The sequence below is a fragment of the Nostoc sp. TCL26-01 genome (genome assembly GCF_013393945.1).
Lineage (GTDB): Bacteria > Cyanobacteriota > Cyanobacteriia > Cyanobacteriales > Nostocaceae > Trichormus.
Genome location: NZ_CP040297.1, coordinates 2148844 through 2610216, shown reverse-complemented (window position 1 = coordinate 2610216; position 461373 = coordinate 2148844). Strand labels below are relative to the sequence as shown.

The following is a 461373-nucleotide window of genomic DNA, read 5'->3' as shown; positions in this document are numbered from 1 at the left end:
ACCCATTTCCAAACCAGAGGCGGTTTAGGTACACAACACCAACCACTAGAATTAGCGCATAGTGCGGCTAGTGAATTGCTCAAATTTTTGGGCTTTAAGAAGATTACACGTGGTAATAATGAAGTGATTACGGCGGCGGAACCAGAAGCCGTTCCTGGTTATATTCTCACCAGATTTGCCGATGTCTATGGTAGAAGTGTCGCTTTTGCCTTTAAAGGAAACCCCGATGCAGAAGATGGTAGTGATGTTTATCTAGACAAAGCTCTGATTAAAAAGAGCGTTAACTACCATATGTTAAATAAAGGTTTAGCTTACCCCACATTCTATTCCAAATTGTATCCAGATATCCGCAAAGAGTTAGCGATCGCCGCCGAAAAAGCACGGAAAGAAAATAAAGGTGTGTGGGCATTAGATAAAACCAATCAAGGTTTTATTTTGGCAGAATTAACAACTATCACCGACGATGTTGTGATTTTACCAAAACTGTTTCGTCGTCTTCTTGGTTATCTGGCCATCAATGATGGTAGTGTTGAATTAGATGGTTTTGATGATTACTTAAAGTCTCTCGACGATCGCATTATCATTCTGCCAAAAGGTCACGTTACTGGGTTCGATTTTGTCGTGAAAGTTACTGGACAAAATATCCAGTTAACTGTTCAACCTGAAGATTTAGTTTTCTTAGAAAAATAAGTTGCAAAAAAATCTGAGAGGATGTTTGAAAAGTATGGGGCGAATATAATTCGCTACTACGCAGACTCCTGAAAATTCAAGCGTTTTTAACCCACGTAGGTGGGTTTTGTTTGTGTAGCTGCGACTTCTAGTCGCCAAGGTACTTATTAGGTTCTCTGATTTATCTCTGACTGATGCACACTAAATATTAAACATCGACCGAATTTAATTCTGCGTTGCCCGAAATTCTTGTAGAGACGTTGCAGTGCAACGTCTCTACATTCATTTTCACCAGATGTCTATTAGGTTTTTTCCTGCAAAAATTCCCAATATCCAGTGCTAAGTTCTTTCACAGCTAACTCATAAAACTGCTTACCATGTTCGGGTGTTGCTAAGGCGGGATCAGAACCCATACGTCCATCTGGGTAATGTGTGCGAAAGTCAGTTGCGCTGTAAATCCTATGTCCACTTGCTACTTCTGGTGATAAGGGGGCTTGCTTAATTGCTTCTGGATAGATATATTGAGTCACAGCCACTTCACTAGGGGTAGCATGGGAACCTTCTTTGTCACCATACAATTCTTTAGCTAGGCGATATACGGAACCGCACATAAACCAGTTAGCAACATGACATTGTACTCTAGCTGCGTGAGGAATCTGTATATCTTCCAAATAGGCGTAAGTTTCCGAAAACGCAGCTTTGAGGGTGGCAATATTACCGCCGTGTCCATTAATAAAATAAAATTTAGTAAACCCAGCCTTGGCTAGACTGGTTATATAGTCTCGAACTAATAAAATCAAAGTCCTGGGACGTAGACTCATCGTACCGGGAAAAGCTGTATGGTGTAGTGCCATCCCCACATTGATTGTAGGGCTAACGATCGCCTGAGTCACTTCACCCACACCACGAGCGATCGCTTCTGCACAAATCGCATCAGTACCAATTAAACCCGTCGGCCCATGCTGTTCAGTAGAACCAATCGGTAAAATAATCCCTGTTGACTGTTGCAGATAAGCTTCCACTTCCTGCCAAGTACTTAAATGTAATAACATTCTTGCTCAATATATCTGTGAAAACAGCCATAGATAAATTAAAGCTTGTAGTCAAGAATTTAGTCCTACAATCCTCAACACTCGCTACAAATAGCTTAACCGCAAACTTAGACAGCAATGACTACCTAAATTCAGTGAAAATGAAACTATTGATTTTTAGCAAAATTGTTTAGAGGATGGAGTCGCTACGAGTTTTGAGAAGTATAGGTATCAGCAATTCAATGATTCTGCTAATTTACCTGATGATACTCGCTGCGAAACTCCATATATTCTGTGAATTGATGAGATATAAGCTGCTTGAGGGTATGGAAGAAGAGAACACAAAGTAAACAAGCTTGATATTTCACTGTTAGCTAATCAACTAACGAATATTTCTCTACTTCACGGGCAATTTGTGATCTGCAAAACATTTCTGGAGACAAATTGTTGAAGGTCTTTTACCCATTTGTGCTAATCTCTCGCCATCAGGCGTAAAAATGACATCACCTTCTAGAAAATAATTAAGTTTCTTGAGAATTCTGCATCTAGAGTGATTTATAGGTTACTTTTGCCAAGCTACTCACCTAAAAACACCCAGTTTATCGAGGATTCGGCAACTATCCTGATGCTCAATTGAAATTTCTATGTATCAGCAGTAAGACTTTATATCTTCTCCACATTGATCTACCAGATAACACAAAGCACGAAAACGTAAGCCAACAAACTGATCATATAGAGGATTGAGCTTACACATAGGGGGAATATGAGCTATTATCCGACCAAATAGGACAAGATCACGCTCAAAAGGACACTGAGCCGGAATCAATTTAGCAATAAAGTAAGCTAATTTACGGTTCTGGATTTCTATCGTGTCTAACCACTGCCGAAAAGGCTGAAGTAAATCAAATTTAGGTTGAGTAATTTTTGGTAAATTACCCATAGGATTAATCAGAGCAGAAAAGACAATATCTTGTTTTTTGGTTTTTAGCACAGTCATAGCATGAGCTTCCTTTGAGAGCATAAACTATCTGTCATTTGTGCATTACCATACAATATATTCACAGAAATTATGTCACATTTGTGCAGAATGATAAAACAAGCACAAAAAGGTTAGTTTTCTGGAAAATAGCAGGTAAATAGCGGAACTAATTGATATTTAAACTTACCAGATGAGTAAGAACTGTCCCGTTAAATACAAAATAACAAAGAAAATATAAAAGTGCTATTTCTTTAACTTATTAATTACTCATATTTCTAATACAAATCCCATATATGATACAAAAATCTCTAGTTTTCAAAGTACCCAGTGACAATGAGTCTCCTTTGAGCAGTGCAAAGTACAACGTGACTGAGATTCCAGAAGTATTTCTGGAGAAGTAATATATACTAATGACGGATCTTAGGCTAGCGAGTATCCTCTAAAATGTCATATACGTTACATAAGCTGACCTGAATATTATTGAATAAGTTCCCGATAACCTTTTGATAAGCACAAATTAATATACTTATCTGACTACTTACTCAAAACTAGAATAAACTAGCATACTCTCCTATAAGAAAATACCCTTTTTCAGTTTAAAAATATCATGTAATTCCCAGAAATTTGCAGGTCAAAAGGCATAAAATTTCTCAGTATTTCATCCTACAAAAGAAATAATTCATATACATATTTGGCTGTAATCATTCATGAAAATAAAGACTGCAACATTGAGGATCAACATGAATGATTGTCAGTACTTGCTTTTAGGCTTTTATCTAGCTCCCAAAACTAAAAGCCGAATTATAACTACAATCCCATTGATGGAGGCGATCGCCTACAAATATCTTGTCAGTACCTTGGTTATTGTACAGCACAGTTTTCCCAGATAAGTAAATACGAGAAAAATAGATTGAACAAAAGTTTTAGTATTCAATCAACGAGAAATAATAAACAAAAATAATCTATAAATTAATTTTATGGTTTTTATTAAATGCTTATCAGTACATTTAAAACTGCAAACCTCCTTTTAAGCTAGCTTCAAAAGCATCTCCACTCATACCAATACGAGACTCCCAAAAGCTACCCCTACCCAGCAAATCATGCTTAATCAACAACCCGTAAGAAAAGTCATTAATTCGACTTTGGATACCTTGGTTACTACTGCGGTAGTTTTGTAAATACCCACCAAAAAACCAATGAGAGTTTAATTGTTTTATCCCTTCTAACGCATAGAAAAACTGATCACTAATTTCTACAGAAGTAGAAAATTCTAGACCGGAACTTAAACCTAATTTGCCCTGAAAAAACCCTGCTGGAGTAATATGTCGTTGATCATTGATTAACACAAGCGCTGTAGATAAAGAATAGTTTAAATCTCTAGATTGACGAGAAAAAAAATAACTCATATTTAGATAAGCAGGATTTTGCGAATTAACAGCACTACTCCAATAAAACCGGATAGCAGGAATATGATTAACAATCACTTGAATTTTTCCCTCCCTATCACGCTCTTCATAACTATTAATAAAATTTAATGCCCCATTCGCATAAACACCTAATGTTGGTTCTGGTAATCCAAAATTATTATTAGCAACATTAAATGCTGCATCAGCATTCAAATTAAACCAAACACCTGAGTTAATACTATAATTCCATTTGCCTGTAGATCCTGCCCACACACCTTCTATGGTAGGTAAAAATATATAGCCATTAAATACTTGCAATTGCGTATTTATTTGACCAACTTGGCTTAATTCAATGTGGTCAAAAGCAATATCAAATGAACGCACATTTATTGGCACAACCGTCATATCTACGGAATTAAAATTTTGCACAAATTGCTGACCATTAGGACTAATCAGATTTACCTGTAATGCTAATGAACGATTATTAGAACGAACAGAGGTTTGGTCTAAAGGAATAGGCGCACCAACAAATGATAACCGACCAAAACGTTGATTAGAAATTTGCGTTTTAGAAATAAATGTTTCACCTTCTTGCCATTGACGATTGCCATCTATAAACTGAACTGCCCGTCGATGATTGCCAGTACGAATCTGGAATAAACTAGAGCTATTAGTTGTAATCTTACTGGGAAAAGTCAATTTCCCTGAAACTTGCTCCAAACCACTATTAATATTACTAAGAAAAATTGTTCTATTAAGTACTTGATTAATTTGTCTTCTTTGTTCTGGTGTAGTCTTGGAATCAATAGGAGCAAAATTTTCTTGTCGAGAATAACGCTCTTTAGCTTCTTGTAAACTTTGAGTTAGCATCTGAATATTAATTAACTCAAAAGCTCCCCCCATAAGCATTCCTAGTGTAGCATTAGCACTTTGTATCTCATCGATTTCCCGTTGATTAACTGATAAAGATAAGGAAACACCAGGATTACTATAAATATTAGTATAAGTCGCCGTTGGTTTTAAATCATCATACTGTAATAAAGTTCGATTATGAGGATGGCTAAAATAAAATCTCTGCCAATGATAACTTTCTTTTTGATCACGGCTGATAACATTAGTTTGCCTCTGAGTTAAAGGAATCCAGAATAGAGAGTTTAAATAATATAAATCTCGTTGATTGCGACTAAGAGATGTATTGAGTAATATATTTAATAAATCAGAGTTATCAAATTGCTCTACACGCCCAACTTTGATCCCCGGTTTGGAAGTTATTTGCGGTTGAAACGGATTTGCTTGTCGAGTTAGAGGGTTCCCCCAAAAAAAGCCAGCTTTTGCTAAATTCTCTCTGGGGATTAATGTTCCATAATTTAGGCTGACCCCTCCTAATAATGGTTGTAAATTACTGGTAGGAAAAGCTTGTAATATTAAAGGAGTATTATCTATATCTAAGACATCTCTATTACCTGGTTGAGTAAAATCATTACTAAAGCTGGCAATCTGAGGATTAATCACAATAGAAGGTGTGGGTAATCCTGTCGGATTAATAATTTCTGCCGCAGTTGATTGAATAGTAAATTTGTTAAAATCTGTTTCTCCAGTTAGTTCTGTAAATGCTTGGGGAAGAGATGAAACAGCTTGCATTCCCCAAAATCCCTGACTTAATCTAATCGAATCTTTATATTCAATATTTGTTGATTCTCCTTGATAGGAAATCCCACTGTCCCATCCCTGAGTTTCTATGACGATTCTATTACTAGGTAGTATCCAATATAATTGGTCTTGCTTGGGAAAATGAGCAAAGTTAAATTCATTAATTATTGGTTCTTCTGCTGTAAATTTAAGAGAAAAATCAAGATAGTTTGTATTCTTTAAAGGATTAAATGATAAGTTATAAAAATTGAATTTATCTATAGGTTCAACAATCCACGGATATTTAATGTGACTATTAGTTAGAGCATTTAAGCTAGATTCTTGCTTATCTCTTGCTTGAGTAATTGGATTTATATGCTGATGATGAATAAATTCTTGTTCTATCCTCTCAATTTCATTGGGTGTAAAGCTAGGATTTTGTGATGGGCTAAGGATTTCTGGAATATCTATCTCATTAACATTAGGAAATAATCTAGCTGGATTAGGAGTTGAATTTTGTGTAATTGGCTGAAAATTAAAATTTCCTAAATCGTCTTTTTCTGCTGAATTTACAGAGTTAGTATCTGGATAATTATCAAGATTTTCTTGAGCTTTGGCTTCTACCCTCCTAATAGCTAAAATATTGGTTAAAAAAAATGTGAGTATTAATACATCAATACCGCGTCGTAAATGAAATAATATAATAAACATTATGAAACAACATAGATAATTTCAGAAGTTACTTTTACTGAAATTTTCCAGATAAATCTATGGAGTTTCAAGAGGATAAAATGAAATTATTAATGAATTATTATTCAAATTTAAACACAAAAAATTAAATGGAAATAGCTAAACCCATAAAATTCATCATGAATTTATGGAAAAGATTGTTTCCAACTTATACACCAATACTCTTTAGTTCAGAATGATAGTAGCAATTTTAGGGAATTTGTGAGCAGCTGCGTTGTTTAGAATCCCGACACCTTGAAGAAGTCGGGGTTCTTGCTTGTGACATGGGCATAGCCTACCCAAAGGACTTATGATCGAGGATTTTTACGCAGCTATGGTAAAGCGATCGCAGTTAACACCAAGATTTATTGTAGTAGCCACCGTAGCCGGAGTAGCCACCAGAAAAAGCATTATAGGAACCATAGGAACCGGAGAAACCGCCACCTGAAAAGGAATTAAAGCCATAGAAGTTACTGTAATAACCTCCTGTAATAACTTGATGTTCTTGGGACTCTAGTTGATCAATAAAACTTTCAGAATCATGAAACAAATCGTACCCAGTTTGATACAGTGTATCAATTGTAATGTTAGCCATGAATGTTACCCCTCAATTGGTATAAATATGAGACTAATTATCATATTTCCAACTAGTAGGGAATCAATCAATAGACTAGAGATAAATAGTTAGACATAATCTATTGTTTTTAGTCTATATGTTTTTAATTGTCATACTGATAACTCAGGCTATGACAACTTAACAGCCAAGTTTATGCTACGGAAATATTTCATCTTGGTTATGATCACCGACAAATAATTAGATATATAAAAAATAATGTGCTTATTGACAATTTTCATCCAAATATTTTAGATAATCAGAGATTATTTCATTATCTATATTTAGAATGCCACTAGTTCTTAACCAAAATAAAAGACAAATATGACACTTTTGTGTCTTGTTAATGGCATTTTCTTATGTAGATTAATTTCCATATATCACATATATTTGTCATTAGTTGATAATTGCTGAAGCATATTACTAATACAGTAATTATGATTTATTTCTTCAATATTCAGTAAATCAACCCCAACCTCTTAAAGATATAGGTTTTCTTAACATGAAATTACTTTCCCCTTCTGCTAGCTTTTTATTGAAAGCAGGTCTATCTCTAACTGGGTTCATTGCTTACTTCAACTTAGTATCATCTCCAGCATCTGCACAAGTCTTAATAGAAAGAGCAATTGACAGATTCTCATCAGGAGATCCGGGTTCCTTTGCAGCAGCATCAGTATTTGTTACCCCTAGCGGTTATTTGTCCACTATTTCGGCTCAACTAGTAGCTCCTTCTGGTACATTTTTCCCAGGATTCAATGGTAGTTATGTAGTGACAGGATCTTCATATATAGATCCAATTACTCATGTAGCACTACCAACCATCTCATTGCATACTGGAGGACTAGCTGCACTGTCATATTATTCAGGTGGTGGTTCTATTAGAGGTGCTGTAGTAGAAAGATTAAACTCTGGCAATTTAACATTGGATGAATTTACATCTCTTGTGAGAGCTGCTGTTGGGAATGATGGATTAGAGTAATCCAGTTTTCGGAAATTAGCAAAACCAACCCCTTTAAATCAAAGAAAAGGGGTTGCATATTAGCTTGATCTAGTAAAGATTGATAACTCAAAAATCAAAATACACCCCCCACAAGACAGAGCTGGCAACCCAAAGCCTGTTGTAAAATAGACAATAGAAGGATTCGGGGGGCCAGTTTACTGGTCAGAAACGCCTATAGAAACTATTTTCGGTAATCTTCAGGGTTTAAAATCCAGTCAGCTGAAGCAACTACAGCGACTGTATCACCAGCGTATACCGGGCGATCGCATCACTACGCCTGAGTTTTCCCAGCGTCTGGCTGCTATTAGTACGGAAATTAACCTACCTGTGTGTGCCTATGTCAACCGTCGCGGTCAAGTGATTCGTGTTGGCGTAGGCACACCGCGTCAAACACAAATTCCGCCAATGGAATTACCGCGTTATGGTGCAGAACGTCTCAGTGGTATTCGTTGCATCGCTACTCATCTGAAAGCAGAACCGCCAAATGAAGCAGCTCTCACAGCGATGGCGATGCAGCGTTTAGATGCTTTAGTGGTAATTAATATTACTGGGACAGGTTTTACTAGGCGTGGTGGTGGTGCAACTGGATATGTCAAAGAGGCTTATCTAGCCCATCTAGTCCCACAAGATGCGCGTACCTTAATTACGGCAGCCTTTGCCGGGTCTAGTAATGTTCAGTCTCCCAGCTGGAGTATATCCTCACCCTTAAACCTGGATGACATAGCACAGCAGGACTTCACCGACTTAGTAGAAAGTCTAGAAGCAGAGTTCCGTCGAGAATTTATCGCTCAAGAAGTTGATGCCGATCATGATCGTGTATTAATTGTCGGTGTCATGACCGATGAGATGTCACTGCAAACATTCCATGATACCATCGCCGAATTGGCGCGGTTAGTGGATACAGCTGGCGGTGACGTATTACAGACATTACAACAAAAGCGATCGCGTATCCATCCCCAAACCGTTATTGGTGAAGGTAAGGTGCAAGAAGTTGCTCTTACAGCTCAAACTCTCGGATGTAATCTCGTCGTCTTTGACCGCGACCTCTCACCCGCCCAAGTCCGCAACTTAGAAGCGCAAATTGGTCTACGGGTAGTTGACCGCACCGAAGTGATTTTAGATATCTTTGCCCAACGCGCTCAATCCCGTGCTGGGAAATTGCAAGTCGAACTAGCACAGCTAGAATATATGCTGCCCAGGCTGACTGGTAGAGGACAAGCCATGTCCCGACTAGGGGGTGGTATTGGGACTCGCGGCCCTGGTGAAACCAAACTAGAAACAGAACGCCGTGCCATTCAGCGACGGATTTCTCGATTGCAACAAGAAGTAGACCAATTACAAGCCCACCGTTCACGCTTACGTCAACGGCGACAACATCGAGAAGTTCCCTCAGTCGCTTTAGTTGGTTATACCAATGCTGGTAAATCTACTCTATTAAACGCCCTCACTAATGCAGAAGTTTACACAGCCGACCAGTTATTTGCCACCCTTGACCCCACCACGCGCCGCTTGGTAATTCCTCGTGCAGAAACTGGAGAAGCCCAAGAAATTCTGATTACAGATACTGTAGGATTTATCCACGAACTACCCGCATCTTTAATGGATGCCTTTCGTGCCACATTAGAAGAAGTTACCGAAGCAGATGCCTTAATACATCTAGTAGATTTGTCTCATCCTGCTTGGTTGAGTCATATTCGCGCAGTCAGAGAAATTTTGGCACAAATGCCTGTAACTCCTGGCCCAGCACTGGTTGCTTTTAACAAAATTGATCAAGTAGATGGCAAAACCCTAGCTTTAGCTCAAGAAGAGTTTCCCCTAGCCATATTTATTTCCGCAAGTCAACGTTTAGGCTTAGAAACTCTGCGTCATCGTCTTAGTCAGTTGATTCAATATGCCGTTGATTCTCGGTAAATACTTAACTTAACTGAAATTGCTCTGAGGTCGTAGTCATTAATAACTACGACCTTTTTTACTGATAAACCAAAAGTTGTGCTGTTGTGTAATTTACGTGATGGCGATCGCTCAATAGCTATGATAGAACAGGTATTCAGTAGATATGTAAATCAAACTACCACGTAAATATTACTAATACTTTTTTCACAATTACAGAAATGTCTATACAAACAGATCCAGAATCATTAGAATCTCATCATGTCAAAGTTCAACTGCTGTTAACTGGAGGACATCAATACACTCTTTACTTAAAATCAGATGCAACTATTCTACATAGCCTTTTAACAACAATTGTCACTCGTGTCTATCAACCAGAGTCAGCTAACCACTGTTTGTTCCAAATTCCTCTCAATGAAGGTCATTCTGCTTTATGTTTTTCTAGTGAGCAACTTGTTGGCGTAATTACAGAGCCTCCTATATGGGTCAAACAAGTAGAAAATACAAATCCCATATCCACTAATGTTTTAAATTCTCACTACATCCAAATAGATAATTTCTTATCTCCAGAAGAGCATCAGCAATTAATCAAATATACTTTAGCCAAAGAAGCAGATTTTCTACCAACTACAACTTCTACCCAAGATGAAGACTATCGTCGTTCAATGGTTCTCTACTCATTTCCCGAATTTTCGGAATTGATAATTAAGAAAATTCAGGCGGTGATTCCGGATATTGTCAGTAAATTAGCAATGCCATCATTTAATGTAGCTCAGATAGAAAGTCAACTCACAGCACATAATGATGGTAATTATTACAAAATTCATAACGATAATGGTAGCCCAGAAACAGCTACTAGAGAACTGACATATGTTTATTACTTTTATCAAGAACCTAAGAGATTTTCCGGTGGAGAGTTACTAATCTACGATAGTAAAGTAGAAAATAACTTTTACGTCAACGCAGAAACATTCAAAACTGTTGAGCCACGTAATAACAGTATTGTATTTTTCATCAGTCGATATATGCACGAAGTTCTACCTGTAAAATGTCCATCTAAATCCTTTACAGATAGTCGTTTTACTATCAATGGCTGGGTACGTCGAGATCATAATGTAGCATAAGCACTAGAAAATCTTGTTTAGAAAAAAGGGAGGCGATCAATCGCTTCCCTTTTTTTATTGATTATAGTCAAAGTCCATAAATCATAACTATCAATGAAATTCCTGAGTATTTATATGCTCAAACTTTAGCCTTCATCTAAAAAATATTAATAATACATAGATTCATCTGGAAAAACAAAAATAAATTAGTAGAAAATACTTATATTTATATTTCAGTATAAATGCTGAAAATTTAGGTAAATATATAAAGGCTATTTTTAAATCATTCTAAATTAAAATTCTGGTAAAACTTTAGAAAAATCATCGACTATCAGTAAGCATTTGTGGCAAATTATATCTATACATCACCGAAAAATAAATTCATCACAAAAATTGTTATCAAATGCATCTCAATTACCAGCACCTTCAAAACCAAAAATAATCTTTTAATCAAGGTCAACTTGCGATTACCAACTAATCAATACGTTGTAGAAACAAACTAGCTTTTTCAAAGCAATTTATCTTCATAGTTTGTCTTGACTCTTCAATTCTATTTTGAAGAGACGTTTTTTGATGTTTTCTCTAACAAATAAAGGAATTTAAAGAAGTGACAGATTCTCAGAAATTAATAGGCTATATCACCTGTGGTTTATCGTCTTTAGTATTGCTGACTGCTGTGCAAATGCCTCAAGCAGAAGCAGCTGCTATAAAAGCATCTATCACACTAGCACCTACCGCAATAAACCTAGATTTGACTACTCAAGGTTCTTCAGGCTTTATCAATAATGCTTTATTCCAGCAGATTAGCAACAATGATCCGGCTGGTACTGGGCTAATTAATTCATTTGTACGCCTTGATAGCAATAGAGATACTGAACAAGGTTACAACACAGATTATCGTGCCGTGCAGTTTGACGAAAAAACAGATTCTAATTTCACTCGCTCTCTGTTGTTAAGTGCTGTACCTACCGTAAATATTAACGGTATAGTTTACCGCCAGTTCATTTTAGATATTAATGAGCCGAATGCTAGCAACAAAGCAGCTATCAACTTAGATATGTTGCAGATTTTCCTTGGTAACGCGAAAAATCTCACTAACTATTCCAGTTCTACTGGTTTTGGTGCTAATGCTACAAAGATTTTCGACCTTGATACTGGTAGTGACAATTCGATTAATCTTAAAGACTTAAACCCTGGAAGCGGTCGCTATGATATGTTTGCATACATTCCGGACGCTTTGTTTACAACTTCTAATAACCAATTTGTTTACCTGTACTCGAAATTTACTGGTAATGACGGAGGCTTTGAGGAATGGGCTGTTAGAACCCCAACCCCAACCCCAGCGACTGCCCCAGCACCAGCACCCGCACCAGCGCCCGCACCCGCACCCGCACCCGCACCCGCACCAGCACCCGCACCAGCGCCAGCACCTGCGCCAGCACCAGCACCAGCACCTGCGCCCGCACCCGCACCAGCGCCCGCACCCGCACCAGCACCCGCACCAGCGCCAGCGCCAGCACCCGCACCAGCGCCAGCACCTGCGCCAGCACCTGCGCCAGCACCTGCGCCAGCACCAGCACCCGCACCAGCGCCAGCGCCAGCACCCGCACCAGCGCCAGCACCAGCACCAGCGCCAGCACCAGCACCCGCACCAGCACCTGCGCCAGCACCAGCACCTGCGCCAGCACCTGCGCCCGCGCCCGCGCCTTCATCATCTGTACGTTTTGGATTTCAAAATATTACGGGTAATGATGCGACGAATGCAGCCACAGGTGAAAGTCAACTATTTTTAGATGTCACTAAAGGTAGTAACTCAAATCAGGTTTTATTTACCTTCAATAATTTTGGACAACAAGCCTCTTCCATTACGCAAATTTATTTTGATCAAACCACAAACTTACTAGACAGCATCAAATCAATTAGTAATAGCGGTAGTGGCGTAGACTTTGTACAACCCACAAAAATAGGAACACTACCTGGAAGCAATAATGCTCCTGGCGGTAAGTTTAATTCAGACTTTTCCGTTGAGGCTAATCAACCAGTCTCACAGATGGGTGTAAATCCTGGCGAATTTGTGAGTGTACTCTTTGATTTGAGTGGTAGCACCACATTTGATGACATTATTAACAGCTTAAAAAATAGTGCTTTGCGTGTTGGTTTTCACGTCCAAGCTTTTAGTAATGGTGGAAGTGAATCTTTTGTCAATAAACTAGTTGCAGTAACACCCGCACCAGCGCCAGCACCCGCACCTGCCCCAGCACCAGCACCCGCACCTGCCCCAGCACCAACTCCAGCGCCAGCGCCAGCGCCAGCACCAGCACCAGCACCAGCACCCGCGCCAGCACCCGCACCAGCACCCGCACCAGCACCCGCACCAGCACCAGCACCAGCACCCGCACCAGCACCTGCGCCAGCGCCAGCACCAGCACCCGCACCTGCCCCAGCACCTGCGCCAGCGCCCGCACCAGCACCCGCACCAGCACCCGCACCAGCACCAGCACCCGCACCAGCACCTGCGCCAGCGCCAGCACCAGCACCCGCACCTGCCCCAGCACCTGCGCCAGCACCTGCGCCAGCGCCAGCACCTGCGCCAGCGCCAGCACCAGCACCAGCACCTGCGCCAGCACCAGCACCTGCGCCAGCACCAGCACCCGCGCCAGCACCAGCACCCGTGCCATTACCACCGCCGACAACTTACTATCAACCTGCTCCTGTCGCACCTTTACCTAGAAAAGTACCGGAGCCTGGTACGATTGCCGCTTTAGGTTTATTTGCAGCAGGTGTTTTTGGAGTTAAGAAGAAAAACAAAAAAGATATCTCGTAAATTGAAACACTATCAACAACAATCACGTTAGTGAGATAGAGATGGGTGAGAAGTATAGCTATACTTCTCACTCATTTGTTAAATATGACTACTAGACATCTCCAGAAATTAATTCTGCGTTGCCCAAAATCCTTGTAGAGACGTTGCACTGCAACGTCTCTACATTCATTTTCACCAGATGTCTACCAGTGATTGACAACGAGGTATCAGTATTAGTTGATTTTCCTTGCTGTGTAACTATTTTGGTGCAGTTAGAGGTGGCGCTAGAGGTGCGCGTCGTGTAATTCCGCCGCCGCCTATGGTATCTGGCCCATTGTTATCAATAATATTGAGGGCTTGAAACAGTTTCATGAAGTCTTCGTGAAATACGCCTGTAGAGCCATTGAAGTCATAGCCATAAGCTCGACGAAATTCATCAACTACACCTTTTTCTAATTCCAGGTAATGAGCATCCCAGCCAGCATCTTCCACAACGTAAGCACCATAATTTTGTAGGGCTTTAAAGAGTTTTTTCCCGGCTGGGGTTTGTAGTCTTAAAGTCGTTTCCGTTACATATGGGGGAATTGCTAAGAGTGATCCTTGTACTAAAGCAGGGTTTGTACCACCATAAATAGTGGGTGCTTCATTATCAGCTCGATCTGCTGGCCATCTAAATCCTTTGCGATCGCTACCATAATACAGATACTTTTTACCCCAAAGCACAACCTTGAGAGCATGACGAATTGGTTGATTATTCGTTAACTCACCTTTGCGAACAGAACCGCCAAGCACAGATAATCCAGAGCCAAAATGCCCTCCCCCACTACCATTCCAATAGAGACTCATATCAGGGAAATAGTGCCAACCATAAATCGGCCCTCCTGGTAAACAGCGAGCTAAAACTCCTAACTGGACGAGGGTTTTACCATCTGGTAATAAAAACGCAGCAGCGTTGTTTGGTGTGCTGTAAGGCTCAAGAGACGCATCTGAGACTATGAGGTTATCGGGAACTGGTAAGGATAGGTTAGTAGTGTTCACACCTGCACATCTTTTAGTCCAACTACCTGGTGTATACACAGGGCGTAGAGGATCTGTGGATTTGAGTTTAAATAAATACTCTTCATCTGCTCCTCGCCAGTAGGCTCTTTGAATATTCGCAGGTATGTAACGAGCGCCTGAACCAATGGGCAAATTCCAAATTGATGTGGAGGAAAATGGCCAAAGCCAGGGATCTCTCGTAGTTGTTTGACTATTAGCAGTTGAACAAGTGATCAACAAAATAGCCACAGCAAAACCAATCACCACCGAGAGCAAACGCGCTTGCTGCTTGCGGTGGCTAAAAATTGCCAAAAATTTCATCACAATCTAGCCTAGAAGAACTGCATTATGGGAACTTAGCCATCGCTGATGTACTAAATGACATCATTCAAGTCAGCATGGCTGTTTGTTACTTTCTAGTTATTAATCACATCTGTCAAATATCACTTCTCAGTAGCCATACTCACGCACTTATCTACATACCCTTAACGTGATTTATCCGAGAAGTAAGTAATAACTGTAACTTGTTTATAGTGTTCCCCTACTTAGCTTGTAAATAACCATGAAGAATTTGTAGTTTTATAAAGTATAATTAATAAAAAGATAGAAATATCTGGGTAGTTACATGGGCTAACATAGCCTCGAATAACTTCCTAAGAGTTTAGTTTGGTAAGTTTTTTCAGAAAAACTACGATCAACTAAAACAATTAACCAAGTTGCAGGTCAATAAAGACTAAATGACACTGTGAATTTCCCAGTAGAAGAGGCAGAAAAAGGCGTGGGTCAGTATCAACCTGCTCAGCTGAAGCGCTACAATCCAGAAGCGATCGCTCGTTACTATCGATATCGTCCTTGGCTGGCTTTAGGACGGTTTTTTCAAATATCCTGGTCTTTTGCCAAGTTTATTTTCGATCTCAAATGGGATGAGTGGCAAAATCAAGTAGAGGAAAATCGCGGTAAACGTGCTACACAGTTAAGGACTCTCCTAACTCGGTTGGGGCCTACTTTTATTAAGGTTGGTCAAGCACTATCTACCAGACCAGATTTAATCCGCAAAGATTTTCTCGATGAACTGATTAAACTGCAAGACCAGTTACCACCGTTTGATAATGCGATCGCTTATCAAATTATTGAAACTGATTTAGATCGTTCCATCTCAGAAATTTTTAGTGAACTTTCACCAACACCAGTGGCGGCGGCTAGTTTGGGTCAAGTGTATCGGGGACGTTTACTCACTGGTGAAGAAGTAGCACTGAAAGTACAACGTCCTCATCTGCGTCCAGTAATTACACTGGATCTTTATTTGATGCGCTGGGCTGCTGGTTGGCTAGCCCCGTGGTTACCTTTAAATCTTGGTCATGATTTGACTTTGATTGTTGACGAATTTGGTAACAAGTTATTCGAGGAAATCGACTATATTAATGAGGGTCGCAACGCGGAAAAATTTGCCAACAACTTCCGTAATGACCCACAAGTCAAAGTTCCCAGCATTTATTGGCGTTTTACTAGCAACCGAGTCCTGACTTTAGAGTGGATTAACGGTTTCAAGTTGACAGATACCCAAAGTATTCGCCAAGCAGGTTTAGATCCGGAAGCCATTATCCGCATCGGTGTTACTTCCGGCTTGCAACAGCTATTGGAATACGGCTTTTTCCACGCTGACCCCCATCCTGGTAATTTATTTGCTATGCCCGATGGTCGGATGGCTTACATCGACTTTGGCATGATGGATCAGTTAGAGGAAAGCACTAAAGAAAGTTTGGTAGATGCAATAGTGCATTTAGTCAACAAAGACTATACTGATTTAGCTACAGATTTTGTCAATTTAGGTTTTTTGACACCTGATACCAATATTTGCCCAATTATCCCAGCATTAGAGACAGTACTGGGTAACGCCATTGGTCAGAATGTGGGGGACTTTAACTTTAAAACCATCACTGATCAGTTTTCAGAACTGATGTATGAATACCCATTTAGAGTACCGGCAAAGTTTGCCCTGATTATTCGTTCTTTGGTAACTCAAGAAGGGATTGCTCTGAGCCTCAATCGTAATTTTAAAATTGTGGAAGTGAGTCATCCTTACGTAGCCCGGCGATTATTGACAGGAGAATCTCCCCAATTAAGACGGCGCTTACTGAATGTCCTGTTTAAAGATGGTAAATTTCAGTGGGAACGCTTGGAGAATTTGATTGCGATCGCCCGGACTGATGAAAATTTTGATGTGTTACCTACAGCGCAAATGGGCTTGCAATATCTCTTATCAGATGAAGGCAAATTTCTGCGGCGACAGCTAGTCTTAGCACTAACAGAAGACGACAGGCTACATACGCAAGAAGTCCAACGTCTGTGGTTATTAGTTAAAGATGACATCAAACCAGACCGACTGTTAAGTGTAGCTATCAGTTTATTAACTGATTTATCTAAAGAAGGTGCTGCCGCTATCTTACCAAAAGCTGCATCTTTCTCATTTTTTGGTGATGACAAATCCAGACAGTAAAATCTGCTTTTAAACTTTTTAAAAACCTTTAATTAATTAATCTCAATTTGGAGCTTTCATGTACTATTATCCTTTACAACCACCATATTGCTTACTATTTGTTGGTTTATTTATTGCTATAACTTCTGGTGCTGCTTTATCGGGAACACTCAAATTAGTCGTGCAGAAATGGCAAAATACTAGTACAGAAAAACCTCAATCTAGTGCTTCTTGGAAACAATTATTATCTGTACCATTTTTAGGTATTACAATTGGTACTTGTTTATTTCTCGCTTCAGGTTTAGAAATCTTTGGTTTTCCTACTTCTCTAGCTTTGGGTGTTGGTTTACCTCTTAGTCTGTTGACTTGTTTGCTAGTGTGGTTTCAATTAGGCAGTATGCTTAACTTTGCAGAACGCAAAGGTCTACAAGCACTTGATTTAGATTCTTGATATAGTCATGAAATTATCTGTGTCTTTGTGACTCTGTGGTAGAAATGTTTTATCTAACCACAAAGACACAGAAACCTAATTTCTCACGAAATTGATAAAACCGAAGTCCAGAGGCTGTAGGGGCGGGTTAACGAGATGTTCGTGAATTATTGAAGCATATTTGTGAACCCGCCCCTACCGTTTTGTGAGAAATGCGGGAGAAACACAGAGTTGTAATTATCAGCTATTTGCCAGTCTATTTATCTGTAGTAAAAATCAAACTCTCTTAAAGCAGCTAGTCTAGCTTTATTGAGTCGGTAATGATAACCTAATCTTCTTTTCCAGAAATCCCATACTGTTTGTTTGTTGGTGTAAGAAGCATCTAAGTGCTTAATGACATTTTTCACTTCTTCCCAGCCATCTTTTGCGACGTTCCAACCTACCTTAGCGGCGGCTAATCCCATAGCGTTACCTGAGCCGGCATGGATACCTCGTAATTCTAAGTACCTGCCAATAGTTGCCCAATATTTTAAATACTCGATTTCTTTACCTTCGTCTCTAGCAATAATAAATAGACATTCTCCTACATAGTTGACAGTTTCTATTTCTAGATTTAGGTTAGCTGCTGCTTTACTAATGTGAGGTAATCTTTCAGGAGTATATTTACTGACATGACCTACCAAATTTTCACAATGGCCTGCGGTGATTCCTGGTTGCCATTTTAAGCCTTGGGGTATTGGCGACAAAATTCTGGTGTCGGCATCAATATAAACTGCGGCATAAAATTTTGATAAAGCTACTTCCATGACTAGGCTTTTGTCATGGTAACAGTGCAGGATGCCTCGTTGGCGATGTTTGAATGCCATAACGTTGGCTTGATCACGAAAATCACTTGGTTCGTCTGTTAAGACTAACAGTGTTTTTCCGGGAGCATATTTCTCTAAATCACTAGCCAATTGTTGAGCTAGGAGGCGATATCTTTTTCTTAAGGCTAATGTGCAGAAGCAATAATCTTGTAATTCTTGGCTCATAGTATTTCCAAGCTTAGAGATAAAAGGGATAGTGTTTTTACTGAGGAATTTATTTAGTCTATAAAACCAGATTACAAGATATTGACGAGATGGAGTGGGTTAAAATATAAAGTTAATCGTATTTTTACTGATGATGCGCTGAGTCTTCAAGATTAGATTACAAAAAACTCGGCTCACGTCGGTATGGGCAATATTTATAGAGAGACGTAGAGACGTAGCACTGCTACGTCTCTACAAAGTTTTTGGTGATTTGTCATCATTTCAACTTCTAGCCGCAATTTCTGTGACGGCTTTTAATAGTTGAATAATTTCCTCTGGGGAATTGTAGTGTACTAACCCGATACGTAATAAGCCACCACTAGCTTCTACCCCTAATTTTTCAGTCAGACTGAGGGCGTAAAAATTACCGTGCCAGGAGAAGATATGGCGATCGCCTAATCTCTTTGCCATCTCTTCTGGACTTTGCCCATTGAGACGAATCGCTAGTGTTGGTGTGCGTTTAACAAGGTGATGCGGATCTGTAATACCGTATAAATTCAAGCCAGGGATTTCTAATAGCCCGGAAATTAGTTTATGGCTTAATTCTCTTTCGTATTGCTGAATGGCTGACATCGCTGCAACCAAAGCTGCACGGCGACTGTGATAGGCAGAGGTAAGTTCATGTGCTGGCTGTTCTGGTGATGTGAGAAATTGGGGACAATGGAATGTTTCTAAGCCTTCTTTATCGGCTGCGATTAAAGCCGAAACTAATTCATGATCAATAGTAGGTGAGACATGACAACCCAATTTAGCTAGATAATTAATTGCTGCTACCACACCTGCTAATCCCTCATGATTTAAGGTTCCGGTTTCCCAACGGGATGGGACTTCATCGGATGCAGGTTTTACTTTGTAAGGTTGCAGGTTAGCTAAATGCTCTCGCTTACCATACAGGATACCAATATGAGGGCCAAAAAACTTGTAAGCGGAACAGGCAAGAAAGTCACATCCCAAAGCCTGAACATTAATTGGTGCATGAGGTGCATAATGAACTGCATCTACAAATACCCAAGCACCGACAGCATGAGCCAAACTTACAATGGTGGGAATATCATTAATTGTACCGACGGCGTTAGATGCGTAAGTTACAGCGACTAATTTGGTCTTGTGATTGATTTGCCTTTGTAAGTCACTCATATCTAGAGTGCAATCTTCCACCTTGATATCCACAACGCGGATAACTGCACCTTGTTCTTCTAAGGCGTACCAGGGAGAAATATTAGCAGCATGGTCAAGGCGTGTGACAATAATTTCATCTCCAGGTTGGATGGTGCGAGCGATCGCTCGACTCAAGGTAAAGGTCAGCGTCGTCATATTCGCACCGAAAACTACCTCATCACTGTTACAACCCAAAAAATCAGCGATCGCAGCTCTAGCTGAGTTAATGACTGCATCTGTCCGCGCACTGGTGGCAAAAGCTCCATGAGCATTGGCATTCGACCTAACTAAATAATCGCTCATTGCATCTAATACTGACCCTGGTACTTGTGTACCACCGGGTCCATCAAAAAATATTGCAGGTTGACCGTTAATTTTTTGTGTCAGTGCCGGAAACTGAGAACGTATCCATTTGAGATCAAGAGCTTCCATATCAGACTCCCAATACCGCTTCGCGGTATTCAAAATTTAAAATCATCGAAGATTTCTCTTAGCTTTCCCAAGACAAATCAGCTACAAAACTTAAAATATTGATACTGTAGGATTTTCACCCATTTTGCATGGTAGCTTTATTTTCTCCTGAGAATGAGTCAAGGAATATACTCATAAATATAATTACAATGATAACCATTCTTGATAAAATGTCGTTGGGATAGGAATTTTACTGAAAATTAACCCTCAGTTATAAAATTATTAACCTTGCTACTGGTAAATTAATGCAGGAATGTACAGATATTCAGGTATTAAAGAATGGTGCTTTCAGCACAAGAGCATCTGACGGCTAGTTCGGAATTCGAGATGAACATCGGTATTTCCGGGGCTGCGAGTTCCATGCAAGCAAATCGAGTCAAGCAGAATATCCAAGCTTTAGGGACAGCGTTAGTTTTACTGAGTGTCTTTTTTTGTGTAGAACTGAGTGCGGGAATTTGGAGTCATAGTCTATCTTTGCTGGCAGATGCGGAACACATTCTCTCAGATGTAGCAGCTTTAGGACTAGCACTGATTGCATCTTGGTTATCACAATCAATATCTCAGCGCACCATATTTGGGCGTTATCGCTTAGAAGTCCTAGCAGCCTTGATTAATGGTATTAGTCTAGCTTGTGTTGCTGGCTGGATAGTCAAAGAAGCTTTGGTGCGGTTACAATCTCCCACCACTGAGATTCTGGGTGTACCGATGTTAGTAACGGCACTAATTGGTCTGGGAGTTAACAGCTTTAACGCCTTGTGCTTGCACAAATGCAGCCATGACGATCTGAATATCCGAGGGGCATTGCTTCACCTCATAGCAGATTTAGCCAGTTCTGTGGGAGCAGTACTAGCAGCGATCGCTGTAATTTGGCTGAACTGGACTTGGGCTGACGGTGTTATCAGCTTGATAGTAGCAATGCTGATAGCTATTTTTGCTGCATATTCAGTAATTCAAAGCGTGCAGTGCCTACGTGGTCAAGTCGCAGATATTACTAACGCTGCTTGCAATTGTTATTCGCAAGCGGAAGTTTGTCGTGATAACCCAAGTAATCGCCAACAGGCCGAAAGACTATTATTTCCGACTCTAGAGGAGCTGGTTAAATGATTTCCTTACTCAAACGTCAAGCGCGTTTCTTAGCTGGTTTTATATCTGGTTTAGTTGTAGCCATTCTCTTATCCTGGGGAACCACAGCACCACAACCAGCTATTGCTGCAATTGAGCATCAGGATCAGGTTGTGATTGAAGAAGCGATCGCCAATAAGCCAGAGTTTTTTGCCAGTCACGAAGAACCCAACTTTTATCAATAATCTCTAGTTGCATCTATTCAGCATTCGTTATTCAACTTAGCTGATGACGAATTAAGGATACTCACGTCCATAAAATTCACTACAAAACAAGGCGCATTGCAATGATTTCATTTTTGAAAAAGTACAGGCGATCGCTCGGCTTTGCTATGGCTAGCCTCTTCTATGCTACTGGCTTAGTATTCGGCAATCCAGCTATTGAATCTGCTCTCGCCGCAGGTAACGGCATTAACGTAATTATTATGATTGGCGATGGCATGGGCTGGAACATGGCCAGAGCCGGAGCCTTGGCTAAAGGCGCGCCCTTTTACACTAGTGGGAAAGGTTCTGGTCTGAGCTTTCAAAAGCTTACTGGATATGGACTAGTCACAACCTACGGTACAACTGTTCAGAACAGTACACCAGATGACTCGACAAATCAGACCCACTTCACCGGTAACTCTGCTCTAGATGGGTCACAATCATTGACAGGTGCAAGTCCCCTACGTCCAAATTTCCAATTTTTGCCTACTCCCTTCAACCCAGGAACTCGTGCAGATGGCAATAGTCAAGCACCCGGTAACCTAACAGGTTATGACCCCAATAAAGGTGGCCCCGCCCCTTGGATTCCTTTATCCCCAGCTACTGCTGGCGGCTACGACAAAGATTACATCAAGTACAGCTACCCCGACTCTGCTAACACCGCTACCACTCTCTATACAGGTGTGAAGAGCTATAACAACGCTATGGGGGTAGATGTTTACGAGAAGAGATTAAAAACTATTCTCGAAATTGCCAAAGCACAAGGTAAAGCTACGGGACTAGTTACTTCCGTACCTGTGAGTCACGCCACCCCTGGCGCAGCCGCTTCTTATGTGAATCGTCGTAATAAGTACGACAGTGTTTACGACGCTAGCAAGACAAATCAAGATAGTATCTTGCAACAGACACTGTTAGACTTCCAGCCTAATGTTTTGTTGGGTGGTGGTCATCCCTTGGACTTTGAAAATAGAACTGCCACGGGCGGAGTATATAAATATACTTATATTACTCAAGATACTTACGAACACCTGAAAAATAACCCCAACCCAGCATCAAATCGCTACGGCTACAACTTTCTAGAACGTGGCCCGAATGCAACTCAAACATTGCTAAACACTGCTGCTAGTGTTGACCCTAATAACGGCGGCAAATTATTTGGGCTATATGGCGCTCGTGGACAAAATGGTAACTTACCTACCAGTTCTTCCAAAGGAGACTACAGCACTACTGGCTTAGACAACTTCTCTGTCTATAGCTCGGTTGTCAGAAGTCAAACAACCGCCAATCCTTGTCCAGCAGGGATCATTCCTGGCTCAACCGCAGAATGTATTCCTGTCCTTGATGCTAATGGCAATCCAGTTAGCGGCCCCACACCTGATACAGTCCGTCCTTTAGCCTCTGGTGAAACAGACGCTAGTTTTGTTGCTACAGAAATTAACGAAAATCCTACTTTAGCAGACTTGACAAAAGCAGCTCTTACTACTCTTGGTAAAGATAAAGATGGCTTCTGGTTGATGGTGGAAGGTGGTGATGTCGATTGGTCTGCTCATGATGACAACATGGATAACCTCATCGGCACAGTCAATGACTTTGACAAAGCAGTTCAACAAGTTATTGATTGGGTCAACAAAAACGGTGGTTGGAGTAAGAACTTGTTAATTGTGACTGCTGACCATGACCATTATTTAACCTTGAATAATGACTTTGTTTCTAAACTGACTCCCAATGCTAACCCCAATCTAGCTAGAGGCTTGAAGTACAACGCCAAAGAAATCACTTACAACAAGCACAACCCTAAAGAAGCTGGTCATTTTTGGGGATCTGATCCTACGCAAAAATACTTATGGGGTAGTCATAGTAGAAGGCTCGTACCTGTTTATTTCCAAGGTGCTTACTCTGGCGAAATTATTAAGTACTTAGGAAAAAATATCGAGTTTCAAGATAGTTCTGGTACTTACACTGCACCTGGCGTTCGCAGTGTGATTGACCAAAGTCACATTTTCCAAGCGATGAAGGCAGCACTAACTAAGCCAGCTGTGTAATAAATCCACCGCTTCATCTGGCAGAGGCTCAATATGTGCCTCTGCTTAATCAACAAACTATTTTGCTTCAAATAAGGGGAAAAAATGACTAGCTCTATCTTTAAAACATTAGCGGCTGTGACTGTGGGAACTACTTTGATATTTGCAGCTGGGGAAACTATGCCTAGTCAAGCTGCAACTATCACTTACAATTTTGCTAACACTGATAAAACGCTAACTGGCTATTTTTCCTTTGACGAATCAGCAGCTTTAGATCACATTATAGAAGTATCTGAGGGTTTAAAGATTGTTGCTAATTATGGTGGTCAAACATACACTGAAGCCGATGATGCTTTAGCCGCAGTTTGGACTGATTTGTCAGGAAAAGTTCCTAATGGACAATTTTTAGGTTTGCAGTTTGTAACCAGCAATTTCACAGTTGCCAGTGACTACTTTATCGTAGGTGATGCAAGTTCAACTATCACTTATAGCAGTGTTCCTGAACCAACTGCAATTTTGGGTTTGTCTGTGATTGGTTTAGGTTTATTAGTAAGTAAAAATAACAAAGCAAAATCGAGTGTTTGAGAAAGGGGTGTAGAACTGATAAAATCTTAATCCCTAGTGAAAAATTTCTCTGTGCCTCCGTGCCTTTGTGGTTAAATAATTTATTTTTACCACAGAGACGCTAAGACACAGAGAATTCATAAAAAACCCCTTGTCTAGTGAACAAGAGGTGGAAGGAGGGTAATTGTCAGGGTAAGATTTTATCGGTAATCTTGATTTTGAATGCTGCTTAACCGGGCAGCATCGCGCATACCGTATTCAGGACGAGTGAAGCGACTTAACTGTGCTTCAAAAAATTCGCGGTTTGCTTGTAGATGTTTAGGATTGGGGTCATCTAGAGGATACAATAGGGCAGCGCGCAAGGCTTGAATGACTGCCGAGGTAACATTGTACATTGACCGTTGGAAAGTAATACCCAATTGAATCAACATATCATCTTCACCACGACAATATTGTTGATAGTAGTCGAGTAGATATTGGGGTAGGAAATGCAACATATCTTGCATTAACAATGTGGGGGGAATGCCGGCAGTCCCGACAGGAAACACGTCAGCGTAAAGGATACCGTAATGGAAGTCTTTTTGGTCTGCTGGTACTTGACCTGCTTGAGCATTATAAGATTTTGTACCACGGAAGGGGGCAGTACGATAGAAGACGGCTTCTACGTAGGGTAATGCAGCTTCGTATAACCAAGTGAAACCTTTAGATTTGGGAATGATTTCGTAGCATTCTCCACGGATATAGACATGATGATAAATGGGACGACCAGCGATCGCAAATATACCATTAATTAAAAAGTTCATGGCATCTGGCACACCTTTAAAGCCACCTTCATCATAAATATCCGACATTTCAAAGAATACCGGAGCCATGACCTCCCAGAATAAACCCAGATTAGAGTAATAAGACATCTGGCGACACTGTTCGAGGAACATATCTGGGAACAGCTTGTAAAGTCCCAGCATCAGGGGGTTGCCTTGGAAGTAGGCTTTAATGGCTTTGTCGGCGTTGGCTTTGTATTCTTCAGAATCTAAATAAGCGTCAAATTGGTTAACTGGTGCATACATATGCCGATGCCACAGCATTGCTTGCATACAAGCTTCGGCAAATTCCATGTTAATGCGATCGTGTAACCAGTGATGTAAGAGTTTTGACATTTTGAAGGTTTCCCCCTTCTCCATAAATGCCAAAAGTTCTGGATGGGCGGTAGCGACACCGCGCCAAATTCGCAAATCAGCATCATCACCAGCGTAATGATTATGTCTGTCTAAATACTCTTGGGGAATGAAGTATTTAAAAAAGGGCAGTGGGTTTAAAAATACTTGTTCTGCAATATAAAGGAGATCACGCCAGTAGAAATCCATCGGTACAGCATAAGCTTTGTAGATACCGATGATTTGCATCAGGTTTTCTGGGGTATCTGGCAACATCGAACCGCCTGCTTCTAGGCGATGAATAATATCAGCAAATTCATGCTGTGAAGGGGGAATTTTTGTGTTGGTTCTTTCTGGAGTTTGTACCATCGTGATGTCCTTGGGTTAAATGTAATATTTGAGGATGAAGCAGCAAAAATAATCAATAATGTTGATTGGTCAAGTTGTTTTTTTGAGAAATTCTTGGCGGAGATTTAACGCATGAAAAATACTTAAAACATCATGAGTCCAAACAGGTAATAGGAGAGTCATCAAAATTTCTTCAATGCTATGAATTGTGCCGACAATACAAGTCAGCCATAAAGTAATGCCTGCATAATTAAAGCCAAATAAAGCTACGATCGCAATAAATAAAGTAATTCCCCACAACTTCGCTGAGTAGGTGTGATAACTAGCAGGTTTACCATATTTAATCAAATTAACTATCCACCACAGCAACTGAGCAAAAATTACTATGAACAATGGGAGTTTTTCTGCAATCAAAATATCTCGATAACTTAGCCAAGCACTCACAAATACGCTGCTAAACAAGCAAACATCAGCCCAACTATCAGCTTGTCGTAAATTAGCAGTACTCACATCTAAGCGTCGGGCGATAATGCCATCCAAGATATCAGAAATAAAAGCAGCTACAAAACCCACAAGGAACCAAATAGTAGTTTTACCATCCCAGGCATCCCACAGGAGGAAAGGTGATATCAAAAAGCGAAATAGTACAAGACTAATGGGAATTAATTTGAGATCCATTTTTTCCTCCTGTATCAATGGGTAATTCTCTTGTTTACTACTTCAGGGCAACTTCAGAGATTACAGTTTTTTCTACAGGGGGAATTGCCGCTATCATGGCTGTGGTTGTGGTTTCACTCCAACGCACTAACCAAGTAGGTTGGATTCCTAAAAAGATGATCAGAGATGCCAGGATTAAAGCGGGTACTTTTTCAGACCACAGGACTTTGGGGTAGTAGGCTAAATCGTTAGCCAGTCTGCCAAAGCAGGTACGATTGAGGAGAATGACAAAATACACTGCGGTTAAGCCACTAGATGCAACACACAACAGTGTAGATAAAGGAAAGACACTAAAGCTGGCTTGAAAGACGATGAATTCAGCGATAAATCCTGTTAAACCAGGGATACCAGCGCTAGCCATACCGCTTAACACCAGTAAGGCGCTAATCAAGGGTAGACCACGTATGGGACTCATTAAACCGTTGAGTTTGGATAATTCCCGTGTACCAACCTTGGCTTCCACGACTCCCACCAAATGAAAGAGAATCGCTAAAATAATGCCGTGACTAACCATTTGGGCTACAGCACCGACAAGAGCAAGGGAAGTACTAGCCGCACTGGCTAGGAGGACATAACCCATGTGACCGATGGAACTGTATGCTACCATGCGCTTGATGTCTGTTTGCGCGATCGCAATTACTGCCCCATAAATAGCGCTGACTGCTCCCCAAATTGCTAAAGTCGGTGCAACCACGTGCCAAGCTTGGGGAAACATCCCTAAACCAAAGCGCAACAGTCCATAAGTGCCGAGTTTTGCCAACACACCACCCAAAAGAATGGCAATAGGTGCAGAAGCTTCCACATAAGCATCGGGTAGCCAAGTATGGAAGGGAACTAAGGGAATTTTGATGCCAAAACCGAGAATTATGCCGATTAATAGCAGCAATTGTAGTCCGGCGGAGAGCTTTTGCGTAGAAATGGCATCAAAGGCAAAGCTAGTAGAACCTGTTAACCAAACCATCCCTAAGAAGGTGGCTAAAATGAAAGCGCCGGAAACAGCAGTGTAAATCAGAAACTTCATGCCGGCGTAACCCCGTTTTTCTCCTCCCCAAATGGAAATTAAGAAGTAAAAGGGGATTAATTCTAGTTCGTAGAACAGGAAAAACAAGAGTAAGTTTTCAGCTAAGAATGCTCCAGCAACACCTCCACTAACTAACAAAATCATGGAGTAAAATAGCCGGGGACGTTCTATGTCTTTATTGCTGCTATAAATGGCAATCCATGTGAGGAGGCTATTTAACACCAGCATCAAAATTGATAGCCCATCTACACCTAATTGATAACTCAAACCCAAAGTATCATTCCAAGGTAAATACTCTCGAAATTGCATCCCTGGATTAGTAATATCAAATTTCAACAGGATGAAAATATTCCAGAGTAGAACTATTCCCGATAAGGTTAAAGCTACTAGCCGGATGCGGCTTGCAGGTACAGCTTTACCAGGTAAAAACCCGATAATTATAGCGCTGATAATTGGAACCAAAATTAAAACACTGAGCATAGACAATTCAAAATTCAAAATTCAAAATAATCACACGGTTAGACTTTTGTATTGAGGTGGGTAATACCCACCTGAGTTAGATTCCCCAACTAAAACATTAATTCTAAAAATTGGACTCCCCAGAATGGCCAAGTTACCCATGCGCCTAAAACACCTACTCCTAAAAGTACTGTTAAGGCGTAGAACTGGGTTTGTCCAGAGGTGCTGTATTTGAGTCCTTCACCACCTAAGAGTGAAAACAAACCAACAAAATTTACGATGCCATCAACGACAAATCGGTCGATCATATCGGCGAATTTGGCAAGTTGAGCCACACTGAAAATAATGGTCAATTTGTAGATTTGAGGTGTGTAAAAGTCGTAGGCTAATAAGTTTTGTAGACCTCGCCAAGGTAGACGAACGGGTTTAGGAACATTACCTAAATAAATTACCCCACTAATACTACAACCGAAAATAGTTGACCAAATTAACAGTAGTGCTACATCTTTATTCAGATTTGCCCAATCAGGTAAGAGCGATAAACTTTGTAATACTAAAGGCAGATGTAGAACGAAACCAAACAATACCATCATTGGTAATACCATTGGCCAATGTACTTCTGGCGATCGCTCACTCATTTGTTTAGCTTTCCCGCCAAAGATTAAGCCAAATTCTCTGACTAAACTAAAGGCTGTTAAGCCATTCACAGCTATGACAATGCCTACTAACCAAGGATGATTACCCCACAATCCATCGGCTAATTTCAGTAATGCCCAAAAGCTACCTAATGGAGGGAACCCAATTAATCCCAATGTCCCCACAATAAAGGCTAACCCAGAAATCGGCCGACGTGACCACAAGCCACCTAGTTGTGTGACATCTTGAGTAATGCTGTTCCAAATAATGCCACCAGTACTCATGACTAATAAGGCAGAGGCTAAGGCATGGGTGAGTACTAACAAAAGTGCAGCTTCATCCTGTTGTGCGCCTACAGCAATAAACACCAAGCCCATGTAAGCACTAACAGAATACGATAAGCAGCGTTTCACATCAATCTGGGCGATCGCAATTAAGGAACCACCGATGGCTGTGACTGCACCAATGGCGACAATAAACGCCGAAACCACAGGTGAGAGAGTTAAAACAGGTTGTAGTTTAATCAGTACCCATGCACCACTGGCCACAACTACCGAGTTCCGCAAAATTGTGCTAGGAATTGGCCCTTCCATCGCTTCATCTAACCATAGATGTAGGGGGAACTGAGCGCACTTACCCATTGGCCCAGCAACCAATGCTAAACCTACTAGGGTGATGATGGTGGGATCTACATTAGCAGTAGCAGCCCATGTAGCTAAGTCTGAATAATTCCAAGTTCCCGCTAGCTGCCATAGTCCTAGTACTCCCATCAGCAAGAACAAGTCCCCTACCCGCTTGGTGAGGAACGCATCTCTTGCACCACTAACTACTAGGGGTTGACTAAACCATAAACCAACTAATAGATAAGTTCCTAATGTGAGAACTTCCAAGATTACGTAACTAAAAAACAGATTGTTGCACAAGGCTAAAGCGCATAACCCTGCTTCAAATAATCCCAACAGGGAATAGAAGCGTCCCCAACCCCAATCCATTTCCATGTAGCCAACGGCAAAAATTTGTGCTAAGAAATTTAAGCCAGTCACTACTACCATCGCACCGACACTTACAGCAGAAATTTCGATGACGATGGTCAGGTTTAACCCCGCAGTAGATAGCCAAGGAATAAGTACTTCTTGGGGTGCTTGGTTCCAAGTCAATATTAAGGCGATCGCACTATGAGCAAACGCCAAAAATGTCATTATTAAGTTTACATAACCAGCCGGTCTCGGCCCTGTTTTGCGAATGATCCCCGGCGACCAGGGAATAGCTAACAGTCCCCCGATTAAAGCATACAAAGGAACTAGCCAAACAGTCTCAATAAGAAACTGAGCCATGAAATTACCTCTAAATTTGTCACAAAAACGCTAGGGTTCGAGAGTTAACTTTTGTTACTCTAAGCAAACCCAACTATTGTAAATAAGGCAAATTTATTTTTGCTTAATATTGATTAAATTAAGCTTACCGTTATATTTACCAAAAAGGAATTACCTATCAAAATAAATTAGCGATGTCTAGTCTAATTAATTCTTATATGCTTGGTTTTCAATATTTAGCATTGATTAAACTCTATGGTTTGAACATAGCTTTAGCAAATGGTAATGATTGACTTTTTCAATGAGTATAAATAACTATAGGACTCATATTTGATTTTTGTTAGCGTAGCCTGTGCTTACACAAAAAAGTCAGTATACCTCTAATTTACTTCTTTTTTGTCACCTGTTACCTGTCGCCTGTTACCTATCTAAACAAGTCTGTTCAGTAATCAAATCGGATTCCTATAGCAACTCTCATGCGTTAATAATTTTGGTAATATACAAGACCGACAAAATGTCAACAGTCAACAGTCTAAAATCTATAAAAATTTGACCATTGACTATTGACCAATCCACAAACTACAAGCAATGATTGCGGATGGTGAGAGGATTTGGCTAATTGGGGCAGGCTGCATATCTCGGTAGTCTAATATTTGGACAACGATGAGATAGGCGATCGCTAAAAGTATAGAAATTGCCCCCGTGATAATTGCTACAATTTTTGAGCGATTCATGTGTACTTCCTACAAGGTGATTTGTGGTGCTTGACCTATATCCAGATTGCCATAGAAATATTCCATATCTTCAACTTTGTCAAAAACTTGCGGATCTGATTCACATGACAGTCAAGAAAGACCCGACGGATAAATCCGGGGGCTTATATTAACGTTATGAATGTGATAGAACACTAGGCAGACTGCGGAGAAAAAATAGCAAAGTCATTGCTAGACAAAGCTGGACGATTGGAGAACAGAGCAATTTGTACTTGTTGATTGCTACCAGTACCATCACTATCATAAAATAGCTGACCCTTAGTTTGATCGTAGATTAAATAGGTACTTGCAGTAGTGGCGATCGCACCAAGAACAAAAAAGTTATTGTCTAGAGGAAACAAGTCTTGGGGGGGTTGGGGAATTCCTAGAACTTCCGATTCAGACAAAATCATTAAATCCTCACCAACTTTGAAATCGCGGATAGTCTCAAAGCTGCCACTTTCCAGGTTACTCAGGTAGAACCAGTCAATACCAGTACCGCCTATTAAAGTATCAAAACCCACACTACCTATCAGATCATCATCACCAGCTTCGCCAGACAGATAATCATCTCCGATGCCACCATATAAAACATTATTGAAGCTGTTACCAATAATGCGATTATTCAGTTCGTTACCAGTGGCATTGATGGCATCTTTTACCAAAGTGAGATTTTCTAAGTTGGCACCTAATTGCCAGTCTATAGAAGAGATGACGGTATCTGTACCCTCATTAGCAGCTTCGGTAATCACGTCACTAGCGCTATCTATCTCATAGATATCATTGCCAACACCACCTGTGAGGTTATCATTACCACTACCACCATCAAGTCTGTCATTGCCAGCACCACCATTGAGAGTATCATTACCACCTTGTCCAATTAACCAGTCATCACCGTCTAGACCATTTAAAATATTGTTGGCATTATTGCCGAAGATTTGGTTATTGAGGCTATTACCAGTACCGTTGATAGCAGCGTTACCAATCAAGCTGAGGTTTTCGAGGTTGTCTCCCAGTGTCCAAGTGATAGAAGAGTTGACCTTATCTCTAGTGCCGCCTGCGGCAGTTTCAATGATGGTGTCACTCAGACTATCGACTGTATAAATATCGTTGCCATTACCACCGATGAGAGTATCATTGCCTGCACCACCATCGAGGTTATCGTTACCTTCACCACCGTTGAGGTTGTCGTTACCTTCATTCCCATAAAGCAGGTCATTACCATCGTTGCCAACTATCGTATCATTGCCTAAGCCACCGAATCCGTAGTCATCACCTGTACCACCATCAAGATAGTCATCACCTGCTAGTCCGATAAGGTAGTCGTTACCAGCTAAACCGTAGATGGTATCGTCATCGGCTGTGCCTTTGAGAATGTCTTTATTTGGTGTACCTTCAATTGCTAAAGAAGGTGCAAATGCTAAACCCCGAAAAGCGGTATTGGCTGCTGCTGTTGCCAGTGTGGTGAAAGAACCGGAAATATTCGCATTAAAGGCTGCTGAGTCAGTGACTTTGACTATGGTGTTACCTGCACCTGTTCCCCTAGTCGCGTATAAATTAACATTATTACCGTTAATAAACCCAGTTAAGCCAGTTACAGTGCCAGCGATGCTGCCTCGAGCAGTCCAAGTTGTGCCGTTAAAAGAATACTTCAGCAAACCAGAACTCACATCAGCAATATATACTGTATCTACACCTGCTACACTAGCATCACGATCAAGTAACACGAAGCCATAAGTATTACTTGTACCCGACAAACTAGGCAGTATTACTGGTGTTTGCGTACCGCTTGTTGGCAGTCCAATACCAACCGTGCTAACCCCAGCAGGCGTAGTTGTGATACTAGAAATGTAAAGCTGACCGTTGAAAATTTTGATTGCACGGGTAGCAAAACCATTAATGATAGTGCTTGCGCCTGTATTACCAAGAGGCAGGTAGTAAACATTGAAATTATTTCCACCTACCCAGAAGCGAGTACCATCATCAGTCGCAGCGTTGCGAATGGTAGGACTACTAAGATTAACATCATTGAGACGGGTTGTAGTGTCAATCGTACCATTAGCATCAACTCTGGCAATAATCCGATTGGTGCTGCTACTAGTCGTACTGCTAACATTGCTTGTTCCTAAATTGGCATCATAACCACCAAGGGTAAGGTATCGCCTATCGGCTGAAAGAGCTAGTGCGCCTTCAGAGGCATTTAAACCATCTAGAGTTAACCTAGCATTACTACCGTTAACTGTAGTTGGTAAGGCAACAGATTGTACTAAAGTACCACTGGCTGAATACTCATCTAAAAATACGGCAGTTGCAGCCGTTGAAAGAGCAGCACTACCAGTTCCCACCCTGACAACAACTAGATTTCCTTTGGTGAAGGGAGCTAAAATCGCATTATAAGCATTTAACACCCCCATCTGAAACGCCAAAGGTGCTGTGATTGCACCAGTTTGATATTCTAAATTCCAATTGCCACCCAAAACCACACTACCTGTAGCATCATCAGAAGCCGCAACATCTGCACCAGTGACTTGACTTAGCTGTTGGACAAAGTTTTTGCCGGCATCACCTTGAGCTACATGACAACCGTAAAGTAGAATATCTGCACCTGGGCTGAGGGAATTTGACCACTGCTGTAGGAGTTGGCTATATGTGGTTTGGATGGTTTGAGAATTTAATTGTGCTGTTCCCAACTGTAGGTTACCAGCCGTTCCGTGAGAAACTATATGCACAGCGTCAAAGCTACCTCCTGTTAAGGCTGTGCTAATCTGTGCTACTCCATCTTTAGTTGGATCAAGCATTACTACTTGTGTTCCCGCTTTGACACCATTAATCAGACTTTGGTAATCGGGAACTGTAGAATCGATAAATAGAATGGAAGTCATTTGTCAGCACCTGGGAATGTTGGGATAATTAGTTTGTGAAAAACTGAGTTCATGTTCAAACACCCATCTTTTAGGCCTGATGAGTGCATCTGATTGAGTTTGGAGTCAAAAAATTAGTCTTAACCGACGCGATTAACTGCGTCTCCACTTAAGTTTTGTCAGTAAATTTTCTAGGCAAAACACTTGATAAACTAAGTGATTTCCTCTGTTAATTACTGTCAAAACGTGTTATAGCTCGTTATAACTTACGTATTTTCCAGCGTCAATGTCAAAAACTATTAATTTAATTGTTATTACCAGCTTATGTATAAAAAATTTCTCTATACTTCCTATCTAGCGATCGCTCTAAACTAATAACTAATGACTAATGACTCCTATGTCTAATTCCCGCACAGAAGAAATTCTCTCTCAACTACCAGGGGATACTCTGGGAAACCTACGTCGCGCTGACAGCATCTTGCAATCTATTCGAGAAAATACTTTACCAATACCCACAGTAGTGCAAGAAAGTCAAGAGTCTCTAGGTACTGTAGACTGGGATGCAATTATTTGTGGTGGGACATTAGGTATTTTGATTGGTTGTGCTTTAGCAGTCAAAGGATGGCGCGTGGCATTGCTAGAGCGAGGTATCCTCAAGGGAAGACAACAAGAGTGGAATATTTCTCGTCAAGAATTAGCAGTGTTTGTGGAATTGGACTTGTTGAAACCAGAGGAATTAGAGAGAGCGATCGCTACTGAATACAATCCAGCTAGAGTTAAATTTAAAGATGGTGCAGAAGTCTGGGTAGAAGATGTCCTGAATATCGGTGTCGATCCTGTTTATCTACTAGCTACGTTAAAGCAACGATTTCTTGATGCTGGCGGCCAGTTATGGGAAAATACACCTTTTAATGGCGCAGTTGTCCACCCAGATGGGGTAGTAGTCAATGATCAGTTTAAAGCCAAGCTGTTAATTGATGCTATGGGAAACATGTCTCCCATTGTTCAACAAGCACGCCAAGGGAAAAAACCAGATGCTCTTTGCTTAGTGGTAGGAACTTGCGCTCAAGGCTTCCCCGACAATCATGCTGGCGATTTACTATTATCATTCACATCCCTGCAAAACCAGTGTCAGTATTTTTGGGAAGCCTTCCCAGCCAGAGATGGCAGAACAACTTACCTGTTTACCTACATGGATGCTCACCCCGAACGCCCAAATTTAGCAGCGTTATTCGCAGAATACTGGCGCTTACTACCAGAATATCAGGGAGTGGCATTAGAAGAATTAAAATTTCAGCGAGCCTTGTTTGGCTTTTTTCCGAGCGATCGCCAAAGCCCCCTGCAAACTCCTTGGCATCACATTCTCCCAGTCGGAGACAGTAGCGGTAATCAATCACCCTTAAGTTTTGGTGGCTTTGGGGCAATGGTACGCCACCTCAAACGTTTAACATGGGGAATTGCAGAAGCATTACAAACAGAGCAATTATCTGCCAAAGCATTAGGACAACTGCAACCATATCAACCTAGTCTCAGCGTGACTTGGTTATTTCAAAAAGCCATGAGTGTTGGTATCAATCAAAATATTCCCTCAGAACAAATCAACCAACTCCTATCAGCAGTATTCCAAGAAATGCAACAGCTAGGCACACCAGTACTCAAGCCATTTTTGCAAGATATCGTCCAGTTTTCTGCTCTGACACAAACCCTAGCCAAAACTGGTTTATCTCATCCCGGACTAGTCGCTAAAATCATCCCCCAAGTAGGTTTAGCAAATTTATTAGATTGGCTTTGGCATTACGGCAACTTAGGAGCCTACACTGCCTTATTTGCCCTCAGTCCCATTTTAGAGCCGTGGATTAAGAACTTACCCAACACACAATATTATTGGCATCGCTTAGTTGAAGCGTGGAAATTTGGCTCTGGCTGTGATTACTTCGATGTGTAGAAAATCATCAGTACTACTAATTTTTCACTACTGAATAGAGAAGACGTGGAGGCGATCGCCCTTGCTGTTGAACTATAATTTCCAGGAGTCAGATTCTTAACTCACCAAGAAGTACAATAATGGTGAACACCATTGATTAGTTAGGGTTGGCGATCGCTAATTATCATGAGCAAAACTAGGATTCTCGACCCATCTGAAAGCTATAGCTTCAGCAAATATGCCGAATTAGCCTACGATAGTGCTGATATCCTAGCTGAATTCGGTGTTACCCTCAACAATACCTCCCTCCAACTCCCACAGCAGTTACCAATAGATCCTGAACCATTGAGAATAGAACTACAAGAAAATCTGACTTTGGTAGATCCTGTTTCCGAGATAGCTAGACGTGAAGCATTGATATTTCCGATTCTCAAAACGATTTGTAAATTTATTCAAGTACCACTCAAAATTGAATATCCTGTACGAGTGAACAATTGGCTCAAAGGCAGTTTTGATTATCTCATTCCTACTAAACAGAACTTATTAGTGATTGAAGCAAAAAATGCCGATTTAGCAAGAGGTTTTACCCAGTTGGCGGTAGAATTAATTGCTCTCGATCAATGGACTGATTCAACAGTTCCAATGCTCTATGGTACTGTGACAACAGGGGATACTTGGAAATTTGGCATTTTTCAGCGTCAAGAAAAAATAGTTCATAAAGATATCAACACATACGCCCTTCTTAGCGATCTAAAGTTGGTTCTTTCTGCTCTCTTTGGTATAAGTTTGAGTTAAGTATTCAAACTTCAAAACTTGTACTGAAGCTCAAGCAGTATTCAGAAATCCCCACATAATAAGGGTTGAGAATTGTATATCTTCATCCTCTGTTTTCAAAATACTTTAGTCTAAAGTGACACATATCAGCGTGTGACCATCTGGACAATTTTAGAGAATTGGTATGACACAGTGCCACAAATACTTCATGCTTTTTGCCAAAAGTCAATAGTCCCAAGTCTCAAGTCCAAAAAACCTGAATCTTGACTAATGACTAATGACTAATGACTAATGACTACTACAAACCCACCCAGATACTACCTTCTTCAACACGGGTAGGAAAAACAGACAATGCCTTTTCTTTAGAAATCATCCCCATCACCTTACCAATACCAGGAGGGAAAGGAGTCCAATCTGTAGGATTACCAGTAGCCAGATCAAACGCACTGCGGTGAAAAGGACAAACCAGCGCTCCAGTATCTGTAATCTTACCCTTCTGTAAAGGTAACTTCAGATGAGGACAAGAATTTTCCACCGCAAAGACTTGATTGTTATGGTTGAGTAACAGAATATTGCGTTGTTCAACCTTGACTACTTTACGCCCGTCAGGTGGTAACTCATCTTGAGTAATAACCTTAATCCAGTTCATAATACCTCACGCGATATTTTACAAGGCTGTTATATGCTTTAAGTCTTCCAACAACCTATTAAGTACATCATTTCACAACTTCGTAACGGTAATATAGAAGAGAACCGAGAACAGGGAAGAGACTTAAAAGTCTCTTGATGTCAGTGTTTGATTTTGACAAACAGTCGCCTGCTGCCAAGAAGCATGGGGTGTAACTACAGATACTTTGGCAGTAAGAACAACTTCACCTTGAGCGTTTCTTGTCCATCCCGTAGCTTCGACAATCCCAGATGGCATGGGAGGTACAGTTGTCCTGCTGACTGTTTTTTCTGGCTCACCAATAGCAATCCAATTTGCTAACACAGCATCAGCATTGAGAAAATCAGTAGGATTATCTGGTAAACCTCCACGCCCAGTGATAGTAAAACTGTCTCGATTTCTCCCAAAACCCGCATAACAAACTTGAGCTAGTTTTGTCTCCACAGGTTGCGTTGGCAGATTGACAACTCCTTCACTAGGATCAACTTCCGGCGTGTTAATCTCAACTGTACCGTTTAAACCAAACTCTGAACTAGCCGTAATATCACTCAAATCAGTCAATTTTTCTCGAAATTGTGTACCAAAAACCCCAAAAGCATTGATGTCTACATTGCCACCCTTACCTTGAAAAGCATTAGCACTGATATCACTGTTTTCACTAGGAACAGCAACAATAAAACCATTGGGAGCATCAATATTAATATTGCCACCATCACCTTGACTAGTCGCATTAGTGCCAGCTGTCGCAGAGATTTGACTATGATTGCGTAACAACAGCAAGTCAGTTACTTTTATATTAATGTCGCCACCCTTACCTGAAATAGTTTGAGCAAATAGTTTTCCCTGCTCATCTAGGCGAATTTCGTTAGCGTTAATTTCTAATTTGCCGGCATTCCCTCTTCCCAATGCACTCACAGTCACTTGAGCTTGATTGCTAACAATCAACTTTCCTGTAGTAATTGACAAAGAACCAGCATCACCCTCACCTTGGCTACGAACAAACAAGCCACTAGTGTCTATACGGTTTGGTGCTGTTCCGCTTATTTCTATGAAATCTGAGGCATGAATATTCAGATTTCCACCCTTACCCTGACTACCTGGCTGAGTTCCTGCAACTATCTGCGCCCCATCTTGGATGATCAATTGCCTAGTTTTAATTGTCAAAGAACCTGCATCATTAGTACCGCCAGTTTGAGCAAATAAACCACTAGAAAATCCATTTAAAGATGAACCACTCAGCTTGATGACATCAGCCATCACCTCTAGTTGTCCTCCCAAACCTTGACTACCTCGCCTAGCACTGGCTTCTATCTGTCCCCCATTCTCAACAATTAACTTCCTCGTTTTGACGGTGAGTTTGCCTGCTGAACCTCTATTGTAAGTATTAGTACGCAAACTGCTAGCAAAGCCATCTGCATCAGTTCCAGTCACTAATATAAAGTCAGTGGCGTTAACTGCTAAATTTCCGCCCTTACCTCCGCCAAAAGTAGAAGCCGAAACTTGTGAGCCACCTTGGACAATTAACTGTTCCGTTTGAATAGAAATCTCTCCACCATCTTGATTAGCTGTCTGAGCAAAAACTTGTGATCCCCCAGTCAGCAATACATTCCGGCCTTGTATTTGAATGCTACCACCACGTTGATCACTGGCAAAGACTATACCTCCATTAGTAATGGATACATCTGCCAATGCTGAATCAGAAGAAAACTTTAAAGGCTGATGATTACTATCTAAGTTCAGATCGATTGTTCCAGTTGCTCGTATCCCACCCAAACCAATCTGACCACTTGACGCTAGTAAATATCCACCATCTACAATGATATTCCCGCCCACTAGAGCCAGGGTTTTACCTGCTTGTACTTGTAACGTACTCTGCCTATTCAGCCGAATCTCTCCCCCAGTTTTACCAAATTGCAGACCTGTTGGTACATTTACCTTCAATGGCAAGGTCGTTGCAGGTGAAGTTGTACTAAAAATACTACCATCTGCAAAGTTGATGGCGCTGGCGGTACTAGCTACAAATGAACCATTAATCTTGAGTCTGGCATTAGAGCCAAAAGTAATACCATTGGGATTCAACAAAAATAAATTGGCGTTGGAGTTAAGCATTTCCAATTGCCCCAAAATCTGAGACTGGTTGCTACCCGTTACCCTGACTAAAACATTTTGTATGTCAGCGTTTGGTACCAAGAAACGGGCTGCTCGTCCTTCATTAACATTAAATTCTAAAAAACTGTGGAACAGATTGTTATTCCGGATTGCTCCACCCTGCAATACTTCAGTTCGACCATTAATAGAGTTGGATTCTACACGAGAACCTTCAGAACCTAAAGTTTGATCTGGAATAATCACGCTTTGAGCATAGGCAGAATTTGCGTCAGGGAAAACGATACCCACAGCTAATACCGCAGCAGTTACTAGACGACTGGCTACGCTCCATTGCCAAGTAAAACTTTTGCTGCTTGTGGTCATTTGTCAATCTGCCCCTTCTAAAAACTACCAACTAGCATTGATCATTTAATACAGCATGGGGTAAATAATACCAATTTCTAGGATGTTGGTGATAGATACTTATAGAGGCGCACATCTATAATTTATCTGTGCGCCCCTACTGTTTATAGCTCCAGGCTATAAGGCTGTGGAGTTATTTTTGTGATTTACTACTCTCAGCCAGAAAATTCTTTAAGCAATCTCAGTCGGTTCTTGGGGAGTGTCCGATAACTCATCCGGCTCACTAGGATTAGATGCTATCTCAACCCCACCCGGAATTGCTTCTGGAAACTCATCAGGATCATTGGTTATCCCTGGCGGACTAGATGGTTCTTTGGGAGGGGGAAATGGAAAGGGATTGCCAGTTGCTTGTACAGCCAGATATATAGTGTTGAGGGAGAAGCTTTCCAGAGGAGAAATTTTCGTCACTTCATCTCTTATTAAAGTGCTTGCTTGTCCTGATTTGTAAGTCATAGTGCAGATTTATCCCTTCTAGAATAAGGATTTGAGTTACTTAATAGCCAATTACTGACTGGAGAGCTTTTGCCACTCCCCAGCAAACTCAAACATTCGAGTCTGTTTCAGGAACACTTCAGATCACAATCTATCTATCAGTCAGCTTTTCCAGTTTTATGCAACTGTTGGCAATTTGTTACACAACTTCATACATTGAGCTTTACACAAAAAGACTCGTCATAGAGCTAGATCAAAGCATCTAGGTAAAGTGAAATTGGTCAATTTGCTATGTCAGCAGTCGTTCCCATTATCGAATTTCTCACAAGATTTGTTAGCGTTGCATAAATGCGGGATTAATCATCTCATATTTAAGTATACTGAATTACTGAATAATTTGAGTAATTAAATTACATCTGACTTTCTGAATCAAGAATAATTATTTGAAATAAGCTGAAATAATTCTGTGTATTCTTTGAGATGGTTTTTGTTTTATTAAAGCAAATGAGTTTTATCAACCTTGTCATCGAATTGAGATGATTGTTGAAAAAATGACTAATATATTTTCTTGAATTCAGAAATATAAACCTTTGGCTAAGACAATTTTCAACCATATCTACATAAAAATACATTTGGTAAATTATGAGATTTACTGTGAAAAATATAGAAATAAAATTTGCATTAATTACAAATGAATCATTGATTCATGATGTTCTATTGTATTAATCAAGCGACGAGTTGAGGCGATAAAACAAGCCATCAACCTTCGACTACAGATAACAAATAACCGAGGTTTCAATCATGTCTAACCAATTGTACACAAACGTATCTCTAGAACAACAAGAAATCATCGCTGGTGGTGGTTCTAGTAATGGTTATGATGGTAGTGATAATGGAATTTATGTAGAAGAAGATAACTACAGCGAGTTCTTGAAAGATACTCTCAAGCAAGCAGCAACTACTTCAGCAAATGCTGATGGTGCATCAACAGCTCATGCTCTTGATATTTCTGATGTTGATGCTTTTGCCAATGTTTTCAAAATTGTTGATTTTTAGTTGATTCTCAGGAATCAAACTGAAATAACTGCAAGAGATTTCAGAGTTATGATATTTGGCGGAGTCTTTTAAATAAAAGATTAAATAGCCATTTCTGAAATCTCTAAAAACTAATCAACTGTAAAGTTATCCACACAAACGAGGTTTAATCATGTCTAACAAATTATTCACAACCGTATCTCTAGAAGAACAAGAAATCATCGCTGGTGGTAGTGCTAGTAATGGTTATGATGATAGTGATGATGGAATCTATGTAGAAGAGAACAATTTTAGCGCGTTCTTGAAAGATACACTCAAACAAGCAGCAACTACCTCAGCAAATCATGATGGCGCATCAACAGCTCATGCTCTTGATATTAGCGATGTTGATGCCTTTGCTAATGTTTTCAAAACCATTGATTTTTAGTTCATTCCCTACTATCGGATTGAACTAGTTACAAGAGATTCCAGTGATATTTAGCTAAGTTATTAAACAGAAAATTAACTAGCAATTACTGGAATCTCTAAACAAGATAATCCAATTCAACCTATCTACACAAACCAAGTTTAATCATGTCTAACCAATTATTCACAACTGTATCTCTAGAAGAACAAGCAATCATCACTGGTGGTAGTGCTAGTAATGGTTATGGTGATAGTAATGATGGAATCTATGTAGAAGAAGATAACTACAGCGAGTTCTGGAAAGATACTCTCAAACAAGCAGCAACTACTTCAGCAAATGCCAATGGTGCATCAACATCTCATGCTCTTGATATTTCTGATGTTGATGCCTTTGCTAATGTTTTCAAAATTGTCGAGGTTTAGTTCAATTTTAGAATTTGAATTGAAATAGCTGCAATGGATTCCAGAGTTGATTCTGATATTTAGCTCAGTCCCTGGAATCCTTATAAAAACATAATCAAAATTGACAATATTTGCCAATACGTTTGACATACTTACATCTAATGATGTTTCTAAATTTAGAGTAATTTTAAATTGCTCATTTGCTAACTCTTAAATATTTTGTTAATCAAGCAATGATTTAAGCAGTTAATAAAAGCTATCAATCTGCGATGTGAAATCAATCAAGGAGGTCTTAATCATGTCTATTAACCAATTGTTCACAGATGTATCTCTCGAACAACAAGAAATCATTACTGGTGGAATCTATGTCGAGGAAAGGAATTATAGCACTTTTAAAAAAGATACTCTTAAGCAAGTAGCTAACACTTCGGCGAATCATGATGACACTGAAACATATCATACTCTTGATACAGATGATGCCGATACATATGCTGATGTCTGGAAATCTATTGACATTTAGTTCAAAACAAGGATTTAGCTAAACTAAAAACCACAGATTCCAAACTTGATTCTGATATATATTTCAACTTTGGAATCATGTATCTAACCTGATTACACCTCATAGAAAAGAGATAACACCATGTCTAATGATATGAACCCAGCACAAATTAATTGTTTTCAGGAATTATCTACACAAGAACAGGAGATGATACTTGGCGGATTAAAATATTCAAACCCCATTATTTTATTTCAAATAAGAAATATTTTAGCTTCTGCCAAAAATCAATTAGATGCTGTCAATGGTGATACGAAGATTTCTACATTGCAAGAAACTACATATCAGTTGTCAGAAATAACTTTCATCATTACTTCGTCATTGGAAGATACGGAATCTCTAATTACTGATTAACTAGTTAAGTTAATGAGCAATTAGCTAACTAAAATCTCCCTAAAATTTTGCTACAGATAGTCTTCTGGTTTAAGTTTAGCAACTTTATTAAAGTATCACTCCGTAATTACTGGAATATCATTAGATGTTCCAGTTTTTCTAAGATTATGTCTGTATTTTTTGGTAATATCTCTGATACAATTATGCAATTTTATTAGACTAAAATGGCTATATAGTTTGCATAAATTATAAATGACTTAGCTATTCACTACAGGCTATTGTATGAATCAAGCGAGGAGTTCAGCAGCTTGAAAGTTGATATTCCTCGATATCATTAAAATTACGGAGATTTAAGTCATGTCTAACCAATTGTTCACAGAATTATCTCTTGAGCAGCAAGAAATTGTAGTTGGTGCAGGATTAGAATACCGTCCATATCCTAGCCATCCAGTAAAACAATATTCCAAACCTTCACCCTATTCAGTGAAAGACAAACAGATATGGAAGCCAGAGCCTAAAGAAGATAAATGGTTAAAAGAAGGTGAAAAAATTGAGGAAGGTAATGGAACTGTTATCTTCAATCTCTACTTTGATGACATCTATTTTGATGACTTCATTATTAATGTCTAGAAATGAGTCAAAAGTATTAAATTTAACAGATTCTAGAGTTGTCCTCATACCTGAACTTGACGTATGAATTCTACATACGCTTCAGTTAGTGGATAGTTTTCTCACACTATAACTACTGGAACATCATTTGATGTTCCAGTTTTTTTGATATTTTATTCAAATCTTAACTTACAAACAATTGAACAACTTAATCTAAGTGTCTAAAAATTAGTATTATTAGAGCGTGGTTTATGTCTGGATTTTTCGGAAGTTGCATTGATTTAATTGTGTAAATAAGTTTGACAAATTTGGTAATTAAGTTTGCAGAAAGTGAAAATGACTCAGCTATTCACTCCCGGTTATTGTTTAAATCAAGCGACGAGTTGAGCAGCTTGCCAGAAGCAATTAGCTAGTAGCTTGAACAACTCAAAACAGTTCTATTTACGGAGTGACAATCATGGAACCTATTGAAAACAATTTGTTTAGCCAAGCTTCATCTGAAGAATCTGCTACTGTTAGTGGTGGAAGTTACGGTTACTATGGTCCAACCATTGGTTTTAACTATAATAATTACCTTCTTGCGGTTGGTGCTTTCTACGAAAACGCTCCAGACGTACCCGGAAACCAAACAGCGCTTGCAGGTACAGTTGCAACTCCAATTTTAGTTAGAGGATTAACTGATCAAGAAGCAGCTTATGCAACACTTGTAGGCTTAGGTTTTGGCAGCTACGGTTACTGGTAGTAATTTCAAGGAATGTGCCTGAAGACTCTAGGAAAGATTGCCTAGTTTTTCAGGCTTTTCTCATAATATGTTGGAGGTGACTAACTCTAAATGAAATGGCTAAATACTGGAACACAAAAATGTTCCAGTATTTGGGATATCAAATTTTGATTTGCTGTTTTTTATAACTTAACTCATGGTATTCCCTAATTAATAATACTGAAAAATACACTTATTCAAAAGTGGCAAATTATGAAAAAACACAAACCACTTTTTACAGAAATTTCTTTAGAAGAAGCGGCTGCTGTTAATGGAGGATATCTTTCGGTTACTTTTGATATGAATATTTATTATTACATTGTGGGAGCAGCTTATGTCTTTGGTGTTCCTGGTGTGACAAATGAAGAACTTCAGTTTGCTTGGGAGTCAGCATTTGTGTTTGATTATCGCTATACACTTTTTCGGCGAACAAGAAGAGAAGATTTTTCTGGTTATTAATATAACACTAAAACAATTGTAATAACTGACTAAATATTCAATTTTTCGGGTTCAATATCTTAGCTGAAGGAAAGCAAGCTGTCTTATGAAATATGTTCACGTTTTACAACATAGTCAAGAAGATTGTGGTGCGGCTTGTCTAGCAGCAATAACCAAATATTATGGGCGTAATTTTACCCTTAGTCGTATCCGTGAGGCTGTGGGTACTGGACAATTAGGTACAACTTTATTAGGTTTAAAAAGAGGATCTGAAACGCTAGGTTTTAATGCTCGTTCAGTGAAGACTTCACCAGAATTTCTGAACAAGATACATGAAGCAACTTTACCAGCAGTTATTCACTGGAAAGGAAATCACTGGGTTGTTTTATATGGGAAGAAAGGCAAAAAATATGTAATTGCTGATCCGGCTGTCGGTATCCGTTATCTGTCTGCAAAAGATTTAATGGAAGGGTGGACAGATTGGATGATGCTATTACTAGAACCAGACCCTGAATTATTTTGGAAAGTAGAGGATGATCAAGTTACTGGCTTTTGGCGTTTCTTTAAGCGTGTTTGGCATTTTCGTAGTATTTTAGCTCAAGTATTTCCTCTTAATTTATTGTTAGGAGTTTTATCTTTAGCATCTCCTTTTCTATTACAAATTCTGACAGATGATATTTTAGTCAGAGGTGATACAAGACTACTTACTACTATGGCGATCGCTGTCATAGTCATGAATTTAATTTCCAGTAGTCTTGGTTGGGTACAGTCTAACTTAATTGCTAATTTTGCTCAACGGTTGCAGTTAGGATTGGTTTTAGACTTCTGTCGGCAAATTTTAAGATTACCTCTATCATATTATGAGGCTCGCCGCAGTGGAGAAATTGTTAGTCGTTTACGGGATATTAGCCAAATCAATCAGTTAGTTGCTCAAATAGTTATTAGTTTACCAAGTCGATTCTTCATTTCTATTATTTCTTTTTGCCTGATGGTGTTTTATAGTTGGAAACTAACTATTGTAGCTGTGATTGTATCTATATTCATGAGCATATCTACAATAGTATTTCAACCAACATTACGGCAAAAAACTCGTGAGCTTTTAGTCAAAGAAGCAGAGGCACAAGGGGTTTTAGTAGAAACTTTTAAAGGCGCTCTCACTCTCAAAACAACTACATCTGGAGCGCAATTTTTAGATGAGCTTCAAAGTAGGTTTGGTTATCTTGCTAATTTAACCTTACGCACTATTCAAATCGGAATCATTAATGGGACGTTTTCTGGTTTCATGTCTAGTATTGGTGGTGTAATTTTACTTTGGGTTGGTAGTAACGCCGTAATTAATCCTGCTGATAATTTGAGTATTGGTCAGCTACTAGCTTTTAACTCCATGAATAGTAATTTTATGGGTTTGATTAGTACTCTAATTGGTTTTGTAGAAGAATATAATATCGCTAAAACTGCTGTACAAAGACTAACAGAAGTTATAGACGCTACAGCAGAAAATGAACATGATGGGCAAAAACAATTTGTGAATATTCCTTTTGATGCTGACATTATATGTACAAATGTCAATTTTCACTATACTGGTCGAGTTGACTTACTGGAAGATTTTACCTTAACAATTCCTGGCGGGAAAGCTACTGCTATTATTGGTAAATCCGGATGTGGAAAAAGTACTGTAGCTAAACTAATAACTAGTTTGTATACTCTCCAATCTGGCAATATTCGCATCGGATTATATAATTTACAAGACATTTCTCTCGATTGTCTACGTCAGCAGGTTGTACTAGTTCCTCAAGATGCTCACTTTTGGAGCCGTTCGATTGTAGAAAACTTTCGCTTGGGAGCGCCATTTGTCACATTTGAGCAAATTGTAACAGCTTGCCAAATTGCGGGTGCAGATGAATTTATTAGTAGACTGCCAGAGAAATATCAAACGGTCTTAGGAGAGTTTGGCGCAAATATTTCTGGTGGACAACGCCAACGTTTAGCAATAGCTAGAGCTATAGTCACAGATCCATCAATTCTAATTTTAGATGAATCTACTGGTGGGCTTGATCCAGTGAGTGAAGCCCAAGTTTTAGATGAACTGTTAGAACACCGTCGCGGTAAGACCACAATTTTAATTAGTCATCGTCCTAAAGTTATTAATCGGGCTGATTGGGTTGTTTTGTTAGAACAAGGTCGGTTAAAACTGCAAGGTTCTTTAGAAGATTTACATAATAAACAAGGAGATCATTTAGATTTTTTAATTCCTTAGATGGAGTAAAACTATACTTTGAGGCTGCGCTCAATATTTAATTATTGGTAATTATTTGGTGAAATATGCTCTACATACAGAATCAAAAAGTTCTCCCACCAGTTCAAGAGATTGAATCTTTGCCTTCTGTTAGTATTTGGACATCTTTATTAGGCATATTTCTCATAGCAACTGTTGGTACAGCGATCGCTCTCTCTTCATGGATTAAATACAATGTTGTAGTCAAAACCTCTGCTACCGTTCGTCCTATTGGTGAGACTAGGTTAGTGCAACCAGAAATAGAGGGGACGGTAGAAAATATCTTTGTCAAAGAAAATCAGATTGTGAGACAAGGTGATGCGATCGCTCGTCTGGATACCCAGCAGTTACAAATTAAAAAGAGTCAACTGGAAGGTACTATCCAACAAGGAAAACTGCAATTCATCCAAATTGATGCTCAAATCAGCACTTTAAACACTCAGATACTGGCTGAACTGAAGGTGATGGAGCGAACAATTGCTTCTGCTCAAGCTGATTTGGCTCGAAATCAGCGAGAGTATCAAGATAAGCAAGTAACTACCCAAAGTGAGTTTCTTGCGTCTCAAGCTAATTTACAAAAATCAATTGCAGACTTACGTAAATCCCAAGCGGATTTAGATTTTGCTAAGGTAGATCGCGATCGCTATCAGCAATTAACAGAAATTGGTGCTATTGGTAGACGTGAGTATGAGCAGAAAAAATTAGTTGTAGAACAAACTAAGTCAGCATTGGAAGCTGCGAGAAGGTCTGTAGAAATTGCTCAAGCCAATTTGCAATCAGCGCAAGCTGCCGTTAATCCTAGCATGGCTACGGTGGCGATCGCTCAAGAACGGATCGCTCAAGAACGTGCTAAGGGTGAATCTACTATTGCTGTGTTGCAAAAAGAAAAGCAGTCGTTAATCCAGCGCCGGGTAGAAATGTTCTCCCAACTCAATCAATCTCAAAAAGAATTAGAACAGGTAGAATGGCAACTGCAAAATAGCATTATTCGCGCTACTAGTGATGGAATTATTCTCAAGCTGAATCTACGTAACCCTGGCCAAGTGGTGCGTACCAGCGATGCGATCGCAGAAATCGTACCTCAGAATGCACCCTTGATAATCAAGGCTATGATTCCCACCGCAGAGATTAAAAAGGTAACTGTTGGCAAAAAAGTCCAATTACGAGTTAATGCCTGTCCATATCCTGATTATGGTACTCTCAACGCTGTGGTTAGTGGTATTTCCCCAGATGCTATCTCACCTCAAAACAATAATACAGGCGCAACAACACCAGGCTCTGCAATTCCCTATTTTGAAGCTACTATCCAACCAGAACAGCTAGAATTTGGTCATGGCGATCGTCGGTGTTATATCCAAGTTGGTATGGAAGCGGAAGCGCAAATTATTACTCAAGAGGAGACAGCACTACAATTTATTCTACGCAAAGCCAGGATTATCACTGATTTATAGATTTTGGGTCAGAATTCAGGAGCCAGAATAAAAATAGCTCCATTGCCAGGATTGTTATCCAAAAAATATGTGGTTTAGTTAATGTGAAACATCATGAATTTTATTACGAAACAATAACTAATTTGTCTAAGTATTTTGAGGATTGGTTATCATTTTATCCTAAAGATATTTATTTCAATATATCTAGAGAAATAAATTATCTCACTTAGCTATCGCCTACTTCTGAAATTTGTCATAGTTGATATATTCAGATCCCCAAATTCTTACAGAAGTTGGGGATTTTATTCAGCATGAATTATTAAAAATGGCTTAATCAGAACATGATAAATATTACATTCACATAAATGTTATCAATAAGAGTGTCATTTTTTGGATAGGAACTTGTAAATTTTAGACATTTTATTTGGCACAAATCTATAGTGAATTAACTAATATTTTTAGCCTATGATAGCAAAATAAACCACATATCAGTTTTGTATTTCCAAGCTTAGGTACACAAATTATACTTTTAAGTGTCTGCGTTATGACCATATTTCCGTTTTTGACATCCTATCAAAAAGCTCAAAAAGCCTTACAATGGTGGTCTTACAGACAATCATCTAAGCTTTTATTAGAAGCTGAAAATATTCGGGATAGTCTATTACAGGAAACTTTTACAATGCGGCGTAGCTTAGATTTATTATCTATGAATTATTTGGATTTATCAAGTAATAAATTACAACATTTTTTACAGCAAATTGATAACTTTCATGATTCTTTAGTACAATTAAGTGATCGCCTTTTTCCTGAATCACTCCAAGATAGTTTTCCTCTAGCAATTGAGTCTTTATTAGAGCCTTGGCTAAATTCTCATCCTCATCTATATTTTCAGATAGATATGCCTATATATTGGCGATATGAACCAGCAGAACGTGGTCTAATTATTTTACGCTCTTTAGAGGAATTGCTGACTATAACTCTATCAGAAATGTTCATGCCTAGGTCAATTTATATAAGTTTAAAACAAAAGAGCGAGATCGGACAATTAACGGTAAAAATTAATTATTCTGAAGGAGCAGCAATTGTCTTTCGCCCTAGTTTATTAGAATTAGATTATCTATGTCAAAGTTGTCGATTTTTAACTTCAGCCAAATGCTTTTATCATACTCATGATTTTAGAGTTACTTGGTACTTCTCTTGGTAGAAATCATCATAAATTTTACTGACATTATTCCCTATATAAAATCCTGGGTGATAAATATGTAAAAAATAGTAATTTCAGACATTATTTATACATCTCAGAATCAATCTACAGTTCTTTAATCAATCAACAAGGTGTGAATCATGAAACAAACGGTATCTGAACCAGCATTAATTAAATTTCTAGTAATTGATGACCATGAATCAGTCCTTAGTGGCACAGTTGAAGTATTAAAAAGACAATATCCTGATGCTGAATTTGTGACTGCCGTCAATGCTGAAAATGCCTTTAATCAATTGACTAATTTACAACCAGACCTTGTGGTTATGGATCTTTCTATTCCCGAAAATTCTGGTATTACCGCCCGTCCTGATACAGGAGTGCGACTGTTAAGAACACTGATGAAAAACTATCCCAGTTTAAATATCATTGTGCAAAGCGCCCATATTAGAACATTAGTCAGAATTCGACCTGACATTGATACTCATAAAGGAGGTTTTACCGCCGCAGATAAAAGTCTGTCTACCCAAGAAATGTTAACAAGAGTTGATTGGGCATTACAAGGATTAACTCATACAAAAGACATTAAAGGAATCCACGCTGGATTAGAAATTAAACCAGAATGGTTAAGAGTTCTAACTTTAGCTTTTGAAGAAGGGTTACAAGATAAAGCCATTGCCGAACAAATGTGTATTTCTGAACGTATGGTGCGGCACTATTGGAGTAAACTGCAAGATGCCCTGGGTGTTTATCCTGATGAAGGGAAAAATATTCGGATTCAAACTGAGAAACGGGCTAGAGAAGAAGGGTTAATTGATTAATTAATAGTTGTTATTCATTGGTGATTCTGCGCTGTTCTCTGAACTTTTGCTATATCGCTAATTATTGATGCAGACTAACTTACTAAATACCTAAAGACTAGGAGAAGAGCCTATGCAACCTGGACTTTGGCGCATCATTAAAACTGAAATAGCCATCTGGCGCGTAGGTATATTACCAGGAATTGCAGTTATTGGGCTGGTAATGATTGCACGCATTATAGGTTCAATGCAGACTTTAGAATGGTTAGCTTTTGATAGTTTTCTCCGTTTACGACCAGAGGAAACTATAGATAAACGAATTGTACTTGTGGGACTAAATGAAGATGATCTTCGTAGTCATCAAGATTATGCAATGTCAGATCGTGAATTGGCAAAACTACTGTCAAAGTTACAAGCTTATAAGCCCAGTGTAATTGGGCTGGATATTTATCGAGATTTACCAATTAATCCAGGACATGAAGAATTGGTGACCAGCTTCAAAAATATCAAAAATTTGATTGCTATTGAAAAAGTATTACCAGAGAAAATTTCACCTCCACGAGATTTACTACCCGAACAAATTGGTTTTGCTGATCAAATTACTGATATTGATGGTAAATTGAGGCGTAGTTTATTAGGAACACCCACATCTGCTGGCTACAAGTTATCTTTTGCTGTGCGATTAGCAACTGTATATTTAGCCAAGAAAAATATTAGCTTAGAAAATGGTCTGCGCGATCGCTCTACTATGAGATTCGGTCAGACTGAAATACCAAGGTTTTTACCTAATTCTGGGGGATACATCCGTGCTGATGCCGGTGGAGTGCAAACACTGCTGAATTATCGCAGTGGTCGAGAAAGATTTAGAATTTTATCTGGACAGGATATTAAAAATGGTAAATTAGATCCTGCCTGGATACGCGATCGCATTGTGATTATTGGCGTTACTGCTCCCAGTCGTAAAGATTTTATCACTACCTCAGCCATTAAGTCGATCAACCCAGCACCAGGGCGAGTATATGGTATTGAAATTCAAGCACACGCCGTCAGCCAAATCATCAGCGCTGTACTAGATAACAGACCTCTCATTCATACTTGGGATGAAGGTTGGGAATATGTCTGGATTTTTGCTTGGGGTTTTTTAGGTATTGCTATTGCTAGATTAACTCATTCTCCATTACTAAATTTAGTAGTGGTTGGTATTGCCGCTTCCGGGTTATTTTTTATTAGTTATTTACTATTAATTTGGGGTTGGTGGGTTCCTGTCATCCCTGCCATTTTAGTTTTGACTTTAAATGGGATGGAACTCATGGCACTATATCAATATAATTATGCTTTACGCTTGGGAATGCAAACTCGGCAAGCTGTGATAGAAAGTACTTTTGAGACAATCCATAATGGGCCACTCCAAAGTTTAGCTAAAGTCTTAAAGCTACTACGGGGCGAGAATAATTTCACACCAGAATTACTGCCAAAAATTGAAAAAGAACTTGAGAAATTAAACTATGAACTAAGAGGTATTTATGAATTCTTGCAAAGAGAATACCCCAGTCAAGATACTAGTCTTTATTTAGGTAATAATGTAGTTATAAATTTACAAGATCCTCTGCACGAAATTCTTTACCAAGTTTATAGTTATACTTTAGATCGAGATTTTCCTTGTTTTAAAACTATTAAAGTTAAAATCCGCACCTTTGAACCGATAGATGAGCGATGCTTGAGTATTGAACACAAGCGAGGTATTTGTCGATTTTTAGAAGAAGCTTTATGTAATGTTGGTAAACACGCCACAGGAGTTACCAACTTGAAAGTTACTTGCTTTGCATCTGAAGGTTGGTATACCTTGAGTATTATCGATAATGGTCTGGGTGTTACCTCTTACAAAGAAGGACGAGGAACCCAACAGTTTATAAATTTAGCACAACAACTCCAAGGTAAATTTAAGCGATCGCCCCTTTCTCCCCACGGAACTATTTGTGAATTATCGTGGCCTATCTCGAAATCATGGTTGCGATAATGCTTACAAAACAGAAGACTTATTTTCTGTCACTTGAGTAAATGACTCAAATTGTCCATTAGGTGTCCATTGAATAGCCCCATCTTGAGATGTGACAAAGACTTTAGTGGCAGTTTTACTCAATTCAGACAAGATTTGATTATCTATACTACCAGCAGAAGCGATCGCTACCTGTGGTTTGAATGCTATGACTAAATCTCGCAAAGATGCAGAATTACACCACAAAACTTGAGGATTCGGCCAGCCTCCAGCCTTCATAATTCTTCCCACCTCTTTTGACTTGACATCTCCCACCAATAACCAACTCTGTCCAAAAATTTGTAACTGGACAATCGGTTGTTCATTGATTAATTGTGCTACAGTTGAACCCAAATTAATAGTCTGACCAACAGGTAACAATTGATAAATGCCCTTTTGCTTTTGCAATATTTGAGGGATTATTTGATTGATAGTATTATTCTCTTTATTAGTAGCGTAAGCATAAAAATTTTTAATGGGTAGACGTTGCAAAACTTCTATCCAAGCATCACTTTCATTACTTTGAAAATCAGTAGCGATCGCCCAATCAATTTGATTCACACCTTGCTGTTGTAAAAAGGGCAAAATCGTGAAGCGTCCTGTACCTTCATCACCACTATTGATTATAGTTACTACACCTTGATCTTGAATTACTAAAACAGGTTCTGCACCAGCCTCTAATACCGTTATTCTCGACAGTGTAGTTGTGGAATGCCAAGCTGGAAACAATACTATACCAATAGCCACTAAACTAGCAAACCACCAACGTTTCTGCCACCAACTAACTAGCCAAACAAGCACAATTAAACTATAAATTACCAACAACTGCCAAATTGATATACTACCTACAGCTAGGGAGTTTCCTGGTAATTGACTAAAAACTTCTACTAATTTAATTAACCAATCAGTCGGATAGTGCAAAAATCCCACTACAATACTACCAGCCCCCGGTAAAATCAATGCAGCGATCGCACTAATAATTCCACCAATACTAATAATAGAAATCAATGGTGTGCTAATAATATTTAGTACTAAACTGTAAGCAGGAACAACCCCAAAAATAAACAATTGTACAGGTAAAGTCCAAATTGTCGCAGCTAAAGGAACAGCAATCAAAGCAGCGATCACTGGAGGTAACCAACCCAAAAAATTAGTGATTGCCGGCACACTCACCACCAATCCCAGTGTTGCTAAAAAACTTAATTGAAAACCTAAATCCCAAATCCACAAAGGGTTAAATAGTAATAGCAAAGTTGCTGCTAATAACAGTGAACCCAACTGTTTTACTTGGCGATCCAAAGCTAAACCAACTAATGCAGCAAAACCCATAATTACAGCCCTGAGAACAGCAGGTTGAAACCCAGTTAAACTCAAGAAAATAATTAAAGCTAATGAACCCAGTGTGACTTGTGTTACTTTCTTAGCGCGCCTAGTTAGCTGCAATACAACACTCAAAATCAACGAAGTTTGAAAACCTGATGCAGCCAAAGCATGAGCCAACCCTGCTTGGACAAACAAATCCCGGATATCATAAGGTAAATCTACAGCTTTGCTACCCAAAACCATAGCACTAACCAGTGGCCCTTCTGGTATATCTAATCCCCGAACTTGCGATCGCACAATTCGTTCTCGAACTTGCCACCATCCCCATTGTTTTTCTTCATCAATAATATTAATTTGCCGTCCCATCAAACCAGCAAATGTTCCCTCTTGCTTCAGAAATTTTTGAAAATCGAAAGCACCAGGATTAGATGCCGCTTTTGGTTTATATAACACTCCTGTTACTTCTACTTTTTGTGTAGGATATAATCCAGTAGCCTTAAGAATAGGCACAGTTACATACAATTTACCTGTTGCAGCTTTTTGAGTTTCTTCTGTATCTTTCTCATTTTTAACTTCATCTAATTGAGACACCTGCAACCAAAATTGCCCTCGTTGACTGCGAGTTAAACGAGGATTACTAATTATTTCCCCACGCACAATTACCAGTTGTTCTTGATTATTGTCATTATCTATCGGGACAAATTGACTAATATCTGTTGTTCCAGGTTGCGGTACACGCCATTGCAAATAAAAACTTGCCAATAACCCCACCAACCCTGCAATTACCCATACTCGTGGGTGGGGATTAATTTGTAAAGTTGGCGGCGTTAAATTAACAGAACCTTTAGTAATTTCTGATGTTTGCGGAATTCTTCTAGGTTTTCTACCTTTTCTAAAAAAGACAGCAACAACTATTCCCAAAATTAAAATCCACACTCCACCCCCAACAACCCCTGTAAATAGTAAGCCCAAAATGTAGCCCAAGCAAATAATTGCAACATTAGTCTGAATCATAAGAATTTTCGTAAAAGCACCTGACAAATATCATATTTAAACAAATAAAGCCCGCATATGCAGGCTTCATATTACTTAGCTTGACTCTTTAATCTATCAAAGTTGCATAAACCCCATCATAACGAAATACCCAAATCAAAGCCCAGAAAAGCATGAAGGAATAAAACACCCAACGCCACACTACCCAAATAAGCATGAACCGCCCTTAGAACTTTCTTATTTCCCAAAAATCCACTCAGAGAAATTCCGCCGTTGATGAGTAAAAGTAATAAAACTAGTGAACCAGTCCAAAAATGAGGACTTTCAAAAAGTGGTTTATGCTGCATCACCAGAGATAAAACACCACCTGTATACCCACCTGCTAAAAATAAAAATAGTAGAGGCGCTAATTGTCGATGAGCAGTCCGACTCTTAATTGCTGTATCCTTGTCTTGCTCCTCCAGCAGCTTACCTCGCCAACCTGCCCAAGCAACATAAACACCTAAGACAAATATCACAATTGCCATCATTAATGGATGTCCCCAGTGTACAATCGGTTCGGGAACCCCCAAAGAACGAAACCAAGCTGCGATCGGTTCTAAAATTTCACTCCAATTCACCATATATATTCGCAATGTAGACCAACTGCTTTACTATATTAAGTATTGCAAACTTTCGTAAAATTTTAATACTTAATCATCAAATTCCATTCAGCAAATCAAATAGCTAAATTGAACTACAAGCCTCACAAGTATCATCTCTCACTTTCTCCTCTGCACCTATTTTTCAAGAACGCTTTGCGGCAAATGTGTCTTGGCGCGAGATAAATTAATACTGTTAGCCAAGCTAAAGACTTACTAGACTTTTAAGATAATCTTGTTTAGCTGCTAAAAAAGCCTTAACTTCTCTTTCACTCAAAAGTACAACCTGTGTGTTTGCCCTAATAGGCTGTAGCAGCGAATTTAAACTGCACTGAGAACTACAAGCCTTTCTATACACACAAGCACTACTTATACCAGGTATATGAAAGTAAGCACCAACTTCTATCTGCTCAAAAAACATCATAATACTTACCAAAAAACGAAGAGAGAATCAAGCATAATTACTTTTTCCTCCCTTTATTCTCTACTACTCAATTAAAAATCACCAATCAAATTTACACTGACACTTTTTTCAGCAACGGGAAACCCTGCCTCTGCCGTTGTTCAACATATAAATTAGCCACTTTCCGCGCCAAATGCCGAATCCTCGCAATATAACGAGTACGTTCAGTCACAGAAATCACACCCCTAGCATCCAGCAAATTAAAAGTATGCGAACATTTCATCACATAATCCAAGCTCGGTAACACCAAACCTTTTTCCGTTAATTGACTCGCTTCCTGTTCATATAAACTAAATAATGTCAGCAGTAACTCAGGATTAGACGCTTCAAAATTATAAGTACTCTGCTCAATCTCATTTTGCAGAAAAATATCTCCATATGTAATGTTCTCAGTCCAATGAATCTTCGTAATTGCCTCCACCTCCTGAAGATACATTGCTAATCGCTCTAACCCGTATGTAATCTCAATCGACACTGGACGACAATCAATACCCCCACACTGTTGGAAGTAAGTAAACTGAGTAATTTCCATCCCATCCAACCAAACCTCCCAGCCAGTACCCCAAGCACCAACCGTTGCATCTTCCCAATTATCTTCGACAAATCGAACATCGTGATCTTCTGGACGAATACCCAACGCCCGCAAAGAATCAAGATAAATCTCCTGGATATTATCTGGCGAAGGCTTAATCAAAACTTGATACTGATAATAATGTTGGAAACGATTAGGGTTCTCACCATAACGCCCATCAGTAGGACGGCGACATGGTTCGACATAGGCAACAGCCCAAGGTTCCGGCCCCAACGCCCTTAAAAATGTATGGGGATTCTTTGTGCCTGCACCCTTCTCAATATCATAAGGCTGGGCAATCAAGCAACCACGTTCAGCCCAAAACTGATGCAATGTAGCTATTACTGATTGAAAATTCATACTCTACCCTCCCTTCGTCACCAAATTCATACACCATTCTTGCCTGAAAAGAGTGTGTGTGGAGAGATAGAAGAGAGAAGAAAAATTTTTTCCAAAAAAAGAGTTGACAGGAGGTGGGAGGTTGGATATATTGGATAAGTGCCTGAAAGAGGGACGCGAAAAAGCGGCGCTCCGGAGGCGACCGAACCTTGAAAATATTATAGTTTGAAAGCAAGTATACAACAAATACCCTGCGTCAAGAAAATAAAAAACACCAAGCTGAGGTGAGAATCAGCAAAGAAGAGCAACAAACGCTTCAAAACGGAGAGTTTGATCCTGGCTCAGGATGAACGCTGGCGGTATGCTTAACACATGCAAGTCGAACGGAATCTTAGGATTTAGTGGCGGACGGGTGAGTAACGCGTGAGAATCTGCATTCAGGTCTGGGACAACCACTGGAAACGGTGGCTAATACCGGATGTGCCGAAAGGTGAAAGGCTTGCTGCCTGAAAATGAGCTCGCGTCTGATTAGCTAGTTGGTGTGGTAAGAGCGCACCAAGGCGACGATCAGTAGCTGGTCTGAGAGGATGACCAGCCACACTGGGACTGAGACACGGCCCAGACTCCTACGGGAGGCAGCAGTGGGGAATTTTCCGCAATGGGCGAAAGCCTGACGGAGCAATACCGCGTGAGGGAGGAAGGCTCTTGGGTCGTAAACCTCTTTTCTCAAGGAATAAGAAAGTGAAGGTACTTGAGGAATAAGCATCGGCTAACTCCGTGCCAGCAGCCGCGGTAATACGGAGGATGCAAGCGTTATCCGGAATGATTGGGCGTAAAGGGATTCGCAGGTGGCATTGTGTGTCTGCTGTTAAAGAGTCTAGCTTAACTAGATAAAAGCAGTGGAAACTACAAAGCTAGAGTGCGTTCGGGGCAGAAGGAATTCCTGGTGTAGCGGTGAAATGCGTAGAGATCAGGAAGAACACTTAGGTGGCGAAAGCGTTCTGCTAGGCCTGCACTGACACTGAGGGACGAAAGCTAGGGGAGCGAATGGGATTAGATACCCCAGTAGTCCTAGCCGTAAACGATGGATACTAGGCGTGGCTTGTATCGACCCGAGCCGTGCCGGAGCTAAGCGTTAAGTATCCCGCCTGGGGAGTACGCACGCAAGTGTGAAACTCAAAGGAATTGACGGGGCCCGCACAAGCGGTGGAGTATGTGGTTTAATTCGATGCAACGCGAAGAACCTTACCAAGACTTGACATGTCGTGAATTTTTCTGAAAGGAGAAAGTGCCTTCGGGAGCACGAACACAGGTGGTGCATGGCTGTCGTCAGCTCGTGTCGTGAGATGTTGGGTTAAGTCCCGCAACGAGCGCAACCCTCGTTTTTAGTTGCCAGCATTAAGTTGGGCACTCTAGAGAGACTGCTTAGTGACAAACCGGAGGAAGGTGGGGATGACGTCAAGTCAGCATGCCCCTTACGTCTTGGGCTACACACGTACTACAATGCTACGGACAAAGGGCAGCTACACAGCGATGTGATGCAAATCCAAGAAACCGTAGCTCAGTTCAGATCGCAGGCTGCAACTCGCCTGCGTGAAGGAGGAATCGCTAGTAATTGCAGGTCAGCATACTGCAGTGAATTCGTTCCCGGGCCTTGTACACACCGCCCGTCACACCATGGAAGCTGGCAACGCCCGAAGTCATTACCCCAACTTTTCGGAGAGGGGGATGCCTAAGGCAGTGCTGGTGACTGGGGTGAAGTCGTAACAAGGTAGCCGTACCGGAAGGTGTGGCTGGATCACCTCCTTTAAGGGAGACCTACCCAACTTGAGAAGCCAAAGCCAAAAGCAAGTAAGCATCAAGATGGTCTACTCAAGGTCGTGCGCAGAGAGAAAAAGTTGTGTAGAGAAAAGCTTTCAAACTATGATTGGGTTTGGGTTGAATTGGGGCTATTAGCTCAGGTGGTTAGAGCGCACCCCTGATAAGGGTGAGGTCCCTGGTTCGAGTCCAGGATGGCCCACCTGAATCAATGCAAAATTAAAAATTCAAAATTCAAAATTAAGAAATTGTTTTTGAATTTTGCATTTGGAATTTTGAATTGTGTTGGGGGGTTTAGCTCAGTTGGTAGAGCGCCTGCTTTGCAAGCAGGATGTCAGCGGTTCGAGTCCGCTAACCTCCACCTGGAAAAAAGAGCAAAAAGAAAAGAGGGAAAAATTCAGCAACTAGGAAACACAATAGTGTTGTTAGACTGCTGGGTGAAGACCTAGCCAGAACCTTGAAAACTGCATAAAAACGCGAAAAGCAGGCAGAAACAGACATTGACACGACATTAGTTAGTGTGAATGAAAGTGGAAGCAAAAAAGACCAAAGAAGTTGTGGTCAAGCGAATAAGGGCTAATGGTGGATACCTAGGCACACAGAGGCGAAGAAGGACGTGGTTACCGACGAAATACTCCGGGGAGTTGGAAGCAAACTATGAGCCGGAGATGTCCGAATGGGGGAACCCTAAATACTACCTGTTGAATATATAGACAGGAAAGAGCCAACCTGGCGAACTGAAACATCTTAGTAGCCAGAGGAAGAGAAATCAACAGAGATTCCCAAAGTAGTGGTGAGCGAAATGGGAAAAGCCTAAACCAAAGGGTAAACCTTTTGGGGTAGTGGGACAGCGATATCGAATCTAGAGGTTAGACGAAGCAGCGAAATACTGCACCAGAGAAAGTGAAAGTCTTGTAGTCGAAAATCAAAGGATAGTAGCTGCATCCCGAGTAGCATGGGGCACGAGGAATCCCATGTGAATCAGCGAGGACCATCTCGTAAGGCTAAATACTACTGTGTGACCGATAGTGAACCAGTACCGCGAGGGAAAGGTGAAAAGAACCCCGCAAGGGGAGTGAAACAGAACATGAAACCATTAGCCTACAAGCAGTGGGAGTCCGATTAAACGGATGACCGCGTGCCTGTTGAAGAATGAGCCGGCGACTTATAGGCACTGGTAGGTTAAAGCGAGAATGCTGGAGCCAAAGGGAAACCGAGTCTGAAAAGGGCGGTAATCAGTGTTTATAGACCCGAACCCTGGTGATCTAACCATGGCCAGGATGAAGCTTGGGTAACACCAAGTGGAGGTGAACCGACCGATGTTGAAAAATCGGCGGATGAGTTGTGGTTAGGGGTGAAATGCCAATCGAACCAGGAGCTAGCTGGTTCTCCCCGAAATGTGTTGAGGCGCAGCGGTAATGATTATACCTGGGGGTAAAGCACTGTTTCGGTGCGGGCTGGGAGACCTAGTACCAAATCGAGACAAACTCAGAATACCCAGAGAACACATTGCCAGTGAGACGGTGGGGGATAAGCTTCATCGTCAAGAGGGAAACAGCCCAGACCACCAGCTAAGGTCCCCAAATCATCGCTAAGTGATAAAGGAGGTGAGAGTGCACAGACAACTAGGAGGTTTGCCTAGAAGCAGCCACCCTTGAAAGAGTGCGTAATAGCTCACTAGTCAAGCGCTCTTGCGCCGAAAATGAACGGGGCTAAGCGATGTACCGAAGCTGTGGGATTACTAATAATAATCGGTAGGGGAGCGTTCCGTAGTAGGTAGAAGCAGTAGCGGCGAGCAGCTGTGGACGAGACGGAAGTGAGAATGTCGGCTTGAGTAGCGCAAATATTGGTGAGAATCCAATACCCCGAAACCCTAAGGGTTCCAGAGCCAGGTTCGTCCACTCTGGGTTAGTCGGGACCTAAGGCGAGGTCGAAAGGCGTAGTCGATGGACACAGGGTCAACAATCCCTGACTAGTATATGGGAGCATTTCTAGGGACGCATGAAAAATAGCCATACCCTGATTGGTTTGGGAGGGGTTTACGAACTCCGAGTGGTGAAAGATAGTGCCAAGAAAAGCTAGTAATGTGATGAACATATAGTACCCGTACCCGAAACCGACACAGGTAGGGAGGTTGAGAATACCAAGGGGCGCGAGATAACTCTCTCTAAGGAACTCGGCAAAATGGCCCCGTAACTTCGGAAGAAGGGGTGCCCACCTCAGCAGTGGGTCGCAGTGAAGAGATCCAGGCGACTGTTTACCAAAAACACAGGTCTCCGCCAACTCGTAAGAGGAAGTATGGGGGCTGACGCCTGCCCAGTGCCGGAAGGTTAAGGAAGTTGGTCAGGGCAACTGAAGCTGACGACCGAAGCCCCGGTGAACGGCGGCCGTAACTATAACGGTCCTAAGGTAGCGAAATTCCTTGTCGGGTAAGTTCCGACCCGCACGAAAGGCGTAACGATCTGGATGGTGTCTCAGAGAGAGACTCGGCGAAATAGGAATGTCTGTGAAGATACGGACTGCCTGCACCTGGACAGAAAGACCCTATGAAGCTTTACTGTAGCCTGGAATTGTGTCCGGGCTTCGCTTGCGCAGGATAGGTGGGAAGCGATGAAGTTTTCCTTGTGGGGAAGATGGAGCTAACGGTGAGATACCACTCTGGCGAAGCTAGGATTCTAACTAACTACCGTCATCCGGTAGTAGGACAGTTTCAGGTGGGCAGTTTGACTGGGGCGGTCGCCTCCTAAAAGGTAACGGAGGCGCGCAAAGGTTCCCTCAGCACGCTTGGAAACCGTGCGGCGAGTGTAAAGGCAATAAGGGAGCTTGACTGCAAGACCGACAAGTCGCGCAGGTACGAAAGTAGGCCTTAGTGATCCGACGGCGCAGTATGGAATGGCCGTCGCTCAACGGATAAAAGTTACTCTAGGGATAACAGGCTGATCTCCCCCAAGAGTCCACATCGACGGGGAGGTTTGGCACCTCGATGTCGGCTCATCGCAACCTGGGGCGGAAGTACGTCCCAAGGGTTGGGCTGTTCGCCCATTAAAGCGGTACGTGAGCTGGGTTCAGAACGTCGTGAGACAGTTCGGTCCATATCCGGTGCAGGCGTTAGAACATTGCGAGGAGCCTTCCTTAGTACGAGAGGACCGGGAAGGACGCACCGCTGGTGTACCAGTTATTGTACCAACTGTAAACGCTGGGTAGCCAAGTGCGGAGTGGATAACCGCTGAAAGCATCTAAGTGGGAAGCCCACCTCAAGATGAGTGTTCTCACTACTTTAAGTAGGTAAGGTCACGGGCAGAACACCCGTTCTTAGGCGGTAGGTGGAAGTGCAGTAATGTATGCAGCCGAGCCGTGCTAACAGACCGAGGGCTTGACCTCTCATTCTTTGGTTTCGCGTTTTTTGCAGTCTTCAGGGTCTTTGACTCTACAGCTTTTCCTGGTGTTGATTGCGCGGTGGAACCACTCTGACCCCTTCCCGAACTCAGTTGTGAAACGCTGCTGCGGCTACGATAGTTTAGGGGTCGCCCTCTGCTACAATCGCTCTTCGCCAGGTCTTCTTTTCTCATCAGCCCCTTGACTCTACGTCTCCAGGGGCTTTTGGTTTGGAAGTTTTACAGTATTACGCAAGATTACGCCGGATAAATCCGCAAGCGCCGATTCGGTTCTTCGCCAAAACTATGGGACTTGAGCCGATAATGTTCTACCAATTCATGTTGCATTTTGCGAACTTGCGGGGAACGTGGTAATAATTCAACTGGTTGTCCTTTAGGAATAACAATTTGTTCTACAGCAAGTCTAGCTTCTTCTAAGGCATCCATTTCATCATCGCTACCATTGTGTAGAAACAGTTGTAGTTCTCGCTCATCACCAACTTCAGGATCATCAATGTTCAGTAAGCGACGTAACCCACGAGTAATCTGAGGAATAGTGCTGGATTTAATAACATGAATTGGTACATGACGAGCTTTAGCCATTTGCCTGAGTTTAGCGTGGTTTTTAACGTGCGATCGCAATGCCAAAATTGCATCTGCACTATCAATATCTTTTGTCAAAACAACTGGTAAAGTTAGGACACTGATGACTTGTTCTAGCTGATGGCGACTGACACCATATGGGTAAATGTGTAATGGTAAATCTTCACCATTTGGCCCGGCTTGTCTGGTAGCACTGAAATCAATGCTTTCCGAGTAGTTAAAGGATTCGTCTAGTAAACGATCAAATTCGCTTTGTCCAACTTTTTCTCGTTCTAAAGGTAATGATGGTATTGCTAACATTTGTCCTGATGAACGCCAGCCAGTTGATTGTCTAGCAGGCGAGAAAGATTCTTCAGATGTTGCTAAGTTGCCACCACGACCATTAACAACTGCTAACTGCCTTGTAATTGCAACTTTACCTTGATCATCAACAGTTCTTGTTTGTGGACTGGGTTGCCGTCCTCTGAGAAGATTATCGACTGTATCAGCTACGCTTTCGTGGACTACCCAGCGCTGCCGTTCCAACATTTCTACGGCAATCTCAAAGGTAGGAGGAGCTTTGCGTTCCAAAACAGTTTTTTGACTACCTCTTCTTCTGGCTTCATCGTCTCCCAGCGTCACAGCTTGAATACCACCAACTAAATCAGACAATGTGGGATTTTTGATGAGGTTTTCTATCTGGTTGCCGTGGGCAGTACCTACTAACTGTACACCCCGTTCAGCAATGGTACGAGCAGCTAATGCTTCCAATTCTGTACCAATTTCATCAATGACAATGACTTCGGGCATATGGTTTTCCACTGCTTCAATCATTACTTGATGTTGAAGTTCTGGGTGTGCTACTTGCATCCGTCTGGCACGACCTATGGCAGGATGAGCAACATCACCATCACCTGCGATTTCGTTGGAGGTATCTATAATCACAACCCGTTTATGCAATTCATCGGCTAATACACGGGCAATTTCTCTTAAGGCTGTAGTTTTACCTACACCTGGACGACCCAGCATGAGAATCGATTTACCAGTTTCGACCAAATCGCGGATCATGCCAATTGTACCGAAGACAGCTCGACCGACACGACAAGTCAAGCCAATAATTTTACCATTACGGTTGCGGATGGCACTGATCCGATGCAAAGTTTGCTCAATTCCTGCTCGATTATCTCCACCAAAGTTTCCTACTCTTTGAATACAATCATCTATTTGTGCTTGAGTGACTGGTGTTTCACTTAAATACTCGGCTTGATTGGGAAAACGCGCTTCAGGTAGTCGTCCCAAGTCCAAGACCACTTCTACTAAACTATCTCGTTTGGGATGATTCTCTAGTACTTGTCGCAGGTCTTGGGGCAAAATGTCTAACAACTTTTGGAGATCGTCTGTAATCGTCATGCTTTCTATGTGGTGACGCTTTGAGAGATAACGAAGAGCGATTAGCGCTCCTGCTTTGACTTGAGCTGGGAAACGAGAGAATGGGCAAGCTCTACAGCCTGCCAAAGTAATGTTTCGTCTTCTTCCAGGCGGAGATTAGCTTTGACACTGGTGTTATTTACCTCCTTCTTTTCCAACTGATCGATAATTGATGAGAGCATTACACGGGCATAGCTACCGTATGCTACTCCGGAAATGGAGTGTTGAGTAGGGATGTTAGATTCACCACTCATAACTGGGAACCTGGGATTTTTGAGTAGTCCCATTGCTTTTAACTTAGTCACAGTGTAGTTGTTAGTACCACCTGCTAACTGTACATATCCTGGTAATTTAGCTGCTAAAACTTTTTGCCCTAATTTCACAGTGGCTAGAGTAGTACCATCGCCAATGTCACCACTCATGGAACGACCGTCTGTTTGCCAAATTAGTGTAGTGTTGAGGGGGGCAATTAGTTCATAGAGAGATTGGAGATAGTCAATTAAACCTTGGCCATCAGGACAACTGATAGCTAAAACTTTTAATTGGTCTGCCCACGGTGCTATTGCTTGCCACAATTGCTTAAATTCTGCCAAACGCCCTACTTTTGTATGGATTTCTACGGCATCTATTCCGGTTGACATGACCATTGGCGCGATCGCCTGTGGGGTTGATATATACGATTTTGTATAAATTATATCATATGGACAGATGGTCAGGCAACGCCCGCAACCGTAGCATTTCTGGGCTTCGACCCCAGAAAAATTATCTTTTTTGTTGTTAAATACAATTGCCTGGGCAGGACATATTTGTTCACAAGGTTTAGGACAATCTTGGGGGCATTCATGAGCATTAAATTCCGCTTTGCGAAAATGTGGGTCTTCTCCATCATTCAAGCTCACCATCAAAAAAGGGGTATTACCTTTGTAATTCAGTCCTCTGGCTTGGGCTGCTTTGACTAAACTTTTGGCTACTTGCATCGCGTCTTGAGCGGCTCTAATCACTGCTGGATCAGCTGCCACATCTATGCAGTCAGCACCTGCCAAGGTATAGGCTAATGTTAAACTTCTGACTGCTGGTAGGTGCTGGAAACTAGCTCCGCAGATGAGCTTGAACCAGTTACCTTGTTTGAGGGATTGTAAAGGGGTTAACAAATCAATCACATCTCTATTATGCTTTTATGTGACTGAAAATAGTAGTCTCTAATAGATAAAAATCCTGATTTCTTGATTCTCGTTTTTCTGTTGTCCGTATTCAAGACTGGAAATTGTCTTCTATTAACTCTCAAGAATGCAAAATACAGAGATGATGTAAAACTTGCATGATCCCATAACCAATCCACAGTCAAAACTTTAATATTTTCATAACGTTGAGATCAATTTATTAAGTATAATAATTTTAGCTGAGTATATTAAAATACTCACATGGATGCTGGTATAATGGGGATGATAATTGCAAACTCTGCACCTTGACCTGATGAGGAAGAACAAGTAATCTGCCCTTGGTGTTTTTGGACGATAATCTGATAGCTAATTGATAATCCTAATCCAGTACCCTTCCCTACTGGTTTTGTGGTAAAAAATGGGTCAAACAGATGAGATTGCCAGGCTTGATCAATACCTACGCCATTATCGGCGATCGCAATTTTCAAAGTATGTGAACCCAGCACTTCAGTACGAATGCGAATTTGGGGATTTTGATTTAAAGGTTCTTCCCATTTTCTGTACAGTCCTGATGGTTGTAAATTATGTGTCGCTTTGCGAAGAGTTACCCAGAGAGGATCTATTTGACTAGTGCGTAAGCCAAATCGCTGATTCATAGGCATCTCCTGAAAAGTTCCTACATTCGGTACTATTCTTGGGGAATTATTTTCATTGGGAGCATCTAAAGCATCTATAGCATTATTGAGTATGTGCATAAATACCTGGTTTAATTCACTCGGATAACAAGTAATCAACGGCAAATCGCTATACTCTTTAATGACATCAATTTCTGGCCGATTTGGTGTTGACTTGAGTCGATGCTGTAACATTAACAGGGTATTATCGATGCCTTGATGAATATTAACTGATTTCATTTTTGCTTCATCATGTCGGGAGAAGTTTTGCAATGCCAGCACAATTTCTCGAATGCGATCAGATCCTCTGTACATTGCACCCATCAAGTTTTGTAAATCATTGATCACAAAACTTAGGTCTGTATCTTTAATTACTGTTTGCATCTTGGGCGTTGGATGCGGATACTCTTGTTGATAAAGTTCAACAATTTTGATTAATTCTTGTATGTATTGATTAGCGTATTGAAGATTACCATAGATAAAACTGATGGGGTTATTAACTTCATGGGCAATTCCTGCTACTAGCTGTCCCAAAGCTACCATTTTTTCATTTTGAATTAGTTGTACTTGTGATGCTTTTAAATTATTGAGAGCTTCTTGCAATAAAAAGTTTTTTTCTTGTAATCTAATTTGCAACGAACGGAGATTGATTTGATTTTCAATTCGTAATACTACTTCTGCACAATGAAAAGGCTTAGTAATATAATCTACTCCACCAACATCAAAAGCCTTAGCTTTGTCCAATATATCATCAAGTGCGCTAATAAAAATTACTGGTACTTCGCAGGTTTTATCATCAGCTTTCAATTGCTGACAAACTTGATAGCCATCCATATCTGGCATATTAATATCCAGCAAAATTACATCAGGTAAGACTATTTGACACGCCATCAATGCCATTTTACCATTTAATGCTTTACGGACTTCAAAACCTTGTGCTGTTAACATTGCTGATAAAAGACGTAAATTGTCTGGTGTATCATCTACTACCAAAATATTCCCTTTATAATTGTTGTTATTATTTAAATTCATTGTGAAGTAAAGACTATAATTATCCTCAATCAGTATCTTAAATGTTATTTGACGGTACTTATGATAAAATTCAGTAAAATCAACGAAATATATTATTTGGCAGATTGTTGAAACTTCAACTAAGATTCAGATGAAAAACGCTATGATTAATGATTTCAACTAAGCATTACCATTGAGGTGCTGAGATAATGAAATCTAGAACAAGTTTTTGTTCGATGGGTTTGGAGAAGAGAAACCCTTGAGCAAAATCACATTTTAAGCTTTTGAGTTGTTCTAGTTGTTCTTGAGTTTCCACACCTTCAGCGATCGCTGTCATGCCCATAGATGCAGCAATGCCGATCATTGCTGGGACTAATCCCATATTTTCTTGATTGTCTTGCATTCTTTTGACAAAAGATTTATCAATTTTCAGGGCATTAAAAGGAAATATATGTAAGTAGCTCAAAGATGAATAACCTGTACCAAAATCATCCATAATTAGTTTGATTTTTCGGGCTTTTAATTGCTGAAGAATTATATTAATTTCGTTATTATTTTCCATAATTACACTTTCTGTAATCTCCAGTTCTAAACTAGCTGGATTTACTTGGGTGTCTGCGATAATTTGGTCAATTTGTTCTATAAAGTTAGGCTGTAAAAATAACTTTGCACTTAAATTGACATTAATGGTGAGATTCGTTGGGGTTGCAGGATGAGATTTCCAAATGCGTAGTTGTTGGCAAGCTGACTGTAATACCCATGTATTGATGGCATTAATTAACCCTGTTTCTTCTGCCACAGGAATAAAATCTATGGGAGAAATTAAACCGTTGGTTGGGTGTTGCCAACGGACAAGTGCTTCAAAACCCGAAATTTTACCTGTTTTCAGAGAGATGATGGGCTGATAATAAACCAGAAATTCTTGTCTTTCGATAGCTCTGCGCAGGTCATTTTCCATTTCTAGAGCTTTGGTAACTTCCTCGTGCATTGCTGGATCAAATACATGATATCTAGCTCTTCCCAAATCCTTGGCACGATACATAGCGGTGTCAGCATCACGGAGCAAATATTCAGGCCTGTCATAGTCTTTATTACCCCAATTGATCCCAATACTGACGTTCATAAAAACTTCATATCTAGACAGCTTAAAAGTTTTTGATAACTGTTGTAATATGTATTCTGCAACGTGGATAGCCATGCGAATATCTCTGAGGCTATCGAGCAAAATACCAAATTCATCACCACCTAATCTTGCTAATGTAGCTTCAGGAGCTAGACAAGCTTGCAAGCGTCGGGAAATAGCAATCAGTAACTCATCACCTACTAAGTGGCCGAGAGAATCATTGATTACTTTAAAGCGATCGCAGTCTAAAAACAGTACAGCAAATTGATAATTAGACTCTTCTTTAGAGCGATTTAAAGCTTTTTCTAATCGTCTAATGAATAAAATTCTATTTGGTAAACCAGTTAAGGCATCGTGCATTGCCATATCCAGCAGTTTATTTTGTAATTTCTGCCGAGCATTAATTTCTATTTGCAGTTTTTGTAAAGCTTTTTCTAATTCCCATGTCCGTTGCTTTACTCTTTGTTCTAGTTGAGCATTAAGAGTTAATACTTCTAATCTTGCAGACCTCAATTCTAGTTGATTTTTTACACGTACTAACACCTCTTCTAATTCAAAAGGTTTCGTAATATAATCCACACCACCAAATTTGAAAGCCTTTACTTTGTCAAAAACATCATCTAATGCACTAATAAAAATTACCGGAATATCCGCAGTCAATTCCCAAGCTTTAAAGCGTTGACAGACTTCATAGCCATCAACTTCTGGCATCATAATATCAAGTAGAATTAAATCTGGTAAGAGCGTTTGACAAGCAGTCCAAGCCATTTGCCAATTCAAGGCTTTGCGAACGTTATATCCTTCTCTAGAGAGAATTGAGGATAAGACTCGCAGGTTATCTGCCATGTCATCAATAATCAAAATATCTTTCTTATATGGGTCTAACTGTTTGTAAGTCATTCTGGGTTCGTTGTAGTTAGTGCCATAATTTTTTCAAACTGGTAGTTGTTTGCTAAATCCTGAAAAAATCGGGAAATAGGATTATTTTCAGGAGGCATTTGTTTGATTAGCTCTAAAATTAGTTCATCGCTACAACTGGCAGCTGCATAATGAATATTTTTCCTCCAATCATTAGACATTTGAGATATACATAACAAAACATCAGTTTCACTAAGCAATGTTTGTGTTGGTGAACTCACGTCTATGTCTGTATTAGCTTCGTCTTGGATAACATATGTTACGTCTAGATATTGCTTAATTTTAGTTAGTAATACTTCTTGTAGAAAAGGCTTATAAATCAAATCATCACAACCAGCCAGAAGAATATCTTGGCGTTGTTCAGCAAAAGCATGAGCAGTAACAGCAATAATAAAAGTGTGAACAGAAGGGAAAATAGGGGTATCAGCAACTGTGTGGAGGTGAGAATCAACCTCCAAAGAGCGAATCAAACGAGTAGCAGCATAACCATCCATCACAGGCATACGCATATCCATAAAAATCAACTGAGGATGCCAGTGTTGCCAGAGAGCAACAGCCTCATCACCATTGGTAGCTTCGAGAACAAAAAAGCCAACAGAAGAAAGCAGTTTCACCAGCAACAAGCGACTATCAGCAACATCATCAACAACCAAGATGCGGTATTGAGCTTGATGAGGAGCTAAACCAATCACAGCCAAAGGATGAGAAGCAACAGAAACATCAGCAGCAGCAACTAAACCCACAGGAAGAGAAAAGCGAAAAGTACTACCAACGCCGACAGTACTAGAAACAGAAATCACACCCCCCATCAATTCAACATATTTACGACTAATAGCTAAACCCAGCCCAGTACCCTGTTGAGATTTACGTCCACTTTCAGTTTGGGCAAAAGCGTCAAACAAAAAATCAAGTTCTGCAGGAAAAATGCCAATCCCGGTGTCTTGGATCTCGAAGAGGAGGGAGGAGGGGGAAGGGGGAGAGAGGGGGAGGGGGAGATGGGGAGAGGGGGGGAAAGAATCTATATAAGTATTCTCCCCTTGTCCCCTTTTCTCCAGGCTGACTCTCAATGTGACTGTGCCTGTTTCCGTAAATTTGATAGCGTTACCGATGATGTTGAGTAGGACTTGGCGTAGTTTGTTTTCGTCTGTTTGGATGTGTTGGGGTAGGTTGGCGGCGTAGATAAATTGCAGTTGTAATCCTTTGGCTGTGGCTCGATTGAGTAACATTTCTTCCAGGTTATCCAACAGACTCATTAAATCAAAGTTGTTGATATTGAGTGTGGTTTTGCCTGCTTCGATTTTTGACATTTCTAGGATGTCATTGATCAGGTTGAGCAGGTGTTCCCCTGCTCGGTTGATGATGCTCAGGTTCTGTTGATTTTCGGCTGAGAGTGTTTTGTCTTGGCTCATGATTTGCGTGAACCCTAGTATGGCGTTGAGTGGTGTTCGCAATTCGTGGCTCATGTTGGCTAGGAATTCGCTTTTGGCGCTGTTTGCTGCATCTGCGGCTTTTTGCGTTGTTCGTAGCTGCTCAACTATTAATCTGAGTTCTTGGGTACGCTTGTTAATCTGGGTTTCTAAGAGGCGATTATATTCTGCCAATAGTTGCTCTGCCCGATCGCATTCGGTAATATTGGCAAAATTAGCGATCGCAAAGGCAATCTTTCCCGATTCATCATAAATAGGGATTTTTAAAGACTCCTCTAGTTGTACCACTGGTGATGCTTGCAATCTGGTTGATTGTGAGCGATCGCTACCTCTTGATTCAGTATAATTATGCTCTGTGAGCATCAGTGATCTTTGTTGCCTAGCCACTATATTCAATTGATTTACTGATGTTCTTAGTTCATCAGCCTGTGAAATCACTGTCTTCTGCCTCGATTCACAAACAATAATTCTCTCTATTAGTAACTTTAATTGCCAAATTGGTGTAATCAATCTGTAAGCTGTGAGTATGGCAATTTCTAAGAGGATAAAACAAGCTGCTGCCCATAAGAAAATCATCACTTGGGTAGTAGCATTCATTTGTATTACTGAGTCAGCTTGAGCATCAAAACCTAATTTTCTTTGCCAACTATTCAACTCGGAAAAATTATATCTAATCTGCTGAGTTAGCATGATGTGTTTTTGATGGCAAATCTCAGTTGTCAATTGATTAATTGGCTTGGTTGGTATTTTTGGCTCATGTTGAAATAACACACGACTTCCTAGCCCCAGCACTATCATCAGAAACAATCTAAAGGGCATCTTGATCAAGTGTTTACCAATTGAGTAATTGCCGAATTTAACAGACTGAAGTTTAAACAACATGATTTTAGAAATTTTCCCCAATCCTGAACTCAGGGAATCTACGATATATCGGCTACCTTGAATTTAAGGGTTAGTACTGTCTACAATAGCAGAAAGCATCAAGCAAGTAGCTGATACTAGTATAAAAAAGCATCAATATTTAGAAATATTCATTGATGTAGTTAGTGCATTTTTTTCTATGTTGAAAGCTTAAACTTTGTTATAACACCATAATTTGTTCTCCATCATCTAGCAATACATGAATATGTATTATTGAAGAAGCGCTCATATATACTTATACAGACTCAGTCAACATTCCATAGCTAATAGATTGTCGCTATTATTACTTAAATCTCAATAAGTAGATCAGTAGGCAAAAAGAGATTGGAGACTAGATACTGCAAGCTAGAGGCTAGAGAAAGGAGATGTCTTATGTTTGTTTGGGTATTTTTTGCTGTTGAGTTGTTGAATAACTTAGGAGTGGAAACTAGAGAAAAAACTTTTTTCTAGCTTCCTGGCTAACTTCTCAAATCTATAGTTAGGTTAACAAATCTTTATAAATATTTAAATTTTGTATTTTCCATTAAAATCAATCATTTAATGAAAAGTCTCAGAAAGAGAGTTCCTTATTGTGAAGACCCCAGGGCTAATAAGGATTAATCCCATTTCCCGTTAATTATGATACACATAAATTATGTAGAGACATTGCATTGCAACGTCTCTACATAAAAATCTGTTTCACATTTAAAGGAAATTGGCATTGGCATATCCACCTTTTCCTGAATAGAAAAGATGCCACTGACAAGGGGCATTTACCAAGTGCAAAAGTCAGTCGTACTTCTTAATTTACTCAGCACTCAGCACTTAGTTGGTAAAAATGAGGGGTGTAAGGACTTTAAATTCACACACCCCTAACCTTGAATAGACAAATCTTTTATTGTGCATACAGTGGAGATTTATCAATTTCACCAATATGATTGAGTGGCCAGAAGCGTAGGATAGCACGACCAATGATATTTTGCCGAGGGACAACACCCCAACAACGGCTGTCATAACTGCTGTTGCGATTGTCGCCTAATACCAAATATGAGTTGGGAGGTATAGTCTGGGGTTGTCCTAAAAATGGTGGTTGCTGACCTGATGTACAGACATCAATGACTGTAGCTTGTCTGGGACTCAGATAACTTTTTTCATCCAGGGGTTTTTGATTGATGTAAACTCTGCCTTTCCTGAGTTCTACTGTTTCTCCAGGTAAGCCAATTACTCGCTTAATGAAGGCATCTTGATATTGTTCTTTTTGTAATTCTTCTGTAGGTGAAAAAACTACAATATCTCCCCTTTGTGGCTGAGAAAATTTATACTTCAACTTATCAACAATAATTTTGTCTGCTTCCCACTGGTTTGGCGTACCGTGGAGGGTTGGTTCCATTGAGCCAGAAGGAATCCAACGTGCTTCAGCGACAAAGGTACGAATACCCAATGCGAGAACAATACTTAATACAACTGTTCTGCCTAGCTCTGCGATCCAGGAATTATCAGGTTGTTTACTTGAGTTGTTGTCAGACACTTGATTTTGCATGAAATTACTGGAGTAAGAAAAGTGTAAGTAATTAACTCGTTGAAGGAGACTATATTTGTTAATCTTAACGAAGTATTCATTTAGTCATTAGTCTATAGCTCCTTGTGAGAAAATTGTTAGTCCCATGTCAGTTCAGCCAAATTTATTGATTCGTCGCGCCCGTATAATCCTACCTAATGGTGAAATGATGGTAGGAGATGTGTTGACAAGCGATCGCCAAATCGTTGAAGTAGCACCAGAAATTGTCAGCACAAAACCAGTTACAGAAATTGACGCTGAGGGTTTAACTTTGTTGCCAGGAGTTATCGACCCCCAGGTGCATTTTCGAGAACCAGGGCTAGAACATAAGGAAGACTTATTTACTGCCAGTTGTGCCTGTGCCAAAGGGGGAGTAACTTCTTTTTTAGAAATGCCTAACACACGCCCTCTGACAACTACCCAACAAGCTTTAGATGACAAGTTACAACGCGCCTCTCACAAGTGCTTAGTTAATTATGGCTTTTTTATTGGGGCAACAGCTGAGAATTTACCAGATTTACTCTCAGCCCACCCCACACCGGGGATTAAAATTTTCATGGGGTCGATGCACGGTCAATTGTTGGTTGACCAAGAAGGTTTATTAGAGTCGATATTTGCTCAGGGTAGCCGTTTAATTGCCGTTCATGCCGAAGATCAAGCAAGAATCAATCAACGCCGTCAAGAATTTGCTGGGATTCAAGATCCTGCTATCCACTCCCAGATTCAAGATAACCAAGCAGCACTGTTAGCAACGCAACTGGCATTAAAGCTGTCACAAAAATATCAACGTCGGTTACATATCCTGCATATGTCAACTGCCGAGGAAGCCGAGTTATTACGGCAGCATAAACCGAGTTGGGTGACCGCAGAGGTGACACCACAACATTTGTTGTTAAATACCAGTGCCTATGGCGAGATTGGCACATTGGCACAGATGAATCCACCTTTGCGATCGCCCCATGATAATGAGGTATTATGGCAAGCTTTGCGGGATGGTGTGATTGATTTTATCGCTACAGACCATGCACCCCACACCTTAGAAGAAAAAGCTCAACCCTATCCGAATAGTCCCTCTGGAATGCCGGGAGTAGAAACGTCTCTAGCTGTGATGTTAACTGCGGCAATGGCAGGTAAGTGTACTGTTGCTCAAGTTGTTAACTGGATGTCTAAAGCTGTGGCTGTAGCTTATGGTATCCCCAATAAGGGAGCGATCGCTCCTGGTTATGATGCTGATTTAGTTCTGGTTGATTTAAATACATACCATCCTGTACGCCGAGAAGAATTGTTAACCAAATGTCGCTGGAGTCCTTTTGAAGGCTGGAATCTCACAGGATGGGCCGTGACAACTATTGTCGGTGGTCAGATTGTCTACGACAAGGGTCAGCTAAATACAGAAGTGCGTGGTCAAGCTTTAAGTTTCGTGTAGCAAATGTTATTTGTCTCGGCAGTTTCCCAATAGATCAGGGACAAAACAATATACTAATTTCTAAGTAAGTGAGGTACAGAGTTAATAATTTTAAACGCAGAGGAGCGCGGAGGAAAACGCAGAGGAATGCGGAGGAAAACGCAGCGAAAAGTTTACAGAGGTTAGCCGCATTTCTCACAAGCAGTAGGGGCGGGTTAACAGATATGATGACATGATTCACCAATATCTCACTTAACCCGCCCCTACGACCTCTGGACTAGACAGGTGTACTTCATCGGCATGAAAATCGCTATATAAGTACTTAATTGTGAATCTTGAATTTACATGACTCCTGTTGAAGTTAAAAACTATACGGGGAATAATAACTAAAAAACTACCCAGGAGAACTGGCGATGTCCTTCAAAATCTTGAGTTTGGATGGTGGCGGTATACGTGGAGTGATTACAGCACGCATCCTGCAAGAAGTGGAGCGACAGATTTATAATTATCATGGTCAATCTTTACACGAATATTTTGACTTGATAGCTGGTACTTCTACTGGCTCAATTTTAACAGCTGGGATTGTGGCACAAAGAAATAGTAACGAGTTAATTCAATTATATAGAGAACAAGGTAAAGAAATATTTCCCATTAGGAAAAAGGAAAGATTCAAAAAAATTCCCACTTTTCTGCAACCATTGATTGAAGCATTTTTACCACCCAAATATTCTCATCAAGGGCTAATTAATGTCCTAACAAATATCTTAGGTTACAAAAGAATTAAAGATATTGAAAAACCGATCATCTTGATTCTGGCGTACGATACACTTTACCGTAATACTACCTTTTTTACTAATTGTCATCCGGATTTGGGAGATAGATGGTATGATGACTCATATTTATGGGAAATATGTGTAGCTTCTGCCGCAGCTCCTACCTTTTTTCCTCCATACAAATTAGAGCCTGTTGATAAAGAAAAATTTGGACATTGGGTATTTCCCCATATTGATGGAGGCGTTGCTGCTAATAACCCGGCGCTGGCTGCACTGAGCCTAGTACTTAGACTTTCGCAATCTGCAATTTCTCCGACAATTAAACAAAAATACAATCTAGAAAATATTGAATTAGATGATATTGCGATTCTTTCTATAGGTACTGGTCAAACTGGTGAACCATATGTATTTGAGCAGGTAAATAGTTGGCGAGGTATCGACTGGGCGCAACATATTATTGATATCTTTATGGAACCAACATCTGAAGTTAGTAGTACAATCTGTCGTCATATTATGGGTGGATATGATTCTCAAAGATATTTGCGTCTTCAGTTTGATTTAAATGAAAGATTTCAAGCTAAACCACAAGAAACTGATAAGGATACTCGTAGGTTATTGAAAGCATCAGAAAGAGTGAATAAATTTATTAAAATCCCGATTACTGAAGAGATGGATAATGCCAGAAATAATGTGATTGAAGAGTTAATCGATGCTACATCTATGTTTATTGAAGAGGGTTATAGTTTTCATACTAGAAGTAATTGTGGCCCCCAAGTGAAAGATGCGATCGCTGCCTTTGTTAAGAATAATTAATATATTTATCAGAAAATACAAAAATGTGATACTAGTTTCACCGTTATGAATTATCACCGGAGATGGCTTTGAGTTTTGAGGTGAAAGACTCGGAGCGATCGCTCTTTTGTGGGGTAAACTGCCCGATAGGTGGACGAGTCACAGATATAGGTAGCAGTTTTGTGCCAAAAGCCTGACGGGCAAAATCTTCGGGCTGGGTTTCTAAGCTCAAAGATTCTTGGGGAAAATTCATCAGTTGTATGGGTTGCGTCTGATTGCCTTCCTCGTCATTTGCCTCTTGTGCCGATGAGGTATTGTTAACTGGCTGTGGACTTGCTACTTTTTCAAAGAAATTGAGTTGGGGGACAGTAGCCGTCAAGCTTTCGGGAAATTTGCTACAAATCAGGCGTTCAAATTCCATATTGAAATGATAGACTACCTGACCCCGGCGTAGCCAAAATGCCAAGATTTGCTGTACCGAGATGCCTTTATAGCGACCTTGATAAAGTGCCTCAATGACTGCCAAATGTAACCAATCAGGAGGGTATTGACGTTGCCAACGTTTAATTAGCTCATTGGCATTGTGGCCACTGAGGTCGAAACTATAGTGAATTAATAAGGCGGTAGCCAAATTGGCACAGGTGTCTGGTACTGTTGTTAACATGGGACTTTTGGCTGCTGGCAATAGGTAAAAATCATCTACCGATCGCATATAGCCTAGCGTGTTTTTAACTGTAGGATTGATGACCAAGAGTTTCCAAGCTGATAAGCAGTGTTTTTCATTCTACTTGGTCAAATGCCAACTGTCGAAATAATATAGGGTGAATTCACACTTGGCGCTCTTTGAATTGCCACTAAAGCTTGATAAACCATTGCGGCTACCTCTGCCCTTGTGGCTTCTCGCGTGGCTGCCAACTGCTTAGGGTCAGGATAATTGACAACTATACTTTGTTGTGTAGCAGTGACTACAGCTTTGCGGGCATATTCAGGAATGGTGTTGCTGTCAGTGTAGATGAGAGCGCTATTACTATCAACTGTCGGTAGAGTTAGTCCATTAACTAGAGAGACAATTACCTGTAATCTTTGTACATTCTGGTCAGGGCGGAAGGTGCGATCGCTAAAACCACTGACAAAGCCACCACTAGCAGCTATTTGCAATGCCTTATATGCCCAAAAATCCTGGGGTACGTCGGAAAAATCCGTCGGTGGACGTTTAGGACTGGGGTTAAAAGCTACAGCCACCATCGCGGCGTATTGGGCGCGACTCATGGGTTTATTGGGTTGGTAGCTACCATCAGCAAAACCTTGAGTGATCCCCATACTAGCTAAACCCCGAATAAATGGTTCTGCCCAGTGTCCGCTTAAATCAGTAAAGGAAGGGATATCAACATCAGGACTCACTATATATGGTGAAGCGATCGCTGCTTCTTGTCCACTGGCAACCAAAGCCTGATAGATTAAAGTTGCCACCTCGCCACGGGTAATATCTCGCAGTGGTTCGAGTTTATCGGTTTGGGGATAGTTAACTACCAGCTTTTTTTGGGTGGCAATAGCCAGAGGATTGGTAGCGTAACTGGGAATTTGGGCGCGATCGCGGTATACAGTTAAAACATTGGGGCTACCACCACTCAGTTTCAAACCATTGACAATAGAAACTATCGCCTGCACCTTAGTTAAGTTTTGTCCAGGGCGAAAAGTGCCATCAGGGAAACCGCTAGTAAATCCCATCTGGGCTGCTTTAGTAATAGCTGATGCTGCCCAAAAATCTGATTTAATATCTGGAAATTGAATTTGCTGATTATTTGTCGGTAATTGAAAAGTTTTCGCTATCACCGCCGCATATTGGGCGCGGGTAATAGGCGCATCAGGGGCAAAAGTCCCATCGGGAAAGCCGCTAATCACACCTTTATTGATTAAAGCCTCCACAAAACTAGCAGCCCAATGTCCAGGCAAATCGAGAAAATTACTACTAGCGACAGACGGATTTTCGCCTATTGCTGCCAAAAAATCTACCCGTCCCTTGACTTGGGTGGGGTTTAACTGATTACCCACAGAGATTAATTGCTGTGTGGAAGCATTTTGCAAATCAAATTCGCCATTACTACTAAAAATATTCCCCGCCGCATCTTGGCTACTACCCAAATCGGGGATGGCGTTCTCATTGACTAACAAACCACCTTGGGTATTTTTGACAATCAGATTATTTCTGAGTACAGGTTGGGCATTACGCGAGAGAGCGATCGCAGTACGATTATCAGAGAGTTTATTATTGGCTAATAAAGGTGCAGCAAAGTCACTCACAGCTATCCCCAAAGGACTCTTTTGAAAGACATTCCGCAGCACTTCCCCTTTACTGTTGCGTGCCATAAACAAACCACTAGCAGCATTCTGCACAAACACATTATCAACAATACTAGGTTTGGCTGTACCGCTAGTAAATATCCCCTCTCGCCCACAATTAGTAAAGGTATTGTTAGCGATACTCGGTGCAGTTGATTCAACCCACACACCAGAACCTTTGGTGATGGGATTTGTTACTGTTACACCCCTCAGACTGGCATTGTTGAGTAAAACTATCGAGACATTCTGCACACCAAAGCTAGAACTTTGATATTCTCCACCACCAGAAATTACAATCTCGACACCTTTATTGGCTTCATTCCCCACCACCGTTACCCCTTCTGGAATCACCAAGGGAAATATTTCACCACTCGCCGCGCTATAAGTTCCCGCAGCCAGTTGAATAATTATGGGTGGAGTTGCTTTTAAAGCACGGGTGAGGGTTTTAAATGGACTCAACCGTGAACCTGTATTAGAGTCATTCCCTGTCACAGGGTTGATAAAGAGTGTGCCAAGGGGAGTGGAGTTCACCATTGATTGTTGAGCAGCAATTGTTTAAATTATCACCATCATAAGACAACACTACTTTTTCTCTCTGTGTTACGAACACTTTCCTCAACGGGGGGAACCCCCGCACAGAAGTGTTCTCCTCTGTGGTAAAAAAGATTTTATTTAACCACAAAGACACAAAGACACAGAGTAAACAAGAATATTTCCAGCTAGCTTTAACTCAATGCTACCAATGGCTGAGGCGCAGCAATCTTTTGCCTAACTGATTTTCCTGTCATCAGTTCCACAACATTCATGCCATTGCCAATTACCCCAGGAACACCGGGATAGCCAGCACTTGCTCCTACCAAGAAGAGATTAGGTAACTCTGTCGTATATCCCAAACGATTTAACCCGACTTGTTGAGGAACTAATTTTGCCCCGTAAATATTGCCCTGTGGTTGTCCCAAATAAAATTCCGTTGTGGTGGGTGTACCATATACTTTCATGCGAATGTAATGGTCTATATCTGGAACTAATTCCCGCACAGTCTGCATAATTTGTTGGTAAACTTCTTTCTTTTTAGCTTTGTAAGCTGCTGCATCATTTTTATAGAGATGTTCAAACGGTTCGTAAGGACAGATAGTCGCAATCTCTAAGATATGATGTCCTGGAGGAGCCATCCCTGGTTCAGGCGATTTCATTGTCGGACAAGAAAGGAAAATCCACGGATGGCTGAAGTCGCCTTGTAATTGTTGTTGATATCCTCTATTTAAATCTCCGGTGGGATAATACCAAACATTCCAGTTCCCAATATCATAGCGTTGCGGCTCAAAGCGGCTATCTAAACCGAGGTAAATATTAAAAGCACTGGTAGAGTATTCATAGCTAGTTAATCGCCGACTTTCTCTGTGGCTAATAGCTTCACCATCGTGCATTAACTGTACTGTTAATTTGGGGTCAAGATCACTGATATAGGCTTTAGTAGCACGATAAATTTTGCCATCAGCAATTACACTATGAACTTTGCCCTTGCTGACTTGGATATGATTAACTGTCGTCGCATAGGCAATGACACCACCACCTGCAGTAATCACATCGACAATCGTATCAACCAAGTGCTGAAAATGATGTTTGGGATAGTAAGCGCCTTCAGAATATTCCCAAACTAAGGAAGTGTGACTTAGAAGGGCTATTTCTGTCGGTGGTAATCCATAATCACCACTTTGCCCTGCCAACAATACTTGTAATTTAGGAGATAACCCAACGTAATCGTATAAATTTTGTAGAGTCCAATTCCGTTTTTTAAATAAATTTAAATATTTAGGCAACTTTAACCAGTCATACCATTTCTGGTCAAACCAGCGTATTTCTTGAACTAAGTTACGCATTTCTTGGTGGAGTTGCTGAATTTCATTACAGTAGCGATTAATAGCACTGGCTTCTTCTGGAAAAGTAGAGAGTAATCGATAACGCAGACTTTCCCATCCTAAAGGTATTTTAAAATCTGCCTCTGGTGTAATGATTCTGTCTATACAGCCTGAGTCAAGGCGATTAAATGGTACATCTCGCTCTATGTAGTTGAAAAATTGCCCTATGGTTTGACCAGCACCACACTGAGAAATGTAATGTACATCAGCACAAAAACTGTATTCGCCATAATCAAAAGTATGGCAGCAACCACCAGGTAAATAATGTTTTTCTAAAACTGCTACGTGATAACCTTGCCGAGTCAAGCAAGCAGCAGTTGCCAGTCCACCTAATCCGGCTCCCATAATCACATAATCAAAGATTTCCATCTCCCCATCCTCTGGAATAATTTAAATCAAAATTAATGTTTTAAAAGTATTGAGCAAATATAATTCGCTGCTATAGCGTTTCCCAGTTGAGTGAGGTAGATATTTTTAGTCAACAGAGGCTACCCGCATTTCTCACAAGCAGTAGGGGCAGGTTAATACAGTTATCAGTCATCAGTTATCAGTTATCAGTTAACGCTGATTCAATTATCTTGACTGATAACTGTTCACTGTTAAAGTGGGGGACTTAAACCCAATTATCTTGACTGATAACTGTTTACTGATAACTGATAACTGATTTAACCCGCCCCTACGACCTCTGGACTAGACAGGTGTACTTCATCGGCATGAAAATCGCTATTATTAACAACTGAACAAGCTAATTTTGTTAACAATTAGACCATTTACTTACTAAGTACTAATCAATTTTTGATTAATGTTATCTAGTTTATCTAATCATCCAAAACTGATTTACTATTATTTTTATTTCTTAACAAAATATTATTATTGCTAGCATTATAAATCTGAGGAAAATTGAAAAATATCTCGATATTTGTATAGTCTGTAACGCTAATTAAGCTAATAATGTATTTGTGATAACTACGTGGATGAGAAATCAATCATTTAGAGAAGTATAAGATAAATAGAGATTTTAGAAAAAGATGATTGTATAATTAATTTTTAAAGGGAATAATATCTTAAAAATTTGCAGTATGTTTTTGACTGAAGTCTTTAAAATATGCCTTTAGATATATTTTCAAAATTTGTAGGCAACACTATTGACAGAGATAGGAGAAATTTTATTTTGCTACACATATAATTGAGACATGACAAAGATTCACATTTTGGTATAGCTAGGTTTTCTCATACTGACCCACCCTCCGGTTTGGATATTCCCAAAATACACGTCAGTATATTTGTTGTATATGTAATCATAATTAACATGATTAAATCTGTCACAAATTAAAGCGAAAAATTTAGTTTCTGCGGAAAATAACCAATTTGTAGTTCATAAGTTAATCTAATCGTCAGATATGAGATTTTATCAGGTGTGAAAAAATGGAGTAAATGCCAACATAGTCAGTATATGTAACTAAGGGTCAATAATATGTTCGTTGAGGAAATGCAGCAACATTTTATAGCAAATACAAATATTCATCAGGTTACCAGTAGTGAAGTTAACCAAAAAATCCCCAAATCTAAGAGTGTAGATATTCCCGATCTGGCTATTTCTTTAACACCTGTTGGGTTAGTTTTTAGTTGGGTAATATTTTTTATCATTCTGCGGAAAATTCGGTCTATTTTAGAAGAAAAAATGGTTTTTACGGTTAAAGGTTTACATCAGTTACCATGTAGAAACTGTCAATTTTACTCCAATAATCATTATTTAAAATGTGCAGTTAACCCCTCCATTGTACTGACAGAGGAAGCGAAAAAATGTTCGGAATACTCACCGAAAAAAGACAAGTTTGATTCACAAAACTTTTTTCCCTAATTCCCCATTCAGCTTGTATTGATAGGTTGTGTCAATTAATTAGCTACACTTGAATTAAGTTGGAGTAATAACCAAGTTAGATAAGTACCGAAAGGCCCCCACAAAGCATAAGGAAGGAATAGCCAAGAAGCTTTTGAGGAAATAGGCTTAACGACAAAAGCTAAGATATAAACAAGTAATGTAGCCAAGCCACCAACAATAATTCCGCCCGTCAGACTCCGAAGTTCTACTACAATTGGACTATAGATGGAAGTAAGTATAGCAACTGCGGCATAAACTACCATTAAATACCAAGGATGAACACCTTGTTTAGATTTTTTCTCCCAGACAATAATTGCGGAGATAGTACAACAAGCCCAAATAAACGTCCAAATTACTGGGATCAGAAATTCAAAAGTCAACCAGTTGGGACGTTGTAAATTCTGAAACCAAGGATCGCGTAATGATGTGAACAAATTACCACCAAAAAATAGTGCGGCTGAAACTGCCGTAATTATCCATCTAGCTTTCACAAAGTTTTCCTATGATATGTGATAGTTGTCTAATTGTAGTTTAGATAATTGCCAGCGATCGCCACACCTATCTGGAGTTGATATTTTTGTCTTTGGATTCTCCCAAGAGACTGAGCAGTAATCATGCAATCTTGCTTAAAATAACTACATTATCTAGTCAAGCTGGCATAATAGTAAGAGAAACTATGGCAATTAGCTGTGAAACTTGTTTCATGGCAACTGAGTTGTACCTGCTAATATAACTCGCTACAAAATCATCATAGGTTAATAGCAGACAATCTGTATAGTTAACTGCAAATTCCCAGGGAATCATTGCGAAATTCTGGTATTTATCTGCTGCTAAATTGATTTCCTAGAGACATTTATGAATGCAATTAACATCGCTCAACTTCATCTTTGGGTACAAGACAGAGATACGGTCTTAGAATACAGCACTCATGTAGAGTGGCGCTATGCTCAAAAGCCCGATTATAGCCAGATTCAGGAAAAACTTGCCCAAGAAAGTACACGTAATCATCTGCCTAATTCGCTGGAATTACTAGTACAAAATTTGCTGCAAACATTTGAGATTGAAGCTAACTACAAAATTAATCCGGCTCAGTGGCTGTCTGTTGTACCATCTCAATTTCGCATGAGTTGTAATGGTGGTTATCGCTACACTATCACAGACTTAATTAATGTGGGTACTTATAATTTATTGATTGCCAATACTCAACATCACAAGGCTAATAATGCGGAAATTACTACTGCAAATAATCTCTTACATACAGCTTTTCCCGATGGCTTATTATGGGAAGTCTTAGAAGTTTACTCTCAGCCACCAGATATTGTTTTGAAGTGGCGACATTGGGGAGAATTTACAGGTGCTTATCAAGATTATGCTCCCACTAACAAAATAATTGAAGTCATCGGTACAAGTGTGTTACGGGTGACAGATGATTTTAAAATTATTTCTTTGGAACACTATTACGATCATACTCAGTTCTGGAAACAGTTAACCTCTGGAGGTAAATTACTCCAAACACCTCAGAGTGAACAACAAAAAAGGCAAAAAGCATCTGTTTCTATCTGGCAAAGGTTATGGGGATTTATCTCACAACTATGGCGAAGGAAACAGCATATCCCCATGACAAATATATAGAGATGTAGCAATAGGGACGTAGCAATGCTACGTCTGTGCAAAAATTTCGGGTAATGTAAAATTAACGTGAGTTCAATAAATCTTTTTTGACCTCTCCCCCCTCTCCGAGGCGGAGAGGGGAGTAAAGAGCATAATATATCAACGAAAAATGAGGGTTTTAAAGCCTCTCTCCTTGTAGGGGAGAGGTTTGGAGAGGGGTTTTTCCAGTCGTCGAACTCACGTTAAAATTAGTTCCTATCATATGTCTAATTATTAATAAACTCACCGTAGATTTACTAAATTAGTTAATATTCTATAAATATGTAATTTGTGGCAATAGTAGAAGTAAATTTACTAGCGATCGCCTTAACTGAAATATTTTTTATGGGAGAATAATGCAGATGAAATTAACGACAAAACTTAGTGTAGTTTTTGCCAGTAGTGCGATCGCCTTCACTGGTGTTAGTATATCGTCTACTGCACAAGCTGCCCAGTTCTTTGATTTTGAGTATGCTTTTCCCACCTATGATGCAGATGGAACAACTATTTCAGCCCAAGGAACCCTCACTACTACTGATTTAGATCCCATTAATCAAAATTACAGAATTCTCGGTATCAATGGCACTAGAACTGTAAAAGGTATTACAGAAACTATCATCGGTTTACTTGCCCCAAGGACATACGGAAACAACGATAATTTTTTGAATGCTAATACACCACTCCTAACTACAAACGGTTTTTCTTACTTAGTCGCTGGTGATGGAGAAGACGGACAAGGCAATGTCAATGTTTTCTATAGTAGCTTTGCTGAAGGTTATGCAGAATTTTCCAGTGACGTAGATTTTGGTAATTTTAGCGTCACTCAACGTTCTACTCCAGAACCTTACACATTATTGGGTACAATGCTTGCTGTGAGTTTTGGCTGGTGGATGAAGCGCAAGCAAATAGCTTAAATGATTTCAGTAATCAAATCGGATTCTTATAGAATAGAAAAGACAACAAAGCATATTTTAACATCAAGCTAACTCAGCATTATTCCCCATGACCACTTCTCAACGCCGCTATCACATCACTACCTTCGGTTGCCAAATGAATAAAGCCGACTCAGAACGCATGGCTGGCATTTTAGAAGACATGGGCTTTGAGTTTGCCGAAGATCCTAATCATGCAGATGTGATTCTCTACAACACCTGCACTATTCGAGATAACGCCGAACAGAAGGTCTATTCATACTTGGGTAGACAAGCCAAACGCAAACATGAACAGCCAGATTTAACCCTAGTTGTTGCTGGTTGTGTCGCCCAACAAGAAGGTGAAGCATTGCTGCGGCGAGTTCCCGAATTAGATTTGGTGATGGGGCCGCAACACGCCAACCGCCTAAAAGATTTGCTGGAATCAGTGTTTGCTGGCAATCAAGTTGTGGCGACTGAATCAGTTCACATTATGGAAGATATCACCCAACCACGGCGGGATAGCCAAGTTACCGCTTGGGTGAATGTGATTTATGGCTGCAATGAACGCTGTACTTATTGCGTAGTGCCTAGCGTGCGTGGTGTGGAACAATCTCGGACACCAGAAGCAATTCGGGCAGAAATGGTGGAATTAGGACGGCAAGGTTATAAAGAAATTACGCTTCTTGGTCAAAATATTGACGCTTATGGTCGGGATTTACCCGGAACTACCCCAGAAGGCAGACATCTCCACACCTTCACAGATTTGCTGTATTACGTCCATGATGTCCCAGGAGTAGAAAGAATTAGATTTGCTACCAGCCATCCCCGTTATTTCACTGAGAGATTAATCAAAGCTTGTGCCGAGTTACCCAAGGTTTGTGAACATTTCCACATTCCTTTCCAATCGGGAGATAACGAACTATTAAAAGCGATGGTACGAGGTTATACTCACGAAAAATATCGCCGCATTATTGATACAATTCGGCATTATATGCCAGATGCTGCCATTAGTGCGGATGCGATCGTTGGATTTCCTGGGGAAACAGAAGCACAGTTTGAGAATACCTTAAAACTTGTAGAAGATATCGGCTTTGACTTGTTGAATACAGCAGCTTATTCACCCCGTCCTGGCACACCAGCAGCTTTGTGGGACAATCAATTGAGTGAAGAAGTAAAAAGCGATCGCCTACAAAGATTAAACCATTTAGTGAACCTAAAAGCAGCCGAGCGATCGCAGCGTTATTTCGACCGCATTGAAGAAGTATTAGTAGAAGACCAAAACTCCAAAGATCCCTCTCAAGTTATGGGGCGCACAGGCGGTAATCGTCTCACTTTTTTCCGAGGTGATATTAATGAACTAAAAGGACAGTTGGTTAAGGTGAAAATTACCGAAGTTCGTCCTTTTAGCTTGACTGGAGAACCTGTAGAAGTACGGCAAGTTGTGCCAGTTTGATTGACAGTAAAGCGCATAGCCAGATGTTTGACGAATATCGCTAGTTGCCTGACAATTTGGTGAGTGGTGATATGACAAAAACATTTGACTATGGCTGAAGGGAAGATATTGCTACAACCAGATACACTATGGAAAAGTATCAAACAACAAACTGATCATGCTTTGCAATGTGGTGCATTGCTATCCATCCCGACGAAATTTGAATTTGTCGAACAAGATGGTATTAATTTCTTAGTGCGAATTTTATCTAACATTACTCGTAAAGAAACAGCGAAAAAACAACAACAAAAACAAGCCAATGCTGGCCAAGAATTTAATCCCTTTCTGCCTTATGAAGAAGATTTATTTGTAGCAGATATTTCCAACACTCATGTGTGTATTTTAAATAAATTCAATGTTGTTGACTATCATTTATTAATCATCACTCGCGCTTTTGCAGAACAAGAAAGCTTACTGACACTGGCAGATTTTGCTGCTATGTGGGCTTGTTTAGCAGGTGTGGATGGTTTAGTGTTTTACAACAGTGGCAAAATTGCAGGTGCTAGCCAACGACATAAACATTTGCAATTAGTACCACTACCATTAACAGAATCAGGATTACTAGTGCCGATTGCACCACTATTGCCATTGACAAAATTCCCAGATGTGGTGACAACTATACCGCAGCTAAAATTTGTTCACGGCTTCGCCAGACTAAATCCTAACTGGGTTGATTCACCATTCACCGGGGCTGAGGCAACTTTAGAAATTTATCACAAATTACTACATAGTGTCGGTTTAGATGTAGTTGATAACAATCAAAAAGTGGGTGCTTATAACTTATTAGCCACACGAGAATGGATGTTAATAGTACCGCGATCGCAAGAGCATTTCCAAACCATATCTGTCAATTCTCTGGGATTCGCTGGTGCTTTGCTAGTGAAAAATGAAATGGAAATGCAGTTACTAAAACATCATGGCCCCATGAATATCTTGGAAAAGGTTAGTTGCTCGAAATCCTTGTAGAGGTAAGGAATTAGGGACTGGGGACTGGGGACTGGGGACTGGGGACTGGGGACTGGGAAGAAAGAATAGAGGTGTACTGAGTTTTGTATGCGTAAGCGCAGGCTACGCCAACAAAAATCAAATATAAGTCCTATACCCGGATTTCTCACCAGACTTATTAAACTGAGGTTTTCTCTTTGTCCAAAGACTGTAGGGGCGGGTTCATTAAGATCATTGTTAATCATTAATCATTTCTGTAAACCCGCCCCTACCGCTTGTGAGAAATGCGGGTATAGTGGAAACTGGAAATTAAATGACAATTCTTACCCAATACCCAATACCCAATACCCAATACCCAATACCCAATACCCATTACCCATTACCTATTTAATACTTCCTTTCCTGTGGCTCAAACATAGTGATTGTGACTGGACGATATTGAATATCAATACCGGCGGGTGAATAGTAAGCCATTGTGTGTTGGAGAAATTTGGCATCATCTCGTTGGGGATAATCTTCGCGGAAGTGTGCGCCACGGCTTTCTTGGCGATTTAGGGCTGATGCTAAAATGGTCTGTCCAACTATCATTAAACTCCGCAATTCTAAAGCTTCTACTAATTCTGTATTCCAGCAACTACCCTTATCATCTAAATATATTTGAGTAAATTTCTGTTGTATTTCTGTAATTTTTTGCCAGCCCTGACGCATCAATTCTTCTGTGCGGAATACGCCACAATATTCCGTCATGGCATCTTGAAAAGCTTGGCGAATTTGGTTGATTCGGTACTGTCCTGGTTGTTCTAGTAAAGCTTGGATTTGTTGTTGGGCTTCTTGGAGATAATTTTGTTCATCTAGAGTGGGTAACTTTCGTTGCTGTACATATTGAGCGATCGCTGCCCCAGTTCGTTTACCATAGACTACACATTCCAAAAGAGAATTACTCCCCAAGCGATTAGCGCCGTGGACGGAAACACAAGCTGTTTCTCCAGCAGCAAAGAAACCCTCAACCGCACCATCACCACTACTCCGGACTCGACCATCGGTATTTACAGGTATACCACCCATGCAATAGTGTATGGTGGGGCGTACTGGCATCGGTTGAGTGACTGCATCCACACCAACTAAACGATGGGCTTCTTCCCAACAGAAGGGGACACGACTCATGATTTTTTCTTTACCCATGTGGCGCAAATCCAGATAGACAAATGGCCCTCCTGCACTCCCATCAGTATTAACACCACGCCCGGCACGGATTTCGTAAGCGATCGCTCTTGAGGTAATATCACGGGGGGCTAGTTCCATGCGGCTAGGTGCGTAATTTGCCATAAAGCGATCGCCTGCACTATTAATTAGATACGCTCCTTCTCCCCGCACAGCCTCCGAAATCAGTACACCGACAGGATATAAGCCCGTGGGGTGGAATTGCACGAACTCCATGTCTTCTAGAGGTAAACCAGCGATCGCACTCATCGCCAAGCCATCACCACAAGAAGCATAATCATTAGAAGTGGTGTTATAAACACGACCATAGCCCCCAGTAGCAAACATGACAGCTTTCGCCCTCACGACCTCAATATGCCCATCTAATAGGCGATACATAACTACACCCTTAGCTTCACCATCTGCCAAAATCAGGCGCATCACGTACCACTCTTCATAAATCTGTACACCGTAACGCCGCAAATTATTGACCAATTCATGTAAAATCGCATGACCAGTCTTATCAGCAGCGTAACAAGTGCGGTTGTGAGAATGTCCACCAAAAGCCCGTTGAGCAATGCGCCCATCACCTAAGCGAGAAAATAGAACACCCATATGTTCTAAATCAATCACCACATCTGGCGCTTCCTGAGTCAGAATTGCTACTGCATCTTGGTCTGCCAAATAATCAGAACCCTTAACAGTATCAAAAGCATGGGCTTCCCAGCTATCAGTAGAATCCACATTTTTTAATGTCGCGGCGATACCACCTTGAGCAGCAACAGAGTGAGAACGAATCGGATGAGTTTTAGCGACAACAGCAACATTTAAACTGGGATCAATACGGGCAATTTCCACAGCCGCCCGACATCCAGCCAATCCACCCCCGACAATAATCACGTCATGTTCCAGCATAATTAAACCTGACTGCAAAACACTGCTGTTCTATTGTAAAGAGGAGATTCAACAGTTATCAGTTATCAGTTATCAGTTATCAGTTGGGAGTCAAAGTCCCCCACGTCTAAAAGTGGTGGGTTTTTGTGAGGGATTTAACCCTGACTAAAACCTTGATAACTGTTCACTGTTCACTTCTTTAATAGCTGGTTTTCCATTTTCATAAAAAAATCCCCATCTGTTGACAGGGAAATTAATTAGTTCAAAATTCAAAATTCAAAATTAACAATTATTAAAATTAACCACTCCCCACTCCCCACTACTTATTCCTCAGCTAGTTGCTTGTACAGGTTTTTGTTGAGAGACATTACCGGGTATAGGTTCAGTTTTTGTTCCTACTTCCACAGGCATTACTTCAATATGATTTAACAATGTAGTTACAAAAGCAAACAACAAGAAAGGTAGCGATAGCAGCACAACCAAACCCACGGTTGCTAAAGCATACACGGGTCTTCTGGCTCCCATTAGGGCCAAAGCTGATGCCAAGCTGACGGTAATTGTGATTAACCAAACAATGATTTGACCGTAAATATCACCAAAGGTCAGGGTACAGACAAACCGATAGTTTTGATTATTATTTTTTGTCATGATGTTTGCCTCAAGTCTCTCCTATAGGTTCTACCTTAGAACCATGTTTGGCTTGCAGACAATTTCTCAATATTTTTGCAAGGTTTGTAATATCACTTTACAAATAAGTGTCATTGGTCAATAGTCAATGGTCAATGGTCAATAGTCATTAGTCATTGGTCATTACTCAGCACTCAGCACTCAGCACGGGCTGAACGCCCCGCTTCCGCTAACAGCACTCCCTCACTCCCTCACTCCCTCACTCAGCACTCTCTCACTGCACCGACTGCAACACAGTAAAGTGCTGCATGAAATCTGCCATCAATGCCTAGAATAGCGTTTACGCTCATGTCGTGGAATCCGCCTATACAAAGACTGCCCAGTCCTAATTGCACAGCCATGAGACATATATTTTCAGCTTGATGTCCAGCTTCTAAAAGTGCAAAGCGGTAGCCACGCGCACCGTATTTGCATAGCGATCGCCTAAACACGGATGTGAACCAAAACAAAGCATTGGCGTTAACAATATAATCTTGCTGCAATAAAGGTTCAACAAAGTCTCTGGGTACAGCATCATTGATTCGATGTAACCCATGACCCCGTGGTTCATAGTGATATAATCCAGCAGCTAGACCTTCTATTGCTTGAGTGGAGAGAAAAATCTCCATCGGATAAAGTCCTCCCGCAGACGGAGAGTTGCGCGCCTCATAGATTTGCCCTTCTACTTGTCGCAACCCATTGATTCCACATCCTGCGTCTAGCAATCGAGCTAATGTCACAAGTGGCATAACTGAATTCTCCAGCGATCGCACAGAACAACGTCGTGCCAAAAGTGCAGTCAGTGGGTTATCATGTGGGGCTGGAGGCAGTTCCAAAAAAGCAGCATCTGGCAAATAGCGCAGTTCTTCAGCCGGAACACGCTTGCCATAACTTTGAGGTACTGGGGAATTTAAATGATATAGCAGCGCTAACTCCAGTGGTTCATCAACTTTATACATTAATCCAACTTCCTCATCTTCATACCTAAATTCTGCGTTGCTCGAAATCCTTGTAGAGACGTTGCACTGCAACGTCTCTACATTCATTTTCACCAGATGACTATTACGTAGCTGGCTTCCGCGTAGTAGAATTACAAATTCCTATCAAGCCATTGGATGTGGACAGGGATTGAGATCACTTGCATAACCCAACCTTTCTGGAACCTCGAACAAACGCCGAGTACCCAGTGGTTCTTGTCCATAACCAAAATAGATGGGGACTAATTCACTTGCCAAAGTTCGCACTACTCGAAAACCAAGGGCTGCAATATCAGGGGTTGTAATTTCCACTAGATAAGGTTCAGCACCTACCGCATTCAGCTTGGCAATTACTGATAGCAATTTCTCTGCATCCACAGGAGAAGTGTAAGTTGGTAAATCTTCGACTTGGAGGCATTGGTTATGGTTCAACAAAAAATCTAACTCATTGAATCGCTCAGTAGTGTAAAAGAAAGCACTATGATCATCCAAATACTTAACATCCTCATATTGATGGAGATTAGCACCAGCACCATTAGCCATCCGTTCTATGTCACCAAAACGGGATTGGCAAACTTCAAAAATCGCCTTGCGAAAAGCTGTCAGTCCATGAAGATGACATCCCAAACCAGTCGCAACGGCAGGACTTTTGCCTGAATGATCAATGATCATGGCCATGACAACCGGGACTTGAATATCAGTAGTGATATCAAAGGCTACTAGCTCAATGCCAAATCTGGCGTAGTTACGGGCAATTTCCGTCTCAATTCCTGGTCGATGAGTAAAATGGATTCGCCGAGCAGGTAGGCGATTTAGCCATGTAATGATGAAAGCATCGCGCTCAATTAACTCGCACAAACCACTATAAGCGGCAAACTCCAACCCAGCACCGCTAGCCATACCATTAGAAGTCACAGGTAAAATATAGTCACCTGGTAAGTTGCTATTCCAGCCCAGATAGACTAAGGATGCTGGGACTAAAACCTGTTGGTTACTAGCGAGAGCAAAGGCAGTAATCCAGGAAGTCTGCGTTGTCGGATTGAAGGTGGGATATGGAAAAGTTGGATTAGCGTATTGTTGGTCAGAAAACGAGCAAAAAGCTGAAGGATGAACCGCGCGATCGCTCAATTCGCCATAGCTACCGATGATCAATCGTCGGTGATCTACAATACCACCAGAGTAACGCTCGATCGCTTCGCCCACCGCACCCAAAATTGCTTGCTCATCAGTCATACCTCTGCTGACACCGTAGCGTAAATCATCCGGCTGTTGGCGCAGTTGGAAATTGGCTAATTCTGCTTGCCATAAGACTGGTAGCTCAAACTCTGTGTAAGGCTTAGTGAACCGATCAATGGCTCGGATAATTCCCGTATGGGGGCTGACTAAATCCCGCCAGCGTGGACTAGCGATCGCTGCTGTATTCACCTTATTTTCTCCTGTGGTGAGCAATGGGGGCAACCAGGTTTTTTTAAGACAACGTTGTGAGTCAGCTTGGTGCGGAGTAAATCTAGATGGAGTAATTTGCCCTCAGTAGCGATCGCCAAACCCAGCAACATCTTCACCGCATCAAGAGCTAAGTAACTCCCAACTAACATCTGAGCTATGGGTAAATTTTCCCGCAGCCGTGGTTGAGAACGCCGTTCTCGGTCGAGAAACTGCTCTATCGCCAATTCTGCCTCTGGAAGTTTGGCACAAGCCATAGAGCGCAGCCGATAGCACAGATAACAAGCCTTATCCGGAGAAAAGACTAACGGCCCAACAGTCCCCTCAACACCAGTTGCCCCACCAGGAAGCAATGGACGCTGCTTTTTCAGGCATAATCGATTGAGACGATAGGCGAGATTCACAGATACGGCATCAGTAGCAACAATCACTAAGTCAACATCATCCAGCAAAGCACTGACTGTTTCATCATCATTTAAAGGATCTGTGACAATCTCAGTTTGGGTGATTGTAGCGATTGCTTCCATCTGTCGAGCCGCTTCCACACTGCGAAAAGCACCAATTTGCTCAAATCCCCAACCCGACATCATCCAAGCATCAGACGGAAGTATACAGGCATCATCACATAAGCGGAGAAAACCAATACCAGCCGTAACTAAGTTCATGGCTGCTACTAACCCTGAACCTGCGAGTCCAAAAATCCCAATCCTCGCCTCGGCTAAGTGCTGTTGGGCATCCTTTTGCTCAAAGCCTAGCTCATGATACAAACTCAGTTGTGGGAGTAAAACAGCACGACTATCTAAATCAACCGTCTCCTCCAGCAACTCCTCCACCAAGCGATTTTCCAGCAAAAACTCTAAACACTGATTCAGAGAAGCATCTGTCAACTTTTCCCCAATCGCCGCCCGGATTTCTCCTACTGTGCGAGAGCCATCTAGTAAAGGTAAAACCATCCTTTCCACATCATGCAGTGCTTGACCTTTCACTGTGAGCGATCGCCTCGTCGTATTAAATATCATAGTTTCTTCACCATGACAATCCGACGACATCACTTGAATAATGATGTGTTCTAGTAGACGTAACCGCTTACCATCATCTAATTTCATAAACTTTGTTTTATAATTCCCATCTCCATCGATGTAATGCCAAAAATTTTATGTTGGGTGGAGCAACCCAACATAGACAAAGATGTTGGGTTACTACATCAAATAGGACTTACGCATTCAACCAAGAAACCCTTCTGAGGGTGGTCAATAGTCAACAGTCGAAAAAAACTTGATTTTGACCATTGACCCTTCGGGTGACGCTCCTTCGTCGCTAACGCTTCGCTAACGATAGTTGCTTTCCGACGCAAGGCGACAGGAACGCACTATCTCACTATTGACTATTGACAAAAAAGCCGGAAAATTTATTGACACTGCGTAAGTCCTAAAAACTTAGTATCCAAACCCAAAATCATTGGCATCTTCAATCACATCCGCCTCTGTTCCAGTAGAACTAAACTTACATCCACCACATCCACCACAAGGTCTACATCCGCCACATCCGCCACATCCACCACATCCACCACAAGGTCTACATCCACCACATCCCCCACAAGGTCTACATCCACCACAGGGTCTACATCCAAAACAAGGTATACATCCACCACATCCACCACATCCGCCACAATTAGCAAACCATCTTTGGCTGGTGACAGCATCAGGTATTCCCGGTATCTGAAATTTTTCTAAAGCTGCTATTTCCTCATCAGATAACAGCAGTCTTTCTAGTTTGTCTGCTTGATCTACCAAACGCATTTCTATTGTTGGTTGAGTCAATGTTTTTTCTGCAAGCATGATCACTTACTCCTTTTAACTGCAAATCTGCATTTGAGTTTGTGAAAAACTAGCATGAGGCTTAAAATCCACCAGTTTTCACATAAAAATAGGTATTTGCACAAGTAAATGTGGAAAATGATGAGAAAATAAGCAGAGCTTCATTTCTCAATATTATCCCTTGACATCTCTAGTTAAATAAACAACAAAAAACTAGGTCTAATATTCAAAGTCTTACTAGTCCACAAAATCTCTTGTTGATCAGTCAGGAAATCTCCCGCAGGTGATTTATTTTCCATAGAGTCTGATCTTGAAAAAAGTCTACTGTTAACGTCAAAAATTATGTCTTTTTTGCTTCTCTAACTCCTACAACAATATCTTCTTCTATATTTTTCGCTTCTTTCTTAAGTAGTATTGTTTTTACTCTTGATATTCCTTAACTCCACAAGCCGTATTCTGTCGCCAATGCAAAATCTCTAAAATATCAGGTGACTCAACAGTAAAGCGTAATAGTCAAAATTCTTCTTCAATATTTTTGATTTAATCTTGATGATTTTTCTGACCTTGTTGCTAACTGTGTAACAAATAATTACAAAATGCCATGTATTGTATCTGTGTTTTTTGAGTCTGAAGATATCAAACTCAAGTATAGATTTTCACCAGTGATTTTATCAAAACATGAGTAAACTATTGATGATATTCCCTGAAAGTAAGAAAAAATTTAATTGCTCTGCTAAAAAGCTTGAATGATGAGGGTTTTGAGCGCCAATATTGTTTACCCTTGCCCAGTCGCAGCTACTTCTTACTTTTTATAGACTATTACCAGAAGAAATTTCCGTGAGTATTTTGGCTCTATGGCGGGAAGTTCGGCAAGGTGTAAGATTTTAAGTTTCCAAAAAACTTTTTATAAAGCCAGTCCTTAGATAACCTAAGATTAGTGAACAAGATTCGTTATTTTTGGTCTACAGCTTGTAGTAGATAAAAATGTAAGGTTATGCCGAATTTAGGTAATCTATGACGCGCCGCCAGTATCCTAATCCACCCATAGAAGAAGCAGTCTGTGAGTTTCGCTTTGCTCCTGGGCAACGCTGGAATCTCACAGTACCTGGCTTGTTTTATGAAAGAATAAGAGACACTTACCCAGGCGAGCCACGACAACAAAATCTAATTCAGGCTGAACTCCAGATCGAGCCTGCACCTGATAATCCTGAATTGGCATTCAGACATGACTTTATCAAGCTCCTGTTTCAATCTGCTGATACTAAAAAACTAGTTGGTGTGGGAGCTAATCTGCTAAGTATCCATAGCCTGCGCCCTTATGAGGGGTGGGAGAATTTTAGCGAAAGAATTAGCAAAGCATTTCATACTTATTTAGATGTTGCCAAGCCTGTTGGAGTGACACGGATTGCTCTTCGTTACATAAATAAAGTAGCTGTTGCTGTTAACCGAGAGATTGAACTTAGCGAATACTTTACTGTATATCCTCAGTTACCAGATGGTGTACCAAGTCGAATCTCAGGCTTTTTAACTCGAACCGAGTCAATTTACGAAGATATCCCAATCCGACTAGTGATCACCTTGTCCGATGACTTACCACCTGCCGGACAAGTTATGTTTACATTGGACTTAGAAGCTTCGCAAGAATGGTTAGAAAAACCTTTAGCTATTGAGTCAGCGCTTTCCAGCTTATATGAGTTAAAGCAAAGAGAAGGGCAAGCTTTTGAAAATTTAATTACTGATCGCACAAGGGAGTTGTTCAATGTCAGCTAAAATTTACTACTTGAGGGACGAACATCGTAATCTGGAAGCATCAGCAATTTCTCTTGAAGTTAATCAATTAGCTCAACTTCCGATTTCACAATCAGTCACAGGTTCGCAAAGTTTATTGATTAGACGAAACATAAATCGTACTGCTCTTGCAATGGAAATAACATCGACTGTGGGAAAGTGGAAAACTCAGCCCAGGTTATTTGTTTATTCAACACCACAAAAAGCTGAAGCTATTTTTGAGCAGCTTGCTAATTATGCAGCTGCTCAATCTTCGCCTTATAGCTATTCACCAATTCATAAAACTTATAGAAGAATTGCTGAATTAGGAGCAGATAATAAAACTTATCAGTACACAATAGAATGGTTAAATCAACTACGTACTGTTGTTGCGTCTCACAGGATGTGGTGGTGTGAGCCATTGATAAATTTGGGCGTTGATTCAGAAATAGTTTTTGAGTGGTGGCATCAGAATCATAAGTTAACTGTCTATATTCTAGGAAATACCGCAGAATACATCAAAGTTTGGGGTACAGATATTGACAACGAAATGGAAGAAGGTTTGGTAACATCGCCCGCCGAACTTGCTGATCTCTGGAAGTGGTTAGTGTTATAGAGGTTGGCAGTGAGCGACGTAGTTGCAGATGATGAGATATTATATCGGTGTGTTTTTCATGGACTAGACAAATATTATCGTATTGGAGAATCTGGATTAGAACTCAGTTCACAGTCCTTTACTGATAAAAATCAAGCTCCTTCTGTAGATAGGGCAAAACTTTGTAATAATGACCCGAAGCACACACAGAAAAATCCAAATGATGGTGTCGTCAGCCTGATTGCTGGGGAAATTCGGAGCATAAATGTTTCTCAAAATGATCCAAAAGGCAATCCAATTTTTGATTACAAAATTGATGTCTATCCAAGGCCAACAGAAGATAATCCATCTCACGCACAAATTGAACCTTCTCCCGATTACGCAACCAAAGGAACCTTTAGGAAAGTTGCAGAAAAGCTGGCACGGCTTGCAACTGAGAGAATTAACAAGCAAAGTTGGGAGATTAAACCGTATGATTTACTAACTTAGCGATCAAAACGTTTTTATCATCTGTCTATATTCACCAAAAACACCAGGTTGACAAGATATAGATTTTATTCCTTAATAATTACTACTTTAGTCAAGTAGTAATACTACGATTAAGTTTAGTAGATTCTTTAGAAGACTATAGTAATTATCTCATGATCCTGGAGTTATCAGGCTATTGTTGACTCTAGTTAGTTTTGAGATAAGTAAATATTCCGAGAGCAGGGATTTAAATACTATGAATATATTCAGCCCAAAGACGTGGAGATCAAAACTGCTCACAAGTACTAAATTAATAGATAACAGAGTCAAGAATTAATATCAAAAATCAAATTTAATGAATGAGTGATTTCAGAGTTTGGTTTACAGATTACACTAGAGCTTTATTTCGTTCTTTACCTTTGTTATGGCAAGCAGCACCCAAGGAAATATGCTTGCTGATTGCTGTGACTTTATTGCAGGGATTTCTCCCCGCCATCAGCGTGTGGATTACCAAGCTAGTAGTAGATACTGTAGCTACCACTTTGACATCTGGTAGAGAATTAAGCTACTCAATTCTGTGGCCTCTAGTAGCAGGATGGGTGGGAGCTTTATTACTAGAAACACTTTTGTATCCGTGGATATTTGCCCTTCAGGGAAATCTCAATGACAAGTTAACGGCTCACATTAGCTTATTATTAATGCGGAAAGCTGATACTTTTTCCGACCTGAGCCGTTTTGAAGATGCTCAGTTTTATGATGAGCTACAACTGCTGCAACAACAAGTCAGCTATAAGCCATTGAATTTACTGGGGAATTTGGTGGAATTAGCCCGATCTTTGGTGACATTGATAGTCATGGTTGGGCTACTAATTCCTCTAGCTTTTTGGATACCCATAGTGATGGCGATCGCCAGCATACCCCAGATAGTAGTTTCTTCTCAATATGGCAGAACTATTTGGCTGACTTTATTTGAACACAGTCCTCAAGCTCGCAGAATGGAATATTATGCTGGGGTGATGCTCACTGACACCTATGCTAAAGAAATCAGGTTGTTTAAACTCGGTGCATTTTTTATCGATCGCTACCTGCAAGCATTTGCGTCTTTACATCAATCTATGCGTCATCTGCGAGATCAGCAAGCATTTTGGTCATCTAGTCTAGCTGTTCTCAGTACGTTAGGTAATGGTTTTGCTTTCTATTGGGTGGTACAGAAGGCTTTCCGCAGAGAGTTCAGCCCAGGAAGTGTACTTCTTTTTGTACAGTCATTAACTTACTTCCAGAATAATCTAGAAAGATTAATTGCTAATTGGCTGGATCTATTTGAGAATGTCCTCTATATGCAGCAGTTTTTCCATTTTCTCGATAGCCCCATGCCGATGCCACTCAGCATCCCTGGAGAGAAAATACCAACTCCCATTCGTTCAGGTATTGCTTTTAGAGAAGTTGACTTTTACTATCCAGATGGTCGATTAGCCCTCAAGGACATTTCTTTTACCCTTTACCCTGGGCAAACAGTCGCCATAGTCGGAGAAAATGGTGCAGGTAAAACTACTCTTGTTAAACTATTAACCAGACTCTACGATCCCACGACAGGCAGCATTCTTGTCGATGGCATAGATTTGAGAAATGTCAATTTAGAACAGTGGCGACAGCAAATTGCTGGAGTTTTCCAAGACTTTGGTCACTATGCACTTACACTAGGAGAAAATATTGCTTTAGGCAACCTTGCTGCTCTAGAACATCGAGATATTCTCAGATGCGCTGTGGAAAAAGCCGATATTGCCCAACTAGTCGATCATTTCCCGACAAAAGAGGATACACCATTAGGTAAGCAGTTTGGCGGTACAGAACTCTCCGGTGGTCAGTGGCAAAAATTAGCTTTAGCCCGTGCTTTTGTCCGCCAAGACGCTCAATTACTACTTCTAGATGAACCAACTGCGGCATTAGACCCGCGCAGTGAGTGTGATCTCTATCGCCGCTTTATGCTGCTAGCTGAGGGCAAAACTACCATCCTGATTACTCATAGGTTAGCTTCTGTGCAAATGGTTGACCGGATATTAGTCCTCAAAGCCGGTCGTTTAATTGAGGATGGCACTCATCAAGAACTGTTACAGCTTGGAGGCGAATATACTGCTTTGTGGAATATGCAAGCACAACAATATTTGCCAAAATGAATTGAATTTACGCATCAACAGTAGACCTGCATTTCTCACAAAACGGTAGGGGCGGGTTCACAAATATGCTTCAATCATCCACGAATATCTCATGAACCCGCCCCTACAGCCTCTGGGTTTCGGTTTCATAAATTTCGTGAGAAATTTGGGTAGAGAAGTTGCATTGCAACGTCTCTAAATAGTATTGCAAGGTCTTTACATAGGATTGCAACGTCTCTACATAGGATTGCAAGGTCTTTACATAGGATTGCAAGGTCTCTACATAGAATTGCAATGTCTCTACATAATTTATGTCTATCATGATTAACGTGAAATGGTATGAGATGTGGGACTTCTGCTGTAAAAGTTAAAACATTCTCAAATAACTGATAAATTGAATTTCGCCATATAAAATCGCTAATTCATTTGCTGCTATGTCTGATGTGATGCAGTTTGCTGAACAAAATATTAATCAACTTTGGGCTTATATCTTGACTGAAACACTCAAGCGTTTAGGATTAACCTGTGCAGTCATTTGTCCTGGTTCCCGTTCTACACCTTTAGCAATTGCATTTGCCGCACAAGCATCAGATATTGAAGTGATTTCCATTCTTGATGAACGTTCCGCCGCTTTTTTTGCTTTGGGAGTAGCTAAAGCCACTGGTCGTCCGACAGTAATTGTCTGTACATCGGGAACTGCGGGGGCAAACTTTTATCCGGCGGTGATTGAAGCGAAAGAAAGTCGTGTGCCACTGTTAATATTAACCACAGATAGACCAGCAGAATTACGTAACTGTCACTCTGGACAAACCATAGACCAGATAAAACTCTATGGTAGTTACCCAAACTGGCAAGCAGAGTTAGCTTTACCTTGCCCAGATATGGAAATGTTAGCTTATCTGCGACAAACAGTAATTCATAGTTGGGAAAGAACACAAATACCAACACCAGGGCCTGTTCATCTCAATATCCCTTTTCGTGACCCTCTTGCACCTATTCCGACATTAAATGCAGAGTCTCTACCAAAAATCAACATAGAAGAATTTTTCGCTGGAGTGGTAGATAATAGCCAAATCCCGATTTCCTACTCCCTACTTCCAGTTATCAAAGAATGGCAAAAATCCGATCGCGGTATTATTATCGCTGGTGTTGCCCAACCACAACAACCTGAAGCATATTGTAGAGCGATCGCCCAACTTGCGCAAATGCTCCAATGGCCTGTACTCGCTGAAGGGCTGTCCCCTGTCAGAAATTATGCTGGACTCAATGCTTGCTTGATTTCTACTTATGATCTAATTTTGCGAAATCAGCAATTAGCCAAACAGCTAGCACCCAATATAGTAGTTCAAGTTGGTGATATGCCGACAAGTAAAGAACTGCGGACTTGGATAGATACCAACCAACCCCGACGTTGGATAATTGACCCTAGTGACCAAAATCTCGACCCTTTGCACGGGAGAACAACGCACTTACGGATGCGGGTAGAGGAGATGGAGAGAGAAAGTCAGGGTGAGATTTCCCCGTCTCAGTCTGAGTATTTGCAGATGTGGTGTCTTGCAGAAACTCAAGTTAGGGCAAATGTAGACGCAACTCTAGCAAATATAGAAGATTTAGTTGAATCCAAAACAGCTTGGTTGATTTCTCAGATACTACCACCAGAAACGCCACTATTCATTGCTAACAGTATGCCTGTAAGAGATGTAGAATATTTCTGGAAACCGAATAATTTAAGAGTGCGATCGCATTTTAACCGGGGTGCAAACGGTATTGATGGCACATTATCCACTGCTTTAGGAATTGCCCATCGTCAACAAAGTAGTGTGATGCTAACAGGAGATTTAGCTTTATTACATGATACCAATGGTTTTTTAATCAGAAATAAATTTGTCGGACATCTGACGATTATTTTAATTAACAACAATGGCGGCGGAATTTTTGAAATGTTACCCATCGCCAAATTCGATCCCCCATTTGAAGAGTTTTTTGCTACACCACAGGATATTAATTTTGCTCAATTATGCGCTACTTATAATGTGCAGCATGAATTAATTACATCTTGGCAACAGTTACAAGCTAGATTAAATCCTCTACCAACTCAAGGAATTCGCGTTTTAGAATTGCCCACAAATCGCAAAACTGATGCCAAATGGCGACAAGATAACTTAGGTAAGTTTGGGAAAATAGCCTCATTGTGATGATGCGATCGCCTCACTTCTGTTATAACTATTAGTTGACTATTTAGGTCGCAAATTTCAGAGCCTATTGATAACCTCTAACTTTTGCCCTATGAGTAATTGACTGTTTTGTCTTCAGTGTATTTACTCAAATCACCTAGCATAACAGCATGATTTATCCTGGCATTGTTTGTAGATGTCAACCAATAATTCTACTTTTATGAATCAAATATTTCGCCCAGCATCAACAGTAGCAGCAACCGTTGTCTTAACCATTTTCTTGTTTCTTCCTGTGATTTGGATGTCTAACGAAGCATACAAACAATTCAATTACATCATCCAGCATGAACTACCACTAAAAAATGTAACTGAAAAGATTATTTATCTAGATGAAGTACTCACAATGTCAGCAAATATGTATGCAAATACAGGTAATGAGCAATGGAAAACGAGATATGAGTTATTTGGACGGGAATTAGATACGGCTTTGCAACAGTTCATGAATTTAGCCGAGCATCGTTTTTTAATTGAACGCGCCAAAACAATTAATACATCCAATCAAAAATTAATAGAAATAGAGAAACAATCTTTTGCTTTAACTAAACAAGGCCAAATAGCCGCAGCCCAAGCATTATTATCTAGCATTGAATATCAAACAGAGAAGACTAAATTAGGAGCAAGTATTGACACTAGCAGCTATTATATATTTAGAGAATTACACACAGAAATTACTAGTTATCGGGGACACCTATTTTTATCTATTTTATTTTCTGTGTTGAGTTTAATTTTACTTATTCCTTTATGGTTTATTGTTTTGTGTTTATTACAAGACTATTTAAAAGCTAGAAAAACTGCTCAATCTGCTTTATTACAAGCCAATCAAGAGTTAGAATTACGAGTCGATCAGCGAACACATGAGTTGAGTGATAAAAATATTCGCCTCAAACAAACTGTCAAAGAACTAAAACAAACTCAAACACAGTTGATTCATGCAGAAAAAATGTCTTCCTTGGGTCAAATGGTAGCTGGGATTGCCCATGAAATTAATAATCCACTCAACTTTATTTCGGGAAATCTCAGTTATACAAAAGCTTTTACTCAAGACTTACTTAACTTAGTCAATATCTATCAGCAGCATTATTCCCAGCCTCCAGCAGCAATTCAAACAGTAATTGAAGATATGGATTTAGATTTTGCTACTCAAGATTTTACGCAAATGCTCAGTTCGATGATGCAAGGTGTCAATAGAATTCAAGGAATAGTGCAATCACTGCGAACTTTTTCGCGGTTAGATGAGTCCGAATTAAAAAAAGTTGATATTCATGAAAGTATCGATAGTACATTGTTGATGTTACAATATCGATTACAATCAACTCATAATCAGTGTAAAATTTGCTTGATAAAAGAATATGCAGTACTACCATTAGTTGAGTGTTATTCTAGTGAACTCAATCAGGTTTTTCTGAATATTCTTAGTAATGCTATTGATGCTTTAGAAGAACGGCGTTTGCAGTGTATGCTTGAGCAGGATAATAATCATGTCAGCAATCTTTGTATCCGTACTGAGGTTATTTCTCCATCATGGATAGGAATTCATTGTATCGACAACGGTATGGGAATTTCTGATTCTATCAAACACAAAATATTTGACCCATTTTTCACTACTAAAGCGATAGGTAAAGGTACAGGACTAGGACTATCTACTAGTTATCAAGTTATAGTTAAGCAACATTCCGGCAAGTTGTCTTGTAATTCTACTATCGGCAAAGGTACAGAAATCGTGATTGAGATTCCAGTAGCTCAAACATCAGCTATCAATTCCTAAACTCTCATCTATTGGGTTGTGAATTTGGCAGATTGTAGGGTGCATGATAGCAATGCTTAACGTACCGAGAAACATGGTGTGTTACGGCTAATTTTTACTTTCTCAAACTCCCAAATCTTTACACAGCCGTAACACACCCTACCCTAATATTTAGATTATCAGCCTCAACACTGGCTTTCTTTTGTGCTAAATATTCCTTGGCACTTTCAGCATCAAAAAACCACGAAGACAAGCTTGGGGGATGGTTAAGACCGTTTAAGTAATCTCTAGTAATTTCTGGATTTTCAGCCATCGCCATCATAATATCTTGGAGATAATCTGGGGGTGACAATAAGCAATCAGTGAAAGCATAGGTGTACTGAGCATAATTCCAAAACTCATCAAATACTCTTTGCATCCATGACTCATCAAAGCGTTGGTTGCCATGTTCAATAATTTGTTGCTTCACTAAATGAGCCATTTTTGTAGCGCTATTTGCTCCTTGACCTGTCAGAGGATCTTGTAGGATTACAGCATCACCTATACCCATAACAATTGCACCTGAAGGTAAGCGTCCGATGGGGTGGCGAACTGTTGGTGTAATTGCGCCATTTATCCATGCTTGCTCATCTGCTAATTCCATATTTTTGACAAATTCATAATGCCAAGGTTTTAACTGCTGGATGACTGTTTTGCTCATCTCTAAGACTTCTTGACCACTTTGGATCTGAGAAAATTGATCCATTTTCCCACCAGGACAAGCTTCAAAGGCAATTACGTGAGCAGAAAATTTACCCTTAGCATAGAATGGCATCTGAATTATTTCGCCAACTTCAGGTATGACAGTCATTTGACTAGCACGTAAATCAACTGGATCACCTTGCAATCCTGTGACAATTATTGATGTGATATGGCGCTTTGGTTTGTCATGTGTAGATTTTTGTGCGTCTCGTGCAAACAAATTTGCGAAGGAACCTCGACCACTAGAAACTAAAACTAAATCATAGTTTTTAGCACATTCTTCTAAATCAGCAAGCGTCATTTTCTGAACGACAAGTTCACCACCAATTTTGACAAACTCTTGCATCCAGGTAAAGAATTTTAATCGTTGATCTACAGCTTGCCAAGGCTGTTCTAAGGGATAAGATACAGTTAAGGCCAGGTTTCCTTCTGGGTCTAACACTTCGCTGCGGAAGACATCGCTACCGGGAAATTCCTCTTGCCAAAAATTTAGCCTTTCTTCAAGTTGCATTGAATTAGGAAACAGTACTGGCATTCCTCCTGGTTTACCATTGAGGATCGCTTCTGGAGTGCGATCGCTAAACAAGGTCACTCCATAACCTGCATCAACTAGATTAACAGCTAAGTGCAGTCCTGCTTGACCTGCTCCGATAATGGCAATTCGTCGCATATTCAGCTCTCCGAAATTTGTATGTGATTTTTTGCTGATGATTTATGAAAATTTTCCACTTTTAGCTATCGGTAAAACTTCCTTCACTTATGCAATGGCTGTTAAAAATTCCTCATAGCAAACTAAGTGTGAATTGAGCAATCTTTTTGCTCTACTGCCTCAGTATATTAAAATTTATAACAAATAATCAATTTCGTAGCATAAGATACAGAATTTTTGCTAAACTAATTTTTACAAGCATGAAATTAAATTAATATCACTATCACTAGGAGAAATATTCTATGTCTATTCAAGAAAAATCTCGTGCCATTATGATGCGCCAATATCAACAAGTGAAGAACCGTCAACAATCGATGCTGATGCGTTCCGCACAAGAACTTGGCTTACCTACAGAAGAACTATCCCACTATTGGAATCCCACTCAAGGGAAGATTGATCCTACTACCAGAACAATTTATGGTCGCAGCAATGCGTCGATGAGCTAACTAAGATCATCTTCTCAATCAAATTGCCAGCAAAAAAGCCACCCTTATGGGTGGCAATTTATAATCTTAATTACAGTTCTTAATTAAGCATCGTAGTAGATGTAGAACTCATAGGGATGAGGACGGAGTTGCAACTGTTTAACTTCGTTAGCTAGTTTGTAATCAATCCAGTTTTGGATAAAGTCTTCAGTAAAGACTCCTGATCCTGTTAAGAAAGCGTGATCGTTTTCTAGTGCTTCCAATGCTAGTTCCAGAGAACCGGGTGTAGAAGGAACTTTGGCTAATTCTTCTGGAGAGAGTTCATAGATATTTTTATCTAAGGGTTCACCAGGATGGATTTTGTTCTTAATACCATCAATACCAGCACACAGCATGGCAGCAAATGCCAAGTATGGGTTAGAGGTAGCATCTGGACAACGGAACTCTAAACGCTTGGCTTTGGGGTTAGTACCAGACAGAGGAATCCGCACAGAAGCAGAACGATTACCTTGAGAATAAGCTAAGTTAACTGGTGCTTCATAACCAGGAACTAGGCGTTTGTAAGAGTTGGTGCTGGGGTTGGTAATAGCCAAGAGTGCTGGTGCGTGTTTGAGGATACCACCAATGTAGTACAAGCCCATTTCACTCAAACCAGCATACTGATCACCGGCGAACAGGGGTTGACCATCCTTCCAGATAGATTGGTGACAGTGCATACCGGAACCGTTATCGCCAAAAATTGGTTTTGGCATGAAGGTGACGGTTTTGCCGTATTTTTTAGCAACGTTCTTGATGACGTATTTGTAAATCATCAACCAGTCAGCCGCTTCGATCAATTTACCAAAGCGGAAACCGAGTTCGCACTGTCCACCGGTCGCAACTTCATGGTGATGCTTTTCGATGGGTACGCCACATTTTGCCATTGTTAACAGCATTTCTGTCCGGATGTCTTGGAAAGAATCCGTGGGGGAAACTGGGAAATAACCCTCTTTGAAGCGTGGTTTGTAACCCAGGTTGGGGCCTTCATCTCTACCAGAGTTCCAGCTACCTTCTACAGAGTCTAAGAAATAGTAGCCTTCGTTGGCGGTTTGGGCAAAGCGGGCGCTGTCAAAGATGAAAAATTCAGCTTCAGGGCCAAAGAAAGCTGTATCACCGATGCCGGTAGAAACTAAGTAGTCGATCGCTTTTTGAGCAATGACTCGTGGACAACGGTTGTACCATTCTCCTGTACGAGGTTCTTTGATGCTACAAGTTAGACTCAGCGTTGGCACTTCCATGAATGGGTCGATCCAGGCAGTGTTGGGATCGAGAACCATTGTCATGTCGGATTCGTTGATTGCTTTCCAACCCCGGATGCTGGAACCATCAAAAGGTACGCCATCAGAAAATGAGCTTTCATCGATTTGATTGTGGTACACGGTGAGGTGTTGCCAAGTACCGACTGTATCGATGAATTTTAGGTCAATAAGCTCAATTTTCTGATCTTGAATCAGCTTCAACACTTCTTGGGGGGTTGTCATTGTTACTCCTTACTCTGCCAATTTCTTAAATTAAAACCAGGATCTGCCAAAGCATCTAACCCTACTGAGTGGAACAAAGTTGTGACACACCTGAAATATCGTAGATTCAAAACATTCGACAGTTTTGTAGTCTTTGTTACAGATTGTCTGGATTACAGGTAATATTAACCTTTCTTTCGACATCTGCACAAAACCATGAAAGTTAATCTCATAGGGGTCAACTTTGGCATAGAATCCTTTAAGTAACAGATAGATTATTTTTGTGCCGAATCTATTTTTAATAGCACAAAAATTTACTGGTGCGTAGTTGCAACCAAATTAATATCAAACCATAGATAGCAACGATTGGGAGAAGAAGGAATGCGCGATGCAGTAACAAGCTTAATTAAGAATTATGACGTGGCTGGTCGGTATTTTGACCGGAATGCGCTCGATACCCTCAAATCTTATTTTGAAAGTGGTACGTCTCGTGTACAAGCCGCAGCAGCAATCAACTCCAATGCCGCAGCCCTTGTCAAGCAAGCAGGTGCTAAGTTGTTTGAAGAACTACCAGAGTTGATTCGTCCCGGTGGCAATGCCTACACTACTCGTCGTTATGCAGCTTGTTTACGGGATATGGACTATTACCTGCGCTACGCTACTTATGCGCTGGTGGCTGGCAACACAGATGTTCTCAATGAGCGTGTGCTGCAAGGGTTAAGAGAAACTTATAATTCTTTGGGTGTACCCATTGGCCCAACTGTGCGTGGTGTACAAATTCTCAAGGATTTGGTTAAGGATCAAGTCGCAGGTGCAGGTGTTACCAACACTGCTTTTGTGGATGAACCATTTGACCATATTACTCGTGAGTTAAGCGAGCAGGATATCTAGGGAGTGAGTTACATAAATTAATATAGCGATCGCCTCTTGACTATGTTGAGAAGCGATCGCTTTTTTCAATCTGGAGGATGTAATGATATTTACTTAGCCGATGACGTTGCCTAAACATACAATACTGATACCAAGTATGGCTAACCCGACAAACCGGTATACGCTAGACATGGTTTCCTGATTCATCGCTTGACCAATTTTTTTGGCACTAGTCACAACTGCATACAGAGATAAAACCATACCTAGCAAGTAGGTAAATTGCGATATTCCGCCCACCTGAATAATTGATTGACTATCAAGGTAGCCGAGAGATAAACCAGCGATCGCTCCTAATACGGCTAAAATAAACCAGTGAGGACGGTTGGGTGTAACCAACAAAATACTCAACACAAGACTGGCAACAGCAATAGCTATTTCTGCACCGGGTAGATTCATGTGTGATAAAGACATCAGCCCACCCAAAACTGTGGCAACAATCAACGAGCCAGTGATGAATGCCGCTTGCATCATACCAGATGCGATGTAGCCAATAGCTAAGGTATTGACTAAACTATCAAAGTGAAGCACTGGATCTGCTACTCCCCACAAGAAACCATCTCCAAAGTTAGAGATAGAATGTTGCAGTGATAATCCATTTACAGAACTTAACAAACTAATTAATATAAGAGCAGCGATCGCTCCAATGTAACGAACAGCTTTTGATGTGGTCAACATTGTTATTTAAGGTTAGTTTTTTGACACTTTATACTTCCCCGACTGTGATCAAAACTAACGCTATCCATAAATCTGACTAATGCTAAGATTAGTCTCTGTGGTTTGAAAAGTTATGTTGTTTACCACAGAGTCACAGAGGCACAGAGAAATGAAAAACTAACGGAGTAGTTCTTCTACTTGGTGCTGGCTCCATAAGTTTCTGTAAAGACCATCTTTCTGGACTAGTTGGAGATGGTTGCCAATCTGGACAATTTTCCCTTTATCCATAACAAAAATTCTATCAGCCACTGCCGCCGCCGAAAGTTGATGGGTGATAAAAATTACTGTCTTGCGTGCTGTACCACCGGAGAGGTTGTTGAGGATTTGTGTAGCTGTTTGATTATCTACACTGGAAAGGGCATCATCCAAGATTAAAACGGGGGCATGGACAAGCATAGCCCTAGCTAAAGCTGTACGCTGCCTTTGCCCACCAGATAGGGTAATACCGCGTTCACCGACGAGAGTTTCATATTGCTGAGGAAAGTTAATAATTTCTGGGTGAATTTGCGCTAATTTAGCTACATACTCGACATTTTCATATTGACTATTGGGGTCGCTGTAGCGGATATTATTTTTAATAGTGGTACTAAACAAAAAACTATCTTGAGGGACGTAGGCGATCGCACCGCGTAAATCGGTCAAAGCTATACTAGTAATATCTAGCCCATCGAGAAACAACTGTCCTGGCTGAATTTCTAATAATCTGGGTAAAGCATTAGCTAAAGTTGACTTACCAGAACCGATAGCACCCACAATTGCTACTGTTTCCCCAGGCTTAATTGTAAAATTAACCTCATCTAAAGCTGGGTTAGCCGAGTCAGGGTAAGTATAACTGAGATTTTTGGCAGTTAATTCCCCTTTCACTTCATTGACTGGGAGATGTATCACATCATCAGCATCTCGAATTTTAGCTGTGACACTAAAGATAGCTTCTAAACGATCTATACTCACCTCACCTCGCTGGTAAGCTGAGATGGTGAAACCCAACAAAGCCGTAGGAAAAACTAGACGCTCAATGTATATCAACAGCGCTAAAAAATCACCCACAGCTAATGTTCCATCTGCAATTTGTCCTGTTCCTAGCCAGATAATTACCAGTGAACTGAGACTTGCCAAACCCCCGATGATAGGAAATAGAGTATTGCGACTTTTGGCTAATTCCAAGTTAGCCGTCAAAAGCTGCTGATTTTGTTGAGCAAAAGCTCGACGCTCATTTTCTTCTTGGGCGTAAATTTTAATTAAAGCAATACCGCTAATATCTTCTTGAATTAGCCCACTGATATCAGAGAGTTGTTCTTGTACTACTGCTTGTTGTTGGCGTAACCGATTACTAAACAAATTCACCAACACAAACATCAAAGGATACACAGCCAAAGCCGATAGTGTCAAATTCACACTAATTGTCAGCATGGCTGGTAGAGTTAGAGCATAGGCAAAAAAGGTATTGGCAAAACTTAAGACAGCAAAACCCACTAACCGCCTGACATTCTCTACATCACTAGTAGCTCTACTAATCAAATCACCGATGGAGTTGGTAGCAAAGTAAGCAGGCTCTAGTTTGAGGAGATGTTCAAAAATCCGTTGCTTGAGATCAAATTCTACCTGTCTCCCCACACCAAACAACCAAATCCGCGAAGCCATGCGGATCATCAACATCGCAGAACTGAGTAAAATAATAATTACTACATAGTGTAGTATTTGGTTCCAGTTAAAGCTCGTAGACAGTTTATCAAGACAAGCGCGAATCAACCAGGGAATATAGACACCCAGCCCATTCACCGACAACAAAGCCAAAATGCCCAACGCCGCCTCTCGCCAATGGGGAAGCAGGTAAGCAGCCAGTTTAGCAATTCTTCGAGATTGTGCCATTCAATGATGAGTGCTGAGTGATGAGTGCTGAGTGATGAGTAATGAGTGGTTAGTGGTAAATGCTAAGTCATTCTTTCTTGATTTTGAATTTTGAATTGCTATAGCCTCACACTTTATGCCCTGCGTCCACGTAAGAAGATAGAAATCTCACGTAGATAACTCTCCCAGATTACCGTTGTTTGTTGTAGTGTTTGGGCATTGGGGACAAAATATTCAATCCGCAAACCTCTAGTTCTAATTTCTTGAGGATTTTGCAACAAAATCGGCGGAGCTTTCATCTCCAGAGAGTTGAAATTAGGTAAGATGTTATTCCCAGTAACATCAGTAGTTGCCGGGTTTAAAGCTACCAAAGTCTCAGTAGGTAATAGAGCTGCCGGGACGGGTGGATTACCTAGAAAGTATGCTACTACAGGTGTACTGGACAAGATTAAAATTCCCAATGCCCAGCCTAAATAGTATCCTCCTGGCTTGTCTATACCGCCACCCTTGACAATTTTCTGCGCGCCAAAAAACAAGAGCAAAATTGAAGCCCCCAGAGGTTTGAGGGGAAACGAGACAAACTGCCACAAAGCAGCCACTGCTGGTTCATCAGGGTTAACAAACGACAGAATTACAATCAGCAGCAACAAAATTAAGAGAAATCTGCCAGCAAAATTGCCAGTTGGGTAAATTCGCTGGAACAGTGAATAGACAATCGTACCAATCAGTAGCCACAGCAGGATTCTGCTTAATAGTAGAAACATAAGATTTACTCTCTAATCTCCTTTTGCGGCGATCCTAGAGGTTTAATTAAGTGGATTTATTTTAACGTCAACAGTAATTGCATCATTACTTGACTTAAAATACCTCAACCCTCACACCAAAGAACACCGTCGTAGTGATTTTAGTGCAATTTTTAACCACTGCGTCTAATATTTATAATTTTCAGATTGGTAATTTGACACACCCGTAATCTAAATTAATTGAGTAGTTGTCACTCAAAAGGAAAAACTATGTCACCCGAAAAGCCCAGTATTTTAGTCACAGGGGGAGCAGGATATATTGGTTCGCACACTGTACTTGCTCTCAAACAAGCAGGTTACGACGTGGTGATACTAGATAACTTAGTCTATGGGCATCGTGACCTAGTAGAAAAGGTTTTGCAAGTAGAACTGGTGGTAGGTGACACAGGCGATCGCCCTTTGTTAGATGATTTATTTACATCTCGTCATTTTGATGCCGTCATGCACTTTTCCGCTTATGCTTATGTAGGCGAATCTGTATCTGACCCTGCTAAATACTACCGCAACAACGTTTTAGGGACTTTAACCCTGTTGGAAGCAATGTTGGCAGCATCTGTAAAGAAATTTGTCTTTTCTTCCACTTGTGCCACCTATGGTGTACCAACAGTTGTTCCCATTCCCGAAGATCATCCCCAAAACCCGATTAATCCCTATGGGGCGACAAAGTTAATGGTGGAAAGGATTCTGTCTGATTTTGATGTAGCTTACGATTTCAAATCAGTCCGTTTCCGTTATTTTAATGCGGCTGGTGCTAATCCCAACGGTTTATTAGGGGAAGATCACAACCCTGAAACCCATCTCATCCCCTTGGTACTAATGACAGCTTTAGGTAAACGCCAAGCCATCTCCATTTTCGGCACTGACTACCCCACACCTGACGGAACTTGTATTCGAGATTATATTCACGTCAATGATTTAGCCGATGCTCACGTTTTGGGCTTGGAATATCTACTCAAGGGTGGCGATAGTGAAGTATTTAACTTAGGTAACGGCCAAGGCTTCTCCGTCAGAGAGGTAATTACAGCAGCCGAAAAAGTGACTGGATTAACTATACCAGTAGAAGAAAGCGATCGCCGTCCTGGAGATCCCCCCAGTTTAATTGGTAGTGGCGAAAAAGCCAGAAAAATTCTCGGCTGGCAACCCCAATATGCCGATATCAAAGACATTGTGACTCACGCCTGGCAATGGCATCAACAGCGACATAAGTAAAAATGGGGAGTGGGAAACAAAAAATCCTTGTAGAGACGTAGCAGTGCTACGTCTCTACGGCTATTCTCTACTCCCCCGCTTATTGATGACTAAGAGTATGCCTAAAACTGCGACAATTGGTAGAGCGATCGCCCACAATGGTATGAGATTAGGCTGAGATTCACTACTAGCTACAGCTATATTTTTATTGACATATTTAGAATTTTGTGCATTAACTGTGCTTCCGCCTGCCACAGTTACTTCAAAGGTAAATTTAAAAGGTTGGAAATTTGCCCCAGATGTGGGTCTACCACTAAGCTGTAGTTGATAAATCCCTGCTTTAGGGAAAGTAATATCTGCTCCTGGTATGCCTTGATAGCGTTCCGCATTGACTGGTTTTAGGGATGGTTCTATGAGTGCTGGTTCATCAGGTGTGTGGGGTTCAGCGTAGACAGCTAATTGACAGTTACATTGTTGCAGGGGTATGACTTTCCCACCTTTACGAGTCAAAGCAAACCAAGCTTGTGTAGACTCCCCAGCACGAGGATTATCATTAGGTTCAATATGCAGTGTACCACCAACATCTGCTGCAACTTCTATCTTATGGGCAGCAGCTAATGGAACATTGGTTACAGATAAAACCAAGTAACCAAATAATAATGTCAGACGCTGATGGACACTGGTATTTGTGAATAACATGGGATTTTTAATTGGTAAAACACCTGCTATATAAAAATGGACATGAGTGGTTATTTGTCAGTTGTCAGTAAAATTAGTTATTCTCTCCTTGTCCCCTTGTTCCTCTACTTCCTCGGAGGCACATAAAATTTTTCTGGGGCTAACTTTGACCACAAAAATTTTGAACGCAGCAGCAATATAGCGAGGGTGATAATTCCTAAGAGAAGTGTTGCTAATTTATTTGCCCAAGTTAATTGTAGGGAACCCAAGTAATGAGAGCCAATCAACACCGCATGAATTGCACTTAACAACAAAGCTGGGACGCTTAACAAATGAATTTGCCGCCAGTATTTACCTAAAGATTTTTGTAATGAGTCCCAACTTGTGAAAGCGGCGGGGGTCATTAATATTAATGCTACAGCACCGGCAGCGATCGCCAATTGAAATTCTGGTGGTAAAAACCAAAAAGCCGCAAAATTCCACCCTAATGAATGTTCAATCATGTGGGTGGTATGCACTACAGACAATACAAATGCCCCAACCCCCAAAACACGACGATAACGCAGCAGAGATGGGCATATTTTACTGATGGGACGGGCAATCAATGCCAGAATTAAACACAGCAATGCTGCGTGTCCGGTGTAATCTACCATTGTGTCACCAGTGCGTAGCAAGGTGATTGTGCCAATGATGAGGGTAATCCAACCACCTAAACGAAACAACTGACTACGTTGATCTTGACTTACTAAAGAAGTGGATACACCTACACCTAGCATAGTGGGTAGAGTTCCCAAACCAAAAGCCAGCATAGTCGCTGTGCCTATCCATAAGTTACCAGTCTCCGCCGCTTTAATTTGAGCAGCGTATAAAAAACCACAAGGCATTAAACCCCATGTCATACCCAAAAGCATCGGTGTCCACCAACGCTTTTGTAAGGAAAGTTTGATCATTCCCGTACTTAGGCGATTATGTAAATTGCTTTTGAGTAGAGGATGTAATACTGGCAAACGTGGGATTAAATCTGGCGTTAATTGTCCCAAGCCAAACCAAATCAACATCACACCAGTAATAATTGCCATCATCCGCCGGAAATCACTACCCACACCCGCCAATTGTCCACTTTGTAATAGCACAGAACCCAGCGCCCCAATTCCTGCACCTACAAGGGCATAACTCAACATCCTTCCCAAGTTGAGCAAAAAATGAAACTTTAATTGCTGTTGCCAAGTCGGAGAGGTTGTTTGGGGTGGTATCTGTCTCAAATCATCTTGGTGAGGAGTTGGATTTTGATGAGACAGGGAAAATGCTACTGTCAAGGGGCCGCACATTCCGAAGCAATGCCCAAAACTGCCCAAAAACCCCAGGATGATCATAAGTGATAAATCTAGCATAGACAAAATCCGGAGGCACAATTCTAGGGCAGCAATTTAGTTTATATTAGTAACTTTTGTCAAAAGACAAGCCGTCAAAAGGAGGGATGGGGAGATGGGGAGAGGGGGGGAGTGGGGGAAAGAGTAATTAAGTAATTTTCTCCTTGTCCCCTTGTCCCCTTGTCCCCTTTTGAATTTTGAATTTTGAATTGATTTGTCCCCTCGTCTCTCATTGTTTACGTTACCGTAAGTCTGGGATACAAAAATTAACTTGAGATGAAAAAATGGATTTGGTTGATACTGTTGGTATTAGTGGTAGTTGTAATTGTCGGTAGTAGGGGTAGTGCTTTTTTTGAGCAAAGTCCCTTACCGGAAACTGTTGTCAGTACACCAGTGACGACACCCCAACCACAACCAACGCAGCAAGAAGTCAGTCATGATTTACAAGTGTCTGTCGATAATTTATTAGGGCATATTCAAAAGTTAAATTTTCAGCGTTATACAAATGTGGAGCGATCGCACACTCGAACGTATATCATTAACGAACTACGTAAATTTGGTTGGACACCAAAGTTAGAAAAATTTGCTGATGGAGTCAATGTCTTCGCCCAACGTCAGGGAACTGACAACACAGCCGATGCAATCTTGATAGGCGCTCATTATGACACAGTAGCTGCTTCCCCTGGTGCAGATGATAACGCTAGTGGTGTGGCTGTCTTACTAGAAATTGCCCGACTTTTTGCCTCCCATCCCACACCCCGGACTTTACAATTAGCTTTTTTTGACAAAGAAGAAGCAGGATTAATCGGGAGTAAAGCTTTTGTCACCAAAACCAAACGCTTACAAAATCTCCAAGGCGTGATAATTTTAGACATGGTTGGTTATGCTTGCTATATTCCTGGCTGTCAAAAATACCCCACAGCATTACCTGTTACACCCCCCAGCGACAAAGGTGATTTTTTAGTAGCTGTAGGTGATACCGAACATTTGCCTTTACTCAAAGCCTTTGAAAATACCCATCACCAAAATCTCCCCACCATCCTCACCCTACCAATTCCTTTAAAAGGTATACTTACCCCTGATACACTCCGCAGCGATCATGCGTCATTCTGGTATCAAGGCGTGGGTGCAGTTTTAGTCACCGATACAGCCAACCTCCGCACCCCCCACTACCACCAACCCAGTGATACACCAGCAAATATCGAGCGATCGTTTTTCGCTGGTTCTGCTCAAATAGTAGTTAATGCTGTAAATTTTTTGGCTAATAGGCAATAGTCAATGGTCAAGAGTCAATAGTCAATGGTCAATAGTCATTAGTCATTAGTCATTAGTCATTAGTCAGCACTCCCTCACTCATTTTCGCGGATAAGTCAAAGTCCAGTTTTCAGGCTGATTTAATTGGAAATATAAACCTTGCAGAATTAATCTGAATGCAATCCGCGTTCTGAGATAATCTCTAATTAGATGAGTTCCTGGTTCAGCAAAAATGTCACTATAGTTTTGACTATAACCAAAGGGTTTAGAACAATCACTGCCAAAACCTTTGACTGTCAACACAAAAAAAGGTGTTTCCTTATATTCATCAGGAACTACAAATATTCCATATACCTGATGTTCGCCACGCCACGGTTGAACTACTACTTCAGTCGCTTGGACTTGAAATTTTTTTCTCTTTGATGCCAAAAAAGCTTCTGCATTACACTGTGAATCATCAACCGGCCACCAAAGTGTAATTAAAATTAACGAAACTAGCAAAATTCCTATATAGTAAGTAATTCTACGCTTCATAGTTATCAATAGTCATTAATCAATAGTCATTAGTCATTAGTCATTAGTCATTAGATTTTCTTCTTCTCCCTCACTCTCTCACTCCCTCCCTCCCTCCCCACTCTCTAATTCCCCAAAAACTCACAGGAGAAATCAGGTAAAGTAAAGTAAAGATAAGTTAAGAATTTTCTAAAAACGTAAATGAGTGTTTCACAATTACAGGAAATTGCTGATCAGTTAGAAAGTCCAAATTTGCGCGATCGCATGGTAGCCCTTGCTAGTTTGCGAAATATACCAGCTGAGGATGCTGTACCTTTGATTAAAAAGGTGTTGAATGATGAATCGTTGCAACTGCGATCGATGGCTATATTTGCTCTAGGCATCAAACAAACAACAGAATGTTACTCAATTTTGGTTAAAATTCTGGAAAATGACCCGGATTATGGCATTCGTGCTGATGCTGCTGGTGCTTTGGGCTATTTAGGTGATGTTAGAGCTTTTGAAGTGCTTTCACGAGCTTTTTATGAAGATACCGATTGGCTAGTCCGCTTTAGCGCGGCTGTTTCTTTAGGTAATCTTAAAGATCCACGGGCCCATCAAATTTTGATTCAGGCATTAGAGAGTAAAGAAATAGTGTTGCAACAAGCTGCCATTTCAGCTTTAGGCGAAATTCAAGATATCGAGTCTGTCGATAGTCTCTTGCGCTTTGCCCAATCAGATGATTGGTTAGTTAGACAAAGGCTAGCAGAATCCTTGGGTAATCTGCCAACTCCCAAGAGTGTATCAGCATTGAAATACTTGGAAAAAGATAGTCATCCCAATGTAGCGGAAGCAGCTAGGATTGGTCTAAAGAGACTTGAGGAAATGGAGCAAAAGTAACGAGTGCTGAGTGGTGAGTGCTAAGTGCTGAGTAAGGAGTGCTGAGTGAAAAGAAAGAAAATAAGGAGTCGATCTTGTGTTGTGGCTTTTCCTAGTTGAGTGAGGTACAGATTTTTAGTCAACAGAGGCTACCCGCATTTCTCACAAGCAAGTAGGGGCGGGTTAACAGATATGCTGATATTATTCACCAGTATCTCACTTGACCCGCCCCTACGACCTCTGGATTAGAGTGGTGTACTTCATCAGCATGAAAATCGCTATAACTATAATCTGTCAGTACTAATTAGAGGTAGACTCACAACTCATAACTCTCTGACTTCCACTCATAACTCATTGTTGAGATCAATGTCTCTTCTAGCTTTTAATAATAATAAGTGGGATTTTGAGAATTTTAACTCAGGGTAATTTCATTCATGAATATTGAAGAATTTTTTGAATTAAGTGCTGGCAAATGGTTTTCTCATCGCACCAGTCATCATTTGGCGTTTAAGCAATCTGAAGATGGTAAGTCTGATCTTGTCATTGAAACTCTACCCGCAGATCATCCAGAAGTGATCAAACTCTGTGAATTGTACGAAGTTCCTCCTAGTGAAGCCTCCTGTGGTGCAAGAGTTACCTGGAACGGCACAATGGAATGGGATGAAGAAAAACACACGGGATCTACGGTGTTGGTAACTGTGCCAGATGCAGATAATCCTCATGAAGGCAGATTACTGCGAGAAATGGGTTATGCTGAAAAGGCTCCTGTAGCTGGACGTTATAAGATGGGCAGTGATGACGCTTTGACGCTAACTACAGAGTATGAAACCATGTGGTCTGAAGAACGCCTATGGTTCGCTAGTCCTAATCTCAGAATGCGTGTCAGTGTATTAAAGCGCTTCGGTGGCTTTAGTATGGCTTCTTTTACCTCGGAAATTCGTATGGGTGGTAGTCCATCTGTGGCGAAGGTATCAGAAGTAGCTAGTTCTAAATAGGAGAAAAATTCTGGTCGAGACGTAGCAGTGCTATGTCTCGACTGCTATATATTAATAAGATAATCTCATCAAAAAACTCGCAGAACTTTAAATGGACTGGATTACGCTACTGCGATCGCTACAGTCTGATTTTATTAAAAGGTTATCATCTGGTTGTCTGCTGCACTGTGAAATAGAAGGTCAATACAGTGAGTTAACAATTATCTCTGGTGAGAGATTAAAGGCTCTAAGGGGTTTTTGTTGGCAGATGGCGGAAAAATATAAGCGAGTTTCGCCAGTTCGAGATGTTTTTGTCAGCTATCTCAAGGGAAAATTAGGTGAGGAAGTCGTCAAGGAACGTTTAGCTAATTTAATTACCGAAGTAGATTACGAAAAGCGTTTTGGTGGTGATGGGAAGATAGATTTTACCTTAACTAATAACCCTAATATTGGAGTTGAAGTAAAATCTCGTCACGGCAGTATCGACAGAGTGAGATGGTCAATTAGTTCAGAAGAAGTTGAAAAAAATGCAGTTGTAGTTTGCATTTTAATTCAAGAGGAAGTTAACGAAGCCCAATCACAATATCATTTATTATTAGCTGGCTTTTTGCCTACGCAAATGATTAAGTTGAAAACAGGAAAAATTTCATTTGGCATAGAGCAATTATTGTATGGTGGTGGTTTATGGGGCTATTTAGAAAGTTTACAATCACCGATAAGTAATCATCATCAGCCGCGACCACAAATTTATCAACATCAGCCAGGATTACCCTCTCCTACAAATAATGACCAATTATTTAAACATTCTTTATTATATACGGAAATCAAAAAAGTTTTACATTACAATCGAGATGAAGAATTAAATTTAGATTATAGCAACCTTGGTGATGAATGTTTTGCTAAAGGAGAGTATGCAGCATCTATTAATAATTATAATCAAGCATTGCAGATAAATTCTACTGATGCTGAACTATATTATAAACGAGGTTTAACTTATTATCAAATAGGAGATTATGAAGCGGCGATCGCTGATTACTCCCAAGCAATTAATCTGAATCTCCATGATGCCAAATCTTATCATAAACGTGGTTTATCTTTAGTACAAATAGGAGATTATGAAGCAGCAATTGATGATTATACTCAAGCAATTAAACTTAATCCCCTAGCTGCCATCGCTTATAAAAATCGTGCCGAAGCACGCTCTCATCTAGGAGATAATCAAGGTGCAATTGAAGACCATACACAAGCGATTAAAATTAATCCTCAGTATGCAGATATTTATAAAAACCGTGGTATTTCCCGTTATCTTTTAGGGTATCAACAAGGATTTACCCAAGCAATTAAAATTAATCCTCATGATGCCAGCGCTTACAAAAATCGTGGTAATGCTCGTGCTGATATTGGAGATTATATAGGAGCGATCGCTGATTATACTCAAGCCATCGAGATTAGTCCTGATTATGCTGATGCTTACTATAATCGAGGTAATGCGCGTTATGATTTAGGGGATGAAATAGGAGCGATCGCTGATTATACCCAAGCTATCGAAATTAATCCCCATTACGCCAATGCTTATTACAATCGAGGTAATGTTCTCATTGCCATGAAAGACAAGCAAAAAGCCATTGCAGATTTTCAAAAAGCAGCAGATATATATCGTCAAGCAGGTGATTTAGCAGCACTAAAAGATACACGAGAGAGAATTCTCGAGTTAGAAATAGAAGAATCTATAGATATTTTAAATTTTTAATCTTTCTACTTTTTTGCAGTCCCAATCCTTGTAGTTAAGCAATCTACTCTTATCACCTCACTTTCTTACTGGAGTTGAATTTAAACCCAAGTAAAAAAAGTTCTCTAACCAACTGCAAATCCATCAAATTGCCGCATAAATGGTGAATGATATGCTAGTACAATATCCTCCCTAGCAACTCCTAGTTTGACAAGTTCATCCGCAAATCCAATCTCAGTTCCATCATGCTGTATCCAAATTTTGCCATCTTTAATATCAATATGCACCGAACAGCCATAAATCCTTCGCTCATCTTTCCATCCAGCACTCACAACTTGATAGTGATCCCGTTCTAAATCAAAAACAGGCATCACTTCAATTTCACCTGATGAGAATTTATAGCTTGCATATTGTGCTAGGATTTGTTTTACTAACTGCCGATATTTTTCTACCTTTTCCATTCGACAATGACCTCTTGTTTAGGATCGTAAATCAAAAGTTTCAACTGGTATTTATAGCTTTTTTATCTGATGAGGTACTCAGTAAATTGCTAATAAAACTAGAAAGACCTCAGCGTTACTCTGCGCTTACCTCTGCGCCCCTCTGCGTTTAAAAAATTGATCCTGTACTCACTGCACTGAGAACCACTATAGATACAACTATTTGAACAAATCGCTTTTTTACAGACATTGTTATATCAATCTAAAATCTAAATTTAATTTATATTACTTAATTCTACCAGCTAAACACGACTAGGTGTAAAAATTGCCTATCTAAGCAAGTAATTTTAGAAATCAAATCGGATTCCTATAGCTAAACTGGCAGTGTCATCGTGAACTGGGTTCCCTGACCAAAAATTGATGAGCAATTAATTTCTCCATTGTGTTTATCAACAATAATTTGGTGGCTAATAGCTAATCCTAGCCCAGTTCCCTTACCTACAGGCTTAGTTGTAAAAGATTGCTCAAAAATTCTTGATTGCACTTCAGGAAGCATCCCCAAAGCATTATCTTCAATGCAAATTGTCACCGTTTTTTGCTGACGTTCAATGGATGTAGTAATGGTGATCGCATAAATATAATCAGCAGCTAACTCATGTTTTGCTCGGTTTTTATGCAGCTCATCAAAAGCATCAATAGCATTAGCAATAATATTCATAAATACTTGATTTAATTGTCCAGGATAGCAATTAATTGGGGGTAATTCCCCATATTTTGTTACTACTTTGATGCCTGGGTGATCGCTTTGATCTTTGAGTCGATGTTTTAACAGCATCAAAGTGCTATTAATCCCTTCGTGAATTTGAAACTCCACCTTAGATGAAATATCAGCACGAGCAAAGGTTCTTAAAGAAAGGCTGATTTCCTTAAGACGACTAATTCCCTGGTACATTGAACCGAGAAGTTTTGGCAGATCCTCTTTGAGATACTCCAAGTCAATTTCTTCCATCAGTTCTTCAATTTCTGGATCTGAGTCTGGTAACTTTTGCTGTTGCAAACTCACTAAAAGCAGCAGATCCTTGACATATTGCTCAATATGAGAACAATTGACATTAATAAAACCTATAGGGTTATTAATTTCATGACCTATACCAGCAACAAGTTGTCCCAGAATAGACATTTTTTCACTTTGGATTAGCTGTAGTTGAGTTTGTTTTAATTGTTCGAGAGATTGAGTTAATTCTGCGGTGCGTTCTTGTACTCTTTCTTCTAAAGTTTGGGTCAGGTGGGAAATTTTCAGATGTAATTTTAATCGAGCAATAACTTCTTCTTGTTGGAAAGGTTTGGTAATATAGTCAACTGCACCAATTTCTAGCCCTTTTACCTTATCTGTAGCATCAGCTAAAGCAGTCATAAAAATGATGGGAATATTTTGAGTAACGGCATTAGCTTTCAGCAGGCGGCAAGTTTCAAATCCATCAATACCTGGCATCATCACATCTAGGAGAATCAAATCGGGACGGGCATATTCTGTTTGCTCGATCGCTGCTTCTCCATCTGTGGCCATCAGCGCTTTCCAACCACATACTTGAATCGCTTCTGATAACACTTTCAAATTATTAGGATTGTCATCTACCAAAAGAATCCGAATTGGCTTGACAACAGACTCAACTATCATAAATATGACTCCGTTACGATAAATGATTTGATAAACTTACGAATTTTTGCAGTTTGGAAATTGGCAGTGAGTTTGTTTAACTCAGTAGCGAAGGAAATTAATTGACTGTCTTGCTGAACTAACTGTTGGCTCATTTCTTCAATTGCTGAAATATCACCCATCATTGCCAGATGATAAAGTTGTTGCAAAACATCTTGAGATGGCAAAATCAACTCACTATTATTAACTGGCTCATTTTTTACAGATGACTCCTCAAGCTCTGATGGAGCATAGATCCACTCAACCTGGAGTGGCGATCGCTCTCCTACCACATCAAAAGCAGAACGCAGTACATTTAACAGTTCATCAACTTTTATCGGTTTAGATAAGAATGCAGTTGCACCAGCCTCTAAACTGCGTTGGTGATTTTCGGCAAAGACGTTGGCACTAGAAACAATCATCGGAATATTTCGAGTTAGTGAATTTTTTTGTAATTGAATCATTAGCTCAAAACCATCCATTTTAGGCATAGCTAAATCCAAGACAATTGCATCCGGTTGATGTTCCTTTGCCATCTCTAGCCCATCTTGACCATCACCTGCTTCTAGTGTTTCACAGCCAATTTCTTGCAATATCCGAGTCAATATAGAACGGTGATTCTCATCATCATCAACAATGAGAATTTGCGGCACACTACCTTGAATACCGATAATTTTCTGATTGCTGAGGGTGTAGCCTGGTGTCTGCCAGTCATGGGCAACTGGTACTGGTAGTGTTAAATCTAGCCAAAATATACTTCCTTCACCCAGATGACTTTGTACTTGAATTTGGCTGTCCATCAACATAGCAATTCTTTGACTGATGGCTAATCCCAAACCAGTACCTTCAGATTTGCGCCCAACTTCACCGACTTGTTCAAAGGCTAAAAAGATTTTCTCTAGTTGGTCTGCTGACATCCCAATACCTGTATCTTCAATCTGGAAGCGAATCTTGGAGATGAGAGACTGAGGATTATTTTCAGTTTCCAGCACATCTACTTTAAAGGTGACACTACCGTTATCTGTGAATTTAATCGCATTGCCTAGTAAATTGATCAATACTTGCCGTAATCGCTTTTCATCCACTTGAATGACAACTGGTAGAGAATCGCCAATTAAGACGTTAAATCCGATGCCTTTTTGCTCGGCGCGAATACTGCAAATCTCAGTCACACCATGTAAGAAAGAGGCTAGATGGACATTAGTTGCCACCAAATCTAATTTCCGAGCTTCAATTTTAGAGAGATCCAGAATATCATTGATCAGCATCAACAGATGTGAACCACATTGGTAGATGACGTTGACACCTTGGCGGTTTTTCTCTGTCAAATGTGGCGATCGCTCTAGCACTTGGGCAAAACCCAAAATACCATTAAGCGGTGTACGTAGTTCATGGCTCATATTCGCTAGAAACTCACTCTTGGCTTGGTTTGCTGTATCAGCTGCTTGCTTGGCTTCTAGGAGTTCGTGAGTTCTTTCTTGGACTTTTAACTCTAAGGTTTTGGAATAATCTAGAAGTTGACTATTAGCAATTTCTAGTTGCCGATTTGCTTCTTCTAATTTCTCTTGTTTATAAGCATTGATCGTCGCAATGACACTAGCAATAAAGGCGGCTAAAGGGGGTGTCACTGGCATCACCACACCCTGTAAGAACATCCCATAGCCACCCGCCAAAAATGCCCCACTGATACCTACAGTTGCCCAGAGAATTTTCCCACCGGGAATCTGTCGTCCAGTCCGCGCACTAGCTAACCACCAACTACCACCCGCACCCACAAAAGACCAGAGAATAATCCACAAAGACGCAGCTATCCCAGACACGCCAGAGAGGTTGGCTTTACCTGTTTTTGCTCCTTGTACTAATTGATGCGCAATATTGGCATGAATCACCACACCTGCTGTCGGTTTTTGAGCAGAAATCAACGAAGAACTGAAGGGAGTGCTAAAAAAGTCATTTGTACTAGCAGCAGTTGAGCCAATAAAAACCATGCGATCGCGCATCAAGTCTGCGGGAATTTTACCTGCCAACACATCCCGCATCGTCACTGTGCGAAAGGCAGTTTCTGAACCATGCCAATTGAGGAGAATTTGATAGCCACCGACATCCGCATCACCATAACCTGCCGTTTGATTTTGTAATGGCAAGTAAATTTGCTTACCTAAACGAAATTTCTGCCGCTTTTCGTCTATAGATTCTAAAGTAATTTTTTCTGCTTCTAGGTACTTGAGTGCTACCAAAGTTGCCAGTCCTGCCTTAATTTTTCCTGCTGACTTAGTATCTTCAGCTGTCAGTAAGGCGCGACGCACATGGCGATCGCCATCCAACACCAAATCTGCCAAGCCTACTTGATCAAGTTTTTGCAGTTCTGGTGGGGGATTGACACGCTCCCCAGTAATTTTTTCCACACCAATCAAATTAGGAGTACTGCGGAAGATTTGCAGCAGTTGTTCATATCCACTACCTTCTGGTAAATCTCGATAGAGATCCAAACCAATGGCGCGGGGTTGTTGCGATCGGATTTGGGCGAGTAATTTTGCTAATGACCAATCTGGAACTGGCCATTTACCAACTGATTGGATATCGCGTTCATCAATTGTGACAATGACGATTTCCTCAGCTATGGTATTTTGCGAACATCTAAAAAGGGTGCGTCCTTCACAAGCACGCAGTCGCACCCATTGATCCCGAAGTTTCCACTCAGGCAAATTAAAAAGTCCTAATGATTGCCCAACCATAATTGTTAGAGCAACACTAGGGGTAATAATCAAAACACTGCGAGAGCGTTGGATGAAAGCTTGGAACTTGCCCCACATAATTCTGGTACAGGCTGAAGTAATATTGGTTAGCATTGATCAGCTATTAGTGGGATTGGGTCATGGAGATTAGGGATTGGGTATTAGTCAACTCTTTCCTATTTCCCATTCCCTAGTCCCCAGTCCCTAATTAGCAGATGCCACTAAGGGAACTGTAGCAATATCCTTTAAGCTAACTGAGGAAAGAAGCTCCTCCCATTGCTTGATGATAGTTGCATTGTTGGGTTGAGCAGTATACAACGCTGCTAGAGTTGCTACACAGTCATACCAAACTCCCTTTTGACCGAAAGCAGTTGCTTGATTGAAAGCATCTTCCTGCTGCATCACTTTTGCCAATTCAGCATCAGGCTGGATACGCTGAATCCAACCATCAACGTAAGGCGTACTGGGATTGAGTGTTCCATCCACTTTTAATGCTAGGAACCAGTGGTAGTTTTTCCCTACAGCTAAAGCAGGTGCATCGGCAGGATATTTGATTGCTATCACCCCAGTTTTTCCCTTAACAGGAATCGTCATTTGATGCTGGGTGTTGCCAGTTTCATCCTTGAGGCTGAAGACAGCTTCTTCGGCGTTAGAAGCTGGGAGATTTACCAGAATTGTTGGATGTGCCAACACCGTTGTGCCAAAGAAACTTTCGGGTAGTAGGGCAACTAATGCTGCTGATCCTCCTGCGGCTACAGTTGTCGGATTCAAATAGTATGTACCCAGGCGAGAAGCTCCGCCAGTAGTAGCTTGTCTGGGTGTGCTATTCCCTTGCTTGGGAGTAAAGAGATTGCCTCTAGACGCTCCGCCAGTAGCTTGTCTGGGTGTGCTATTCCCTTGCTTGGGAGTAAAGAGATTGCCTCTAGACGCTCCGCCAGTAGCTTGTCTGGGTGTGCTATTCCCTTGCTTGGGAGTAAAGAGATTGCCTCTGGAAGCTCCACCAGTGGCTTGTCTAGGTGTGCTATTCCCTTGCTTGGGAGTAAAGAGATTGCCTCTGGAAGCTCCACCAGTGGCTTGTCTAGGTGTGCTATTCCCTTGCTTGGGAGTAAAGAAAATGCCTCTAGAAGCCCCGCCAGTAGCTTGACTGGGAGCGCTATTGTCCTGCGGTGGAGTAAATGTTACAGCATAGGCACTAACCCATGTACTACTAGCAATCAGAGCGATGATGCTCAATGTGCTAGTTAAATATCGGCGTTTCATGATCTTTCACCTCATCTTATTAACTGGTGACATTGAATACTTGAAAAACATTGTGCTAAAAACTCATTAGTCATGTCCAAAATATGAACCTAAATAGGGAACATACTATTAGCTTTTATAGCTCAATCTCAGCAAAGATTCCATAAAGAGACTAGCTTTTTATGCAGAAATAGCAAGTATTATTACGTAGTTAAAGCCAGTTTCCTACCAAAACAAAAGCAGACCAAAAGAACGGCTCATGGAAATCAGTTTGACGAATCAGGTTAATTTGTGCTTGTCGTAGTGCTTCAGCTTTAGTAATTTTGGGCTGCCTTAGTTGGTCATAAAAGCGAGTCATGAGCAGTTGTGCTGCTTTATCCTTGACAGGCCAGAGAGTAGCGATCGTGGAACGAGCGCCGGATTTGACAGCTAAACCAGCCAATCCGAGAACAGCGCGATCGTCTCCAGTTGCCGTGTCACAAGCACTCAGTACCAATAATTCGATCGCTTTTGATGCACCTCCACCACGGTTTTTTAAAAGTTCGGATAACTCTTTGACATTAATTTGTCCATCCCACGTAAGTAAGAAGGTATCTTCGAGACGAGAGCTAAACTGTCCGTGGGTGGCGAGGTGAACAATATCAGCATTACCGAATTTGACGCGATCGCCCAGAGCTTGAGAGGTAAATTTTTGGTTGAGTAAGGTTGCCGAAGGTAGGGTTTGGGAAATTTGCTGCACTTCCGATTCCACGGCAGGTAAAGCACTAAAGCCATTACGAGATTGACTGATACCGCCAACGATCGCCTGCATTTTATTTTGCTGGAGTGATGAAGCAGCCATCAGTTGTAATCCTGGTGAGAGTGCCACAGCATATTTCTCAATCAGATATTGCTGACCATCAGATAAAGCGGCGATGGGAATGTTACGTAACTTACCATCTAAAACAAACACCAAGGTCTGAGTATTTTTAAAAGCTTGTTGCTGTTCCCCTGGACGAATCAGCCAATCATAAATCTGTTGGGAAAATCGTTCTCGATCTTGAACATTGGAGACAGGATTCAGCGCGATTAAAAAATTATCCAGGGTTTGCTCAATTTCCGCTTGCGATTTCTGCGTCACATAGTAACGTAGAGGTTGTCCAGCTTGAGAGAGAATCACTCCCAAGCGATCGCTGAGGATGATGGGGTAAATAACTGTTGCAGAAGAGTCAAATTTGTCAATTTGCTGAGTTTTATCTAAACAAGCTTCCCGGAAAAAGTTATCTAATTCGGCAATTTGCAGTGACTCAATCAATTCTCGTGCTTGCACCAATGCCGTTTGGGTTGGTTGCTCATCTAGAAGTAAACCCACCAGTTCCCGATAAACAGGCTCCACACTTTCGCGGAACGAAAATTGCACATCAGGGTTGACGGCTGCCATATCCCCCCGCAACGCTTTTAATGACTTCACCGCTTCCTGATAAGCTGTAATTGCGGCTTGGCGATCGCCTTGTTGTTTATACAACTTTCCTAAGAGCCATGCTGATTGAGCAATAATATGATCAGCTTGCAGTTGACGGGCAACATCGAGGGATTTTTGAGCTAATTCCTGTGCCGCAGACCACTGCTTTTGCCGACTGTAGAGTTGTCCCCATTGATACAGTGCATAAGCCTCGGCAGTGGCATCTTGAATCTCTTGTGCAGACTTAACTGTCATTGCCATCAGTTGTGCCAAGTCTTTAACTGGTAAAATTTGCTGAGGATTTGCCAATCGATTTACAGTGGCAACAAAATTGATCGTGGCATAAAGAGAACCATGACTGGGTGGCAGTACTGCTAACTGTTGTTGTAATTCAGGTGCTAGGGGAATCGCATATTCTAGCTTGTCATAATCCACCAATAACTTGAACCGAGCTAACCGGGCTTGGAGAACTTCATTGGGGTTCGTAGCTGCCGCTTGTGCATCTTCAAAGTAATTTAATGCTGCTTCCGGGTCTTGAAAGTCAGATGCCACCTTGCCTAGACTCCCCAGAATCGAGCTTAACTGAGTCTTTTCGCCAATTTTATTGGCTGTAGCTAAAGTTTGTGCTAAAACTTCCTGGCTGCGGGAATCACCGAGAGAATGTAAAGCTAAACCCAGCGATCGCAACCCACTGACTTTGATGGGTGAATCTGGCATGGCTGAGAGCTTTTGCATAATCATTTCTAGCTGTTGTTTGGCGCGGCGGTAGAATCCCAAACTTTGTAAGGCTTGCGCCTGGTTAATTTGACTACCCAAACTGCCTATTTTATCGCCTGCTTGCTCATAGTATTTTTGCGCTTGTTGCCAAATTTCCAGGGCAGTTTCCCCTTGTCCCATATTTAGTTGTAAATTCGCCTGAGTATTCAGTATTTGCGCCCAAACAATCGCATCCGCCGAGGGTTTAGCTGTTTGCAAAATCTTGACACTTTGCTCAATAGAGTTTTTCGCTGCTGGCCATTGATTGAGTTGTTGTTGTGCTAGAGAAAGATAACTCCAACCAAGAGCTTCATTTAAGCGATCGCCCTGATGATGATATTCTTGTACCGCCCGTTGCCAAACAATAGCTGCTTCCGGAAACCGTCCCAATTGGTAAAGATTCCGTCCCTGTTCTAGCCCATTGGCAGGTTGAGAAACAGAAAGAACTGGGGTGTTTGTAACTGGTGATGATGCTTTTATCGGTGCAATATGCAATACTAAACACAAACTAAAAATACTCAGACCGATATATAACCAACGAGTTTGTTTAATTCGGAAAATCATAAATAATTGTTTATTTCCAGATGAGATTAGTCACAAAACAGATTTTGCGGAAATGACTATATGTATGATTCCCAACTAAGAACTAGGATTATCAGTTGATGATAGCGATCGTTGATCAGGCAATACGGTTCAGTTAAGGGTAAAAACTACAACTGGTGTAGAGACTGTAAAGCAATTACTAAATCTTGTCAAAGTGCATCTGTCGAGAGATGTATGTATTATCGCTTCAATACAATCTACTCTGCGTAGAAACCGCAAAATTGCTCAAGCTTTGTTGGGTTTGGCTGTCGCTGGTAGAACTAGGATTAATAGCTACTGTTGATGTGAGTTAAAATCCTGATATCCTCTATCATTACTCACGCAGAACGCACCCAAAAAGCGATCGCTATGCTTCAGTATCCCAATCTCGAACAAGCGCTAAAATATCACTTCGGTTATGATAACTTTCGTCCCGGACAACGGCAAGTTATTGAAGATGCGCTGCAAAATCGGGATTTGATGGTGGTGATGCCGACTGGTGGAGGCAAGTCGTTGTGCTTTCAGTTACCTGCTTTGATCAAATCAGGGTTAACTGTGGTAGTATCACCGTTGATTGCTTTGATGCAAGACCAAGTAGAAGCGCTACGCAATAATAATATCTCAGCAACGTTCCTCAATAGTAGTTTGAATGCCTATCAGGTGCGATCGCGGGAAGAAGCCATCCTTCATGGTAAGGTAAGATTACTCTACGTTGCCCCTGAACGTCTCCTCAGTGAAAGATTTCTGCCGTTTCTGGATTTGGTACACGAAAAAATTGGTATATCTATTTTTGCCATAGACGAAGCGCACTGTGTCTCGGAATGGGGACATGATTTTCGTCCAGAATATCGGCAGTTAAAATCTCTGCGTAAGCGTTATCCCCAAGTTCCCACTCTGGCTTTGACTGCGACGGCTACAGATCGTGTCCGGGCTGATATCATTCAACAGTTAGGATTAAAACAACCAAGTATCCACCTTGCTAGTTTTAATCGCCAAAACCTCTATTACGAAGTTCGTCCGAAAACTAAATATGCTTACGCTGAGTTATTAGAATTAGTTCGAGAAACTGAAGGTGCAACAATTATCTATTGTTTAACTCGCAAAAAAGTTGAGGAACTAACTTTTAAACTGCAAAATGATAAGATTTCTGTCCTACCTTATCATGCCGGTTTACCTGACGATGAACGTAGCAAAAATCAAACCCGATTTATTCGGGATGATGTGCGGGTGATGGTGGCAACAATTGCCTTTGGTATGGGGATTAATAAACCAGATGTGCGCTTGGTAGTTCATTTTGATATTCCTCGAAATTTGGAAAGTTACTATCAAGAATCGGGTAGAGCTGGTAGAGATGGCGAACCATCACGCTGTACAATCTTTTTCAGCTTTGGTGATATTAAAACAATTGAATGGAGTATTGACCAAAAAACTGATCCCCAAGAACAGTTGATCGCTCGGCAACAGCTACGACAGATGATAGACTATGCCGAGGGAACAGATTGCCGGCGGACAATTCAACTGGGTTATTTTGGGGAACGTTTTGCTGGTAATTGTGATAACTGTGATAATTGTCGTCATCCCAAACCTGTACAAGATTGGACAATTGAAGCCATGAAGTTTTTATCTTGTGTGGCGCGTTGTCGAGAAAGATTTGGGATGCTACATATTATTGATGTGTTGCGGGGGGCAAAAAAAGATAAAATTGCCCAATACGAACACGATAAACTTTCTACCTACGGCATTGGTAAAGATAGAACTGTCGATGAATGGCGAATGTTAGGGCGATCGCTTTTACATCAAGGTTTACTTGAACAAACTACTGATGGCTACTCAGTTTTAAAACTAAATGCTTTAAGTTGGGAAGTGATGAAGCGACAACGGCAAGTATTTTTAGCTGTTTCTGCCGTACAAAAAGTTAGTGTTACCCAGGAAAATCCCAAAACTGAAGAAGCAGAATTATTATTGCATAAATTGCGATCGCTCCGCAAACAACTCGCTGATGAACAATCTGTACCACCTTACGTCATTTTCCACGACTCCACTTTGAAATTAATGGTACAAGTCCAACCCCAAACCTTACCTGAGTTTGCCAAACTTTCTGGTGTGGGGAGTCATAAACTCGCCCAATACGGTGAAAAATTCCTCGCAGAAATTCGCGCTTACCGTCAAGAAAAGAATATGGAAGTTAAGCCGATGAATTACACACCTTCATCTAGCTTAGTTTCCGACACCGAATTACACACATTAAGCTTACATCAACAAGGTTTGAGTATTGCCGAAATTGCCCGTAAACGCAAACTCAGCCCAGCCACAGTTTCTACTCATCTCGGTAAATTAATTGCCAAAAATCAGCCTGTAGATTTAAATTTATTAGTCCCAATCGAACATCAACAAAAAATTTGGCAAGTTCTAGAAGTACTGGGAGATATTGCCTTAACACCAATTAAAGAACAGTTAGGAGAAAGCTACACCTTTGATGAAATTCGCCTAGTTCGAGAAAAATGGCGACGACAAAATCGCAAGTAATTAGCAAAGCGATGCTTGCGGGCGATCGCTTTGTATAATCAATCTATAGGAATCATATTTGATTTCTGTTGGCGTAGCCTGTGCTTACACAAAAAACTCAGTACACCTCTATTACTTCTTTTTCTGTTACCTGTTACCTGTTACCTGTTACCTGTTACCTGTTACCTGTTACCTACCTACGCAAGAAATTTCAATAATCAAGTCGGGTTCCTATAGTAACTCTAATTTTTTCCATTAGGGCGTTGAATAATCGTTTCCACCACCCGGCGCTTGGCTTTGGGATCTATGCCGACTAAACGCACATATTCACCGTTATAGTCAGCTAGGCAAGATTCTAGAGTGGATATGGCATCTGACTCAGCATCAATAAACAGAGTACCGCAACTTTGCCAAGAACCAGTGCGGAAGCGACGTTCATCTACGTGTTCAAAGGTAATTTTATGACCTTGAGATAAGATTTGCCGGATTTGTTCTTGGGTTTCTAAACTCAGATGAGTATTTGTCTGTTGATGATTAATTGTCGGTTGACTAACTGGTGCTGACATCGGTGACGTAGCTTGATAACCTCTACCTCTATTCAGACGATTATATTCATCGACTAAATGAGAATTTTCCACTCGTTTTTGTTCAGCCACCATGAATTTACCGGACTCAATTAAATGAGATAAACTAAAATCTGGCTTTTTAAATTCTGGTGGCCCTTCGACGCTATTTACCACACGTAAAGAGATGCGTTCCACACCAATCTGATGGATAAAATCACGGATTTGTTCATCGTAAATCCGAGAACGTAAAGCGCTAAAAAAGTCAATCGATTGCTGGGGGAAGGTATCAACTAACTGTTCAACTTCTGGCTTTGATAATCCATCTGGGGCAAAAATACCACCGACAATCCCCACCTTATCATCTCGGTCAGGTTCCCAGTAGAATTTTTCCATCCGGCCATCCCGAATCAATGGTGCGTAGAGGGTGGAAAAATCGTTACCTGTAACAATGATGGGTACACGCCGGATGGGGTTGGAGTCGTAACTTCCAGGTAACTGCACATCTGTGGGATTATCGGCAATATTCATGAGTGTGGCATTGACCAACTGTGTATTTACCGTATATTGCGTCCCTTCGTCAAAGCGTCCCGCACCTGCATCTAAATCATTAATCATCAGCACGCACATTTTGCCACGGACTTTGATCAGTTCTGCGGTTTCTCGATAGCGTAACCGAATCAACCGTGCTGGATCTCCTGCGTCTGGACTTTCTAATTCACCACCAGAGATGAGTGTGACTTCAATACCCATTTTTTCAAAGGCTAATTCACATTGGAAGGTTTTACCCTCACCCTTGCGTCCGTGAATCCCCAAAATTAGCGGTACTCTGATACCAGGAAGATTGAGAAAGTTTTTGGTGATGTGAACAGCCAGTTTATCCAAAAAGCGAGGAGCAATATAGTAACTCATGAATCTGTATGTGAATAGCTAGCACTAATGTTAAGTTTTTCTGGGGACAGCGATCGCTTTTTTGGGGCGTTTAATTAAACTCACTTCAGCTTGCTGGCTAACGCCTGAACAAAATTTGTATGTTCTGGACTACTCAAGCCTTGTTGTAGTACAGATAAAACCTGTCTCATTTCGCCTACACGAAATGCTGACACATCCAACCACAAACCGGGAAAAACTTGACTTTTAATCACTCCATCCCCATTGGGTAATAATGACACATATTCCCCATTTTCTAAGCTGAACCAATCGAGTTTATTTTCTAAACTCTGCCAAACAATATATTCTTTCACACCGTTGCGACGATAGACTTTTTTCTTATCATATAAATCATTAGCTGCACTACTAGCTGCAACTTCCGCCACTAATTCTGGCGCACCTTCAATATAATCATCTTCACTAATACGCGCTTGTCCACCCAAATTTTCGTCAATTAGTAACACAACATCCGGCTGAGGTTCGTTGTCTGAGTCGAGACGCACCGTCACATTATCACCTAACTCTATGCCAAGAGTGGCAATTTTATAAGTCCATAACCAACCGATGAGATTACCATGAGGTTGTCCATGACTTTGAAAACGTAAGGGTGATGCCACGTAGACGACTCCTTCTATCAGTTCTGCTTTCTTAATGTGGGGCATGGCTGTGTATCGACGCTCAAATTCGTGGCGAGTCAGTCTATCCCCACTTTCTAAGTATGGTATATTTTGGTTTGAGCTACGCTTTATTGATACCGTCATGAGCAGATTGCTGGCAGGAATATCTTTGTGTCTAGTATAGCTAAAGTGATGGTAGATTTATTAGCAGCGATCGCTATCTACCAAAAACACTTAGAGGGTGTTAGAAAAGTTTCAGTAGGTATAAAAATGTCATTCTTCCTTACGCTCCGCGTCAGGAAGAATCTAGGTTTTGTGGCACATACCGAGATGTTTCATTCCGCTACGCTGCATTCAACATGACAAAGAAACAGACTTTTCCAACGTCCTCTTAGATAATTAACTTAACCAATTTAGCCAAGCGTCCCAGTTCTCAACAATTCGTGCAAATTCTGTATAACCTGCGGCTTTGGGGTGAACACCATCGTTATTTCTGGCTTCATTCATCCAAATCTCTGATTTTTCTAATAAGGAAAAAATATCTAAATAAGGTATATCGAATTCTTGACAGACTAAAGCAAACTCTTGAGATAAATTAGTAATCCTTTGTTTTATCTGTTGGTAAGTTTCCATAAATTAGACAAATTTCACGGCATATGCGGCTACATTAATATATTCATCAAGAGACAGATATGTAGTAGGGTACTGTAGTGATACATCAGAAAATGAAGTGTCTTCGCTTCTGAACTCGTAACCGCACAACCCTATTTTTGTTGGCTGAAAACAACCTAATAGCATGATATATAGATGCCACCTCAAGCTTGCAGTATCTTGGTTGCCTTTGAGTATATCTGTATTACTCAACAGTTTGGATGCTCAACCAGTGAAAGCTCAAGCTCTTGACCAGACAAAATTACCACATAATAGCTTCATCTTGTCACAACAACTGCCACCACCACAAGATGCCGAGCCACCTGTGCCTACGCCTTTACCACCACCACAAGATGTTCAGCCGCCTGCACCTGTGCCTTTACCTGCACCACAAACGCCCCAGCAACTACCACCGCCAGCAGAACTCCTCCAACCTCCAGCACAGGAAGTGAACCCACAGCAACCATTACCGGAGAATATTCCTCAGACTATTACTGTCGAAAAGTTTGAAGTTCTTGGTAGTACGGTATTTAGCCAGGAAGAATTAGCCAAAGTTACTGCCGAGTTCACTAACAGACCAATTACTTTAGCTGAACTATTTCAGGCGCGTTCTAAAATTACTGAATTATATGTCAACAAGGGTTATATTACTTCTGGCGCTTATATTCCGCCACAAACCATTCAGTCTGGTGTTATTAAAATTCAGGTAGTTGAAGGTAGATTAGAAGATATTCAGATTGCGGGAACTCAGCGACTTAACCCTAAGTATATCCGCAGCCGTTTAGCGATCGCCACCACACCACCCCTAAACCGAGAAGATTTACTCCAAGCACTACAACTGCTGCAACTCAATCCCTTAATTAAAAACTTGTCAGCTGAACTCTCAGCAGGTTCCCGTCCAGGGACAAGTGTACTGCAAGTACAAATTAAAGAAGCAAAAACCTTTGATCTTCAAGTAGGATTGGATAATGGGCGATCGCCTAGTGTGGGTAGTTTTCGACGACGGATACAATTAAGCGAAGCTAATTTACTAGGTTTAGGAGATGGTATAAGTGTCGCTTATAGTAATACCGATGGTAGCAACACCCTTGATACTAGCTACACTTTGCCCCTGAATCCCAGAAACGGCACACTCAACTTTAACTTTGGGATTTCCGAAAGTAACGTGATTGAAGAACCTTTTGACACTCTCAATATTAGTTCTTCCTCTCGCTATTATGAACTGACATTTCGCCAGCCATTAGTGCAAACTCCCACACAAGAATTTGCCCTTGGTGTGACAGCTTCTCGCAGAGAAAGTAAAATATCTTCCAACCTATTCAATGAAGAAAGTGGTGTTTCTCCCAATGAACTTTCTCCTGGCGCAGATAGCGAAGGCGGCACACGCATCTCTGCATTGCGATTTTTTCAAGAATGGACTACTCGCAATAGCCGAGAAGTGATAGCTTTGCGATCGCAATTTAATCTGGGTGTCGGCGCATTTAATGCCACCGTCAACGCCGAAGCACCCGATAGTCGCTTTTTCTCATGGCAAGGACAAGCACAATGGGCGCGTCTTCTAGCACCAGAAACCTTACTAATAGTCAGAGCAAACACCCAAATTGCCTCCAAAAGACTGTTACCCTTAGAACAGTTTGGTCTAGGTGGTCTAGATAGTGTGCGTGGCTATCGCCAAGATTTACTCTTGACAGATAACGGTGCTTATGCTTCAGCCGAAGTACAAATCCCCATTCTCCGAGTACCTCAATTCAATGGCTTGTTACAAGCTACGCCTTTTGTGGATTTTGGCATTGCCTGGAATAATTCAGGAGACAATCCAGATCCTAACGCCCTAGCTGCCGTTGGTCTTGGTTTACGATGGACACAAGGCGATCGCTTTAGCGCTCGTCTCGACTGGGGTATTCCTCTAGTGTCCGTTGACTCAGAAGCAAGAACTTGGCAAGAAAACGGATTATATTTTTCTATACTTTATAATCCTTTTTAATCATCAATGGGGCATAGGGTATAAACATAACCCCTAACTCAGTAGGTTGCTCATAGCCCCGCTTTCGCTAACATCAATCACCATATTGACAAACTATCCAGATGGAACTGAAATATTTAGTATTGATGATTTTTGTATAAATTTTAATAAAATAAAACATAATTTAAATATTTACACTGATACATTTTGTCATTATATAGCTATACAAAAGTCTATAGTTAATATTTAGTTTTATCTAATCACGGTTAAAAAAGGCTCATGAGGATACTGTGGATACTAATGTATAATCCTAACCTAGTAAACATATTCTAGATATCAGACACAAAAATTTGAGAAAAAGTAATGCCAGGTAATGAGTGGGAAAAAATCCGCCACATTTTAGTTGTCCAAGATACTCAAGGACAACGAACCATCCCATTGCAAGAGGCAACTTACTCTATTGGGCGGCATCAAGGAAATACAATAGCTCTTAAGTCTCGCTCAGTGTCGAGACAACACGCAATTTTATTGCGGGTGACTGTTCCCGGAACAGAGCAATATGGCTTTAGGATTATTGATGGCAACTTCAAAGGACAAGGTAGCACTAATGGCTTAATTGTCAATGGGGATAGATGTGTGGCTCATAATCTGAAGCATGGAGATGTGATCCACTTTGGTAGTCATGAAGTCCAAGCCACATACTACGCTATCTCCAACATTTCCGAACAAGCTTTTTTGGCTTCGGCGGCAGTTGAAGACTTATCATATTTTTTATCTGAGCAATCTATTCCTCCTAGTCAGTTTCAAACTCTAGTTGTTGATCCCGAATTTGCCGGAGCTAGCGAAACGGCTCTCGCTCGTTTAGCTTCTTTTCCGGAATTAATTCCTAACCCTATTATTGAAACAGATTTAACAGGACAAGTTACATATCTCAATCCAGCCGCAGCTGTCAAATTTCCCGATTTAAGACAACTGGGTAAACAACATCCCATCCTCCAAGAAATTTTTAATATACCTGAAAACCAGAAAGCTAATCCTTTTGTGCGAGAAGTTCAAGTTGGTGGAGCGATTTTTGAACAATCAATCCATTACTTAGCAGAAAGTGATTTAATTAGAACTTATATTACCAGGGATATTACTGAGCAAAAACAAGCTGAATTGGAACTCTATCAACGCGATCGCCTATTACAAGCAGTAGCAGAAGCAGCTAATTACTTGCTCGTAGAAATGAGTTATGAAACTGGCATTGAAAAAGCTCTAGGTGTGATTAGTGAAGCAGCCCAAGCAGATCGTGCTTATTTATTCAAAAACCATCTCCATCCCACAACAGGAGAATCTGTAGTCAGTTTGCAATTTGAATGGCAACGTCCCCATCTCCAACCCTCTCATCCCCACTGGCAGAGTCAATCTTACCAGTCTGCGGCTTTATCTCGTTGGTACAATATTCTCTCTAGTGGACGAGTCATTAATGGACTTACAAAAGAATTTCCCATCGCTGAAAGTGAACTTCTCTCACGAGATGGTGTCAAATCCCTCCTATTAGTACCATTGCGATTAGAAGATCAGTTTTGGGGTTACCTGGGTTTAGCCGATTGTACACAAGAGCGTCACTGGTCGAGACATGAAGAATCTACACTCTTGACAATGGCAGCGAGTATCACTGGCGCTTGGCAGCGTCAGCAAGTAGAAGAAAAAATTCGCTACCAAGCCCTACACGATTTGCTCACAGGATTACCCAATCGCTTACTATTTGATGAGCTACTAGCCAAAGCCTTAGCCAACGCCACCCGTGGCGAAGAGAGTTTAGCTGTGATGTTTCTCGATCTTGATCGCTTTAAAATCATTAATGATACTTTAGGGCATACCTTAGGAGATAGATTATTACAAAACGTTGCCCAAAGATTACAAGAATCCATCAGAAGTGGTGATACAGTTGCGCGTTGGGGTGGAGATGAATTTACTATCCTTTTACCCCGGATTAATTATCTCAAAGAAGTAACTCAAGTAGCCTCAAGAATATTATCTGCGCTCAAAGATGTTTTCTGTTTGGAAGGACATGAACTTTATATTAGCGCCTCTCTAGGTATTGCCTTACTGGATGAACATAGTCCCGATGCCGAAACTTTAATTAAACACGCAGATGCAGCTTTGTATCATGCCAAAGATGAAGGTAGAAACAACTATCAGTTTTACACCACTACTCTGAGTGCTAAAACTCCAGAAATCTTGAATTTAGAAAAAAATCTCCGCTACGCCATAGAAAGGCAAGAATTAACCGTATACTATCAACCTCGTGTCAATATTGCCACGGGACAAATCACTGGCATGGAAGCCCTGTTACGTTGGCAGCACCCGGAAATGGGGATAGTTGCACCCAGCATTTTTATTCCTATTGCTGAGGAAACTGGTTTAATTATTCCCATCGGGGAGTGGGTGTTACGGACAGCTTGTATGCAGAATCGACGTTGGCAAGATGAAGGATTGCCGCCTTTGACAATAGCTGTCAATCTTTCTCCTAAACAGTTCCGCCAACCTAATCTGCTGAATATTGTCTCCGAAATTCTCACTGAGACTGGGTTAGCGCCAGAGTTCCTGGAGTTAGAAATCACAGAATCAACAGCTATTGAGGATATCGAGTTTACCAAAAGCGTACTGGTAAATTTGCAGGAGATGGGCGTTTATATCGCCATTGATGACTTTGGTACTGGTCATTCGTCCCTCTCTCGCCTACAATTGCTACCACTCCACAATCTCAAAATCGACGGCTCTTTCATTAAAGCTTTGACTACAGATATCAGAGTAGCTCATATAGTTAAGGCGATCGTCACTTTAGGCAGGAGTTTAGGCTTGAGGTTAACCGCCGAAGGGGTAGAGAAGCCAGAGGAACTGGAATTTTTAAAATCTATTAACTGTGAAGAAGTGCAAGGTTTCTTGTTTCACAAACCCCTGTCAGTGGAGAAAGCAACTGAGATTCTCCAAGGTGAGCAAAAAAAGATTGGTCAATAGTCAATGGTCAATGGTCAATGGTCAATGGTCAGAGACTTTTAAACTTGTTCCCTGTCCCCTGTCACCTATCACCTATCACCTATCCCCTGTCACCTATCACCTATCCCCTCTCCCCTGCTATAAAGTTAATAGGTTTAACCTTCATCTGTGGCAAACTTTATCTACGGGTGGCGATGTAATTAGGAGAATCCCAGTCAAATGAAGCTCGATCAACCCTCTCCAGAAGGTGCAAATTCCGAAGAATGTGCTGCCAGAGTTATGGAAACTGTACCATTAGTGATGCGGTTTATTCGAGCTGAGATGCGCGCTCACAAGGCTGCTTTTTTGTCAATACCACAATTGCGATCGCTGGCATTTATCAACCGTAATCCTGGAGCTTCATTATCTGATTTAGCAGAACATTTGGGTGTCACCTCTGCCACAGCATCAGCCACAATTGAACGTCTAGTACAGCGCGAGTTAGTACAACGGATTCACCATCCCCAAGAACGTCGGCGGATTGTTCTTAATCTCACTCCAGAGGGCAAGTCTCTTTTGCAACAATCATCAGATCAAACTCGTGCTTGTATTGCTGATTTACTAGAAGGTTTAAGCGATGAGGAAATCTCTCACGTTGAACAGGGATTGACTCTACTGAAAAATGTCTTTGAGCAAACGGAATTTAACAACAAGAATTCGGGAGTCAGGAGCCAGAATTCAGCATTGAATTCTGTGCAACCTATGAATGAATAACTGGGTTTAAGTCTAGGCTGTTGACTTTGATAGAATTTAGGGGTTTTTAGTTCATGCTATTTTTGCTCCTGGTTTGTTATTGCGACATCACAAAGCAATGCCAGAGATTTTGCGATTGCTTCCTTACGTCGCAATGACGGATGTATTCTTCTTTAAGCTTTGGTATACTTATCAATCACCTGGGCAAAATCTGGTACGGCTTCCTCTACGTGTTGCTTGGCTGAACCACGAAATTTTTCATAGGTTCCTCTGACAATCTGGCGCTTTGAGTCTTTGATTCTAGCATCGGTAATACTCAGCAGTGCGTCAGCTGTGCGATCGCGGCTTTGTGCTAGATAATCTACTGGGTTGCCTTTCTCTAAACCCTCATTCCATATCGGTTCAACTGCTTCTAAGCACTGTGGTAGGAGCTGCTCGACGACACTAGAAATATATCCTGGCTTGATTCCCTTGAGAGCAGCGAAGGCAGTTTTCAATGCTATACCACTTATGCCTGATTTGGCGGAGAGTTGCACTTCTATCATATTGCAACAATCATCGACAACCATTGCCTTTTTCGTTGGATTCAAGAGTCCGTCGCTAAGTCCCATTCACTCCTCCTCAATATTGAAGTACTTGATTTTCATTCAGTTATTTATTCTGATCAGCAGGAAATTACAGACAAATACTACCAGATTGATGGAAAATTAGCTGGTTAGTCATTTTCATACTTGTCATGAAAAGTATAACAGCCGAAAGCGATCGCCTCCAGGTAATAGGTAAGAGTCAATGGTCAATAGTCAATAGTCAATAGTCATTGGTCATTAGCAATTCTTATTCTCTCACTCCCTCACTCAGCACTCAGCACTCACCACTCATAAAATGACTATATTTCTAGATTCAGCGATTATCACAGAAGCGAAAACTGCTCAGGAATTTGGTTGGGTTAAAGGTATTACCACCAATCCGACTTTGTTAGCCAAGACTGATTTACCTGTCCCAAATACCCTTAAACAACTGGCACAATTAACTACAGGCCCAGTTTTTTATCAGTTGATGGCAGCTGATTTATCGGGGATGATTGCCGAAGGACGAGCCGCATGGGCAATTCTGGGAGAGCAAACTGTGCTGAAAATTCCCGCATCATCAGTTGGTTTTCAAGCAGTGGCTATTTTAGCACCAGAAATTCAGTGTGCTGTCACTGCCATATATAGCGCTTCCCAAGCAGTCGTATCTCAGGAAGCAGGCGCAAAATATGCGATCGCCTACGTTAACCGAGCTACTAAACTGTTAGGTGATGGTGTGGCTTTAATTCGTGATATGGCAAGTGTACTGGCAGGAAGTTTTACAGAAGTGATGGCTGCTAGTATCAAATCGCCTCAAGAAGCTGTCGCCTCTGTTCAAGCTGGCGCTCATCATCTCACACTACCTTTAGCGATGTTGCAGTCTCTCACTACTCATGAGTTATCAGCCCAAACTATTGATGAGTTTGCTAAAAATGGGCGGGGGATTGATTATTAGTCAATAGTCCAGCGTCAAATGATTGTCATTGTTGACAAAGGGTTGTGCTGTAAAATAGGGAACAGTTTACGGGTGAAGGCTTTAGAAAGCTGACATAATTAAAACTACCAAGGGTGGCAGTAAGAGTGTTGCTGCCACAAATACAGCTACCAAAGCAGAGACAAGTACTGCACCAGCTGCACAGTCCTTAGCGATTTTTGCCAGTTCGTGATAAGTCTGCTTCACTGTTAAGTCTACAAGAGACTCGATCGCCGTATTCAATAACTCTAGTGCCAAGACCAAACCACTAGTAATGCCGATGACTGCGACTTCTATGGCTTGCAGATGTAAAAAAGTAGCCAAAGCGATCGCCAGAGCGCATACACTTACATGGATACGAAAATTACGTTGAGTTTGAAAACTATAGGTAATTCCAGCCCAGGCATATTTAAAGCTAACAAATAGATTAGTGGCAACTTGCCAGGAAAGTTCCCGTTCTTTCATTACTAGTTTTGGTAAGCTATTTGGCGTTGATGGCGGTGAGATTTGTTGGGACATAGGCTTAAAAATCAAACATGGAAGGTGGGTTAACGAGAAATCTTCGCTGATTTTAATCTGTCAAGCTCTGTTCAGCAATTTTCTCTAGGAGTATTATAAAAGTATGACTAAAATATTGATAATTACAGTGGTAAAATTAATTAATAGTTAATGTCTATATTCATACCTATACTTTCTAGTAGTATTACTTGTTTTTGTAACATCTCTATGAGACTTGCTTCATCGGGATGATCCCAGCCCAAAAGATGTAACAAACCGTGAGATGTTAACCAAGCTAACTCGGTTGATAAACTATGCTTTTGTTGGATTGCTTGGCGTTGTGCCGTATTGATAGAGACCACAATATCACCTAGATACAAAGGTTCAGCAGACATTTCCGGATTTTGCGGTAAATCTGCCTCTAAAGCCGCAAAAGCGAGAACATCTGTAGGTTTATCCTGCTGACGATATTGGGCATTTAGTGATTGAATATCTGTGTCATCAGTCAACCGCAAGCCGATTTCGTAGCTTGGTGCTGGCGGTAACTCAGACTGAAGAATTTCTAACCAACAATTAAACCAATTATCCCACATCGCAGAAGTAACTGCTGCATCCTGTAAATTTAGAGATGCGTCTGGGGATAACTCAGAAAAAAAATCCTGTACATCTAGTTCAACTTGTACCAAATACTCATTCTCCTCAACACATCAAGTTTTTGCTGACGATTAGCGAGTTAAGTAAGCAAGTCCAACTAAGACAGCTAGAAGCCCCACGATAGTTAAAGCAAAATGTTTCACAGAAGTACCACCCTTACGCACCATGTTTCGCATGGCAAGTTTGACGTAGCTGGGTTGGGGTTCTGTTGTGTGAGAATTGCTCATAATATTTGCACACCAATTCTTTCATCTACAAATGTAACAGGTGATGGTGGGGAGTGGGGAGAGGGGGGGATGGGGAGAGGGGGAGTGGGGGAGTGGGGGAGAAAGAACCTATATAAGTATTTTCTCCTTGTCCCCTTGTTCCCTTCCTTGTCCCATTTTGAATTTTGAATTTTGAATTGATTTGTCTCCTTGTCCCCTTCCTTCCTTCATTATCCTTCTACAACTTGATTTTCCTGACGGAGATAGGCTTGGATGAACATATCAAGTTCGCCATTCATTACGTCAGCGATCGCTGTTGTTTCGGCATTGGTACGCAAATCCTTTACCATCTGGTAAGGATGGAACACATAGTTACGGATTTGGTTACCCCAGGAAGCTTCTACCATATCACCGCGAATTTGGGCGATTTCTTGGGCTTTTTGCTCCTGGGCGATGACTAACAACTTGGCTTTGAGACGAGCAAGGGCTTTTTCTTTGTTTTGCAGTTGCGATCGCTCTTCTGTACAGCGTACAGCAATACCTGTGGGTAAGTGAACCACTCGCACGGCTGTTTCTACTTTGTTGACGTTTTGTCCACCCTTACCGCCAGAACGAGTTGTGGTGATTTCTAAATCCTTGTCGGGGATGTCCAACTGGACTGAGTTATCCAACTGTGGCATCACTTCCACCCCAGCAAAACTAGTTTGCCTCTTGCCATTGGCATTAAAAGGAGAAATCCGCACTAAGCGATGTGTGCCTGTTTCTGAGCGCAAATACCCATAGGCATAGCGTCCAGTAATTTCTAAGGTGGCTGATTTAATCCCTGCTTCGTCACCCTCTGATTCTTCGGCTAAAGCTACTTTGTAGCCTTGGTCTTCCGCCCAACGAGTGTACATTCTCAGCAGCATAAATGCCCAATCTTGGGCATCTGTACCACCAGCACCAGCGTTAATTGTCAGTACAGCCCCTTCTGCGTCGTAAGGGCCAGCCAGCAATTGTTGCAATTCCCACTGATCTAGGTCACGATTGAGTTTGGTAATCGTTGTTTCCGCTTCTTGCAATAGTGCTTCGTCGGTTTCCAACTCTAACAGCTCAACCACTGCTTTAGTATCTTCCAAATTGGTTTGCCAACGCTGATACTGTTCTAAATGGGCTTTGAGGTCGTTGAGTTCTTGCAACGTTTTTTGGGCTTGGTTTTGATCATCCCAAAATTCTGGCTGTGCTGCTATTTGTTCTAAGTCTTGAATTTTAGCTGTGATTGCAGGTACGTCAAAGATAGTCCTGGGTTTTACCCAGGCGGCTAGACAACGTTTCGATTTCGCGTTTAATTTCTAAAACTTCCATAGAGCTTGCTCAAAATACAGCGCTTTGGATGATATTGTATTCGTCTTTATGATTTTAGCGGTAATTGGTCATTACGTGGGTGTAATTAAGCGTGAGTTCGACAGAACTAAAAATTAGAGGCTAGAGGCTAGAAATTAGAGACTAAACCGTACCTCATCTGACGAGGAAATACCCTATAAGTATTGCTCAACACAAAATATGGTTGAGAAAATGTCTGAGCAGTTTTTTCTCATTGGGTTCTTGATAATTTGTCGGCAACAAAACTTTGATCGCATCTTGTAATTTCTCTAATGCTATATCGACTTCTTGCCGATTTGGTCTGGTAGTTTGGGCAAAATTTAATGGTTCTCCAAAGCGAATTGTTAATTCTTTTCGCAAATAAAGGTCATGAGTGCCAATTAAAGCTACTGGTAGTATGGGTATGCCAGCTCGCATGGCATAAATGACAGTACCCCGCTTGAGAGGGAGATGTAACTGACCTTCTTGGCTTCCCAAGCGTCCTTCAGGAAAGAGCATGATGCCATCACCTTGAGCTAAAATTCCTAAAACAATGCGATCTATTTGTCGCAGTGTTTGCACATCTCCGCCGGTGGGGACAATTTTTTCAATGGTTTGTGCCAAGTCTAGCAAGTCTTGATTGCCCGCTTTGGCAGCTTGGATGACGGCAATTTCTTCTTTCCAAATTCTTGCTAGGGGAATGACACCCCCAGCAAATCCCAAAATTAGCCGCTTCCACCATTTGTTATAGAGGGTGCGTGCATCACCGACAACGTAGTAGAAGGGATGAGTAGGTATTTCCGCTAGTAATATTAATGGGTCGATATGATGGAGATGATTTACTGCCAGAATTGCTGGTGTGGGTGGGATTTTTTCGGGATTTTCGACTTTTAAGTTAAAGATAGCATGGATGAGCGATCGCAATACTATCCGCCTAATTTCACCACTGACTCTCGGTTCTGGATGCTCTTGCGTTCTAGCTTCCAGTTGAGTTAGGGTTTTGGCAATTATCTCACGTACAGTGCGATCGCTGGCCGCCGCTACACCTTCTTTAACTCGCTTAATTGTCGCTGCTGTTAAAGGTGGTAAGGTTTCATTTTTATCGCTAGCTTTCACTTCCTTGATATCTTCCTGAAGAGATTTGTCAGAAAAATTGGGGATAGTAATCTGAGAAGAACCTGGATTTTTTACAATATTACGTTGTTATGCTCACGCTCTGCGAGAACAAGTTGAAAAAATTAACTCAGGACATACGCAAGTGTCGGTATGATGCGTTAAGACTGTGAACAGTCCCAAGTCTCAAAATTTTCATCTTTGAACAGCAGTGGCCTGATATGATTGACCAGAGCGTGCATGGAGTGTCTCATCAACAAGGAATTTTCCCCAGTCTTGGTGGTCTTGAGCTTTATTACCAAAGCTGGTGTCCACAAGGGAAAGCTAAGGCCATATTAGCTATTGTGCATGGTCTGGGAGGCCACAGCGATAAGTACGGTAATATAGTTAAGCATTTGACAAGTAAACAATATGCAGTCTATGCTCTAGACTTGCGAGGTCATGGGCGATCGCCTGGTCAACGTGGACATATCAGTGCTTGGACTGAGTTTCGCTCAGACTTGGCTGCTTTTGTTAAATTAATCCAAAATCAGCAATCGAGATGTCCGATTTTTCTCTTGGGTCATAGTTTAGGTGCAGTGGTTGTCTGTGACTATGTTTTGCAAAATCCCCAAGCCGCAGCAGATTTGCAGGGTGCGATCGCTCTAGCTCCGGCAATTGGTAAAGTCGGAGTATCAAAACTCAAGTTACTTGTCGGTAATTTACTCTCCCAAGTCTGGCCGCGTTTCACCCTCAGCACTGGTATTAACTTGAGTGCGGCTTCACGAGACGAGAAAATGTTAGCCATTTATACTCAAGATTCCCTACGTCATACCAAAGCCAGCGCCAGATTAGCTACAGAATATTTTGCCACAGTTGCCTGGATTCAAGCCCATGCGGCAGAATGGCAAATACCTCTATTAATCCTCCACGGCGGTGCTGATAGAGTAGCCTTACCGGAAGGTGGAGCAATTTTTTACCAAAATGTAGCTTGTACAGATAAGTTAAGAATCGAATATCCAGGAGCTTATCACGATTTACAAAACGATATCAATTATCAAGAAGTACTCACAGACTTAGAAAATTGGCTGGAAAATCATCTATAGTAATCCGATTTGATTTCTGAATCACTCGTAGAGGAAAGGGACTGGGGACTGGGAAGAAAGAATAAAGGTCTACTGAGTTTTGTATGCGTAAGCACAGGCTACGCCAACAGAAATCAAATATGATCCCTATAGTCACTTAAATGTAAGTTAGACATAACTTGTTCTCAGCACTCCTATACCAGCTTTTCTTTCGATGTAATCTGCTAAGTTAATAAAATCTTCTCGTGGATAGCACCTTCCACCAATTAGATCAAAAGCTAATCTACTGGCAGGATTTTCTGGATTTTCCAGAATATGAATCCCCCAGTAATAAAGTAAATCACTAGCTCTAATACAAACTTCTTGTGGGTCTATACAATGAAACTTATTATCTGTTTTACTAATTTCAGTATAAGCTGAAAAATATACTCTTTTTAAAAGCTCAAAACGTCTAATACCAGGGTCTTTAAAGTTATTAACCAGCACAAATAAATCAGCATTTTTATTAAATTTACGAATTCCTTTAACAGTTTCTTGAATAACTTTACCGTGTTTGTTAATTCCTAATGGATTTAAGGTTGTGGGTATAATGCAATAGTTCAATCTCTTGACTAATTCTTCTGGATTGCGCTCTAGTGCAGGTGAACAATCACAAATGACTATCTGACAATCACGAGCGCAATCTTCATGCCAATCATCTGCTCTAAACACTTGAACATTAGTTCCTACACCTCTAGCATTAGGAACAAAAACACCATCTCCAACTAACTTTTGTAGGTTTTCTTCTGGATCTAAATCTACAAGTGCTACATTAAATCCTTGCAATGCTAATGCACCTGCTAAATGAGCTGCTATAGTGGTTTTACCAACTCCACCTTTACAAGTGAAAACTCCAAAATAAACTTTTTTTGAAGTAACTGACTCATTATATTGTTTATTATCATGATCATGATAAATACCATCAAGTCCATCGATGCTTACCAGTTTGTTTTCTTCAGCAATTCCACAACGGATTTTAGTCTCTTTGTTCCAAGTCCTGATTAATGCTAGTGCTGGGCCTCCAAAACCTTTTGTAGTTATAAACCAACCAAAATTAAATTTCTTGCCTTCAGGAGAATCCAAAAAATCAGCAAATTTTAACAGCTGAGGTGCATTCACATTATTTTTTAGCCATTTAACTTGAACAGCTACAACAAGATTTTCTTTTTTAGCAACTAAATCATAGCCAGGTTGGTTAGGTTTTGCAGTTTCCACCGTCCAACCTGCTCTATGAATAAGCTTTGCTACGTGCTGTTCAAAGTGGGTAAAATCTTGGATGAATTGTGGCTCTAAGATTGATGACATAAAAGACTTTACGATTTCATTTTCCTGTAATCATTTAGTATAGTCTGCAACCAGTAATATTACAAATAGGGTTCTTACTGGAAGTAATATAAATTACTTTCTATTAATACTTGGATGATTTTCTACCATAATCTAGAATTTTTATCAAATTTCTCAAAGTTTTCTCAGTCATAACAAAGAAGAGGATTATTTTAAGCTAGGCTATAAGCGCTATTATGGAACTTTGTATGAATACCTTATGCACTGGTTTTTATCTGGGTCGTTGAGTGTGGAACAATTGACGGTCAAGATTGCAGATTTATCTGCATCGTTACAAGGTAAGAAGTTGGTGCATCTATCGGATTTTCATTATGATGGTGTGCGGTTGTCGGAGGCGATGTTAGAAAAAGCGATCGCACTTAGTAACCAAATACAACCAGATTTAATTTTACTCACTGGTGATTACATTACCACCACACCACAACCAATTCATCAATTAGCACTGCGACTCAAAAAACTCCAAAGTCGGGCTGGGATTTATGCTGTACTGGGTAATCACGATTTATATCATCAACATTCTAAAACAGAGGTGACAGCCGCATTAACTAATGTGGGAATTCAGGTGTTGTGGAATGAAATTGCCTATCCATTTGGCACAGATTTACCGATAGTGGGAATGGTTGATTATTACTACCGAGAATTCAATCCAGCTGTAGTTTTTAACCAGCTAGCACCAACTACACCACGGATTGTTTTATGCCATAATCCAGACACTGCCACAATGTTAAAACCGTGGCGAGTAGATTTACAGTTATCTGGTCACACTCATGGTGGACAAATTGTCATTCCGGGAATAGGGGCTGTGTTACCTTATTATAAAAAATTTGTGCGGAGAACACCGAGAAAAATTCGGCGGCTATTGCCATGTTTATTGAAAGAATACTTTATCGTCCGCCATTTGGAATGGTTACAGGGTTTACATCGCATTGGCAGGAATCAGCTTTATGTCAATCGTGGTTTAGGAACTTATCTACCTGGACGCTTATTTTGTCCTCCCGAATTAACAGTAATTACTCTAGAAAGTGAGTAGTTTTCATCTAGGATTGGGGATTGGGGATTGGGGATTGGGGATTGGTGATTGGGGATTGGTGATTGGGGATTAATCAGACATCATGAATATTATCTATTACCTATTACCTGTTACCTGTTACCTGTTACCTATTACCCATTCCTACATAAATGAGAACTTATCGTAAGGTTTTTTAAGTTTTAAGTTATTCGCGTAATTTTTGATAAGCTGTAGACGCTGGTATGAGGAGTCCCAAGCAAATTATGCACTGGTTGTTTACAGGACGTTTAAGTATAGATAAACTAACGGTTAAGATTGCCGAACTGCCACCTAATTTACAAGGGATGAAGTTGGTGCAGTTATCAGATTTTCATTACGATGGTTTGCGACTATCGGAAGAAATGCTAGAAGCAGCGATCGCCGCCACTAATGAAGCTGAACCTGATTTAATAGTATTAACTGGCGATTATGTCACTGATGATCCCACACCAATTCACCAACTGGTGATGCGGTTAAAACATTTACAAAGTCGCTGTGGTATTTATGCTGTACTTGGTAATCATGATATTCATTACAGTCACTCACAAACAGAAGTGACAACTGCTTTTACCAGTATCGGTATTAATGTCTTGTGGAATGAAATTGCTTATCCTTTAGGATCAGAATTACCAATAGTGGGATTAGCTGATTATTGGTCAAAAGAATTCCATCCCGCATCAGTGATGAATCAATTAGATCCATCCATACCCCGCATTGTTTTATCTCACAACCCAGATACAGCCAAAATCCTAGAACAGTGGCGAGTAGATTTGCAACTATCCGGTCATACTCACGGTGGACATATTGTGCTACCAGGACTCGGCCCGGTAGTTTACCATTATAAAAAGTTGCTCAAGCAACTTCCTAAAAAGTTGCGGCGTTGGGTTCCATTTCTATTGGGAGATTGTTCTAAAGTCGTGCGCTATTGGGAATGGGCGCAAGGATTTCATCAAGTTGCTAATAATCAATTATATGTCAATCGTGGCTTAGGCACTTACCGTCCAGGGCGGTTATTTTGTCCACCAGAAGTTACTGTCATTACCCTGTGTTAGCCTAGCGAGATTTTTGTCCCCATCCAATAAACAATATTAACCGCCACATAGCTAAGATGGAAAAGTTTTCGTTAGCTAATGGCGGTTGGGTAAATATGCAATCGTCAGAGAAGATAAAGAAAATAGAATCAAAACAATTCAACTAAGGTGTACAATGTTCGCAATCATTCTCTAATAGAGCCTTACATCCTTGATTCCAATAGGCAGGTATTTCTGGCTGTAAGTTCAAAACCTCCATAAAAAATCAAAAAACTCAAGGCGAAAACACTTTCAGTTAGGATGTAAGCAACGAGTTCAAGATTGCGAAGAGAGGAAGTTTGAGAGCAGGAGGTACAGGCTCTAACTTGTCGTTTTTTTAATGAACTTTTAACCTGTTTGTACCTTGCTCTTAATCTAACATCTTTTCTGAGCAATGGTATATCTGTTTACCAAACTTGAACAGCATTAATTTGTCGCAACAATTCAGAAATTTTTCTTAAAACTATTTTGGCCAGCCTCACATAGGCTAAGAGGATGCTTGTAAAGTCTAAATTAATACTTGCCTGGGCGATTGGAAATTGCAGCTACACAGACAAAACCCGCCTACGCGGGTTAAAAACTAAAAATCCACTGATTTATTTTCCTTAAACCCCTAAACCCTTAGTTCTCAGGATTATCCGTAATAGCAGGAGTCGGGGAAGGACTAGCTTGCGTACTGCTAGCTGGGGTTTTGGTAGATGTGCTTGTGTTGCTGTTTTCTGTGGTAGGCTTACTGCTTTGTTGTACCTGGGGTGTTTTTGGTGTGACAGCAGGTGTTACCTCTCTGGTGGACTGTTGTGGGGGAACAGTCACATTAATTTGTGGTGGAGAAGGTACAGTGGTGGGTGGAACTTGCTGTTGGGGAATGACAACAGGTACTTCTCTCGTTCTTTCAATGATTGTTGTTTGTTGTGGTTGAGGCGATATGCTAGGGGTGGCGCTGGCTGGTAAAGGAGTTTCTACTGGTGCGGTGCTGTCTACTGGTGCGTTGTTTTGATTAAAATACCAGAATGCACCAGCAATTAAGCCGACCAAAGAAGTCAGCAAGATGCCCAGAATTAATCCATTAGCCGCGTTTTCATTATCACGTTCAGCTAAATTAGCTCTTTGATAAGAGTACTCATGATTCCGACCGTTAACGTATCCTTTTTGGTAGGAATTACTGGGAGTTTCTGTATTTTGTGTTAGGCGAGTATGGGTATTACCATTAGCATCTACGTAAGATTCTTTCTTCACTTCTTGATTGTAATTTTCTTGCCCATTAGAATTGGTCATAAGTTTTTGTTTCACTCCTCAATCTAAATATCAAGTAGATAGTGTTTTTAAAACAAGAGATTTTAGCGGGTTAAAAACGTTTTTATGATGTTGATAAGTCTTGAATTTAATTGGTGAACCCGCTTGGTATGTGTTTTAGAATAACCCGTGGGATTTTTTAGCCGGATCTATCTTGAGGAGAAAAGCGAATATATCAAAAGAAGGAATTAGGGTAATTTAGGATAGCTGTAGGGGTAGAATGACAACCACGTACTGAATTATCGTAAAATCAAGGGTTTAAGACCCCTACGTCTACACGTAGTATCAGTTGAGTTGGGGATGTAAACCCCAACTCAACTGTCTTTAATTTTGAATTTTGAATTTTGAATTTTGAATTGTTAACGGAGTAACGGACTTTTGTTTTCTGCGGCTGAAGCTATGGTTTGCTCAATTCTTTTGAGCCTGGTTTCTTGGCGTTTGGCACTATCAATCCAAAAAAGAATATTCTTTTTAGCAGAATTACTAAATGCCTGAAAATTTTGTTGAGCTATGTCATTAGTTGCCAAAGCTTGTTGTAAATCTATCGGTATGACTAATGCTTCAATTTCATCGAGGGTAGTCCAGGAACCATCTTGTTTGGCTGCATCAATCTTTTCTAGACCAGCTTGCGTCATTAACCCTTGCTCGATGATCTCTTGAATATACTGCTTATTTAGTTTTGACCAGACGCTTTTAGCTTTTCTGGGTGTGAAGATTTGCATATAACGATCTGCATCGAGGGATTTGACTTTACTATCAATCCAACCAAAACATAAAGCTTCTTTGACGGCTTCGCTATATTTAACGCTGGGTTTACCACTTTTGACTTTGTAGTAAATTAGCCATATACCTAGTGAGCTACGATGGTTTTTTTCTAACCATTGTCGCCAAGCTTGGCGATCGCTAGCATACATACTTTCTAGTTGCTGATCAAATTTTGGCATCAAAACCCTCACACGCTTACTAGACATCTGGTAAAAATGAATGTAGAGACGTTGCAATGCAACGAATGTAGAGACGTTGCAATGCAACGAATGTAGAGACGTTGCAATGCAACGTCTCTACAAGGATTTCGGGCAACTCAACCCATATGTTATGAGTAAAGCATAAAAAAAATCTATCTGTTCACATTCCCCATTCCCCAGATATAATCACCTCAATAACTTTGATACATCTAAAATTGTGATTGCTGTTTATCCTGGTAGCTTTGATCCGATTACTTTGGGTCACCTGGACATCATTCAGCGTGGTAGTCGGCTGTTTGAGACGGTGATCGTTGCTGTATTGCGGAATCCTAATAAAGTGCCACTGTTTACTGTAGAGCAGCGTTTGGAGCAGATTCGCATAGCTACGAAACATTTACCTAATGTAGAAGTCGATGGTTTTGATGGTTTAACTGTCAATTACGCTCAAAAACGACAAGCGCAAGTTTTATTGCGGGGTTTACGAGCGATTTCTGACTTTGAAGTAGAACTACAAATGGCACACACGAATAAAACACTTTTTACTCAAATTGAAACAGTTTTTTTAGCAACATCAAATGAGTATAGTTTTTTAAGTAGTAGTGTGGTAAAAGAGATCGCAAGATTCGGTGGTTCTGTTGATCATCTTGTCCCCCCACACATAGTTTTAGATATATCCAAATGCTACAACAACAACTATCCAACGGTGAACCCAATCACAACGGAAACTATCCCGCATCTCCAGAGTACAGCAACGGAATTCCCCCAGGAGATCCGCCAGGAACAGGACGTGTAGATATTCAGCAGGAACTCGATCACTTAGAAGAAATTATTCTCTCTAGCTTCCGTGTTCCCTTAACTGGACGCACACTGGTAGATGAGGAAAAATTACTAGAACAGCTAGACTATATCCGGGTTTCTCTACCTGCGGTGTTTCAGGAAGCAGCAGCCATCATCGAGCAAAAACAAGAAATTCTCCTAGAAGCTGAGGAGTATGGACAGCAACTGGTTGATGCGGCTCAAGCTAAAAGAGCGCAAATCTTAGCCGAAAGTGATATCGTCAGACAGGCACAGCAAGAAGCCGAACAACTCCGGCGACAGGTGCAACAAGAATGTGAGGAGATGATGAAAGAAACCCTCAACGAAATCGATCGCAAACGCCGTGCGTGTCAGCAAGAATTAGAAGAAATGCGACAAACTGCGATCGCTCATGCCCAAGATATTGAAAATGGTGCTGATGAATATGCTGATCATGTCCTAGAAGGCATCGAGCAAGATATTAAAGATATGTTACGAATTATTACCAATGGTCGCCAACAATTACGAGCTGACAGTCAATCACAGCGTAATTCACATTCTAGTAAAAAGAAATAGACTTAATTTCTATCTCTAGAGGGTTGACAAGGAGGAAAATAGCCAAAACATTATATGTAGCCATAGTATAGTGACGACAAAATGACTATGGGCGACGACCTCTGGTTGATCGTAGGCGATCGCCGTGTAAATTAATGTGTAAATTAAATCGGACTAAAACAGTTGTTGTAATTCTTCAACTGAATTTACAGTTTTTATAGCTTGTTGAATTGCCTTTAATTGCTGTAAATCAGTAACTTGAGAAATCAAAGGCATCAATTCTAAGCTGGGATGACCAAATTTAATCTCCAAAGCCAATTCAATACCTGATAATAATTCTTCTCTACGTCCCCGTGCTTCTCCGTCGCGGAAAATTTCTTGATACCAGGGCGATTCGCGTAACACAGCCATATCCCACCTCATGATTTCTTGAACTAAAGCACTCTCTAGTACAAACGTAGCAAAAAAAGCTAAAACTGTTTCCAGTTGATTTAGTTGTGGATCAGCACGAAGTATTTGCAATGCTTCTCGAATTGTAGACTCATCCTTGCCGCCTTTGAGAATGGGTACGAAGGGCAGCAATGAGGGTAATGGTTGCTCAAAGACGATATTGACATCCACTTCCCACAAGTTAATCACGCGATAATCTTGACGCGCCTGCAAGCCAGCAATATTTGATATAAATCTATTAGGTATTTCTTCATCATTGACTTTCAGAATGTTAATTAATATGGGATATGTTGGTAATTGATATTTTTCTTCTGCCAAAGCGGCATAAGCACGCATCCGGCGCGGCATTTGCAATAAAGGACGCAATTGTAATTCGTTGAGAACGAGGAATTCGCCGTACTGTTGACTAGTTGCACGGATTAAAACATCACTTTCTCTGCTAATCCACTGGAATTGTGAGTCGAGAATTTCACCTGCTACAATATCGGGTATTTCAGTTGCCCATCTGATCCAATTATCGGGTGCAAGGCTAATTAACTTTTTGGTGCTGATATCTGCTGATTTTGCCATTGAGGTGTCAATATACTGATAACACTATGTCAAAAGCTTACATCATCAGTGTTATTTCTGTTGACTAGTGAGTATAGCGATCGCTTAATTAGTCAGATGATCAAGGAGCGATAAAATTGAGCTGATAATTGCAGTCATGGCAATGAATAACCAAGTAGAGAGCTTTTTTGAGGATCTACCGTTGATTTTAGCGGGGCCGATGCTACAACATACTGGATCAAAATCAGTGACAGTATTGGTAGCCCTAAAACAATCTTGCCAAGTAGAACTCAAGGTTTACGAGACAACAAATCATGGACAACGGTTAGGAAATTGCTTACTGACAGGGAAATGCTCAACTGTGGCTTTAGGTAAGTACTTGCACGTTGTAGCAATCACAGCTCAGTCTCCAGTTGGGGATAGCTTAACAGATAGCGATCGCATCTACGCCTATGACCTCCAGTTTACTCAAGCTGACCAAACCTTACTCACCCTAGAGCAAGCATTATCCTCAAACCGCTTGCCTAGAGTCAGTATTAGTTACTTTGACCATGAAAAACCAACGTTCGTTCTCCCTCCCGACTCTATTGAAGATTTACATATTGTTCATGCTTCTTGTCGTAAACCGCATGGTCATGGGATCGATGCTTTACCTTTGCTGGATTGCCTAATTACCGCTACAGCCAACCAACCCCGCCAACGTCCCCAGCAATTATTTCTCACAGGTGATCAAATCTACGGCGATGATGTGGCAGATCCCTTTCTCTGGGTTGCCAGTCATCTGGGTGATGCTTTACTGGGTTGGGAAGAATCATTACCTGTAAGTCGGGGTTATCGTACTCCCAAGGACTTACGCCCTGGGGAACGGGCCCAAGTCGTGACAGAACAAGCAGGTTTTACTGCTGGATTGCATAATAAATCAGCTAAAGTCTCCAGTCATCTTTTGAGTTTAGGGGAATACTATGCAGCATATATCCTGGCTTGGTCGCCTGTGTGCTGGCCAGATGCTTTTCCGGCAGGAGATAGGGTAACAAGCGATCGCCAAGCGTTGAAAACCTGGGATGGGGCAGTCCGGGATTTGCGACAATTCATTTATACCTTGGGACAGGTGCGTCGGGCTTTGGCAAATATTCCCATGTACACCATTTTTGATGACCATGATGTCAGCGATGACTGGAATCTCAATCAAGCTTGGTGTATCAGAGTTCTGGGAAATCCTCTGGGACGGCGGACTGTGCAGAATGCGTTGTTAGCCTACAGTGTGTTTCAAGCCTGGGGTAACACACCAGGACAATTTACAGAGGGGCAACCAGGTGCAGAGTTATTGACGGCGGCGCAAACTTGGTCGGCTTCCCACGGAACTGATGTGCAGGCTGATGAGGCGATCGCTAATTATGTTGGCATCCCAACCTGCAATCCTCACACCAGCTTACCTAATTTTGTGTTGGCAGACTCGGTGTTTACTCTAGAGCGACATCCTCAATCCCTGACTTGGCACTACACTATTAAAAGTAATTGTCATGAAGTTATAGTTTTAGATACCCGCACTTGGCGAGGCTACCCAGCCGACAAAAAACCCATTGCCCCACCCATGTTGTTGTCTCCCTATGCAATGCAGCAACAATTACTAGAACCTTTACAACAGACAACAGCCAATCTCACCACCTTTGTGATTGCGCCTACTAATGTATTTGGATTACAAGTGATTGATTGGATTCATCATTGGCAGTTAAAACAGGAAAAAGTTTTTTCTACAGATGTGGGAGATGCGTGGAATGTTCATTTTGAAGCCTTAGCTAAACTCCTCTCAACTTTGTGTGAACAACGGCAACAAGTGATCATTCTCTCCGGCGATATTCACTACAGTTGTACAGCACGGTTATCTTTTGCCTCAAATCACCAATCACCGCAAAAATCTGTATTAGTGCAGTTAACCGCCAGTGCGTTAAAAAACGAAGAAATGCTGACAAGGTTAATTCACACCCGGTTAAAAGATTGGCTATTACCAGAAAAATTACGACATTGGCTCGGCTGGAATCAACCACCTGATATGCTAGAAGTCGGTACTAGGCGATCGCCTCAACATCACAACACCAATCCCGACTGGCATTGTGTTTTAGAATGGATACCCCGCCAAACTACCAAAAATTTTCACTCCCAAGTAGATATGACATCATTCATCGCTCCTTGGAACCGTAAAAATACTTACTGGCAATGGTTAAAACCGTTAATGTTTTGGCAATCTCGCTGGTTTCAAGATGGACGCGAAGTAGTTGGTGTCAATAATTTAGCCCTAGTTCACTTTGATTCACCAGATACCAATAGTTCGCATCAAGTCATTCAAGATACTTACTGGATATCAGCCAATCAAATTGTCTACAGCCGCTTCATCACCCATCTCCAACCCAACCAAAAACTATTGAAGAAATTCGTAATTCGTAATTCGTAATTATGACCAATTACCATTGACTATTGACTATTGACTATTGACTATTGACTATTGACTATTGACTATTGACTATTGACTATTGACTATTGACTATTGACTATTGACTATTGACTATTGACTATTGACTATTGACTATTGACTATTGACTATTGACTATTGACTATTGACTATTGACTATTGACTATTGACTATTGACTATTGACTATTGACTATTGACTATTGACTATTGACTATTGACTATTGACTATTGACTATTACCTATTACCTGTTACCTGTTCCCTATTGCCTAATGACCTATCATTAACTTGAACAGCTACAGCTTTCATTGGTAGATTGACAATAAAAGTTGCACCTTGCCCTTTACCGGGACTTTCAGCCGAGACTGTACCGCCATGCAATTCTACCAAGTGACGGACAATTGCTAAACCTAATCCTAAACCACCGTGCGATCGCGTGAGCGAACCATCAGCTTGCCGGAAACGTTCAAATACGTAAGGGAGAAATTCGCTGGGTATACCTATACCCGTATCGCTGACACGAATTTGTACACAACCATCTAGACGTTGCAATTGGATAGTGATTTTACCGCCTATGGATGAGAACTTCACGGCATTAGAAACTAAATTCCAGACTATTTGTTGCAGACGGTTAGCATCAGCTATCACTACCCCAACTTGAGGATCAAATTGGCATTCGAGAGTAATTTCTTTGGCTTCAGCTGCGGCTTTGAGAGTATCAATTGTCGCTTCTACAATGGGGATTAATTCTACTGGCTGGGCATTAAGACCGAGTTTACCGGTAATAATTTGGGAGACATCTAAAATATCTTCGATCAGTTGTTTTAAAGATTTAGTATTTCTGTAAATTGTATCTAAGGCTAACGCTGTAGTATTTTCATCAAATGTGCGGCTTTTTAGTAACTGTGTCCAGCCCAGCATCGCATTCAAGGGGGTGCGGAGTTCGTGAGAAAGTGTAGCGAGAAACTCATCTTTCATGCGGTTGGCAGCTTCTGCGGTGCTGCGTGCGGCTTGTTCACGGGCTAGGAGTTGCTCTCGTTCTTGCTCGACTTGCTTGCGATCGCTAATATCAATCATAAACCCATGCAGTAGCTTTGGTGTTTCTCCGGTTCGCACAACATTCACAATGTCATACATCCACAAAACCCGACCATCTGCTGTCAGCATCCTATATTCAAATTCGTAATTATTCAAAGATAGTGAAGATTCATAGCAATACTGAATTGCCCACTCTCGATCTTCTGGATGAATATGTTCATACCAAAAATTCTCTGTGTACCAGTCTGTTTGAGGATAGCCAAGAATCTCTAAGCTTTGCGGCCCTACATAAGTAAAATTTCCGCTATTAGCATCTACTTCCCAAGGAATCACCCGCACTTTTTCTGTGAGTGTCCGCAACCTCGCTTCACTTTCTTTAAGAGCTTTTTCTGCTAATTTATGGTTAGTAATATCTGTGACTAAAGCCACAAAACCTTCCACTTCCCCTCGCATATCAAATTGGGGAACATAATTAGTCTTCACATCATGAACTATGCCGTTTTTATCAAATACTTGAGCTTCAAATGTTATGGACTCACCTGATAATACTAGTTCCACATAGGGCAGAATTGATTGATAAACTGATATACCTAATATTTCTTGAATGTGCTTACCATAGGTTGCTGACGCAGACAAACCATACATTTCTTCATAGCCTTTATTATTAAAGCGATAGCGTTGTTGAGCATCTACATAAGCAATTAAGACGGGTACAGCATTAGTAATTAATTCCAATTCACTTTCTCGTCGTTGTAGTGTCGCTTCTATTTGTTTTTGTCTGCTGAGTTCTATGCAAAATGCTACAACTTCCTGCTGACGATGAAAGGGTTCTTGCAACATGACAATACCGACAATCACAGGTACACAACTGCCATCTTTGCGGATATATTCTTTCTCAAAGGGGGTAGCTACTCCATGAGTTAAGAGTTCATCTACTGCTTTCTCATCTAAATGTGCATATTCTGGTGGTGTCATCTCTCGCCATCGCACTTGCCCTGCTAGCAGATCCTCCCGTGTGTAGCCTACCATATTTAAAAAAGCATCATTAGCTTCGGCGATCGCTCCATTCATGTCAGCAACCATCACCCCCATAATGTTGGATTCTGCTAACCGCCTAAACCTAGCTTCACTAGACTGGAGTTGTTGATTTGTCTGTTCTAAACGCTGTTTGGCAAAATGTAGCTCAGAGTTAAGCCAGCTAATAAGAGTTGCTACTAACACAAACAAGATTAAACGCACCTTGCTGTCCCAATCGGAAATATATAGTGAAAATACTGGTTGCAAGAAAAAAAAGCTAATAGCCAGACTAGACACAAAAGCAGCAAACAACCCTATCCTCAAGCCACCATACCAAGAACTGACAGCTACAGCAGCAAAAAATAAGAGAAAAATAGTAGGTGTTAATAGTGGTTTTAACAATAGCGTCACTAACACAGCGATACTAACTGCTAACAATGCCACAATATAGGGGGCAAACCGAGAGCGTATTCCTTTCAATGTGGCTTCTCCTTTAATGCCTCTAGCTAAAGCATTATTCCCAAAATTGAGCCAAAAATTTGTTTGCTCAATATCTATTTTCTCTTGAGAAAATCCACATCTAACATTTCTTTACCCTGAATCTACCTAAAGTAGTAATAGCTAGATTTATTAGCTATTTTGTAAAGTCAAATTATGAAAATAATTAATACTTTTATATAATTTTTTGTTGCTCTTCGTAACAATCAATCACAAAATTTAGATTGGGTTAAGCGCAAAGCTTAACAACAGGTAACATGTGACAGGTGACAGAAAAGAAGGAAATTAGAGGTGTACTAGGTTTTGTATGCGTAAATACAAAAATCAAATATGAGTCCTATATCACCTATCACCTATCCCCTATCATCTATCCCCTGTCACCTATCACCTAAAATTTACCCTTTCACACAAACTACTTGCTTAAGTGTAGCTACCACCTCAACCAAATCAGCTTGATTTTCCATAACTTGCTCTATCGGCTTATAAGCACCAGGAATTTCATCTAAAACACCAGTATCTTTCCGGCATTCTACACCTTGAGTTTGCTCAATTAAATCATCGAGTGTATAGACGTTTTTTGCCTTACTTCTCGACAATAAACGTCCTGCACCATGAGAGCAAGAACAAAAACTATGTACATCACCTTTCCCTTTGACAATGAAAGATTTTGCTCCCATTGAACCAGGAATAATCCCATAGTCTTCTGTTTGAGCGCGGACTGCACCTTTGCGAGTTACATAGACATCTTCACCAAAATGTACTTCTTTTTCGGCATAATTGTGATGGCAATTTACCTCTAATAAAGGTTTAGTTGCTTTACCACCTGCCAAATGTTTTTCCACAATGCGTTTAAACCGCGCCATCATCACATCACGATTCACACGAGCATAATCTTGCGCCCATTGTAAATCATGCCAGTATGCTTGAAATTCTGGTGTTCCAGTCAGGAAATAAGCTAAATCTGGATCAGGCAATTTATTGCTGGCCATTTTTGCTAGTTCTTTGGCTGTGTGAATATGGCATTGAGCTAGATTATTCCCAATGTTTCGTGAACCAGAATGCAGCATCAACCAAACTTGGTTTTCTGTATCTAGACACACCTCTAAAAAATGATTTCCCCCACCGAGAGAACCCATTTGTTTCATCGCTTTGCTCTGCAAATCTTGCACACCTGGATGCAATTCTGAAAAGTCCCGCCAGCGTTGCCAGTTAGTTACAGATTTTTCTACATCTTTATTTTCGTTGAAACCAGTGGGAATTGCAGCTTCAATATCTAGACGAATTTTCTTGAGTTTGCCCTCTAATTGTTCAGCCGTAAATGGTGTTTTAATCGCACTCATACCACAGTTATGTACAAACACTCCTGCTTGAAGAGCGAAGTTATGATAATCTGGGACTGTAAGACAATAAACATCTTCAGTGTAATTTAGAGAAATCACTTCTACAACTTTGTGATTACATTGATGTTCTTTTTTGCGGTGATTATGCAGATTAATTGGTGTTTTTACATCTGCACCACAAATTTCACAAGTATAGATTCTATTAGCGATTTCTCTAGACTTATTTCTACCTTTTTCGCTTCTATTGTATTCAATTAAATATTGTTTACCACGAATACCATTATCTGCAACTGCATTTTTAAAATGTTCTGGTTGTCGCTGCATATATTGCAGAATATTTTTAGTTCCTCTGGTTGCATAATATTGATATCCTTCAGGAGTTTTTGCTTTCTTCGCCAGAGAAGCAATTCTTTTTTCTTCAAATTTAGAAGACTGCCAGTACTGATTACGATCTACTAAAGTACGATGATACGCAGAGTGATCATTTGCACCCATAAACTCTAAGTTTTTTGGTTGATTATCAGAAGGTTGAAAATTACGATGATGAATAACTGTCCTTTGTCCTGCAAATTTAGGAATTTTGCCAAGTAAACCAGACCTAGCTATAGTCCAGTGTGCTTTTTGCCATCGACCAGAGTAAGGCTGAGAAATTAACGTGTAACCATCTTGATCAAGCTTAGTATAAAATGGCATTAAGGATGTCCTGGGTTGCAATAAAATAGCTTCCTTATAAGTGCCATCTCGCAGCATAAATTGATGATCACTAGTGCAAATAATTTCTTCATTGTTATCTAAAATTACTTTTACTAATGAAGCATTTTTTCTAGTTAAATTGGCAGTTGCTTGAGCTGCAACAATTTTTCCTGTAGGGGTGCAAGCATAGACAATAAAAGTTCTCCCCTCCTCAGCCAGGTCTTTAATATTATAAGATTTGCCATCCACTAAAGGAATAAGAGTATCTCCTACAAAACAACCAATATCAACACCGACAGCCGCAGGTATGATGGCTTCTTTTGTTGCAACGACTGACCCGACTAAAGCACCTTTACCTAAATGAACATCTGGCATCAGTGCTACGTGCTTAAACACAAATGGTAGTGAGGCAACATTTTTTGCCATCTTGATTTCGTCTGTACCTAGTTCATGATTTGCCCAAGATAAAACAGGTGCTGGGGTATTAATTTCTAACTTTTTGTAAGGCATTTTTTTATGAGAAGTAGTGATTAAATAAGAGAAATGAATGATTTTATGATCTATATACTACATTTGTAGTATACAAGTTTTCCAGTGTCAAGCTGATCGCACACTCAAAAAAACCTGATCTCATCAACAATATGCAACTCCCCTGTTTTCATTGATAATGATGAGAAGGGTCTAAAGTCTACAGCTTTCAGCATAGTGGCATGAGTTTAAAGGCAGTTCTGTTTGATTTTAATGGCGTGATTATTAACGATGAGCGCATCCACCTGCAATTAATAGATGAGATTCTGGTGCAAGAAAATCTCCAACCCCAAAAAGCACAAGAGCGTCAAACTTCTTTAGGGCGGAGCGATCGCTCCTATTTTCAAGAGTTGCTAGCAAATCGTGGTAGAGTTGCTAGCGAAGAGTATTTAACTCAACTACTCAAGCGTAAGGCTCAAGCCTATGGGCAAGAACTAGAGAAATTAGATAAACTGCCGATATATCCTGGTGTAGAAGACATCATATTTCAAGTCCGTTCCCGTAATCTCAAATTAGGTTTAGTCAGTGGAGCAATTCGCCCAGAGATTGAATTAGTGATCAATCGTGCCAAGCTAGCTGAAAATTTTCAAATCATCATTACAGGTGATGATGTCACTACTAGTAAACCCCAACCAGATGGTTATCTGCTAGCAGTCAAACGCTTAAGCCAAGCATATCCCGAATTAAATCTCCAACCGCAAGAATGTTTAGCGATTGAAGACACACCAGTAGGTATAGCCGCCGCCAAACGAGCGCAAATACCAGTAGTCGGTGTAGCAAATACATACCCCTTCCATATGCTTCAGCGCTGTTGCAACTGGACTGTCGATTACTTGACAGACTTGGAAATAGAACGAGTCCAAGAAGTCTTTTCTGGCCAACACCCCCAGTCCACCATGACTGAGTGTTAAAATATCCTGTGGTAGTTGAGCCTTGATTTAGCAAGTGTTAAACTCAGTACTCATCACTACTACCAGGGGAATTAGCTCAGTTGGTAGAGCGCTGCGATCGCACCGCAGAGGTCAGGGATTCGAGTTCCCTATTCTCCATAATATTTAATAATAAGAAATTTATGCGATTGACAGTAGGCAGCTGACAATTGACAGACTATGTTAGTTTTCTTTTGGATGTCAAATTAATTTAGGTGAAGTAACTATGAAAAATATCAAAATCATTGTGAAAAAGCACTCTGATGGTTATGTTGCCTATCCTTTAGGAATTTAAGAGGTTGTAGTTGGTGAGGATGACACCTATAGGGAAGCTTTAAATAACGTGCGATCATCTATTTTATGTTATGTCGAAACTTTTGGAGAATCGCTACTAGAATCTGATTCCTTAATACTTAAAGCTTTTGTTGCAGAGGCAAACGTATAATGGCAAGGTTTCCTGTTGATAACCCTAAATCAAAAGTAATTATCACCGCCCTCAATGAACTCAAACAATCCAGCTCGCAAAAAGCATTCATGGGTGAACTCACCGCAGACACCCTGAAAGCTTCTCAAGAGGAGATTGCACTATGATTACCCTAGAAACCATTGAAAAATGGCTAAATGCACCTGCTGAAACCGAAAACCTTGAATTCAAAGAAGCCAAGCAACAGTATGATACAACCAAATTGTTGCGCTACTGTGTAGCATTAGCCAACGAAGGTGGTGGATATCTGGTTTTGGGCGTAACCGACAAGCGCCCACGTCGGGTGGTAGGTTCCCAAGCTTTTCCATCTTCAACCGCCCTCAACGATATCAAAGCTGTGATTGTAGACAAACTCAGATTTCGGGTAGATGCTACAGAATTGCAGCATCCTGATGGACGAGTGCTGGTTTTTGAAGTGCCAACCCGTCCTGTCGGGCAACCATTAGCGTTTGATGGAGCCTACCTAATGAGAGTGGGAGAAGATTTGGTGGCAATGACACCAGATGTACTCAAGAAAATTTTTGCAGAAGACCAACAAGATTGGTTTTGCCAAGCTGCTCGATCTGATGCCAGTCCTGAAGATGTAATTGCCCTTTTAGATACTCAATCATACTTTGAACTGCTAAAAATTCCCTATCCAACTACCCGCGATGCTGTCTTAGAAAGATTGCAGAGCCAAAATTTAATTCAAAGAACAGCATATGCTTGGACAATCACAAACCTAGCTGCCATCCTTTTGGCAAAAAAAATGGATGCCTTTTCCTCTGCATTAGCTCGTAAAGCACCTCGTATTGTTATATTTGAAGGCATAAATAAGTTAGAAACTCGTGTTGAAAAGACAGACAATCGAGGATATGCCGTTGGTTTTGATGGATTAGTAGATTTCGTCCACTCAGCAGCACCGCAAAATCGTTTTATCGAGGAAGTTGTGCGGGAAGAAGTGAAGATGTTTCCAGAACAGGCTTTACGAGAACTTATTGCGAATGCTTTAGTACATCAGGATTTTCTAGCAACAGGTACTTCGGTGATGATCGAAATGTATAGCGATCGCATTGAGATATCTAATCCTGGCATCCCACCCATTAAGGTAGAGCGATTCATTGATGAAAATCGCTCCCGTAACGAACAACTTGCCAACCTAATGCGACTTTTCCATATATGTGAAGAAAAAGGCAGTGGCATTGACAAAGTTGTAAGTGCAGCAGAAATGTTTCAACTACCCGCACCAGATTTTCGAGTAGGTGACACACGCACTACAGCAGTGCTATTTGCCCATCAGGATTTTGCCAATATGAGCAAAGCAGACCGAATTCGAGCCTGCTATCAGCATTGTTGTCTGCTGTATGTCAGCAATCAACGAATGTCTAACCAAACCCTGCGAGAGCGTTTTCGTCTAAGTGAGTCACAAGCGGCAACAGTATCTCAGATTATTGCATATACAAAAGAAGCTGGATTAATCAAAGCAGACCAATCCGAATCAACTTCTACGCGCTATGCCAGATATCTACCCTTTTGGGCGTAAATAGTGTTTTATCGCAAATCGAGATTAGTAGCTCTTAAATCCTGAAACCCTTGTAAAACAAGCAAAAAAGTGTTTTATCGCAAATCGAGATGAGCGAAATATGAACGAAGCCGAAATCCGTGCCGAACGAATCAACAAATTATCTCAGATCAAAGTCTTTAAAGAGACTTAAACAAAAAAAGAAACAAAAACATAAAAAAATAGCCAGTCTTGGAGACAGTCTGAATAAGACTAATTATTCACATTGCCCTCTCATGGCCAGAAAGGGAAATAAATCATTACACTGAGAGTTAGTTGCCACGTTGGGATCAATCATCCCGTAGAAGCCATGACTGAAAAATCTACAAGAATCGTTATCCTTGGTGGAGGCTTTGGTGGTCTCTACACAGCTTTGCGTTTAAGTCAATTACCTTGGGAATCGGAACACAAACCAGAAATTGTGTTAGTAGATCAAAGCGATCGCTTCCTATTTACTCCTTTATTGTACGAATTACTTACAGGAGAATTACAAACCTGGGAAATTGCCCCTGCGTTTATCGAACTATTGGAAAATACAGGTGTGCGTTTTTGTCAAGCATTTGTCTCTGGGATTGATATCGACCAGCAACGGGTACACCTGCAAAATGGGCCGGAAATCTTCTATGACCGCTTAGTTCTGACTTTGGGTGGAGAGACACCACTTGATTTAGTCCCTGGTGCGACATCCTACGCTTACCCCTTCCGCACAATTACTGATGCTTATCGCTTGGAAGAACGTTTACGAGTCTTAGCAGAATCAGATACAGACAAAATTCGCGTAGCCATTGTTGGCGCTGGTTATAGCGGTGTTGAATTAGCCTGTAAATTAGCCGACAGATTAGGTGACAGAGGACGCTTCCGCCTAATTGAGATCAGCGACCAAATTTTACGCACTTCCCCAGACTTCAACCGAGAAGCAGCCAAAAAAGCTTTAGATGCGCGGGGTGTATTCATTGACTTAGAAACCAAGGTCGAATCAATTCACCAAGATGCGATCGCCTTAGAATACAAAAATCAAGTAGACACAATTCCCGTAGATTTAGTCATTTGGACTGTAGGCACAAGAGTTGCACCTGTAGTCAGAAGTCTGCCTTGCAAACAAAACCAGCGCGGTCAAATCACCACCACATCAACCCTACAAGTACTTGACCATCCAGAAATCTTTGCTTTAGGAGATTTAGCTGACTGTCTAGACGCTGAAGGTCAGCAAGTCCCAGCTACCGCCCAAGTCGCCTTTCAACAAGCAGACTACGCAGCTTGGAATATCTGGGCTAGCATAACTCATCGTCCCTTACTACCTTTCCGTTATCAACCATTAGGCGAAATGATGGCACTAGGCAAAGACAACGCCACTCTCACTGGTTTAGGGATGAAACTAGACGGTTCTCTAGCCTACGTCGCCCGCCGCCTTGCCTACCTGTATAGAATGCCCACTTTAGATCATCAACTCAAAGTTGGATTTAATTGGCTTGTTCGCCCTATTATAGAAACAATTATTCAATAATAGATCCTTTCTGTATGAGCAAGGGTGAGTGATGAGTGCTGTTAGCGGAAGCGGGGCGATGCAGCCCGTGCTGAGTGAGGGACAAGAAGAAAATCTGTTGACCAATGACCATTGACTATTGACTATTGACTATTGACTAATGACCAATGACTAACATCTATATTTTGCAGACAGTTTAATGGAAAAACCCAAAGTTATTTTTTTAGATGCTGTGGGTACACTTTTTGGTGTCAAAGGCAGCGTTGGTAAAGTTTATAGTCAGATAGCCCAGGAATTTGGCGTTGAAGTGTCGCCCGAAGTTCTGGATAAAGCATTTATGCAAAGTTTTAAAGCCTCTCCTCCACCAGTATTTCCCAATGTGGATATCCAAGATATTCCTCAAAGGGAGTTTGATTGGTGGCTAAAAATTGCGGTAAATACTTTTGAAAGTGCCGGAGTGATCCAACAATTTGCTGATTTTTCTAGTTTCTTTGGGGAATTATATATTCATTTTGGTACTGCTGAACCTTGGGTGACTTATCCTGATGTGCTGCAATCTTTAAGTAACTGGCAACACATAGGAATTGAATTAGGTGTATTGTCTAATTTTGATTCCCGGCTATACTCAGTGTTGCAGGGTTTAAGCCTGAGCCATTTTTTTACTTCTGTGACTATTTCTACTCAAGTGGGTGCAGCCAAACCTGATCCCAAAATTTTTGCGATCGCACTAGAAAAACATAATTGTCTACCTGAAGAAGCATGGCACATTGGTGATAGCATTGAAGAAGACTATCAAGGAGCCAAAGCTGCTGGTTTAAGAGGTGTTTGGATCAATCGGGAGAGAAATTAGTTAGCGGCTAGATTAGAGAGAGTTTTATACTTTGTTGCGTATAAGGTTTAATTGTATTTTCAGAATAAGCTCGGAAAAACAGATTTTGATTTCCTCAATATTTCTACCTAATTTATTAGTATCTAGTAGTTAGAAAAGTATTATCTTGGCGACTAGAAGTCGCACGCCACTTGCTACAAGTCGGGAAACCCGCCCAAAGCAGTGGCTTGGCTACAAAGACAAAACCCACGTACGTGGGTTGAAAATACTTGAGCTTTTATAAGTCCGCGTAGGCGGAATTTGCCTGTGTAGTTGCGACTTCTAGTCGCCCCATACTTTTCTAAAAATCGGCGTTTTGTGGTGTTCGGGGGAAGGGAATTACATCTCGAATATTCCCCATTCCAGTCATAAATTGCACGAGTCGTTCAAAACCCAAACCAAATCCAGCGTGAGGAACAGTACCGTAGCGGCGTAAATCTAGATACCACCATAAATCCTCTGGCTGCATCCCTTGTGCTAATATCCGGCGTTCCAACACATCCAAACGTTCTTCCCGTTGAGAACCACCAATGATTTCACCAATCTTGGGTGCAAGGATATCCATTGCGCGGACGGTTTTTTCATCATCGTTCAGGCGCATATAAAAGGCTTTAATTTGGGCTGGGTAGTCGGTAACGATGACAGGCTTTTTAAATAATTGTTCTGCCAGATAGCGTTCGTGTTCTGATTGTAAATCTAAGCCCCAGCTGACAGGATACTCAAACTTAACATCGGCTTTTTCTAAAAGTTTAATAGCATCGGTGTAAGTCAGACGTTCAAATTGGTTGTTAATAATATTGTCGGCTGTTGCTAACACAGTATCATCAATACGTTGATTGAAAAATTCCATGTCTTCTGCACAGGTTTCTAACACATATTTAAAAATGTGTTTGAGAAACGCCTCAGCCAAATCCATATCACCTTCTAAGTCGCAAAATGCCATTTCTGGTTCAACCATCCAAAACTCGGCTAAGTGGCGAGAAGTGTTGGAGTTTTCTGCCCGAAAGGTGGGGCCGAAGGTGTAGACGTTACTAAACGCCATCGCCATGACTTCTGCTTCTAGTTGTCCGCTAACCGTCAAGTATGTAGGTTTGGCAAAAAAATCTTGGCTGTAATCGATCGCTTGATTTTCTGTCCGGGGTATATTCTTTAAATCCAAGCTAGTGACGCTAAATAGTTCCCCTGCACCTTCGCAATCGCTAGCGGTGATGATGGGAGTGTGTACCCATAAAAAGCCCCTCTCATGGAAAAATTGATGAATGGCTGTAGAACAAGCATTCCTAACGCGGAACACTGCACCAAAGGAATTGGTACGCGATCGCAAATGCCCAATTGTGCGTAAAAATTCAAAAGAGTGGCGTTTCTTTTGCAGTGGGTAAGTTTCGGGATCAGCCTCACCGTAGACTTTCAGCGATTCTGCTTGCAACTCAATACGCTGTCCTTTGCCTTGAGAAGCTACCAGTACCCCAGCTACCTCCACTGAAGCACCTGTATTTAGTTGTTTGACAATTGCTTCATAGTCTGGCAAATCCTGATTAATCACAGCTTGCAAATTCGCTAGTGATGAGCCATCATTGACTTCAATAAAAGCAAAGCCTTTGAGTTCACGCTTTGTTCTTACCCAGCCTTGAACTACAACAGACTCATCAGGTTGACCACTCCGCAATATTTCTGCAATCCGTCGATTTACCATATTTTACCCAGCACAGGATTTTAATATCCAGCCTATAATAACGCCCATTCCACCAAAGCGGACGGCTTGCCAAAAAGGTTTCTTGAAGCTACGCCAAGAAAACAGCTGACTTTCTAAGTTTATTTCTAACACTTCTAGCTGCTGTTTGATTTGCCGTAACTCAGCCTTGATTTCTGGTGTCTGATATTTATTGTGCTGTAGTTCTTGGTGGCGTTGTTGCCATTGTGCCTGTAAAGTGCGATCGCTTTCAACTTGAGCATAACGTTCTTTTAACGATATCAGCGATCGCTCTACTTCTTCTAGTTCTTGTGCTAAATCCGGTTCTGGCTGATTCTCTGAGTTTTGCGGATGTTTAGATTGCTTCATGTACAATTAGTCATTAGTCATTAGTCATTAGTCAATGGTCATTAGTCAATAGTCATTAGTCAGAGGCAATAGGCAATAGGCAATAGGCAAGAGTCATGATTTATTCATTTTGAATTTTGCGGAAAGTTCTGTAGGCGGGTTTCCCGCCGTAGGAAACTTTTCAAGACGAATTTTGAATTTTGAATTGGTATCAGCACTCTCTCACTCCCTCCCTCCCTCACTCAGCACTCAGCACTCAGCACTCAGCACTTACTACTCCCTCACTCATTACTTTACAATATGCTTTCTAAAACCACTCAACTCAATGAACTTAGCGATTTAGAACTAGCTCAAGCCTTGATGGAAAGGCTGAGTATTTCACCTGATGATTGGCATCGCCTCAAGTCTAACCGCAATTCTCGTGCTAGTGAACAATTAGCTGCCGCAATGGTATTTTTGCTCAAAAATCAACCACAAGAAGCTCTTGCTAGACTAGAACAAGCTGTTGGTTGGTTAAATCGTTCTGTATCCGCCCCTCCTTGTCCGACTCATGGGAATAAGGGACTGGGTAAGGGGGACTAGGGACGGGGAAATTTTTTCTTATTACCCAGTACCCAATCCCCAATCACCAATTCCCTAACGCCGCAGAGATAGACGGGGGCGGTTTTCTGTTTGTTTACAAAGTCTTAATTCTGTACCTTTGCGATTCCACTCTACTTGGTCGAAAATTTGGTGGAGAAGGCACATACCTCTACCGCTTTCTGCTTCATCAGGGGGTAGATAATCTGTTGGTTCTTCTTCCTCACTCATAGGATTAAAACCTTGCCCTTGGTCTGAGATGACCCACCAATATTGATTATCTATTAGAGAAAAACGGACTACAACTTTTTTGCTAGGATCAAGGTTATTGCCATGTTTAGCTGCGTTTACTAGGGCTTCTTGCAGTCCTAAACGCAGTTCGGCTTGCAGTTTCGCGGGAATTTCCGCCAACAATAAATCTAGGATGGGACATAGATAGAGGGTTGAGGCAAAACTAATTGTACCCCAGTAGCGTCCAACTGGACGAAGCGAAATGGTAATCACGAGAGAAACCCCATAGCTTTCAGTTAGCTAGACATCAGTTTGCTGTTACAGGCACCCTGATAAAGATTGAGGTGGTCACATTGCCTTCAAACTTGCGTCTTTATTACTAAGTTTTGAAAATGCTGGGGAGCATTGACTCTATTAATGATGTTTGATTGTTAGTACATCAAACGGCTTTGAAAGCAACCAGCAAGTAGAGAATTACAAGAGGCTTGAAATTTTCTTTATATTGCCAATTAGTACATTAAACAATCTTAGTCATGAATTTCTAGAGCTATGCAACTTTGGTTTTTTTAACAAAATCGTTTCTTTTTTTATGTTAATTCGATTTTAGCATTTCTACTATGCAATAGACTACAAATTTGAAATTTTAGATTTTGTAAAGGACTAAATATCCTTGTCCAACTGTGATAACACAAGAAATGCAGCAGCTTCCACATGAGATGTTTGGGGAAAAAAATCTGCGGGCTGGATGCGTTGGATAGTATACAAGCCATCTTCACAAAGCAATTTCAGGTCACGAGCCAGGGTAGCTACTTTACAACTGACGTAAACGATGCGGGCAGGTTTCGACGCTAATAAAGATTCGATGACAATGCGATCGCACCCTTTACGTGGAGGATCAAGTAGTACCACATCCGGTATTATTCCCATATTTGGCAACAATTTCTCAACTGCTCCCACTTGAAATTCCACATTTTTAATACCATTGTGTTCTGCATTACAAATTGCCTGCTGCACGGCTTCTGGTTGCAGTTCTAAGCCGATGGCTTGGCGTACCTGTTTTGCTAAGGGTAAGGTTAAAGTGCCAATTCCACAGTAAGCATCTACTAGTATTTCATGCCCTTGGAGATTAAGTTCTGTTTCAATTACTTGTAATAGCGCTTCGGCTGTTTCTGTGGAAACTTGGAAAAATGTATCGGGACGAATTTGATATTCCAGTCCAGCAAAAACTTCTTGTAAATAGGGCATCCCGGCAATACAACGGGTTTCTCTGCCAAAAATCGCATTTGTCCGTTCAGGATTGCGATTTAATGACACTCCCACCAACTGAGGATAGCGCTTAAGCCATGCGGCAGCTTGCTGTGCGATTCCGGGTAAATCCCAGTCCTTGACTACCAAAGTTAACAAAATTTCCCCAGTGCGTCGTCCAATGCGTAAACCCAGATGGCGAATTTGTCCTTGGTGGCGTTGTTCATTATATATAGACCAACCACGCTGTTGAATATCTTGCTTAATTTCTGCTAGTAGAGGATTTAAGCGCTCATCTTGGACTGGACACTGATTTAAATTAACTAAATGATGGCTACCTTTTTGGTAATAACCTGCTTGGACTTGACCTGTAGCCGAAATATCTACAGGATAGGTAGCTTTGTTGCGATATCCTAAAGACGAGTCAGCCACTAACACGGGATCAACTCGTGGAGAGACAAAACCACCGATACGTTGCAAAGCTTGGATAACTTGATCATGTTTAGCTACGAGCTGATATTCATAATCTATGTGTTGCCACTGACAACCACCACACTTGTCAGCCACAATACACCCAGGACGAATTCGGTGCGGAGATGGTGTTAATAACTGGTGCAGCTTACCGTGAGCATATTTAGGCTTGACGTGTAATAAGCGTACCAAAATGCGATCGCCTGGAACAGTATCAGGGACAAACACCACCCTTGACTCAAATCGTCCCACACCATCACCAGTATCGCTCAAGTCAGCGATCGTCACTTCGATTAATTCACCCTGAAGCCAAATTGATTTAGTCATTAGTCAATAGTCAATGGTCAATGGTCAATGGTCAATGGTCAATGGTCAATGGTCAATGGTCAATGGTCATTAGTCAGTGGTCAATGGTCATTATTTCACTACTTTTTCACTCATCACTCCCTCACTTCCTCACTCAGCACTCATCACTCAGCACTCAGCACTCATCACTCAGCACTCATCACTCAGCACTCATCACTCAGCACTCATCACTCCCCAATCCCCAGTACCCCTGATATGCTTAACTTGATATGAGTTGAATTTCAATTAAACATGGATATTCAGTTTCGGGAGTTTGATCAATTTAATGTGTGGATATGGCTGAGATTTAGCACCGTTCCTTCAGAAAGGGAAAAAAAGTATATAGAAGAGGTGTTCAACTCTTGGTTTTATCTGGGTAAGCTGGGTGCATTTAATGCTGAAAATCTCCAGGTGCAGGAGACTGGATTGGATTTGAGCTATATGAGTTATGACACTCAAGGTTATGACAGAAGCCTATTAGCTTTGATGCACAACATGGGTGAGTTTGAGTATGAAGGACAATGGGGACGTTGTTGGTTCGATTTGGGGACTAGTGATGCGATCGCTATAGATATTTTACTGAATGCTCTGACCCAACTGAGTGAAGAATACGTCACTATTGAACTATTGTACATTGGCGGCGAGAATGAAGATTGGCCTGTCGAAGATGATGACAGTCGCTCTTACTCTATTTACGATAATTAATATTACAAATGAATAAAAATGGTGAAATTCGGGTCATAGTCTTAGGGTTGATTCGAGATGGTAAACGTATTTTTGTTTCTGAAGGCTATGATCCTCTAAAGCAATCAACTTTTTATCGAGCTTTGGGTGGTGGCGTTGACTTTGGTGAAACCAGCCTGCAAGCTTTAAAAAGAGAATTTCAAGAAGAAATTCAAGCAGAATTAACAAATATTCGCTACTTGGGTTGTATTGAAAACCTGTTTACATATAATGGTCGGCAAGGACATGAAATCATTCAACTGTATCAGTGTGATTTTGCCGATGCTAAGTTTTATAAATTAGAAAGTTTAGTTTTTTATGAGTCGGAAAATCATAAGCACAGGGCAATGTGGATAGATATTGCTCGGTTTAAATCTGGTGAACTCAGACTAGTACCTGAAGAGTTTTTTAATTACTTGTAACTTTCTTAAACCTAAAAATAATTTTCCTGACAAATGCTATTCTCTAATACCTAATGTTTTTGTAGGATATCCACAGCTATGACATCTTGTGGGTTTACTACAATAATCTCTCCATGCAAAACAAATGATAAATTTAGCTTTGCACCCACTGCATTTAAATACACCAGCACTGATTCAAAAGTGTGATCGTGATTAACACTTTCCAGTTGAGAAACCCAACTTTGTTCCACTCCTAAGCGTTCAGCGAGCTGTTCTTGAGTAACCCCAGCTTTTTTGCGAACCTCCTGTAATGCTTGAGTTAAAGCTAATCTTAATAATTCTTGCTGTTCAATACGACGAGTTTCAGGAGTATCAGGAACTATGGTTTTGAGAAAAGCTAAAGCATCATTTCCCAAATGCGGGTTATTTTTCATTTTCTTGTCTATCTCCTTTGCTTTCTAAAACTAAATCTCTTCGTTTAACTGCAATTCTAATTTCTAGTTTTGGCGTTTTGCGTCCTTTCTTTTTAAATGCGTGTAGCTGAATTACTTAATCATATCTATGCTTTTTCGATTTAATCACTTCAATCACATCATCATGACGTTGACCTTCAATAATATCTTTTAAATGAATTTTACCTTCAATATATTGTAGGTGAATCCGCCAGCCAGATAATTTATCGATGTCAGCACGGTAGATTGCTTGCTTAATACCTTTGACTTTCCGCAATCTAGTTTTGGGAAAAGTTCTGGTGCGATGACATTCATGATCTTCTAGTTCGGCTAAAGCTTCGAGGAAATCAATTTTTAAATTATCTGGGAGAATCTCCATTGCTTCATGGATAACACCATGCTCATCTAGAAGAGGTTTAATGCGTGACATCAGCTAGAATGAACCTCAATTTCTTGATGTTTCATGCTAAAGTCTTGATAGAGAGATTCTGCTACTGAAGTGTAAGCTTTTGAAGCATCTTCAGTATTGACAACTCTAAATAAGGTGATGATTGTCGCATCAAAAATCGGGTCATCATCAATAGTAATAATTAACCTGATATCTTTATCAATAATTAAAGCATAAAGTGAAGATTCATAATCGGCACTAAGTTTGATATCTTGTAATTTAAAAGCCTGGTTTTCTAAGAGATTTTTGTTTTTTGATAGTAGTTCAACATACCTATTAAGTTTTTTAACTATCTTAAATTTTTCTGTATTATTGAATCTCTCCAAATCATGTTCAAAATCTTTGGTTGACTCGATAAGTATTTCCATTTAATAGGTTCCGCATCGAAATATCAAACTAACTTTCAATCTAACCTATAGCTATCGATAATTGAAGTACGTTATGTATAGTTTTTTAAAAATGTAGGAGCTATGAAACCAAAGTTCTTGGCAAGAAATCAGATTGCTGACTTTTCCTCAAAAATGAGAATATGTAAATAGGTAAAAGCTTGCCATGAGTTAGGTTTGCTGGGAAGCGATCGCTTTCAGAAATGCGCTGAGGATAAATTGTATTTAACATCGGTTATCTTTGATACAACAAATTCTTGTCGCCTGAAATGTATGTCCGCTAAACTAGCATTACCTATATTCATACTTCTATTTGCTGCTGGTAGTACAAGTTTCGCTCAAACTTCACCCAAACCAGCACCCCAAGTCATTGTTCAACCAGGAGAAGTCAGAGCGTTACCTGGAAAATTAGATAATACACCAGTCTTCAACAGCAATAGCCCAGAATGGATCAAAACTGAGGGTATTTTACTTTCTACTTTCCCCGCCAATGGGAAAAAAACCCCAACAGCCCATCTCAATTTTCCTTTTCAGGGACGCTTCGATTTATTTGCCCACCATTACACCCACACCCCCAAAGATTTACAAACCTTATATCTCGGTGTAATTATCAATAACCCTGGCAACAAACCTGTCACAGTAGATGTCTTACAGGGAGCAAGTTATTTACTCCAAGAAGCACCATTTGTTACCTTACCCCCCTACATAGAAAATAACGATGGTAAAGCCTACTCAGGGCCAGGGGCAAGGGCTGTAGCTGATGTTCTTCGGGGTGTGCGAGAGGCTGAATTCCCAGCAAAACTGGTGATTCCTCCTGGACAAAGCCGGATGTTGCTCAATCATCCCATACCTGTAAGAAATTTAGAAAAGCCGATAAATGGACGTTCTAGTTTTTTGCGACTGAAGAGTAGCGATAAAGTTTATGCTGCTAGTCTGGCCATGTTTGCTAAGAAAAATCCTGATGGTTCTGATCGTGCGCCAACTATAGCTGAATGGCAAGCTCTATTAAATAATGGTAACTTTGCTGGGCCAAGAGATAAAACTCCTACTCCCCCTAATGCTACTAGTGGAGCCTTAATTTATGGACGGGTAGCTGGTGTTTCTCAAGGTTCTCAATGGCAAGCGACCTTAACAGATAACCCCAAAGCCACAACGCTGACAATTCCCCCAACCGGCAAAGGTATTTCTTATCCCCTGGTAACTTTGCGCGGTGGCAGATTGGGAACTGGACAAAACCAAACAGCTAAAATGCTGGTACGCTATCCTGATACGGCATACGAAGCCCACGGTAATTATGGGGTGGAATATAATCTCAGTTTACCTTTAAAAAATCAGACTAACCAAACTCAAAAAGTCACAGTAACTCTAGAAACACCCCTGAAGGAAGATCAGCTATCTCAAGGTGGTATACGTTTTCGTAAACCGTCCCTAGATTTTCCCTTCTTCCGAGGTACAGTAAAGTTAACTTATTTCGATGACCAAGGACAACAAAAAACTCGCTACGTCCATCTTTGGCACAGAACAGGTCAAGTTTTGGAACCACTAGTCCAGTTTGTCATGCCACCTGCTAGTCGGCGTAATTTGCAAGTAGATGTGATTTACCCACCAGATTCTACACCACCCCATGTTTTGACAGTCAGGACGTTATGATAATGGTGAATAATTTCATACGGCTGTGTATTTCGCAGTTTTTTGTCTGATTAGACGAAGCACGCTGGTTTGGTTGATGAGAAAATTGACATTTAATCTAGACTCTCAATTTATCAAGTTTTGCCTGGTATGAGAAATTAATTAACGCTATTTAATTACGATTGTAAATGTAGAACAGTTTTCTTCTCACACCAAACTTTTAAAACCTGCCATTGCCTTGAATAATATGTTTCACCGTCGTCAGGGTTTCTAAACTAATAAAGCCACGACGATGACCTTTTTGATTGGACATACCCAAAAATACTGTATCTCCTCGTGAAGGGTTGCGAGAGAAGCGGGGAGATGTGTTGATGTAGGTGGAGGCGCTATTTACTCCTAGTGCAAACTGACGACTTTCTTGATAGGATTCAGTAGCGATAGAGTCGGCATGACCACTACTGTGGCGATTAATCCAAGCGATCGCAGTTTCTAAGCCATCCACTAGTTTAAATGCCACTGTCTTAGTTAGATAGGGGTTTACCCATTCCTCATCTTTTACCAGCCGCAATTGAGGAAAGGCTTCTACTAGTTCCTCGTCACCTTTAATCTCAAAACCCTTTTCCTTGAGGCTATTCCACAGCACTGCTAAGGATGATGGCATGGCTTGACGGTGAATTAGCACTTTTTCAATGGCGTTGACGGGATCTGGTTCGCTTTCATGACTATCGAGAATCATCCAACGTACCATTTCTAAGCTGCCGTTTAACGACCAGTATAAGTAACAGTTGCCCATTGCTGATTTTAATACAGGGCAAGTTGCTTGACGCATTACCTGCTGTACTAGACTAGAGCGTCCATAGGGAATCACCAGATTGACATATTGGTCTTGGGTGATTAAATCCCGTAATGAACCACCATGTTCTGTTGTTACTAGTTCTACACAACCAGGTGGCAATCCCACCTCTATAATCCCACTTTGTAATGCTTGAGCGATCGCTGCATTTGAGTGGCTAGCTTCTGTACTGCCTTTGAGAATAATACTATTGCCGGTTTTAATGCACAACCCGGCAGCGATCGCCCCTAAATCGGGAAACGCTTCATAAATAAAGCCAATCACCCCCAAAGGCATTAACTGGGAGTAGCTTTGAGAGTCTTCTGGTTGGTAGTCGGCGTTTCTTACTCGCCGCAAGGGGTCGGAGATTTCCCCTAATCTCTGGAGAATTTCGACTGTGGTTTCTAGTCTTGTGGGAGTTAGCTTGAGCCAATCTAAGATTAATTCTGGCACTGCCATTTCTCGACTGGCTTCTAAATCTAACGTGTTGGCTTCTAAAATATCATCAAATGATTGTTCTAGTGCCTGTGCCATTGCCAACACAGCACGGCTACGGTCTATTCCTTTAGTAGTGCCTAACTTCAGGGAGGCTTGAAAAGCACTAGATGCGCTTTTCATGGGTTCGGGATAATCATCCAAAGCTGCAACGGTCATGGAATTATCGTCGGTAGGTAAGCCAGAGCATAAATGCTGGCATAATCACCAGTAGCACCGCCACCATTGCCCAAGCAATTATACTAGAACCATTGGCTAATCGCAGTGCTAATGGTAGCCATATAATCACTAGCACGAAAATAATGCCGAGCGCTATGGGTAAATAGCTTTCTCCCAACTTTGGATGAACTACGTGCCAACTACCCCCAGTCCAGCGCCAAGCCCGCTTGTAGGGATAAGTAGTAGACAATTGTTCCAGAACATGACCATTATCTTCGACGACAAAGATTTGTTGACAGCGATCGCAACCAAATGCTTCTGTCAGGGTAATCGGTACTAACCGTCCTCGACGACGGCAAGGACAGGGGTATTCAGTGGTAAGGTCGATTTTTTCGGGTTTTTTAGATTGCACAAGCGTTCTAATGACTTGAGCGTGTTTTTTACAAGTTTTGAGAGTGTTCTCAGTCAATGACTTTGGCTTCTCTCTAATTAATCTATATAAGTACCAAGACGGATCAACAGGGATTAGTGATTAAGCATGAAGTATGAAACATTATGAGTTACTCATCACCATTCCCTACTTTTAAGTTTGACTAGTTTGGTGAAAAATTTCTGTATTTTCATTTGTCTTGACAAAATTAATGTCCAGCAACTTTTTGAGCATTGATTAGGTTATTGTGTGAGCTATATTTCTAAGCTTACGTGCCTATTCCTCTGAAGACAACCCATTGAGTAAAACTCTGCTTCATTCACCAGCTATTGATCATGAAAATACATCCTGATCTGGAAATGGATTTCCATGTGTACTTGCTGACGAACTTCCAGCAGTCGGAGATTGAGCCAAAAAAGGACTAACCAAAATCTTAGCTAATAGCTTTAGCTGTCAACCTAAAAAACAGATTATTCTTTTGATTAAAACCAACAAGCGGGTAACGCGATTCGAACGCGCGACATTCACCTTGGCAAGGTGACGCTCTACCACTGAGCTATACCCGCAAACTGCACTAATATAAATATGACAAATTAATTTTTATTTGTCAACTGTTTAAACTTGGAAATTGTGATTGCTGAGTTCTCTGTCTGAGAATGGGGAATAGGGAATAGGGAATAGGGAATAGGGAATAGGGAATAGGGAATAGGGAATAGGGAATAGGGAATAGGGAATAGGGAATAGGGAATAGGGAATAGGGAATAGGGAATAGGTAACAGGTAACAGGGAATAAGGGAATAGGGGAATAGGGAATAGGGCAGGTGTTGGACTCTTGTTGAAATTCTGTCCAACACAATTGCCCCAAGGGAACGGGGATTCTGACCCTCTGGTGGGTCAACTAACTTCTTGAGACTCTGCGGTTAAATTGCCCACATTGGTATTAGGGAAAGCGGCTGGTAGAGATTGGGTGTTGTGGGGGTAAGAATCGGTCATGTTGGAACGCAATTGTCGCATTAAGCTAGCCATTTCTAGGGCATTCATGGCATAATCCCAGCCATGATTAGCTTTAATGCCTGCTCTTTCGAGTGCTTGCTGCATAGTATCTACTGTCAAAATGCCAAAAATTACTGGAACTCCAGTTTGAAAACTGGCTGCGGCGATTCCCTTGGCTACTTCTGAGGATACGTAATCAAAGTGGGGTGTTTGTCCGCGAATGACTGCCCCAAGACAAATTACTGCGTCATAACGATGGCTAAGAGCTAATTGTCGGGCGACAAGAGGTACTTCAAAACTTCCTGGAACCCACACATAATCGACCTGCTGACCGTGGGGATCAGGGTCTACACCGTGGCGTTTTAAACAATCTTGGCATCCTGCCAGCAGTTTCGTGGTTACGAGGTCATTAAATCGACCGATGACCACTGCTAAACGCAAGGCTTCTGCTTGAGTAAAAGTTCCCTCGAAAACTGCCATGACTATCTCTGAAATCTACTATACTTCTTGCCAATATACATTTCTTATTTGAATGTAGAAGCGCAGGAAAACACAATTATTAAAAATCCCCACCAGTGAAGGATGGGGAGTTAGCCAGAAACGTTACACACAACGTCTCTAGTCGGAGATTTTTAACAAGGTAAATTTATTTAGGATTTTTTACCTGTGTTGCGGGGTTTCCTGCTGGATTAATTTTTTTGTTATGGTCTATTTGTAGACGATGCAATCAGCTACGCTGGGCAAAAAGCGATCGCCTAGACGACAAAGAAGTTTAATACTCCCACCAAAAGTACCAAAGCAATCCAAGCACCAGAACCAACCCAGAGTAGCTTTTTAGATTCTACCCAGCTTTGGGGAGTCGCATAAGCAACAGGTACGCCCACAACTAGTACAAAAGACAACAAAACCAGAGCTACCAAAGCGAATTGGAATATTATGGTCATTTTTCCTTCTCCCAAGACAGCGACAAACTAAAAGAAATACTAAAAATAGAATATCGTAAACAGCGACACTGACAGTTATTCCTTAATTGTAAGCTAGCAGAAATTGCCACAATTGAGTCAATAGTCCACAGTCCCAAGTCCAAAGTCTGGACGACCAATATTGACCATTGACTCTTGACCATTGACTCTTGACTCTTGCATATGGATTTAATTCTTTGCCACACTACAGCCGATTTTGATGCCTTGGGCGCAGCAGTAGGGCTAACTTGTCTATTGCCTGGAAGTAAGATTGTGTTGACTGGCGGTGCGCATCCACCGGTGCGGGATTTTTTGGCACTGCATCGAGATGAGTATCCTCTGATAGAAAGACGTTCGGTAAATCCAGAAAAAATTCGTTCAATTGCTGTAGTAGATGCACAACAGCGCGATCGCTTGGGTAAAGCTGCTGAGTGGTTAGATTTACCCCAAGTCACTAATATTACGATTTATGACCATCACCTGGGACAAACATCAGATATCCCGGCGATTGAGTCGCATATTGCTGCTGTAGGGGCAACCACCACTTTAATCGTTGAGCAACTGCAACAACAACAAGTCCCCCTGAGTGTTGCTCAAGCTACGGTCATGGCTTTGGGTATTCATGTAGATACAGGTTCTCTTACTTATGAACAATCTACACCAAGGGATGCTTTAGCTTTGGCTTGGTTGATGCAGCAAGGTGCTAGTCTCTCCGTCATTGCCAATTACCGCGATCCTGGTTTATCTCCCCAATTACAACGATTGCTAACAGAAGGGCTGGAAAAATTAGAATATCTTTGTTTGCGTGGTTATACTATTGCCTGGGTAACTTTAACAACTGAAGGATTTGTTCCAGGGTTATCGAGTTTAGCATCTCAACTAATAGAGTTAACAGAGATTGATGCCTTACTGTTGGTCAATGAATATCCGTTGAGTAAAGATGACTCTCGTTGTACAGTGATTGGGCGATCGCAAATTCCTGGTATCCATCTTGACCTATTATTTCAGATGTTTAGTGGAGGGGGTCATTCCCAAGCTGCATCACTCAACCTACGCGGTGTCAATTCCCAAGATATTCTTCAACAACTCCTAGACGGAATCAAAACCACTATTCCCCATCCCCCAACAGCCAGAGATTTAATGTCCTCCCCAGTCCGCACCATCCGTCCTGACACTACAATTGCTGAAGCACAGAGAATTTTATTACGCTACGGACACTCTGGTTTATCTGTAGTTGATCCTCAAGGGCAACTGGTAGGCATTATTTCCCGCCGAGATTTGGATATTGCCTTACACCACGGATTTAGTCATGCACCAGTCAAAGGTTATATGACAACCGACTTAAAAACCATTACCCCAGACACAACACTGCCACAAATCGAGTCGTTGATGGTAACTTATGATATCGGACGCTTGCCAGTATTGGCAAATGAGCAATTAGTTGGTATTGTTACTCGTACCGATGTTCTGCGGGAATTACATCAAAATAGTCATGTTAGCGGGGCGTTTAGCCCATTTCGAGTGATGGGTTCAGAGTCGAAACCTGCTCGCAGAACTTCAAACTCCGCACTCAGCACTGAATTAAAATCTCGCTTGCATCCCCAACTTTGGCAATTACTCACCGTCGCTGCCCAAGCAGCCGAAAAACGAGGTTGGCATCTCTACTTAGTCGGTGGTGCGGTACGAGACTTGCTGTTAGCTGAATCGGCAAACGGCACTCTGATGATTACAGACATTGACTTAGTAGTCGATGGTTTTCACCAGTCCGCAGATGTGGGTGCAGGTGTAGAATTAGCCAAGGAACTCCAAGAAATTTACCCAGTTGCCCGGTTAGAGATTCATGGGGCTTTTCAAACAGCTGCGTTATTGTGGCACAAAGACCCAGATTTAGATTCTCTATGGGTGGATATTGCCACCGCCCGGACAGAATTCTATCCTTACCCAGCAGCTAATCCAGAAGTAGAAGCAAGTTCCATTCGCCAAGACTTATATCGTCGAGACTTTACCATCAATGCCCTGGCTTTGCGCCTCACCTCTCCTCGTGCTGGTGAATTACTCGATTTCTTTGGTGGTTTGCTAGATTTAAAAGCCAAGCAAATCAAGGTTTTACACGCCAACAGCTTTATCGAAGATCCCACCCGCATTTATCGTGGTGTCCGCTTTGCTGTGCGTTTTGGCTTCACCCTGGAACCACGAACTGAAGAATATATCCGCTATGCCATCAACAGTGGTGTTTACGATCGCACTGCCCAAACTAACACTAAAACCCCAGCCTTACAAACTCGACTCAAAGCAGAATTAAAACACATCCTAGACGCTGCTTATTGGCAATCAGCTTTGCAGTTACTTGATAATTTAGGGGCATTGCAGTGCATCCATCCCACCCTAACGCTAGACAATGAACTAACTCGGCAACTCCGCCTACTAGAACGCTGTTTACGGCGGTTTGACACCCAACAAACCCTGATTCCCTGGCAAATGCGTCTGGAATTATTAATTGCTCACCTTGCACCAGAATATCGAGGGAAAGTTGCCAAAAATCTCCAACTAGCAGAAGATAGCATGGAGCGCTTACAAAAGCTAGCTAAGATTCAGCAGACAATCGCCCAATCATTACCTAAGTGTCAACGCCCCAGTCAAATAGTCCAGCAGCTACGCAAGTATGACTTAGAGTTATTAATTTTAATTGCTTTACAAAGTCAGCGCCAGATTAGACAACAAATCTGGCATTATTTAACAGTCTTATCTCATATCCAACCACTTTTAAATGGTAATGATTTAAAGAAATTAGGATATAAACCCAGCCCACAATATCGGCAAATGTTAGACCATTTGCTAGCGGCAACTCTAGATGGAGAAATCCAAAATCAGATAGAAGCAGAGGAATTTTTAGCTAAGTATTATCCTCAGTAAGTGAAATTTTAATTAGGTGGCTATTATGCAAACCCAAACACCCAAAAAATACTACACCCCCGAAGAATATTTACAACTTGAGGAAACATCGGAATGCAAAAATGAATATATAGATGGAGAAATTATCTCAATGGCTGGTGGTACTACTAATCACAACGAAATCGCAGGTAATTTTTACGCTAATTTTAAATTTATGATGCGGGGTAAAAATTACAAAATCTACATGGGTGATGTCAAATTGTGGATACAGCGTTATCGTATCTACACTTATCCTGATGTCATGGTTATTCAGGGAGAACCACTATACGAGGGAACTGGTAATACTACAGTTACTAACCCCATAATGATTGTCGAAGTGTTATCTAAATCCACAGAAAATCATGATAGAACAAATAAATTTAGATTTTATCGTTCTATTCCGACACTCAAAGAATATATTATCATTAATCAATATGAATATATTATTGAACAGTTTAATAAAAATACCGCAGGTCAATGGGTATTAACTGAATATGAATCAATTGACGCTCTATTATCACTACAATCAATGGATTTTCAACTTGCCTTCAGCGATATTTATGAAGGAATTAGTTTGGAAATGTCCGAATAATCATCAGGCGATCGCTCTAAACTTAAATCGTATCTGGATCAATATTTAACTCCCGCAGTTTTGCTGCTAACCTTTCTGCTTTTCTTGTTTCTGCTTCTGCCCTTTCAGTTTCTGTTTCTGCGGTTTCTTCAGGTGTAGGAACTAATTTTTTTTCTGGTGTAAAATACCGCAATAACCCCTCATGAATTCCTAAATATAACCCTAACTGCTGACTCCACAAATGTCCTTGTTCGTTGGCTTCTAGAGGTTGATATTCTCCATCTAATAAATGAAACCCTGCAAACTCTTGTGTAAAAGGGTCAAACCAAAAATAATCTGGTGTACGAAAAGTATCTTGATAAATTTCTTTTTTTAATCCTCTATCTGTCTTCGCTGTTGAGTCAGAGAGAATTTCTAAAATGACATTGGGATATTTCCCATCTTCTTCCCACACTACCCAACTTTTGCGGGTTTTGCGTTCTGTTCTTAGCACCACAAAAAAGTCTGGGCCGCGAAAGAATTCTGATTTGAGTTGGCGTGGACTATAGTAAATCGTTAAGTTTCCTGCCGCATAAAAATCTTGTCTATCTTTCCACAACCATTCTAGGCATTGTAAAAGAAGGATTATTTGTCGTAGATGCAGTTCTGTTTCCAAGGGAGGTTCATCACTATATAAATCGCCAGGGGGAAATATCACATCTTGACAGATATCTGCTTGAGATTCTAATTCTTGGGCAATAGTCATAGAATCAATTCGGCATCAACTAGTTATGGATTTATCTTAGCATTTTCATCAATCAGATATTTTAGTGTTATTTTGCAGTTGCAGAATTTTTTCACACATTGGTGGAGAATTAAGCCTTTGTTATTTTCTCATTCATAGAAAAGGCGATCGCCTTCAGCCCAGCGTAGCTGATTGCTATTCTGGAATCTCTTTGTGGTACAATGTATTCAATATCAAACCTCTATCGAGATAGCAACAATGAAGTAGTAATCAGCCTCTGTTGCACCTGAGCAACAAATGTCAAAACAGCATCAATACAAAGAATTTGACAGGTTACTTCATCATAGTCATGAGCTAACAGTATTTTTATTAATCATATCTATATCCAGCCGCTTGGTTAGTTGTTGCGGCTGAGTTTTTCGTTTGTTTCATCTACCCATGATCTTTAGCAGATATGGGTGGAAGTTTGCACATTGAGGTTTGAGAATAATGCCGAAAAAATCAATATTAGTGGCTGAGAATCTAGCTTATGAACTCAGCTTAGAGAGAAGATTATTTCAAGATGTGTATTTAAGTATTGCACAAAGCGATCGCATTGCTTTAATTGGTAGTAATGGTGTCGGTAAATCAACTCTTTTAAAGATACTTGCAGGTCAAATTTATCCTAGTGCTGGTTCTGTATCTCAAAATAGTTCTGTCTACTATTTGCCACAAATCAGCACCGTGAGACAAGAAAGCAATACAGATACAGTATTGGATTTCTTAAGTTTAATTGCGGATGAGTGGTGGCAAGTGACAGAGATTTTAAAAACTCAATTCCACACAGATATTGACTTGTCTTTATCAATCGGTAATTTAAGTGGTGGAGAACTGACGAAATTATTGCTAGCAATTGGGTTCATGTTAGAACCAGATTTACTACTACTTGATGAACCAACCAACCATTTAGATTTACAAACCTTAGAATTTTTGAGGCAATTTCTCACAAATTTCTCTGGTGCATTTGTGATTGTTTCTCATAAGCCTTTTTTCCTAGATCAAGTTGCATCTGTTACTTGGGAACTCACCCCGATGGGATTAAAAGTTTATGGGGGAAATTTTTCACATTACCGACAACAAAAAGAAATAGAATTAGATGTGGCATGGCGATCGCATGAAGTAGCTAGAAAAGAACTCAAGCGTGTCCAAACTGCGGCGATGCAAGAACAGCAACGTACTGCACAAACTCAACGTGGTGGTAGAGCCAAGTTTCTGGATGGTAGTATCGATAGAGCATCTGCTGGACTGATTAAAACTAAAGCAGAAGCCTCAGCCGGAACGGCGAAAAAGAAACATGATTTAGCTGTAGCTAAGGCTATACAAAAAGTTGCAGATACGAAAATCAAGACTACAAAGGTGACAAGTATTCAGCTAGAGGAAAAAAGCTACAAACATAGAAATTTGATTCATATTGAAGGTGCAAATCTTTGGGTATCAGAACGCCTCTTGATACATGATATTAATTTGCATATATTGTCAGGCGATCGCATTTCTATTATCGGTGCAAATGGTTCCGGTAAATCTAGTTTAGTCAAGGCAATTTTAGGACAGGATAGACAAACAGCTGTTTTGCAGCCTGGGGAAATTTTCGTCACACCAGGAATCAAAGCCGTATATCTCGATCAAACTTATCAACTAATTCACCGCCAGCAAACGATTCTGGAAAATATGCAGGCTCCTAATCCTCATCTTAGCTATCAGATGTTACGTCAACAGTTGGGACACTTTTTATTTAAGTATGATGACGTTCATAAGCCAGCATCCCTCCTCAGTGGTGGTGAGTTAGCCAGATTAGCGATCGCTATGATTAGTATCTCAGAAATTGACTTATTAATTCTTGATGAGCCAACTAATAATCTAGATATTGTCACTGTTGAGCAAATGGTATCAGCTATCAACGATTATCAAGGTGCGCTTTGGGTAATTTCTCACGATATCGACTTCCTCAGTCAGATTAAAATTACTCAAAGTTTTCAATTGAGAAATCAAGCCTTAAAAACGACAAATTACTTACCCAGTCAATCAAATGAATATTATCAAGAATTACTAAAATGTCAGGACTTACGCAGTGTCAACGATTTTCCGCACTTTTTGTCAATGGTCAATAGTCATTAGTCATAATTCATTAAATTGTATTTGGGTCGATATTTAATTCCCGCAGTTTTGCTGCTAAACGTTCGGCTTGTTGTTGAGCTTGTGCGGCTTGTTGTTGAGCCTGTGCGACTTGTTGTTGAGCTTGTGCAGCTTGTTGTTGAGCATGTTCTAATCGTTGTTCTGTTTGTTGTGCAGTCTCTTCAGGTGTGGGTACTATTTGTCCATCTGAAGTAAAAAACCTTAATAATCCTTGATATATTCCCAAATATAATCCTAACTGTTGACTCCATAAATACCCTTGTTCATTTGCTTGTAAAGGTTGATATTTTCCATCTGCTAAATGAAATCCGGCAAACTCTTGTGTAAAAGGGTCGAACCAAAAATAATCTGGTGTACGAAAAGTATCTTGATAAATTTCTTTTTTTAAACCTCTATCTGTCTTCGCTGTTGAGTCAGAGAGAATTTCTAAAATGACATTGGGATATTTCCCTTCTTCTTCCCACACTACCCAACTTTTGCGGGTTTTGCGTTCTGTTCCTAGCACTACGAAAAAGTCTGGGCCGCGAAAGTGTTCTGATTTGAGTTGGCGTGGACTGTAGTAAATCGTTAAGTTCCCTGCCGCATAAAAATCTTGTCTATCTCTCCATAACCATTCTAGGCATTGTAAAAGTAAGATTATTTGTCTTAAATGCAGTTCTGTTTCCAAGGGAGGTTCGTCACTATATAAATCGCTAGGGGGAAATATCACATCTTGGGAGATGTCTGGTTGAGATTCTAATTCTTGGGCAATAGTCATAGAATCAATTTGGCATCAACTAGTTATGGATTTATTTTAGCATTTTCATCAATCAAATATTTTAGTGTTAAACCTCATTTATATTGAAATCTAGAGTTTTTTAAAAGATATATTTTTTAAAAGATATATTTATGTAGGTGGAGTGAAATGCAACCCAGCATTACGATCTTATTTATGTTGGGTTACGCTATCGCTGCACCCAAACTACAAAACTTAAATTGTCTCTGGATCAATATTTAACTCACGCAGTTTTGCTGCTAAACGTTGTATTTCTTGCTGTGCTTTTTGTACCTCTTGTTGTGCCTGTTCTGCTTTTTGAGCTTCTTGTTCTGCTGATTCTTCAGGTGTGGGAACTAATTTTTTTTCTGGTGTAAAATATCGCAATAACCCCTCATGAATTCCTAAATATAATTCTAACTGCTGACTCCACAAATGTCCTTGTTCATTTGCTTGTAGAGGTTGATATTCTCCATCTAATAAATGAAATCCTACAAATTCTTGTGTAAAAGGGTCGAACCAAAAATAATCTGGTGTACGAAAAGTATCTTGATAAATTTCTTTTTTTAAACCTCTATCTGTCTTCGCTGTTGAGTCAGAGAGAATTTCTAAAATGACATTGGGATATTTCCCTTCTTCTTCCCACACTACCCAACTTTTGCGAGTTTTACGTTCTGTTCCTAGCACCACAAAAAAGTCTGGGCCTCGGAAATGTTCTGATTTGAGTTGACGTGGACTGTAGTAAATCGTCAAGTTTCCCGCCGCATAAAAATCTTGTCTATCTCTCCACAACCATTCTAGGCATTGTAAAAGAAGGATTATTTGTCGTAGATGCAGTTCTGTTTCCAAGGGAGGTTCATCACTATATAAATCGCCAGGGGGAAATATCACATCTTGACAGATGTCTGCTTGAGATTCTAATTCTTGAGCTATGGTCATAGAATCAATCCGGCATCAAGTAGTTATGGGTTTATTTTAGCTAATATCTATTCTCTATTACCTACCTACGCAAATTATTAGGCTGTGCCAAGCTGCGCTAACAGAAATCAAGTATGATTCCTATATCTTATAACCTCTTTAATTACAAATTACGAATTAGTAATTATTTAGACCTTTGTTACAATGCTTTTCTAACAGTGTTAACTCCGAACGATCAGCTTCTAAATCTGTTGGTTGACTCCCATAACTGCCATGAGATTCTAGACAGATTTCTTCTGGATGGCTGGAGTATGAAGAGTTTATTGGTTTATTTTCTTCATTACCAGCTATGAGTTGGGGATTTTTAGTATCATGCTTATTTAAGGGTGGAGTTAAAGTAGAAATATCAATTATTGGCAAAGTAATCTTAACTGTCGTTCCTTGATTGAGTCCAGCACTCTCTAAACTAATCGTACCTCCCATCAATTCAATCAAGTTACGGGAAATGGCTAACCCTAGTCCTGTACCTTCAAATTTACGTGTTGTACTGCCATTTACCATGACAAAGGGACGAAATAATTTGTGCTGTTGTGCTGGTTCAATACCTAAACCTGTATCGGTAACAGCTATGATTACTTGCCTGCCACTAAACATATTGACTATGGTTGTAGCAATAGTAATGCTACCTTCATCTGTAAACTTAGTCGCATTACCAATAATATTAATTAATATCTGTCTGAGTTTTCCCGCATCTGCTTTTACAGGAATAGGCTCTGATCCTAAGTCAATTTTCAGTTGTAAACCTTTTTTCTGCACATTTACTGATTGTAAATTGACTACTTCTAATAATATTGCTCGCAGATCCAAAGGTTCGGTAACTACAGAGAGTTTACCTGCTTCAATTTTAGAAATATCCAAGAGATCATTAATAATTCCTAACAGGTGGATAGCGGTTTCATCAGCGCGCTGTAAAAATTCTATTTCTTCTTCTCGGTTATCACACAATCCATCTTTCACCAAGCGTACACAGTTAATGATAATATTTAATGGATTACGTAATTCGTGGGAAGTTGTAGCTAAAAACTGACTCTTAACTTGATTAGCAGTTTTGGCTTCTTTCCAAGCAACTTCGATTTCTTCTGCCCAAGCTTTGAGCCTTTCCACCATTTGATCTAGTGCTTGTGCCAGTTGATTAAACTCTCGAATTTTAAAATTATGGGGGACTGGCTTGGCGGCGTGGTGGCTATGAATATTTAAAGCATAATCGCGCAATTCTTCTACCGGACTTGCCAGATAAGGCGCTAGGTACAAAGATGCTAATAAACTCGCACCAATCAAGCCCACTGTTAACACAATCAGGATGAGTTTGATTTCCTCTAATCCAAATAAAGCGTTGTCTACAGTCGTCACAGCCAAGACTACCCATTTTTGCTGGTGCTGTTCTGTAATCGGGTTAGTGATCACTGTATAGCCTGCAACTAACTCATTACCATCATTAAAAGCTATGTTACTTGGCTCATTGCGTCCAGCGATCGCATTTTTGATCAGCCTTTGGAGTTGGGCTGCATCTGAGTGTTGTTTGATATTACTGCCGACTAAATCAGGCCAGGGGTGTGCTAATATCGTCCCATCTTCCGCAATCACCAACATCGAGCCAGTCAGCGAACCTGGTTTATTGCGGGTTTGCTGATATAAAGCTGACTGGAGGCTTAAAGCATATAGCAACTGCCCAGAACGATTGTAAACAGGGGCAGATAGTACTATTTGTAGCTGATTGTGGGGATCTCTTTGACCTGTCGTCCCTGGCTGTGGTGACGGTACAGATGACACCTCTACCTGATCTCCAACAAAAACTTGCCTGATTTGAGTAATCTTTTTGTTGCCACAGCTACTAGCAATGATGTTATCAGTTTGCAGATCAGTCAATTGTAAACACTCAATGTAGCCTGGTAATTCTTGGGCTATCTGAGTGAGAAATTGTTGAATTTCCGCAGGTGAACCCGACTGTATTACCGCCGTGCGACTGGCAATCAATAGATTAGTCTTGAGAGAAGCAATTGCATTCACAATCTTCTCTCCTTTGATGACAGCACTTTCTGTCAGATTTTGCCGCGCAGTTTTTAATAGGCTAGAACGTGCCTTATTTAAAGCCACAAGTTGCCCAATAAATAGAACTGGCACAAACAGCAGCAAAATTCTAGTTACTAAAATACGTCGAAAGGATGATTGACGGGGATTAGCCATCTAGTGTCTCACTTCGCATCTGCAAATCACAACAGAAAACACGGGCAAACAAATTAGCTAAAGGAGACATTCTATTAAATTATCAAAACTTTATGATCAGCACATAAAAGTATCAAATATTTAATCGACAAAAAGCAGTATACTATACCAAAACTTATATTGGGTAGATGTAAAAACGACTGATGTTGCATACAGGTAGCCAGAATTGAAAATTTTTAAGCAAAATTGAAGCAGCTGACCGAAAAAAGGCAGTTATGGTTAAATGTGGGGATGTACTAATTAAGTAAAGTATCAAAACAAGTAAACCGACTTCATGGTGCAACATCGTCCACATACCACAGTAGTCTTGGCAATGAGTGCAGATGGCAAAATAGCAGACTTCATGCGATCGCCAGCTAGATTTGGCTCAGGAACTGATAAATTACACCTAGAACAACAAATTGCTGCGGCTGATGCCGTTTTGATAGGTGCGGGAACTCTCCGCGCCTACGGCACAACATTGACCGTATTAGATCCAGTTTTACTGCAAAATCGCCAACAAAAGGGGAAATCAGCCCAGCCTATTCATATAGTCATTACACATACTGCCCAACTCAATCCGGAAATTAGGTTTTTTCAGCAACCAATCAAGCGCTGGTTACTCACAACGACAGCAGGAAAAGATTCTTGGCAAGGACGCACAGAATTTGCAAAAATTTTAGTTTTTGAAACACCAACAAAAAAAGTAGATACTATCGCTGCTTTAAAACACCTATCATCTCTACATATAGCACGCTTGGTGGTACTTGGTGGTGGAGAATTAGTAGCTTCTATGCTGGAATCAGATTTAATTGATGAATTTTGGCTTACCGTCTGCCCCCTAATTTTAGGTGGTGTCGCTGCACCCACACCAGTAGACGGTCAAGGATTTTTATCAACACTAGCGCCTCACCTCCAACTCCTAGAGGTGAAAACAGTTGCCCAAGAAGTTTTCCTGCACTATCGCCTGCAACGTTAAATTAGTCAATGGTCAATAGTTAATGGTCAATGGTCAATAGTCATTAGTCATTAGTTACTATTTTACTAATCCCTCACTCCCTCACTCCCTCACTCCCTAACTTCCTCACTCCCTAAATATGGTTGAACAAATCAAGCCTCGCTACTCTAGTGTTTGGATCAGCAAAATGGCGGAAATACCCCAAGATGCTTGGGATGCTTTAGCCATGCCACTGAAAACGCCTTTTTTGGAGTGGAATTGGTTGAATAATTTGGAAACTTCCCAAAGTGCGATCGCCAAAACTGGGTGGTTAGCTAATCACTTAACGCTGTGGCGGGAGAGAACACTGATTGCGGCTGCTCCACTGTATCTTAAAGGACATAGTTATGGTGAATTTGTTTTTGATCACCAGTGGGCAGAGGTAGCCGAACGTATTGGTGTGCAATATTATCCCAAATTGTTGGGGATGACACCATTTACCCCGGCGGAAGGCTATCGGTTTTTAATTGCACCTGGGGAAGATGAAGATGAGATCACTGCTTTAATGGTGCATGAAATTGATATTTTTTGTATTAAGAATCGTATCTCTAGCTGTCATTTTCTCTATGTTGATCCCCAATGGCAACCAGTGTTAGAACGGCAGGGTTTTACTGCTTGGTTACATCATAGTTATGTTTGGGAAAATGATGGATTTCAAACTTTTGATGATTACTTGACGGTGTTTAATGCCAATCAGCGCCGCAATATTAAGCGAGAACGCAAAGCTGTGGAAAAGGTGGGGTTAAAGTTACAAGCATTGACTGGTGAAGCGATTCCTAAATCTTTGTTTCCTTTGATGTATCAGTTTTATGCCGATACTTGTGATAAATTCGGCTGGTGGGGGAGCAAGTACCTAACCAAGCGCTTCTTTGAACAGTTACACCATGATTATCGCCATCGAGTAGTGTTTTTTGCTGCTTATCACGAGCAAGCACCGCATCAACCCGTAGGTATGTCTTTTTGCTTATATAAAGACGATCGCCTATACGGACGCTACTGGGGAAGTTTTCAAGAAATCGATTGCTTACACTTTGATGCTTGTTATTATGCACCAATTGAATGGGCGATCGCTAACGGTATCCAAACTTTTGATCCCGGTGCTGGTGGACGACATAAAAAACGTCGCGGTTTCCCAGCTGCACCTAATTACAGTCTGCATCGTTTTTATCATCAGCGTCTAGGACAAATTTTACTTCCTCACATCCGCGAAGTGAATCAATTAGAAGCACAAGAAATTGCTGCGATGAATGCTGATTTACCTTTTAGTCAGTAGTCACCATTGCCACAATCGTTGATAGGGGGACTTTGGCAAAATATTGTTGCTGGAATTGTTCTTCGCTGACGGCGGCTAAAAACTGGGCGACAGCTGTATCAGCATTTGTTTTGGAGATAGTGTCGGAATTCCAGATGATTTGCAAATGATGATCTTGTCTGGTGACGGTAAATCCTACATATTTTAAAGCTTTGATGCCCAAAAATAAGGCGCGATCGCTAATTGCTAGTTTTTCTAAAAGTTGAACACGGGTGACGAGTTGATTTGTCCGACTGAGATATTTAGCAATACCCACCAAAGTCAGCCAAATTTCTAGGGGTGGTTGGTGATGGGGTTGAGTCCAGGCGATCGCTAATTGTTGATGATTATAGAGCGATCGTTTTAACCATGCCCGTAAATCCTGCCAATTGGTTGGACAATTTTCTAAAATAAATGGTGGATTAGAGACGTTGCCCATTGTTGTAGAGACGTTGCATGCAACGTCTCTACCGGGTGTGGAGAGATTGCGCCAATCTACGATAGGTATGGCATGATGGGTTGTGAGTTCGGCGTTAACGCTAGGACGAACGGCAATTAATCTGATTTCATAGCGTTTTTTGTAGGTGTTGTAATCTAATTCAACTATGCAATCACACCTACCTACAGGTAATTCCTCTTTGTAATGTCCCCACCAAATACCGGGAAAAGGGTTTTTACCAGAATCATCGCGGATATCAAATTCGGTTTTAATGTACTGTACTTTTTTCCCTTGCCAATCTTGCTGATTACGATGCCAAGTATTCTCAAACCAGCAGTTTTGGATCAAAAGTTTCGGCACAGGATTACCCATACCACAAGGTTCCAACAATTTTAACTCTAAAAATAATTCTTTACCTAAATCTGCTACCGTGACTACTATATCTGCCTGTACAGTCGGAGTAAGATTTGCACCACCTAAAGATTGTCGCAATTGCTGATTAATTGCTTGTGTAAATAGGGGAATATTTTCTGTCGGTAAACTTAAACCAGCTGCAAAAGGATGTCCCCCGAAGCGATGTAATAAATGTGCTTGATCTTTAACTAGTTGATATAAATCGACAGAATTCACAGAACGGGCAGAACCACGGGCAAGGGATTGGAAATTAGGGATTGGCGATTGGGAAGTTTCTTCCCCAGTTCCCAGTTCCCAGTCCCCAGTTCCCTCAGTACTTAACAAAATCGTTGGGCGGCCTGTTTCTTGGGCGACTTGCCCAGCAACTAAGCCTAGCACACCTACTGGCCATTGAGGATCTACTAGAACAATAACGCTAGTTGTTGATAAGTCTAGTTGAGTGAGTTTTTGAGTGACTTGGGCTTGTACATCTTTTTGTAAGGACTTGCGGCGAGTGTTTGCCAGTTCTGTAACTTCAGCTAATTGATGACAACGATTGATGTCACAACTAGTTAAGAGTTCTACACAAAAACTAGCATCACCTTGAATTCTACTAACTGCGTTGATGCGGGGGCCTAAACCAAAGGAAATATCTGTGGGGCGATCGCCACTTTTTTGGCATAATTCTAATAATCGCCCTACGCCCGGTCGTCTGCGGGCTGCTGGTGGTTGCTGAAAATCGGCTTGCAGTCTTTGAATACCCAACTGTGCTAAATAGCGACAATCACCACTAAGTTGGACTAAATCGGCAATTAACCCAACGGCAACTAAATCTAATAAATCTGCTAAAGGATTTTGTGGGACATCAGGCAAACTTTGATAAAGGGCTTCCACCAATTTATAAGCCACCCCCACACCAGAAAGATGAAATAACTGATGTTCACGAGGTAAATAGCGGGGGTTAATAATTGCTGTAACTGGTGGGCGTTCTGGTGGTAAAGTGTGGTGATCTGTCACAATCACATCAATACCTAATTGTTGAGCATAGATAATTTCATCAATATTTGTACTGCCCGTGTCACAAGTAACTATTAATTTACAACCTTGTTTAGCTAAATTATCAATCCCTGGTTCATTCAATCCGTGAGATTCTTTGAGACGATTGGGTATGTAATAAACTAACTCTTGGTTTTGGGCAAAAAATTGTCCTAACCCATCCCACAATACGGCAGTGGAAGTGATCCCATCAGCGTCAAAATCTCCCCAAATAGCAATTTTTTCTCCAGCTTGTCGTGCTTGCTGCAATCTATCCACAGCCAAATTCATTTCTATGCCAAACTCAAAAGCGCTAGCTGGTTGATAATTTTTATAGTTAATAAAAGCCGTTAATTGTGATTCCTCTCTAATGCCTCGTTGCCACAATAATTGTGCTGCATACATCCCCCTAGACGGCGGAGCATACTTTTTCACTACTTCCACAAACCACTCTGGTGGTTGTTCATTGGCGATTAAAATCCACTGCATTTTATTAATTCAATACGAATTATGAATTATTCTCAATCTAGCTTTATTCTTCATTAGTTTGAAATTCATTTACTAATGGGTTGAGGACTACTTCATTAGCAAAAGAATCAGGCTTACGAGCGCGAATAGCTGGACGCGATCGCTTATAACCTGCTCTCTCTGCTTTTTGATGTTCGTAATCAATTAATCTGCCATAATAAGGATGCTTACTTAAATTCATCGACAAGAAAATATGTTGGCGAATATTGCCAAAACCTTTGCGATTGAAGAATTTAACTGCGGGTACATTGGTAGGATCAGTATCTACTAACATAAACCTTGCTCCATCTTCAATCATCCGCGATACGACTTTATCAACTAATTTATCAGCAACTCCTTGACGTTGAAATTGAGGATTCACCCCCAACCATAAAATATAGCCGTAAGTCCAAGAGGCTTTAGTAATGATGGTTCCTAAAATAAATCCTGCCAATTCTCCATCTATTTCTGCCACCAGACAATATTCTGGATCTGTGTTGTAAAGCCCAATTACCTCCCATTCATCCCAAGTACGGTACAAATAAGGATATAAATCGCTGGTAAATAACTCTTCTCCCAAATGATAAACAGGTGCAATATCATCTATCCTTAAGTCGCGGACATAAACTTCATTAATTTCCTCAAAATTTGTCATAAGTTTTGTAATTATAATTTTTGAGATACTATCTAACTATTCAAAGTATAGAGGTTTTCAAAATGAGGATAAAATATCCTTAGCCAATCATTTTTTAAAATCTTGGTAAGTAGCAGCTAAAGGAATCATAAAAAACAATAAAAATATCATATTTAAGACAGCATTTTGCCAGAATCCTGTTGATATCGAAAACGAACTGTCTATTATGAACCAAACAACTATAGATGCTGTCATAGCGTACCATGCTTCATCTTCCTGGCGACAAAATGGCTTTAACAAAATGTAAAGTAAAGCAACGCTCCAACCCATCATCACAGCACCCAGTAAGCCATACAAAAATTTAATATAAGAAGATGCTACTTCATTAAAGATAGTGTGTGTTGAGGAAGCGGGAAAGAAAATTGCATCAAAGAAAATCTGCATAAAATCTGGCGCAATTATCAAACTAAAGCTGAAAAAAATTACTCCACAGGTGACAATAATTAACCAGTACCACCAGAAACGAAACCATGAGCGTGTCATTCAACTCTCACTCCTCGATTGTTACAACGATACTTCTTCAATGGTATCAATATCAGGTGTAACGTTACTCATTGCTGTTTCTATCACTGCTATACGCTCACACCGTTGGGCAAAATGACAATACTTACAGGCTTGACTATTTTCCGGTACTTGCGGAAATAACTTACCATTTTGATAGTTTTTCAGCCAGATAGTTAGTTGATTTAATAGTTGATCTAGTTTTTTTGCTGTTTTTGTATGTTGAGCAGGATTATAATTAAACTGAATATTTTGTGGTTTACCTTCTGACTGGACAAACCAGTAAGTCATAGAAATATTTTCTGGCAAGTATTCGCTAGTTTCAGCTAATACGTACATATATAAACGAGTTTGCCAATTTAGTCCTAACTTGCGTTTGTCTGGTGGTTGAGGATATGTTTTCCAGTCAAGAATCTGGGCTTGCTGATAATCGGCAATTAATAAATCATAGATAACTATCAGCAAATAATCTTGCACTTGTAAGGTGCGGTAGTGTTCACTTTCCCGAAAAGTTTGGCTATCAGTTTTGAGTGTGAGGATTTCTGGGGCTACACTAGCAAAAGCCGACATCCAAGTTTGCAGTCGAGAGTCGGCTTCCAGGAAATTATTGATAGGTAAGCCCATTTCCCGTTGCTGCATGAGTAAGTGAAAACGACTACCTAAGATTTGTTTCTCCTCGTGTTCAGAATCTGCGGGAGAATTGAGTTTTTCTAAGTAAGTGTGTTGAAATTTACGTGGACAGGTTGCGAGTAAATTGAGATGCCCTTGAGACAGGCGTAACAGTTGAGTGTGAGTTGTCAGCATGATCCTATTTTAGAAGCGATCGCTAAAATCTCACTCACGTAATTTTGGCATTAATTCTAGAAGCTTGAGGATTTTTGAGGAGGCGATCGCTAATCGATGTCTCAATACTTTAGACAATCACCAACAAATAGAAAAATAAAAGGTGAAAGAATGAATTTTGCCTTGTGAGTTCATCCTTTCACCTTTTTATGTACCTGATGCTTATTTAATGTTAGCCCTTGCGTCCCTCACTGCGACAATAAAAAATAATCCCGTCAGAGGAATACTCAAAGCTAAAATAATTGCCGTGACTTGAACGCCTAAATCTGGTTGTCCAGAACTGAGTTCAAAGATTGAGCCAACAGCTGCGATCGCTGTTATGCAAGAGCCGCCTAGAAACAAACCGCTTTTTGGAGTTAAATACACTACTAGTTCACCCTATGCTACTGGTTTCACAGCTTGATACGAGAAGCCATTTTTAGATAACTCCTGTGCCAAAGTCAAGGAGTTATCCACACGGTCTACAAATACTACACCATTCAGGTGATCCATCTCGTGCTGAATGCAGCGTCCTAGTAAGTCTGTAGCTTTTAAGGTCTGAGGACGGCCATTTTCATCTTTATAGATAACTTCCACTACGTCTGGTCGCTTCACATCCATATACACGCCTGGAATGCTTAAACACCCTTCTTGGGCCACGCCAATTTCCCGACTGACTTGTTTGATTGTTGGGTTAATTAATATTAGTGGGGGATTGCTGGGGTTATCTGGTTCACAATCGATGACAATGAGTTGTTTATGAATTCCTACCTGGGGTGCTGCTAAACCGATGCCATCATTGCTGTACATAGTTTGTAGCATATCGCGGATCAGCTGCCGGATTTCATCATCTACTTTTGTGATCCGTTTAGCTGGTTGACGCAGGACGCGATCGCCTAAATAGTGGAGTTTTAAAGGGGGATTTTTTAACTTTTTTTTCTCAACAGCAATTTCAGAAGGCATGACTTTAGATGGCTAGATTGTGCAAATTTCCGATTAATTCAATTCTATCAATCTTCATGTGGGCTATGGGGGTGTAGGGGATTTGTTGATTTTTGGTATAATTACTGATTTTTATGTCTTTATTTTATACTTAAAAGTCGAAGATATTTTTAGCGCCTCAACCAAGTCTTGATCGCTTGCCACCAATCTCTCAACCATCGGGAAAATCTTTGCACAAATCCTACAGGATTTGTCTGTTGAGCCAGACGCTCAAGTGCCTTGTTGCAGTCTGCCACTTTCGCTATGACTGGGATTGCTTGATACAATTCGCGGGCATTGCCATAAGCACCCATTGCTGCCGATTGATCATTCATTTTTTCTAGGGTTAAACCCCAATCAAACCAAGCTTTTGCTGACTCATGACGATCGCCAATCTCCTGAGCAATCTGCAACTGTTGCTGGTGGAACTCTATTGCTAATTGATACTGCCCCAGGGAGTGATAAGCTGCGCCTAAACCCCCCAGGGAAATGGCTTCTCCCCGGCGATCGCCAATTTTCTTAGCTATGTTTAATTGTTGTCCATGCAACTCAAGTGCTATTTGATACTTTCCCAAGGAGTTATAAGCTACACCTAAACCATTCAAAGAAATGGCCTCGCCCTGCCTGTCGCCAATCTCTTGGGCGATTTGCAACTGTTGTTTATGAAACTCAATTGCTAATTGATACTCTCCCAAGGAGTTATAAGCTGCACCTAACCCACCTAAAGAAATCGCTTCTTCCTGGCGATCGCCAATTTCTCTAGCGATCTTTAACCTCTGCTCTCGGAATTCTATAGCTTTTTGATACTCTCCCAGCCAGTAATAAGCCGTACCCAAACCCCCTAAAGAAATCGCCTCTCTTTGGCGATCGCTCATTTCCCTAGCTATGTCTAAAGACTGGAGGTTGAACTCTATCACTTGTTGGTGCTGTCCCAATAAGTTATAAGTTATACCTAAATTTCCCAGGGCAACAGCTTCTGCGTGGCGATCGCCAATTTTTCTGGCTATCTCCAAAGATTTTTGATGAAATTGTATGGCTCGTTGGTACTGTCCCAGCCAGTAATAAGCTGTGCCTAAAGCTGTGAGCAGAGATAGGTATTTCCAGTTCTTGCCTTGGTTAGCTTTTTCCCAAGTGATGAGCAACTGCTTGTATACCTCAACTTGCACAGTATAAGAACCTTGGGAAAGTAAAAAACTGTGGCATTGCCAAATAATATCAAAGGCGCGATCGTAGTTTTTTAACTGACAATAATGATAGAAAATTTCCCAGTATTCCTTGACATCATCCATCACTCGCCAAGGTGGCTGTTTAGCTTTTGAGGTATAGTAAGCTATAGCTTGCTCATGTGCCTGTGGTTGTTCGCCTGCTTTGTTCCGCACATATTCTAAAATTACTGGATGGAATTCAAAGTATCGCTTACCAGCGAACTTTTCTTGTAAAAGCGATCGCTTCACCAGATTTCGCAGTTCTCCCTCCACCTCAGCCTCTGAATATCCAGGCAACATCACCATTGCTGCCATACTATCAAAAGCAGTACGGTAAACACTGATATTAAGTAATAAAAGCCTTTGCCAGTTACTTAAACGCTCAAAACTAGCATCTAATACTAACATCATTCCCATATTTCTTCTGCGGTGTTGACCAACTACTTTGGGATCTGTGAGTAACTGTTGCAAATTACTCAAACCCAACTCTGTCAACTGCTTTAAGTGAGGATTTTGCGGATATTCTTCTTTTAATAAATCAGCTACCAGTTTCAGCAGCAGGGGATGACCATTGACTAATTGAGCAAACCCTAGCAAGTCCCCCTGAATAGAAAATTCTGCTAACAGTTTTGCGCCTGCTTCCACCGTCAAACCCTTCAGGGATAACCACTCAAATCCCCCCAGCAGCTCAGGTCTTTCTCTAGTCGTGACTAATACTGTGCTGTTGCTACCATATTCTACCCAAGCCTGGAAAAAATCACGATAGAAGGGATTTCCCCAGCGTCTATCTGGTTGTAATAAACTTTCTAGATGATCAATGACTAATAAATATTGTTCTGCTCGTAAGCACTTAACCAGCGCCTCTACCAATTGCGTTTCCTGTTTTGGTACTGGATATGCAAATTCTCTTAAGATTTGGCTAGCAAAATCGCTAAAAATTGCTCCAGATCCGACATCAGCCCAAAATCGCTTAGGAAAACCATCAATCTCTTCATAAATTTTAGCCGCTAGCATGGATTTGCCCGTGCCACCAATGCCTTCTATGCCAATGAGAGTAATATTCTCATCACCCAACCATTGTTTGAGTTGAGCAATTTCTGCTTCTCGTCCTTGCCAGTAAGCTAGGTTCTTGCTGGGGTTGCCAACTTTGAGAACCCCAGGCGATGTCATTTTGGTACTACGTTCTAGCTTTGCCAACAGTTCTAGCTGGTCAGCACCAATCACAACTGTATTGGCTCTGATCTCACCTATTTGAGTTACTTTACTCTGTTCGTGAGCAGTTGCTTGTATGCTGATTTTGTTCGCCTGATCAGAATTGGGTTCTTCTGCCATAAATTACAGCAGTTAAAATTATTACTAATGTTTGCATTTTCAGCTAAAAACTAACTTGGTCTGCGACAATTTTCCCTACTTGCTTGACTACACTTTGGTCATAAGCATTGGCATTTAGCTGCACATTCTCACCATCAGGTTGGATTGGGGATGCTGTTTGCCAAATCTGAGTGATTTCCGTTGCTAGTGCTGTATCAGTTTCTAAAATTTTCTTGAGTTGCACCCGTAAGCTAGCTTGCAAATCTTCATCATCGGGATTTTTTGCCACATCCACGGCTGCTTCTTTAGCTGCTTCCTTGCCTTCAACAGAAGAATGCAGCTTAGTCCAGATAGCTTTTGCTTTGTCCCAAACATCCTCACCTATTTTCTGAGATGCTCCTTCCACTGCTTTATTACCTACGTTCACTAGAAAAGGCAGGCAAGGTGCGAGAAATTTAACTAATAAGACTATATCCATAAATTTCTGCTATTTTTTCAGTAATTCTTTATACGACAGCATATTAACCTAGTTTTATCCAAAATCCAAAATTGGTATAAGTCATGCGAACCAGTTGATGGGACAATAAGAGTGAAAAATCATGCTTACTGTGTATTGCTTCCAGCCCAAAGGAATCTGTAAAAAATGTGGAAAAGAATTGCAATTATTTTGCTATTGGTATTGAGCTTCAGTCTGAGTAATCCGGGTGTAGCATCTGCTGCGGGATTCAAAAGCTTTGTGGACACTACTGATGGCTATGAGTTTTTATACCCTAATGGCTGGTTGCAAGTGAAAGTTGCCAATGGCCCTGATGTGGTATTTCACGATTTAATTGAGATATCGGAAAATGTCTCTGTAGTTATTAGTCCGGTTCCCGATGATAAAACTTTACAAGAACTGGGAACACCCACAGAAGTAGGATATAAATTAGGTAAAGCAGCTTTAGCACCGCCTGATTCTGGTCGTTCAGCTGAACTCGTCAATGCCTTACAGAAGGAATCCCAAGAAGGCAAGACATATTACATTCTGGAATATTTAGTAAAACTTCCCGATCAGCAACAACGGCATAATATCGCCAGTGTTGCTGTCAGTCGCGGTAAGTTGTTTACTTTTAACGCTTCTATTCCTGAGAAACGCTGGCGCAGAGTTAAGGGAACTATGGAAGATGTGGTCAATTCTTTTTCAGTGTATTAGTTAGTTATTGGTCATGGGGCATTAGGATTTACGTATTAAGAACTGGGTGTGGGGATGCGGGGGTGTAAAATCTTGGCATTCCTAAACTCTTGCTCATGTCACTGTGTAAGTCTTAACTAACTCCCCTATGCCCAACACTTACTTTTAATTTAAACTTATGAAAATTCCGCAATTTGTCTTGGCTTCTGCTTCTCCAGCACGTCGTCGCTTGCTGCAAACTGTGGGAATTGAATCGATAGTTTGTCCTAGTGATTTTGATGAGTCGCAGATTCAAGCTGATGAACCTGCTCAGTTGGTGCAAATTTTAGCTCAATCTAAGGCGGAAACTGTCGCTCCTCAGTTTCCATCGGGGTTAATTATGGGTTGTGATTCGGTGTTGGCGATCGCTGGTAAAATTCATGGTAAACCAGCAGATGCCGAAGAGGCGATCGCTCGTTGGCAAATCATGCGTGGTACATTTGGCGATCTCTACACAGGTCATGTTTTAATTGACAATTCACAAAAACGCACTATAGTCAAGTGTCAAGTGACAAGAGTCTACTTTGCCCAAATTAGCGATCGCACTATTCAAGCCTATGTCGCTACAGGGGAACCACTTAAGTGTGCTGGGGCTTTTGCTTTGGAAGGTTTTGGTAGTTTGTTTGTTGAGAAAATTTCAGGTTGTCACAGTAATGTTATTGGTCTTAGTCTACCTTTGCTTAGGCAAATGTTAGAGGAATTGAGTTACGAGGTGACGGATTTCTGGGGATAATCAAGTGTATGTTTTTTAAACGCAGAGGGAAGAGGAGGTAAGCGCTGAGGTACGCGGAGTTTTACTGAGCCATGAGTAAATTGATAGTGCTGAATTTGGGTCAGGGAGATTTACGGCAAGGGTTTTCTGCGGTGATGGCCCAACTTTGGCTAACAGATGCGCCGACACCGATGCAATTTATCGGGGGATTACCACCTGCACCACAATTAGAGCATCTTTATCAACGTTGGCAACAAATGTATACAAGTTTGTATGCCAGTTTGGGTTGGCGTAGTTCACGTATGGCTGACTTTGAAATTGAGGAAGATGATATTACTCATGTTTCTCAAGGAGAATTTGAGCGTCTTTGCCAGGAATTACAAGATAATCTCAATATATGGCTCAATAGTGCGGAGTTTCTCAATATAGACCGCAAACTCCGGACTCACCTCTTACCTACAGAGGAAATTCGCTGCATCATTACTGCTCAATCATCGCAGGTTTTACGACTCCCTTGGGGTTTGTGGCATTTTTTGAGCGATTATCCGCAAGCAGAATTGGCTCTGAGTCCGCCAGAATATGCTTGTGCGATGAAAATTAATCCTAGAAAAGCTCCAGGCAAGGTGAGGATATTAGCTATTTTAGGTGATGGTCAAGGAATTGATGTGGCAAAAGACCAAAAGTTACTCCAGCAGTTACCCAATGCAGAAATTAAGTTTTTAGTGGAACCCAATCGTTCTCAACTGACACAACAATTGTGGGAGTCTGGTTGGGATATCTTATTTTTTGCGGGGCATAGTTCTAGTCAAGGTAAAGGGCAGATGTTGCTCAATGCTAAGGAAACTTTGACTATTGATCAATTAAAGTATGGCTTACAAAAGGCGATCGCTCAAGGTTTACAGTTAGCAATTTTTAACTCTTGTGATGGTTTGGGATTAGCACAAGATTTAGCTGACTTGCATTTACCTCTGGTAATTGTCATGCGTGAACCTGTACCAGATAGGGTAGCCCAGGAATTTTTGCAGCACTTTTTAGCACTTTTTTCGCGGGGGAAAACTCTCTATGCAGCCGTGAGGGAGGCAAGACAAAGATTACAGTCTCTAGAACAAGATTTTCCCTGCGCGACTTGGCTACCTGTAATTTGCCAAAATCCTGCCGAAATATCGCCAAGTTGGCAGGATTTAGTCGGTCAAAAGTTGGGTTTAAAGTTACCTCGTGCCGATGTAAAACGGTTGCCGATGGTGCTATTGAGTAGCTTGTTTGTCACATTCATTATAGTATTAATTCGGTCATGGGGAGGATTGCAATCATTAGAATTAGCAGCATTTGATCAGTTGCTGAGATTGCGACCTCAAGAACAACCAGACTCACGACTTTTGATTGTCACTATTACTGATCAAGACATCCAAGCCCAAGGACAAGAACCACGTCGGGGTTCCCTTTCAGACAAGCATCTCAACTTACTCCTGACAAAATTAGCGCCATATCAACCAGCCGCTATTGGTTTAGATATATACAGAGATTTTTCCGTAAGTGCTAGCCAACCAGAACTAGCCCAGCAGATGCAAAAAAGCGATCGCCTGATTGCTATCTGCAAACGTGCTGATCCAGAATATGATCCCACAGGTATTTCTCCACCGCCGGAAATATCCGCTAACAGGATTGGTTTTAGTGATTTTATCGAGGATGACGATAGTATCCTGCGTCGTCATCTGTTAGCGATGACTCCCAACCCCATTTCCTCAACTTGTACAACAGCTGATGCTTTTAGCATTAAGCTGGCATTTTTATATCTGCAAAACCGAGGAATTACAGCCAAATTTACCCCAGATTGGGATTTACAATTGGGTAATCAAATCTTTCCTCGATTGCAAAACCGGACTGGTGGTTATCAGTCCATAGATGCTCAAGGTAGTCAGATTTTACTAAATTATCGCTTTTCGCCAACCGTGCAAGCGATCGCTCCTCAAGTCACCCTCAGCCAAATTCTTAATGGACAAATCAACCCCAATGCCATCAAAGATAGAATTATTTTGATCGGTGTCACCAGTAACAGTAGTAGCGATTATTGGTCTACACCCTATGGTAAAAGTCCAATGGCGATCGCGCCAGGCATAGTTATTCAAGCACAAATGGTAAGTCAATTACTCGGTGCTGCTTTAGACAATCGCCCCCTTCTGTGGGTTTGGGATCAATGGCTGGAAATATTGTGGATTGGCAGTTGGTCTTTGACAGGTGGTCTATTTGCTTGGTATATTCGCAGTATAGCTTATCTCGGTACTATTAATAGTGTAGCAGTGATAATGTTATCTGGAATGTGCTTGATAGTGCTAACTCAGGGTGGCTGGATACCTCTAGTACCATCCATGTTGGGATTTATAGTCACGACCCTCCTCTGCCAGAGAGTCTTAGATAGCTACCAAAAGTAATCTACGAAATGGAGCTTTGAGGCTGACTACAAACTCTAGCTGTGAACGGTAGAAGCTGTCTTTGTTGAATTCAGAGAACGATTTAAAATTTTTAACACAGAACAGAAAATAGCTAATGAATTACTGCCAGGTAGTATTCAGTAGCTAAAAGCGATCGCCAAATCGGCTACAGTGACAAATTTTTAGATAAAAGCTAATCGATACTTAATTTAAGATCGACTATTTAGAACTAAGTTTAACTAACATCGACAAGATGTAAGAATTTTAACTCCGTTTTGCCAATGCCTTGTTTCCTGAACAGACTGGCGTGGGTTGTTTGACAAGATTTGCTAGCTCTTGCAGTTGATTAATCGCCTCTGCGCCTTCTAACTTCATTAATTCCCGATCATCTCGCATTTCTGTCCAGGTGATCCCATAGTCGGATACTAGAAACCGAATTAGGTGATTATTGCCCAGGCTAACCATAAATGAAGCACTGTTCATTTGGTCACCGCAGGTATAACAAGATGCAGGGTAGCCCCGCCTTTCTAGTACAATTGCCAAGGCTTGTAGGTTCATGACCAAGTCTTGAACGAATTGTCGATGTTGATGCGCTAGTCTTAGAAACACTTTTGTCCTCCAGACACCACAGTCATTTGAGTCTCTTTTATATTTTCTTTAGATTCTCTCACCCATTGGTATTGTAAACTATCCACTACAATTACCGAACATTTGTTGTAGTCAGAGATCGACTACCTTGCCTAGGGTAAGAGAAAACCTTACCAGTTGCCGTATCAAACTATTCAGTTTGCATAATCAGGTGATCAGGCAGAGTTAACAAAACGAATATTTTATTTACAAAATTCTGTCTGATTTTGGGGATCACTGGCAGCGATCGCTTTAAGATTAACTCAGATTTGGCATTAGTCAACCATAGGAAAACCACGGATTATACTTTCTTAACTGGATGCAGATGCTTTTAGTAATTGTCACAGTTTGAAAGCATTTTCAATGTTCGTAGTGAACTTTACTGGATAGTAGAACTACAGGTACTCTTTTGGATAGCTATTGCCACAGTTGATTTTCCCCAAGTCACATCCTCCTCGATGTATATATTTTAGGGAATAAGTGCGCCAGTTGTAGGTAGGGATTCAAATACTATGGTATGGCACACCATAACAAAGCGAATACCCACAGGTATAGAATCGAGCATAACCAAACTAAAAAACACGATGTTGCCATTTCGGCAATATTTTCCAACCTTTCAAGATTAAAAGAAGTGATGTAAATCACAAACACAGCCGGAGGACAGCCTGTTGTTCATTGTCAGCATGACTAAAATTCAGATTTATCCTTGAGAGTCGAGAAAAGCTGATTTGTTCGAGACTCTGTTAGCCCATAATATTTAAGACTAAACTTTAGTCACTCTAGCAATAGTTATAGATATCTGTAGTGCGTAATGGGGATTAGGGATGAGAGATTGAGGATTGGGGAAGAAAAAGACTCCATAGCTACGCTTAAGGCAGGATGCAATGGCAAATAGCATGAGGAACCGCGCCCATCAGAATGCTTCCCTTTGTTGATGCAATGCTTTTCCCTATTGCCTATTGCCTATTCTTTTGCCTTTCACCCCACTATTTCCCACCAACCAAAAGCAGGCCCGATAAAACGGATTGTTACCCACACTGTAACCATCAAACCAATACCTACCCAAGCACCGCGAGTAGTCCAAGTAACGAATAGTTCCGATTGAGACTTAGTAATGGGAATCCAAGGTAATATCCGGGGATCTTGACCATATTTTTCTCCATCTGTTGTTTTACGACGTTTTGCTTCACCCATAATTAATCATTCACAATTTAGTCAATGGTCAATGGTCAATGGTCAATAGTCAATAGTCAATAGTCATTGGTCATTAGTTATTGGTCATTAGTTTCATACTCATCACTCACTCCCTCACTCAGCACTCATCACTCTCTCACTAGGCTGAATTTTCCTCACCATTGGGAGTAAACAGGCTGGGATCGAGATAGTTGAGGCGTGCTAGGGGGCTGAGGGCGTTGAGGATTTGTGAGCCGTAGCTGCGGTTAACTACACGGCTATCGAGTAAGGCGACGATACCTTGATTTTCGCGTACGGGTGCGATCGCTCGTTGTAATTCATTTAGGGCAGTGGGTAGGAGAAATAGACGGAACCAGTCTTGATGCGATCGCTTATAATGTGTAACTCTACCAGCAACCAGGGGGTTTTCTAAGGATGGTAGGGGCAAGGTAGCAATAATTAACAATTGGGGTGCTGGTAAAACTGCTTGATGTTCTCGCCAAAATTCCCAGCCACTAACTAAGATCCCGTTTTCATCCAAACAAGTTTTTTCTACCTGTACCCGTGAGCCAAATTCCGAGGCTAAGATTGTCCCTACCTGGGCTTTGAGTGGTACATCCCCGACTAGTAAAACTGTCAATCCTGGGGCTGTGGCGCTGAGACAGACTAGGGTACGGACTTTATGAATAAAGGCGGCTTGAAATTCTGGTGTGTTGGGGAGAGGTAATTTATAGGGGATGTAGAGTTGAATGGCTTCTGATTGACTATCTGAGGCAAATTTCAAGCAGGTGACATCATCTAAACCCAAGCGCTGACGAAACAAAGGCGCTTCTGTTTCTGGTTCTAAAGCACTGCCCACTAACACTACTGGCTGTCGTTGCCAAATCGGGGCAAGCATTTGTGCTAATTCAATAGGTGCGTAGTGTAGAGAAAATAAACCCTGACGACGGGCAATAGTTGCCCAGAGGAGAGAGGGAGATGGAGAGATGGGGAGAGAGAGGGGAGAGGTGTTTTCTGCCTGTGGAATTTGTTGCCAAAAATTTTGCCAAACAGATGGGATACCTGGAGTTGTGGCTAAATCGGAGTGCAGTTGGTTTAAGATATCCGTTTCTGTTTGAGAGATGAGATAACACTCGTAGGGATTAGCAGGGTGCTTAAACAGTTCCTCAGTGAGTTGATCCCGTGCAGCGTTAATTGTCTCAGCTGCGTAAGGACAAGCCAGTATTAGTTGATCCCAGTCTTGAGGTTGAATATTTTGCGTTAGCTGACGACGGATTAAATCTTCTAAATCATCTACCCCATCAATAATTGTCGGGATACCTGGGGGAAAATAATTAGCAGAGGTAAATTGTCCTTTGAGCCAAGCTTCTGGGGAAATGAGAAGTATTCCTTGGAACTCAGCACCAGGCCAAACGTCACCTGTTCTGATTGGCTTATTAACCTGTAACCACTGCTGTAGACGGGGAATCTCCACTCGCAGTAACCGTTGCTGGACTGTTTCGCTGGCAACAATAATCACAGCCCCATGCCACATCAAAGCGGAGGCGACAAAACTAGTGCGATATAAACCTTGATAACCACAAACAGCCCCTACTTGAATGAGGGCGCTACGTCCTAGACGCAAGGCGCGTGCTACCAACCGTGCCATCGTTAAGTGATGGGGCCAGGAAGGGAAACCCGCCTGCGATCGCAAAAAGTTATGTAATGACAAATGAACTTCTGCTTCAATCACACGCTTTAAATCCCATACAAAGTGACTTTCATTGCCAATAGCCCCATGCTTAATTATGTTGTCAATGGTCAATGGTCAATCATCAAAAGTTAATTATTTTTACTTTGGACTATTGACTGTTGACTTTTGACTGTTGACTAATTATCAATCACCCTAAATTATGCCAACTTACACAGGAATTTCCAGCGAAGCCTTCAGACATCCACTGGATCGCCAAGCCGAGCAAGCTTTGCGAAATTTACCGGGTTTTGATTTAATTGCTCGTAAATTTGTGGAATTTGTCTACGAACGCCCTCAGCTAGTCTATCTAATGGGCAACACCATCCAAGTCGGGCCGCGTCAATATTCCACTATTTACCAGATGTTCCGGGAATGTGTGCGGGATTTGGACATTTATCCAGAACCGACACTGTTTGTTTCACAAAATCCCCAAGTCAATAGCTATGCTTTAGGTCAAGAAAATCCTTACATAGTCATTAACACAGGGGTACTAGACTTACTAAATGAAGTCGAGGTTCGGGCGGTGCTAGCCCATGAACTAGGGCATATTAAATGTGGTCATACTATTCTAATTCAAATGGCGATGTGGGCAATGAGTGCTGCTTCTGCCTTGGGAGAATTGACTTTTGGCATTGGTAATTTTGTCACACAAGCTTTGATTTACGCTTTTTTTGAATGGCGACGGAAAGCGGAGTTATCAGCAGATCGAGCCGCCCTATTGGTTACGGATGACTTAAATACCGTCCTGTATTCAATGATGAAAGTATCTGGTGGTAGTAGTAAGTACGCTCACGAATGCAGTTTACAAGAATTTATCAAGCAGTCAGAAAACTATCAAGCACTTGACGACGACGGACTCAATCAAGTGTATAAATTCTTAATGTATAGCGGCGCTGATGGGATGATGTTGACTCATCCTTTCCCGGTGGAAAGGGTACATTATTTACGAGAGTGGGCAGTCTCATCAGAATATCAACAAATTCGCCAAGGTAATTACCAGCGATCGCCCGCCTCCGGTTCTGTCGATGTCCCCAGCGCCACTTCCGAAGCCGAAGCCGAAAGATTACGCCGCCAAATTGAAGAATTACAACGAGAGATTGACAGAATGAGACGAGGTGAGTAAAGGGACAAGGGGACAAGGGGACAAGGGGACAAGGGGACAAGGGGACAAGGGGACAAGGAGAAAATACTTGTATAGGTTCTTTCCCCCCATCTCCCCATCTCCGCCTCCCGTCTTTCCCCAAAACGGTTGTCTAAGAGACTCCGTTTTTTTCTTGTCAGGTGTAGCCTCAGCATGAGAGCGATCGTTTTCGATATATTGACAGCTAACCTGATGAGGGCATTAACAAATACTCAAACTTAGCAACCACAGCATTTTTAACCCAATCCCCAATCCCCAATCCCCTGTTACCTGTCCCCTGTCACCTGTCCCCTCCTATAAAACATCCCTTGGAGAGTGGGAGAATCTCAAATGTGAATCCTTAAATCCTGAATCACAGGCAATTAACACTAAATTCCTTCTGAGAAATGCTAAATATGGCAATTAACTTTCCCAAGTGGCTATCTGTCATAGCTGCCATTCTTGCTCTGATCTTACTCATGCCGGAAACTGCTTTGGCAGCACCGTTTACATTTCCTGCCCCTGCTGCCAATTTAGTTACTCACTATCCTGCTATTTCTGACTTGGATTTGACTCCCTTGCAGCGTCAACGACTCCAAGCTGTACTGCAACGCCGAAATAAGGAAATCCAAGCAGTATTAGAACCATCACAAATTGCTGAACTCAAAAATCAACTGCATTCTGGTAATAGCTTCAATCAAGCCCTGATTAAACTAGACTTGCAACCAGAACAGCAACACCTGATTAAAGCCATAGAACAGTTGACAAGCCTGAAAATGAAAGCGCTGTTGTCTCGGTATTCTCTATCCAGCGTCAGTAATTAGGGGAAAAAGCGATCGCTGAATTTCTCACGAAATTTATAAAACCGAAGTCCAGAGGTTGTAGGGGCGGGTTTACAAGTATGCTTCCATCATTCACGAATATCTCGTGAACCCGCCCCTACCGTTTTGTGAGAAATGCAGGGATCGCTCTAAAGATACGATGAGAGCGATCGCTTTGGTTAAATTAGGGAAATAGTTGACTAATTTGTACTTCCACATCAGGAAATGCGAGCAAGGATAACGTTGCATCCTCATCTAAAATAAATTCTTGATTGTACCCTCCCATCCCAGGTTCACGGAAAACATATACCTGATGCTGATTTACGTCTAAAATCCAGTATTCAGCAATTCCGGACTTAGCATATAGAGGCGCTTTTTGTTGTCTGTCTGTTTCTAAGGAACTATCTGCTACCTCAATTAATAAAAATACTTCATTAGGTGTGGGGTGATGATCCAGATATTTACGGGGATCAAGATGAACGACGGCAATATCCGGCTCAGGTTCTGAGTATTGGTTTAATTGAATGGGATCTTGGACACGAACTAGGGCAACTTCCGCCAATAGTCGCTTGAGATAGTCTGATGCACATAGGGTTGTAGCTGCGTGGGGGGGATTTTTCGCACTCATCGGCATCACTTGCCCTTCTATTAGTTCCACCCGTTCATCGGCGGTAATAATCCCCGTCTCTAGCATCCGGTGGTATTCTTCTACATTCCATAAGCGTATTCTAGTTTGTATCATGAGTTATTTCCTTGGGCGATCGCTTTTACCCATCCAAACATCAATAAATCATAAAAATTCTGTCCCAATCCCCAATCCCCAGTCCCCAATCCCTAATCCCTATTTATAATTAATCTTGCCCCCTAAGTTCGTTACCATGTCGGAAGAAGATATCCGTGCCGCGAGGCTGGAGAAAGTAGCACAACTCAAGCAGCTAGGAACTAACCCCTATGCTTACCGTTGGGAGTCTACCCACCACGCTGCCCAATTGCAAGCAAGATTTGCTGATTTAGCTAATGGTGAAGAAGTTGATTTAGAAGTTGCGATCGCCGGACGTATTATGGCGCGTCGTGTTTTTGGTAAGTTAGCTTTCTTCACTTTGGAAGATGAAACAGGCACAATTCAACTTTATCTAGAAAAAAATCGTATACACGAAAATATGGCGGAGGTTGATGCCGATGCCTTTAATCATCTCAAACAACTCACAGATGTCGGAGACATTCTGGGAGTTAAAGGTACTATTAAACGGACTGAAAAGGGCGAGCTATCAGTTTACGTTACACAATACACTATCCTCACTAAATCACTCTTGCCTCTACCCGACAAGTGGCATGGGTTGACGGATGTTTCTAAGCGCTACCGTCAGCGTTACGTTGATTTGATTGTTAATCCCGAAGTTCGGCAAACTTTCCGCCGTCGCGCTCAAATTACGGCGGGGATTCGTCGCTATTTGGAAGAACGAGATTTCCTAGAAATTGAAACGCCAGTTTTGCAAAGTGAAGCCGGTGGTGCAGATGCTCGTCCTTTCGTCACTTACCACAACACCTTGGAAATGGAGTTGTATCTGCGAATTGCTACAGAACTCCATCTCAAGCGCTTGATTGTCGGTGGTTTTGAAAAGGTATTTGAATTGGGACGAATTTTCCGCAATGAGGGAATTTCTACTAGACATAATCCTGAATTTACCTCAATTGAAGTTTACCAAGCCTACGCCGACTACAACGATATGATGGCGTTGACGGAGGGGATCATTACTACAGTTGCTCAAGATGTACTTGGTACTTTACAAATTACCTACCAAGGGGAAACTATCGATTTAACCCCACCTTGGCGACGGGTGACAATGCACGATTTAGTGAAAGAATATACAGGCTTAGATTTTCATGCTTTCTCAACTTTGGCAGAGGCAAAGGTAGCAAGTCAAAGTGCTGGTATTCCCGGTGTAAATGAAGCCCAATCAATAGGTAAGTTGCTGAATTTAGCTTTTGAAGAAAAGGTGGAAACTAACCTAATTCAGCCCACCTTTGTGATTGATTATCCAGTGGAAATTTCGCCACTGGCAAAACCTCATCGTTCTCAATCTGGGTTAGTAGAACGCTTCGAGTTATTCATCGTTGGACGGGAAACTGCTAACAGTTTCTCAGAATTAACAGATCCCATCGATCAAAGAGAACGCTTAGAAGCCCAAGCTGCAAAAAAAGCTGCTGGTGACTTGGAAGCTCAAGGTGTAGATGAAGACTTTATCACAGCTTTGGAATATGGGATGCCACCCACAGGTGGTTTAGGAATTGGGATTGATAGATTGGTAATGTTGTTAACTGATTCTGCCAGTATTCGAGATGTAATTGCTTTTCCATTACTCAAACCAGAAAAATCAGAACCATCTCCAGAATCTGCAACTTAATTAGACTTGTATTTGGTGTAGATGTAGGTTGGGTTAAGCGCAGCGCAAAATAGATACTTAAAGCTTAACCGATATCTTGGTGTTGGGTTTCCTTACGTCAACCCAACCTACTGATCTGAGCTTAATTACACGTGTATTTGATGTAGGTTGGAACCAGCGCCACACAGTTGATTCTTAACCTACATTTTTTAAATATTCCAGGTGGGCTAGATGCTCATACCATTTCACGTTAATCATGATACACATGAATTATGTAGAGACGTTGCAATGCAACGTCTCTACTGTTTCACATTTACAGGAAATTGGTATTACCCAAGAACATGGTGTATTTATTTCTTGAAAAACGATTACAAAAATCGATTTTATAAAAAAATATTATTTTACAATTTCCATAAAAAAATGTATCAATTATCGAATCTTTCTGTCTAACATCTCCTATATAAGCTATTAATAAAACCTAACCACAGAGAGATGAAATAGGGAAAATTTGTGCTAGAAATAGTTTCAATGTTCGCTGATCAAACTATATGCAAGTAGTGACAGGGAATAATTGCGGAATTTTACCAAATATTGCTCATCTTCCTCACAGCCGTCCCCAAATTTTAGGTTTTCTTGCTCATGCTTGATAAAGTAACTGCATACACTGAACCATTGGTTGATACTAGCGAATGGAATGTTATTGAAACAGCGTTTAATCCGACACAATTACATCACAAAGAAACCGTTTTCACTCTTGGCAATGGTTATTTAGGCACAAGGGGAAGTTTTGAGGAAGGCTATCCAGCAGACTCAGCCGCAACGATGATTCATGGCGTTTATGATGATGTCAAAATAGCTCACACAGAACTTGTCAACTGTCCTAACTGGCTACCGTTGGTGGTGAAAGTAGGCGATGAGACTTTTAGCTTAAATTCTGGGGAAATTCTGCATTATGAACGCAGGCTGGATTTGCGTTTAGGTTTAGTAAGTCGGGATATACGCTGGCGATCGCCCAAGGGACATACAATAGATTTGCGCTTTGAACGCTTCGCTAGTTTAGCAGACCAACACCTGTTAGCTATTCGTTGTCAAATCACTTCTGTCGATTTTACAGGTGAAATTGCAGTCACAGCCGGATTTGAGACTCAACCAAATACGCAAGGGGTTCCACATTGGCGTACTCTTAATCAAGGTGGCATAGATAGCATAATTTGGTTGCAAAGTCAAACCTTACACTCTCACATTCAGTTGGGGATGAGTGCCAAGTTAGTAGTGGAAGGTGATGAGACTGCATCTGTGGCGGTAGAGAATGTAGCTGATACACCTGTGTTGACGACTAAGTTTGCATCCTACCCAGGCAAAACAGTCATTGTAGAAAAAATTATCACCCTATTTACTTCACGGGAAACCCCAACGCCCATCGCCGCCGCTTTAGAACGACTAGCTGATGAACCCAGATATACTACCCTACTAGCAGCGCATATTGCAGCTTGGGAGCAAGTCTGGGAAAATAGCGATATTGTGATTGAAGGCGATCGCCAAGCTCAACTCAGTGTCCGTTACAATCTTTTTCAACTACTAGCTGTCGCACCCCGTCACGACGATACAGTCAGCATTCCCCCCAAAACTCTCTCCGGTTTTGCCTATAGCGGACACGTATTTTGGGACACAGAAGTTTTTATCCTGCCTTTTCTCACTGCCACTCAACCAACTTTAGCCCGTAACTTGCTCACCTACCGTTACCACACCTTACCAGGAGCAAGACGCAAAGCCCAAGAAGCGGGATATCAAGGAGCAATGTTTGCTTGGGAAAGTGCGACTACAGGCGATGAAGTCACACCCCGATGGGTTCCTGGCGCTAATGGTGAGTTAATCAGAATTTGGTGTGGTGATATCGAAGTACACATCACAGCTGATGTGGCTTATGCAGTTTGGCATTATTGGCAAACCACCGATGATGATGAATGGATGCGGGACTATGGAGCAGAAATTATGCTTGATACCGCTATTTTCTGGGAAAGTCGGGTGCAGTGGAACCAACAACGTCACAGTTACGATATCCTCGATGTGATTGGCCCTGATGAAAATCACGATCGCGTCAATAATAATGCCTTTACCAATCTCATGGTACAGTGGCACTTGCAATCAGCTTTAGCATTTTGGGACTGGTTTAAACACGTTTATCCTCAAAAAGCCGCACAATTAGTCAATCAACTCGACTTAACTACAGAACGCCTACATCATTGGGCAGAAATTCAAGAGCGAATCTTTGTTAATCAAGATGCGGCTACAGGTTTAATTGAGCAATTTGAGGGCTTTTTCCAGCTAGAAGCTGTGGATTTAACTGATTATGAACCCCGAACAAAATCTCTGCAAGCCTTGTTGGGTATTGAAGCCACCAGCCAAAAACAAATTCTTAAACAACCAGATGTGTTGATGTTGCTTTACTTGCTGCGTCAAAGTTACGACTACAACACCCTCAAGGTGAACTGGGACTATTATAACCAACGCACTGATCACACCTATGGTTCTTCACTAGGCCCAGCAATTCACGCTATCTTAGCTTGTGACCTCAACCAACCAAGTGAAGCCTACACTCATTTTTTACGAGCTGCCTTAGTAGATTTGGATGATGTCAGGCTAAATGCAGGCGAAGGAATTCATGCCGCCAGTGCGGGAGGAATTTGGCAAGCTGTAGTTTTAGGATTTGGGGGTATTAGAATGACGCAATTCGGCCCGATGGCTTGTCCTAATCTTCCACCCACTTGGAAGCGCTTAAAGTTCCGGCTGCAATGGCGCAATGAGTGGTTTGATTTTGACTTACAACCAGAAACGGCAATGGAGACACAAGCAGTTCCTGTTTTTAGTCAATAGTCAATAGTCAATGGTCAATGGTCATTAGTCAATGGTCAATGGTCAATGGTCAATGGTCAGTTGCAATTCTTCTTCCCTCATACCAATTTCCTTTAAATGTGAACAGTAGAGACGTTGCAATGCAACGTCTCTACATAATTTATGTGTATCATGACTAACGTGAAATGGTATCACTCCCTCACTCAGCACTCAGCACTTTTCTGAGTTTATGGGGAAAAATTAGAAATACTTAAGAACAAAACATCGGTACTCAACGACTTATGATCAATGCAACAAGTTAAAAGTTAATAACTGATAACTGTTGATATTGACTCTTGACTATTGACTATTGACTAATGAGGTTGAAATTGAGCGTTCCCGACGCTGTAAAGATGTGGTTCAACGAGATAGTTAAGCGTCCAGCCCTTGCTGTGACTGTGTCAGTTTTATGGTTGATGCTGATTGGTTGGGTAGCTTATGGATGGAATTTAGGCAATGTTGGCTTGATTGATGAAACCGAGCCACTGTTTGCGGAAGCTTCCCGACAAATGCTAGTAACGGGTGATTGGATCACACCTTATTTCAATGGACAAACCCGTTTTGATAAACCTATTTTAATATATTGGTGTCAGGCGATCGCCTATGCTGTGATCGGGGTGAATGAATGGGCAGTACGTATGCCTTCAGCTTTGGCAGCTTTTGCAGTCGTTGCTTTAGCTTTTTACACTGTACAGTGGTCTTTGGCCAGAAAAGACGAGTTAGAACAAACACAATTCCCCATTCGTCGTTATTTAACCGCCGCCATAGCCGCAGCCGTCACAGCCTTTAATCCAGAAATGCTGATTTGGGGAAGAACTGGTGTTTCCGATATGTTGCTGACTGGGTGTATAGCATCTGCCCTGTTATGCTTTTTTCTGGGATACTCTCAAAATGCTAAATTTTCTCACAAATGGTATTTGGCTTGTTATGTGCTGATAGCTGGGGCAATTTTAACTAAAGGCCCTGTGGGCATTGTCCTGCCGGGGATCATTATTGGGGCATTTCTGCTGTATGTAGGACAGTTGGGAACAGTATTACGAGAAATGCGTTTGATTTTAGGGATTTTGGTGATCTTGGGATTGTCTATTCCTTGGTATGCTTTAGTCATTTGGCGCAATGGTTGGAGTTTCATTAACGCCTTTTTTGGTTATCACAACCTGGAGCGTTTTACAGAAGTCGTTAATGGTCACTCTGCACCTTGGTATTTTTACTTTGTCATAGTTCTGTTACTGTTTGCTCCATACTCAGTTTACCTGCCTTTGGCAATGGTGCGACTGAAGTTATGGGAGCGATCGCATTGGCGCAATCAAGAACGTTCTCAGCAGTTGGGTGTATTTGCCTGCATTTGGTTTATCAGTGTCTTTAGCTTTTTTACTGTTGCTGTCACCAAATTACCCAGCTATGTCTTACCCTTGATGCCAGCCGCCGCAATTTTGGTGGCTTTGTTGTGGAGTGATTTCTTTTCTCATAGTCAACAGACAACCAAGACAGTCCCTAATTATCCATTTTCTCTCTTACAGATTAGTGGATGGATAAACGTGATCTTTGTCACTATATTAGCAGTAGCATTATTTCACTTATCCCAATTATTAGGAAGTGATCAAGCTGCCCCCAACTTCCGGCAAAATATCCAAGATTCTGGTATTCCAGCAATAGGTGGTTGGCTGTGGCTAGTGGTAGCAATTGTTGTTGCTGTGCTAATTGTACGTCGCTATTGGCATTCAATTATTGCTGTCAATTTGCTGGGATTAATAGCATTTATGATAGTTGTATTGATGCCGGCTCTATTGTTAATGGATCAGGAACGTCAACTACCATTGAGAGAATTGTCTGCTGTTGTTGCTCAAGTACAACAACCAAAAGAAGAGTTACTCATGGTTGGTTTTAAAAAACCAAGTGTGGTTTTTTATAGCCACAAACAAATTAATTTCATCAAGTTTACTAAAGATGGTGTGAAATACATCCGTAACCAAGCTAATCAACAAATTAAGCCTGCTTCGTTGTTGTTGCTGACTGAGAAGAAAAACTTTTTTAGAATGGACTTACAACCTGATGAATACAAAAATTTAGCTATTAAAGGTGCTTACCAATTAACTCGGATTAATTTCAAGACCATGAAACCAGAAAAAATCAATATCTCATAATTATTAGTAGAGACGTAGCATTGCTACGTCTCTACGTCTCTTTCTAATTAGATACGAGAGTAACGAAATCTAATTCTTAGCAGTCTTAACCAGCGTAACCAAACTTGTGCTGGCTGCTCAAAGAAGGTAAAAATATCCCCAAAACCCAAATTAGTTTTTTGATGGTGTAACCAGTGTCTCTCAGGCGTAGTGATAAAGAGAACCTGACATAAAATATTGGCAAATTTGGGAGTTTGCCAACCTAAAGCACTAACGTGTCTCCACCACACATGAAATTGCCCCAATAATAATCCAGCAATCACACCAATGGGAGAGAAAGACCACAAAACTGCTGCCACTATTAGATAAGGTAACGCTCCTAAAATACCATCTAAAAGCACTTGGGTATTGAGTGTCAAAATAGCGTAGTGACGAAAATCCTTTTTCCATGAGTGGTGCGTCTTTAGATGGAGGCTACCAAAAACGTGTTCGGGTACGTGGTAAAAGAACGTAGACAAAAAATCGCCGAAAAACAGTAATAGCCAGGCAACAGCGATAGCCTCAAGCATTTGTACTCCTCAAGAAAAACATGGACATGATGCTGTTAACGCAGAGACTTAATTTCACAACTATGTAAACCAGGTTGCTAGTTATGTAGATATAGTCTCTAGTGGTGGTAATAGGTAATTGAGAGGAAATTATTACTCATTACGTATCACCTATTACCTATTACCAGTCTGGAAATTTATGACTAGCAACTTAGGTTATGTAAGTAACCTTTGAGAACTCTTATTTGGCTTCTGGCTTTGGGCCGATGGCATCGATACATCTAAACCCCGATAGATTTACCGTATTTTATCATAGACACTTCACAATCTTCTTATGAAGAGATAACAATATGAGCAAAGAATGAGTTAAAGCTGGTACAAATTTAGGTTAAGGTTTTCTCACATCGGCTTGATTTCAGTGCCGACATTACTTACCTGCATAATAAAATACACTATTACTTATAGAGAAAAATACCAGACAACTGTAATCTGGTATAGTCTGGTGTAATCTATCTTTAAGATGATGAATAAAGCTGTGGAGTCAAAGTTGTGATTGATTTCAACCAGTATAAAGCTTTAACTTTTGATTGTTATGGCACTTTGATTAACTGGGAGTCTGGTATTCTAACATCCATTCAGCCAGTTTTAACTGCTCATAATATAAACTTAAGTGACGAACTAATTCTAGAACATTTTGCAGAATTTGAATCAGCACTGGAACAAGGGGAATATCGTCGATATCGAGATGTATTACGGGGTGTAGTGCAAAAGTTTGCGGAACAATTTGACTTTGAACCAACAACTCATGAGATAAATTCCCTGGCGGATTCAATTCAGCATTGGCAGCCTTTTTCTGATACGGTGGCAGCATTAAAATCTCTCAAGCAAAAGTTTGGTCTAGTCATTATCTCCAATGTAGATAATGATTTATTTGCCTTTTCTGCCAAACTGCTACAAGTAGAATTTAATCATGTCATCACAGCCGAACAGGCAAAAAGCTATAAACCATCACTCAACAACTTTAGATTAGCAATTGAGAGAATCGGCATCCCCCAACAGCAGATATTACACGTTGCCGCTAGCGTTTATCATGACATTGTTCCAGCCAAGTCTTTAGGAATTGCTACAGTTTGGGTGAATAGGAGAGGAGAGCAAAAAGGTGCTGGTGCTGCTTTACCAGCAATAGCTCAACCTGATTTAGAAGTACCAGATTTGCAGACTTTAGTGTCTGAAATTAATCTATAGGCATCGGCTTTGACTACTAAAATTATTTGCTTAGGTAGGTAATCGGGAAAATGATAGAGCCGTCATAAATTATCTGTGAGAAGCAAGAACCCCGACTTCTTTGAGAAGAGGGGGTTCTAAATATCTTTTTATAACTCTACAGTTTTATATTCTGACTAAAACTGGTTGATTTTCTACTGAACTCACAGCGTTTGTTTCTGAATCTGTTGTGTAAATTTCGCAAGAGTTATTTGGACTCTCGATTAATTTAACTTTGTACAGCTTGGCTCCTAATTTTTGGATAGGCGATCGCAGTAAATTATTAATATGCAAAGCAATATTCTCAGCCGTCGGTACAACCTCAGCAAAAAAAGGAATATCTTTGTTTAAAAAGGTGTGGTCAAATGGTTCTACCACATAATCTTCAATCACCTGATGTAACGCACCTAAATCCACAATCATTCCTGTGCGCTGATCAATTTCTCCTTTGACTGTCACTTCTAAATGGTAGTTGTGTCCATGTCCGTTGGGACGCGCACATTTACCATAAATCTCATGGTTGTCTTCTTGACTCAAGCGAGGATGTGCTAGCCGATGAGCGGCGCTAAAGTGAGTGCTGATAGTGAGGTAAGCTTCCATTCCGGTTCCTAAATAATCTGCCCAAAGTTCTGGATGTTCAAACAACTGTACGCGGACTAGAGGCAAGTGGGGTGCTAGTCGCTGCCAGATAACCCGTGCGATATGCTCAGTCGTAGGCAAGGTTTGTTGAAATTCTGCCCAGACATCGTTGAGATAGGAAAAGTCCAATTGATTGGTAACTTCCCTTTTGATAACTTGTTTCACATCAGACAAGTTCAACACCATGCCATATTCATCTAATTCTCCAGCCAGAGAGATAAATACGATATAGTTATGCCCATGTCCAGGAAATCGAGAGCAAGCGCCAAATTTCTCAATATTTTCGGCTTCACTCAGTTCTGGTAACCAATAGCGATGACTAGCCGAAAACTGAGCGCGGCGATTTACGATACATTGCATGAGTTCACTGGAAACAAATTTTAAACTTTCTTAATCTTTCACTACTTTTAGGATAGACTAATTTCTTGGCCTATGGTTAAGAGAAAAGTTGTAGCGATCGCTTTTACACTATATCTAAGCCAACGTGAATTCGACCGATCTGAAAAACCCCTCTCCAAACCTCTCTCCTTTTAGGGGAGAGGCTTTAAAACCTTCATTTTTCGTTAATATTTCTACTCTTTACTCCCCTCTCCGCGTCGGAGAGGGGCTGGGGGTGAGGTCAAAATCCTGTACATCGAACTCACGTTGACCTAGAAAATCAAATTATTCTGACTGAAATTAGTAGCAGTAAAGTTGCTAAGTGTGACTAAGGTGCTGAAACTTGCATTTCCCGCAACACCATCAGTATCAACTTGGATGAGAGTATTTAAACCGGATTGAATACCTCGGATATAACCATTAGTAATTGGACTTGTGCCTGTGTAGTTCAAGCTAGCTAACAAAGCTTGTACAACCAGGACATCATCTGTACTGCTAAAGTCCGTAATGGTATCAACGCCTTCACTCAAACTATTGTAGACAAATTTATCATTGCCAGTGCCACCAGTGAGCTTGTCGCTGCCAGCACCACCAACAAGTATATCGTTACCCGTGCCACCAATCAGGGTGTCATTTCCATTCCCGCCATTGAGAGTATCATTGCCATCACCACTGGTGAGGATGTCATTATTATCACCACCAGACAGGTTATTATTAGCGCTGTTACCAGTGATATTATTAATCAGTGCATTTCCAGTACCATTGATAAGATTGCTACCTGTGAGGATAAGATTCTCTAAGTTGTTACCTAGCGTCCAACTGATCACAGAACTAACTGTATCAGTTCCTTCATTGACTAGTTCTGTAATTTGGTCGCTACTGCTATCGACGTAGTAGGTGTCATTACCAGCACCACCAATCATTACATCATTACCAGCACCGCCATCTAAACTATCATTCCCAATACCGCCGTTGAGGGTATCATTACCTGCATCTCCTTTGAGAATGTCATCATTATCACCACCCAACAAGGTGTTATTAGCAGTGTTACCAGTAATACTATTTTTCAACCCATTGCCAGTACCATTGATGGCATTGCTACCTGTGAGAATGAGGTTTTCTAAGTTGTAGCCTAGTGTCCAACTGATAGCAGAATTGACTATATCTGTTCCTTCATTGACTACCTCTATAATTTGGTCGTTACTGCTATCGATATAGTAGGTGTCATTACCAGCACCACCAATCATCACATCGTCGCCAGCGCCACCATCTAGTATGTCGTTACCAGCACCGCCATTAAGGGTATCATTGCCTAATTCTCCTTTGAGGTTATCGTCACCACTATCTCCATTGATGATGTCATCACCAGCTTTACCATTAAGAATGTTACTGCCACTATTACCAGTAATTAGGTTTTTGAGTGCGTTACCTGTGCCTGCAAGGCTACTAGTGCCAGTGAAAATCAGATTTTCGACATTTTCGCCCAAAGTGTAGCTGATGGATGCGCGAACAGTATCCGTTCCTTCGTTAATGTTTTCGACTACTTTATCTGCACTGTTATCGACAATGTAAGTGTCATTGTCTAACCCTCCTGTCATGGTATCTTGACCTGTGCCGCCATCAAGGGTGTCATTTCCGGCTAAACCAAACATGGTATCATTGCCACCTAAGCCTTGAATTACATCATCATTGGATGTGCCAGTGATGCTATCGTTGCCAGCAGTACCAGTGAGGTTGCGAATGTTGATAGCAAATGTATCACTGACAGTTGCGCCTTTTTGATCTCTTGCTGTGACTTTGATGTTGAGTGTGCTTACATCAGCTACGCTGGGAGTGCCTGTAAAGGTGCGGGTGATGGAATTAAATTTCAACCAACTAGGTAGAGAAGTGCCGTCTGCTTTGCTTGCTGTATAACTGAGGCTATCACCTATATTTGGGTCAGAGAAAGTATTTACGGAAATGGTGAAGTTGAAGGGACTATTAGAGCCAGTTGTTTGATCTATAATTGCGTTTGTGACAATAGGTGCATTATTAAGGGTACTAGCAAGATAATTTTTAATGTCTGCTTTTGTCCAAATAATTGCACCATTATCAAATTGAAATTCTTCCACAGAAAGGACTTCGTAAGGATAATCAAACTGATTTTTGATCGTGAGTTGATCAATGTTGTCTTTGACCTTAAAAATCAAGTCATTACCTTGTCGAACAATTTCCATTGTTTGTGGAGTTAATCCCCTACCAAACTTCACTGTGTCATAGTAACTATTCAAGGCATAGTAACCTTCTTGAATAATATCTTGACCATAATCGTGTTTAAAAATGTAAGTATCATTTCCTGTACCTCCTACTAAGGTATCATCGCCTAAACCACCATCTAATGTTTCATTGTTAATTCCTTCAGAATAACCAACTATATAGTCATCTCCGTCTGTTGACTGTAATAGGTATTGTTTGATATCTTCTTTTGTCCAAATAGTTACGCCGTTATCAAACTGGAATTCTTCTACTGAAAGGGATTCTTGGTAATAATCAAACTGATTTTTTATTGTCAGGCGATCGCTACTACCTTTGACTTTGAAAATCAGGTCATTTCCAACACGTAATATTTCCATTGTGTTAGGTGTTAACCCTGCACCAAACTTTACTGTGTCATAGTTGGTGTGCCATACATATTCACTTTCTTGAATGGTATCTTGACCATAGCCTAGCTTAAAGATGTAGGTGTCATTTCCTGTTCCACCTGCTAAAGTATCATTACCTAAGCCGCCATCTAAAGTTTCTGAAGAACCACCACTAGTCGCTGCTTCATTGGCACTAGCAGAATAACCTAGTAGATAATCATCTCCATTTGTAGGCTTTAATAAATATTGTTTAATATCTTGATTAGTCCAGATGATTGCACCGTTATCAAACTGAAACTCTTCTACTGCTAGTGATTCCTTGTAATACTCAAAATGATTTTTTATTGTCAGGCGATCGCTACTACCTTTGACTTTAAAAACTAGGTCGTTCCCTTGTCGAACAATTTCCATTGTGCTGGTAGTTAATCCTGCACCAAACTTCACTGTGTCATAGTTGGTGTGCCATACATATTCACTTTCTTGAATGGTATCTTGACCATAACCTAGCTTAAAGATGTAGGTGTCATTTCCTGTTCCACCTGCTAAAGTATCATTACCTAAGCCACCATCTAAAGTTTCTGGAGAACCACCACTAGTCGCTGCTTCATTGGCACTAGCAGAATAACCTAGTAGATAATCATCTCCATTTGTAGATTTTAATAAATATTGTTTAATATCTTGATTAGTCCAGATGATTGCACCGTTATCAAACTGAAACTCTTCTACTGCTAGTGATTCTTTGTAATACTCAAAATGATTTTTTATTGTCAGGCGATCGCTACTACCTTTGACTTTGAAAATCAGGTCTTTCCCTTGTCGAACAATTTCCATTGTGCTGGTAGTTAATCCTGCACCAAACTTCACTGTGTCATAGTTGGTGTGCCATACATATTCACTTTCTTGAATGGTATCTTGACCATAACCTAGCTTAAAGATATAGGTGTCATTTCCTGTTCCACCTGCTAATATATCATTCCCCAAACCACCGTCTAATATTTCACCAGAACCACCACTTAAAGCTGTATCATTTGTTCCTGAAGAATAACCAAGTATATAGTCATTTCCATTTGTAGACTTTAATAAATATTGCTTGATATTTGCTTTCGTCCAAACAGTTGCACCATTATCAAATTGGAATTCTTCGATGGAAATTGCTTCAAAGGGATAATCAAATTGATTTTTTATTGTCAGGCGATCGCTACTACCTTTGACTTTGAAAATCAGGTCATTACCTTGTCGAACAATTTCCATTGTGTTGGTAGTTAAACCTGCACCAAATTTCACGGTGTCATAGTAGCTATTCAAGCCAGAGTAGTCTTCTTGAATGGTATCTTGACCATAACCTTGCTTGAAAATATATATATCATTCCCTATACCTCCGGCTAAGGTATCATTGCCTGTGGCATTTTCCAAAGTATTGGCATTTGCATCTCCAGTTAATAAGTTATCTTCGGGGAGATTGCTTGGCAAAGACATGGAGTTGATAGCTGACCGAGTTATGCTTGTTCCATCGGCAAATGTAAACTGATCTATACCATAGGGGGTGCTTCTAAACTGATCTTCAATGATGAGGCGATCGTTAGTATTTTTGATTGCTAAGTAGAGATGATCTTTTTCTGTACTACTATTCGTTTTTCGCCAGAAAATAATATCTGATTTACTAATACCTGCTTTGAAACTAACGATATCAGTACCAGTGTTATAGTTTTCAACAACAGTATCAACTGCGTAGCCTCGACCAAATATATAAGTATTGTTGCCAGCACCACCATTCAATAAGTCGTTTCCTGCACCGCCATCAAGGGTATCATTACTTTGATATCCCAATAAGTAATCGTCGCCAGTGGTGGATTGCAGTAACCAAGTTTGAATATTTTCTCTTGTCCAGATTGTCCCATTAGCAAATACAAACTGGTCTATGCCATAAGGGCTATTTTTAAACTGACCTTCAATAATAATTTGGTCGTGGGTATTTTTAATTCCTAAGTAGAGATTATCTTTTTCTGAACTACTATTTGATTCTCTCCAGAAAGTGATATCAGATGGATTAATACCCGTTTTGAAACTGAGAGTATCTGTACCAGTGTTATAGTTTTCAACAATAGTATCAACTCCATAACCACGACCAAAGACATAAGTATTGTTGCCAGAACTACCGTTCAATAGATCGTTTCCTGCACCACCATCAAGGGTATCATTGCTTTGATATCCCAATAAGTAATCGTCGCCAGTGGTAGATTGCATTAACCAAGTTTGAATATTTTCTCTTGTCCAGATTGTCCCGTTGGCAAATACAAACTGGTCTATGCCATAAGCAGCACTTCTAAACTGATCTTCAATGACAATTTGGTCATGGGTATTTTTGATTGCTAAATAGAGATTATCTTTTTCTGAACTACTATTTGGTTTTCGCCAGAAAGTAATATCAGATGGATTAATACCTGATTTAAAACTGAGAGTTTCTGTACCAGTGTTGGAATTCTCAGCAATAGTATCAATTCCGTAACCACGACCAAAAACATAAGTATTGTTGCCAGCACCACCGTTCAATAAGTCGTTTCCTGCACCACCGTCAAGGGTATCATTACTTTGATATCCCAATAAGTAATCGTCGCCAGGGGTGGATTGTAGTAACCAAGCTTGAATATTTTCTCTTGTCCAAATTGTCCCATCAGCAAATGTAAATTGGTCTATACCGTAAGCGTTATTGACTAACTGATCTGTAATGATGAGACGGTCATGAGTATTTTTAATTGCTAGGTAAAGATTATTTTTTTCTGCATCATTGTTTGATCTGCGCCAGAAAGTGATGTCAGATGGACTAATACCTGCTTTAAAACTGATAATATCTTGACCTAGATTATTCTGAGTAATAGTATCAATTCCATAGCCACGACCAAAAACATAAGTATTTTGACCAGAACCTCCTTTGAGGGAATCATTTCCTATCCCACCATCTAAGATATCGTTACCATCTCCACCGTCGAGAAAATCATCTCCCTCTTGTCCATATAATTGGTCGTCACCTTGTTCTCCGTAAAGGCTGTCATCATCTAATCCACCAAGTAATAAATCATTGCCTTTATTACCATATAATTTATCTTTACCTTCTCCTCCTTCGATTTGGTCGTCTCCTTCTCCTCCTGTGAGAATGTCATTACCAAAATCTCCAGAAATGAGAATTGCTTTAACTCCAATGTAAGTAATTTGATTGCTAATTTTAGTCCCAATAATAGCTTCGATGTTATTACTATCTTTGAGAATCAGATGTAAGCGAGAATCTAAGTCAATGGTGACTATATCAAAACCTTCTCCTCCATCTAAACTTGTGAAAATATCATCTTTATCGACAGTAATAGTATCGTCTCCAGCACCAGCTTTAATGACATCCTTCCCTATACCACCGTTAATAATATCGCTACCACCTGCACCAGTGAGGGTATCATCTCCTGCACCTCCATTGAGAATTCCCCCTGTTGTGCTACTAGCTAAAATGGTCAGGATATCGTTTCCTTTACCTCCGGTGACAGCGTAGGTAATAGTGGGATCAATTGTTAAATTCAGATTACCCGCCGTATCGTCAGCAATGATAATGTCGGGTTTATTTTCAAAGTTAAATTTGTTAATACCTCCGGGTAGCGTTTCTAATTTAACGCCATTGGGATTATAAGCAAAAGCAACATCAAAAATTTGGGAGCGTTTTCTAAATTCATAGCCTAGTTGAGTAAAATAAGTGGAAGCAGTGATCAGATTTCCGGCTACTTCAAAGTTTTTCTGTTGACTTGCTAGGGAAATATCTTCGATACCGTAGCGATGTAGGGCTGCTAATTCACCTAGTTCTACTTTATGATTACCATTGGCATCAATCCAAATTCGGATTTTTTCAAAGTTAGTGTCTTGAGAATTCAGTAAGCGATCGCCATTACTATTTAAACTACTGATAGAAGTAACATTAGTTTGACTAGTTAAGGAAATAAACTCATTTAGGTCAGTAATTCGACCATCATTATTTCTGTCTATCACTAATATTCCATCAGCAGGAGATACCCATCCTGTCTGTTCTAGATAACCATCATTATCTAAATCTGACATAGCGAAGGAATCTTGAGCCGAAATTAACTGAAGTCCATTTCCAAACAAGTCCACAACTGCTAATTTGTAGGAACTCAGCGCGTAACTATCAGGTACATCTAGCTGAACATCTATGGTTGATTCTCCTTGAGTTAACACTGGTTGTAAAGAAATTGAACCATCAGCCGCTAAGGTAGGATAAAAATCCTTGCCATTAGCCAAGCGGATAAATTCAATTCGGCTGTTCTCATCAACCCAATTTTTTATCGTGATTGTGACAGGTTGAGCCTCGTTAGTAGCAGCATTTGAATTAAATGATGGCAGAACATAAGAAATAGTAACAATTAAATCCTTATTTTGTAGCTTTAAGCTGTGAATGGTGTTTGTTCCTAAAACAAGAGTATCTATGCCACCATCTCTAACTTTACCTTCGTAATCTCCTGTATCATAAATGGTTGTATTTAAACCATCACCAAAAGAATATAAATAAGTATCATTTCCCGCACCACCTGCAAGGGTGTCATTCTCTCCTAAACCTCGCAGAACATCAGCACCGATAGTTCCTTGAAGAGTGGTATTGCTGCTAGTCGCAGTTTGAACACTATTAGCAGGTTTTAATTGCCATTGCCCGCTAAAATTGTCTAAAAAGTATTCTTGGTTATTCCCCAAGCGAATAAATTCAATTTTATTAGTTGCAAAGTTCTTGATAGTTAATTGATTCGTTATCGGTGCAGTGGGATTACTCGGATTGATGATATTAATAATTAAATTACTGCCACTTTGTTGTAGCTGTAAATTGGACAGTTGAATGTTACTGTCAAATTCAATAACATCTACTCCCCCGATATCCTCAATCGTATCTTTACCATTTCCTAGACTATAGCGGTAAACATCATCACCCTTACCACCTTGAAGGGTTTCTGCGGCTGAAGAAGAAATTAAAACGTCATCACTATTATCATTCCCTTGAAGCACACCCCCACTACCAGAGATAATTTTAGTGACATTATTACCTTTATAATTATCTGAAGATTGTGGTGTGCTAAGGCTAAATTCTATCCCCTTAGCCAAGACGATTTTAAAGTTAGCGACCAGTTCATTTTCTAACTTAACTGTGCTATTCTCCACAACGATTTTAAAACGACTTCCATCAGCAAAGCGTAAGATTTCTAAACGATTCTTTGTATTTGTCAACCAGTTAGCAATTATCTGTCCATTAATACTTAAATTATTGCCACTGAGAGACAAACGTACTTGAGAAGGTAAAACATCTAAACCAAAATCTCTGATGGTGGGGTCTTTCGTGTATAGATTTAGGGTAACTTTATTATCTTTATCTACATTAATTGTGTAAAGGCTGCCATCAGTAAACCGGAGAAACTGAATTTTATTTTCTGGTTGTGTTTTTACCCAACCGTAAATTCTTTCACCATTGACAATCAAATCATTGCCTTCGATGGTAAGGGTAATGGTTGTTGGTAAAAGATTCGTTGCAACTTTTTTGATCAGATCATCATTGAGTTCTGAGGGAACAAAACCATCCCAAGGATGGGACTGCAAATCTACAATTCTTTTATCTGCATCTTGAATTGATGTTGCTGCAAGTTTATTGACATATTCCTGATATAAAACAGGGTTATCTTGATAAGTACCATATTCTTTAGCAATTTGTAAAAGCTCGTTAAAATCTTCGAGATTACTTCTAGAATTGGTGTAATTATTAAAGAGGCGTTTGATGTAGCGATCGCCTCCTTCAATCTGTGTTTTAGTGATTTGATAAACTACACCTGCTTCAATAGCTGCTTGAGCATTATTAAAACCTACTCTTCTGCGATAACTACTTCCGCCAGGAGCATCATCTTGTAGTTGATAAACTAATTGTTCTTTGTAATGACCATAATAAACATTCTCAACAGACAGCAATTGACCACCAGTGGCTTGTGCAAAGAAATTGAGAATATCTTTAGCCGCTTCACCCATTTGACGAGCAATTTCTGTATTTCCCTCATCTAACTCGTATGCAAATTTAGCAATGAATTCTCCATCAACAATGTTAACAACATACGCAGCACGAGGAAAATCTTCATCCCCAAAGAATCCACCGATAAGGCTACCAATCACTGTTCCCACAAAAATTCCTAGTGGCCCTGTTAAATAGGAAAAACTAAGCAATTTAGCAATAGCTGGAATAATTGCAGCACCTAATGAACCGCCTATAGCTGAACCTTGATTTACTTGACCTTCACCGATAATATTCCACCGAGCAAAAGCTTTGTATAATTCAGAGCCAGCATAAGAGTAAATATAAGAATTTAGACGACCAGCATAAGAATTAACTAGACTTAAGCCTGTAATTTCTGCAACACTTGATATCTGAAGATAATTTAAAGCAAACTGAGGAAAGAATTCTACAGCTATTGAAGTGAAAGCATAATCAACAATTGCTTGAGTAAGTGTATTGACTCCAATTACAGCTAAAGTATTGTCTATATCTAATGCGTCAATGACGTTTTCAGCTAATTCTCCAGCACCTAAAGATACTGCGTTAGAAACAAGATTTCCAACAAAGCGATTAGGTAAAGACAGAACTGTTATAGAATGAGCTACTTGTGAGTTAGGATCTAAAAAAAACTCACTAACAGCATCTCCTACCCATCCAGTAACAGTAGAACCAATAGATTTTCCTAATAATTGACTTGCAAATGTATCATCAACAAGATAAGATGCAATTTCACTACCAGTGAACGAGCCAATCATACCCATAGTAGTAATAGGGTAGGCTGGGGCTGTTTCAATGATATCTAAAGTTGCTCTAGCAAACATAGCTAAAGCTGATGGTATATCGCCGTAAGAACCCCACAATGCTTTATTTTCACTATTTCTATCAACAAACTCAGCACCAAACTCGTCTTGACGATTGAGATTTATTTGGTCATCAATACTAGAATTATCATGTATGGAAGTACCCACTCCTCTCGGATCGTCTATCGTATAGCGCACAAGAAAACTAGGTGCAGAATCGCCTGGGCCAGTTAGTCCATATCCTGTCTGTGCATCGAGCAAATTGAGTATCGTTTCATCTATTTGCTCAGGATTTGAAGTTATAAAAATAGCCTTAAGCGTTGCACCAAAGATTTGTAATGGGTCTGTTTTATAGTCTGGAAAATTTTCTTTTATTATTTTTCTGGATGCCTCTGACAATGTTCCTCTAACATCATCAATTGTATGCATAGATTTGGCTATTAATGCCTCATTTGTAATTTTTGGATTATCTAACCAAGTTTCACTAACAATTTGGGTTAGAGTTCTTCCATTGCCATATTTGTTTCCATAAAGTTTTCCATTTTCAATAACATTAATATTAGCTCTTATTCTATTTATACTCTGACGTAATTCAAGATTGTTTGGAGATGCTTCAATACGGAACTGCCCAAGAGTATTAGTGCTAGGCATAACTAAAATATTCCTTAAATTTTAAATTTTTATTTTTGTATTTTTCAGGGCTTATGATCACACTAAATCCCATCCTCTAATAACAATCCTGGGGGATTTAAAAAAATCTGGATTGAGAATTATGTATTGAGATTGTTTAGAGCGATCGCAATCCCTAATCCCTCAACTTTCTTTGCTCTCGAATCTTGAAAGTCAACAAATATAGTGTTATTGGCTTCATAAACATTAAGTTGCTTTTTTTGGGTTGAAGTTAGTGATTAATCAATACTTAGGGAACAAAACAATTAGCTGCGATCAATATCTACATCTAAAAATAAAATTAGACATAAAAAATCGCGGACATGAACACAATGTCCGTCATCAATATACTTATAAGACAGCTAAAACTCACTTCAACAAATCCTATCACTGTTTGTAAATTCAACTTAGTATTTTTAAGTAAAATTTATATCTTTTATAAAAGTAAAATATAAGTATTTTTTCTATGACAAATCATAATCGCAGCTTTTAACGTTTTTTATCTAGAAAATGCCAACAATCAGGCAGTGGCTACAGGTAATTTTTATAATTAAAAAAGTAGAGACGTAGCACTGCTACGTCTCTACGTTCTTTTTTGGAGATGACTAATGACTATTCATCAATTTGCCCGACACGACGGATGTTGAGGATATCGCTCATTTTCTTAATTTGAGTAAAGACTTGTTCTAATTGGGGGCGATCGCGTATATCTATTCCTAAGTCCATTAATGCTGGTTGATTAATAGCTGTTTTCACTTGGGCATGACGGACGTTGATCCCTTGGTCGCTCAGGCGAGATAAAATGTCTTTTAATACCCCGACTCTATCTAGGGCTTCAATTTGGATATTCACTGGGTAGGTGTGGGGACGTGCTTGAATTTCGACTGAGGAATTCCATTTAACTGGGACTAGGCGATCGCATTCCACACTTTCCAAATTATGACACCCTTGACGATGGATGGAAATTCCCCTGCCTCTTGTGACTACACCGATAATTGGTTCTCCAGGGATGGGTGTACAACAACCAGCTAGATGATATACCAACCCTTCTACACCCACAATTGGCGAGTCGGTAGCACGAGAGGTAATCACTGTGGGTTTTGCTGTTGATTCTTTCGGCAACAATATTGGTATATCTACCACCGGCTGTTGTGCTTTTACCACTTCTCGCCAGCGATTTAGGACTAAATTTAAGGTGATTTCGCCGTAACCCAAACCGGCGAGTAAATCCTCTGGACTGTGATAATTACATTTTTCAGAGACAGTCTGCATTGCGTCTGACTTCAACAGACTATCCAAACCTGTTTTACCTAGTTCTTTTTCTAACAACTCTCGACCACGGGCGACATTTTCTTCGCGGCGCGATCGCTTATACCATTGTTTAATCCGATATTTGGCAGCTGAAGTCCTAGCGAAGTTCAACCAATCTAAACTAGGATGGCTATTCTTTTGATTAATAATCTCGACAATATCGCCATTTTGCAACCTTGTTGATAGGGGAACCATCCGCCCATTGACTCGCGCCCCGGCACAATGATTTCCGACTTCCGTATGGATATGATAGGCAAAATCTATAGTGGTAGAACCGGGACTCAAAGGTACAACATCACCTTTGGGTGTAAAGACATAAACATCGTCTTCAAATAAATTATCTTTAACACTATCGAGATATTCTTGAGCGTCCTTTAACGCACTTTGCCATTCTAATAGTTGCCGCAACCAAGTAAACTTCTCATCTGTGGTTGTCAACTGAGCATTAGAACCACCTGTTTCTTTATACTTCCAATGAGCTGCAATCCCGTACTCAGCAATGCGGTGCATTTCCATTGTGCGAATTTGTACTTCCAATGGACGACCAGTTAAACCGATAACTCCTGTATGTAGAGATTGGTAGCGGTTAGGTTTGGGTAGTCCGATGTAATCTTTAAATCTACCAGGGATGGGGCGAAAGGCATCATGTACCACAGCCAAAGCCCGATAACATTCCTCATTTGTCTCAACAATAATTCGCAACGCCGCTAAATCATAAATTTCGTTAAATTCTTTCTGCTGTCGCTGCATCTTTTGATAAATACTGTAAAGATGCTTGGGTCTGCCACTAATATCTAGACAGCGAATGCCTGCTTGGTGCATCCGATCCCGCAACATTTCTTCAGCCTTAGCTAATTTCTCTTCTCTGGAATCGCGCTTTTCGGAAACATACTTCTGAATTTGGCGAAAAGCTTCTGGTTCCAGATGTTTAAAAGCTAAATCCTCCAATTCCCATTTAATCCGCCAGATCCCCAAGCGATTGGCTAAAGGGGCAAAGATATCTCGTGTTTCCTGGGCAGAACGGCGACGGCTGTCTTCTGACATATATTGCAGCGTTCGCATATTATGCAAACGGTCTGCTAATTTCACTACAATCACGCGAATATCTTGCGCCATTGCCAAGAACATCCGCCGGAAGTTTTCTGCTTGACTTTCAGTTTTGCTAGTGAAATTGATTTTCGAGAGTTTGGTGACACCTTCCACCAACCGCCTGACCTCTGGGCCAAATAACTCTTCTATTTGTTCAATTGTGACATCTGTATCTTCAACTACATCATGGAGAAATCCAGCTGCTATCATAGCAGGACTACCCCCCAAGTCGCGCAGCAACCCAGCGACAGCGACAGGATGGCTGATATATAATTCCCCCGATTTGCGATATTGGCCTTGATGCAGTTGATAAGCAAAATCAAATGCCCGACAAATTAATGTGTTATCACTATGGGAGTGGTCATCTGCTGCCTTAGTGCCATTGGCTGAGGAATCCCGCAAACATTTCTTTAGCCATTCTGGAAGGGCAAGATCAGTTGGAGAACTTATAGCTATGCTGCTCATACAATAGAAGAGGTTTTTCGGTGGATAGGTGAAAGATGGACGCGATTAGCAGCACTGATGGTAGTGATGCTACAACCCTGATGTATTGGGAAAAAGTTACTTGAGAATAATCCTCTATTGGCCTATGGTAATCATCTATTTTAGGTTTCCAGGATCATAAACTTAAAAAAATGTATATTTTAAATACAGCCTCGAAAAAAAACTTGAGGCTGATTATGCTAGTAAGAGCCTAAGAAGAATTAGTGTATAAGGAAATTTTCTTGACATTAATACTATCGTAAATAGCACTGGATGTCTTTAAATCTGGAAAAATATCAAATACTAGTAACATTACTAGATGCTTTGCGCTCTGATATCAGCATTACACCACTGAATGCTGGGGAACTACGCCAGCGTCTGAGAACCTTACAGCAGTTGTTTGTTCAGGAGATTGCACCTCTAACTGAACCTGATTCGCGCTCACAGTCCTACAAGACGGAAATTAGCAAACAATTACGTCTTTTAGAGGTAGATGTAATGTTTCTTCAAGGGGCGCGACAAGCTACGACAGCACAAACAAGACTTGACACCATTAGCGATCGCCTTTCTACTCTAATCCAATATTGCCACGCCATACTGCAACAAAAGACACAGGAATAGTCAATAGTCATTAGTCAATAGTCATCACTCCCTCACTCAGCACTCAGCACTCAGCACTCCCCTTCTCCTGCTCTCTAGCTTTTAACCCCAACGCCTTGCATCAAAACTTCCAGAGTCCGGCGCATATAGGTTTCCAATGGTTCTGTTGTGGGTTTGAAGATGAGGGTGTAGTAAAGTGAGCCACTTAAGAGGTTGATAATTAAGTCAATATCTGCATCTGGTTGAATTTCGCCTCTGGATTTGGCGCGTTCTAGAACTGTGGCAAAGGCTTCGCGTCGGGGTTTGGTGTATTTTGTCCAGTAGACTTGGGCAAATTGGGGATTGGTGGATGCTGTACTGATAATTAAGGCGAGTGTTTGACGACCAAGTGGGCTAAATATTTTCTTAGTTACATTCTCTGTCAAGATATCCATGTCTCCCCAAAAGCTACCTGTATCGGGTATCTGGATATCTTCTCTCAAGCTCTCAATGGCATCGGCAACTAGTTCTTCTTTAGAATTATAGCGTCTGTAAATAGTTGTTTTTCCTACACCCGCACGAGATGCGATCGCTTCCATACTCGTATTCTGGTATCCAACTTCCGCTAGTAGGTCTAGGGTTGCTTGTAAAATCGCCTGGTCAGCTTGGATGCTACGAGGCCGTCCTGAAGGGTGGTGCATTTGGTTACTCATGTTTAGTACAGAGTGCTGAGTGCTGAGTGCTGAGTGGGGGAGTGGGGGAGTGGGGGAGTGAGGGAGTGGGGGAGTGAGGGAGTGATGAGTGCTGAGTAGTGACCATTAACTATTGACCAATGACCAATGACTATTGACTAATGACTATTGACTACTTAAATATGATACGTTACTGTAGCGTATATATAAATAGATACTTTTGACTCATGGCTAGCATTCCTCAAGGTTCTGCTGTGAACGCATCAGGCTACGTGGAAGGGTCGCGGAAATGGGCGATCGCTTTTACGGCTGCTCTAGGGGCAATCTTGGAAGTAATAGACACAAGTATTGTCAATGTGGCACTGACGGATATGCAGGCGAGTTTAGGGGCGACTGTGAGCGAAATTGGCTGGGTGGTGACGGGATATGCGATCGCTAACGTTGTGTTAATTCCTTTATCTGCTTGGTTGGGAGATTACTTTGGTAAAAAAACTTACTTTATTTTCTCACTGATTGGTTTTACGATCGCCTCGGTATTGTGTGGGCTATCCTTCAATTTGCCCATGTTGGTGATCTCCCGAATTTTGCAAGGTTTGTGTGGTGGTGGTTTGCTAGCGAAAGCTCAAGCAATTCTTTTTGAAACCTTTCCCCCGGCGGAACAAGGACTGGCGCAAGCAGTGTTTGGTGTAGGTGTGATAGCTGGCCCTGCAATTGGCCCCACATTGGGAGGATTTTTAGTCGATGGTTTGGGTTGGCGATGGATTTTCTTTGTCAATATTCCTTTTGGGATTTTAGCTGTGGCGATGTCCTGGATGTTTTTACTCAAGGATCAAAGTAAGAGCAAAGCTAGAAACCAAGCTGTTGATTGGTTAGGAATTGGGTTTTTAGTAGTAGCGATTGGTTGTATGCAAACCGTATTAGAACAAGGAGAGAAGGAAGAGTGGTTTTCCTCCGGTTTGATTACGAGTTTAGCTATTGCCAGTGTCATGGGATTAGGCTTATTTATTTGGTGGGAGCTAAAAATAGCTTATCCTGCCGTTGATTTAAGAGTTTTACGCCATCGTTCCTTGGCTGCGGGCAGTTTTTTATCAGCTATTGTGGGTATGGGTTTGTATGGCGCATTATTTGCTGTGCCGATTTTTGCTCAAAGTGTGCTGCACTTCACTGCCACCCAAACAGGACTTTTACTAGCACCAGGAGCATTAGCATCAGCGATCGTCATGGTGCTGTTAGGTAAATTATCCACCAAAATCGATGCCAGATTATTAATTGCGATCGGTGGTGTGGGAACAGCTTTTGTCATGTTTGATTTATCCAGCCTCACCGTCGAAACTGGAACAGATGATTTATTTTGGCCGTTGGTATGGCGGGGTGCATTCACAGTCTTAATGTTTCTTCCTTTGAGTTTGGCAACTTTAGGTTCCCTCCCCAAAAAAGATATTTCTGCTGGTTCTGGCTTTTATAACCTCACTCGACAACTAGGCGGTAGTATTGGCATTGCTCTACTCACAACCTTATTAGATAAACGTGAGGCATTTCATCGAGCCATTTTGTTAGCAAAACTTAGTCCCTATGACTCAGAAACTAATGAACGACTTGATATGCTCAAAGGAGCCTTGCAAAGTCAAGGTATGGATACAGCTACAGCCGGACAACAAGCACTCGCTTTGCTGGAACAAACTGTCAATACTCAAGCAGCAGTTTTGTCTTTTGCAGATATCTTTCGCGTTGTCGGGGTAGCCTTTCTCTGCTCTTTGCCCCTGTTGCTATTCTTAGGCAAAGGTGGAGCCGGTGCAAAAGCCCCAGTAGCACATTAAAATCATGTGATGAGTGTGAGCGCTAGCTTACTGTAGGTATTGCTTTTAAATCATTACTTTGTATAACCTGACCTGCATTAATTTTCTTTCTTTGTATAAAAGCACCCTGCTTGACTCTTATCTATTTGGAGTCAAATGAGCATATGTTCCGAATGTTATGCTAAGGTTGAAACCCATGCAAAGTCATGCAAAATAAACCGATGACCCTCACTCTTAACTTACCAACAGAATTAGAAGAGTATCTTGCACAGCAAGCGCAACAGCAAGGGCTATCATTGGAAGCATATACGTTGCAGATTTTAGCAGAACACATTCTTCCGAAAGAAAAAAAAACAAAATTAGTTAATTTACTTCAGTTGTGGATTGACGAGGATGATGCTGAAGAGCAAAAAGAGACTGGAGAGTATTTAATCCAAGCTTTGGACGAAGATAGATTATCAAATCGTCAGCTATTTCCTGTCGAGTTAAAGGGTGTAACTTGGTGAGTCGGGTAATATTGTTGGATACAGGCCCAATTGGTTTAGTTACGAATCCAAAGCGATCCCCTGAAAGTCTTGCTTGTACAAAGTGGTTACAAACTCTCATCGCATCAGATTATAGAGTTATAATTCCAGAAATCGCTGATTATGAAGTCCGTCGAGAGTTGTTACGAGCTAATAAAATCAGAGGTATTGCTCGTTTAGATGAGTTAAAACAGTTTCTAGATTATCTGCCTATCACAACTGCTGCAATGCTTCAGGCTGCAATCTTTTGGGCGCAAGCTCGTCAACAAGGACAACCAACAGCCAGTGATAAAACAATTGATGGAGACATGATTTTAGTCGCTCAAGCTATAACTCTGGCTGTTCCAGATTTCGTGATTGCAACAACAAATGTTGGTCACTTATCTCGTTTTGCTCCAGCAGAACTATGGCAGAATATTACGGATCAGTAATTTGATTGCCTTGACCAGCTACTTTAAAGTTAGCTCTTGCTTGTCGCTCATGCAACCTCTACAAAGGCAGTAAAATCAGTGGTAAAGATCCTGAATCTCATAATGAAGTTCGGTTTTTTCATCCGAGACAAGACTACTGGAATGAGCATTTTCTGCCAGATACAGAATTGGGAGATATTATGGGCATAACTTCCATTGGCAGAGTAACTGTTAAACCAATCAAGAGACTGGATAGTATTAAGATGAATGTTGCATAATTGTTGATAAGTGTTAGTTTATCTCAAAATTGCTAATCAGCTCGCTTAAAAGAATTTCCACTTATGGTACAGTTGCAGTTTCAAGAAATACTCAGTCAACTTAATCAAATGGATGTAGAAGAGCTACACCAACTCAATCAAGCTATTCAGAAATGTTTGGCTACAAAACAAAAAACTACTAATCAAACAGCATTTCATCAAGCACTGTTAAATTCTGGCTTAGTAAAACAAATCAAACGTCCTTCACATCTTACAGTAAATCCACAGCAGCTTATTCAGGTAGAGGGAAAACCTATTTCTGAAACAATTGTTGAGGAACGCTGCTAAATGACGATTTATTTTCTAGATAGTAGTGCATTAGTTAAGCGTTATGTTAGTGAAGTAGGTTCATTATGGGTATTGAGTTTATTTAATCCTGTTTTGAGTAACGAAATTTTCATTGCAGCAATTACAGGTGTTGAGATTATAGCCGCAGTTACACGTCGGGCGCGTGGAGAGAGCATAAGTTTTGTAGATGCAAAATTACTATGCAATCAGTTACGAAATGATTTGCAAACTGAGTATCAAATTGTCGAGATTACTGAAAATATAATTATTTCAGCTATGGCTTTGGCTGAAACCTATGGTTTACGTGGTTATGATGCTATTCAGCTTGCAACTTGTTTGGCTGTGAATGTACTAAGCATTGCCAACAGTTTACCTTCTGTTACTCTCATCTCAGCAGATAAAGAGTTGAATCTAGCAGCCTCTAGTGAAGGATTAGTTATTGAAAATCCCAATACTCATCTGTAATTTTGATTGCTTTGAACCGCTACTTTATAGAATTTGATACACTAGCTTAAATTTAAAAATATCCCAGCTGCTAGACTTGGGCTGATAACTAAAATTATGAGTGAAGCCTTATTTTGTATAGAAAATCTGCGAGTCGCCTATCCGCAACGTAGCGGGGAGGAGTTAAGTTGGGCAATTGATGATGTGTCTTTTACCTTGCAACGGGGTGAAAGAATGGGATTGGTGGGTGAATCTGGTTGTGGTAAGTCTACCTTGGGACGGGCGGCGATGCGCTTGTTACCAGCAGCTAGTCGGGTTGAGGGACGGGTGACGTTTCAAGGACAATCGGTATTTGATTTAACCCCAGCCCAATTGCGTCACTTTCGGGGCGAGGCGGTAGCGTTAATTTTCCAAGATCCGATGACGCGGCTTGATCCCCTGATGACGATTGGCAATCACTGTCTGGAAACTCTGCAAGCACACTCACCCCAATTATCCGCTAAGGCAGCCAAAGAAAAAGCACTGGCAACTTTAGAGAAGGTAAAAATCCCGGCGAGTCGTTGGAGTCAGTACCCCCATGAGTTTAGCGGCGGAATGCGACAAAGGGTAGCGATCGCTCTCGCTTTACTCCTCAACCCCAAATTAATTGTCGCTGATGAACCTACCACGAGTCTAGATGTCACTGTCTCGGCTCAGATTTTACAAGAATTAACACGCCTGTGTAGTGAGGAGAATATGGCGCTGTTGCTAATTTCTCACGATTTGGCAATGGTGGCTGAGTATTGCGATCGCATTGGTGTGATGTATCACGGCAAAATGGTAGAGATGGGTGCAACATCATCTGTATTTGGTAATCCTCAACATGAATATACGCGATCGCTCCTCAAGGCAGCACTGCATATTCAATCTGTGGATGATTTGGGGAGTACTGAATGGGGAGTGGGAAGTGCGGACAATACATCTCCCACCCCAATTTTACGTGTACAAGAACTTAAGCAGCATTACACCATAGAACCTAGTTTTGTGGAAAGGCTCTTTAAGGCAGAAAGTCAGACAATTAAGGCTGTGGACGGAATTGATTTAGATTTATATCCAGGGGAAATTCTGGGTTTAGTGGGTGAATCTGGATGTGGTAAGAGTACCCTGTCACGGACTATCTTACAGTTAATTCGGCCGACGGCTGGTAAAGTTGAGTTTTTAGGTCAAGATTTAACCAAGTTGTCGCGTCAAGCAATTCGGGCTTCTCGGCGGCAAATTCAAATGGTTTTCCAAGATCCCCATGCTTGTCTGAACCCAGCAATGACGGTGGGAGAAAGTATTGCTGATCCTTTATTGATTCATCATCTAGCTGATGCGGCTCAGGCAAAAGAGCAGGTTTTATGGATGTTAGAAAAAGTCGGCTTAACACCACCAGAAGTTTATTATCAACGTTACCCATCTGACTTATCTGGGGGACAACAGCAGCGAGTAGCAATTGCTCGTGCTTTGATTACTCGTCCCAAGTTGTTAATTTGCGATGAGCCTGTGAGTATGTTAGATGCTAGTGTCCAGTCGCAAGTCCTGGATTTAATGCTGCAACTCAAAGCAGAATTTGAGCTAACTTATTTGTTTATTACTCATGATTTGTGGTTAGCGAGATTTTTGTGCGATCGCATTGCTGTGATGCACGGTGGCAAAATTGTAGAATTGGGCGCTACTAAAAAGATTTTTGCTAATCCCCAACACCCTTACACTCAAACGCTTCTAGCAGCCGCGCCCTTATTAGCAAGAGCTTAAAAAAGCAAAAGTTATCCCAATTCACTAAAAATATGATACAGATCCAGACACGGAAACCCTTGTAAAACCAGGCTTTCTTAATTTTGAATTTTGTTAGCGCAGCGTAAAGCCTTCTCTTTCAGAGACGCTAACGCGAACGGCATAGCTTTGCTTAGAGCGAGTCCGCGATAGCGCAGCGTTAGCGACGCAGGAGCGTCGCGTCATTTTGAATTTTGAATTGGTATTATGCCAATTTACTCAAGTACCCCCCTGCTAGAAAACACCGTCAAGATGGTGGTGCGTAAATATTTTTGCTCATCTACCCAACAACTTCCCTTTTCTCTCTAACCGAACCGTATGGCAATATAAACAAAGTATCAAACCTATATAAAAAAATCACATGAAGTAGATAAAGCTAAGTTTAAATATCGGAAATTATCAACATCTTCTCTTCAAGATATTTGCGTAAAATTTCTCTTTAATCTGCAACTATCAAAGCTTAACGTATGAATATATCTGATAAATCATCAAAATCAATTATTCAATGCGTAATCTTTTATTAGCCATCTTCGTAGTTGGTCAGACTTTGATTTTACTACCATCTCAAGCTCAAATTGTTAGAGAATCAGAGCAGAAAGTAAATAACCCGATATCTATATCATCAGAAGAGATTCCTAATCCAAATACAAATTTGTCTGATCAGTCCAGCACTGCTAGTAACTCTAGTGATGATGCAAAAGTTATTACTGCTGACTCTAAAGCTGGTGTTGCACCAGCAGTCATTCAAAGCAACACAAGAATTCCCATACAGAGCAGAATTTTCAACCATCCGGCAATGAGACAGTAGATGCAGCTTGATCATTTAATGATGCTTAGAAACTAAAGCTACTCCTGAGTATGCCAATAGTTACAGGATCATTATCTGGTGTGTGACCTGGTTCTAAGATATGAATTATCCCTGGTGTAATGCTGATATTATCAGTTAGCTGGAAACGATAAAATACTTCAATTTGTGTCGTCGTTCCCGGTTGTCCTCCAGCACGTCCTCCGCCAGAATTAATTGAGTCAGGGACATTACTACCATCACGTAAGTTACTACTAACAATTTTAGGCGGTTGTCCAATATAAATGCCGCCCAAATTGCCTCTAGCAAATAAATCAGGGAAATTCATAAACACCATATAATTCGTAGTTTCTACATTTCCGGAACTGCCAGGAATGTAAGAATTAGTGTAACCGCCCCATGCACCTAAAGTCACACGTGGCGAAACTTGCCAAGTGACAGTAGCACCAGCCGCATTAGTTTGTAAGGGTTCGGAATTGGCACTTAAGCATTCATCACCGACAAAAGTTAACAAACAACCATCAGCAGAGTAATTATTGACGTAGTACAAACTCACGTCTAATTTATCGTTTGGTGTTAACAACAACTGTATACCTGTAGTCGTGTTGCCATCAAATAATCCAGTTCTTTTACCAGGATTACTGGGTGTATAACTAGAATAAACTGCTTGTAAACTGGCACGTTTAGCAAATTGCCAATCGAGCGCTATACCACCATGACCAAAACCCATATTTAATATCGGGTTTCTCTGGGCAAAATAGGACAGTGGCCCAGTAGCCGCACTTTCTACCCGATTTGGGCCGCGGAAGGCGGTTGTCATATTTACACCTTTGGTTCCTATCATCAGCGCTAAATTATCTGTAACTAACCAGTGATAATTTAGGTCACTAATAATTATTTGATTATCTGTGGGATATTCATAGCCCAGAAATACATCGTTGCGAGAAACGTTATTGTTAAATCTCGGTGTAGTCCCACCAGCACCATATAAAAGACCTGTAAACAAGTAACTCCGGGGAGTAAATTGGCTAGTCAAATATAACTGTGTCAGAGTGATCAGATTAATATTTGTACCACCATCATCTGTATCTTTGTTACCGTCTCTGGGGTTGACATCACCACGATTAGAACTCCGTCCTTGTACCCCAGCAATAAACAATCCACTCAGTTTAGTAGTGGGAGAAAATTGTTTAGCCGCTATGTCATTAGACTGGGTTTCTAAATTATCAATTCGACCCCGCAAAGTTGCTAATTCACTAGCAAATTCTGTTTGCAATTTTTGCAATGTGGCTAGGTCTTCTTTGGGGATGAATTCATTGCTAGTTGTTGTGATTAGCTCATTGATATGAGTTAAGCAAGCATTGACACCGGCGGCAAATTCATATCTGCTAAGAGTTCTATTCCCTCTATATGTGCTATCAGCATAACCAGCTATACAGCCGTAGCGTTCTACTAAAGACTGTAGTGCTTGGAACGCCCAATCTGTAGATTGTATGTCTTTGAGTTGGGAAACCGATGTGACTTGTGCCATCGGTTCTGGATTTTCTGCTAAAGCATCATCGACAGGTAAGGAAAATGACAATGGATATTCTTGAGCGATCGCTGTTTGCGTAACTCCCATTGCTGGTAAAATTAACAAGCAGAAGAGTATCCACAGTTGATGTTTACCACAGTAAATTAAACTTGTTTTCAATTTTTTACACTTGGACTTACATAAGATTACGTATAAAGTATATGTAAGCAGTCTGAGTATTACCTGAGTAAAATCACGATTATTACCACATCAGGTATGGCATTTGATAAGATTTGGTCAGTAATCACAGGGCTACAGTTACAATCAACTCCACCCCTTTGTCTGCTGATAACTGATTGCCAGTAGCTAAATGCTCAACCAAACTCCCACAGAACTATCAAAACCTCCCAGACGCTTACCGAATCAGCGTTGGCAAATTCACATCCAAAACCCAGAATTAGCTCAAAAACTGGCAATTGCGGCAAATATCTCACCAATTATCAGCCAGCTGTTAATTAATCGGGGGATGGAAACACCAGCACAAGCACAAGCATTTTTAAACCCTGAATCCCTAAATTTACCATCTCCCTTAGAAGATTTCCCAGATTTGGCGATGAGTGTGGAGTTGCTAGCAGAAGCGATCGCCAATCAAAGTAAAATTGCTATCTGCGGTGATTATGATGCAGATGGCATGACTAGCACGGCTTTACTATTGCGTAGTCTCCGCAGTTTGGGCGCTCAAGTAGATTATGCTATTCCTAGTCGGATGCACGAAGGTTATGGTATCAACAAGCGAATTGTTGAAGATTTTCATAGTGAAGGTGTAAAATTAATTCTCACCGTCGATAATGGCATCTCTGCATTTGAACCAATCGCTAGAGCTAGAGAACTGGGTTTAAATGTTATCATCACTGACCATCACGATATCCCTCAAAAATTACCCCCAGCTAACGCCATCCTCAACCCCAAACTCATCTCCGAATCTTCACCTTATCGCGGTGTTGCTGGTGTGGGTGTCGCTTATATCCTGGCTGTATGTCTAGCACAACAATTAGGCGAAACCAAAGGATTAGTCCAGCCAATGCTAGCACTCTTCACATTAGGAACGATCGCCGATTTAGCACCCCTAACCGGTGTCAACCGTCGCTGGGTAAAACGCGGTTTAAAGCTATTACCCAAATCCCAATTACCAGGAGTACAAGCCTTAATCCAAGTTGCAGGTGTACAAGCAAGGGAAGGGGGACAAGGGAACGAATCAATTCAAAATGACGCTCGCGGACTCGCTAACGCTGCGCTAACAAAATTCAAAATTCAAAATGGCAGAATTGGACAAGGTGATAATTCTTTCCCCCCCTCTCCCCATCCCCCCTCTCCCCCTCTCTCCAGTCTCTCAAACCAGAGGACATCGGCTTTCGCTTAGGGCCTCGCATCAATGCAGTCGGGAGAATTGGTAATCCCCAAACAGTAATCGAATTACTCACAACCGATGATCTGGGGATGGCACTAGAAAGAGCGATGCAATGCGAACAAGCGAATACCAGCCGCCAGCAAATGTGTGAGGAAATCGAACAACAAGCGATCGCCTACGTAGAGACGTTGTATACAACGTCTCTCCCGCACGAAACGTCAAATATAAAAACGTTGCATGGCGAAACGTCGGATCTAGAAACGTTACGTGCAACGTCTCTACAGGATGATCGGGTGTTGGTTGTTGTCCAACCTGATTGGCATCATGGTGTAATTGGGATTGTGGCTTCCCGGTTGGTAGAACGTTACGGTGTACCCGTGTTTATTGGCACTTATGAAGATGATGCACATATTCGCGGTTCCGCACGGGGGATTCCTGAATTTGATGTGTTCGCGGCTTTGGAATATTGCCACGATTTGCTGGGTAAATTTGGGGGACACAAAGCAGCCGGTGGATTTTCCCTACCAGCAGAGAACTTACAAGCGTTGCGATCGCGTTTATGTGAGTTTGCCAATCAATGTTTAGAACCGCAACACCTCAAGCCGTTACTCAAAATTGATGCTCAAGCTGATTTTAATCAAATCAATCCAGAACTTTACCAACAGCTAAATACTCTCCATCCTTGCGGTATTGAAAATCCAGATCCGATATTTTGGACACCCAATGTGCAAGTGGTAGAACAGCAAATCGTTGGCAAAGGACATATCAAAGCCACACTCAGCCAGACTATTGCAGGTAAAGCATATCAGTTTAAAGCGATCGCTTGGCGTTGGCGTGATTATTTCCGTTTACCACAACACTTAGATATCGCTTATAAATTGCGGGAAAATCATTTCAACGGCAACACTACCCTGGAATTAGAGTTGCTTGGTGTGAGGCTACCAAAAAACTATGTAGATGAAGCATCCAACCAACTCCACCTATTTTATCAATCTTCACCCAAGCCTTTAAGAACGACCTTTCAGTACAATCACCGTGATTATACTTGCGGTATTTATCAAAACAACTCTTTACCAGAACTCAGGATTAAAAACTCTGATGGCAAGGTATTAGTCATGCAGCCAGGTAGTAAAATTGGTTTACTGGGTAGCAATCGCCAAGATGCTCAAGAAATTGACATCTCCCTACCTCAATATCACCGTATTATTCAAGCTGCCATGAAAGCCTTATCAGTAGTGAGTCCTGAGCAATGAGTCCTGAGTTTAGAGTTTCAAAGTCACTCAGCACTCAGCGAGAAGTTGCAAGGAGGGTTTCCCTCCAGGCAAACTTCGAGAAGTTGCGTGCGAGGGTTCCCCTCGTTGAGCAAACTTCGGTGACTCAGCACTCAAAACTCTCACAGGTTGCCGTTGCGGAATGCTAGAACAAAAATTACAGCAGGCCCAGCAATAACGATTAATGCAACAGAGGTTAGCTGGAAAACAACTTCCCAATTAATATTGGCTATAGCGTCAAACATTTTTCTCCGTTCCTCCCAATTGTTTTAAAATTACTCAGTTGCAAAACCCGTATTTGATCATATCTGGCGATCGCCTGTGAAATTTAATTTACTTAACAAAAGTATAGGAAACAACATAAAATGGCAACTTGGCAATGCGTCAAACAATGTGGAGCTTGCTGTAATCTCGATCCATCAGAACGTCCAGACATCGCGGAATATCTCACCCCCAAAGAACTGGAACTGTATCTGAGCATGGTGGGTGAAGATGGATGGTGCATTAACTTTGACCATACTACAAGAGAATGCCGCATCTACTGCGATCGTCCCCGATTTTGTCGTGTAGAAACAAACATATTTCAAGATATGTACGGTATTGAGCCAGAAGAACTCAATGATTTTGCCATAGAGTGCTGCCATCAGCAAATAGAAGGTGTCTATGGTGATAGAAGTTTAGAAATGCTGCGTTTTGACAAAGCCGTTGGTATTGTAATTCGTAATTCGTAATTCGTAATTACGTTTTTGCAAGCATTAGATGTAGGTTGGGTTAATTGCAGCGCAACCCAACATGGATCTTAAAAACCCAGATAAGAAGAACAGAGTGGTGAGTGAGAGAGTCCTGAGTATAGGATTAATGACTAATAACTAATGACTATTGACTATTGACCAATGACCAATGACTAATGACTAATGACTATTGACTATTGACTATTGACTACATAGCAGCCGACTGGGTAATTAAAGGTAAGGTGATTGTAAATGTCGTACCAACGCCTAGTTGAGAACTCACACTAATTTGTCCATTGTGAGCTTCAACACATCTTTTGACAATTACCAAACCTAATCCAGTACCCTGAATTTCTTGAGAATTTGAAGCTCGATAGAATGATTCAAATAGATGAATTTGATCTGCTTCCGGGATACCAATTCCTTCATCTTGAATCTGAAAAATTGCTACACCTTCATTCAAGTCACAAGTTAAATCAAATCTAATAGTCTCCTTGTGTGGAGAATATTTAACCGCGTTCGATAGTAAATTAACAAATATATAATTTAAAAGTCGTTCATCCATATAAGCTTCTGTAAGTTCACTATGACAAGTAAAAATAATTTCATGTCCAGTAATATCTACAGATGTAAATTCTTCTATCAAATCCTGACAAAACTTTTGTAAGTTGACTGGTGCAGGATGACAATCCATTTTTCCTGCTTCAGACTTACCCATAAACAATACATCTTCCATCAAATGCTTCATCGATTGCACTGCACCTTTGATTCTTTTGATGTAAATATTTTTCTTGGCTTCTGTTAAATTTTCTCCATGCAGTTCTATCAGTTCTATTGCCGTTTGAATCACACTTAAGGGATTACGAAATTCATGGGAAACAGTAGAGATAAATAAAGACTTAAGATTATTTAATTCTCGCTCTTTTTGTAGTGCTTGTTCTAGGAATTCTGTTTGCCGTCTTTCACTCAAATCCCAAAAGACAATGACTACACCATTTACTTGATCAGGTAAACCGATGATGGGTGAAGCACTATCTCCGATTGGCACTCTTTTGCCATCTTTAGTAATTAAAGATGTGAAATCTTCTAAATAAACAACTTTTTGTTCTCTTAAAACTTTTGTGACCGGATTTTCTAAAATAGTTTCTGTAACTTCATCAACAATACAAAAAATTCTCGATATCTCGTTTCCTACAGCATCTCCTTGATGCCAACCAGTTAAAATTTCCGCAGCAGGATTCATGAATGTGACGATTCCACACTCATCAGTGGCGATGACAGCATCACTGATTGAGTTTAGCAGAGTCGCTAACCGATCGCGGTTTTCTCGAATGTCACGTTCTAAGCGATGTTTTAACAAACCCATCTCAATGGCTATACGTAAATCTTTGGAAGTGAATGGTTTGACTACGTATCCAAAGGGTTGGGTGATTTTCGCCCGTTCTATAGTATTATCATCACCGTAAGCCGTTAAAAATATGACAGGAATATCCATATATTCACGTATGTAACTAGCAGTTGTGATACCATCCATTTCGCCTTTGAGGATGATATCCATTAAAACTAAATCTGGTTTAGTCTCTGAGGCTTTGGCGATCGCTACTTTACCAGAAGAAGCTGTAGCTGTAACCATATACCCTAGTTGATGGAGTTGACTAGAAATAGTTCTAGCCACAATGATTTCATCTTCAACAACTAAAATTTTTGCTTGCACCATTATCTATTTACTAATGTAAAATTATTGGGGAAATTTAATTTTAAACACTGTGCCATGTTGACTTTTAACTGTAACAGTGCCTTCTAATTGCTCTACTGCTAAGTCATAAACCAATGAAAGACCTAAAGAATTTGTATTACGCCAATCTATACTATCTGGTAAGCCAATACCGTTATCTTTGACAATTAACTCAATGTTTTCACCAACCTTTTGTAATTCGATATTAATTTTGCCTTGTGTTTGCTGCAAAAAAGCGTGCTTCAGAGAGTTAGAAAGTAATTCGTTGATGATCAAACCACAGGCGATCGCTTGATCAACATTCAAATTAATTGAACTAATATTAGTGAGTAACTTAATTTTTGCTGGATCAGATTGATAGGACATTAGAATACTCGTGGCTAAATTATTCACGTAGTCAGCAACATCAATTTGTCCAATATTTGGGGAAGTATATAAGTTTTTATGAATTAAAGAGATGGACTCAACACGGTTTTGACTTTCCTGGAGAGTTCTAATTAACTCTGGATCTTTGAGGCTTTGAGAATGCAGTAGTAACAATCCAGAAACTATTTGCAAATTATTTTTTACTCGATGATGAACTTCTTTGAGTAAAATTTCTTTTTCTGCCAAGGCACTTCTTAAACTAACTTCCGCTTTTTGCCGTTCTACTAATTCATTTTGTGCTTGCTGGAGTATACTTGATTGTTGAATAGCGATCGCAATCGGCACAGAAAGTTGATCTAGTAAATCTAGTTCATGTTCTTCCCATTGTCTTGGATGAGAACATTGGTGAGCAACTAATAAACCCCATAAACTAGGTTTAGAACTCTCCTCGCTCACTTCTAAGAGAATAGGGACAACTAAATTAGCTTTGACTTGAAATTGTTCTAATAAATTAATATGACAATCAGTCAATCCAGCATGATAAATATTAGCGATCGCTCGTTTGCGTCCTTGATAATATTCTTCTCCTCCTCCTGTTTGGAAACAAGTATCTTCAATCTCTACATTTAAAGCCACCGTCCATCCAGGTTCTATAGATTCCGCAACAATTCTACCACTCATATCTGGGGCAAATTGATAAACCAAAACTCGATCAACCCCTAGCAAATCTTTGATTTCTTTAACTGTAGAATTGAGAATATCTTGCAGATGTAAAGATTGACGAATTCTTTGAGTAATTGAGCGCATTAATTGCTCTTGCTCAATCTGTGCCTTCAACGCTCGTTCAGTTTGTTTACGAGTTGTGATATCCTGCCCAATACCAATGATTTGTTCATTAGGCAGACTGATATTCGTCCAAGAAGTATCTAATACCCTGCCATCGCGCAAATGAGTTTTGAAATCACCCCAAACACGTTCTGCTGCTTGAATAAAATTAATTACAGACTGACGATATTGAGTATTAGGACATAACTCAGCAAATACATCACGATTTTGGAAATCTTCTAAACTCCAACCTAAAACATTTTCTAATTCTTGGTTAACCCAGTTTATTTTCCCTTCTCGATTACCAAGAGCGATCATTAAAGGAATTCGCTCAAAAATACTTTGTAAAAGTGAATTTTGTGCTTGTAACTCAGCTTCTACTTGCTTGCGCTCTGTAATGTCGTGCAGAATCTTTAAAACAGCATATTCATTGTTAAAGTTTAAATACTGAATGGAAGCGATCGCCCACAAAGAGTTTCCGTCTGCTCTTTTGAGTTGAATATCATAATTGTGGAGTGAACCATTGTGACTCAGCGCTTCTAATATTTGTCGGCGATCATCTGGATTTTGATATAAATCTGAAGTCGTTAATTCAGTTAAATTTCTTTGAGGAAAATTAAATGTTTTGCAAAACTCGGAATTAGCATATAAGATTAACCCATCGAAAATACGAGAAATTACTAAAGGAACAGGAATCGCTTCCAGAATTGTTCTGAATCTATCCTCACTTTTTTGGAGATTTTGTTTGACTTGATGTAGTTCTAAGTGCCGCATTACTTGACGAGCTAAACGTTGGAGTGCTGTTTGTTTCCGCAAGCTCAAGTTACGCGGACTAGTGTCGATGACAGCCAAACTACCCAAGACAAAACCATGAGAATTAACTAAGGGAACTCCAGCATAAAACCGAAGATTGGGTTCTGCTCTGACAATAGGATTGTTAGCAAATCTCTCATCTTGCCATGTATCGGGAATAATTAATATTTCATTTTGCAAAATTGTATGAGTAGCAAAACCAAGATGGCGAGAGATTTCTGATTCCTTAATTCCCACTTTTGACTTAAACCATTCTCTATCAGCATCTAAAAAGCTAATTACAGCAATTGGTGTCTGACAAATATCTGTAGCTAGTTGGACTAAATCGTCAAAAACTTCTTCTGGTGGCGTATCTAAAATGTGATATTGATTGAGTGATTGTAGACGTTGGTCTTCATTGTCAGGGAACAACATTATTACTTATGGCTTGTTTGTGAAATAATTTTGACTTACTAGACTTCTAATAAAAAAATTCTGATTGAATTCACCTATCAGAGACAAGTGAGATTTTTAACTATTTTATTTCAAATTGTGTTATCTATCAGCTAACTAATTGTTCATTAAAACGATTTTATATCTATAATAGCCTTTGTGATATGTGAATTTTGCAATGCTCTTTAACAAACCAGATATTATTCCCCACAGTTGATAAAAACTATCACTAAATACAATTTTATAGCAGATTTCAGTCCAATAAAGTACAAAACTTAAGAGCAAATAGCAAGCTCTATGTCAATAGGCTTTCAACTCGGTTATTTCTTCCTTATTTCCTGTTCACTGCTATAGGTCAGTCGGTCGCTAAAGTACATCTGAGTAGCCCATCTACACATATAAATATTCCCCTACTAAAATTTTTAGCAGACTTCAGCTAGCTTGTGCAACATAAATAATTACTTTTATTAAAAATTTTACCTATTCGGAGATTATGTTTAAGATAAATTTAGAGAAATATGTAGGAATAGGCTTTAATTTCTGTATCCCTTGGGGGAGGATTAGCCATCATTATCTGCATAAGCAGCTAATAGAAAACGGTAAAGAAAGCTTTTCAAGTTGTCCTGAGTTTTTTACAATTAAATAGGGCTTTCCTGGTCAATATTATTGATTAATTGATATCTGGGAGGATTATGGGCTTGTGCGATTTTGCTCAGGAGATTTTTTTACTCTGGAGATATATTGCATAGCTTGTTATTACAATGTACTTTATTATACGCACAATAGTAAATGAATTGATTTAATATGTCTTCTTACAATGTATTGAGTTAGATACTAAGTAGTACTTGTAACCTAAGTGGAAAATTTATGGAAACAAACTCGACTCAAAAGCTAAAGCGTCGTCAATTCATTATGCGCTCGTTATTAACAGGCAGTAGTATCATAGCAACAAACCTGTTTGCTAAGTCCGGTTTGACCCAAACACCAGGGCTAATTACATCAGATAAGCTACGGCCAAGAATTTCTCATGGTGTAGCTAGTGGTGATATTAGTGGTAACAGTGCTGTAATTTGGAGTCGGAGCGATCGCCCTGCCCGCTTAATTGTAGAATATTCCGCAAATGAATCTTTTCGTGATTTGAATCGAGTTTTGGGGCAACAAGCTTTAGCTAACACCGACTTCACCGCACGAGCCTATTTGAATAATTTGCCCCCCAGTCAACAAATATTCTACCGAGTCATCTTTCAAGATTTAGCCGACCCTAATATTTATAGCGCACCCGTGATTGGTCAATTGCGCACACCTCCCCAGAACCAAGGCGATATTTTTTTTGCTTGGTCAGGAGACACCGCAGGCCAAGGTTGGGGTATAAATCCCGAATGGGGTGGGATGAAAATTTACGAAACCATTCGACGACTTAAACCGGACTTTTTTATCCATTCTGGTGACTACATTTATGCTGACGTACCGATACAATCAGCAGTCAAATTAGATGACGGTAGTATTTGGCAAAACTTAACAACTCCAGAAAAATCGAAGGTTGCTGAAACCCTCAAAGAATTTCGAGGCAATTATATTTATAATCTTCTGGATGAGAATGTGCGTCGCTTTAACGCAGAGATACCGCAACTAGTCCAATGGGACGACCACGAAGTTAGAAACAATTGGTATCCCAGTCAAATATTAGAAGACGATCGCTACAAAGTCAAAAGCGTCTCTGTTTTAGCCAGACGCGCCAGACAAGCATTCTTAGAATACACCCCCATTCGTTCCCATCCCCAAGACCCCAAACGAATTTATCGTTCCTTCCAGCACGGTTCCTCACTGGAAATCTTCATGCTAGACGAACGCAGTTACCGGGGTGCAAATTCACCAAATCGCCAACCAGTCGCTAGTCGGGCAACCGCATTTCTCGGCAACCCCCAAATAAGTTGGTTAAAAAGTCAGTTGCAAAAATCCACAGCCACGTGGAAAATCATCGCCAGCGATATGCCAATAGGCTTAATAGTTCCTGATGGGAAGACTAACTTTGAAAACTTTGCTAACGGTGATGGTAAAGCGTTGGGAAGAGAACTAGAGTTGGCTGATTTGTTGCAATTTATTCAACGCAATAATATCCGTAACGTAGTTTTGTTAACAGCAGATGTTCACTACGCCGCCGCCCACTATTACAACCCCAATCAAGCACAGTTTACCGATTTCCGACCCTTTTGGGAATTTGTTGCCGGCCCCATGAATTCTGGGACATTCGGGCCAAATAAACTAGACAACACCTTTGGGCCAGAAGTCAAATTTCAAAGCGTTTCCCCAGACATGAAACCCAATCGATCGCCTAAAGAAGGTCTACAATTTTTTGGTACAGTCAAAATTGACGGTCAAACTCAAGTGATGACTGTCAAACTACACAATTTAGAGGGCAAGATTCTCTACAGTGTGGATTTAGTGCCGGAATAGTCAATAGTCAATAGTCAATAGTCAATAGTCAATAGTCAATAGTCAACAGTCCTATACTCAGCACTCAGCACTCAGCAGTCTCTCACTCAGCACGGGCTAAACGCCCCGCTACCGCTAACAGCACTCAGCACTCCCTCACTCTCTCACTCCCTCATCTTGGTTTACCTAATGTTGTAATATAAAGCACTGCTTCATCAGTGGGAATTCCTAAGACTTCGTTGACTTGATCGTCGAAGAAGCCACCGATGCCACTGACACCTAAATTCAGGTGAATGGCGGCTAAATTGAGTCGTTGTCCTAAATGTCCAGCGTCCATGTGGAGATAACGGTAAACGCGATCGCCATATTGAGCGATCGCAGATTTTAGGTCTGATGTATGAAAAAGTACAGCGCCAGCATCTCGCCCTAGTTCTTGTCCCAAGCAGAGAAAGTGTAACTCTGTGCGGAAGTTTTTAAACCGGATTTGCCTTAATTCTTGAGCTTTGGGCGCGTAATAGTAACAACCTGCTTCCAATCCTTGAATCCCGGAAACTACAATAAAGGTTTCGATTAAGTTCAAGTCGAAGTAGTCGGGAGAGTTATCAAGATGTTGGTCAATATAATTTTGGGGTTGATAGGTAAAATCAAGTAAAGCTTTGAGTTCATCAAAGGTAAAATCCTCACCACTATAAGCGCGGGTAGAACGTCGCTTGTGCATGGTGATCTCTAAGTCTGAAAGTTTTTCACCCCAATATATTGGTGTGGTGAAAGTGGGAATTTTCGAGCAGAAAGGAAAGTTATACTTATCCTCTAAGGATCTTTCTTGTTTGACGGCTGGTAAATTTAATTTGCCAGTAATACTAGGAGAAATTTGTGTATAACGATGAAAATATTTGAGCAATTCCCCATCAGGAATTTGGGGATAATGAGTTTCTGTAGCTGAAGGTAAAGCAGTACATCCGCAAGGTAAATTTTGCTTGATATCTAATAAGTCTGCCAGAGGTAAAACAGCGATCGCTCCTTCCTGTTGCGGATCAATGTACAATAAATCATTAACCGCTTCATCAATGAAACCACCAATCAAGTGTGGACGGTAATCATTAATCCCTGCTGCTAACTCGATATTACCTAACAGATGTCCAGTATCTAGACAAATTCGTCGATAAGCTCGATCTTCATATCGCCAAGCTGAACGATAGAAAACTGCCGTGACAACAATAGCCAACTGGGTACTTTCTAAAACAGGATGCCAAAAACAAGCCTCTTGTAATCTTTGCCAAACATTACTTTCCCAATATTGTATCAGAGAATGAGTCCGACACTGATAGTTATACAGCCCAGCCGCTAATAAAGGTGTGCCACGAGAAACAACATACACTTCTGCTGGATATAATCCTCCAGCGCTGGGTGCAGCCCGTAAATATACTGCACTACCCATAGAAGGAATTCTCGCCGTTAATCCATAGCTACGAAACAGTAACCGCGATAGCCTCCGCCACCATTGCCCTTGAGGATCATCGATAAATGCCTCTGTTGTTTCTTGCAAGTAAGGTTTGAGATCGATATCAGTACCAATTCTGTATTCTTTAAATGGTACTGGCTGTTTAGCCCAATCTATCCTCTGACTTTTAGCAGCAAGGGTCTCAGGGTCATACTTAGTACGTTCATGATAGTGTTGAGCAATTGATTGGTGTATTTCTGGCATATGACTTTCAATACCCTTATGACATCCTCATTCTGATCTTGGCATTCATCAGTCCCATTATGTCGTTTCAATTAGTACATTCCTGAGAAATATGCAGGTGAGTAGTGAGTGAGAGAGTGCAAAATCAATTCAAAATTCAAAATTCGTCTTGAAAAGTTGAGCCACTGCGTTGGAGAGGCAGTGCATTGGGCGGCTTTGCCGACTTGTAGCAACTGCCGTCGGGTTTCCCGGCTTATAGCAAGTGGCGTTCCTACGGTGGGAAACCCGCCTACAGAACTTTCCGCAAAATTCAAAATGAAGAAATAATGACTATTGACTATTGACTATTGACTATTGACTATTGACTAGTCAACTGATTCCGCCGCCAACGATAAATGGCATAGCCACCAGCAACCAGAATGAGAAAATAGGGACTATACACAAGTAACCAAATACCTAATTTGAGTAGGCTAATAGTAAAATCAGCTAAGGATTGGGTAGAGTTATTCCAAGTTTGTTGAATTTGGGAACCTACAGCTCGTTGAGGACTGGTGCTTGACACAGCTGCTTCTAGGCTGAGGGTAATTGTCGAGTAGGCAACTTGATTTTGTAAATTTTTGATTTGAGCGTCAATTTGCTCAATAGATTGTCTCACATTACTGAGTTCTTGAGCAACACTGAGTACATCTCTCACAGAACCTGAACGATCCATGATTTTTTGCAGATTGGCTTCAGTTTGCCTGAGATTAGTTAATCTAGCTTGAAAATCTACTAACTGATTACCTACATCTTCTGCTGTAATATTACGCTTTTCGATTGTGCCTAATTTAGCTAGTTCTTCTAGAGTGGGTTCTAATAAATTTTGCGGTACTCTTAGCTGGATAGATGCTGTATGACGAGAGTTACCTTTTGTGGGTTGACGTTCGTTTAACCCGATTAAATCTCCTTGCTGTTTAGTGATGAGTTGAGAAACAGCATCAATACTCTCGTCTACAGAATTGACAATCAAAGTTATTGCCGCCTTCTTAATTAGCTGGGGACGTGCGCGCGGTATAGGTGCGGCTTCTGCTTTTTGAGCGACAGTATTAGCTGTCTCAAGTGCTGGTGCTGGGGCGCTGGCTTGATTTGCTGATGGCGTAACAGATGAACAGCTAGTTAAAATTACTCCGCCGAGTAAGGCACTAACAAGTAAAGCTGATTGACGATTCGATTTAGTTAAAGTTTGCATACTCTCACCCCAGATAGTTGTAATTAACCATCAGTATCACCGAGGTCAAACCTAAAGCTGGGATTGTTGCAATTTATGTAACATGGAATGCGCTGATTAAACTTCGCCGCGCAATGCTGCTTGTGTCGTTTTTGCTAAAAGCGATCGCACTTTTTCCTCATTCATTAGCTTAAATGTCTGGAGTGATACCAATTTCCTTTAAATGTGAAACAGTAGAGACGTTGCAATGCAACGTCTCTACATAATTCATGTGTATCATGATTAACGTGAAATGGTATGAGACAAATGCTTGCTCCAGAATTTCCATTCTTTTGGTCAATATTAAAGCTTTTCGTCGCTGGGAAGGGCAAAGTTTAATTGTCCTTGTAACCAAGCTTGCAAGAATGATTCTAAAACTTCTTCTCTGAGGGATTGAGTAAGTTCAAGAGGAAACAACTTTTCAACTCTCAGAATGTGATAACCAAGTTTTGTTTGGATAGGGCCTATCAGTTCTCCTTCTTGGGCGTGGGAAATAGCTGTGGCAATTTCCGGTAACAGTTCTGAAAAAAAGCGAATCCCCGCAAAACCACCGTTTTCTTTAGATTGCTTACCTTGAGAATGTTCTAGTGCTAAAGCACAGAAAGAAGCGTTTTCTGCTTGAATTGCTTGGGCTATTTGTTGTGCCTGTGTTAGTTCTCGTACTAAAATTTGAGATAGAGCTACACGTCTAAAATTTTGCCGATTTTGGATATAGTAATTATCAACAATTTCTCCAAAAAGTAATTCTTTTAGCTTCTGTTTTAATAAAGATAATCTCATGCCATCAGACCAATCTTCGACTGTAATACGTTGAACTGAAAGCCATGATAAAGTCTCAGAAGCTCCTAATAATTTGTGTTCTAAACGAAATTGATCTCCGGCTGCTTGTAATTCTTCATCCGTAGTAGTCAGATGCAATTGCTCACAGATATTTAAAATTAGTGCATCCTGTTCAGCCTTGACAGCAATTTCAGCAATTTGGCAAGAACGGTGTAAATAAGTAATAATTTCTGCTGTTGTTGCTGGAGGAATTTCTGGAAATGTAACTTTTTGCAGAGGCAGTAATTGAGTTTTTTCTAAAGTTTCTTTCATGGTTTAGTTGTTTGTTAAAAATCTGGAGTTTATCGTGAAGCTTGGTAGATCAATTGCTGGGGTAAGACTTGATCAATTTTCAGCTTGTTACGGTGTAAATCACCGTACAGGTTTAAGTAATCAATTTCCGCAGGAGTGAGTTTTCCTTGCTGGACTGAGGCGATCGCTTGATCAATTTCCCATCGCTGAGTTAAACCTGTTAAGCAAACATCGACACAATTTTGTGTTAAAGAATAGCGGTATAAATCGGGGACAGTAGGTTGCCAACAACCTTGTGGTAAACCAGTCGGGACATTCCCTAAAAAACCTGTGTGTGAACCGGCTGTCTTGAACGTAACGATACCTTGTCGAGTCTGGTCTTGAGGGTCTAATTGATTAAAGATTAAATTTTGGGCAGAACGATGAGCGATATTATGTCTGACCATGACCACATCTAACAAAGGACTATCCAACCATTGTTGAGCTATATTCAAGTCATGGAAAGAAGCACCGATATAGCGGACTACACCCATTTTTTTCAGGCGTTCCGAAGTCTCAAACATTCTTTCAATAGTGCGCTGATAAACGCTATTAGCGCCTCTTAAATCAGGTGAAATTTGTAAGCAATCGTGTAAAGCTGACCCATCATTAGCACCAATCCAGCCCCAAAAAAATACATCAATGTAGTCAATCCCTAATTCCATGAATTGATCTAATAAAGCAGCGATCGCCATTTCTTGACTTTTGATATAAGTCACCGTTGCTAACACCACTTTTTCCCGTACCGAGGAACCACGCCCACATAATTGACGCAATGCTCCAGACATCGAACTATAGATATGATGGTGGAGGTCACTAGAGTAAAAAAAGTAATTAATTCCTCTGTCGAAAGCGTAAAGTGTATCCTCGCTGGAAATACCACCACCACCGCCCAAGCCGAGACAACTGACTGTTAAATCAGTCCGCCCTAGTTGCCGATAAAATGGCAAGTCAGATTCTAAATATTTATCAGTCCCATGATTAACTTCGCTTTCTAAAATTGCTTGAGGTGGTGCAAGATCGGTTAGTTTCATAGGTTTAACTGGACGTAATTCAGATTGGGCATTAAATAAAGGATGGCTCGAATAAATCCTGAGTAATCAGATGTAAATAGATATAAGCCATCCAACTCTCTAGATGAATAGTTACTTATGTAAGTATCAGCAAAACATTGCCATCAGTCTTGATTCAACGAGAGCGATCGTTCACATCTGGGCGATTATTTTGCTGTGATTGATTGATTTGTCGGCTGACTTGCTCATGACTGGTATCAGATTTTTTCACAATATCTCTGACTATAAAATATCCGAAGTTTGCCGCCAAAACCATTGCCAAAACAGTTAAAGCACCCACTAGGGCCGATTGATCTCCAAAGTCAAAGAAGTGACGTTTCATAACCTTAATCTCCTATTGATCCAAGTAACTAAGGCTTTTACTTGAGCATATAGCTGATTACTAGGACTAAGACAAAGGTTTGAATCCAATGTCTTTAGTCCTAGTTAGTTATGCTAAGTGGTTAACTGGTAAGTATTACCAATTTTTAACAATGTTATAAGTTAGTGCAGCAGAACCTATAGCAGCACCTACAGCAGCAGCGCCAATCTGGGGTGAAGCAGGAGAAATCAAGGTAATGAAAATACCACCTTGGGTTCCGCTTGTTACATCATCAGATAGTTCTTCTAAGTAGCTTTCTCCATCGAAAAACAAGCTAGAACCAGCAGGACGTAAGTCGATAATATTGATAGTTGCCATGATGAATGACCTCCAAAAGGTAAGTTTAAATTCAGGTTGAAAAGGTAATTAATCGTCTGGTTGCCGCAGCCTCCAGAGATATACAAAAACAGAAGTTGTGAGGCAGACGAGATTGCACTCAAGATGCTACTTGGAGAAGTAAGCAACAGCCGCAGAAACAGCACCACTGATGACGGCTGCACCACCAACTACAGCGACAGAAGCCCAAAAAGCAGATGGGGTAATACCACCTTGAATGCTGAGTTCTCCCTCAGACAATTCATCCATAAAGCTTTCGCAATCATAAAGAAGTTCAGAACCAGCAGGACGCAAATCGGCAATTGCAATAGCAGCCATATTGAAATGTACTCCTAAGTTGAATTGTTTAAGTTAAGACGAGACTTTGAAGTGCCTTGTCGATTTATATCATCTATGATTAATTAGAAAAAATCTAGAGGTTAAATTAGTAAAAACGAGCCAAAAAAATTTCAAATTAATGTCAATACTGACTAACGAAATTATCACAATTAATAACTATGACATCCTTTGAAAAATCATCGTTAAATAATCCAATAATACTCCTGAAACTTAATGACATAACTATTATAATTATGACTCTTTTACAATTAAAATTAAACCTCAAAATTCAATTTTTTCTCAAAGCTGATATCTGTCAAGACACTTCATACCAATTTCCTTTAAATCTGAAACATTAGAGACGTTGCAATGCAACGTCTCTACATAATTCATGTGTATCATGATTAACGTGAAATGGTATAAATCAACTCAAAATTATGCCTATATAAAAAATCAGCCAAAGAAGCTTCTTCGGCTGACCAAGACAAATTTAGAGTAGAAATTTGTGGAAACTACAAAAGCAAATCCTTGAAGAATGTTTAGAAAACAGAATTAAACTAAATTATCCTGAATTCTAATATATATATGTTGAATTGGCATTGAGATAAGGACGTTGCAAATCAATATTCAACAGTAAAAATTGCTTATAGATAGCTTTTAGCCGCTTCTGTGGGTAATTTTCACCTTGATACCAAGCTTCTAACAATCCATTGGTGACAATCTGACAGCGATTCATACCAAAACTTTCTTGAGTGCCAAATTTTTGGTTAGGTTCTTCAGCTAATCCCAGCCCTGGTGCTAGGCGTTTGGTAAATAAAGGTACTTCTGGCTGAAAATGCGATCGCATCTCATCATACACTTGTTGGACAATCTTTTTCACATCTGGATAATCCCTTTGATCAAAATACAAAACTCCAGAATCATAGCGTTGATAATCATCCGGATTGTACAGAACTTTAAAGCTAAAAGGAATTGCGATCGCATTTAGTTGCTTAGTGAGGCTATTCATCACCGCCACAGCACCTTCAGCAGTCAAATTGAAGTATATACGCACAGTTACTGGTTGGCTGTTTAAAGCTGCAATTCGATTTAATCCTACATTGCCAACTGCCATATAGAAGCCATTCTGCACGAGATTCTTAGGCAGCTTAATCGCTACTAAATCACCTATTGAAGCTGCCTTTTGTGATGATTGTAGATGCTGATTGCGTTGAATATGCACTCGCAAACCATTTTTAGTGACAGCTAAAATATCATCACTTTCTTCTTGAAGAACAGACCAACCAACATCAAAATAACCTGCTCCACAATTGTTTTGATGCAATCGCTCATAAAATGCCAAATCTACACCCAAGAAAGTATTATTCTCTAAATCTAAGGCAAGATTATTTCTGTCTCCATCCAGGGCCAATGCACTTTGCATGGAACCGTTGTAATAAATACCGTAGAGAAAGCTGCGTAATTGTAGACTGAGATATTTTTGCTGAATTTCCTTTGGTGTTTTTTGAAAACGTTCGATTATTTCCGATGGCAGTTCTAACGGTTTGTAGTCTGGATGGTGAATAGAGAAATTAGGTTGAATTTCTACTTTATGAGCAATATCTGCCAAAACGTTCATTAATTGCTGATTGACATCAGTTTCTAACTGAGGTTGGGGAAAATCAAGTAATTGCATAATCTTTTAAAATCAAACTTTTTAAACAACACTAGGCATAGATTAATTCGGCTGTGCTAGTACCAAAAATAGTTGACATTGATTGTTCGGGACGACATAACAAGGTCTTAGCAACCTGAAGCATGACAATGCCAGTATTACCAAAAGATTTTTGATACTGAATCATCGCGTGAATCTGTTGGATTAAAGCAAAACCAACAAATTGTACTACCCGCAGCCAAAAATCTGGGCGATGTTCTAAGATTGTGGGAAATGCGTTTAAGTAAGCTAAACTTAATTGACCAATCGAAGGCTGAAGCTGTTCTAACGGTATTACTGCTAAACGCAGTGATTCTTCAATACTTAAAGATTTACTAATAACTAAACTACTCAGCCAGATTTGCATATAGCTGCTGATGATTGTGCCTAAATCAAAGGCTGGATCTCCCCAACTAGAACGTTCCCAATCAATTAAACGGATAATACATTGACTTGATTGTTGCCAATCTTTGCGCAAAAGAATATTATTCAGCTTCAAATCATTATGGGTGAGACAAGCGGGAGTAAAAGCATTGCCTAATTGTGCGATCGCTTGCCCTAAGCTATCATACCTCTGATATAAAGCAAAAAACTTTAAGGCATCAGCAGGTACTAGACCAAAAATTTCGGGTTCTATTCGTTCCCATCCTTGAATCAAGTTTGTCACTTGAGCAACTGGGAAATTTCTCTGATTTTGCTCCAAGAAATCCTGATATTCCTGGCAGTTAAATGTGTCTTGATGAATAGTTCCTAAAAGAGTTCCAATCGTTGCTGATATTTCACAGGAAAAGTTATTTTCTTTGCCATAGAAATCCATTAAATCTCGATAATTATCTAAATATCTGAAGACCATAATGGAGTTTTGCTGATCAAAATGCAGTAACTCTGGCAGCAAAGAACCAAAGTGATGGAGTTGGGGAAATTGTTGTACTAATTCTTGAATTGTCCACTCACCTTGAAACTCACCGAAAACTTTCCCATCTTGATTATGCCGTTCTTGTTTTACCAAAAGCTGACGCTCAGGAAAAGTTACTAACAAGTTAAAGTTTTTCGCTGTCACTGGCTCTATTTTAAGTGACTGTTCTGATTGACTGCATAAACCTTGAGCAGCCAAATACTCGACAACATTGTGAGAATTTAATAAAAGTGTCATAACTGATGAAGCTATCTCAATATTTTGGCTAATAAAAGTTGGCAAAACTCAAATCATGCAGCTTTAACTTTTCAAAGTAGCCGCTTGTTCTATGCGGTCTAAAGCTTTCTTGGCTCTAAAAAGAACTCGTAAATAAGCTAGTTGACTATCCCAAGCAGCACGAGGTAATAGAGTAGGTAAAGGTTCTATTTGAGTTTGAGCAACATCATTAGATGACTCTATGTTGTTGGCAGTGGAAGTATTTACGGGAAGTTGCAAATTACTAGACATAATTTTTTTCTAAATGAATTTTCATCAATTTTTAATGACTGGAACTAACCAAAGATCCTATTGGCTGTGATTCTTCCCAACCTTGTGGCCATTGAATGCGGTCAGCAGTAAAATGAAGCGGATCATTTTCTGGCCAAGGCGCATTAATTGGTTCCTCTATCAAACCAAATTCTCCATTATCAAAAGGGTTTCCCTTTGCTTGATGTTGGAGAAAAACTCTTTCTCTTAGACCACGTTCTGCTTGAGTCAAAGCACGATGATGACAGTAAGGATTGTTACCTCGTTTATCAAAGAAAACATGAGCAGTCCAACTGCAACCACCCCGACATAGTTCAGCAAATTCGCAACTTTTGCAGAAACCCCACAAATGTTCGGTTCCTTTGGGAGTACCAGCACCCAAATTAAAGCGTAATTCCTCTGTCTCTTCAATAATTGTCCGCAATGAATAGTCACGGATGTTGCCGCCAGTATAAGCTGATGTCGGTAGTGAGGGACAACCTTTAATCGCACCATCCGCCTCAATGCCTAGTGCAGAGAGTCCAGCACTGCAACCTTGCCAAAAAGACCAAGCTTCTCCTCCCCGCAACAGTCGCTCATAGGGGCCATAGTAGCCGATATTGTTTCCTGCTTGAACCTGTACTCCTTCTTGTTTTGCTCTTTCGGCAACACGAGCAATCATTGGGTACACATCTAGTAATTCATATGGTTGCAGTAAAATGTCACTGTTATCAGCAGCATTTCCCATCGGTACAGTTAACTGAATTTGCCATGCAAAGACACCTGCATCACGAATGCACTGATATATCCGAGGAAATTCTGGTGCAGAAAGACGATTGATTTGGGTATTGCAACCAAAAGGAATCCCAGCTTCCTTTAGATGGCTCATGGTTTTAAACGCCCATTGCCAAGAACCTACTCTACCACGTAGGCGATCGTGAGTTGCTTCTAAGCCATCAACTGATACCGAAACTACTTTAATTCCTGCATCTTTCATCCGGCGTGCTGTATCAAGCGTGATACCATAGCCTCCAGTCGTCATCCCACATAACATCCCAGCAGAGTTAATTGCTTGAGCAATTTCCAACCAATCAGGACGTAAAAAAGCCTCACCGCCAATGAGAGTTACTTCTGTAATCCCAACTTCGGCCATTTGTTTGACTAAATCAAGCGCTTCTTCCGTAGAAAGTTCTTTTGTTCTTGTATGACCAGCACGAGAACCACAATGTTGACAAGCTAAATTGCACTTGAGCGTAATTTCCCAAACGGCATAACTAATTCTGCGATAACTCATGACTACATCCTCAAAATTTGTTGTCTAGGCCAGGAAAAATCTATGCAAACATATCCTGGCCTACGTAGTAAATGTTAATCAGTATAGATATTTGATTGGTACAACCCCATATAGCAAGATTGGCAAATAAGGTAATAATTGCAGCACCGCAGTAGCACCACCAAAAACAGCTTCTAGCTCTTTTTCGTTGAGATCCCTGAGTTCTCCATCGTTATTACCTAACTCTAATAAATAGGCGGTATATTCCTCTAATTCTTGAGAGGTAAAATCATAACCAGCAGCTTTGACTATTTGACTACATTCAGATTTATCACTGACATTTTGGATTTGATTGCGAAAATCTTCATCATTTGCGAGTCTGCCATAAAAAGCTTTGACATTTTCTAAAGACATAATATTCTCCTCATTTGGTTTGTACAAATTGGATAAATGATTGAAGCAAGTTGAAAAGAAGTATTAGTAGTATTAGTAGGTTAGGTTAAGTGCAGCGCAACCCAACATGGATCTTAAAAACTCAGAATGAATATTGGTGTTGGGTTTCCCAAAGCCTCAACCCAACCTACGCCTAATGCACTAATTTAGGCTTGCCATGCCACTACAAATACTATTAACTTAGTAACAGTAGAGTTGAAATCTATTGACTATAAGTTGTCACTGATCACAACTCCATACATTGCCTGCACAGGTGGCCAGACAATTACGCCATAAAGCGGTCGGATAATCGGCTTGCCAATGATTGATGAAGCCCCACCAAACACAGCTTCTAGTTCTTTCTCATTCAAATCTCTAATTTCATGATCAGAACTTTGTTCTAACAATTGGGTGGTGTATTCTTCAAACTGTGCTTGAGTGAAATCATAGCCAGCTTCTTTGACTATTTTGCTACACTCATCCTTACTTTTTACACCTTGCATTGTGGTGCGAAAAGCTTCATCATTAGCCAGCCTTGAGTAAAAAGCTTTAACATTTTCTAAAGACATTATTTTCTCCCTTAGCAGTATGAAATTAGTTAAAAAAACTAACTTAATCTGTTGGTATTGCTACCTGACGCATGAATTCAGAAGAGTTGTAGTTATCCGTAATTACTTGTGGACAACGCATACAAGCCAACTTACCTTCCTGCTGCCACCAACGACAATCTCGGCGTATAGAACAAGGGGGCAATTTTTCTACAACAGCAGGTAATTTCTCGACAATTCGCATTGCTAGACGACAATCATGGCCATCAAAATGCTGACAACCTTTAGCCGCGCAAGGTGCTGCCATCCGAAAAATTTCTGCTGGTGTTACTGGGTTAGCTTTTGCTATCAGTTCATCAGTTACAGGTAGTGGTTGTTGAAGATAAACTACGTGAGGTTCTGTTACCGTTCCCCCAATTAAACCGAAGACAATACTATCCTCTGATTCTGGTCTAGCACTGGGGCAAAGTGTGTTTTTATGAGCAACATTTTCTACCAATTGTGCCTCCAGCCAAGAATATGTTTTACATTTTATGGCTGATATTTAGGCTAGTAATTTAGTAGGGTCTACAGCAATTAACCCAACTATAATTGGTGGAAAAATAGGTTTGAAACCAGCTACTATAATTTGACCACCTGCAACATTGTTTGCTTCTTCTTCAGATAAATCTGACAAAGCGTTTTCTTGGAAAACTTGGTTCCGTCTGGCAACTGCATTTTCTACTAATTGCGGAATTAAATCTGTAATTTCAATTTGATGGCTATGGTAACTTTGCTGTCCATCCATTAACAGGTTTCTCCTCATTTTTGACTTGAGTTATAAATTAAGCTTCTAGCTCCATACTGCTTAATTTGCATTTATTTTAGTCAAAAATGAGGTTTGGCTGTTAACACTGATCAAGCTAAAACTACATACAAATGAATTATTTTTGTCCCTAATTGCCGCCAGTTAATTGCCGCGATCTATCATCTGGATTTTTTGATACTTTAGGAGAAATGCCTAGTATCCAGTTTTTAACTATCGAGAAAATTTTATTAGTTAATAAAATAAACTATTTATGTCATCAAAATTTCAGTAGAGCAAAAACTTCTGTGCGTTAAGAGTGTGTTTGAAAAGTCTAAATTAATACCAGCCCCGGCGATTATAAATCGCGCGCCACTTGCTACAAGTCGGGAAACCCGCCCACGTGAGTGGCTCCCCAACCTACTCGTACTGTAACGAACTCTACGATTTAAGGTTTACTCTATAAACCACTTCTGACTTCTAAAGGTAGAAAAATTGTCATAACTTCGCCGTAGTGTGGGCGTTGGCGGACAATTAACTTACCACCGATCGCTTGAAATAAGTGCTTAGTAGCGGCAATATTTAAACTAATCGTACCTGTTTCTGGTTGGAACATAAGTAACTGCCCCAAGGCTTTGCGGATTGGTGGGGTTGTGGGTGCAGATCCTTTGCCTGTATCTTTGCAGTGAGTTTGCGGAGATAATTGTAGCTTGAGTTGATCCCCAGCTGGGATTACCTGGACTTGAATATGACTACCTGGTGGTAAACTGCGGGTGAAATTCTCCATCAATCCCGTCAAAACTCTATCCAGCATGGCGGGATTACTCACCACCGTTGGTAATTGCTGGGGTAAAACCACATCTAAAGTCAAGTTTCTTCGTTGTGCTGCTTGTTGCCAACGGGGGATGCTTTGTTGCAACACTTGATCTAAGGACATTGGTGTGAGATGAGTGTTAGCAGATTTACCAGCGCTAGCCGTTTCCAACTCTGCTGCCTTAAATAACAACTCCATACGATCAATTTGCTCAGTACACTCATGATCAATCACTTTCAGGCGATCGATCACATTTGCTGGCAAATCACGCCGCTTCAATAGCAGACGAGTCATGGTACGAATTGTGGTCAAAGGGGTGCGGACTTCATGAGCAAAAGCTTGCAACAATTCTACATCAGGTTTTGTTGCTGGAGGATTGGGTAGTCTGGAGTAATAAGTACTTTCTGCTGGGTGGGAAACCTCACTTAGGACTCGGCACTCATTACTCATGAGCGAGTTATCTTCTGGTAACTCATGAAGTAAAAATTGACTAAATCGTAGAACAGTGCGATAATCAGGTGCAATTTCTGGATACTGCTGTACGCGCAAATCCAAATCTGCAAACAAATCAGGATTGGTTAGCATAACTCGCGCACCGAGCGATCGCCAAGCCTGTTGTACTACTTCTGGATCAAAAGAAAATGAAAAAGCTTTTGTACCATCATTATGTGTTGTGAGAACCAATACTAATCTAAACTTTTCTGTGAACACCAAACAAAACTGCTCAGAAGCCAAAGGATCGGCAGGTAATAAAGGCAGTACCGATTCATGGGGAGTTACTTCCGCTTCTGCAATTGTCATGGTACTTGGCATCTGAAAAGGCATCAAAGCCAAGGGGTTAAATGGTTTGGCACTGAAAGTTACTGTCTGCAACTTTTGAGTCAATATTGGCTGACTAAATAGGGGTGCTGGTGCAGTCAACACCAACCCTTGAAGCGTTTCCGGTGCAGTATGAGATAAAGAGTCAATTAGCAAATCTTCTGTCGCCGCCAGACTAATACGCCATTGTTGCTCTGCTTTCGTTGGCAAACACTCAACCGCAGTTGTTTGGGTGGCAGCTAAAATTTCACTCAGACTTGGCAATACCCATTTGTACACGGAACTTCACCCCATAATCCAAGAGCGACAGCAACTGAGAAATTCAAAATTTCATCACTACCTATGAGGGTATAGCCATTTGTGTGCTAGCAACAGTCGTATAACCGAACAAAATAGGCGCAATTTCCACTGTTATTGGGGAGTGAGGGAGTGAGTGCTGTTAGCGGTAGCGGGGCGATGCAGCCCGTGCTGACTAATGACCAATGACTAATGACTAATGACTATTGACCATTGACTAATAAACTTTTTAGAAAAACTTGCGGATTTGTATCTTGAGAAGTTGTCTAAGTTTGTAGTCATAGTCTCGTTTTGCTCGCATCAACCATCTTGTACCAATTTAAAAAAAGAATGTTAGAGATCCAAATGTAGAAACCCTGATTATATCTAGGTTTCTTAATTTTGAATTTTGAATTTTGAATTTTGAATTGGTATTACTCTGGCAACTTTAATGTTTTTTAACATTAGCTCCTCAGTATCGCACACAGGTTAATTGATCGCTTCAAGGATTCAATTTGGAGATAATTATGAAAACGCTAATTTCCCTATTAGTAAGTAGCTTTTTAGTAGTTGGTGCTTTTGGCTGCCAAGAAGCTCCTAGCAGTAATAATGGAGGGACTCAAGCACCTATTAAACAGACTTCGGAAACTAGTAAAACTAGAGAAAAAACAAACCCAGGAATTACTACAGATACTAAAGCTAAAACTGAAACCAAGAAAACTTTAACTACACCAACTGAAGGTAACTTAAAAGCGGCAGTTACTAAGAAGTTAGAGTTAGGTATCCCAGGTAATAAATTAGTAGTTGAAAATAAAGATGGAGAAATTACTCTCAAAGGTACAGCTCGTTCTGAAGCAGAACTGGAAAAAGCTAAGAAATTAGCTAAAGAAGTGACAGGTGTCAAGGATGTTGATGTAGAAGCTAAAGTTGTACCTGCCAACAAACTTTAATGCTTTAGTTAAAGTTGTTCAGAAGTGAGTAATAACTTCTGAACAACACCCCCATACAGCATTAACGACTACACATTTGCAGAATACGGCGATCATTGGCACTGATAGTATTGATTTGGTGATAATCTTTTAACGCTACAGAGTAGCTATAGTTGACTGGCTCATCTTCAGAAAAGTTGGGTACTCTACTGGTTGTCGCTACCTCACGTACCTCACCAGCTGCGGGTGAACCAGTCACAGTCATTGCCAATTCTCCAGATGGTTCCAATGTGCCTTGAAAACAGCTAAACTCAGAGCGAGGCATATACAATGCACCGACGAGCCTACCTTGCCGTTTTTGAAATAACACATACCCTTGTCCTATTTGGTCTGGTTGTGGTGATTGACCATAAAGGTAAATACCATCTTTTTGGGGTGAGTTAACTTTTGGACTAATGGTATTGTCGTTGACGGCTATTGATAAATTGCTTCTGTGTTCCCCAACTCGGTTTGAGTTGGTGACATGAGGAATCTGGAAACTATTGGCTTGAGGATTCGTCGAAGCTGCTGTAGAGGTAGGTAATGCTGTAATCTGGCTACTCAGTGCTGGTTTTGTTTGCTCACCTACCATACCAAAGATCACAAATAGAGCGATCGCTGAAATTCTCAACTGAGTCAATGGTAAGAACTGAATAATATTGTTAAGCACCTGAACTCCTCCTGTGACAAACTTATACGGCTGCCTCTGTAACTCACTTAAACCATAATCAAATCTCTAACATTAAAGTCTCGGTCAAAGGTTTGATATATTTTTTCTAGGATCAGCAAGTGTCAAAAAACGAAATTTTCTAGAATTTTTAGCTGTAAAATGAGATTATCAATGAATTAGGAATCTCTGCTTCACCCATAAGATTCATCCAATAGGGTGATGTGATTTAGCACTTCTAGAATTTATGTGTATTTTGACAATATCTAGTTTCTTGCTGTCATATCTGTGTTAAGTACATAGATATATACAACAGCAAGTATGGTGATTTCGGAAGAGGCGCAATGTTTTTCTAGGAGTTATTTAGCCACGGTAGTTGTCAATGAGATGAAGGTAACAGGTAACAGGTAACAGGTAACAGAAAAAAAGTAATAGAGGTGTACTGAGTTTTTTGTGTAAGCACAGGCTACGCCAACAGAAATCAAATATGATTCCTATATAATTATTTCAATTATTTCCAATAATCTAATAAAGTAACGCTCTGAGGATTCTTCAGACTAAAATCTTTAGCACCTTCATCCTCAGCAATGATGAGATAATTTCCTGATTCCAATTGAGTGATGAACCATTCGAGAAACTTTTGCAAATCATCTGCGAAGACATATTTACTGTCTTCATCTCTACCAAAATTGATGACTTGTCCTAATTTCCCCTTCTTTCCCGGATCTAAGTCTATACCTAAATGGTTCCCACCCCAATCGTAAGCAAAGGGAATCCATTTTTTGTTGGTATACATGAGTTGAACTTTCCCTGGGCTAGCAGACTCACCTAGAATGTCCTTATTTATACCCTCATCAAAAAGCTCTGCCCATACTTGCCAATGACGTAATATTTCTTTTAACGAGAGAAACTCTAAACCATAAAAAAGTCCTGGGTAAGTTTCATGGTTCTGACCATTATGCCATTTGTATAGTTCTTTGAATGATGATGGTAACTCGACTTGGATTTGATGCTCAAAGGCCTCGATATCGCTGTCAGTCGCGCCAGGATTTAAGTTATCTAATACTTCTGGTAGATTTGTCTTAAACCAAATTTCCATTCTACTTAATATTTCTTGCATATCTGAAACACTAACTTTACATAGTGTGGGGATTTTAATAACAATTGCATGAATTATTACATTAGGTAGGTACTATATTTGGTAAATATTTCTTTAGGTTAGTGAATATTCAATAACTTGCTCTCACAATTGAGAGGATACATTCATAGGACTTACGCACTCAACCAAGAAACCCTTCTCCCGCATTTCTCACAAGCGGTAGGGGCGGGTTTACAGAAATGATTAATGATTAACAATGATCTTAATGAACCCGCCCCTACAATCTTTGGACAAAGAGAAAACCTCTGTTTAATAAGTCTGGGGAGAAATCCGGGTTCTGAGGATGGTCAATAGTCCATAGTCAAGGGGAACCAGCCGCTTGCGTATTTTTCCCGCTAGTAAACCCGAAAGGAAATGAAGCGATCGCCCTTTCTATAAAAGTCGGTGCTGAAACTGTAGTGCCATCTGTTACGTTTTTTTTTAAAATAGCAGAAAATAGAACAAGTATTAATAAATAATCCAAAAATTATCTGGTAAACTCAAAACAAAAAACTCAATCTTCTGCCATCTTTAAGTTTAGTGATAGTTGAGATTAAGCAATGTTAGCTAAATTAGGTCTAACATTACTCGTAAGGATTCAGGAGTCAGAATACAGGAGTCAGAATAGTTGAAATTCTCTTATTTGATGAGTAAGCTAATATTCCTTACCCACTGATTAATTCTGACTTCTGACTCCTGGGTGCTGAATTCTTACCATTACTCATTCCTAAACGCGATCGAATTTCACTTACAGGAACATCCCAAAGCTGATCCCATTTTTGAGCAATGAACTTTTCAGGGGTATGAGAACCCAAGCTATAACCACGAGCTATTTCTGTCATTAAATCCGAGAATTTAGTTGGTTGGTAAAGACTAATAATTACCATGCCAAAACTAACTAACATGACGCTAATCGGTATTGGCGTTTGAGCTAAGATAAAAGCCTGTAGTCCAAGCTCTCCAATCCCATCAGTATCAAATCCAGCGACTACATGATAAATATCATGAGTAGATCGCCAAAGCATTTTGAGATAAGAAATATCATCAACAACAGGCACTTTTTGATAAAAATCAGGATCAAAACCTCTAATTTTCATTTCACGAGCGAAGACATTTCCTAAAGTTCCCTCTGGGAGTTTGGCTAAATCATCTAAATTAAAAGCAGCAGGTAGCCAGCGTTCGGCAAATAGTGCGTTAATTTGAGGATTTTTTTTCAACTCATTAACTGCTAACTGCGCTATTTCTGTTTGGTCAAGTGCATTCTCAAAGTTAAAAACTGGTTCAGGATCACCAGTCCCCAATTGTAGTGCTTTATCTGCTAAAAATTTGATGTAAGCAAGGAGTCCTTTATCATTGTTGTAATTAATTACATTAGTCACAGTTATTTCCTTTTGATCTGAATACGAGCAGATGCACTTTAATTCGTAAACTAATTAACTGCTGTTTACATGCACCGCAAGAGAGATTTAGAGGACGTTTGAAAAGTCTGTTTCTTTGTCATGTTGAATGCAGCGTAGCGGAATGAAACATCTCGGTATGTGCCACAAAACCTAGATTCTTCCTGACGCGGAGCGTCAGGAAGAATGACATTTTTATACCTACTGAAACTTTTCAAACACCCTCTTAGTGAGATTTTAGGCGATGCCTCTACGCCAAAATTAAAGTTAATCGTTAAAATCAGATTATTTACTTATACGCTTTACCATAGGTTGTGGCTAATATTTCTTGTCCCCACTGCCATCAGCTCGTTGATAGTCAGGCTCTTGCTTGCCCTTTCTGCCGTACAACACTCAAGGCTTACGGTCATCCTGGTATTACTCTACACCGTGTCTCTGGTGACGGTTATCTCTGCGACACCTGCACGTACCACACAGACGATACCTGCAATTTTCCTCAGCGTCCTTACGCTAAAGATTGTACGCTTTACCAAAATATGACCGAGTTCCAAGCTCAAGTAGAACAACAACGTTCCGCCAGCAGTTTTGGTGCGACTGTAAAAACCTGGGGAAAACGCAATCAGGCTTTGTTACTAATCCTGGGTTTGTTACTTATGTGCTTACTGATTACTTTGTTAACATGAATTCGACAAAACTCACCCTCCCCATTGGTTACAAGTTAAAGCTGTGAGGCAGTTTTCTAGGGAGCTTGAGAGGGTGCTTGAAGGAAAAAATCTTTGGTTCCTCGTTGTTTTTCAGGAAATGCTCGGACAATAAGCTTAATGTTAGGTTTTCGTTGTGATTTTGAATATTTCTGCCTTGGTTATGGCTAAATTTTTGGTGAGTTTATTCACTATATCTGGTTGGACGGCGATCGCCTACTTAGTTCCTCAAAATAATTCTCCAGATTAAACATTACACAATCTCACATCTGCCAAGCTTTATACATAAAACTTGGTTGTTTTTACTGACTGCGTACCCTGTAATTATCAGATTCATCCATCATTTTTGAGTTGATAAAGTACGAATTATCAGTTGGTTTCAGTAAAAATACTGCTTGAGGTGTTTTTTTAAGACAGAAAAATTTCTGATAAATTCTTTATCAGTTGCTATTAAAAACATTGTGTAATTAGGACAGTCGGGTTATTTTGGGGAAAATCACAAACTGGCATCAGGAGGATAGGCAATGAATCAGATACAATTAACCGTGATGATTAGTTATATATTAATGACTTGTTATTTTTTAAATAATTGGATGCGTTTCTCTTTTCGCAACCCGACTTGTTCACCAGAAGATAAATTCTTATCTTTTGTCATGTTTTTAATTGCCACTATTTTTTGGCCTTTGATTGTGCCGATGTCTTTAGTAGAAGTAATTAGACAAAAAAAATTAGATTTTAATACTATAATTCCTGTTATTATAACTGTCTTTGCTGTAAGTATTTCTTACCTAATATTGGAGTTTTCTGCCTACTAATGCAGCAATCAGCAGTAGGTTGGGGCAGCCCTGCGGTGGACGGGTTTCCCGGCATATAGCAAGTGGCGTTGGAACGTAGCATCACCCAAACATCCATGCTGCTTTGTTGGCTAAAGCTACACCCAAGTTACAAATAATCTCCAAATAATCTCTCAGAGTACATTAGTTATCATTGGCGAATATAATAACACCTGACAACTGATAAAATCCCTATCCTTTTGTGGGTGGGGATTTTTCACAAGCAGCTACATCTACCACTTTCCAGCTTATGACAAGTGCAACATCCATAAACCCAATTGTCATGCTCCACGGTTACTCAGATACAGGGAAATCTTTTCAGACCTGGATCACAAAATTTAAAGAACGTAATTATGATGTCAAAATTATTCACATTTGTAAATATATATCACTCTCAAACGAAATTACAATTGACGATATTGCCGAAGGATTTGATCAAGCCTTAGCGCAACAATTAGGTGAACATCAAAATTTTGATGCGATCGTTCACTCAACTGGTATTTTAGTCATTCGTGCTTGGTTAGCAAAATATACAACTCAAGGATTCTACAAACTGCAACACTTAATTGGATTAGCGCCAGCTACCTTTGGTTCACCTATCGCCCATAAAGGACGCAGTTATTTAGGCGCAATGTTTAAAGGCAATCGAGAGTGGGGACCAGACTTTCTAGAAGCTGGGACTCGCGTGTTAGATTCTTTAGAATTAGGTAGCAAATTTATTTGGGATTTAGCCCATAAAGATTTGCTCGGAGATACAGCATTTTATGGTTCTGATACTAATACACCTTATGTATTTACTTTTTGTGGAACTAATCAATTTTTTAACTTTCAACTACTCAATCAATTAACAATCAAAGCTACAAGCAAAATTGATTTACCCTTGGATGGCACAGATGGTGTTGTGAGATGGGCAGGCTGTGAATTAAGAACCCGAAAAATCACCATAGATTTTACTAAAAAGCAATATCAAGATAGGTTACATATCTCTCCCTGGAAAAATGATGGAATTGCGCCGCTAGTACGAATTGAGGGTTGTAACCACGCCAATATTATGGGTAATCCCAGTCCAGAACTGGTAGAGATCATATTTCAGGCATTAAAATTTACATCTACATCGCCTCAAGATATTCATAATTGGCATCAAGTAGCCCTCAATATCCTATCGCCAAAAAGTTTAGCCAATGCCCGTGAATGGCAACAGTTTATCATTCGAGCTATAGATGATAATGGCGAGCCAATCCCAGATTATTATATTGAGTTAGCAACAACAAATAATCAACATTGGCGACGAATTGAAGATTTTGGTGTGAATGTTCATGTCTACGAACTAGATAAAAGTCTACGCTGTTTTCATGTAGACATTACAGATGTCAAGAATTTAGAGAATTTGCAGATACGTGTTGTAGCATCCTCCAACTCAGATTATGTCCGTTATTGTGGATATGCTCTCAATTCACAAGAGGATGATCTTGCTGATTTAGAACTGGATATTTCTGATATTTTGAAGCAGAAAAGTATCAACTTTTTCTATCCATTTACAACAACTTTAGTAGAGATCAAACTCAAGCGCCAAACAAGAGACGCATTAGTAGAATTTATGCTGTTGGGAGAAGAGAGTAACTCGGAATTAGAGTGGTAGTGATGTTGTGTGAGATCGGTAGCTTACTGTGTTTTAACGTAAGAATTCAGCACCCAGGAGTCAGAAGTCAGAATCAATCAGGGTTGAGGAATATTAGCTCATCAGCATCCATCTGAGAGGACGTTTGAAAAGTCTGTTTCTTTGTCATGTTGAATGCAGCGTAGCGGCATGAAACATCTCGGTATGTGCCACAAAACCTAGATTCTTCCTGACGCGGAGCGTCAGGAAGAATGACATTTTTATACCTACTGAAACTTTTCTAACACCCTCTGAGATTAACTCAAACAGACTGGCATTCCAAATCAAGTTTTTTAAGCCAGTGGTCAAAAACCATAACCTTTTATCTATGACAGCAATTTAATATTTATTTAATATTGAAGCTTATCGATGAATCCGATTGACATATGAGGCTGTAAGCTATTATTTATCGTATTAAAATTGATCATCCGCTAAAACCTGCAATTTTGTCTGTTTTCTCAGTCAATTTTTCAGATATTTTTGACTAAAGAGACGAACCATATTTTCTCTTTTACCTTTTAACTTTCACCTTCACCCAAAAGGCAATTCCCGTGTTAGAAGCGTGCGTATTCGCAACAATATTTTGCGGATTTTTCGGCATCATTCTGAAAAAGAACCTCGTTATGAAAATCATCTCTATGGATGTCATGAGTACGGGGGCGATCGCTTATTATGTCCTGATTGCATCACGTAATGGGCTGTTCACACCAATTGTGGGAAATGTCAAAAATGGCGCGTATGCAGATCCAGTTCCCCAGGCGGTGATCTTGACAGCGATTGTCATTGGATTTTCGATTCAGGCGTTAATGTTAGTCGGGGTGATGAAGCTAGCACGGGATAATCCGACTTTGGAAAGTCACGAGATCGAGAAGAACAATATGCCATGAGTACTATTACCATTATTTGGATTGCACTACCATTTTTTTTAGGTTTTATCATTTATCTCTTGCCCAAACTTGACAAATACCTTTCATTGTGCGTAGCTTTTGCTACTGTAGGATATGCGTTGCAGCTATTTGTTGAACCTTCACTGACACTAAAATTACTGGATAATTTCGGCGTTATTTTAACAGTTGATCAATTAAGTGGCTACTTTATCTTGACCAATGGCCTAGTTACGGCGGCGGTTATCCTCTATTGTTGGCAAAGCCATAAAACAGCTTTTTTTTATACACAACTGATCATTTTGCATGGTAGTGTCAACGCCGCGTTTGTCTGTGCGGATTTGATTAGTTTATACGTGGCATTAGAGGTGAGTGGGATTGCGGCGTTTTTGTTGATTGCTTATCCCCGGACTGATAGGTCAATTTGGGTTGGCTTACGCTATTTGTTTGTCAGCAACGTAGCCATGCTGTTTTATCTAGTGGGGGCGGTGCTGGTTTATCAGGCGGATCATTCGTTTAGTTTTGCAGGTTTAGGCGTAGCTCCACCCGAAGCACTGGCGCTGATATTTTTGGGACTCTTGACAAAAGGAGGGATTTTTGTATCGGGATTATGGCTACCGTTGACTCACTCCGAATCAGAAACACCAGTGTCAGCGATGATGTCAGGGATTGTGGTCAAAGCTGGGGTTTATCCACTAGTGCGGTGTGCGTTGATGGTGGCAGAAGTTGATCCCATTGTGAGAATTTTTGGCGTGGGGACGGCGCTGTTAGGAGTGTTCTATGCAGTCTTTGAAAAAGATACTAAGCGGATGCTGGCGTTTCACACAGTTTCCCAGTTAGGGTTTATCCTGGCGGCTCCGGTTGTTGGTGGTTTTTATGCACTCACACATGGACTAGTCAAAGCTGCCCTCTTTTTGATTGCCGGGAGCTTACCGAGCCGTAGCTTTAAAGAACTGCAACATCAAGCGATCGCTCTCCCTATTTGGATAGCCTTAGTTATAGCCAGTTTCTCGATTTCGGGCTTTCCTTTATTATCTGGCTTTGGAGCAAAGGTGTTGACAGCCAAGAATCTCTTACCTTGGCAAGCGATCGCCATGAATGTAGCAGCACTGGGAACAGCAATCTCCTTTGCCAAATTCATTTTTCTACCCCGTGGAGGAAAAGCAGATGTCCGCTATGGTTTCTGGGCAGCAATCATTTTGTTGATTGGTGGATTGTTTCTCGCCAATATTGCGTATTACGAAGTATATACTGTTGAAAATATCATCAAACCCTTAGCAACCATCGGCATTGGCTGGTTAGCTTACTTACTAATTTTTCAACATATAGTCATCAAGCTACCCCGTGTCCTGGAGCAATTTGAGCATCTAATTGGGGTGATGAGTCTGATTTTAATTCTGCTGTTCTGGAAGGGATTTGCATGGTTGGGTATCTAAATTTGATATTGCGACTAGTCATTTGGTTTTTGCTCACTGCCAATTTCAGTGTGGCAAATATCATTATTGGTGTTAGCATCGCTTTTTTATTACCGGGTCATCCTCAAACCAAGGAATCACTCAAGGATTGGTTGCGTGTGCTGGGTGAAGTCATTGTGGCAATTCCCCAGGCATATATTGAAGCCTTTGACATCATGCTCCATCCACATCACTACGAAGAAGTGACGATGGAGCGAGTCAAACCCAACCGCACGCCAGGTTTGATATTTCTCGATATCTTCCTAATTACTTTTACGCCTAAAACCATTGTTTTTAAATACCACGAACAAGGCTGGTATGAAGTACATTGGGTGCGACGCAGGAGAAAGACATGATCTTGAATTTGGCACTATTGGCCATGATTTTGGCACTACTCATCCCCATGTATGAAGCGTGGCAGGATGATGATATTTGGCAAAAAATGCTGGCATTTTCTAGTGTAGCGAGCAAGACTGCCATCATGATTTTGTTTGTATCCGTCTTGCGTGACGATTGGATGATTGGTGTGGTTGCAGTCATCATCCTCAGTGTGGGAAATGCGGGATTAATGTTGCTGGCCAATGTACTTAAACGAATGAATGAAATATGATTGACTTTTTTAGTTATATCTGCATAGGTGTGGGACTTGTCTTTTGGTTTTGGGGAACTGCTCATCTTTTGGGCAAGCGATCGCTATTATTCAAACTCCATAGTCTTTCGGTGGCAGATACTTTGGGATCAATGACTATCATCATCGGGCTACTGTTGAAAATTCCCAGTGAATGGCCGCTACTCATCCTCGCTTTCATCTCCTTAGCAATCTGGAACACAGTTTTAGGATATGTGTTGGCTTACTGCTCTAGTGGTGGGGGTAGCAATGAATGATAGCTACATATATGTCATTATTGCCCTGCTACCATTGGCTGCTGGTATGGTAGTATCTCAGGCCAATCCCTATAGCGCCTTAGTCATCCGTGGCATCTTGGGAGCCGTGGCAGCAATGGTATATGCGATTTTGGGAGCGCCAGATGTGGCTTTGACGGAAGCATTAGTAGGTACAATGCTGGCAATTACACTCTATGCAGTAGCTGTGCGTTCATCGTTGGTGCTGCGTCTGGGTGTACTGCAAAACAACAATGATGATGCTCTCTCAGATGGGACAGTTGCAGAGCATTTTGAGCCACTGATAGCCGACTTACGCAAAATTTTTAGCAAACACTATATGCGTTTAGAACTAGTTCCTTACTCAAATACTCAAGCTTTGCAACAGGCCTTGATCGATAAAGAAGTCCATGCCACTTGTGTCACGAACCCAGCAACCAGTGAAGACGAAAACCACTCCTATCAAACTGTGATTAGGGTGAAACGCATCTATGAAATCATCCAAAGCGAACTTGTATCACCCGTAACTAGCCTGACTTATCTGAGCATACCGAATTCAGCACAAGAGCATATCTCTCAGTTGTCACCAGGGGAAGCAACTTCTGGGAGGTCTGTATGAAATGGATTTACATTGTTGCTGGGATAGCTCTGTATGTAAAAATGCTAGTCTTGCCCAATGCGGCGTTCTTACCAAATTTCCCGATTGTGGAATCGATTGTCAAAGATGGTGGTATACCCAATGCCGTGACAGTGATCATTCTGCGGAATCGGTTGTATGACACTATCTTTGAGGTGATAGTATTTACGATCGCCATTATGGGTGTTTACTTTCTCCTTGCCAATGAAAAGCCATCCAGCAAAGTCTATCGTTTTACCGATCAACCATCGATTGTGTTAGCGCGTCTAGGAGCGACGATTGCCGCCTTAGTCAGTATCGAACTCGCTATTCGGGGGCATCTCAGTCCGGGCGGTGGTTTTGCCTCTGGAGTGGCAGGTGGAACAGCGATCGGTTTGATAGCGATTACCTCTTCCCCAGAGTGGATGCAAGCAATTTACCAGCGCTGGCACGCTGCCACATGGGAGAAAGTTTCGGTGCTAGTTTTTATTGTTCTGGCGGTGATCACTTTGCTAGGAATAGAGTTACCCCACGGAGAGATGGGCGCACTCATCAGTGGCGGAGTGCTTCCCTTGCTGAATATCCTGGTAGCAATCAAAGTTGCTTTGGGATCGTGGGCAGTGATTCTCGTGTTTATTCGTTATCGGGGATTGTTGTGAAAACCCAACTGCAAAACTTGGATGTTGTTGGGTTTCACTGGGATAGGAGCAAGTTTGTCTTAAGCTACACTAGGCAACAAACCATGATGCCGGAGTAAAGAAGTCGTACTCGGTTCGCGTCCTCTAAAAGCTCGAAACACTTCCATCGGATGTTGGCTACCACCGAGAGCTAATACCGTATCGCGGTAACGTCTACCTGTAGCTTTAATAGCTGCTTCGTTGTCAATCCCCGCCTCTTCAAAAGCCGCAAAAGCATCAGCGCTCAATACCTCAGCCCACTTATAACTGTAGTAACCAGCAGCATATTCACCCTCAAAGATGTGTCCAAAAGCACATAAAAAAGCATCTTCTGGCAGTGGTAGTAATACAGTCGTAGTTTGGGCAACACGATGACGGACATCGGCGGCGGTTTCCTTGCCACCTGGGCGATAGCGAGAGTGTAATTCTAAATCCACAAGGCTGAAGTGGACTTGCCTTAAGATGGCGCTACCACTCATATAGTTACGTGCTGCTAGTAGTTTTTGGTAATAATGCTCTGGTAGAGGTTCTCCCGTTGTGTAATGTTTAGCCAAGCTAAATAATGTGGTGCGTTCATAGCACCAGTTTTCCATAAATTGACTGGGTAATTCTACGGCATCCCACTCTAAATTATTAATACCAGCCGCACCACTATAATTGACCTTGGTGAGTAAATGCTGCAAACCATGACCAAATTCATGGAACAAAGTCTCCACTTCATAGAAAGTCATCAAACTTGGTTGACCATCCACCGGTGGAGTTTGATTGCAGATTAAATATGCCACAGGTAAACGCACAGAAGTGACCCCATTTTCTGTGACTTGGCGACGATTAATGCAAACATCCATCCATGCACCACCGCGCTTTTCGGCTGGGCGACTGTAGGGATCTAGATAAAAATAGGCGATCGCACTACCATTTTCATCAGCGACTTGAAAATATCTCACATCTTCGTGCCAAACTGGGGCTTGACCATCAGCCGGGGTGACAGTAACACCGAATAATCGCTTGACTAGTGCAAATAAGCCATCGAGGACTTGGGGTAGAGGGAAGTAAGGACGTAATTCTTCGGCGGTGAAGGCAAACTTTTCTTCTCGTTGGCGTTCAGCCCAAAAGCTGAGATCCCAGTGTCGTAAATCTGCGGCTTCTAGCGCTCCTTTGGCGGCGGCAAAGGCTGTAAGTGCAGCTAAATCAGCCACAGCAGCATCATAACTCGCACTACGTAATTCTTCTAGTAGGGCTTGGACAGCTGCGACATCGGGAGCCATCTTACTCACTAAACTCAACTCAGCAAAGTTGGCAAAGCCGAGTAAATCAGCTAGTTCTTGTCGTAACGCCAAAATTCGTTCGATCAGTGGTTTGTTATCTAACTCACCGGCGGAAGCGCGGGTGATATAAGCCTTGTAGAGTTTTTCTCGCAAATCACGCCGGGTACTATGCTGCATGAAGGGACTGTAACTCGGCATATCTAAAGTGATGCGCCAAGGGCCGTTCTCTGGTGTGGCATTTTCCTCACCCGCCGCACGGGCAGCCTGTGCAGCTAAACTGAGTAGACTCTGGGGTAAACCCTCAACTTCTGCTGGGGTGGTTAAAGTTAAGCTAAAGGCTTTCGTGGCATCTAAAAGATGATTAGAGAACTTGGTAGACAGCTCCGCTAATTCCATTTGGATATTATTAAAACGCTCTCTAGCTGCTTGTGGCAAGCCAACTCCCGAAAGTTCCGCATCCCGAATGGCGGCGGTGACAATTCTTTGTTGCGCTGGTTCTAAAGTCTGCCAATGCTCACCGGCACGGAGTTCTTTAAAAGCATGATAGATGGGTTGGCTTTGTCCCAACTGGTTGATTAATTGGATGACTTGGGGTTGCACTGCTTCATGGGCTGCACGTAATTCGGGGCTATTTTTGACACCCATTAAATGATTGACAATGCCCCAGCTCCAATTAAGTCGCTCAGTCAACTGTTCCAGAGGTACAACTAAACCATTCCAAGTGGGTTGTACAGTCTCCTCTAGGGTGGTAAGTTGTTGTGCGAGTTTTGCTAATAACTCCGCAAATGCTGATTCTACTTGCTCTGGTTTGATTTGGGTGAATGGTGGTAAACCAGCACCTTGGAGTAAGGGATGATGGGTAATTGTAGTATTTGCACTCATGATTATTGGGGATTGGGGTTTTATCTTAGTTTATTTTTCTTTATGTGGTTTGCTTTTATTGTGACAACTTACTGAGGAATTTTAATTGCTCTATTTCTAATGTAGCGATCGCTGCCCTGTTGTTACCTGCCAGAATGCCAAAATGGCAAATTTCACCAATTTACTTAAGTGAGAAATGCTCTACTGGCTAAAAGTGCTTCGGCTTGTTCGTGGCTGAGGGGTTGGGAAAAGAGATATCCTTGACCGAATTTGTAGCCCAGATGTTGTAGCCATTCCAGTTGTGCTGGCGTTTCTATGCCTTCAGCGATCGCATCGAGTTCTAAATGATTACTTAGGGCGACAATAGTTTCTACAATCTGAGCATTTTTTTTGCCTGATTGAATTTGATTAACAAAAGAGCGATCAACCTTTAGGCTATTAATCGGTAAACGGTGAAGATAATTTAACGATGAATATCCTGTACCAAAATCGTCAATGCTAATTTGTATCCCTCGCTCTTGCAACTGACTCAGTAGACTAATTGTAGACTCAATGTCTTCAATCAGCATACTTTCCGTAATTTCCAGCGTCAAGCAACGACCATGTAGATGAGTTTGTGTGAGAATGCGATCAACTTCTGCTAGCAAATCAGGTTGCCGTAAATCTTGCGCCGAGAGATTAACACTCACCTTCATCGCTGAAAGTTCAGGGAAAGCAGTTTGCCAAGCTACCATTTGACTACAGGCTGTACGCATTGCCCAATAGTCGAGGGAGGTAATTAATCCTATTTCCTCAGCTACGGAGATAAATTCTCCGGGAAGTTTTAACCCTTGGGTGGGGTGTTGCCAACGAATCAGGGCTTCAAAACCCACCAGATTTCCAGTATCTAGGGCTACTATCGGTTGATAGTGGAGGACAAATTCTTGAGACTTGATTGCTCGACGCAAATCATTCTCTAAATGCAGGCGATTTAAAGCTTGAGTGTGCATTTGAGTATCAAAAATTTCATACCGGGCTTTGCCCTTATGTTTTGCCCGATACATAGCAATATCAGCATCTCTTAAAAGGTGGGAGGCTTGAAGGTAGTCTTTTGTACCCAAAACAATTCCCACGCTAGAAGTCATATATACTTCGCGTCCTTCAATGATCACGGGTGCTTGCAACTCTGCCAAAATCCGTTCTGTGATGCGAACTGCTTCTTGAATATCCGGAATTTCTTCTAGGAGGATCACAAACTCATCACCACCCAGGCGCGCTGGGAGATCGATCGCTCGGAGAGTGGTTTGGAGTTTTTGCGCAATGGCAATGAGTAATTGATCTCCAGCTAGATGACCCAAACTATCATTAATGACTTTGAATCGGTCAAGATCGAGAAATAAAATGGCAAAATGATAATTTTCTAAGCGCTTGGCACGTTGAATCGCTAATTCCAACCGTTCCATGAACAGATGACGATTGGGCAACCCCGTTAATCCATCGTGGAGGGCATCATGTTTCAACTGATTTTGCACCTGAATCCGTTCAGTGATATCACGGGAGGTGGTTTGCAGTTGCACAATTTGACCTGTGCCATCAACAATGGGCTTAGTGAGAGTTTCAAACCAGATATAGTTGCCAGATTTCTGGAGCATTCGATAGGTAATGGGCGTGGGTTTACCGCCGATGACAGCTGTGAGAATTTCTTGATAAACGCGATCGCGATCTTCTGGATGGATAAAGTTATAGGGGTCTTGTCTGAGCATTTCTTGATGCCCGTAGCCCAGGAGGAATTCACAAGACGGGCTGATGTAGAGATATCGACCATTCAACTCGTGCAGACACACGAGATCATTGGTATTTTCAGCTAACAATCGATAGCGGGCTTCACTTTCTCGTAATGCTTCTTCTGCTTGTTGGCGTTTCTGTAGTGCCGCTTGCCATTCACTTACATCCAGAATCAACCCATCCCAAATAATATCACCATTGGCTTGTCTCTGGGGTAGGGCGGAGGCTTGCAACCATTTTTGCCGACCTGATGGCGTGGTGATCCGCCATTCCCAATTCCACTGATGTAAAGACTGAGCAGAAACCAGCACTGATCTGCGCATGGCAGGCAAATCATCAGGATGTACCATCCGCCAAGTGATCTCCACATCCTGCTCAATCTCCTGGGGTTCTAGCTCCCAAAGATATCGACAACCAGGACTGACATACAGCATGGTATTTGACCCATCGGAGTGTAGCACATACTGATAAATTACCCCTGGCGTATTGGCTGCTAGGGTTTGAAAGCGGTATTCTGCTTGTTGACGTTTTGTAACATCCAAAATCAACGTATCCCAAATCACATCTCCATTGGGTTGCTGAGTGGGTCTACCAGATGCTTCTAGCCATTTTTCCTGCCCTGATTTTGTAATAATCCGCCAGGCCCAAATCCAGGGTTGTAAGGTTTGTGCTGACTCCAGCACCGAGGCGCGCATCCCTGGGTAATCCTCCGGATGGATCATTTGCCACAGCAGCGTAGCATCGGCAATGACATCCTCGGCTGCCACTTCCCAGAGACGGTAACAGCCAGGACTCATGTACACAACACTATCAGAACCATCGGTACGCAGCTGGTAACGAAAAATTGCCCCCGGTACATTCGCTGCCATATTTTGAAACCTAGCTTCGCTCTCTCTTAAGGCTGTCTCTACCCGACGGCGTTCTGTGAGTTCTAGTTGCAACTTTTGGTAAAGATCGGCTTGCTGAATGGCAATTTCTAGTTGATCGGCGACGGATTGAGCTAATTCAATTTGGTCATTATTCCAAATGAAGGGTTGTTGGGAGGCTGTAATAGTGAAACTGCCCCACAGTTTACCTTCAATCACTAGGGGAATGAGTAACCAAGCGCCGGGGAGGATGTGAGCAATTTCTTGATTAATTTCATCTTCTAGGTTGGCTGTATTTTCCACCCGCACCATTTGCAACTGCTTGAGTTGCTCGGCAAAGGGATTACCCACATCAGGAATCTCAACGCCAATGGTGGTTGGGGTGTCTGGATTATGGCGAAATTCAGCAATATGTTGCCAAATCCCTTGTTCTGCTAAATATTGCACCACAAAGCAGTCGAGGGTTTGCAAAATTTGCGAGGTTTCTGCTGTAGCAGTGGCAAAAATGGTATCTAAATCCAGGGAGTTGCGAATCGCCTGGAAAACTCGATTTAGGGCTTGTTCCCGTTGAATTTGTTTTTGTAAGGCGGTGATGTCTCTCCCTACCGATTGAATTTCGCTCAACTGCCCATGCTCATCAAAAATCCCCAAATTAATCCACTGTGTCCAACCAATTTGGTTATCGGCGCGATAGTCTTGATTGATGTTTTCAAAGATGGGGTTTTCTGGGGTGAGTGCGGCAATTTTGCCATACAAATCGTCTAAATTTTCTGGAGGGACAAAGTTACTCCATTGCCAGCCAATTACATCCGGCAAAGATTTACCCAACGCCAGACACAGAGAATCATTGGCAAAGGTAATGGTGGTGTCGGGGAGCGATCGCAAAATTAAGTCTGTTTGTACCTGAATTACCTGGCGGTATTGGCTTTCACTTTTGAGCAGAGTATTTTCCAGGATCTGCTGTTCCATTTCCTGACGTTGACGTTCGGCTTCAACGCTCTTTCTCTCGCTAATATCTTGAAACGCCACAATTGCATGAGTCACCTGACTCTGTTCATCAAAAATCGGGGTTGCCCACACCTCCAGAGGTATCACTCGGTCACCACGATGAATTTCGAGATCGTCAACCCAAACTTTCTCTCCAGATAGCGATCGCGTACTGGGTAATGCCGCAAAAGGATAGAGTTCTTGACTACCCGCACAGTATACTTGGAATACTTGTGAGAGTTGGTCTAGACTCAGTTCTAATGGTTGATCATGACCTAGCAAGGCTCGTCCAATGTGATTTATATAAACCAGTTGCCCTGTTGAGTCATGAACAGCGATCGCAATGGGTGTAGCATCTAGAAATTGAATTAGACGGCTTTGGTTTTCTGATAAAGCCACACTTGCTAAGAGTGACTCTACCAGACGCTTCACATTCTCTGGCGTGTTTTCCCAATCCTCTACAGAAATCTGCTTGAGGGAGAAGGGTTGCTGTTTTTCCATAAATGCAGCATTTGCAACCTAGTAAAACGTGAGTTTGAGGAGTTGAAAAATGCACGTGTATTATAAATATAAGTTATAACTTATACATTCAACTTTGAGAATGCGATCGCTGTATCTCACAGCCCTAAGCCTCTAATCCCCATAACCTGTTCCCTTTCATCAACCCGTCTTACTTCAAACCCCTGCCCCTTGTGGGTGGCTTATTCCCCCTTCCCTGTTCCCTATTCCCTATTCCCTGTTACCTGTTACCTGTCAGCTGTTCCCTGTTCCCTATTCCCTCTCATCAACCCGTCTCACTTCAAACCCCCGCAACCCTTCCGGTTCTTCGTATGCAACTGCAACATCTTGAACTACCGCCGCCGGAGGGCCAGCGTGACACCAACGTATCATTTCTTCGACAATTTCCCGCGCCCCTTCAAAAACTGCCTCCACACGACCATCAGGGAGGTTTCGCACCCAACCAGTTAATCCCAATTGACTGGCCGTATCGACAGTAGCATAGCGATAACCTACTCCCTGCACTCTACCGACAATCAAGACATGAGCGCGAATTAGTTGTGAGTGTGGTGTAGAATTTGGCATTGACTCATCTATTATTCTCGATTACCAGTCTACATGGTTTGTAAACCTAGAACTGATTTTTTATATTGAATCTGCTAATTTAAAATTCTCAATTCTGGATGGCTTATGTCTGAACTACCACCACTGAATACAGAAACTATCTGGGGTATTCTCAATGATCAAATTGATGATACGACTGTCATCCAATTGGTCTGGTATTACTTGGGTTATCGCTACGACTCTGCAACCGAGAAATGGGAAAATAGCGCAGTTGCCCCAGCATGGCGAGATGAGTATCCCGAACCTCCCAATTTCTTGGAAAGTCGCCCAGCTACGATGAAACTAACTCGTTCTATTCCCCAAGAATACAAGCAAATCACTAAAGAAAAGTTGGGTTTTAAAGGTTACAAAATTGGCACATTTACACCAAGAGAAACTCGTAGAGCTACTGCTGCTAATTGGTTACTAAGTCATCTACAACAAACTATTGATCAAGCTGAATGATCATCTTTTTTGTGTCTTTGTGGTAAATTTGTTTAACCACAGAGGCACAGAGGAATTTATCTCGAAAAATTATCATAAAAATACTTTTTTGTTTATCTATGCCTGATGATAGTAGACATAGTAAATTATCTTCATTTTCAGGAATATCAGATTTATATGATAAATAAATAATCTATTGATATATTTAACATCTATCTAGCGATAGAAGCAAGATAAAACTAATTATTTCTGATGACTGATTTGCAAATTGATTAATAATTTAGAAAATGTTGACTATCATCATTCTATATTTTACAGATTTTTATGACAAAGCCCATTGAATTTAGTCTATTTGCACCCTATAACAAAGGAGCCTCATTAATCGGCTCTTTTTCTGATTGGCAAGAAATTCCCATGGAAAAAGGCGATGATGGTTATTTTCGGACAACTGTGGAATTAGCAGATGGTACATATGAATATAAATTCCGTGTCCAAACAAGATCATGGTTTTTTGCAGAAGATGAATGGGTGGATGTAACAGACCCTTATGCTACTGATATTAATGAATTAAGTGGTAACGATGATGGTATTGTCAAAATTAAAGATGGGGAAAAAATTGTTGATACATATGTATGGAAACATGATGATAAACCCTTACCAGCAGACCACGAATTAGTTATTTATGAATTACACGTAGGTGATTTTTCTGGTGGCGAAGATGATCCTTACGCACGGGGTAAATATAAACACGTCATTGAAAAATTAGATTATTTGTGTGAATTAGGCATCAATGCCATTGAATTGATGCCAGTGAAGGAATATCCCGGAGATTACAGTTGGGGTTATAATCCTCGTCATTTCTTTGCCCCTGAATCTAGTTATGGTTCTACGGCTGGTTTAAAGCAACTAGTTGATGAATGTCATCAACGTGGTATTCGGGTGATTATGGACGGGATTTATAACCACTCAGAAGCATCCAGTCCTTTAACACAAATTGACCACGATTATTGGTATCACCACGAACCGCGTGACCCTGATAATAACTGGGGGCCGGAATTTAATTATGAACACTATGATGAAAATCTCGCAACCTATCCTGCCCGGAAATTTATTGGCGATACTGTCAGATACTGGATTACAGAATACCATCTAGATGGCATTCGTTATGATGCGGCGCGGCAGATTGCTAACTATGATTTCATGCACTGGATTGTCCAAGAAACTAAAAATACTGCTGGTGCAAAACCGTTTTATAACGTTGCCGAACACATTCCTGAAACTACCAGTATTACTAATGTCGATGGGCCGATGGATGGCTGCTGGCACGATAGTTTCTATCATACAATTAAAGCTCATATATGTGGCGAGACTTTTGATTTAGAAAGCCTCAAGGATGTGATTGACTGCAAACGTCAGGGCTTTTTGGGTGCAACTAATGTGGTAAATTACCTCACGAATCATGACCATGATCATTTGATGGTTGAGTTAGGTAATCGAAACATTTTTGATGAAGAAGCTTTTAGAAGGGCTAAATTAGGTACGGCTATTTTGATGACGGCTGTGGGTGTGCCTTTAATTTGGATGGGTGAGGAATTTGGTGAGTATAAACCCAAACAACCAGAATCATCAAAGATTGATTGGACGTTGTTAGGCAATGATCTCAATCAGGGGTTATTTAAGTACTATAAAGGGTTGATTGATTTACGTAAAAATAATCACGCCCTCTACACTGAAAATATTGATTTTATCCACGAAAACGCAGAAGCTAAAGTGTTAGCTTATAGTCGTTGGAATGAAGAAGGTTCGCGTATAGTCGTTGTCACAAATTTCTCAGAGGAATTTTTAGCAGGTTATCATGTTCCTAATTTTCCCAATGGCGGTACGTGGCATGAGTGGACTGGAGACTATGATGTAGAAGCGGGTGATGACGGTATCGTCACTGACATCGGACCCTACGAAGCTAAGGTGTTTGTTTGGCAGTAAGCAAACATTCAGGATTGTTTTGCCGTGCGATGAATTTGCTGGCTTTTTTGTCAGCAGTCAAAAGTCAACAGTCTCAAAATATTGATTTTGAGAGCGAGTTCGCGGGGGAAGAAATATTCCCCTTTTTTTATGTCTTGGCAATTAAGCACCTTATGTCTAGTATTTTTGACTTTACTGACAAAAGCTATGAATTAGGATTGTGCATTTCATTTACAATATGTATACTCAACTTGCCGAAAATGAAATAGTCACAATCATGAAAACTGTTCTGATGCACAATAAGTTATTTAACGCCAATATTGAAAATTATCACGTTTTATTAACGCCAAATGAGTTGAAATCAAAATTACCTTTAACTAAAACTGCGGAAGAAACAGTTTTAAACTATAGAAAAGAAATAGAAGAAATTTTAGATTTTCAAGCTAGACGGAAGTTTATTGTGGTAGGGCCATGTTCCATCCATGACCCCAAAGCAGCGCTAGAATACGCACAAAAGCTAAAAGAGTTGAGCGATCGCGTCCAAGATAAGTTACTGTTGGTGATGCGGGTTTATTTTGAAAAACCGAGAACAACCGTAGGCTGGAAGGGATTAATTAACGATCCCAACATGGATGATTCTTTCCAGGTGGAAAATGGTTTACTAATTGCTAGGGATTTGCTGATTAAGCTCGCAGATATGGGTTTACCCACTGCTACAGAAGCTTTAGACCCCATCATACCCCAATACATCGGTGAATTGATTACCTGGTCTGCCATTGGCGCACGCACTACAGAATCTCAAACTCACCGGGAAATGGCTAGTGGACTTTCTATGCCTGTGGGATTTAAAAATGGTACGGATGGTAATATTCAAGTTGCGTTAAATGCTCTACATTCTGCCAGAACTCCTCACAATTTTTTGGGGATTAATCCCGATGGACAGGTGAGTGTATTTGAAACTAAAGGTAATGCTTACGGTCATGTGATTTTGCGTGGTGGAAATCAACCTAATTTTGATGCTGCAAGTGTCAAACAAGTAGAAGAGAAATTAAAGGAGGCTAAGTTACCTCCCAGAATTGTCATTGATTGTAGTCATGGGAATACTAATAAAAACTACAAGTTGCAATCAAAAGTTTTAGCAGATGTAATACAACAAATAGCCGATGGGAATACTTCAATTGTGGGCATGATGTTAGAATCGCACCTGTTTGCAGGTAATCAACCAATTAATTGTCCACGGGAAGAATTGCAGTATGGTATTTCTGTGACTGATCCTTGTATTGATTGGCAGGAAACGGAAAAGATTATTCTGGCTGCTTATGACAAGTTGTAGTCGGGAGGGTGCAGAATATAAGTAGTTGGACACAATTAAATTCTTATGTAGAGATAGGGAACAGGTTATAGGTTACAGGTTACAGGAAATAACTTGTGTAATTAATTCTGTCTGATTACTTATAAGTATCTAGGACTTATGCACTGAACCAAAAAACCATAAATGATGGTGGTCAATAGTAAACAGTGAACAGTGAACGTTTATTAACTAGTAACTGATAACTGTTAACTGGTAACTGATTTGGTCAACAGTCCAAAAACCCTTGATTTTTAACGACAGTCCGCACAACGAAGGAAACCCCCACAAGCGACTGGCTCCTATTGACCATTGACCATTGACCATTGACCAAATGCTAAAATACAGCTATTTCCCAGCCACAGCAATATGGTGAGACTTCAACTCAAACAAATTCGAGTTCCTCCAGGTGAGCGCTTGATATTAGAGGATATTAGTTGGCGAGAATTTGAGACAATTCTGGCTGAGTTAGGGGAACATCGTGGTAGTCGAGTTGCATACAGTCACGGCATATTGGAAATCATGGTTCCACTTCCAGAACATGAAAAGACTAAAGTCATCATTGGAGACTTAGTAAAAATTCTGCTGGATGAGCTTGATTTGTGCTGGGAACCTCTAGGTTCAACAACTTTTAAGCGAGAAGATATGGCTGTGGGGGTTGAACCAGATGATTGTTTTTATATTCAAAACTACAAGTTGATGATCGGAAAAGATCGGCTTGATTTAAGCGTCGATCCTCCTCCTGATTTAGCAATTGAAATTGATATCACCTCAAAAACCAAAGTTAGTGCTTATGGAGGGTTGAAAGTGCCAGAAATTTGGCGTTATGAAAGTGGTTTGCTGGAAATAAATTTACTACAAGAAGACGAATACGTTAAGTCGGAAACAAGTTTAATTTTTCCAAGTTTTCCAGTCATGGATGCAATTCCTCGATTTTTAAAAATGGCGAAGACTATGGGGACAACTCTTGCACTCAAGACATTTCGTCAGTGGGTAAGAGAATACATTGATCAATATGAAAATCATGAAGATAATATTAGCTAGTAGGTTGGGTTGAGGCTTTGGGAAACCCAACACCAATATCTATACTGGGTTTTTAAGATCCATGTTGGGTTGCGCTGCACTTAACCCAACCTACTGCTAATGCTGAGTTTTGTATGCGTCAGCCCAGGCTACGTCAACAAAAATCAAATAGGAATCCTATATTGGTGGGAGTAGATGCGATTAATTTTGTATAGTAAACCCGGTTGTCATTTGTGTGAGGGTTTGCAGGAGAAGTTGGCACAGATCGAAAATCTGAGTTTTGAGTTAGAAGTTCGTGACATTACAACTCGTGCAGATTGGTTTAGTGCATATGAGTATGAGGTTCCAGTTCTTTATCTGGTAAAGGCTGGAGAAGAAAGTGAACAACTTGTACCGCGTCCTTCTCCTCGTGCTAGTGTGCAGCAGTTGGAGCAAATCTTGTGTAAGTATTTAGCCAATAGCGAAAAAAATAATGCAGAATAAGCGCAAGAAAGGTGTGTGCCGAGGTTCACAAGATGAAATTGCGGGAATTACTAGCGACGGTAGATAGTGTAGAAAATTTGCCCCCGGCTTTGACGGATACGGAAGTTCAAGGGTTAAAGACTAATTCTCATGCTTGTGGTGCGGGGGATTTGTTTATTGGGATGCCGGGAACACGGGTAGATGGGGGAGAATTTTGGCCGAGTGCGATCGCTTCTGGTGCGGTGGCGGCGATCGTTTCTCCCCAGGCTGCGCAGAAGAATCCTCCAAATGATCAAGCTGTTGTCATTAGTGCTAATAACATGATTAAAGCCTGCGCCCAAATTGCCGCAGCCTTTTATGGTTATCCAGGGCAAAAACTTAAGTTGGTGGGTGTGACGGGTACTAATGGTAAAACAACAACAACTCACCTGATTGAATTTCTCCTGACTCAAGCTAAACTGGCTACGGCTTTGATGGGGACTTTATACACTCGTTGGCCTGGTTTCGAGCAAACTGCTACTCATACGACTCCTTTTGCGGTGGAATTACAACAGCAATTAGCACAGGCTCTTAAGGCTGGTTGTGAGTTTGGGGTGATGGAAGTTAGTTCTCACGCTTTGGCCCAAGGTAGAGTTTTGGGTTGTCCTTTTGAGGTGGGTGTGTTTAGCAATCTGACTCAAGATCATTTGGACTATCACAGCGATATGGAAGATTATTTCGCGGCTAAAGCGTTGTTATTTAGCCCCGATTATCTCCGAGGACGGGCGATTATTAATGCTGATGACGCTTACGGACAAAGATTAATCAAAGCCTTAAGTCCCCAAAAGGTGTGGAGTTACAGCGTTAATGACAGCAGTGCTGATTTGTGTATGAGTGACTTGAGTTATGAACCTCATGGTGTCAGTGGCACTTTGCATACACCAGAAGGTGATGTCGCCTTTCGATCGCCTCTGGTGGGTCAATACAATTTAGAAAATCTCTTGGCGGCTGTGGGAGCAGTTCTCCACTTGGGGTTAGACTTGCAGTTAATCGCCAATGTCATCTCCGAGTTTCCCGGCGTTCCCGGTCGGATGGAAAGGGTACAAATCAATCCTCAACAGGATATCAGTGTGATTGTTGACTATGCCCATACGCCGGATAGTTTGGAAAACTTACTCAAAGCCGCTAGACCGTTTATTCCTGGTAAGGTAATTTGTGTGTTTGGCTGTGGTGGCGATCGCGATCGCACTAAGCGCCCGAAAATGGGTAAAATCGCGGCAGAACTCGCAGATGTGGCAGTGGTGACATCTGATAATCCCCGGACTGAAGACCCAGAAAAGATTTTAGAGGATATTTTGGCAGGGATTCCCCCAACTGTTCAACCAATAGTTATAGGCGATCGCGCTACCGCTATTCGTACTGCCATTTTGCAAGCCCAACCCGGCGATGGGGTATTACTCGCTGGTAAAGGTCACGAAGACTATCAAATTCTCGGTACAGAAAAAATCCATTTTGATGACCGAGAACACGCACGCATCGCCCTAGCCGCTAGAGAATTCTGATTCGATTCCCTAGAGACGTTGCAATGCAACGTCTCCATACATCACAAATCTATAAATTTCGCAATATAAATTAACCAATTATATTACTTATCGTAATGATTGATGTTTTTTTGATTCATTTGCCATGACCTATCCGTGGCTTTTCTGTAAAAAACATATATATAAAGAGTAAGGGTAAAAACTGGTGAAATAATAGTCTTTTCCTGCTTCTGATTTTTATTTGTTGTGCCTAACTCATGAATGACTCTTTGCATAAGGATGTGTCGATTTATCAGCTGGCTTTAGGAGTAGAAGCACCTTCTCAAACTTTGGCTCTCAACCCAGCCATGCTGTTATCTTTGGTGCGATCGCAAATAGACTTACTCATTGAGCAACACATCGGTGCAACTTTATGGGTTAAACTTCCACCAGCGAAAATTTGGCATACAGAATTAATTCGTTATCAGTCTTGTGTCAGTGAGCCAATCACTATCTATAATTGTCAAGTTAGTCCAGTAAAATTAGGCGAAGAGACAGTCAAAGCCGAGAAATTAAATCCCCTCTCCTCTGCTCACTGCCATTATATTGACTTGCAATTACTAGCCAATAGTCAACTGCAACGAGAATATTTCTTAATAGTCTTATCACCCAAGTTTTGCAGTTTAATTGCTGCCCATCGACAACCAAAACCAGAAAACAATGGCACTGGCGAGAAGGGAAACAATCATCAAAATCAATCTTTGCTAACCATTACTACCATTGATGGTCAAGTCATTCAAAATGTTTTAGATCACCTGAAAAAAGAAATCATCCCCGAATCAAGTTCGATTTTACCTGCCGATTTTATTTGTACAACTGCCTGCGAACCAGCACTAATCAGTCAGCTTTTAATCAAGCAACTGCAACGACAAAATGAAGTTAATCGACAAATAAATAACGATCGCATTGCCAAATTACACGAACAAAATCAAAAACTGCAAAAAAAAGAACAACTCAAAGATGAGTATTTAAGCAACGTCTGTCAAGAGTTGCGTACACCCCTAACACAAATGAAGACAGCGCTTTCCCTGTTGAATTCGCCCAACCTCAAACCCAACCAGCGACAGCGCTATTTACAAATGCTGAATACGCAGTGCGATCGTCAAAGCACTTTAATTTCCAGTTTAATGGCTTTGGTAGAACTAGAGCATAGTTTAGAGAGTACAGTCTTAGAATCAGTCAAACTAGCAGACATCGTACCTGGGGTAGTCAGCACTTACCAACCAGTAGCCCAAGAAAAAGGCATCATGCTAGCCTACACCGTCCCTACCGATTTACCACCAGTATTGTGTGTCAATGGTGGGTTGAGACAAATTGTCATTAATTTACTGCATAACAGTATTAAATTTACCCCTAAAGGCGGTCAAGTTTGGGTAAAAGCCAGATTACAAGGCGAATATGTCCAACTAGAAATCCGTGACACCGGAATGGGAATTGCCGAAACCGAAATTCCCAAAATCTTTGATTGCTTTTATCGCGTGCGTTCCGGAGTCGCTGACGAAATTAATGGCGCTGGTTTAGGCTTAACTATTGTCCAAAGACTGTTATGGCATTGTGGCGGTTCTGTCAATGTTAAAAGCAAGCTAGATGAAGGTTCTACTTTTACAGTTCAGATGAAGATAGGGGATAGAGGATAGCGCTGTTTTGTCACTTTAGGCAGAAGAGTAGAGGCAATTCATCTAGCCGAAGGCTTAAGGCAGGGTACATTGGTGTCAACTTCAGGAAAAAGCTAGATGAAGTTGGCGTTGAACCCAGATGATCTCGCCCTCATCCCCTAACCCCTTCTCCCATGTTTGAGAGAAGGGGGACAAGGATTCCTGACTCCCCTCTCCCAAATGTGGGAGAGGGGTTGGGGGTGAGGGAAAAACGTTGTCACCAAGCGGGTTTCACGTTAAGTTGACACCAATGTGCAGGGTATTGCCCCTACTGGTGTACTTCTACCATTCTTCGGTGATTTTTAATCACCAAAACTAGCGACTAATAGACATCTCCAGAAATTAATTCTGCGTTGCTTAAAATCCTTGTAGAGACGTTGCACTGCAACGTCTCTACATTCATTTTCGGAGATGTCTAATGACTAATGACTCAATGCTCAAATAAATCTTTGAATTGCAACAAATCCAGAGAGACAATTGTTGGCAAAACTTGAAAACATTCTTGTGCTAATTCCCAGCGTTCTTCACGTTGTAGCATGGCTATCAGCTTTTGTTGAGCGCTGAGTAAATAACGAACATCGTTAGCAGCATAACTGAGTTGAGTTGCAGTCAAATTCTCCGCATTTCCCCAATCGGAACTTTGAGCGCTTTTATCTAACTCAATACTTTCTAACTCTTGAATTAAATCTTTCAGTCCGTGACGATTAGTATAAGTACGAGCTAACTTACTCGCAATCTTAGTACAGAAAATTGGCTGTACATGAATATTTAAATAGTAGCGCAATGTAGCAACATCAAATCTAGCAAAGTGAAAAACTTTCAAGACATTTGTTGCTTCTAATAGTTGTTTGAGATTTGGGGCTATGGTTTGCCCTCTGGCTATACGAATTGCTGTGACTTGACCTTGAGGGTTACATAGCTGAACTAAGCATAAGCGATCGCGTGACGGTAATAATCCCATTGTTTCCGTATCAACCGCTAACGCTGCCGATTTTAAATATTGGGACAAAGCAGCGTCACTGAGGTCGTGATCTTCTACCTGAAAGTCTGGTAATGTCATGAATTAATCAATAATGTATGCAGTATCTACCGAGAGAGTCACCATTAGACACTACATCATTATTGTCTAAAAACCCAAAATTACATCTATCGAGTCCGCAGGAAAATTTGCGTCAGATAGACTTCACCTTGCTGATTAGCAGCGACACCAATACCTGTAAGGTTGTAATTACCTTTAATATTCTTTAAATGTCCAGGACTATCAATCCAACCAATCACAGCTTGGTTTGCTGGATTATCATATCCACGATTGAAGGCGACATTTTCCGCAGCACTATTGTAGCGGAGAGGAATAGCATTAACACGTTGCTCAAATCCTTGATGACTAAATGGAACTCTTCCTCTAGCCATATTTCGACTATGTATTCTGGCCTGCTGAGTAATTCTGGCATTTAACCTCAACTTTGGCAGTTTCCTAGCCAATCGATATCGATTAATTTGCTCAAATACTGACTTTTCTAGAGCAGTAGTTTGAAAGGTTGTACTGGAGGTAGCAACCCGATTAGACAAAATCGACAACGATGAATCATCACTCACCTTTTTTGTAGAAGTGTGACCTGGTATAGGAGGAGCCATTAAACCCCCAGCAAGGACAAGCATACTTAAAGCGATGCCAAAAGCAGGTTGTCGGGACATGAAGAATTACGCGATTTACATACTTATAAGACCTATACTCTACCTTCTAGTTCCTAAGATATATAACAGGATACTTTTACAGTTTGATAAATTCAAGGATTGTTGACAAATAAATTAAAATACAGATGCAGACAACAATTGAGCGATTCTGTCTGCTATTTTTTACGCAAAAAAACAATATTTTCCACAAATTTTCCGAAAAAAATGTAAAAAATGTAGTAATCATAAGATTTTATTATGATTACTACATCATGATTCCTCATCCAGTCCAATACTAGGAACGAATGAAAATTTGTGTGAAGTACACAACGCCTTTGCCGTTAACAGCAACACCAACTCCAGTTAAATTGGAATTGCTTTTGATGTTAGCTAGGTGTCCTGAGCTTTGGAGCCAGCTTTGCACAGCTTTTGTTGCCGGATCTCTGTCTTGGTTATAAGCAACGTTTTCGTTAGCCGATTTGTAAGACATATTCAATGCTTTAACTCGTTGCTCAAATCCTTGATGGCTGAATGGAACTTTACCACTAGCCATGTTTTGACTATGGATTCTGGCTTGGTCGTCGATAGCCGCATTACGGCTGAGTGCGGGTAAACCCTGAGAGGCTCTGTATTGATTAACTTGCTCAAAAACTGCTTGTTCTATACTGGCAGCGTTACTGTTGGATGCTCCACCTTGTCCACTTGGGGGCGTTTGGGGATTGGATGTGCCGGGATTCGATGGTTGTTGCGGATTTGTGCCAGGATTAGTTGTGCCAGGATTAGTTGTGCCAGGATTAGATGGCTGTTGAGGATTGGATGAACCAGGCCGTCTAGGATAACGATACTGTATGGGAAAACGGTATTGTGCGAAAAGATGATCGCTGGAAATGGAAGAAGACTTAAGTGCGGTAGGAAGATTTTGCACAGAAACAGCACTCGCCCCACTTGTGAGAGCGAAAGTTCCTAAAGCAACGGCGTAAATTGTTGTTCTTAGCATCATTAAAGCCAAACTCGTAGTTGCTGAAAGTAAACTTCCTGTTCATCTAATCAAACCAACTCAAGATTGGCCAAATTCGTTATGGCTTTATATCTCTTTGGATATACTCCTATACCTCTGAATATTCTCTGATAACTTTTAAATTCATAGATTTTCATAAATGAGAGGGCGATCGCCTAGTATTGCCCTCTCCCATAAGTCTGATTTTTCGCTAAATTTTGGAAAAAAAGACTGTTTAGCTTGCTTTCATAAATCGATAATCTGCAAAAAAAATTCTTTCTAAAGATAGATTTATTTTTAAAAATGAAGGATGCGAAAGAGGAAAAAAGGACAAGCACAGAAAAACAGAGGAGCGTAAGAGAAAAACTTCTTCACTCACCACTCCTCACTCAGCACTCACCACTCACCACTCACCACTCCTCACTCAGCACGGGCTAAACGCCCCGCTACCGCTAACAGCACTCACCACTCCTCACTCACCACTCCTCACTCAGCACTCAGCACTCAGCACTCAGCACTCAGCACTCACCACTAAGGCATTAAAAACTTAGCAACAGTCTGAACATCTTTATCACCACGTCCAGAACAGTTAATGATAATGCGGGGACTGCCGTGGAGTTGAGGACAGAGGGTTTCTAGATAGGCGATCGCATGGGCTGTTTCGAGTGCTGGTATAATTCCTTCCAGTCGAGATAATCGCTGGAATGCTCCCAAAGCTTCTTCATCAGTCACACTGTAGTATTCAGCCCGACCCACATCTTTCAAATAACTGTGTTCTGGCCCCACACCAGGATAATCTAAGCCTGCACTAATCGAATGTGCTTCAATTACCTGCCCATCTTCATCTTGCAGTAGATAACTCATGGCTCCGTGCAATACACCAACACGTCCTTTTGTCAAGGTAGCAGCGTGTTTTTCTGTATTCACACCTTCCCCAGCAGCTTCTACACCAATCAACCTAATAGATGAATCATTGACAAACTCGTGGAATAATCCCATAGCATTGGAGCCACCACCCACACAGGCTAACAGAATATCAGGTAAACCACCCCACTTTTCCACAGCTTGAGCGCGAGTTTCTTGACCAATTACCGCATGAAAATCACGTACCATCATCGGGTAAGGATGAGGGCCAGCTACCGAACCCAAAATATAGTGAGTGGTTTCGACATTCGTCACCCAATCCCGAATCGCCTCAGAAGTAGCATCTTTTAGAGTTCCTGTACCCGCAGCTACTGGACGCACTTCCGCACCCATGAGCCGCATTCTAAACACATTCAATGCTTGACGTTCCATATCGTGAACGCCCATATAAATTACACATTCCAACCCAAACCGAGCGCAAACTGTAGCTGTTGCTACACCATGCTGTCCTGCACCTGTTTCGGCAATAATGCGCTCTTTACCCATCCGCTTGGCTAATAATACTTGACCAAGTGCATTATTAATTTTGTGAGCGCCTGTATGATTTAAGTCTTCACGCTTTAAGTAAATTTGCGCTCCTGTACCATCAGGACGAGCATAATGAGCAGTCAAGCGTTCTGCAAAATACAATGGTGTGGCACGTCCTACATAATCTCGTAGCAGTTGTTGTAGTTCTGCTTGAAAACTGGGATCATGACGATATTGCTGATAGGCTGTTTCTAACTCAGCCAAAGCCGGCATCAAGGTTTCCGGGACGTACTTACCGCCAAAGCGTCCAAAGCGTCCTTGTGTATCGGGAACCTGAGTATTTGCGGGAGAACTTGGAGAAAGGGGTGTGGTAGTCACAGAATAATTTTGATGATGGGATAGACTTAATTATTATATGAAAGTCTTTGTAACTAGTTGCTTAATCAAAATTTATGTCTTCTTCCAATTCCCAATCTTCAGATAAGCGCCTTGTCTACCGCGAATTTGGCAACGACAACTCCGCCGCCTTAGAAAGACCAACCCCTGAACTACCGCCACAACAGCAAAATCTCCGAGTCCAAGCTACCCGTGCAGGACGTAAAGGAAAAACTGTGACAGTCATCACGGGTTTTCAAACTAAACCAGAAATATTGGCAGATTTAGTCAAGCAGTTAAAAACTCAGTGCGGTACAGGTGGCACAGTTAAAGATAATGAGATCGAAATCCAAGGGGAACACAAACAAAAAATTTTGGAAATTTTAATTAAGCTAGGTTATAAAGCTAAAATTAGTGGTGGTTAATATTTATTGATCTAAGTTACTCTAGGTAAGCTAGTTGTTAAAAATAACAGTTTGATTTTTTAATAAAAGTCTATTTAAGCATAACAATCACATTCATTACAAGGAGATGACAATGGATTTAGTGAGGATTCTGTGCGCTATTTTCTTTCCACCTTTGGGAGTATTTTTACAAGTTGGTATAGGTAAGGATTTTTGGATTAATATCTTGTTAACACTTTTGGGTTACATTCCCGGAATTGTTCATGCCATATGGGTAATTGCCAGAAAATAGAAATATGAGTCTATTACAATACAGAAGTTTAATAGGCGGTAGATAAATCGAGTAAGCGATCTGATGAATAATCAACTCCAAGACTATGATCCTAATGGTGTAGGTGAAATCAATGGCAATCTCTTAGGTTTGCCATTCGATTATGATTCAGCAAATTTAATTGTCTTTGCAGTCCCGTGGGAAGTTACGGTTTCCTATGGTGCAGGTACAGCTAACGCCCCACAAAGAATTCTCGATGCTTCCATTCAACTGGATTTATTTGACTTCGATAACCCTGATGGTTGGAAGCAAGGAATTTTTTTAGAGCCAATTTCACAAGACATTTTAGAAAAGAACAACTATTATCGCAACTTAGCAGCACAAATTATCGAACGGTTAGCACAAGGTAAGCCACTAACAGATACACCAGATTTAACACCTGTGCTGACAGAAATTAATCAAGCCGGTCAACAAGTAAATCAATGGCTGTTTACCCAGTGTCAGCAAGCAATTAATCAAGGTAAGCGGGTTGCTGTCATTGGTGGGGATCATAGCGCACCGTTGGGTTACTTCCAAGCACTAGCTGCTCATTACCCCAATTTTGGTATTTTACACATTGATGCTCACGCAGATTTACGTAATGCTTATGAGGGTTTTGAGTTTTCCCATGCCTCAATTATTTTTAATGCGTTGAAACTACCGCAAATTACCAAATTTGTCCAAGTAGGTTTGCGTGATATTAGTCACGATGAAATTCAAACGATTGACCAATCTCATGGGCGACTAGTGGCTTATTATGACCCAGCAATTAAACAAAAGCTATACTCAGGAACAACTTGGGTAGAACTAAGCCGCGAAATTGTCAGTCATTTGCCAGAATACGTACATATTAGCTTTGATGTAGATGGACTAGACCCTAAGCTCTGCCCCAATACGGGTACTCCTGTCCCTGGTGGACTGGAATTAGAGCAAACTTTTTGTTTATTCCGCGAATTGGTAAATAGTGGCAGAAAAATTATTGGCTTTGATGTCTGCGAAGTCGGTGATGACGAGTGGGATGGCAATGTCGGAGCGCGAATTGTGTACAAACTAGCGAATTTAATGGATTTATCTCAAAAGTGAGGAGTCAGTCATTAGTCATTGGTCATTGGTCATTGGTCAATAGTCTTATACTCACTACTCCCTCACTCTCTTACTCAGCACGGGCTAAACGCCCCGCTTCCGCTAACAGCACTCCCTCACTCCCTCACTCCCTCACTCAGCACTCCCTCACTTATCCCATGTTCCTATAGTCTCACTTATCACTCCCACCACTCATGCAGATAATTGACTTCTGTGTAATCATGTAATATGAGAATTAACTCGGTGATAGTCTTTGTTTTTAACATTAACAAAACCTTTACTTTGGTCTTTATGGACTCTTCTCCGAAATTTAAATCTCTACACAGCCACAAATTTTGGAGATAAAGATGTCAATTTACGTGGGTAACCTCTCTTACGACGTTACACAAGAAGATATTAACAGTGTTTTTGCAGAATACGGCTCCGTTAAGAAGGTAGTATTACCTACTGACCGTGAAACAGGTCGTTTGCGCGGCTTTGCTTTTGTAGAGATGAGTTCAGAAGCGGAAGAAGCATCTGCTATTGATGGTCTTGATGGTGCTGAGTGGATGGGACGTGACCTCAAAGTTAATAAGGCGAAGCCTAAAGAAGACAGAGGTGGCTCATTCGGTGGGAACCGAGGAGGATACGGTGGTGGCGGCTCCCGCAACCGTTACTAAGGTTTGAAACGAAGAATTTATTGAAATTCGGAAGGTCAGACAACTGTCTGCCTTTTTTTTTCATTCAGTTAACTGGATTCTCTATTGTCATGATGTGAAAAATTCCATCAATTGAATAGGAGCAATAATGACCCAAATCAGAGTTGGTGAAAATGAAGGAATCGAATCGGCTTTGCGTCGATTTAAGCGAGAAGTTTCTAAGGCAGGTATTATGCCAGATATCAAAAAGCATCGTCATTTTGAAACACCCATAGAAAAGCGCAAGCGTAAGGAAGTTGCCAAACACAGACAAACTAAACGACGTTTCCGCTAAGAAATACTGCCGAAGAAAAAAAGCCCTCAAACTCTGTGAAGGCTTTTTTTCTAATTTGATTAAGAAATGTCACAGACAAAACCGCAAAATTAAGGCGATAGACTGCTGAAATCAAGGTTGGGTTGATGAACTTAGGTATCTACATTTTTTTTGCATAATTTAGTATGCGTTAAATCTAAATATCAGCAGTTGACTCAAACAAAATTATGCAAATCCATCTATATGCAGAACGCGGAGATATTGCCGGAGTTGCACAAGAAATTACTCAGGGTGTTGATATTGATTGTTTAGATGAATATTCTTATCCTGCTAAAACGCCACTCATGTATGCTGTGACTAGCATCTATGCAGATATTAATATGATGCGCTTCCTTGTGGAAAATGGAGCAAATGTTAATGCTGTTAACAACGAGTTACGCATTAATGTGCTGAGTTTAGCTGTGCAATCAGAGAATCAGAATGTAGATAAAATCAAATTTCTTCTGGATACTGGAGCAGATATTAACTATCGTACATCAGATGGAAATGATGTATTGATTGATGCGCTGTATGGTATTGATATCTTCCCTAAAAAAGACTTATTAGCAATTTTAAAGTTGCTCATTTCTCAAGGTGCTGCTGTCAACACCATCAATCATTATGGTGCATCTGCTTTGAAGATTGCTGGCGGTTTAGGAAGATTTGATGCTATGAAATTATTATTAGATTCGGGTTGTGAGTTGCCACAATTAGAGTGGACAGAATTAACACACACTATAGTTTTTGGGACTATAGAGGAACTGAAGATATTACTAAATACAGTAGCCGATAAAAATGTTTGCGATGCTTGGGGTAGAACTCCTTTGGTGATAAGTCTCCAGGTAGGAGATATAGAGAAAGCAAAATTACTCTTAGCTGCGGGTGCTAATTGCTATGAATGTGAGGATTGTCAAAAGACACCTTTGATGTATGCTATCGAAAACAATCATCTCGAAGTTTTTCAATGGCTCATTACTGAAGGATTTGATATTGAGGCGACTGATGAATATGATCATACTGCTTTAATGTTAGCGTCTGCTCGTGGTGCGACTGATTTTGTCCGTATTTTATTGGCAGTTGGTGCAGAACCAGATAGAGGTGATAATTGTCGTCGCACAGCTATTGCCAAGGCGAGTAACTTAGAAATTGTGCAAATGCTGGTGGATGCTGGTGAAGACTTAAGCGATATTAATCATGATATGTGGCGATCGCTCACAGGAGTGAGTTACAAACAATTTTATTTATCACAAATTACTCCCGAGCAATATTCGGTAGGCAAACATCGCTATTTTGGTAAAACTAATCCAGAAATTATGGAAATTGATTTCTGGAAAGCGATGATTTGTAGTCATGATTCTGCATACACAGCCAAATCTATCTTTGGCGATACTGAAAATGAAAACTGGAATCAACTGGTATGGTGTTATCAACGGTTTGCGAAAACAACTACACAGTTACCAGATGGGAGAGTCATCGATATTGGTGGTAGTCATGAAGATTACTATGACCCTGACTTTTGCATATATAACGATGTAGTAGTTTACCGAGGTGATGGCAATTTCCAAATTTGGGGATATCCCAGAGATATTTTTCCCCCAACTGATTTTCACTCAGCAACCCTAGTTGGAGAACACATCTATATTATTGGTAACTTGGGTTATGACAACGAGAGGATTTTTGGTGAAACACCTGTATATCGTTTACATTATGATACTGGCAAAATAGACAAAATTATTACTACGGGTGAAAAACCTGGATGGATCAGTCATCATCAGGCATTTTACCAAGAGCCAAACAAAATTTATCTGACTGGCGGTAAATTATGGGTAATGGATCATCAAAAGCCGGAATATCCAGATAATCACGTTGACTATATCTTAGATTTAACCAATTTCATCTGGAGTAGTATCAAAGTCTGAATGTAGCTAAATCCTGCTATGGCGTTTCTCGCTTTAGTGAAGTACATTTTGGATATTTTTTTATCTGTAAGTTCCTGAGCTTTGTGTCTCTGTCTTGAAAAGTTCAGATGCCTGCGGCAAGCCACAAAGCGTCTACGGAGGAAACCTCCGCTCCGACTTTTCGCTGTGTCTTGGTGGTAAAAAAGTAGTTTATTTAATCACAAAGTCACAAAGATACAGAGGAATTTGTCACTAGAAATTTAAGGTTGAGAGTACATCATAGACAAAACCCTTTTGTATCCATATTTTTATCAAATTATAAAATTATTTAATTGTTAGACATGATTTTGGTATAGTCCAGAGAATAAATACAGTTCTGTATAACTAAGTTGCAATAATTCGTAACTTTTTTGTTTCCCTAAAGATGCTAAAGATACTAATTTTCAGCATATTGGGGTATAGTTTACTGCGTTTTCTTGATAGCAACTTAGTGATTTTCACTACCGAAAATGAGGTGTATCATGAGTCAAATTAATGGGTTTGTGGGACGGCGTAATTTTTTGAAACTAGCTGGTGTTGGTGGCGTTGGTGTTGGTATTGGTGCTGTTGGTGGTGTACTGGGAACAGAAGAATCAGCTGTTGCTCAACAACCAACAATTCCTGAAGAAAAACCCCAACCCGTTAATCCACAAGCGGCTTTGAATAGATTGATTGAAGGAAATAAAAGATTTGTTGATGGTAAGCGCCTCAATCCTAACCAATCACGTTTGCGTTTGCAAGAAACAGCTGTAGCTCAATATCCCTTTGCAGCTATTTTAGGCTGTGCTGATTCGAGAGTACCTGCGGAAATCGTTTTTGATCAGGGATTAGGAGATTTGTTTGTTGTCCGGGTGGCGGGTAATGTGGCCAGTCAAACTGCTATCGGTAGCTTAGAATTTGCTACAGCTGTTTTAGGCGCACAATTAATTATAGTTGTAGGTCATGCTAGATGTGGTGCAGTTGTAGCGGCTGTTAAGGGTGATCCCCTCCCTGGAAGAATTGGTGTGTTTGTGGAAGAAATCAAACCAGCTGTAGAAAGGGTAAGAAATAAAACAGGGAGTTTAGAGGAAAATTCTATCATTGCCAATGTTCAGTATCAGGCAGAAAAGTTAGGTGAGAGTTCAACTATTTTAAGAGGTTTGGTCAAAGAAGGTAAACTGAAAATTGCTGGTGGCCGCTATGATTTGGCTAGTGGAAAAGTGACTTTGTTGACGTAATTTCCGTATTCTTGAGAAAGAGATTGATATGGTTGGAAAGACTTTGTTGTGACTCTCGTTAAATAACAATCAAAAATATAGGAATCCGATTTGATTTCTGTTGGCGTAGCCTGTGCTTACACAAAAAATCTAAGGATACGTAGTGGCGTGGCAAGCTTTAAATGTGGCGATAGATTTTTATTTTTGTAGGGTGCGTTAACGAACTAACGCACCGTCTTAATCTCATTGGCGGTGCGTTGCGCTACCCTGCGGGTTCTCCGAAGGAGTACGCAACAACGCACCCTACTATTGCACTATTTTAGCTGTGTCGCTCCACTACGTATCTGTTCAAAAATCAAGTAGTAATCCTATATTGATTTTAGTAATAAAATAACGTGAGTTCGATGCAGAGGATTTATACTTTATCCCCAGTATCTCTCATTGCAGGATACGGCAAATTATTTAGGGGTTTCATCCCTCAATATCTTGGGACAGGAAAAAAAGAGGATAAGTATATCGACTGTAGCATCTATAAAAATTATTACCCTGCACCCACTTGATATGAGTCTGTACCATTGATCTTTAACTGAAATCTATTGATCTATATAGCTATGGCATAATATCATCAAGTTTAAGCTCTAAATTAGGGAATAAATTAGAATTAATAGTGTCGCCCAGGCGATATTGTTGCTGTTGATATACCCGATTAACTAATTGACAGACTGTAAAAGTAGGTTGTTTAGGATTACCAATAAATTGCAACCCACCCAAACCGCGAAAATCTATAATCCAATATTCAGGTATTTCGAGAAAAGCATATTCTTCTACTTTTCTCGCATAATCGTCTTGCCAATTGGTACTGACAACCTCGGCAACTAGTTTAATCGTATTACCATTACAAATAATAGGTTCTTTTTGCCAAAGTGGCTCTTGGCTGAGTTTGATTTTATCTAAAACAATTACATCTGGACGTAATGCCGTCGCTTCTGCGGCAGGTGGTTTAATCAAACAAGTTTTGGGAATTAACAAGTTGAGCCTACGATTACATTCTGGATCAAAATTATTACGAAGAATTTCACTATAAATCCTACCAGCAATATTTCCTGAAACTTCTTCATGTGGACCAGTTGGTTCCATGTCACGTAATTCTCCATCAATAAGTTCGTAACGGGGATTATCTCCATAATCCGCGATAAATTGAGCGAAAGTAAGAACTTTGGGTGGGGTGTAGGTCATAGTTCATATTGTGGCAGGAGATGGTTTTATTTTAGCGAAGTGACTTTAACTCTGTTCCGTAGCTTTATTTCTCAGCGATTATTCATCCGCCAGTCGTACAGAATTCCCAAGCTGAATTCTGACAACTGACTCCTGAATTCTGTTTAATAATGATTTTTGATTAATAACTTTTCCCTTCGCCTGAACAGAGATAACATAGGTATTTAATGGAACATTGAAAATGGTGTGAGGAATTGGGCAATGAAGTATATACCTTATTCGCTTGGGGTTTTAGGGATTAGTTCTGCCTTAAGTTTAGCTATCAGCACTCAACCAGCCCAGGCGCAAGTAGCTTATGGTAGCTATGTAGGTATTGGTCCAACAGTGGGTTTGACTGATAGTATCCAAGTCGGGGGAGTTTTAGCTTTTCGCTACAAGCTTTTAGAAGCACCAATTTCTTTTCGCGCTCAAGCTTTAATTGGACAGAATACTGCTGTTGTCCCTACAGTTTCCTATGATTTGCCTTTGAATTGGCAAACTGATGCTTACTTAGGTGCAGGCTTAGTTCTAGCTGGTGGGAGTGAGGCTTCTCCTGTAGGCGATAAGATTAGTTTTGCTCTACAACCAGGTATCGACTATGTTGTACCAAATAGTAATACTGTGCTGTTTGGTAATGCAATTATCGCTTTTGATGCTTATCGGAATGGTGGTGGTGCGGCTGTTGCTGTCCAAGGTGGTGTGGGTTTACGATTTTAAATTCTGGAAAAATCATCATTCGCGAGCCTAAAGCAGAGTCAACATTAGTGTTACAATCTACTGAATATTCGGTTCTGGTGGGGATCAGCCACTAGAGGTAAGGGGGAAAGTTCGGTGTAAATCCGGCGCTGTCCCGCAACTGTGAACCACAACTGGGTGAGTCAGGATGCCCGCCGGAGTTTATCTATCAATTCTCAACATCTGCGAGGTACAGGTGACGATTAATCAAGCTTCTGGTGTGATTGATCACACTCTTTTTGTCTGCAAAACTTGTGCTAGTGTCTGGCAAGATGGTCAGCGTGTGGGTGAAAGTGGTGGTCAAAAACTTTTGCAGAAAATCCAACAATTAGCACAAAATTGGGAGTTGCGAGATGAGTTTCCCATTCAAGAAGTTGAATGTATGAGTGCTTGCAACCGTTCTTGTGTTGTGGCTTTTGTAGGCAAGGGCAAGCTGACATATGTGTTTGGCGATTTAGCTGTAGATGACAATGCCTCTGCTATCCTAGAATGTGCTAGCAAATATTATGAAAAATCCGACGGTCTACTGCCTTGGGCAGAACGTCCTGAAGCTTTAAAAAAAGGCATCCTGGCAAGAATTCCGACTTTTCGTGTTCAAAAATAGACAAGGAAGGGGATAAGGGGACAAAGAGATACTATCACTACTCTATCTCCCCATCCCCCACTCCCCACTCCCCAATTTATGCGTGTTTTAATTCTGGGTGGAACTGGAGATGCAGCCGAACTCATGGCTAGAGTATCAAATATCACAGGTATTGAGGCGATCGCATCTTTAGCTGGTCGTACCCGTAAGCCTACTCTCCCATCTGGTAAAGTCAGAGTTGGGGGTTTTGGTGGTGTGTCTGGACTGGTTGAGTATTTACGTCAGTTGCAAGTTGATGTCTTAATTGATGCTACTCATCCTTTTGCTCAACAAATCTCTGAGAATGCAGCAAGGGCGGCTCAAGAAGCCAGTATACCGCGTCTGATGTTGATTCGTCGTCCTTGGGAACGAGTATCAGGCGATCGCTGGCTGGAAGTTGAGAGTAATATCGCTGCTGCCAGTGTTTTAGAAAATCAAGCCAAAAGAGTCTTCTTAACTGTTGGTAGACAAGAACTCTCAGCTTTTGCCTATCTCCAAAATATTTGGTTTCTGATGCGGATGATTGACCCCCCTGATGCGGATGCCTTAGTACCACCTGGGATGATATTGTGCGATCGCGGCCCCTTTGCCCTAGAGGACGAAAAGCAAATCTTAATTCAACACAACATCGATACTATTGTCAGCAAAAATAGCGGTGGTGATGCTACCTACCCTAAAATCATCGCCGCCAGAGAACTAGGTATACAAGTTGTCATGGTAAATCGTCCAGCCGTCCCCCCAGGCGAACAAGTTGCAGATGTTGATAGTGCTGTAAAATGGCTATTGGAAAAAATAGTCAATGGTCAATAGTCAATGGTCATTAGTCAATGGTCATTAGTCAATGGTCAATAGTCATTAGTCAATAGTCATTAGGCAACAGATTCTTTTCTACTCCCCCACTCCCTCACTCCCCAAATCAGTTACCAGTTATCAGTTATCAGTTACCAGTTAATAAACGTTCACTGTTCACTGTTTACTGTTCACTGTTTACACCCCTCACTCCCTCCCTCTAGAGAAACTACACAAAAGCTGGTAGCGTCAAACAGAGGACAATATTTTTTGTGGACGTGATAGTTTGAAAACTCGTTCTAATTACTGGCAACTGCTGCCCTATGTTAGACCCCAGTGGCAGAATATTACTAAAGGCCTTGTTGGCATTGTGGGATATGTGCTGGCGACTTTGACATTGATTAATTTTGCAGGTAAGTTAGCTAACCCCTTTGGACAAGGTAATGTAGGAGCGATCGCATCTTTAGCTGCCATTTTGGGTTTAGTGTTTCTTGTGCGGGGCTTTTTCCAGTCGGTGCAAGATATTTACATGGCTAAAGCTGCGTTGCGTGTGGCGTTTCATCTCCGCAAGCAGGTATACACTCATTTGCAAAGGTTGGATTTAAGCTATTTTGAAACAGCTAAGGCGGGTGATTTATCTTACCGTCTCACAGAAGATATTGATCGTATTGGTGAAGTTGTCAATAAATTGTTCCACGATTTTATTCCCTGTGTTTTGCAGTTGCTAGCCATCCCCATTTACATGATTTACTTGAATTGGCAACTGACTTTGGCTACGGTGGTTGTTGCACCCTTGATGGGGATTTTGATTGGTTGGTTTGGGGAACGATTACGTAAATATTCCCTGAGAAGTCAAAATCGGGTATCTGATTTATCAGCAATTCTCACGGAAGTTTTTAGCGGGATTCGTTTAATTAGGGCGTTTGCGGCAGAAAATTATGAGGTTGCTAGATTCAGCCATGAAGCTGAACGCAGTTTTCAGGCTAAATACTCAGCAGAACGTCTCAAGGCTGTGCAGATTCCCATTGTCGGATTTTTGGAAGCATTGAGTGCTTTATCTTTACTGATGGTGGGTGCGTGGCAAATTCAACAAAGTAATTTAACTGTAGGGGAATTTTTTAGTTACCTAGCCGCCGCCGGGTTATTGATTGATCCCATCGGTCATGTGACAAATAACTACAATGAATTTAAGCAAGGAGAAGCTTCTGTTGACCGGATTTTTGAGTTGATGGTGATGCAACCAACGGTGATAGAAAAGCCGAATGCGATTAGTTTGCTACCAGTTAAGGGACAAGTGGAATATCGCCAGGTGACATTTGCCTATCAACCAGGGAAACCCGTCTTAAAAGATATTAGTTTATTGGCGATGCCAGGAGAAGCGATCGCTTTTGTGGGTGCTTCTGGCGCAGGTAAGACCACTTTTGTCAATCTTTTACCCCGTTTTTATGATCCCTCCACCGGGCAAATCTTTATTGACGGTGTGGATATCCGAGATGTCACCTTGGAGAGTCTGCGGCGACAAATTGGCATCGTTCCCCAAGAAACTATCATGTTTTCTGGGACAATTGCCCAAAATATCGCTTTTGGACAAGACATATTTGATTTAGAAGCAGTCGCCACTGCTGCTAAAATTGCCAATGCCCATCAATTTATTACCCAACTCCCAGAAGGTTATCAAACATGGGTGGGTGAACGGGGTGTAAATTTATCTGGTGGACAAAGACAGAGAATTGCGATCGCTCGTGCTGTATTATTGAATCCGCAAATCTTGATTTTAGATGAGGCGACATCAGCCTTAGATTCTGAATCGGAAGCTTTGGTACAGGAAGCTTTAGAACGGTTGATGCAGAAACGGACGGTATTTATTATTGCTCACCGTTTGAGTACTGTGAGAAGATGCGATCGCATATTAGTTTTAGAAAAGGGTCAAATCGTTGAATCAGGCACTCATGAGGAACTGTTAGCATTGGAACATCGCTATGCCAGATTTTATACTCAACAGTTTTCTTAACTCATATCTTGCATCAGGCGACTGGAAGTCGCGGCTACACAGACAAAACCCGCCTACGCGAGTTAAAAGCTTGATTTTACTTTAGTCCGCGTAGGCGGTGAGACCAGTCCTGTAGGCGGGTTTCCCGCCGTAGGGAACTGGCGTTAGCGTAGCGGTAGCGAGCTTGCGAGCGTCAGGGACTTGGTTTGTATAGCCACGATTTCTAATCGCTAGGGCTAGATGTGAGTTAAGTAAAAAATCAGACATGAGATTTTTGCAACTACTCCTTTACATTATTTAATTGGTTCACTGTTGCATAAAATACCCAAAAGGGATTAATAAGAGGGGATAAATTTGTTGCTTTCACTAAAACTATGCAGTATCCACTAGAACTTACCTTTAAATTTTGGGCATTAGCACCGCAAATATCTGTTGTTGATTCTCAAGACAATTTGGTTTTTTACGTTAAACAGAAATTATTTAAGCTAAAAGAAGCAATTACGATTTTTGCCGATAGCGATCAGACTCGTCCCCAATACTACATCAAGGCTGACCGGATCATTGATTTTTCCGCCCGTTATGAGTTCACTGATACCAACGGTACTAATATCGGTGCAGTCAAACGACGTGGTTTAAAATCTATTTGGCGCGCTCGCTATGATATTTTTGATGGCGATAGTACTACTCTAAGTATTCAAGAACAAAATCCTTGGGTAAAGATTGCCGATGCCTTGTTTGCAGAAATCCCCGTTGTTGGTTGGTTTACTGGGTATGTGTTCAATCCGGTTTATGAGGTGAGCCGGGCTGATGGTACAGTGGTGATGCGGTTAGAAAAAATTCCTACTTTCCTCTCTAGAAAGTTTACCATTAAACCAATTGATCAAATCAGCGATCGCGAAGAACAGCAAGTTTTACTCAGCTTAATTATGATGCTGCTATTAGAACGAAATCGAGGATAGTCAAGATAATTCGTAATTCGTAATTCGTAATTAAAGAGGGATAAAGCTAACACCAAATCAAAGATTTGGTGGACTAACCTTTGAGTTCTCGAAGTGTAAAATTAGTGGGGTCTTGTACCCACCACTGATTGTAACTACGAATTACGAATTACGAATTCTTTATTGCGTTCCTAGCCAATTAATTTTTGCCAACTCATTGGCCCAATAATCCCATCAGCTAGTAAGCCATTCTGCCTTTGAAATCTCTTAATTGCTGCTTCTGTTTGTGCGCCATAAATGCCATCAACATCAACGCCTACACGATATTGCAAGTATCTGACAACTGGGCCACCCGCGTGATTTGGTCTGATGATTCTTTTTGCTAAAATCAAATTCAGAGCATTCCATGTTGCTTCACTGACAATTCCTGTTTGTTCCAATCCCACAATACCTTGAAATTTTTCAATCACAAATTTTGTTTCGGCGTTGAGTTGGCTATTTTCTACTAGAGACTTGCCATTTCTATCAGTAATTTTCAGCCGATTTAATGATTTTTGTAATCGCAAAACACTTGTATCGACATTTTGTTCTTCATCTGGTACAGAAGGTACAGGAGTAGTTGGTATTTTACCTGTTAATCCTTTGACAATTGCGTTGGCAGTTGCTTCTGGATTAAACAAGTTCATATCTTTTTGAGAATCGATGAAGCAACATTCTACTAGGATTGCCGGCATATTGGTATTCCGGAGGACAAATAAGTGAGAACCACTTTTAACCCCACGATTGAAATATCCTAGTTTGATCACTTCCTCTAATACAGGTTGAGCAATTTTTCGGCTGGTATCACTGCCTGCGAAGACTTCTGTACCGTTAGCTTGTCCATTAAAAGCGTTGAAATGGATGGACACAAAAACTTCTACTTTGCTAGCATTGGCTTTATTGCATCTTTGGGAAAGTGAATCTTTGACTGAATCAGCCCGATCTGGTTTACATGATATTACTTCATGACCTAAAGCTTTTAGTTTAGATATTACTCTATTGCCTACATCTAAAGTTAGATTGTCCTCAAATTTTATGCCTCTAGCGCCTGTATCTGGTGGGCAATTGTGACCAATATCGATGCCATATCTCATAATATTTAGCCTCAAATGATGTTCTCAATAATTCAACATGATTGCTATTGCTGATCTTCAGTTCATTTAATTGCTATTACAGAAAAACCTGAGTCACATACTACTATATACAAATCTTTGATGACATAATTTCTTATTTTAACAAAAAGCGATCGCTTACTTTTGCAGGTAAGCGATCGCATCTCAATCTAGAAATTCTTGAATTAAAATAAAATTCTGTTGAATCTGTACATTTGTGTGCTTAGTAAAAATGATTTACTAATACACAGATGGCATTCTGATTGTTGGTAAAAGCCTACATCTATCTAGAGGATACCCCAGAAATGAAGAAAGCCTTGACCAGAAAAGAATTCAATCAAAATGATAGATAGAAAGCCCAGCATGGCGAAACGACCATTCCAATTTTCACTTTGAGGAGTAAACCCAAAACGTACAGAGTTGGGGCTATCTGCAACGTTGGGTGGAGAATTCTTGAAACCTGACATGAGTAAAACTCCTTAGTTCAAGTAATGTAACAGTTATCACTGCCTGTAAAGTAATGTAACAGATTTTCAAGAAAGCGCAACATTTGCTGAATACAAAACTAAAAAAAGTAATTTGCTAGAAAAACCGGCACAAATCTGCAAACTGTGAGAATATAAAGAAAAGCTTAAGAGGAAAAGACTCATGGTAACTGCCAAGGTGATGCAACAACTCTGGGCTATAATTGAGTCTACGCAAGTTAGTACCTTGCTTCAGTTTGACGATACAGCTTTAGTGAGATTGCTCTTCCAGCAGTTAAAGGTAAAGCAAGGACTAGATCATACTTGTGAAGACAGCAATCTCAATAGTTACATTGAATCCAAGTTACCACTAATTCGTGATACGGCTGAAAGCAGACTATCCATTGAAAAAGATAATCATTAACAGAGAAAAACCCAATAATTACCGACATTAAGCATATTTAAGCGAGTTAAACCAAACTAATATGACGAATCACTGGCTAGAAATTGCCCTAGTAGCCTATCTGATTGGAGCTGCAATTGAAGGGGTAAGTACAGCCAGTCAGCTATTTCATTCCATGCCAGAACTAACGAAAGATTCCCAAAAGCCATCAACAGATCCCACAAATCCACCAAGCTTTAGTTGGCGAGTCGTCGCGGTTATTTTATCAGTTAGCCTTTGTGGGGCTTGTTTTTGGCCTTGTCGCTTACTCCACCGTTCTTTGAAGTGAATTAAGGTGAGAGGACAGAGGCTAGCTGCTTTTTGGGTGAGGCTACACTGGACTGACAATTTTGTATTAATACATCATAATTTTTCTCACCTTCATCATTGACATTGTGTTACCTTGGCATTAATGGCAACATCAAATATTGAATAATTGAGAGGAAATCATTATCGCCGTCCAAAAACAACTAATTAACTCCCAAATCAAGTCAAATCAAGTCTTCTTGATTGACCATGAGAATAATAATCGTGGTTTGATTGATACTTACGAAGCTCTACAGATAGCTGAAAGTGTAGAACTTGACTTAGTTGTTGTCTCCCAAGACAAAGATATTCCAGTAGCCAAGATTCTCAACTATGGTAAGCTGCAATATCAAAAGAAAAAGCGTCAGGGACATAGTGCTAGACCGACAGTCAAAGAAGTTCGGTTTCGGCCAAATGTGGGGGCATCCGATTATAATTTACGTATCCAGCAAGCAATTCAATGGTTGAGTAAAGGCGATTCCGTAAAATTTGCTGTTCGTCTACGGGGTAGAGAAAATCAGTACCGTGACAGCGCTGGAGAATTACTAGATCGTGTTGTCAATGATCTCAGTCAAGTAGGTAAAGTCCAGTCTCTAGATAAACGCGCGCTAATTGTTCAAGTTATGCCCGCTTAAAAGTTTGCCATACCTTTATTACACCGACTAATCCCGCTTCCACGTTTTATATACATGAAGTGACGTAAAGTAGAGACGTAGTAGAGACGTAGCACTGCTACGTCTCTACTGTGGTATGATGGCGATCGCATCGCATTATTTTTGCTCGCCCAGAATAGCAACACACCATGCAAAACCGCGTTTTAAGGGTGTTAATCCAAATTTAACTATCAATCGAATTGGGCGAATCACATAGTAAAGTCCAGACAGCCAGGATGGTAGTGGTAAAACTACGTAATCTTTATCTTTTGGTGTCATGGCAAATTGTAAAATAAATATACACAACAAAATTTTATGTTTGAGGCTTTCCATAATTCGGAAATGAAAAGCTAAACGCCAAGACCAAAAAGACCTTTCAATCACATCTACAGGTTGGTCAATTTCACTAAAAAGTCGTTGTTTAACCTCGGCAACCAATACCTCAATCATCGGATGATTGCGAATCTTTTGCTGAATTTCTGCTGGCAGATTAATGTTTTGCAGATTTTGCGCTAGACATAATCCCAGTAACAGCATTCTCTCACAACTGTGTTTTTGGGCTTGTTCCCACAGTTGTGTCCATTGAATTTCTGGATGAACTGAGATTAATTCAGCTATGTCGCAAATCCAAGATAGCTTTTCCCACAAATCTTTACAACCATGTATGCAGAGGTACAAAACTAAATCTTCTAGTGAGAAATGGGGGATGGCGTTTCCACCGAAAGATACAGGTTGTTGACGTTCCCACAAATCATCAAAATCTGGTTTGTAAGGGAAGTAAGTTGGGGTTAATTCCCAGTGTAGGTCTATTGCTACCCTACCATCTTCACTGATAAGACTATATTCGCAAAATACTTGTTGTAATTCTTGTCTTGTTTCAGTTAAGTAATGTTCTGGTTGATATTGCTGTGATTTAAGTAGTTCTATGACTTTGGGGATGTCAGATTTTTTGACTAGAATGTCTAAATCTCCAAATTTTCTGAGAACAATATCACCATAAGCTGCTATTGCTAAAACTGGCCCTTTGAATGGTATGGCACGTATATTGTTAGCTTCTAGAAACTTCAGGATATTGATCAGTTTGTGAGCGAGAAATAGATTATTCAGCGTCAGTTTTTGACACTCACCATGTAAATAAGTAAAGACATTTGGCGGTACTTGTTCTGGACAAGTATTTTTTAAATTATTGTAAAGAAGTGGTTTTATCCTATGATGGGTTGCCATTTTGATGACATAAACCCAGTTTATTTCTTGCTGTAATAGAGCTTTAATTCTTAATTCTTTTTCTGGTTGAAGATGATTTCTAGCACAGCATAGGAGTAGTTCTATTTCTTTATCTAGATATACAAGCTGTGTTGGCGTAGATATTGGCGATAGTGTGATCATTTTTGGTAAAAATTACTGGCTGATTTGTCACTATAGGTAAAACACACTTAAGGACTCTTTTGATATATAGCTATTCTCAGTTAAGTGAGGTATGGAATTTTTTTTAAACGCAGAGGGACGTGGAGGAAAGCGCTGAGGGACGCTGAGGTTTTTTCAGTTTTGTTAGCGGTGTACTCATCACCTCATCAGATTAAAAAATGCTATGGCTATCATGTCATCTATGCTTTTTTGGCACATTTAATTATTTCATCATTAAATAACCTGTTATGTAAAAATTCGGTAAAAATTTTGTCGGGCAAATACTTAATCAAGACTATTGATAAATTAGTGATAAAAGATACATGAGCAGTTAAAGATGGCGTTGCAATAGACCAATGATTACTTCAGGGAGTTCTAAATGAGGTAAGATGCCTGTCTGAGCGATCGCATAAAATTCGCTGATGGCACTGGGATTTAAGCTGGCTAAACGCCTGCCTAATTTAAGATTGGTAAATTGTGCCTTTTCCCCCCAAAAGAAAACTGTAGGTGTCTTGAGTTGCTGAACATACAAACTCAAGTCAAAGTAAAGATCACCTTTAAGGAATGACAAAGCGGCAAATTTGGCATTGGGTTGTTGTGCGGAGGCTAAATAAGCCTGCACCATCTCTGGAGAAACACGCTGGGGACGGGCAAAGAGGAAACTTTGGAGAAAATTCTTTACCGCAACTTCATTTTCTGCCCCCAGGTGATAAATTATATCGTCTAACACTGGTGTATTGATCACGGATAGTGGTAGTCTACGTCCTGCACCTTGACCGAAATCATCAAATCCAGAAGGACAGACTAAGAATAGTGATTGGAATAAATTTGGTTGGCTAATAGCTAGACGGATAGCGAAAGCAGCCGTCAAAGAAGAAGCGATAACGGGGATAGGTTGAGTACAAGTTTGGCTGATAAATTCGGCGATCGCTGTGAGATAATCTTTAATCTGGTAGTCCCGAATGGGATGGGCCGACTCTCCCCAGCCGATTAAATCAGGGGCAAGAATACGGTGGCTAGGTGCAAAAGCTGGATAAACTTTTGACCATTCATAAGCAGAAGCACCACCACCAAAATTGTGTAAAAACAATAATGGGGGTAAATCTGGCGAGTCGTCATGCAACCAGGGTGCAGCCGTTTGGGTGTAATAAACCATTGCCCCCAGGGATGTGTAGATGACTTTATGCCCAAAGCCAGGAGGTTGAAACTGAAGCATAAAAATGTATCTTTCCTTATTTCCCATCTCCGGTAATTTGCACCAGTTGATCGAGGCGATCGCCACTTATGTGATATGCTCCTCCAAAGCCGATGACAAAACGACCTTGACTAGGAGTGAGGCAAAAAATCCGAAAGTCAGCCAAACCCCGCAACACTTCGATAATTTGACCAAAACGTGCTTGAAATTGCTCAACAACTTGCTGCCAAATTTCTGACTCACGCTCAATCAAACTAGCTGTACAATCAAAATTCAACCGCCGACGAGCAAAAATTTGATTTGTCTTCCCCTCATCTTCAATAAATAAAACACTTACCAGAGGATTAGCTTGAATATTTTGTGTATGCGTTGAAAGACCACTAACATAAATATATATATTTTTAGCCTCATCCATTACAAAGGGAGCATAACTACCATTAGGGATTCCCTGTTCGCTAATTGTACTAATAATTACACTCTCAAACTCTTGGATAAAACCTGCATACTCAGCTTGAGCTTTTTCTATTTGACTCATAAGAAAATATCTGTTTCACCAGTTACTAGGCTACCACCTTGGATTTTACTTCTCCCACATCGTCTTTTGTTACCCTTTCACTCAACTTCTGCGCCAATGGAAGCAGCCACTTTTTCTTTTATTGAAAAATAAAAACTGGGATGCACTCTGCGTCAATTCCCGTGCTGCCTCATATGGCTTTCAAATAACCACAACTGACTCCCATCCGAAATTAAAGCCAAAATTAGATATTATCCCGTACCCAATTTCTCAAAGCTTGAATTGCTTGGGTTCTACCAGAAACTTGACTCTGTTGGACGTATTGATTTATTAGCTCAATTATCGGAATATCTGGAAAAGTAGGACTAAAATTTGACTCTACATACTTTCCAGCTTGCAAAACATTAATTTGTAACCCTTGTTTTCCGTATCGCCAAAGTTCTGGTACTCCCAAAATTTGGTAATTTTCCAATTGCGTACGAGAAGTTAAATCAATTTCTATAGCTAAATCTGGGGGTGGGTTGATACTCATATCGAGGCGATTTTTACCGATAACTGCCGCTTGATTTTGAATGTAAAAACAAGCATCCGGTTCGACGGCTTGAGTCATACCTTCATTTTTCAAAGTTGTCGAACCCAAAGACTCAAATGCAATTTGTCTTGCCTCCAATAAAATTTTTACCATGTCGCCAATAATTTCTTTGGCTTTTTCATGTTCGGGTAAGGGAACCATAATTTCTAAAAAACCATGACTATAGGAAATTTTGGCAGCGCGATGCTCTCCTAATTCTGCCAAAATATTCTCAAATTGCTGCCAGCTAACGTCCTCAAGTAACAGTTGCTGTCCCGGTTGAATCCTCAATTGTCTTAACTCTAAAAGCATAAAGATTCATCCAAATTTTTTACTACAATATCCTTCGGTAAACTTTATAATCTTTTGCTGCAAATTATCAATTTCTAGCTGTTTGTCTACACCTATATTTTCACGAATAACTTCTCATAATGCACAAATTGTAGGCTTTCCAGGGGCAATTTCTCCAGATAATACCAGATAATATCAGTTCGTTTACCATTTGACAGCGATCGCGTGCATTAGCAAAGTCTGGTAAATTCTGTACAATGCGGGTAAGGCGTTGGCAGTCAGGTGTGGAAGCTGTACGGTATTCCCTACTCTCTACTCCCTATCGTTATTATGTAACAAGATAATTAAGAAGAGGACGCAATTAAGTATCTATTGCCTCTGTCAACCAATGAATTTAATTTTGTGCAACTACTTATGGCTGATCAAAATCGTTCTCAATGGGACTTGGGCAGATTTATTCAAACTTTGACATACTTCGAGGTCTTTCCTTGTTTGAATTGGATACAACAATTAATCCAAGGTCGTTCTCAGGATAGTCAATTGCCGACTGATAGAGATAAAAACATGGGTGTAATACTAGTAGCTGGTGCAACAGGTGGCGTGGGGAGAAGAGTAGTCAAACGATTATTAGCAAGAGGAGAAAAAGTCCGCGCCCTTGTCCGAGATATTGAGCAAGCACGTACAATTCTTGGTCATGATGTAGACTTAGTAGTAGCAGATATTACTAAACCCGAAACCTTAACACCTGTAGTTTTCAGCAACATCCAAGCTGTTATTTGTTGTACAGCAGTTCGTGTGCAACCAGTAGCAGGAGACACCCCAGATAGAGCCAAATATTATCAAGGTGTGAAATTTTACCAACCAGAAATTGTTGGTGATACTCCGGAAAATGTGGAATATCAAGGGGTAAAAAATTTAGTTCAAGCCGCAGCCGCATATTTAACCCCAACTAATGAAAAACTCATATTTGACTTTACACATCCATCAACAGAATTAAAAAATATCTGGGGGGCGCTAGATGATGTGGTGATGGGTGGTGTCAGTACTAGCAATATGCAATTAGGAGAAAATACCGCTTTGTTTGCTGGTAACGTCTCCACTGCTAATTCTGGAGGATTTGCTTCTGTCAGAACCAAAAACTTTGAACCACCTTTTAATTTATCTGGTTATGAAGGTGTGAAATTGCGCGTCAAAGGCGATGGCAAACGTTATAAACTTTTTCTCCGCACAGATACAAAATGGGATGGTCTGGGATATAGCTATTCTTTTGACACTATAGCTAATACTTGGATCAATGTTCCCATTCCTTTTAATGAATTAGTTCCTGTCTTTCGTGCCAAAACTGTCAAAGACGCACCACCAATTGATAGTAGTCGAGTTAATTCTTGGCAGTTGATGTTGAGCAAATTTGAATATGATGGGGCGTTAAATCCTCAGTTTTCTGCCGGCAGTTTTGCGTTAGAATTGGCATCAATTAAGGCTTATGGTACAGCAAGTAAACCAAAATTTGTACTTGTTAGTTCCGCCGGAGTGACTCGTCCAGGAAGACCAGGAATTAATTTAGATGAAGAACCCCCAGCCGTGAGGTTGAATGAGCAATTGGGGGGAATTTTAACCTGGAAATTAAAGGGAGAAGATAGTTTAAGAGCAAGTGGTATTCCTTATACGATTATTCGTCCTTGTGCCTTAACTGAAGAAGTAGGTGGTAAGTCATATATTTTTGAGCAAGGAGATAATATTAAAGGCAAAATCAGCCGTGAGGATGTAGCCGAACTCTGTGTACAAGCGTTACAACAATCAAAGGCAACAAATGTCACGTTTGAAGTGAAGGAAGGAGTTGATGTTGCTCAATTCATTGATTGGCAACAGCTATTTTCTGAGTTAAAACCTGATTAATTGAAGAAGAATTCAGGAGTCAGAATCAAGACGTTAAACCCAGTTAGTAATTCAAACGCTTGATTCTCGCTCTAAGCGTTCGCATAGCATTCGGGTTAGCGTCTCTAAAAGAGAAGGCTTTACGCTGCGCTATCTGCCAGTTACACAGAATTCAATTCTGACTCCTGAATCCTGAATTCTATTTTATATCTCTATTCCCAAGGAGTAGATAAGATGTTACGGAGATTATTATTTGCTGGGATCTTATTCATGATTATTTGGTTGGGCTTGCTATCAAACCCGGCTGCATCACAACAGATTGAATCTCGCCTCAACAATTTGCAGGCTGATTTTAATCGTGTGCAATCACGATTAAGTCAAATCGAATCGCAACTGAATCAAAATCGTCCACCTTCTTCTGCACGCACAACAATTACAGTGCCATCTGGTTCTAGAAGAAACTTATCTCAACAAGATAGAGAGCGAATGTTTGATCGTCTTGCTACTCTGGTAGTGGAATTAAAGCAACAAGTGAATAAATTAGAGGAGCGAGTGTCTAAAATAGAATCTCGGTAAGGGGTTGTGGAAAAAGTTAAAAAATATACTCATAATCCCTCTCTCAGCCTATCTCCTCGTCGGTAAGAGGCTGGGAAAACTTAGTTTTTTCGGGCAAAATGAGGAATATCTCTGCTTCTGTTTGCGTCAGAGAAGGATTGGGGAGAGTTTTAGGTTGATTTAAACTATACCAATTGCGACAATTCACTGTTAAACTCTGCTTACCTCTTTTGTTTCTCTGGGCTTTGGTGTGACAAAAATCCTAAATTCTTCGTGCTAACCTATTGCGAAATTTTAATTAATTGATACACTTGTTCTTCATTGACTTGAGTTAACCAGCACTGCATGGTGCATATTAAGCGCGTAGAACTTACCAATTTCAAATCCTTCGGCGGTACTACCTCAGTCCCTTTACTGCCGGGTTTTACTGTCGTCTCTGGGCCGAATGGTTCGGGTAAGTCTAATATATTGGATGCGCTGCTGTTTTGTTTGGGACTTGCCAGTTCTAAAGGGATGCGTGCCGATCGCTTACCCGATTTGGTGAATAATAATCAAACGGCTAAAAGTCGGGCGGCGGTGGAAGCTAGTGTGACGGTGACGTTTGATTTGTCGGATTTGATAGATGCTAATGATCAAATGTCGGTGGTGGAAAATGATGAAGAATTATTACAAGAATCTCCTGAACAACCGTTAAATGGTAATGGTCATCGGATGACTGATTGGAGTGTCACCAGAAAGCTGCGGGTAACTTATCAGGGGACTTATACATCGAATTACTATATCAATGGGATTTCTGCAACGCTGACGGAGTTGCATGAGGAATTACAAAGGCTGCGGATTTATCCTGAAGGTTATAACGTAGTATTGCAAGGGGACGTGACTAGCATTATCTCGATGAATGCCAAGGAACGCCGGGAAATTATTGATGAGTTGGCTGGGGTAGCCGCATTTGATCGAAAAATTGTCCAAGCTAAGGGAACTTTGGAAGAAGTCAAGGATAAGGAAGATAGTTGTAAGATTATTGAGTCTGAATTAACTTTACAACGCGATCGCCTATCGCAAGACCGAGCCAAGGCGGAGAAATATCAAAAGTTACGGACGGAGTTTTTACATAAACAATCTTGGGAAGCAGTTTTATCTTGGCGTTCCCTGCAAGCACAGCAAGAGAAGTTAGTAGGGGAAATTCAAAGTGGCGATCGCCATTATGGCGACCTGACTACTCAACTGGCAAGCCTGAATACAGAAATCGCTCAAAAGACGGCTGAGTTAGCCCAACTCAATGCCCATGTCAAAGCGATGGGGGAGGAGGAACTACTGGCGGTACAATCTACTCTAGCTACCCAAGAAGCAGAACGGAAACAACTCCAGCGTCAGCAAACGGAATTAGAGACGAGTTCTCAAGAAACTGCCAGACGGTTAGCGCAAACACAGCAAGATATTCACCAACATCAGCAAGGTTTGGGTGAAATTGCTCAAGCACAGGATTTAGAACGACAATCTATTATCTATTGTCAGCAACAACGGGATGAAGCACAACAAGCTTTGGCAAAGTCCCGCGAAGCCGCAGCCGAAATTGCTTCCGCCTCGGAAGCTTGGGTACAGCAGCAAACAGCTTTAAATCGGCAAATTGAGACTTTGTTGCAAACCTTGGAACCGCAACGCACAGAACAAGCGCAACTGAGGGAACGGAACAACCAGTTAGAACAATTGATTCAAGAACAAACTCAGTTAATTGCCACTATAGAACCCCAATTGGCAGAAAAACAAGCTGAGTGTGAACGAGTAGAAGCAGAATTTAATCTCTCTAGCGAACCCATCCAAGATTTAGCTCAAAATCTCGCCGCTACAGAACAGGAATTACAAATTCAACAAGATACTCAAAAGCGACTGTTGCAAGAACAACGGGATAAACAACGACAGCTAGATAGACTAGAAGCACAAGCCCAAGCACAACAAGAAGTCCAAGGAACCCAAGCTAGTAAAGTGATTATTCAATCGGGAATGCCTGGGGTGTGTGGTTTGGTGGTACATTTAGGACGAGTAGAACCCCGCTTTCAATTGGCGTTAGAAATTGCGGCTGGGGCGCGGTTGGGACATATTGTAGTGGAGGATGATGGTATCGCCGCCGCCGGTATTGAACTACTTAAACAAAAGCGGGCGGGGAGGGCGACATTTTTACCATTAAATAAGATTCAGTCGCATAAAATTACCCAAGATGCGACGCTGCGGTTAGCAAATGGTTTTGTTAATTATGCGGTGAATTTGGTAGACTGCGATCGCCGTTATAAAGATATCTTCAATTACGTTTTTGGTAATACCGTCGTCTTCGCCAGTTTAGAAACAGCGCGGAAAAATCTCGGCTTATATCGCATCGTTACCTTAGACGGGGAATTGTTAGAAACCAGTGGGGCTATGACTGGTGGTAGCAGTAATCAACGTTCCTCATTACGATTTGGCAATACAGAAGCAGCAGAATCAGACGAAGCAATTGGTTTAAAACAACGTTTAACCGATATAGATCGAATTTTAAACCGTTGTGGCGATGCGATCGCCTCTTTATCCACAAAAACCAAACAACTATCTCAACAACTTACCGAAACACGTCAAGCACGACGGGAACAGCAGTTGCAATTAGAACAGTTGCATAAGGATATTAAAAGTTTAACCGGGCAATTAGACGGGACGCGATCGCAACTCACCCAAAACACCGAAAAATTCACCACATCTCAATCTCGTCTACAAATATTAGACCAAGAATTACCAGGACAAGAAAGTCAATTACAACAGTTACGCCACACCTTAGCTGAGTTGGAAGCCTCCCAAACCCCTAGTGAATGGCAACAAATCCAAGCAACAATTAAAACCCAAGAACAACAATTACAACAACGGGAAACCGCCTTTAGAGAAGCCGAACAAAGATTACAAAATCTGGAAAATCAACAGCAACGTTTACAAGAACGCATCCAAGAAGCCGAACAACGCATCAACCAATATCACCAAGAACAACAAACCCAACAACATCAACTCGCCTCACTCACCACTCAGCACTCAGCACTCAGCACGCAAATCACCCAAACCCGCACCAAATTAGGCGAATTGGAACAACATCTGGGTGAAGAGAAACAAAAACGCGACACAATTGAACAAGAAGTGCGATCGCATCTCCTCCGTCAGCAACAATTAGAATGGGAAATCCAGAAGTTAGAAGAAACCCAACTCAAGCGCCGGGAAGATTTAACCGCCTTACAAAATCAACTGCGAGAATTAGCGACAGAATTACCTAACCCTTTACCAGAAGTCCCCGACAAAGTAGACTTAGAAGAATTGCAAAAAGAATTGCGATCGCTCACCAAGCGTTTACAGGCAATGGAACCTGTGAATATGCTGGCCTTGGAAGAGTACGAACGCACGCAAAAGCGTCTAGAAGAACTCTCACAAAAATTACAGACACTAGAAGCAGAACGCACAGAATTACTGCTACGCATCGAAAACTTCACCACCTTACGCCAAAAAGCCTTCAAGGAAGCATTCGACGCTGTCAATGAAAACTTCCAGTCAATTTTTGCCACCCTCTCTGACGGTGACGGCTACCTCCAACTCGACAACCCAGAAGATCCTTTTATCAGTGGCTTAAACCTAGTCGCCCATCCCAAAGGCAAACCAGTCCAAAGACTCGCTTCCATGTCTGGAGGCGAAAAATCCCTCACCGCCTTAAGCTTTATTTTTGCCCTACAACGCTATCGCCCATCACCATTTTACGCCTTTGATGAAGTAGATATGTTTCTTGATGGGGCAAACGTCGAAAGATTATCCAGAATGATTAAACAACAGGCACAGCTAGCCCAGTTCATAGTTGTGAGTTTGCGCCGTCCGATGATAGAATCAGCCGAACGCACAATTGGCGTTACTCAGGCGCGGGGAGCTTATACTCAAGTTTTGGGAATTAAGTTACAATCCACGAATACATCTGCTTGAGTTTTTGTTAATAATAGTGTATAGATAAACCGGATTCGAGATCAGGACTCCGTATAGAATGACCTCTGAGCAAATAATTAGACGTTCCGACATATTAAACACCCAAGTGATTACCCGCGACAACGGTAAGCGGTTAGGCATTGTCAGTCAAATTTGGGTGGATATCGATCAAAGAGAGGTTGTGGCTCTTGGTTTACGAGACAGCCTGATCTCTATCTCTGGCCTACCACGTTATATGTACCTCAACAGTATCAACCAATTTGGTGATGTTATCCTGGTTGATAACGAAGATGCCATAGAAGATATTGAGGTAGAAGCCCTCAGTAACCTGATTAACTGGGAAGTAATTACAGAAACAGGTGAAGTTCTAGGTAGAGTCCGGGGCTTTAGATTTGCAGCCGAAACAGGTAAACTGACTTCCATTATCATTGCTTCCTTGGGAGTCCCGCAAATTCCCGACCAGTTTTTAAGCACCTACGAAATATCCATAGAAGAAGTAGTCAGCACTGGCCCCAATCGCTTAATCGTGTTTGAAGGAGCCGAAGAACGAGTAAATCAGTTAACAGTCGGTTTACTAGAACGCCTGGGTATTGGTAAAGCCCCCTGGGAAAGAGATGCAGAAGAAGAATACGGCTATTCTGCCCCCCGCGCTGTTTCCCCAGCCAATCAACTTCCCAGTGGCGTACCCCTACAGCCACCCAAGCCCAAAGTCCGCACCCCCGAACCCGTGGCTGAGGAAGAATGGCATGAAGATTATATCGAAGAAGAAAGACCACAACGCCAAGTCATGAAGGCGCGCCAGTACGAATCGATTCAATACGAAGAAGACGAAGAAGACAACTGGAGTGAAGCCACAGACAAGGACAGATATCAACAGCCTCCATCCCAACCCTACACTAAACCTTACAGCAACGACTACGATGACTATGACGATGTCGAAGGTGATGCTTGGGAAGATGCACCACCACAGCCAGTAAATATTCCCAAGAAAGTGAAAGAAAGACAACCAGAATATGAAGAGGAAGGCGGATATTAACGCTTAATTCCGAAAAAATGACATAAATGTAGAATGTAGATTTTTATGGGGGTTTAGCAATGCTAAACCCCTATTAGTATTAGTAGGTTGGGTGGAGGCTTTGCGTAACCCAACATGATCTGAGGAACCCAATGTATATCCTAGTGTTAGAGGACGTTGGAAAAGTCTGTTTGTTTGTCATGTTGAATGCAGCGTAGCGGAATGAAACATCTCGGTATGTGCCACAAAACCTAGATTCTTCCTGACGCTCCGCTCCAGTCAGAATGACATTTTTATACCTACTGAAACTTTTCCAACACCCTCTTAGGTCACGCTACCACTACACTCAACCGAGAATTTTTGAGCAACCGTCGAACTCAAGCTATTTTAATTATCTCCGTGTCTCTGTGCCGTTGTGGTTGATTAAAGAATAACTGACAAATAATTTAATAAATTTTCAAGAATTCAGATAAATTCCAGTACTGACCTAGCAACAGGCGGATTAACAATACTTTTATCCGTAGTTGACGAAAATTAAGTGGATTTTTCTAACTAATTTTAAGCGTACTAAGTATTTCTTGGTAAGCAAAGTTGTGATATTTTGGATTTACTTATAAACTCACAGATATTTTGTATACGTATGTAAAGATCGCCAACCAACTAGATATCAGATTCAAACAGTTTGAATAACTAAACAAAAAATAGGTGAAAGATAAACAAAGATTTAGCCTTGGTTAAGAACTAATAAAGTTTTATGCAAATCAAAATTTAAGAAAAATTGCGTTTTTGTCTGCCGACAGTAGATAAACTATTTAACTGAAGTAAAAATGACATATATTAAGAGCGATTTTCAAGAATTTATCTGCCAACTGGAAGGATTCGACCAACTCCCCAGTACAGAAATTAGCAATTTACTAGAGCAGATACAGGCATTTCGCTATCGCATTGGACAAAAAATCATTGGCAAAGAAAGAGTCCCCGACAAAGTCACTATTATTTTTGAAGGACAGGTGCGATTGTTGGGATTCGACCCACAAACGCAAATGCCCAAAACCTTGACCTTGCTGCAACCAGGGGAGATGATTGGGGAAATTGGCTTGTTACGGAATGTAGCTTGTGAGACAGCAACTGCCTCAACTGAAGAAATCATTGGTTTAACATTCAATACAACCGACTACCTACGTTTACTCAGAACCTATCCCGCATTTGCACTCTCACGCCAAAACCACAGTCATTTAATCGAAGTTTTTGATGTATTAGCTGCCCAATTAGCACAGCAAGCTAATGTCGTTACCAACCTCGACGAACTAGCTACACAAGCCCTGAAAAATGCTAAAGTCCAATACCTCCAGCCAGGCAGAACCTATTTCAACCAACTTGATAGAGAAAGTGTTTGGTTCGTCAGTGGTGGTACAGTCATCAACTTTCCCATCGGTTCTCGCCTAGAACCCAGTGATGGTAACTTAACCATTGAAGTCAGAGGCGAAAATCCTGCCCGTTTAATCGGTCTTGACCCAGCAGATTTATCATTGTTGGAGAGTACTCCACAACCAGTACCACTGGCTGTTCACGATCCCCAAGTACCGGTAGACGACGTTATAGATATTCCCTACGCTACAGAAGAAGACTTTTCTCAAGCAAATTACTCCCAAGACAACGGCAAACAAAAACGCCAAAAATTTCCATTTTTCCGTGGTAAGGGCGAGTTAAATTCTACCTTCGCCTGCTTTCAAATGCTGGCCAAGCACCTACAAGTCCCCCTACGCAAAGAAGTTGTCCGGCGGATTTTAAATGAGCAAATCAAACGCCAAGGCAACATCTCATTTCCAGCTTGCGCCTACCTATCAGAATTAATTGGACTCAAAGCCCATTTAATAGACTTACCCGCAGCAGCAATTACCCGCATCCCCACCCCAGCCCTAGTGCGTTATGGAGATGGTTTTGCTGTTCTCTATGCAGCCGATAGCCATAATGTAGTTTTAGGTGTGCCATCTCAAGGGATTGTCCGTTGTAAACCTGCTCAAATAGTCGAGCATTTAGAGGTTCTAGAAGGCAGCTTCCCCCCACAAATCAGGGTACTGATGGTATCTGCCACCAAAGAAACACCCCAAGAACGCTTCGGTTTACGGTGGTTTCTGCCCTATCTATCCCGCCATCGTCGAGTCCTGATCGAAGTATTTATCGCTTCCTTCTTTGTGCAATTAGCAGCCTTAGCCAACCCCCTGGTGATTCAGCTAATTATTGACAAAGTTATCGTCCAAAACAGTATCAGTACTCTCAATGTTTTGGGAGTATTGCTATTAGTAGTAGGGATATTTGAAGCCGTACTCACCACCTTGCGGACCTACCTATTTGTCGATACCACCAACCGCATTGATATGGGTTTGGGTTCGCAAATCATCGATCATTTATTACGATTACCCCTGCGCTACTTTGAAAAGCGGCCTGTGGGTGAATTATCTACCCGTATCAACGAATTAGAAAATATCCGCCAGTTCTTAACTGGGACAGCTTTAACAGTAGGATTAGACGCTGTATTTTCCGTCGTTTATATCATCGTCATGCTGTTTTACAGCTGGCAACTCACCCTCGTTGGTTTAGGGACAATTCCCATTTTCGTCATTATCACCTTAATAGCTTCCCCGACTGTCAGTAGACAGTTACGAGCCAAAGCGGAACGCAACTCAGAAACTCAGTCTTATTTAGTTGAGGTGATGTCAGGCATTCAGACAGTCAAAGCCCAAAATATTGAACTGCGATCGCGCTTCTCTTGGCAAGAACGGTATGGTCGATATGTAGCAGCTGGTTTCAAAACTGTCGTCACCTCAACCCTCGCTAATTCCACCAGTAATTTCCTCAACAAACTCAGTAGCTTATTAGTCTTGTGGGTGGGAGCTTATCTGGTACTGCAAGGAGAATTAACTTTAGGGGAATTAATCGCCTTTAGAATTATCTCTGGTTACGTCACCAGCCCGATTTTACGCTTGGCACAACTCTGGCAAAGCTTCCAAGAAACAGCCTTATCGCTAGAACGACTAAGTGATATCGTTGATACACCCCAAGAAGCCGAAGTTGATCGCTATAATATCGCCTTACCAGAGATTCAAGGAAATATTACATACGAAAATGTCTCCTTCCGCTTCGCACCGAGCGGCCCCTTACAACTAGCCAACGTCAATCTAGAAATTTCATCAGGTCAATTTGTCGGTATCGTCGGTCAAAGTGGTTCCGGTAAGAGTACGATGATGAAATTGCTGCTCAGACTGTATGATGTCGAGTCTGGCCGCATCTTGATTGATGGTTACGACATTGCCAAAGTAGAACTCTATTCACTGCGGCGACAAGTCGGTGTCGTTCCCCAAGAGACATTGTTATTTGACGGGACAGTCCAAGAAAACATTGCCTTGACAAACCCCGATGCCACTACCGAAGAAATCATCGAAGCTGCCAGAGTCGCCGCCGCCCACGAATTTATTATGAGCCTACCCAACGGCTACAATACCCGCGTGGGAGAACGAGGTGCTGGACTTTCTGGGGGACAAAGACAGAGAATAGCGATCGCTCGTTCAGTCTTACAAAGACCAAAACTCTTAGTTCTAGACGAAGCAACAAGCGCCCTAGACTACCCCACAGAACGACAAGTCTGCCTCAACTTAGCCAAAGCCTTCCAAGGTAGCACAGTATTCTTTATCACCCACCGCCTCAACACCGTCAGTCACGCCGATAGCATCGTCGTCATGGATGGAGGGAAAGTTATAGAACAAGGTAGCCACCAAGCACTAATGGCAGCCAGAGGACATTATTTCTACTTGTATCAGCAACAAGAAGTGAATTTGTAGATTGTCAATGGTCAATGGTCATTAGTCATTAGTCAATGGTCAATGGTCATTAGTTCTACACTCAGCACTCCCTCACCACTCCCCCACTCCCTCACTCAGCACTCAGCACTCATTACTCCCGCCTACCCGCAAAATCACATGACACAAATTAATGGCAACGGCAAGCATAATCAAATCGTCAAGGCTAATAACCAAGTTTTGACAGATCAAACTAAAGCTTCTAATCAAGCTTTAGTCAAACTTGACGAGTCTAGTTTTGAGCAGTCAGTTGTGCTGCGTCAATCTCCCATCTGGTCAAGAACAATTATGATTACCTTGATGGCTTTAGCTTGTGTCGGTATTGCTTGGGCATATTTTGCCAAAATTGAACAAGTAATACCCGCAACCGGTCAACTAAAACCAGAGGGAACAGTCAAAGAAGTGCAAGCACCGGTGAGTGGTGTTGTCAGACAGGTGTTTGTCAAAAATGGTCAAAAAGTTAATAAAGGAGACTTGCTGTTAACCTTTGAGACTGTAGCCACCGTTGCTCAATTAGAATCTTTAAATAAGATTCGTCGGGCCTTAACTCAAGAAAATCAGATTTATCGCCGCTTAATGGCAGCAACTTCTGGTATATCCTCGGAACGAGAATATTTAAACAGTGGCTTGCCACAAGATACAGCTTTTCTCTTAAAAAGTCGGGCAAAATTAGTTGCCGAAAATGATTTATTGCGGACTCAATTAAAAAACTCCACCACAGGTGTCGGTTTAGATGATGATCAACAACAACAACTACAAGTAGCTAAGACCGAATTAGATTCCCGCGCCGCCGCCGCACGTCTGGAAGTATCAAAAACTCGCAAACAGCTAGCACAAACAGTAGTGAAACTTGCAGATACTAGAGCTAGTTTAGCTATTCAGCAGAGTATTTTAGACAAGCTGAAAATCTTAGCTGAAGAAGGTGGTATCTCTCAACTACAGTATCTCAATCAGCAACAAGAAGTCCAAAACAAAACTGCAGAAGTCGCTCAATTAGTAGAAGAAGAAAAGCGCTTACAATTTGATATTGAAAAAGGTCAGCAACAATTCACCAATACCATAGCAACCTCTGATAAAGCCATCTTAGAACAGATAGCTAATAACAAACAACGCATTGCTGATATTGATAGCCAATTCATGAAAGTCTTGCTAGAAAACGAGCAAAACTTAGCCGATATTAATAGCAAAATTTCCCAAACTCAGTTGAATTTAAAATATCAAGAATTACGCGCGCCAGTTGCCGGCACAGTTTTTGATTTACAAGCTAAAAATCCTGGATTTGTCGCTAACCCAACTCAAAAACTACTACAAATCGTTCCCAACGAAAAATATATTGCGGAAGTTTTCATCACCAATAAAGATATTGGTTTCGTCCGCAAAAATATGAAAGCAGACGTGAGAATTGACTCATTCCCTTTTAGCGAATTTGGTGACATCAAAGGCATAGTAGATGATATCGGTTCAGATGCCTTACCGCCAGATGAGACACATAAGTTTTATCGTTTTCCAGCCACAATTACTCTAGATAAACAATCTTTAGACCTGAAAAATAGAAGAATTTCCTTGCAATCTGGGATGTCGATTAGTGCCAATATCAAGGTTAGAGAAGAACGGACTGTGATGAGTTTGTTTACAGAGATGTTTACCAATCAAGTTGATAGTTTGAAAGGAGTACGTTAAGAAAGTAAGGAGTGGTGTTAGTGGTGATATAGCGGTTCTCGTTCACGTGAGGTACACCCGTAGGGGCAATTCATGAATTGCCCCTACACCTTGCAATATAATTTTGTACTCCATCAGAGTGGGAACCGCTATAAATCATTGTCCCCCCCTAATACCCAATCCCCAATCCCCAATCCCCAATCCCTAATCCTCAATATGTACCCTCAACGCATCGAACCAAACCCAGGACAAGAATCTGTTTGGGACTATCCCCGTCCCCCTCGTCTAGAGGAGACTAACAAACATATTCAGATAGTTTTTAATGGCGTGATCATCGTCGATACTCACAACGCTCAACGAGTTCTCGAAACCAGTCACCCACCTTCTTATTACATTCCGCCGACAGATATCAAGATGGAATATCTAGTGGCCACACCACAATCAAGTTTTTGTGAGTGGAAAGGAAGTGCTAATTACTACACAATTCGTGTAGGAGATAAACAAGCACAAAATGCAGCTTGGTTTTACAACAGTCCTACTCCAGCTTTTGCTGCCCTTAAAGACCATGTAGCTTTTTATGCTCATCTCATGGATGTTTGCTATGTAGATGGGGAAAAAGTAGAACCACAACCAGGGAATTTTTACGGTGGCTGGATAACTAGTGATGTTGTCGGGCCATTTAAGGGTATTCCTGGTAGTTGGGGATGGTAGGTGAGAAGGCGTTGCAGAACAGGGGGATGAATTTAGGCAAGCAGGGGAGGCAGGGGGTGCAGGGGAAGCAGGGGGAGAAATTTTATAACTGGCTAAATCATCCCTAGATTCAGCAACGTCGGTGAGAAATCTTGATTATGCTAGGACACATCCTCGCACGGCTACAATTGGTTATTTGATAGGTAGTGTAGGAGAATAGCGTGAAAAGAGCCACTTTAGTCAAAACACTTATTACTTCATTAGGAATTTTAAGTTTATTGGCCCCCAAGCCAGTTGCAGCCCAGTTGATACCTCAACCTTGGGTTTCAGTTGGTAGTCAAGATGATGACATAACCTATGCAGTGGGTGCTAGGGCTTTGGATTTGGGAGTAGAATTGGGGGTTGGTGCTGATGGTGCTACTGGCGTAGATGTGTTGAAATTTATTAGTTTGCCAGTAATTTCTCCTTATGTCGGGTTGGGATACTATTCGGAAGATAAAGGAGTGGCTTTTTCGGGTGGTGTACAGGTAGGTGCTACTGATAACGTTTTTGTCGGTGCTGGCTATAATTCTGTACGTGGTATTAATGGACAGTTAGGTATTAGATTTTAATACTCAAGATCCCCAAATTTTGCTGATTTGGGGATTTGCTTGTTCATCAAATTACGCAGATGGATAACCAGCCGCAGCTAGTGCATCCTTGATAGAAGTCTCGGAAGCTTGGGTTTCTACACTAACAAGTTTAGTTTGAGGATCTGCCTGAACGATCGCATCAACATCAACTGTCTTTACTGCATTAGTAATATTGTTAGCACAAGCAGAACAAGCCATGTTAGGAACTGTGAGTTGGATTGTCATAGGTTTAGGTGATTAATAAACAACTATCAAGAACCAGCTTGATAACTGAGGCGATTGCCTTGAATTTATCCTAAACGCTCTAGTTAGGTGGAGAGTCTAGCGAATGTTACCAGTTTTTTGTTAAATTTTTTATCTGTTTAATGGGGATTGGGGATGGGGTATTAGGTATTAGGTAATAATTCAATTCCCAATTCCCAATAGACATCTGGTAAAAATGAATGTAGAGACGTTGCACTGCAACGTCTCTACAAGGATTTCGGGCAACGCAGAATTAATTTCTACCAGATGTCTAATTACCGAATGACTAGCAGCTTGAGTTAGTATCTGTCATTGATGCGGACACGAATTCTGCGTGTAGTACAGCGCCAGTCATCGCCAGAAATCTGTTGACAGCCTGCGCGACTCATGGCTTCGTAAGGTATGCCAGAAGCAGTATAACGCCAACGCCCCTCTGGTGTCGGCCCAGACCTAGCTCTTAACTCGATATACCGTCCGTAAACCTCTCTATCATCTCTGTTGTCCCCGTTATCCCAGATTTGCACCCGGATTCTGCGTGTAGTACAACGCCAGTCATCGCCAGAAATTTGTTGACAACCTGCGCGACTCATAGCTTCGTAAGGTATGCCAGAAGCAGTATAACGCCAACGACCCTCTGGTGTTGGCCCAGACCTGGCTCTCAACTCAATATATCGTCCTCCACGTCTACCTCTAACTCTTCTGCCATTATTCCCATCTCTCCCTCTAACTCTTCTGCCGTTATTCTCATCTCTCCCGCGTCCGTAGTAATCATCATCATCATAGTCATCATAATTATCATCATCTCGCTGGTTACTACAAACGATCGCTGCATTGCGTTCGGAGATGTTTCGTTGATCTATCAGTTCTTGCACACATTCCCTGATTGATTCTTGAGCAAATGCAGACTTCTCCGGTAGCAATAATTCCATGCCAGCGATCGCACTACCTATCGATGCCAGCGCAAAAATAGATGTGTTGGCAATATGTCTAAGTTTTATTACCATAGTTTTAGTTATTACGCATCACTACAATTGACGATGATGAGCGTATTCTTGTTTCTAGAAATAACTTTCCCAAACTCCCTCTAACGGCTGTATTTGCGTGATTTGATTGATTTCTCTGGATTTTTTAATAAGTCTTAATACTAATAGCTGAATGAGGTGAGAGTGCAGGTGAACTAGCATGGGAGAAAGTGCGTCAGCCAACAGCACGGCGGAAGAACCGCTATTCCTACCGTTTACAATGTGGAAAGTAAGGACGATGATTAGAGGTAGAAGATGACTAGCAAAGAATTATTGCTCCAAGAAATAGAAACTTTACCACCAGAATTGTTAACAGAAGCACTTAATTTTATTCGAGAAATCAAAACTAGTCATACAGCAAAACAGTCAAGTAAAAATAACTTACGTGGTTCTACAGCTGAAGATTTACTAGAATTTGTCGGCACTTGGTCAGGTGATGATATCAGAGAATGTCTTCAGCTTGTTCATGATACTCGTATGCCACTGGAATTTTAAGAATGTATTTGCTTGACACAAATCATTGCACTTTTTTGATAGAAGGTGAAACAAAAGTTGTCAATCACTTTCGGGAACTAGGTAAGGTTACACTCGCCACCAGTGCTATTGTCGCAGGTGAACTCAGATTCATGGCACAAAACTCCCAACAAAAAACGGCAAATCTCATCAAAATTCACGCCTTTCTCAACCGAATTGATATTTATCCAATTGATGATAAAACAGCAGAAATTTACGGAGATTTTAAGTCAGAAATTATTAAAAGATTTGCTGCCAAAGAAAAGAGTAAACGCAAAACAACTCAACTACAAGAAATTGGCATCAGTGAAAATGACCTGTAGATTGCTGCTACAGCTTTACGCCATTCATTAATTCTCGTTACATCAGATAGTGATTTTCTAAGAATGCGTCAAGTTAGGGAATTTCCTGTAGAAAGTTGGATTTGATTTATTTTATTTAATTTGCTAGTTGACATTTGTTAGGACGATCGCCTGCAATAAAAACAAAATCATTAGCATGACAATTGCGGCGGATGGCAATAATATTGATCGTACCATTTCGGCGATCGCCTCCCATAAATTGAATCACACCTGTTGCACTTGTCACAGAAAAGTTGGCTTGGTTGAGTGTTTGTTGAATACCTTGGCGAGAGGGTTTTTCCGCGATGGCTTTGCTTAATACCATGACTGCATCGTAACTAGTTGCAGTTCTCCAAGTGATTTGTGTATTGGTGGGGAAAGTTTGGCGATCAATTTTCCACAGAGTTTGAGCTTGTTTGCCAAATTGAGAGTTAATACCATTTATAGGATGCCAGGCGATCGCCCAGGCTGTTTGGGAAACTCCTGGTGAGGAGATGATTTTATCTGATGTGATCAGGTCAGAACTGTAGAGACTATCACCTGCTACAATTTGCGCTTTGTTGACATTCTCTTGAATGACTTTTAACGCATTGGGAATGGCATTATACAATCCGACTCCCGCATCAGGAATTAACAAAATTGCACTTGCACCTTGGGTTTGGGCTTGATTTAGAGCGATTTTGGCATCAAAGTTATCAGTTGCTAGATTAAAAGCGGCTTGATGGTTAATCACATTCCCCTGAAAAGATTTTGCCCCTTGGCGAAACTCCTTTGATAGCGACTCAGCATATTCACTACCCTGACTGTAAAAAATTGCTGCCCGACGTTGTTGGCTTTGAGAGAAAATATAGCTAGCGATTTTTTGGGCAGTAATGCGATCGCTCGGAACAGTCCGAAAGAAAAAAGGACTTTTGAGGTTATTAGAGGTACTTGTGGCAGAAATTACCACTACCTCTGCTTGAGTATAAATCGGTAAGGCTTGTTTAGTGGCTTCGCTGCTGTAGTGACCCAAAACAGCTAACATATCCGAATATTTTACCAATTTTTGGGCAATTTTGCGGGCATTATTGCCACCTCTGCTCTCGTCTCGGTTATTGTCATCTGCAATCATGATCCGTAGAGGCTGACCATTTTTTAGCGCCTCTGTTTGTGCTTGAGCCGCACCCCTGAGTATTTCTAACCCGATAGGTGTACGACGTTCTAGGGGAACTGCCACGGCGATGGTGTGAATCTTTTCTGCGGGAAATTGGATGTGAATTTTGGCGTTGTTGAGGTAAATTAAAGTTTCAGGATCTGGTTGCTGATTGAAAGCAGTGGTAAATAGAGGCACGGCTGCGGCAAAATTTTGACTACGATATTCATCAATAGCTAATTGTTTGATCCGTGGAGGTTGATCGTTTCCCCAAAAGCTAGCCGGAATCAGGCTTTCTTCACCACAACTGAGATGATCCTCTTCAATATAGTCACAAGTCTGAGGACGAGTGATTATGTCATACAGTGATTTTGTCCCCAAGATGAGTAAAACACCACAGGCTAGACTCAATAATAATTTTTGCCATTTTTTCTGGGGATATTTCTCTATATTGGCAATCTTGTCTAGAATAGCTTGAGCTGTTTGTGGTCGGCGATGAGGATGGGAATTTGTCATCGCTTGCAGTAGCTCAATTAATCTTTTCGGAGTTTTTGGATCTTTAACATAGTTAGACCAATTAGGTAAATTATGATGAGCGATCGCTGGATTAATTCCTGTGAGTAAATAGATAAAAGTCTGCCCTAGTGCATAAAAATCTGACTGCATGACTGCATGACCATCACTTTGTTCAGGAGGAGTATAACCTTGAGAAAAAATCTTAGTTACAGGCTGATTGTTAATCACTGTTTGTGTCACTTGTCGAGCAGAACCAAAATCAATTAAAGTTAATCTGCCATCAGGACGCAGCATAATATTGGCAGGTTTAATATCCCGATGAAAAAAATTATTTTCATGCACAAATTGCAGGATTTGAGTTAATTCTTTTAACCAAGATATGACAATTTTGGCTGATTCAACATATTGATGCTCACATAACCAAGTCTGTAAATTTTCCCCAGGAACCTTTTCCATGACAAAGCAGCATAATTGCCGACCTGTATTTAAAAAGAAAAAAAATAGAATTTCACCAATAGGTAAACCAGGATGTTGTAAGCTGGTTAAAATCGTTGCCTCTTGTTGAAATAGTCTTAATAAATCTGGCGTATTTTCTTTAAGAGACTTCAAAATTTTGACTTGATGGCTATGGACATCTTCAATTTCAAATACTTCTGTATAAAGAGATTGATTAACTGGCAAAGGATGCTTAATTCTGTAGCGGTTTTGCAGGATAAGTGGCGTTTTACAAGTTTGACATACCGCACAATTATCAGGATTTTCTCGCTGTGAACAATCGGGATTAATGCAGTAGGCCATATATTTAAATAAAAAGCAAAATCCCTCTGTGCCTCTGTGACTTTGTGGTTAAATAAGATGTTTTTTCACCACGGAGACACAAAGACATAGAGATACTAATACCCATTCTACATTTTCATCCATACATCCTAAATTTTGTCAAGCTCAAATTTAGTGCAGTGAGATCACGAGCTGAAATTGAACTAGCTGGAATGATATTCAATAGCTTTTAATTGGCTTACCATAAATTTGATCAGCAGTATGAGCCAACTCACTAAAAAGTCTGTTTTTAGGAAGACTGTACCACTTTCATGGCAGATTGCGATCGCACTTATTCTATCTATTATCGTCGGCATCTTGTGTGGCGCAGGCAATCCCCACCCCAATTTGATTACTACGATTAATAATTTAGCTATTCCTTGTAACCTAGTACTCAAAGCCTTACGGGCATTAGCAACACCATTGATTTTACTTGCTGTGTTGCACGGATTTCTCACAGTTGATATTCCCGGACGTTCGGGGCGGAAACTGGTGATGTTATTGTTGACTAATACCGTAGTAGCGATCGCGATCGGTTTGTTAGTAGCGAATGTGTTGCAACCTGGGCGTTGGTGGCGGGTAGAATCTTTGGTGGCAACTCCTACCAATAAAACCCTCGATCCTTGGGCACTACTTCAGGAGATGATTCCCCCTTCCATATTACAGCCCCTAGTTGATAATAATGTGATTCAGTTAGTATTTGTGGCTTTGGCCTTTGGGGTAGTGTTACGCGCTATCAAAACCGAACAAATCGCACAGGGTAAGGAAGATTATCGCCCCATTGAGCAAGTCATCACCATGTTATTTGAGGCAGTGATGGCAGTTTTGAAATGGGTAATTGCCTTAGTACCACTTGCCGTCTTTGGTATAGTTGCCAAAACCATTGCCTTACAAGGGTTTAAACCATTCTTATCATTAGCAGCCTTTATTATTGCTGTTTTATTAGCCCTAAGTTTGCAAGCAATTTACTACACAACCAGAGTGAAATATGGTTCTTGGGTGAGTCCACAACAATTTATTAGCGGTAGTAGTGATGCACTGTTCACAGCCTTCTCCACCGCATCCTCCACAGCCACAATGCCTGTCACCTTCCGCGCCCTGATGCAAAAAATAGGTTTACGGGAATCATCCGCATCCCTGGGCGCTTTAGTTGGGAGTAACTTCAACAATGATGGGACTGCATTGTATGAAGCCATGTCTGCTTTATTTGTCGGTCAATTGTTGGGACTGCACTTGAACTTACCACAACAATTAATGGTGGTATTAACCTCCATTGTCGCTTCTGTTGGGGCTGCTGGTATTCCTGAAGCTGGATTAGTGACAATGACGCTGGTGTTTACAGCAGTGGGATTACCTACTCAATATATTGCCTTGCTCATCACAGTCGATTGGTTTCTAGATAGGTGTCGTACTGCTATCAACGTCATGGGAGATATGACAATTAGCTGTCTACTAGATGGACACAAACAGCACATTGAAGCGATGGATCTTCCTGAAGGAGTGAAGTTAACAGATGAGCCAATATAGGCATCCATAATAGACATCTAGTGAAAATGAATGTAGAGACGTTGCAGTGCAACGTCTCTACAAGGATTTCGGGCAACGCAGAATTAATTTTTGGAGATGTATAATCAAGACCATCTTACTTTTTTCTTATTGAAAAATAAGACCAGGGATGCACCCTCCGTAATATTCAATTGGATTCCTATACCATTTTATAGATTCGCTTCTGAGTATTCAGCATCTAAATTAATTACTAAGAGGAAATGAGGCAAATATGAATTCATGTCAGACAAGCAAAACATAGAAGAGCATTTGGTATCTCAAGTAGCTGAAAAAAGTGTATCTAGTCAATTAGATACAGTTGAAGAAATTGATATTCAGGTGCAGACTGACATTTTCAAATTAGCTCAAGGTCAAGCAGATGGAGTTACATTTGCCGGACAAGGCTTAGTCACAAAACAAAACATCCGAGTCCAAGAAATAAAAATTCAGACAGATACTATTTCTATTAATCCTCTGAGGGCAATTTTTGGGCAAATCCAACTAGAAAAGCCTGTGAATGTATTGGCTCAGATCAAACTCACAGAAGCTGATATTAATTCTGCCCTCAGTGCTGATTTTACTCATAATTTGGTGCAAAGCTTTGACTTGGATGTTGATGGAGAAATTATTAGTTTTGCATTGCAACATCTAGAGATATTTCTACCTAATGATGAACAAATAGGATTTAATGGAATCTTCCTATTGACAGAAAACAACAATAGTCGTCCGTTGAGTTTTACAGCAATACTTCGTCCTCGCACTCCTTCCCAATCTATAATGTTAGAGAGTTTTCACTGTACCCAAGGAGGAGGCATTAGCCTAGAAATAATTGTATCATTAATGCAAAAAGTCAAAGAATTAGTTAATCTACCATATTTTGTCTGGGAAGGAATGAAGATTACTATTAAAGATATGCAAATTCAAGAAAGGGAAGTACTAGTTTTAGTAATGGCTGATGTAAAACAAATACCTGCTACATTTACAGAAATTAGTACTTGATGAAATCAAAATTCTGTTGAAATCAAGAAATTATCTGAATCAGATGATGAGTGATTAATAATTACTCCATTTTATCATTCATCTTTTACCTTTGTGGTATTATCAAGCTCCTTTACTAGCCAATCAAAAATATGCAAGAGTATGATGTTGTAATTATCGGTGCAGGACATAATGGTTTAGTTTGTGCAGCTTATTTACTCAAAGCAGGCTACAATGTCTTGTTACTAGAAAAACGCTCGGTTCCTGGTGGTGCAGCCACCACTGAAGAATGTTTACCCAAAGAAGCCCCCGGATTTAAATTTAACTTGTGTGCAATTGACCATGAATTTATTCACCTGGGGCCAGTAGTAGAAGAATTAGAACTAGAAAAATACGGCTTAGAATATCTAGAGTGTGACCCAGTTGTCTTCTGTCCTCATCCTGATGGCAAATATTTCTTAGCCCATAAATCCCTAGAAAAGACTTGTGCCGAAATCGCTCGTTATAGCGATCGCGATGCCAGAAAATATGCAGAATTTACCGACTACTGGCAACGGGCAATAGGTGCAATGATTCCTATGTTCAATGCCCCACCCAAATCAGTTATAGATATCCTGGGTAACTACGACATTACCAAATTCAAAGATTTATTTTCCGTCATTGGTTCCCCCAACAAAACCCTAGATTTTGTCCGCAACATGATGACTAGTGCGGAAGATTTACTTAACGAATGGTTTGACTCGGAATTTCTCAAAGCACCCCTAGCCAGACTAGCATCAGAACTCGGTGCGCCACCATCACAAAAAACTCTAGCGATTGGGGCAATTATGATGGCAATGCGTCACAATCCTGGTATGGCTCGACCTCGTGGTGGTACAGGCGCATTAGTCAAAGCTTTAGTTAACCTCGTTACCAGCAAAGGCGGCGTTATTCTCACAGACCAGCACGTTGAGAAAGTTCTAATTGATGATGGTAAAGCTGTCGGTGTAAGGGTAGCTGGTGGTCAAGAATATCGAGCTAAATATGGGGTGATTTCTAACATCGATGCTAAACGTTTGTTTTTACAAATGACCGATAAAAGCGATATCGATGCAGCTGACTCTGACTTGTGGGAACGCTTAGAACGCCGTATTGTTAACAACAATGAAACCATCCTCAAGATAGATTTGGCATTAGATGAACCCCTGCGTTTTCCCTATCATGCTCACAAAGACGAATACTTAATTGGTTCGATTTTAATTGCTGATTCCGTTGCTCATGTGGAACAAGCCCATAGTAAATGTACCTTGGGTGAGATTCCTGATGCTGATCCATCTATGTATGTTGTCATGCCCAGCGCTCTCGATCCCACATTAGCACCCGCAGGCAAACATACACTGTGGATTGAGTTTTTTGCCCCTTATCAAATTGCTGGTGCTGAAGGTACAGGTTTGAAAGGGACTGGTTGGACGGATGAATTGAAAAATCAAGTTGCTGACAAAGTGATAGATAAATTAGCCAGCTATGCACCCAATGTCAAGACCGCAACTATTGCCCGTCGGGTAGAAAGTCCAGCCGAATTAGGTGAAAGATTAGGCGCATATAAAGGTAATTACTACCACATTGATATGAGCTTAGATCAAATGGTGTTTTTCCGTCCCCTGCCAGAAATTGCCAATTACAAAACCCCCATTGAAAACTTATTTCTCACCGGTGCGGGAACTCATCCCGGTGGTTCAATTTCGGGAATGCCAGGACGCAATTGCGCGCGAGTATTCTTGCAAACCAAGCATCCAATTACTCAAACTTTGAAAGATGCTAGAGATTCGATTAAATCAACTGTTGGATCAGTGTTAGGACTGATTTAGATAATCATAAAAAATCTCAAATCAAGATGGACTAGACGTAAAGTAATAACTCACATCTTGCACCTAGCCCTAGCGATTAGAAATCGCGGCTATACAAACTAAGTCCGCCTACGCGGACTAACACAAAATCAAGGTTTTGAAACCCGCGCAGGCGGGTTTTGCCTGTGTAGCCGCGACTTCCAGTCGCCTGGTGCAAGATATGAGATAATAGACTTTACGTCTTTCTTTGTTGCTGAGATGCTCTGCTTCATGTTTAGCAGGGTCACCCAACACCAATATCCATACTGGGTTTTTAAGACAATACGGTTCAGTTAAGTAGAGAAGTAGGTTGGGTTGAGCGACAGCGAAACCCAACAAAGTCCTGATACTAAAATAGTGCAATAGTAGGGTGCGTTGTTGCGTACTCCTTCGGAGAACCCGCAGGGTAGCGCAACGCACCGCCAATGAGATTAAGACGGTGCGTTACTTCGTTAACGCACCCTACAAAAATAAAAATCTGCTTCATTTTTAGTAGGGTAACTCAACACCAATATCCATACTGGGTTTTTAATATCTATGTTGGGTTGCGCTGCACTTAACCCAACCTACGTTTAATGCTGAATTTGGTGCGCTGCGCTGCGCTACAACACACCCTACATAATTTTTAGAGATCAAATATGAATCCCATATGGTATAAATTTTACGCTTTATCTCAATAAATAAAATTTGTTGTCAGAAATTTGACAATAGAATATCAACCTGATGGAATAGAACACTGTGTAGCTAAAATAAGTTTTAAAGGTATTAAAAAAGACTATGGTTTTAGTTAAAGAGATCACGGCAGGTAGTACAATTGCAGTCCGAGGATTAGATTTGCAGCTTTTTTGGCAATTAAATCAATTAGCTCCTAATTCATTAGTCACTATTGCTGACTTAAATATTAACAAAGGTGATGGGCTGTTTCCTTACTGTCAACTTCCAGCACGGAATGCTTTAAAATCAGTATTAACAGCTTACGGTAAACCTTTGACTATCAATAGTGCCTACCGTTCTGTGATTGCTCAAGCAATGCTGTATAGCCAAAAACAGAGGGGATTAATTGATAATCTCGTAGGATATCCGGGAAAATCAGACCATCAAAAAGGTGCGTCTTTAGACATCGAAGAATGGCCAGAGGTGAGAACTCTAATGACCAGTCATGGATGGCGATGGACTTATGGTAATAAAGATGCCATGCACTTTGATTGCACATCTGATGATATTAGAGATATTCGCCCTGATTCTATCAAAGCTTTTCAAAAACTTTGGAACAAAGCAAATCCCAATAACCAAATTGCTGAAGATGGGGATTTAGGAGAACAAACCTTAAAATGTATTTATAATTCTCCATCTGAAGGATTCTCAAATGTGGGATATCCTAGAGTTTTGAAGTTAACAACACCATCACAACAAGGGAAAGATGTTGGTGAGTTACAGTTAGCTTTGAGAAAAGCGGGTATTCCATTAGAACAAGCTAATCAGGTATTTGATCAAGAAACAGACAAAGCTGTTAAGGCTTTTCAAGAGTCAAAAGGGTTATCAGCAGATGGGGTCGTAGGTCAACAAACTAGAACCCTTTTAGAGTTAAATTAGAAACTTGTCAGCAAACTAAAACACCAATGACTACTCAAACTGTGCGTGTTGTTGCTCGTGTCGTAGCTTTACCCGACAAAGTAGGAGAACTGAAAGCTGTATTATTAGAACTAATTGAACCGACTAGAAAAGAAGCTGGTGCAATTAAGTATGAACTTCTACAAAATCAGTCAGATCCTACAGATTTTACATTTGTTGAGGAATGGGCATCTGCTGAAGCGTTGGATGCTCATTTAGATTCGCCCCATTTGCAAGCAGTAGGAGCAAAATTGGTGGGATTGGTGGCTAATGAACCAGATATTCGTCGTTACGAGGTTTTGGCTTAATCGATTCAGGAGGAAATTTGCAGATTGCAGCGATCGCACCAAAATAGATGTCGCATTCTGAAGTATCTTGATCTTGAGGCATGAGTCCAAAATTCAGAAGCGGCAATATCAATGTGTCAACTGCTGGGAATGAATTGCAATGTTCCGACGGATATCTGCTTTTCCTTTGAAGGGTTTTCCGCTAGGGGAGGCAGAACAGATCATCATAGTGATGGTTGGGGTATTGCTTTCTTTGAAGGAAACGGATGTCGGATATTTTTAGATGATAAACCCTCTATTGATTCTCCTATAGCGGATTTTGTGCGTTGCTATCCCATCCACTCGACCCATGTCATTGCCCATATTCGTAAAGCTACCCAAGGTGAAGTGGCTTTAGAAAATTGCCATCCTTTTCGTCGAGAATTATGGGGACGGTATTGGGTATTTGCTCACAACGGTAATTTGCCAGATTTTCAACATAAAAGTCAGGGTTTTTATCAAGCAGTAGGTAATACCGATAGTGAAAAAGCATTTTGTCTGATGCTGGAAACTTTGCGACAAAACTTTCCTGACGGTAAACCAAGTTTAGCAAGGTTGTATCCTGTACTGCAAAAAGTAACCGCACAATTAGCATCAATCGGTGTTTTCAATTACTTACTCTCAGACGGAGAACATTTTTTTACCCACTGCTCAACCAATCTCAACTATATAGTTCGTCAAGCACCTTTTGCAGCTGCTCACCTGATTGATCAGGATATGACTGTAGATTTTCGGGAGTTAACAACACCACGCGATCGCGTGGCTGTGATTGCTACTACTCCCCTCACAGATAATGAAGTCTGGACACCAATTCAACCAGGTGAACTATTGGTTTTTCAGGATGGTTTACCACTCCAGCATGAGTGAAAGGTATGGGGAAAACTAATACCATTTCACGTTAATCATGAGACACATAAATTATTTGGAGACGTTGCATTGCAACGTCTCTACATCTCTCATTTGAGTGTTAGATTTAGCCTCAGCACTCCCAAAAATTAACGTCGTCCACTTTGGATTTTGTCAAAGATAGCGCCATCATTAAAAAACTTCTTCTGTATGCTGTCCCAACCGCCTAAACTCTGCACATTGTAGAGTTTAGCAACCTTAGGAAATTTATTGCCGACTTCTTTAGCTACAGCAGAGTTTACCGGTCTAAAACCAACTTTGGCAAACTCTCGTTGTGCTTCTGGGGTGAACAAGAACTTGACGAAAGCTTCTGACACCTGACGAGTACCATGTTTATCCACATTCTTGTCAACAACTGCTACGGGGCCATCGATAGAGATATTGACTTGGGGAATGGTGTAAGAAGGTGAGGTTTTACCTTGTTGGGCTGCTAAGATGACTTCGTTTTCGTAGTTGAGTAGCACATCTCCTTGCCCTTTTTTATAGAAGACATCGCTAGCTTCCCGTGCATCTCTGGGTAATACTGGGACATTTCTGTAGACTTTGGTTACATAGTCTAAAGCTTGGGAGTCACTACCACCATTTTTGGCGATCGCTCCCCACAAAGCCAGGAAGTTCCAGCGCGCGCCGCCGGATGTTTTGGGATTTGCGGTAATGACTTTGACACCGGGTTTAGTTAAGTCACTCCAGTTTTGAATTTTTTTGGGATTTCCTTCTCTGGTTTCTAGCGCTACTACTGAATGAGTCACAATTGAGCCGTTCGGTGCTTCTTTTTCCCAGCCTGGTTTAATTAAGCCGGCTTTTTCGATTTTCTCGGTATCTAGTGCTAGTGCTAAAGCTACAACATCAGCTTCTAAGCCATCAATCACAGCACGAGTTTGAGAACCAGAGCCACCGTAGCTTTCACGCACTATCACATCTTGGCCTTTTTCTCGCTTCCATTTGGCGACAAACTGAGGAATGATTTTCTCGTAGGCAGCTTTTGTGACTGCGTAGGAAACGAGGGTAATTTCAACTTTTTTGCCTTGGCTAATGAGTTGGGTTTTCTGGCTAGCAGATGCAATCTGAGAATTTGTTGCTGCCAAGGGCATGAAAGTACTTAAACCTAAGCCTGCTGCTAGTACTAAAGCTGAGGGTTGCGTTACAGATGGCTGAAAACTGGGAAAAATGTAGGTTGAAGTTAGTCTAGATAAAAACTTGGGTGTCATGAGATGTGACTCACTAGGTAGCTAAGGGTATTGAGTTGATGCAAGTTCTCTACCAAGATTTTTTCAATCAGTAGTAGTAAACCTGACAAAATATTTAACCGTCTTTTTACTGATAATCTACGGTTTGTATATCGTAAAACAGTGTTATAAAAAAGTAAAGTAACCGACAAAATTTCGGAATATACGAAGATATGAATGAAAAGCAAGCGATCGCTCACTCTCAAACCAAGCAGCTAAAAGTCTTTCTCAGTCAAACATTAACTAAAACAACGATAGATAATAGTCAATAATCAGCCATCTAATATCAAGTTCTTTTCAACACAATCTGTGCAAATGTGATGACAACTTGATAGTTCCACCTCAAAGCATTTTAAATTGCTCATGCAGCTGGTAGAATCTCCCTATTCACCATATTCTCTATCGAGAATATGAAGTTTTCTTTTTATCCATGACATTGATGTACCGTTAGACTGTATATAACTGTATTCTTATCAATTAACAGTAGATTTATGTGGAGGATATTCAATGACTACGTGGCAGCGTCCCCTAAAAAACTGGCTATTAATGATTGAGCAGAAGACACATAGATTCAGATGCAATTCCTTGAGAGGCTTTGTGTCACTCATGCTAGTAGGGGCTATTTTGAGTGTAGCGCTAGCCGCCTGCTCTGGTGGAAACGGTGGTAATTCATCTACAGAAACACCTTCAGCTAGTCCTGTAGCAGCCAACAAACCAAATGTTGAATTAACCTTAGTTTCCTTTGCTGTTACCAAAGCAGCCCACGAAGCCATCATTCCTAAATTTATCGAAAAATGGAAGCAAGAACATAACCAAACTGTCACCTTTAAGCAAAGTTACGGCGGTTCTGGTTCCCAAACTCGCGCTGTGATTGACGGTTTAGAAGCCGATGTTGTTCACTTGGCATTAGCTTTAGATACCCAAAAAATCGAAAAAGCCGGACTAATTCAGTCAGGATGGGAAACAGAAGTTCCCAATAACGGGATTGTTTCTAAATCTGTGGCAGCCATCATTACTCGCCCAGGTAATCCCAAGGGAATTAAAACTTGGTCAGATTTGGCTAAAGATAATGTCAAATTGATTACAGCCGATCCAAAAACATCAGGGATTGCTCGTTGGAACTTCCTAGCGTTGTGGAACTCAGCGATTAAGACTGGTAGCGACGATGCTAAAGCTACAGAATTCGTAGCTAAGGTCTATAAGAATGTACCCATTCTCACAAAGGATGCACGAGAAGCTACTGATGCCTTTGCCAAGCAAGGACAAGGTGACGTTTTAATTAACTATGAAAACGAAGTCATCCTGGCACAACAAAAAGGCGAAAAACTAGATTACGTCATTCCCGATGTGAATATCTCCATTGACAATCCCATTGCTGTTGTCGATAAGAACGTCGATAAGCATGGGAACAGAGAAGTAGCAGAAGGGTTTGTTAAATTCCTCTACACTCCAGAAGCCCAAGAAGAGTTTGTGAAATTAGGTTTCCGACCAGTAGATGAGACGATAGCCCAAAGTAAAGAAGTAACAGATAAATTTCCCAAAGTGAAAACTTTAGGTACTGCACAGGATTTTGGTGGTTGGAGTGCCATTGACAAGAAATTCTTTGCTGATGGCGGTGTTTTTGACCAAATTCAAGCCAAGAATAAGCGGTAATGGGTATTGGGTATTGGGTATTGGGTATTAGGAAGAATTAACTTCCCAGTCCCCAGTCCCTAGTTCCCTACCTTTACGAGTGATTCAGAAATCAAATCGGATTACCATACCAATAACTCCTCAAGTTTTGGAATTTTGAAAGTTCGACAAGCTCAGTATAAATTTTGAATTGTTTATGACTTTATCTCAGACTGCGGAAGTTGAAGCTAGAGATCCTGCTTGGAAGACATTTTTCCGAAAAGTTATACAACTTCCTTGGACATGGCGAATTACTATTGTGTACCTAATAGTCATGTTACTCGTACCGATAGCTGCCATGTTTCTCAAAGCCAGTACCGAAACGCCAGCTAGGTTTTGGGAGATTGCTACAAGTGAACTGGCATTAGCAACTTATAATGTGACATTCGTCACTTCTGTATTAGCAGCCTTGCTAAATGGTGTATTTGGTACACTGATTGCCTGGGTTTTGGTACGCTACGACTTTCCCTTGAAACGCATAGTTGATGCCACCGTAGATTTACCGTTTGCATTACCTACTTCAGTAGCAGGTTTAACACTGGCGACAGTATACAGTGATAACGGTTGGATTGGCTCATTGCTTGCCCCCTTGGGTATTAAAGTCTCATTTACCCGTTTAGGGGTTTGGGTAGCAATGGTGTTTATTTCGTTACCATTTATCGTCAGAACAGTGCAACCTGTACTGCAAGAGATGGAACATGAAATTGAAGAGGCTGCTTGGTCTTTGGGTGCTTCCCAATGGCAGACCTTTTGGAATGTGATTTTACCACCATTGTTTCCATCAATTTTGACTGGTGTGGCTTTGGGTTTCTCCCGTGCTGTCGGGGAATATGGCTCGACTGTGATTATTTCTTCCAACACACCTTACCAAGATTTGATTGCACCGGTGTTGATTTTCCAAAGATTAGAGCAGTATGACTATTCTGGCGCAACGGTAATCGGTATAGTTTTGCTGTCTATTTCTCTAGTGTTGTTGTTAGGAATTAATCTTTTACAAGGGTGGGCGAGAAGATATGACAATAAATAAGCCAAAACTACACTCTGGTAGTGGTGATACAGATGAAGCGAGTCCACAACAAAAAAAGAGTTGGGTTCCTACAGTTTTGATTATTGTAGCGATCGCTTATTTAGCACTGATTCAATACATACCAGCAATCAATGTTTTCGTCCAAGCCTTCAGTAAAGGCATCGGGCCATTTTTCGCCAATCTTGTCCGGGCTGATTTTCTCAATGCGGCAAAATTAACCGTATTGCTAGCACTAATTGCCGTACCTTTAAATACTGTATTTGGTTTGTGTGCTGCTTGGGCGATCGCTCGGCATAAATTCCCTGGACGAGCCTTTGTTTTAAGTATCATCGACTTGCCTTTCTCCATCTCGCCTGTAGTTGCTGGCTTGATGATTGTCCTACTCTATGGGCGTAATGGCTGGTTTGGCCCTCTACTTGAGTCCCATGATATCAAGATTATTTTTGCCTTTCCCGGCATGGTGCTAGCCACAGCTTTTGTCAGTATGCCCTTTGTGGCTCGTGAAGTCATCCCCGTTTTAGAAGAGTTTGGCAGTGACCAAGAAGAAGCTGCTAAAACTTTAGGTGCGAACGATTGGCAAACATTTTGGCGTGTTACTCTACCGGGTATTCGCTGGGGTTTACTCTACGGCTTAATTTTAACCAATGCCAGAGCGATGGGTGAGTTTGGTGCAGTTTCCGTTGTCTCAGGTAACATTGCTAATACTACTCAAAGTTTGCCACTGTTTGTAGAAGACGCTTACAAACAATATGAAACTGAAGCTGCTTTTTCAGCAGCTGTACTCCTAGCACTACTAGCAGTAGTTACCTTAATCTTAAAAGAGATTGTAGAGCGTAAAACTAGCATCAAAGAAGTGGAATAAGTAATGGTCATTGGTCATTAGTCATTAGTCAAAAATTCTTCTCTACTTGTTTCTTACTCGCAATTCCCTATTAATTATGGCTAGCGACAACACACTTATTCATAAAAGGATTCGCGTGCGGATTCCCAAAGACTATCACCAAGAACCTGTGATTTCTCACCTAGTCTCCGATTATGGTTTGACTGTCAATATTACTGCGGCAATTTTAGGAGCTAATGCTGTTGGTGATGGTTGGTTTGATCTGGATTTACAAGGTACAGATACACAAATCCAAAGTGGACTTAACTATCTTCAGGAATTAGCATTAGAAGTTTGGGATGAGAATAGAGTGGGTAATTGGTAAATTTGATATGTGCTGGGAACTGCTAAAAGAAATTCAACAGCAGCGAAATTAGCATCAGCATTATTGTCTGGGTGTAGTTTCACCGAACTTAATTAATAGAGCGATCGTCATACTCACTGCTAAAATTAATGTCATTAATAGAAGCTCACATCTTGCACCTAGCCCCAGCGATTAGAAATCGCGGCTATACAAACAAAGTCCGCCTACGCGGACTAACGCAACATCAAGCATTTGAAACCCGCGCAGGCGGGTTTTGCCTGTGTAGCCGCGACTTCCAGTCGCTTGGTGCAAGATATGAGGAAGCAGATAATGTCACTATTCTTCCATCCCATCCGTCAGAGTCTGTTCCCAAGCTTGTCTTTCTGCAAGTTCCTCTTGCCACAATGTATCATTCTGTCTTAAAGCAGCAAAAGCTTGATTTGCTTGTGTTAGAAACACAGACCTGCGATAGTTTTCGATAGCTTTATCTAAAATTGTCTGGAGTGTTTCGCCAGATGTCTCTGCCAATTTTAGTAGAGTTTTGTGGGTGGTTTCACTGATGCTGATTTTTAACTCAGACATGACTTGATTCCTTTGCTCAATAGAGGCATTGTAGCCAACTGCCAACAGTTTTTCTGTTCTTACCAGTTACCGTATCAGAATTATTGTCTGGGTGTAGTTTCACCGAACTTAATTAATAGAGCGATCGCTATACTCACCGCTAAAATTAATGTCATACTCAAAGCTGAACCAAAGCCCCAATTTTGGGTAACGCCGAGAAATTGGTTATAAACTAACCTTGCTGCTGTCATACTCGATGCACCACCAAGTAATTCAGGGTCAACAAAATCCCCTAAACCTGTGATGAAAACTAGCAGTGAAGCCGCAGTTATTCCTGGTGCAACTTGGGGAACTGTGACTCGCCAAAAAGCCTGTACAGGATTAGCACCTAAATCGGCTGCTGCTTCTAATAGACGTTTATCTAATTTTTCTAGCGACGCATATAAAATTAACACCATGTAGGGCAATAAGCCATAACTCATGCCAATTAAAACTGCTGGTGTCCGATTTAGTAATTCTAGAGTTGGTAAGCCGAAAGTACTCAACAAACTGTTGAATAAACCAGTGGGACGCAAAATAGTAATCCAAGCGTAGGAACGCAGCAAAGAAGAAGTCCACAAAGGCAAGACAAAGCCTAATATGAGCGAGTTACGCCAACGCTTCGGGGCAATTTGGGCAATCCAATAAGCGACAGGGAAACCCAAGACTAAGCAGATGATCGTTGTACCGACTGCTAACCAGAGCGATCGCCCAATCACTTGTAAGTATAAGGGATCAAGTATGCGAATATAATTATCAAATCCCTGGGGATTAACTATATCTCCCGGTCTAATATTTGGTACTAAACTCAACTCCAAAATTATCAATGTTGGTAGCACTAACAAAAGTAACAACCAAACACCAGATGGTGCGAGTAATGCCAAAGGTCGAATAAAGCTAAACCAAGGGCGATTTAACTTCTCTATTTGCCCAATTTCATCGGAAACATCACGAATTTCTGTAGCCACAATTTTGCATTTTCAATTGATTTTAACTACTTGTTAATTGCGTCCAGTAACGCTCATACACTTCTTCAAATTGTCCCAAGGGACTGATCCGTTCACATTTTGCTAAAATTTCGTCTGGAGGGAATAAGTTTTCGTTTTTCTGAAATTTATTTGGTAATTGTTCAAAGCCTGCATAGTTAGGAGTGGAAATTTTCAATCTTTGACTAATAGTTGCCGCTACTTCTGGTTGTAAAATAAAGTTAATCCAAGCATAGGCTCCATCTAAATTAGGTGCTGATTTAGGAATTACAATTGTATCTGTCCAGAGAGAAGAACCACTGCGGGGAATGACATATTTAAATTTAGGGTTTTCCTTGCTGACTCTAATAGCATCTGCTGAATAACACATCGCTAAAACTAAATCACCCGCAAGAATTTGATTTTGCCAAGCATCGGTATCAAAAGCAGCGATCGCTGGTTTCAAGGTAGTTAATTTTTCATAAGCTTGTTTAATTTCATTTTCATTTTGGGAGTTATAAGAATAACCCAACATTCGCAAAACTGCACCCATAACTTCTCGCACATCATTTAATAATGTCATGCGCTTACTCAGGAATTTTTGATTTTGCCATAGATAGTCCCAATCTTTTGGTGGTTCTTTGAGGATTTCAGAATTATAGAGTAATCCAGTTGTTCCCCAATTAAACGGAATGCTGTAACGGTTTTTGGGATCATAACTGGGATTTTGAAATTGCGGAAATAAATTTTCTAACCCAATGAGGCGATCGCGCTTTAATTCCATCAATAAACCCTTATCTACCATCTTCTGCACCATATAATCAGATGGGTAAATTAGGCTATAACTACCACCACCACCAGCTAACAATTTAGCCAGCATGACTTCATTAGAATCATACACATCTACTAGCGCTTTCATTCCAGTTTGCGCGCTAAAAGTTTGTAATAAATTTTTATCTGAATATTGTGTCCAAGTATAAATATACAACTGGTCACTGCGACCAGAAGCAGTAGTAGCTCGCACATCAGCCAATCTCCAACCACAACTGGTTAAAGATAAACTAGAAAGTGCTGTGATGCTTTGGATAAATTTTCTTCTATTAGTCATTGGTTATTAGTCATTGGTCAATAGTCAATAGTCAATAGTCAATAGTCATTGGTTATTAGTCATTGGTCAATAGTCAATAGTCAATAGTCAATAGTTATTAGTTATTATTTTTATGAGGTAGTACCAATTGATTTTAAGTAGGAGTTTAATTGAGGCCCTAACTCTTGGAGCATGGCTTTCAGTTTATCTATCTGTTCTACTGTTAACAATTTACGAGTGTATGCCCGTCTTAGCCAATGTTTAGTCTCGTTTAACGAACCTCTTGCCATTCGCACAAATCTTTTATTATCTTGATAACTACCTCTACCAACACCCTCTGCTATATTCGCTCCGATACTATCTGCCGAACGTACCATCTGTGTACCTATCGTATTTTTAGCAAACATATCCCAACTCTCAACTATTTGCCAAATTTCATCAGCTAATTTTTCTGCTAGTTGATAAACTCGTAATTCTTGAAAATACTTACTAGGCATCTATAAACTATGAATTATGTACTATTGACCATTGACCATTGACTATTGACTAATTGCCAAACAATCACTTTCACCCCACCAAGCGTAAATTGGTGTGTCACGGTCTGGTAAAGTACCAAAGGTATTGGGTTGTAAAACATTAATATTAATGCCGTTGATTAGTTCCACTACATAGTTAACGTGAGTGCCTAAATACATCACGTTGACTAGTCTGCCTTCAAAGCAGTTGTTAACTAAACTAGGCTGATAAAGGGAAAGCTGAATTTTTTCGGGACGGACACTTACCACTACAGATTTTAATAATTCTGTTGGCGTGTCTTCATGACGTGCAACGACAATTGTTAGTCCAGTTTTCGTGACTATTTGGATGTACTCGGCTTCTGATGCTGTGATTTCACCACTAAATAAATTAGTATCACCGATAAAATCAGCGACAAAAACTGTCTGGGGATGTTCGTAAATTTGGCTGGGAGTACCAATTTGCTCAATTTTGCCTTGATTCATCACAGCGATGCGATCGCTCAATGATAACGCCTCTTCTTGGTCATGGGTCACCATAATAAAGGTTAAACCCAGGTCTTTGTGTAAATTTGACAGCTCGACCTGCATTTCCTTACGCAGTTTTAAATCTAAAGCCCCCAAGGGTTCATCCAGCAACACCACCGCCGGACGGTTGACTAAAGCCCTAGCCAAAGCGACGCGCTGCTGTTGTCCTCCAGAAAGTTGACTAGGAAAACGCGATCGCAAACTCTCCATTTTCACCAGTTTTAAAGCTTCTTTGACTCTCTCTTCAATTTGCGGTTTGCGGCATTTTTTCAATCTCAGTCCAAAGGCAATGTTATCCCAAACGTTGAGATGGTTAAATAAGGCATAGCTCTGAAACACTGTATTCACTGGTCGGCGATAGGGAGGCACATTAGTCATGGCCTGACCTTGAATCAATAACTTACCTGCATCCACGCTTTCAAAACCGGCAATTAAACGTAGCGTAGTGGTCTTACCACAGCCAGAAGGGCCGAGAATACTAAAAAATTCCCCCTGCCTAACATCTAAATCTACTCCATGTACCGCCGGTTCCTGATTAAAAAATTTGAACACGTTACGCAGTTCAACATCCAGTGGTTGTAGCGTTTTCATGCCCTTGAGATTCTGCGTCACAGTTTGAGCCATATTCATTAGTAGAATGCAGTGATCTTACGTGATTTAGTCTATATAATGTAGTCGATCAAGCCAACTCTTCGTAGCCTTGGGTTAATTGTATCCATCAAAAACAATTGTGCAGAAAGATACGTACCGGATTGTTACACATTGAATAGTAGTTGGCAGTTTTGGGAATCATATACAAGTCACACTCATGTACAGAATCGTCATTTATCCTATGATTCAATTACTAAAATTTTTGCCTCATCATCCAAAATATATGGTAGAGACGTAGCAGTGCTACGTCTCTGCTACGTCTCTACAAAAATGATTTCGGGTAACTATCACCCTTCTTGGGATGTAGGACAATAAATTATGGAAAAATATTTTTATTTTTGAGTAATTATTTTCATCTTATGGCTACACTACAACCATTTTCGTCTATTGGTAAAAAAGATACCAGGACTGTTGGTAAAGGATTTCAGCCTGTATTCTTGATTGTGTTTACTCTGTTAATGATGACGGGAATTAGTGTGCGGTTAGCATACTTACAAATTGTTGAAGGTAAGCAATTCCGTCAAAGAGCTGAATCAAACCGGATTCGCATCATTCCCAAACAACCAGAACGCGGTAATATTTTTGACCGGAATGGCAAACTCTTGGCTAGCACCCGCTATCCCCGTTCTGTATATCTTTGGCCAATGGCGCATAAAAAACCCTCTTGGCCAGTTGTCGCACCACGTTTGGCCAAAATTTTAGAAATTCCCCAAGAAGATATTGAGAAGAAATTAGACGAAGCAGGAGCTAATTCTTCTTCTCTGATTCGCATTGCGCGTGATTTAAATGAAGCGCAAATCACAGCCATCAAGGAATATGCAAGCGAACTCAAAGATGTAGAAATACATACAGAAGCTGTACGCTATTATCCACATGGTAAAGAATTGGCTCATGTGTTGGGTTATACGCGAGAATTGACGGCTGAACAGTTAAAAGCTAGGAAACAAGAGGGATACAGATTAGGTGATGTTATTGGTCAAATGGGTGCGGAAAAGGCTTATGAGAAGCTGCTGCGTGGTGAATGGGGTGGACAACAAGTAGAAGTCGATGGGGCTGGTAGACCATTGCGAGTTCTGGGAGAAAAACAAGCGAAAGCTGGTAATGATTTACATCTAACCATAGATATAAATGTCCAAAAAGCGGCAGAAAAAGCTTTAAGCGATCGCAATGGGGCTATCATCGCAATTGATCCCAAAAATGGTGCTGTTTTAGCCCTAGTCTCTCACCCCACCTTTGATCCCAATATCTTCTCTAAGCAGAAACTCACTCAAAAAGATTGGGAATCTGTTCAAGGTGAAGAACATCCCCTCGTTAATCGGGCTTTAAGCGCTTTTCCACCTGCGAGTACCTTCAAAATTGTCACAGCTACTGCGGGGTTAGAATCAGGTAAATTCTCCCCTAGCACAGTCTTGCAAACCTACGGTTCCTTAACTATCGGTGGAACTCGCTTTGGCGAATGGAATCATGCCGGGTTTGGCCCCTTGGGTTTTGTCGGGGCAATGCAGTGGAGTAGTGATACTTTCTTCTATCAAATTGGTAGAGGTGTCGGTGGCCCGACTTTGATTGAGTGGACTCGCAAATATGGGTTTGGCAAAAAAACAGGTTTTGAATTTGCTTCCGAGGAAGCTAGGGGTTTAGTTCCCGATGAGACATGGAAACAAAAAGCCTGGAAAATACCTTGGACAGTAGGCGACACTATTAATATGTCAATTGGCCAAGGTGCATTGCAAACTACTCCTATGCAGGTTGCAATTATGTTTGCTGTACCTGCTAATGGTGGTTATCGAGTCCAGCCCCACTTGCTGAAAGATCATGAAGAGGCGAAAAGTTGGCGAGAATCTTTAAACATGAAGCCCACAACAATCAAAACTCTCCGTGAAGGGTTGCGAAAGGTTGTTGCTGAGGGTACAGGCAAAGTTTTAAACAAACCAACTATTCCCCCAGTCGCAGGTAAAAGCGGTACAGCCGAAGCTTGGAATCGCGGAGTCAAAGAAAATCATGCTTGGTTTGGTGCTTACGCGCCGGCTGATAAGCCCGAAATTTTAATCGTCGCCTTTGCTGAACATTCTGGTGGTGGTGGTGGTAGCGTTGCAGCTCCCATGATCCTCAAAATCATGGAAGATTATTTTCAGCGCAAGTATCCAGGCAAATATCAAAAGCCAGTAGTCAATAGTCAATAGTCAATAGTCAATAGTCAATAGTCCATAGTCAAAATCATTGACTCCTCACTCACTAAGTAACTAATGACTAATGACTAATGACCAATGACTAATAACTATTTTTTTTGAGTAGCGATCGCTAATTTTGCTCCCTTTACCTGTCGTACTTGATCCATCACTGCTACTACTTTACCGTGTCCTACATTGGCATCAGCATTAATCACCACTAACGTTTCTGGACTAGAACCAATCAAGTCACGCACTTGTTCGGCAATAGCATCCACTACAATTGGTTGGCGATTTAGACTGACTGCTCCTTTATCATCTACCGTAATCGTGATTTTTGTGGGTACTTGCTGTTGTCTGGCTGTCGCCGCTTTGGGTAAATTTACTGGCAACCCTTCAGAGCGAGTGAGAAACAATGTTGACATGATAAAGAATGTCAAAATCGCAAAAATTACATCAATCATCGGCACGATATTAATCTGTGCGGGGATATCTGGCTCATCTGGTAGACGCATATGCTCTCTCTCCTCGTTCGTACTTGCGGCGATACAGTAATTCTAATTGACCACCATACTCTTGAATTAAAGCTGTTTGACGAATGTACAATCCCCGGAAAGTATTAGCAAAAAACAGTGTAAATATCGCTACTACTAGTCCTGATGCAGTAGATACCAACGCTTCACTAATCCCAGCCGTTACCCCGGCAGTTTTTGTTCCCCCAACATCACCAATATCCAAAGAGGCAAAGGAAGTAATCAAGCCCAAAACAGTCCCCAGTAGACCAAGTAAGGGTGCTAGTCCAATAACGGTATCAAAAATATTTTGAAAGCGCTTCAATATAGGTATCTCCGCTTGCGCCTCGCTTTCTAATGCCAGACGGAATTCTTCTGGTGTCGGCTCTTCTAATTCTAAGGCTGATAAAAATATCCGTGCTAGTGGTAAATCTACATTTTGCCTGAGTTTATCTATTGTACCAACTACATTATTTAGCTGATACAAGTTCAAAACCTCTCTAATTACCCGCCTTTGACGATTATTGATTGTCAGCCAAAACCTCACACGTTCAACAATCAGCGCCAACGCTAACACAGAAAACCCCAGTAGCGGCCACATTACCACGCCGCCTGCGGCAAACAGATTTTGAATGCTCATTTACTGCCTCATCATAAATCAACAACCAGACTAGCAAAATCCTCTAGCAAATTGATAGTCTTTGTCAAGAGAAGCTCAGATATAATGCTAAAATTATTAGTGTATCGGTATAATAATTAACATCATTTCACTCTCTAGCAGTAAATTTATCTTACCAAGATTTATCTACAAGTACTGTTATATAAGCTTTTTGTCTTTATATCCAAGTATAGAAAGACTATTTTTTTAGCTAATATTTGCATATTAGCAATTTAATATAAATCCATGTAGTGAAAGAATATATCAATAAAACCTTAAAGAAGTCGCAAGTGAGGGTGTTGCTACGAAGTTTTACACCCAATGAAGTTTGTTAAGTCCCTTTGAGTAGGCAAGCGAGGTAAAGCGTCTCATGGGGAATAGTTACGGAGTTATTTTCGCTGGTTTGAAGTTTCTAGCTTTATAGAATGTTTCTAGACTACTGCGATCGCCTACAAAACGCCAGTGCCAAGGTTCATAACTCACCCCTTGAGCATTGTCTCTTGTAAAGGACATCTCAAAGCCAAAACGCGCCGCATTCGCTTGCAACCACTGAAATGCTTTAGTTTTTTCAAAGGTATCGACCAGATTGGTTGCCGGGACATTACCATCCCCAATATCTACTGCATAACCTGTATGATGTTCGCTATGACCAGGAGGTGCGCTCAGAGCTGCCCTTTGAGCTGGAGTTTGATTACGTTGTGCGCCAATTGCAAAAAACAACTGCTCTTGTTCTTTCACCGAGCGAAAACCCGAAATTGGTACAAGGATAACTCCCGCACTCCGCGCCGCCTGTGCCATCGCCTGAAACCTCTGAGCAGCAGTTTTTCGCAAGCGGATTCTGCCATCAATACTAATTGGTGCTAATTCAGACTCCGGTGCTTCTGAGTATGCTAAATGTCCCAGTACAATCTGAGAGTCCACAGGATTACTAACTGCTGGTGTTGATGTTGTAGGAGAACTAGTTTGTGAAGGTTGAGAATCGGCAGTTTTTTTCGGTGCTGTGATAAAAAACACAAAACCGCTAATCACAGCCAAAAGAACAAATGCACCTAGTCCCCCAATCACTAAAATCAAGCGTTGTAACCGTACCTTGGGTGCGACATCAGGAGTATCGCGTAAAGCCGCCGGAATATCGTCACTTGGTTCACCCAATGAGTTGTATGGTTCTCCAGAATACCCAGCTTTATTCAAAGGTCAACTCCTGCTTCTGTGCAACTTTCATAACAAATTGTAGTCTTGATGGAGATAAAGAGTCATTAGTTATTGGTCAATAGTCATTAGTCAATGGTCAATGGTCAATGGTCAAAATTATTTTCTTCTTATCCCCTTGTCCCCTTGTCCCCTTGTCCCCTTGTCCCCTTGTCCCCTTGTCCCTCACTCCCTCACTCCCTCACTCAGCAATCCCCCACTCCCTCATAACAAAACTCGGTAGATGATTTGACATCTACCGAGACTTATGCAAAATATAAACCAAATTGGCAAAACACTACGCAACTTCGCCGTTATCACTCTCGCTTCCTTGTAATACAGTTTCAAAGCTCATTCTTTGTTCTGCATTTCTTAAGAAATAGCCACTAATCATGGCAGAAGCTAGCAAACGTCCCAGGCTTTCTCTGCTGGTAGTGATGGTAATACCAAAGTGTTCAGAAGGTAGATTTCCTAGTAATCCTACTATGTTACGTTCCATCACTTGAAACACTTCCGGTGATGTGGGTTTGGATAATTGGGTGACTGTTTCAGGACTTAATGATTTAACATACTGCCATAGTAAATTTGCTGTTTCTGATTCGCTATCAAAAAATTCGGAAACTCGGTTAGATTGATTACTCACTTTTCTACCTCCTGCAATACCACTTTGGGCTGTGATGTATAGTGACGTTAAATATATGATTGATATCTGTGTCTTATTTGACTCAATTCACCGTTTGGTGTTCCTGTCAAATAATGTAACAAACTCATTCACAGATCAAAGTGGGCGTAACCGTACCACAAGCAGGGGATTTTCTCACCTATGGAGAAAAAGTAGAGACGTAGCAAAAAGTAGAGACGTAGCAGTGCTACGTCTCTACGTCTCTACAAGAATTTCGATAACGCTGATTAACTCGCCAAATATTCGTCTATGCTGGCTTTAGATTTACGCAGCTTAGTGAGGGCTTCGCGTTCGATTTGTCGGACTCGTTCACGGCTAATATTGAGTATTTCGCCGATTCTGGCTAGAGTCAGAGCTTGCCCATCGGTTAATCCAAAACGCAGGGTAATCACCTCTTTCTGTTGGGGAGTAAGTTGCTCCATCAGATGTTCTAAGTCGTGAGATAGGGAAGATTGCATGACAAATTCTTCTGGAGAAGCGCCTGGATCTTCCAGCATCTCGCCTAGTTCGGTGTCGTAGTTATCTCCCAAACGTAAATCTAAGGATAAGGGCAAACGCGCCTTTTCTAAATATTCTCTGACTTGCTTGGGTGTGAGTTCTAACTCTTGGGCTAGTTCAGCAGCTGTGGGCGCACGTCCTAATCTTTGGGACAGGTGACGCTGGGCTTTTTTAATTTTGTTCAGCTTTTCGGTAATATGAATGGGTAGACGAATGGTGCGGGCTTTTTCAGCGATCGCTCTGGTGATTGCTTGACGTATCCACCAGTAGGCATAGGTAGAAAATCTATAGCCTTTTGTCGGGTCAAACTTTTCTACACCCCTTTGCATGCCAATGCTACCCTCTTGGATGAGGTCTAATAAATCGACGTTACGCTTAATGTATTTTTTGGCAACGGATACTACTAGCCGCAAATTGGCCTCTACCATTTTGCGCTTGGCAATTTCGCCATCGGCGATGATGTCATTCAATTGTGTTGAATCCATGTTTGCCGCTTTTGCCCACTCTTCTAAGCTGGGTTGTCGTCCCAACTGCATGGCAAGATCCTCCCTGATGTCTTGCAATGCAGTTGAACGCTGCACTTGCTTGCCGTAGTGGATTTCTTGTTCGTGGCTTAAGAGGGGTACACGGCCAATCTCACGCAGGTAAGTCCGCACGAGGTCTGTGGCTGTTGGAGCGGTCTTCATGGCGCTACTCTTTGGTGTTGATGGTTCTTTTGGTAGGGTCATTAACTGATAGATGCTCTTTGCCGATGCTACCCAGTTAAACTGGGGGGTGGATTATTGTTTGCCTGTTATACATTCGCTAATTTCAGTCGCCATAGAAATTTACATAGGTGTCTAACTGCTAGACATTACAGTTATTTCCTTTTCTTCACAAGTATCTAAAGTCATATAAAGGGTATTAAGATTAACATTTTTGTTTTGCCCATTTGTTAACAATTGTAACATTTATGAGAGGATTTGGATGACTTTCCTGTGTAAATTGGCAATATTATTAAATTAAGTACTTTTACTTACTGACTATCAGAAAAACCTGAAATTTATGCTAATCAATGAGTTTCAGGTTTTTAAATTGCTTATCTCCCTGTCAACGTATCTAGTAGTAGTTGACCTAAATTACGAATTAGCTAAAATAATTTTCTGAACTAAGCAAGACACTCTGACCGTTGATGTGAGATTGTTTCCAGTCATAGGAATAAATAAACTTGCTAATAACTTAGTGAAAATTTCTCTCCTCTGGCTTTCTAGAAGTATATGCGATTAGCTGGCTGACAGAGCATGATTACTTCCTCATATTTGTTAAAATATCTCAATGAAAACAATAATTATTTTTCTATAATAATTACTTAATTTTCGTTGTAAATACTGCTTAATGCAGATTTCAGTTATTGGTCATTAGTCATTGGTCATTGGTAAAACTCTTACCCATTACCCAGTTGTAGGTTGGCTGGAGGCTTTGCGTAACCCAACAGTTTGATATGTGTTGGGTGGCGCTACGCTTAACTCAACCTACTCCTATGCTTCATACCCTAACTACTCTGGCAATACTCTTGGACGGTTTTTACATCTAGAGTGGTATTTTGCATGGAACGGATAGCGGCTACAGTGGCTTTAGCACCGGCGATGGTGGTTATGATGGGGATTTTGTAGGCTAAACCTGTGCGACGAATCAATCTAGCATCTGTTTGGGCTTCTTCTCCGGAAGGGGTGTTGATAATCAGGTGGATTTTTTGGTTTTTGATAGCGTCGATGACGTGGGGACGACCTTCGTGTAGTTTCAGCACTAATTCTACATCTAAGCCGTGTTCTGATAAAACGCGACGTGTCCCGAAGGTAGCCATCACTTTAAAGCCTAAGTCAATAAATTCTCTAACTACAGGTACAGCAGCAGCTTTGTCGCGATCGCTCATTGACACAAATACAGTTCCCGTTGAGGGGAGTCTTTCTCCAGCACCTAACTCAGCTTTGGCAAAGGCTCGGCCAAAATCACTGTCGATTCCCATGACCTCGCCAGTAGAACGCATCTCTGGGCCTAATATTGTATCAGTTCCTGGGAATTTATTAAAGGGTAATACAGCTTCTTTGACGGCAATGTGGTTGGGGATGACTTCTTGGGTAAAATTTAATTCTGCCAGAGTTTTGCCCGACATGATCAAAGAGGCCAACTTTGCCAGGGCTATCCCAGTAGCTTTAGAGACAAAAGGTACAGTTCTAGAGGCGCGGGGGTTAGCTTCTAAAATATAGACTTGGGGCGAGTAAGTGCCAGCACCAACGACAGCAAACTGAATATTCATCAATCCAATGACAGAAAGTGCTTGTGCTAACTGGACTGTCCAAGTGCGGATTTGGTTGAGAACGGCTGGCGGTAGAGAAATTGAAGGTAAAGAACAAGCCGAGTCACCTGAGTGAATTCCCGCCTGTTCGATGTGTTCCATGATGCCACCAATTACGACTCGTCCGGTGTGATCAGCGATCGCATCTACATCGACTTCAATAGCATTCTCCAAGAATTTGTCAATTAAAATTGGGTGATCTGGTTCTACCTGCACCGCAAAAGTCATGTAACGTTCTAATTCTGCATCTGAATAGACTATTTCCATCGCCCTACCACCCAACACATAACTCGGACGTACCACCACCGGATAACCGATTCGTCTGGCTACAATCAGCGCATCTTCGTAGCTTCTGGCAATGCCATTTGGGGGTTGAGCAATATTTAGTTGTTTCAGAATCTTTTCAAACCGTTCCCGATCTTCGGCGGTGTCGATGGAATCGGGAGAAGTACCCCAGATTTTGGGTACTGGTGATTGGGGATTAGGGATTAGGGATTGAGCATTTTCCCCAGTTCCCAGTTCCCAGTCCCCAGTCCCTAACCTTTGTAAATATTCCTGTAAGGGTAGAGCTAATTTCAACGGTGTTTGTCCACCGAATTGAACGATAATACCTACGGGGTTTTCGGCTTCGATGATGTTGAGGACATCTTCTTTGGTTAAGGGTTCAAAGTAGAGGCGATCGCTTGTATCGTAATCAGTAGATACTGTCTCTGGGTTGGAGTTGACCATGATTGTTTCATAGCCGTCTGCTTTTAGGGCATAGGCGGCGTGACAACAACAGTAGTCAAACTCTATCCCTTGGCCGATGCGGTTGGGGCCACCACCTAAAATCATCACTTTCGGCTTGGTGGCGGGGATGACTTCGGTTTCGTCTTCGTAGGTGGAGTAATAATAGGGAGTGAAGGCTTCAAACTCAGCCGCGCAGGTATCGACAGTTTTGTAAACGGGGATGACTTCTAATTGTTTGCGGTAAGCGCGGACTTCATCTTCGGTGGTTTTGGTAGCAAAGGCAATTTGGCGATCGCTATAACCATCGCGCTTAACTGCATACATTTGCTCTTTTGTCAATTGTTTGAGTGGTGTCCGTTTGAGGAACTTTTCCACCTCCAACAATTGCTGCATTTTATCGAGGAACCAGGGGTCAATCCCAGTGAGTTCGTAGATGTCCTCAGCACTCATACCGAGTTGCAAAGCATGACGCACGGCAAAAATGCGATCGGGATTAGGTGTCCGCAATTGGGCGCGAATTTGTTCACCACTAGGTAATTTTTCTTGTTTATCACAACCCCAACCGGCGCGTCCAGTTTCCAGAGAACGCAGGGCTTTTTGGAAGGATTCGTTAAATGTCCGTCCTATGGCCATCGCCTCCCCGACAGACTTCATTTGTGTAGTCAGGACTGGTTCCGAACCAGGGAACTTTTCAAAAGCGAAGCGGGGGACTTTCGTGACAACGTAGTCAATTGTTGGTTCAAAAGAGGCGGGGGTTTTTTTGGTGATATCGTTTTTAATTTCATCCAAGGTGTAACCCACAGCCAATTTAGCAGCCATCTTAGCAATAGGGAAGCCGGTAGCCTTGGAAGACAAAGCCGAACTACGAGAGACGCGAGGGTTCATTTCAATCACCACCACATCCCCATTCACAGGGTTGACAGCAAACTGGATATTAGAACCACCAGTTTCCACACCTATCTCACGGATGATTTTGATTGCCATGTCCCGCAACCGTTGATATTCCTTATCGGTGAGGGTTTGGGCAGGGGCAACAGTGATAGAATCGCCAGTGTGGATACCCATCGGGTCGATATTCTCAATCGAACAGATAATCACCACATTATCTGCTAAGTCACGCATGACTTCTAACTCATATTCTTTCCAACCGAGTAAAGATTGATCAATGAGAATTTGCGAAACGGGACTAGCATCAATCCCGACTTGAGCCATTTCTTCAAATTCTTCTTGGTTGTAGGCAATACCACCACCCGTACCACCCATTGTAAACGCAGGGCGAATAATTAAAGGATACGTGCCGATTTTTTGGGCGATCGCTTTAGATTCTTCTAAAGTTGATGCTGTACCACTAGGGCAAACTTTTACACCAATCTTGGCCATCGCATCGTTGAATAGCTTGCGATCTTCGGCTTTCTCAATCGCTTCTAACTTAGCACCAATCAGTTCAACATTATATTGATCTAGCACGCCATTTTTGGCTAAAGCCACAGCAATGTTTAAGGCCGTTTGTCCACCCATTGTTGGTAATAAAGCGTCTGGGCGTTCTTTGGCGATGACTTTGGCAACAAATTCTGGTGTGAGTGGTTCGATGTAAGTGCGATCGGCTGTTTCTGGATCAGTCATGATTGTAGCAGGGTTGGAATTCACCAGCACTACTTCATAACCTTCCTCTCGGAGAGCTTTACAGGCTTGAGTTCCGGAGTAATCAAACTCACAGGCTTGTCCAATTACAATAGGGCCAGATCCTAACAGGAGTATCTTCTGGATATCTTGACGGCGGGGCATAGTCGTTGGGTTGGAGTACGAGAATACAAATCCTGACTATTTTAAGGGTCTTTATCCCTACTCGTGTGATTCATTATCAAGTTTTCTGGGTTTGGTGACACAAAACAAGAGGGTAGGGGTGTAGGGGTGCGAACAGTGAACAGTGAACGCTTAGTAACTGGTAACTGATAACTGTTAACTGGTAACTGATTTGGTAGGGGTGTAGGGGTATAAGTATTTTGAACACCTAGTATCTCTAAACGGTTTTCTAAAACCTTTGATTTTTCGTTTTCATGCGTCAGTCCTAGAAAATCTCTTAACTCTGTGTCTCTGTGTCTTCGTGGTTAAATAGATGATTTTTTACCACACAAAGTCTTTACTAAATTTCTAATCTACCTAAGACAAAAAGAACTTTAATTTAAATAAATAGTAATATTTCTCAAAATAAATTGTGATTCACATTACAAAATATGTCAATTTTTTTACTTTCAATAAAAGAGGGCAGAAGTATAAATACTATCTGCCCTTTTTTATAATTTCTTAAGACTTAACTCAGAGTCAGATTAACTCCATTTAGTTAGGACTTACGCAGTGTCACTGTATTTTCTGGCTTTTTTGTCAATAGTCAATAGTGAGATAGTGCGTTCCTGTCGCCTTGCGTCGGAAAGCAACTATCGAACCCGTAAGGGTCAATAGTCCAAAAAACTTGATTTTGACTATGGACTATGGACTATTGACCACCCTCATTTATGGTTTATTGGTTGAGTGCGTAAGTCCTACTAGTTTAGTTTTGGGCAGGTTGAACAAAACCCAAGGTTAAGCTATCTTTAGCCAAGAAGTGAGCTAGATGGTAAGCTCTTTCCTCAGTTTTTAACAGAATCTTTTCGTACAGATAGCGTGTACCGCGATCGCCTAAACTTTCTGCTTGAGCAGCTTGGCGACGAATCACGTTGATAATCGCCTGTTCTGCTGCTAGGTCGTTTTCTACCATCTTCCGGGAAGAATATACGCCATCGGGTTCTTGCTCAAAACAGGTTAATTCTGCTAACTTACTGAAACTAGCCGCAGGTACACCACCTAATCCGTTTAAGCGCTCGCCAATTTCATGAACGTGGTCTTGTGCTTCATTGTAGCTGGAGTTAAAAAATTCATGCAGTGAGTAAAATTCTGCACCTTCCACTACAAAATGATGTTTTTGGTACTGCAAATACAGTGCCTGAAAACTAGCTAGAACTACGTTTAATCCTTCAGTAACTGGAGCAGTAACACTACGATCCAGTAGAACTGGATTGTCATAAACTTGACCAAAGTTTTGTAATAAAGTTTGTGTATCAGCCATTGTTCTCCTCGCTTTTAAGCAATCATAGTTGCTAACTGCTTAGTTCCTACATATTAACATCTTAAAAATTAAAGCAACCGAAATCAATATCACAAATGTTGATTTTTTTTGTTGCTTAAATGCCAATCTTTACTCTTTAGTATGATGAATTTTTCTTACTAAGTTTATGTCTAGTTACTATTCTTCTTGAGATAATTTCTAAACATTAGTAAAGTCTAGAGGCTAGAGACTAGAGGCTAGAGTGGTAATTTGTTCCCAAGAAAAATTGCCATAAAAGAATCATCGACTAATTGTAAACGCCGATAAACTGATTTAAGCCAGAGACTAATACCATTTCACGTTAATCATGATACACATAAATTATGTAGAGACGTTGCATTGCAACGTCTCTACTGTTTTACATTTAAAGGAAATTGGTATAACAAAGGATGAAAGCCTCTTTTTTATATCTTCTAATCTCTAGTACTCTACAGATAAAAATTAGTACTTACAGGAAAGATTCTCAAAAACTTTCATCTGTTCTGTTAAGGTTTGGATATATACTCAACGTAAAATTTGCTCAATCATCCGGTTCGCTTGAGCAGCATAACCACCCCCAAACAAATTGAAGTGATTCAAGATGTGATAGAGATTGTAGAGAGGTTTGCGGCGTTCATAATTTGTATCTAAAGGAAACACTTCTGCATAGCCTTGATAAAAAGCTGCGGGAAAACCCCCAAATAGTTCCGTCATGGCGATGTCAACTTCTCTATCGCCAAAATAAGTGGCTGGATCAAAAATCACTGGTTCCCCCGACACTGTACACCCAGCATTTCCGCCCCACAAATCCCCGTGTACAAGGGCAGGCTGTATTTGGCGATGATTACCTAATAAATCGGGGATAGCCGCAAATAACTCATCTTGTTTGGGAAAACTACCACCCCGCCGCCTAGCTAGTTGCAATTGATAACCCAGACGATGTTGAGCATAAAATTCTGCCCAGTCTGCTGTCCAAGTGTTGATTTGGGGAGTCGAACCAATAGTGTTATTGACATCCCAGCCAAAACCCTTTTGACTGGTAGCTTGGTGCATTATGCCTAACTTGCGTCCCATTTCTGCCCAGCTTTTGCTGTCACCGCTTCCCATTTCCAGCCATTCCAACACTATATAACTAGAATTAGCCGCAGTTCCCCAACAAAGCGGTTTTGGCACACGGATGCTATTTGTCCCTAGCATCTGCTTTAATCCCAACGCTTCCGCCTCAAACATTGCCACGTGCGATGCTTGATTGAGTTTGACAAAGTACGTCAACTTACCATCACAAACAGCATAACCTTGATTAATACACCCACCACTCAGCGATCGCCTCTGCTGAGTGTGAAATTTTTCACCAGTTACACGGCTAATATGGGTATCGATTTCAGTCCACATGATGACTACTGATTTGATATGGTTGAGGAAGTCAAGCTGGTTGAGTTTAATTTTATGAAAACGTTCACGGCTGTGGTTGAGAAAGACTTTGATACTGCTCTATACATAGGCTATGTTCCAGGTTTCCCAGGAGCGCATTCCCAGGGAAAAACTTTGGAAGAACTACAAGCGAACCTGCGTGAAGTGATTGAGATGCTCTTGGAAGATGAAAACTCAACATTTAGTTTTTAGAAGCGCGATGAAATCTAATAACTTACTCATTCACCTCGCTTTTCCCACACCCCAACTTATTCTGGTTTCAGTACAACCACACCATAAGCTTCTGGACAAAGGTATTGGTTAGCGGCTAGGAGTAAATCGGGTGCTTCTTGAGCTTGGATATGGGCTGGGTAATTAAATGCTGGCTCTAAATCTCCTACCAAAGACTGATAAAATCCATATAAACCAGCGCGATCGCTTGGGGTTTCATTACCAAAAATAAACCTGTTAGCTACACGCTTACGTACACGAGCGATTTCTTTGTCGCTGACTAACTCTGTTTGAATTTTACGGATATGTTGGGCGATCGCTTCTTCTACCGCCTGTAAATTTTCTACCGCACACTTAGCCGAAATATAAAACGTCCCTTGCAAGCGACTGCTCATATTGCTGACAGAAATCGAAGTCACCAGCCCCCGTTCTTCTCGCAAATCCTGCACTAATCTCGATGTTCTCCCCTGTCCCAAAATCGCTGCTAACACATCTAAACCGTAAGTGTCTTCTAGCTGGTTTAACCCTGGAACTCGCCAAACCATCACGAGTCTTGCTTGCTGGAGACTCGCATCAATAAATTCTCGGCGGACAATCTTTGTAAATGCAGGTTCGGGAATAATATTTGACTGTTGATTGTTGATTGTTGAGAGTTGACGCTGAACAACTTGGGTAAATCCTTCCGCAATAGTTTCGATTAATTCTTCTTCCGGTAGATTACCCACAGCCACAGCTGTGATTGACTGGGGCTGATACCAAGTAGCGTGGAAGTCTCGCATCTGCTGGGCTTTGAGTTGGGAAATTACAGATTCTGGCCCCAACACCGGACGGCGATAAGGTAAATGTGCAAACGCTGTTTCCATCGCCCGGCGAAAGGTGCGACGGCGGGGGTTATCTTCGGAACGGCGGATTTCTTCTAAAACTACTAAACGTTCACGTTCAAAAGCATCATCAGGAATGCTGGGATTCAATACGACATCAATTTGTAGCGGCGCTAATACAGCAAAATCCTTGGGGGCAGTAGTTATATAGTAATGAGTATAGTCTTGGCTGGTCGCAGCGTTGGTAACAGCACCACGTTCTTCAATGTGACGTTCAAACTCACCACTAGCTAGTCGCTCAGTTCCCTTAAAAATCATGTGTTCCAGAAAGTGAGCCATCCCGTTAATATCATCAGACTCGACAGCTGAACCCACATCAATCCACAAGCTGAGATTCACAGCTTCAATTGGCATTTGCTCCACTACAATAGTCAAGCCATTGGGCAATTGATGCAGCTTGGGAGCGTTAAGGCGAGGAAGTTTCCGCAGGGTTGAGGTCATGGGTTGTGGTGAATTGAAGATATCTCTTACTTCTCTATCTTAAGTTGTCAGACTCAACCCAGTGAAGCTTTAAGGCTGTCTAACAAATAGGTACTAAATTGTTTTCCAGTACCTATTTAATAGGTACAGTACCTATTTCTTGCACCAACGCGCGTCAGGGCCTCGGCTTAAACATTCCAGCCGCCCGGAATTACGCTCCTGGCGTAGAATGCGGCGAATTAGGTCAATTCCTACAGTGGGACATCGTTCCTGTAAATCCTTGATAGAAAAATCTCCGGGTATATTGTTAATAGTATCTAGCACCATAGCTGTTTTAACGCCCTTGACCGAGCTGACTAACCCGACTCGCTGCTCAAACTCCCGGTAAGCCGACAGCAGCATTACACCTAGAAAATACTCCCACCAAGGTAGCAAGCTATGTTGTCCTTGATGCCAGTTTTGCGACGATTGGTAAAGTGTATCGTAGTAGCTTTCTTTTGTACGTTCTACAATCCGTTCCAAGCTAATAAATCGACCCACTTCGTAACCTGTTTTGTATAGTAAAAGCAGTGTTAGTAGCCGAGCCATTCGTCCATTGCCATCACTAAAAGGGTGGATGCACAGAAAATCTAAGATATAAGTAGGGATGAGCAGTAATGGCTCGATTTCTTCAGACTCAAAGAGGCGGTTGAATTGTTCATGCAACCGATGCATTGCATCTTGTGTCCTATAAGCTGGGACTGGCTGAAATCTCACAACCTTTCTACCATCTGGGTAAGTCTCACTGATCTCATTATCTACCGACTTCCAGCGTCCACCCTCAATAACAGTAAATTGGTAAAGGTCACGATGTAGCTGTAACACTACTCCGGTAGTAAAAGGAATGTGAGCATAGCTGGTGTGAATCGTGGTAAGTACATCTCGATAGCCAGCAATTTCTTGTTCTGAGCGATCGCGGGGTGTAGTTTTTTCAGCGACTAATTCTTTGATGCGTTCTAGAGGCGCTGTGATGCCTTCTATTCGATTGGAAGACTCTGTGCTTTGAATTATTGCCGCTTGGCGCAATGTCTCCAATACTTGAGGTGACTGTTCTTTGAACAATTCCTGCTTGCCTTTGTACTCACCAATGAGCCGGACGGTACGCAGCAGATTTTGATTAATTGGCTGGCGTTCGATAAAGTTTAGTTCAAACGACTGCATCGGCAGTTCCTATCAACTTAACTTCACTATATTCTCATTTATGAGTACGTGCCTTGCTGTTCACGTAGCTCGTACAGAAGGTATTTCCCACAACTTTATGACGATTAATTATAAAATTATGAGTAGTAATATTAAATTTTGTTAATTTAATTCTCATGTCTAGTATTTTGGTTAATCAAAGTAAACCTCGTGTAGTCGTCATCGGTGCGGGGATTGGTGGGCTGACGGCTGGTGCATTGTTAGCGCGTCGTGGTTATAGTGTCTTAGTTTTAGACCAAGCCATTGTTCCAGGAGGTTGTGCTTCTACCTTTAAACGTCAGGGATTTACCTTTGATGTGGGGGCGACTCAAGTGGCTGGTTTAGAACCAGGGGGGATTCATCACCGTATATTTTCAGAACTAGAAATCGATTTACCAGATGCAACGCCTTGTGACCCAGCTTGTGCTGTATATTTACCTGGGGAAAATACACCGATTAATGTATGGCGTGATCTGCAAAAATGGCAAGAGGAACGACAAAGACAATTTCCTGGTAGTGAGCCATTTTGGCAACTCATGGCGACTTTATTTGATGCTAGTTGGGAATTTCAAGGACGTGATCCAGTTTTACCACCGCGTAATTTGTGGGATTTGTGGCAACTAACTCAAGCAGTGCGTCCCAGTACGTTAGTTACTGTACCATTTACCTTATTTACGGTGGGTGACGCTTTAAGATTGTGTGGGTTGGGAAATGATAGACGATTGCGGACATTTTTAGATTTGCAGCTCAAGTTGTATTCTCAAGTCAACGCTGAGGAAACAGCTTTACTTTATGCGGCGACTGCGTTGAGTGTATCGCAATTGCCCCAAGGATTATTTCATCTGCAAGGTAGTATGCAGGTATTGAGCGATCGCCTAGTCGAAGCATTAGAACGAGATGGTGGTAAATTATTAATGCGCCACACTGTCGAACAGATCAAAGTAGAGCATGGCAAAGCCTCTGGTGTTGTGATTAGAAACCAGAAAACCGGGGAAGTGTGGACAGAAGCGCCTGATCATGTAGTTGCTAACGTGACGGTACAAAACTTAGTGCAACTATTGGGAGAACAAGCCCCATCAGGTTATAAACAACGTGTGGAAAAATTACCCCCAGCATCAGGGGCATTTGTGGTTTACTTGGGTGTAGATGCAAGTGCGATTCCACCAGAGTGTCCCCCTCACCTACAATTTTTGTATGATGCCGATGGCGTGATTGGGGAAAATAACTCTTTGTTTGTTTCCGTCAGTCATGCAGGTGATGGACGCGCCCCAGATGGACAAGCGACAATTATTGCCTCATCCTTTGTAGACCCCGAACAATGGTGGAATACTGAAGATTATCCAGGATTGAAACAGCAGTACACTCAAGAAGCGATCGCCAAATTAGCCCAATATTTTTATCTCAAACCAGAAACCATAGTTTATCAAGAAGCAGCCACACCTCGAAGTTTTGCTCATTACACAGGACGCGATCGCGGTATCGTTGGTGGTATTGGTCAAAGAATCCCGACTTTTGGCCCCTTCGGTTTTGCCAACCGGACACCCATCAATCATTTGTGGCTAGTTGGCGACTCCACCCATCCAGGAGAAGGAACAGCCGGGGTAAGTTACTCAGCTTTGACAGTGGTGAGACAAATTGCAGCGCAATCTTAACTCACATACTTTTCCTGCATTTCTCACAAGCCACAGACATAGCAGATGTAGTGGCGTTAAGCGTAGCGCAACCCAACAGAGATCAGAATGTTGGGTTACGCAAAGCCTCCACCCAACCTACTAGCTAGTGTGTGTATTTCTATTTCATATCGTAACCAAACAAATTGGGGTCAACTTCACCTAATTGCAAATCTGCTAAACCGTATTCGGCCCATCGTCTTTCTACCATTGCGGCTATATCTTGATCAGATTCTAAAGGCGCACCCCATTCATGGTCTATTTCTGGGGGAATTTTGGTAGTTGCATCAATCCCCATTCTTCCACCTAAGCCAATTTTCTCACTGGCAAAATCTAAGGTGTCAAAGGGTGTATTCGGCAAAATAAATACATCTCTGGTGGGGTCAACTTTAGAACTAATTGCCCAGACTACTTGACGGGGGTCACGAATGTTAATGTCTTTATCAACGACGATGACAAACTTGGTGTAAGTAAATTGGGGTAAGGCACTCCAAAACGCTAAGGCTGCTCGGCGTGCTTGTCCAGGATAGGCTTTATCAATGGAAATAATTGCGGCTTTGTAACTCAAAGCTTCCATTGGCAGGAAGAAATCCACAATTTCTGAGACTTGTTGACGTAAAATCGGTGTGTAAATGCGGTTGAGTGCGATCGCCATCATGGCTTCTTCTTTGGGTGGACGACCGCTAAATGTGGTCAAATAAATTGGGTCTTTGCGGTGTGTCATACACTGGAAGCGAATTAGCGGTGAATCTTCTACGCCGCCGTAATAACCCATGTGATCACCAAAGGGGCCATCTGGTAAAACTTCTCCTGGTGTGATTGTCCCTTCCAACACAAACTCAGAATCGGCAGGAACTTCTAAATCTACAGTTTTACACTTCGCCAACTGCACACCAGAACCACCATACAAGCCAGCAAACAACCACTCTGATAAATCTACAGGAATGGGTGTAGCTGCTGCCATGATAATTAAAGGATCAACACCAAGAGCGATCGCTACTTCTAATTTTTTACCCTGTTCGGCTGCTTTGCGTAAATGTCTCGCCCCACCCCGCACTGATAACCAGTGGACTGTCATGGTATTTTTCGATTGCAATTGCAAGCGATACACACCCACATTCGGCGTACCCGTCTCACAATCTTTGGTAATGACTAGCCCCAGTGTGATAATTCTGCCTGCATCACCAGGATAAGGACGAATCAAGGGCAATTTGGTTAAATCTAAATCATCACCCTGAAGTACTACTTGCTGACAAGCTGGAAAAAAGTCTCGCCCTGGTTTGGCTTTGACTACATCAAACAGCACTTTACCAAAATCTATGGCTTGAGAAATTTTCTTGGGGGGTTTTGGTTGTTGTAGCATACTCAGCTTTTTCCCCAAGGTTTCTAATTCTTGAGGGTGCTGCATATTCATCGCCCAGCAGATTCTCTCCACGGTTCCCATCAAGTTCACCGCGACGGGAAAGGATGCCCCTTTGACGTTTTCAAACAATAAGCCCGGCCCGCCTTTTTGCAGCATCCGGTTAGAAATCTCGGCAATTTCTAAATCTGGGTCAACTAAGGCAGAAATTCGCCGTAATTGTCCCTTTTCTTCTAAAATTTTAATGAATCCCCGTAAGTCTCTGGCCATTTTTCTGGTAAAGCTGAATATTTAAGAAGTGTGAAGCGCTTTCTTAATATTATCAAACAGGAGTCAGGAGTCAGAATTCAGTTGAGTATTCTGTTTGTTTTAACTGTAAGTTAACCACATAACTGAATTTCCTTAACCCTTCACCGCTACCAATTCAGTTATTGTTGTTACGGATAGGCATTATTTCCAATAAATAAGTACTACCCCAATCAAACATGGCGAGAATATACCGTGCCTTCCTGGCAGGTGGTCTGGTAATTGGTCTTCCTGCTAGGTTTATTTTTTACCTGACTCGGTGGTGAGTGCTGAGTGGTGAGTGGTGAGTTAAGAAGAAGTACTTGCTACCTGAATTATTTCTTGAGAGAAACATGGTGCGTAAACAGTGAACAGTAAACAGTGTTTATTAACTGATAACTGATAACTGTTAACTGATTTGTAACACGCCCTACCTTAATATTTACTTTATAAATAGGCTGTTAGTAGGCAAATTACTATATTTATCATTGAATATTTTTTAGGTATTTATCATTAACTCATTATTGCTTCATAGGATGTTGAGAAAAAATTCTCTGAAAAAATGTAAACAATCAAATCTGATACTTTTAAACAGATTTTAAACTTTTGTTTACCATAGCTTAATTTAAATTAAAGGTAATAAATATAACCTGTTCATTGCTGTGACAAAAGCGGAAAGTAATCCCTAGACTGCGAGGTAATATGAATCTTTCGACTACCGTTTTTCAACGTGTATTCACTACAGCTGTGGTAACATCTGCTGTGGCAATTAGCCCAATTTTTACAGCGATCGCTCAAGCTCAAACTCTCAACGGCGCAGGGGCAACTTTTCCGGCTCCACTATACGAACGGTATGCTCGTGAAGTTAAAAAGAAGCATCCAGGATTGAGCATCAATTACCAAGCAATTGGTAGTGGTGGTGGTATTCGCCAAACAATTGCTGGGACTGTTGACTTTGGTGGTAGTGATGCGGCAATGAAAGATGAGGAAATCGCTAAAGTTAAAAATGGTGTCATCTTAGTTCCCACCGCAGGCGGTGCAGTTTCCGTTGTTTACAATGTTCCGGGTGTCAATAATCTCAGATTGTCCCGTGGTACACTACCAGCAATTTTTTCTGGACAAATCACTAACTGGAGTGATGCCAAAATTAAAGCCGACAACCCTGGTGTGAATCTACCCAACCAACCAATTAGATTTGTTGTCCGCGCAGATGGTAGTGGTACAACTTTCATTTTTACAAATCACTTGAGTGCAATCAGTGCTTACTTCAAGGGCAGAATTGGCGCTAACACTGCTCCCAAATGGACTTTACCTAACGTTCTTAAAGGTAAAGGTAACCCTGGTGTAGCTGCTTTAGTAGCGCGGACTCCTGGCTCTATTGGTTATGTTGAGTATGCTTATGCTGCCAAGAATAACCTCAAGTCCGCACAGATCCAAAACAAAAAAGGTGAATTTGTTAGCCCTTCTTTACAATCTGCTAACGCTGCTTTATCAACAGTATCTTTCCCCAGCAACTACCGTGTATTTGTTGGTGATCCCGGACAAGGCTATCCCATTGTTGGTTTGACCTGGATGATGGTTTATAAACAGTATGCTAACGCTGCTAAAGCTGAAGCTGTGAAAAAATGGATTAACTGGGTTTTAAAAGACGGTCAACAATTTAATGACGACTTAAATTACACTAGAATTCCGGCTGATGTAGCCAACCGAGTATTGCAAACAGTCAATAGCACTGTCAAATAAGGTTGTCAAAAGTCAAAAGTCCAAGGTCAAAAACTAGCTTGGACTTTTGATTTTTGATTGTGGGCAAGCTTGCATTAGCTCCAAATCACCTAAATCATCTACTTTCTGGAATTACATGACTAACATATCACCACCAAATAATGAACACCTGGAATTAACAGGAACTGATGGGACAAACTTTTTATTAAATCAAATATTCACATGGCTGGTGTATGTTTTTGCAGCGATCGCTGTGGGTGTATTGTTTGTGATGAGTTGGATCATTTTCCAGGAAGCCAAACCAGCTATTGTTAAATTTGGCGTGGGTTTTTTGTGGACTCAAGACTGGGATACAGGTAATCAGATATTTGGTGCATTGCCTTATATTTATGGGACTTTAGTCAGCAGTATCATTGCTATATTTTTAGCTGTGCCAGTAGGAATAGCCATTGCCTTAGTCACCAGTGAAAACTTCTTACCCCCATCTGTAAGGACAACGATCGCCTTTGTTGTGGAGTTAATTGCTGCTATTCCGAGTGTGATTATTGGTTTGTGGGGAATTTTTATTTTTATTCCGGTTTTAGAACCTTTACAAAAATGGTTAGCAACTAATTTTAGATGGATTCCCTTATTTAATTCCGAATTTCCCGTCGGCACAAATATGCTCACGGCGGCAATTATTCTGGCCATTATGATTTTGCCGACAATGGCAGCAATTACCCGTGATGTTTTATTAGCCATACCCAAAGAGTTACGCAGTGCATCTATGGCTTTGGGAAGTACTCGTTGGGAAACAATTTTCCGCGTATTATTACCTGCGGGATTTTCCGGAATTGTCAGTGCTGCCATGCTAGCTTTAGGGCGAGCTTTGGGAGAAACAATGGCTGTAACTATGGTAATTGGTAACTCAACTCAAATTAGTCTTTCCCTTCTTGATCCAGCTTATACAATTCCTTCTGTATTAGCCAATGAATTTGCCGAAGCTGAACCAGGATTACATATTGGAGCTTTAAGTTATCTGGGGTTAGTATTATTTGGTTTGACTTTATTAGTGAATATAGCTGCTAGGGTATTAGTGCAGTGGGTTGGGAGAAAAAACAAATAGTTGATTGTGTGACATCAAAAGTACTAAATACATTAATTGTTGGATTATGAATAGTTCCCAACCATCTGAAAATGATCACCTTTTGGTAGCAGAATTGTGCAGTCCTTTGCCCACAGGCAGACTGCTGTTTACCTATTTCATGAATGCGATCGCTTTTGCATTCACCGGTTTAGCTTTAGTTCCTTTAGTATCGATTCTGTGGGAAATCTTAGCTAGAGGACTAAAGGGATTGCGCTCAGAAATGTTTGTCAAAGCAGTTATTGATAACGGATTTGGCAATGCCATTTTAGGCACTATCACAATTGTCGCCATTGGTTCTCTTCTCAGTATTCCTGTAGGATTATTTACAGGCATATATTTAGCAGAATTTGGTCAAACTTCTATAACGGCTCGTTTCGTGCGCTTCATCGTCAGTATTATGACGGGTGTACCTTCCATCGTGGTAGGGATATTTGCTTATGGTGTGATCGTTTTAGTCACTAAAAGCTTTAGTGCGATCGCTGGGGGTTTTGCCTTAGCCACAATCATGTTACCGATCATTGCCTTAACTACAGAAGAAGCATTAAAACTGATTCCCATCGATCAACGTCTTGCTTCTGCTGCTTTGGGTGGTACACGTTTCCAAACCACTTTTCGTGTGGTTGTTAAAGCTGCTATTCCACCAATCACCACAGGTGTTTTACTCGCCGTAGCTCGTGCAGCTGGTGAAACAGCACCGCTAATTTTCACCGCCTTATTCAGTCTAGATTGGTCAGCCGGATTACTTGGCCCGACAGCTTCCTTACCAGTATTAATTTTTAACCTCTACAACGACCCAGATCCCGAAAAAAGTCAACTAGTCTGGACTACTTCTATAGTTTTACTTGGCTTAGTGTTGTGTATTAGTTTGCTCTCTCGTCTAGCTACTCGTAAGAAAAAGATTAAGTAAATTCTCACCAAAATGAATCAATTAACCCCAGCTATCAAAGTCAAAAACCTCAGCTTTTATTACAACACCTCAAAAGCAATTGAAGGGATATCTCTAGATGTTTACCAAAATCATGTCACCGCAATTATTGGCCCTAGCGGTTGTGGTAAATCTACCTTTATCAAAACCCTCAATCGCATCAGTGAATTAGAAGGCCCAGTGAAAGTGGAAGGTAAGGTGGAGTTTTATGGTCAAAATATCTATGACCCCCGTGTCAATATCAACAAACTCCGCCGTCAAATAGGCATGGTATTTCAAAGACCAAACCCTTTCCCCATGAGTATTTATGAAAATGTCGCCTACGGTGTGAGAATCTCCGCTAGACTACCCCAAGCCGATTTAGATGAAGTTGTCGAATCTGCTCTCAAAGGTGCGGCTCTCTGGAATGAAGTTAAAGATAAGTTGAATAAATCAGCCTTGGGACTTTCTGGAGGGCAACAACAAAGGCTTTGTATCGCTAGGGCTTTAGCTATCAAGCCCAAAATTTTGTTGATGGATGAACCTTGTTCAGCCCTTGACCCCATCGCCACCATCAAAGTTGAAGAGCTAATTCATAGTTTACGCTCAGAATTGACCATTGCGATCGTGACTCACAATATGCAGCAAGCAACTCGCGTATCTGATTTTACTGCTTTCTTCAGCACCGATGAAAGCCGTATTGGACAAATGGTTGAGTTTGGTGTGACGACTCAAATCTTTAGCAATCCCATCGATTCCCGTACCCGTGACTACGTTTCCGGACGTTTCGGTTAACTCTTAACTTTGTGTCTTTGTCTTGAAAAGTTCAGATGCCTGCGGCAAGCCGCAAAGCGTCTACGGAGGAAACCTCCGCTCCGACTTTTCGCTGTGCCTTTGTGGTAAAAAAATAATTTACTTAACCACAGAGGCACAAAGACACAGAGGAATTTAAAAGAGCTTGCATAAAAGTGTATTTCTATATATTTGCATTACTAAAGTATGAAGCTTTGGTAAAATTTTATGCCAATGAGCATGGGAGTTTACCAATGTTTTTTTATTTCTATTCGGGAATAGCAATTATTATAGATTTTGTCAAAGTCATACTGAGAGATATGCAAAATCTAACTACATCAATGTTACATCAAGTATTTGTCTTTTGGATTAGTTTTTTCAACTAATTAGATAGTAGAAGTGAGGATGACTCAGTGTATATACTACTAGTTGATAACCAAAACCAACAAAATTATTATACTTCCCGGTAGTAACCGATAGGAATGGGATAATTCAGACGATGATTTTTGCGTAAGCTGTTATGTCTGGCAATAAATTGAATTTAAGAGCCATCAAAAGTTCAAAATTAAATTGATAACTGCTTGATTTCAACTTGATGAAATCATACCACAACTGATTGACAAGGAGAAGAGTTTTGATGCGAGCATTTTTCTATTAAATACTGCTATTTAGCCATTAATGAATACTAGTCTTCGCTTGCTAGCGTTATGACTATCCTATATTGGCTTCACAAATAGCAAAAAGGTAGCAGGGTTTGTTACTACTTTGTCGAGTCAATATCTATATAAATGCCTTTTTGAGCAATGAATAAATTAATTCCAGCCATCAGAGTCAAAAATCTTAGCTTTTATTATGACACTCAAAAAATTTTGGAAGGAGTGTCTGTAGATATCTATCAAAGCAAAGTAACTGCCATTATTGGCCCTAGTGGTTGTGGAAAATCTACTTTTATCAAGTGTCTCAATCGCATGAGTGAATTAGAGGCACAGGTGTTAGTTGAAGGGAGAGTGGAATTCTTTAATCAGAATATTTATGAGCGTCGGGTGAATTTGAATCGACTACGCCGACAAGTGAGCATCGTTCATCCCAAACCCAATCTTTTTCCCATGAGCGTTTATGATAATGTTGCCTATGGAGTAAAAATTGTCGGTTGGCGACCCAAGGTAGAAATAGATGATATTGTTGAATCTGCACTCAAAAATGCTGACCTTTGGGATGAAGTAAAAAATAAATTACATAAATCAGCGCTAGACCTGTCTGGTGGACAACAGCAACGACTTTGTATTGCTCGTGCTTTGGCAGTTAAACCCAAGGTTCTGCTGATGGATGAGCCTTGTTTTGGTCTTGATCCTATCGCTAGTATGAAAGTGGAGAGCTTAATTCAGAGTTTGCGTCTTCGTTCTGAGTTAACCATCGCTATTGTCAGCCATAATTTACCCCAAGTTGCCCGTATATCGGACTTCACAGCCTTCTTGTGTCCCAACGAAAATAAAATTGGGCAATTAGTCGAATTTGGCACTACTAAGAAAATTTTCCATAATCCTCTGGATGTTCGGACTCGTGATTATGTCTTAGCTCGTCTAGGATAAGGTGATGTCGCAAATTGAGATAAATATAAAACTGGCAAAAATCGATGTTTGTCAGAATGAGAGATGAGGGGAATTGATAGTTGATCACCTGACTCATCTCCCCTACTGGAATCCTACTTCTTTCTGTACCTGAGTATTAATAGCAGAGAACACAAAAGAAAAATTTTGCGATTGTCATCAACTTACAGTAGAAATGGACGCACCTAACCAGCCGGCAAAGTTCTCTTGCTGAGTCGGGTTGGGATTCTGCACCGCTAATAGTTGATACTTAGTAGGGCGTGGTGTTCCCAGTGTGACTGAATACGTACGCAGTTCATCTTGATGAAAAACCGTAACCTCAATCGGATCATTTGGTTGATAATCTTTGAGGCGATCGCTCAACTGATGGGCTGTGATTTTGATGCCAGCAATAGCTAACAACTCATCACCAGCATCAATACCTGCCAGTTGTGCAGGTGAACCCACCTCAACAAATTTAATATTTTCCCGACCATTTTCCGTGTTTACCTTAATGCCTAAGTAGGGTTCTTCCTCCCTCTCAGTCACTAAATGTAAGCCAAATGGTTCTAAGTAATGATTAAACGGTAATTCCTCAGTGCCATCAATGTACAATTCAAAGAAATCTGTTAAATCCACTCCAGCAACCGATTCAAATACCCCTTGCAATTGCTCAGAAGTATAACCAATTTCGGCTTGTCCGAATCTCTGCCACATTTGGCGCATCACATCATCAAGAGAACGCTGATTACGATGGCGCGCTCTAATCAGCAAATCTAGCAGCAAAGATACCATTTCTCCCTTCAAATAATAGGAGATTTGCGAATTCCCAGTATTAGTATCCGGACGATAGAGTTTAATCCAAGCATCGAAACTTGACTCTGAGAGTGTTTGCACCTTCCGTCCTGGTGTTGTCAGTAACCGAGTTATTTCTTTACTCCAATAATTTAAATAGGCTTTGGCATCGTAAATGCCTGCCCTCAGAGGAATCAGTAAATCATAATAACTCGTTGTCCCCTCGCAAAACCACAGAGATGGTGTGTAATTTTCTTGATCATAATTAAACACCTCTAAGGCTTGAGGGCGAATGCGCTTGACATTCCACAAGTGAAAGAATTCATGTGCTACCAGTTGAAGAAAGCGTTCGTACTTATCCTGGGTGCGAAATCCAAAACGCTGATAAATCAAAGAGCAACTGTTTTTATGCTCCAAACCGCCATAAGCTTGAGCAAACAAATGCAGCAGAAACAGATATCGCTCATAAGGCAAGCCGCCAAACATCTGCGCTTGCACTTGTATAATCTTCTGGATATCAGCAATTAGCTGTGGTACTTGAAAATTTCCCTGTCCCCAAATTGCCAGTTCGTGAGGTTTGCCCAACACTTCAAAGTGATATGACTGGTGTTCGCCAATCTCAAACGGACTGTCTACCAACGTATCAAAATCGGCAGCATAAAAAGTATAAGATTGTTCACCAACTCTTGGTAGAGCAGTAGTCACTTGCCACTGGGGATGTGGTGGTAAGATGGTCACGTGAATTGGTAGGCTCTCCCATCCAGGAAGTCGCAAAAATAGTGCAGCCCCATTAAAATAACCGTGAGTACTGTCTAGGTGATTTGTCCGTACTGAGAGTTCATTTGCAAAAATGCGATAACGCACTGTCACTACTGAGGCATCACCCTTGTTAATCTGCCAATGGTTTTTACTGATTTTCCGCCAAGGTAAAACTTCATCACCAGCTAAAGCTGTGAAGTCTTGTAAATTTTTGGCGTACTCTCGCACCAAATATGATCCTGGTGTCCACACCGGCATTTTTAAGTCAAGAATTGGTGATGAGTAGTTTACAATTTGCAAACTCACCTCAAATAGATGCGTCTCTGGTTGGGGCATTGCCACCAGGTAATTAATAGTCGGCACGGTTTCCTGAACGCCAATATCGATACGAGGTGCTGTTGCTTCAGTCATCTGTAGTTAGGAGTGATAAGTTCTGAGTCAAAAGTCAATCCATAGTTAATAGTTAATAGTTAATGGTCAATAGTCAATAGTTAAGCAATATAGACTCACCACTGAGGAATGTAGTAACGCCATTGACTATGATAAGGGTACTATCACGCATCTGACTAAAAGGGGACTCTCCAAAACCTTGATTTTCTTGGTTCTATATTCTTTAGTATCGACTTGCCACTGTAGGACTAATTGTCCCTAAGAGGCGATTTATTAAGTAAAGATAACATTATGGTGTGTTTAACTACATTAAAGCATACACAAAATTTAAGATTTACTTTATAAATCAACTATCAGTACTTAGCATCGGCTAGACCTTACCAGCTAAGTTGAGTAACTGTTTGAAGTTTATCAGATAAATATTATTGTGAAGTGAGTCAATTTTTATCCAACCTTTTTCGTGTAGTTTTTCCATGATTTTACTGGTTTCTTCTACACCGATTTCTGTAACTTCAGCTAAATCTTTAAAAGGGATGTTAAAAATTTCCTTGCCTTGCGCTGATTCCAGTCCATAGCTTTCGCCTAAACTCACCAAGGTATGAGCCAGTTTCACAGCAGGCGGTGCAGAACGAATTTGCAAGCGTTGGTTGATTTGTCGCAATCGCCGCACCATGAGTTGTAACATTCTGTGATGGAGTTGCGGATCTTTAAAAAGTATTTGAATAAACCTTTCTCTGGAAATACTCAGTAATTTTACTGGGGAAAGCGCAATGACATCTGTTGAACGGGGAGATTCATCCAAAATTGCCATTTCTCCAAAAAAATCACCTCTGCCAAGAATTGCCAAAGCTACAGCATCATCTCCACAAGTGCGTCGGACTTTCACCCAGCCAGAGACGACAAAGTAAACTGCATTACCCCAGGCATCTTCCATCAAGACAGCTCTGCCAACTGGGTATTCGTGTTCAATAGAAACGTTGAGTAGCCACTCTAAAGTTTGGGGGTTGGCTGTACTCAATAAGGGGAAAATTTCACTAAAAACCTCAGTCTGCATGAAATTTTTGCTAAAGGTGGATTTGGTAGGGGAAAATTCAGCTAGTAACACAAGTTAAAGAAGTCATAAGTACTGTTTTGTCACAGAGATTTAGTGCCAAGTCAACCGACGGGATACTCCCCCAGTGAACTTTGTCAGACAGACCCCGTGATAAAACTTACTGCTCTTTTGCAGCTGAGGACTTCAAGCCGCCGTTGGCGCAGCCTCTCGCAGAGAAGTTTGTTAAAAGTTACAAGAAATAATGCTGATAACGTGCCATTACAAAATAACAATTATCTAAGTAATCGCAATCAGAAGTTTTACTGACTACCTGATGATTTGCTATCTGTTGGTAACTGGTTATTTGCTGTCAAAATTTTGATTTGTTGGTCTAATTTTTCGACTAGTCGATTGAGGGTAGTCAGCGCGTCTGCTTGCTCAGATTTGAGACTGGGATTTAGCAACAGTCTTTGGTGCAATTCATGCAATTTATAACTGAGTTGTTGAGAAATGCCGATGATATCGCCGCTAAGACGGGCTAGTTGTTGTTGTTGATAAAATTTTAAAGCAGCTCCTCTTAATACCTGGAGTGTAGCTTCTTCACCGTGGATTCCTGGCATCACACGTATGCGTAATAATAAGCGACTATTTTGATATAAGCATTCTTTTTCGATTTGTTGCGCTTCTGCAACAGTGTTGACAGGGAAGGCAGCAAACCGTTTTAATTCGTTGAGGACTCCTTGAAAAACCGAGAGGGGTAAATTTTCCAAGACAGATTGCAAGACTCCGTTATCACTCCAAATAATTCTGCCTTGATAGGGCTGTCTTTCTAAATATAAACGCCCAATTCCCCCACCTAAAACTCGTGCTAGTAATTCTTCCAAGAATTTTCTGGGTGGTAGATTTACTAGTGCCTCAATAGAACTGAATAGTTCTGAAGTGTGGATTTGTAAAACTGTCACATCGCTAAATTGAACTATTTCTGCTGCTTTGTTCTCTGGTAGTGCAGAAACATGACTGGGAGTTGAGGTAAAACTTTCTGCATTTGTCGGTACAAACAAGTCTACTGATTGCTCAGAAGATAAATTTGCTGGTGGTTCCAAAGAAGGGGTAGCTATGATATCTTCTGGGCTGGGTTCTGGTACAACTTCTGCAACTGGTTTGGTTTCTGGGCTAAATGTATTTTTATAGTTGAGGTAAGCTGAGAGGATGGTACGGTGAGTGTCGATGGCGATCGCCACAGTTACCATAGTGCAGTTAAGATAAGAGACAATCTGACTGACGTAATCTAATGCAGTGCTATCTTGTGGCTGCACCATACCCAAGGATAGCTGATTGTTGCCTAATTTTAAGGGTAAAACTTGGTAGTAGAGGCAAGCTTCAAAGGACAAGATGCTATCAATCAGCTGGAATATCTGCTCACGTCCGGCTTCTTGTTCCCAATCATTAAGAGTTGTGTTGAGGAGTTGCTTTTGACTGGCTCCAGGATCAGCTGGTTTACCCTCTGAAGACCACATAGGTTTGCTTGCTTGATGTTTCTTATATATTCTATGTTGCTCTAGAGCATTTAGCAGTAAATAAATATACTCTGGGGGAGTGAGGGAGTGAGGGAGTGAGGGAGTGCTGTTAGCGGAAGCGGGGCGTTTAGCCCGTGCTGAGTGCTGAGTGCTGAGTATAAAACTATTGACTATTGACTATTGACTATTGACTATTGACTATTGACCAATGCCCAATTCCTCCTTTCACACTGTCACTAACTGATTTAAGTCTGCTTTAGCTGCATTAATTAAACGTGAGTTCGACGGCTGAAAAAACCCCTCTCCAAACCTCTCTCCTTTTAGGGGAGAGGCTTTAAAAGCTCGATTTTTCGTTGATCTGTGATGCTCTTGGCTCCCCTCTCCGCGTCGGAGAGGGGCTGGGGGAGAGGTCAAAAAAAGTTGTCGAACTCACGTTAATTAAATGCTCGATGGTGGTAATCAATTCATGTTCTAAATAAGGTTTGGTTAGGTAGGCTTTTGCGCCTAGTTCTTGAGCTAGTTGGCGGTGTTTTTCGGCACTACGGGATGTGAGGATGATTAGGGGAATTTTGATATAATTGGGGTGTTGCTGAAGATGGCTTAATAATTCAAAACCATTCATCCGTGGCATTTCTAAATCGGAGACAACGAGTTGAATTTCGGGATGTCTTTGCAACTGTTCTAAAGCTTCTATACCATTTTGTGCTTGGATTACTTGATAACCAGCTTTTTGTAGCGTTAATGAGAGAGTTTGTCTCAAACTAATGGCATCATCAACTACTAAAACTACTTGAGATAATTTGTGATGTGGTTCTAGGTATCTATGTGATGTATCTGCTGTAGTCTTAGCAGAGTTAGACGCACTGAGGATGGGTGTTGATTGAACGACTGATTCTGAGATTGGTAAGGCTTGATGATTGAGAGGATCATCTATTAGCAGTGGGCTAATATCTAGAGTCGCTTGCATTTCTACTGACTCTAAAAGTAAAGCACCATCGATGACTAAGATAAGGTTGCCATTAGCTAGACTACTACAACCATACACATATTTTGGTGGAGCGATCGCACTACCTAGAGGTCTAATTACTAGTTCTTGCTCACCAATAATTTGTTCAACTTGCACAGCAAAGGTACTGTGATGACGTTTTAGCATCAATACAGGCTGATTCATCATTTCTGTGTGATGCTCAGGTAGGATATTTCCGTTATTTAGATGAGTGAAAAATGTACCATGATAGTTCATTAATTCTGACATTTGATACAGACTCACCATCGTGTCATCATCACCTGTATCCCAATGTAAAACTCGTTTACCTTCAAATTCTTTAATTTGTGGCGATGAGGGAATTAATATTTTTTCTACACTATCCAATAGCAAGGCGTAAATAACACCTCCAGATTGAATAAGCATGAGTTTATCAGTAGTCATAGAAAAGGGTATTTTCAAAATAAATTTTGTGCCTTGATTAGGCAAGGTTTGAACTGAAACTGAACCATTGAGTACTTGTAGTCGAGAACGGACAATATCTAGACCCATACCACGTCCAGAGATTTCATTGGCTCTGGCAGTAGTAGAAAATCCTGGCGCAAACATGATTTCTAATAATGCTGATTCGGTAGCAGAAGAAATATAATCTTTAGCTTCATTGTTAGCTGAGATTAAATTCATTGCAATTGCTTTTTGGCGAATAGTTTCTAATTTAATACCTTGTCCATCATCTCGAACTTCGATAATTGTTTGACTACCTTGATGATAAGCATGAATTTCAATTAAACCTTGTTCTGGTTTACCCAATTCTTGACGAATCTGTGGAGGTTCAATCCCGTGGTCAAAAGCATTACGGACTAGGTGTAACAGGGGATCGTGAAGTTTTTCAGCGATCGCTTTATCTACTAAAATATCTGTACCATAGACTTTCAACTCTACACTTTTGTGATAGACACTACTCAAATTTTTCATCATTTGTGGGAAGTGATTGATAATATTTGCCAACGGCGACATTCTGGCTGAGACTAAGTTATCTATCAGGTTAAAGGCTAATTTTTGTTTTTGATGACTAATTTGAGTAGCTTGTTTGAGCAGGAAATCAATAGATTCTGTAGTTTCTTGCAATTGCAAAGTTTCTTCTATCGATTCATGTAATATCAAATGAAAATCTGTGTAGCCATCCATTTCTAAGGGATCAAAATTGACAGATGCAAATTTTTGTGTGTGTTGCGTTGTCAAGTTTTGAATTTGTAATGGTAAATCACGCAGTTGATTTAACGTTTCTTGGTGTTTATTTATGCGTTGTAATAATTGCCAAAGAATATCTTGAATTTGTTCGTCGTTTAAAGTGCGGCGTTTTTGATGTATGAGTAGTTCACTAGCTAAATAATTGATAGTTTGTAAACATTCTACATCTACACGTACTGATGAGTTTGTTTGATTTTTCTTACCTTGATAGGTTTTAACTTTATCGATAATTTGTTCATTAACAACATCATTTGCGGTTGTGGCAATATCTGTATTTGCTGGTTCAGAGATTGCTAAGGATGTTTGGGAATCGACACAATTTTCATGTTCTGTGGGTGGCTCGACTGGATCTAAATTCTGCTCACTTTCTCCACCCCAGATTACTTCTAATAGATTGTCATTAAAAGTAGAGCTAGAAGTGGATATATCTTGAAAATTTAGGAGTTTTTGTAATTTGGGATTATCAGTCCAATTTTTTTCTTGGGCGGTGACGGGGGGATATTGCTGATAAGCTTTTGCCAATACAGCAATTTTCTGTTGTAGGACTTTGATAATTGATAGACTAGTTGCAGATTTTTTGACAGCCCACTGAAATTTAGCAACGGCTAGGAGAGTGATTAAAATTATGCCTTGGCGATAAAGACAAAGACTGGGGCTATCTTTGTCTTCACGAATAAATTCTAGAAATCTACTCAGCCAGCTTTCCAGATAACTAACTGTATTTTCTAATTCATGATGGGAAATCAATAAATTCCATTCTAGGGCTGATTCGGGAATTTTAACTTCGTGATTGAACCAACCAAAAATATAGTGAACTATTTTTAAATACAATTTGGCAGTTGAGGATTTAATACACTCATGTTGCGTATTGCCCGATGTAGTTAAAAATCGATAAAACTCATCTTGGTTCTGTAAAAATGTTTTGGGTATGTCATCTATTGTACCTATTGCTAACTGTTTTAAAGCCTCAGATGGTGCGCCGCCATGAGTGCGATCGCCTGCTAATATTTGTGTGTGTGCTTGCTGTAAATCAGTGATGGCAATTGTAGCAATTTGCCGTATTTGCGTGGGATTGACTTGCAATGCTGTGATAATTGTTTGGGAAGTTGTGGCAAATCCAGGTAGATTTAAAGACTCTGCTAAACCTAGAAATACTTCAGCTTGAGAGTTTAAAAAAGTGGTTAATTCTGTATCATCTACTATATTATTGATAGCCTCAACAATATTGTCGAGACGTTGCTTGACACCTACTTCAAATATAGACTGAACAATATCAAATCCCAATTCTTCTGAAGTGGGTATATGACTATCATCACCAAAAGCATCGCCCAATTTAGCTTTTAGCTTGGTAAATACTGAAGTTGCTCGACATAGAACTTCTTCTTCATTAAGATTGCCACCTTTTAGTTCTGCATTTAAGGCAAAGTAAAGACACTCATAAGCTTCTAGAATTAGTGTTTGTAATTCACTATCTATAATAACATTTTGACTATATAGCGCTTTAAATACATCTTCTAGAGAATGAGCGATCGCCTGGATGCACTCTAGTCCAACAGTGGCTGCACCACCTTTAATTGTATGGGTTGCCCTCATTAAGTTGTGGACTTTAGTAATACTATATTCTTCTGCTAAACTAAATAATTCTCGCTCAATAGTTTGAATTAATTCAGGGGCTTCTGCTAGAAAATAAACATAGCCTTGTTCACGGATTTCGGTGTCGGTAATCATAAGTTGGGAAGTGGGGTGTGAGGGATGGAGAGAGGGGATGGGGAGATGGGGAGATGGGGAGAGGGGGGATGGGAAAAGAGTATACCCGCATTTCTCACAAGCGGTAGGGGCGGGTTTACAGAAATGATTAATGATTAACAATGATCTTAATGAACCCGCCCCTACAATCTTTGGACAAAGAGAAAACCTCAGTTTAATAAGTCTAGAAATCCGGGTATAATTCTCTCCTTGTCTCCTTATCCCCTTGTCCTTTTCCCCTATTCCCTACTCCCTAATTTTATTTATTCATCCACTTTGAATTTACTGGCAGTTGTGAGTAATTCTTGAGCCATACCTGATAAATCTTGGAAGACAGTAGCGATATCTTGCGATTCAGCAAAAGTTTTGTGGGCAATTTCTGCTACATCTTGCATAGAATTTGTGACTGATACAGATTGCCCCATTTGTTTTTGAGTAGCGTCAGTGATGCGTTGAATTAGTTGACTAATTTCGGCAGTTGCAGACACAATTGCATTTAAGTTTTGCCGAGTTTCATTGACAAAATTTGTTCCTTCTACTACCTGCTGAATTCCTGTTTCCATCGCTACTGCTACCTCTCCAGTTTCTTCTTGAATCTCCTGGACTAATTTTTCAATTTCAATTGTGGCTGCGGCTGATTGGCGAGACAAAGAACGAACTTCATCAGCGACAACTGCAAAGCCTTTACCGTATTCACCTGCGCGGGTGGCTTCGATGGCTGCGTTTAACGCAAGGACGTTTGTTTGTGTGGCAAAGGTACTAATTAAGTTCACCACTTTGGAGATTTTCTGGGAAGATTCACTGAGACGTTTAATTTTTTTGCTAGTTTGAGCAACAGTTTCTCGAATTGCTTGGATAGCTTGGACGGTTAGGTTCATCGCTGCGTCACCAGACTCGACTGTTTGGTTGGCTTGTTGGACTGCTACTTGTACCAATTGGGCGCTAGTGACGACAGCTTGAGTGGAATCTACCATCCGTTGAATCTCACTTAAAGCTGTGGTAATTTCTTCTGATTGTTGTTTGGCTAGGTTATTGAGTCCAGCGAGTGAAGCATTACTATCATTGGAAGTTTGGGCGACTTGTTGGGCTGCACCTTGGACTTGCAAGACAATTTGCCGCAAGGCTTGCAGGGTATTATTGTAAGCATCGGCAATTGTGCCTAGTTCGTCTTCGGTGATGGGCGCACGTACTGTCAAATCGCCGTCTAGGGCTGGTCTAAGCGCCATAAGGAGTTGAATAGAACGCTGTTGCAGTAATTCTTTGGCAGCTTTTTCCCGTCCGGCGGCTTCTGCTAGCTGTGCTGATTGGGTTTGCAGTTTTTGCAGATATTCTGTCTGTTGTAATGCTAACCCCAACTGGTCACCAATCCGGGCTAATAAGTTGACTTGGGATTCTTCCCAATCACGAGTACTAGAGTTTTGATAAGCCGCTAATAATCCCCAGAGTTTTTCACCAAAAAAGATGGGAACTATCACATAAGCTTTGACTTCAAATTGTTCTAAAATTTCTAAATGACAGGGGAAATGTCCGGCTTGATAAATATCATTAACAACAAAGTTTTCACCTTTAGCATATCGTCCCCCTTGAGTTTCTTGGAGATGGGTATCTTCCCAGACAGTTTTGATATCTAGACCTACTAGTTTGACCCAATGATTACCCACTGATTCAGCGATAAATTCTCCACTCCAGTTAGGGTGAAAGCGATAAATAGCGACGCGATCGCATCTCAATAACTGCCTAACTTCTTGAGTGGTAATCTTGAAAATTTCTGCTAAATCTGAGGCTTGGCGGACGCGGGTAACTATCTTCGTAAAAGATTTTTCTTGTTCAGCTATTTGGGCAATTTTTTCAGATTTTACTCGCACTTGTTCGAGATAGTCTAACTGAGATTTTGCTAGACTAAATTGCAGGGCAATCTGTGTTAAAAAGTTGACTTCCCAAGGTTGCCATTCGCGGGAACTAGAGTTTTGATAGGCTGCAAGTAAACCCCATAATTGTTCACCAAAAAATATCGGGACAATAATATAAGCTCTGGCTGCAAATTGTTCGAGAATTTCGAGATGACAGGAAGCTAAACCTATTTGATAAATGTCATTAACAACAAAGTTTTCCCCTCTAACATAGCGTCCACCTTTGGTTTCTTGTAGATAGGTATCATCCAAGACGGTTCTAATATCCGGCCCTACTAGTTTTGTCCAACCTTGACCCACTGATTCAGCGACAAACTCACCACCCCAGTCTGAATTGAAGCGATAAACAGCCACGCGATCGCATCTTAATGATTGTCTCACTTCTTGAGTCGTAGTTCTAAAAATAGTATCAACATCTGCGGCTTGACGGATACGATTGACGATTTTTGTAAAAGCTTTTTCTTGTTCAGCAATATGAATCAGTTGTTCAGATTGTACGCGCATTTGTGCGAGATATTCTGCATGAGCAATAGCTACACCAAATTGCAAGCCAATCTGATTTAAAAAGTTCAGTTCCCACTCTTGCCAATCACGAGTGCCAGAATTTTGATAAGCTGCAAATAAACCCCACAATTGTTCCCCAGCAAATACAGGTACAATCATGTATGCTTTGACTTCAAACTGTTCTAAAATCTCCACATGACAGGGGAAATGCCCGGCTTTATAGATATCATTGACGACAAAACTTTCTTGATGGCGATAACGTCCACCTTGGGTTTCTTGTAAATGAGTATCTTCCCAAACAGTTTTGACTCCAGCACCTACCAATTTTACCCAACCATGACCGACAGATTCAGCGACAAACTCGCCACTCCAGTCAGGATGAAAGCGGTAAACAGCGACGCGATCGCATTTTAGTAATTGGCGGACTTCTTGAGTAGTGGTTTGGAAGATTTTATCGATATCAGACACTCGTAAAATTTTATCGATGACTTTCGCAACGGATTTTTTAGCTTGTGTCTGTAATTGCAATTCTTGTTGAAATTCAAAGTTTCGTAATCTGTAGGTTAATTCTGTAGCAACTTGTGAAAGTAGCGTAATTTCTATTTCTTGCCACTGTCTAGCATTAGCACAACTATGTACTACTAATAATCCCCAGACTTTACCTGCTATGACAATTGGTAAACTTAAACTAGCTTGGATTTGGAATTTATCTAGGAGTTGTTTTTGATAAGGAGAGAGTTGGATCTGAGTGACATCATCAATAGATATGGGTTCTACATAATCTTGATTTGTATGTAAGCCAAACGTAATCCCTGGCAGAATTTCTCCCAAAGTAGGTGTCCAACCGAGAGTACGGGATTCTGCTAAAACAGTACCCGATTCTGAAGAATTAAACTGATAAATTAAGGCTCGATCACTCGATATTTTTTCTCTGATTTTCGCAACAGTAATTTTTAAAACTGCATCTCTATCTACTGCTTGCCCTATCTGAGTTGTGATATCTTGCAATTGTTGCCGCCAGAGTTTAAATTCTTGAGCGATCGCACTTGTTTCTGAATTTGTGTGATGAGATTTATTGCTGAGATTTTTAGTATCTTGTTGATTATCTAATGGTGTAACTGTAGCGACTAGCTCATTTTCATTGCTATTGTGATATGCGATCGTCATTTGATAAACCTCAATAATCTTGATGTAATAACGGAAAATTCACGATTATACATTTAGCAAATATCTGCCGATTAGTGCTATTATTTATGGTGAGATAATATGGGAGAATTAATTATGATTCCAGCATCTAAATTAAACATCATTTTCTCATCATTGCCTAGAAAATATCCTTGCAAAAAAGGAGAAATTCCCGCAGAAAATAATTCTACAGATGGTGCTTTCATTTGGTGATAATCTAAAAGCTCAATATCCATCATCTGCCGCACTATTAACCCTAAATACTTGCCCTCATTCTCTATGACAATTGCCATAATTTTGGTTAATAAATTGGCTGATTGTGACAGTGATGGATAACCCAACATCTCTTCTAAATCTACTAACCACAACATTTCACCCCGCCAGTTATAGACACCTAATACATGGGTTGGCATTTGCGGTACACAACATATATCCCCTAGAGATATTTGCAACACTTCTGTAATCTGCTGGAGAGAAATTACAGCTGAGTCTTTTACTCCCAAATTAAAACTTAAAAACTTTTGTTGATTGTCCAAATTTTTACCCTTTGATGAATTTCGTAGTTATTTACCTAGTTTTCTGAGAGTCAAAGTTAATTCTTCCAGATCAATTGGTTTAGATAAATAACCTTCTGCACCTAACATATCGCCCCAGATTTTATCGACATCACTGTTTTTGGTAGAACAGAAAACGACAGGAATATTGCTAGTTTTGGGATCGTTTTTCAATTCTCGGCAAATTTCAAAGCCACTTTTCCCTGGTAAAATCACATCCAGAAATATTAAATCTGGCTTGGTTTTATCTAGTTTGGCTTGGGCTTCTTCACTACTGGTGGCACTAATTACGGCATAGCCTGCTTGTTGTAAGTAACGACTTAAAATTTCGCGATCAGTTAAGCCATCTTCAATCACTAATGCGGTATTCATGGTAATTCCCTGTAAGATATTTGTCTACTTATTTGCAAAATGAAAGTGTTTTCTATTCAGAAATTAGGAGAGTTTTATTGTGTTATCATTTTGATATTTTGCTTTTAATCTGGCTGATAAAAAATACGTATCCTTGATATTTTTCGAGTTTGGTGTGCAGGAAAGCAGGACATTTCTAAAGTTAATTAGTGATGGAAGCAACTTTGTATTTAGTCCATATATGGCAAAAATTGCTAATGACAAACTTCTAAACGTGACCCAGTTTTCATTGGTAGTGGAGTTTGTACAGGTAAATACCTACGCACTACACTCATGACCTTATCGGCTGCTACAGGTTTTGTCAGAAAGTCTGTAGAACCTACCACCTTGGCACGAACTCTATCTAAAAGACCATCATTACCCGTTAAGATAATCACTGGTGTGTTAGCAAAAGCAGAAATGCGTCGCAGTTGAGTACAGATTTCGTAACCACTAGCAACTGGCATGATTAAATCTAAAAAAATCAAGTCTGGTTTTTCTTGAATGAGAATGGGTAAAGCTTGGATAGGGTCTTGAATTTTGATAAATCTCATGCCATTTGAGGTAATAATATCCTCTAGAGATTTACAAACCTGTGGGCTATCATCTACACAAGCAATTAGTGGTGCTTTTGATTTTTTTGGCTGTGTAGAGATAGGGTTATTGGCATTTTCTGTGACAATTAAAGGTAAATCAGGTAGTTCCACTAATTCAATAATTCCTTTGAGAACATAGGGAAGTAAAGAACGGGAAACAGGCAAAACATTCTGTCTCATTTTCACAGCTAAATCTCGCAGTGTGGATTTGCCATTAATTAAAGTGACGAAATTTTTGTAGATAGATGGACTTACCTGTTGTTGGAGTTGTTCTGTTCGGCGAATCACTGGTGCAAAATCAGGAAAAATGTTCGTCAATCCCGCTTCTGACCAATTTGTCCACGAGTCTAGCATCTGTTTGATAGATAAATCGGCACTCGTGAAACTCATAGGTGTTTCTAAAATAACTTTTTGGCTACGTTCACCCATGATGGTATGAAAGTTACTTTGCTGTGCTAGGTCAAATAACAGTTCTGTAATGCTACTTTCGACAAAAGCATGAATTTGTTCTCGTTGAATTTTCTGCTTTTTATACAAAATTTCTAGGAGACGATAATCCCAATAATTAGTGGAAATATCTTGCTGACGTAGCTGCATTTTATCTACATCAATTTGGGGACAATGTTGTGCCATTAGCCTACGCCAACGCCGGAAAGGATGGGTTCCACCTGTTGCCCAAGCTATCCTACCTAAGCGATAGTAAAAAGTCCATTGATGTTGATTGGGACTGATAAGATTTAGTTGCCCATTATATTGCAGCTGAGTACAAGTTTTAAATTCATTAAATATGTTTGTTATCATCAGAACGGGTGGGTTATACTCAAATATTTATGAACAAGTCAGCCTTTTGTAAACCCAAACTAGCCACCCCAATTAGCAAGCCTTGTCATATTGACTAGTAAACTCATCAATATGCTCTACTAATGATGTCTTGATCCATAGCAGACTTATATCGAAAGTAAAAAGACTAGACCAACGAGGAACACACTAAAATATTTAGCCTTTTACTTCCGAAGTGCAGATAGCTGTGCTTCAAGACTCAATCATCAAGATATATCTATCGATTAAGATACTACTTTAAATACTTTTAAATGAATTTATAACCGTATAAATTCTGATTTTGAGTCCTACTTAAATAGGATATTTCACCATTTTTTATAATGGTTATATAGCTACCCAAAAAGCTTTGAACTTGCCGGAATACTTTACAATTTTTAACAAAAATCATTTTATAGCGTTTTGCGCTTTAGTGAGGTAAATTTGGAGCTAGAGGCTCAAAGCTAGAAATCATAGCTGAGACTGTACCTCAGTATGATCGCTACAATGCACCGAGAAATGTGGTGACCTGCGGCTAATTCTTACTCTCTTAAACTCCCCAATCCTTACACAGCAGTAACACAACGGCAATAAAGCGGGAGGAATATCCACGCCGCTTTTTGCCTCCCCTACTTGAATATTTACTGTCTTTAATTTTGCGGAAAGTTGCGTGCGCGGGTTTCCCGCGTTGAGCAAACTTTTCAAGACGAATTTTGCATCGATTCATACTAACCCCATTTCTCGTAAGCCTTGACGCAATCTATTCGCCTCTTGGGGGTTGTTTTGTTCATGGAGAATAATGGCATTTTTAAAAGCTGTGATACTCGCTTGGGTATTACCAACTTTTAGCTGGACTACGCCTAAATTTTGATAAGCTTCTGCATAGTTGGGCTTTAATTTAATCGCTTTTTGATAACAGGCGATCGCATCTGTAAATAAACCTAATGCTTTGCAGATCATCCCTAAATTGTAATGTCCTGTAGCAAAGTTGGGATCAATTTTCAAAGCCGTTTCATAAGCTTTTTTTGCTCCGGTTAAATCTGCGGTTGTTTTGAGTAAGTTGCCTAAATTGTTGTATGCTCCTAATTTGAGCATGGGGTAAATTGGTAACTTAATAGCAGCTTGATAATGATTAATCGCTGGAGGGATATTTTTTAACTTACTATAAGCGATCGCTAAATGATAATTGAGTTCGTAGAGAATCTCATAATTATCCTCACAAGCTGCAATTCCCCGTTTTAACAACTCCATCCCTTTGTCGATTTTACCGACTTCCACATACAAAGCCCCCAACTTACTGCAAACATAAGGGTCATGGGGATGAGTTGCCAAGAATGTCTCCATTGTCGCTTGAGCTTTGGCATATTTGTTATTTTGAGCGATCGCACTTTTTTGATAACCTGCATGGAGAATCGCTACCTCTGGTAAATAACCAATTTGCCACTCAGGCTCTTTCTCTAAAATGACAGTCACGCTATCATCTACCAAAGCGTGATAAGGACGCTCAAACCGTATCTCTGGATGGTGGCGAAATAGGCGAGAAACCAGAGAATAGGGGGATTGTTCTGCACCTACCTCTTGGCGTACCAGATTGACTAACAAATATTCTTCTCTGGCGATCGCATTTCTCAGATGTGGCACAATTGCACTTGTGAGAGTCTCATCCGCATCTAAAACTAAAACCCAATCGCCAGTAACATATTTTAACGCCGCATTGCGGGCAGCACTAAAGTCATTACACCAGACAAAATCATACACTTTAGCACCGAATTGTGTAGCGATTTGGGGAGTGCGATCGCTGGAGCCTGTATCTAAGACTACCATTTCATCCACCACATTCTGCACACTAGCAAGACATTTTGGTAGCATTTTTTCTTCGTTTTTGACGATCATGCACAGACTAAGACTCATAAGCTAATTTGTATATTGTTGACTCGTATAAGATAATAAAAATACCAAGTAAGTATTTTGGAGTTTCGACTATTGACCATTGACAAAGAATGCCAAACACATATGACTTTACGTAAATCCTCAAAGTAAGTAGTATTTTTTCATAATTTGGTAAAGTATAGCCAGTTAAATTGTGTGTGAGAATCAAGATTAACAAATTAGTAAGTAATTACTTTTAGGAGAAATGGTAAATTTAATGCTGGGTAAAACAGTAGGTGGACGCTACCAAATTCTCACTCAGTTGGGGGGAGGGGGTTTTAGTACGACTTTCATAGCTCAAGATACCCAACGACCAGGAAATCCGCAATGTGTTGTTAAGCATTTTAAACCACTCTCTAACGATGAATACACTTTACGAGAAGCTAAACGTTTATTTCACCTAGAAGCAGCGACTTTAGAAAGGTTGGGAACCCATAACCAAATTCCCCAACTTTTAGCGCATTTTTCCGAAAATCAAGAATTTTATTTAGTTCAGGAATTAATTGTCGGGCATGATCTGAGTCAAGAATTACCACCTGTGACAGATCCACTTCCGGAAACTGAAGTGATCAAACTTCTCAAAGAAATTTTAGAAGTTTTATCATTTGTTCATCAGCAAAATGTGATTCACCGAGATATCAAACCTGCCAATATTCGCCGGAGAAAATCTGATGGCAAAATAGTATTAATTGACTTTGGTGCAGTTAAACAAATCAGCGCCCAACGCACTAATGTTCAAGGAGAAACAAATTTAACTGTAGCTATTGGTACTCCCGGTTATATGCCGAGTGAACAAGCAAATCAAGTACCGAAACTCAGCAGTGATATCTATGCAGTGGGAATTATTGGTATTCAAGCGTTGACGGGAATTAATTTTCCCAATTTTGGCAGTCAAGGACTACCACGACACCCTAATACAGGAGAAATTGATTGGCGAAATCAAGCACCAGTTAGCCCTAAATTAGCCAATATTATCGATAAAATGGTGCGCTATGATTTCCGTCAGCGCTACCAGTCTGCTGATGAAGCTTTGCAAGCAATCCAACGTCTATCACCCAAACCTCTGCCCTGGAAAACTTTGATTGGCGTGGGAATTATTGCTCTAATTATACCTCTAAGTCTGCTGATATTTCAGGCGATCGCTCCCAAAGATAATTTCTTAAATTATGAAAATTCTAGTAAGGGGATAAAACTCAGATATCCTCAAAATTGGCAAAGACAAGATATCGAAAATGTTTTCACTCAAGAATTAGTGACATTTTTATCACCTAAAGAAAATGATGCTGATAAATTTACAGAAAAGCTGACAGTTAATGTTGGTGATTTTGCTGGTACATTAGATGAGTCCAAAGATTTATTTATTAAGGAAATTAAGAATACTCTCACAGATGCTAATGTGATCAGCACCACTACAGCAACTATGGCTAATAAACAAGCTTATCAATTAGTTTACACTGGCAAAAATGGAGATGTGAGTGTAAAAAATTTGCAAATTTGGACTTTAAAAAATGATAAGGCATACGTCATTACCTACACAGCAAATGTAGAAGATTATGATAAGTTTTTGCCAATAGCTGAAAAAATGATTCAATCATTAGAAATTGAATAAGAGTGGGCGACTAGAAGTCGCACGCCACTTGCCACAATGGGCGGAACCCCGACGACACTTGCTACAATGTTGATTTTGTATCAGAGATGTAGTTTGGGTTAAGCGCAGCACAACCCAACATAGATATTGAAAGCTTAACCGATATCTTGGTGTTGGGTTTCCTTACGTCAACCCAACCTACACCTAATATACAAATTTAGCTTTGCCACGCCACTACGTAATTTTTAGAAATCAAATATGAGTCCTATAGCAACCTAGATTTTATACCTATCTCTTCTGGTAGAAGGAAAAATTGAGAAAAATTCATAAATTACAGGTAAGTCTTTTACTTAGTTAAATTATGAATATTATTGCTTGGATTGTGCTTGGTCTGATAGCTGGAGCGATCGCTAAAGCTATTTATCCTGGTCGTCAAGGTGGTGGTATTTTGGCGACTATGATTTTAGGCATCATTGGTGCTTTAATTGGTGGAACTATAGTTGTCCTTTTAGAGACAGGAAGATTACAATTAACAGCCGCAAGCTTGAGTATTCCTGGTATAATTATCGCTATCATCGGGGCTATAGTGGCTATATTTTTGTGGAATTTAATCACTAGCCGTTCCAATACCTATTAGTCAGCAGAGAGTGGGGAATAGGTAACAGAAAAGAAGGTGAGCATGATTAACTGTTACAACTCAATTAAAAAACTCTCTCGCAGATGAAAATCAGCTTCTACACCTTTGTGAACCAAAGCCCAGTAACTTACTTGGTTTTCTTGGTGCTTAATTACAGTAGTAATTGCCACATCCAATGTTTGTTCAACGGCGATAATTTCACTTAAATCGATACTTATCTCCAGAATTAAATTATCTACCTGTTGGACAACGCTAAAGGGTAGTGTTGTCCAAGCTGTTTCCTCTTGCATCCCTTGACGATAGCTATCAAAGCGGTAGATATTCCAATGTCCCCCAGGGGAAAGGTTAAATTCCCAATATTTTTGTGTATTTTTGATACCTAAGAAAAATTCAAAACAGGTATCTTGCCAAAGTTCGTGTTGGCGAGTTGGTGTAGCTGACGGTGGAGAAATAATGATGTCTTGCAAGTTGCCAACAAGATTGTATTTGATGGCAAGTTGCTGATGATTTCGAGTAATATTCCCCGTAATTTTTAAATCAGACGCGGTAGGGGAAAAGGGTTGTAAAGCAAAAGTCTGCTGTTTCATTGCATATCCTGGATGATGCGGCGAATCTGGAGTTCTTGAGATTCGATACTCTCAGTGAGTTTAAACTGAACCAGCGCCCGATATAAGTTATGTTCTGGATATTTGACTTTAAAGTAGACATTGCCAGCTACATAGTCAGCAAAAAATCGCAGTCCTAATTCAAAAGCAATCAGGCGAATGGCATCATACATATATGCGTAGTCATTCTCCGTGAGAAATGCCTGAGCTACCGAGAGATAACCCTGGAGAATTCCCTGACATAAATCTGTATCAAAATAGACGCTTTGCCAGTGTTCTGTTTCCTCTCCAGCAGGGTTACAACCCGATCGCAAACAATCCCCAATATCGTAATGTACTAATCCTGGCTTCACAGTATCGAGATCAATCACGCTCACGGCTTGGTGAGTTGCAGTATCAAACATAACATTATTAATTTTCGGATCGCCGTGCATCAACCGTAAGGGCAGCGTACCCTTAGCTTTGGCATCTTCTAGAATAGGGGCAAAAGTAGTGCGATCGCTCACAAACTGCAAGCAATAATTTAATTCTGGAGATGATTGCACTCTAGTTTTACCTAACACTTCTTGATAGTGCTGTAGATAAAGCGGTGTAATATGAAAACCCGTCAAAGTATCGGCAAGTTTTGCCGGTGGTAAGTCACTGATAAGATTGTGGAACATCCCCAAAGCAAAGCCGATTTCTTGGGCTTGTGCTAAATCTTGCATAGTATCAAAAGACTGGGAACCCTCAATAAAGCTAATTGCTCGCCAAAAGTCACCACCAGTATCTATACAATAGTCTTGACCATCTTCAGTTGATAAAACTCGTGGTACTTCCCAGCGACGGTTAACAGGAGTATGTTGCAAGCGCTGATGCACATGATCTGTGTAGGTACGCATATTCTGCATAATCAGTTGGGGCTGACGAAATACCTGGGTGTTGATGCGTTGCAGAACAAAATACTTTTCTGTGGCACAATCAAGAGTCACCAAGAATGTATCGTTGATATTGCCACTACCAAAAGCTTGAACATGGGTAACTTGACCTTGCAAGGTAAATTTCTCGGCAATAGCAGCGAGATTAACGCTTTGCGTGCTGATAACTTCTGTCATACTGGTTTTTTACCACTCCCCACAAAAATTGCACATCAGGCAATAGGAGACATAGTATAACAGGGGACAGGGGATAGGTGACAGGGGAAAGGCTGGCAAGTTTGTGAGTGTCTAGATTTCATCCTCAGTTTATTTTGCTTAATTATGCTGTAAAAACTCTACAGAGGGTATTAAGGGATCTGTCACAATTGCCACACCAATAAAACCCCAGCGTTGGAGTAAGCTACTCAATTGTGTACCAGGAATTGATTCTATGGTAAAGCGATTTGCCACGTCTGCGGCATGGGTATTGAGATAGCTTAAAGCATCAAAATTTTCTCGAAATAGTAATAAATACCCTGTTGTTTCCTCATGAGGACGTGCTGTCAAATAACGACCATCTGCTTTAGAACGTATGAGGTAGTGGACTTGTGAGAGCATGAGAGGGGGAGTAGTGAGTGCTGAGTAGTGAGTGCTGTTAGCGGTAGCGGGGCGTTTAGCCCGTGCTGAGTGCTGAGTGGGGAGTGCTGAGTAGTGAGTGCTGAGTGGGGAGTATTACGAATTATGAATCTAAACGAATGCGTGGATCGGCTACCTTGAGTAATAGGTCTGCCAGTAGATTGCCGACATTGAGTAATACGGCACTCATGACTAGACTAGCCATAACTAAATACTGGTCTTTAGCGATGACGGCTTGTAAGGTTAATCTGCCTAAACCAGGCCAATTGAAGAATTGTTCTGCGATGAATGCACCACCTAATAAACCTGCTAACTCAAATCCTAACAGAGTAATTAAGGGGTTAATAGCGTTGCGGAGAGCGTGGACGTAAATGACGCGATTTTCTGGGAGTCCTTTAGCACGTGCTGTTTGGATGTAATCTTGGCGTAACACATCTAATAATTCTCCGCGAGTGATACGCTGTAAGCCAGCAAAACTAGTGATACTCAAGGCAATGGTGGGTAAAATCATATGCCAGCCGACATCGATAATTTTACCAAACCAAGATAAATCAGCGTGATCGATGCTAGTCATACCGCCTACAGGAAACAGAGGTGAGGTGACTTGAGCTATTACTAGTAGAAATAGAACTGTAATGAAACTGGGGAAACCTTGTGCGGTGTAGCTAATAACTTGTAAAATCCTGTCGGTGGCCCGGTTTTGCTTGACAGCCGCCACAATACCTAGAGGAATAGCGATCGCCCATGTTACGATCAGAGAGGCGATCGCTAAAATTAAAGTTGCTGGGATTCTTTCCCACAACAGAGAACCCACTGAACGCTGATAAACAAAACTTGTACCAAAATCTCCTTTAGTAATAATCCGCGACAGCCATAACCAAAACTGTTCCAACCAAGTCTTATCTAAACCAAACTGTCTCCTAATTTCCTCAATTCGTTCTGGGGAAATTTTCGGGTTTTGTCGCAGCGTATCTACATAATCTCCTGGGGATAATTTGATGATGAAAAACGACAACGCTGATGCTAAAAACAAGGTCAATAGCGCCTGCAATGTCCGCTTCACCACATAAATAAAAGTCTCGCTGGTGACTAGCCGAACCAACCAATCCCAACCTGTCTCCCTAGAAAATTTTGTGGATGTCATAGTTTTAGTCAATGGTCAATGGTCAATAGTCAATGGTCAATGGTCAATAGTCAATAGTCAATACATGAAACTCTGGACTTTTGACTTTTGACTCTGGACTTTTGACTAATATTCTATGAGGGAAATAATCGGTACATCGGGTAGATGTTTGCGTCCTTGTAAATCCCGTAGCTCGATGATAAACCCAAACCCCGTTAATTCACAGCCAATCTGCTGGACTAATTTGGCTGTAGCGCTAGCAGTCCCACCGGTGGCAATCAAATCGTCTACAATTAAGACCCTACTACCGGGAGTGAGTGCGTCTTGATGCACTTCCAAGCAGTCAGTACCGTACTCTAATTGATATTCAATGGAGTGAACTGCTGCTGGTAACTTGCCTTTTTTCCGCACAGGAATAAAACCAACATCTAACTTATAAGCTAAAGGCGTACCAAAAATGAAGCCTCGTGACTCCATCCCCACAACATAATCTACCTCTAGATTCGCCTCTATACATTTTTGGGTAAAAAAGTCAATAGTGTAGCGCAAACCTTGGCGATCGCGCAGTAAAGTAGTGATATCCCGAAATAAAATTCCGGGCTTAGGAAAATCAGGGATGTCACGAATGAGAGATTTTAAATCCATAGTGTTGGGAATTGGGGATTGAAGAGCAGAGGAGCAGAGGAGCAGAGGAGCAGAGGAGCAGAGGAGCAGAGGAGCAGAGGAGAATAATTAATGACCACTCAGCACGGGCTAAACGCCCCGCTACCGCTAACAGCACTCACTTACTCACTCCCCATCTCTCTGAAAAATCGTACACTATAATGTCATACGCTTGGATTAATCGCTACTGTTTCGTCATCCATTGACGATGCAGAGAATCTACACCAAGCTAAAGATGGATTCATACCCACAAAATAGGAGAGTAAAATAATGCCCTAAAAAGTACAATTCACGGATAAACTAGCCTGAGAGTGGAACAAGTGAAGTAATGTGTATATCAAATAGTCTTATTACTGCTGGAAGTTTAAGCTTGTTAACTGGCTATCTATCTTAAATTTAGTTTTACTAGTTTCATCTCGTCTATTGAAAATGCACAAGGTATTTTAGAGAATGAATGTTTCTGCAAGCTTAACGCCGTTAAACAGTCCCACACCTCCATCACTGCCGATGATTTTGGACACTTTACCAGATCCAGCGATCGCCGGACAAGGATGTCCAGCTAGAACTAGAGTGCAAATCGACTTAATCTTATTAGCGATTGAGGCTCTAGAACTAGGTGGTTCGGAAGCTATCTTGACTTTTGCCCAAGAGTTAGACTTGAAAGGAATTGTCAAAGATCGGGTAAATTTGTGGCGAATGCGGAGTTCTAACCCCATTCGGCGCGCCCATACTCGTCGCCCTCTGACGGTGATGGAAGCCAAAGCTCTAGTTGTAATCGCTTGTTACATCGCCCGGCGTTTAACAGTAGTAATTCGCCAAATGCTGATGATTTGTCAACAAATGAATGACAAGCAGATTCCCTTAGAACAGAATTTACGCCTCTCTAATTATCTAGAAAGATTTAGAGCGCATTTTAAAAGTAGAATGAATGCCCGCCGATTTGGTGCTTTAGCCTTAAATTCTGATGAAAAATTAGATGAATTGGCGATAAATCTTTTAGGACAGTTATTATTTTGTACTGGCACAGCTGGAATGCAGCGATTTTGGATCAGTCTTTTTGACGGTGAAGTGGAATGAATATTCAACGAAAGTACAGTCTACCTAATTGTACGTTACTCTTAGAAGGTTTAAGTGATGCTAGCCGATCTGCACACTTGCAAGAACTGCGTCCAGAGTTATCGATATTAGTCAATGCCGAATGTTATTTATCTGGACATACTCAGCCTCTGGTGGGAGGAAGAGAATTTTTTGAAAGTTTAGTTAGGGCTGTTAGTGGTTATGCTCAAGAATTTTTGAGCAACGTACCCAACCCCCAAGCTCATAACCAAGATTCCGAGTTAGTAGAATTACAAAAAATTGAGTCTAACCGCTACAGATTAATTGTACATTCGGAAAATGCGCCAGAAGAATTTAATACAAATGCTAACTATAATAAACAACCTATTCAAATAGATTTGAACACAGTCCAATTGTTTGATTTGGTAGAAGCTGTAGATCAGTTTTTCGCTGATACCCAGACTTTACCAGAGCTATCACTGGAATTACAACCAGTGACGAGACGTTATGGTGGTGCAAGTCAAGCAGTACTCAAGCAAGCAGTACCCGCAAGTATTGGTGTTTCTAGTTTAGCTATAGCAGCGATCGCCTTTAGCTTAATTCCTGCACCAGAAATGCGTCCACCACAACCCCAACCAGAGGGGCAAACTAGTTCTAACGCCACACCCACAACTAGTCCTGCTCCCGCCACACCCACACCCACCACCCCAGCGACAACACCCATCGCATCGGCGACACCCACCCCCACAGCCACAACAAAACCCCCTCTCAAAGATATAGAAGCGCTTTTAAATACAGTTAGTGAAATTACTGATCCTTCACAGCTGCGTTCTTTAAATCGGCAAGTTTGGAACCAAATCGATCCTGCCTGGGATAATCGTCAAGCCATCAAACAGGATTTGGTTTATCGTCTTGGTGTAGCAGCTGATGGGGCAATTGTCGGTTACAAAGCAGTTAACCAAGGATCAAACAAAGACATCGATTTAACCCCTCTACCCAACCTGCTTTATAGTCCTGCCAAACGTCCGCCCATTGCCAATGAACCCATCGCCCAATTTAAAGTAGTCTTTACTAATGCAGGTGTTTTGGAAGTTAGTCCTTGGCGGGGATATGCCAGAACTCCAGAGGTAGTTGGCACAAAAATCACCGATACAAATACTGTCAAAGCTTTAAACAAGAAGCTTTATGATACAGTCCGGCAAAATTGGTCTGGGACTCCCACCTTTAATAAAGATTTAAAGTATCGAGTCGCCATCAATAAAGATGGTGTAATCGCTGACTACGAACCTTTAAACCAAGTCGCCTTTGACTATTTCCGCGAAACACCCCTACCCAAAATGTTTCAAGATGGTTCCAACACAGCCACCACCAATAAAGAACCTCTTGCTCACTTCCAGGTTGTTTTTCAGCCTAGTGGCAAATTAGAGGTAGTTCCTTGGCAAGGATATCGGTAATAGATGGTAACCATAGAATGTAGTATCAAATTTAGTAGCTGTCTTAAAAGCCTAGCGATCGAGGATAAAGAAATAGCAAGGGTTTTGTTAAAAATTTCATAAATTTATTTCAGAAGTAATTGTATTCTTGCTGAGAGTAAGTGTATTATTTTGCGTGTTGGCTAGAATATTTACTTAACAAGTAAAGAAATTTATGAAATTAAAACCAAAATATTTGGTTCCATACCTAGCTGCTGCTACTACTGCATCTGTATTGTTAGGAATTACACCTAAGTCAGCATTTGCCGCGTCGCTGACTTGGACATTACAAAATGTCACCTTTAGTGATGGAGGAACGGCTACAGGAACATTTGATTACGATGCAACAACAGGTGTTTACACGAATTGGAATATCAGCGTTAGTGGAGGAGACACACCCAATCTCACAGCTTTTACTTACAATCCTACATCTAGTAATCCCAGCTACTCACCTTCCATTCCATCCCTTGAACTGTCAAGTAATGAACTATCCGATTTTGATACAAATGGTTCGCGGCAACGTCAACTGCGGTTGCCTTTCTTGACACTCTTAACTGATGCTGGAGGTACAATTTCATTAGATAGCTCTAATCTTCCATCTAATCTGATCCCTTTGTTTGGGGCTAAAGGGATTGAATGTTGGAACTGTTTTCCTTTTCGGTTTATCACTGGCGGACAAGTGGTTGCACGTGCTGTTACCCAAGTGCCTGAATCTAATCTAGGTAAATTCACTTTAGTAAGTTTATTGAGTTTAGGTTTGCTGACAAGATATCAGAGTAGAGGCAGAAGGGAAAAGTTAGCTCAATAGAGGGGTTGACAATTCAAAATTCAAAATACCCTACTGGTGTGGCAAGCCTAAAGTAGTTCATTAGGCGTAGGTTGAGTTGAAAGAAGTGAAACCCAACAGAGATCAGAATTTTGGGTTACATAAAGCCTCTACCCAACCTACAATTTTATTGCAACTCTCCGAGTTCTCCTTTGGAGTACCCGTAGGGTATTACGTAGCTTGCTTCTCGCCTTTGGCGAGTATTACGAATTACGTAGGCGCAAGCCTTCCCGTAGGGTATTACAAATTACGAATTAACTTGACACTGACTAGAGTACCTGTCATTGGATTTGACTGAATAGATAATTCCCCATTATGAGCATTGACAATGCGTTTAGTGATAGCCAGTCCTAAACCTGTACCATTAAGCTTTGTGGAGAAGAATGGCTGAGACAACTTTGATAATACTTCTGGGGGAATCGGCTCTCCACCATTGCAGATATTAATACATACTTGGGTTGAAGATGAATTATCTACTTCCCATCTGACAATATCACCTATAGCGATCGCCTCACAAGCATTACGAACAAGATTAATAAACACTTGTTTCAACTTATTTCGATCCCCCAAGATTTTTACCGCAGATGACGTAGGGATAAAATCAATCTGTCGTCCTATGGCTTCTGGCATTTCGCTAATTGACACCAGCAACTCACAAATAAACTCATTCACTTCTAATTCACACAGTTGCAAAACTTGCGGCTTGGCGTAGAGTAAAATTTCACTCAATAAAGACTGCAAACGACTCGCTTCACCTAATGCTAGAGATAATCGCTCTTGTGCCGCTTGACTCAAAATTGTTTTTTGAAAATACTTTAATCCCATCATGATTGTAGTGAGAGGATTGCGAATCTCATGGACAATCATGGCAGCAAATTCGCCAATTGCTGCTAATCTTTCTTGTTCTACTAACTTAGCTTGTGCTGCTTGCAATTCTGCTGTTCGTTTGGCAACTTCTTCCTCTAGCAGTTGATTAAATTGGCATTGTTGTTGATAAAGATGATAATGATCAATCGCAGTTGCAGCTCGTTCTCCAAATAATTCGACAATTTGAATTTCTTCTTTGGTAAACTCCCGTGCTTGGCGATGAAAAGAACAAATAGTGCCAAATACTTCGCCATCAGTTGTTTGCAAAGGTATCCCCAGATATGCTCGATAACCAGGGGCAGGTTTACCGTACTCTGGATTAGCAACAGCATCTTTAACTGCTAATGTCCGGCCAATTTGGATAACTGTAGCGATTAACAAACCATGCAAAGCATAGATACGGGGGGTATCTTCTCCCATTTCCAGACTACTTGCGAGGATAGTTTCAAACCCCTGTTGGCAGAAAGTAACAACTGTCCAATCTACTTCGATAAGTTCACTGACTCCGCAAGCAATGTTATGCAAATAGCTACCCAGTTCACCAGTTCGATAGTTTAACGAAGATAACCGGACTATGATTTGGCGCTCACGCTGCAACTGTTGATTTTGCCACAACATTTCCTCATCACTGGCTTTGCTTATGGATGTCTGTTGCATGGTGTATCAATCAAAATAATTGCTAACAGTTAAATCTTTGGCTGCTTTGCTCAATAAATGCAGATATTTGGATTTATTGATTTGGAGGTTATTCTAATGGATAAATGCGGGTTTATTTACCACGAAATTATAAATTTTTACTTAAAGCAATCTAAGTTTACAGAATAATTGCGAAAACTGAGATTTTGCTGAGAAAATCATGAGATATTTCTCAAGAAAATCTTATATTTTCAACTATTAATCATTAGATAAGCATAATTTTTCATCTAATAATTCCAGCCATAATCCATTTAAGACTTTAAGTTAAAAGCTGGATTACTGATTGATATCTTGAGGAATAATTCTCGATGAAAGTAAGACATATATTGATGCTGGGATTGTCTTCTCTTGTGATGATTAGTTGTGTGCAGGAATTGCAAAATACTCAGTTAATGGAAAAGGCTGTAGCTATAGATAAGCCTGCAAACATAATATCAAGGCAGGCAACATCTCTAGCTATGGCAAATATGAGCAAGTCAGGGAATTTTATTTCTGGAGAACATCCAACTGAAGGAGTAGTTAGTTTAATTACCAAAAATGGTAAATCATTATTAGAGTTTGAGCAGACATTTAAAACTTCTGCATCTGGCCCTGATTTGGTGATAGTTTTGCATCGATCTGATAATGTCATTGCTTCGACTAAACCACCTGCTTATCCCTTAAAAAAGGGAGACTATATAATTATTGCTCCCTTAAAAAAATATCGTGGCACTCAGACTTATACCCTCCCAAATAACATTAACTTAGCAGAATATAAATCTGTAGCTATTTGGTGTCGTAAGTTTAACGCTACTTTTGGTGCAGCTAATTTAAGCCAATAAAAATTCACCAACAACTCAAATATTTACCCTAGCGATCGCTATAAATTGCTATTAATAAATTCAAATACCCGAATTCTCCATGAAGTCGGGTATTTAAGACTGGTTATTTGGAAAAATAACAACACCTAATTTTTATCAGGGAGGTCAATTCTAGCAGTTCCCACGGGGATTTCTCCAGCTAATCCCACCCTTTTTGCCATGACTCCATAGAGGAGGATCTTCTCTAGTGGTACTCTTGTTTTCACACCAGTAAATAGCACTTCTACAGACTCACCTGGATTAACAGGCTCATTAAAATTAATAGATACAATTTCTTTGCCAACATCTATTTGGGCTGCAATATCTTTACCAAATTTATCTCTAATCCTCACACCATTAAAGCGTTCCATTTGGCTAGGTATAGAAATCATCAGGTCTTGTAGAGACATTCCCACAACTGCGACTCTAATGAAATGAGTATTATTTCTGACACCAGAATCAGTAATATGAGGAACTTGATAGTTGATTACTGTTTGAACTGGTGGTTTCGCATCTAGCTGGGCATAATTTATAGGTGCAGCTATTGCCGCAGATGCTGTAGTCAGTATGAAAATAGATAAACTACCACAAATTAATCTTTGCATAATTAATCCTTAACTCTCGCTTGTGAGTGAATCAATGCTGTGACATTTTGCGACTGCCTGTATTGATATAGATTGACTCATCACTATGAAAAGAGGCTGATTAATAAATTAGATTATTCTGAATTTTTCTAGATAATATCCTCATCTATAGTAATCCGATTTGATTGCTGAATCACTCGTAGAGGTAAGGAACTAGGGACTGGGGACTGGGGATTGGGAAGAAAGAATAAAGGTGTATTGAATTTTGTATGCGTAGCCTGCGCTTACGCATACAAAACTCAAATATGAGTCCTATATATAACAATATATTGCCAATAGTTAAAATGATAAAACTGAAACTGTTATCTTAAAGGGTGTTTGAAAAGTCGAAAAGTATACTAGAAAACCCTCTCCAAACCTCTCCCCGAAACGGAGAGAGGCTTTGAAACTCTTATTTTCTTGTTCCCCTTCCCTACTAGGGAAGGGGTTAGGGGTGAGGTTTTTCAGATTTTGGTGTCACGCACGATACTTTTCAAACATCCTCTTAAGAGATTATCTCGTCAAGCATTTAGAGCCTATTGATAAAGTAAATATTAAGGTAGGGTGTGTTACAAATCAGTTAACAGTTATCAGTTACCAGTTATCAGTTACCAGTTAATAAACACTGTTCACTGTTCACTGTTCACTGTTTACGCACCATGTTTCTCAGTGCGCTAAACGTTGCCATAACGCACCAGAAAATTTAAGGTTTACTTTATAAATTACCTCTTAATATCTTCATTATTTAATGTTGCCTGAATTCAAAAGTAATTAGCTAATTCTCACAAATTATATGACAGCAAATATTCTGTTAGTTGAAGATGAAGTCAAATTAGCGCGATTTGTCGAATTGGAACTGAGTAGCGAAGGCTACAAAGTCAGCGTAGCCCATGACGGTATTACTGGTTTGACCTTAGCACGGGAGTCGTCACCAGATTTAGCCATTCTTGACTGGATGTTACCAGGACTCACGGGTTTAGAACTTTGTCGTCGCTTGCGTGCAACAGGTAACAAAGTGCCAGTAATTTTGTTGACAGCCAAAGATGAAGTAAGCGATCGCGTGGCAGGATTAGATGCAGGAGCTGATGATTATGTAGTGAAACCCTTCAGCATCGAAGAACTCCTGGCCAGAATTCGCGCCCATCTCCGCCGCACCCAAGAAACAGACCAAGACGTGTTACAGTTTGAAGACTTGAGTTTAAATCGCCGCACCCGTGAAGTATTTCGCGGTAAACGGGGAATTGAGCTAACCGCAAAAGAATTTGATTTACTAGAATATCTCCTTGGTCATCCGCGACAAGTATTTACTAGAGAGCAAATTCTCGAAAAAGTTTGGGGTTACGACTTCATGGGTGATTCTAATATTATTGAGGTCTATATTCGCTACCTCCGCCTCAAATTGGAAGAAAATAACGAGAGTCGCCTAATTCATACAGTGCGTGGTGTTGGTTATGCTTTGCGGGAGCATTCCTCGTAAGTTGAGTCTCTCAACATTGGGTTAAACTATGGCTAAAGCATTCTCAAGTTTTTTATGACTCAATCACCAGTAAAAACTCTTTATACAATAGACTTTGCATTATGGATTGAGCAGACTGTCAATAGCTTAAAATCCCAAGAATATAGCAATGTAGACTGGGAAAACTTAATTGAAGAGATAGAAGGATTGGGGAGGAGAGATAGACGAGAATTAGAAAGTCGTTTGACAACTTTATTTGAACACGCCTTAAAACGTAATTATGTCAATTTACCAGAGTGTTATGGCGGTTGGGAAGCAAGCATTAGCTGTACACAACAGGAATTAAGTCGTATTCTGCGAGATTCCCCCAGTCTAGGTAATTATTTTTTAACTATGTGCGATGAATGTTATCAAAATGCTTATAAAAATATGAGTAAGGAATATGAAACGAAATTTCCTAATAATTGTCCTTTTGCTCATGATGTAGAAACATTATTGCAACAAACCGGAGTTAATCTCAAGAATGTCCAATAACCTATACGATCGCGATTTGCAATCTTGGATCGAGCAAACGATTCAACAGTTACAAAATCGTGAATTTGATTCCCTCGATATTGAGCATTTGATTGAGGAGCTAGTTGATTTGGGTAAGGCTGAGAAAAATGCTTTAAAGAGCAATTTGACTATTTTGTTGACGCATTTACTCAAGTTAATGGTGCAACATGATGTACCGGATATGATGAAAGGAAGTTGGTATAGTTCGGTACTGGAACATCGTCAACGAGTTTTGAATAATTTGTCAGATACTCCTTCTCTCAAAAGTTTTTTGCCAGAAGCAATAGAAAAAGCTTATCCTGATGGTCGCAAGCTGGCGATAAAAGAAAGTAAGCTAGCCAAATTTGGGGTTCGTGTCCCACAGGAAAGTGAATATCCACTGGTTTGTCCTTTTTCGGTTGAGCAGATTTTAGATGAGGATTTCTACGGGCTGTAATCGCTTCAGCTAACAAACAAACCGGATCAAAGTAGAGACGTTGCATTGCAACGTCTCTACTGTTCACATTTAAGGGAAATTGGTATCATGTACGACGATCGCCTAAAATTTGTACAATTGCCTGGGCTAAATCGGCTGGATCTGCTGGCTTGGGGATATGTTTTTGAAAACCTGCATTTAGGGCTTGATTTTGATCGATTTCTCCAGCATAGGCGGTGAGAGCGATCGCAGGAATTTGTCCACCTTGTTCTGGTGTCCATGTTCTGATTTGCCGGAGTAACATATAACCATCCATTTCTGGCATACCGATATCGCTCAGTAGGATATCATGCTTGGTTTGGGCTAAAATTTCTAGTACTTCTGTTGCCGATGCTGCTGTTGTGACTGTTGCCCCACATTGTTCTAGGGCAAAGCTGAAAAACTCTCTGACATCAGCTTGATCATCTACCAGTAAAATGTTTACCCCAGTTAATAGGGAGTCTGGTAACTCAGATGTGGTAGTGCTTGCTTCCGCACACATCATCAGGTTAGCAGCATTTTTATGTATTGGTAGTCTCACCGTAAAAGTTGCCCCTTGATCTTCTCCTGGACTCTCGGCTTGGACTGTGCCACCGTGGAGTTCTACCAGATGACGGACAATTGCCAATCCTAAGCCTAGACCACCGAATATTCTTGTGGTTTTTGCGTCTGCTTGACGAAAATATTCAAAAACATGGGGTAAAAATTCTGGTGTAATCCCTTTACCTGTGTCAATGACTTGGATTTGCGCTTCTCGTCCTACCTGTTGCAAATATACTTCTACCCGTCCTTCGGATGGGGTAAACTTAACGGCATTCGAGAGCAAATTCCAGACTACTTGTTGTAAGCGATCGCCATCACCCATGACTTGTCCGACAGCATCAGAGAGGAATGTCTGCACTGTGATCGATTTGGCTTCGGCGGCTAGGCGTACCGTTTCTAATGCGGCGTTAATTGTAGTTTTTAAATCCACTGCACAGATGTTGAGATGCAACTTACCGCGTAAAATCCGGGAAACATCCAGCAAATCATCTATGAGTTGAGTTTGTAACTTGGCGTTGCGTTCAATAGTTTCTAGGGCTTGGTTGACTGTGGATTCGTTATACTTGCGGGTGCGGAGTAACTTGGCCCAACCCATGATGGGATTAAGGGGTGTCCGCAGTTCATGGGAAAGGACGGTGAGGAATTCATCTTTGATGCGGTTGGCTGATTCGGCGGCGGCGCGGGCATTCTTTTCGGCTTCGTAAAGTTGGGCGCGAGCGATCGCCTGAGCGCATTGTTGCCCCAATGTCAACATAAATTTTTGTTCTTCCTCATTAAATGTTTGGGCTGTGGCAAAGCTTAAACCCAAAACACCAATTGTCTGCTGCTTGACGATCAGAGGAATACAAGCAAAGGCACAATTACCCGTCTGAGCAGGAATATCGGCAATCGCCGGATATCTCCTCGCCACCATTTCTACATTTGCCAAAAAAATTGCTGTGCCGTTTCTCGCTGTTTCGGCAATCGGTACATTAGCGCTGATAGGGAAACTTGTCCAGTGATCTCTGACAGATTGTGGATAACCGACGGCTTCTAGCATTTGCAGACTATTACCCCCCTCAGTTAACAAAACCACAGAACCAGCACTGGCATCTAGAGCAGCGATGCCTTGCTTAACTACCACACTAGCAACTTGTTGGGGAGTGACAGCTTCTGAGAGGGCGGCTGTGATGCTTTGCAGGCGGACTGTCCGACTCATGGCTAGTTCTGCTGCTTGTTTAGCCTGCTGAGTTTCTTGGTAGAGTCTGGCATTATCAATGGCTGTAGCTGCACGACGGGCAATATCTTCGGCTAAAGCCAAGTCTTGTGGTGTATATTCCCGATGGGAATTTCCGGTGACAAAAGAGATCACGCCGAATATTCGCCCCCGTGAGTAGAGGGGAATCACCATTAGCGATCGCATCTCTAAGTTTTGCAATAATTGTCGATGCTCCTCATTTTCAGCCATTGCTTGTAAGATAGCCTCTGGCAATTGAGGATAAAAAATAGATTGCCCGGCGATGAGTGTGGCGTAGAATGGGTGTTGATCATCAACTTTCGGTGGGTAAGACTGGCGAATTTTGGCTAAAAGTTCCTGGGTTGTGGGGTGAGCAGTGGCGATCGCTATTTGTTTAATTGACCAGTCTGGTTGTAAAATATCCACAACACACCAATCTGCCAGCACAGGCACTGCTAACTTAGCCACATTATTCAAACTAGCTTCATAATCAAAAGAAGCCGCCAGGATAGTACTAGCGGCAACTAAAAAGTTTTGTGTTGCTTCGGCTTGTTGGCGTTCTTGTAAAGCGGCTTGGCGTTCACTAATATCTTCAATAATGCCTAAAGCATACTTGGGATTACCGTCATCATCCCATACTGCCGACGCGGTAATATTCACCCAAACAATACTACCATCTTTGCGGATATAACGTTTTTCTAGAGAGTAACCGTTAATCTCCCGTGCCAAGACTTGCCGAGCATGAACCCAATCAGCATCCAAATCGTCAGGATGGGTAATTTCTCCAAAATTTTTCTGATTTAACTCCTCATAGCTATATCCGGTGATTTCACACAAAGCTGGATTGATTTGCAGGAATTTTCCCTCTAAAGTTACCAGGGTAATGCCCACAGCTGCTTGATCAAACATTGCCCGGAATCTTTCTTCACTTTCTCTGAGGGCAATTTCTGCTCGTTTAGTAGCTGTCACATCTGCCAGGATAATCCCAATACCTACTGTTTCCCCCAAAGCATTGTGAACTGGGTAATAATTTCCCAGCCAGTACCCGTAAGTTCCTGGGTTGCTTGGTATTTCGCCATTAATCTCTAGATTTAATAAGGGGTCACCGGTATCTAACACCCGTTGCATCTGTGCTTCAAACTCATCTGCCATCTGGGGGTGAACTTCCCGAAATTTTTGTCCCAGATGTTCTTCCACACTCAAACCGTTAATATCTGCTAATACCTGATTAATTCTGATATATCGCAAATCCCGATCTAAAAAGCAGATAGCCACAGGTGCAGCAGCTAGTAGTGCATCCAGAAGTGACAAGGACTCGGCATAGTGATTTAATGCCTGATGGATATCTAGATATAGTTGGGCATTTTCTACCGCTAGAGCAGCACGATAGGCAATATCTTTAGCTAAGGCTAAGTCAGCTTGATTGTAACAACGCCCTGATTCTGCGGTAACAAATGTCATACATCCCAATACTTGCTCATGTGCTACCAAGGGTAAAACCATCATAGACTTGATTCCCATCTGCCTTACCAAGTCTAAATGTGCTTGATTGTGAGTAGCTTCTGTCAATAAGGCATCTGAGATTTCTGTAGTTAAGATTGCTTCACTAGTTTGGATGACTTTAGCAATTAAACTAGCGCTCTGAAGATTTGGTGTATATTGCTGGAGTTGACGCGCCCATTCAGCTTTGAGTGGATCTACATGAGCAATGGGTAAACGGCGAATTGTGCCATCTTCCACAACATCGACACAACACCAATCAGCTAATTGTGGTACAGAAATTTTGGCAATTTGCTCTAAGGTTGCCTCATAATCTAGGGAACTAGCAAGTGTACTACTTGTTTTGGCAATATAGCGCAATGCTTCTTCTGCCCGCTTACGTTCTGTAATGTCCAAGACAAAAAAAGCTCCCCGTTCTAAGGTTCCTTCAAAGTGACTACCCCCGATGAAAATTGGCACGCGCGAACCATCTTTACGGATATATTCTTTCTCAAAGGGGATGCAATAATTACTATCTTGAAATTGAGCTATTGCTTGTTCGTCTAATGGCAAATACTCCGGCGGAGTTAAATCTTGCCAACGCACTCTTCCTTCAACTATTTCTTCACGGCTATAGCCGATAATGTGCAGCAAGGCATCATTAGCTTCTGTGATATTGCCATCTCTTTCCCAAAAGCCAATACCAATCATATTAGACTCAACCACACTGCGAAACTTGGCTTCACTCTCCCGTAATGCTTGCGCTGTTTGTTTAAGTTGGGTAATGTCAATGCCAGTAACACCTACACCCAGTAATTCTCCATCTGGAAGGCATACAGGATAGTAGTTGACTAGTCCATGACGATATACGCCTGGTGGATAGGTTTCTCCGCTTACTTCTTGATTAAGTAATGCCTCTCTGGTTTGCATCACTTGATACAGAACAGGCTCCAGTTGTTCAGCCCATACTGGTAGTACTTCTCTAATGGTGCGTCCGATGTGTTGATCTTGTGGTACGCCGTTAGTTATTGCTAATGCTTCATTGGCGTAGACATAGCGCAGTTCTGTATCCAAAAAAGCCAATGCTACTGGTGAACTCCCCACCCAAGCATTGAGCAACGCTAATGATCTATCTTTTTGAGCGATCGCTTGTTGTAGTTTCTGTTGTAGTTTAGCTTTTTCTAGTTCTGCTTGTTTGCGATCAGTAATATTTACCCCTGCACAGGTAATACCTTGGATTTGACCATTGACTTTGAGTGGTTCAATCAACAAATCATAGTACAGAGTTTCTCCTCGTAATTTTATGCCAATCTCTTCACGGGCAGAAACATCATGCTCTATTACTCTTTGCTTAATTGCTGTTAGTTGCTCTGCTATCGTCGCCGGGAATAATTCACTATCAGACTTGCCCAGAATTGCTTCCGCCGTGGCTATACCTTGGGGATTATGAATCCACTGATAACGTAAATCCCGATCCTGCTGAAAAACGGTGATATCTGATCTACTTAATGCCAAGCGAAATCTTTCTTCACTCACTTGGAGCCGATGAAGATTCACCTCATCTCGTCCTTTGACATTTTTTAACTTTTCACACAAGATACTAAAAAGCCATCCTTGTGCAGCAAATAACCCCATTTTTGCTATACTAACTGTGTCTAAAGACAGCTCATACCTTGGTGATAGGAAAAAATAATCACTAAGGAGGGCAGATAAACCAGTGGCGAGTAGCCCCCACTTCAACCCACCATACCAAGCACTCACCATCACAGCACTAAAAAATAGCAAAAAAGGAGTGCCATGCGTTCCCAACCAAGGATCTAACAACAGCATCAGCGTACACGCAAATGCCACAGTCAAGACAACAATTCCAAAACGTAGCAAAGCAGAATTAGGAATATACTCCATGAAAATCTATTGCGACAACCAACACTTGTTGCAGAGCCTGTACATAACCTAAGCTAGTTTGCAAGTTTTAGGAATTTATCTGAAGATAGATTCTTTGACTGGGATGAAAAACCTCTTTTAGTTAGATGTGAACTTTTGATTCTTATAGTAAGTGAGATGGATTTTATCTAAATTTATAGTCAAGATATATCTAGTTCTATAAATATAGAATAAACCTCTTGCACGAATGCAAAACTTGCCCTCATTCCTTACTCGAATTTCTCACGAAATTTATCAAACCGAAGTCCAGAGACTGTAGGGGCGGGTTAACCAGATATTCGTGAATGATTCGCTCCTACCGTTTTGTGAGAAATGCAGGCTTAACCTTACTCATAGAGGAGAAGGAATCATACAAAGGCTGCATTCAGCTGATACTACACAACAACACAACAATATTAATGGTAGTGCAACGTCTCTACTTGATAACAACAATTCATCTCTGACGAGATTAACCTGTCAGAGACGATAAATCATTAGTCACTCTAGATATTTGATGGACGTAACTGGATTCGAACCAGTGACCTCTACGATGTCAACGTAGCGCTCTAACCAACTGAGCTATACGTCCTTAACCACACGATTTATGAATATAGCATACATTTCCAGTAACAGCAAGTTTATGCTAATGTTTCAGTCTTTGTTGTGCCAGGGCTAGGAGTCTTTTACCTTCTGCGTAGGCTGTTGTTCCTGGTTTAATAGTGTTCAGTTGATTGATGATACCTTGTATTTGTCCTTGGAACTGTTGTGGGTCGGTGGGGGGAGACGCGATTAAACTTTGGATTTGCTCATTGGCTTGTTTGAGAAATGATTGTGACTCAATCTCTGCTTGTAGTCGAGTCTCGACAATTCCTAAGTTGGTTTGGTATGTTGCGAGTAACTTCTGTGCTTCTAAATAACCTGGTTCTTCTACACGAATATTTTGCAGTTGGTCTATTGCTGTTGACCACAGTTTAGCGATTTGTTGCCATTGTGTCGCTGTGTGTGGTGGATTTTGAGATGCTTTAGCCGCAGCCAGGGCAAATTGTTTAGCACCTGCAATCATTTTGCTACTATTGGGGTCAACAAGGCTTTGGATTTTGCCTTGGTACATTGCTAATAACTTTTGTGCTTCCAGATAGCGCGGGTTTTCTACAGGAACTTGGTTAATGCGGTTAATTGACTGTCGCCATAATTCCGATGCTGTTTGAGATTGGGTGAGTTTCAGTTTCTCGGCGGCGAGGTCAAATTCTTGAGCAGCTGCAATGAAGTTACCGATACGTGCATTCTCAAAATCGCGTTTATAGGCTTTGAGTTTGCTTTGGGCTGTTTTTGCGGCTAATGTTTGTTGAGGGATTTCTTCTAATTGATCGATTCCGGCTTGCCAAGAAGCGATCGCTTTTTCTCTATCCTGTGAACTAGTAGCCTGTTCATATTGTTGCTTGGCTAATTTTATCGCCATCTCTCCTTGATGGAATGGTGTCAAAGCGTTCTGGTCTTGAAAAACAATAGCCTCTATCCGCGCTGCTTGCTGACGAGCTGCTTCAAATTCATCTAGGGTAAACTTCCAACTACAACCAAATAAACTACAGTACGACTGTGGATAGTATCCCAAAAACCACACAGGTAGATTATCCAGATGTTTTTGTGCTGCTTTGACTTTTTTTGCACCTTCTTCTATGTCAGCTGGACTTGTAGCTCTATTGATTAATTGGTCAGCTTGCTGAAGATTTTTAATTACCCCACGATAATGATAATCCATACTCATATAACTGGGTAACAGCAGTATTGGTGCTACTTTAGCTACAGGACGGCGAATCATGGGATAAGGTAAATTCACTAACCAAACTACCCCAACAGAACCACCCAAGATGATAGTTACCCATTTGATTTTGGCAAAAAGACCAGGTGCTTGATTAGCTTTTGCAGCTTGCTTAAGAACTTTTTCGCTAAATTGTGGATATATATCTATAACTGTGTCTCGTAGTTCATCTATCTGAGCCGGGGAACCTTTTTCTTGACGCAGCTTTTCTAAACGTTTAATGACTATTTCTAACTCAATTCTACTAATTTGGTCTTGACCACTGCATTTTTTAACTTCAGCAAACAATATTTTCCAGGCTCTTTGATTAAGGCGATACATAGATACAGTCTGTTGCTTTTAGTATTAGTATTCCCATGCTTTGCTCAAAAAAATCACCGATGACTAAACCCGGCTATGAGTTTGTAGCTGATAGTCACCATTTCTTTGGAGAGAAAATACTATGAACTAGTCAGCTCATTAGATGGATAAAAGCTAAAAATACTATTGTTAAAATTTAGAGAGTTAATCAGAAAATACTTATCCTTGACAATGACGACGGCTTTAATTACGGGTGCTTCTGGGGGAATTGGTGAGGCTTTTGCCAGAGAACTAGCTGCAAGGCAAACAAATTTGGTACTGGTGGCGCGTTCAGTCGAGAAACTGAATCAATTAGCGCAAGAACTACAACAGCAATACAAAATACAAGTAGATGTCATAGTTAAAGACTTAACAGAACCGGATGCAGCTGCGACTGTATTTGATGCCACGAAAACCCAAGGATTAACTATTGATATACTAATTAACAATGCTGGTTTTGGTGATTATGGCGACTTTGCCGAAAGCGATCGCACCAGACAAATCAAAATTGTCCAGTTAAATGTCTTGGCGTTGGTAGATTTAACCCACCACTTTTTACCCCTGATGCGTCAGCGTCGTTCGGGGAGTATCATCAATGTCGCCTCTATTGCTGCTTTTCAGCCAATACCATATCTCTCGGTTTATGCTGCAAGTAAGGCTTTTGCTGTCAGTTTTAGTGAAGCTTTGTGGGCAGAAAATCGTCAATATGGTATCAGAGTTTTAGTGGCGTGTCCTGGGCCGACAGAAACTAACTTTTTCACCGAAGCTAATTTCCCCCCAGCTTTGGCACAAACCACCAATACAGTTATGTCTTCCCAAGAGGTTGTGCGGGAATCTCTCACAGCATTGGAACAGTGGGAGCCAAATGTGATTATTAGCGATACTGGTACACATTTAAGAAGTGCAGTAGCTAAACTTGTACCACGAAAAATCCTGTTGACTTTGTTAGCTAAACATTTCAAAGTAGGGGCGGGTTTATGAGATATTCGTGAATGATTGAAGCATATTTGTGAACCCGCCCCTACAGCCTCTGAACTTCGGTTTGATCGTGTAAGCACAGGCTACGCCAACAAAAATCGAATACTAGTCCCATATCAAATTACATATATCTTGTTAATTGAACTCGGTAACGGTCTTTTTTAGTAACAGCAATTTCTCCTACTTCCAAGCGTCCTTTACCGCGAATGGCGATTAAGTCACCTGTTTTTACTTGGGAACTGGCTTGTGTAATTTCTTTCCAATTGACACGGACATCGTTAGCATCAATTAAATCAACCATCTTACTGCGAGACATCCCAAAACCAGCAGAAGCGATCGCATCTAGCCGTAAGGAAGCTTCCACAGTGGTTAATTCTTTTTTCTTGGGTTCCCGGACTTTTAACTCAGATATATCAATTGGCTGAGTTTTGACGGGAACTGATCGCACTTGTTGCAGATGCAGTTGTAAAAATTCCACCAATTCTGGAACAACGATCGCCTGTGCGCCGCGTTCACCCAAAACAATAATATCGCCCGTTTTTTCTCTGACAATTCCTGTCCCCAACATTGCGCCTAAAAAGTCGCGGTGAGTCGCTGAATCAAATAAGAAATTGCCGGCTATTTCCAGCACCACCAGACTGACTTGGGACTGATCTAATGGTAATTCACCGCGAGCGATCGCTAGTCTTTGCCGTTCTGCTTGCGGATATCCACCCCACGCCACTAATTGTACTTCTGTTAATCGACTAAACACCCGTTGAATTTCTGCTAACTCTGGAGGTGACAAAAAATCTGTTAAAACTACCTCCCAAGTCTTTATCGCCTGCTCTGCTTGGTCAATTACACGAGCTACACTATCTCGATTTTCAACACCCTTTAAAAGTTCTTCTCTTGGTAACATTTTTAATCGTTAATGGTCATTGGTCAATAGTCATTAGTCATTAGTCAATGGTCAATGGTCATTAGTCATTAGTCATTAGTCATTAGTCAATGATCAAAATTATTTTCTTCTTATCCCCTTGTCCCCTTGTCCCCTTGTCTCTCACTCACTACTCTCAGCTTAATCTTTAACAGGCATCCGAAATAACTCAAAATAGATTGAATGCTATTTAAACTCACAGGAGTAAATTTTTCATGTCCTGGCTAAAAACTTTTGCTCATCGGCTCCTATGGAGTATTACCTTAATCATACTGATGACTGTCAGTAGTGTAATCTTTCCTGCTACTGCTTCTGCTTTGGGAGTTAACAATGATCACCTCAGTGCTTGTCCACCTTCACCCAATTGTGTTGTCAGCCAAGATGCTGATCCTAAACACGCCATTGATGCGATCGCTTATCACGTCAACCGTGACAAAGCACGAGAAGTCCTACTTAAGGTTCTCACTGTTGTCCCCCGCACAGAAGTTGTAGAGCAGACAGATAATTACATCCATGCTCTTTCTAAGAGTCGCATTTTCAAGTTTGTCGATGATGTAGAGTTTTATCTACCCACGAATGAGTCAGTCATCCATATCCGATCAGCATCCCGCGTCGGTGATTCGGATTTGGGTGTTAACCGTAGACGGATGGAGCAAATTCGTTTGGCATTACAAGATTTAGATATTTGATTTTAGTCTTGTAATTCGCTACTTTTCCTCATTCTCTACTTTTGATATGAGCGATCGCCAAACCAAAAATTGGCGATTGATCAACTTGTTAGTTTTTGCTTTCATTTTCTTCTAATGGAAAAAACTCCTTAGTTTTTTCCGAAAAAGTCCAAGCAATACCATCAGGATCACGGTTACGAGTCCATTCTGGAAAATCTGGATCATTGCGCCGTTTGTAGACAGTGCTGGAATAAACGTTGAGTCGTTTAGCTAATTCTGATTGAATTAGTGAACCAAACATTAACTGTTTTTCCAGATTTTGCCTAACTTCTTCCTGAACTACTGGTGGTGGTAATTCAGTTTCTAGTTCTTCTACTAATGACTCTGGTGGCGGTGGTGGTGGTGCTAGGAGCGATCGCGCATCTGTAGTCACTGGTGGCGGTGCAATTTCTTTGACAGGCTCACTACTACTGAGGATGTCACCCAAAATACTACCCGTGATAAAGTAATAAACCTCACCACCTTCGGCTGCGGGTAGTATACTTGCACCAAACTCCCCAGCTCTCCCATCTAAATAACGTTTTGCGGCGCTTCCCGGAAAATTGCCCCGCATTGATAAATCTACTGGCGTAATTTTGCCCTGATTTTCTCGAATTAATTGACTAAAAACAGGATTAACTCGCTGACACCACTGCTGCCATTGATATTCTTGCCAAATCTTGAAACCAATTGCCACAACAATCAGCGCCAGCAAAAATCTCCAGGTAGAAACCAGGAAAATAACTAAAAACGATATTGGCAAAAGTAAAACGAGAAACGCCTTCCCGTTACTTTCGATTATTTTTTCACTCATGCCGATTTTTGCCAAGCGAATTTTTTAGGAAATAATATACTATATTGGCAAAAATTGAGACCAGTTTTTGTATATTTTGGCAAAGTCTCGGCAAAACTCAGCAGTGTCCTGACCTATTTGCGCCAAAAAACCTAAAATTTCGGCAAAAACAAGCAAAAATATTTTTGCCAAAGCAAGAAATACAAGTTTGTAATCATCTCTCAAGCGCGTCAGGGAAGACCAAAAAATAAATTATCCCAAATTCACTGATTAGTAGGGTGCGTCAGTGCCAGAAAACCTAGCTACATCAAGAAATTACTCATACTGACGCACCTTTGTATATTAAGATGCGATCAAAAATTTCAATTCCTATCTTGACACCTTAAATTACATATACTACAGTAATACTACAAGCTGACATTCCCAAAGAAGTTAGCCGAAATCCGTAGCAGATAGCTCAAATACCAGAGCGCCCCCTTTGCCTGTAAAGGCCGACAGATTGAGGGTTATCGATAGCAACTTGAACACCCCTTAATCAAACTTCTGGAAGTGCAGGTGCAAATCCTGCTCTGCTACACCTAAATCAGTAGTGAGTGCTGAGTTATGAGTAGTGAGTAGTTTTCTTACTAATTTTGAATTTGGAATTTTCATGTGGCGGGTAGCTCAGAGGTAGAGCGCTAAACATCCTTGTTCACTCCTTGTCTGCAAAGACCGAAGAATTGAGGATTATCGACATTTAATCACTATGAAGGAGGTTCAATTCCTGCTCCACCACTCCAAATCTGACATTTTGAATTTTCATGTGGCGGGTAGCTCAGAGGTAGAGCGCCAAAAACATCTTTGTTCACACCTTGTCTGCAAAGACCGAAGAATGAAGGTTATCGACATTTAATCGGGATGACGCAGGTTCAATTCCTGCCCCGCCACTCCAAATCTAAATTTTGAATTTTGTATTGATATGTGGCAGGTAGCTCAGAGGTAGAGCGCTAAACATCCTTGTTCGCCTCTTGCCTGTAAAGGCCGAAGAATTGAGGGTTATCGATTTGGGTTCGAGAGGACGCAGGTTCGATTCCTGCTCTGCCACCTTGCATTTTTGCCCGTGAGGGCTGGGAGATGAAGCCATGAATTACAACTTCTTTACTAAGAAAAAAACAACCACACCCCAATCTCAACCCATCCCTGGACGGGAAGCAGAGATGATTCAAGGACGTTCCGGTGGTTGGATGTTTGATGCGGGTATTTGGCAAATGCTGCGTCGGTGTCTATTAGTCGGCACAGCAAAAAGCACATACTACGCTGGCAAGCAAGAACTAACTGAAGATTTTGTAGCTGTTATTAAACAAGCCGTGGCAGAAAATCCTAGCCGGGTTGCGGAAGAAATTTTGTATGCCAGTGATGGACGCGCCATCAATAACAGTGCGCCTATCTTGGCTTTGGTATTGCTGTCGATGGGTGAAACACCAGAAGCAAAACAAGCATTTGGCGAAATTTTCCCGCAAGTTGTCCGTACAGGTAGCCACTTTTATGAATGGCTGAACTACACCAAATCTCTACGAGGTTTTGGTAAGGTGGTGCGGGAAGCTGGTAAATCTTGGCTATCAAGAGAAGATGTCAAGGGTTTAGCTTATCAATTGTTGAAATACCAACAACGTCAAGGCTTTACTCACCGTGACGCTTTACGCCTATTCCACGTCAAACCACCTACAGAAAACCACCGTCAACTCTATGAATGGGTAGTCAAAGGTTGGGCAGAATTACCAACAGAAATACCCTCAGCAGATTTGACACAGATTTGGTGGTATGAATGGCTCAAACGCCACCCTAGTGAAACTCACCAAGCCATTGTTCAAGGACACTTAACTCACGAAATGGCTGCACCCGTGGGCAATATGGACAAGCAAGCTTGGCAATTGCTATTTCAGGAAATGCCCATTGGAGCAATGTTGCGTAACCTTGGTTCACTCACTGAACTGGGTGTATTACGCACTGATGAAAGTGCCAACTTACTCCGTGTGGAAGGCATTCTTAACAGCAAAGAACGTTTGCAAAAAGGACGAATTCACCCCATTGATGTGTTAAAAGCCTTGAAAACATATCAATCTGGGGGAAAGTTAGGACGCAGTAAGAAAACATGGAATCCTGTTCCTCGCATCGTGGACATTTTAGAAAAAGCCGTGGAATTGTCCTTTGATGTAGTGGAACCTACGGGTAAAGTGTTCATGCACGCCGTAGACGTTTCTGGTTCTATGGGTAGCTTAGTTGCAGACATGGGGCTGAGTTGCTGTGAAATTGCTACCACAATGGCGCTTGTCACAGCCAAAGCCGAGAAGAACTACATGATTCGTGGCTTTGCTAACGAATTTCGGGAGTTGAATATCACCGCTAAAGATAGTTTTAGTTCGGCGGTGCGTAAAGCCAGCAACCAAAACTTCGGTGGTACAGATGCTTCTGTCGCTTATGAATGGATGATTAAGCACAAGTTCAAAGCCGATGTAGTCTGCTTCTGGACTGACTCAGAAAGCTGGGCGGGATACAAGCACCCATCTCAAGCATTGGCGGAGTACCGTAAAAAGGTCAACCCGGATGTTAAGGCTGTATATGTCACTTTGACACCTTATCAAATCACCTTAGTAGATCCTCAAGATCCCCTATCTTGGGATTTGGCAGGATTTGACCCCGGTACACCACGCATCATCCAAATGCTAGCTACAGGTGAGTTGTAAAAACGGCTGAATTACATCAGGGTAAAAGATAATAACTATCTTTTATCCTGCTTCATGGCGGGACATCCTGATTCATCACTTGCCTTGCGGGGACGCAGAATTTAGGGTTATCGGATAAATCCTCTCCATTTTGGGGATGAGCGGGTTCAATTCCCGCACCCGCCTTTAACTATGTTTTTCAAAAAATCTCTTACTTAATCCCTTTAAGGGAAAACTGTTTTTACATAAGAATAGGCAAGTATTTTTTCATCAACACTCACCAAGGGGACATCATATATTCTTGCTGTCGAAACGATAATTCTATCGGCTGGATCTTTATGAAAATTGCCTGGAAGTGAGTAGCAATCAATAGCAATTTGAGAAGTGATTGACAGAAGAACTACGCCTTCTTGTGCTAGGGCAATATTAAACCATTCTTGAACTGGACAAGGAAGAATTAACCGATTTTGGGTAACCAATCTGCTAATCTCTAATAAACTTATAGAGCAAACGCCTAAACCATAAGGTCTTTCTCTATTTATTGCCTCAGCGTGATTAGGGCTTAACTTAGAATCATTGTGATTCCACCAAACCCAAATATGAGTATCAAGAATGATCACAAATCATTCACCTCACAATCCTGATTTATTTCCCAATCATCAGGAGAAATAACGGGTTCATTAGGATCTGCTAAATAAACGTAGGGTTGCATTTCTCTAAGAGGATTAGCTGCAAATTTGGCTTTATTCTCAGCAGAATAGCTATTTCTCCCAAACTTTTCTTGGATAGTTTCCCTCAAAATAGAAGAGGCTAGTTCTTCAACGGAAATTTGTTGTAAAGCTGCCGCTTTAATTAGAGATTCTTGAGTTTCTTGACTGATGTAAATATTTGTACCAATCATTTTTAGGGTTTCTATTTTTTTAGATTATATCAAAAATCATCAGCAAAATTTTCTTATGAAGGTGCGTTAGCCTGACGGCATAACACACCCTGTAATGGTTAACTATCTGACAGAAAATGCTTCACTAAAGCGGCGAGTAACTGGTTCCATAATGAAAGTTAAAATTGATTTTTTACGAGTCACAATTTCACCAGTGGCAGCCATCCCTGGCGTAAATGTTACTTCTTGACCGCGCACAATAACTGAGTGTTGATTGAGCTTAATTCTGGTGGGAAAAACTAACCCCAATTCTTTATCAACGATGGAATTGGGACTTACTTGGTCAACAACACCTTCAATAGTGCCGAATTCTTGGAAGGGAAAAGTTGCCATTTTGACTTTTGCCTTCATACCTTTTTGAATAAAACCAATATCGCGGTTGAGAACTTTCACTTCTAGAAGCATTTCTTCACCTTCTGGGAGAATTGAAAGTAATTCTTCACCTGCTTGGACTGGCCCTTTTGTGGCTTTGATTTTATAGATTGTGCCAGCAACGGGAGATTTGATAGTTTCCCCATCTTCTTCTTTTCTAGCTTGCTCCAATTGACCAGAAGTATTCGCTAGTTCTTCACGGCGTTTGTTTGCTTGGGTTAAAATTTCGCTTTGGCGTTCTGATGCTAAACGTTGTGCTTGACTACGTGCAGCTTGATAGGCTTGTTCTGCTTGGCGAATTTCTTGAACTTGAGCAGCGATATCTTTTTCTAGGGATGTAACTTTGTCTTGTGCCTCGGTGATGCGATTTTGAGCGTTAGTCACCTCATCTTTGGCGCGAATAATTTCTGTTTGAGCGCGGGATAGTCTTTCTTTGGCTTCTAAGTAATCAACTCTGGGGACAGCACCAGGAGTAATGAGGGTACGTAAATTTTCTTCTCGGCTTTGGGCGATCGCTAAATTTTCTTCAACCTTATCACGGATGCTTTGGGCATTGACGAAGTTAGTTTTGGCGTTGACAAGGCTAGTTTTGGTATTAACTAAATTTTCTTGTAGGCGAGTGAGGCGGACTTTTGCCTGAGCAATCAGTGCTTGTTGACGATTGGCTTCTGCTTCTGCTCCGGCTTGACGTGCTTGATAGTCTCGCAAACGAGATTTTAAGAGTTCGTCTTGTATTTCTGTACCGGTGGTTTGACCACCTATGCGTTCTACTTCCAGACGCTGCAAATCTTGTTGAATTAGTTGTGTGGCTTTAGCTAGGCGGTTAACATCAGTTTGCTTCAAGTCTGGGTCACGTTGAATTAAGACTTGATCCTTAGTCACGCGATCGCCTTCTCTGACTTTAATACTATCGATTATCCCATTACCTAAAGCTGTCACTGGTCGTACTTGGGTGGAAGCAATTAATTCCCCTTGTGCAACCGCGACTTCATCGATTTCCGAGAAATTAGCCCAGGCGATCGCGCCAAATACGATCACGCTAATCGTTCCTGCCAGTAATCTAGTATACAGTGGCGGCAATTCCTTGACTGCCTTACCCAGTTCATAAGATAGTTGGTCTTCTGGTCTGGCAAATTGCTGTTTTGTCTGACGAGCTTGAGCCGCATTGGCGGATAGGGAATATTTCATAGGGGATTGGGGATTGGGGATTGGGGATTGGGGATTGGGGATTGGGGATTGGGGGAGGGGACAGGTAACAGGTGACAGGGGACAGGTGACAGGGGACAGGTGACAGGGAAGAGGCAAGAGTCATTAGTCTTAGTCATTGGTCAGTTGCTACACTCAGCACTCAGCACTCAGCACTCCCTCACTCCCTCCCTCAGCACTCTTCTTTCAAACTGCTAAATAGCGGCGCAAAAAACTTTCTAAGGTTTCCAACTGGAAATTGAAAGTCTGCTCTATGTTAGCTACTTCATCTCTTCTACAGAAAAATTCATTGGCCAGTAATGTGCGAAAGGTTCCTAAAGCTGTTTGTGCTTCAGAATTCATTAAGCCCAAAACACCCCGCAAACTATCAACTATAAATAATGGTGCATGAACCACCACTGGCTGTTTATTGAAGATGCGACTAAAAATTTGTGGAATATCTTCACGTAATAAAATCTCTGGCCCCCCGACGGAAAATATTTGATTATGAGCTGCTGGAACTATCACTGAATCAATTACTATCTTTGCCAAATCATCTGTACTAACAATCGATGTGCGATTTTTGGGGTCGCCAATCAGTAGATATAATCCCGTATCCCGAAACCTTTCTGCTAAAGATAATAAGTTAGATGCTAATCCAGCCGGACGTAAAATGGTGTAATTTAAGCCACTAGCCGCTAAATATCGCTCTACAGCCCGCTTGGCTTTGAAAACGGGCGCATCTTCATAACCTCTGTCGGCTCCTAATACGGAAATGAAGATAAAGTGCTGTACGCCATTAGCCTTGGCTTGGTCAATAAGTTGAATATTCGCGCGGTAGTCAAGGCTTAGAGCATCGCTATCAGAACCGTGGGCGCTAACTATATATTGAATACCACGACACGCCTTTTCAATATCTTGTTCTTGCCGTAAATCACCAATGAAAATATCTGCTCCTCGATGTTCTAGTTCGCCGTAACGCGACGTGAGTCGTACAAATGCGCGTACAGACTCCTCTCGTTCACGTAGGAGTCGCACAACTCGGCGACCGATTCCTCCTGTTGCTCCAGTTACTAAATACATAATGGTTAAGGTTTTAAAATTCAACAATCACGGGTGTGTGGTCACTTGGTTGGGTGAGTTTTCTGGGTGCTGTGTCAATGATGCAACTTTTTGCTTTCTCGTACAGGACTGGTGTGAGATAGTGATGGTCGATGCGCCAGCCGAGGTTGCGGCGGAAGGCGGCGGTACGGTAGTCCCACCAACTGAAATGTCCGCCTTCGCTGGTAAATTTGCGAAAGGCATCAGCAAATCCCAATTCTAGAACATCTCTTAGGGCTTGGCGCTCTGCTGCGGATGCCATGATGTGATTTTCTGGGTTGACTTTTTCGTGAATGTCTCTCGCTTCTAGGGCAATATTAAAGTCACCACATACACAGATGGCTGGTTGGAGTAGTAATAGATTTTGCAAATATTCTCTTAGTACTGTCAACCAGCGTAATTTAAACTCGTATTTCTCGCTGCCGACGGCTGAACCATTGGGAACGTAAAGGTTGACAATGCGAATGCCATCTAGTGTGGCTGTAATGACTCGCTTTTGCTCATCCCATATGGGATCAATATTTGGCAAAATTGGTGTAAATCCGGCACTAACATCTATAAGTGGTTGCTGACTAATTAAAGCGACACCGTTATAAGCTTTTTGTCCAGAAAAATAGAGGTGGTAGCCTAATTCGACAAAAGGCGATCGCGGAAAATCTGCATCTACAACTTTGGTTTCTTGCAAACAGAGAATGTCAACGGGATTTTCACGTAACCAATCAATCACTTGTTCTAAACGAGTGCGAATCGAGTTGACATTCCAAGTAGCGACTTTCATGAGTTGATTAATAGTAGGATGAATGAAGAACTAGTTTTTCCAGAAGAATTTTTTAGAATGATTTAATATTTATGATTTCTCTGTGTTTTCTACCATTTTCTCTATGTTGATATCAGAATAAGTTGATCCCAGTCTAGATTTTTAGTATTCTTGGCTACAAAATTTATATTTTTGTCAGTTTGGCTACATAATAGTTTACTGGGTTATGATCCTCCGGACAGATGTAAGTGAGAAATGTAAGCTATATTCTAAAAACAGTTGCTTATTCGTTCTGACAAACGATTTGAAATTATCCCGTAAGTTTTGATAGTACTGTTAACCTATGTTGCGCTTTTAGGTGTTAGTTAGGTTAATTTAAATGTCAAAAGAGTAAGTAATAATATTATTCCTCATAAGATGATGTAGGTCTTAATTGTGAGGAGCATCTTACCGGCTGAACCAAAACAATCTATGAAAATCGCTCAGGTTGCCCCCCTATGGGAACGAGTTCCGCCTCCTAGTTATGGAGGGATTGAACTGGTAGTAAGTCATTTGACTGATGAACTAGTTCGTCGTGGCCATGAGGTTACATTATTTGCCTCTGGTGATTCTCAAACCTTGGCTGATTTAGCAGCAGTTTATCCGCGTGCATTACGCTTAGAAAACAATGTTCAAGAGTATGCCGCCTATGAAACGCTACAACTAAGCCAAGTCTATGAAAATGCGGCGGAATTCGATATTATTCACTCTCACGCAGGGATTTCGGCATTACCTTTAGCGAGTTTGGTCTCAACTCCTACGGTGCATACTTTGCACGGTAACTTTACTAAAGATAACCGTAACGTTTTTAGTCACCATCATAAGCAACCATACGTTAGTATTAGTAACGCCCAGCGTCAAATTCATCTCAACTATATTAAAACCGTTTATAACGGTATTGAATTAAGAGATTATCCATTTATTGCCCAACCAAAAGAACCGCCATATTTGGCATTTTTAGGACGATTTTCTCCAGAAAAAGGGCCACATCATGCGATCGCGATCGCTAAACAAACAGGCTGGCGCTTGAAGATGGCAGGAAAAGTTGATGCAGTCGATTTAAAGTTTTTTGAACAAGAAATTGCCCCCCATATAGATGGTCAGCAAATTGAGTACTTAGGTGAAATTACCCACACCGAAAAAACTGAACTGCTCGGCAATGCTGCAATCACTCTTTTTCCGATCACTTGGCAAGAACCTTTTGGGTTAGTAATGATTGAATCAATGGCAACTGGTACACCAGTAATAGCCATGAATCTGGGTTCTGTACCAGAGGTAATTGACCACGGCAAAACAGGATTTATCTGCCAAAATTATGACGAAATGTCGCAGATGATTCCTGCCGCTTGGGAATTACAACGTCGCTGTTGTAGAGAACATATAGAACACAAATTTAGCGTTACCCAAATGGTTAACGAATATGAAGCGGTTTATGAGCAAATTATCACAAGCCGCACCAAGCTAAATGGTTATATCCATGCCGCTAAAATCCGATTTTAAACAACAACTTTTTTTAACCTTTTTCAACAACAAATTCTTTTTAGGAGGACATTGGTATGAGTATGCGAGCCAATAATTGCCCATGTTGCGGTGGTTCTCTCCTCCGCCATGTCCGTCACGGAGAACTGTATTGGTTCTGTCTCTCATGTCGGCAAGAAGTGCCACTATTAGTTAACAACAATCGTTTGCCCAATGTGGATACTCGCAATACAGCCGGTGTCACCCAGTCGGCGATGAGTGCTGAGTGCTGAGTAGGGGAGTGAGGGAGTGAGGGAGTGCTGAATGCTGAGTGAGGGGTACAGGGGTGTGAACAGTGAACAGTGAACGTTTATTAACTGGTAACTGATTTGGTAGGGGTGCAGGTGAGAAGAAGAAATGCTAATGACTAATGACTCTTGCCTCTTCCCTATCACCTGTCACCTATCCCCTATCCCCTATTCCCTACTATTGCTCTACCTGATACAATCAATCGGGTGGAGCTAAATTTTATGGGTTAAAAGCTTTGTTAGCAGCATTGCTTTATGGTCAAGAGGATTTACGGTTAGAACAGGTTGCTGACCCATCTGCAAATGTTGGGGAAGTTGTGATTAGAGTAGGCGCAGCTACGACTTGCGGTACGGATTTGAAAGTCTGGCGGCGTGGTGGTCATGCAAAAATGTTGACACCACCCACTTTGTTCGGCCATGAAGCGGCTGGGGAGATTATAGCAGTGGGTGCGGGTGTGACAGGTTGGCGAGTAGGCGATCGCGTCGTTGCGAATAATTCTGCCCCCTGCATGAAATGCTTTTTTTGTCAACGTCAAGAATATTCCCTCTGTCCTAACCTAACCTGGAATAACGGCACATTTGCCGAATATCTGAAAATTCCTGCACCTATAGTCCAGCATAACTTGCTGCGGGTTCCTGATGAATTGCCTTTAGAATTGGCAGCTATGACCGAACCGTTGGCTTGTGTATTGCATGGGGTAGACCGTTCCCAGATTAAACCTAGAGATAGAGTGGTGATTTTGGGAGATGGGGCAATTGGGTTAATGTTTGTAGCGGCGTTGGCTGATACTGTTGAGGTATTAGTCTGGGGTGGGAGTGACCATAGGCTAGAGATTGGCAAGAAACTGGGTGCAGCGCAGATATTTAACTATCATCAAACTGCGGATATTCCTGGTGTGGTGAAAGAACTTACCGAAGGCTGGGGTGCGGATGTGGTGATTGAAGCGACTGGTGTACCAAGCGTTTGGGAAAGTGCGATCGCCTGCGCTCGTCCTGGTGCTACTGTTAACTTATTCGGTGGCTGTCCACGAGACACAACAATTACAGTTAATACAGAACAATTACACTACAGCGAACTCACTCTCAAAGGCGTATTTCACAACACACCTAAATATGTAAGAGATGCGCTTGCACTTATAGCTAGTGGGAAAATTCCTTTTGAGTTACTGATTAGTGAACATCGTCCATTAAAAGATTTAGAGCAAGTGTTTCATGACATGAAAGCACGGAAAGTCATTAAAGTGGCTATGGTTTGTAGTTAGGAGTTTAGTGCTGATGATTGATCATGACCGCCTGTTTAAAGAACTGCTCTCTAGCTTCTTTCCAGAGTTTATCGAGTTATTTTTTCCTGATGTTAGTGCTTATTGGGAAAAAGATTCAATAGAATTTTTGCCACAAGAAGTATTCACAGATGTAACAGAAGGAGAGCGAAAAATAACCGATATCTTGCTAAAAGTTTCATTTAGAAATCAGAAGACTTTATTTATCATTCACATAGAACATCAATCTTATTCACAAACTAATTTCAATCAGCGAATGTTTATATACTTCGCTCGACTACATGAAAAATATGCTCTTCCCATATATCCTATAGTCATTTATTCTCATGATGCACCGCAAATACCAGAACCAAAATCCTATTGCATAGATTTTCCCAATAAGAAAGTACTAGAATTTAATTATGAAGTTATCCAGTTAAATCTATTAAGATGGCAAGATTTTGTCAATCAAAGCAATCCCATAGCTAGTGCTTTAATGGCAAAAATGCAGATGGATGTCCAAGAACGTCCAATGGTTAAGCTAATGTCTCTACAATTGCTAGCAAATTTGGGACTCAACCCAGCACAGATACAATTAATATCAGGGTTTATCGATACATATCTCGATTTGAATGTTCAAGAAGAAAGAATATTTCAAGAGCAACTTGCTATTATTGAACCAAAGCAAGAGGAGAAAGTTATGCAAATCGTTACTAGTTGGATGAGACAAGGTATGCAGCAGGGAGAGGTGAAGCTGATTTGTCGCTTACTTAACCGCCGCTTGGGTGAAGTTAATCCCCAGTTACAAGAACGGATTCAAGATTTGTCAACTGCGGAGTTGGAAGATTTGGGTGAGGCGCTGCTAGATTTTACAACTACTGCTGATTTGGAAGCTTGGTTTGAGAGTAGGTAATTATAGTCTTCTTAATCCTTTTCTTCGACACGAGATCCGTAGTACTCCTTCATCCATTCCTTTTTGATAATCTCGTTGGAAGGTGCATCAGACGGTATGTATCCTCTTGCCAAATTCCAAGGTACTTCTACATGAGTCATTTGCTCTAGTTCATAAGCATCACAAGCAAAGTACTCTTGTGCAACTTCATCCAAAAATACTTGAACTTCTTTAGGTAATTCAGGGTTAACATCTTCTAAAATTGGTTGCCATCCAAAATGCTTATACTTCTGATACAAGGCAGGAATTACAGGGCCATGTATCCATGCTTGAAAATCTTCTGGAAACAGAGGATCATGATGAAGTGCAAGATGCCAAGCTTGGGCATAGTAAACAAGCTTTTGCAACTTTAAATTACTGATGAAAGAGCCTGTTTCATTTGCTAGCCAGATAAAGTAATCTGCTACCTTAAAGCATGACAACACTAAAACCACCTCCTGAAACTTCCGTAAAAAATATCAACTTAGAGAATTCTGACAGTAAAAGTATTAAGAACTTTTGGACATGAATATAGTTTAATTGTACTATTTTTTATGCTGTCAAAGAGAAAATTGTCAAATTTTTCATTAAAATATTATCTTTTCTTGGCTGCCAAACGTGCGTAATTTCCTAGCCATTGATATTTTTGCTCGTCAGAAAGGAGAGGAAAAAGCCACATTTCTATCAAGCTAATGATGACACTCTTGCGCCACATTCTTGACCTGAGTTCTATTCTGACTTTTTTTGATTCTGCAAAATAGGTTTCTATAGATATGTCTGGTAGTACTTGTAAATTTAAATCGCGCATCATTTGTTGCCGTAATTCTAAATGCGATCGCAGTAATTCTTTTGGGGTAACTCCTTGTTTATATATAATGATCGCTTGAGGACGACGTAAAAAAGCGTAGTTAATAGCTGTAGTCGGATGAATCTGATCTCTAGAACTAATTCCCCATCCTTTTTCTAAAGAGCTAGCAATAGCACAAAAGATATATTCTTTACCAAGTGTTTGTAAAACTTCTGCAAAACATAGATGTTTAGGATGCGAAAATAGTCGCACAACTGTAGTGGAGGATTCTGATAGTTGTAAATCGCTAATTCTTTCAAAACCAAGAGATTCCAATGCTGTAGTGTAAGAATTAAAAGTATTCTTATCTACTTGTTCTAAATTATCTAAATCAGCAGGAACAATTTGAATATTCTTAGGAACAGCAGAGAGTAAAAATCCTTTAGCAATAATTTCAAAAAAGAAAATGATTGGTATTATAGTAATAACGATTTCACTGACATATTTAGGAATAAATTCCCAAGATAGTAATAGTTTCAATAGTAGTTTAGAACCCCAAAATCCCCAGATAAAAAAGATACTAAAGACAGATATATAAGTAGTTAACTTCATTTTCATCTTTGTCACTAAATAAAGGTTAATCAATAGCTGTGATTTTTATATGGAATCTGTTTTTGAATTCCCGATAATCAATATTCTTAGCTACTATTTTTGATAATTCCCTAAATAGCAGTACATCTAACATCAGCAGGAGTAAAAGAATTAGCAGGTTGTAACTAAACAATGTTCACTGAAACTGAGATATGCTGGGCATTGTCTATCCTCATGAAGATGTTTCAGCAGTATTATTTCCATTCTGGTTGTGAAAATAAACTCACAATTCATGAGTAAATTTTCTAGGCAAATGGGAAAACTATATTTACCCCTGCTTTGTTACGAACCAGGGGATAAATTTCTATATGTGTCCTGTGTGGAAAAATGCTGCAAAAATCTCGGCTGAATTTGTTAATTTTGCCTTTTTCTCTAGTTTCCTGGTTGTGTTTGGGAATACTGACTAATTCTCAAGCTGATGCTTTACCAGGACAAAGTACAGAGGAAGTAGGTACTTGGATTAAAGCCCATCCTACACTACGTCCTAGTGCTGGCGAAAAATTATTTGTGCAGAAGAGTGACACAGCAGCTCAACGCTTCACTTTTCAAGCGTCAGTGTTACCTCCTGGTAAGGTGGAATTTATCAAAGACCGCAGTAGGATTCGTAGTGAACGGATTGCGATGTATGATGCCATTAACGGTATGACATTGCAGCGTTTACAGGAGTCGTTACGGATAATTTATGGCTTAGATATTTATCAAGATTTTAAACAGGCTGAGGTGACATACGAGTATCCTAACCAGAGTGCAATTAACTCAGCTAGGATGGCAAAAACCCCGATTAGGGAGGCTTTAAAGGGAGAATTAAGAGTAGGCGATCGCTTTGCCTATTGGATCGAAGTTGCTCAACCCAGAACAGGTAAAGCTTTTACTGGGCAAATGACGATTTTGCTGAAAAATGATTTAGATAAGTTAGAAGCAGAATTACGCAATCGTTAATAACTTTGGTAATGGTAATTGGTAGTTGGTAATTGGTAATTGAGAGGAAATTCTTAACCATTACCTACTCCCCATTCCTAAAAACTTCCTGGCGGTAGAGTTTGCCACACACCAGAAAAGATGCTTTCAGTAGCTAAAGCGATTCGGAGTAAATCTTCCTTGAGTAGTGGCGGCCAGTCAACGCCAGCTTTGCGTCCGGCCATGAATATTTGTTGAGTTTTAATACTTAATTGATAGATAGCAAAAGTTAATTCCCGATCTAAACTGGGGGAATCTTTCAGGGCTTCAAATACTACTTTTAAGGCTAACAAAATGGAGGTGATTTGACCGGGTACTGGCGGTTTACCCTGCTTCATCCGCATTAACAAAGCATCTGGGTTTTCCGCAGTTGCTATTGTTTGTCCTACTAAGAGTTTGCGGGCTGTTTCGTAATTCATTTATCCAGTTTAGCGTGGGTTGTAGACAATATAATTACTCAGTTATGCGTCAGATTAATATCTGGTGACAAGTCAATTTAAATCAATACATCCCGTGACTCTAGGATCAATATACCCTCATCTGTGAGAAGTTAAGCATGAGTAATGAAAAATAAAGGGCATTACGTGGGCAGGTACAAGCGCAACTTGCTCATAGGGGAAACCCCCAAGACCGCCGTGGTTCGACTTGAGTGAAGTGGCGTTTGACGTAAGGAAACCCAACACTGATAAGTCCCATATTAGATTTCCCAGATCCATGTTGGATTGCGCTGCGCTTAACCCAAGCTAAATCTAAATTTGCAACAAATTAGCGATCGCCTCTGGCATAGGTAAGACAATTATTACCAACAAGGCTATGGCTAACAAGCCTAAAATGTCACGTTTACTATCTAGTTCGGTGACATCATTCAACGCAGGTTCATCAACTAAGGGAATGAATAGTAAAATAATTGCCCAGACAAAGAATTCTGGTTGCACTAAAGAAAGTAATAACAGTAACAGCCGGGCAATTTGTCCGATGAACATAGCTGTTCTTTGACCAAACATCGCATGGACAATATGACCTCCGTCTAATTGACCCACAGGCATCAGATTTAATGCTGTGACAATTAATCCTAGAAATCCCGCTACGCCTATAGGATGTAAATCAATTGCTGATTTTGCTGTTAATGCAGTGCCTAAAGCTAACTTGGCAAGTAACGCTAATAGGATAGAATACCGAGGATTGAGAGCATCAGGATTTAATAAACCTGTTTTATCAGTCAAAGAAACCACATCAGAGTGAGCCAATCCCCACATAATTAAGGGTAATGTGGCAATAAACCCAGCAATAGGCCCGGCAATACTCACATCAAATAAAGCCTTGCGATTGGGAATGGGACTCCGCATTTGAATAAATGCCCCAAAAGTTCCTAAGAAGAAAGGCATAGGAATAAAATAGGGCAATGTAGAGCGAATTTTGTAGAATCTCGCTGTTAAATAGTGTCCAAGTTCGTGGATACCCAAGATTGTCATCAACCCTAAAGCATAGGGTAATCCTTGTAACAATATCTCTGGATTGGATTGTAATCTTGTCGGGTCGATACCCGCAATTTTTACCCCTACCAAGGTAGTAGTGACCAAAGTTGCGACTAAAAGTAATAAAGCCAATCCTGGCCGGGTTAACTTTTCTGGCTTACTGGCGTTAGCCTTAGCTGCTTGCGCGTTGGGAACAAGGACAAAGAAAGGTTTGTTATTTAAACCTTCTTGAAAGATTAGCACGAAGCGATCGCCAAATTGGGCTTCAATATTCGCTCTAATTTGCTGATAAGCTTGAGCAGGTGTTGTTCGTAACTGTCCCCGACAAATCACAGCTTGGGGTCGATACTCAATGTTCTGGACGTAGTAAATAGACCAGGGAAAACAATTGCGGAGTTGGGTTTCTTCTGTTGGTTCAATGGGACGCACAGGTACTTGTTCTGCGGTAGGATTAATAGCCGATTGTGATTCTGGGGCTTGGGGTGCAGTTTGTGTATCCCTTGGCAATTGCCTTCCCCACTGAAACAACAGCCAGTATAACAAAAGGCAGATAATTGACGGCCAAAATATCAGTGCTGGCGGCGGTGGTTGTTTAACTCCATAAGCCAGACTCCACCCAGTTAATATCAATGCAGGTGTCATTAATACCAACCACAACAGCCAAATTGGCGTTCTGGTGATGTTAGCAACACTGCGTTGCACCATTAGATAAGTAGCGATTCCCAATAGAAGGAGAAACCAAATTGTCATGTTTTGTACAGTAATTTGAAAAAAATATCCTGTGAGTCGAGTATTGTTAAGTGGCTATTCCTACAAACTTCTCATATTCCCTCACTCCCTCACTCCCTCACTCCCTCACTCCCTCACTCACCCACTCACAACTCTTTCAAACATGAAAGGTTTTTTCTGATGTACCCTTTATCTCAACAGCCAAGTCATACAACCAAGTCACCCAGGGATGTCTTAGACAGTATTTTTGCCTTTCCACCAAACAGGGACACATTAGGAGGAAGCTCTTATTTCATTGTAGGAAATGAAGGGAATATCCTCATCGATTGCCCAGCTTTAGATCCAATAAATTTGGATTTTTTGCGATCGCATGGTGGCGTAAGCTGGTTATTTATCACGCATCGCAGTGCTATTGGGAAAACAGCAGAAATTTTTGCAAACTTTAATTGCCAAATCCTGATTCAAGAACAAGAAGCTTATCTGTTACCAGGATTACCAGTAACCACCTTCACCCAAGAATTCGCCATCACACCTACAGCTAAAGCTATCTGGACTCCTGGACATTCTCCCGGTTCCTCTTGTCTATATTACAGCGAACTAGGAGGTGTATTATTTTCTGGTCGCCATCTACTACCCAATCAACACGGTGAACCAATACCATTACGAACAGCAAAAACCTTCCACTGGCCAAGACAAATCAAAAGCCTACAAGTACTGCAAGAAAACTTTACACCCGAAACCCTCCAGTACCTCTGTCCCGGTGCTAACACAGGTTTTCTCAGAGGTAAACGAGTCATCGATCAAGCCTACCAACGTTTAGCTAGTCTAGATTTATCAACTTTGTTAGCAACACAACCAATGATTTGAAGAAAGTGCTGAGTGCTGAGTGATGAGTGAGGGAGTGAGGGACAAGGGGACAAGGGGACAAGGGGAAAATAATTTTAACTGTTGACCAATGACTATTGACTATTGACCAATGACTATTGACTATTGACTATTGACTATTGACTAAAATTTATGCCTACTTCGACTTGGAATCGTCATCACGTCCTCTCTTTATCTGACTTCACTGCTGCTGAATACGATACTGTTTTACAAACTGCTGCTAGTTTTCAAGAAGTGTTATCACGGCGGACGAAGAAAGTACCGACTTTACAAGGACAGGTGGTAGCGAATTTATTCTTTGAACCATCTACCCGCACTCGCAGCAGTTTTGAATTAGCTGCTAAACGCCTCAGTGCAGATACACTCAACTTTGCTGCATCTACCTCTTCCATGACCAAGGGAGAGACAATTCTTGACACTGCCAAGACATATTTAGCGATGGGTACTGATATTATGGTGATTCGCCATAAAGAAGCTGGTGTACCTAATGCGATCGCTGAGGAAATGGATCGTTTAGGTGTACGTGTCAGTGTCCTCAATGCTGGTGATGGTCAACATGAGCATCCATCCCAAGGATTGCTAGATTTATTTACAATTTGTAGTCTAATCGATCAAGCTAATCCCCGTCTGGAACTTTTACAAGGGAAAAAAATTGCGATCGTTGGCGATATTTTACACTCCCGTGTTGCCCGTTCTAACATTTGGAGTTTAATTGCCAGTGGTGCTGAAGTCCATCTTGCCGCACCACCAACTCTGCTCCCCAAGTTATTTGCTGAGTATATATTCGGAGAATCAGCAGCACCACAAGGTAAATTATTTATCCATTGGCAATTAGAACCAGCCTTACAAGATGCTGATTTTGTCATGACGTTGCGCTTACAAAAAGAACGGATGACTAGTCATTTACTCCCCAGTTTGCGAGAATATCACCAACTGTTTGGTATCACCCGTACCAAACTGCAACTATCTAAACCAACCGTTAAAGTTCTACATCCAGGCCCAGTTAACCGTGGTGTAGAAATCAGTTCTGATTTGATGGATGACCCAGAATTTAGCCTAATTCAGTCGCAAGTCACCAGTGGTGTAGCCGTCCGCATGGCACTATTGTATTTAATCGGTAGCGGTAAAATGTCTGGACAGTAATTCATCAACTAGCGTAGTGATTTCAACTCCTGAAGCGTTACTTCGAGATTGCCCTCTAATTTGCAGACCTTAATCTATCCAAAGCTAGGTTTAATTTTAAGACATTAACCCCAGGTTCACCAAAGAGTCCGAGAAATCGACCATCAGTATTTTGAGCAATTAAAGTTTCTAACTCTTGTGCTTGCAGTCCTCGCGCCTGGGCTATACGGTTAATTTGCGCCTGAGCTGCATTAGGGGTAATATGGGGGTCAAGACTAGAACCAGAAGTGTAGATTAAATCAGCCGTAGGTTGAACGCCTGCTGTTTTGAGCCTCGTCAAGTCGCCTTCAACCCGCTTACTCGGATCAGGATCATTATTACCTTTAATTCTGTCTAATAATGCTGAATTACTGGGGGCTAAATTACTAGCGCCGGAAACCCCTGTTTGTAAGACTTGAGCATCATCTTTGTTCGGGTCTGCTGTACTGTAGCTGGTAGTGCTAGGGCGGCTGTTAAAATAGCGATCGCTCGTAAAAGGTTGACCAATCAAAGCAGAACCCAAAACTTGACCTCGATTGTCTTTAATTAAACTACCATTAGCCTGATAGGGAAACACAATCTGTCCCACCGCCATCATTGCCAAAGGATAAATCACTGCCACAATTATCCAAATTACCAAGGTAGAACGAATCGCCCTGCTAGCTTCGCGTGCAAAACTCATTAGAATTTCTCCGGTATAAACATCACAAAAAACAGATAAATCGAGAGACTCAGCGTTACCAACCCCAATAAACCCAAAGCCCAAGCTTGTGTGCGAGAAAAATCTTCACCAGTTGCTGCATAAACAACAGGTGCAACCACAAGATTGAAACACATTGCCAAGAAGATATACAAAGGCAACTTTTGTCTACGCCATTCCATCCAGATGTCGGGGATTAGGGACTGGGTACTAGGGATTGGGGATTGGGAATACAACTTGCGTAATGGTTTCATAGATGTTATGAATCGTTAAAAAATTAATTCGTAGCCAATAAACCTGATAAACACTCTGCGTTTAAAAAACTAAGACAACGTGAGTTCGACAAGTCTTTTTTGACCTCTCCCCCAGCCCCTCTCCGACGCGGAGAGGGGAGCAAAGAGCATCACATATCAAAGAAAAATCAAGCTTTTAAAGCCTCTCTCCTTTTAGGGGAGCCAGTGCGTTGCGGGGGTTACCCCCGTTGTAGCAACTGGCGTGAGAGGTTTGGAGAGGGGTTTTTCAGTCGTCGAACTCACGTTAAGACAAAGGCAAAATCACATCAATCAATTTAATCGCAATAAAAGGTGCAACAATTCCCCCAAAACCATAGATAAAAATGTTGCGTTTCAATAATTGATCCGCCGTCAAAGGGCGAAACTTTACACCCTTAAGTGCTAAAGGAATTAATACGGGAATGATTAAAGCGTTATAAATCAATGCCGAGATAATTGCCGATTGAGCGCTTTTTAAGCCCATAATATTCAGCGCCCCAATCCCCGCCGCCCCAAAGATCGTGGGAATAATGGCAAAATATTTGGCAATATCATTAGCAATAGAAAAAGTTGTCAAAGCCCCACGAGTAATTAATAGTTGCTTACCAATAGTTACTAAATCAATTAACTTGGTAGGATCAGAATCCAAATCCACCATATTGGCAGCTTCTTTAGCAGCTTGGGTTCCAGAGTTCATGGCTACACCAACATTAGCTTGAGCTAGTGCAGGCGCGTCGTTCGTCCCATCACCAGTCATTGCTACCAACTTACCTTGAGATTGTTCAGCACGAATCACCCCAATCTTGTCTTCTGGTGTCGCCTCGGCAATGAAATCATCCACCCCAGCTTCTTCGGCAATCACACTAGCTGTAATCCGATTATCACCTGTCAACATAATGGTACGCACACCCATCCGCCGCAATTGATCAAATCGTTCCCGCAAGCCGGGTTTAACAATATCTTTGAGGTAAATCACCCCAACAATTTGGTCATCTTGACAAACTGCTAATGGTGTACCTCCCAACCGCGAAACTCGCTCATAAGCTACATCCACATCGTCGGGAACAGCGCCACTACGAGAACGGACAAACCCCTTAATTGCATCTACTGCACCTTTACGGACTTGCTTGCCGTTGGGTAAATTAGTTCCACTCATGCGAGTTTTGGCGGAAAATTCCACACCTTCTGCTTGGTTACTGGGAAAATTTATCTCCACTTTGTATTTTTCTGCCAGTTTAATAATTGATCTACCTTCTGGTGTTTCATCAAACATACTAGCCGCTAGAGCAATTCGGGCTACATCTTCAATTGAGTAACTATTGACAGGGATAAACTCATCAGCCATGCGGTTGCCCAAGGTGATAGTACCAGTTTTATCCAGTACTAAGGTATTAATATCACCGCAAGCTTCTACAGCCCTTCCAGAAGTGGCGATGACGTTAAACTGGGCAACTCTATCCATACCAGCAATCCCAATAGCACTCAACAAACCACCGATAGTTGTAGGAATCAAGGCGACTAACAAGGAAATCAGAATAGCTATACTTGCACCTGCGCGCAGACTGTTTGCGGCTTCTACCCCAAATACTGTACTGATAAAGTTGGCAATATAGTTGACAAAGGGGGGCATGGTTGCCACGACAATTAAGAATACTTGCGTTAAAACTGCTAACAATACTGTCAAAGCAATCTCGTTTGGAGTCTTACTGCGTTCTGCCCCTTCCACAAGCGAAATCATCCGGTCTATAAAACCCTGTCCAGGATCAGCCGTAATCCTGATTGTCAACTCATCTGAGAGTAGGCGCGTTCCCCCAGTGACGGAACTAGCAATATCTGTACCTGGTTGTTTAAGTACAGGGGCTGATTCTCCCGTAATTGCCGACTCATCTACTGAACCAATACCTTGTATAACTTCCCCATCGGCGGGAATCATATCACTAGCAATGACTTTGACTATATCGCCTCGGCGTAGTTGTGTGGAGTTAACTTTCTCAATTGCCCCATCCGGTAAAACTTTACGAGCAATGGTATCAGAACGAGTTGCTCTTAAGGTATCTGCTTGCGCCTTACCACGTCCCTCAGCCACAGCTTCTGCAAAGTTAGCAAACAGGACTGTGAAAAAGAGAATGCAGGTAATTAACCCATTCAATAAACGTTGCTGATTGATATCTACTTGTAATGTGCCAAATAAACTCGGATTCACGGTGACGAGAAAAGTCACTATTGTTCCTACCCAGACAATAAACATCACTGGGTTTCTCACAGCAACCTGCGGATTAAGCTTGACAAATGACTCTTTAATTGCTCTCTGGTAGAGTCCCCGCATATCTGCTTTTGGGGTATGTTTACGCGACTCACGAGTTCCCTGGGGAAGTCGAGGTGAGGGATCTGTATTCATAATTAATTCGTAATTCGTAATTCGTAATACCAATTCAAAATTCAAAATTCAAAATTCGTCTTGGAAAGTTTGCTCAACGGGGGAAACCCCCGCACGCAACTTTCCGCAAAATTAAGAAAGCCAGATATGATCATGGTTTCTAAGTTTGGATCTGTAACATTCTTTTTTAAAATTGGTATGACTAGGGCTGGAAAGGGATAGAACGACAACAAGAATTGCTAATGACTATTGACCATTGACTATTGACTCTTGACTAATGACTATTGACCATTGACTATTGACTCTTGACTATTGACTAAAAATCCAAAAAGCCTCACCGATGGGGCCGAAGGCTAGGACGGGGAAAAATGTGAGTGCGCCGAGGATTAAGACTACGCCTGCGGTTACGCCTGTGAATAGTCCTGTGTCGGTGCGTAATGTGCCGGTGGTGAAAGGAACTTGTTGTTTGCCGGATATACTATCAGCTAGTAGTAGTAAGCCGATAATGGGGATGTAACGCCCGGCTATAAGGCTGAAACAAGTGCTGAGATTCCACCATAGGGCGGTGATGGTTGGTTTTGCGCCTGTAGCAATGGCTATTGGTGATGGTTGGGAATCTCCTAAGCCTTCAAATCCAGAACCGTTGTTGGCGGCGGCGGAGGCGTATTCGTAGATGACTTGAGCAAAGCCATGAAAACCAGGATTACTAATTCCGGCTAGTTGTTCGGGGAATGCTAAAGCAATACCTGCTGGGATCATGATGGCGATGGGATGGACTAGCAAAATTAAAAAACTTGCCAGTACTACTTCGCGTTTTTCGATCTTCCGTCCTAAAAATTCTGGTGTGCGTCCTACCATTAAGCCTGTGGCAAACACAGCTAAGATCAGGTAAGCGAATAAATAGGCTGTTCCTGTACCTTGTCCACCCCAGATGATTTGTAAAAACATATTTGACAGGGTGGAAAAACCGCCATTAGGCATAAAAGAATCGAGTAAACTATTAACAGCACCGCACATCGTACCTGTTGTACTCACAGCAAATAGTGCCGACTGCGCCCACCCAAAACGGACTTCTTTCCCTTCTAAGTTCGGTTGTGTACTACCTAAAAGTGTGTTTACTGCTGGGTTGCCGTTATATTCGCCAATGGCAGTGATGATGATAAATGCTAGGTAAATCACTCCCACCATGCCATAAGCTAACCAAGCTTGTTTAGTGTTATTGGCAAATAAACCATAGGTGTAAATCAAGGCTGTAGGAATTGACAGCATCGCCACAACTTGAATTAGGTTAGTAAACCCGTTGGGATTTTCAAAGGGATGTGCTGAGTTGATAGCGAAAAAGCCACCGCCGTTTTCTCCTAATTGTTTGATGATCTCAAAATGAGCAACGGGGCCACGAGCGATCGCCTGACTTATATTAGGATTTTCTAAGGTGGGAAATACTGCTGGCCCTGCTAAGGTTTCGGGAACACCAGCTGCCATCAAGGCAATACCACCGACAATACAAATAGGTAATAAAATCCTGGTGATGGAACGAATCAAGTCTACATACAAGTTACCCAAAGGTCTACCAGTCAAGCCGCGAATAAAGGCGATGCCCACGGCTAAACCAGTGGCTGCTGAGGTAAACATATGATAACCTAGTCCCCAAACTTGGCTACCGTAGCTCAGGTACGTTTCCCCAGAATAATGTTGCTGGTTGGTGTTAGTAATAAAAGAAATAGTTGTATGTAATGCTGTATCCCAAGTTGGTGCGCCGATCTTTGTTGGGTTGAGTGGTAACCATCCTTGATTCATCAGGATGAAAAATATCAGCAAACCCATGACTATATTGCTATAGAGAATCGCCCGTGCATATTGCCAGCCTGTCATATTCTCTTGAGCTTTCACCCCAACTAAAGCATAAAGCGATCGCTCAATCGGCTGCAAAATTGTATCCAGAAATGTATACTGTTCTTGATACACACGCGCCATATATCGCCCCAAAAAAGGCGTAATTGCTAATACAATTAATAGCGTTAAGGCTATTTGCATCCAGCCTTGTAGCATGATTTATCCTACTTCGTAGTTTGTAATTTGTCACCATAACTACATGATTGATGGCTTTGTTATTAAAAACAAGGAATAGAAAGATATAAAATTAGGTTTATTTTTGGGATATAGCGTTTAGAGAAATATATATCAGCGTTTAGATATCTGCTAAACACTTCCCCTGCATTTCTCACAAAACGGTAGGGGCGGGTTCACAAAGGAGCTTCAATCATTCACAAATATCTCGTTAACCCGTCCCTACAGCCTCTGGACTTCGGTTTGATAAATTTCGTGAGAAATCCGGGTATTGCTAGTGGAGGCTGTCAATAGTCAATAGCTGAAAAACATTTGATTTTTGAGCATTGACTGTGGATTATTGATGAAAATTTTTCACTTTCTATATAGCAGTTAAAAAATAGTTTTTTGAATCCAAAGACATCAAGAAATTTATCCCCAAATTGAAAAAGCTAATCTCGATTATTCCGCGAAATAGTGACGTAAATTATAGCAATAATTTGGATTGGCAGAAAGACAATTAAACTTTTCCAAAAATAGTGGATTTCTAAGTTAGACATTGCACTGAAGTACCCCAAACCAACGAAAAGGCACATTAACCACATCAGGCTTTTACGTTTGATAGGCGACATATTAGTTGAGAGTGGATTTTTAGACTAGATGGTAGCTAAATGAGTCAAATCGGCTGGGGTGAGGTGAGAATGTACAACTTGTCCATCTCGAAACCAGACAATACGCTGAGTTTGCCGAGCAACATCTGGTTCATGGGTAACCATAACTACAGTGATACCACTGCTATTTAGTTCAGTGAAAATATCTAGGACTTCTTGAGTTGTACGTGAATCTAGTGCGCCTGTAGGTTCATCGGCTAGAAGGACAACAGGACGGTTGACAATGGCACGAGCGATCGCTACTCTTTGTTGTTGTCCACCAGATAGTTGAGTGGGTTTATTGTTGAGACGTTTTTCTAAGCCTACTTTAACTAAAGCTTCCGTAGCGCGATCGCGTCTTTCTGTAGGATTAACGCTAGCGTATACCATCGGCAGCATAACATTTTCTAAAGCACTCAGTTGGGGTAGCAAGTGGAATTGTTGAAACACAAACCCCAATTTTTTATTGCGGATGTGTGCCAAATCGACATCATTCATGCCGGCTACATCAACGTTATCTAAATAATAATGTCCCGCAGTTGGACGATCTAAACAGCCGATAATATTCATCGCTGTGGATTTACCAGAACCCGAAGGCCCCATAATTGAACAATATTCGCCTTCCTGAATCACCAAGTTGACATCATTTAAGGCTTTGACTTCAGTTTCACCACTGCCATATAGTTTAAAAATACTTTCCAGGCGAATGATGACTGATTGAGGTGCAGGATTTGGAACTAAAGCATCTGTAAGTGAAATTGTGTTTGGCATGAGGGAATGGGGAATAGTCATTAGTCATTGGTCATTGGTCATTAGTCATTAGTGATTGGTGATTAGTTCCTTTTCTAGCTTTCTTTGTTTAGTTATCAGTCAATTAGAATGGTGTATGGCAATGTAGCAACAATACTTAAAAATAAAGTAGCGTCAGCATAGATAGTGGATATTCACTAACGAAATAGGGGGAGATGATGGAAGTCATTCGTCTGGCAGTACTCTCGGATAATTACGTATTTCTATTGTATGATTCTCAACAAAATATTGCTGCTGTTGTTGATCCGGCGGAGGCTGAACCTGTACTGGAAAGATTATCGGCTCTAAAAGCTGAATTAGTAGCAATTTTTAACACTCACCACCACAATGATCATGTTGGTGGGAATAAGAAGTTAATGCAACATTTCCCACAAGCGATAGTGTACGGTGGAGTTGAAGATCGAGGGAGAATTCCAGGACAACAAGTGTTTTTGCAACAAGGCGATCGCGTCCAGTTTGCTGATAGAGTAGGGGAGGTAATTTTCGTACCCGGACATACTCGCGCTCATATTGCTTATTACTTTCCTCCCCAAACATCAGACGCAGCAGGTGAATTATTCTGTGGTGATACGCTGTTTGCTGGTGGTTGTGGTCGTTTATTTGAAGGTACACCAGCCCAAATGGTAGAGTCTTTAACTAAGCTGCGTTCTTTACCAGAAAATACCCGTGTTTGGTGCGCTCACGAATACACATTAAAAAATTTACAATTTGCTCTGACTATAGACAGTAATAATCATCAACTACAAAAGCGTTTCGATGAAGTCAAAACAAAACGCCATCAAGGAGAAGCTACTGTCCCTTCACTACTCGGAATAGAAAAACTGACTAATCCTTTCTTGCGTTGGGAACAACCATCATTGCAACTAGCAGTTAAAAGTAATGACCCAATCCAAACATTTGCCAGAATCAGAGGATTGAAAGATAAGTTTTAAGCAATAACAACATTTAACGAGAATACCCGCATTTCTCACAAGCGGTAGGGGCGGGTTTACAGAAATGATTAATGATTAACAATGATCTTAATGAACCCGCCCCTACAATCTTTGGACAAAGAGAAAACCTCAGTTTAATAAGTCTGGTGAGAAATCCAGTAATAGTCCTTCGCCAACATCGGGAAATTCTTCGTCAATGTCATCAAGGTTGGCGAAGACTTCTAGGAGAGATTTTTTTTTGTAGGGTTCTATGATAAGTTTTCCATCTTCTTGTCGGATGATAACTTCTGAGGTTGATAAAGTTAATTCTTGGGGAATAGGTAAGGTTTGAATATCGCCTTGTTGAATGAGTTTAACGTGATATTCGGTAGACATTGTAATTCTCCTTAAGTGCAATATATTAGGACTTACGCACTCAACCAATAAACCATAAAAGAGGGTGGTCAATAGTCCATAGTGAGATAGTGCGTTCCTGAGCCACCCCCGTGGGCGGGTTTCCCGACTTGAGGGAGTGGCGTGTCGCCTTGCGTCGGAAAGCAACTATCGAACCCGTAAGGGTCCATCGTCAAAATCAAGTTTTTTTGGACTGTTGACTCTTGACTGTTGACAAAAAAGCCAGAAAATTTAGTGACACTGTATAAGTCCTAATTAAATATTTTTAAGTTTTTTGGCAGCAAAGAGTTGCGATCGCCCCCGGCAATTCGCTAGGATCTGTAAGCTTTAGGGTATAGAACTGCTGGGAATACAGCTACACTGATGTGAGCTATCCTGCTGCCACCCAAGTTAATGAGATTTTACAGGAAAAACAGAAAACATGGCAAAACGCATACAATTAGTTTTAACAAAGGATGTCAGCAAGCTAGGCAGATCCGGCGACTTAGTGGAAGTAGCACCTGGTTACGCTCGTAACTTTTTGATTCCTCAGAGTTTGGCAACTCATGCTACACCCGGTATTCTCAAGCAAGTAGAACGCCGTCGTGAACAAGAACGGCAACGTCAATTGGAACTCAAGCAACAAGCTGAAGCACAAAAAGCAGCATTAGAAAATGTTGGTAGCTTGAAAATTGCGAAACAAGTTGGGGAAAACGAGGCAATTTTTGGTACTGTTACCACCCAAGATGTTGCTGATGCTATTCAAGCTGCCACCAGTCAAGAAGTAGACCGTCGTGGCATCACAATTCCTGATATTGGTAAACTGGGTACTTACAAAGCCGAAATTAAGCTGTTCTCTGACGTAACAGCACAAATCGATATCGAAGTTGTAGCTAGTTAGTTCGGGGATGGGAAGAGGATCAGGAGATATGAATGAGAGTCATCTTCCCATCTCCCCCTCTCCCACTCTCCCTCTCCTCACTCCCCATTGTCTATGGCTGAAGCATTAAGTTTTCAAGGCGACAGTAGCAACAGTCTCCCACCCCAAAATATTGAGGCGGAAGAAGCGATTTTAGGGGGTATTTTACTTGATCCAGAGGCAATTGGTCGAGTTAGCGATCGCCTCATCCCAGAAGCATTTTACATCAGCGCCCACAAGGAAATCTATCAAGCTGCCTTGCGTCTCCATGCCCAAGGTAAACCCACCGATTTATTAGCGATTACAAGTTGGTTAACTGACCATGATTTACTTACCCGCATTGGTGGTAGAAATAAGTTAGCCACATTGGTAGACCGTACAGTTTCGGCTGTAAATATCGATGCCTTAGCAGGGTTGGTCATGGATAAATACCTGCGACGGCGTTTAATTAAAGCTGGGAATGAAATCGTCCATCTCGGTTACGAAACAGAAACAGAATTACCAATAGTTTTAGACCAAGCCGAACAAAAAGTATTTGGTGTTACCCAAGAACGTCCCCAATCAGGTTTAGTTCATATTGCCGAAACTTTAATTAATAATTTTCAAGAAATTGAAGAACGCAATCAAGGTATCGCCTTACCGGGAATTCCTTGCGGTTTTTATGATTTAGATGCCATGACTAGTGGCTTCCAACGTTCTGATTTAATTATCGTCGCAGCTAGACCTGCAATGGGCAAAACCAGCTTTTCGATGAATATTGCCCAATATATTGCCAATTACGAAATTGAGAAAAAGCGCGATTACATCGTCGAACGTAAAAAATTACCAGTTGCTGTCTTCAGTTTAGAAATGTCCAAAGAACAACTAGCACAGAGGATGTTAGCTAGTGAAGCCGAAATTGAGAGCAATTATTTACGCAGTGGTCGGCTGAGTCAAACACAGTGGGAACCTTTAAGTCGTGCCATTAGTAAACTTTCCGAGATCCCAATTTTTATTGATGACACGCCAAATATTACCGTTACCCAAATGCGGAGTCAAGCAAGACGACTGCAAGCAGAACAGGGTATGGAGTTAGGTTTAATCGTCATCGATTACTTACAATTAATGGAAGGCGGCGGTGATAATCGTGTCCAGGAGTTATCAAAAATTACCCGTTCTCTTAAAGGTTTAGCTAGAGAATTATCTGTTCCTGTAATTGCTTTATCTCAGCTAAGTCGTGGTGTGGAAGCACGTACTAATAAGCGTCCCATGTTGTCGGATTTACGTGAATCTGGTTGTTTAACTGGTGATAGTTTGGTGACGTTAGCAGATAGCGGTTTACAAGTACCAATTCGAGAATTAATCGGACAATCTGGTTTTGCAGTTTGGGCTTTGAATCAAGCAACAATGAAGTTAGAAAAGGCAATAGTCAGTAATGCTTTTTCTACAGGAATAAAGTCTGTATTTACCTTAACAACTCGGTTGGGACGAAAAATTCGTGCCACAGCTAATCACAAATTTCTGACAATTAATGGTTGGTGTAGATTAGATGAACTAAATCCTAGACAACATATCTGTTTACCAAGACATCTACCTAATTGCGGGAAACAAACAATAACTTATGCTGAAGTTGCATTATTAGGTCATTTAATTGGTGATGGTTGTACATTGCCACGTCATGCGATACAGTACACTACCAGAGAGATAGATTTAGCCAAGAATGTTGCTTTTTTAGCAAGAGAAGTTTTTGGAGATGCAGTTGCACCGAGAATTTCACCTGAACGCGGCTGGTATCAGGTTTACTTGTCTGCAACACAACACTTAACTCATGGTGTAAGAAATCCTGTAGCCAAATGGTTAGACTCTTTTGGTATTTTTGGTTTAAGGTCTTACGAAAAATTTGTACCTCAAGAATTGTTCTCACAACCAGAAGAGTTAATAGGTTGTTTTCTCAGACATATTTGGAGTACAGATGGATCTATAAAGTTGGTTGGAGGAAAAAGGTTAAGACCTATTGCGTATTATGCAAGCAGTAGCTACAGATTAGCTGTTGATGTACAAACACTTTTGTTACGCCTTGGTATTAATGCAAAACTCAAGATAGTTCCTCAATTTGGCAAGGGTAGAAACCAGTATCATGTAAAAATTACTGGTAAACCTGACCTTGAATTATTTATCAAAAAAGTTGGAGCAGTAGGAGAATATAAGCTAGATTCACTCCAACAAGTTTTTCAACATATGGAAAACTGCATTCACAATACTAATAGAGATGTAATACCCAAGGACGTTTGGAAAAAACACGTAGTACCTGCAATGCAATCTGTTGGATTTACAACAAGAGTATTACAATCCCACATTGGAACATCTTACTGTGGCACTGCGCTTTACAAAACAAATTTGAGTCGAGAAAGAACTCTAAAAGTTGCTAATGTTGTTAAATCAAATGAATTGCTTGCTATTGCTAAGAGTGATGTTTATTGGGATGAAATAGTTTCAATTGAAGATGGCGGTGAAGAAGAAGTATTTGACCTGACAGTTCCTGACTTACATAACTTTGTTGCTAATAACATTATTGTTCACAATTCTATTGAACAAGATGCGGATTTGGTAATTATGTTATACCGCGATGATTACTATAACAGTGATACTCCCGATCGCGGTATCGCTGAGGTGATTGTAGCTAAACACCGCAACGGCCCCACCGGCACAGTAAAACTCTTATTTGACCCACAATTTACCAAGTTTAAAAACTTAGCTAGGTCAGGGTATTAAAGGAGTGCTGAGTCAGGGAGTCAGGGAGTCAGGGAGTGCTGAGTGAGGAGTCAAGAGTTTTCTTATCTACCCTTACACCCCTACACCCCTAAATTCCTACACTCCTAGACCCTTACTTAACATCCAGCAACTCTACATCAAATAACAGGGTGGCATTGGGAGGAATTACACCACCAGCGCCACGTGCGCCGTAGCCTAAATCTGCGGGGATGATTAATTGACGACGACCGCCTACCTTCATGGTACTGAGTCCTTCGTCCCAACCTTTGATGACTTGACCAACACCGATGGTAAAGCTGAAGGGACGATTGCGATCGCGTGAACTATCAAATTTAGTACCATTTTCTAGAGTACCAGTGTAGTGAACTACAACAGTTTGTCCAGGTTGAGGTGTTGCGCCAGTTCCCTCTTCTAATTCCACGTATTTCAATCCAGAATCAGTAGTGACAACGTTAGCAGCATTAAAAGCAGCATCAGACATAATATTATTCTTGGTTGGAGTATTGTTTTCAGTAACGCTTGTGGCTGCTGGTGGAGTTTGGGTTAAATTAGCAGCAATGGCAGAGTCCTGCTTACTGCCAACTTGTGTTAGCACCAAAACCACGACACATAACAGCATGAAACCCACGCTGAGTAAAATTGCTTTCAAAAGTAGCCCTCCTACTGAGGCATTTTGGCAATTAAAATTACCAACAGGACACAATTAGTTTAAATCACAAAGATATCCTAACGCCAAAGCTTATTTTCTAAATCGCGCACTTGTCTCTCTAAACGGTCAATTCTCCCCCGGAGTTCGTCAACCTCGGACTGACGCGCCACACCTAAATCCTGCATCATATTCCGCATTTGCCGTTGCATTTGGGCTTCCCAAGTTCCCTGCTCCGACTTAAGCTGCTGTACAATATCATCCATTACTACCTTGGCTTGTTCGGGGTTGAGCTTACCATCTTTGACCAATTCATCACTCACTTCTTTCAGTTTTTCCGCGACTAAAGACGTTGTCCCAATACCGAGCATCATTAGCTGCTGCAACCAATTACTGCTGTCCATACTCTTTTCCTGTTACTTGTTTCACACCAGCAGATCCTTGCTCTTGAGTCTATACAATCAAGCTATGCTGGAAGGATAGTTATTCTAGCCTACACCTCTATTTTGGCAAATTAGTAACCACTGAGAATGAAAGAATATGGTTATAGAATTTCTTAAGTTCAAAGTTGACCCTAATCTCCGGGAAAATTACATTCAGAAAGATGCGGAAATTTGGACAGCAGCGTTGGCTGAGTATCCTGGTTTTCTGGGTAAGGAGGTGTGGATTAATCCTGATGATCCCACAGAGGTGATTTTCCTGATTCGTTGGACAACTCTGGAACTATTGCAAGCTATACCAACATCAGATGCAGAGAAAATTGAGCAAAGGTTTGCTCAAGCTGTCGGTCATACTCATGAGTTAGTGCAGTCAGGGGTATATCAGGTACAGGAATTAAGTCAGTCAGCTTAAATCATTGTCTTTGAGATCAGGCAATAGGAATAGGGGTGTTATAGCTTAGTACATTTTTCTGTTTTCTGTAGTTGATGTTCAAAGACTATTTATAAGGCAATACAGTTCAGTTAAGGCTAAAAACTAAAAATAGCGTAGGTTGGGGAGCCACTCACGTGGGCGGGTTCCCCACGCCAGTCCGCACAACGGGGGGAACCCCCGCAAGCGGCTGGCTTGACTTGAGTGAAGTGGCGTTTGAGGCTTTGGGAAACCCAACACCAATACTCATACTGAGTTTTTAAGATCCATGTTGGGTTGCGCTGCACTTAACCCAAGCTACTAATACACAAATTTAGCCTTGCCACGCCACTACAGGAATTCTTGATAAATAACCTCATAAATAACTTTCAAAATTACTCAATTGACTAAGGCTTGGATTTTTTGGCGAAATGCAACAAATATTTGGTAGATATCAGCTTTTAGCCAATGGGGTAGAGAGGATATAAATAAGTAAACTAAACCAGAAAACACTAACCAGTTACACAATTCATCCAAGACGAAAGCCAGATACATATTAATACTGGCTCGAATAATTAAATACCAAAAAGATAAAATTGTGGCTGATAATGTCAAGGCGGCTACGGAAAAGTAAGGCGGTTTTCTCTGCTTGAGCCAAGCGACAATTTGAGGAATAGTAAAAATCAGAAACATCAGCCGATAATCCCAGTTATTCCCAAAGATAAAAGTACAGATATAAATGCCAGCACCAACTCTAAAAGCATCTATATATTGGTATTTTTCTGGGGTAGATTCACGCTCCCCTGGATATTTGAGCATGAATGATAAAGATACTAAGAATATTCCCCCTAGTACCCAATCAAATACAGTAGGCAACCAATATTTGATGATTTTTAAATAATGCGGATTTTTCACAAATTGCTCTAATCGTAACAACAAAACATTAGCTCCGTAGGACACATCTGTACCCCTGGGTGTCACCTGAATCATTTGTTTTACATCTGGAAGAGTCAAGCCTAAATAAATTAAAAATATCAAACAGGTAATAGCTAATATTATCCAAAATTGAGATTTTTTTGCTTTTAAAATTAAACCTATGCCAAAAATCGGAAATAGCTTAAGAAACCCAGCAAATATAATAAAGCATAATCCAGCGATCGCTGAACTATATCCTACTCTAATCCCTAGTGATAAAATAAAAAATAAAAACAAGTCAGGTGTAGCTCTTTCTATGCCAAACATGACTGCTGGCGAAATAAATAGTAATGAGAGTACACAAGCTGTGAGGGTATCTAGCTTTTTGATAAAAATGAAGGGACTTAACAAGAAAGAACCAATAAAAATACTACCGAGTAAGGTTGTATGACTTTGATTAATGCGAAAATAAAACAGCGTATTCCACAACCGAGAAAGATTCATGGGACGATGCCAAGGATCTCGCACATTATTAAACAGTGGGTCATAACCTAACGCATAAGCTTCGGAACCACTAGTAATAGCACGTGTATCAGCAAAGTGTGGCTCCATATAACGGATATGCCACAATTTCCAAATAGCGTTATAACCATAAAATTGGTATATCAGGTAACTGGCAACCAAGGCGGCAATAAACACAAATAACAGTATTAACTTGCCTTTCATATTGCTAATCAAAGTCAACTTATCGTATATACGTAGTAGTTAATACTTAATAATAAGTAAAAGTTGTTGCCAGCAAAATTAAGAAGCTATATAACTCTGTGAAGAAACCATGAATATTATATTGCGGAAAACACAACTCGAAAGCCACATATCCGCAAGCCGCCGTCCGACTCGTTCCAGCTACGGCTGGCGCTGCGGCAAAGTTCGGCGCTAAAGTTCCAGGAACCACCACGTAAAACCCGACGATAGATATCACCACCGTCTTCCCAGATGCTACCATCTGTCGGTGCATCGTGATAGTTGTTATGCCAAGGGTCAGCACACCATTCCCACACCAACCCGTGCATATCATATAATCCAAAGGTGTTGGCTACCTGGAAACTACCGACATCAGAAGTTTCTTTACGGTATGTGTGATGAGTCTCGTTGCTAAAGTTGGCTAAATTGGGGGTAATGGTTTCGCCAAAGTGAAACGATGTGGTAGTTCCGGCGCGACAAGCATACTCCCATTCTGCTTCACTGGGTAGACGATATTCTCGTCCAGTTTTGTGTGATAGTCTGGCACAAAATTCTAAAACTTCATGCCAAGAGACATTTTCCACTGGACGATTTTGACCTTTGAATTTGGAAGGATAAGGATTTAGTGGTTGTTTGATTTTGGGAAAAGATGCAACAGCTCGCCATTGTGCTTGGGTTATAGGGAATTTTCCCATAAAAAAGGGGGCGATCGCTACTTGGTGTTGGGGACGTTCGTCTGCGTCTCCCTCAAAGTTGGGTGAACCCATGAGGAATGCACCACCAGGGATAGACACTATTTCTAACTTTACATCTTTACTCAATTCTTCCATAAAGCACAGAGCATTAGTGCGATCGCGGTTCACTATTCTACCCGCCGTATCTACCGTCACCACATCAAACTCAAAAGTTTTTAAGGGGGGTAGGGGTAGTTTGGTTTTTTGGGTGGTTGGTGCTACCGGAACTAATGTTGGTTGAGTATTTGGGAAAATTTGTGTTTCTATCGGCAGTTTTGTCGATAACTTCAAGTCATCAATTACTTCTACTGCTGATTGATATCTATCACTAGGTAAATGCTGGAGTAATTTATTTAAGATATTGCTTAAATCATCGCTAATGGTAATATTTTGTTGTTGTAAATACTCTTGCCATAACCACTTACCATTCATCGGATCATAAAGACCATCATCAATATGTCCATAGGGATTTTGTTGTGGTAGACATTGTGTCATTAGTCTCACACAAGTTACACCCAAAGCATACAAATCACTAGCATGGCAAGCGAAACCTGCCATTTGTTCTGTAGGTGCATAACCAAGGGTATAAATAGCTGTTGCTTGTCTCGCTATACTTGTTTGAGTGACTTGTTTAGCACCACCAAAATCAATCAATACTAACTTACTGTCACTCTCACGACGGATAATATTTTCTGGTTTAATATCCCGGTGAATAACGTTATGAAAATGAATAAATTCCAGTACTGGTAATAAATCACTTAACAGTTGACGAATTTTTACTTCATTAAAGGGTTGTTGTTCAACTTCTTGTATCAGAGTTAAACCTTTAATGAATTCTTGCACTAGATATAAGCTAGAACCTTGTTCAAAATAAGCTAGTAATCTCGGTATTTGACTGTGATTTTCTCCCAGTTCATATAACCGAAATGCTTCTTCCTTAAAGAATTCTGCGGCTTTATTCCGTTGTCCAGTGCCTTGAATTTGCGGAAAGAATTGTTTGATGACACAAGGCGCATCTAATCTATCTGCATCTTCGGCTGCGTATGTTTTACTAAATCCACCTTCACCTAATAGCCTTAATACGCGATAGCGATTTCTTAAGAGTTGGCCAAAGTTACTTTGTCCGCAACTGATACAAAATCTGTTGCCATCAGGATTGAAAGGGTTTGAGCAATTGGGATTTTGGCAGATTTGCATAATGAGGGGAAGGTAGCATCTTGTCCAAAGTTAGCCCCAATATTATCGAATTTAATACCGATATCTAGACAAATAAATATTAACTTTAATTCATCTATTAGTAGATACTCAAATGCCAAGCTAGAGATGAATTATTTAGTTAATTTGTTACTCATTGCTGGGTACTTTTCAAGGAGTTAACTAATTTAATTACTTCCAGCATAAATTTATCAGATTAAGTTTGTCAACAGTGGTTTAGTGTGACTTATTTACGCTCTCCCAATGCGCGAATTGATTCTGCAATAAAAGCAACAATTGCTGATACTAAAATTAGTAAAATACTGAGAGCATTAATATCAGGTTTCACACCTGTTCTAATCCGACTAAAAATTTCCATTGGTAGAGTGTTAGAACCGCTACCCGCAGTAAAACTAGCAATGAGAAAATCATCTAAACTGAGGACAAATGCTAGTAAACAACCAGCGACAATTCCTGGCATTAACTGCGGTAATAATACTTGGAGAAAAGCTTGTACTGGTGTCGCACCTAAATCTAATGCAGCTTCTTCTAAATGAGGATCTAAATTGGTTAAGCGTGATGAGACTACCAACCCAACATAAGCTAGACAAAACACTACATGAGCAGCCACAATTGTCCAGATACTCAAAGGGATAGCAAAGGTAGCCAGGAAAACAAGAGTAGCAACAGCGATCGCAATATCGGGAATAATTAACGGTAGATAAGCAATCCCTTGGTACAATCTTTTACCAGGAAACTGATAACGCGCCAACCCCACAGCCATCAAAGTCCCCAGCACTGCAGCAACACCCACAGCACAAAAGGCGACAATTAAACTATTTTGCAAAGCTGATAAAATGCGATCGTCACTCAACAACTTGCGATACCAATCAAGGGTGAAGCCTTGCCAACTGGCACTATAAGGTGATTGATTGAAGCTATAAAAACCCAGTACTATAATCGGCAGATACATGAGTATAAACATGATTACTGAGAAAACCGCCTGCCATGAGACAAGCGGTTTTCCTTTATTTGTAGAAATATTCATGTTTTTATTATTTATAATGTGCCAGCTTAAAATATATGCGACTAGATAGCAAACGTCAACAGATTTAGTCAATAGTCATTGGTCAATAGTCAATAGTCAATAGTCATTAATCATTAGTCAATAGTCATTAGTCAATAGTCAATAGTCAATAGTCATTAGTCATTGGTCATTGGTCAGAACTCTCTCACTCAGCACTCCCTACTCAGCACGGGCTGCATCGCCCCGCTTCCGCTAACAGCACTCTATAAAGTCAACATAGTATAGGACTCATATTTGATTTTTGTTGGCGTAGCCTGTGCTTACACAAAAAAGTCAGTACACCTCTAATTTCCTTCTTTTCTGTCACCTGTTACCTGTCACCTGTTACCTACCTAAACAAGTCTGTCCAGTAATCAAATCGGATTCCCATAGGACAACTTTTATCTTTGGGGAATAGGCAAATTTCCCTACTTAGATAGACGAAGAATCAGGAATTAAAAGTGTAATATTTAGGAGAAATTAATTTTAGAATCGGTGTTAAAAGCTAGTTTCTAGTGCCAAATTTTAGTGAGGTTTCAGCACTATAGAAACAATCAACAAATACACGCAAGGCAAATTTTCATTTGTTAGGAGGTTTTCTGATGCGAATTGCTCAAGTAGCTCCATTATGGGAAAGAGTACCGCCGCCGGCTTATGGTGGTATTGAGTTAGTAGTGGGGTTACTAACTGATGAGTTAGTCCGACGTGGACATGAAGTAACACTGTTTGCATCTGGAGATTCTATTAGTTTAGCAGAGTTAGTATCAGTTCATCCCCGCGCTTTGAGGCTGGATTCTAGTATTAAAGAATATGGCATTTATGAAATGCTACAATTGGGTTCAGTATACGAACGTGCAGCAGAATTTGATATCATTCATTCCCACATGGGTTGTGCTGGACTTGCTTACTCAAAACTGGTAAAAACTCCGACGATTCATACCTTACATGGTGTTTTTACTCCTGATAACGAAAAAATGTTTCAATACGCTAAAGATCAACCTTTTGTGAGCATTTCTGATGCACAACGGGAACTCAGATTAGGGCTGAATTATACAGCAACGGTTTACAACGGCATTGATGTTAGCAGTTATAAATTTTATCCCCAACCTGATGAGCTACCATATTTAGCCTTTTTAGGGCGGATTTCTCCAGAAAAAGGCACACATCTGGCAATAGCTATTGCTAAACAAGCTGGGTGGCGATTGAAAATAGCAGGAAAGGTAGATGTTGTAGATACAGAATATTTTGAAAAAGATATTAAACCTCTAATTGATGGTCAACAAATCGAGTATTTAGGTGAAGCTAACCATGAGCAGAAAAATGCTTTAATGGGTGGTGCGGTGGCAACGTTATTTCCTATTACTTGGCGTGAACCATTTGGTCTAGTGATGGTAGAATCAATGGCATCTGGCACACCAGTGATTGCCATGAAACTAGGTTCTACTTCAGAAGTAATTGCTGATGGGAAAACAGGTTTCCTTTGTCATAGTGTTGATGAGTGTATCAATGCTATTAATAAAGTTACGGAATTAGACCGTTATGCTTGTCGTGAATATGTCCAACAACGGTTTAGCTTACAAGCCATGACTGATGGCTATGAGGCAGTTTATCGGCAAATCCTGCAAGAACGCTTTGCGAGTAATGGCAATCTCCGTAGTAAAGCTGGTTTAGTTAACATTCGCAATTAGTCCAAAGATTCCTGACTTCTCAAAGAAGTCAGGAATCTGAAAAACTTACGAACTTAATTCATTAAATTTGCTTTTAATTGTTTCTATTCTTTGACGATTCACACCCAAATCACTTTGACCCAAACGGGAAGCCGATCGCACGTGAATCACATTAGCATTATTATCTAAATAGAACTCTACATCATCGACAAATCCCATCAAAGCGCTGGTAAATTCAGCGTAAATATAATCCTCACCTTCATTGATGATTTTCGTCCTGGGTAAGGATTGAATCACTGTTTTCAGATTAGCGATCGCCTGTTGTGGTGTCAAACTAAAAGTTAGAGGCGCAATTTGGTGAACTGTGTCTGCACTCTGACTAGATACACAGTTAGGAGAGTTAGGACAAGCAGCTAACTTACCATCACGCACACCTAAATTATTCGGTCTTTTGCCTGCAAAAACCATGATTGAGAAAAGGGGTTAGGGACTAGGGGTATAACCAGTGAACAGTGAACAGTGTTTATTAACTGATAACTGTTAACTGATAACTGGTAACTGAACAGGAGCTTGGTCAGCCCTCAACATCAGACTACATCTTTCGGTGACAGAGCAAAATAATCCCTAGATAGAGTCAAACATGGGTGATGCGATCGCTTTATGATCCGGTAAGTATCATATCAGCGAAAACTATGACGACAACCATCTCCATAAATGACAGTCAACGCCTACAACTCGCACCGCTAGAAGTTCCCTCCCGGCTGCTATTGGGGCCAGGGCCATCAAATGCTCATCCAGAAGTACTACAAGCGATGAATGTCTCACCAGTAGGGCATCTTGATCCCGCTTTCCTCAACTTGATGGATGAAATTCAATCTCTGCTACGCTATGTGTGGCAAACAGAAAACCCCCTCACCATCGCTGTCAGTGGTACAGGAACAGCCGCAATGGAGGCTACCATTGCTAATGCTGTCGAACCCGGTGATGTAGTTTTAATTGGTGTAGCCGGTTATTTTGGTAACCGCCTTGTAGATATGGCGGGAAGATATGGTGCAGATGTCCGCACCATAACTAAACCTTGGGGACAAGTCTTTTCCCTAGAAGAAATCCGCACAGCCCTAGAAACCCATCGCCCAGCAATTTTAGCTTTAGTTCATGCCGAAACTTCCACCGGCGCACGTCAACCTTTAGAGGGTGTGGGCGAATTGTGTCGAGAATTCGGGACTTTATTACTAGTAGATACCGTCACCAGTCTGGGTGGTGTTCCCATATTTTTAGATGCTTGGGGAGTAGACTTAGCTTATAGCTGTAGCCAAAAAGGTTTAGGTTGTTCCCCCGGCGCTTCACCCTTCACCATGAGTTCCCGCGCCGTGGAAAAATTACAGCAACGCCGTACCAAAGTGGCAAACTGGTATTTAGATATGTTGTTGTTGGGTAAGTATTGGGGTAGCGAACGTGTCTATCATCATACTGCTCCCATCAATTTATATTATGCCTTGCGAGAAGCCCTCCGTTTAATAGCCGAAGAAGGACTAGCAAACTGCTGGCAGCGTCACCAAAAGAACGTAGAGTATCTATGGGAAAGCTTAGAAAATATCGGTTTGAGTCTGCACGTAGAACGAGAGTACAGACTACCAACCCTGACAACAGTCCGTATTCCCAGTGGAGTTGATGGTAAAGCAGTAGCCAAGCAGTTACTCAACGAACATAACATTGAAATTGGCGGCGGTTTAGGCGAATTAGCCGGTCAAGTTTGGCGTGTCGGACTCATGGGTTTCAACAGTCGTAAAGAAAGTGTAGACCAACTTATAGCAGCGCTAAAGCAAGTTTTATCTGAGTGATGAGTAGTGAGTGGGGAGTGGTGAGTGCTGAGTGCTGAGTGCTGAGTGGGGAGTGGTGAGTGAGAAAAGAGTAATAAATCATTAGACATCTCCGAAAATGAATGTAGAGACGTTGCAGTGCAACGTCTGTACAAGGATTTCGGGCAACTTGTCCTCAAATCCTCAATACCTAATACCCAATCCCCAATACCCAATACCCAATCCCCAATCCCCAATCCCCAATACCCAATCCCCAATCCCCAATCCCCAATCCCCAATCCCCAATCCCCAATACCCAATACCCAATCCCCAATCCCCAATCCCCAATACCCAATCCCCAATACCCAATACCCAATCCCCAATCCCCCCAACCACTGTGAATTTCCATGAGTCTTGGGTTAAAAAAGAAACATGAATATTATCAAACCCATCACTAACTGGTTAGAAATTCGTGCTAGCGCCCCTGCGTATACTGGCTGGGTGCTGGCAGGTGTGGCTATTTGTTTTTTTGGTGCAGCGATTAATACAATGGCTGGATGGTTGTATGCCATTAGCGGTGTGAGTTTTGCCCTGTTAGGGATAGCAGCATTTTTACCACCGCGATCGCTCACCAGTTTATCAGTTACTCGTCGTCCCATCCAACCCGTATCCGCCGGGGACGATTTGATACTTGAGTTAGAAATTTATAATCAGTCCCAACAATCAGCTAGCTTATTGCAAGTCGAAGATATATTGCCATTTGTCTTAGGGAAACCCATCAAAAAGGCAATAGAAACAATTCCTAGTCAAGAAAATTATCGTTGTGTATATTATCACCCAACTCAAAAACGAGGGATTTATCGCTGGCACACAGTTGAATTAGCTACAGGTGCGCCTTTAGGTTTATTTTGGTGTCGTCGTCAGCGTCAATGCGAAGCTACAGCAATTGTCTATCCTCAAGTATTAACTTTAACAACTTGCCCCTTGGTTGATGAAGTCGGGCAAGAAGAGAGTCAAAAGAGTGAATACCGGGGTAAACCCTTGCAGACAGCCACATCGGGGTTAGTGCGATCGCTTCGTCCTTACCGCCTGGGAGATCCCACCCGGTTGATTCACTGGCGTACCAGCGCCCGCTACGGTGAATTGCGGGTGCGGGAGTTAGAGACAGTCACAGCCGGACAGGAAATCGTTATTGCCCTCGACACGGCGGGTAATTGGCACACTGACAACTTTGAACAAGCCGTAATTGCCGCAGCATCACTGTACTTTTACGCACAACATCAACAGTTACAAGTGCAGATGTGGACAGCATCGACAGGACTAGTTAAAGGCGAACGTGTTGTATTAGAGACACTAGCAGCAGCCAGACTACAAGAAGAACCAAGTAATCAACCACCACAAACCTATCCTGAGATTTGGTTGACACAAAATTCTCTCACCCTGTCTATTCTGCCTCCAGGTAGTCGTTGGGTATTGTGGCAGGATTTATCATCACCATTAGAAAAACTCATTAACCAGGATTTTCCAGGTATCATCATCGAAACAGAAAAATCACTCCAACCTCAGCTGCAAAAGTCTCTACATTCATCATGAAAATAGATGAGGACTGACGCACTCAACCAATAAACCCTTCTCAGGGTGGTCAATAGTCATTAGTCATTGGTCAATAGTCAATAGTAAACAGTGAACTTTTATTAACTGGTAACTGATAACTGATTTAGTCAACAGTCCAAAAACCTTGATTTTGAACGACAGTCCGCACAATGAGGAAAACTCCCACAAGCGACTGGCTTCTATTGACTATTGACTATTGACCATTGACTATTGACAAAAAAGCCAGAAAACTTAGTGACACTGCATAAGTCCTATACATTTTGATCATGCAAAACTTCAATGAATCCTGAAAACCTTACCATTTGTCAGGATTGATTTTTCTTTGATCCCGTTCTTTTGAGAAATACCAATCTTTGAGAAAATAGAAATCACATTGTAAAACATCAGGTTGGGGAAATCTCCCCAGCAAGACCCCAGTAAGGCTGAGGTACAATGCAGAGAAATATTTAAATTTTTTGAGCCGCCGATCCCCATGATTTCATCCGAAGCTAACACAAAATCCAGTGATAAAAGCCTAGAGGCCATGCGCCATTTTTCCGAACAATATGCCAAACGTACGGGGACTTACTTCTGTTCTGAACCTTCCGTTACCGCAGTTGTCATTGAAGGATTAGCCAAACATAAAGACGAACTGGGTGCGCCTTTGTGTCCTTGTCGTCACTATGAAGACAAAGAAGCCGAAGTCAAGGCTACATACTGGAACTGTCCTTGTGTACCCATGAGAGAACGCAAAGAATGCCATTGTATGTTGTTCCTCACCTCAGACAATGAATTTGCTGGACAAAGCCAAGAC

The 461373-nt window shown here is 40.9% G+C and carries 375 protein-coding genes, 7 tRNA genes, 3 rRNA genes, 2 pseudogenes and 1 riboswitch (2 of these 388 cut by a window edge); of the genes and pseudogenes, 190 read left to right on the top strand and 197 right to left on the bottom strand.

Translation table 11 applies throughout. The features are described 5' to 3' along the window. Window positions 1-690, top strand: the 3' portion of a protein-coding gene (locus FD725_RS11225; protein ID WP_256871889.1) for a thermonuclease family protein. Its footprint begins 159 nt before the window's first position; the window shows 690 of its 849 coding nt (coding positions 160-849); its start codon lies beyond the left edge, outside the window; the stop codon is at window positions 688-690. Window positions 691-971: 281 nt separating this feature from the next. Here FD725_RS11225 and FD725_RS11220 read toward each other — a convergent pair whose 3' ends face one another. Both FD725_RS11220 and FD725_RS11215 read right to left on the bottom strand, forming a co-directional pair. Then, entirely contained in the window at window positions 972-1721 is a 750-nt protein-coding gene (locus tag FD725_RS11220) for a creatininase family protein (RefSeq protein WP_179048210.1), read from the bottom strand. 628 nt (window positions 1722-2349) lie between these two features. Continuing rightward, window positions 2350-2697 (bottom strand): Mo-dependent nitrogenase C-terminal domain-containing protein, encoded by a 348-nt coding sequence (locus tag FD725_RS11215; RefSeq protein WP_179048209.1) that lies wholly within the window; start codon window positions 2695-2697, stop codon window positions 2350-2352. Window positions 2698-3419: 722 nt separating this feature from the next. Between FD725_RS11215 and FD725_RS11210 the strand changes: the two genes are divergently transcribed. Further along, window positions 3420-3569 (top strand): hypothetical protein, encoded by a 150-nt coding sequence (locus FD725_RS11210; RefSeq protein ID WP_179048208.1) that lies wholly within the window; start codon window positions 3420-3422, stop codon window positions 3567-3569. 117 nt (window positions 3570-3686) lie between these two features. On the opposite strand, the gene FD725_RS11205 is transcribed toward FD725_RS11210, so the two are convergent. Together FD725_RS11205 and FD725_RS11200 are read right to left on the bottom strand one after the other, a co-directional pair. Further along, on the bottom strand, window positions 3687-6425 hold the full coding sequence (locus tag FD725_RS11205) for a hypothetical protein (RefSeq protein WP_179048207.1): 2739 nt from the start codon (window positions 6423-6425) through the stop codon (window positions 3687-3689). Window positions 6426-6795: 370 nt separating this feature from the next. Beyond that, a complete protein-coding gene (locus tag FD725_RS11200; RefSeq protein WP_179048206.1) occupies window positions 6796-7038 on the bottom strand; it encodes a hypothetical protein in 243 nt (80 codons plus the stop codon). Between the two features lie 520 nt (window positions 7039-7558). On the opposite strand from FD725_RS11200, the gene FD725_RS11195 reads away from it, so the two are divergent. The 4 genes from FD725_RS11195 to FD725_RS32440 all read left to right on the top strand — a co-directional run bounded on the left by FD725_RS11195 (window position 7559) and on the right by FD725_RS32440 (window position 13873). Then, on the top strand, window positions 7559-8035 hold the full coding sequence (locus tag FD725_RS11195; protein WP_179048205.1) for a hypothetical protein: 477 nt from the start codon (window positions 7559-7561) through the stop codon (window positions 8033-8035). A gap of 195 nt (window positions 8036-8230) precedes the next feature. After that, window positions 8231-9967: a GTPase HflX gene (gene hflX, locus FD725_RS11190; protein WP_179051505.1), complete on the top strand. Its 1737-nt coding sequence runs from the start codon at window positions 8231-8233 to the stop codon at window positions 9965-9967. A 200-nt stretch (window positions 9968-10167) separates the two neighbouring features. Then, the gene (locus FD725_RS11185) at window positions 10168-11070 is read left to right on the top strand and encodes a 2OG-Fe(II) oxygenase (protein ID WP_179048204.1); all 903 of its coding nucleotides are present in this window, start codon (window positions 10168-10170) and stop codon (window positions 11068-11070) included. A 586-nt stretch (window positions 11071-11656) separates the two neighbouring features. Continuing rightward, window positions 11657-13873, top strand: coding sequence for a PEP-CTERM sorting domain-containing protein (locus tag FD725_RS32440; protein WP_256871888.1), 2217 nt, complete (start codon window positions 11657-11659; stop codon window positions 13871-13873). A gap of 237 nt (window positions 13874-14110) precedes the next feature. Here FD725_RS32440 and FD725_RS11170 read toward each other — a convergent pair whose 3' ends face one another. Further along, the gene (locus FD725_RS11170; RefSeq protein WP_179048203.1) at window positions 14111-15211 is read right to left on the bottom strand and encodes a hypothetical protein; all 1101 of its coding nucleotides are present in this window, start codon (window positions 15209-15211) and stop codon (window positions 14111-14113) included. A 457-nt stretch (window positions 15212-15668) separates the two neighbouring features. Here FD725_RS11170 and FD725_RS11165 point away from each other — a divergent pair, with 457 nt between their 5' ends. Both FD725_RS11165 and FD725_RS11160 read left to right on the top strand, forming a co-directional pair. After that, window positions 15669-17387, top strand: a complete 1719-nt coding sequence (locus FD725_RS11165; protein ID WP_179051504.1) for an AarF/ABC1/UbiB kinase family protein — start codon at window positions 15669-15671, stop codon at window positions 17385-17387. A gap of 58 nt (window positions 17388-17445) precedes the next feature. Continuing rightward, window positions 17446-17817 carry a hypothetical protein gene (locus FD725_RS11160; protein ID WP_179048202.1) on the top strand — a complete coding sequence of 124 codons (372 nt, stop codon included), beginning with the start codon at window positions 17446-17448 and terminating at the stop codon, window positions 17815-17817. Window positions 17818-18056: 239 nt separating this feature from the next. Here the strand turns inward: FD725_RS11160 and FD725_RS11155 are convergent, their stop codons facing one another. After that, window positions 18057-18827 (bottom strand): hypothetical protein, encoded by a 771-nt coding sequence (locus FD725_RS11155; protein ID WP_179048201.1) that lies wholly within the window; start codon window positions 18825-18827, stop codon window positions 18057-18059. A 261-nt stretch (window positions 18828-19088) separates the two neighbouring features. Then, the gene (locus FD725_RS11150) at window positions 19089-20456 is read right to left on the bottom strand and encodes a cysteine desulfurase-like protein (RefSeq protein WP_179048200.1); all 1368 of its coding nucleotides are present in this window, start codon (window positions 20454-20456) and stop codon (window positions 19089-19091) included. Window positions 20457-20774: 318 nt separating this feature from the next. Between FD725_RS11150 and FD725_RS11145 the strand changes: the two genes are divergently transcribed. The 4 genes from FD725_RS11145 (at window position 20775) to FD725_RS11130 (ending at window position 24426) form a co-directional block, all read left to right on the top strand. Continuing rightward, on the top strand, window positions 20775-21599 hold the full coding sequence (locus FD725_RS11145) for a cation diffusion facilitator family transporter (protein ID WP_179048199.1): 825 nt from the start codon (window positions 20775-20777) through the stop codon (window positions 21597-21599). Further along, window positions 21596-21802 (top strand): hypothetical protein, encoded by a 207-nt coding sequence (locus FD725_RS11140; RefSeq protein WP_179048198.1) that lies wholly within the window; start codon window positions 21596-21598, stop codon window positions 21800-21802. Before FD725_RS11145 ends, FD725_RS11140 begins: the two co-directional genes overlap by 4 nt. Before the next feature lie 101 nt (window positions 21803-21903). Beyond that, on the top strand, window positions 21904-23862 hold the full coding sequence (locus FD725_RS11135) for an alkaline phosphatase (protein WP_179048197.1): 1959 nt from the start codon (window positions 21904-21906) through the stop codon (window positions 23860-23862). Window positions 23863-23946: 84 nt separating this feature from the next. Then, window positions 23947-24426 carry a PEP-CTERM sorting domain-containing protein gene (locus FD725_RS11130; protein ID WP_179048196.1) on the top strand — a complete coding sequence of 160 codons (480 nt, stop codon included), beginning with the start codon at window positions 23947-23949 and terminating at the stop codon, window positions 24424-24426. A 179-nt stretch (window positions 24427-24605) separates the two neighbouring features. On the opposite strand, the gene FD725_RS11125 is transcribed toward FD725_RS11130, so the two are convergent. From FD725_RS11125 to FD725_RS11100, 6 genes are all read right to left on the bottom strand, one after another. Further along, window positions 24606-25928 (bottom strand): CO2 hydration protein, encoded by a 1323-nt coding sequence (locus tag FD725_RS11125; RefSeq protein WP_179048195.1) that lies wholly within the window; start codon window positions 25926-25928, stop codon window positions 24606-24608. A 69-nt stretch (window positions 25929-25997) separates the two neighbouring features. Beyond that, window positions 25998-26585: a CDP-alcohol phosphatidyltransferase family protein gene (locus tag FD725_RS11120; RefSeq protein ID WP_179048194.1), complete on the bottom strand. Its 588-nt coding sequence runs from the start codon at window positions 26583-26585 to the stop codon at window positions 25998-26000. A 37-nt stretch (window positions 26586-26622) separates the two neighbouring features. After that, window positions 26623-28125 carry an NADH-quinone oxidoreductase subunit M gene (locus FD725_RS11115; RefSeq protein WP_179048193.1) on the bottom strand — a complete coding sequence of 501 codons (1503 nt, stop codon included), beginning with the start codon at window positions 28123-28125 and terminating at the stop codon, window positions 26623-26625. A gap of 89 nt (window positions 28126-28214) precedes the next feature. After that, entirely contained in the window at window positions 28215-30074 is a 1860-nt protein-coding gene (locus FD725_RS11110) for an NAD(P)H-quinone oxidoreductase subunit F (RefSeq protein WP_179048192.1), read from the bottom strand. A gap of 539 nt (window positions 30075-30613) precedes the next feature. Further along, window positions 30614-30787: a hypothetical protein gene (locus FD725_RS11105; protein ID WP_179048191.1), complete on the bottom strand. Its 174-nt coding sequence runs from the start codon at window positions 30785-30787 to the stop codon at window positions 30614-30616. A gap of 173 nt (window positions 30788-30960) precedes the next feature. After that, complete coding sequence (locus FD725_RS11100; protein WP_179048190.1) at window positions 30961-33687, bottom strand: DUF4347 domain-containing protein; 2727 nt, start codon at window positions 33685-33687, stop codon at window positions 30961-30963. Between the two features lie 376 nt (window positions 33688-34063). Between FD725_RS11100 and FD725_RS11095 the strand changes: the two genes are divergently transcribed. Further along, window positions 34064-35611, top strand: coding sequence for an NAD(P)/FAD-dependent oxidoreductase (locus FD725_RS11095; RefSeq protein ID WP_179051503.1), 1548 nt, complete (start codon window positions 34064-34066; stop codon window positions 35609-35611). 165 nt (window positions 35612-35776) lie between these two features. Continuing rightward, window positions 35777-36385, top strand: coding sequence for a hypothetical protein (locus FD725_RS11090; RefSeq protein ID WP_179048189.1), 609 nt, complete (start codon window positions 35777-35779; stop codon window positions 36383-36385). A 277-nt stretch (window positions 36386-36662) separates the two neighbouring features. On the opposite strand, the gene FD725_RS11085 is transcribed toward FD725_RS11090, so the two are convergent. The 3 genes from FD725_RS11085 to FD725_RS11075 form a co-directional block, all read right to left on the bottom strand. Continuing rightward, entirely contained in the window at window positions 36663-37013 is a 351-nt protein-coding gene (locus tag FD725_RS11085; protein ID WP_179048188.1) for a Rieske (2Fe-2S) protein, read from the bottom strand. Window positions 37014-37136: 123 nt separating this feature from the next. Further along, complete coding sequence (locus FD725_RS11080) at window positions 37137-39503, bottom strand: filamentous hemagglutinin N-terminal domain-containing protein (RefSeq protein WP_179048187.1); 2367 nt, start codon at window positions 39501-39503, stop codon at window positions 37137-37139. A gap of 210 nt (window positions 39504-39713) precedes the next feature. Further along, window positions 39714-39995 carry a hypothetical protein gene (locus FD725_RS11075; RefSeq protein ID WP_179048186.1) on the bottom strand — a complete coding sequence of 94 codons (282 nt, stop codon included), beginning with the start codon at window positions 39993-39995 and terminating at the stop codon, window positions 39714-39716. A 780-nt stretch (window positions 39996-40775) separates the two neighbouring features. Between FD725_RS11075 and FD725_RS11070 the strand changes: the two genes are divergently transcribed. From FD725_RS11070 to FD725_RS11010, 13 genes are all read left to right on the top strand, one after another. Further along, window positions 40776-41030, top strand: coding sequence for a CTB family bacteriocin (locus tag FD725_RS11070; RefSeq protein ID WP_179048185.1), 255 nt, complete (start codon window positions 40776-40778; stop codon window positions 41028-41030). A 151-nt stretch (window positions 41031-41181) separates the two neighbouring features. Then, complete coding sequence (locus FD725_RS11065; RefSeq protein ID WP_179048184.1) at window positions 41182-41436, top strand: CTB family bacteriocin; 255 nt, start codon at window positions 41182-41184, stop codon at window positions 41434-41436. Window positions 41437-41582: 146 nt separating this feature from the next. Further along, window positions 41583-41837, top strand: a complete 255-nt coding sequence (locus FD725_RS11060) for a CTB family bacteriocin (RefSeq protein WP_179048183.1) — start codon at window positions 41583-41585, stop codon at window positions 41835-41837. Between the two features lie 277 nt (window positions 41838-42114). After that, window positions 42115-42336 (top strand): hypothetical protein, encoded by a 222-nt coding sequence (locus FD725_RS11055; protein ID WP_179048182.1) that lies wholly within the window; start codon window positions 42115-42117, stop codon window positions 42334-42336. A 120-nt stretch (window positions 42337-42456) separates the two neighbouring features. Continuing rightward, on the top strand, window positions 42457-42726 hold the full coding sequence (locus FD725_RS11050) for a hypothetical protein (protein WP_179048181.1): 270 nt from the start codon (window positions 42457-42459) through the stop codon (window positions 42724-42726). 336 nt (window positions 42727-43062) lie between these two features. Further along, window positions 43063-43335: a hypothetical protein gene (locus FD725_RS11045; RefSeq protein WP_179048180.1), complete on the top strand. Its 273-nt coding sequence runs from the start codon at window positions 43063-43065 to the stop codon at window positions 43333-43335. 436 nt (window positions 43336-43771) lie between these two features. Further along, window positions 43772-44056: a hypothetical protein gene (locus tag FD725_RS11040; RefSeq protein WP_179048179.1), complete on the top strand. Its 285-nt coding sequence runs from the start codon at window positions 43772-43774 to the stop codon at window positions 44054-44056. A 231-nt stretch (window positions 44057-44287) separates the two neighbouring features. Beyond that, window positions 44288-44533 carry a hypothetical protein gene (locus FD725_RS11035; RefSeq protein ID WP_179048178.1) on the top strand — a complete coding sequence of 82 codons (246 nt, stop codon included), beginning with the start codon at window positions 44288-44290 and terminating at the stop codon, window positions 44531-44533. Between the two features lie 85 nt (window positions 44534-44618). Continuing rightward, entirely contained in the window at window positions 44619-46769 is a 2151-nt protein-coding gene (locus tag FD725_RS11030) for a peptidase domain-containing ABC transporter (protein ID WP_179048177.1), read from the top strand. Window positions 46770-46834: 65 nt separating this feature from the next. Next, window positions 46835-48238, top strand: a complete 1404-nt coding sequence (locus FD725_RS11025; protein ID WP_179048176.1) for an HlyD family secretion protein — start codon at window positions 46835-46837, stop codon at window positions 48236-48238. A gap of 523 nt (window positions 48239-48761) precedes the next feature. Further along, window positions 48762-49421, top strand: coding sequence for a hypothetical protein (locus FD725_RS11020; protein ID WP_179048175.1), 660 nt, complete (start codon window positions 48762-48764; stop codon window positions 49419-49421). Between the two features lie 140 nt (window positions 49422-49561). Further along, complete coding sequence (locus FD725_RS11015) at window positions 49562-50239, top strand: response regulator transcription factor (RefSeq protein ID WP_179048174.1); 678 nt, start codon at window positions 49562-49564, stop codon at window positions 50237-50239. Window positions 50240-50351: 112 nt separating this feature from the next. Further along, on the top strand, window positions 50352-52235 hold the full coding sequence (locus FD725_RS11010) for a CHASE2 domain-containing protein (RefSeq protein ID WP_179048173.1): 1884 nt from the start codon (window positions 50352-50354) through the stop codon (window positions 52233-52235). A 3-nt stretch (window positions 52236-52238) separates the two neighbouring features. Here the strand turns inward: FD725_RS11010 and FD725_RS11005 are convergent, their stop codons facing one another. The 3 genes from FD725_RS11005 to glyQ all read right to left on the bottom strand — a co-directional run bounded on the left by FD725_RS11005 (window position 52239) and on the right by glyQ (window position 56604). Beyond that, entirely contained in the window at window positions 52239-54590 is a 2352-nt protein-coding gene (locus FD725_RS11005) for a ComEC/Rec2 family competence protein (RefSeq protein ID WP_179048172.1), read from the bottom strand. A gap of 116 nt (window positions 54591-54706) precedes the next feature. Next, a complete protein-coding gene (locus tag FD725_RS11000) occupies window positions 54707-55192 on the bottom strand; it encodes a DUF4079 domain-containing protein (protein WP_179048171.1) in 486 nt (161 codons plus the stop codon). 533 nt (window positions 55193-55725) lie between these two features. Further along, the gene (gene glyQ / locus FD725_RS10995) at window positions 55726-56604 is read right to left on the bottom strand and encodes a glycine--tRNA ligase subunit alpha (RefSeq protein ID WP_179048170.1); all 879 of its coding nucleotides are present in this window, start codon (window positions 56602-56604) and stop codon (window positions 55726-55728) included. Window positions 56605-56901: 297 nt separating this feature from the next. On the opposite strand from glyQ, the gene FD725_RS10990 reads away from it, so the two are divergent. The 5 genes from FD725_RS10990 to rrf all read left to right on the top strand — a co-directional run bounded on the left by FD725_RS10990 (window position 56902) and on the right by rrf (window position 61957). After that, window positions 56902-58392, top strand: a 16S ribosomal RNA gene (locus FD725_RS10990). A 137-nt stretch (window positions 58393-58529) separates the two neighbouring features. Continuing rightward, window positions 58530-58603: transfer RNA gene (locus FD725_RS10985), tRNA-Ile, on the top strand. Between the two features lie 86 nt (window positions 58604-58689). Then, window positions 58690-58762, top strand: a tRNA-Ala gene (locus FD725_RS10980). Between the two features lie 198 nt (window positions 58763-58960). Further along, window positions 58961-61782, top strand: a 23S ribosomal RNA gene (locus tag FD725_RS10975). Window positions 61783-61839: 57 nt separating this feature from the next. Beyond that, window positions 61840-61957 (top strand): 5S ribosomal RNA (rrf, locus tag FD725_RS10970). The 16S, 23S and 5S rRNA genes sit together here with 2 tRNA genes alongside, the layout of an rRNA operon. A gap of 76 nt (window positions 61958-62033) precedes the next feature. Here the strand turns inward: rrf and FD725_RS10965 are convergent. From FD725_RS10965 to lepB, 6 genes are all read right to left on the bottom strand, one after another. Next, entirely contained in the window at window positions 62034-63767 is a 1734-nt protein-coding gene (locus FD725_RS10965; RefSeq protein ID WP_179048169.1) for a R3H domain-containing nucleic acid-binding protein, read from the bottom strand. A gap of 41 nt (window positions 63768-63808) precedes the next feature. Next, window positions 63809-64945, bottom strand: a complete 1137-nt coding sequence (gene ldpA / locus FD725_RS10960; RefSeq protein WP_179048168.1) for a circadian clock protein LdpA — start codon at window positions 64943-64945, stop codon at window positions 63809-63811. Between the two features lie 257 nt (window positions 64946-65202). Then, the gene (locus tag FD725_RS10955; RefSeq protein ID WP_179048167.1) at window positions 65203-66651 is read right to left on the bottom strand and encodes a response regulator; all 1449 of its coding nucleotides are present in this window, start codon (window positions 66649-66651) and stop codon (window positions 65203-65205) included. A gap of 166 nt (window positions 66652-66817) precedes the next feature. Further along, window positions 66818-68653, bottom strand: a complete 1836-nt coding sequence (locus FD725_RS10950; RefSeq protein WP_179048166.1) for an EAL domain-containing protein — start codon at window positions 68651-68653, stop codon at window positions 66818-66820. Next, a complete protein-coding gene (locus tag FD725_RS10945) occupies window positions 68650-70788 on the bottom strand; it encodes an ATP-binding protein (protein WP_256871887.1) in 2139 nt (712 codons plus the stop codon). Before FD725_RS10945 ends, FD725_RS10950 begins: the two co-directional genes overlap by 4 nt. Window positions 70789-71893: 1105 nt before the next feature. After that, window positions 71894-72538 (bottom strand): signal peptidase I, encoded by a 645-nt coding sequence (gene lepB, locus FD725_RS10940; protein WP_179048164.1) that lies wholly within the window; start codon window positions 72536-72538, stop codon window positions 71894-71896. A 124-nt stretch (window positions 72539-72662) separates the two neighbouring features. Here lepB and FD725_RS10935 point away from each other — a divergent pair, with 124 nt between their 5' ends. Further along, window positions 72663-73982, top strand: coding sequence for a dihydroorotase (locus tag FD725_RS10935; RefSeq protein ID WP_179048163.1), 1320 nt, complete (start codon window positions 72663-72665; stop codon window positions 73980-73982). Between the two features lie 392 nt (window positions 73983-74374). Further along, window positions 74375-75547, top strand: a complete 1173-nt coding sequence (locus FD725_RS10930; RefSeq protein WP_179048162.1) for a patatin-like phospholipase family protein — start codon at window positions 74375-74377, stop codon at window positions 75545-75547. A gap of 43 nt (window positions 75548-75590) precedes the next feature. Here FD725_RS10930 and FD725_RS10925 read toward each other — a convergent pair whose 3' ends face one another. The 3 genes from FD725_RS10925 to FD725_RS10915 all read right to left on the bottom strand — a co-directional run bounded on the left by FD725_RS10925 (window position 75591) and on the right by FD725_RS10915 (window position 80154). Further along, window positions 75591-76238 (bottom strand): hypothetical protein, encoded by a 648-nt coding sequence (locus FD725_RS10925; RefSeq protein WP_179051502.1) that lies wholly within the window; start codon window positions 76236-76238, stop codon window positions 75591-75593. Between the two features lie 80 nt (window positions 76239-76318). Continuing rightward, window positions 76319-78400, bottom strand: a complete 2082-nt coding sequence (locus tag FD725_RS10920; protein WP_179048161.1) for a DUF1565 domain-containing protein — start codon at window positions 78398-78400, stop codon at window positions 76319-76321. A 191-nt stretch (window positions 78401-78591) separates the two neighbouring features. Further along, window positions 78592-80154, bottom strand: coding sequence for an NAD(P)/FAD-dependent oxidoreductase (locus FD725_RS10915; protein ID WP_179048160.1), 1563 nt, complete (start codon window positions 80152-80154; stop codon window positions 78592-78594). A gap of 1105 nt (window positions 80155-81259) precedes the next feature. Between FD725_RS10915 and FD725_RS10910 the strand changes: the two genes are divergently transcribed. Further along, window positions 81260-81646 (top strand): hypothetical protein, encoded by a 387-nt coding sequence (locus tag FD725_RS10910; RefSeq protein WP_179048159.1) that lies wholly within the window; start codon window positions 81260-81262, stop codon window positions 81644-81646. Between the two features lie 35 nt (window positions 81647-81681). Here FD725_RS10910 and FD725_RS10905 read toward each other — a convergent pair whose 3' ends face one another. Then, window positions 81682-82158 carry a TspO/MBR family protein gene (locus FD725_RS10905; RefSeq protein WP_179048158.1) on the bottom strand — a complete coding sequence of 159 codons (477 nt, stop codon included), beginning with the start codon at window positions 82156-82158 and terminating at the stop codon, window positions 81682-81684. Window positions 82159-82522: 364 nt separating this feature from the next. Here FD725_RS10905 and FD725_RS10900 point away from each other — a divergent pair, with 364 nt between their 5' ends. The 4 genes from FD725_RS10900 to FD725_RS10885 all read left to right on the top strand — a co-directional run bounded on the left by FD725_RS10900 (window position 82523) and on the right by FD725_RS10885 (window position 86689). Beyond that, entirely contained in the window at window positions 82523-83299 is a 777-nt protein-coding gene (locus FD725_RS10900; protein ID WP_179048157.1) for an ester cyclase, read from the top strand. Window positions 83300-83679: 380 nt separating this feature from the next. Further along, window positions 83680-84231 (top strand): PEP-CTERM sorting domain-containing protein, encoded by a 552-nt coding sequence (locus FD725_RS10895; RefSeq protein WP_179048156.1) that lies wholly within the window; start codon window positions 83680-83682, stop codon window positions 84229-84231. An 88-nt stretch (window positions 84232-84319) separates the two neighbouring features. After that, window positions 84320-85684: a tRNA (N6-isopentenyl adenosine(37)-C2)-methylthiotransferase MiaB gene (gene miaB, locus FD725_RS10890; RefSeq protein WP_179048155.1), complete on the top strand. Its 1365-nt coding sequence runs from the start codon at window positions 84320-84322 to the stop codon at window positions 85682-85684. A gap of 90 nt (window positions 85685-85774) precedes the next feature. Next, window positions 85775-86689 carry a phosphorylase gene (locus FD725_RS10885; RefSeq protein WP_179048154.1) on the top strand — a complete coding sequence of 305 codons (915 nt, stop codon included), beginning with the start codon at window positions 85775-85777 and terminating at the stop codon, window positions 86687-86689. Between the two features lie 366 nt (window positions 86690-87055). Here the strand turns inward: FD725_RS10885 and FD725_RS10880 are convergent, their stop codons facing one another. The 6 genes from FD725_RS10880 to FD725_RS10855 form a co-directional block, all read right to left on the bottom strand. Continuing rightward, window positions 87056-88783, bottom strand: coding sequence for a succinate dehydrogenase/fumarate reductase flavoprotein subunit (locus FD725_RS10880; protein ID WP_179048153.1), 1728 nt, complete (start codon window positions 88781-88783; stop codon window positions 87056-87058). A 309-nt stretch (window positions 88784-89092) separates the two neighbouring features. After that, window positions 89093-89410, bottom strand: coding sequence for a hypothetical protein (locus tag FD725_RS10875; RefSeq protein WP_179048152.1), 318 nt, complete (start codon window positions 89408-89410; stop codon window positions 89093-89095). Between the two features lie 242 nt (window positions 89411-89652). Beyond that, window positions 89653-90387: a SagB/ThcOx family dehydrogenase gene (locus tag FD725_RS10870; RefSeq protein WP_179048151.1), complete on the bottom strand. Its 735-nt coding sequence runs from the start codon at window positions 90385-90387 to the stop codon at window positions 89653-89655. 144 nt (window positions 90388-90531) lie between these two features. Beyond that, window positions 90532-91830, bottom strand: a complete 1299-nt coding sequence (locus tag FD725_RS10865; RefSeq protein WP_179048150.1) for a YcaO-like family protein — start codon at window positions 91828-91830, stop codon at window positions 90532-90534. Next, window positions 91827-92954: a TOMM precursor leader peptide-binding protein gene (locus FD725_RS10860; RefSeq protein WP_179048149.1), complete on the bottom strand. Its 1128-nt coding sequence runs from the start codon at window positions 92952-92954 to the stop codon at window positions 91827-91829. Before FD725_RS10860 ends, FD725_RS10865 begins: the two co-directional genes overlap by 4 nt. Before the next feature lie 330 nt (window positions 92955-93284). After that, window positions 93285-93686: a hypothetical protein gene (locus FD725_RS10855; RefSeq protein WP_179048148.1), complete on the bottom strand. Its 402-nt coding sequence runs from the start codon at window positions 93684-93686 to the stop codon at window positions 93285-93287. 993 nt (window positions 93687-94679) lie between these two features. On the opposite strand from FD725_RS10855, the gene FD725_RS10850 reads away from it, so the two are divergent. The 6 genes from FD725_RS10850 to FD725_RS10825 all read left to right on the top strand — a co-directional run bounded on the left by FD725_RS10850 (window position 94680) and on the right by FD725_RS10825 (window position 102647). Further along, complete coding sequence (locus FD725_RS10850) at window positions 94680-95435, top strand: TIGR04255 family protein (RefSeq protein ID WP_179048147.1); 756 nt, start codon at window positions 94680-94682, stop codon at window positions 95433-95435. Next, entirely contained in the window at window positions 95425-96048 is a 624-nt protein-coding gene (locus FD725_RS10845; protein WP_179048146.1) for a hypothetical protein, read from the top strand. The genes FD725_RS10850 and FD725_RS10845 overlap by 11 nt, the downstream gene beginning before the upstream one ends. A 9-nt stretch (window positions 96049-96057) precedes the next feature. Beyond that, window positions 96058-96516 carry a hypothetical protein gene (locus FD725_RS10840; RefSeq protein WP_179048145.1) on the top strand — a complete coding sequence of 153 codons (459 nt, stop codon included), beginning with the start codon at window positions 96058-96060 and terminating at the stop codon, window positions 96514-96516. 338 nt (window positions 96517-96854) lie between these two features. After that, window positions 96855-98669, top strand: coding sequence for an ABC transporter ATP-binding protein (locus tag FD725_RS10835; protein ID WP_179048144.1), 1815 nt, complete (start codon window positions 96855-96857; stop codon window positions 98667-98669). 425 nt (window positions 98670-99094) lie between these two features. Then, entirely contained in the window at window positions 99095-100843 is a 1749-nt protein-coding gene (menD, locus tag FD725_RS10830; RefSeq protein WP_372726732.1) for a 2-succinyl-5-enolpyruvyl-6-hydroxy-3-cyclohexene-1-carboxylic-acid synthase, read from the top strand. 199 nt (window positions 100844-101042) lie between these two features. Further along, window positions 101043-102647, top strand: a complete 1605-nt coding sequence (locus tag FD725_RS10825; protein WP_179048142.1) for a sensor histidine kinase — start codon at window positions 101043-101045, stop codon at window positions 102645-102647. A gap of 118 nt (window positions 102648-102765) precedes the next feature. Here the strand turns inward: FD725_RS10825 and FD725_RS10820 are convergent, their stop codons facing one another. Beyond that, window positions 102766-104037, bottom strand: a complete 1272-nt coding sequence (locus tag FD725_RS10820; protein ID WP_179048141.1) for a styrene monooxygenase/indole monooxygenase family protein — start codon at window positions 104035-104037, stop codon at window positions 102766-102768. A 281-nt stretch (window positions 104038-104318) separates the two neighbouring features. On the opposite strand from FD725_RS10820, the gene FD725_RS10815 reads away from it, so the two are divergent. After that, complete coding sequence (locus FD725_RS10815) at window positions 104319-104522, top strand: hypothetical protein (RefSeq protein ID WP_179048140.1); 204 nt, start codon at window positions 104319-104321, stop codon at window positions 104520-104522. Window positions 104523-104605: 83 nt separating this feature from the next. On the opposite strand, the gene glnA is transcribed toward FD725_RS10815, so the two are convergent. Continuing rightward, window positions 104606-106021, bottom strand: a complete 1416-nt coding sequence (glnA, locus tag FD725_RS10810; RefSeq protein ID WP_179048139.1) for a type I glutamate--ammonia ligase — start codon at window positions 106019-106021, stop codon at window positions 104606-104608. Between the two features lie 360 nt (window positions 106022-106381). Between glnA and apcB the strand changes: the two genes are divergently transcribed. After that, complete coding sequence (gene apcB / locus FD725_RS10805) at window positions 106382-106891, top strand: allophycocyanin subunit beta (protein ID WP_179048138.1); 510 nt, start codon at window positions 106382-106384, stop codon at window positions 106889-106891. Between the two features lie 93 nt (window positions 106892-106984). Here the strand turns inward: apcB and FD725_RS10800 are convergent, their stop codons facing one another. The 3 genes from FD725_RS10800 to FD725_RS10790 form a co-directional block, all read right to left on the bottom strand. Beyond that, the gene (locus FD725_RS10800; protein WP_179048137.1) at window positions 106985-107605 is read right to left on the bottom strand and encodes a HupE/UreJ family protein; all 621 of its coding nucleotides are present in this window, start codon (window positions 107603-107605) and stop codon (window positions 106985-106987) included. 156 nt (window positions 107606-107761) lie between these two features. Further along, window positions 107762-109513: an ABC transporter ATP-binding protein gene (locus tag FD725_RS10795; RefSeq protein ID WP_179048136.1), complete on the bottom strand. Its 1752-nt coding sequence runs from the start codon at window positions 109511-109513 to the stop codon at window positions 107762-107764. A 113-nt stretch (window positions 109514-109626) separates the two neighbouring features. Further along, window positions 109627-110256 carry a hypothetical protein gene (locus FD725_RS10790; protein WP_179048135.1) on the bottom strand — a complete coding sequence of 210 codons (630 nt, stop codon included), beginning with the start codon at window positions 110254-110256 and terminating at the stop codon, window positions 109627-109629. 249 nt (window positions 110257-110505) lie between these two features. Between FD725_RS10790 and galE the strand changes: the two genes are divergently transcribed. After that, window positions 110506-111504: a UDP-glucose 4-epimerase GalE gene (gene galE, locus FD725_RS10785; RefSeq protein WP_179048134.1), complete on the top strand. Its 999-nt coding sequence runs from the start codon at window positions 110506-110508 to the stop codon at window positions 111502-111504. Between the two features lie 60 nt (window positions 111505-111564). On the opposite strand, the gene FD725_RS10780 is transcribed toward galE, so the two are convergent. Both FD725_RS10780 and FD725_RS10775 read right to left on the bottom strand, forming a co-directional pair. Then, on the bottom strand, window positions 111565-112182 hold the full coding sequence (locus tag FD725_RS10780) for a hypothetical protein (RefSeq protein WP_179048133.1): 618 nt from the start codon (window positions 112180-112182) through the stop codon (window positions 111565-111567). A gap of 104 nt (window positions 112183-112286) precedes the next feature. Then, window positions 112287-113552, bottom strand: coding sequence for a sulfite exporter TauE/SafE family protein (locus FD725_RS10775; protein ID WP_179048132.1), 1266 nt, complete (start codon window positions 113550-113552; stop codon window positions 112287-112289). Between the two features lie 255 nt (window positions 113553-113807). Between FD725_RS10775 and FD725_RS10770 the strand changes: the two genes are divergently transcribed. Continuing rightward, window positions 113808-114806: a M28 family peptidase gene (locus FD725_RS10770; protein WP_179048131.1), complete on the top strand. Its 999-nt coding sequence runs from the start codon at window positions 113808-113810 to the stop codon at window positions 114804-114806. Between the two features lie 78 nt (window positions 114807-114884). Here the strand turns inward: FD725_RS10770 and FD725_RS10765 are convergent, their stop codons facing one another. Next, window positions 114885-115319 carry a hypothetical protein gene (locus FD725_RS10765; protein ID WP_179048130.1) on the bottom strand — a complete coding sequence of 145 codons (435 nt, stop codon included), beginning with the start codon at window positions 115317-115319 and terminating at the stop codon, window positions 114885-114887. Between the two features lie 180 nt (window positions 115320-115499). On the opposite strand from FD725_RS10765, the gene FD725_RS10760 reads away from it, so the two are divergent. The 3 genes from FD725_RS10760 (at window position 115500) to FD725_RS10750 (ending at window position 118880) form a co-directional block, all read left to right on the top strand. Further along, on the top strand, window positions 115500-116177 hold the full coding sequence (locus FD725_RS10760; RefSeq protein ID WP_179048129.1) for a HEAT repeat domain-containing protein: 678 nt from the start codon (window positions 115500-115502) through the stop codon (window positions 116175-116177). A 413-nt stretch (window positions 116178-116590) separates the two neighbouring features. Then, window positions 116591-117151, top strand: a complete 561-nt coding sequence (locus FD725_RS10755; RefSeq protein WP_179048128.1) for a phycobiliprotein lyase — start codon at window positions 116591-116593, stop codon at window positions 117149-117151. 91 nt (window positions 117152-117242) lie between these two features. Next, window positions 117243-118880, top strand: coding sequence for a tetratricopeptide repeat protein (locus tag FD725_RS10750; protein ID WP_179048127.1), 1638 nt, complete (start codon window positions 117243-117245; stop codon window positions 118878-118880). A 104-nt stretch (window positions 118881-118984) separates the two neighbouring features. Here FD725_RS10750 and FD725_RS10745 read toward each other — a convergent pair whose 3' ends face one another. The 5 genes from FD725_RS10745 to FD725_RS10725 all read right to left on the bottom strand — a co-directional run bounded on the left by FD725_RS10745 (window position 118985) and on the right by FD725_RS10725 (window position 127730). Beyond that, a complete protein-coding gene (locus tag FD725_RS10745) occupies window positions 118985-119320 on the bottom strand; it encodes a XisI protein (protein ID WP_179048126.1) in 336 nt (111 codons plus the stop codon). 352 nt (window positions 119321-119672) lie between these two features. Further along, a complete protein-coding gene (locus tag FD725_RS10740; protein WP_179048125.1) occupies window positions 119673-120977 on the bottom strand; it encodes a sensor histidine kinase in 1305 nt (434 codons plus the stop codon). Further along, a complete protein-coding gene (locus FD725_RS10735; protein ID WP_179051501.1) occupies window positions 120974-123808 on the bottom strand; it encodes a CHASE2 domain-containing protein in 2835 nt (944 codons plus the stop codon). The genes FD725_RS10740 and FD725_RS10735 overlap by 4 nt, the downstream gene beginning before the upstream one ends. A gap of 126 nt (window positions 123809-123934) precedes the next feature. Beyond that, complete coding sequence (locus FD725_RS10730; protein ID WP_179048124.1) at window positions 123935-124990, bottom strand: DUF928 domain-containing protein; 1056 nt, start codon at window positions 124988-124990, stop codon at window positions 123935-123937. Window positions 124991-125180: 190 nt separating this feature from the next. Further along, window positions 125181-127730: a CHAT domain-containing protein gene (locus tag FD725_RS10725; protein WP_179048123.1), complete on the bottom strand. Its 2550-nt coding sequence runs from the start codon at window positions 127728-127730 to the stop codon at window positions 125181-125183. 387 nt (window positions 127731-128117) lie between these two features. Between FD725_RS10725 and recQ the strand changes: the two genes are divergently transcribed. Then, complete coding sequence (recQ, locus tag FD725_RS10720; RefSeq protein ID WP_179048122.1) at window positions 128118-130274, top strand: DNA helicase RecQ; 2157 nt, start codon at window positions 128118-128120, stop codon at window positions 130272-130274. A gap of 221 nt (window positions 130275-130495) precedes the next feature. On the opposite strand, the gene FD725_RS10715 is transcribed toward recQ, so the two are convergent. Beyond that, complete coding sequence (locus tag FD725_RS10715; protein ID WP_179048121.1) at window positions 130496-131728, bottom strand: ribulose bisphosphate carboxylase small subunit; 1233 nt, start codon at window positions 131726-131728, stop codon at window positions 130496-130498. 80 nt (window positions 131729-131808) lie between these two features. Next, on the bottom strand, window positions 131809-132507 hold the full coding sequence (locus FD725_RS10710; protein ID WP_179048120.1) for a Uma2 family endonuclease: 699 nt from the start codon (window positions 132505-132507) through the stop codon (window positions 131809-131811). A gap of 27 nt (window positions 132508-132534) precedes the next feature. On the opposite strand from FD725_RS10710, the gene FD725_RS10705 reads away from it, so the two are divergent. Further along, a complete protein-coding gene (locus tag FD725_RS10705; RefSeq protein ID WP_179048119.1) occupies window positions 132535-132726 on the top strand; it encodes a hypothetical protein in 192 nt (63 codons plus the stop codon). Between the two features lie 36 nt (window positions 132727-132762). Here FD725_RS10705 and FD725_RS10700 read toward each other — a convergent pair. Beyond that, a pseudogene (locus tag FD725_RS10700) lies at window positions 132763-132972 on the bottom strand (lipase); the annotation flags it as partial. A gap of 187 nt (window positions 132973-133159) precedes the next feature. Here FD725_RS10700 and FD725_RS10695 point away from each other — a divergent pair. The 3 genes from FD725_RS10695 (at window position 133160) to FD725_RS10685 (ending at window position 138715) form a co-directional block, all read left to right on the top strand. After that, the gene (locus FD725_RS10695) at window positions 133160-134998 is read left to right on the top strand and encodes a ShlB/FhaC/HecB family hemolysin secretion/activation protein (protein ID WP_179048117.1); all 1839 of its coding nucleotides are present in this window, start codon (window positions 133160-133162) and stop codon (window positions 134996-134998) included. Window positions 134999-135340: 342 nt separating this feature from the next. Continuing rightward, on the top strand, window positions 135341-137983 hold the full coding sequence (locus tag FD725_RS10690) for an EAL domain-containing protein (protein ID WP_179048116.1): 2643 nt from the start codon (window positions 135341-135343) through the stop codon (window positions 137981-137983). Between the two features lie 198 nt (window positions 137984-138181). Next, a complete protein-coding gene (locus FD725_RS10685) occupies window positions 138182-138715 on the top strand; it encodes a MarR family winged helix-turn-helix transcriptional regulator (RefSeq protein WP_179048115.1) in 534 nt (177 codons plus the stop codon). 152 nt (window positions 138716-138867) lie between these two features. Here the strand turns inward: FD725_RS10685 and FD725_RS10680 are convergent, their stop codons facing one another. Beyond that, window positions 138868-139305: a hypothetical protein gene (locus FD725_RS10680; RefSeq protein WP_179048114.1), complete on the bottom strand. Its 438-nt coding sequence runs from the start codon at window positions 139303-139305 to the stop codon at window positions 138868-138870. A 271-nt stretch (window positions 139306-139576) separates the two neighbouring features. On the opposite strand from FD725_RS10680, the gene FD725_RS10675 reads away from it, so the two are divergent. Beyond that, a complete protein-coding gene (locus FD725_RS10675; RefSeq protein ID WP_179048113.1) occupies window positions 139577-140215 on the top strand; it encodes a transaldolase family protein in 639 nt (212 codons plus the stop codon). A gap of 81 nt (window positions 140216-140296) precedes the next feature. On the opposite strand, the gene FD725_RS10670 is transcribed toward FD725_RS10675, so the two are convergent. From FD725_RS10670 to FD725_RS10650, 5 genes are all read right to left on the bottom strand, one after another. After that, entirely contained in the window at window positions 140297-140752 is a 456-nt protein-coding gene (locus FD725_RS10670) for a diacylglycerol kinase family protein (protein WP_179048112.1), read from the bottom strand. Between the two features lie 140 nt (window positions 140753-140892). Beyond that, window positions 140893-141417, bottom strand: coding sequence for an rRNA maturation RNase YbeY (ybeY, locus tag FD725_RS10665; RefSeq protein WP_179048111.1), 525 nt, complete (start codon window positions 141415-141417; stop codon window positions 140893-140895). Window positions 141418-141456: 39 nt separating this feature from the next. Continuing rightward, the gene (locus tag FD725_RS10660; protein ID WP_179048110.1) at window positions 141457-141612 is read right to left on the bottom strand and encodes a DUF3285 domain-containing protein; all 156 of its coding nucleotides are present in this window, start codon (window positions 141610-141612) and stop codon (window positions 141457-141459) included. A 209-nt stretch (window positions 141613-141821) separates the two neighbouring features. Continuing rightward, window positions 141822-142935 (bottom strand): peptide chain release factor 2 gene (gene prfB, locus FD725_RS10655; RefSeq protein ID WP_179048109.1). Its coding sequence is split into 2 segments (ribosomal slippage): window positions 141822-142862 and window positions 142864-142935, totalling 1113 coding nucleotides; the frame shifts between segments, so codons are not numbered across the junction. 186 nt (window positions 142936-143121) lie between these two features. Then, window positions 143122-144048: a 1-acyl-sn-glycerol-3-phosphate acyltransferase gene (locus FD725_RS10650; protein WP_179048108.1), complete on the bottom strand. Its 927-nt coding sequence runs from the start codon at window positions 144046-144048 to the stop codon at window positions 143122-143124. A 218-nt stretch (window positions 144049-144266) separates the two neighbouring features. Between FD725_RS10650 and FD725_RS10645 the strand changes: the two genes are divergently transcribed. Continuing rightward, window positions 144267-145130 (top strand): alpha/beta hydrolase, encoded by an 864-nt coding sequence (locus tag FD725_RS10645; protein ID WP_179048107.1) that lies wholly within the window; start codon window positions 144267-144269, stop codon window positions 145128-145130. A gap of 147 nt (window positions 145131-145277) precedes the next feature. On the opposite strand, the gene FD725_RS10640 is transcribed toward FD725_RS10645, so the two are convergent. Continuing rightward, entirely contained in the window at window positions 145278-146453 is a 1176-nt protein-coding gene (locus FD725_RS10640; protein ID WP_179048106.1) for a restriction endonuclease, read from the bottom strand. Between the two features lie 238 nt (window positions 146454-146691). Between FD725_RS10640 and FD725_RS10635 the strand changes: the two genes are divergently transcribed. Both FD725_RS10635 and FD725_RS10630 read left to right on the top strand, forming a co-directional pair. After that, on the top strand, window positions 146692-147522 hold the full coding sequence (locus FD725_RS10635; protein ID WP_179048105.1) for a metallophosphoesterase: 831 nt from the start codon (window positions 146692-146694) through the stop codon (window positions 147520-147522). Between the two features lie 242 nt (window positions 147523-147764). Beyond that, window positions 147765-148592, top strand: coding sequence for a metallophosphoesterase (locus FD725_RS10630; protein WP_179048104.1), 828 nt, complete (start codon window positions 147765-147767; stop codon window positions 148590-148592). 639 nt (window positions 148593-149231) lie between these two features. Here the strand turns inward: FD725_RS10630 and FD725_RS10625 are convergent. Then, complete coding sequence (locus tag FD725_RS10625) at window positions 149232-149885, bottom strand: hypothetical protein (protein WP_179048103.1); 654 nt, start codon at window positions 149883-149885, stop codon at window positions 149232-149234. Window positions 149886-150262: 377 nt separating this feature from the next. Continuing rightward, window positions 150263-150847, bottom strand: coding sequence for a YdeI family protein (locus tag FD725_RS10620; RefSeq protein WP_179048102.1), 585 nt, complete (start codon window positions 150845-150847; stop codon window positions 150263-150265). A gap of 238 nt (window positions 150848-151085) precedes the next feature. Here FD725_RS10620 and coaD point away from each other — a divergent pair, with 238 nt between their 5' ends. Together coaD and FD725_RS10610 are read left to right on the top strand one after the other, a co-directional pair. Beyond that, the gene (coaD, locus tag FD725_RS10615; protein WP_179048101.1) at window positions 151086-151661 is read left to right on the top strand and encodes a pantetheine-phosphate adenylyltransferase; all 576 of its coding nucleotides are present in this window, start codon (window positions 151086-151088) and stop codon (window positions 151659-151661) included. Continuing rightward, a complete protein-coding gene (locus FD725_RS10610) occupies window positions 151547-152239 on the top strand; it encodes a DivIVA domain-containing protein (RefSeq protein WP_179048100.1) in 693 nt (230 codons plus the stop codon). The genes coaD and FD725_RS10610 overlap by 115 nt, the downstream gene beginning before the upstream one ends. A gap of 153 nt (window positions 152240-152392) precedes the next feature. On the opposite strand, the gene FD725_RS10605 is transcribed toward FD725_RS10610, so the two are convergent. Further along, the gene (locus FD725_RS10605; RefSeq protein WP_179048099.1) at window positions 152393-153238 is read right to left on the bottom strand and encodes an Rpn family recombination-promoting nuclease/putative transposase; all 846 of its coding nucleotides are present in this window, start codon (window positions 153236-153238) and stop codon (window positions 152393-152395) included. A 142-nt stretch (window positions 153239-153380) separates the two neighbouring features. Here FD725_RS10605 and FD725_RS10600 point away from each other — a divergent pair, with 142 nt between their 5' ends. Next, entirely contained in the window at window positions 153381-155666 is a 2286-nt protein-coding gene (locus FD725_RS10600) for a PhoD-like phosphatase (RefSeq protein WP_179048098.1), read from the top strand. A gap of 254 nt (window positions 155667-155920) precedes the next feature. Here the strand turns inward: FD725_RS10600 and FD725_RS10595 are convergent, their stop codons facing one another. Continuing rightward, window positions 155921-158218: a PAS domain S-box protein gene (locus FD725_RS10595; RefSeq protein WP_179048097.1), complete on the bottom strand. Its 2298-nt coding sequence runs from the start codon at window positions 158216-158218 to the stop codon at window positions 155921-155923. Between the two features lie 413 nt (window positions 158219-158631). Next, complete coding sequence (locus FD725_RS10590) at window positions 158632-160779, bottom strand: RtcB family protein (protein ID WP_179048096.1); 2148 nt, start codon at window positions 160777-160779, stop codon at window positions 158632-158634. A 200-nt stretch (window positions 160780-160979) separates the two neighbouring features. Between FD725_RS10590 and FD725_RS10585 the strand changes: the two genes are divergently transcribed. The 6 genes from FD725_RS10585 (at window position 160980) to FD725_RS10560 (ending at window position 166083) form a co-directional block, all read left to right on the top strand. Next, window positions 160980-161708: an HAD family phosphatase gene (locus FD725_RS10585; RefSeq protein WP_179048095.1), complete on the top strand. Its 729-nt coding sequence runs from the start codon at window positions 160980-160982 to the stop codon at window positions 161706-161708. A 65-nt stretch (window positions 161709-161773) separates the two neighbouring features. Next, window positions 161774-161846: transfer RNA gene (locus tag FD725_RS10580), tRNA-Ala, on the top strand. Window positions 161847-162170: 324 nt separating this feature from the next. Beyond that, window positions 162171-162317 (top strand): hypothetical protein, encoded by a 147-nt coding sequence (locus FD725_RS10575; protein WP_179048094.1) that lies wholly within the window; start codon window positions 162171-162173, stop codon window positions 162315-162317. Further along, window positions 162314-163732 carry an ATP-binding protein gene (locus tag FD725_RS10570; protein ID WP_179048093.1) on the top strand — a complete coding sequence of 473 codons (1419 nt, stop codon included), beginning with the start codon at window positions 162314-162316 and terminating at the stop codon, window positions 163730-163732. Before FD725_RS10575 ends, FD725_RS10570 begins: the two co-directional genes overlap by 4 nt. A gap of 328 nt (window positions 163733-164060) precedes the next feature. Continuing rightward, window positions 164061-165254, top strand: a complete 1194-nt coding sequence (locus FD725_RS10565; protein ID WP_179048092.1) for an NAD(P)/FAD-dependent oxidoreductase — start codon at window positions 164061-164063, stop codon at window positions 165252-165254. Between the two features lie 178 nt (window positions 165255-165432). Continuing rightward, on the top strand, window positions 165433-166083 hold the full coding sequence (locus tag FD725_RS10560) for an HAD family hydrolase (RefSeq protein WP_179048091.1): 651 nt from the start codon (window positions 165433-165435) through the stop codon (window positions 166081-166083). Between the two features lie 319 nt (window positions 166084-166402). Here the strand turns inward: FD725_RS10560 and asnS are convergent, their stop codons facing one another. Both asnS and FD725_RS10550 read right to left on the bottom strand, forming a co-directional pair. Further along, window positions 166403-167794, bottom strand: a complete 1392-nt coding sequence (gene asnS, locus FD725_RS10555; RefSeq protein WP_179048090.1) for an asparagine--tRNA ligase — start codon at window positions 167792-167794, stop codon at window positions 166403-166405. Window positions 167795-167797: 3 nt separating this feature from the next. Next, window positions 167798-168160: a hypothetical protein gene (locus FD725_RS10550; protein ID WP_179048089.1), complete on the bottom strand. Its 363-nt coding sequence runs from the start codon at window positions 168158-168160 to the stop codon at window positions 167798-167800. Between the two features lie 279 nt (window positions 168161-168439). Here FD725_RS10550 and FD725_RS10545 point away from each other — a divergent pair, with 279 nt between their 5' ends. Then, the gene (locus FD725_RS10545) at window positions 168440-168721 is read left to right on the top strand and encodes a DUF6439 family protein (RefSeq protein ID WP_179048088.1); all 282 of its coding nucleotides are present in this window, start codon (window positions 168440-168442) and stop codon (window positions 168719-168721) included. A gap of 54 nt (window positions 168722-168775) precedes the next feature. Here FD725_RS10545 and FD725_RS10540 read toward each other — a convergent pair whose 3' ends face one another. Together FD725_RS10540 and rlmD are read right to left on the bottom strand one after the other, a co-directional pair. Next, the gene (locus tag FD725_RS10540; RefSeq protein WP_179048087.1) at window positions 168776-169222 is read right to left on the bottom strand and encodes an anti-sigma regulatory factor; all 447 of its coding nucleotides are present in this window, start codon (window positions 169220-169222) and stop codon (window positions 168776-168778) included. A 387-nt stretch (window positions 169223-169609) separates the two neighbouring features. Further along, complete coding sequence (gene rlmD, locus FD725_RS10535) at window positions 169610-170992, bottom strand: 23S rRNA (uracil(1939)-C(5))-methyltransferase RlmD (RefSeq protein ID WP_179048086.1); 1383 nt, start codon at window positions 170990-170992, stop codon at window positions 169610-169612. A gap of 27 nt (window positions 170993-171019) precedes the next feature. Between rlmD and FD725_RS10530 the strand changes: the two genes are divergently transcribed. From FD725_RS10530 to FD725_RS10520, 3 genes are read left to right on the top strand one after another with little or no spacing between them, the layout of a single operon-like run. Beyond that, window positions 171020-171244: a hypothetical protein gene (locus FD725_RS10530; RefSeq protein WP_179048085.1), complete on the top strand. Its 225-nt coding sequence runs from the start codon at window positions 171020-171022 to the stop codon at window positions 171242-171244. Window positions 171245-171262: 18 nt separating this feature from the next. After that, window positions 171263-171715: a DUF3531 family protein gene (locus FD725_RS10525; RefSeq protein ID WP_179048084.1), complete on the top strand. Its 453-nt coding sequence runs from the start codon at window positions 171263-171265 to the stop codon at window positions 171713-171715. Between the two features lie 8 nt (window positions 171716-171723). Next, the gene (locus tag FD725_RS10520; protein WP_179048083.1) at window positions 171724-172155 is read left to right on the top strand and encodes an NUDIX hydrolase; all 432 of its coding nucleotides are present in this window, start codon (window positions 171724-171726) and stop codon (window positions 172153-172155) included. A gap of 50 nt (window positions 172156-172205) precedes the next feature. On the opposite strand, the gene FD725_RS10515 is transcribed toward FD725_RS10520, so the two are convergent. Genes FD725_RS10515 through FD725_RS10505 form a run of 4 tightly spaced genes read right to left on the bottom strand, consistent with a single transcriptional unit; the run spans window position 172206 to window position 173402 of the window. Next, window positions 172206-172568, bottom strand: a complete 363-nt coding sequence (locus FD725_RS10515) for a helix-turn-helix domain-containing protein (protein ID WP_179048082.1) — start codon at window positions 172566-172568, stop codon at window positions 172206-172208. Then, entirely contained in the window at window positions 172558-172680 is a 123-nt protein-coding gene (locus FD725_RS33120) for a hypothetical protein (protein ID WP_372726731.1), read from the bottom strand. The genes FD725_RS10515 and FD725_RS33120 overlap by 11 nt, the downstream gene beginning before the upstream one ends. A gap of 3 nt (window positions 172681-172683) precedes the next feature. After that, on the bottom strand, window positions 172684-173016 hold the full coding sequence (locus FD725_RS10510) for a hypothetical protein (RefSeq protein ID WP_179048081.1): 333 nt from the start codon (window positions 173014-173016) through the stop codon (window positions 172684-172686). After that, window positions 173016-173402, bottom strand: a complete 387-nt coding sequence (locus FD725_RS10505) for a hypothetical protein (protein ID WP_179048080.1) — start codon at window positions 173400-173402, stop codon at window positions 173016-173018. The genes FD725_RS10510 and FD725_RS10505 overlap by 1 nt, the downstream gene beginning before the upstream one ends. Window positions 173403-173693: 291 nt before the next feature. Here FD725_RS10505 and FD725_RS10500 point away from each other — a divergent pair, with 291 nt between their 5' ends. Further along, a complete protein-coding gene (locus FD725_RS10500) occupies window positions 173694-175070 on the top strand; it encodes a DUF3370 domain-containing protein (RefSeq protein ID WP_179048079.1) in 1377 nt (458 codons plus the stop codon). Between the two features lie 199 nt (window positions 175071-175269). On the opposite strand, the gene FD725_RS10495 is transcribed toward FD725_RS10500, so the two are convergent. From FD725_RS10495 to psbZ, 5 genes are all read right to left on the bottom strand, one after another. Further along, window positions 175270-176535: a glutamate-5-semialdehyde dehydrogenase gene (locus FD725_RS10495; RefSeq protein WP_179048078.1), complete on the bottom strand. Its 1266-nt coding sequence runs from the start codon at window positions 176533-176535 to the stop codon at window positions 175270-175272. A gap of 4 nt (window positions 176536-176539) precedes the next feature. Further along, window positions 176540-176947, bottom strand: a complete 408-nt coding sequence (locus tag FD725_RS10490) for a hypothetical protein (RefSeq protein ID WP_179048077.1) — start codon at window positions 176945-176947, stop codon at window positions 176540-176542. A 512-nt stretch (window positions 176948-177459) separates the two neighbouring features. After that, window positions 177460-177531 (bottom strand) — tRNA-Gly (locus FD725_RS10485). A 328-nt stretch (window positions 177532-177859) separates the two neighbouring features. Next, complete coding sequence (ribH, locus tag FD725_RS10480) at window positions 177860-178438, bottom strand: 6,7-dimethyl-8-ribityllumazine synthase (protein WP_179048076.1); 579 nt, start codon at window positions 178436-178438, stop codon at window positions 177860-177862. A 275-nt stretch (window positions 178439-178713) separates the two neighbouring features. Then, window positions 178714-178902: a photosystem II reaction center protein PsbZ gene (gene psbZ, locus FD725_RS10475; protein ID WP_179048075.1), complete on the bottom strand. Its 189-nt coding sequence runs from the start codon at window positions 178900-178902 to the stop codon at window positions 178714-178716. A gap of 201 nt (window positions 178903-179103) precedes the next feature. On the opposite strand from psbZ, the gene FD725_RS10470 reads away from it, so the two are divergent. Next, on the top strand, window positions 179104-181833 hold the full coding sequence (locus tag FD725_RS10470) for a CBS domain-containing protein (protein WP_179048074.1): 2730 nt from the start codon (window positions 179104-179106) through the stop codon (window positions 181831-181833). 25 nt (window positions 181834-181858) lie between these two features. After that, a complete protein-coding gene (locus FD725_RS10465) occupies window positions 181859-182443 on the top strand; it encodes a Uma2 family endonuclease (protein ID WP_179048073.1) in 585 nt (194 codons plus the stop codon). Between the two features lie 22 nt (window positions 182444-182465). On the opposite strand, the gene FD725_RS10460 is transcribed toward FD725_RS10465, so the two are convergent. Beyond that, on the bottom strand, window positions 182466-183167 hold the full coding sequence (locus FD725_RS10460; RefSeq protein ID WP_179048072.1) for a Uma2 family endonuclease: 702 nt from the start codon (window positions 183165-183167) through the stop codon (window positions 182466-182468). Window positions 183168-183635: 468 nt separating this feature from the next. Here FD725_RS10460 and abc-f point away from each other — a divergent pair, with 468 nt between their 5' ends. After that, complete coding sequence (gene abc-f, locus FD725_RS10455) at window positions 183636-185300, top strand: ribosomal protection-like ABC-F family protein (protein ID WP_179048071.1); 1665 nt, start codon at window positions 183636-183638, stop codon at window positions 185298-185300. Window positions 185301-185310: 10 nt separating this feature from the next. Here the strand turns inward: abc-f and FD725_RS10450 are convergent, their stop codons facing one another. The 3 genes from FD725_RS10450 to FD725_RS10440 all read right to left on the bottom strand — a co-directional run bounded on the left by FD725_RS10450 (window position 185311) and on the right by FD725_RS10440 (window position 189234). Next, window positions 185311-186075 (bottom strand): Uma2 family endonuclease, encoded by a 765-nt coding sequence (locus FD725_RS10450; protein ID WP_179048070.1) that lies wholly within the window; start codon window positions 186073-186075, stop codon window positions 185311-185313. Between the two features lie 213 nt (window positions 186076-186288). Then, window positions 186289-187011 (bottom strand): Uma2 family endonuclease, encoded by a 723-nt coding sequence (locus FD725_RS10445; protein WP_179048069.1) that lies wholly within the window; start codon window positions 187009-187011, stop codon window positions 186289-186291. Between the two features lie 156 nt (window positions 187012-187167). Continuing rightward, window positions 187168-189234 (bottom strand): sensor histidine kinase, encoded by a 2067-nt coding sequence (locus FD725_RS10440; protein ID WP_179048068.1) that lies wholly within the window; start codon window positions 189232-189234, stop codon window positions 187168-187170. Between the two features lie 313 nt (window positions 189235-189547). On the opposite strand from FD725_RS10440, the gene FD725_RS10435 reads away from it, so the two are divergent. Together FD725_RS10435 and FD725_RS10430 are read left to right on the top strand one after the other, a co-directional pair. After that, window positions 189548-190231, top strand: coding sequence for a RibD family protein (locus FD725_RS10435; RefSeq protein WP_179048067.1), 684 nt, complete (start codon window positions 189548-189550; stop codon window positions 190229-190231). A gap of 118 nt (window positions 190232-190349) precedes the next feature. After that, a complete protein-coding gene (locus FD725_RS10430; RefSeq protein WP_179048066.1) occupies window positions 190350-191522 on the top strand; it encodes a GNAT family N-acetyltransferase in 1173 nt (390 codons plus the stop codon). Here FD725_RS10430 and recJ read toward each other — a convergent pair. The 8 genes from recJ to FD725_RS10390 form a co-directional block, all read right to left on the bottom strand. After that, entirely contained in the window at window positions 191512-193896 is a 2385-nt protein-coding gene (gene recJ / locus FD725_RS10425; protein ID WP_179048065.1) for a single-stranded-DNA-specific exonuclease RecJ, read from the bottom strand. The two genes, FD725_RS10430 and recJ, sit on opposite strands and share 11 nt — an antisense overlap. A gap of 43 nt (window positions 193897-193939) precedes the next feature. Then, the gene (locus FD725_RS10420) at window positions 193940-194569 is read right to left on the bottom strand and encodes a GNAT family N-acetyltransferase (RefSeq protein ID WP_179048064.1); all 630 of its coding nucleotides are present in this window, start codon (window positions 194567-194569) and stop codon (window positions 193940-193942) included. An 87-nt stretch (window positions 194570-194656) separates the two neighbouring features. Continuing rightward, window positions 194657-195091 carry a hypothetical protein gene (locus FD725_RS10415; RefSeq protein ID WP_179048063.1) on the bottom strand — a complete coding sequence of 145 codons (435 nt, stop codon included), beginning with the start codon at window positions 195089-195091 and terminating at the stop codon, window positions 194657-194659. 21 nt (window positions 195092-195112) lie between these two features. After that, window positions 195113-195913, bottom strand: coding sequence for a PD-(D/E)XK nuclease family protein (locus FD725_RS10410; protein WP_179048062.1), 801 nt, complete (start codon window positions 195911-195913; stop codon window positions 195113-195115). Between the two features lie 201 nt (window positions 195914-196114). Beyond that, a complete protein-coding gene (locus tag FD725_RS10405) occupies window positions 196115-196318 on the bottom strand; it encodes a hypothetical protein (protein ID WP_179048061.1) in 204 nt (67 codons plus the stop codon). A gap of 12 nt (window positions 196319-196330) precedes the next feature. After that, window positions 196331-196894, bottom strand: a complete 564-nt coding sequence (def, locus tag FD725_RS10400) for a peptide deformylase (protein WP_179048060.1) — start codon at window positions 196892-196894, stop codon at window positions 196331-196333. A gap of 149 nt (window positions 196895-197043) precedes the next feature. Further along, window positions 197044-199449 (bottom strand): tetratricopeptide repeat protein, encoded by a 2406-nt coding sequence (locus tag FD725_RS10395; protein WP_179048059.1) that lies wholly within the window; start codon window positions 199447-199449, stop codon window positions 197044-197046. Between the two features lie 43 nt (window positions 199450-199492). Beyond that, window positions 199493-199906: a hypothetical protein gene (locus FD725_RS10390; RefSeq protein ID WP_179048058.1), complete on the bottom strand. Its 414-nt coding sequence runs from the start codon at window positions 199904-199906 to the stop codon at window positions 199493-199495. Window positions 199907-200071: 165 nt separating this feature from the next. Here FD725_RS10390 and psbP point away from each other — a divergent pair, with 165 nt between their 5' ends. The 3 genes from psbP (at window position 200072) to FD725_RS10375 (ending at window position 203779) form a co-directional block, all read left to right on the top strand. Next, on the top strand, window positions 200072-200620 hold the full coding sequence (gene psbP / locus FD725_RS10385) for a photosystem II reaction center PsbP (protein WP_179048057.1): 549 nt from the start codon (window positions 200072-200074) through the stop codon (window positions 200618-200620). A gap of 157 nt (window positions 200621-200777) precedes the next feature. After that, window positions 200778-201371: a nucleoside triphosphate pyrophosphatase gene (locus FD725_RS10380; RefSeq protein WP_179048056.1), complete on the top strand. Its 594-nt coding sequence runs from the start codon at window positions 200778-200780 to the stop codon at window positions 201369-201371. Window positions 201372-201442: 71 nt separating this feature from the next. Then, on the top strand, window positions 201443-203779 hold the full coding sequence (locus FD725_RS10375; protein WP_179048055.1) for a CHASE2 domain-containing protein: 2337 nt from the start codon (window positions 201443-201445) through the stop codon (window positions 203777-203779). A 264-nt stretch (window positions 203780-204043) separates the two neighbouring features. Here FD725_RS10375 and FD725_RS10370 read toward each other — a convergent pair whose 3' ends face one another. The 3 genes from FD725_RS10370 to FD725_RS10360 form a co-directional block, all read right to left on the bottom strand. Beyond that, on the bottom strand, window positions 204044-204388 hold the full coding sequence (locus FD725_RS10370; RefSeq protein ID WP_179048054.1) for a DUF1815 family protein: 345 nt from the start codon (window positions 204386-204388) through the stop codon (window positions 204044-204046). 996 nt (window positions 204389-205384) lie between these two features. Next, window positions 205385-205600, bottom strand: coding sequence for a DUF2839 domain-containing protein (locus tag FD725_RS10365; protein ID WP_179048053.1), 216 nt, complete (start codon window positions 205598-205600; stop codon window positions 205385-205387). A gap of 139 nt (window positions 205601-205739) precedes the next feature. Next, window positions 205740-207311 (bottom strand): helicase C-terminal domain-containing protein, encoded by a 1572-nt coding sequence (locus FD725_RS10360; RefSeq protein ID WP_179051500.1) that lies wholly within the window; start codon window positions 207309-207311, stop codon window positions 205740-205742. A gap of 160 nt (window positions 207312-207471) precedes the next feature. On the opposite strand from FD725_RS10360, the gene FD725_RS10355 reads away from it, so the two are divergent. Further along, window positions 207472-208434 (top strand): M48 family metallopeptidase, encoded by a 963-nt coding sequence (locus FD725_RS10355; protein WP_179048052.1) that lies wholly within the window; start codon window positions 207472-207474, stop codon window positions 208432-208434. A gap of 413 nt (window positions 208435-208847) precedes the next feature. Then, window positions 208848-209255 (top strand): hypothetical protein, encoded by a 408-nt coding sequence (locus tag FD725_RS10350; RefSeq protein WP_179048051.1) that lies wholly within the window; start codon window positions 208848-208850, stop codon window positions 209253-209255. Between the two features lie 181 nt (window positions 209256-209436). On the opposite strand, the gene FD725_RS10345 is transcribed toward FD725_RS10350, so the two are convergent. Next, window positions 209437-209994 (bottom strand): Uma2 family endonuclease, encoded by a 558-nt coding sequence (locus FD725_RS10345; RefSeq protein WP_179048050.1) that lies wholly within the window; start codon window positions 209992-209994, stop codon window positions 209437-209439. Between the two features lie 136 nt (window positions 209995-210130). Between FD725_RS10345 and lysS the strand changes: the two genes are divergently transcribed. From lysS to FD725_RS10330, 3 genes are all read left to right on the top strand, one after another. After that, on the top strand, window positions 210131-211657 hold the full coding sequence (lysS, locus tag FD725_RS10340; protein ID WP_179051499.1) for a lysine--tRNA ligase: 1527 nt from the start codon (window positions 210131-210133) through the stop codon (window positions 211655-211657). A 618-nt stretch (window positions 211658-212275) separates the two neighbouring features. Next, entirely contained in the window at window positions 212276-214510 is a 2235-nt protein-coding gene (locus tag FD725_RS10335) for a glycoside hydrolase family 65 protein (protein ID WP_179048049.1), read from the top strand. Window positions 214511-214845: 335 nt separating this feature from the next. Then, window positions 214846-216672, top strand: coding sequence for a glycosyltransferase family 39 protein (locus FD725_RS10330; RefSeq protein WP_179048048.1), 1827 nt, complete (start codon window positions 214846-214848; stop codon window positions 216670-216672). A gap of 47 nt (window positions 216673-216719) precedes the next feature. On the opposite strand, the gene FD725_RS10325 is transcribed toward FD725_RS10330, so the two are convergent. Next, window positions 216720-217220: a sterol desaturase family protein gene (locus FD725_RS10325; RefSeq protein ID WP_179048047.1), complete on the bottom strand. Its 501-nt coding sequence runs from the start codon at window positions 217218-217220 to the stop codon at window positions 216720-216722. 528 nt (window positions 217221-217748) lie between these two features. On the opposite strand from FD725_RS10325, the gene FD725_RS10320 reads away from it, so the two are divergent. Next, on the top strand, window positions 217749-218444 hold the full coding sequence (locus tag FD725_RS10320) for a haloacid dehalogenase type II (protein WP_179048046.1): 696 nt from the start codon (window positions 217749-217751) through the stop codon (window positions 218442-218444). 144 nt (window positions 218445-218588) lie between these two features. Here the strand turns inward: FD725_RS10320 and FD725_RS10315 are convergent, their stop codons facing one another. From FD725_RS10315 to FD725_RS10305, 3 genes are all read right to left on the bottom strand, one after another. Continuing rightward, window positions 218589-219461: a 6-carboxytetrahydropterin synthase gene (locus FD725_RS10315; protein ID WP_179048045.1), complete on the bottom strand. Its 873-nt coding sequence runs from the start codon at window positions 219459-219461 to the stop codon at window positions 218589-218591. 290 nt (window positions 219462-219751) lie between these two features. Next, on the bottom strand, window positions 219752-229624 hold the full coding sequence (locus FD725_RS10310; RefSeq protein ID WP_179048044.1) for a calcium-binding protein: 9873 nt from the start codon (window positions 229622-229624) through the stop codon (window positions 219752-219754). A gap of 630 nt (window positions 229625-230254) precedes the next feature. Next, complete coding sequence (locus FD725_RS10305; protein WP_179048043.1) at window positions 230255-232507, bottom strand: bifunctional (p)ppGpp synthetase/guanosine-3',5'-bis(diphosphate) 3'-pyrophosphohydrolase; 2253 nt, start codon at window positions 232505-232507, stop codon at window positions 230255-230257. 291 nt (window positions 232508-232798) lie between these two features. On the opposite strand from FD725_RS10305, the gene patD reads away from it, so the two are divergent. Next, window positions 232799-233146 carry a heterocyst frequency control protein PatD gene (patD, locus tag FD725_RS10300; protein WP_179048042.1) on the top strand — a complete coding sequence of 116 codons (348 nt, stop codon included), beginning with the start codon at window positions 232799-232801 and terminating at the stop codon, window positions 233144-233146. 74 nt (window positions 233147-233220) lie between these two features. Here the strand turns inward: patD and FD725_RS10295 are convergent, their stop codons facing one another. After that, entirely contained in the window at window positions 233221-233817 is a 597-nt protein-coding gene (locus FD725_RS10295) for a TetR/AcrR family transcriptional regulator (protein WP_179048041.1), read from the bottom strand. 206 nt (window positions 233818-234023) lie between these two features. Between FD725_RS10295 and FD725_RS10290 the strand changes: the two genes are divergently transcribed. The 7 genes from FD725_RS10290 to FD725_RS10260 all read left to right on the top strand — a co-directional run bounded on the left by FD725_RS10290 (window position 234024) and on the right by FD725_RS10260 (window position 240177). Then, the gene (locus tag FD725_RS10290) at window positions 234024-235613 is read left to right on the top strand and encodes a DHA2 family efflux MFS transporter permease subunit (protein ID WP_179048040.1); all 1590 of its coding nucleotides are present in this window, start codon (window positions 234024-234026) and stop codon (window positions 235611-235613) included. Window positions 235614-235798: 185 nt separating this feature from the next. Continuing rightward, window positions 235799-236098 carry a hypothetical protein gene (locus FD725_RS10285; protein ID WP_256871886.1) on the top strand — a complete coding sequence of 100 codons (300 nt, stop codon included), beginning with the start codon at window positions 235799-235801 and terminating at the stop codon, window positions 236096-236098. Continuing rightward, complete coding sequence (locus FD725_RS10280) at window positions 236095-236547, top strand: type II toxin-antitoxin system VapC family toxin (protein ID WP_179048039.1); 453 nt, start codon at window positions 236095-236097, stop codon at window positions 236545-236547. Before FD725_RS10285 ends, FD725_RS10280 begins: the two co-directional genes overlap by 4 nt. A gap of 320 nt (window positions 236548-236867) precedes the next feature. Continuing rightward, the gene (locus FD725_RS10275; RefSeq protein WP_179048038.1) at window positions 236868-237131 is read left to right on the top strand and encodes a hypothetical protein; all 264 of its coding nucleotides are present in this window, start codon (window positions 236868-236870) and stop codon (window positions 237129-237131) included. Beyond that, a complete protein-coding gene (locus FD725_RS10270) occupies window positions 237132-237596 on the top strand; it encodes a type II toxin-antitoxin system VapC family toxin (RefSeq protein ID WP_179048037.1) in 465 nt (154 codons plus the stop codon). Between the two features lie 96 nt (window positions 237597-237692). Continuing rightward, window positions 237693-239351, top strand: coding sequence for an ABC transporter ATP-binding protein (locus FD725_RS10265; protein WP_179048036.1), 1659 nt, complete (start codon window positions 237693-237695; stop codon window positions 239349-239351). Window positions 239352-239874: 523 nt separating this feature from the next. Then, entirely contained in the window at window positions 239875-240177 is a 303-nt protein-coding gene (locus FD725_RS10260; RefSeq protein WP_179048035.1) for a hypothetical protein, read from the top strand. A gap of 25 nt (window positions 240178-240202) precedes the next feature. Here the strand turns inward: FD725_RS10260 and FD725_RS10255 are convergent, their stop codons facing one another. Beyond that, complete coding sequence (locus FD725_RS10255) at window positions 240203-241795, bottom strand: iron uptake porin (RefSeq protein WP_179051497.1); 1593 nt, start codon at window positions 241793-241795, stop codon at window positions 240203-240205. Between the two features lie 262 nt (window positions 241796-242057). On the opposite strand from FD725_RS10255, the pseudogene FD725_RS10250 reads away from it, so the two are divergent. Then, a pseudogene (locus tag FD725_RS10250) lies at window positions 242058-244348 on the top strand (DHH family phosphoesterase). A 140-nt stretch (window positions 244349-244488) separates the two neighbouring features. Here the strand turns inward: FD725_RS10250 and psb30 are convergent. Next, window positions 244489-244611, bottom strand: a complete 123-nt coding sequence (psb30, locus tag FD725_RS10245; RefSeq protein ID WP_066382765.1) for a photosystem II reaction center protein Ycf12/Psb30 — start codon at window positions 244609-244611, stop codon at window positions 244489-244491. Between the two features lie 120 nt (window positions 244612-244731). Here psb30 and FD725_RS10240 point away from each other — a divergent pair, with 120 nt between their 5' ends. Beyond that, on the top strand, window positions 244732-245097 hold the full coding sequence (locus tag FD725_RS10240) for a YkgJ family cysteine cluster protein (protein WP_179048034.1): 366 nt from the start codon (window positions 244732-244734) through the stop codon (window positions 245095-245097). A 208-nt stretch (window positions 245098-245305) separates the two neighbouring features. Here FD725_RS10240 and FD725_RS10235 read toward each other — a convergent pair whose 3' ends face one another. Together FD725_RS10235 and FD725_RS10230 are read right to left on the bottom strand one after the other, a co-directional pair. Beyond that, window positions 245306-246814, bottom strand: coding sequence for an ATP-binding protein (locus FD725_RS10235; protein WP_179048033.1), 1509 nt, complete (start codon window positions 246812-246814; stop codon window positions 245306-245308). A gap of 21 nt (window positions 246815-246835) precedes the next feature. Beyond that, entirely contained in the window at window positions 246836-249250 is a 2415-nt protein-coding gene (locus FD725_RS10230) for a GAF domain-containing protein (RefSeq protein WP_179048032.1), read from the bottom strand. An 885-nt stretch (window positions 249251-250135) separates the two neighbouring features. On the opposite strand from FD725_RS10230, the gene FD725_RS10225 reads away from it, so the two are divergent. After that, on the top strand, window positions 250136-251722 hold the full coding sequence (locus FD725_RS10225) for an alkaline phosphatase (protein ID WP_179048031.1): 1587 nt from the start codon (window positions 250136-250138) through the stop codon (window positions 251720-251722). 151 nt (window positions 251723-251873) lie between these two features. Here FD725_RS10225 and FD725_RS10220 read toward each other — a convergent pair whose 3' ends face one another. The 16 genes from FD725_RS10220 to FD725_RS10145 all read right to left on the bottom strand — a co-directional run bounded on the left by FD725_RS10220 (window position 251874) and on the right by FD725_RS10145 (window position 265891). After that, on the bottom strand, window positions 251874-253406 hold the full coding sequence (locus FD725_RS10220; protein WP_179048030.1) for a SagB/ThcOx family dehydrogenase: 1533 nt from the start codon (window positions 253404-253406) through the stop codon (window positions 251874-251876). A 337-nt stretch (window positions 253407-253743) separates the two neighbouring features. Next, the gene (locus FD725_RS10215) at window positions 253744-254613 is read right to left on the bottom strand and encodes a DUF4349 domain-containing protein (RefSeq protein ID WP_179048029.1); all 870 of its coding nucleotides are present in this window, start codon (window positions 254611-254613) and stop codon (window positions 253744-253746) included. Between the two features lie 321 nt (window positions 254614-254934). Further along, a complete protein-coding gene (locus FD725_RS10210; protein ID WP_179048028.1) occupies window positions 254935-255723 on the bottom strand; it encodes a peptidylprolyl isomerase in 789 nt (262 codons plus the stop codon). 29 nt (window positions 255724-255752) lie between these two features. After that, window positions 255753-256775: an aldo/keto reductase gene (locus tag FD725_RS10205; protein ID WP_179048027.1), complete on the bottom strand. Its 1023-nt coding sequence runs from the start codon at window positions 256773-256775 to the stop codon at window positions 255753-255755. Between the two features lie 154 nt (window positions 256776-256929). Continuing rightward, window positions 256930-257136 carry a hypothetical protein gene (locus FD725_RS10200; protein WP_179048026.1) on the bottom strand — a complete coding sequence of 69 codons (207 nt, stop codon included), beginning with the start codon at window positions 257134-257136 and terminating at the stop codon, window positions 256930-256932. 135 nt (window positions 257137-257271) lie between these two features. Then, entirely contained in the window at window positions 257272-257493 is a 222-nt protein-coding gene (locus FD725_RS10195; RefSeq protein ID WP_179048025.1) for a hypothetical protein, read from the bottom strand. A 126-nt stretch (window positions 257494-257619) separates the two neighbouring features. After that, window positions 257620-257829, bottom strand: a complete 210-nt coding sequence (locus FD725_RS10190; RefSeq protein WP_179048024.1) for a hypothetical protein — start codon at window positions 257827-257829, stop codon at window positions 257620-257622. A 574-nt stretch (window positions 257830-258403) separates the two neighbouring features. Beyond that, window positions 258404-259504: a T3SS effector HopA1 family protein gene (locus tag FD725_RS10185; protein ID WP_179048023.1), complete on the bottom strand. Its 1101-nt coding sequence runs from the start codon at window positions 259502-259504 to the stop codon at window positions 258404-258406. Window positions 259505-259535: 31 nt separating this feature from the next. Further along, window positions 259536-260675, bottom strand: coding sequence for an aminoglycoside phosphotransferase family protein (locus FD725_RS10180; protein ID WP_179048022.1), 1140 nt, complete (start codon window positions 260673-260675; stop codon window positions 259536-259538). A 63-nt stretch (window positions 260676-260738) separates the two neighbouring features. Further along, window positions 260739-260945, bottom strand: coding sequence for a hypothetical protein (locus FD725_RS10175; RefSeq protein ID WP_179046224.1), 207 nt, complete (start codon window positions 260943-260945; stop codon window positions 260739-260741). A gap of 31 nt (window positions 260946-260976) precedes the next feature. Further along, window positions 260977-262236: a nif11-class peptide radical SAM maturase 3 gene (locus FD725_RS10170; protein WP_179048021.1), complete on the bottom strand. Its 1260-nt coding sequence runs from the start codon at window positions 262234-262236 to the stop codon at window positions 260977-260979. Window positions 262237-262314: 78 nt separating this feature from the next. Continuing rightward, a complete protein-coding gene (locus FD725_RS10165) occupies window positions 262315-262629 on the bottom strand; it encodes a Nif11-like leader peptide family natural product precursor (RefSeq protein ID WP_179048020.1) in 315 nt (104 codons plus the stop codon). Between the two features lie 248 nt (window positions 262630-262877). After that, the gene (locus tag FD725_RS10160) at window positions 262878-263216 is read right to left on the bottom strand and encodes a Nif11-like leader peptide family natural product precursor (protein ID WP_179048019.1); all 339 of its coding nucleotides are present in this window, start codon (window positions 263214-263216) and stop codon (window positions 262878-262880) included. 43 nt (window positions 263217-263259) lie between these two features. Then, the gene (locus FD725_RS10155) at window positions 263260-263694 is read right to left on the bottom strand and encodes a nitrogen fixation protein (protein WP_179048018.1); all 435 of its coding nucleotides are present in this window, start codon (window positions 263692-263694) and stop codon (window positions 263260-263262) included. Between the two features lie 45 nt (window positions 263695-263739). Continuing rightward, window positions 263740-263982 carry a hypothetical protein gene (locus tag FD725_RS10150; RefSeq protein ID WP_179048017.1) on the bottom strand — a complete coding sequence of 81 codons (243 nt, stop codon included), beginning with the start codon at window positions 263980-263982 and terminating at the stop codon, window positions 263740-263742. Window positions 263983-264439: 457 nt separating this feature from the next. After that, window positions 264440-265891 carry a sensor histidine kinase KdpD gene (locus tag FD725_RS10145; RefSeq protein WP_179048016.1) on the bottom strand — a complete coding sequence of 484 codons (1452 nt, stop codon included), beginning with the start codon at window positions 265889-265891 and terminating at the stop codon, window positions 264440-264442. A 524-nt stretch (window positions 265892-266415) separates the two neighbouring features. On the opposite strand from FD725_RS10145, the gene FD725_RS10140 reads away from it, so the two are divergent. Further along, entirely contained in the window at window positions 266416-266838 is a 423-nt protein-coding gene (locus tag FD725_RS10140; RefSeq protein ID WP_179048015.1) for a BON domain-containing protein, read from the top strand. A 61-nt stretch (window positions 266839-266899) separates the two neighbouring features. Here FD725_RS10140 and FD725_RS10135 read toward each other — a convergent pair whose 3' ends face one another. The 3 genes from FD725_RS10135 to FD725_RS10125 form a co-directional block, all read right to left on the bottom strand. Then, a complete protein-coding gene (locus FD725_RS10135; protein WP_179048014.1) occupies window positions 266900-267526 on the bottom strand; it encodes a hypothetical protein in 627 nt (208 codons plus the stop codon). Between the two features lie 508 nt (window positions 267527-268034). Then, window positions 268035-268643 carry an SMI1/KNR4 family protein gene (locus tag FD725_RS10130; protein WP_218653161.1) on the bottom strand — a complete coding sequence of 203 codons (609 nt, stop codon included), beginning with the start codon at window positions 268641-268643 and terminating at the stop codon, window positions 268035-268037. A 683-nt stretch (window positions 268644-269326) separates the two neighbouring features. Further along, entirely contained in the window at window positions 269327-270040 is a 714-nt protein-coding gene (locus FD725_RS10125) for a Coq4 family protein (RefSeq protein ID WP_179048012.1), read from the bottom strand. A gap of 332 nt (window positions 270041-270372) precedes the next feature. On the opposite strand from FD725_RS10125, the gene FD725_RS10120 reads away from it, so the two are divergent. The 10 genes from FD725_RS10120 (at window position 270373) to FD725_RS10075 (ending at window position 277744) form a co-directional block, all read left to right on the top strand. Beyond that, window positions 270373-270741 (top strand): zinc ribbon domain-containing protein, encoded by a 369-nt coding sequence (locus tag FD725_RS10120; RefSeq protein WP_179048011.1) that lies wholly within the window; start codon window positions 270373-270375, stop codon window positions 270739-270741. Between the two features lie 542 nt (window positions 270742-271283). After that, a complete protein-coding gene (locus tag FD725_RS10115; protein ID WP_179048010.1) occupies window positions 271284-271574 on the top strand; it encodes a hypothetical protein in 291 nt (96 codons plus the stop codon). Window positions 271575-271842: 268 nt separating this feature from the next. Then, window positions 271843-273231, top strand: a complete 1389-nt coding sequence (locus tag FD725_RS10110) for a triacylglycerol lipase (protein ID WP_179048009.1) — start codon at window positions 271843-271845, stop codon at window positions 273229-273231. Window positions 273232-273800: 569 nt separating this feature from the next. Beyond that, window positions 273801-274136: a cation:proton antiporter subunit C gene (locus FD725_RS10105; RefSeq protein WP_179048008.1), complete on the top strand. Its 336-nt coding sequence runs from the start codon at window positions 273801-273803 to the stop codon at window positions 274134-274136. Continuing rightward, entirely contained in the window at window positions 274133-275569 is a 1437-nt protein-coding gene (locus FD725_RS10100; protein ID WP_179048007.1) for a cation:proton antiporter, read from the top strand. Before FD725_RS10105 ends, FD725_RS10100 begins: the two co-directional genes overlap by 4 nt. Next, window positions 275554-275943: a Na+/H+ antiporter subunit E gene (locus tag FD725_RS10095; protein WP_179048006.1), complete on the top strand. Its 390-nt coding sequence runs from the start codon at window positions 275554-275556 to the stop codon at window positions 275941-275943. The genes FD725_RS10100 and FD725_RS10095 overlap by 16 nt, the downstream gene beginning before the upstream one ends. Continuing rightward, entirely contained in the window at window positions 275940-276197 is a 258-nt protein-coding gene (locus tag FD725_RS10090; RefSeq protein WP_179048005.1) for a hypothetical protein, read from the top strand. Before FD725_RS10095 ends, FD725_RS10090 begins: the two co-directional genes overlap by 4 nt. Then, entirely contained in the window at window positions 276194-276472 is a 279-nt protein-coding gene (locus tag FD725_RS10085) for a monovalent cation/H(+) antiporter subunit G (RefSeq protein ID WP_179048004.1), read from the top strand. Before FD725_RS10090 ends, FD725_RS10085 begins: the two co-directional genes overlap by 4 nt. Beyond that, a complete protein-coding gene (locus tag FD725_RS10080; protein WP_179048003.1) occupies window positions 276465-277088 on the top strand; it encodes a DUF4040 domain-containing protein in 624 nt (207 codons plus the stop codon). Before FD725_RS10085 ends, FD725_RS10080 begins: the two co-directional genes overlap by 8 nt. Then, complete coding sequence (locus FD725_RS10075) at window positions 277085-277744, top strand: Na(+)/H(+) antiporter subunit B (protein ID WP_179048002.1); 660 nt, start codon at window positions 277085-277087, stop codon at window positions 277742-277744. Before FD725_RS10080 ends, FD725_RS10075 begins: the two co-directional genes overlap by 4 nt. Before the next feature lie 59 nt (window positions 277745-277803). Here the strand turns inward: FD725_RS10075 and FD725_RS10070 are convergent, their stop codons facing one another. The 3 genes from FD725_RS10070 to FD725_RS10060 all read right to left on the bottom strand — a co-directional run bounded on the left by FD725_RS10070 (window position 277804) and on the right by FD725_RS10060 (window position 284591). Continuing rightward, window positions 277804-279912 carry a M3 family metallopeptidase gene (locus FD725_RS10070; protein ID WP_179048001.1) on the bottom strand — a complete coding sequence of 703 codons (2109 nt, stop codon included), beginning with the start codon at window positions 279910-279912 and terminating at the stop codon, window positions 277804-277806. 164 nt (window positions 279913-280076) lie between these two features. Next, window positions 280077-284009, bottom strand: a complete 3933-nt coding sequence (locus FD725_RS10065; protein WP_179048000.1) for an EAL domain-containing protein — start codon at window positions 284007-284009, stop codon at window positions 280077-280079. A gap of 270 nt (window positions 284010-284279) precedes the next feature. After that, entirely contained in the window at window positions 284280-284591 is a 312-nt protein-coding gene (locus FD725_RS10060) for an acylphosphatase (protein WP_179047999.1), read from the bottom strand. A gap of 105 nt (window positions 284592-284696) precedes the next feature. On the opposite strand from FD725_RS10060, the gene FD725_RS10055 reads away from it, so the two are divergent. From FD725_RS10055 to FD725_RS10025, 7 genes are all read left to right on the top strand, one after another. Then, entirely contained in the window at window positions 284697-285074 is a 378-nt protein-coding gene (locus FD725_RS10055) for a DUF1823 family protein (protein ID WP_179047998.1), read from the top strand. Between the two features lie 303 nt (window positions 285075-285377). After that, complete coding sequence (locus FD725_RS10050) at window positions 285378-287036, top strand: alpha-amylase family glycosyl hydrolase (protein ID WP_179047997.1); 1659 nt, start codon at window positions 285378-285380, stop codon at window positions 287034-287036. A 271-nt stretch (window positions 287037-287307) separates the two neighbouring features. Beyond that, window positions 287308-288348, top strand: coding sequence for a 3-deoxy-7-phosphoheptulonate synthase (locus FD725_RS10045; protein ID WP_306296906.1), 1041 nt, complete (start codon window positions 287308-287310; stop codon window positions 288346-288348). Window positions 288349-288732: 384 nt separating this feature from the next. Beyond that, window positions 288733-289407 (top strand): Uma2 family endonuclease, encoded by a 675-nt coding sequence (locus FD725_RS10040; RefSeq protein WP_179047996.1) that lies wholly within the window; start codon window positions 288733-288735, stop codon window positions 289405-289407. 174 nt (window positions 289408-289581) lie between these two features. Continuing rightward, on the top strand, window positions 289582-289869 hold the full coding sequence (locus FD725_RS10035; protein ID WP_179047995.1) for a glutaredoxin family protein: 288 nt from the start codon (window positions 289582-289584) through the stop codon (window positions 289867-289869). Between the two features lie 32 nt (window positions 289870-289901). After that, window positions 289902-291389, top strand: coding sequence for a UDP-N-acetylmuramoyl-L-alanyl-D-glutamate--2,6-diaminopimelate ligase (locus FD725_RS10030; protein WP_179047994.1), 1488 nt, complete (start codon window positions 289902-289904; stop codon window positions 291387-291389). A gap of 236 nt (window positions 291390-291625) precedes the next feature. Beyond that, a complete protein-coding gene (locus tag FD725_RS10025) occupies window positions 291626-293044 on the top strand; it encodes a DICT sensory domain-containing protein (protein WP_179047993.1) in 1419 nt (472 codons plus the stop codon). A 448-nt stretch (window positions 293045-293492) separates the two neighbouring features. Here the strand turns inward: FD725_RS10025 and FD725_RS10020 are convergent, their stop codons facing one another. The 4 genes from FD725_RS10020 to trpB form a co-directional block, all read right to left on the bottom strand. Next, window positions 293493-294122: a ribonuclease H-like domain-containing protein gene (locus tag FD725_RS10020; protein ID WP_179047992.1), complete on the bottom strand. Its 630-nt coding sequence runs from the start codon at window positions 294120-294122 to the stop codon at window positions 293493-293495. Window positions 294123-294208: 86 nt separating this feature from the next. Next, complete coding sequence (locus tag FD725_RS10015) at window positions 294209-294757, bottom strand: CAP domain-containing protein (protein WP_179047991.1); 549 nt, start codon at window positions 294755-294757, stop codon at window positions 294209-294211. Between the two features lie 274 nt (window positions 294758-295031). Continuing rightward, window positions 295032-295736 carry a CAP domain-containing protein gene (locus FD725_RS10010; protein WP_306296897.1) on the bottom strand — a complete coding sequence of 235 codons (705 nt, stop codon included), beginning with the start codon at window positions 295734-295736 and terminating at the stop codon, window positions 295032-295034. A gap of 528 nt (window positions 295737-296264) precedes the next feature. Further along, window positions 296265-297503 carry a tryptophan synthase subunit beta gene (gene trpB, locus FD725_RS10005; protein WP_179047990.1) on the bottom strand — a complete coding sequence of 413 codons (1239 nt, stop codon included), beginning with the start codon at window positions 297501-297503 and terminating at the stop codon, window positions 296265-296267. Window positions 297504-297577: 74 nt separating this feature from the next. Here trpB and FD725_RS10000 point away from each other — a divergent pair, with 74 nt between their 5' ends. From FD725_RS10000 to FD725_RS09970, 7 genes are all read left to right on the top strand, one after another. After that, on the top strand, window positions 297578-297925 hold the full coding sequence (locus FD725_RS10000) for a translation initiation factor (protein ID WP_179047989.1): 348 nt from the start codon (window positions 297578-297580) through the stop codon (window positions 297923-297925). A gap of 112 nt (window positions 297926-298037) precedes the next feature. Next, a complete protein-coding gene (locus tag FD725_RS09995; protein ID WP_179047988.1) occupies window positions 298038-298196 on the top strand; it encodes a YqaE/Pmp3 family membrane protein in 159 nt (52 codons plus the stop codon). A gap of 63 nt (window positions 298197-298259) precedes the next feature. Then, window positions 298260-299297, top strand: a complete 1038-nt coding sequence (gene speB, locus FD725_RS09990; RefSeq protein WP_179047987.1) for an agmatinase SpeB — start codon at window positions 298260-298262, stop codon at window positions 299295-299297. Between the two features lie 347 nt (window positions 299298-299644). Beyond that, a complete protein-coding gene (locus FD725_RS09985) occupies window positions 299645-299956 on the top strand; it encodes an RNA-binding protein (protein WP_179047986.1) in 312 nt (103 codons plus the stop codon). Between the two features lie 127 nt (window positions 299957-300083). Next, entirely contained in the window at window positions 300084-300269 is a 186-nt protein-coding gene (gene rpsU, locus FD725_RS09980) for a 30S ribosomal protein S21 (protein WP_179047985.1), read from the top strand. 206 nt (window positions 300270-300475) lie between these two features. Next, complete coding sequence (locus FD725_RS09975) at window positions 300476-302206, top strand: ankyrin repeat domain-containing protein (protein ID WP_256871885.1); 1731 nt, start codon at window positions 300476-300478, stop codon at window positions 302204-302206. Between the two features lie 500 nt (window positions 302207-302706). After that, on the top strand, window positions 302707-303441 hold the full coding sequence (locus FD725_RS09970; RefSeq protein ID WP_179047984.1) for a carbonic anhydrase: 735 nt from the start codon (window positions 302707-302709) through the stop codon (window positions 303439-303441). Between the two features lie 588 nt (window positions 303442-304029). On the opposite strand, the gene FD725_RS09965 is transcribed toward FD725_RS09970, so the two are convergent. After that, on the bottom strand, window positions 304030-304656 hold the full coding sequence (locus tag FD725_RS09965) for a Uma2 family endonuclease (RefSeq protein ID WP_179047983.1): 627 nt from the start codon (window positions 304654-304656) through the stop codon (window positions 304030-304032). Window positions 304657-304896: 240 nt separating this feature from the next. Between FD725_RS09965 and FD725_RS09960 the strand changes: the two genes are divergently transcribed. The 5 genes from FD725_RS09960 (at window position 304897) to FD725_RS09940 (ending at window position 309769) form a co-directional block, all read left to right on the top strand. Continuing rightward, entirely contained in the window at window positions 304897-305391 is a 495-nt protein-coding gene (locus FD725_RS09960) for a hypothetical protein (protein ID WP_179047982.1), read from the top strand. 52 nt (window positions 305392-305443) lie between these two features. After that, window positions 305444-305584: riboswitch (cobalamin riboswitch) on the top strand. Continuing rightward, complete coding sequence (locus FD725_RS09955) at window positions 305558-306013, top strand: DUF1636 domain-containing protein (RefSeq protein WP_179047981.1); 456 nt, start codon at window positions 305558-305560, stop codon at window positions 306011-306013. (Overlaps the previous riboswitch by 27 nt.) Before the next feature lie 78 nt (window positions 306014-306091). After that, on the top strand, window positions 306092-306841 hold the full coding sequence (locus tag FD725_RS09950; RefSeq protein WP_179047980.1) for a cobalt-precorrin-6A reductase: 750 nt from the start codon (window positions 306092-306094) through the stop codon (window positions 306839-306841). Between the two features lie 265 nt (window positions 306842-307106). Continuing rightward, the gene (locus FD725_RS09945; protein WP_179047979.1) at window positions 307107-308831 is read left to right on the top strand and encodes an ABC transporter ATP-binding protein; all 1725 of its coding nucleotides are present in this window, start codon (window positions 307107-307109) and stop codon (window positions 308829-308831) included. A gap of 353 nt (window positions 308832-309184) precedes the next feature. Further along, a complete protein-coding gene (locus FD725_RS09940) occupies window positions 309185-309769 on the top strand; it encodes a hypothetical protein (protein ID WP_179047978.1) in 585 nt (194 codons plus the stop codon). Window positions 309770-309939: 170 nt separating this feature from the next. Here the strand turns inward: FD725_RS09940 and FD725_RS09935 are convergent, their stop codons facing one another. Continuing rightward, a complete protein-coding gene (locus FD725_RS09935) occupies window positions 309940-310881 on the bottom strand; it encodes an N-acetylmuramoyl-L-alanine amidase (protein WP_179047977.1) in 942 nt (313 codons plus the stop codon). Window positions 310882-311186: 305 nt separating this feature from the next. Then, window positions 311187-311366: a chlorophyll a/b-binding protein gene (locus tag FD725_RS09930; RefSeq protein WP_179047976.1), complete on the bottom strand. Its 180-nt coding sequence runs from the start codon at window positions 311364-311366 to the stop codon at window positions 311187-311189. Window positions 311367-311547: 181 nt separating this feature from the next. Between FD725_RS09930 and FD725_RS09925 the strand changes: the two genes are divergently transcribed. The 3 genes from FD725_RS09925 to infC all read left to right on the top strand — a co-directional run bounded on the left by FD725_RS09925 (window position 311548) and on the right by infC (window position 312746). After that, window positions 311548-311787, top strand: a complete 240-nt coding sequence (locus FD725_RS09925) for a hypothetical protein (protein ID WP_179047975.1) — start codon at window positions 311548-311550, stop codon at window positions 311785-311787. Between the two features lie 61 nt (window positions 311788-311848). Further along, complete coding sequence (locus FD725_RS09920) at window positions 311849-312094, top strand: hypothetical protein (protein ID WP_179047974.1); 246 nt, start codon at window positions 311849-311851, stop codon at window positions 312092-312094. Between the two features lie 217 nt (window positions 312095-312311). Further along, a complete protein-coding gene (gene infC / locus FD725_RS09915) occupies window positions 312312-312746 on the top strand; it encodes a translation initiation factor IF-3 (protein WP_372726711.1) in 435 nt (144 codons plus the stop codon). A gap of 135 nt (window positions 312747-312881) precedes the next feature. Here infC and FD725_RS09910 read toward each other — a convergent pair whose 3' ends face one another. The 4 genes from FD725_RS09910 to FD725_RS09895 all read right to left on the bottom strand — a co-directional run bounded on the left by FD725_RS09910 (window position 312882) and on the right by FD725_RS09895 (window position 316760). Further along, window positions 312882-314150 carry a nucleotidyltransferase family protein gene (locus tag FD725_RS09910; RefSeq protein ID WP_179047973.1) on the bottom strand — a complete coding sequence of 423 codons (1269 nt, stop codon included), beginning with the start codon at window positions 314148-314150 and terminating at the stop codon, window positions 312882-312884. A 349-nt stretch (window positions 314151-314499) separates the two neighbouring features. Continuing rightward, window positions 314500-315384, bottom strand: a complete 885-nt coding sequence (locus FD725_RS09905; protein WP_179047972.1) for an alpha/beta fold hydrolase — start codon at window positions 315382-315384, stop codon at window positions 314500-314502. A gap of 16 nt (window positions 315385-315400) precedes the next feature. Next, window positions 315401-315898, bottom strand: a complete 498-nt coding sequence (locus tag FD725_RS09900; protein WP_179047971.1) for a HugZ family protein — start codon at window positions 315896-315898, stop codon at window positions 315401-315403. Between the two features lie 223 nt (window positions 315899-316121). After that, window positions 316122-316760, bottom strand: a complete 639-nt coding sequence (locus FD725_RS09895; RefSeq protein WP_179047970.1) for a Uma2 family endonuclease — start codon at window positions 316758-316760, stop codon at window positions 316122-316124. Between the two features lie 393 nt (window positions 316761-317153). Here FD725_RS09895 and FD725_RS09890 point away from each other — a divergent pair, with 393 nt between their 5' ends. From FD725_RS09890 to FD725_RS09855, 8 genes are all read left to right on the top strand, one after another. After that, window positions 317154-318635 (top strand): CIA30 family protein, encoded by a 1482-nt coding sequence (locus tag FD725_RS09890; RefSeq protein ID WP_179047969.1) that lies wholly within the window; start codon window positions 317154-317156, stop codon window positions 318633-318635. Between the two features lie 213 nt (window positions 318636-318848). Then, window positions 318849-319190: a hypothetical protein gene (locus tag FD725_RS09885; protein ID WP_179047968.1), complete on the top strand. Its 342-nt coding sequence runs from the start codon at window positions 318849-318851 to the stop codon at window positions 319188-319190. Window positions 319191-319514: 324 nt separating this feature from the next. Then, a complete protein-coding gene (gene smc, locus FD725_RS09880; RefSeq protein ID WP_179047967.1) occupies window positions 319515-323144 on the top strand; it encodes a chromosome segregation protein SMC in 3630 nt (1209 codons plus the stop codon). A gap of 58 nt (window positions 323145-323202) precedes the next feature. Continuing rightward, complete coding sequence (locus tag FD725_RS09875) at window positions 323203-324180, top strand: PRC-barrel domain-containing protein (protein ID WP_179047966.1); 978 nt, start codon at window positions 323203-323205, stop codon at window positions 324178-324180. A gap of 806 nt (window positions 324181-324986) precedes the next feature. Then, window positions 324987-327998 (top strand): peptidase domain-containing ABC transporter, encoded by a 3012-nt coding sequence (locus FD725_RS09870; RefSeq protein WP_179047965.1) that lies wholly within the window; start codon window positions 324987-324989, stop codon window positions 327996-327998. Window positions 327999-328136: 138 nt separating this feature from the next. After that, complete coding sequence (locus tag FD725_RS09865) at window positions 328137-329696, top strand: HlyD family efflux transporter periplasmic adaptor subunit (protein WP_179051492.1); 1560 nt, start codon at window positions 328137-328139, stop codon at window positions 329694-329696. A gap of 195 nt (window positions 329697-329891) precedes the next feature. Next, window positions 329892-330386, top strand: a complete 495-nt coding sequence (locus FD725_RS09860; RefSeq protein WP_179047964.1) for a DUF427 domain-containing protein — start codon at window positions 329892-329894, stop codon at window positions 330384-330386. 200 nt (window positions 330387-330586) lie between these two features. Then, window positions 330587-330976, top strand: coding sequence for a hypothetical protein (locus tag FD725_RS09855; protein ID WP_179047963.1), 390 nt, complete (start codon window positions 330587-330589; stop codon window positions 330974-330976). A gap of 51 nt (window positions 330977-331027) precedes the next feature. Here the strand turns inward: FD725_RS09855 and FD725_RS09850 are convergent, their stop codons facing one another. Next, window positions 331028-331222, bottom strand: coding sequence for a heavy-metal-associated domain-containing protein (locus tag FD725_RS09850; RefSeq protein ID WP_179047962.1), 195 nt, complete (start codon window positions 331220-331222; stop codon window positions 331028-331030). Between the two features lie 317 nt (window positions 331223-331539). Beyond that, complete coding sequence (locus FD725_RS09845) at window positions 331540-332244, bottom strand: hypothetical protein (protein ID WP_179047961.1); 705 nt, start codon at window positions 332242-332244, stop codon at window positions 331540-331542. 273 nt (window positions 332245-332517) lie between these two features. Between FD725_RS09845 and FD725_RS09840 the strand changes: the two genes are divergently transcribed. Both FD725_RS09840 and FD725_RS09835 read left to right on the top strand, forming a co-directional pair. Beyond that, entirely contained in the window at window positions 332518-332757 is a 240-nt protein-coding gene (locus tag FD725_RS09840; RefSeq protein ID WP_179047960.1) for a DUF2281 domain-containing protein, read from the top strand. A gap of 2 nt (window positions 332758-332759) precedes the next feature. Beyond that, a complete protein-coding gene (locus tag FD725_RS09835; protein ID WP_256871884.1) occupies window positions 332760-333098 on the top strand; it encodes a type II toxin-antitoxin system VapC family toxin in 339 nt (112 codons plus the stop codon). A 115-nt stretch (window positions 333099-333213) separates the two neighbouring features. Here FD725_RS09835 and FD725_RS09830 read toward each other — a convergent pair whose 3' ends face one another. After that, window positions 333214-335562, bottom strand: coding sequence for a bifunctional serine/threonine-protein kinase/ABC transporter substrate-binding protein (locus FD725_RS09830; RefSeq protein WP_179047959.1), 2349 nt, complete (start codon window positions 335560-335562; stop codon window positions 333214-333216). Window positions 335563-335802: 240 nt separating this feature from the next. Here FD725_RS09830 and FD725_RS09825 point away from each other — a divergent pair, with 240 nt between their 5' ends. The 6 genes from FD725_RS09825 (at window position 335803) to FD725_RS09800 (ending at window position 342772) form a co-directional block, all read left to right on the top strand. Continuing rightward, window positions 335803-337107 (top strand): dicarboxylate/amino acid:cation symporter, encoded by a 1305-nt coding sequence (locus tag FD725_RS09825; RefSeq protein WP_179047958.1) that lies wholly within the window; start codon window positions 335803-335805, stop codon window positions 337105-337107. A gap of 258 nt (window positions 337108-337365) precedes the next feature. Continuing rightward, a complete protein-coding gene (locus tag FD725_RS09820) occupies window positions 337366-338124 on the top strand; it encodes a DUF2993 domain-containing protein (protein WP_179047957.1) in 759 nt (252 codons plus the stop codon). A 131-nt stretch (window positions 338125-338255) separates the two neighbouring features. Further along, window positions 338256-339950, top strand: a complete 1695-nt coding sequence (gene crtO / locus FD725_RS09815; RefSeq protein ID WP_179047956.1) for a beta-carotene ketolase CrtO — start codon at window positions 338256-338258, stop codon at window positions 339948-339950. 795 nt (window positions 339951-340745) lie between these two features. Then, on the top strand, window positions 340746-341561 hold the full coding sequence (locus tag FD725_RS09810; protein WP_179047955.1) for a peptidoglycan-binding protein: 816 nt from the start codon (window positions 340746-340748) through the stop codon (window positions 341559-341561). A gap of 26 nt (window positions 341562-341587) precedes the next feature. Beyond that, window positions 341588-341887, top strand: coding sequence for a putative quinol monooxygenase (locus FD725_RS09805; protein WP_179047954.1), 300 nt, complete (start codon window positions 341588-341590; stop codon window positions 341885-341887). A gap of 111 nt (window positions 341888-341998) precedes the next feature. Further along, window positions 341999-342772: a class II glutamine amidotransferase gene (locus tag FD725_RS09800; RefSeq protein ID WP_179047953.1), complete on the top strand. Its 774-nt coding sequence runs from the start codon at window positions 341999-342001 to the stop codon at window positions 342770-342772. 128 nt (window positions 342773-342900) lie between these two features. On the opposite strand, the gene FD725_RS09795 is transcribed toward FD725_RS09800, so the two are convergent. After that, window positions 342901-344019 (bottom strand): sulfate ABC transporter substrate-binding protein, encoded by a 1119-nt coding sequence (locus FD725_RS09795; protein WP_179047952.1) that lies wholly within the window; start codon window positions 344017-344019, stop codon window positions 342901-342903. A gap of 525 nt (window positions 344020-344544) precedes the next feature. Between FD725_RS09795 and FD725_RS09790 the strand changes: the two genes are divergently transcribed. The 4 genes from FD725_RS09790 to FD725_RS09775 all read left to right on the top strand — a co-directional run bounded on the left by FD725_RS09790 (window position 344545) and on the right by FD725_RS09775 (window position 347940). Then, on the top strand, window positions 344545-345690 hold the full coding sequence (locus FD725_RS09790) for a sulfate ABC transporter substrate-binding protein (protein WP_179047951.1): 1146 nt from the start codon (window positions 344545-344547) through the stop codon (window positions 345688-345690). A gap of 175 nt (window positions 345691-345865) precedes the next feature. Then, window positions 345866-346735 carry a sulfate ABC transporter permease subunit CysT gene (cysT, locus tag FD725_RS09785; RefSeq protein WP_179047950.1) on the top strand — a complete coding sequence of 290 codons (870 nt, stop codon included), beginning with the start codon at window positions 345866-345868 and terminating at the stop codon, window positions 346733-346735. Beyond that, window positions 346722-347597 carry a sulfate ABC transporter permease subunit CysW gene (cysW, locus tag FD725_RS09780; RefSeq protein ID WP_179047949.1) on the top strand — a complete coding sequence of 292 codons (876 nt, stop codon included), beginning with the start codon at window positions 346722-346724 and terminating at the stop codon, window positions 347595-347597. Before cysT ends, cysW begins: the two co-directional genes overlap by 14 nt. Before the next feature lie 76 nt (window positions 347598-347673). Then, complete coding sequence (locus tag FD725_RS09775; RefSeq protein ID WP_179047948.1) at window positions 347674-347940, top strand: NIL domain-containing protein; 267 nt, start codon at window positions 347674-347676, stop codon at window positions 347938-347940. Between the two features lie 315 nt (window positions 347941-348255). Here FD725_RS09775 and FD725_RS09770 read toward each other — a convergent pair whose 3' ends face one another. The 5 genes from FD725_RS09770 to FD725_RS09750 all read right to left on the bottom strand — a co-directional run bounded on the left by FD725_RS09770 (window position 348256) and on the right by FD725_RS09750 (window position 352244). Continuing rightward, the gene (locus FD725_RS09770; RefSeq protein WP_179047947.1) at window positions 348256-348501 is read right to left on the bottom strand and encodes a toxin-antitoxin system protein; all 246 of its coding nucleotides are present in this window, start codon (window positions 348499-348501) and stop codon (window positions 348256-348258) included. A gap of 80 nt (window positions 348502-348581) precedes the next feature. Beyond that, on the bottom strand, window positions 348582-349454 hold the full coding sequence (locus tag FD725_RS09765) for an ABC transporter permease (RefSeq protein ID WP_372726730.1): 873 nt from the start codon (window positions 349452-349454) through the stop codon (window positions 348582-348584). Between the two features lie 55 nt (window positions 349455-349509). Beyond that, window positions 349510-350592, bottom strand: coding sequence for a spermidine/putrescine ABC transporter substrate-binding protein (locus tag FD725_RS09760; RefSeq protein WP_179047945.1), 1083 nt, complete (start codon window positions 350590-350592; stop codon window positions 349510-349512). Window positions 350593-350702: 110 nt separating this feature from the next. Beyond that, window positions 350703-351068: a four helix bundle protein gene (locus FD725_RS09755; protein ID WP_179047944.1), complete on the bottom strand. Its 366-nt coding sequence runs from the start codon at window positions 351066-351068 to the stop codon at window positions 350703-350705. A gap of 42 nt (window positions 351069-351110) precedes the next feature. Then, window positions 351111-352244: an ABC transporter ATP-binding protein gene (locus FD725_RS09750; RefSeq protein ID WP_179047943.1), complete on the bottom strand. Its 1134-nt coding sequence runs from the start codon at window positions 352242-352244 to the stop codon at window positions 351111-351113. A 380-nt stretch (window positions 352245-352624) separates the two neighbouring features. Between FD725_RS09750 and mrdA the strand changes: the two genes are divergently transcribed. Next, complete coding sequence (gene mrdA / locus FD725_RS09745; protein ID WP_179047942.1) at window positions 352625-354445, top strand: penicillin-binding protein 2; 1821 nt, start codon at window positions 352625-352627, stop codon at window positions 354443-354445. A 95-nt stretch (window positions 354446-354540) separates the two neighbouring features. Here mrdA and FD725_RS09740 read toward each other — a convergent pair whose 3' ends face one another. From FD725_RS09740 to FD725_RS09705, 8 genes are all read right to left on the bottom strand, one after another. Further along, on the bottom strand, window positions 354541-354945 hold the full coding sequence (locus tag FD725_RS09740) for a biopolymer transporter ExbD (protein WP_179047941.1): 405 nt from the start codon (window positions 354943-354945) through the stop codon (window positions 354541-354543). Then, window positions 354929-355582 carry a MotA/TolQ/ExbB proton channel family protein gene (locus FD725_RS09735; RefSeq protein WP_179047940.1) on the bottom strand — a complete coding sequence of 218 codons (654 nt, stop codon included), beginning with the start codon at window positions 355580-355582 and terminating at the stop codon, window positions 354929-354931. The genes FD725_RS09740 and FD725_RS09735 overlap by 17 nt, the downstream gene beginning before the upstream one ends. A gap of 399 nt (window positions 355583-355981) precedes the next feature. Beyond that, a complete protein-coding gene (locus tag FD725_RS09730; RefSeq protein WP_179047939.1) occupies window positions 355982-356791 on the bottom strand; it encodes a D-alanyl-D-alanine carboxypeptidase family protein in 810 nt (269 codons plus the stop codon). A gap of 295 nt (window positions 356792-357086) precedes the next feature. Further along, the gene (locus FD725_RS09725) at window positions 357087-357431 is read right to left on the bottom strand and encodes a DUF760 domain-containing protein (RefSeq protein ID WP_179047938.1); all 345 of its coding nucleotides are present in this window, start codon (window positions 357429-357431) and stop codon (window positions 357087-357089) included. A gap of 266 nt (window positions 357432-357697) precedes the next feature. Continuing rightward, window positions 357698-358654 (bottom strand): RNA polymerase sigma factor, RpoD/SigA family, encoded by a 957-nt coding sequence (locus FD725_RS09720; RefSeq protein ID WP_179047937.1) that lies wholly within the window; start codon window positions 358652-358654, stop codon window positions 357698-357700. Window positions 358655-359499: 845 nt separating this feature from the next. Continuing rightward, window positions 359500-362817 (bottom strand): carbamoyl-phosphate synthase large subunit, encoded by a 3318-nt coding sequence (gene carB, locus FD725_RS09715; protein WP_179047936.1) that lies wholly within the window; start codon window positions 362815-362817, stop codon window positions 359500-359502. A gap of 763 nt (window positions 362818-363580) precedes the next feature. Next, window positions 363581-364135, bottom strand: coding sequence for a Dps family protein (locus FD725_RS09710; RefSeq protein ID WP_179047935.1), 555 nt, complete (start codon window positions 364133-364135; stop codon window positions 363581-363583). A 543-nt stretch (window positions 364136-364678) separates the two neighbouring features. Beyond that, window positions 364679-365545 carry a fructosamine kinase family protein gene (locus FD725_RS09705; protein ID WP_179047934.1) on the bottom strand — a complete coding sequence of 289 codons (867 nt, stop codon included), beginning with the start codon at window positions 365543-365545 and terminating at the stop codon, window positions 364679-364681. 18 nt (window positions 365546-365563) lie between these two features. On the opposite strand from FD725_RS09705, the gene FD725_RS09700 reads away from it, so the two are divergent. Next, the gene (locus tag FD725_RS09700; RefSeq protein WP_372726710.1) at window positions 365564-365776 is read left to right on the top strand and encodes a type II toxin-antitoxin system HicB family antitoxin; all 213 of its coding nucleotides are present in this window, start codon (window positions 365564-365566) and stop codon (window positions 365774-365776) included. 56 nt (window positions 365777-365832) lie between these two features. Here FD725_RS09700 and FD725_RS09695 read toward each other — a convergent pair whose 3' ends face one another. Both FD725_RS09695 and FD725_RS09690 read right to left on the bottom strand, forming a co-directional pair. Further along, window positions 365833-367116, bottom strand: a complete 1284-nt coding sequence (locus FD725_RS09695) for a pitrilysin family protein (RefSeq protein ID WP_179047933.1) — start codon at window positions 367114-367116, stop codon at window positions 365833-365835. A 132-nt stretch (window positions 367117-367248) separates the two neighbouring features. After that, window positions 367249-368295 carry a Fic family protein gene (locus FD725_RS09690; protein ID WP_179047932.1) on the bottom strand — a complete coding sequence of 349 codons (1047 nt, stop codon included), beginning with the start codon at window positions 368293-368295 and terminating at the stop codon, window positions 367249-367251. Window positions 368296-368450: 155 nt separating this feature from the next. Between FD725_RS09690 and crtD the strand changes: the two genes are divergently transcribed. Further along, entirely contained in the window at window positions 368451-369965 is a 1515-nt protein-coding gene (gene crtD, locus FD725_RS09685; protein ID WP_179047931.1) for a C-3',4' desaturase CrtD, read from the top strand. Window positions 369966-370104: 139 nt separating this feature from the next. Here crtD and FD725_RS09680 read toward each other — a convergent pair whose 3' ends face one another. Continuing rightward, window positions 370105-371613: a UbiD family decarboxylase gene (locus FD725_RS09680; RefSeq protein ID WP_179047930.1), complete on the bottom strand. Its 1509-nt coding sequence runs from the start codon at window positions 371611-371613 to the stop codon at window positions 370105-370107. A 717-nt stretch (window positions 371614-372330) separates the two neighbouring features. On the opposite strand from FD725_RS09680, the gene pstS reads away from it, so the two are divergent. The 5 genes from pstS to FD725_RS09655 all read left to right on the top strand — a co-directional run bounded on the left by pstS (window position 372331) and on the right by FD725_RS09655 (window position 377761). Continuing rightward, window positions 372331-373371: a phosphate ABC transporter substrate-binding protein PstS gene (gene pstS, locus FD725_RS09675; protein WP_179047929.1), complete on the top strand. Its 1041-nt coding sequence runs from the start codon at window positions 372331-372333 to the stop codon at window positions 373369-373371. Window positions 373372-373486: 115 nt separating this feature from the next. Further along, window positions 373487-374455, top strand: coding sequence for a phosphate ABC transporter permease subunit PstC (pstC, locus tag FD725_RS09670; protein ID WP_179047928.1), 969 nt, complete (start codon window positions 373487-373489; stop codon window positions 374453-374455). 46 nt (window positions 374456-374501) lie between these two features. Next, window positions 374502-375383: a phosphate ABC transporter permease PstA gene (pstA, locus tag FD725_RS09665; protein WP_179047927.1), complete on the top strand. Its 882-nt coding sequence runs from the start codon at window positions 374502-374504 to the stop codon at window positions 375381-375383. Between the two features lie 12 nt (window positions 375384-375395). Next, window positions 375396-376175: a phosphate ABC transporter ATP-binding protein PstB gene (gene pstB / locus FD725_RS09660; RefSeq protein ID WP_179047926.1), complete on the top strand. Its 780-nt coding sequence runs from the start codon at window positions 375396-375398 to the stop codon at window positions 376173-376175. Window positions 376176-376975: 800 nt separating this feature from the next. Further along, on the top strand, window positions 376976-377761 hold the full coding sequence (locus tag FD725_RS09655) for a phosphate ABC transporter ATP-binding protein (RefSeq protein ID WP_179047925.1): 786 nt from the start codon (window positions 376976-376978) through the stop codon (window positions 377759-377761). A gap of 177 nt (window positions 377762-377938) precedes the next feature. Here FD725_RS09655 and FD725_RS09650 read toward each other — a convergent pair whose 3' ends face one another. The 9 genes from FD725_RS09650 to FD725_RS09610 form a co-directional block, all read right to left on the bottom strand. Next, entirely contained in the window at window positions 377939-379723 is a 1785-nt protein-coding gene (locus FD725_RS09650; RefSeq protein WP_179047924.1) for a M61 family metallopeptidase, read from the bottom strand. 349 nt (window positions 379724-380072) lie between these two features. Continuing rightward, the gene (locus tag FD725_RS09645; protein WP_179047923.1) at window positions 380073-380756 is read right to left on the bottom strand and encodes a Crp/Fnr family transcriptional regulator; all 684 of its coding nucleotides are present in this window, start codon (window positions 380754-380756) and stop codon (window positions 380073-380075) included. A 299-nt stretch (window positions 380757-381055) separates the two neighbouring features. Continuing rightward, a complete protein-coding gene (locus FD725_RS09640; protein ID WP_179047922.1) occupies window positions 381056-382252 on the bottom strand; it encodes a pilus assembly protein PilB in 1197 nt (398 codons plus the stop codon). Between the two features lie 334 nt (window positions 382253-382586). Next, window positions 382587-386216 (bottom strand): hybrid sensor histidine kinase/response regulator, encoded by a 3630-nt coding sequence (locus FD725_RS09635; protein ID WP_179047921.1) that lies wholly within the window; start codon window positions 386214-386216, stop codon window positions 382587-382589. A gap of 281 nt (window positions 386217-386497) precedes the next feature. Then, window positions 386498-389815 carry a GAF domain-containing protein gene (locus FD725_RS09630; RefSeq protein ID WP_179047920.1) on the bottom strand — a complete coding sequence of 1106 codons (3318 nt, stop codon included), beginning with the start codon at window positions 389813-389815 and terminating at the stop codon, window positions 386498-386500. An 80-nt stretch (window positions 389816-389895) separates the two neighbouring features. Further along, window positions 389896-390369 carry a chemotaxis protein CheW gene (locus tag FD725_RS09625; RefSeq protein ID WP_179047919.1) on the bottom strand — a complete coding sequence of 158 codons (474 nt, stop codon included), beginning with the start codon at window positions 390367-390369 and terminating at the stop codon, window positions 389896-389898. Window positions 390370-390396: 27 nt separating this feature from the next. After that, entirely contained in the window at window positions 390397-390759 is a 363-nt protein-coding gene (locus FD725_RS09620; RefSeq protein ID WP_179047918.1) for a response regulator transcription factor, read from the bottom strand. Window positions 390760-390992: 233 nt separating this feature from the next. Then, complete coding sequence (locus tag FD725_RS09615; RefSeq protein ID WP_179047917.1) at window positions 390993-392174, bottom strand: response regulator; 1182 nt, start codon at window positions 392172-392174, stop codon at window positions 390993-390995. A gap of 738 nt (window positions 392175-392912) precedes the next feature. Further along, window positions 392913-394100: a tetratricopeptide repeat protein gene (locus tag FD725_RS09610; RefSeq protein ID WP_179047916.1), complete on the bottom strand. Its 1188-nt coding sequence runs from the start codon at window positions 394098-394100 to the stop codon at window positions 392913-392915. A 235-nt stretch (window positions 394101-394335) separates the two neighbouring features. Between FD725_RS09610 and FD725_RS09605 the strand changes: the two genes are divergently transcribed. After that, the gene (locus FD725_RS09605) at window positions 394336-395727 is read left to right on the top strand and encodes a serine/threonine-protein kinase (RefSeq protein WP_179051490.1); all 1392 of its coding nucleotides are present in this window, start codon (window positions 394336-394338) and stop codon (window positions 395725-395727) included. Window positions 395728-396067: 340 nt separating this feature from the next. Continuing rightward, window positions 396068-396343, top strand: coding sequence for a GlsB/YeaQ/YmgE family stress response membrane protein (locus FD725_RS09600; RefSeq protein ID WP_179047915.1), 276 nt, complete (start codon window positions 396068-396070; stop codon window positions 396341-396343). A 53-nt stretch (window positions 396344-396396) separates the two neighbouring features. Here the strand turns inward: FD725_RS09600 and FD725_RS09595 are convergent, their stop codons facing one another. The 5 genes from FD725_RS09595 to FD725_RS09575 all read right to left on the bottom strand — a co-directional run bounded on the left by FD725_RS09595 (window position 396397) and on the right by FD725_RS09575 (window position 400248). Continuing rightward, window positions 396397-396930 carry a DOMON-like domain-containing protein gene (locus FD725_RS09595; RefSeq protein WP_179047914.1) on the bottom strand — a complete coding sequence of 178 codons (534 nt, stop codon included), beginning with the start codon at window positions 396928-396930 and terminating at the stop codon, window positions 396397-396399. Beyond that, window positions 396927-398042 (bottom strand): phosphotransferase enzyme family protein, encoded by a 1116-nt coding sequence (locus FD725_RS09590; RefSeq protein WP_179047913.1) that lies wholly within the window; start codon window positions 398040-398042, stop codon window positions 396927-396929. The genes FD725_RS09595 and FD725_RS09590 overlap by 4 nt, the downstream gene beginning before the upstream one ends. A gap of 138 nt (window positions 398043-398180) precedes the next feature. Next, window positions 398181-398462: a hypothetical protein gene (locus FD725_RS09585; RefSeq protein WP_179047912.1), complete on the bottom strand. Its 282-nt coding sequence runs from the start codon at window positions 398460-398462 to the stop codon at window positions 398181-398183. A 121-nt stretch (window positions 398463-398583) separates the two neighbouring features. Continuing rightward, complete coding sequence (locus FD725_RS09580) at window positions 398584-399624, bottom strand: ABC transporter permease (RefSeq protein WP_179051489.1); 1041 nt, start codon at window positions 399622-399624, stop codon at window positions 398584-398586. A gap of 105 nt (window positions 399625-399729) precedes the next feature. Next, window positions 399730-400248 (bottom strand): adenine phosphoribosyltransferase, encoded by a 519-nt coding sequence (locus FD725_RS09575; RefSeq protein WP_179047911.1) that lies wholly within the window; start codon window positions 400246-400248, stop codon window positions 399730-399732. 468 nt (window positions 400249-400716) lie between these two features. On the opposite strand from FD725_RS09575, the gene FD725_RS09570 reads away from it, so the two are divergent. The 3 genes from FD725_RS09570 to FD725_RS09560 all read left to right on the top strand — a co-directional run bounded on the left by FD725_RS09570 (window position 400717) and on the right by FD725_RS09560 (window position 403602). Further along, on the top strand, window positions 400717-401343 hold the full coding sequence (locus FD725_RS09570) for a DUF3038 domain-containing protein (RefSeq protein WP_179047910.1): 627 nt from the start codon (window positions 400717-400719) through the stop codon (window positions 401341-401343). Next, window positions 401340-402776 carry a DUF4335 domain-containing protein gene (locus tag FD725_RS09565; RefSeq protein WP_179047909.1) on the top strand — a complete coding sequence of 479 codons (1437 nt, stop codon included), beginning with the start codon at window positions 401340-401342 and terminating at the stop codon, window positions 402774-402776. The genes FD725_RS09570 and FD725_RS09565 overlap by 4 nt, the downstream gene beginning before the upstream one ends. A gap of 193 nt (window positions 402777-402969) precedes the next feature. Beyond that, window positions 402970-403602, top strand: coding sequence for a hypothetical protein (locus tag FD725_RS09560; protein ID WP_179047908.1), 633 nt, complete (start codon window positions 402970-402972; stop codon window positions 403600-403602). 258 nt (window positions 403603-403860) lie between these two features. Here the strand turns inward: FD725_RS09560 and FD725_RS09555 are convergent, their stop codons facing one another. Continuing rightward, window positions 403861-405144 (bottom strand): GAF domain-containing sensor histidine kinase, encoded by a 1284-nt coding sequence (locus FD725_RS09555; protein ID WP_256871883.1) that lies wholly within the window; start codon window positions 405142-405144, stop codon window positions 403861-403863. Between the two features lie 347 nt (window positions 405145-405491). Between FD725_RS09555 and FD725_RS09550 the strand changes: the two genes are divergently transcribed. Continuing rightward, window positions 405492-406004: a DM13 domain-containing protein gene (locus tag FD725_RS09550; protein WP_179047907.1), complete on the top strand. Its 513-nt coding sequence runs from the start codon at window positions 405492-405494 to the stop codon at window positions 406002-406004. A 125-nt stretch (window positions 406005-406129) separates the two neighbouring features. Here the strand turns inward: FD725_RS09550 and FD725_RS09545 are convergent, their stop codons facing one another. Then, on the bottom strand, window positions 406130-406627 hold the full coding sequence (locus FD725_RS09545) for a hypothetical protein (RefSeq protein WP_179047906.1): 498 nt from the start codon (window positions 406625-406627) through the stop codon (window positions 406130-406132). An 811-nt stretch (window positions 406628-407438) separates the two neighbouring features. On the opposite strand from FD725_RS09545, the gene FD725_RS09540 reads away from it, so the two are divergent. Genes FD725_RS09540 through FD725_RS09530 form a run of 3 tightly spaced genes read left to right on the top strand, consistent with a single transcriptional unit; the run spans window position 407439 to window position 409092 of the window. Further along, the gene (locus tag FD725_RS09540; RefSeq protein ID WP_179047905.1) at window positions 407439-408122 is read left to right on the top strand and encodes a response regulator transcription factor; all 684 of its coding nucleotides are present in this window, start codon (window positions 407439-407441) and stop codon (window positions 408120-408122) included. A gap of 54 nt (window positions 408123-408176) precedes the next feature. After that, window positions 408177-408635 (top strand): DUF29 domain-containing protein, encoded by a 459-nt coding sequence (locus FD725_RS09535; RefSeq protein WP_179047904.1) that lies wholly within the window; start codon window positions 408177-408179, stop codon window positions 408633-408635. Next, the gene (locus FD725_RS09530) at window positions 408625-409092 is read left to right on the top strand and encodes a DUF29 domain-containing protein (RefSeq protein ID WP_179047903.1); all 468 of its coding nucleotides are present in this window, start codon (window positions 408625-408627) and stop codon (window positions 409090-409092) included. Before FD725_RS09535 ends, FD725_RS09530 begins: the two co-directional genes overlap by 11 nt. A gap of 85 nt (window positions 409093-409177) precedes the next feature. On the opposite strand, the gene FD725_RS09525 is transcribed toward FD725_RS09530, so the two are convergent. From FD725_RS09525 to FD725_RS09515, 3 genes are all read right to left on the bottom strand, one after another. Then, on the bottom strand, window positions 409178-414253 hold the full coding sequence (locus tag FD725_RS09525) for a PAS domain S-box protein (protein ID WP_179047902.1): 5076 nt from the start codon (window positions 414251-414253) through the stop codon (window positions 409178-409180). A gap of 533 nt (window positions 414254-414786) precedes the next feature. Further along, window positions 414787-414860 (bottom strand) — tRNA-Val (locus FD725_RS09520). A gap of 54 nt (window positions 414861-414914) precedes the next feature. Then, window positions 414915-416411, bottom strand: coding sequence for a hypothetical protein (locus tag FD725_RS09515; protein WP_179047901.1), 1497 nt, complete (start codon window positions 416409-416411; stop codon window positions 414915-414917). A 210-nt stretch (window positions 416412-416621) separates the two neighbouring features. On the opposite strand from FD725_RS09515, the gene FD725_RS09510 reads away from it, so the two are divergent. Beyond that, window positions 416622-417410 (top strand): SDR family oxidoreductase, encoded by a 789-nt coding sequence (locus tag FD725_RS09510; protein WP_179047900.1) that lies wholly within the window; start codon window positions 416622-416624, stop codon window positions 417408-417410. A 118-nt stretch (window positions 417411-417528) separates the two neighbouring features. Here the strand turns inward: FD725_RS09510 and FD725_RS09505 are convergent, their stop codons facing one another. Continuing rightward, complete coding sequence (locus tag FD725_RS09505) at window positions 417529-418308, bottom strand: photosystem II S4 domain protein (protein WP_179047899.1); 780 nt, start codon at window positions 418306-418308, stop codon at window positions 417529-417531. A 233-nt stretch (window positions 418309-418541) separates the two neighbouring features. Here FD725_RS09505 and FD725_RS09500 point away from each other — a divergent pair, with 233 nt between their 5' ends. After that, window positions 418542-419015, top strand: a complete 474-nt coding sequence (locus FD725_RS09500) for a DUF1499 domain-containing protein (protein ID WP_179047898.1) — start codon at window positions 418542-418544, stop codon at window positions 419013-419015. An 88-nt stretch (window positions 419016-419103) separates the two neighbouring features. On the opposite strand, the gene FD725_RS09495 is transcribed toward FD725_RS09500, so the two are convergent. Then, window positions 419104-419847, bottom strand: a complete 744-nt coding sequence (locus FD725_RS09495; protein ID WP_179047897.1) for a hypothetical protein — start codon at window positions 419845-419847, stop codon at window positions 419104-419106. Between the two features lie 782 nt (window positions 419848-420629). Between FD725_RS09495 and FD725_RS09490 the strand changes: the two genes are divergently transcribed. From FD725_RS09490 to FD725_RS09480, 3 genes are all read left to right on the top strand, one after another. Then, a tRNA-OTHER gene (locus FD725_RS09490) sits at window positions 420630-420753 on the top strand. Between the two features lie 34 nt (window positions 420754-420787). Further along, window positions 420788-420910: transfer RNA gene (locus FD725_RS09485), tRNA-OTHER, on the top strand. Window positions 420911-420947: 37 nt separating this feature from the next. Then, on the top strand, window positions 420948-422549 hold the full coding sequence (locus FD725_RS09480) for a TROVE domain-containing protein (RefSeq protein ID WP_179047896.1): 1602 nt from the start codon (window positions 420948-420950) through the stop codon (window positions 422547-422549). 203 nt (window positions 422550-422752) lie between these two features. On the opposite strand, the gene FD725_RS09475 is transcribed toward FD725_RS09480, so the two are convergent. The 5 genes from FD725_RS09475 to xth form a co-directional block, all read right to left on the bottom strand. Further along, the gene (locus FD725_RS09475; RefSeq protein WP_179047895.1) at window positions 422753-423148 is read right to left on the bottom strand and encodes a type II toxin-antitoxin system VapC family toxin; all 396 of its coding nucleotides are present in this window, start codon (window positions 423146-423148) and stop codon (window positions 422753-422755) included. Continuing rightward, window positions 423145-423429 carry a hypothetical protein gene (locus FD725_RS09470; protein ID WP_179047894.1) on the bottom strand — a complete coding sequence of 95 codons (285 nt, stop codon included), beginning with the start codon at window positions 423427-423429 and terminating at the stop codon, window positions 423145-423147. Before FD725_RS09470 ends, FD725_RS09475 begins: the two co-directional genes overlap by 4 nt. A 102-nt stretch (window positions 423430-423531) precedes the next feature. After that, window positions 423532-425028, bottom strand: a complete 1497-nt coding sequence (locus FD725_RS09465; RefSeq protein ID WP_179047893.1) for an HlyD family efflux transporter periplasmic adaptor subunit — start codon at window positions 425026-425028, stop codon at window positions 423532-423534. A gap of 204 nt (window positions 425029-425232) precedes the next feature. Continuing rightward, window positions 425233-426108 (bottom strand): SDR family oxidoreductase, encoded by an 876-nt coding sequence (locus tag FD725_RS09460; RefSeq protein WP_179047892.1) that lies wholly within the window; start codon window positions 426106-426108, stop codon window positions 425233-425235. Window positions 426109-426121: 13 nt separating this feature from the next. After that, a complete protein-coding gene (gene xth / locus FD725_RS09455) occupies window positions 426122-426904 on the bottom strand; it encodes an exodeoxyribonuclease III (protein ID WP_179047891.1) in 783 nt (260 codons plus the stop codon). A gap of 450 nt (window positions 426905-427354) precedes the next feature. On the opposite strand from xth, the gene FD725_RS09450 reads away from it, so the two are divergent. From FD725_RS09450 to FD725_RS09435, 4 genes are all read left to right on the top strand, one after another. Beyond that, entirely contained in the window at window positions 427355-428422 is a 1068-nt protein-coding gene (locus FD725_RS09450; RefSeq protein ID WP_179047890.1) for a glycosyltransferase family 4 protein, read from the top strand. Window positions 428423-428478: 56 nt separating this feature from the next. Then, entirely contained in the window at window positions 428479-428673 is a 195-nt protein-coding gene (locus FD725_RS09445; RefSeq protein ID WP_179047889.1) for a hypothetical protein, read from the top strand. A 251-nt stretch (window positions 428674-428924) separates the two neighbouring features. Next, a complete protein-coding gene (locus tag FD725_RS09440; RefSeq protein ID WP_179047888.1) occupies window positions 428925-429950 on the top strand; it encodes a zinc-binding dehydrogenase in 1026 nt (341 codons plus the stop codon). A 13-nt stretch (window positions 429951-429963) separates the two neighbouring features. Then, a complete protein-coding gene (locus tag FD725_RS09435) occupies window positions 429964-430860 on the top strand; it encodes a DUF4351 domain-containing protein (RefSeq protein ID WP_179047887.1) in 897 nt (298 codons plus the stop codon). An 11-nt stretch (window positions 430861-430871) separates the two neighbouring features. Here FD725_RS09435 and FD725_RS09430 read toward each other — a convergent pair whose 3' ends face one another. Together FD725_RS09430 and FD725_RS09425 are read right to left on the bottom strand one after the other, a co-directional pair. After that, window positions 430872-431324 carry a Panacea domain-containing protein gene (locus FD725_RS09430; protein WP_256871882.1) on the bottom strand — a complete coding sequence of 151 codons (453 nt, stop codon included), beginning with the start codon at window positions 431322-431324 and terminating at the stop codon, window positions 430872-430874. A gap of 149 nt (window positions 431325-431473) precedes the next feature. Further along, window positions 431474-432277, bottom strand: a complete 804-nt coding sequence (locus FD725_RS09425; RefSeq protein WP_179047885.1) for a hypothetical protein — start codon at window positions 432275-432277, stop codon at window positions 431474-431476. 366 nt (window positions 432278-432643) lie between these two features. Here FD725_RS09425 and FD725_RS09420 point away from each other — a divergent pair, with 366 nt between their 5' ends. Beyond that, a complete protein-coding gene (locus FD725_RS09420) occupies window positions 432644-433255 on the top strand; it encodes a hypothetical protein (protein WP_179047884.1) in 612 nt (203 codons plus the stop codon). A gap of 77 nt (window positions 433256-433332) precedes the next feature. Here FD725_RS09420 and FD725_RS09415 read toward each other — a convergent pair whose 3' ends face one another. Beyond that, entirely contained in the window at window positions 433333-433692 is a 360-nt protein-coding gene (locus FD725_RS09415; RefSeq protein ID WP_179047883.1) for a Dethiobiotin synthetase, read from the bottom strand. Between the two features lie 330 nt (window positions 433693-434022). Beyond that, entirely contained in the window at window positions 434023-435498 is a 1476-nt protein-coding gene (locus FD725_RS09410; RefSeq protein ID WP_179047882.1) for a site-2 protease family protein, read from the bottom strand. A gap of 159 nt (window positions 435499-435657) precedes the next feature. On the opposite strand from FD725_RS09410, the gene FD725_RS09405 reads away from it, so the two are divergent. Together FD725_RS09405 and FD725_RS09400 are read left to right on the top strand one after the other, a co-directional pair. Then, window positions 435658-436344: an MBL fold metallo-hydrolase gene (locus FD725_RS09405; protein ID WP_179047881.1), complete on the top strand. Its 687-nt coding sequence runs from the start codon at window positions 435658-435660 to the stop codon at window positions 436342-436344. A 150-nt stretch (window positions 436345-436494) separates the two neighbouring features. After that, the gene (locus tag FD725_RS09400; RefSeq protein ID WP_179047880.1) at window positions 436495-437505 is read left to right on the top strand and encodes an aspartate carbamoyltransferase catalytic subunit; all 1011 of its coding nucleotides are present in this window, start codon (window positions 436495-436497) and stop codon (window positions 437503-437505) included. A 55-nt stretch (window positions 437506-437560) separates the two neighbouring features. Here the strand turns inward: FD725_RS09400 and kdpC are convergent, their stop codons facing one another. From kdpC to FD725_RS09375, 5 genes are all read right to left on the bottom strand, one after another. Then, a complete protein-coding gene (gene kdpC, locus FD725_RS09395; protein WP_179047879.1) occupies window positions 437561-438205 on the bottom strand; it encodes a K(+)-transporting ATPase subunit C in 645 nt (214 codons plus the stop codon). Further along, the gene (locus FD725_RS09390) at window positions 438205-438477 is read right to left on the bottom strand and encodes a potassium-transporting ATPase subunit F (protein WP_179047878.1); all 273 of its coding nucleotides are present in this window, start codon (window positions 438475-438477) and stop codon (window positions 438205-438207) included. The genes kdpC and FD725_RS09390 overlap by 1 nt, the downstream gene beginning before the upstream one ends. A 283-nt stretch (window positions 438478-438760) precedes the next feature. Next, window positions 438761-440893: a potassium-transporting ATPase subunit KdpB gene (gene kdpB / locus FD725_RS09385; RefSeq protein WP_179047877.1), complete on the bottom strand. Its 2133-nt coding sequence runs from the start codon at window positions 440891-440893 to the stop codon at window positions 438761-438763. A 288-nt stretch (window positions 440894-441181) separates the two neighbouring features. Next, on the bottom strand, window positions 441182-442921 hold the full coding sequence (gene kdpA / locus FD725_RS09380) for a potassium-transporting ATPase subunit KdpA (protein WP_179047876.1): 1740 nt from the start codon (window positions 442919-442921) through the stop codon (window positions 441182-441184). 653 nt (window positions 442922-443574) lie between these two features. Then, window positions 443575-444339, bottom strand: coding sequence for an ABC transporter ATP-binding protein (locus FD725_RS09375; protein WP_179051487.1), 765 nt, complete (start codon window positions 444337-444339; stop codon window positions 443575-443577). A 197-nt stretch (window positions 444340-444536) separates the two neighbouring features. Between FD725_RS09375 and gloB the strand changes: the two genes are divergently transcribed. Next, window positions 444537-445310: a hydroxyacylglutathione hydrolase gene (gene gloB / locus FD725_RS09370; protein WP_179051486.1), complete on the top strand. Its 774-nt coding sequence runs from the start codon at window positions 444537-444539 to the stop codon at window positions 445308-445310. A 129-nt stretch (window positions 445311-445439) separates the two neighbouring features. Here the strand turns inward: gloB and FD725_RS09365 are convergent, their stop codons facing one another. Beyond that, window positions 445440-445685, bottom strand: coding sequence for an antitoxin (locus FD725_RS09365; protein WP_179047875.1), 246 nt, complete (start codon window positions 445683-445685; stop codon window positions 445440-445442). 439 nt (window positions 445686-446124) lie between these two features. On the opposite strand from FD725_RS09365, the gene rplI reads away from it, so the two are divergent. Then, the gene (rplI, locus tag FD725_RS09360; RefSeq protein WP_179047874.1) at window positions 446125-446583 is read left to right on the top strand and encodes a 50S ribosomal protein L9; all 459 of its coding nucleotides are present in this window, start codon (window positions 446125-446127) and stop codon (window positions 446581-446583) included. 93 nt (window positions 446584-446676) lie between these two features. Continuing rightward, window positions 446677-449352 (top strand): replicative DNA helicase, encoded by a 2676-nt coding sequence (locus FD725_RS09355; protein WP_179047873.1) that lies wholly within the window; start codon window positions 446677-446679, stop codon window positions 449350-449352. 112 nt (window positions 449353-449464) lie between these two features. On the opposite strand, the gene FD725_RS09350 is transcribed toward FD725_RS09355, so the two are convergent. Further along, window positions 449465-450001 (bottom strand): FKBP-type peptidyl-prolyl cis-trans isomerase, encoded by a 537-nt coding sequence (locus FD725_RS09350; protein ID WP_179047872.1) that lies wholly within the window; start codon window positions 449999-450001, stop codon window positions 449465-449467. 77 nt (window positions 450002-450078) lie between these two features. Beyond that, window positions 450079-450402 carry a phasin family protein gene (locus FD725_RS09345; RefSeq protein WP_179047871.1) on the bottom strand — a complete coding sequence of 108 codons (324 nt, stop codon included), beginning with the start codon at window positions 450400-450402 and terminating at the stop codon, window positions 450079-450081. Window positions 450403-450538: 136 nt separating this feature from the next. Here FD725_RS09345 and FD725_RS09340 point away from each other — a divergent pair, with 136 nt between their 5' ends. Next, a complete protein-coding gene (locus FD725_RS09340; RefSeq protein WP_179047870.1) occupies window positions 450539-450850 on the top strand; it encodes a TIGR03792 family protein in 312 nt (103 codons plus the stop codon). Window positions 450851-451246: 396 nt separating this feature from the next. Here FD725_RS09340 and FD725_RS09335 read toward each other — a convergent pair whose 3' ends face one another. The 3 genes from FD725_RS09335 to FD725_RS09325 all read right to left on the bottom strand — a co-directional run bounded on the left by FD725_RS09335 (window position 451247) and on the right by FD725_RS09325 (window position 455482). Continuing rightward, entirely contained in the window at window positions 451247-452488 is a 1242-nt protein-coding gene (locus FD725_RS09335) for a hypothetical protein (protein WP_179047869.1), read from the bottom strand. 116 nt (window positions 452489-452604) lie between these two features. Beyond that, window positions 452605-454437 (bottom strand): bifunctional serine/threonine-protein kinase/formylglycine-generating enzyme family protein, encoded by a 1833-nt coding sequence (locus FD725_RS09330; protein ID WP_179047868.1) that lies wholly within the window; start codon window positions 454435-454437, stop codon window positions 452605-452607. A 244-nt stretch (window positions 454438-454681) separates the two neighbouring features. Continuing rightward, window positions 454682-455482 (bottom strand): ABC transporter permease, encoded by an 801-nt coding sequence (locus tag FD725_RS09325; protein ID WP_179047867.1) that lies wholly within the window; start codon window positions 455480-455482, stop codon window positions 454682-454684. 620 nt (window positions 455483-456102) lie between these two features. On the opposite strand from FD725_RS09325, the gene FD725_RS09320 reads away from it, so the two are divergent. Then, entirely contained in the window at window positions 456103-457188 is a 1086-nt protein-coding gene (locus tag FD725_RS09320) for a glycosyltransferase family 4 protein (RefSeq protein ID WP_179047866.1), read from the top strand. Window positions 457189-457233: 45 nt separating this feature from the next. On the opposite strand, the gene FD725_RS09315 is transcribed toward FD725_RS09320, so the two are convergent. After that, the gene (locus FD725_RS09315) at window positions 457234-457635 is read right to left on the bottom strand and encodes a DUF1499 domain-containing protein (RefSeq protein WP_179047865.1); all 402 of its coding nucleotides are present in this window, start codon (window positions 457633-457635) and stop codon (window positions 457234-457236) included. A gap of 224 nt (window positions 457636-457859) precedes the next feature. Here FD725_RS09315 and FD725_RS09310 point away from each other — a divergent pair, with 224 nt between their 5' ends. Then, a complete protein-coding gene (locus FD725_RS09310; protein ID WP_179047864.1) occupies window positions 457860-459008 on the top strand; it encodes an alanine--glyoxylate aminotransferase family protein in 1149 nt (382 codons plus the stop codon). Between the two features lie 169 nt (window positions 459009-459177). Here the strand turns inward: FD725_RS09310 and FD725_RS09305 are convergent, their stop codons facing one another. Beyond that, the gene (locus tag FD725_RS09305) at window positions 459178-459375 is read right to left on the bottom strand and encodes a hypothetical protein (protein WP_179047863.1); all 198 of its coding nucleotides are present in this window, start codon (window positions 459373-459375) and stop codon (window positions 459178-459180) included. A 23-nt stretch (window positions 459376-459398) separates the two neighbouring features. Between FD725_RS09305 and FD725_RS09300 the strand changes: the two genes are divergently transcribed. Both FD725_RS09300 and FD725_RS09295 read left to right on the top strand, forming a co-directional pair. Further along, window positions 459399-460559: a DUF58 domain-containing protein gene (locus FD725_RS09300; protein WP_179047862.1), complete on the top strand. Its 1161-nt coding sequence runs from the start codon at window positions 459399-459401 to the stop codon at window positions 460557-460559. A 493-nt stretch (window positions 460560-461052) separates the two neighbouring features. After that, window positions 461053-461373, top strand: the 5' portion of a protein-coding gene (locus FD725_RS09295) for a ferredoxin thioredoxin reductase catalytic beta subunit (protein WP_179047861.1). 45 nt of this gene lie beyond the right edge of the window; the window shows 321 of its 366 coding nt (coding positions 1-321); the start codon lies at window positions 461053-461055; its stop codon lies off the right edge, out of view.

Bases quoted from the DNA above. Each gene is read 5' to 3' on its own strand.
- FD725_RS11220 (WP_179048210.1), bottom strand. From the start codon at position 1,721: ATGTTATTACATTTAAGTACTTGGCAGGAAGTGGAAGCTTATCTGCAA.
- FD725_RS11215 (WP_179048209.1), bottom strand. From the start codon at position 2,697: ATGACTGTGCTAAAAACCAAAAAACAAGATATTGTCTTTTCTGCTCTG.
- FD725_RS11210 (WP_179048208.1), top strand. From the start codon at position 3,420: ATGAATGATTGTCAGTACTTGCTTTTAGGCTTTTATCTAGCTCCCAAA.
- FD725_RS11205 (WP_179048207.1), bottom strand. From the start codon at position 6,425: ATGTTTATTATATTATTTCATTTACGACGCGGTATTGATGTATTAATA.
- FD725_RS11200 (WP_179048206.1), bottom strand. From the start codon at position 7,038: ATGGCTAACATTACAATTGATACACTGTATCAAACTGGGTACGATTTG.
- FD725_RS11195 (WP_179048205.1), top strand. From the start codon at position 7,559: ATGAAATTACTTTCCCCTTCTGCTAGCTTTTTATTGAAAGCAGGTCTA.
- FD725_RS11185 (WP_179048204.1), top strand. From the start codon at position 10,168: ATGTCTATACAAACAGATCCAGAATCATTAGAATCTCATCATGTCAAA.
- FD725_RS11170 (WP_179048203.1), bottom strand. From the start codon at position 15,211: ATGAAATTTTTGGCAATTTTTAGCCACCGCAAGCAGCAAGCGCGTTTG.
- FD725_RS11160 (WP_179048202.1), top strand. From the start codon at position 17,446: ATGTACTATTATCCTTTACAACCACCATATTGCTTACTATTTGTTGGT.
- FD725_RS11155 (WP_179048201.1), bottom strand. From the start codon at position 18,827: ATGAGCCAAGAATTACAAGATTATTGCTTCTGCACATTAGCCTTAAGA.
- FD725_RS11150 (WP_179048200.1), bottom strand. From the start codon at position 20,456: ATGGAAGCTCTTGATCTCAAATGGATACGTTCTCAGTTTCCGGCACTG.
- FD725_RS11145 (WP_179048199.1), top strand. From the start codon at position 20,775: ATGGTGCTTTCAGCACAAGAGCATCTGACGGCTAGTTCGGAATTCGAG.
- FD725_RS11140 (WP_179048198.1), top strand. From the start codon at position 21,596: ATGATTTCCTTACTCAAACGTCAAGCGCGTTTCTTAGCTGGTTTTATA.
- FD725_RS11135 (WP_179048197.1), top strand. From the start codon at position 21,904: ATGATTTCATTTTTGAAAAAGTACAGGCGATCGCTCGGCTTTGCTATG.
- FD725_RS11130 (WP_179048196.1), top strand. From the start codon at position 23,947: ATGACTAGCTCTATCTTTAAAACATTAGCGGCTGTGACTGTGGGAACT.
- FD725_RS11125 (WP_179048195.1), bottom strand. From the start codon at position 25,928: ATGGTACAAACTCCAGAAAGAACCAACACAAAAATTCCCCCTTCACAG.
- FD725_RS11120 (WP_179048194.1), bottom strand. From the start codon at position 26,585: ATGGATCTCAAATTAATTCCCATTAGTCTTGTACTATTTCGCTTTTTG.
- FD725_RS11115 (WP_179048193.1), bottom strand. From the start codon at position 28,125: ATGCTCAGTGTTTTAATTTTGGTTCCAATTATCAGCGCTATAATTATC.
- FD725_RS11110 (WP_179048192.1), bottom strand. From the start codon at position 30,074: ATGGCTCAGTTTCTTATTGAGACTGTTTGGCTAGTTCCTTTGTATGCT.
- FD725_RS11105 (WP_179048191.1), bottom strand. From the start codon at position 30,787: ATGAATCGCTCAAAAATTGTAGCAATTATCACGGGGGCAATTTCTATA.
- FD725_RS11100 (WP_179048190.1), bottom strand. From the start codon at position 33,687: ATGACTTCCATTCTATTTATCGATTCTACAGTTCCCGATTACCAAAGT.
- FD725_RS11095 (WP_179051503.1), top strand. From the start codon at position 34,064: ATGTCTAATTCCCGCACAGAAGAAATTCTCTCTCAACTACCAGGGGAT.
- FD725_RS11090 (WP_179048189.1), top strand. From the start codon at position 35,777: ATGAGCAAAACTAGGATTCTCGACCCATCTGAAAGCTATAGCTTCAGC.
- FD725_RS11085 (WP_179048188.1), bottom strand. From the start codon at position 37,013: ATGAACTGGATTAAGGTTATTACTCAAGATGAGTTACCACCTGACGGG.
- FD725_RS11080 (WP_179048187.1), bottom strand. From the start codon at position 39,503: ATGACCACAAGCAGCAAAAGTTTTACTTGGCAATGGAGCGTAGCCAGT.
- FD725_RS11075 (WP_179048186.1), bottom strand. From the start codon at position 39,995: ATGACTTACAAATCAGGACAAGCAAGCACTTTAATAAGAGATGAAGTG.
- FD725_RS11070 (WP_179048185.1), top strand. From the start codon at position 40,776: ATGTCTAACCAATTGTACACAAACGTATCTCTAGAACAACAAGAAATC.
- FD725_RS11065 (WP_179048184.1), top strand. From the start codon at position 41,182: ATGTCTAACAAATTATTCACAACCGTATCTCTAGAAGAACAAGAAATC.
- FD725_RS11060 (WP_179048183.1), top strand. From the start codon at position 41,583: ATGTCTAACCAATTATTCACAACTGTATCTCTAGAAGAACAAGCAATC.
- FD725_RS11055 (WP_179048182.1), top strand. From the start codon at position 42,115: ATGTCTATTAACCAATTGTTCACAGATGTATCTCTCGAACAACAAGAA.
- FD725_RS11050 (WP_179048181.1), top strand. From the start codon at position 42,457: ATGTCTAATGATATGAACCCAGCACAAATTAATTGTTTTCAGGAATTA.
- FD725_RS11045 (WP_179048180.1), top strand. From the start codon at position 43,063: ATGTCTAACCAATTGTTCACAGAATTATCTCTTGAGCAGCAAGAAATT.
- FD725_RS11040 (WP_179048179.1), top strand. From the start codon at position 43,772: ATGGAACCTATTGAAAACAATTTGTTTAGCCAAGCTTCATCTGAAGAA.
- FD725_RS11035 (WP_179048178.1), top strand. From the start codon at position 44,288: ATGAAAAAACACAAACCACTTTTTACAGAAATTTCTTTAGAAGAAGCG.
- FD725_RS11030 (WP_179048177.1), top strand. From the start codon at position 44,619: ATGAAATATGTTCACGTTTTACAACATAGTCAAGAAGATTGTGGTGCG.
- FD725_RS11025 (WP_179048176.1), top strand. From the start codon at position 46,835: ATGCTCTACATACAGAATCAAAAAGTTCTCCCACCAGTTCAAGAGATT.
- FD725_RS11020 (WP_179048175.1), top strand. From the start codon at position 48,762: ATGACCATATTTCCGTTTTTGACATCCTATCAAAAAGCTCAAAAAGCC.
- FD725_RS11015 (WP_179048174.1), top strand. From the start codon at position 49,562: ATGAAACAAACGGTATCTGAACCAGCATTAATTAAATTTCTAGTAATT.
- FD725_RS11010 (WP_179048173.1), top strand. From the start codon at position 50,352: ATGCAACCTGGACTTTGGCGCATCATTAAAACTGAAATAGCCATCTGG.
- FD725_RS11005 (WP_179048172.1), bottom strand. From the start codon at position 54,590: ATGATTCAGACTAATGTTGCAATTATTTGCTTGGGCTACATTTTGGGC.
- FD725_RS11000 (WP_179048171.1), bottom strand. From the start codon at position 55,192: ATGGTGAATTGGAGTGAAATTTTAGAACCGATCGCAGCTTGGTTTCGT.
- glyQ (WP_179048170.1), bottom strand. From the start codon at position 56,604: ATGAATTTTCAATCAGTAATAGCTACATTGCATCAGTTTTGGGCTGAA.
- FD725_RS10965 (WP_179048169.1), bottom strand. From the start codon at position 63,767: ATGACGATTACAGACGATCTCCAAAAGTTGTTAGACATTTTGCCCCAA.
- FD725_RS10955 (WP_179048167.1), bottom strand. From the start codon at position 66,651: ATGAATTTAAATAATAACAACAATTATAAAGGGAATATTTTGGTAGTA.
- FD725_RS10950 (WP_179048166.1), bottom strand. From the start codon at position 68,653: ATGACTTACAAACAGTTAGACCCATATAAGAAAGATATTTTGATTATT.
- FD725_RS10945 (WP_256871887.1), bottom strand. From the start codon at position 70,788: ATGCTAACTCAGCAGATTAGATATAATTTTTCCGAGTTGAATAGTTGG.
- lepB (WP_179048164.1), bottom strand. From the start codon at position 72,538: ATGCAAAATCAAGTGTCTGACAACAACTCAAGTAAACAACCTGATAAT.
- FD725_RS10935 (WP_179048163.1), top strand. From the start codon at position 72,663: ATGTCAGTTCAGCCAAATTTATTGATTCGTCGCGCCCGTATAATCCTA.
- FD725_RS10930 (WP_179048162.1), top strand. From the start codon at position 74,375: ATGTCCTTCAAAATCTTGAGTTTGGATGGTGGCGGTATACGTGGAGTG.
- FD725_RS10925 (WP_179051502.1), bottom strand. From the start codon at position 76,238: ATGCGATCGGTAGATGATTTTTACCTATTGCCAGCAGCCAAAAGTCCC.
- FD725_RS10920 (WP_179048161.1), bottom strand. From the start codon at position 78,400: ATGGTGAACTCCACTCCCCTTGGCACACTCTTTATCAACCCTGTGACA.
- FD725_RS10915 (WP_179048160.1), bottom strand. From the start codon at position 80,154: ATGGAAATCTTTGATTATGTGATTATGGGAGCCGGATTAGGTGGACTG.
- FD725_RS10910 (WP_179048159.1), top strand. From the start codon at position 81,260: ATGTTCGTTGAGGAAATGCAGCAACATTTTATAGCAAATACAAATATT.
- FD725_RS10900 (WP_179048157.1), top strand. From the start codon at position 82,523: ATGAATGCAATTAACATCGCTCAACTTCATCTTTGGGTACAAGACAGA.
- FD725_RS10895 (WP_179048156.1), top strand. From the start codon at position 83,680: ATGAAATTAACGACAAAACTTAGTGTAGTTTTTGCCAGTAGTGCGATC.
- miaB (WP_179048155.1), top strand. From the start codon at position 84,320: ATGACCACTTCTCAACGCCGCTATCACATCACTACCTTCGGTTGCCAA.
- FD725_RS10885 (WP_179048154.1), top strand. From the start codon at position 85,775: ATGGCTGAAGGGAAGATATTGCTACAACCAGATACACTATGGAAAAGT.
- FD725_RS10880 (WP_179048153.1), bottom strand. From the start codon at position 88,783: ATGCTGGAACATGACGTGATTATTGTCGGGGGTGGATTGGCTGGATGT.
- FD725_RS10875 (WP_179048152.1), bottom strand. From the start codon at position 89,410: ATGACAAAAAATAATAATCAAAACTATCGGTTTGTCTGTACCCTGACC.
- FD725_RS10870 (WP_179048151.1), bottom strand. From the start codon at position 90,387: ATGTATAAAGTTGATGAACCACTGGAGTTAGCGCTGCTATATCATTTA.
- FD725_RS10860 (WP_179048149.1), bottom strand. From the start codon at position 92,954: ATGAAATTAGATGATGGTAAGCGGTTACGTCTACTAGAACACATCATT.
- FD725_RS10855 (WP_179048148.1), bottom strand. From the start codon at position 93,686: ATGCTTGCAGAAAAAACATTGACTCAACCAACAATAGAAATGCGTTTG.
- FD725_RS10850 (WP_179048147.1), top strand. From the start codon at position 94,680: ATGACGCGCCGCCAGTATCCTAATCCACCCATAGAAGAAGCAGTCTGT.
- FD725_RS10845 (WP_179048146.1), top strand. From the start codon at position 95,425: ATGTCAGCTAAAATTTACTACTTGAGGGACGAACATCGTAATCTGGAA.
- FD725_RS10835 (WP_179048144.1), top strand. From the start codon at position 96,855: ATGAGTGATTTCAGAGTTTGGTTTACAGATTACACTAGAGCTTTATTT.
- menD (WP_372726732.1), top strand. From the start codon at position 99,095: ATGCAGTTTGCTGAACAAAATATTAATCAACTTTGGGCTTATATCTTG.
- FD725_RS10825 (WP_179048142.1), top strand. From the start codon at position 101,043: ATGAATCAAATATTTCGCCCAGCATCAACAGTAGCAGCAACCGTTGTC.
- FD725_RS10820 (WP_179048141.1), bottom strand. From the start codon at position 104,037: ATGCGACGAATTGCCATTATCGGAGCAGGTCAAGCAGGACTGCACTTA.
- FD725_RS10815 (WP_179048140.1), top strand. From the start codon at position 104,319: ATGTCTATTCAAGAAAAATCTCGTGCCATTATGATGCGCCAATATCAA.
- glnA (WP_179048139.1), bottom strand. From the start codon at position 106,021: ATGACAACCCCCCAAGAAGTGTTGAAGCTGATTCAAGATCAGAAAATT.
- apcB (WP_179048138.1), top strand. From the start codon at position 106,382: ATGCGCGATGCAGTAACAAGCTTAATTAAGAATTATGACGTGGCTGGT.
- FD725_RS10800 (WP_179048137.1), bottom strand. From the start codon at position 107,605: ATGTTGACCACATCAAAAGCTGTTCGTTACATTGGAGCGATCGCTGCT.
- FD725_RS10795 (WP_179048136.1), bottom strand. From the start codon at position 109,513: ATGGCACAATCTCGAAGAATTGCTAAACTGGCTGCTTACCTGCTTCCC.
- FD725_RS10790 (WP_179048135.1), bottom strand. From the start codon at position 110,256: ATGTTTCTACTATTAAGCAGAATCCTGCTGTGGCTACTGATTGGTACG.
- galE (WP_179048134.1), top strand. From the start codon at position 110,506: ATGTCACCCGAAAAGCCCAGTATTTTAGTCACAGGGGGAGCAGGATAT.
- FD725_RS10780 (WP_179048133.1), bottom strand. From the start codon at position 112,182: ATGTTATTCACAAATACCAGTGTCCATCAGCGTCTGACATTATTATTT.
- FD725_RS10775 (WP_179048132.1), bottom strand. From the start codon at position 113,552: ATGCTAGATTTATCACTTATGATCATCCTGGGGTTTTTGGGCAGTTTT.
- FD725_RS10770 (WP_179048131.1), top strand. From the start codon at position 113,808: ATGAAAAAATGGATTTGGTTGATACTGTTGGTATTAGTGGTAGTTGTA.
- FD725_RS10765 (WP_179048130.1), bottom strand. From the start codon at position 115,319: ATGAAGCGTAGAATTACTTACTATATAGGAATTTTGCTAGTTTCGTTA.
- FD725_RS10760 (WP_179048129.1), top strand. From the start codon at position 115,500: ATGAGTGTTTCACAATTACAGGAAATTGCTGATCAGTTAGAAAGTCCA.
- FD725_RS10755 (WP_179048128.1), top strand. From the start codon at position 116,591: ATGAATATTGAAGAATTTTTTGAATTAAGTGCTGGCAAATGGTTTTCT.
- FD725_RS10750 (WP_179048127.1), top strand. From the start codon at position 117,243: ATGGACTGGATTACGCTACTGCGATCGCTACAGTCTGATTTTATTAAA.
- FD725_RS10745 (WP_179048126.1), bottom strand. From the start codon at position 119,320: ATGGAAAAGGTAGAAAAATATCGGCAGTTAGTAAAACAAATCCTAGCA.
- FD725_RS10740 (WP_179048125.1), bottom strand. From the start codon at position 120,977: ATGATAGTTGAGTCTGTTGTCAAGCCAATTCGGATTCTTTTGGTAGAT.
- FD725_RS10735 (WP_179051501.1), bottom strand. From the start codon at position 123,808: ATGTGGGGCAAGTTCCAAGCTTTCATCCAACGCTCTCGCAGTGTTTTG.
- FD725_RS10730 (WP_179048124.1), bottom strand. From the start codon at position 124,990: ATGAAACGCCGATATTTAACTAGCACATTGAGCATCATCGCTCTGATT.
- FD725_RS10725 (WP_179048123.1), bottom strand. From the start codon at position 127,730: ATGATTTTCCGAATTAAACAAACTCGTTGGTTATATATCGGTCTGAGT.
- recQ (WP_179048122.1), top strand. From the start codon at position 128,118: ATGCTTCAGTATCCCAATCTCGAACAAGCGCTAAAATATCACTTCGGT.
- FD725_RS10715 (WP_179048121.1), bottom strand. From the start codon at position 131,728: ATGAGTTACTATATTGCTCCTCGCTTTTTGGATAAACTGGCTGTTCAC.
- FD725_RS10710 (WP_179048120.1), bottom strand. From the start codon at position 132,507: ATGACGGTATCAATAAAGCGTAGCTCAAACCAAAATATACCATACTTA.
- FD725_RS10695 (WP_179048117.1), top strand. From the start codon at position 133,160: ATGATATATAGATGCCACCTCAAGCTTGCAGTATCTTGGTTGCCTTTG.
- FD725_RS10690 (WP_179048116.1), top strand. From the start codon at position 135,341: ATGCCAGGTAATGAGTGGGAAAAAATCCGCCACATTTTAGTTGTCCAA.
- FD725_RS10685 (WP_179048115.1), top strand. From the start codon at position 138,182: ATGAAGCTCGATCAACCCTCTCCAGAAGGTGCAAATTCCGAAGAATGT.
- FD725_RS10680 (WP_179048114.1), bottom strand. From the start codon at position 139,305: ATGGGACTTAGCGACGGACTCTTGAATCCAACGAAAAAGGCAATGGTT.
- FD725_RS10675 (WP_179048113.1), top strand. From the start codon at position 139,577: ATGACTATATTTCTAGATTCAGCGATTATCACAGAAGCGAAAACTGCT.
- FD725_RS10670 (WP_179048112.1), bottom strand. From the start codon at position 140,752: ATGTCCCAACAAATCTCACCGCCATCAACGCCAAATAGCTTACCAAAA.
- FD725_RS10660 (WP_179048110.1), bottom strand. From the start codon at position 141,612: ATGAGCAATTCTCACACAACAGAACCCCAACCCAGCTACGTCAAACTT.
- FD725_RS10645 (WP_179048107.1), top strand. From the start codon at position 144,267: ATGATTGACCAGAGCGTGCATGGAGTGTCTCATCAACAAGGAATTTTC.
- FD725_RS10640 (WP_179048106.1), bottom strand. From the start codon at position 146,453: ATGTCATCAATCTTAGAGCCACAATTCATCCAAGATTTTACCCACTTT.
- FD725_RS10635 (WP_179048105.1), top strand. From the start codon at position 146,692: ATGCACTGGTTTTTATCTGGGTCGTTGAGTGTGGAACAATTGACGGTC.
- FD725_RS10630 (WP_179048104.1), top strand. From the start codon at position 147,765: ATGCACTGGTTGTTTACAGGACGTTTAAGTATAGATAAACTAACGGTT.
- FD725_RS10625 (WP_179048103.1), bottom strand. From the start codon at position 149,885: ATGACCAATTCTAATGGGCAAGAAAATTACAATCAAGAAGTGAAGAAA.
- FD725_RS10620 (WP_179048102.1), bottom strand. From the start codon at position 150,847: ATGCCAAAATTTGATCAGCAACTAGAAAGTATGTATGCTAGCGATCGC.
- FD725_RS10610 (WP_179048100.1), top strand. From the start codon at position 151,547: ATGCTACAACAACAACTATCCAACGGTGAACCCAATCACAACGGAAAC.
- FD725_RS10605 (WP_179048099.1), bottom strand. From the start codon at position 153,238: ATGGCAAAATCAGCAGATATCAGCACCAAAAAGTTAATTAGCCTTGCA.
- FD725_RS10600 (WP_179048098.1), top strand. From the start codon at position 153,381: ATGAATAACCAAGTAGAGAGCTTTTTTGAGGATCTACCGTTGATTTTA.
- FD725_RS10590 (WP_179048096.1), bottom strand. From the start codon at position 160,779: ATGCCTTACAAAAAGTTAGAAATTAATACCCCAGCACCTGTTTTATCT.
- FD725_RS10585 (WP_179048095.1), top strand. From the start codon at position 160,980: ATGAGTTTAAAGGCAGTTCTGTTTGATTTTAATGGCGTGATTATTAAC.
- FD725_RS10575 (WP_179048094.1), top strand. From the start codon at position 162,171: ATGGCAAGGTTTCCTGTTGATAACCCTAAATCAAAAGTAATTATCACC.
- FD725_RS10570 (WP_179048093.1), top strand. From the start codon at position 162,314: ATGATTACCCTAGAAACCATTGAAAAATGGCTAAATGCACCTGCTGAA.
- FD725_RS10565 (WP_179048092.1), top strand. From the start codon at position 164,061: ATGACTGAAAAATCTACAAGAATCGTTATCCTTGGTGGAGGCTTTGGT.
- FD725_RS10560 (WP_179048091.1), top strand. From the start codon at position 165,433: ATGGAAAAACCCAAAGTTATTTTTTTAGATGCTGTGGGTACACTTTTT.
- asnS (WP_179048090.1), bottom strand. From the start codon at position 167,794: ATGGTAAATCGACGGATTGCAGAAATATTGCGGAGTGGTCAACCTGAT.
- FD725_RS10550 (WP_179048089.1), bottom strand. From the start codon at position 168,160: ATGAAGCAATCTAAACATCCGCAAAACTCAGAGAATCAGCCAGAACCG.
- FD725_RS10545 (WP_179048088.1), top strand. From the start codon at position 168,440: ATGCTTTCTAAAACCACTCAACTCAATGAACTTAGCGATTTAGAACTA.
- rlmD (WP_179048086.1), bottom strand. From the start codon at position 170,992: ATGACTAAATCAATTTGGCTTCAGGGTGAATTAATCGAAGTGACGATC.
- FD725_RS10530 (WP_179048085.1), top strand. From the start codon at position 171,020: ATGGTCAATGGTCAATGGTCAATGGTCAATGGTCAATGGTCATTAGTC.
- FD725_RS10525 (WP_179048084.1), top strand. From the start codon at position 171,263: ATGGATATTCAGTTTCGGGAGTTTGATCAATTTAATGTGTGGATATGG.
- FD725_RS10520 (WP_179048083.1), top strand. From the start codon at position 171,724: ATGAATAAAAATGGTGAAATTCGGGTCATAGTCTTAGGGTTGATTCGA.
- FD725_RS10515 (WP_179048082.1), bottom strand. From the start codon at position 172,568: ATGAAAAATAACCCGCATTTGGGAAATGATGCTTTAGCTTTTCTCAAA.
- FD725_RS10510 (WP_179048081.1), bottom strand. From the start codon at position 173,016: ATGTCACGCATTAAACCTCTTCTAGATGAGCATGGTGTTATCCATGAA.
- FD725_RS10505 (WP_179048080.1), bottom strand. From the start codon at position 173,402: ATGGAAATACTTATCGAGTCAACCAAAGATTTTGAACATGATTTGGAG.
- FD725_RS10500 (WP_179048079.1), top strand. From the start codon at position 173,694: ATGTCCGCTAAACTAGCATTACCTATATTCATACTTCTATTTGCTGCT.
- FD725_RS10495 (WP_179048078.1), bottom strand. From the start codon at position 176,535: ATGACCGTTGCAGCTTTGGATGATTATCCCGAACCCATGAAAAGCGCA.
- ribH (WP_179048076.1), bottom strand. From the start codon at position 178,438: ATGGCAGTTTTCGAGGGAACTTTTACTCAAGCAGAAGCCTTGCGTTTA.
- psbZ (WP_179048075.1), bottom strand. From the start codon at position 178,902: ATGACCATAATATTCCAATTCGCTTTGGTAGCTCTGGTTTTGTTGTCT.
- FD725_RS10470 (WP_179048074.1), top strand. From the start codon at position 179,104: ATGGATTTAATTCTTTGCCACACTACAGCCGATTTTGATGCCTTGGGC.
- FD725_RS10465 (WP_179048073.1), top strand. From the start codon at position 181,859: ATGCAAACCCAAACACCCAAAAAATACTACACCCCCGAAGAATATTTA.
- FD725_RS10460 (WP_179048072.1), bottom strand. From the start codon at position 183,167: ATGACTATTGCCCAAGAATTAGAATCTCAAGCAGATATCTGTCAAGAT.
- abc-f (WP_179048071.1), top strand. From the start codon at position 183,636: ATGCCGAAAAAATCAATATTAGTGGCTGAGAATCTAGCTTATGAACTC.
- FD725_RS10450 (WP_179048070.1), bottom strand. From the start codon at position 186,075: ATGACTATTGCCCAAGAATTAGAATCTCAACCAGACATCTCCCAAGAT.
- FD725_RS10445 (WP_179048069.1), bottom strand. From the start codon at position 187,011: ATGACCATAGCTCAAGAATTAGAATCTCAAGCAGACATCTGTCAAGAT.
- FD725_RS10440 (WP_179048068.1), bottom strand. From the start codon at position 189,234: ATGGCTAATCCCCGTCAATCATCCTTTCGACGTATTTTAGTAACTAGA.
- FD725_RS10435 (WP_179048067.1), top strand. From the start codon at position 189,548: ATGGTGCAACATCGTCCACATACCACAGTAGTCTTGGCAATGAGTGCA.
- FD725_RS10430 (WP_179048066.1), top strand. From the start codon at position 190,350: ATGGTTGAACAAATCAAGCCTCGCTACTCTAGTGTTTGGATCAGCAAA.
- recJ (WP_179048065.1), bottom strand. From the start codon at position 193,896: ATGCAGTGGATTTTAATCGCCAATGAACAACCACCAGAGTGGTTTGTG.
- FD725_RS10420 (WP_179048064.1), bottom strand. From the start codon at position 194,569: ATGACAAATTTTGAGGAAATTAATGAAGTTTATGTCCGCGACTTAAGG.
- FD725_RS10415 (WP_179048063.1), bottom strand. From the start codon at position 195,091: ATGACACGCTCATGGTTTCGTTTCTGGTGGTACTGGTTAATTATTGTC.
- FD725_RS10410 (WP_179048062.1), bottom strand. From the start codon at position 195,913: ATGCTGACAACTCACACTCAACTGTTACGCCTGTCTCAAGGGCATCTC.
- def (WP_179048060.1), bottom strand. From the start codon at position 196,894: ATGCCTTCTGAAATTGCTGTTGAGAAAAAAAAGTTAAAAAATCCCCCT.
- FD725_RS10395 (WP_179048059.1), bottom strand. From the start codon at position 199,449: ATGGCAGAAGAACCCAATTCTGATCAGGCGAACAAAATCAGCATACAA.
- FD725_RS10390 (WP_179048058.1), bottom strand. From the start codon at position 199,906: ATGGATATAGTCTTATTAGTTAAATTTCTCGCACCTTGCCTGCCTTTT.
- psbP (WP_179048057.1), top strand. From the start codon at position 200,072: ATGTGGAAAAGAATTGCAATTATTTTGCTATTGGTATTGAGCTTCAGT.
- FD725_RS10380 (WP_179048056.1), top strand. From the start codon at position 200,778: ATGAAAATTCCGCAATTTGTCTTGGCTTCTGCTTCTCCAGCACGTCGT.
- FD725_RS10375 (WP_179048055.1), top strand. From the start codon at position 201,443: ATGAGTAAATTGATAGTGCTGAATTTGGGTCAGGGAGATTTACGGCAA.
- FD725_RS10365 (WP_179048053.1), bottom strand. From the start codon at position 205,600: ATGGGTGAAGCAAAACGTCGTAAAACAACAGATGGAGAAAAATATGGT.
- FD725_RS10355 (WP_179048052.1), top strand. From the start codon at position 207,472: ATGCCAACTTACACAGGAATTTCCAGCGAAGCCTTCAGACATCCACTG.
- FD725_RS10350 (WP_179048051.1), top strand. From the start codon at position 208,848: ATGGCAATTAACTTTCCCAAGTGGCTATCTGTCATAGCTGCCATTCTT.
- FD725_RS10345 (WP_179048050.1), bottom strand. From the start codon at position 209,994: ATGATACAAACTAGAATACGCTTATGGAATGTAGAAGAATACCACCGG.
- lysS (WP_179051499.1), top strand. From the start codon at position 210,131: ATGTCGGAAGAAGATATCCGTGCCGCGAGGCTGGAGAAAGTAGCACAA.
- FD725_RS10335 (WP_179048049.1), top strand. From the start codon at position 212,276: ATGCTTGATAAAGTAACTGCATACACTGAACCATTGGTTGATACTAGC.
- FD725_RS10330 (WP_179048048.1), top strand. From the start codon at position 214,846: ATGAGGTTGAAATTGAGCGTTCCCGACGCTGTAAAGATGTGGTTCAAC.
- FD725_RS10325 (WP_179048047.1), bottom strand. From the start codon at position 217,220: ATGCTTGAGGCTATCGCTGTTGCCTGGCTATTACTGTTTTTCGGCGAT.
- FD725_RS10315 (WP_179048045.1), bottom strand. From the start codon at position 219,461: ATGCAATGTATCGTAAATCGCCGCGCTCAGTTTTCGGCTAGTCATCGC.
- FD725_RS10310 (WP_179048044.1), bottom strand. From the start codon at position 229,624: ATGCCTAGCACTAATACTCTTGGGCAGTTCCGTATTGAAGCATCTCCA.
- FD725_RS10305 (WP_179048043.1), bottom strand. From the start codon at position 232,507: ATGAGCAGCATAGCTATAAGTTCTCCAACTGATCTTGCCCTTCCAGAA.
- patD (WP_179048042.1), top strand. From the start codon at position 232,799: ATGTCTTTAAATCTGGAAAAATATCAAATACTAGTAACATTACTAGAT.
- FD725_RS10295 (WP_179048041.1), bottom strand. From the start codon at position 233,817: ATGAGTAACCAAATGCACCACCCTTCAGGACGGCCTCGTAGCATCCAA.
- FD725_RS10290 (WP_179048040.1), top strand. From the start codon at position 234,024: ATGGCTAGCATTCCTCAAGGTTCTGCTGTGAACGCATCAGGCTACGTG.
- FD725_RS10285 (WP_256871886.1), top strand. From the start codon at position 235,799: ATGCAAAATAAACCGATGACCCTCACTCTTAACTTACCAACAGAATTA.
- FD725_RS10275 (WP_179048038.1), top strand. From the start codon at position 236,868: ATGGTACAGTTGCAGTTTCAAGAAATACTCAGTCAACTTAATCAAATG.
- FD725_RS10270 (WP_179048037.1), top strand. From the start codon at position 237,132: ATGACGATTTATTTTCTAGATAGTAGTGCATTAGTTAAGCGTTATGTT.
- FD725_RS10265 (WP_179048036.1), top strand. From the start codon at position 237,693: ATGAGTGAAGCCTTATTTTGTATAGAAAATCTGCGAGTCGCCTATCCG.
- FD725_RS10260 (WP_179048035.1), top strand. From the start codon at position 239,875: ATGCGTAATCTTTTATTAGCCATCTTCGTAGTTGGTCAGACTTTGATT.
- FD725_RS10255 (WP_179051497.1), bottom strand. From the start codon at position 241,795: ATGGGAGTTACGCAAACAGCGATCGCTCAAGAATATCCATTGTCATTT.
- psb30 (WP_066382765.1), bottom strand. From the start codon at position 244,611: ATGTTTGACGCTATAGCCAATATTAATTGGGAAGTTGTTTTCCAGCTA.
- FD725_RS10240 (WP_179048034.1), top strand. From the start codon at position 244,732: ATGGCAACTTGGCAATGCGTCAAACAATGTGGAGCTTGCTGTAATCTC.
- FD725_RS10235 (WP_179048033.1), bottom strand. From the start codon at position 246,814: ATGGTGCAAGCAAAAATTTTAGTTGTTGAAGATGAAATCATTGTGGCT.
- FD725_RS10230 (WP_179048032.1), bottom strand. From the start codon at position 249,250: ATGTTGTTCCCTGACAATGAAGACCAACGTCTACAATCACTCAATCAA.
- FD725_RS10225 (WP_179048031.1), top strand. From the start codon at position 250,136: ATGGAAACAAACTCGACTCAAAAGCTAAAGCGTCGTCAATTCATTATG.
- FD725_RS10220 (WP_179048030.1), bottom strand. From the start codon at position 253,406: ATGCCAGAAATACACCAATCAATTGCTCAACACTATCATGAACGTACT.
- FD725_RS10215 (WP_179048029.1), bottom strand. From the start codon at position 254,613: ATGCAAACTTTAACTAAATCGAATCGTCAATCAGCTTTACTTGTTAGT.
- FD725_RS10210 (WP_179048028.1), bottom strand. From the start codon at position 255,723: ATGAAAGAAACTTTAGAAAAAACTCAATTACTGCCTCTGCAAAAAGTT.
- FD725_RS10205 (WP_179048027.1), bottom strand. From the start codon at position 256,775: ATGAAACTAACCGATCTTGCACCACCTCAAGCAATTTTAGAAAGCGAA.
- FD725_RS10200 (WP_179048026.1), bottom strand. From the start codon at position 257,136: ATGAAACGTCACTTCTTTGACTTTGGAGATCAATCGGCCCTAGTGGGT.
- FD725_RS10195 (WP_179048025.1), bottom strand. From the start codon at position 257,493: ATGGCAACTATCAATATTATCGACTTACGTCCTGCTGGTTCTAGCTTG.
- FD725_RS10190 (WP_179048024.1), bottom strand. From the start codon at position 257,829: ATGGCTGCTATTGCAATTGCCGATTTGCGTCCTGCTGGTTCTGAACTT.
- FD725_RS10185 (WP_179048023.1), bottom strand. From the start codon at position 259,504: ATGCAATTACTTGATTTTCCCCAACCTCAGTTAGAAACTGATGTCAAT.
- FD725_RS10180 (WP_179048022.1), bottom strand. From the start codon at position 260,675: ATGACACTTTTATTAAATTCTCACAATGTTGTCGAGTATTTGGCTGCT.
- FD725_RS10175 (WP_179046224.1), bottom strand. From the start codon at position 260,945: ATGTCTAGTAATTTGCAACTTCCCGTAAATACTTCCACTGCCAACAAC.
- FD725_RS10170 (WP_179048021.1), bottom strand. From the start codon at position 262,236: ATGAGTTATCGCAGAATTAGTTATGCCGTTTGGGAAATTACGCTCAAG.
- FD725_RS10165 (WP_179048020.1), bottom strand. From the start codon at position 262,629: ATGTCTTTAGAAAATGTCAAAGCTTTTTATGGCAGACTCGCAAATGAT.
- FD725_RS10160 (WP_179048019.1), bottom strand. From the start codon at position 263,216: ATGTCTTTAGAAAATGTTAAAGCTTTTTACTCAAGGCTGGCTAATGAT.
- FD725_RS10150 (WP_179048017.1), bottom strand. From the start codon at position 263,982: ATGGATGGACAGCAAAGTTACCATAGCCATCAAATTGAAATTACAGAT.
- FD725_RS10140 (WP_179048015.1), top strand. From the start codon at position 266,416: ATGAAAACGCTAATTTCCCTATTAGTAAGTAGCTTTTTAGTAGTTGGT.
- FD725_RS10130 (WP_218653161.1), bottom strand. From the start codon at position 268,643: ATGCAAGAAATATTAAGTAGAATGGAAATTTGGTTTAAGACAAATCTA.
- FD725_RS10115 (WP_179048010.1), top strand. From the start codon at position 271,284: ATGAATCAGATACAATTAACCGTGATGATTAGTTATATATTAATGACT.
- FD725_RS10110 (WP_179048009.1), top strand. From the start codon at position 271,843: ATGACAAGTGCAACATCCATAAACCCAATTGTCATGCTCCACGGTTAC.
- FD725_RS10100 (WP_179048007.1), top strand. From the start codon at position 274,133: ATGAGTACTATTACCATTATTTGGATTGCACTACCATTTTTTTTAGGT.
- FD725_RS10095 (WP_179048006.1), top strand. From the start codon at position 275,554: ATGGTTGGGTATCTAAATTTGATATTGCGACTAGTCATTTGGTTTTTG.
- FD725_RS10090 (WP_179048005.1), top strand. From the start codon at position 275,940: ATGATCTTGAATTTGGCACTATTGGCCATGATTTTGGCACTACTCATC.
- FD725_RS10085 (WP_179048004.1), top strand. From the start codon at position 276,194: ATGATTGACTTTTTTAGTTATATCTGCATAGGTGTGGGACTTGTCTTT.
- FD725_RS10080 (WP_179048003.1), top strand. From the start codon at position 276,465: ATGAATGATAGCTACATATATGTCATTATTGCCCTGCTACCATTGGCT.
- FD725_RS10075 (WP_179048002.1), top strand. From the start codon at position 277,085: ATGAAATGGATTTACATTGTTGCTGGGATAGCTCTGTATGTAAAAATG.
- FD725_RS10070 (WP_179048001.1), bottom strand. From the start codon at position 279,912: ATGAGTGCAAATACTACAATTACCCATCATCCCTTACTCCAAGGTGCT.
- FD725_RS10065 (WP_179048000.1), bottom strand. From the start codon at position 284,009: ATGGAAAAACAGCAACCCTTCTCCCTCAAGCAGATTTCTGTAGAGGAT.
- FD725_RS10060 (WP_179047999.1), bottom strand. From the start codon at position 284,591: ATGCCAAATTCTACACCACACTCACAACTAATTCGCGCTCATGTCTTG.
- FD725_RS10055 (WP_179047998.1), top strand. From the start codon at position 284,697: ATGTCTGAACTACCACCACTGAATACAGAAACTATCTGGGGTATTCTC.
- FD725_RS10050 (WP_179047997.1), top strand. From the start codon at position 285,378: ATGACAAAGCCCATTGAATTTAGTCTATTTGCACCCTATAACAAAGGA.
- FD725_RS10045 (WP_306296906.1), top strand. From the start codon at position 287,308: ATGCACAATAAGTTATTTAACGCCAATATTGAAAATTATCACGTTTTA.
- FD725_RS10040 (WP_179047996.1), top strand. From the start codon at position 288,733: ATGGTGAGACTTCAACTCAAACAAATTCGAGTTCCTCCAGGTGAGCGC.
- FD725_RS10035 (WP_179047995.1), top strand. From the start codon at position 289,582: ATGCGATTAATTTTGTATAGTAAACCCGGTTGTCATTTGTGTGAGGGT.
- FD725_RS10030 (WP_179047994.1), top strand. From the start codon at position 289,902: ATGAAATTGCGGGAATTACTAGCGACGGTAGATAGTGTAGAAAATTTG.
- FD725_RS10025 (WP_179047993.1), top strand. From the start codon at position 291,626: ATGAATGACTCTTTGCATAAGGATGTGTCGATTTATCAGCTGGCTTTA.
- FD725_RS10020 (WP_179047992.1), bottom strand. From the start codon at position 294,122: ATGACATTACCAGACTTTCAGGTAGAAGATCACGACCTCAGTGACGCT.
- FD725_RS10015 (WP_179047991.1), bottom strand. From the start codon at position 294,757: ATGTCCCGACAACCTGCTTTTGGCATCGCTTTAAGTATGCTTGTCCTT.
- FD725_RS10010 (WP_306296897.1), bottom strand. From the start codon at position 295,736: ATGATGCTAAGAACAACAATTTACGCCGTTGCTTTAGGAACTTTCGCT.
- FD725_RS10000 (WP_179047989.1), top strand. From the start codon at position 297,578: ATGTCTTCTTCCAATTCCCAATCTTCAGATAAGCGCCTTGTCTACCGC.
- FD725_RS09995 (WP_179047988.1), top strand. From the start codon at position 298,038: ATGGATTTAGTGAGGATTCTGTGCGCTATTTTCTTTCCACCTTTGGGA.
- speB (WP_179047987.1), top strand. From the start codon at position 298,260: ATGAATAATCAACTCCAAGACTATGATCCTAATGGTGTAGGTGAAATC.
- FD725_RS09985 (WP_179047986.1), top strand. From the start codon at position 299,645: ATGTCAATTTACGTGGGTAACCTCTCTTACGACGTTACACAAGAAGAT.
- rpsU (WP_179047985.1), top strand. From the start codon at position 300,084: ATGACCCAAATCAGAGTTGGTGAAAATGAAGGAATCGAATCGGCTTTG.
- FD725_RS09975 (WP_256871885.1), top strand. From the start codon at position 300,476: ATGCAAATCCATCTATATGCAGAACGCGGAGATATTGCCGGAGTTGCA.
- FD725_RS09970 (WP_179047984.1), top strand. From the start codon at position 302,707: ATGAGTCAAATTAATGGGTTTGTGGGACGGCGTAATTTTTTGAAACTA.
- FD725_RS09965 (WP_179047983.1), bottom strand. From the start codon at position 304,656: ATGACCTACACCCCACCCAAAGTTCTTACTTTCGCTCAATTTATCGCG.
- FD725_RS09960 (WP_179047982.1), top strand. From the start codon at position 304,897: ATGAAGTATATACCTTATTCGCTTGGGGTTTTAGGGATTAGTTCTGCC.
- FD725_RS09955 (WP_179047981.1), top strand. From the start codon at position 305,558: ATGCCCGCCGGAGTTTATCTATCAATTCTCAACATCTGCGAGGTACAG.
- FD725_RS09950 (WP_179047980.1), top strand. From the start codon at position 306,092: ATGCGTGTTTTAATTCTGGGTGGAACTGGAGATGCAGCCGAACTCATG.
- FD725_RS09940 (WP_179047978.1), top strand. From the start codon at position 309,185: ATGCAGTATCCACTAGAACTTACCTTTAAATTTTGGGCATTAGCACCG.
- FD725_RS09935 (WP_179047977.1), bottom strand. From the start codon at position 310,881: ATGAGATATGGCATCGATATTGGTCACAATTGCCCACCAGATACAGGC.
- FD725_RS09930 (WP_179047976.1), bottom strand. From the start codon at position 311,366: ATGTCAGGTTTCAAGAATTCTCCACCCAACGTTGCAGATAGCCCCAAC.
- FD725_RS09925 (WP_179047975.1), top strand. From the start codon at position 311,548: ATGGTAACTGCCAAGGTGATGCAACAACTCTGGGCTATAATTGAGTCT.
- FD725_RS09920 (WP_179047974.1), top strand. From the start codon at position 311,849: ATGACGAATCACTGGCTAGAAATTGCCCTAGTAGCCTATCTGATTGGA.
- FD725_RS09910 (WP_179047973.1), bottom strand. From the start codon at position 314,150: ATGATCACACTATCGCCAATATCTACGCCAACACAGCTTGTATATCTA.
- FD725_RS09905 (WP_179047972.1), bottom strand. From the start codon at position 315,384: ATGCTTCAGTTTCAACCTCCTGGCTTTGGGCATAAAGTCATCTACACA.
- FD725_RS09900 (WP_179047971.1), bottom strand. From the start codon at position 315,898: ATGAGTCAAATAGAAAAAGCTCAAGCTGAGTATGCAGGTTTTATCCAA.
- FD725_RS09895 (WP_179047970.1), bottom strand. From the start codon at position 316,760: ATGCTTTTAGAGTTAAGACAATTGAGGATTCAACCGGGACAGCAACTG.
- FD725_RS09890 (WP_179047969.1), top strand. From the start codon at position 317,154: ATGGCTGATCAAAATCGTTCTCAATGGGACTTGGGCAGATTTATTCAA.
- FD725_RS09885 (WP_179047968.1), top strand. From the start codon at position 318,849: ATGTTACGGAGATTATTATTTGCTGGGATCTTATTCATGATTATTTGG.
- smc (WP_179047967.1), top strand. From the start codon at position 319,515: ATGGTGCATATTAAGCGCGTAGAACTTACCAATTTCAAATCCTTCGGC.
- FD725_RS09875 (WP_179047966.1), top strand. From the start codon at position 323,203: ATGACCTCTGAGCAAATAATTAGACGTTCCGACATATTAAACACCCAA.
- FD725_RS09870 (WP_179047965.1), top strand. From the start codon at position 324,987: ATGACATATATTAAGAGCGATTTTCAAGAATTTATCTGCCAACTGGAA.
- FD725_RS09865 (WP_179051492.1), top strand. From the start codon at position 328,137: ATGACACAAATTAATGGCAACGGCAAGCATAATCAAATCGTCAAGGCT.
- FD725_RS09860 (WP_179047964.1), top strand. From the start codon at position 329,892: ATGTACCCTCAACGCATCGAACCAAACCCAGGACAAGAATCTGTTTGG.
- FD725_RS09850 (WP_179047962.1), bottom strand. From the start codon at position 331,222: ATGACAATCCAACTCACAGTTCCTAACATGGCTTGTTCTGCTTGTGCT.
- FD725_RS09845 (WP_179047961.1), bottom strand. From the start codon at position 332,244: ATGGTAATAAAACTTAGACATATTGCCAACACATCTATTTTTGCGCTG.
- FD725_RS09840 (WP_179047960.1), top strand. From the start codon at position 332,518: ATGACTAGCAAAGAATTATTGCTCCAAGAAATAGAAACTTTACCACCA.
- FD725_RS09835 (WP_256871884.1), top strand. From the start codon at position 332,760: ATGTATTTGCTTGACACAAATCATTGCACTTTTTTGATAGAAGGTGAA.
- FD725_RS09830 (WP_179047959.1), bottom strand. From the start codon at position 335,562: ATGGCCTACTGCATTAATCCCGATTGTTCACAGCGAGAAAATCCTGAT.
- FD725_RS09825 (WP_179047958.1), top strand. From the start codon at position 335,803: ATGAGCCAACTCACTAAAAAGTCTGTTTTTAGGAAGACTGTACCACTT.
- FD725_RS09820 (WP_179047957.1), top strand. From the start codon at position 337,366: ATGTCAGACAAGCAAAACATAGAAGAGCATTTGGTATCTCAAGTAGCT.
- crtO (WP_179047956.1), top strand. From the start codon at position 338,256: ATGCAAGAGTATGATGTTGTAATTATCGGTGCAGGACATAATGGTTTA.
- FD725_RS09810 (WP_179047955.1), top strand. From the start codon at position 340,746: ATGGTTTTAGTTAAAGAGATCACGGCAGGTAGTACAATTGCAGTCCGA.
- FD725_RS09805 (WP_179047954.1), top strand. From the start codon at position 341,588: ATGACTACTCAAACTGTGCGTGTTGTTGCTCGTGTCGTAGCTTTACCC.
- FD725_RS09800 (WP_179047953.1), top strand. From the start codon at position 341,999: ATGTGTCAACTGCTGGGAATGAATTGCAATGTTCCGACGGATATCTGC.
- FD725_RS09795 (WP_179047952.1), bottom strand. From the start codon at position 344,019: ATGACACCCAAGTTTTTATCTAGACTAACTTCAACCTACATTTTTCCC.
- FD725_RS09790 (WP_179047951.1), top strand. From the start codon at position 344,545: ATGACTACGTGGCAGCGTCCCCTAAAAAACTGGCTATTAATGATTGAG.
- cysT (WP_179047950.1), top strand. From the start codon at position 345,866: ATGACTTTATCTCAGACTGCGGAAGTTGAAGCTAGAGATCCTGCTTGG.
- cysW (WP_179047949.1), top strand. From the start codon at position 346,722: ATGACAATAAATAAGCCAAAACTACACTCTGGTAGTGGTGATACAGAT.
- FD725_RS09775 (WP_179047948.1), top strand. From the start codon at position 347,674: ATGGCTAGCGACAACACACTTATTCATAAAAGGATTCGCGTGCGGATT.
- FD725_RS09770 (WP_179047947.1), bottom strand. From the start codon at position 348,501: ATGTCTGAGTTAAAAATCAGCATCAGTGAAACCACCCACAAAACTCTA.
- FD725_RS09760 (WP_179047945.1), bottom strand. From the start codon at position 350,592: ATGACTAATAGAAGAAAATTTATCCAAAGCATCACAGCACTTTCTAGT.
- FD725_RS09755 (WP_179047944.1), bottom strand. From the start codon at position 351,068: ATGCCTAGTAAGTATTTTCAAGAATTACGAGTTTATCAACTAGCAGAA.
- FD725_RS09750 (WP_179047943.1), bottom strand. From the start codon at position 352,244: ATGAATATGGCTCAAACTGTGACGCAGAATCTCAAGGGCATGAAAACG.
- mrdA (WP_179047942.1), top strand. From the start codon at position 352,625: ATGGCTACACTACAACCATTTTCGTCTATTGGTAAAAAAGATACCAGG.
- FD725_RS09740 (WP_179047941.1), bottom strand. From the start codon at position 354,945: ATGCGTCTACCAGATGAGCCAGATATCCCCGCACAGATTAATATCGTG.
- FD725_RS09735 (WP_179047940.1), bottom strand. From the start codon at position 355,582: ATGAGCATTCAAAATCTGTTTGCCGCAGGCGGCGTGGTAATGTGGCCG.
- FD725_RS09720 (WP_179047937.1), bottom strand. From the start codon at position 358,654: ATGAAGACCGCTCCAACAGCCACAGACCTCGTGCGGACTTACCTGCGT.
- carB (WP_179047936.1), bottom strand. From the start codon at position 362,817: ATGCCCCGCCGTCAAGATATCCAGAAGATACTCCTGTTAGGATCTGGC.
- FD725_RS09710 (WP_179047935.1), bottom strand. From the start codon at position 364,135: ATGGCTGATACACAAACTTTATTACAAAACTTTGGTCAAGTTTATGAC.
- FD725_RS09705 (WP_179047934.1), bottom strand. From the start codon at position 365,545: ATGTGGACTGAAATCGATACCCATATTAGCCGTGTAACTGGTGAAAAA.
- FD725_RS09700 (WP_372726710.1), top strand. From the start codon at position 365,564: ATGGTTGAGGAAGTCAAGCTGGTTGAGTTTAATTTTATGAAAACGTTC.
- FD725_RS09695 (WP_179047933.1), bottom strand. From the start codon at position 367,116: ATGACCTCAACCCTGCGGAAACTTCCTCGCCTTAACGCTCCCAAGCTG.
- FD725_RS09690 (WP_179047932.1), bottom strand. From the start codon at position 368,295: ATGCAGTCGTTTGAACTAAACTTTATCGAACGCCAGCCAATTAATCAA.
- crtD (WP_179047931.1), top strand. From the start codon at position 368,451: ATGTCTAGTATTTTGGTTAATCAAAGTAAACCTCGTGTAGTCGTCATC.
- FD725_RS09680 (WP_179047930.1), bottom strand. From the start codon at position 371,613: ATGGCCAGAGACTTACGGGGATTCATTAAAATTTTAGAAGAAAAGGGA.
- pstS (WP_179047929.1), top strand. From the start codon at position 372,331: ATGAATCTTTCGACTACCGTTTTTCAACGTGTATTCACTACAGCTGTG.
- pstC (WP_179047928.1), top strand. From the start codon at position 373,487: ATGACTAACATATCACCACCAAATAATGAACACCTGGAATTAACAGGA.
- pstA (WP_179047927.1), top strand. From the start codon at position 374,502: ATGAATAGTTCCCAACCATCTGAAAATGATCACCTTTTGGTAGCAGAA.
- pstB (WP_179047926.1), top strand. From the start codon at position 375,396: ATGAATCAATTAACCCCAGCTATCAAAGTCAAAAACCTCAGCTTTTAT.
- FD725_RS09655 (WP_179047925.1), top strand. From the start codon at position 376,976: ATGAATAAATTAATTCCAGCCATCAGAGTCAAAAATCTTAGCTTTTAT.
- FD725_RS09650 (WP_179047924.1), bottom strand. From the start codon at position 379,723: ATGACTGAAGCAACAGCACCTCGTATCGATATTGGCGTTCAGGAAACC.
- FD725_RS09645 (WP_179047923.1), bottom strand. From the start codon at position 380,756: ATGCAGACTGAGGTTTTTAGTGAAATTTTCCCCTTATTGAGTACAGCC.
- FD725_RS09640 (WP_179047922.1), bottom strand. From the start codon at position 382,252: ATGTGGTCTTCAGAGGGTAAACCAGCTGATCCTGGAGCCAGTCAAAAG.
- FD725_RS09635 (WP_179047921.1), bottom strand. From the start codon at position 386,216: ATGATTACCGACACCGAAATCCGTGAACAAGGCTATGTTTATTTTCTA.
- FD725_RS09630 (WP_179047920.1), bottom strand. From the start codon at position 389,815: ATGACGATCGCATATCACAATAGCAATGAAAATGAGCTAGTCGCTACA.
- FD725_RS09620 (WP_179047918.1), bottom strand. From the start codon at position 390,759: ATGAATACCGCATTAGTGATTGAAGATGGCTTAACTGATCGCGAAATT.
- FD725_RS09615 (WP_179047917.1), bottom strand. From the start codon at position 392,174: ATGATAACAAACATATTTAATGAATTTAAAACTTGTACTCAGCTGCAA.
- FD725_RS09610 (WP_179047916.1), bottom strand. From the start codon at position 394,100: ATGAGTCTTAGTCTGTGCATGATCGTCAAAAACGAAGAAAAAATGCTA.
- FD725_RS09605 (WP_179051490.1), top strand. From the start codon at position 394,336: ATGCTGGGTAAAACAGTAGGTGGACGCTACCAAATTCTCACTCAGTTG.
- FD725_RS09600 (WP_179047915.1), top strand. From the start codon at position 396,068: ATGAATATTATTGCTTGGATTGTGCTTGGTCTGATAGCTGGAGCGATC.
- FD725_RS09595 (WP_179047914.1), bottom strand. From the start codon at position 396,930: ATGAAACAGCAGACTTTTGCTTTACAACCCTTTTCCCCTACCGCGTCT.
- FD725_RS09590 (WP_179047913.1), bottom strand. From the start codon at position 398,042: ATGACAGAAGTTATCAGCACGCAAAGCGTTAATCTCGCTGCTATTGCC.
- FD725_RS09585 (WP_179047912.1), bottom strand. From the start codon at position 398,462: ATGCTCTCACAAGTCCACTACCTCATACGTTCTAAAGCAGATGGTCGT.
- FD725_RS09580 (WP_179051489.1), bottom strand. From the start codon at position 399,624: ATGACATCCACAAAATTTTCTAGGGAGACAGGTTGGGATTGGTTGGTT.
- FD725_RS09575 (WP_179047911.1), bottom strand. From the start codon at position 400,248: ATGGATTTAAAATCTCTCATTCGTGACATCCCTGATTTTCCTAAGCCC.
- FD725_RS09570 (WP_179047910.1), top strand. From the start codon at position 400,717: ATGAATGTTTCTGCAAGCTTAACGCCGTTAAACAGTCCCACACCTCCA.
- FD725_RS09565 (WP_179047909.1), top strand. From the start codon at position 401,340: ATGAATATTCAACGAAAGTACAGTCTACCTAATTGTACGTTACTCTTA.
- FD725_RS09560 (WP_179047908.1), top strand. From the start codon at position 402,970: ATGAAATTAAAACCAAAATATTTGGTTCCATACCTAGCTGCTGCTACT.
- FD725_RS09555 (WP_256871883.1), bottom strand. From the start codon at position 405,144: ATGCAACAGACATCCATAAGCAAAGCCAGTGATGAGGAAATGTTGTGG.
- FD725_RS09550 (WP_179047907.1), top strand. From the start codon at position 405,492: ATGAAAGTAAGACATATATTGATGCTGGGATTGTCTTCTCTTGTGATG.
- FD725_RS09545 (WP_179047906.1), bottom strand. From the start codon at position 406,627: ATGCAAAGATTAATTTGTGGTAGTTTATCTATTTTCATACTGACTACA.
- FD725_RS09540 (WP_179047905.1), top strand. From the start codon at position 407,439: ATGACAGCAAATATTCTGTTAGTTGAAGATGAAGTCAAATTAGCGCGA.
- FD725_RS09535 (WP_179047904.1), top strand. From the start codon at position 408,177: ATGACTCAATCACCAGTAAAAACTCTTTATACAATAGACTTTGCATTA.
- FD725_RS09530 (WP_179047903.1), top strand. From the start codon at position 408,625: ATGTCCAATAACCTATACGATCGCGATTTGCAATCTTGGATCGAGCAA.
- FD725_RS09525 (WP_179047902.1), bottom strand. From the start codon at position 414,253: ATGGAGTATATTCCTAATTCTGCTTTGCTACGTTTTGGAATTGTTGTC.
- FD725_RS09515 (WP_179047901.1), bottom strand. From the start codon at position 416,411: ATGTATCGCCTTAATCAAAGAGCCTGGAAAATATTGTTTGCTGAAGTT.
- FD725_RS09510 (WP_179047900.1), top strand. From the start codon at position 416,622: ATGACGACGGCTTTAATTACGGGTGCTTCTGGGGGAATTGGTGAGGCT.
- FD725_RS09505 (WP_179047899.1), bottom strand. From the start codon at position 418,308: ATGTTACCAAGAGAAGAACTTTTAAAGGGTGTTGAAAATCGAGATAGT.
- FD725_RS09500 (WP_179047898.1), top strand. From the start codon at position 418,542: ATGTCCTGGCTAAAAACTTTTGCTCATCGGCTCCTATGGAGTATTACC.
- FD725_RS09495 (WP_179047897.1), bottom strand. From the start codon at position 419,847: ATGAGTGAAAAAATAATCGAAAGTAACGGGAAGGCGTTTCTCGTTTTA.
- FD725_RS09480 (WP_179047896.1), top strand. From the start codon at position 420,948: ATGAATTACAACTTCTTTACTAAGAAAAAAACAACCACACCCCAATCT.
- FD725_RS09470 (WP_179047894.1), bottom strand. From the start codon at position 423,429: ATGATTGGTACAAATATTTACATCAGTCAAGAAACTCAAGAATCTCTA.
- FD725_RS09465 (WP_179047893.1), bottom strand. From the start codon at position 425,028: ATGAAATATTCCCTATCCGCCAATGCGGCTCAAGCTCGTCAGACAAAA.
- FD725_RS09460 (WP_179047892.1), bottom strand. From the start codon at position 426,108: ATGTATTTAGTAACTGGAGCAACAGGAGGAATCGGTCGCCGAGTTGTG.
- xth (WP_179047891.1), bottom strand. From the start codon at position 426,904: ATGAAAGTCGCTACTTGGAATGTCAACTCGATTCGCACTCGTTTAGAA.
- FD725_RS09450 (WP_179047890.1), top strand. From the start codon at position 427,355: ATGAAAATCGCTCAGGTTGCCCCCCTATGGGAACGAGTTCCGCCTCCT.
- FD725_RS09445 (WP_179047889.1), top strand. From the start codon at position 428,479: ATGAGTATGCGAGCCAATAATTGCCCATGTTGCGGTGGTTCTCTCCTC.
- FD725_RS09435 (WP_179047887.1), top strand. From the start codon at position 429,964: ATGATTGATCATGACCGCCTGTTTAAAGAACTGCTCTCTAGCTTCTTT.
- FD725_RS09425 (WP_179047885.1), bottom strand. From the start codon at position 432,277: ATGAAGTTAACTACTTATATATCTGTCTTTAGTATCTTTTTTATCTGG.
- FD725_RS09420 (WP_179047884.1), top strand. From the start codon at position 432,644: ATGCTGCAAAAATCTCGGCTGAATTTGTTAATTTTGCCTTTTTCTCTA.
- FD725_RS09415 (WP_179047883.1), bottom strand. From the start codon at position 433,692: ATGAATTACGAAACAGCCCGCAAACTCTTAGTAGGACAAACAATAGCA.
- FD725_RS09410 (WP_179047882.1), bottom strand. From the start codon at position 435,498: ATGACAATTTGGTTTCTCCTTCTATTGGGAATCGCTACTTATCTAATG.
- FD725_RS09405 (WP_179047881.1), top strand. From the start codon at position 435,658: ATGTACCCTTTATCTCAACAGCCAAGTCATACAACCAAGTCACCCAGG.
- FD725_RS09400 (WP_179047880.1), top strand. From the start codon at position 436,495: ATGCCTACTTCGACTTGGAATCGTCATCACGTCCTCTCTTTATCTGAC.
- kdpC (WP_179047879.1), bottom strand. From the start codon at position 438,205: ATGAGTTTTGCACGCGAAGCTAGCAGGGCGATTCGTTCTACCTTGGTA.
- FD725_RS09390 (WP_179047878.1), bottom strand. From the start codon at position 438,477: ATGAAACCATTACGCAAGTTGTATTCCCAATCCCCAATCCCTAGTACC.
- kdpB (WP_179047877.1), bottom strand. From the start codon at position 440,893: ATGAATACAGATCCCTCACCTCGACTTCCCCAGGGAACTCGTGAGTCG.
- kdpA (WP_179047876.1), bottom strand. From the start codon at position 442,921: ATGCTACAAGGCTGGATGCAAATAGCCTTAACGCTATTAATTGTATTA.
- FD725_RS09375 (WP_179051487.1), bottom strand. From the start codon at position 444,339: ATGCCAAACACAATTTCACTTACAGATGCTTTAGTTCCAAATCCTGCA.
- gloB (WP_179051486.1), top strand. From the start codon at position 444,537: ATGGAAGTCATTCGTCTGGCAGTACTCTCGGATAATTACGTATTTCTA.
- FD725_RS09365 (WP_179047875.1), bottom strand. From the start codon at position 445,685: ATGTCTACCGAATATCACGTTAAACTCATTCAACAAGGCGATATTCAA.
- rplI (WP_179047874.1), top strand. From the start codon at position 446,125: ATGGCAAAACGCATACAATTAGTTTTAACAAAGGATGTCAGCAAGCTA.
- FD725_RS09355 (WP_179047873.1), top strand. From the start codon at position 446,677: ATGGCTGAAGCATTAAGTTTTCAAGGCGACAGTAGCAACAGTCTCCCA.
- FD725_RS09345 (WP_179047871.1), bottom strand. From the start codon at position 450,402: ATGGACAGCAGTAATTGGTTGCAGCAGCTAATGATGCTCGGTATTGGG.
- FD725_RS09340 (WP_179047870.1), top strand. From the start codon at position 450,539: ATGGTTATAGAATTTCTTAAGTTCAAAGTTGACCCTAATCTCCGGGAA.
- FD725_RS09335 (WP_179047869.1), bottom strand. From the start codon at position 452,488: ATGAAAGGCAAGTTAATACTGTTATTTGTGTTTATTGCCGCCTTGGTT.
- FD725_RS09330 (WP_179047868.1), bottom strand. From the start codon at position 454,437: ATGCAAATCTGCCAAAATCCCAATTGCTCAAACCCTTTCAATCCTGAT.
- FD725_RS09325 (WP_179047867.1), bottom strand. From the start codon at position 455,482: ATGAATATTTCTACAAATAAAGGAAAACCGCTTGTCTCATGGCAGGCG.
- FD725_RS09320 (WP_179047866.1), top strand. From the start codon at position 456,103: ATGCGAATTGCTCAAGTAGCTCCATTATGGGAAAGAGTACCGCCGCCG.
- FD725_RS09315 (WP_179047865.1), bottom strand. From the start codon at position 457,635: ATGGTTTTTGCAGGCAAAAGACCGAATAATTTAGGTGTGCGTGATGGT.
- FD725_RS09310 (WP_179047864.1), top strand. From the start codon at position 457,860: ATGACGACAACCATCTCCATAAATGACAGTCAACGCCTACAACTCGCA.
- FD725_RS09305 (WP_179047863.1), bottom strand. From the start codon at position 459,375: ATGGAAATTCACAGTGGTTGGGGGGATTGGGGATTGGGTATTGGGTAT.
- FD725_RS09300 (WP_179047862.1), top strand. From the start codon at position 459,399: ATGAATATTATCAAACCCATCACTAACTGGTTAGAAATTCGTGCTAGC.